General features: G+C 40.6%; 398 protein-coding genes, 8 tRNA genes, 17 pseudogenes, 1 CRISPR repeat array and 1 other annotated feature (2 of these 425 running past the window's edge). Of the genes and pseudogenes, 227 read left to right on the top strand and 196 right to left on the bottom strand.

Features of this window, described 5'->3' with window-relative positions:
• On the top strand, positions 1-5 hold the end of the coding sequence (locus ABZP31_RS10770) for a BON domain-containing protein (protein ID WP_005027202.1). 691 nt of this gene lie to the left of the window's left edge; 5 of the gene's 696 nt are visible here — the last part of the coding sequence; the start codon falls outside the window, past its left edge; the stop codon is at positions 3-5.
• Positions 6-10: 5 nt separating this feature from the next.
• Positions 11-883, top strand: coding sequence for an alpha/beta hydrolase (locus tag ABZP31_RS10765; protein WP_367156799.1), 873 nt, complete (start codon positions 11-13; stop codon positions 881-883).
• Between the two features lie 10 nt (positions 884-893).
• Here ABZP31_RS10765 and nudC read toward each other — a convergent pair whose 3' ends face one another.
• From nudC to dnaQ, 3 genes are all read right to left on the bottom strand, one after another.
• On the bottom strand, positions 894-1,652 hold the full coding sequence (gene nudC / locus ABZP31_RS10760) for an NAD(+) diphosphatase (RefSeq protein ID WP_005027199.1): 759 nt from the start codon (positions 1,650-1,652) through the stop codon (positions 894-896).
• The gene (locus tag ABZP31_RS10755) at positions 1,653-3,296 is read right to left on the bottom strand and encodes a hypothetical protein (protein ID WP_005027196.1); all 1,644 of its coding nucleotides are present in this window, start codon (positions 3,294-3,296) and stop codon (positions 1,653-1,655) included. It abuts the gene before it with no gap.
• Between the two features lie 134 nt (positions 3,297-3,430).
• A complete protein-coding gene (gene dnaQ, locus ABZP31_RS10750; protein ID WP_005027195.1) occupies positions 3,431-4,798 on the bottom strand; it encodes a DNA polymerase III subunit epsilon in 1,368 nt (455 codons plus the stop codon).
• A 221-nt stretch (positions 4,799-5,019) separates the two neighbouring features.
• Here dnaQ and ABZP31_RS10745 point away from each other — a divergent pair, with 221 nt between their 5' ends.
• The 6 genes from ABZP31_RS10745 (at position 5,020) to ABZP31_RS10720 (ending at position 14,999) form a co-directional block, all read left to right on the top strand.
• A complete protein-coding gene (locus ABZP31_RS10745) occupies positions 5,020-8,073 on the top strand; it encodes a LysM peptidoglycan-binding domain-containing protein (RefSeq protein WP_367156798.1) in 3,054 nt (1,017 codons plus the stop codon).
• 25 nt (positions 8,074-8,098) lie between these two features.
• A complete protein-coding gene (locus ABZP31_RS10740; protein ID WP_262475312.1) occupies positions 8,099-9,943 on the top strand; it encodes an extracellular solute-binding protein in 1,845 nt (614 codons plus the stop codon).
• A gap of 37 nt (positions 9,944-9,980) precedes the next feature.
• Positions 9,981-11,048, top strand: coding sequence for a microcin C ABC transporter permease YejB (locus tag ABZP31_RS10735; protein ID WP_262475314.1), 1,068 nt, complete (start codon positions 9,981-9,983; stop codon positions 11,046-11,048).
• Positions 11,048-12,061: an ABC transporter permease gene (locus ABZP31_RS10730; protein WP_005027188.1), complete on the top strand. Its 1,014-nt coding sequence runs from the start codon at positions 11,048-11,050 to the stop codon at positions 12,059-12,061. Before ABZP31_RS10735 ends, ABZP31_RS10730 begins: the two co-directional genes overlap by 1 nt.
• Positions 12,036-13,631 carry an ABC transporter ATP-binding protein gene (locus ABZP31_RS10725; protein ID WP_005027186.1) on the top strand — a complete coding sequence of 532 codons (1,596 nt, stop codon included), beginning with the start codon at positions 12,036-12,038 and terminating at the stop codon, positions 13,629-13,631. Before ABZP31_RS10730 ends, ABZP31_RS10725 begins: the two co-directional genes overlap by 26 nt.
• Before the next feature lie 123 nt (positions 13,632-13,754).
• The gene (locus ABZP31_RS10720) at positions 13,755-14,999 is read left to right on the top strand and encodes an NADH:flavin oxidoreductase/NADH oxidase family protein (RefSeq protein ID WP_034686180.1); all 1,245 of its coding nucleotides are present in this window, start codon (positions 13,755-13,757) and stop codon (positions 14,997-14,999) included.
• 303 nt (positions 15,000-15,302) lie between these two features.
• On the opposite strand, the gene ABZP31_RS10715 is transcribed toward ABZP31_RS10720, so the two are convergent.
• The 7 genes from ABZP31_RS10715 to pyrC all read right to left on the bottom strand — a co-directional run bounded on the left by ABZP31_RS10715 (position 15,303) and on the right by pyrC (position 19,240).
• Positions 15,303-15,378 (bottom strand) — tRNA-Glu (locus ABZP31_RS10715).
• 25 nt (positions 15,379-15,403) lie between these two features.
• Positions 15,404-15,479 (bottom strand) — tRNA-Glu (locus tag ABZP31_RS10710).
• A 214-nt stretch (positions 15,480-15,693) separates the two neighbouring features.
• The gene (locus tag ABZP31_RS10705) at positions 15,694-17,112 is read right to left on the bottom strand and encodes an amino acid permease (protein WP_005027182.1); all 1,419 of its coding nucleotides are present in this window, start codon (positions 17,110-17,112) and stop codon (positions 15,694-15,696) included.
• Positions 17,113-17,210: 98 nt separating this feature from the next.
• Positions 17,211-17,286, bottom strand: a tRNA-Glu gene (locus ABZP31_RS10700).
• Positions 17,287-17,465: 179 nt separating this feature from the next.
• A tRNA-Glu gene (locus ABZP31_RS10695) sits at positions 17,466-17,541 on the bottom strand.
• A gap of 20 nt (positions 17,542-17,561) precedes the next feature.
• Positions 17,562-18,221 (bottom strand): ribonuclease T, encoded by a 660-nt coding sequence (gene rnt, locus ABZP31_RS10690; protein WP_026055442.1) that lies wholly within the window; start codon positions 18,219-18,221, stop codon positions 17,562-17,564.
• Complete coding sequence (pyrC, locus tag ABZP31_RS10685; protein ID WP_005027176.1) at positions 18,206-19,240, bottom strand: dihydroorotase; 1,035 nt, start codon at positions 19,238-19,240, stop codon at positions 18,206-18,208. Before pyrC ends, rnt begins: the two co-directional genes overlap by 16 nt.
• A gap of 148 nt (positions 19,241-19,388) precedes the next feature.
• On the opposite strand from pyrC, the gene ABZP31_RS10680 reads away from it, so the two are divergent.
• Complete coding sequence (locus tag ABZP31_RS10680; RefSeq protein WP_005027173.1) at positions 19,389-20,648, top strand: diguanylate cyclase; 1,260 nt, start codon at positions 19,389-19,391, stop codon at positions 20,646-20,648.
• Positions 20,649-20,709: 61 nt separating this feature from the next.
• Here ABZP31_RS10680 and argG read toward each other — a convergent pair whose 3' ends face one another.
• Positions 20,710-22,053 (bottom strand): argininosuccinate synthase, encoded by a 1,344-nt coding sequence (gene argG, locus ABZP31_RS10675; RefSeq protein ID WP_005027172.1) that lies wholly within the window; start codon positions 22,051-22,053, stop codon positions 20,710-20,712.
• Positions 22,054-22,669: 616 nt separating this feature from the next.
• Between argG and lldP the strand changes: the two genes are divergently transcribed.
• From lldP to ABZP31_RS10645, 6 genes are all read left to right on the top strand, one after another.
• The gene (lldP, locus tag ABZP31_RS10670) at positions 22,670-24,304 is read left to right on the top strand and encodes an L-lactate permease (RefSeq protein WP_248122120.1); all 1,635 of its coding nucleotides are present in this window, start codon (positions 22,670-22,672) and stop codon (positions 24,302-24,304) included.
• 21 nt (positions 24,305-24,325) lie between these two features.
• A complete protein-coding gene (gene lldR, locus ABZP31_RS10665; RefSeq protein ID WP_005019193.1) occupies positions 24,326-25,069 on the top strand; it encodes a transcriptional regulator LldR in 744 nt (247 codons plus the stop codon).
• Between the two features lies 1 nt (position 25,070).
• Entirely contained in the window at positions 25,071-26,216 is a 1,146-nt protein-coding gene (gene lldD, locus ABZP31_RS10660) for an FMN-dependent L-lactate dehydrogenase LldD (protein WP_005406852.1), read from the top strand.
• A gap of 4 nt (positions 26,217-26,220) precedes the next feature.
• Positions 26,221-27,912 (top strand): D-lactate dehydrogenase, encoded by a 1,692-nt coding sequence (gene dld, locus ABZP31_RS10655; protein WP_248133810.1) that lies wholly within the window; start codon positions 26,221-26,223, stop codon positions 27,910-27,912.
• Between the two features lie 233 nt (positions 27,913-28,145).
• Positions 28,146-30,176, top strand: a complete 2,031-nt coding sequence (locus ABZP31_RS10650; RefSeq protein ID WP_248133811.1) for an NADPH-dependent 2,4-dienoyl-CoA reductase — start codon at positions 28,146-28,148, stop codon at positions 30,174-30,176.
• Between the two features lie 87 nt (positions 30,177-30,263).
• A tRNA-Ser gene (locus tag ABZP31_RS10645) sits at positions 30,264-30,353 on the top strand.
• A gap of 235 nt (positions 30,354-30,588) precedes the next feature.
• On the opposite strand, the gene ABZP31_RS10640 is transcribed toward ABZP31_RS10645, so the two are convergent.
• From ABZP31_RS10640 to ABZP31_RS10630, 3 genes are all read right to left on the bottom strand, one after another.
• A complete protein-coding gene (locus ABZP31_RS10640; RefSeq protein ID WP_005015592.1) occupies positions 30,589-31,578 on the bottom strand; it encodes a hypothetical protein in 990 nt (329 codons plus the stop codon).
• The gene (locus ABZP31_RS10635) at positions 31,578-32,768 is read right to left on the bottom strand and encodes an inovirus-type Gp2 protein (RefSeq protein ID WP_005015590.1); all 1,191 of its coding nucleotides are present in this window, start codon (positions 32,766-32,768) and stop codon (positions 31,578-31,580) included. The genes ABZP31_RS10640 and ABZP31_RS10635 overlap by 1 nt, the downstream gene beginning before the upstream one ends.
• A gap of 446 nt (positions 32,769-33,214) precedes the next feature.
• Positions 33,215-33,436, bottom strand: a complete 222-nt coding sequence (locus ABZP31_RS10630; protein WP_005404285.1) for an AlpA family phage regulatory protein — start codon at positions 33,434-33,436, stop codon at positions 33,215-33,217.
• Positions 33,437-33,514: 78 nt separating this feature from the next.
• On the opposite strand from ABZP31_RS10630, the gene ABZP31_RS10625 reads away from it, so the two are divergent.
• Positions 33,515-34,822, top strand: a complete 1,308-nt coding sequence (locus ABZP31_RS10625) for a hypothetical protein (RefSeq protein WP_005015587.1) — start codon at positions 33,515-33,517, stop codon at positions 34,820-34,822.
• Positions 34,823-34,963: 141 nt separating this feature from the next.
• On the opposite strand, the gene ABZP31_RS10620 is transcribed toward ABZP31_RS10625, so the two are convergent.
• The 5 genes from ABZP31_RS10620 to ABZP31_RS10600 all read right to left on the bottom strand — a co-directional run bounded on the left by ABZP31_RS10620 (position 34,964) and on the right by ABZP31_RS10600 (position 37,343).
• Positions 34,964-35,365: a hypothetical protein gene (locus tag ABZP31_RS10620; RefSeq protein WP_005015586.1), complete on the bottom strand. Its 402-nt coding sequence runs from the start codon at positions 35,363-35,365 to the stop codon at positions 34,964-34,966.
• Positions 35,366-35,816: 451 nt separating this feature from the next.
• Positions 35,817-36,389, bottom strand: coding sequence for a hypothetical protein (locus ABZP31_RS10615; protein WP_005015585.1), 573 nt, complete (start codon positions 36,387-36,389; stop codon positions 35,817-35,819).
• A 49-nt stretch (positions 36,390-36,438) separates the two neighbouring features.
• Complete coding sequence (locus tag ABZP31_RS10610; RefSeq protein WP_005015581.1) at positions 36,439-36,855, bottom strand: hypothetical protein; 417 nt, start codon at positions 36,853-36,855, stop codon at positions 36,439-36,441.
• A gap of 49 nt (positions 36,856-36,904) precedes the next feature.
• A complete protein-coding gene (locus ABZP31_RS10605; protein ID WP_005404281.1) occupies positions 36,905-37,054 on the bottom strand; it encodes a hypothetical protein in 150 nt (49 codons plus the stop codon).
• Between the two features lie 10 nt (positions 37,055-37,064).
• Positions 37,065-37,343 (bottom strand): hypothetical protein, encoded by a 279-nt coding sequence (locus ABZP31_RS10600; RefSeq protein WP_005015578.1) that lies wholly within the window; start codon positions 37,341-37,343, stop codon positions 37,065-37,067.
• 744 nt (positions 37,344-38,087) lie between these two features.
• Here ABZP31_RS10600 and ABZP31_RS10595 point away from each other — a divergent pair.
• The 8 genes and pseudogenes from ABZP31_RS10595 (at position 38,088) to ABZP31_RS10560 (ending at position 44,268) form a co-directional block, all read left to right on the top strand.
• Entirely contained in the window at positions 38,088-38,312 is a 225-nt protein-coding gene (locus tag ABZP31_RS10595; protein WP_228127191.1) for a hypothetical protein, read from the top strand.
• A gap of 66 nt (positions 38,313-38,378) precedes the next feature.
• Positions 38,379-39,422 (top strand): DUF932 domain-containing protein, encoded by a 1,044-nt coding sequence (locus ABZP31_RS10590; RefSeq protein ID WP_005015575.1) that lies wholly within the window; start codon positions 38,379-38,381, stop codon positions 39,420-39,422.
• A 152-nt stretch (positions 39,423-39,574) separates the two neighbouring features.
• The gene (locus tag ABZP31_RS10585) at positions 39,575-40,618 is read left to right on the top strand and encodes a lambda-exonuclease family protein (RefSeq protein WP_005015572.1); all 1,044 of its coding nucleotides are present in this window, start codon (positions 39,575-39,577) and stop codon (positions 40,616-40,618) included.
• A 122-nt stretch (positions 40,619-40,740) separates the two neighbouring features.
• Positions 40,741-41,673 carry a hypothetical protein gene (locus tag ABZP31_RS10580; protein ID WP_005015570.1) on the top strand — a complete coding sequence of 311 codons (933 nt, stop codon included), beginning with the start codon at positions 40,741-40,743 and terminating at the stop codon, positions 41,671-41,673.
• Between the two features lie 67 nt (positions 41,674-41,740).
• Positions 41,741-41,971, top strand: a complete 231-nt coding sequence (locus tag ABZP31_RS10575; RefSeq protein WP_005015568.1) for an AlpA family transcriptional regulator — start codon at positions 41,741-41,743, stop codon at positions 41,969-41,971.
• A gap of 73 nt (positions 41,972-42,044) precedes the next feature.
• Positions 42,045-42,405: pseudogene (locus ABZP31_RS10570) on the top strand (hypothetical protein).
• Between the two features lie 124 nt (positions 42,406-42,529).
• Entirely contained in the window at positions 42,530-43,897 is a 1,368-nt protein-coding gene (locus ABZP31_RS10565) for a DUF4062 domain-containing protein (RefSeq protein ID WP_005015566.1), read from the top strand.
• 8 nt (positions 43,898-43,905) lie between these two features.
• A complete protein-coding gene (locus ABZP31_RS10560; RefSeq protein ID WP_005015564.1) occupies positions 43,906-44,268 on the top strand; it encodes a hypothetical protein in 363 nt (120 codons plus the stop codon).
• Here ABZP31_RS10560 and ABZP31_RS10555 read toward each other — a convergent pair.
• The 20 genes from ABZP31_RS10555 to ABZP31_RS10460 form a co-directional block, all read right to left on the bottom strand.
• Positions 44,194-45,288, bottom strand: coding sequence for a hypothetical protein (locus tag ABZP31_RS10555; RefSeq protein WP_005015562.1), 1,095 nt, complete (start codon positions 45,286-45,288; stop codon positions 44,194-44,196). The genes ABZP31_RS10560 and ABZP31_RS10555 overlap by 75 nt on opposite strands.
• A 299-nt stretch (positions 45,289-45,587) precedes the next feature.
• A complete protein-coding gene (locus tag ABZP31_RS10550; RefSeq protein ID WP_005015560.1) occupies positions 45,588-45,899 on the bottom strand; it encodes a hypothetical protein in 312 nt (103 codons plus the stop codon).
• 201 nt (positions 45,900-46,100) lie between these two features.
• Positions 46,101-46,280, bottom strand: a complete 180-nt coding sequence (locus ABZP31_RS10545; RefSeq protein WP_005404902.1) for a hypothetical protein — start codon at positions 46,278-46,280, stop codon at positions 46,101-46,103.
• Positions 46,281-46,905: 625 nt separating this feature from the next.
• On the bottom strand, positions 46,906-47,949 hold the full coding sequence (locus ABZP31_RS10540) for a cyclase family protein (protein ID WP_005015557.1): 1,044 nt from the start codon (positions 47,947-47,949) through the stop codon (positions 46,906-46,908).
• 25 nt (positions 47,950-47,974) lie between these two features.
• Positions 47,975-48,679 carry an SDR family oxidoreductase gene (locus ABZP31_RS10535; RefSeq protein ID WP_005015554.1) on the bottom strand — a complete coding sequence of 235 codons (705 nt, stop codon included), beginning with the start codon at positions 48,677-48,679 and terminating at the stop codon, positions 47,975-47,977.
• 50 nt (positions 48,680-48,729) lie between these two features.
• Positions 48,730-49,026 (bottom strand): YciI family protein, encoded by a 297-nt coding sequence (locus tag ABZP31_RS10530; protein WP_005015552.1) that lies wholly within the window; start codon positions 49,024-49,026, stop codon positions 48,730-48,732.
• A 27-nt stretch (positions 49,027-49,053) separates the two neighbouring features.
• Positions 49,054-50,397, bottom strand: coding sequence for an OprD family outer membrane porin (locus ABZP31_RS10525; protein ID WP_005015549.1), 1,344 nt, complete (start codon positions 50,395-50,397; stop codon positions 49,054-49,056).
• Between the two features lie 56 nt (positions 50,398-50,453).
• Positions 50,454-51,356 (bottom strand): MBL fold metallo-hydrolase, encoded by a 903-nt coding sequence (locus ABZP31_RS10520; protein WP_005015547.1) that lies wholly within the window; start codon positions 51,354-51,356, stop codon positions 50,454-50,456.
• A 36-nt stretch (positions 51,357-51,392) separates the two neighbouring features.
• Entirely contained in the window at positions 51,393-52,586 is a 1,194-nt protein-coding gene (locus tag ABZP31_RS10515) for an acetyl-CoA C-acetyltransferase (RefSeq protein ID WP_005015545.1), read from the bottom strand.
• A gap of 11 nt (positions 52,587-52,597) precedes the next feature.
• On the bottom strand, positions 52,598-53,860 hold the full coding sequence (locus ABZP31_RS10510) for an acetyl-CoA hydrolase/transferase C-terminal domain-containing protein (RefSeq protein WP_005015544.1): 1,263 nt from the start codon (positions 53,858-53,860) through the stop codon (positions 52,598-52,600).
• A 34-nt stretch (positions 53,861-53,894) separates the two neighbouring features.
• Entirely contained in the window at positions 53,895-54,173 is a 279-nt protein-coding gene (gene catC / locus ABZP31_RS10505) for a muconolactone Delta-isomerase (RefSeq protein ID WP_005015541.1), read from the bottom strand.
• A gap of 32 nt (positions 54,174-54,205) precedes the next feature.
• Positions 54,206-54,529 (bottom strand): EthD domain-containing protein, encoded by a 324-nt coding sequence (locus tag ABZP31_RS10500; RefSeq protein WP_005015538.1) that lies wholly within the window; start codon positions 54,527-54,529, stop codon positions 54,206-54,208.
• Positions 54,530-54,531: 2 nt separating this feature from the next.
• Positions 54,532-55,797 (bottom strand): MFS transporter, encoded by a 1,266-nt coding sequence (locus ABZP31_RS10495; protein ID WP_005015535.1) that lies wholly within the window; start codon positions 55,795-55,797, stop codon positions 54,532-54,534.
• Between the two features lie 31 nt (positions 55,798-55,828).
• Positions 55,829-56,473, bottom strand: coding sequence for a 3-oxoacid CoA-transferase subunit B (locus ABZP31_RS10490; RefSeq protein WP_005015530.1), 645 nt, complete (start codon positions 56,471-56,473; stop codon positions 55,829-55,831).
• 5 nt (positions 56,474-56,478) lie between these two features.
• Complete coding sequence (locus ABZP31_RS10485) at positions 56,479-57,153, bottom strand: 3-oxoacid CoA-transferase subunit A (protein WP_005015526.1); 675 nt, start codon at positions 57,151-57,153, stop codon at positions 56,479-56,481.
• A gap of 135 nt (positions 57,154-57,288) precedes the next feature.
• Positions 57,289-58,182: a LysR family transcriptional regulator gene (locus tag ABZP31_RS10480; RefSeq protein WP_005015524.1), complete on the bottom strand. Its 894-nt coding sequence runs from the start codon at positions 58,180-58,182 to the stop codon at positions 57,289-57,291.
• Positions 58,183-58,483: 301 nt separating this feature from the next.
• The gene (locus tag ABZP31_RS10475; protein WP_005015523.1) at positions 58,484-59,674 is read right to left on the bottom strand and encodes a CaiB/BaiF CoA-transferase family protein; all 1,191 of its coding nucleotides are present in this window, start codon (positions 59,672-59,674) and stop codon (positions 58,484-58,486) included.
• A 5-nt stretch (positions 59,675-59,679) separates the two neighbouring features.
• On the bottom strand, positions 59,680-60,519 hold the full coding sequence (locus tag ABZP31_RS10470; protein WP_005015521.1) for a MaoC/PaaZ C-terminal domain-containing protein: 840 nt from the start codon (positions 60,517-60,519) through the stop codon (positions 59,680-59,682).
• A 17-nt stretch (positions 60,520-60,536) separates the two neighbouring features.
• Entirely contained in the window at positions 60,537-61,358 is an 822-nt protein-coding gene (locus ABZP31_RS10465) for a CoA ester lyase (RefSeq protein ID WP_005015518.1), read from the bottom strand.
• A gap of 14 nt (positions 61,359-61,372) precedes the next feature.
• Positions 61,373-62,533 carry an acyl-CoA dehydrogenase family protein gene (locus ABZP31_RS10460; protein ID WP_005015516.1) on the bottom strand — a complete coding sequence of 387 codons (1,161 nt, stop codon included), beginning with the start codon at positions 62,531-62,533 and terminating at the stop codon, positions 61,373-61,375.
• A gap of 107 nt (positions 62,534-62,640) precedes the next feature.
• On the opposite strand from ABZP31_RS10460, the gene ABZP31_RS10455 reads away from it, so the two are divergent.
• On the top strand, positions 62,641-63,576 hold the full coding sequence (locus ABZP31_RS10455) for a LysR family transcriptional regulator (protein ID WP_005015513.1): 936 nt from the start codon (positions 62,641-62,643) through the stop codon (positions 63,574-63,576).
• 29 nt (positions 63,577-63,605) lie between these two features.
• On the opposite strand, the gene ABZP31_RS10450 is transcribed toward ABZP31_RS10455, so the two are convergent.
• The 5 genes from ABZP31_RS10450 to ABZP31_RS10430 form a co-directional block, all read right to left on the bottom strand.
• Positions 63,606-64,337, bottom strand: coding sequence for a Fic family protein (locus tag ABZP31_RS10450; protein ID WP_005406674.1), 732 nt, complete (start codon positions 64,335-64,337; stop codon positions 63,606-63,608).
• Positions 64,338-64,746: 409 nt separating this feature from the next.
• Positions 64,747-65,643 (bottom strand): EamA family transporter, encoded by an 897-nt coding sequence (locus ABZP31_RS10445; protein ID WP_005015505.1) that lies wholly within the window; start codon positions 65,641-65,643, stop codon positions 64,747-64,749.
• Positions 65,644-65,702: 59 nt separating this feature from the next.
• On the bottom strand, positions 65,703-67,142 hold the full coding sequence (locus ABZP31_RS10440) for an amino acid permease (RefSeq protein ID WP_005015504.1): 1,440 nt from the start codon (positions 67,140-67,142) through the stop codon (positions 65,703-65,705).
• 57 nt (positions 67,143-67,199) lie between these two features.
• Positions 67,200-68,636 (bottom strand): FAD-binding oxidoreductase, encoded by a 1,437-nt coding sequence (locus tag ABZP31_RS10435; protein ID WP_005015499.1) that lies wholly within the window; start codon positions 68,634-68,636, stop codon positions 67,200-67,202.
• 11 nt (positions 68,637-68,647) lie between these two features.
• The gene (locus ABZP31_RS10430; protein WP_005015496.1) at positions 68,648-69,043 is read right to left on the bottom strand and encodes a nuclear transport factor 2 family protein; all 396 of its coding nucleotides are present in this window, start codon (positions 69,041-69,043) and stop codon (positions 68,648-68,650) included.
• 289 nt (positions 69,044-69,332) lie between these two features.
• On the opposite strand from ABZP31_RS10430, the gene ABZP31_RS10425 reads away from it, so the two are divergent.
• Positions 69,333-70,826 (top strand): PLP-dependent aminotransferase family protein, encoded by a 1,494-nt coding sequence (locus tag ABZP31_RS10425; RefSeq protein ID WP_005015494.1) that lies wholly within the window; start codon positions 69,333-69,335, stop codon positions 70,824-70,826.
• 163 nt (positions 70,827-70,989) lie between these two features.
• Positions 70,990-71,948: pseudogene (locus ABZP31_RS10420) on the top strand (IS5 family transposase).
• 165 nt (positions 71,949-72,113) lie between these two features.
• On the opposite strand, the gene ABZP31_RS10415 reads toward ABZP31_RS10420, so the two are convergent.
• From ABZP31_RS10415 to ABZP31_RS10405, 3 genes are all read right to left on the bottom strand, one after another.
• Complete coding sequence (locus tag ABZP31_RS10415; RefSeq protein WP_005015487.1) at positions 72,114-72,398, bottom strand: putative quinol monooxygenase; 285 nt, start codon at positions 72,396-72,398, stop codon at positions 72,114-72,116.
• Positions 72,399-72,418: 20 nt separating this feature from the next.
• The gene (locus ABZP31_RS10410) at positions 72,419-73,417 is read right to left on the bottom strand and encodes a zinc-binding alcohol dehydrogenase family protein (RefSeq protein WP_005015485.1); all 999 of its coding nucleotides are present in this window, start codon (positions 73,415-73,417) and stop codon (positions 72,419-72,421) included.
• 73 nt (positions 73,418-73,490) lie between these two features.
• Positions 73,491-74,231: an SDR family oxidoreductase gene (locus ABZP31_RS10405; protein ID WP_005015484.1), complete on the bottom strand. Its 741-nt coding sequence runs from the start codon at positions 74,229-74,231 to the stop codon at positions 73,491-73,493.
• A gap of 135 nt (positions 74,232-74,366) precedes the next feature.
• On the opposite strand from ABZP31_RS10405, the gene ABZP31_RS10400 reads away from it, so the two are divergent.
• A complete protein-coding gene (locus ABZP31_RS10400; protein WP_004647738.1) occupies positions 74,367-75,266 on the top strand; it encodes a LysR family transcriptional regulator in 900 nt (299 codons plus the stop codon).
• Between the two features lie 50 nt (positions 75,267-75,316).
• On the opposite strand, the gene ABZP31_RS10395 is transcribed toward ABZP31_RS10400, so the two are convergent.
• The 5 genes and pseudogenes from ABZP31_RS10395 to ABZP31_RS10375 all read right to left on the bottom strand — a co-directional run bounded on the left by ABZP31_RS10395 (position 75,317) and on the right by ABZP31_RS10375 (position 79,913).
• Complete coding sequence (locus tag ABZP31_RS10395; protein WP_005404268.1) at positions 75,317-76,333, bottom strand: zinc-dependent alcohol dehydrogenase family protein; 1,017 nt, start codon at positions 76,331-76,333, stop codon at positions 75,317-75,319.
• Positions 76,323-77,318, bottom strand: coding sequence for a zinc-dependent alcohol dehydrogenase family protein (locus ABZP31_RS10390; RefSeq protein ID WP_005015467.1), 996 nt, complete (start codon positions 77,316-77,318; stop codon positions 76,323-76,325). Before ABZP31_RS10390 ends, ABZP31_RS10395 begins: the two co-directional genes overlap by 11 nt.
• A 234-nt stretch (positions 77,319-77,552) precedes the next feature.
• A pseudogene (locus ABZP31_RS10385) lies at positions 77,553-78,886 on the bottom strand (ISNCY-like element ISAba32 family transposase).
• Positions 78,887-79,098: 212 nt separating this feature from the next.
• Positions 79,099-79,386 (bottom strand): DUF3861 domain-containing protein, encoded by a 288-nt coding sequence (locus ABZP31_RS10380; protein WP_005015460.1) that lies wholly within the window; start codon positions 79,384-79,386, stop codon positions 79,099-79,101.
• Positions 79,383-79,913 (bottom strand): PadR family transcriptional regulator, encoded by a 531-nt coding sequence (locus ABZP31_RS10375; RefSeq protein ID WP_005015457.1) that lies wholly within the window; start codon positions 79,911-79,913, stop codon positions 79,383-79,385. Before ABZP31_RS10375 ends, ABZP31_RS10380 begins: the two co-directional genes overlap by 4 nt.
• A gap of 328 nt (positions 79,914-80,241) precedes the next feature.
• Here ABZP31_RS10375 and ABZP31_RS10370 point away from each other — a divergent pair, with 328 nt between their 5' ends.
• Positions 80,242-80,886 carry a TetR/AcrR family transcriptional regulator gene (locus ABZP31_RS10370; protein ID WP_005015453.1) on the top strand — a complete coding sequence of 215 codons (645 nt, stop codon included), beginning with the start codon at positions 80,242-80,244 and terminating at the stop codon, positions 80,884-80,886.
• An 81-nt stretch (positions 80,887-80,967) separates the two neighbouring features.
• Positions 80,968-81,828 (top strand): annotated as a pseudogene (locus tag ABZP31_RS10365) (MDR family oxidoreductase); the annotation flags it as partial.
• Positions 81,829-81,889: 61 nt separating this feature from the next.
• Here the strand turns inward: ABZP31_RS10365 and ABZP31_RS10360 are convergent.
• Positions 81,890-83,022, bottom strand: a protein-coding gene (locus ABZP31_RS10360; RefSeq protein ID WP_223235881.1) for an IS3 family transposase whose coding sequence is annotated in 2 segments (ribosomal slippage) — positions 81,890-82,770 and positions 82,770-83,022 — 1,134 coding nt in all. Because the reading frame shifts where the segments join, the coding sequence is not laid out codon by codon here.
• An 85-nt stretch (positions 83,023-83,107) separates the two neighbouring features.
• On the opposite strand from ABZP31_RS10360, the pseudogene ABZP31_RS10355 reads away from it, so the two are divergent.
• The 4 genes and pseudogenes from ABZP31_RS10355 to ABZP31_RS10340 all read left to right on the top strand — a co-directional run.
• A pseudogene (locus ABZP31_RS10355) lies at positions 83,108-83,230 on the top strand (oxidoreductase); the annotation flags it as partial.
• A gap of 93 nt (positions 83,231-83,323) precedes the next feature.
• Positions 83,324-84,546 (top strand): annotated as a pseudogene (locus ABZP31_RS10350) (IS256 family transposase).
• A 42-nt stretch (positions 84,547-84,588) separates the two neighbouring features.
• Positions 84,589-87,255, top strand: coding sequence for an excinuclease ABC subunit UvrA (locus ABZP31_RS10345; RefSeq protein WP_005015443.1), 2,667 nt, complete (start codon positions 84,589-84,591; stop codon positions 87,253-87,255).
• A gap of 167 nt (positions 87,256-87,422) precedes the next feature.
• Positions 87,423-88,355 (top strand): IS5 family transposase, encoded by a 933-nt coding sequence (locus ABZP31_RS10340; protein ID WP_079284451.1) that lies wholly within the window; start codon positions 87,423-87,425, stop codon positions 88,353-88,355.
• A 133-nt stretch (positions 88,356-88,488) separates the two neighbouring features.
• Here the strand turns inward: ABZP31_RS10340 and ABZP31_RS10335 are convergent, their stop codons facing one another.
• The 3 genes and pseudogenes from ABZP31_RS10335 to ABZP31_RS10325 form a co-directional block, all read right to left on the bottom strand.
• Positions 88,489-89,652 (bottom strand): zinc-dependent alcohol dehydrogenase, encoded by a 1,164-nt coding sequence (locus ABZP31_RS10335; RefSeq protein ID WP_005006199.1) that lies wholly within the window; start codon positions 89,650-89,652, stop codon positions 88,489-88,491.
• Positions 89,653-90,483: 831 nt separating this feature from the next.
• Positions 90,484-90,672 carry a YqaE/Pmp3 family membrane protein gene (locus ABZP31_RS10330; protein ID WP_005015434.1) on the bottom strand — a complete coding sequence of 63 codons (189 nt, stop codon included), beginning with the start codon at positions 90,670-90,672 and terminating at the stop codon, positions 90,484-90,486.
• 41 nt (positions 90,673-90,713) lie between these two features.
• Positions 90,714-90,860 (bottom strand): annotated as a pseudogene (locus ABZP31_RS10325) (mobilization protein); the annotation flags it as partial.
• Positions 90,861-91,119: 259 nt separating this feature from the next.
• Between ABZP31_RS10325 and ABZP31_RS10320 the strand changes: the two are divergent.
• From ABZP31_RS10320 to ABZP31_RS10280, 9 genes and pseudogenes are all read left to right on the top strand, one after another.
• The gene (locus ABZP31_RS10320; RefSeq protein ID WP_004733111.1) at positions 91,120-91,581 is read left to right on the top strand and encodes a DIP1984 family protein; all 462 of its coding nucleotides are present in this window, start codon (positions 91,120-91,122) and stop codon (positions 91,579-91,581) included.
• Positions 91,582-92,018: 437 nt separating this feature from the next.
• Positions 92,019-93,344, top strand: a complete 1,326-nt coding sequence (locus ABZP31_RS10315) for an ISNCY family transposase (RefSeq protein ID WP_079282529.1) — start codon at positions 92,019-92,021, stop codon at positions 93,342-93,344.
• Positions 93,345-94,208: 864 nt separating this feature from the next.
• Positions 94,209-94,490 (top strand): hypothetical protein, encoded by a 282-nt coding sequence (locus ABZP31_RS10310; protein ID WP_005015419.1) that lies wholly within the window; start codon positions 94,209-94,211, stop codon positions 94,488-94,490.
• Between the two features lie 312 nt (positions 94,491-94,802).
• A pseudogene (locus ABZP31_RS10305) lies at positions 94,803-95,716 on the top strand (IS3 family transposase); the annotation flags it as partial.
• Positions 95,078-95,194, top strand: a sequence feature (AL1L pseudoknot). It overlaps the preceding pseudogene by 117 nt.
• 13 nt (positions 95,717-95,729) lie before the next feature.
• Positions 95,730-95,951 (top strand): annotated as a pseudogene (locus ABZP31_RS10300) (IS1 family transposase); the annotation flags it as partial.
• 430 nt (positions 95,952-96,381) lie between these two features.
• Positions 96,382-96,657 (top strand): metal/formaldehyde-sensitive transcriptional repressor, encoded by a 276-nt coding sequence (locus ABZP31_RS10295; RefSeq protein WP_001133624.1) that lies wholly within the window; start codon positions 96,382-96,384, stop codon positions 96,655-96,657.
• A 21-nt stretch (positions 96,658-96,678) separates the two neighbouring features.
• On the top strand, positions 96,679-97,791 hold the full coding sequence (locus ABZP31_RS10290; protein ID WP_000842149.1) for an S-(hydroxymethyl)glutathione dehydrogenase/class III alcohol dehydrogenase: 1,113 nt from the start codon (positions 96,679-96,681) through the stop codon (positions 97,789-97,791).
• Positions 97,792-98,018: 227 nt separating this feature from the next.
• Positions 98,019-98,849, top strand: a complete 831-nt coding sequence (fghA, locus tag ABZP31_RS10285; RefSeq protein ID WP_004682262.1) for an S-formylglutathione hydrolase — start codon at positions 98,019-98,021, stop codon at positions 98,847-98,849.
• A 333-nt stretch (positions 98,850-99,182) separates the two neighbouring features.
• Positions 99,183-99,485, top strand: coding sequence for a putative quinol monooxygenase (locus tag ABZP31_RS10280; protein ID WP_005015410.1), 303 nt, complete (start codon positions 99,183-99,185; stop codon positions 99,483-99,485).
• Positions 99,486-99,570: 85 nt separating this feature from the next.
• On the opposite strand, the pseudogene ABZP31_RS10275 reads toward ABZP31_RS10280, so the two are convergent.
• Positions 99,571-99,905 (bottom strand): annotated as a pseudogene (locus ABZP31_RS10275) (IS3 family transposase); the annotation flags it as partial.
• A 185-nt stretch (positions 99,906-100,090) separates the two neighbouring features.
• Between ABZP31_RS10275 and ABZP31_RS10270 the strand changes: the two are divergent.
• From ABZP31_RS10270 to ABZP31_RS10260, 3 genes are all read left to right on the top strand, one after another.
• Entirely contained in the window at positions 100,091-101,248 is a 1,158-nt protein-coding gene (locus ABZP31_RS10270; protein WP_005015408.1) for an iron-containing alcohol dehydrogenase, read from the top strand.
• Positions 101,249-101,323: 75 nt separating this feature from the next.
• On the top strand, positions 101,324-102,001 hold the full coding sequence (locus ABZP31_RS10265) for a type 1 glutamine amidotransferase domain-containing protein (RefSeq protein WP_005015403.1): 678 nt from the start codon (positions 101,324-101,326) through the stop codon (positions 101,999-102,001).
• Positions 102,002-102,204: 203 nt separating this feature from the next.
• On the top strand, positions 102,205-103,332 hold the full coding sequence (locus ABZP31_RS10260) for an alkene reductase (protein WP_005015400.1): 1,128 nt from the start codon (positions 102,205-102,207) through the stop codon (positions 103,330-103,332).
• Between the two features lie 83 nt (positions 103,333-103,415).
• Here ABZP31_RS10260 and ABZP31_RS10255 read toward each other — a convergent pair whose 3' ends face one another.
• A complete protein-coding gene (locus ABZP31_RS10255) occupies positions 103,416-103,646 on the bottom strand; it encodes a hypothetical protein (protein WP_005015399.1) in 231 nt (76 codons plus the stop codon).
• A gap of 106 nt (positions 103,647-103,752) precedes the next feature.
• Positions 103,753-104,361, bottom strand: coding sequence for a TetR/AcrR family transcriptional regulator (locus ABZP31_RS10250; RefSeq protein ID WP_004281836.1), 609 nt, complete (start codon positions 104,359-104,361; stop codon positions 103,753-103,755).
• Positions 104,362-104,504: 143 nt separating this feature from the next.
• Between ABZP31_RS10250 and ABZP31_RS10245 the strand changes: the two genes are divergently transcribed.
• Positions 104,505-105,524, top strand: a complete 1,020-nt coding sequence (locus tag ABZP31_RS10245; RefSeq protein ID WP_005015397.1) for an NADP-dependent oxidoreductase — start codon at positions 104,505-104,507, stop codon at positions 105,522-105,524.
• 16 nt (positions 105,525-105,540) lie between these two features.
• Positions 105,541-106,179 carry a glutathione S-transferase family protein gene (locus ABZP31_RS10240; RefSeq protein WP_005015392.1) on the top strand — a complete coding sequence of 213 codons (639 nt, stop codon included), beginning with the start codon at positions 105,541-105,543 and terminating at the stop codon, positions 106,177-106,179.
• Between the two features lie 416 nt (positions 106,180-106,595).
• On the opposite strand, the gene ABZP31_RS10235 is transcribed toward ABZP31_RS10240, so the two are convergent.
• Both ABZP31_RS10235 and ABZP31_RS10230 read right to left on the bottom strand, forming a co-directional pair.
• A complete protein-coding gene (locus tag ABZP31_RS10235) occupies positions 106,596-107,027 on the bottom strand; it encodes a PPC domain-containing protein (protein WP_005015390.1) in 432 nt (143 codons plus the stop codon).
• 279 nt (positions 107,028-107,306) lie between these two features.
• A pseudogene (locus ABZP31_RS10230) lies at positions 107,307-108,361 on the bottom strand (IS3 family transposase).
• 328 nt (positions 108,362-108,689) lie between these two features.
• Here ABZP31_RS10230 and ABZP31_RS10225 point away from each other — a divergent pair.
• From ABZP31_RS10225 to ABZP31_RS10205, 5 genes and pseudogenes are all read left to right on the top strand, one after another.
• Positions 108,690-111,239 (top strand): EAL domain-containing protein, encoded by a 2,550-nt coding sequence (locus ABZP31_RS10225; RefSeq protein ID WP_005015369.1) that lies wholly within the window; start codon positions 108,690-108,692, stop codon positions 111,237-111,239.
• Positions 111,240-111,339: 100 nt separating this feature from the next.
• The gene (locus tag ABZP31_RS10220) at positions 111,340-112,899 is read left to right on the top strand and encodes a sensor domain-containing diguanylate cyclase (RefSeq protein WP_005015367.1); all 1,560 of its coding nucleotides are present in this window, start codon (positions 111,340-111,342) and stop codon (positions 112,897-112,899) included.
• Positions 112,900-113,670: 771 nt separating this feature from the next.
• Complete coding sequence (locus ABZP31_RS10215) at positions 113,671-113,730, top strand: hypothetical protein (RefSeq protein WP_228127190.1); 60 nt, start codon at positions 113,671-113,673, stop codon at positions 113,728-113,730.
• Positions 113,727-113,999, top strand: coding sequence for a hypothetical protein (locus ABZP31_RS10210; protein WP_005015366.1), 273 nt, complete (start codon positions 113,727-113,729; stop codon positions 113,997-113,999). Before ABZP31_RS10215 ends, ABZP31_RS10210 begins: the two co-directional genes overlap by 4 nt.
• Positions 114,000-114,050: 51 nt before the next feature.
• Positions 114,051-114,162 (top strand): annotated as a pseudogene (locus tag ABZP31_RS10205) (Fic family protein); the annotation flags it as partial.
• Between the two features lie 963 nt (positions 114,163-115,125).
• Here the strand turns inward: ABZP31_RS10205 and ABZP31_RS10200 are convergent.
• From ABZP31_RS10200 to ABZP31_RS10155, 10 genes and pseudogenes are all read right to left on the bottom strand, one after another.
• Positions 115,126-116,258 (bottom strand): annotated as a pseudogene (locus tag ABZP31_RS10200) (OprD family outer membrane porin).
• 91 nt (positions 116,259-116,349) lie between these two features.
• A complete protein-coding gene (locus ABZP31_RS10195) occupies positions 116,350-117,333 on the bottom strand; it encodes an SUMF1/EgtB/PvdO family nonheme iron enzyme (RefSeq protein ID WP_005015359.1) in 984 nt (327 codons plus the stop codon).
• A gap of 126 nt (positions 117,334-117,459) precedes the next feature.
• Positions 117,460-119,178, bottom strand: a complete 1,719-nt coding sequence (locus ABZP31_RS10190) for an arylsulfatase (protein ID WP_005015353.1) — start codon at positions 119,176-119,178, stop codon at positions 117,460-117,462.
• 69 nt (positions 119,179-119,247) lie between these two features.
• Positions 119,248-120,168 (bottom strand): catechol 1,2-dioxygenase, encoded by a 921-nt coding sequence (gene catA / locus ABZP31_RS10185; RefSeq protein ID WP_005404257.1) that lies wholly within the window; start codon positions 120,166-120,168, stop codon positions 119,248-119,250.
• A 178-nt stretch (positions 120,169-120,346) separates the two neighbouring features.
• On the bottom strand, positions 120,347-121,408 hold the full coding sequence (locus ABZP31_RS10180; protein ID WP_005015348.1) for an NADH:ubiquinone reductase (Na(+)-transporting) subunit F: 1,062 nt from the start codon (positions 121,406-121,408) through the stop codon (positions 120,347-120,349).
• A gap of 12 nt (positions 121,409-121,420) precedes the next feature.
• Positions 121,421-121,786, bottom strand: a complete 366-nt coding sequence (locus ABZP31_RS10175; RefSeq protein WP_005015346.1) for a phenol hydroxylase subunit P4 — start codon at positions 121,784-121,786, stop codon at positions 121,421-121,423.
• A 75-nt stretch (positions 121,787-121,861) separates the two neighbouring features.
• A complete protein-coding gene (locus ABZP31_RS10170; RefSeq protein ID WP_005015344.1) occupies positions 121,862-123,400 on the bottom strand; it encodes an aromatic/alkene/methane monooxygenase hydroxylase/oxygenase subunit alpha in 1,539 nt (512 codons plus the stop codon).
• A gap of 58 nt (positions 123,401-123,458) precedes the next feature.
• Positions 123,459-123,728, bottom strand: coding sequence for an MmoB/DmpM family protein (locus ABZP31_RS10165; protein WP_005015343.1), 270 nt, complete (start codon positions 123,726-123,728; stop codon positions 123,459-123,461).
• Positions 123,729-123,740: 12 nt separating this feature from the next.
• On the bottom strand, positions 123,741-124,745 hold the full coding sequence (locus tag ABZP31_RS10160) for an aromatic/alkene monooxygenase hydroxylase subunit beta (protein ID WP_005015341.1): 1,005 nt from the start codon (positions 124,743-124,745) through the stop codon (positions 123,741-123,743).
• 18 nt (positions 124,746-124,763) lie between these two features.
• Positions 124,764-125,054, bottom strand: coding sequence for a phenol hydroxylase subunit (locus ABZP31_RS10155; RefSeq protein ID WP_005015339.1), 291 nt, complete (start codon positions 125,052-125,054; stop codon positions 124,764-124,766).
• A gap of 412 nt (positions 125,055-125,466) precedes the next feature.
• Between ABZP31_RS10155 and mobR the strand changes: the two genes are divergently transcribed.
• A complete protein-coding gene (gene mobR, locus ABZP31_RS10150) occupies positions 125,467-127,152 on the top strand; it encodes a phenol degradation transcriptional regulator MobR (protein ID WP_005015337.1) in 1,686 nt (561 codons plus the stop codon).
• 320 nt (positions 127,153-127,472) lie between these two features.
• On the opposite strand, the gene ABZP31_RS10145 is transcribed toward mobR, so the two are convergent.
• From ABZP31_RS10145 to ABZP31_RS10100, 10 genes and pseudogenes are all read right to left on the bottom strand, one after another.
• Positions 127,473-128,147 carry a nitroreductase family protein gene (locus tag ABZP31_RS10145; RefSeq protein WP_005015336.1) on the bottom strand — a complete coding sequence of 225 codons (675 nt, stop codon included), beginning with the start codon at positions 128,145-128,147 and terminating at the stop codon, positions 127,473-127,475.
• Entirely contained in the window at positions 128,125-128,730 is a 606-nt protein-coding gene (locus ABZP31_RS10140; protein WP_005015330.1) for a 7-cyano-7-deazaguanine synthase, read from the bottom strand. Before ABZP31_RS10140 ends, ABZP31_RS10145 begins: the two co-directional genes overlap by 23 nt.
• Complete coding sequence (locus ABZP31_RS10135; RefSeq protein ID WP_005015328.1) at positions 128,730-129,935, bottom strand: PfkB family carbohydrate kinase; 1,206 nt, start codon at positions 129,933-129,935, stop codon at positions 128,730-128,732. Before ABZP31_RS10135 ends, ABZP31_RS10140 begins: the two co-directional genes overlap by 1 nt.
• Positions 129,936-129,971: 36 nt before the next feature.
• The gene (locus ABZP31_RS10130) at positions 129,972-130,271 is read right to left on the bottom strand and encodes a hypothetical protein (protein ID WP_005015326.1); all 300 of its coding nucleotides are present in this window, start codon (positions 130,269-130,271) and stop codon (positions 129,972-129,974) included.
• 186 nt (positions 130,272-130,457) lie between these two features.
• A complete protein-coding gene (locus ABZP31_RS10125; RefSeq protein WP_005015325.1) occupies positions 130,458-131,030 on the bottom strand; it encodes a hypothetical protein in 573 nt (190 codons plus the stop codon).
• Positions 131,027-132,463: a dGTP triphosphohydrolase gene (dgt, locus tag ABZP31_RS10120; RefSeq protein WP_005015322.1), complete on the bottom strand. Its 1,437-nt coding sequence runs from the start codon at positions 132,461-132,463 to the stop codon at positions 131,027-131,029. The genes ABZP31_RS10125 and dgt overlap by 4 nt, the downstream gene beginning before the upstream one ends.
• A 192-nt stretch (positions 132,464-132,655) precedes the next feature.
• Positions 132,656-132,859 (bottom strand): annotated as a pseudogene (locus ABZP31_RS10115) (tyrosine-type recombinase/integrase); the annotation flags it as partial.
• A 35-nt stretch (positions 132,860-132,894) separates the two neighbouring features.
• Positions 132,895-133,029, bottom strand: a pseudogene (locus tag ABZP31_RS10110) (IS3 family transposase); the annotation flags it as partial.
• Positions 133,030-133,218: 189 nt separating this feature from the next.
• The gene (locus ABZP31_RS10105) at positions 133,219-134,499 is read right to left on the bottom strand and encodes a site-specific integrase (protein ID WP_005015309.1); all 1,281 of its coding nucleotides are present in this window, start codon (positions 134,497-134,499) and stop codon (positions 133,219-133,221) included.
• A 433-nt stretch (positions 134,500-134,932) separates the two neighbouring features.
• Positions 134,933-135,355, bottom strand: a complete 423-nt coding sequence (locus tag ABZP31_RS10100; protein ID WP_005027161.1) for an Lrp/AsnC family transcriptional regulator — start codon at positions 135,353-135,355, stop codon at positions 134,933-134,935.
• A gap of 229 nt (positions 135,356-135,584) precedes the next feature.
• Between ABZP31_RS10100 and ABZP31_RS10095 the strand changes: the two genes are divergently transcribed.
• From ABZP31_RS10095 to ABZP31_RS10035, 13 genes are all read left to right on the top strand, one after another.
• On the top strand, positions 135,585-136,859 hold the full coding sequence (locus ABZP31_RS10095) for a Glu/Leu/Phe/Val dehydrogenase (RefSeq protein WP_026055441.1): 1,275 nt from the start codon (positions 135,585-135,587) through the stop codon (positions 136,857-136,859).
• A gap of 52 nt (positions 136,860-136,911) precedes the next feature.
• Positions 136,912-138,117: an aspartate aminotransferase family protein gene (locus ABZP31_RS10090; RefSeq protein WP_367156797.1), complete on the top strand. Its 1,206-nt coding sequence runs from the start codon at positions 136,912-136,914 to the stop codon at positions 138,115-138,117.
• A gap of 21 nt (positions 138,118-138,138) precedes the next feature.
• Positions 138,139-139,182: an arginine N-succinyltransferase gene (astA, locus tag ABZP31_RS10085; protein WP_005406566.1), complete on the top strand. Its 1,044-nt coding sequence runs from the start codon at positions 138,139-138,141 to the stop codon at positions 139,180-139,182.
• Positions 139,182-140,651 carry a succinylglutamate-semialdehyde dehydrogenase gene (gene astD / locus ABZP31_RS10080; RefSeq protein ID WP_119878918.1) on the top strand — a complete coding sequence of 490 codons (1,470 nt, stop codon included), beginning with the start codon at positions 139,182-139,184 and terminating at the stop codon, positions 140,649-140,651. Before astA ends, astD begins: the two co-directional genes overlap by 1 nt.
• Positions 140,652-140,683: 32 nt before the next feature.
• Entirely contained in the window at positions 140,684-142,024 is a 1,341-nt protein-coding gene (astB, locus tag ABZP31_RS10075) for an N-succinylarginine dihydrolase (RefSeq protein ID WP_005406878.1), read from the top strand.
• Positions 142,025-142,056: 32 nt separating this feature from the next.
• Complete coding sequence (gene astE, locus ABZP31_RS10070; RefSeq protein WP_005027147.1) at positions 142,057-143,031, top strand: succinylglutamate desuccinylase; 975 nt, start codon at positions 142,057-142,059, stop codon at positions 143,029-143,031.
• 175 nt (positions 143,032-143,206) lie between these two features.
• Positions 143,207-144,694, top strand: a complete 1,488-nt coding sequence (locus ABZP31_RS10065) for an amino acid permease (protein ID WP_248133815.1) — start codon at positions 143,207-143,209, stop codon at positions 144,692-144,694.
• Positions 144,695-145,074: 380 nt separating this feature from the next.
• Positions 145,075-145,863, top strand: coding sequence for a TorF family putative porin (locus ABZP31_RS10060; protein ID WP_005027141.1), 789 nt, complete (start codon positions 145,075-145,077; stop codon positions 145,861-145,863).
• 413 nt (positions 145,864-146,276) lie between these two features.
• The gene (gene kdpA, locus ABZP31_RS10055; RefSeq protein WP_248133816.1) at positions 146,277-147,989 is read left to right on the top strand and encodes a potassium-transporting ATPase subunit KdpA; all 1,713 of its coding nucleotides are present in this window, start codon (positions 146,277-146,279) and stop codon (positions 147,987-147,989) included.
• Positions 147,990-147,999: 10 nt separating this feature from the next.
• Complete coding sequence (gene kdpB / locus ABZP31_RS10050) at positions 148,000-150,024, top strand: potassium-transporting ATPase subunit KdpB (protein ID WP_248133817.1); 2,025 nt, start codon at positions 148,000-148,002, stop codon at positions 150,022-150,024.
• Between the two features lie 10 nt (positions 150,025-150,034).
• Positions 150,035-150,640: a potassium-transporting ATPase subunit KdpC gene (kdpC, locus tag ABZP31_RS10045; RefSeq protein WP_248133818.1), complete on the top strand. Its 606-nt coding sequence runs from the start codon at positions 150,035-150,037 to the stop codon at positions 150,638-150,640.
• Positions 150,641-150,734: 94 nt separating this feature from the next.
• Positions 150,735-153,395, top strand: coding sequence for a sensor histidine kinase KdpD (locus tag ABZP31_RS10040; RefSeq protein WP_248133819.1), 2,661 nt, complete (start codon positions 150,735-150,737; stop codon positions 153,393-153,395).
• Between the two features lie 12 nt (positions 153,396-153,407).
• Entirely contained in the window at positions 153,408-154,103 is a 696-nt protein-coding gene (locus ABZP31_RS10035; RefSeq protein ID WP_005027129.1) for a response regulator transcription factor, read from the top strand.
• Between the two features lie 111 nt (positions 154,104-154,214).
• Here ABZP31_RS10035 and ABZP31_RS10030 read toward each other — a convergent pair whose 3' ends face one another.
• On the bottom strand, positions 154,215-155,642 hold the full coding sequence (locus ABZP31_RS10030) for a glutamine synthetase family protein (RefSeq protein WP_248133820.1): 1,428 nt from the start codon (positions 155,640-155,642) through the stop codon (positions 154,215-154,217).
• Positions 155,643-156,020: 378 nt separating this feature from the next.
• Between ABZP31_RS10030 and ABZP31_RS10025 the strand changes: the two genes are divergently transcribed.
• Positions 156,021-157,091 carry a 4-phosphoerythronate dehydrogenase gene (locus tag ABZP31_RS10025; protein ID WP_017400836.1) on the top strand — a complete coding sequence of 357 codons (1,071 nt, stop codon included), beginning with the start codon at positions 156,021-156,023 and terminating at the stop codon, positions 157,089-157,091.
• Entirely contained in the window at positions 157,088-158,062 is a 975-nt protein-coding gene (gene epmA / locus ABZP31_RS10020) for an EF-P lysine aminoacylase EpmA (RefSeq protein ID WP_111281817.1), read from the top strand. Before ABZP31_RS10025 ends, epmA begins: the two co-directional genes overlap by 4 nt.
• A 53-nt stretch (positions 158,063-158,115) precedes the next feature.
• Here the strand turns inward: epmA and ABZP31_RS10015 are convergent, their stop codons facing one another.
• Both ABZP31_RS10015 and radA read right to left on the bottom strand, forming a co-directional pair.
• Entirely contained in the window at positions 158,116-159,117 is a 1,002-nt protein-coding gene (locus ABZP31_RS10015; RefSeq protein ID WP_248122060.1) for a Tim44 domain-containing protein, read from the bottom strand.
• 106 nt (positions 159,118-159,223) lie between these two features.
• Positions 159,224-160,615, bottom strand: a complete 1,392-nt coding sequence (gene radA, locus ABZP31_RS10010) for a DNA repair protein RadA (RefSeq protein WP_017400839.1) — start codon at positions 160,613-160,615, stop codon at positions 159,224-159,226.
• 499 nt (positions 160,616-161,114) lie between these two features.
• On the opposite strand from radA, the gene ABZP31_RS10005 reads away from it, so the two are divergent.
• The 6 genes from ABZP31_RS10005 (at position 161,115) to ABZP31_RS09980 (ending at position 166,556) form a co-directional block, all read left to right on the top strand.
• A complete protein-coding gene (locus tag ABZP31_RS10005; protein ID WP_005019232.1) occupies positions 161,115-162,518 on the top strand; it encodes an amino acid permease in 1,404 nt (467 codons plus the stop codon).
• Positions 162,519-162,655: 137 nt separating this feature from the next.
• On the top strand, positions 162,656-162,907 hold the full coding sequence (locus ABZP31_RS10000) for a lipoprotein (protein WP_248133821.1): 252 nt from the start codon (positions 162,656-162,658) through the stop codon (positions 162,905-162,907).
• Positions 162,908-162,930: 23 nt separating this feature from the next.
• Complete coding sequence (lysA, locus tag ABZP31_RS09995) at positions 162,931-164,181, top strand: diaminopimelate decarboxylase (protein WP_248133822.1); 1,251 nt, start codon at positions 162,931-162,933, stop codon at positions 164,179-164,181.
• A gap of 9 nt (positions 164,182-164,190) precedes the next feature.
• On the top strand, positions 164,191-165,036 hold the full coding sequence (dapF, locus tag ABZP31_RS09990) for a diaminopimelate epimerase (RefSeq protein ID WP_026443958.1): 846 nt from the start codon (positions 164,191-164,193) through the stop codon (positions 165,034-165,036).
• 80 nt (positions 165,037-165,116) lie between these two features.
• On the top strand, positions 165,117-166,007 hold the full coding sequence (gene xerA / locus ABZP31_RS09985) for a site-specific tyrosine recombinase/integron integrase (RefSeq protein ID WP_162622408.1): 891 nt from the start codon (positions 165,117-165,119) through the stop codon (positions 166,005-166,007).
• Between the two features lie 177 nt (positions 166,008-166,184).
• On the top strand, positions 166,185-166,556 hold the full coding sequence (locus ABZP31_RS09980) for a hypothetical protein (RefSeq protein WP_101161783.1): 372 nt from the start codon (positions 166,185-166,187) through the stop codon (positions 166,554-166,556).
• Between the two features lie 324 nt (positions 166,557-166,880).
• Here the strand turns inward: ABZP31_RS09980 and ABZP31_RS09975 are convergent, their stop codons facing one another.
• Entirely contained in the window at positions 166,881-167,375 is a 495-nt protein-coding gene (locus tag ABZP31_RS09975) for an Lrp/AsnC family transcriptional regulator (protein WP_101161785.1), read from the bottom strand.
• A 115-nt stretch (positions 167,376-167,490) separates the two neighbouring features.
• Between ABZP31_RS09975 and ABZP31_RS09970 the strand changes: the two genes are divergently transcribed.
• From ABZP31_RS09970 to gyrA, 4 genes are all read left to right on the top strand, one after another.
• Complete coding sequence (locus ABZP31_RS09970; protein WP_075040393.1) at positions 167,491-168,096, top strand: LysE family translocator; 606 nt, start codon at positions 167,491-167,493, stop codon at positions 168,094-168,096.
• Between the two features lie 499 nt (positions 168,097-168,595).
• Positions 168,596-169,348 (top strand): electron transfer flavoprotein subunit beta/FixA family protein, encoded by a 753-nt coding sequence (locus ABZP31_RS09965; protein ID WP_005019247.1) that lies wholly within the window; start codon positions 168,596-168,598, stop codon positions 169,346-169,348.
• 18 nt (positions 169,349-169,366) lie between these two features.
• On the top strand, positions 169,367-170,299 hold the full coding sequence (locus tag ABZP31_RS09960; RefSeq protein ID WP_005019249.1) for an FAD-binding protein: 933 nt from the start codon (positions 169,367-169,369) through the stop codon (positions 170,297-170,299).
• A 374-nt stretch (positions 170,300-170,673) separates the two neighbouring features.
• Positions 170,674-173,631, top strand: coding sequence for a DNA gyrase subunit A (gyrA, locus tag ABZP31_RS09955; protein ID WP_248133823.1), 2,958 nt, complete (start codon positions 170,674-170,676; stop codon positions 173,629-173,631).
• 47 nt (positions 173,632-173,678) lie between these two features.
• Here the strand turns inward: gyrA and ABZP31_RS09950 are convergent, their stop codons facing one another.
• From ABZP31_RS09950 to ABZP31_RS09935, 4 genes are read right to left on the bottom strand one after another with little or no spacing between them, the layout of a single operon-like run.
• Positions 173,679-174,767, bottom strand: coding sequence for an ABC transporter permease (locus ABZP31_RS09950; protein WP_005019254.1), 1,089 nt, complete (start codon positions 174,765-174,767; stop codon positions 173,679-173,681).
• Positions 174,764-175,894 carry an ABC transporter permease gene (locus ABZP31_RS09945; RefSeq protein ID WP_111281807.1) on the bottom strand — a complete coding sequence of 377 codons (1,131 nt, stop codon included), beginning with the start codon at positions 175,892-175,894 and terminating at the stop codon, positions 174,764-174,766. The genes ABZP31_RS09950 and ABZP31_RS09945 overlap by 4 nt, the downstream gene beginning before the upstream one ends.
• Positions 175,894-177,024: an efflux RND transporter periplasmic adaptor subunit gene (locus ABZP31_RS09940; protein WP_111281805.1), complete on the bottom strand. Its 1,131-nt coding sequence runs from the start codon at positions 177,022-177,024 to the stop codon at positions 175,894-175,896. Before ABZP31_RS09940 ends, ABZP31_RS09945 begins: the two co-directional genes overlap by 1 nt.
• 18 nt (positions 177,025-177,042) lie before the next feature.
• Positions 177,043-178,551, bottom strand: coding sequence for a TolC family protein (locus tag ABZP31_RS09935; RefSeq protein WP_111281803.1), 1,509 nt, complete (start codon positions 178,549-178,551; stop codon positions 177,043-177,045).
• A gap of 446 nt (positions 178,552-178,997) precedes the next feature.
• Here ABZP31_RS09935 and serC point away from each other — a divergent pair, with 446 nt between their 5' ends.
• On the top strand, positions 178,998-180,077 hold the full coding sequence (serC, locus tag ABZP31_RS09930; RefSeq protein WP_248133824.1) for a 3-phosphoserine/phosphohydroxythreonine transaminase: 1,080 nt from the start codon (positions 178,998-179,000) through the stop codon (positions 180,075-180,077).
• Between the two features lie 67 nt (positions 180,078-180,144).
• Here serC and ABZP31_RS09925 read toward each other — a convergent pair whose 3' ends face one another.
• Together ABZP31_RS09925 and ABZP31_RS09920 are read right to left on the bottom strand one after the other, a co-directional pair.
• The gene (locus tag ABZP31_RS09925; RefSeq protein WP_171261067.1) at positions 180,145-180,294 is read right to left on the bottom strand and encodes a hypothetical protein; all 150 of its coding nucleotides are present in this window, start codon (positions 180,292-180,294) and stop codon (positions 180,145-180,147) included.
• A 38-nt stretch (positions 180,295-180,332) separates the two neighbouring features.
• A complete protein-coding gene (locus ABZP31_RS09920) occupies positions 180,333-181,277 on the bottom strand; it encodes a hypothetical protein (protein WP_248087293.1) in 945 nt (314 codons plus the stop codon).
• Positions 181,278-181,567: 290 nt separating this feature from the next.
• Here ABZP31_RS09920 and ABZP31_RS09915 point away from each other — a divergent pair, with 290 nt between their 5' ends.
• Together ABZP31_RS09915 and ABZP31_RS09910 are read left to right on the top strand one after the other, a co-directional pair.
• A complete protein-coding gene (locus ABZP31_RS09915; RefSeq protein WP_248087296.1) occupies positions 181,568-182,038 on the top strand; it encodes a YaiI/YqxD family protein in 471 nt (156 codons plus the stop codon).
• A gap of 8 nt (positions 182,039-182,046) precedes the next feature.
• Positions 182,047-182,961: an EamA family transporter gene (locus ABZP31_RS09910; RefSeq protein ID WP_005404399.1), complete on the top strand. Its 915-nt coding sequence runs from the start codon at positions 182,047-182,049 to the stop codon at positions 182,959-182,961.
• Between the two features lie 9 nt (positions 182,962-182,970).
• On the opposite strand, the gene ABZP31_RS09905 is transcribed toward ABZP31_RS09910, so the two are convergent.
• On the bottom strand, positions 182,971-183,543 hold the full coding sequence (locus ABZP31_RS09905; RefSeq protein ID WP_005019270.1) for a PilZ domain-containing protein: 573 nt from the start codon (positions 183,541-183,543) through the stop codon (positions 182,971-182,973).
• Between the two features lie 25 nt (positions 183,544-183,568).
• Between ABZP31_RS09905 and ABZP31_RS09900 the strand changes: the two genes are divergently transcribed.
• The 3 genes from ABZP31_RS09900 (at position 183,569) to ABZP31_RS09890 (ending at position 188,006) form a co-directional block, all read left to right on the top strand.
• Positions 183,569-184,804 carry a lipoprotein-releasing ABC transporter permease subunit gene (locus ABZP31_RS09900; protein ID WP_005019271.1) on the top strand — a complete coding sequence of 412 codons (1,236 nt, stop codon included), beginning with the start codon at positions 183,569-183,571 and terminating at the stop codon, positions 184,802-184,804.
• Entirely contained in the window at positions 184,797-185,480 is a 684-nt protein-coding gene (gene lolD, locus ABZP31_RS09895; protein ID WP_005019272.1) for a lipoprotein-releasing ABC transporter ATP-binding protein LolD, read from the top strand. Before ABZP31_RS09900 ends, lolD begins: the two co-directional genes overlap by 8 nt.
• Positions 185,481-185,564: 84 nt before the next feature.
• Positions 185,565-188,006, top strand: coding sequence for a DNA internalization-related competence protein ComEC/Rec2 (locus ABZP31_RS09890; protein ID WP_026443956.1), 2,442 nt, complete (start codon positions 185,565-185,567; stop codon positions 188,004-188,006).
• On the opposite strand, the gene ABZP31_RS09885 is transcribed toward ABZP31_RS09890, so the two are convergent.
• Complete coding sequence (locus tag ABZP31_RS09885; RefSeq protein ID WP_005404401.1) at positions 187,999-188,949, bottom strand: lysophospholipid acyltransferase family protein; 951 nt, start codon at positions 188,947-188,949, stop codon at positions 187,999-188,001. The genes ABZP31_RS09890 and ABZP31_RS09885 overlap by 8 nt on opposite strands.
• A 129-nt stretch (positions 188,950-189,078) precedes the next feature.
• On the opposite strand from ABZP31_RS09885, the gene sppA reads away from it, so the two are divergent.
• Entirely contained in the window at positions 189,079-190,095 is a 1,017-nt protein-coding gene (sppA, locus tag ABZP31_RS09880; RefSeq protein WP_005404402.1) for a signal peptide peptidase SppA, read from the top strand.
• A gap of 17 nt (positions 190,096-190,112) precedes the next feature.
• Positions 190,113-190,910 (top strand): alpha/beta hydrolase, encoded by a 798-nt coding sequence (locus ABZP31_RS09875; protein ID WP_005405286.1) that lies wholly within the window; start codon positions 190,113-190,115, stop codon positions 190,908-190,910.
• A gap of 61 nt (positions 190,911-190,971) precedes the next feature.
• On the opposite strand, the gene purN is transcribed toward ABZP31_RS09875, so the two are convergent.
• Complete coding sequence (gene purN / locus ABZP31_RS09870) at positions 190,972-191,604, bottom strand: phosphoribosylglycinamide formyltransferase (RefSeq protein WP_005404404.1); 633 nt, start codon at positions 191,602-191,604, stop codon at positions 190,972-190,974.
• A gap of 6 nt (positions 191,605-191,610) precedes the next feature.
• Complete coding sequence (gene purM, locus ABZP31_RS09865; RefSeq protein ID WP_248133825.1) at positions 191,611-192,681, bottom strand: phosphoribosylformylglycinamidine cyclo-ligase; 1,071 nt, start codon at positions 192,679-192,681, stop codon at positions 191,611-191,613.
• Positions 192,682-192,818: 137 nt separating this feature from the next.
• Here purM and cxpE point away from each other — a divergent pair, with 137 nt between their 5' ends.
• The 4 genes from cxpE (at position 192,819) to ABZP31_RS09845 (ending at position 199,082) form a co-directional block, all read left to right on the top strand.
• Positions 192,819-194,006 carry a chloramphenicol efflux transporter CxpE gene (gene cxpE, locus ABZP31_RS09860; RefSeq protein ID WP_005019283.1) on the top strand — a complete coding sequence of 396 codons (1,188 nt, stop codon included), beginning with the start codon at positions 192,819-192,821 and terminating at the stop codon, positions 194,004-194,006.
• 21 nt (positions 194,007-194,027) lie between these two features.
• Entirely contained in the window at positions 194,028-194,735 is a 708-nt protein-coding gene (gene hda, locus ABZP31_RS09855; RefSeq protein WP_005019285.1) for a DnaA regulatory inactivator Hda, read from the top strand.
• A 116-nt stretch (positions 194,736-194,851) separates the two neighbouring features.
• Positions 194,852-196,663 carry a rhombotarget A gene (rbtA, locus tag ABZP31_RS09850; protein WP_248133826.1) on the top strand — a complete coding sequence of 604 codons (1,812 nt, stop codon included), beginning with the start codon at positions 194,852-194,854 and terminating at the stop codon, positions 196,661-196,663.
• Between the two features lie 13 nt (positions 196,664-196,676).
• The gene (locus ABZP31_RS09845; protein WP_005404407.1) at positions 196,677-199,082 is read left to right on the top strand and encodes a CSLREA domain-containing protein; all 2,406 of its coding nucleotides are present in this window, start codon (positions 196,677-196,679) and stop codon (positions 199,080-199,082) included.
• A 48-nt stretch (positions 199,083-199,130) separates the two neighbouring features.
• On the opposite strand, the gene ABZP31_RS09840 is transcribed toward ABZP31_RS09845, so the two are convergent.
• The 5 genes from ABZP31_RS09840 to ABZP31_RS09820 all read right to left on the bottom strand — a co-directional run bounded on the left by ABZP31_RS09840 (position 199,131) and on the right by ABZP31_RS09820 (position 202,428).
• Positions 199,131-199,538 (bottom strand): DUF3106 domain-containing protein, encoded by a 408-nt coding sequence (locus ABZP31_RS09840; RefSeq protein WP_005019290.1) that lies wholly within the window; start codon positions 199,536-199,538, stop codon positions 199,131-199,133.
• Complete coding sequence (locus ABZP31_RS09835) at positions 199,528-199,848, bottom strand: hypothetical protein (RefSeq protein WP_005019291.1); 321 nt, start codon at positions 199,846-199,848, stop codon at positions 199,528-199,530. The genes ABZP31_RS09840 and ABZP31_RS09835 overlap by 11 nt, the downstream gene beginning before the upstream one ends.
• Positions 199,841-200,461 carry an RNA polymerase sigma factor gene (locus tag ABZP31_RS09830; protein ID WP_171477599.1) on the bottom strand — a complete coding sequence of 207 codons (621 nt, stop codon included), beginning with the start codon at positions 200,459-200,461 and terminating at the stop codon, positions 199,841-199,843. The genes ABZP31_RS09835 and ABZP31_RS09830 overlap by 8 nt, the downstream gene beginning before the upstream one ends.
• A 163-nt stretch (positions 200,462-200,624) precedes the next feature.
• Positions 200,625-201,401: an RNA methyltransferase gene (locus ABZP31_RS09825; protein WP_005019298.1), complete on the bottom strand. Its 777-nt coding sequence runs from the start codon at positions 201,399-201,401 to the stop codon at positions 200,625-200,627.
• 52 nt (positions 201,402-201,453) lie between these two features.
• The gene (locus ABZP31_RS09820; protein WP_005019300.1) at positions 201,454-202,428 is read right to left on the bottom strand and encodes a class 1 fructose-bisphosphatase; all 975 of its coding nucleotides are present in this window, start codon (positions 202,426-202,428) and stop codon (positions 201,454-201,456) included.
• A 173-nt stretch (positions 202,429-202,601) separates the two neighbouring features.
• Here ABZP31_RS09820 and ABZP31_RS09815 point away from each other — a divergent pair, with 173 nt between their 5' ends.
• Positions 202,602-202,790 (top strand): NF038105 family protein, encoded by a 189-nt coding sequence (locus tag ABZP31_RS09815; protein ID WP_005019301.1) that lies wholly within the window; start codon positions 202,602-202,604, stop codon positions 202,788-202,790.
• Positions 202,791-202,843: 53 nt separating this feature from the next.
• On the opposite strand, the gene pal is transcribed toward ABZP31_RS09815, so the two are convergent.
• The 6 genes from pal to ybgC all read right to left on the bottom strand — a co-directional run bounded on the left by pal (position 202,844) and on the right by ybgC (position 207,892).
• Positions 202,844-203,416 (bottom strand): peptidoglycan-associated lipoprotein Pal, encoded by a 573-nt coding sequence (gene pal, locus ABZP31_RS09810; RefSeq protein WP_005019302.1) that lies wholly within the window; start codon positions 203,414-203,416, stop codon positions 202,844-202,846.
• A gap of 37 nt (positions 203,417-203,453) precedes the next feature.
• The gene (gene tolB / locus ABZP31_RS09805; RefSeq protein WP_367156967.1) at positions 203,454-204,737 is read right to left on the bottom strand and encodes a Tol-Pal system beta propeller repeat protein TolB; all 1,284 of its coding nucleotides are present in this window, start codon (positions 204,735-204,737) and stop codon (positions 203,454-203,456) included.
• A gap of 280 nt (positions 204,738-205,017) precedes the next feature.
• On the bottom strand, positions 205,018-206,310 hold the full coding sequence (tolA, locus tag ABZP31_RS09800; protein WP_248133827.1) for a cell envelope integrity protein TolA: 1,293 nt from the start codon (positions 206,308-206,310) through the stop codon (positions 205,018-205,020).
• 4 nt (positions 206,311-206,314) lie between these two features.
• Positions 206,315-206,764 carry a protein TolR gene (gene tolR / locus ABZP31_RS09795; protein ID WP_005019311.1) on the bottom strand — a complete coding sequence of 150 codons (450 nt, stop codon included), beginning with the start codon at positions 206,762-206,764 and terminating at the stop codon, positions 206,315-206,317.
• Positions 206,764-207,462 carry a protein TolQ gene (tolQ, locus tag ABZP31_RS09790; RefSeq protein ID WP_005027054.1) on the bottom strand — a complete coding sequence of 233 codons (699 nt, stop codon included), beginning with the start codon at positions 207,460-207,462 and terminating at the stop codon, positions 206,764-206,766. Before tolQ ends, tolR begins: the two co-directional genes overlap by 1 nt.
• 22 nt (positions 207,463-207,484) lie before the next feature.
• Positions 207,485-207,892, bottom strand: coding sequence for a tol-pal system-associated acyl-CoA thioesterase (gene ybgC, locus ABZP31_RS09785; protein ID WP_005019316.1), 408 nt, complete (start codon positions 207,890-207,892; stop codon positions 207,485-207,487).
• A gap of 519 nt (positions 207,893-208,411) precedes the next feature.
• Here ybgC and ABZP31_RS09780 point away from each other — a divergent pair.
• Genes ABZP31_RS09780 through ABZP31_RS09770 form a run of 3 tightly spaced genes read left to right on the top strand, consistent with a single transcriptional unit; the run spans position 208,412 to position 211,829 of the window.
• Positions 208,412-209,407: a metal-dependent hydrolase gene (locus tag ABZP31_RS09780; RefSeq protein ID WP_005019318.1), complete on the top strand. Its 996-nt coding sequence runs from the start codon at positions 208,412-208,414 to the stop codon at positions 209,405-209,407.
• Positions 209,408-209,437: 30 nt separating this feature from the next.
• Entirely contained in the window at positions 209,438-210,271 is an 834-nt protein-coding gene (locus ABZP31_RS09775) for an SDR family oxidoreductase (protein ID WP_248133828.1), read from the top strand.
• Between the two features lie 13 nt (positions 210,272-210,284).
• Positions 210,285-211,829 carry an NAD(P)/FAD-dependent oxidoreductase gene (locus ABZP31_RS09770; protein ID WP_248133829.1) on the top strand — a complete coding sequence of 515 codons (1,545 nt, stop codon included), beginning with the start codon at positions 210,285-210,287 and terminating at the stop codon, positions 211,827-211,829.
• Between the two features lie 89 nt (positions 211,830-211,918).
• On the opposite strand, the gene ruvB is transcribed toward ABZP31_RS09770, so the two are convergent.
• The 3 genes from ruvB to ABZP31_RS09755 are packed head-to-tail and all read right to left on the bottom strand — an operon-like array spanning position 211,919 to position 214,898.
• Complete coding sequence (gene ruvB / locus ABZP31_RS09765; protein ID WP_005027049.1) at positions 211,919-212,923, bottom strand: Holliday junction branch migration DNA helicase RuvB; 1,005 nt, start codon at positions 212,921-212,923, stop codon at positions 211,919-211,921.
• A 20-nt stretch (positions 212,924-212,943) separates the two neighbouring features.
• Positions 212,944-213,546, bottom strand: coding sequence for a Holliday junction branch migration protein RuvA (gene ruvA / locus ABZP31_RS09760; protein WP_005027046.1), 603 nt, complete (start codon positions 213,544-213,546; stop codon positions 212,944-212,946).
• A 20-nt stretch (positions 213,547-213,566) separates the two neighbouring features.
• The gene (locus ABZP31_RS09755) at positions 213,567-214,898 is read right to left on the bottom strand and encodes a deoxyguanosinetriphosphate triphosphohydrolase (protein ID WP_248133830.1); all 1,332 of its coding nucleotides are present in this window, start codon (positions 214,896-214,898) and stop codon (positions 213,567-213,569) included.
• A 2-nt stretch (positions 214,899-214,900) separates the two neighbouring features.
• Between ABZP31_RS09755 and ABZP31_RS09750 the strand changes: the two genes are divergently transcribed.
• Positions 214,901-215,065 carry a hypothetical protein gene (locus tag ABZP31_RS09750; protein WP_248114887.1) on the top strand — a complete coding sequence of 55 codons (165 nt, stop codon included), beginning with the start codon at positions 214,901-214,903 and terminating at the stop codon, positions 215,063-215,065.
• A 383-nt stretch (positions 215,066-215,448) separates the two neighbouring features.
• Positions 215,449-219,282, top strand: a complete 3,834-nt coding sequence (gene purL, locus ABZP31_RS09745; RefSeq protein ID WP_367156794.1) for a phosphoribosylformylglycinamidine synthase — start codon at positions 215,449-215,451, stop codon at positions 219,280-219,282.
• Between the two features lie 57 nt (positions 219,283-219,339).
• On the opposite strand, the gene ABZP31_RS09740 is transcribed toward purL, so the two are convergent.
• Positions 219,340-220,191 carry an SDR family oxidoreductase gene (locus ABZP31_RS09740; RefSeq protein ID WP_026443949.1) on the bottom strand — a complete coding sequence of 284 codons (852 nt, stop codon included), beginning with the start codon at positions 220,189-220,191 and terminating at the stop codon, positions 219,340-219,342.
• 118 nt (positions 220,192-220,309) lie between these two features.
• Here ABZP31_RS09740 and ABZP31_RS09735 point away from each other — a divergent pair, with 118 nt between their 5' ends.
• Positions 220,310-220,624 carry an NIF3 1 gene (locus ABZP31_RS09735; RefSeq protein WP_005027041.1) on the top strand — a complete coding sequence of 105 codons (315 nt, stop codon included), beginning with the start codon at positions 220,310-220,312 and terminating at the stop codon, positions 220,622-220,624.
• A gap of 227 nt (positions 220,625-220,851) precedes the next feature.
• Here the strand turns inward: ABZP31_RS09735 and ABZP31_RS09730 are convergent, their stop codons facing one another.
• Both ABZP31_RS09730 and ABZP31_RS09725 read right to left on the bottom strand, forming a co-directional pair.
• Positions 220,852-221,634, bottom strand: coding sequence for a nitroreductase family protein (locus ABZP31_RS09730; RefSeq protein WP_034675454.1), 783 nt, complete (start codon positions 221,632-221,634; stop codon positions 220,852-220,854).
• A 107-nt stretch (positions 221,635-221,741) separates the two neighbouring features.
• Entirely contained in the window at positions 221,742-222,590 is an 849-nt protein-coding gene (locus tag ABZP31_RS09725) for an enoyl-CoA hydratase-related protein (protein WP_005404416.1), read from the bottom strand.
• Positions 222,591-222,688: 98 nt separating this feature from the next.
• Here ABZP31_RS09725 and ABZP31_RS09720 point away from each other — a divergent pair, with 98 nt between their 5' ends.
• Complete coding sequence (locus tag ABZP31_RS09720) at positions 222,689-223,258, top strand: nicotinate-nicotinamide nucleotide adenylyltransferase (protein WP_005019331.1); 570 nt, start codon at positions 222,689-222,691, stop codon at positions 223,256-223,258.
• Positions 223,259-223,441: 183 nt separating this feature from the next.
• Here ABZP31_RS09720 and ABZP31_RS09715 read toward each other — a convergent pair whose 3' ends face one another.
• From ABZP31_RS09715 to dapD, 5 genes are all read right to left on the bottom strand, one after another.
• Entirely contained in the window at positions 223,442-223,909 is a 468-nt protein-coding gene (locus ABZP31_RS09715; RefSeq protein ID WP_005027032.1) for a peroxiredoxin, read from the bottom strand.
• A gap of 51 nt (positions 223,910-223,960) precedes the next feature.
• On the bottom strand, positions 223,961-224,371 hold the full coding sequence (locus tag ABZP31_RS09710) for a hypothetical protein (protein ID WP_005019333.1): 411 nt from the start codon (positions 224,369-224,371) through the stop codon (positions 223,961-223,963).
• Positions 224,372-224,387: 16 nt separating this feature from the next.
• Complete coding sequence (queC, locus tag ABZP31_RS09705; protein WP_005019336.1) at positions 224,388-225,056, bottom strand: 7-cyano-7-deazaguanine synthase QueC; 669 nt, start codon at positions 225,054-225,056, stop codon at positions 224,388-224,390.
• Between the two features lie 31 nt (positions 225,057-225,087).
• The gene (gene queE / locus ABZP31_RS09700) at positions 225,088-225,798 is read right to left on the bottom strand and encodes a 7-carboxy-7-deazaguanine synthase QueE (protein WP_005027030.1); all 711 of its coding nucleotides are present in this window, start codon (positions 225,796-225,798) and stop codon (positions 225,088-225,090) included.
• Positions 225,799-225,877: 79 nt separating this feature from the next.
• Positions 225,878-226,699 (bottom strand): 2,3,4,5-tetrahydropyridine-2,6-dicarboxylate N-succinyltransferase, encoded by an 822-nt coding sequence (dapD, locus tag ABZP31_RS09695; protein WP_005019340.1) that lies wholly within the window; start codon positions 226,697-226,699, stop codon positions 225,878-225,880.
• Positions 226,700-226,991: 292 nt separating this feature from the next.
• Between dapD and carO the strand changes: the two genes are divergently transcribed.
• Complete coding sequence (gene carO, locus ABZP31_RS09690; RefSeq protein WP_005019341.1) at positions 226,992-227,720, top strand: ornithine uptake porin CarO; 729 nt, start codon at positions 226,992-226,994, stop codon at positions 227,718-227,720.
• 88 nt (positions 227,721-227,808) lie between these two features.
• Here carO and ABZP31_RS09685 read toward each other — a convergent pair whose 3' ends face one another.
• From ABZP31_RS09685 to ABZP31_RS09660, 6 genes are all read right to left on the bottom strand, one after another.
• Positions 227,809-228,732 (bottom strand): CysB family HTH-type transcriptional regulator, encoded by a 924-nt coding sequence (locus ABZP31_RS09685; protein ID WP_005019342.1) that lies wholly within the window; start codon positions 228,730-228,732, stop codon positions 227,809-227,811.
• A 49-nt stretch (positions 228,733-228,781) separates the two neighbouring features.
• Positions 228,782-229,843: a sulfate ABC transporter ATP-binding protein gene (locus ABZP31_RS09680; RefSeq protein ID WP_101235137.1), complete on the bottom strand. Its 1,062-nt coding sequence runs from the start codon at positions 229,841-229,843 to the stop codon at positions 228,782-228,784.
• Between the two features lie 11 nt (positions 229,844-229,854).
• Positions 229,855-230,748, bottom strand: a complete 894-nt coding sequence (gene cysW, locus ABZP31_RS09675) for a sulfate ABC transporter permease subunit CysW (protein ID WP_005019344.1) — start codon at positions 230,746-230,748, stop codon at positions 229,855-229,857.
• Complete coding sequence (gene cysT / locus ABZP31_RS09670; RefSeq protein WP_005019345.1) at positions 230,745-231,578, bottom strand: sulfate ABC transporter permease subunit CysT; 834 nt, start codon at positions 231,576-231,578, stop codon at positions 230,745-230,747. The genes cysW and cysT overlap by 4 nt, the downstream gene beginning before the upstream one ends.
• An 86-nt stretch (positions 231,579-231,664) precedes the next feature.
• Positions 231,665-232,276, bottom strand: a complete 612-nt coding sequence (locus ABZP31_RS09665) for an alpha/beta hydrolase (protein ID WP_005019350.1) — start codon at positions 232,274-232,276, stop codon at positions 231,665-231,667.
• 27 nt (positions 232,277-232,303) lie between these two features.
• Positions 232,304-233,317 (bottom strand): sulfate ABC transporter substrate-binding protein, encoded by a 1,014-nt coding sequence (locus tag ABZP31_RS09660; protein ID WP_005027021.1) that lies wholly within the window; start codon positions 233,315-233,317, stop codon positions 232,304-232,306.
• Between the two features lie 168 nt (positions 233,318-233,485).
• On the opposite strand from ABZP31_RS09660, the gene pabC reads away from it, so the two are divergent.
• From pabC to tmk, 3 genes are read left to right on the top strand one after another with little or no spacing between them, the layout of a single operon-like run.
• Positions 233,486-234,298, top strand: coding sequence for an aminodeoxychorismate lyase (gene pabC, locus ABZP31_RS09655; RefSeq protein ID WP_017400851.1), 813 nt, complete (start codon positions 233,486-233,488; stop codon positions 234,296-234,298).
• A 3-nt stretch (positions 234,299-234,301) separates the two neighbouring features.
• Complete coding sequence (gene mltG / locus ABZP31_RS09650; protein ID WP_139880590.1) at positions 234,302-235,345, top strand: endolytic transglycosylase MltG; 1,044 nt, start codon at positions 234,302-234,304, stop codon at positions 235,343-235,345.
• Positions 235,346-235,354: 9 nt separating this feature from the next.
• The gene (tmk, locus tag ABZP31_RS09645) at positions 235,355-235,963 is read left to right on the top strand and encodes a dTMP kinase (protein ID WP_005019357.1); all 609 of its coding nucleotides are present in this window, start codon (positions 235,355-235,357) and stop codon (positions 235,961-235,963) included.
• A gap of 30 nt (positions 235,964-235,993) precedes the next feature.
• Here tmk and nadB read toward each other — a convergent pair whose 3' ends face one another.
• Positions 235,994-237,652 (bottom strand): L-aspartate oxidase, encoded by a 1,659-nt coding sequence (nadB, locus tag ABZP31_RS09640; protein WP_171477598.1) that lies wholly within the window; start codon positions 237,650-237,652, stop codon positions 235,994-235,996.
• Between the two features lie 220 nt (positions 237,653-237,872).
• Here nadB and ABZP31_RS09635 point away from each other — a divergent pair, with 220 nt between their 5' ends.
• The 11 genes from ABZP31_RS09635 (at position 237,873) to ABZP31_RS09585 (ending at position 247,089) form a co-directional block, all read left to right on the top strand.
• Positions 237,873-239,255: a Do family serine endopeptidase gene (locus ABZP31_RS09635; RefSeq protein ID WP_139880593.1), complete on the top strand. Its 1,383-nt coding sequence runs from the start codon at positions 237,873-237,875 to the stop codon at positions 239,253-239,255.
• 123 nt (positions 239,256-239,378) lie between these two features.
• Positions 239,379-239,822 (top strand): thioesterase family protein, encoded by a 444-nt coding sequence (locus ABZP31_RS09630; protein WP_139880595.1) that lies wholly within the window; start codon positions 239,379-239,381, stop codon positions 239,820-239,822.
• A gap of 174 nt (positions 239,823-239,996) precedes the next feature.
• Positions 239,997-241,814, top strand: coding sequence for a translation elongation factor 4 (lepA, locus tag ABZP31_RS09625; protein ID WP_139880597.1), 1,818 nt, complete (start codon positions 239,997-239,999; stop codon positions 241,812-241,814).
• A 21-nt stretch (positions 241,815-241,835) separates the two neighbouring features.
• Positions 241,836-242,663: a signal peptidase I gene (lepB, locus tag ABZP31_RS09620; RefSeq protein ID WP_005019366.1), complete on the top strand. Its 828-nt coding sequence runs from the start codon at positions 241,836-241,838 to the stop codon at positions 242,661-242,663.
• A 21-nt stretch (positions 242,664-242,684) separates the two neighbouring features.
• The gene (locus ABZP31_RS09615) at positions 242,685-243,050 is read left to right on the top strand and encodes a DUF4845 domain-containing protein (protein WP_005027002.1); all 366 of its coding nucleotides are present in this window, start codon (positions 242,685-242,687) and stop codon (positions 243,048-243,050) included.
• Positions 243,031-243,723 (top strand): ribonuclease III, encoded by a 693-nt coding sequence (gene rnc / locus ABZP31_RS09610; protein ID WP_005019370.1) that lies wholly within the window; start codon positions 243,031-243,033, stop codon positions 243,721-243,723. The genes ABZP31_RS09615 and rnc overlap by 20 nt, the downstream gene beginning before the upstream one ends.
• Before the next feature lie 5 nt (positions 243,724-243,728).
• A complete protein-coding gene (gene era, locus ABZP31_RS09605; protein WP_005019371.1) occupies positions 243,729-244,757 on the top strand; it encodes a GTPase Era in 1,029 nt (342 codons plus the stop codon).
• 28 nt (positions 244,758-244,785) lie between these two features.
• Positions 244,786-244,971, top strand: coding sequence for an NF038104 family lipoprotein (locus ABZP31_RS09600; RefSeq protein ID WP_005026997.1), 186 nt, complete (start codon positions 244,786-244,788; stop codon positions 244,969-244,971).
• 9 nt (positions 244,972-244,980) lie between these two features.
• Positions 244,981-245,691, top strand: coding sequence for a DNA repair protein RecO (gene recO / locus ABZP31_RS09595; RefSeq protein WP_139880599.1), 711 nt, complete (start codon positions 244,981-244,983; stop codon positions 245,689-245,691).
• 13 nt (positions 245,692-245,704) lie between these two features.
• Positions 245,705-246,430, top strand: coding sequence for a pyridoxine 5'-phosphate synthase (gene pdxJ, locus ABZP31_RS09590; RefSeq protein ID WP_139880601.1), 726 nt, complete (start codon positions 245,705-245,707; stop codon positions 246,428-246,430).
• A gap of 2 nt (positions 246,431-246,432) precedes the next feature.
• Entirely contained in the window at positions 246,433-247,089 is a 657-nt protein-coding gene (locus ABZP31_RS09585; protein ID WP_005406819.1) for a tRNA-(ms[2]io[6]A)-hydroxylase, read from the top strand.
• 116 nt (positions 247,090-247,205) lie between these two features.
• On the opposite strand, the gene ABZP31_RS09580 is transcribed toward ABZP31_RS09585, so the two are convergent.
• Positions 247,206-247,281: transfer RNA gene (locus ABZP31_RS09580), tRNA-Asn, on the bottom strand.
• Positions 247,282-247,519: 238 nt separating this feature from the next.
• Between ABZP31_RS09580 and ABZP31_RS09575 the strand changes: the two genes are divergently transcribed.
• Positions 247,520-247,978 carry a hypothetical protein gene (locus ABZP31_RS09575; protein WP_139880603.1) on the top strand — a complete coding sequence of 153 codons (459 nt, stop codon included), beginning with the start codon at positions 247,520-247,522 and terminating at the stop codon, positions 247,976-247,978.
• Between the two features lie 179 nt (positions 247,979-248,157).
• On the opposite strand, the gene ABZP31_RS09570 is transcribed toward ABZP31_RS09575, so the two are convergent.
• Positions 248,158-248,595 carry a PaaI family thioesterase gene (locus ABZP31_RS09570; protein ID WP_139880604.1) on the bottom strand — a complete coding sequence of 146 codons (438 nt, stop codon included), beginning with the start codon at positions 248,593-248,595 and terminating at the stop codon, positions 248,158-248,160.
• A 108-nt stretch (positions 248,596-248,703) separates the two neighbouring features.
• Between ABZP31_RS09570 and ABZP31_RS09565 the strand changes: the two are divergent.
• Positions 248,704-249,018 (top strand): annotated as a pseudogene (locus ABZP31_RS09565) (winged helix-turn-helix transcriptional regulator); the annotation flags it as partial.
• 113 nt (positions 249,019-249,131) lie between these two features.
• On the opposite strand, the gene ABZP31_RS09560 reads toward ABZP31_RS09565, so the two are convergent.
• On the bottom strand, positions 249,132-250,367 hold the full coding sequence (locus ABZP31_RS09560) for a pyridoxal phosphate-dependent aminotransferase (RefSeq protein WP_005019381.1): 1,236 nt from the start codon (positions 250,365-250,367) through the stop codon (positions 249,132-249,134).
• A gap of 212 nt (positions 250,368-250,579) precedes the next feature.
• On the opposite strand from ABZP31_RS09560, the gene ABZP31_RS09555 reads away from it, so the two are divergent.
• A complete protein-coding gene (locus tag ABZP31_RS09555; RefSeq protein ID WP_248133833.1) occupies positions 250,580-250,747 on the top strand; it encodes a hypothetical protein in 168 nt (55 codons plus the stop codon).
• Between the two features lie 49 nt (positions 250,748-250,796).
• On the opposite strand, the gene ABZP31_RS09550 is transcribed toward ABZP31_RS09555, so the two are convergent.
• A complete protein-coding gene (locus ABZP31_RS09550; RefSeq protein ID WP_138000802.1) occupies positions 250,797-252,230 on the bottom strand; it encodes a sensor domain-containing diguanylate cyclase in 1,434 nt (477 codons plus the stop codon).
• 221 nt (positions 252,231-252,451) lie between these two features.
• Positions 252,452-253,255 (bottom strand): hypothetical protein, encoded by an 804-nt coding sequence (locus ABZP31_RS09545; protein ID WP_248122037.1) that lies wholly within the window; start codon positions 253,253-253,255, stop codon positions 252,452-252,454.
• A gap of 193 nt (positions 253,256-253,448) precedes the next feature.
• On the opposite strand from ABZP31_RS09545, the gene uvrB reads away from it, so the two are divergent.
• The 8 genes from uvrB (at position 253,449) to proB (ending at position 263,112) form a co-directional block, all read left to right on the top strand.
• The gene (gene uvrB / locus ABZP31_RS09540) at positions 253,449-255,470 is read left to right on the top strand and encodes an excinuclease ABC subunit UvrB (RefSeq protein ID WP_248133834.1); all 2,022 of its coding nucleotides are present in this window, start codon (positions 253,449-253,451) and stop codon (positions 255,468-255,470) included.
• Positions 255,471-255,593: 123 nt separating this feature from the next.
• Positions 255,594-256,178: a lipocalin family protein gene (locus tag ABZP31_RS09535; RefSeq protein WP_101160458.1), complete on the top strand. Its 585-nt coding sequence runs from the start codon at positions 255,594-255,596 to the stop codon at positions 256,176-256,178.
• Positions 256,179-256,309: 131 nt separating this feature from the next.
• On the top strand, positions 256,310-257,215 hold the full coding sequence (rarD, locus tag ABZP31_RS09530) for an EamA family transporter RarD (protein ID WP_248133835.1): 906 nt from the start codon (positions 256,310-256,312) through the stop codon (positions 257,213-257,215).
• A 293-nt stretch (positions 257,216-257,508) separates the two neighbouring features.
• Positions 257,509-258,966, top strand: coding sequence for a glyceraldehyde-3-phosphate dehydrogenase (locus ABZP31_RS09525; RefSeq protein WP_005019394.1), 1,458 nt, complete (start codon positions 257,509-257,511; stop codon positions 258,964-258,966).
• Between the two features lie 149 nt (positions 258,967-259,115).
• Complete coding sequence (locus ABZP31_RS09520; protein ID WP_171072018.1) at positions 259,116-259,826, top strand: MFS transporter; 711 nt, start codon at positions 259,116-259,118, stop codon at positions 259,824-259,826.
• A 12-nt stretch (positions 259,827-259,838) separates the two neighbouring features.
• On the top strand, positions 259,839-260,528 hold the full coding sequence (locus tag ABZP31_RS09515; RefSeq protein WP_034683868.1) for a hypothetical protein: 690 nt from the start codon (positions 259,839-259,841) through the stop codon (positions 260,526-260,528).
• Positions 260,529-260,752: 224 nt separating this feature from the next.
• Complete coding sequence (cgtA, locus tag ABZP31_RS09510) at positions 260,753-261,961, top strand: Obg family GTPase CgtA (protein WP_005406559.1); 1,209 nt, start codon at positions 260,753-260,755, stop codon at positions 261,959-261,961.
• A gap of 17 nt (positions 261,962-261,978) precedes the next feature.
• Positions 261,979-263,112: a glutamate 5-kinase gene (gene proB, locus ABZP31_RS09505; protein WP_248133865.1), complete on the top strand. Its 1,134-nt coding sequence runs from the start codon at positions 261,979-261,981 to the stop codon at positions 263,110-263,112.
• Positions 263,113-263,139: 27 nt separating this feature from the next.
• On the opposite strand, the gene ABZP31_RS09500 is transcribed toward proB, so the two are convergent.
• Both ABZP31_RS09500 and ABZP31_RS09495 read right to left on the bottom strand, forming a co-directional pair.
• On the bottom strand, positions 263,140-263,793 hold the full coding sequence (locus ABZP31_RS09500; RefSeq protein WP_248133836.1) for an HAD family hydrolase: 654 nt from the start codon (positions 263,791-263,793) through the stop codon (positions 263,140-263,142).
• Positions 263,760-264,944: a DUF1615 family protein gene (locus ABZP31_RS09495; protein WP_111281720.1), complete on the bottom strand. Its 1,185-nt coding sequence runs from the start codon at positions 264,942-264,944 to the stop codon at positions 263,760-263,762. The genes ABZP31_RS09500 and ABZP31_RS09495 overlap by 34 nt, the downstream gene beginning before the upstream one ends.
• A gap of 240 nt (positions 264,945-265,184) precedes the next feature.
• On the opposite strand from ABZP31_RS09495, the gene ABZP31_RS09490 reads away from it, so the two are divergent.
• The 3 genes from ABZP31_RS09490 (at position 265,185) to ABZP31_RS09480 (ending at position 268,768) form a co-directional block, all read left to right on the top strand.
• Positions 265,185-266,420: an acetamidase/formamidase family protein gene (locus ABZP31_RS09490; protein ID WP_248133837.1), complete on the top strand. Its 1,236-nt coding sequence runs from the start codon at positions 265,185-265,187 to the stop codon at positions 266,418-266,420.
• 294 nt (positions 266,421-266,714) lie between these two features.
• Positions 266,715-266,897 (top strand): hypothetical protein, encoded by a 183-nt coding sequence (locus tag ABZP31_RS09485; RefSeq protein ID WP_005019406.1) that lies wholly within the window; start codon positions 266,715-266,717, stop codon positions 266,895-266,897.
• 344 nt (positions 266,898-267,241) lie between these two features.
• Entirely contained in the window at positions 267,242-268,768 is a 1,527-nt protein-coding gene (locus ABZP31_RS09480) for a TerC family protein (protein ID WP_106438771.1), read from the top strand.
• A 145-nt stretch (positions 268,769-268,913) separates the two neighbouring features.
• On the opposite strand, the gene ABZP31_RS09475 is transcribed toward ABZP31_RS09480, so the two are convergent.
• Entirely contained in the window at positions 268,914-270,488 is a 1,575-nt protein-coding gene (locus ABZP31_RS09475) for a sensor domain-containing diguanylate cyclase (protein WP_005406634.1), read from the bottom strand.
• A gap of 382 nt (positions 270,489-270,870) precedes the next feature.
• Between ABZP31_RS09475 and ABZP31_RS09470 the strand changes: the two genes are divergently transcribed.
• Positions 270,871-271,053, top strand: coding sequence for a hypothetical protein (locus tag ABZP31_RS09470; RefSeq protein ID WP_005019410.1), 183 nt, complete (start codon positions 270,871-270,873; stop codon positions 271,051-271,053).
• A 560-nt stretch (positions 271,054-271,613) separates the two neighbouring features.
• Complete coding sequence (gene dusB / locus ABZP31_RS09465; RefSeq protein WP_248133866.1) at positions 271,614-272,588, top strand: tRNA dihydrouridine synthase DusB; 975 nt, start codon at positions 271,614-271,616, stop codon at positions 272,586-272,588.
• 56 nt (positions 272,589-272,644) lie between these two features.
• Here dusB and ABZP31_RS09460 read toward each other — a convergent pair whose 3' ends face one another.
• Positions 272,645-273,706, bottom strand: coding sequence for a nitronate monooxygenase (locus ABZP31_RS09460; RefSeq protein ID WP_248133838.1), 1,062 nt, complete (start codon positions 273,704-273,706; stop codon positions 272,645-272,647).
• A gap of 309 nt (positions 273,707-274,015) precedes the next feature.
• On the opposite strand from ABZP31_RS09460, the gene ABZP31_RS09455 reads away from it, so the two are divergent.
• From ABZP31_RS09455 to ABZP31_RS09445, 3 genes are read left to right on the top strand one after another with little or no spacing between them, the layout of a single operon-like run.
• Positions 274,016-275,275, top strand: coding sequence for a putative DNA modification/repair radical SAM protein (locus ABZP31_RS09455; RefSeq protein WP_005019414.1), 1,260 nt, complete (start codon positions 274,016-274,018; stop codon positions 275,273-275,275).
• Positions 275,276-276,082, top strand: a complete 807-nt coding sequence (locus tag ABZP31_RS09450; protein ID WP_005026952.1) for a TIGR03915 family putative DNA repair protein — start codon at positions 275,276-275,278, stop codon at positions 276,080-276,082.
• A 54-nt stretch (positions 276,083-276,136) separates the two neighbouring features.
• The gene (locus ABZP31_RS09445; protein ID WP_005026949.1) at positions 276,137-276,667 is read left to right on the top strand and encodes a hypothetical protein; all 531 of its coding nucleotides are present in this window, start codon (positions 276,137-276,139) and stop codon (positions 276,665-276,667) included.
• A gap of 33 nt (positions 276,668-276,700) precedes the next feature.
• Here the strand turns inward: ABZP31_RS09445 and ABZP31_RS09440 are convergent, their stop codons facing one another.
• Positions 276,701-277,912, bottom strand: a complete 1,212-nt coding sequence (locus ABZP31_RS09440) for a YeeE/YedE family protein (protein ID WP_005026947.1) — start codon at positions 277,910-277,912, stop codon at positions 276,701-276,703.
• Between the two features lie 299 nt (positions 277,913-278,211).
• On the opposite strand from ABZP31_RS09440, the gene ABZP31_RS09435 reads away from it, so the two are divergent.
• On the top strand, positions 278,212-278,469 hold the full coding sequence (locus ABZP31_RS09435) for a hypothetical protein (RefSeq protein WP_005026946.1): 258 nt from the start codon (positions 278,212-278,214) through the stop codon (positions 278,467-278,469).
• 46 nt (positions 278,470-278,515) lie between these two features.
• Here the strand turns inward: ABZP31_RS09435 and ABZP31_RS09430 are convergent, their stop codons facing one another.
• Complete coding sequence (locus ABZP31_RS09430) at positions 278,516-281,008, bottom strand: acyl-CoA dehydrogenase (protein ID WP_367156793.1); 2,493 nt, start codon at positions 281,006-281,008, stop codon at positions 278,516-278,518.
• Positions 281,009-281,430: 422 nt separating this feature from the next.
• On the opposite strand from ABZP31_RS09430, the gene ABZP31_RS09425 reads away from it, so the two are divergent.
• Positions 281,431-281,595 (top strand): hypothetical protein, encoded by a 165-nt coding sequence (locus tag ABZP31_RS09425; RefSeq protein ID WP_005019422.1) that lies wholly within the window; start codon positions 281,431-281,433, stop codon positions 281,593-281,595.
• Between the two features lie 66 nt (positions 281,596-281,661).
• On the opposite strand, the gene lipA is transcribed toward ABZP31_RS09425, so the two are convergent.
• The gene (lipA, locus tag ABZP31_RS09420; protein WP_005019423.1) at positions 281,662-282,675 is read right to left on the bottom strand and encodes a lipoyl synthase; all 1,014 of its coding nucleotides are present in this window, start codon (positions 282,673-282,675) and stop codon (positions 281,662-281,664) included.
• A gap of 205 nt (positions 282,676-282,880) precedes the next feature.
• On the opposite strand from lipA, the gene sthA reads away from it, so the two are divergent.
• The gene (gene sthA / locus ABZP31_RS09415) at positions 282,881-284,296 is read left to right on the top strand and encodes a Si-specific NAD(P)(+) transhydrogenase (RefSeq protein ID WP_005019425.1); all 1,416 of its coding nucleotides are present in this window, start codon (positions 282,881-282,883) and stop codon (positions 284,294-284,296) included.
• A 153-nt stretch (positions 284,297-284,449) separates the two neighbouring features.
• On the opposite strand, the gene ABZP31_RS09410 is transcribed toward sthA, so the two are convergent.
• The 4 genes from ABZP31_RS09410 to map all read right to left on the bottom strand — a co-directional run bounded on the left by ABZP31_RS09410 (position 284,450) and on the right by map (position 288,158).
• Positions 284,450-284,584 (bottom strand): hypothetical protein, encoded by a 135-nt coding sequence (locus ABZP31_RS09410; protein ID WP_017401061.1) that lies wholly within the window; start codon positions 284,582-284,584, stop codon positions 284,450-284,452.
• The gene (locus ABZP31_RS09405; protein WP_248133842.1) at positions 284,577-285,791 is read right to left on the bottom strand and encodes an MFS transporter; all 1,215 of its coding nucleotides are present in this window, start codon (positions 285,789-285,791) and stop codon (positions 284,577-284,579) included. The genes ABZP31_RS09410 and ABZP31_RS09405 overlap by 8 nt, the downstream gene beginning before the upstream one ends.
• Positions 285,792-285,967: 176 nt before the next feature.
• Positions 285,968-287,050 carry an OmpW family outer membrane protein gene (locus ABZP31_RS09400; RefSeq protein WP_026443939.1) on the bottom strand — a complete coding sequence of 361 codons (1,083 nt, stop codon included), beginning with the start codon at positions 287,048-287,050 and terminating at the stop codon, positions 285,968-285,970.
• Positions 287,051-287,330: 280 nt separating this feature from the next.
• Positions 287,331-288,158 (bottom strand): type I methionyl aminopeptidase, encoded by an 828-nt coding sequence (gene map / locus ABZP31_RS09395; protein WP_005026935.1) that lies wholly within the window; start codon positions 288,156-288,158, stop codon positions 287,331-287,333.
• A gap of 207 nt (positions 288,159-288,365) precedes the next feature.
• On the opposite strand from map, the gene rpsB reads away from it, so the two are divergent.
• Complete coding sequence (gene rpsB, locus ABZP31_RS09390) at positions 288,366-289,112, top strand: 30S ribosomal protein S2 (RefSeq protein WP_005019432.1); 747 nt, start codon at positions 288,366-288,368, stop codon at positions 289,110-289,112.
• A gap of 143 nt (positions 289,113-289,255) precedes the next feature.
• Complete coding sequence (tsf, locus tag ABZP31_RS09385; RefSeq protein ID WP_005406818.1) at positions 289,256-290,131, top strand: translation elongation factor Ts; 876 nt, start codon at positions 289,256-289,258, stop codon at positions 290,129-290,131.
• A gap of 158 nt (positions 290,132-290,289) precedes the next feature.
• Here the strand turns inward: tsf and ABZP31_RS09380 are convergent, their stop codons facing one another.
• From ABZP31_RS09380 to ABZP31_RS09345, 8 genes are all read right to left on the bottom strand, one after another.
• Entirely contained in the window at positions 290,290-290,742 is a 453-nt protein-coding gene (locus ABZP31_RS09380; RefSeq protein ID WP_248133843.1) for a DUF962 domain-containing protein, read from the bottom strand.
• Positions 290,743-291,010: 268 nt separating this feature from the next.
• Entirely contained in the window at positions 291,011-291,622 is a 612-nt protein-coding gene (locus ABZP31_RS09375; protein WP_005019438.1) for a septal ring lytic transglycosylase RlpA family protein, read from the bottom strand.
• A gap of 286 nt (positions 291,623-291,908) precedes the next feature.
• Complete coding sequence (gene mltB / locus ABZP31_RS09370; protein WP_248133844.1) at positions 291,909-292,910, bottom strand: lytic murein transglycosylase B; 1,002 nt, start codon at positions 292,908-292,910, stop codon at positions 291,909-291,911.
• 17 nt (positions 292,911-292,927) lie between these two features.
• Positions 292,928-294,070, bottom strand: coding sequence for a rod shape-determining protein RodA (gene rodA / locus ABZP31_RS09365; protein ID WP_248133845.1), 1,143 nt, complete (start codon positions 294,068-294,070; stop codon positions 292,928-292,930).
• A 180-nt stretch (positions 294,071-294,250) separates the two neighbouring features.
• Positions 294,251-294,901, bottom strand: a complete 651-nt coding sequence (locus ABZP31_RS09360) for a hypothetical protein (RefSeq protein WP_248133846.1) — start codon at positions 294,899-294,901, stop codon at positions 294,251-294,253.
• Between the two features lie 25 nt (positions 294,902-294,926).
• Positions 294,927-295,739 carry an NADPH-dependent 7-cyano-7-deazaguanine reductase QueF gene (queF, locus tag ABZP31_RS09355; protein ID WP_248133847.1) on the bottom strand — a complete coding sequence of 271 codons (813 nt, stop codon included), beginning with the start codon at positions 295,737-295,739 and terminating at the stop codon, positions 294,927-294,929.
• Positions 295,736-296,509 carry an ABC transporter permease gene (locus ABZP31_RS09350; protein WP_005019450.1) on the bottom strand — a complete coding sequence of 258 codons (774 nt, stop codon included), beginning with the start codon at positions 296,507-296,509 and terminating at the stop codon, positions 295,736-295,738. Before ABZP31_RS09350 ends, queF begins: the two co-directional genes overlap by 4 nt.
• Positions 296,506-297,441 carry an ABC transporter ATP-binding protein gene (locus tag ABZP31_RS09345; protein ID WP_248133848.1) on the bottom strand — a complete coding sequence of 312 codons (936 nt, stop codon included), beginning with the start codon at positions 297,439-297,441 and terminating at the stop codon, positions 296,506-296,508. Before ABZP31_RS09345 ends, ABZP31_RS09350 begins: the two co-directional genes overlap by 4 nt.
• A 178-nt stretch (positions 297,442-297,619) precedes the next feature.
• On the opposite strand from ABZP31_RS09345, the gene ABZP31_RS09340 reads away from it, so the two are divergent.
• Together ABZP31_RS09340 and ABZP31_RS09335 are read left to right on the top strand one after the other, a co-directional pair.
• Positions 297,620-297,696, top strand: a tRNA-Arg gene (locus tag ABZP31_RS09340).
• Positions 297,697-298,483: 787 nt separating this feature from the next.
• Positions 298,484-298,921, top strand: a complete 438-nt coding sequence (locus ABZP31_RS09335; protein ID WP_248135518.1) for a hypothetical protein — start codon at positions 298,484-298,486, stop codon at positions 298,919-298,921.
• 475 nt (positions 298,922-299,396) lie between these two features.
• On the opposite strand, the gene ABZP31_RS09330 is transcribed toward ABZP31_RS09335, so the two are convergent.
• Both ABZP31_RS09330 and ABZP31_RS09325 read right to left on the bottom strand, forming a co-directional pair.
• Complete coding sequence (locus ABZP31_RS09330; protein ID WP_005026756.1) at positions 299,397-299,966, bottom strand: hypothetical protein; 570 nt, start codon at positions 299,964-299,966, stop codon at positions 299,397-299,399.
• Between the two features lie 82 nt (positions 299,967-300,048).
• Entirely contained in the window at positions 300,049-300,741 is a 693-nt protein-coding gene (locus ABZP31_RS09325) for a DNA exonuclease (protein ID WP_005026754.1), read from the bottom strand.
• Positions 300,742-301,079: 338 nt separating this feature from the next.
• Here ABZP31_RS09325 and ABZP31_RS09320 point away from each other — a divergent pair.
• Both ABZP31_RS09320 and glyA read left to right on the top strand, forming a co-directional pair.
• Positions 301,080-301,543 (top strand): annotated as a pseudogene (locus ABZP31_RS09320) (alpha/beta hydrolase); the annotation flags it as partial.
• Positions 301,544-301,789: 246 nt separating this feature from the next.
• Positions 301,790-303,043 (top strand): serine hydroxymethyltransferase, encoded by a 1,254-nt coding sequence (gene glyA, locus ABZP31_RS09315; protein WP_034684981.1) that lies wholly within the window; start codon positions 301,790-301,792, stop codon positions 303,041-303,043.
• 249 nt (positions 303,044-303,292) lie between these two features.
• Here glyA and ABZP31_RS09310 read toward each other — a convergent pair whose 3' ends face one another.
• The gene (locus ABZP31_RS09310; protein ID WP_034684979.1) at positions 303,293-303,718 is read right to left on the bottom strand and encodes a hypothetical protein; all 426 of its coding nucleotides are present in this window, start codon (positions 303,716-303,718) and stop codon (positions 303,293-303,295) included.
• Positions 303,719-304,036: 318 nt separating this feature from the next.
• Entirely contained in the window at positions 304,037-304,396 is a 360-nt protein-coding gene (locus ABZP31_RS09305) for a hypothetical protein (protein ID WP_248135520.1), read from the bottom strand.
• A gap of 419 nt (positions 304,397-304,815) precedes the next feature.
• On the opposite strand from ABZP31_RS09305, the gene rnk reads away from it, so the two are divergent.
• From rnk to ahpF (ABZP31_RS09280), 5 genes are all read left to right on the top strand, one after another.
• On the top strand, positions 304,816-305,220 hold the full coding sequence (gene rnk, locus ABZP31_RS09300) for a nucleoside diphosphate kinase regulator (RefSeq protein ID WP_005019540.1): 405 nt from the start codon (positions 304,816-304,818) through the stop codon (positions 305,218-305,220).
• 205 nt (positions 305,221-305,425) lie between these two features.
• Positions 305,426-306,208 carry a tellurium resistance protein gene (locus tag ABZP31_RS09295; protein ID WP_034684975.1) on the top strand — a complete coding sequence of 261 codons (783 nt, stop codon included), beginning with the start codon at positions 305,426-305,428 and terminating at the stop codon, positions 306,206-306,208.
• Between the two features lie 23 nt (positions 306,209-306,231).
• Positions 306,232-307,362, top strand: a complete 1,131-nt coding sequence (locus ABZP31_RS09290; RefSeq protein ID WP_034684972.1) for a toxic anion resistance protein — start codon at positions 306,232-306,234, stop codon at positions 307,360-307,362.
• Between the two features lie 57 nt (positions 307,363-307,419).
• On the top strand, positions 307,420-308,340 hold the full coding sequence (locus tag ABZP31_RS09285; RefSeq protein ID WP_034684970.1) for a hypothetical protein: 921 nt from the start codon (positions 307,420-307,422) through the stop codon (positions 308,338-308,340).
• A 164-nt stretch (positions 308,341-308,504) separates the two neighbouring features.
• The gene (ahpF, locus tag ABZP31_RS09280; protein WP_005026743.1) at positions 308,505-310,070 is read left to right on the top strand and encodes an alkyl hydroperoxide reductase subunit F; all 1,566 of its coding nucleotides are present in this window, start codon (positions 308,505-308,507) and stop codon (positions 310,068-310,070) included.
• A 210-nt stretch (positions 310,071-310,280) separates the two neighbouring features.
• On the opposite strand, the gene ABZP31_RS09275 is transcribed toward ahpF (ABZP31_RS09280), so the two are convergent.
• The 3 genes from ABZP31_RS09275 to ABZP31_RS09265 form a co-directional block, all read right to left on the bottom strand.
• Complete coding sequence (locus ABZP31_RS09275; protein ID WP_005019547.1) at positions 310,281-310,544, bottom strand: YfhL family 4Fe-4S dicluster ferredoxin; 264 nt, start codon at positions 310,542-310,544, stop codon at positions 310,281-310,283.
• Between the two features lies 1 nt (position 310,545).
• Positions 310,546-311,940, bottom strand: a complete 1,395-nt coding sequence (gene yegQ, locus ABZP31_RS09270; RefSeq protein ID WP_367156792.1) for a tRNA 5-hydroxyuridine modification protein YegQ — start codon at positions 311,938-311,940, stop codon at positions 310,546-310,548.
• Positions 311,941-312,151: 211 nt separating this feature from the next.
• Positions 312,152-312,931 carry a ferredoxin--NADP reductase gene (locus ABZP31_RS09265; protein WP_119879089.1) on the bottom strand — a complete coding sequence of 260 codons (780 nt, stop codon included), beginning with the start codon at positions 312,929-312,931 and terminating at the stop codon, positions 312,152-312,154.
• A gap of 101 nt (positions 312,932-313,032) precedes the next feature.
• Between ABZP31_RS09265 and tsaA the strand changes: the two genes are divergently transcribed.
• The gene (tsaA, locus tag ABZP31_RS09260) at positions 313,033-313,734 is read left to right on the top strand and encodes a tRNA (N6-threonylcarbamoyladenosine(37)-N6)-methyltransferase TrmO (protein ID WP_005406512.1); all 702 of its coding nucleotides are present in this window, start codon (positions 313,033-313,035) and stop codon (positions 313,732-313,734) included.
• Between the two features lie 2 nt (positions 313,735-313,736).
• Here the strand turns inward: tsaA and ABZP31_RS09255 are convergent, their stop codons facing one another.
• Positions 313,737-314,681, bottom strand: coding sequence for a sensor domain-containing diguanylate cyclase (locus tag ABZP31_RS09255; RefSeq protein WP_248135360.1), 945 nt, complete (start codon positions 314,679-314,681; stop codon positions 313,737-313,739).
• 308 nt (positions 314,682-314,989) lie between these two features.
• Here ABZP31_RS09255 and ABZP31_RS09250 point away from each other — a divergent pair, with 308 nt between their 5' ends.
• From ABZP31_RS09250 to ABZP31_RS09235, 4 genes are all read left to right on the top strand, one after another.
• A complete protein-coding gene (locus ABZP31_RS09250) occupies positions 314,990-316,747 on the top strand; it encodes a GspE/PulE family protein (RefSeq protein WP_248089052.1) in 1,758 nt (585 codons plus the stop codon).
• A gap of 93 nt (positions 316,748-316,840) precedes the next feature.
• Complete coding sequence (locus ABZP31_RS09245; protein ID WP_248135364.1) at positions 316,841-317,200, top strand: NirD/YgiW/YdeI family stress tolerance protein; 360 nt, start codon at positions 316,841-316,843, stop codon at positions 317,198-317,200.
• Between the two features lie 154 nt (positions 317,201-317,354).
• A complete protein-coding gene (locus tag ABZP31_RS09240; RefSeq protein ID WP_005026728.1) occupies positions 317,355-318,014 on the top strand; it encodes a response regulator transcription factor in 660 nt (219 codons plus the stop codon).
• Positions 318,015-319,361, top strand: a complete 1,347-nt coding sequence (locus ABZP31_RS09235) for an ATP-binding protein (RefSeq protein WP_248135367.1) — start codon at positions 318,015-318,017, stop codon at positions 319,359-319,361. It abuts the gene before it with no gap.
• 65 nt (positions 319,362-319,426) lie between these two features.
• On the opposite strand, the gene hemP is transcribed toward ABZP31_RS09235, so the two are convergent.
• Complete coding sequence (hemP, locus tag ABZP31_RS09230; RefSeq protein WP_005019570.1) at positions 319,427-319,597, bottom strand: hemin uptake protein HemP; 171 nt, start codon at positions 319,595-319,597, stop codon at positions 319,427-319,429.
• A 137-nt stretch (positions 319,598-319,734) separates the two neighbouring features.
• Here hemP and ABZP31_RS09225 point away from each other — a divergent pair, with 137 nt between their 5' ends.
• Complete coding sequence (locus ABZP31_RS09225; protein ID WP_248135370.1) at positions 319,735-320,634, top strand: NUDIX domain-containing protein; 900 nt, start codon at positions 319,735-319,737, stop codon at positions 320,632-320,634.
• Positions 320,635-320,665: 31 nt separating this feature from the next.
• Here ABZP31_RS09225 and ABZP31_RS09220 read toward each other — a convergent pair whose 3' ends face one another.
• Together ABZP31_RS09220 and mrcB are read right to left on the bottom strand one after the other, a co-directional pair.
• The gene (locus ABZP31_RS09220; RefSeq protein ID WP_034428822.1) at positions 320,666-321,220 is read right to left on the bottom strand and encodes a tetratricopeptide repeat protein; all 555 of its coding nucleotides are present in this window, start codon (positions 321,218-321,220) and stop codon (positions 320,666-320,668) included.
• An 18-nt stretch (positions 321,221-321,238) separates the two neighbouring features.
• Positions 321,239-323,641, bottom strand: a complete 2,403-nt coding sequence (mrcB, locus tag ABZP31_RS09215; protein WP_111281662.1) for a penicillin-binding protein 1B — start codon at positions 323,639-323,641, stop codon at positions 321,239-321,241.
• Between the two features lie 191 nt (positions 323,642-323,832).
• Between mrcB and ABZP31_RS09210 the strand changes: the two genes are divergently transcribed.
• Both ABZP31_RS09210 and ABZP31_RS09205 read left to right on the top strand, forming a co-directional pair.
• Positions 323,833-324,738 carry an NAD(+) kinase gene (locus ABZP31_RS09210; protein ID WP_005019578.1) on the top strand — a complete coding sequence of 302 codons (906 nt, stop codon included), beginning with the start codon at positions 323,833-323,835 and terminating at the stop codon, positions 324,736-324,738.
• 2 nt (positions 324,739-324,740) lie between these two features.
• Positions 324,741-325,013, top strand: a complete 273-nt coding sequence (locus ABZP31_RS09205) for a DUF1315 family protein (protein WP_005019580.1) — start codon at positions 324,741-324,743, stop codon at positions 325,011-325,013.
• A gap of 97 nt (positions 325,014-325,110) precedes the next feature.
• On the opposite strand, the gene ABZP31_RS09200 is transcribed toward ABZP31_RS09205, so the two are convergent.
• Together ABZP31_RS09200 and ABZP31_RS09195 are read right to left on the bottom strand one after the other, a co-directional pair.
• Positions 325,111-325,452 (bottom strand): hypothetical protein, encoded by a 342-nt coding sequence (locus ABZP31_RS09200; RefSeq protein ID WP_248135372.1) that lies wholly within the window; start codon positions 325,450-325,452, stop codon positions 325,111-325,113.
• Positions 325,453-325,549: 97 nt separating this feature from the next.
• Positions 325,550-326,551: a glycosyl transferase family protein gene (locus tag ABZP31_RS09195; protein WP_248135375.1), complete on the bottom strand. Its 1,002-nt coding sequence runs from the start codon at positions 326,549-326,551 to the stop codon at positions 325,550-325,552.
• A gap of 430 nt (positions 326,552-326,981) precedes the next feature.
• Here ABZP31_RS09195 and ABZP31_RS09190 point away from each other — a divergent pair, with 430 nt between their 5' ends.
• Complete coding sequence (locus ABZP31_RS09190) at positions 326,982-328,325, top strand: dicarboxylate/amino acid:cation symporter (RefSeq protein WP_005019585.1); 1,344 nt, start codon at positions 326,982-326,984, stop codon at positions 328,323-328,325.
• Between the two features lie 148 nt (positions 328,326-328,473).
• Positions 328,474-329,613, top strand: a complete 1,140-nt coding sequence (locus ABZP31_RS09185; RefSeq protein ID WP_119879098.1) for an acyl-CoA dehydrogenase family protein — start codon at positions 328,474-328,476, stop codon at positions 329,611-329,613.
• A 54-nt stretch (positions 329,614-329,667) separates the two neighbouring features.
• On the opposite strand, the gene ABZP31_RS09180 is transcribed toward ABZP31_RS09185, so the two are convergent.
• A complete protein-coding gene (locus tag ABZP31_RS09180; protein WP_248135379.1) occupies positions 329,668-331,386 on the bottom strand; it encodes a long-chain fatty acid--CoA ligase in 1,719 nt (572 codons plus the stop codon).
• A gap of 548 nt (positions 331,387-331,934) precedes the next feature.
• Here ABZP31_RS09180 and pheA point away from each other — a divergent pair.
• The 3 genes from pheA (at position 331,935) to ABZP31_RS09165 (ending at position 335,988) form a co-directional block, all read left to right on the top strand.
• Complete coding sequence (pheA, locus tag ABZP31_RS09175; RefSeq protein WP_034684303.1) at positions 331,935-333,044, top strand: prephenate dehydratase; 1,110 nt, start codon at positions 331,935-331,937, stop codon at positions 333,042-333,044.
• Positions 333,045-333,236: 192 nt separating this feature from the next.
• Positions 333,237-335,483, top strand: a complete 2,247-nt coding sequence (locus ABZP31_RS09170) for a bifunctional prephenate dehydrogenase/3-phosphoshikimate 1-carboxyvinyltransferase (protein ID WP_248135382.1) — start codon at positions 333,237-333,239, stop codon at positions 335,481-335,483.
• A gap of 124 nt (positions 335,484-335,607) precedes the next feature.
• On the top strand, positions 335,608-335,988 hold the full coding sequence (locus tag ABZP31_RS09165; RefSeq protein WP_005406324.1) for a hypothetical protein: 381 nt from the start codon (positions 335,608-335,610) through the stop codon (positions 335,986-335,988).
• Positions 335,989-336,046: 58 nt separating this feature from the next.
• On the opposite strand, the gene ABZP31_RS09160 is transcribed toward ABZP31_RS09165, so the two are convergent.
• Positions 336,047-336,679 carry an alpha/beta hydrolase gene (locus ABZP31_RS09160; protein ID WP_005406466.1) on the bottom strand — a complete coding sequence of 211 codons (633 nt, stop codon included), beginning with the start codon at positions 336,677-336,679 and terminating at the stop codon, positions 336,047-336,049.
• 124 nt (positions 336,680-336,803) lie between these two features.
• On the opposite strand from ABZP31_RS09160, the gene yaaA reads away from it, so the two are divergent.
• Both yaaA and ABZP31_RS09150 read left to right on the top strand, forming a co-directional pair.
• Positions 336,804-337,583, top strand: a complete 780-nt coding sequence (yaaA, locus tag ABZP31_RS09155; RefSeq protein WP_101161562.1) for a peroxide stress protein YaaA — start codon at positions 336,804-336,806, stop codon at positions 337,581-337,583.
• 122 nt (positions 337,584-337,705) lie between these two features.
• Positions 337,706-338,335: a hypothetical protein gene (locus ABZP31_RS09150; protein WP_005406289.1), complete on the top strand. Its 630-nt coding sequence runs from the start codon at positions 337,706-337,708 to the stop codon at positions 338,333-338,335.
• A gap of 38 nt (positions 338,336-338,373) precedes the next feature.
• Here the strand turns inward: ABZP31_RS09150 and ABZP31_RS09145 are convergent, their stop codons facing one another.
• From ABZP31_RS09145 to ahpF (ABZP31_RS09135), 3 genes are all read right to left on the bottom strand, one after another.
• Complete coding sequence (locus tag ABZP31_RS09145; RefSeq protein WP_005026695.1) at positions 338,374-338,757, bottom strand: hypothetical protein; 384 nt, start codon at positions 338,755-338,757, stop codon at positions 338,374-338,376.
• Positions 338,758-338,939: 182 nt separating this feature from the next.
• Positions 338,940-339,299 carry a hypothetical protein gene (locus ABZP31_RS09140; protein ID WP_248135385.1) on the bottom strand — a complete coding sequence of 120 codons (360 nt, stop codon included), beginning with the start codon at positions 339,297-339,299 and terminating at the stop codon, positions 338,940-338,942.
• Between the two features lie 152 nt (positions 339,300-339,451).
• Positions 339,452-341,017, bottom strand: coding sequence for an alkyl hydroperoxide reductase subunit F (gene ahpF / locus ABZP31_RS09135; protein WP_005026743.1), 1,566 nt, complete (start codon positions 341,015-341,017; stop codon positions 339,452-339,454).
• Between the two features lie 310 nt (positions 341,018-341,327).
• On the opposite strand from ahpF (ABZP31_RS09135), the gene ABZP31_RS09130 reads away from it, so the two are divergent.
• Together ABZP31_RS09130 and ABZP31_RS09125 are read left to right on the top strand one after the other, a co-directional pair.
• Positions 341,328-341,543: a DUF1653 domain-containing protein gene (locus ABZP31_RS09130; RefSeq protein ID WP_005019600.1), complete on the top strand. Its 216-nt coding sequence runs from the start codon at positions 341,328-341,330 to the stop codon at positions 341,541-341,543.
• 45 nt (positions 341,544-341,588) lie between these two features.
• Complete coding sequence (locus tag ABZP31_RS09125) at positions 341,589-342,173, top strand: O-methyltransferase (RefSeq protein ID WP_248135329.1); 585 nt, start codon at positions 341,589-341,591, stop codon at positions 342,171-342,173.
• A 34-nt stretch (positions 342,174-342,207) separates the two neighbouring features.
• Here ABZP31_RS09125 and ABZP31_RS09120 read toward each other — a convergent pair whose 3' ends face one another.
• Both ABZP31_RS09120 and ahpC read right to left on the bottom strand, forming a co-directional pair.
• Entirely contained in the window at positions 342,208-342,414 is a 207-nt protein-coding gene (locus tag ABZP31_RS09120; protein WP_005019605.1) for a KTSC domain-containing protein, read from the bottom strand.
• 183 nt (positions 342,415-342,597) lie between these two features.
• A complete protein-coding gene (gene ahpC, locus ABZP31_RS09115) occupies positions 342,598-343,161 on the bottom strand; it encodes an alkyl hydroperoxide reductase subunit C (protein ID WP_005019607.1) in 564 nt (187 codons plus the stop codon).
• Between the two features lie 340 nt (positions 343,162-343,501).
• Here ahpC and hrpA point away from each other — a divergent pair, with 340 nt between their 5' ends.
• Both hrpA and ABZP31_RS09105 read left to right on the top strand, forming a co-directional pair.
• Positions 343,502-347,359, top strand: coding sequence for an ATP-dependent RNA helicase HrpA (gene hrpA, locus ABZP31_RS09110; protein WP_248135331.1), 3,858 nt, complete (start codon positions 343,502-343,504; stop codon positions 347,357-347,359).
• A gap of 30 nt (positions 347,360-347,389) precedes the next feature.
• Entirely contained in the window at positions 347,390-348,499 is a 1,110-nt protein-coding gene (locus ABZP31_RS09105) for a beta-ketoacyl-ACP synthase III (protein WP_248135333.1), read from the top strand.
• A 94-nt stretch (positions 348,500-348,593) separates the two neighbouring features.
• Here the strand turns inward: ABZP31_RS09105 and ABZP31_RS09100 are convergent, their stop codons facing one another.
• Positions 348,594-350,081: a PLP-dependent aminotransferase family protein gene (locus tag ABZP31_RS09100; RefSeq protein WP_005019616.1), complete on the bottom strand. Its 1,488-nt coding sequence runs from the start codon at positions 350,079-350,081 to the stop codon at positions 348,594-348,596.
• A 301-nt stretch (positions 350,082-350,382) separates the two neighbouring features.
• Here ABZP31_RS09100 and ABZP31_RS09095 point away from each other — a divergent pair.
• Together ABZP31_RS09095 and ABZP31_RS09090 are read left to right on the top strand one after the other, a co-directional pair.
• A protein-coding gene (locus ABZP31_RS09095; RefSeq protein WP_223235881.1) for an IS3 family transposase occupies positions 350,383-351,515 on the top strand; the annotation gives its coding sequence in 2 pieces (ribosomal slippage) (positions 350,383-350,635 and positions 350,635-351,515; 1,134 coding nt in all).
• Positions 351,516-351,616: 101 nt separating this feature from the next.
• Positions 351,617-352,864, top strand: a complete 1,248-nt coding sequence (locus ABZP31_RS09090) for an amino acid permease (protein ID WP_248135335.1) — start codon at positions 351,617-351,619, stop codon at positions 352,862-352,864.
• 116 nt (positions 352,865-352,980) lie between these two features.
• On the opposite strand, the gene ABZP31_RS09085 is transcribed toward ABZP31_RS09090, so the two are convergent.
• The 6 genes from ABZP31_RS09085 to ABZP31_RS09060 all read right to left on the bottom strand — a co-directional run bounded on the left by ABZP31_RS09085 (position 352,981) and on the right by ABZP31_RS09060 (position 359,718).
• Positions 352,981-354,396, bottom strand: coding sequence for an FAD-binding oxidoreductase (locus ABZP31_RS09085; protein WP_248135337.1), 1,416 nt, complete (start codon positions 354,394-354,396; stop codon positions 352,981-352,983).
• A gap of 19 nt (positions 354,397-354,415) precedes the next feature.
• On the bottom strand, positions 354,416-355,747 hold the full coding sequence (locus ABZP31_RS09080; RefSeq protein ID WP_248135338.1) for an APC family permease: 1,332 nt from the start codon (positions 355,745-355,747) through the stop codon (positions 354,416-354,418).
• A 195-nt stretch (positions 355,748-355,942) separates the two neighbouring features.
• Positions 355,943-356,650, bottom strand: a complete 708-nt coding sequence (locus tag ABZP31_RS09075; RefSeq protein ID WP_174498974.1) for a cache domain-containing protein — start codon at positions 356,648-356,650, stop codon at positions 355,943-355,945.
• A 73-nt stretch (positions 356,651-356,723) separates the two neighbouring features.
• Positions 356,724-357,443 (bottom strand): GntR family transcriptional regulator, encoded by a 720-nt coding sequence (locus ABZP31_RS09070; RefSeq protein WP_174498973.1) that lies wholly within the window; start codon positions 357,441-357,443, stop codon positions 356,724-356,726.
• A 56-nt stretch (positions 357,444-357,499) separates the two neighbouring features.
• Entirely contained in the window at positions 357,500-358,270 is a 771-nt protein-coding gene (locus ABZP31_RS09065) for a nuclear transport factor 2 family protein (RefSeq protein ID WP_174498972.1), read from the bottom strand.
• Between the two features lie 17 nt (positions 358,271-358,287).
• Positions 358,288-359,718: a gamma-aminobutyraldehyde dehydrogenase gene (locus ABZP31_RS09060; protein WP_174498971.1), complete on the bottom strand. Its 1,431-nt coding sequence runs from the start codon at positions 359,716-359,718 to the stop codon at positions 358,288-358,290.
• A 384-nt stretch (positions 359,719-360,102) separates the two neighbouring features.
• Between ABZP31_RS09060 and gabT the strand changes: the two genes are divergently transcribed.
• From gabT to ABZP31_RS09045, 3 genes are all read left to right on the top strand, one after another.
• Positions 360,103-361,383 (top strand): 4-aminobutyrate--2-oxoglutarate transaminase, encoded by a 1,281-nt coding sequence (gene gabT, locus ABZP31_RS09055; RefSeq protein WP_005019631.1) that lies wholly within the window; start codon positions 360,103-360,105, stop codon positions 361,381-361,383.
• The gene (locus tag ABZP31_RS09050; RefSeq protein ID WP_034676064.1) at positions 361,380-362,828 is read left to right on the top strand and encodes an NAD-dependent succinate-semialdehyde dehydrogenase; all 1,449 of its coding nucleotides are present in this window, start codon (positions 361,380-361,382) and stop codon (positions 362,826-362,828) included. The genes gabT and ABZP31_RS09050 overlap by 4 nt, the downstream gene beginning before the upstream one ends.
• A gap of 152 nt (positions 362,829-362,980) precedes the next feature.
• Positions 362,981-364,252 (top strand): Glu/Leu/Phe/Val dehydrogenase, encoded by a 1,272-nt coding sequence (locus ABZP31_RS09045; RefSeq protein ID WP_034676067.1) that lies wholly within the window; start codon positions 362,981-362,983, stop codon positions 364,250-364,252.
• Positions 364,253-364,401: 149 nt separating this feature from the next.
• Here the strand turns inward: ABZP31_RS09045 and dsbD are convergent, their stop codons facing one another.
• Positions 364,402-366,252 carry a protein-disulfide reductase DsbD gene (dsbD, locus tag ABZP31_RS09040; protein ID WP_248135340.1) on the bottom strand — a complete coding sequence of 617 codons (1,851 nt, stop codon included), beginning with the start codon at positions 366,250-366,252 and terminating at the stop codon, positions 364,402-364,404.
• Positions 366,253-366,568: 316 nt separating this feature from the next.
• Between dsbD and ABZP31_RS09035 the strand changes: the two genes are divergently transcribed.
• From ABZP31_RS09035 to ABZP31_RS08960, 16 genes are all read left to right on the top strand, one after another.
• Positions 366,569-366,988 (top strand): YeeE/YedE family protein, encoded by a 420-nt coding sequence (locus ABZP31_RS09035; protein ID WP_367156966.1) that lies wholly within the window; start codon positions 366,569-366,571, stop codon positions 366,986-366,988.
• Complete coding sequence (locus tag ABZP31_RS09030; RefSeq protein WP_075041274.1) at positions 366,985-367,398, top strand: DUF6691 family protein; 414 nt, start codon at positions 366,985-366,987, stop codon at positions 367,396-367,398. Before ABZP31_RS09035 ends, ABZP31_RS09030 begins: the two co-directional genes overlap by 4 nt.
• Positions 367,399-367,411: 13 nt before the next feature.
• The gene (locus ABZP31_RS09025) at positions 367,412-368,284 is read left to right on the top strand and encodes an MBL fold metallo-hydrolase (protein ID WP_075041275.1); all 873 of its coding nucleotides are present in this window, start codon (positions 367,412-367,414) and stop codon (positions 368,282-368,284) included.
• A gap of 333 nt (positions 368,285-368,617) precedes the next feature.
• A complete protein-coding gene (locus ABZP31_RS09020) occupies positions 368,618-370,066 on the top strand; it encodes an NAD-dependent succinate-semialdehyde dehydrogenase (RefSeq protein WP_005026637.1) in 1,449 nt (482 codons plus the stop codon).
• A gap of 140 nt (positions 370,067-370,206) precedes the next feature.
• Positions 370,207-371,142, top strand: coding sequence for a p-hydroxyphenylacetate 3-hydroxylase reductase component (locus tag ABZP31_RS09015; protein ID WP_248135343.1), 936 nt, complete (start codon positions 370,207-370,209; stop codon positions 371,140-371,142).
• Between the two features lie 342 nt (positions 371,143-371,484).
• Entirely contained in the window at positions 371,485-372,891 is a 1,407-nt protein-coding gene (locus ABZP31_RS09010) for an aldehyde dehydrogenase family protein (RefSeq protein ID WP_367156791.1), read from the top strand.
• A 763-nt stretch (positions 372,892-373,654) separates the two neighbouring features.
• Positions 373,655-375,082 (top strand): amino acid permease, encoded by a 1,428-nt coding sequence (locus tag ABZP31_RS09005; RefSeq protein ID WP_005404447.1) that lies wholly within the window; start codon positions 373,655-373,657, stop codon positions 375,080-375,082.
• A gap of 231 nt (positions 375,083-375,313) precedes the next feature.
• Positions 375,314-376,186, top strand: a complete 873-nt coding sequence (locus tag ABZP31_RS09000; protein WP_248135349.1) for an urease accessory protein UreD — start codon at positions 375,314-375,316, stop codon at positions 376,184-376,186.
• Between the two features lie 86 nt (positions 376,187-376,272).
• Complete coding sequence (ureA, locus tag ABZP31_RS08995; protein WP_005406402.1) at positions 376,273-376,575, top strand: urease subunit gamma; 303 nt, start codon at positions 376,273-376,275, stop codon at positions 376,573-376,575.
• A gap of 9 nt (positions 376,576-376,584) precedes the next feature.
• Positions 376,585-376,911: an urease subunit beta gene (locus ABZP31_RS08990; protein ID WP_005404449.1), complete on the top strand. Its 327-nt coding sequence runs from the start codon at positions 376,585-376,587 to the stop codon at positions 376,909-376,911.
• Positions 376,908-378,608, top strand: coding sequence for an urease subunit alpha (gene ureC, locus ABZP31_RS08985; RefSeq protein WP_248123631.1), 1,701 nt, complete (start codon positions 376,908-376,910; stop codon positions 378,606-378,608). The genes ABZP31_RS08990 and ureC overlap by 4 nt, the downstream gene beginning before the upstream one ends.
• 54 nt (positions 378,609-378,662) lie before the next feature.
• A complete protein-coding gene (locus tag ABZP31_RS08980; RefSeq protein WP_262476044.1) occupies positions 378,663-379,781 on the top strand; it encodes a hypothetical protein in 1,119 nt (372 codons plus the stop codon).
• Positions 379,782-379,906: 125 nt separating this feature from the next.
• Entirely contained in the window at positions 379,907-380,392 is a 486-nt protein-coding gene (gene ureE, locus ABZP31_RS08975; RefSeq protein ID WP_248134996.1) for an urease accessory protein UreE, read from the top strand.
• Positions 380,379-381,044: an urease accessory protein UreF gene (locus ABZP31_RS08970; protein ID WP_248135000.1), complete on the top strand. Its 666-nt coding sequence runs from the start codon at positions 380,379-380,381 to the stop codon at positions 381,042-381,044. The genes ureE and ABZP31_RS08970 overlap by 14 nt, the downstream gene beginning before the upstream one ends.
• Before the next feature lie 56 nt (positions 381,045-381,100).
• The gene (ureG, locus tag ABZP31_RS08965; protein ID WP_005019668.1) at positions 381,101-381,715 is read left to right on the top strand and encodes an urease accessory protein UreG; all 615 of its coding nucleotides are present in this window, start codon (positions 381,101-381,103) and stop codon (positions 381,713-381,715) included.
• A 10-nt stretch (positions 381,716-381,725) separates the two neighbouring features.
• Positions 381,726-382,295 (top strand): HupE/UreJ family protein, encoded by a 570-nt coding sequence (locus tag ABZP31_RS08960; protein WP_248134994.1) that lies wholly within the window; start codon positions 381,726-381,728, stop codon positions 382,293-382,295.
• 418 nt (positions 382,296-382,713) lie between these two features.
• Here ABZP31_RS08960 and ABZP31_RS08955 read toward each other — a convergent pair whose 3' ends face one another.
• On the bottom strand, positions 382,714-384,321 hold the full coding sequence (locus tag ABZP31_RS08955) for a cytosine permease (protein WP_005406224.1): 1,608 nt from the start codon (positions 384,319-384,321) through the stop codon (positions 382,714-382,716).
• A gap of 687 nt (positions 384,322-385,008) precedes the next feature.
• Here ABZP31_RS08955 and ABZP31_RS08950 point away from each other — a divergent pair.
• The 3 genes from ABZP31_RS08950 to bla all read left to right on the top strand — a co-directional run bounded on the left by ABZP31_RS08950 (position 385,009) and on the right by bla (position 390,532).
• A complete protein-coding gene (locus ABZP31_RS08950) occupies positions 385,009-387,576 on the top strand; it encodes an EAL domain-containing protein (RefSeq protein WP_248134992.1) in 2,568 nt (855 codons plus the stop codon).
• 610 nt (positions 387,577-388,186) lie between these two features.
• Entirely contained in the window at positions 388,187-389,320 is a 1,134-nt protein-coding gene (locus tag ABZP31_RS08945; RefSeq protein WP_248134990.1) for a 5-methyltetrahydropteroyltriglutamate--homocysteine S-methyltransferase, read from the top strand.
• A gap of 348 nt (positions 389,321-389,668) precedes the next feature.
• The gene (bla, locus tag ABZP31_RS08940) at positions 389,669-390,532 is read left to right on the top strand and encodes a putative subclass B3 metallo-beta-lactamase (RefSeq protein WP_248134988.1); all 864 of its coding nucleotides are present in this window, start codon (positions 389,669-389,671) and stop codon (positions 390,530-390,532) included.
• 111 nt (positions 390,533-390,643) lie between these two features.
• Here the strand turns inward: bla and ABZP31_RS08935 are convergent, their stop codons facing one another.
• Positions 390,644-392,215 (bottom strand): amidohydrolase, encoded by a 1,572-nt coding sequence (locus ABZP31_RS08935; RefSeq protein WP_248134986.1) that lies wholly within the window; start codon positions 392,213-392,215, stop codon positions 390,644-390,646.
• A gap of 430 nt (positions 392,216-392,645) precedes the next feature.
• Between ABZP31_RS08935 and ABZP31_RS08930 the strand changes: the two genes are divergently transcribed.
• Positions 392,646-393,110 carry a DUF523 domain-containing protein gene (locus ABZP31_RS08930; protein ID WP_248134984.1) on the top strand — a complete coding sequence of 155 codons (465 nt, stop codon included), beginning with the start codon at positions 392,646-392,648 and terminating at the stop codon, positions 393,108-393,110.
• A 95-nt stretch (positions 393,111-393,205) separates the two neighbouring features.
• Here ABZP31_RS08930 and ABZP31_RS08925 read toward each other — a convergent pair.
• Positions 393,206-393,281: transfer RNA gene (locus tag ABZP31_RS08925), tRNA-Gly, on the bottom strand.
• 169 nt (positions 393,282-393,450) lie between these two features.
• Entirely contained in the window at positions 393,451-394,872 is a 1,422-nt protein-coding gene (cysS, locus tag ABZP31_RS08920; RefSeq protein WP_248134982.1) for a cysteine--tRNA ligase, read from the bottom strand.
• A gap of 210 nt (positions 394,873-395,082) precedes the next feature.
• On the opposite strand from cysS, the gene ABZP31_RS08915 reads away from it, so the two are divergent.
• The 11 genes from ABZP31_RS08915 to ABZP31_RS08865 all read left to right on the top strand — a co-directional run bounded on the left by ABZP31_RS08915 (position 395,083) and on the right by ABZP31_RS08865 (position 405,837).
• On the top strand, positions 395,083-396,060 hold the full coding sequence (locus ABZP31_RS08915) for an SIS domain-containing protein (protein WP_005019693.1): 978 nt from the start codon (positions 395,083-395,085) through the stop codon (positions 396,058-396,060).
• A gap of 4 nt (positions 396,061-396,064) precedes the next feature.
• Positions 396,065-396,604, top strand: coding sequence for an HAD family hydrolase (locus ABZP31_RS08910; protein WP_005019694.1), 540 nt, complete (start codon positions 396,065-396,067; stop codon positions 396,602-396,604).
• Between the two features lie 39 nt (positions 396,605-396,643).
• On the top strand, positions 396,644-397,192 hold the full coding sequence (gene lptC / locus ABZP31_RS08905; protein WP_005026609.1) for an LPS export ABC transporter periplasmic protein LptC: 549 nt from the start codon (positions 396,644-396,646) through the stop codon (positions 397,190-397,192).
• Positions 397,176-397,742, top strand: coding sequence for a lipopolysaccharide transport periplasmic protein LptA (gene lptA / locus ABZP31_RS08900; RefSeq protein ID WP_005026607.1), 567 nt, complete (start codon positions 397,176-397,178; stop codon positions 397,740-397,742). The genes lptC and lptA overlap by 17 nt, the downstream gene beginning before the upstream one ends.
• Positions 397,742-398,488 (top strand): LPS export ABC transporter ATP-binding protein, encoded by a 747-nt coding sequence (lptB, locus tag ABZP31_RS08895; protein WP_005019697.1) that lies wholly within the window; start codon positions 397,742-397,744, stop codon positions 398,486-398,488. Before lptA ends, lptB begins: the two co-directional genes overlap by 1 nt.
• Before the next feature lie 216 nt (positions 398,489-398,704).
• Positions 398,705-400,213, top strand: coding sequence for a TolC family protein (locus ABZP31_RS08890; protein ID WP_248134980.1), 1,509 nt, complete (start codon positions 398,705-398,707; stop codon positions 400,211-400,213).
• On the top strand, positions 400,210-402,354 hold the full coding sequence (locus ABZP31_RS08885) for a type I secretion system permease/ATPase (RefSeq protein ID WP_248134978.1): 2,145 nt from the start codon (positions 400,210-400,212) through the stop codon (positions 402,352-402,354). The genes ABZP31_RS08890 and ABZP31_RS08885 overlap by 4 nt, the downstream gene beginning before the upstream one ends.
• The gene (locus tag ABZP31_RS08880) at positions 402,351-403,541 is read left to right on the top strand and encodes an HlyD family type I secretion periplasmic adaptor subunit (RefSeq protein WP_248134976.1); all 1,191 of its coding nucleotides are present in this window, start codon (positions 402,351-402,353) and stop codon (positions 403,539-403,541) included. The genes ABZP31_RS08885 and ABZP31_RS08880 overlap by 4 nt, the downstream gene beginning before the upstream one ends.
• Positions 403,542-403,635: 94 nt before the next feature.
• The gene (locus ABZP31_RS08875; RefSeq protein WP_005019703.1) at positions 403,636-404,232 is read left to right on the top strand and encodes a YigZ family protein; all 597 of its coding nucleotides are present in this window, start codon (positions 403,636-403,638) and stop codon (positions 404,230-404,232) included.
• Positions 404,225-404,842 (top strand): acyltransferase, encoded by a 618-nt coding sequence (locus ABZP31_RS08870; RefSeq protein ID WP_005404456.1) that lies wholly within the window; start codon positions 404,225-404,227, stop codon positions 404,840-404,842. The genes ABZP31_RS08875 and ABZP31_RS08870 overlap by 8 nt, the downstream gene beginning before the upstream one ends.
• A gap of 152 nt (positions 404,843-404,994) precedes the next feature.
• A complete protein-coding gene (locus ABZP31_RS08865) occupies positions 404,995-405,837 on the top strand; it encodes a universal stress protein (RefSeq protein WP_005404457.1) in 843 nt (280 codons plus the stop codon).
• Positions 405,838-406,023: 186 nt separating this feature from the next.
• Here the strand turns inward: ABZP31_RS08865 and ABZP31_RS08860 are convergent, their stop codons facing one another.
• From ABZP31_RS08860 to ABZP31_RS08840, 5 genes are all read right to left on the bottom strand, one after another.
• Positions 406,024-406,692, bottom strand: a complete 669-nt coding sequence (locus ABZP31_RS08860; protein WP_005019707.1) for an O-methyltransferase — start codon at positions 406,690-406,692, stop codon at positions 406,024-406,026.
• Positions 406,693-406,838: 146 nt separating this feature from the next.
• Positions 406,839-407,555 carry a D-Ala-D-Ala carboxypeptidase family metallohydrolase gene (locus ABZP31_RS08855; protein WP_005019708.1) on the bottom strand — a complete coding sequence of 239 codons (717 nt, stop codon included), beginning with the start codon at positions 407,553-407,555 and terminating at the stop codon, positions 406,839-406,841.
• Positions 407,556-407,685: 130 nt separating this feature from the next.
• Positions 407,686-408,009 (bottom strand): ferredoxin FdxA, encoded by a 324-nt coding sequence (fdxA, locus tag ABZP31_RS08850; protein ID WP_005019709.1) that lies wholly within the window; start codon positions 408,007-408,009, stop codon positions 407,686-407,688.
• A gap of 663 nt (positions 408,010-408,672) precedes the next feature.
• The gene (mutS, locus tag ABZP31_RS08845) at positions 408,673-411,324 is read right to left on the bottom strand and encodes a DNA mismatch repair protein MutS (protein WP_005404458.1); all 2,652 of its coding nucleotides are present in this window, start codon (positions 411,322-411,324) and stop codon (positions 408,673-408,675) included.
• 921 nt (positions 411,325-412,245) lie between these two features.
• Positions 412,246-412,440: a heavy-metal-associated domain-containing protein gene (locus ABZP31_RS08840; RefSeq protein ID WP_005404459.1), complete on the bottom strand. Its 195-nt coding sequence runs from the start codon at positions 412,438-412,440 to the stop codon at positions 412,246-412,248.
• Positions 412,441-412,591: 151 nt separating this feature from the next.
• Here ABZP31_RS08840 and ABZP31_RS08835 point away from each other — a divergent pair, with 151 nt between their 5' ends.
• The 14 genes from ABZP31_RS08835 (at position 412,592) to ABZP31_RS08770 (ending at position 431,211) form a co-directional block, all read left to right on the top strand.
• Positions 412,592-415,069 (top strand): heavy metal translocating P-type ATPase, encoded by a 2,478-nt coding sequence (locus tag ABZP31_RS08835; protein WP_005404460.1) that lies wholly within the window; start codon positions 412,592-412,594, stop codon positions 415,067-415,069.
• A gap of 63 nt (positions 415,070-415,132) precedes the next feature.
• Positions 415,133-415,525 (top strand): Cu(I)-responsive transcriptional regulator, encoded by a 393-nt coding sequence (gene cueR, locus ABZP31_RS08830; RefSeq protein WP_005019722.1) that lies wholly within the window; start codon positions 415,133-415,135, stop codon positions 415,523-415,525.
• Between the two features lie 545 nt (positions 415,526-416,070).
• On the top strand, positions 416,071-417,861 hold the full coding sequence (locus ABZP31_RS08825) for an IucA/IucC family siderophore biosynthesis protein (RefSeq protein WP_248134973.1): 1,791 nt from the start codon (positions 416,071-416,073) through the stop codon (positions 417,859-417,861).
• Positions 417,854-419,260, top strand: coding sequence for a SidA/IucD/PvdA family monooxygenase (locus tag ABZP31_RS08820; RefSeq protein ID WP_248134972.1), 1,407 nt, complete (start codon positions 417,854-417,856; stop codon positions 419,258-419,260). Before ABZP31_RS08825 ends, ABZP31_RS08820 begins: the two co-directional genes overlap by 8 nt.
• A 13-nt stretch (positions 419,261-419,273) precedes the next feature.
• A complete protein-coding gene (locus ABZP31_RS08815; RefSeq protein ID WP_005404463.1) occupies positions 419,274-420,710 on the top strand; it encodes an MFS transporter in 1,437 nt (478 codons plus the stop codon).
• Between the two features lie 22 nt (positions 420,711-420,732).
• Positions 420,733-422,574, top strand: coding sequence for an IucA/IucC family siderophore biosynthesis protein (locus ABZP31_RS08810; RefSeq protein ID WP_101235106.1), 1,842 nt, complete (start codon positions 420,733-420,735; stop codon positions 422,572-422,574).
• A gap of 11 nt (positions 422,575-422,585) precedes the next feature.
• Positions 422,586-424,508, top strand: coding sequence for an IucA/IucC family siderophore biosynthesis protein (locus ABZP31_RS08805; protein WP_248134971.1), 1,923 nt, complete (start codon positions 422,586-422,588; stop codon positions 424,506-424,508).
• A 44-nt stretch (positions 424,509-424,552) separates the two neighbouring features.
• Positions 424,553-425,317 (top strand): (2Fe-2S)-binding protein, encoded by a 765-nt coding sequence (locus ABZP31_RS08800; protein WP_039900798.1) that lies wholly within the window; start codon positions 424,553-424,555, stop codon positions 425,315-425,317.
• A gap of 14 nt (positions 425,318-425,331) precedes the next feature.
• On the top strand, positions 425,332-425,982 hold the full coding sequence (locus ABZP31_RS08795) for an RraA family protein (RefSeq protein WP_248134970.1): 651 nt from the start codon (positions 425,332-425,334) through the stop codon (positions 425,980-425,982).
• The gene (locus ABZP31_RS08790) at positions 425,982-426,581 is read left to right on the top strand and encodes a GNAT family N-acetyltransferase (RefSeq protein WP_248134969.1); all 600 of its coding nucleotides are present in this window, start codon (positions 425,982-425,984) and stop codon (positions 426,579-426,581) included. Before ABZP31_RS08795 ends, ABZP31_RS08790 begins: the two co-directional genes overlap by 1 nt.
• A gap of 199 nt (positions 426,582-426,780) precedes the next feature.
• Positions 426,781-428,976 carry a TonB-dependent receptor gene (locus ABZP31_RS08785; protein WP_248134968.1) on the top strand — a complete coding sequence of 732 codons (2,196 nt, stop codon included), beginning with the start codon at positions 426,781-426,783 and terminating at the stop codon, positions 428,974-428,976.
• Positions 428,977-429,059: 83 nt separating this feature from the next.
• Entirely contained in the window at positions 429,060-429,332 is a 273-nt protein-coding gene (locus ABZP31_RS08780) for a hypothetical protein (RefSeq protein ID WP_005019738.1), read from the top strand.
• Between the two features lie 11 nt (positions 429,333-429,343).
• Positions 429,344-430,861, top strand: a complete 1,518-nt coding sequence (locus ABZP31_RS08775) for a PepSY domain-containing protein (RefSeq protein WP_248134966.1) — start codon at positions 429,344-429,346, stop codon at positions 430,859-430,861.
• Complete coding sequence (locus tag ABZP31_RS08770; RefSeq protein WP_005406411.1) at positions 430,858-431,211, top strand: hypothetical protein; 354 nt, start codon at positions 430,858-430,860, stop codon at positions 431,209-431,211. Before ABZP31_RS08775 ends, ABZP31_RS08770 begins: the two co-directional genes overlap by 4 nt.
• Before the next feature lie 96 nt (positions 431,212-431,307).
• Here ABZP31_RS08770 and ABZP31_RS08765 read toward each other — a convergent pair whose 3' ends face one another.
• Positions 431,308-431,790 (bottom strand): MarR family winged helix-turn-helix transcriptional regulator, encoded by a 483-nt coding sequence (locus ABZP31_RS08765; RefSeq protein ID WP_005019743.1) that lies wholly within the window; start codon positions 431,788-431,790, stop codon positions 431,308-431,310.
• Positions 431,791-432,293: 503 nt separating this feature from the next.
• Here ABZP31_RS08765 and ABZP31_RS08760 point away from each other — a divergent pair.
• From ABZP31_RS08760 to aliA, 4 genes are all read left to right on the top strand, one after another.
• Positions 432,294-433,058 carry a glucose 1-dehydrogenase gene (locus tag ABZP31_RS08760; protein WP_005019745.1) on the top strand — a complete coding sequence of 255 codons (765 nt, stop codon included), beginning with the start codon at positions 432,294-432,296 and terminating at the stop codon, positions 433,056-433,058.
• A gap of 75 nt (positions 433,059-433,133) precedes the next feature.
• On the top strand, positions 433,134-433,916 hold the full coding sequence (gene badI, locus ABZP31_RS08755; protein ID WP_248134964.1) for a 2-ketocyclohexanecarboxyl-CoA hydrolase: 783 nt from the start codon (positions 433,134-433,136) through the stop codon (positions 433,914-433,916).
• 12 nt (positions 433,917-433,928) lie between these two features.
• Positions 433,929-435,086: a cyclohexanecarboxyl-CoA dehydrogenase gene (aliB, locus tag ABZP31_RS08750; protein WP_248134963.1), complete on the top strand. Its 1,158-nt coding sequence runs from the start codon at positions 433,929-433,931 to the stop codon at positions 435,084-435,086.
• Between the two features lie 48 nt (positions 435,087-435,134).
• The gene (gene aliA / locus ABZP31_RS08745; RefSeq protein WP_034675953.1) at positions 435,135-436,769 is read left to right on the top strand and encodes a cyclohexanecarboxylate-CoA ligase; all 1,635 of its coding nucleotides are present in this window, start codon (positions 435,135-435,137) and stop codon (positions 436,767-436,769) included.
• A 739-nt stretch (positions 436,770-437,508) separates the two neighbouring features.
• Here the strand turns inward: aliA and ABZP31_RS08740 are convergent.
• Complete coding sequence (locus tag ABZP31_RS08740; RefSeq protein ID WP_248134962.1) at positions 437,509-438,690, bottom strand: MFS transporter; 1,182 nt, start codon at positions 438,688-438,690, stop codon at positions 437,509-437,511.
• Positions 438,691-438,861: 171 nt separating this feature from the next.
• Complete coding sequence (locus tag ABZP31_RS08735; protein WP_248134961.1) at positions 438,862-439,545, bottom strand: cupin domain-containing protein; 684 nt, start codon at positions 439,543-439,545, stop codon at positions 438,862-438,864.
• 296 nt (positions 439,546-439,841) lie between these two features.
• On the opposite strand from ABZP31_RS08735, the gene gcvA reads away from it, so the two are divergent.
• Both gcvA and ABZP31_RS08725 read left to right on the top strand, forming a co-directional pair.
• Positions 439,842-440,756, top strand: a complete 915-nt coding sequence (gcvA, locus tag ABZP31_RS08730; protein ID WP_248134960.1) for a transcriptional regulator GcvA — start codon at positions 439,842-439,844, stop codon at positions 440,754-440,756.
• Between the two features lie 462 nt (positions 440,757-441,218).
• Positions 441,219-441,812, top strand: a complete 594-nt coding sequence (locus tag ABZP31_RS08725) for a DUF4142 domain-containing protein (RefSeq protein WP_367156790.1) — start codon at positions 441,219-441,221, stop codon at positions 441,810-441,812.
• 385 nt (positions 441,813-442,197) lie between these two features.
• Here the strand turns inward: ABZP31_RS08725 and ABZP31_RS08720 are convergent, their stop codons facing one another.
• Both ABZP31_RS08720 and ABZP31_RS08715 read right to left on the bottom strand, forming a co-directional pair.
• Positions 442,198-444,252, bottom strand: coding sequence for a TonB-dependent siderophore receptor (locus ABZP31_RS08720; protein WP_367156965.1), 2,055 nt, complete (start codon positions 444,250-444,252; stop codon positions 442,198-442,200).
• Between the two features lie 371 nt (positions 444,253-444,623).
• Positions 444,624-444,923, bottom strand: coding sequence for a hypothetical protein (locus tag ABZP31_RS08715; RefSeq protein WP_316250759.1), 300 nt, complete (start codon positions 444,921-444,923; stop codon positions 444,624-444,626).
• Between the two features lie 334 nt (positions 444,924-445,257).
• On the opposite strand from ABZP31_RS08715, the gene ABZP31_RS08710 reads away from it, so the two are divergent.
• Entirely contained in the window at positions 445,258-445,770 is a 513-nt protein-coding gene (locus ABZP31_RS08710; RefSeq protein ID WP_262475973.1) for a hypothetical protein, read from the top strand.
• Positions 445,771-445,913: 143 nt separating this feature from the next.
• Positions 445,914-447,046, top strand: a protein-coding gene (locus ABZP31_RS08705) for an IS3 family transposase (protein ID WP_223235881.1) whose coding sequence is annotated in 2 segments (ribosomal slippage) — positions 445,914-446,166 and positions 446,166-447,046 — 1,134 coding nt in all. Because the reading frame shifts where the segments join, the coding sequence is not laid out codon by codon here.
• A 390-nt stretch (positions 447,047-447,436) separates the two neighbouring features.
• On the opposite strand, the gene ABZP31_RS08700 is transcribed toward ABZP31_RS08705, so the two are convergent.
• Positions 447,437-448,771 (bottom strand): PepSY domain-containing protein, encoded by a 1,335-nt coding sequence (locus ABZP31_RS08700; RefSeq protein ID WP_262475974.1) that lies wholly within the window; start codon positions 448,769-448,771, stop codon positions 447,437-447,439.
• 678 nt (positions 448,772-449,449) lie between these two features.
• Here ABZP31_RS08700 and ABZP31_RS08695 point away from each other — a divergent pair.
• From ABZP31_RS08695 to ABZP31_RS08685, 3 genes are all read left to right on the top strand, one after another.
• Positions 449,450-450,436: a DUF1852 domain-containing protein gene (locus ABZP31_RS08695; RefSeq protein WP_262475976.1), complete on the top strand. Its 987-nt coding sequence runs from the start codon at positions 449,450-449,452 to the stop codon at positions 450,434-450,436.
• Between the two features lie 21 nt (positions 450,437-450,457).
• Positions 450,458-451,501 carry a methionine synthase gene (locus ABZP31_RS08690; protein ID WP_262475978.1) on the top strand — a complete coding sequence of 348 codons (1,044 nt, stop codon included), beginning with the start codon at positions 450,458-450,460 and terminating at the stop codon, positions 451,499-451,501.
• Between the two features lie 185 nt (positions 451,502-451,686).
• A complete protein-coding gene (locus tag ABZP31_RS08685) occupies positions 451,687-452,178 on the top strand; it encodes a flavin reductase (RefSeq protein ID WP_005019766.1) in 492 nt (163 codons plus the stop codon).
• A gap of 94 nt (positions 452,179-452,272) precedes the next feature.
• On the opposite strand, the gene ABZP31_RS08680 is transcribed toward ABZP31_RS08685, so the two are convergent.
• The 5 genes from ABZP31_RS08680 to csy3 form a co-directional block, all read right to left on the bottom strand.
• Positions 452,273-452,884: a LysE family translocator gene (locus ABZP31_RS08680; protein WP_005019768.1), complete on the bottom strand. Its 612-nt coding sequence runs from the start codon at positions 452,882-452,884 to the stop codon at positions 452,273-452,275.
• Between the two features lie 529 nt (positions 452,885-453,413).
• Positions 453,414-454,982 carry a sensor domain-containing diguanylate cyclase gene (locus tag ABZP31_RS08675; RefSeq protein WP_005406476.1) on the bottom strand — a complete coding sequence of 523 codons (1,569 nt, stop codon included), beginning with the start codon at positions 454,980-454,982 and terminating at the stop codon, positions 453,414-453,416.
• Positions 454,983-455,194: 212 nt separating this feature from the next.
• Positions 455,195-459,303: direct repeats of the CRISPR family, unit length 28 nt; unit sequence TTTCTAAATCATCTAAGCGATGACGAAC.
• A 97-nt stretch (positions 459,304-459,400) separates the two neighbouring features.
• Positions 459,401-460,354, bottom strand: coding sequence for a type I-F CRISPR-associated endonuclease Cas1f (gene cas1f / locus ABZP31_RS08670; protein ID WP_262475980.1), 954 nt, complete (start codon positions 460,352-460,354; stop codon positions 459,401-459,403).
• Positions 460,355-460,365: 11 nt separating this feature from the next.
• Positions 460,366-460,974: a type I-F CRISPR-associated endoribonuclease Cas6/Csy4 gene (locus ABZP31_RS08665; protein WP_262475981.1), complete on the bottom strand. Its 609-nt coding sequence runs from the start codon at positions 460,972-460,974 to the stop codon at positions 460,366-460,368.
• 2 nt (positions 460,975-460,976) lie between these two features.
• Positions 460,977-461,373: the final stretch of a type I-F CRISPR-associated protein Csy3 gene (gene csy3, locus ABZP31_RS08660; protein ID WP_034680311.1), read on the bottom strand. It continues 668 nt past the right edge of the window; the window shows 397 of its 1,065 coding nt (coding positions 669-1,065); its start codon lies beyond the right edge, outside the window; the stop codon is at positions 460,977-460,979.

Raw genomic sequence — 461,373 nt, 5'->3', positions numbered from 1 at the left:
AGTAAATCTTATGCAGATTCTTCAAAATTTACAGCGTTTAACTACACAGGCGAAGCTTCGTTATCAGGAGTTTCGCCTGTATGACGCGGCTAGTTATATGCTCAATCATCTGACGCCTAGACAGTCTTTTGAATTGAACCAAGATATAGCATATGGCACAAAAGCTAGACAGCTTCTTGATATTTATCGTACTAAACATCCACTGCCTCAACGTCCGCTAATTGTCTTTGTACATGGAGGAGCTTGGCAGCATGGAGATAAAAAGGATTATGTGTTTATCGGCGAAGCATTTACACGCGAAGGCTATGATGTAGTAGTTTTAAACTATCATCTGGCCCCCCAGCATATTTTTCCGAGCTATATTGATGATCTGACCCTGGCATTAAACTATCTGGACCAGCATCAGCAGGACTTGCATATTTTAACTGAACAGCTGATTCTGATGGGACACTCTGCAGGCGCATTTAATGTAATGTCGGCAATCTATCATCCTACACCCTATACCTTGGAGTGCCGTTCAAAAATCAAGGCAGTAATTGGAATCGCCGGCCCTTATCATTTTGATTATAAGGGTGATCCAATTGCTCAGGATGCGTTTGACCAAAACATTCCTTATCATGAGGTCATGCCTTATTACTTTGTTGACCATAACCCGATCCGGCACTGTCTGGTTGTAGCTGAGAATGATCAGGTCGTTAAAAAAAGTAATAGTGATGACTTGGACCAGCAATTACGACAGTGTGGCAATTATAGCCAGATCGTGATGATCCCTAAAACTGGACATATTACAGTTTTAGGGAGCTTATCGAGTCTGTTCAGTTGGCACTTTCAAACCAAGCAAAGCATACTTAACTTTCTTGATGAAGCACTCAAGGCCAGTTAACTGGCCTTTTTTAATATTCAATAATTGGCGTTCCATGAAGTACGTGCATAATCATGGAATGGGCAATACTGCCTTTGAACGGAATTTCTGGTAACTCATCAAATTTGAAAAAACGGGCATCACTGATTTCTTCTTCCTGAAGCTTGATGTCACCCGACTCATATTCAGCATGAAAAGCCAGCATCAGATTGCTGGGAAATGGCCAAGGCTGGCTGGCCAGATACCGGATGTTCTTCAGGTGCAGGCCTACCTCTTCTAAAGTTTCACGACGTACTGCATCTTCTAGCGTTTCACCTACCTCGACAAAACCAGCAATCAATCCGTACATTTTGCCTTTATTGCGTACAGACTGCGCCAGCAGAATTTCATCTTCGCCGCGAGTAATAATTGTAATCACGCAAGGTTGTACACGTGGATATTGCCGATAACGGCAAGTAGGGCAGATCATGGCGTATTCGAGAGGATGGACCTCTGTTTCATGTCCACAGTGGCTACAAAATTTATGATTACGACGCCATTCTAATAGCTGCACAGCACGGCTGGCCTGTTCAAACTGCATACGGCTCCATAAACTGATCAATTGCCGGATCGGAACCAGATGCAGACCTTCAGGAATAGCGTCTATATCAAGAAGATCACGGGCAATGATCTGATCGCCCGGAATAAAATCAAGATCATCTTCCAGCTTCTCGACCTCAGGAAGCTGGAAGTTTTCATCAACTAACAACTGTTGTTCATGAAAGATGTAAGCAAGTGATAGTTCAGACATTTAGGCAGCGGCAACAAGTTTTTGACTACTTGCTAATGCTACATTAAACATCGAGGCTAAAACAGGCTGTTTGTTTTTTAAATTTTCAATCAGCATATCGGCGCTCGCCAGAATATTGAGCAGATCTTCAATATGCTGGGCTTCAATAACCAGCGCATGTTTGTTTGAATGTTCCAGAAACCGCGCCCCTTCAAGTAAAGCCTGTTGACATTTTTCCATTCCCAAGAATAAAACGGCACCAGAAATTTCCTTAAACTGGTTACATACCCCTTCAATGTTTAAGGTGTTCGGGTCTTGCAGATAAAGGGTAAGGCTCTGGCTGGCCAAATCGATGAGTGATTTGGTCTCGGTTAAAAGCATTTCATGAGCTTCATCAAGCCTGTCCAGAGAGATACTCATGTTATTTACACGAATTTGCAGGCGGCTGGAGGTGTGGTGGCGTTCCAGTATTCCAATAGAGTTCATTGCCGATAAAATACTGTTCATGAGCTGTTGGGCATAGTTTTCATCTGTCAGAACGTTCGGCTGACTTAAAGCCCGAGCCTGCTGCGTTAACTCTATATAAGCTTCATTCAGGTTCAGCAGTTTGAAAATATTGGCCAGCATCAGCAGGTTCTGCTGAATATCCTGACTTTTTTCTGGCGACATATTCTGATAATTGTATTCAATATCATGACGAATCTGGGCCATCTGGGTGGTGATCAGATCAGTAATTGCATGAATGGTTTCATAGTCCGGTCCGAACAGATGACGGCTCAGTACCTGAAGCTGAGTATCAGTCAAGATTTCATCACCAATATTGAGCTGTTCACGGACATGTTGCGACAGTGTATCTTCTTGACTAATACACAGTACCACTATGTCAGCCAGATCTTCAATTGATGGGCTAAAGCTGTCTGGTTGTGTTAAAAACTTATCAATACTGGTTTCAATACGGATTAAGGTGCGCAGGCGCGGTTCATTTAAAATCAGTTTTTCTATCTGGTTAAAGGCCATATACACCAGATTCCAGTACTGTTGACTAGGCTGGTTATTGGCTAGAAATGCCAGATATGCTCCTACCAGTTTAATGCCTTGTAAATCGAGCTCGGTTTCCTGCTGTTTTAATATTCTGTTCAAACACATTTTATAAAGCTGGTGTACATAGCTGGATTGTTCCAGATGTGGCGCAGCAGGCAGTTTAAACTCAGGTGACATAAAGTCGAGCAGTGGAACCAGTGGCTGACCTTCACGGGTTAGAGGCTTATCCAGTGCTTTTTCAAGTTGATTCAATGTATCCAGTAGAAATTGGGGAACTTTGACTTCACGCAGGCAAATAAACTCAACATAGCGTTTGAGCATGGTTGTACCCTCACTGAGCGCCACCACCTGGTCATGATCAATATGTTGTGGATCGCTCATAATCTTGCGCATCAGTTCTGCAGAGTAAGCTGCAATCTGGGCCAGATGTGGTATATCAATCAGTGCAAGTACATGTGCGCATTGCTGAAACTGCGCTAGGGTATCCTCAATACCAAAAGGTAAACTCTGATCCTCTGCCAAGGTGCTTACAGCGGATTCAACCAGTTTTATAGAGTTGTCGATTTCATTTTTTATTATCAGTAATGCAGTTGGATCAAAATGAATCGAGGTTTGGTAAGACATGTGATCTGCACCTTTCCTAGTGTTATATCTGTTCATGTAAGGACTGGTATAAATAACCGCCTTACTTCTAGAGATTAATATAACTTAACTAGAAAAGGTTTATATACAAAAAATAACACTTTATGTGGTTTTTTTTATCGGGCAAATAAACAGGGTTCGCCATTCTTTTCCTGATAGTGTTGAACCCACTCTTCATGAGCCGCAAGCTCTTCGGGTGAAGGCATAATTACGGGCAAATCAACATTGATTACTTGTCGTGAAGCCTGTGACTGACTTATTTCGCTTTGAGACAGGGCATCCATATCAAAGGATACTTGTCCACCTGTCATGGCCAGATATACATCGGACAAGATCTCGGCATCGAGCAAAGCACCGTGAAAAGTACGGTCTCGTGCTGGAATTTCATAACGGCGAACCAGAGCATCCAGCGAGTTCTTCTGTCCGGGATGCTTGCTTTTAGCTAGTGCCAGGGTATCAGTTACTTCACACACTTCAGATAATGCAGGGAATCCTGCGCGTTTGAACTCCATATCAAGGAAGTTCATATCGAAGCTGGCATTATGGGCAATAATCTCGGCACCTTTTAAATAATTAAAAAGAACCTCTGCAATTTCCGCATAACGTGGCTTATCCTGCAAGAATTCATCAGTAATACCGTGAATGTCTACTGAGTCACCCACCGGTTTTTCCGGATTGATATAAATATGGATTGAGCTGCCGGTAAGTTTACGATTTACCATTTCAATGGCACCGACTTCAATAATCCGGTCTCCATCCTGGAAATAAAAACCAGTAGTCTCCGTATCAAGAATCAGCTGGCGCGGACCATGTAGCTCCAAGGTCGCTTCAGTAGTGACTACATATGGATGGCTTGACTCAGCCGTCTCTATTTCAGTAGCTAATTCATCATCCATTAATTCAACCTGATCTGGCAATAACAGAGTCGACTCTTCTATATGCTCCGGTTCTGATTCAAGTAAATCGAAGCCTAACGGATCATCCAGTAACCAGTCGCTTTCAGACTTTTTTTCTGATGTATGCTCACTATTGAGCTGTGCCTGAACCGGGGTACTGATGCCTTGCATGATTTGATCTGCACCTAAATTTGCCAGCTGGTCTGCCATTTCATTGCCTGCATGGCCAGCATGTCCCTTAATCCAATTCCATTCGATTTCGCGTCCTTGGCAGGTTGCATCCAGTTTTTGCCATAAGTCAGGATTTTTGACGTCTTTCCAGTTTTTCTTTTTCCAGCCTTGAATCCATTCGGTAATACCCTTTTTGACATAGTTAGAGTCTGTCCAAATGACAAGCTTGGCATCTTTTGGGCAGAATGAAATGCCTTCAATTGCAGCAGTCAATTCCATACGGTTATTGGTAGTAAGGGGTTCACCGCCACAGATTTTATGTTCTTCCTGCTCGGTAATGATATATGCACCCCATCCACCTAAGCCGGGATTACCGCGGCAAGCACCATCTACATAGAGTGTGATTGTTTGAGACATAAATCAGAAACCTGTCAAAAAAATACAAGGGGAAAATACATACCTGAGACTTCTATTGTATACACAAAAACTGGAAGACGACCTGCTGTTAAAGGGAAATTTTAATTTCTTGTAACATTTCAGGTGGAATCGCGCTAAATTATTGCCTTGTGTCATTGGCAGTCATCACTACAATGGCTTATTTAAAAAATAAACTTTGTGCGAGTTGTTTGGAATTTTTTATGTATAAACCAACCACAGCAGTGTGGCAGCCTTCTGCGTCAATCTTGTTTAAAATTACTCTACTTGGCTCTGCTATTGCAGCACTCGGGATGACGACAGGCTGTTCATCAACTCCCGCGAATTCAAAAACAATAAAATCAAACCAGGTTGGGTCCGGTCTTTTAGATGCCAGCAGTCTGGATTCACTTGAAGATCTGCTTTCTGCGACTGATATGCGCGCTGTCGAAGGCGATCGTCTGCTGATTCTCAAGCACGGTGATGTGTGGAAGCGGATGACTGTAGGCTTCAAGATGGATTTAAATCACTGGGACTCACGTATTGAGGCACAGCGTAGCTGGTTTATTTCACGTCAGCCTTATCTTGACCGTCTAAGTGCACGTGCCAGCCGCTATTTGTACCATACCGTAAAAGAAGCCGAGCGTCGTGGTCTGCCAACTGAATTGGCCCTATTACCAGTCATTGAAAGCTCCTATGACCCGGCAGCGACCAGTAGTGCAGCAGCAGCAGGTTTATGGCAGTTTATTCCAAGCACCGGTAAAATTTATGGTCTGAAGCAGACTTCACTATATGATGGCCGTCGAGATGTGGTTGAATCGACTCGTGCAGCCTATGAGTTCTTAGGCAGCCTGTATAATCAGTTCGGTTCCTGGGAATTGGCACTGGCTGCCTATAATGCCGGGCCGGGTCGCATCCAGCAGGCCATTAACCGTAACCGTGCTGCAGGCTTACCTACTGATTACTGGTCGCTTAAACTGCCACAGGAAACCATGAATTATGTTCCACGTTTCTTGGCAGTAGCACAGATTATTAAAAACCCGTCAGCATATGGGGTATCTTTACCGCCAATTGCTAACCGTCCACACTTCCGCGAAGTTAATTTAAATGGCGGAGTCGGGTTAAATCAGGTTTCTTCTATTACTGGCCTAAGCCGTGCCGAACTTTATGCCTTGAATCCCGGCCATCGCGGTGAATATGTAGATCCGGCCAGCCCGATGCGTATTCTGATTCCAGCTGATCTTAGTCCGGCAATTGATACAAAGCTGCGCAGCCTGAATTCAGGTTCAGGAGGGCTATGGGCAAGCAACCAGCCGCCAGTAGCTTCTAAGCCCGCATCATCGGTAAGAGTCCAGACCAGGGTAACTCCAGCTGCTTCTGCAACAGTTCCTTCATCTTCATTAAGCTCTGCACCTGTGTTGGCAAGTAATAGCAGTAAAACAACTACAGCTAAAGTCTCAACACCTAAAGGTTCGGATGCTCTGGCTTCATTTGCAGCAAAAGCAGACATACCAAGTGCTCCGCGTATACCTGTTGCAGTGACACCAGCGGCAAATATTACACCGGTACGTGTAGAGCCACCAATTTCACAAACTGAACGTGACCAGATTCTGGCTCTGGTTAAGGCTGAAGGTGAGAAAAAGTCAGTTGAAGAGGTACTCCAGCCTCAAGCCAGCCAGGCTGAAAAAGATGAAGTAGTTGCTGAGCTAAAAGCCTTGGCTCCGCAAGGTACAGAAATTGTTGATCCATATGATGGCAAGATTAAACTGACAGCTATCCAGACTAGTCTCTCAGTAGCCGAACAGCAGGGTAAAGAGGTTAAGCGTGGATTCTCTTATCCAAAAGCCGTGGCGGAAAATACCCTGGCAAATTCGGAAGAGTTAGAGCGCAACAAGGGCAAAGACTATATTAAGACTGACAGCGAAATTGTAGTTATACCACCAAAGGGCAAGCGCAGTACCTATACGGTTCAGCCAGGTGATACCCTTGCAGTAATTGCCATGAAAAATGGGGTAAGCTGGCGTGATGTGGCGAAATGGAACCAGATTGACCCAAGTGCTACCTTATATGTAGGAACTTCTTTATACCTGTACGATGCCATTCCACAAAAAGTTGAAGAAAAAACTGTAAAAGCCAGCAAACCGGAAACTTACCTGGTCAAAGCCAATGATAGTCTGACCAGCGTTGCTGACCAGTTTGGTCTCTCATTGAAACAACTGGCCGACTGGAATAATCTCTCTGTAACTAGTGGTCTGTTTGTAGGACAGAAACTTCAGTTGAAAGATAATCCGAATGCAGCTGTGGCAAAACCTGTTAAGGTGGCTGACACCAGAGTAACCGCAGAACAGCGGATCAAGACCAAGAGTTACACTGTTAAACGTGGCGAATATCTGAAAATGATTGCTGAACGTTATGCATTATCTAATCAGGAATTGGCAGATTTAACACCTGGCCTGACTTCAACCAGCAGCCTGCTGGTAGGTCAGAGAATCAATGTTCCTGTAGAGGAGACCAGTGTTTCTGCTAAAGTCGAAACTAAAGAAGATAAGAAAACAACTTTGAATGACAATATCAAAGTCAGTACGAATTATAAGACTGAAAGTTATAAGGTACAGCGTGGCGATACTCTCACCAGTATTGCAGCACAATCTAAAGTGTCTGTAAGCGAGCTGGCACAGCTTAATAATATCAATACCGGTAGTGGAGTCCGTATTGGCCAGACTTTAAAAGTTCCGGCTGGGGCAAGCATGCCGGATGAATATATTGTTCAGCCGGGCGATACTCTTACATCAGTTGCCGGAAAATATCATTTACAGGTTAATTTTCTGGCAGGCCTAAATGGACTTAACCGTAATTCAGGCTTGCGTGTCGGCCAGAAAATCAAGCTTGATGGAGAACTGCCAGTATCACCTGCACCTGTAGAGAAAGAAACAGTAACTGCAAAGAACAGTAAAAATAATTCTTCTGGCAGTCATCGTGATACTGAGCGTTATACCGTAAAAAATGGAGAGTCTCTGAATACCATTGCCAGCCGTGTCGGTATTTCGGTTAAAGAGCTGGCAGAGTTAAATAATCTGGAGTCACGTGCTGGTCTTTTACGTGGTCAGAACTTGCTGATTCCAAAAACAGTAACTTCATATACGGTAAAACGTGGGGATACATTAATTGGTCTGGCAAACAAATATGGTATGAATACGAGTGAACTGGCAGAAATGAATGATATTCAGCCAAGTACGCAGCTTCGTATCGGTGAAGTGATTAAAGTACCAAATCTATAATAAAAAAACCTGAACAGGATCTGGTATGCACTGGAGTTTTGCAAAAGCTAAGCAGCTGGGGTTTGCGGCTGGATTAAGTGTATGTGCTCAAGGCGGGTTTGCTGCATTGCAAACCACGCCTTATATCGCGCTTCACACCCAGCCCAAGTATAGCGGCCTGAATGCCATGCCATATGCTAATCCGGCAGCTCCTAAAGGTGGATTATTAAGTACAGCCAGTAATGGTACTTTTGATAACTTAAATAGCATGAATGGTAAAGGCAGCTCGGTAGATGGGATTAATTTTCTGTTTGATTCCCTGATGAGCAGTTCTCTGGATGAGCCGGGAGTGCTTTATCCGCTATTGGCAGAAAAAGCCAGCTATGATCCAGAACATACTAAATTTGTTATTTTCTATCTGAATCCTAAAGCACGTTTTAGTAATGGCCTCCCTGTCACAGCTGAAGATGTGAAGTTCAGCTTTGACGCTTATCAGACCAAATCCAATCCGGGGTTGCAGATGTATCTGGCGGATCTGGAAAAAACTGAAGTTCTATCTAGGTATCAGGTCAAATTTACTTTCAGGTCAGATAACAACGCAGAGATGCCACTAATTTTGGGAACATTACCCATCTATTCCAGGCAGGACTGGAAAAACCGGGATTTTACTCGAATTACTATGCAGCCTATTGTTGGTTCAGGTCCCTATCTGATTGACCGGATTGATGCAGGGCGTAGTGTTACCTATAAACGAAATCCGCATTACTGGGGGCAGAATTTACCTGTAAATAAGGGCCGTTATAATTTTGACCGGTTAAAATATGTTTATTACCGAAATCTGGATATTGCTTTTGAAGGTTTTAAGTCAGGGCAATATACTTTGCATGAAGAGATGACAGCGCGTAAATGGGTGACAGAGTATAATTTTCCGGCAGTAAAAGCTGGGATGGTCAAGACCTATCGCTTTCGGCATCAGAATCCGGTGGCAACCCAGAGTTTTGTGTTTAACACACGTCGTAGCCCCTTTAATGATATTCAGTTCCGCCGCGCTTTAACTTATGCGTATGACTATGAATGGCTGAATAAGGCCCTGTTTTATGGTCAGTATCAGCGGTTGCAAAGTTATTTTGCCAATAGTGAACTTGAAGCAAAAGGACCACCCGGCCCTAAAGAAATGCAGATCCTTCAGCCGCTATTACCCAAATTGCATACTGTAATGCGTCAAGGTGTACTCAAGAACTGGAAGTATCCGGTTTCAGATGCCAGCGGATTTAATCGTAACAATCTGCTGATTGCACGTCAGATTTTAATTAAGGCCGATTATCGAATTCATGATGGCAAACTATATGATTCCAAAGAACAGCCGGTTGAAATCGAATTCCTCATTCATCAGGACGGTTTACAGCGTACCTTAATGCCTTTTGTACGTAATCTGAAAAAACTCGGTATTGTAGTGACGCTACGTCAGGTAGATGTACCTCAGTATCTTGAAAGGATGCGCCGTTATGATTTTGACATGACGACCAGCGTAATGCCGCAGTCACTGACGCCTGGTAATGAACAGGCACAGTTATGGGGAAGTGCTGCAGCTGATCAGGCAGGAAATTATAATTATGCCGGTATCAAGAACCCGGTTATTGATCAAGTAATTAATAGTGTCATCCGGGCACCAGACCGTGAACAGCTGGTTATTCGTACCCGCGTATTAGACCGTCTGCTGCGTGCGGGCTACTATCAGATTCCAACTTATGGCAAGGGGGAAAACTGGTTGGCATACTGGAATATGTATCATCAGCCAAAACAGAAACCAAAACTTTCTGTAGGTTTAGACTACTGGTGGATTGATAGCAAGAAGGCTCAGCAGGTGAGCAGTTATTTGCGCAGGCAATAACCTTATAACAATTGAAGTCACAGGGAATGGCGTCTTTATGGGCACATATATATTAAAAAGACTTCTGTTAATTATTCCAACTCTATTCTTGATTCTGCTGATTAACTTTATGGTGATCCAGCTAGCACCAGGAGGGCCGGTAGAGCAGGCTATCCAGCAAGCCCAGAATTTCCAGGGAGTGGGAAACACCAGCCATACTGAAACAGCAGGCCATTCATCTGAATATCAGGGCGCACGGGGCCTTAGTGATGAAATGGTGGAAAAAATCAAAGCACAATACGGTTTTGACAAATCGGCACCTGAACGTTTCTGGATTATGCTCAAGGGATATCTCACTCTGGACTTCGGCACCAGTTTTTTTAAAGATAAGCCCGTTACCCAGCTGCTCTGGGAGAAAATGCCGGTTACAGTTTCTCTGGGGTTATGGAGTACTTTACTGATTTATCTGGTGTCTATTCCATTGGGGATTAAAAAGGCCAGACAGCACGGCATGCTATTTGATAAGTCTACTTCACTACTTCTGGCGGTTGGTTATGCTGTACCGACCTTTGTATTTGGTGTTTTACTGATTGTATTTTTCGCTGGCGGCAGTTATTTTCAGTGGTTTCCGCTGCAGGGGCTAGTCTCGGAAAATTTTCAGGAGCTCAGCCTGCTTGGAAAAATCAAAGATTATTTCTGGCACATGGCCTTGCCTTTATTCACCATGATTCTGGGCGGGTTTGCTGGACTAACCTACTTGACAAAGTACTCTTTTATGGAAGAGTTGAGCAAGCAGTATGTGTTAGCTGCACGTGCCAAGGGATTAAGTGAAAACCGGGTCCTATACGGCCATGTATTTCGTAATGCAATGCTGATAGTGATTGCCGGTTTACCTGAGGCTCTGATAGGGATTTTCTTTGTAGGCAATCTGTTTATCGAGATAATTTTTAATCTGGATGGGCTGGGATTGATGGGTTTTGAAGCCATAGTACAGCGTGATTATCCAGTTATTTTTGGCACATTGTTTTTATTTACCCTACTGGGTTTGATCTTGCGTCTCATCAGTGATGTGCTGTATCAGATTATTGATCCACGCATCAATTTTGATTCACGGGGGGCAAAATAATGTCTCCATTAATGCGGGCACGCCTTCAACGTTTTACCCATAACCGTCTTGGTATGGGCTGCCTGATTATTTTTATTCTGATTTTTATTTGTTCTCTTGCGGCAGAGTTTATCGCCAATGATAAACCGCTACTGGTGAAATATGAAAACTCTTATTATGTGCCTGTACTGAAGGAATATCCGGAAACAGCTTTTGGCGGAGTTTTTGAAACGGAAGCTGACTATAAAGATCCGGTGGTACAGCAGCTTATCAACGCCAAAGGCTGGGCAATCTGGCCCTTAATTGAATTTTCTTATCAGACGCCAAATCTTGAACTGGCTGTTCCTGTGCCATCGCCACCAACAGCACAAAACTGGTTAGGTACTGATGATCAGGGAAGAGATGTACTGGCACGTGTTTTATATGGTTTGCGTATTTCTTTACTGTTCGGCTTTGCCCTGACATTTTTTGCTGCCTTAATTGGTATCGTGATAGGTGCAGTACAAGGCTATTACGGTGGGTGGATTGATCTGCTCGGGCAGCGTGTACTTGAGGTATGGGGTGGCCTGCCCATGCTGTTTATGGTCATGATTCTGGTCAGTATGTTTACTCCAAATGTTTATTGGCTATTTCTGATTATGTTACTGTTTGGCTGGCCAGCCCTGGTTGGTCTGGTTCGGGCAGAGTTTTTGCGTGCAAGAAATTTCGATTATGTGCGCGCTGCACGTGCGCTGGGAGTAAAAGATCATGCCATTATCTTCCGGCATATTCTTCCCAATGCCATGAGTTCCAGTCTGTCCCAGCTCCCTTTTATGCTTACCGCCAATATTACTTCCCTGACTGCACTGGATTTCTTGGGCTATGGTTTACCACCTGATGCTGCATCATTAGGGGAAATTCTGCTGCAAGGGAAAAATAATCTTAATGCGCCCTGGCTGGCTTTATCTGGTTTTTTTAGTCTAGCACTGGTTCTTTCATTATTGATCTATATTGGGGAGGCAACCCGCGATGCATTTGACCCAAGACGCCAGTGACCAGTCAGCTGCGCTAAAGCTACAGGTTGAACAGCTGCATATTCAAAATGAGCAGGGCGAAGTTCTGGTAGAAAATTTAAATTTCCATCTATATGCCGGACAGACCTTAGCTATTGTCGGAGAGAGTGGTTCAGGAAAATCCATCAGCAGCTTGGCTTTGCTTGGACTGTTACCTGCTAATCTTAAAGTTCAGGGGAATGCTATTTTAGATAGTCAGAATCTTTTAAATCTGTCTGAAACAGCAAAACGCCAGATTCGTGGCCATAAAATTGCCATGATTTTTCAAGAACCCATGACTGCACTTAACCCGCTGCATCGGGTAGAAAAAATTATTGGAGAAAGTCTGTATTTACAAGGCTGGTCTAAAGATCAGGTTCGGCAGAGAGTAGTAGAATTACTCCATGATGTCGGAATAACTCATCCGGAAGACAAACTGCGCCGTTATCCACATGAGCTTTCCGGCGGCCAGCGACAACGGGTAATGATTGCGATGGCGTTAGCCTTAGATCCCGATATCCTTATCGCTGATGAACCTACTACCGCTCTGGATGTAACTTTACAGGCGCAAATTCTTAAACTGCTACAGAGCCTGCAACATCGCCGAAATATGGCCATGATTCTAATTAGTCACGATCTTAATATAGTTAAGCGCTGTGCCCAGCAGGTGGTTGTGATGAATCAAGGCAGAGTTGAAGAACAGGGGAGTGCCGAACAAATTTTTAAACAGCCTAAGGCTGAATATACCCGGCATTTATTGGCACATAATTTTGGTCAGGCATTGCCATCCTCCGCAGGCTCCGAACTGTTGAGACTGGAACAGGTCAGTGTATGTTTTCCTATTCGCCAAGGGTTGCTTAACCGTGTAAAAGATTATTTTGTGGCAGTTGAGCCTTTAAATCTGGTCTTAAGACAAGGTGACTCCATTGGAATTGTTGGGGAAAGTGGCTCTGGTAAAACTTCTCTGGCTTTAGCGATTGCCCGGTTGATAGAGAGTAAAGGCCAAATCTTTTTAATGGAGCAGGACCTTAACCTGCTTTCCGAGAAAAAAATAAGGTTATTACGCACTGATTTCCAAATTGTATTTCAGGATCCGTTCAGTAGCCTGAATCCTCGTATGACGGTCGAGCAAATTATTGGTGAAGGGCTGAATTTAAAACATCATATGCCGTTAGCTGTAACTGAGCAGATTGACCAGATTCTACAGACGGTAGAGTTGCCTGTACATTTTAAACAGCGCTATCCACATGAACTTTCTGGCGGACAGCGGCAACGTGTAGCACTGGCACGGGCTTTGATTCTTAAGCCCAAGCTTATTATTTTAGATGAGCCTACTTCTGCATTGGACCGTACCACCCAGCGGGCAATTGTACAGTTATTACGAAATCTGCAACAGGAATATCAGTTAAGCTATCTGTTTATCAGTCATGATTTACAGGTAGTCCGTGCCTTATGTCAGCAGGTGATGGTGCTACGGCATGCGCAACTGGTCGAATTTCAGGATACTGAACAGCTATTTTCAAATCCTCAGTCCGAGTATACCCGGCAATTGATAGCTGCAAGTCAATATTAAAAACCGTCATCAGGAACTTTTTCTGTGACTCCTGCGGCATGCATTGTAATAGAGTAAACCTTGACTAGACAGGCGTTTAAACTAGAGTAAGGACTCTAATTCAGTAAATTGGAAAAAAATATCATGAGCTTGATTGCTGAACCGATCACAATTCGTAATACAACCTTTAAAAACAGAATTATTAAGGGCGCAATGAGTGAAGCACTGGCTAACGCAGCAGGGCAACCTAATCATCTGCATTATGGCTTATATGAGGCATGGGCTAAAGGTGGTCTGGGCTGTGCCATTACCGGTAATGTAATGGTTGATATCGGCGCTAAAAATGAGCCAGGTGTAGTAGCAATTGAGACTGAACGTGATCTGGAACAGCTCAAGCACTGGGCAGAAATTGGCAAAGAATATGGTATGGTTCAACTGGTCCAGCTGTCTCATCCAGGACGTCAGTGTCCTAAGGGTCTGAACAAAGAAACAGTTGCACCTTCAGCTGTGCCATTTAGTCCGGTTCTGGCAACTACTTTTGGTACACCGCGTGAACTGCGTGAAGAAGAAATTCTGGATATTATCCAGCGTTTTGCCCATGCTGCCAAAATCTGTGAAAAAGCAGGCTTTGAGGGTATACAGCTACACGGTGCGCATGGTTATCTGATTAGTCAATTCCTGTCGCCACTGACCAACAAACGTCAGGACCAATGGGGCGGTTCAATTGAAAACCGTATGCGTTTCCTGCTGGAAATCTACAAGGCCGTAAGAGCAGGGACTTCAGAGAACTTTATTATTTCTGTAAAACTCAACTCGGCAGACTTTCAGCGTGGTGGTATTACCGAAGAAGATGTTATCTATGTATTCAAAGCAATTGATGCGGCTGGTATTGACCTGATTGAAATTTCAGGAGGAAGTTATGAAGCACCAGCTATGGCTGGTGTCAAGGAAGGTAAACGTAAAGCCAGTACAATTGCTCGTGAAGCCTATTTCCTTGATTTTTCTGAAAAGATCCGTCAGGAAGTCAAATGTCATCTCATGGTAACAGGCGGTTTTAGAACCGTAAAAGGTATGAATGATGCCCTGGAGAGTGGGGCATGTGATTTTATTGGTATTGCACGGCCATTTGCGGTAGAAACTGACTTGTCTAACCATTTGATTGCCGGGAAAGACGTTCGTTATGGTGTAGAGAAAATTAAAACTGGCATTCCGATGATTGATAAAATGGCAATTATGGAAATTATCTGGTATGCGGCACAGTTTAAAGCAATTGCTGAGGGTAAAAAACCTAATCCAAAACTTTCTCCCTTAAAAGTATTTTTTAAATATCTTAAAGGAAATCTGACTGCTGTGGTCAAAGGGCAGATTAATTCCCGTAAATCGGCCTAGTTTGTATATATAGATGAATGTATTGCATCTAGTGGTGAATAGTCCTGTCTTTAGGGTCTTCCAAACCTGAGGGCAGGCCTGTTTTATATTCTCAGTATGTAATGAAATAAACAGGCTGACGGGCTGATTCAGTATAAATGCAGGAAATAAGTAAAAATATCGAACTTCTTCTGTCTGTTAAAAACTTGCTCTGATTGCAGCTCTCATCACGGCATCAGAATAAAACAAGATTTAAAAATAAGAATAAAAAAAGCCCAAGTCATAATGCTTGGGCTTTTTTATAAGATGCTGCCATCTTGAATATGGCGTCCCTACGGGGATTCGAACCCCGGTTACCGCCGTGAAAGGGCGATGTCCTAGGCCTCTAGACGATAGGGACTTTAAGTGAGGCATAGTTCTGAAATTGGCGTCCCTACGGGGATTCGAACCCCGGTTACCGCCGTGAAAGGGCGATGTCCTAGGCCTCTAGACGATAGGGACGTTTCAGAGGTGGGCGTATATTAGGGTGAATCCCCGGATGTGTCAAACACTTTTCTGGCATCTTTCTCTTAAAAATATACCATTCGTATAAAAACAAAGCAAAATGCCATAATTTGTTTGAAATTGCTGCAAGATATTCTGATTCATGCTTTTGTATAAAAAAGAGCGGCATTTGCCGCTCTTAAGTGCTTTAGGTAGGCATCAAGACTTAACATCAAGACTTAGGATGGTAAAACACATAATAACTTGTATAGCATGCTGCAATAAACAACAGGCATCCGAAGAAACTGATTCGCATGGATGGATCAAAAACCATACTGATACAGGTAATCAGACAGAAAACAAAACCTAGAATCGGAACAATAGGAAACAGCGGCGCAGCAAACGCAAGATCTTTAGCAGTTTTTCCCTGCTTATACCAGTCTCGGCGGAAGTTAAACATGCTGAGACAGATACTCATCCAGACTACTACCATGGTAAAGGCTGCGATTCCGAGCAGATTAGTAAAAATAGTTTCTGGGGCAAACTGCTCAGACAACAGACCCGGCATACCGCCGATCATGGTAACGATTACTGCAACATAAGGAATGCCGCGTGCATTTACTTTTGAAAATACTGCTGGTAATTGCTTGTTATAAGACAATGACCACATCATACGTGAGGCAGCAAATAAACCAGAGTTGGCCGCTGACAGCAATGCTGTGATAATAACAAAACGGATAATATCTTCAGCATAAGGGATACCAATGTGCTGAAATACCGTAACGAATGGGCTACTGCTTACACCCTCGGCTGCTAAACCTGCTTCCTGATGAGGTAGAAGTGCAGTTACCACCAAGATTGTTCCTACAAAGAAAATCAATAAACGGAAAATCGCTGCATTGATGGCTTTGGGTACATTTTTGGCGGGGTCTTGGGTTTCACCTGCTGCTACCCCAATCAATTCGGTCCCAGAAAAAGCGAAGTTCACAATCAACATGGTAGTGAAAATAGGAAACAGGCCTTCAGGGAACCAGCCTTGCGCGGTCAGATTACTAAAGAGTGGTGTAGACTCATAACCTTGGTAGCCAATTACACCGAAAATTGCCAGTAAACCAAACAGAATAAACGCGACAACAGTGATTACTTTCACCAGTGCAAGCCAAAATTCAGATTCGGCAAACCAGCGTGTGGAAATCATATTTAAGGTAAATACGAAGGCACCAAAAACCAGTGTCCACATCCACATGGAGCTATCTGGAAACCATTCCTGCATAAGAAGTGCAGCAGCAGTAAATTCGGTACCAAGGGTTACTGACCAGGTTAGCCAATATAACCAGGTAATGGTATATCCTGTTCCCGGACCAATAAACTTATTGGCATAGGCACCAAAAGAGCCTGAAACAGGCATATGTACAGCGAGTTCGCCAAGGCAAAGCATCACCATATAGGCAATAAGGCCACCCAGCACATAAGCAAGGATGGCGCCGACCGGCCCCGTTTGTGCAATGACTTCACCCGAGCCTAAAAACAGGCCAGTACCAATTGCGCCTCCCAGAGAAAGCATAACCAGATGTCGGGTACTCATAGCGCGTTTTAATGGCGCAGAATTGCCCTGATGCAACGCATCATTCGGAGAAGGAGATGACGGCATAGAGTTAAACGGAAAAGAGTAATGAAGCCGGCTATTTTAGAGAAAAAATGTAAATGTGCAATCGAAATAAAAAGCAGGAGAAATAACAGCAGAAGAATTGGCGTCCCTACGGGGATTCGAACCCCGGTTACCGCCGTGAAAGGGCGATGTCCTAGGCCTCTAGACGATAGGGACGTTTCAGAGGTGGGCTTATAATAGGGAGATTTTAAGGATGTGTCAAATGGCAGCTGGTATTATTTTTAACCAAATGAAAGCCTTACATCAATCAACTAACTTCTATGTTCGGGTTATAGGCAGATATACTTATGCCTAGGCCAGAGAGTTTAATTAGGCGATCAGAATAAAATAAAAGATGGCGTCCCTACGGGGATTCGAACCCCGGTTACCGCCGTGAAAGGGCGATGTCCTAGGCCTCTAGACGATAGGGACGTTCAGAAGGTAGCGGTATCTTATTGATCCGCTACCAGAGTGTCAAGCAGTTGAGGTGCGAGTTTGTTTAAAATATAGCAAAACAGCTCGGCAGTTTTCTGCGTGTCATATAATGCTGAATGTGCTTCTTTCCCGTCAAACTCAATTCCCGCCTGTAGACAGGATTTAGCCAGCACGGTTTGGCCAAACATTAAGGCACTGAGCGTGACCGTATCAAACACTGAAAAGCTATGAAATGGATTCTGGTTTTTAGTTCCACTTCGGTTAATAGCTGCCTGTAAAAAACCCAGGTCAAAATGGGCATTGTGGCCAACCAGTATGGCATGAGTACACAGCTGTTCACGGCGGATATCATGAATAGACTTGAAGATACGTTTCAATGCAGTCTTTTCATCTTCTGCCATCGCCATACGCATCGGATTAAAAGGGTCAACCCCAATGAAGTCTAGCGAGCGGCGATCCAGATTAGCGCCTTCAAACGGATTAATATGTGCATGATAGGCAGGACCCGGAATAAATTTTCCTTCCTCATCATAGATAATCGGAATACAGGCAATTTCAAGTAACGCATCAGTCTGTGCATTAAAGCCCGCAGTTTCCACATCTACCACAACTGGCAGAAAGCCACGAAAACGCTGACCAATCACAGGTCGTGAATCTTGTTTCACACTTTTCTCCATTGAATGGTTTGACCGGCATAAAGTGGAATAATCTGTTCATTTTCTAGATATTCTAGGCTCGCTGGAATCACCTGCGGTTCTTTAACCAAGGTAATTGTTTGAGTATTACGTGGTAAGCCATAGAAGTCTGCACCAAACATGCTGGCAAAACCTTCAAGCCGCTCAATACGTCCTACCTGATCAAATGCCTGTGCATAAAGTTCAATAGCAGTAGGTGCACTATAGCAGCCTGCACAGCCACATGCATTTTCTTTAGCATTTTTAGAATGGGGCGCACTGTCTGTACCAAGAAAGAATTTCGGGTTACCACTAGTTGCCACTTCCAGCAGGGTCTGCTGGTGGGTCTGACGTTTCAGAATTGGTAAACAGTAAAAGTGCGGCTTGATTCCGCCTACCAGCATATCATTACGGTTAAATAACAGGTGTTGTGGAGTAATGGTAGCTGCAACATTACGGTCCTGTTCCAGAACAAAATGTGCTGCTTCACTGGTAGTAATATGCTCAAGCACAATTTTAAGTGCTGGAAACTGCTTCAAGAGAGGAGAAAGCACTTCATCCAGAAAACGCTTTTCGCGGTCAAAAATGTCTACATGATTGTGAGTAACTTCACCATGTAACAGTAAAGGCACCTGATATTTTTCAAGCTGCTCTATGACTGCATATACTTTACGGATATCGCTGACACCATTGTCTGAATTGGTAGTTGCACCAGCCGGATAAAGCTTGATGGCATTAACATATTCTGAATCTTTAATTTTTTTAACTTCTTCAGGTGAAGTGTAGTCAGTAAAATAAAGAACCATACGCGGATCAAAATTTACCCCTTCAGGCGCATGAGCCATAATCCGTTCACGATAGGCTAGAGCCTCATCAACCGTTTTTACTGGTGGAACCAGATTGGGCATGCAAATGGCGCGGGAAAACTGTCTGGCCAGATCAGGCACGGTACGTTTAAGGACTAGGCCGTCACGTAAATGGACATGCCAGTCATCTGGTTGGAGAAGAGTAATCGTATTCAAAGTGTTCAGGCAAGAAAAATAAAATAGATGATAATCGATAAACTCTAAAAATGATAACGGCAATTATGGATAAAAGGCACAATAAAGTTCGTAATTTGCCCTAAGGGTATGCTATTTTTATAGAACTATAAAAACTATGCACGATGTTATGGAATATAAATATTACCTTACAACGTTGCAGCAACAAAAAGAAAAAATTGAAACTCTGGTCGCCCTGCATTCTCATCGTACCAGTAGTTCGTTGCCACAGGCACTTGAACAAGAGTTCTGGCAGCAGAATACTGAACGGGCCCGGATCAATATCTCACAATCTTTTGCTGCAGGTGTGTGGGCTTACCTTTTGTTTACGGCTTTAGTGTTGCCAGGTGATTACTGGCTCTCTGGTCAGCGTTTTTTCTCTGCAGATTTCCTGCTGTGTATTGTTGCCATGCTTAATGGCGCAGTAAGCCTGTTGACCCTTTACGGCTTTGCTAGAAGTAAACTGCTTCAGCCTTACTTTTATCAGGCTGCATTAGGTTTAATGCTCTGGACTATTATTTCAAGCTGTCTGCTGAGTATGAGTTTTGCTACCCCTGCACTTAAGTATCAGTCAGCGATTGTGTTGTGTTTTATATATATGCTGGGGTTTATGATCAGTGGGGTACGGCCACTCCACATGCTTTTGGTCGGGACACTGGCCGCGGTTATATCTATTTACTTACTGTTCGTATTTCATATTTCTTTTGAAGTGATCATTTTAAGCCGGGTACTGTTGGGAAGCTGTCTGTTTGGTTTTACTTTAAGTACCATGCTGATCAAGCGGGAACGTATACTGTTTTTAAATACCAAGCTTGCACAGCTTAATGAAAAAATTCAGTATATTCATGCTTCTGAACTTTTACATTTAAGCCAGCATGACGAGTTAACCCAGATCTCTAACCGCCGTAATTTTGATGAGACTCTGGACAGTTTTTATAGGCAGTCACGTAAAGAAGGAACGCCCTTATCTCTACTGTTTATCGATGTGGATTTTTTTAAAAATTATAATGATTTTTATGGTCACCAGATGGGCGATAAAGTGATTTATAGTATTGCCAGAGCAATTAAAAATTCGATTCGGCACAGGGATTTTGTGGCGCGTTATGGTGGAGAGGAGTTTGTAGTGCTTCTTCCTGAAACCGAGGCGCATGGTGCTTATGCGGTTGCGTCCAATATTTATAGGGAAATTGAGCGGCTTGCTATTCCTCATGAACGTTCATGTATTGCCAGCTATATCACTGTAAGCCTGGGTATTACAATTTATAGGGGAGAAGCGGCTGTAACACAGGAGGCTTTGCTTGAGTCTGCTGATCAGGCACTCTATCGAGCCAAACAGTTGGGCCGTAACCAGATTTTCTATCAGTCAGTCGGTTCAACAAAAGTTGCATAACCATTAATTCTTGTAAAAATAAAAGCCGCCAGAATCAGGCGGCTTTTAAACAGATTAAAAATTACTTCTTGTTATTTTTAAGCTGGGGTAAAGCTGAACCCTGGCCCAATGATAGCAGGCCAGAGTCAGTATAAAGACCCAGTTTGGCGCGTGTATCTGTAATATCCAGATTACGCATAGTCAGCTGTCCAATACGGTCCATTGGTGTAAACATTGAATCACCTTTTTCCATAGTCAAGCGTTCAGCTTCATAGGTCAGGTTCGGAGATTCAGTGTTCATGATGGTGTAGTCATTACCACGACGCAGCTCTAACGTGACTGTACCCGTAATTGCTTTAGCAACCCAACGTTGGGCAGTTTCACGCAACATCAGTGCCTGAGAGTCAAACCAGCGGCCTTGATAAAGAAGACGACCTAAACGCAGACCATTGATACGGTATTGTTCAATGGTATCTTCATTATGAATACCCGTTACCAGACGTTCATAAGTGATATGCAGCAACGCCATGCCAGGTGCTTCATAAATACCACGAGACTTGGCTTCAATAATACGGTTTTCAATCTGGTCGGACATTCCCAGACCATGACGTCCACCAATACGGTTCGCTTCAAGAATAAGTTCCACCGGATTATCAAAACGTTGGCCATTTAATGCAACTGGCATACCTTCTTCAAAAGTCACGGAAACTTCTTCAGCTTTAACTTCGACTTCATCTTTCCAGAACGCTACCCCCATAATTGGCTCGACAATCTTGATGCCGGCATTCAGGTATTCAAGATCTTTGGCTTCATGAGTTGCACCCAGCATATTTGAGTCGGTCGAGTAGGCCTTTTCTTTTGACATTTTGTAGTCAAAACCGTTATCGATGAGGAACTGTGACATTTCAGCACGGCCACCAAGTTCATCAATAAAGGTCTGGTCTAGCCAAGGTTTATAAATTTTCAGGTTAGGATTGGTAAGCAGACCATAACGATAAAAACGCTCAATATCGTTGCCTTTATAAGTTGAGCCATCACCCCAGATGTTGACATCATCTTCTTTCATGGCCGTTACCAGCATAGTACCGGTGACTGCACGACCTAATGGAGTGGTATTAAAATAAGGCATACCGCCTGTACTGATATGGAATGCGCCACATTGAATTGCAGCAATACCTTCAAGTGCAAGTTGCAGGCGGCAGTCGATCAAGCGAGCTTTTACCGCACCATAATTTTCAGCTTTCTTTGGAATGGCATCATAGTCATCTTCATCAGGCTGACCAAGATTTGCAGTATACGCATAAGGCTCTGCACCTTTTTGTTTCATCCACAATAAAGCAGCAGAAGTATCCAGGCCACCAGAGAAGGCAATTCCGACTTTTTTGCCTACTGGTACATGCTGCAAAATGGTTGCATTATCAGTCATTGCTAGTCCTAACTATAAAACAGGCACCACGAATTGGCTGCCATTGAAAAATCTATAAACATTTTATTGTAACACTTTTAAACGAACATGTTTTCTTAAAAAAAAGACAAACTTTAAAAATTATAGGGGCGCTAAATTTATAATTACGCTTTTATGAGTTAGCCCAGTTCATAGAAATTAATAAGGAGGTTTTATTTAGAACAGAAAATAATACGGGCTTTTCTTGTCTCTATTTCATCATATTTTAAGTTTTAAAAAATCTATAAGACTAAAGTTTTACAAGAGCATTAAAAGTACAGTTTTTAATACTTTAAATTTAACTATTCTATTTATTAAACAATATATTAACAAAGAATAGAGGGTTTTTATTCTGAATTGACTTTGCCAAAAATTAAATATTTTCTAATTTAAATTGGTATGACCAATTTTATAGATAAAATTTTATATTGATCTTTAAATAAGCAAAATTTAGGATAATTAAAGTAATTAAAAGATTTATTGTTCTTTAAACTAAATATTGGTCTGACCAATTATTGCAGGGTTAGATCAATCAATATCTCGTGAGCATATCAAGGAGAAGAATGTGCTTTCACAATGGCAACAGATTTATGATCCGATGGGGAATTTATGGATTTCCAGCTTGGTCGCCCTGATTCCAATTATTTTCTTTTTTCTGGCATTGGCAGTTTTCCGTTTAAAAGGAAGTGTAGCGGGAACAATTACGGTGGTACTGGCTTTGCTGGTTTCACTTTTTGCTTATGGCATGCCGACCGATATGGCATTTGCCTCGGTAATTTATGGTTTCTTCTATGGTTTATGGCCAATATCCTGGATCATCATTGGTGCAGTATTCCTGTATAAAGTTTCTGTTAAAACAGGCCAGTTCGATGTAATCCGTTCTTCAATTTTATCTATTACTGAAGACCAGCGTTTGCAAATGCTGTTGGTCGGATTTGCTTTTGGTACCTTTCTTGAGGGAGCAGCAGGTTTTGGTGCACCGGTTGCGATTACTGCGGCATTACTGGTCGGTTTGGGCTTTAAGCCATTGTATGCTGCCGGTCTGTGCCTGATTGTGAATACCGCACCCGTTGCCTTTGGCGCAATGGGTATTCCAATTATCGTAGCGGGGCAGGTGTCTGGTGTAGATACCATGGAAATCAGCCAGATGGTAGGCCGCCAGTTACCGTTTATGGTGCCAATCGTACTGTTCTGGATTATGGCCATTATGGATGGCTGGCGCGGAATTAAAGAGACCTGGCCGGCTGTAATTGTAGCAGGCGGTGCATTTTCACTGGCACAGTATTTGACCTCAAACTTTGTAGGGCCTGAATTACCAGATATTACTGCGGCCATTGCGTCACTGGTGAGCCTGACAATCTTATTAAAATACTGGAAGCCTAAGCATATCTTTCGTTTTAAAGATGAAAATGACAGTCAGGTCGATGCCGAGCTGCTGGCTTCACAGAAGCAGAAATTCAGTATAGGCCAGATTGCCAAAGCCTGGTCACCATTTGTGATTTTGACAGCGATGGTAACTCTATGGAGTATCAAGCCTTTTAAAGATCTATTTGCTAAAGATGGTCCAATGCAGGATTGGGTGATTTCGATCAAGGTTCCTTATTTGCATCAGCTGGTTCAGAAAGTGCCTCCAGTGGTGCCCGAAGTTAAGGACTATGATGCTATCTTCAAATTTGACTGGCTCTCAGCAACCGGTACAGCAATTATTATTGCGGCGCTTATTACGATTGTTTATCTGAAAATGAAGCCACGTGAAGCACTGGTGACTTTTGGCGAGACAGTAAATGAACTAAAGACCCCGATTTACTCGATAGGCATGGTTCTGGCCTTTGCATTCATTGCGAATTACTCAGGAATGTCAGCAACATTGGCATTAGCCTTGGCGCATACTGGTAATGCTTTTACCTTCTTCTCGCCATTCTTGGGCTGGTTGGGCGTGTTCCTCACAGGTTCAGATACTTCTGCCAATGCACTGTTTGCAGCATTACAGGCAACTACTGCCCAGCAGATTGGTGTGCCAGAAGTTTTACTGGTAGCTGCCAATACCAGCGGTGGAGTCACCGGCAAGATGATTTCTCCGCAGTCGATTGCCATTGCCTGTGCAGCAGCAGGACTGGTAGGTAAAGAGTCCGATCTGTTCCGCTTTACGGTTAAACACAGTATAACCTTTACCGTAATGATTGGTATCATTATCACTCTACAGGCATATGTGTTCCCATGGATGATTCCATAGGATAGAAAGAGGAAGTGCAGGGTGAAGGTCTCCGATAAAGTTATACAAAGTTTGTATCAGCTGATTGAACAGCAAGGAATGAAAGTCGGAGATCGCCTCGCTTCTGAGCGTAAGCTATGTGAACAGCTTGGTGTATCGCGCTCCTCATTACGGGAGGCCCTACAGCAGTTAAATACTCAAGGTATAGTGCAGAGCCGGTTAGGAGATGGTACTTATATTTGCCAACTGCCTGTTACCTGGTCACAGCATAAAATTGTTCAGCCTCTAAGCGGCCTGATTGACCAGGATCCACTTTACCGCTTCGATGTGCAGGAAGCACGGTTGGTACTGGAAGGGGGAACAGCCTGGTATGCAGCTTTACGCTCTACTGCTGAGGACCGTGTCAAGATTCATCACTTTTATGACCAGATCAGCCATTTCCAGTCAATTGGTGATCCGGATCAGGCTTCGGTAGCAGACGCCAAGTTTCATCTGGCAATTGCTGAAGCATCTCATAACCTGGTCCTGATACAGACCATGCGTGGCCTGTTTGATCTGTTGCAATACAACGTGGTGCTGGGTCGCCGTAAAGTCTATTCAGAGTCAGACCGCTTTGACCAGTTGCATTTACAGCATTTCAAGGTCATGGATGCAATTGACCGTAAAGATCCGCAGGCAGCCCGCATGGCAGTTTGTGGCCATATCGAATTTGTTATACAACAGGTACGCTCGATTGATGAGGAAGAAGCCCGTCATCAGCGTGCCAGTCGCTTAAACAGGATTTAAAATGATTATTTCATCTTCTAATGATTATCGTGAAGCAGCGCGACGCCGTTTACCTCCATTTCTGTTTCATTATATTGATGGCGGGGCATATGCGGAATATACCCTGCAACGAAATGTAGAAGACCTTTCCAAAATCGCTTTGCGGCAGCGTGTCTTAAATGATATGTCCGAACTGAGTCTGGAAACCAAGCTGTTTAATGAAACCCTGTCGATGCCAGTTGCTCTGGCACCAGTTGGCCTGACCGGAATGTACGCTCGCCGTGGGGAGGTTCAGGCCGCGGTTGCTGCAGAGAAAAATGGCATACCTTTTACTCTGTCAACGGTATCAGTCTGCCCAATTGAAGAAGTTGCACCAGCCATCCAGCGCCCGATGTGGTTTCAGCTTTATGTATTGCGTGACCGGGGCTTTATGAAAAATGCATTGGAGCGTGCCAAGGCTGCAGGCTGTTCGACTCTGGTCTTCACCGTAGATATGCCGGTACCAGGTGCACGTTACCGTGATGTTCATTCAGGCATGAGCGGACCTAATGCTGCCATGCGCCGCTATATGCAGTCCTTTATGCATCCACACTGGGCATGGAATGTTGGACTGATGGGACGTCCACATGATCTGGGCAATATTTCTAAATACTTGGGTAAACCAACCGGCCTGGAAGATTATATTGGCTGGTTAGGGGCAAACTTTGACCCGTCCATTTCCTGGAAAGATCTGGAATGGATCCGTGAATACTGGGATGGTCCAATGGTCATTAAAGGTATTCTGGACCCTGAAGATGCCAAAGATGCGGTGCGTTTTGGTGCTGATGGAATTGTGGTATCTAATCATGGTGGACGTCAGCTAGATGGCGTATTGTCTACTACCCGTGCATTACCGGCTATTGCAGATGCTGTTAAAGGCGATCTGAAAATTATGGTCGATTCGGGAGTCCGTAACGGACTTGATGTAGTACGTATGATTGCGCTTGGGGCTGATTTATGTCTGTTGGGTCGTGCTTTTGTCTATGCATTAGGTGCTGCCGGCGGTGAAGGTGTAAATCACCTGCTTGAGCTGATTAACAAGGAAATGCGAGTTGCCATGACACTAACTGGCGCTAAAACTATTCAGGATATTTCTTCTGAATGTCTGGTCAAGCGCATCATGGAGTAAAACTGTGTCTATCACCGCCTCTAAAGTCATACAGCAGTTTCAGCAAGTGGTCGGAGAAAAATTTGTACTTACCGATGAGCAGGAAACCCGTCTTTACCGGCAGGGTCGACGTTTTGGTGAAGGACAGGTTCTAGCCGTAGTAGCTCCCGGTAGCCTGATTGAACAATGGCGTATTTTACAGATTGCAGTGGCTGCGGATTGTATTGTAATTATGCAGGCCGCCAATACTGGCCTGACTGGAGGCTCTACACCTTATGGTCATGATTATGACCGTCCAGTAGTACTGATCAGTACCCGTCGGTTAGCCGGTATACAGGTTATCAATTCAGGAAAGCAAGTTATATGCTTGCCGGGAGCAACTTTAGATGCATTAGAAAAAGCCCTGTTACCCTTTAACCGGGAACCGCATTCAGTGATTGGTTCCTCCTGTATAGGTGCCTCTGTATTAGGGGGAGTGTGTAATAACTCTGGCGGTGCACTGGTAAGACGTGGGCCGGCGTACACCGAACTGGCCTTATATGCTCAGGTTGATGAACAGGGACAACTGCATCTGGTTAATCACTTGGGAGTAAGTTTAGGTACCCAGCCAGAACAGATTCTGATACGTCTGCAAAATGGTGAGTATCAGGAAAAGGATATTGATTACAGTCCGCAGCACCGTGCTTCCGATCCTCATTATGGTCATGACGTGCGTCAAGTTGATCTTGATACACCGGCGCGTTTTAATGCTGACCCTAACCGGTTGTTTGAAGCTTCAGGTTCTGCCGGCAAGGTCTGTGTTTTCGCAGTGCGGCTGGATACTTTTGAAAAACTACCAAGTCAGGTGTTTTATATTGGAACCAATAGTCAGGATGACCTGACCGCAATTCGACGCTATTTACTGACTCAATTGCCGCGTCTGCCGATTGCAGGTGAGTATATTCATCGTGTAGCGTATGACATTGGCGAGAAATATGGAAAGGATACCTTTCTGTTTATCGAAAAATTTGGAACTGCGCGGGTCCCTAAAGCTTTTGCCATGAAAGACAAAATTGATGGCATGCTGGAAAAAGTCAAAATCAGAGGATTAACCGACAAGGTTTTACAGCTGTTAACCGGCGTTTTGCCACCCCATTTACCGCAGCGTATGGCCGAGTTCCGTAACCGTTATGAACATCATTTACTACTTCGTATCGAAGATCAGGATATAGCACAGGTAGAAAGTTACTTGCAGGAGTATTTTAAAATACACTCTACAGGCAACTATTTTCTGTGTAATGAAGAAGAAGGTCGTAAAGCTTTTTTACACCGATTTGCCATTGCAGGAGCAGCTATACGTTACCGTGATGTACATCGCCGGGAGGTCGAAGACATTGTGGCGCTCGATATTGCCCTAAAACGCAATGACCGGGCGTGGCTGGAAACCTTGCCTGAGTCAATGGAAGAGCAGATTGTACATAAACTCTACTACGGTCATTTCTTGTGCCATGTTTTTCATCAGGATTACATCGTCAAGAAAGGGGTTGACCCATTAGCCATGGAGCATGCCATGTGGAAATTGCTAGATCAGCGTGGTGCCGAATATCCGGCCGAACATAATGTTGGACATTTATATGTAGCCAAGCCTGCTTTAAAACAACACTATCAAAAGCTTGATCCAACCAACAGTTTCAATGTGGGCATTGGTTATACTTCCAGAAAAAAATATTGGTCATAAACCAAATTCTTTTAACTGTGCTTTTAAGAACTATTTATTAAAAGCACAGTTAAATTCTTCCCCGCAATACTTTTAAAGCCACCCTATATTTATATTTAAATTTTTTAAATAGCCTAAGCTTAAAATTGACGTTCAAGTCTTTATCCTTCAAATAAACAGTCATAAACAATATAAAAAAATCAGTTAAAGTAGATGCAACAAATTGCAAAGCCCACTAATTACAAGGATATCCTATGACCAGCTATGCAAATATTTTAAAGCCATTAGATTTGGGATTTACTACAATTAAAAACCGGATAGTAATGGGGTCTATGCATACCGGGCTGGAAGACCGTTTTTATCATTATCCGAAGCTTGCGGCCTATTTTGCCGAGCGAGCCAAAGGTGGAGTTGGTCTCATTATTACCGGAGGTATAGCACCTAATCGAGAGGGCTGGCTATCGCCAATGGGAGGCACCATGAACAGTCTGGCCGACATTCCCCATCACCGGTTGGTCAATCATGCTGTACACAAACATGGCGCTAAAATTTTGCTCCAGATTCTGCATTCTGGTCGTTATGGTTATCAGCCACTGGTCGTTTCTGCCAGTCCGGTTAAGTCACCTATTTCCCTGTTTAAACCACGAAAAATGAGTGAGCGTAATATCCTGAGTACTATTAAGGATTATGCACATGCTGCCAGCCTTTCAAAAAAGGCCGGTTATGATGGAATTGAAATTATGGGCTCGGAAGGGTACCTGTTAAACCAGTTTATGAGCCGGCATGTCAACCAGCGTCAAGACCGATGGGGCGGCACACTGGAAAACCGGATGCGGTTTTCACTTGAAATTGTAAAAGCTATCCGTGAGGCAGTGGGGGAGAAATTTATTATCTGTTTTCGTTTATCAATGCTGGATCTGGTTGATAACGGTAATACCATGGATGAAGTCATCCAGATTGCCCAGGCGTTAGAAAAAGCAGGTGTAACTTTGCTAAATACCGGGATTGGCTGGCACGAAGCGCGTATTCCGACCATTGTTACCTCTGTACCGCGTGCTGCTTTCGTCGATTATACCGCTGAAGTGAAGCAGTATGTGAATATACCGGTCATTGCCTCAAACCGTATTAATATGCCGGAGACTGCCGAAACCATTCTGGCTGAAGGAAAAGCCGATATGGTACAAATGGCACGCCCATTTCTGGCTGACCCTTTTTGGGTAAATAAAACTGCTACAGACCGTGTTAATGAAATTAACACTTGTATTGCCTGTAATCAGGCCTGCCTGGACCATACATTTAAATGGCAGCGTGCAACCTGTCTGGTTAATCCGCGGGCAGCTTATGAAACCGAGCTGGTCTACGTGCGTACAAAAAACCCTAAACGGATTGCTGTAGTGGGGGCTGGAGTTGCCGGAATGTCTGCGGCTACAGTTGCTGCGGGACGAGGGCACCAAGTGACTTTATTTGAAGCAAGTGATGAAGTCGGGGGACAGTTTAATTTAGCCAAAGTTGTGCCAGGCAAAGAAGAGTTTCATGAAACCATTCGCTACTTTAAGGTTCAAATTGAGAAAACCGGCGTAGAGCTTCGCTTAAATACCCGCATTAATCGGGAGCAGTTAGAGCGTGAAGGATATGATGAAATTGTGGTTGCCACAGGTGTTATACCGCGTCAGCTTAAAATTGCTGGCAGTGAAGCGCCGCAGGTTTTGTCTTATGCAGAAGTGCTTAAGGGCGCAAAAGTGGGATACAGGGTTGCAGTGATAGGAGCAGGAGGAATTGGTTTTGATGTTTCTGAATTTTTACTCAAACCTGTCTCACAGCCTCAGCCACAACCTTTAACTGAATGGCAACGTGAGTGGGGCGTAGATTCAGAATCTCATTACCATACGGAAGGTGGAATGGTTTCGGCCAAATTGGAAACACCCGTTCGGGAAATTTATTTACTGCAGCGCAAACCTACGCCCTTAGGTGCAGGGCTTGGTAAGACAACAGGCTGGGTGCATCGTGCACAACTGAAAAAGCATCAGGTACGTATGTTGCGCGGTGTAAATTATAAAGCAATTACTGATGAAGGCTTATGGATTTCTCACGATGGGCATGACCAGCTGCTCCGTGTCGATACGATTGTAGTATGCGCTGGACAGGAATCAGTTAAAGATTTGATGCCACAGGGTGGAAAGAAAGTGCTGGCTAACTATCACATTATTGGAGGAGCAAAGCTGGCAGCAGAGCTTGATGCCAAGCGTGCTATTCGTGAAGGAGCTGAATTGGCTGCAAAGCTTTAACTAAATGATGAAACAATAGACATTTGACTATAAAGTATTAAAATTTTTCTTGAATAAAATGAAGAGGCTTTGTATTCTTAGCGGCATGGAAGCGTGGCAGAGCGGTTTAATGCACCGGTCTTGAAAACCGACGAGGGTTCACGCCCTCCGTGAGTTCGAATCTCACCGCTTCCGCCAAATATTTTTATAAGCCCTTGTATCTACAAGGGCTTATTTTTTTACCTGTAGCTTACCCCTCAAACTACCCCACATAAAATTTTGGATGTGTTTAACTCAAATAGGTATATTTAGGATGTAATAGGAAAATGAAGCGTTTCAGTTTTAATTTATTGCAGTCTTATAAAACTACTTTTTCAATAAAAAAAGCCCAATAAATAATTATTGGGCTTTTAAAGAATTGATTAAAATGCCATCAGTAAATGATGTATTCAAACTTGGGTGATATGATTTTGGAATGATAATAATAATACTTCAAAGGATAGAGCATCACTTTAAAAATTACTTTCCATTGCGCCAGATTTATTCCCTGAAAATTATCTCTTTCAATTCGAGCGTAATGTATAAGAGTATTGCTTAAATCCAGTTGAACAGTCGGTTGTGTACTGTCATCAGATCCATGTATAAAGTGGTCTTCATGACTAGGTAAATTTAAATGATGTTGATCACGATAATAAACCAGCATATTTAAATAGTACTGACCGAACAGGGTTTGCTGGATACGCCACTGAATACATAATATCCCTCCTTGATTGAGTTGTAGAAGCTCTTTAATTAACTTGCCTTTTAGCTTTGTCATCACCTTCTCATCTCTGTTCATGTCTAGTAGCTGTGTATGACCAGTCATATTAAATAAACAAGAAACTCTCGCTACCTGAATATTAGTATGAGCAGTAAGTAGTCGGCTAACGACTCTAGAATTTTTGGTAGCTTGATCGGTTATTAGCTTGTTACGGGTTTTAAGATTACTTTGAGCCTCAGTACTTGCAGCATATCCCCGGATTTCATTCCATAATTGCTGTAAAAATAGATGTATCTGGGCTTTTGCGGGATGCTGGTTAATTGCTAAAAGATCTATCCATTGCCTCTGTTTAACAATTTCATAAACTTTAAAAAATAACAGGCTACTCATTTTGTCTAATACAAATGGATGAGCTTGCAGGGAGAGGGAAGGCGTACAACCTGACTGAACCATTTGCAACATGGTTTTTACTGCTGTGTCTAGTTGAATTAATGCTGCTGAAGGTATGAGTACCTCTCCTTTGGTCTGGAACGGTTTTGAGTTCTTCAAGCTCATTTGATGAGCAGTTTCACTTAAATGCTTCAGGTAAGACAAGAGCTGCAGATTATTTGAGCCACCTATTAAGTCTGTTGCATTGATTTGTTCAAGTTTTTCGAAGCTCATTATATATTTCCTTTTAATACTTTAAATTTAGCCGGTGTATGGATACCTGTTACAAGCTCTTTTGGTGTAGCTTGAACAGGTGACAGCTCATGGTATTTAAATTGGCGGGGACGCCCCACAGACCCGGTTTTACGAGGAAGCTTGCTTGTCTGGAATACACGTAATTTTTGGGTTAGAAGACGTTGATCAATGAGGAACTGATCCTGCTTGCAGATGTACAATAGAACCTGATCAAGGTTGTCAAAGAAGGTCTGATCATCATGATGAGCCATGCCAATAGCCAGGTTGCGATACTTGATCTTGTCGCGGTGACAGTTAAAGTAGTAGCCCTTGTTCCCGGTCAGTTGTGACCAGTACTGACCAATGACCTCTGCATAGTGAGTATCACGCTGGAACTTATTACCATCCATAAAGAACAGGCAGTGATAGTGGTAGCCTTTATGCTGACCGAATTCGAGCTTCCAGATATAACCAGCAATGTTGGGAAGGTTTTTGTCATAATGAAAGCGCTTTAACAGTTGAGCGAAATAGGCTCTCATTTCGTCAAACGTGAGATTATCCTGTATCAGGTGTTTCCAGCATAAATCAATACGGATTACTAACAATTTGCTAAAAAGCTTTCTCAGGCATTGTATTAACTTGACTGCCCGCTTGTACTGATGTTTGGCTTTTTCAGCACGTGCATTCTGGGCCGCTTTAAAGATAGGTGAATCTATCCGGATAAAAATCTCACGAATCAACTCATTTTTTAGTTGAGCAGTTGTATGGGAGCTTTTGGGATTTCCTGTCTCCTCATCTAATACTACGAATCTATAATTTGGTAGTGCATTCCAAAATAAAGTTTCATCGTTAGGATGAATGTGAGGTGCAACCACTGCATCATAGGCTTGTTTAAAAATGACGCTATGTTCACAGTGATAGTTACTTTGACTGACTTGTTCAATTGAATAGATTCCTTTTAAGAATAAATCAAGTGAAGTGTCATAGGTCTTTAAGCTTAAGCCTTCATTGTTGAGCTTAAATAAGTACTCTAGTGATTCACGTTCAATTTGATTAATGGCAAAAATCATACTGAACATACTTGAAACAACGGGATTCTCTTTAAGAGTAAATTTACCATTGCATTGTTCACTAGTGAGCTCTAATACATTAGACGGATAATTTTGTTCAATATTAATTTGTGGTTCCATATGGGATTACTCATAAGATTCTAATCTAAGTAAGTTTTAACTATTAAAATGATGGTACTGTTGGGTGGATAACTGAGTACGGTGAATACTGAATCGGTTACCCAGACAGTTGTATCCATCTGTTTAATCAATCTATTTTTTATATTTAAGTGATTAATTTACTTGAATAAGGTATTAATTGATCTGTGCTAATAATCGGTATCTAAGTACCTAGTTATTATTAAGAATAATGAGATATCAGTACTGAGTGTATAAGAGCTACTTAATCTGTATTAGATACCTAACTATTTATTTCATATAGATAATTAATGCTTATTAATTAAATTAAAAAACCTAAATTCACTTTCATAAGTCATAGCTGTCCCGTAAGGGCAAATGATGAAATTGCCCTTTGGTCATTACGGGAATTTGAGAACTAAGAAATTATGAAAGTTATGCCAATAGAATTAGTGGTAAGGCAGGTTTTTCAGCCATTGCTCAACTTCATTTTCAACCCAGGCAACGCTGTTCATTCCCAGCTTGCGTGGTTTAGGAAAGTCAGGGTCATAACGCTTGGATTTTTGATCCAGCTTGTCATAAATGGTGGATCGGCTAATTTGGCACTTGTTGATGACATCTTTCAATTTAAGCATACACATAGTGCTTGTAGGGTGTTGATTGTTTTGCATAAAATTCTAATTTCGACTGATGTGAACACAAAGGAATTATGGTAAGAATATACGTAAATAAAAGTTGAGAATGATTACGTGATTAGAGATTATCAAACAGAAGAGTTGTTTAAAGCAGTATTAGCGAATCTTTTTAGATTAGTTGTTATTTATTCGTGTGAGATGATTAAAGCAAAAAAAAGATTTCCAGATATGTATAGATGGTTTGAGGAAAATAACGAAGTCGTAGCTTTTGAAATTAGAAATTTTCTAAGAGAAAAAAAGGGTAATAATTTTTCAATCAAAGTTGATAGTTTTGATGATATGATTCAATTTGACCTTTTTGAGGATGATATTGTTTATGAGTTAAATCAATACTTTTGGGATTTTAAACAATTTCATGATATATCGTACAATAAGGCTCTAATATCAGAGTTAAACATTGACCAAGATATTATAGAGATTTTTTTTTATAATTTAATAGATAATTTAAGCTCTCCTAAAGAATATACAAATCAGTTCTTAGATTATTATAACTTTTTCAATAACTATGCATTATCCTCCTTTCTTTCTAAAGATAGAGTAAATCGATCAATTTTTAGATACTTTCAATTATATGCAGAAATAGTGAGCCCGAATACTCAATTGGAAAATAAGGCAATTCAGAGAAAATTTATGGATTTGCTAAGAGAAATTCCATACTACTCAATATTTGCACGTACATCTATCACAGGTTTTTCTACATTTAATACGTCTCAAGGTAAAAAATATTATTCAACTTTGAAGACACCATTAAATTTCAAACCAGGTACTTTAGTTGATAATTTATTGCATTTTTTGTTTCAACATCTGATTGAGCTTTTTTATTTCGATTTTTTAAAAGATGATCCCAAAAATTTTAAATTAAAGCTTGCTGTTGGTAAATCAAATTTTTTGAATGGGCAGCGTTTGTCTAAATATAATAAGCTTTATGAATGTAATAATATAATGAAATTATTATTGCAAACTTGGCCCAAAGAACAACATTTAGTGTATAGAAGTGTAGAAAAAGAGGGTTCAATCATTCCTGTGTTACGCAGTATTATGTATGAAAATTTTTTAGACGAATATGATAAATCTATTTTTTCTCACAATGATTCTAGAGAAAAGACAAGTCCAAATAAAATAAAACGAGATAAAGATGCTAGAGCAAGAATATTGGCATTTTTTAAATATTTAGAGTTTGGTTTTTTAGATATGGGTTTTAAGGTCAAAATGAGTGTTGATGCTGATAAAACCGATAATTGGAAAATAGAATTTATATCAAATAGTCGTAACAGCATGGGTAATTTTACGTGGACTTGGAATCAAATAAAGTCAGCTTACAGTGATCATAAAAAAAAGACAAATTTGTTTAATTATGAATAACTCATGATAACTTTCGCAGCGTATTAAGGGGGCCTTTTTTACTCGTAATTTTTACATAATAATTTGGCGAAAAAGCCAATAAGAAATTATGTGTTTAAGCGGAAAGTTAAGCAAGTTTTCCGCTTATTTTTTATTTTGAAATCACCCAATCCGATAAGCATAAGTCCCATAAGCTGTACTGATACTGACTTCACGAATAGACTCAACCTTGCAGCGCGGATAAGCTAAAGCCGCTGAGCCGTAATACATGTTTTTATAATCATATATGCGGGTTATTTCACAGTTGCCGCGGTTGACCTGAACGCCCGTAATGGTGGTGGGCTGATCGTTGAGTGAAATAATATCGATTTTATCAATATAACCTGTCAATGAACCTTGCGATTCAGCACGGTAGACGCGTATGTCAAATTCTTCAGCTATAGCCTTAGCTTCTGTTTGCTCATCAGCAATCGATGCCGTATCTAAATTTTGATTGTTCAGATCTGTTTCAGATGAAGCCGGCATTTCATCATCGGCCAGTGTTTCGCTTAAATCCGTTTGCATGAATTTCTGGGTTTTCGGATCAAGCTCTGCCTGTGGCTGATCAGTTTGCTAGCCCTATCTTGTGAGGGGGTGCAAGCACTCAGCAAAGCGATCAATAAGCAGGCAGCGGACAGTAATTTTATATGAGTCATGTCATTCTTCTTGGTATGCTCTCTGTCTCAGTTCTTCTAGGGATTGAAACTTTTTGTGCTGATTCAATGCATAAGCAGAATTAGCCAAGACAGAGGAAAACGGTGTATGGACCTGGGCTAAAGCGAGCTGATTTTGCGGGGGGTATAGCCCTTAAAGCACTCGCCAGAGCGCATTTTAATCATCTAGCCATCATCTGCATTCAGCAGGAGCTAGATCTTCATTACATTGGCTGTGATAGCCATAAAGTCAGGCATTAGCTTAGTCTGTACCAACAGCTAAAGCGCAAGCCGGTAAAAAATAGGCTGGATTATATTTGAAGCTATTCTTCAACAATGGCACGGTGGGTGAGTTTGCCACGTGTCGTATACAAATAGACTTCCTTGATTTCGTCTGCAGTACAGCCCTTTAGCAGCAGGTTAAAGTTATCACCGTAGTAGGTTTGCTTAGGAAATTTAACCGTATATGGTTCTATACCAATAACTTTGCAGTTGGGGTTGTCTATTTCCACTTTATCCAGTACATCGTTAACTTCTGAGACTACTCTTAAGCGGGTGCTATCTAAGACAGTGGATGTGATGACTGTAAACCCAACATAAGTTTCGGCAGGCCTAAACTTCACTTCAAGTGCTTCACCGGGCAATAGCTTTCTTTTCATCTGTGGCGGTGGAATATCAATATTTTCAGCCCCTTCATAAATACTGTCCGGGTCATAGCGGTCATGCGCGATGGCGGCCGCTTCAGCCTCACGCTCTTTTGTCTCATCTTTTATAGCGCTGTCATCAGATGAAACGGATTCATGTTCGCTATTAGCAGCAGAAGCTGGACTTTCAGGTGTTTTGCTGCAGGCGGTGAGCAGGGTAAAAAGTGCAGCCGTGATGATCAGTTTTTTCATGGCGGTATGTCCTTTAAAACGGGAATGCGGGTAAATCCAAAGGGCCTGATTATGGCTTTGTGAACTGGGTGCGCTGCACATACTTCAGTACGCATAAGCCTTTGACATACAGCCAGCGGTCATTAGAATTCTCGGCGTGATAATCAAAAACCTGATAGGCAAAGTCATCCAGGTCTAATAACTTGTGCTGATGCAAATCCTTGCCTTCCCGGATGAGCCCATTCAGATCACCGCTATAGATGAAATAGCGCAACGGATCATCTTTGGGGATGACCTGCCACTGCTTGCTGAGTGCCACAAACGCATTGCAATTGGTATTGCCCTCACAGCGTTTCACTGCAGGTGCGGCAGAAGGATCATTGACCAGCGCCATCACCTGCGTCATGTCTGCATGACTTAAGCCCGGTAATGCCAGACTGGCTACAATCACCCCTGACTGCAAAAAATTCTTGATCTGTTTATTCATTAAAATCGTTCCAAATTATTGTTGTTGAATAAGTTTTAAGTAAATGGAATTAATTAAACATGGACACCGGCCAAACCATGGCTTTGCCCAGGTTATAGGCATAACTGCGGTCTGCGGTCGCGCTGCAACCTTTTAAATATGCTGAAAACAGCAGGGCAATTACGATATATACCCCGATCAGATAATGCTTGATTTGCATATTCGCACCCCTAGCGAGACTGGCAGGCTTGAGCTGCACGTAGCATCTGCTCGGTAAAATCCTGAGGCAGATCAAGTTGACTGACATTCTGTTGGCCCAGCTTTTCCATAAATGCAGGAGAGTAATGAGCTTCCAGCCGGTCATAGACACAGGAACAGGTGGAACGGTCTGTGCCACCCGACTGGCAGCCGGCATTAAAATCACGTTTGGATTTGCTTTCGCAGCCAGCTAACACGGCAGCCGCCAGCAGCACAATGCCCAGTAAGGGCAGACGATTAGAAAAAGACATTATAATTCTCATCATAAACAGAGGATGATCGGCGTCTGATTTAAGAAGGTATAAGAGATCAGGATGTTTTACCGGTGCGGCGTTTTATTCCAGCCGGCCAGTTCAACCAAGAGCCAGAACAGCAGCATCATCAGCAAAAAGCCAATAACAGCCGGGCCCAGCCAGATCAGTATCCCCATCATTAACATCAGGCGTGCAAGGATCTTCATTACCAAAGCAGGGCAGAAGAACCGGATTGTTTAGATAGAGAAGAAGGGATGGGAATAGAGCAAACAGCAAATAAGAAAACAGTCATGATGACTCCTTTGGGTATAAAGAAGTTTCACCGCATCACTGCTAAATAATGGTGGCGAAACGAAAAGGGGTTAGCAGACTGATACCCAAAAAGATCAGCACACCCGAAGGTGTCCCCCTCCCGTTCCGCCGCAAAGGGGGACACACAGGGTCGCCCACCAAAAAGATAGACTTTTTAGTGTGCATTGGGTAAACGGTCTGCTAAAACCGGCTGGCAATGTAGGCCAGCATGCTTATGATAATGCCAAGCTGCAAGCCGGTCAATTTCATTTCTATATCGCCGAATAATAGTAAGACTAAATAATATAAGAACAAGATTCTAAAAAATTTCAGATACATAACACCTGAATGAAGCAGCAGCTGAACATTTCTCCAGATCAGGACAAATGAGCTGCTGACCCATAAATATATTTTCAGGAGTTTCTTATGCCGTATCGAGATTTTGACCAGATGGAAGATTCAAACTTTTCACAATATGAACCGTTAAAACCGGCGCTACAGGAATGGGGTCTTCGCAATTCACCCACCACTCTGGCGGTGCTGGGCATGTCGCTGGCGAAGTCACTGGGCTATTCACCTTTTATTGGTGGGATTGCAGGAGCCATGCTGGGTGGGGTAATTCTGGTCATTGCTGACCAGACACAGGCATCTTACCGTTCGCCATTGCATAAATAGTAGACCGTTTATATTCGTACTCTTAACAGTTTAAATTTATTCATTATTTATCATCAGGATTAGATTATGGCACATCAACTTGAACAAATGGCCTATGTCGGTCAAACCCCCTGGCATGGTCTGGGCAACCAGCTCACGCAAAACCAGCCGATTGAAGTCTGGGCACAGCAGGCTGGCATGAACTGGCGCATTGAATCATCCCATGTCAGCTATATGGCTCAGAATGATCGTGGGCAAAGCATCATCATGCCCTTTGAAGAACAGCGGGTACTGTACCGCTCAGATACGCATGCCCCATTATCGGTAGTCAGTCAGCGCTATCAGGAAGTGCAACCCAAACAGATCTTGGAGTTCTACCGTGATTTAACCGAGCAGTCCGGATTTGAACTGGAAACTGCAGGGGTTCTGAAAGGCGGCAAGAAGTTCTGGGCATTGGCACGGACAGGACAAAGTGCAGCCTTAAAAGGCAAAGATGTTAGCAATGCTTATATCCTCTTGGCTACGGCGTGTGACGGTACATTGGCAACCACGGCGCAATTTACCTCAATCCGTGTGGTCTGCAATAACACCTTGGCGATTGCACTTAAAGGACAAAGCAGTGCTGGAGTGGTTAAAGTCCCGCACAGCACCCGATTTGATGCAGGCAAAATCAAACAGCAGTTGGGTATCTCGGTACGGCAATGGGATGAGCATATGTACGAGATGAAACAGCTCAGTCAGCGTAAAGTCACACAGACTGAAGCGGCAGCATATTTTGATGCGGTATTCAACAATACCGGCCTCAGTCCAATAGAGCAGGACGAAGGCATTATTCAGTTCTATCGTAATGTCGCTAGCCAGGCCAACCCGGTCCCTAAAGCTGATAACAGGACTGAACCGAATGGGCGCGCGATGTCAAAAGTCATGACCATGTTTAACGGGCATGGCCGCGGGGCGGAACTCAGTTCAGCCAAAGACACCGCCTATGGCTTGCTATGCGCTATTACCGAGTTCACAGACCATGAACGTCGTGCCATGAGTCAGGATCATCGTCTCGATTCAGCCTGGTTTGGTGCAGGCGCCGGACTCAAGCAGCGCGGGCTGGAACAGGCGCTGCGTATGCTTGCCTAAACTGAATAGACCTTAGTTTCATGAATTAGTCTAAGTATTACTGAACGAAGCCAAACATTTCTCTTCACCTGTGAAGCAAATCTTAGCCTTTAAAGCCGCGTCTTCGGACGCGGCTTTTTTATGCCCCAAATTTAATATTAAAGGAAATTTCTATGAACTCAGCTTTAATTAATCCAAACAATGCAATACTGAATATACATACCAACTGTCCGAAACTGTTTACCGCTAAACGCTTTGTGGAGACCAAAAATATGAGCCAAGCGGAATGGCTTGAAGTAAGACGCAAGGGCATTGGCAGTAGTGACTGTGCTGCTGCCTGTGGCCTTAATCCCTATATGTCGATGCTGGAATTGTGGATGATCAAAACAGGACGGATTCAACAAAGCATTGAAGAGGATAGTGAAGGCTATGCACCTTTATATTGGGGTAAGCGACTTGAACCGCTTGTTGCCGAGTATTACAGCATGCATACCAAATATAAAGTCCGTCGGGTCAATGCCGTATTACAGCATCCTGATCCCGACAAGTATTTCATGCTGGCTAATCTGGATTATTCCGTAGTGGGTGATGCAGATGTACAGATTCTGGAGTGCAAAACCGCAGGGGAATATGGGGCTAAACTCTGGCGAGATGGTGTGCCTTTATATGTACTTTGCCAAGTGCAACATCAATTGGCAGTGACAGGCAAAAAAGCAGCGCATATTTGTGTGCTGCTCTGTGGACATGAAACACGCATTTTTAAAGTCACGCGTTCTGAATCGGTGATACAACACATCATTAATGCGGAACGTTACTTCTGGGATTGTGTGGAAAAGGATATCCCACCTGAAGCAGATGCCAGTGAATCGGCAGCCAAAGCTTTACAGCTACTCTATCCTGAACATGTACCACTCAGTACTACCGATCTATCTGAAGACGAGCAAGCCAATCAACAATTTGAGCAAATGATCCGAGTACGCAATCAAGTTGAAAAGTATCAGGAGCAATTTGACTTCCTTAAACATCAGTTGCAAGCCAAGATGCAACAGGCTGAGCGCGCCACCTTTAAAACAGGTTCAGTGACGTGGAAGAAATCTAAAGACTCGATTGCTTTGGATACAAAGGCTTTACTCAAATCACACCCTGAATATCTCAATCAATTTCAGCAGAACAAGCAAGGCACACGGCGTTTTCAGATTTATGTTAATGGTGGATAAGTCAGATTTTTATCCATACAAGCATCAAGCCAGTAATTCAATCACACAAGCTTATATCAGAGTCCATGCCTACAGCATGGGCTTTTTTATGCCTATTCAATTTACAAAAAGAGGAAATCAATATGATCAAAGGTTTAGCGATTACACCGCCAATACTAGGACGGATCAGTATCGGTAAGAGGGTTGAGAAAAATGGTAAACGCATCCCTGAAAAGGATGACCAATTTACCATTACCAGCCAAATCCAAAATAAGGACAGTGGTTGGGTCAAACATCCACTCGATGAACAACTTCGAGTTAAAGCACCCAATCAAAAAATCAGAACCATTCCAGTGCGGATGATCTTTAATGATCCTGAACTCAATCTTCGTGCAGAGTACAGCCTATTTGACCGTCAAACGGGTAGACCTGTTTGTGTGGGTAATGGAGAAACTTGCCAGCGACTGACCCATCAAGGGGTTGAGCATCATCCTTGTCCATCTCCAGATTTATGTGCATTGGCCCAAGGAGGGCTGTGTAAACCGTATGGCCGACTCTATGTGAATTTAGATGAATCCGATGAGTTGGGTACATTCATCTTTAGAACCACAAGTTTTAATAGTATTCGTACTTTGGCAGCAAGACTCAACTATTACCATGCGGCATCGGGTGGCTTACTGTCATGTCTACCGCTACAACTGACACTTCGGGGAAAGTCCACTACGCAAAGCTATCGTCAGCCGGTGTATTATGTGGATTTAACCTTACGAGATGGCACAAACCTTCAACAAGCGATTCAAACTGCCAAGGAGATTGACCAACAAAGTAAAACCGTAGGCTTCAATCAAAATGCCTTGGACGCAATAGCACGACTAGGCTTGAGTAATGCACAGTTTGAGGTGAATGCGGAGGAAGGATTGGATTTGGTTGAGGAGTTTTACTCGGATGAGGTTGTTGAGTCTGAACAAACTCAGACTGACTCAAAAACTAAGGCAAAGCCTAAATTCAATCAAGATGATGGATTTGTACAGGATATGCATAAAGAGTTACAGGGGAGTGTGAGGGCAGTGAATTAGTTAATTTTTACAGATCTCCTGATTATTTGAGCAGTAACGCTCGCATTATTGATTTGGAGTAAATTTCATGAATGCGTTTGTTGGACAAACTTTTCAAATGAATCAACTGATTAGTATTAAAGAAGTTATTAAATTTGTTGGTGTAGGTAGATCAACAATCTATGAAATGATGGATGAATACTCACCTTACTATGATCCGACTTTTCCCAAAAAAGTAAAAATTACACAGAATCGTATCGGTTGGTCTGCTTATGAAATTCATCAGTGGATTGAAAATAAGTTGGCGAGCCGTGAATAGAAAGGGAGTTTTTGCTCCCTTATTTTTTTGTTTTTTAGTAGACTAATTGTGATTTTTAGCCTAAGTATTCGTAATTAAAACAATAGACTACTACAATAAGAATGCAGAAGAATTTACAGCTTCAACGTTTGAAGTTGATATGAATAGCCACCGATTTTGTAGACAACTTTTAGTTAGATAAAATGGCTAATTAACGAGGTGCTTATGAGCATGAGGCTTATAATGGGGTCTGGGCATGTGCCTCTTTATTGCATTGTGAGCGTGAATGCTTAGCTGAAGTCATAGGAAAGTTGATAATTGCCTTGAAACCAAATGGTGTGCTTTATATGTCATTTAACTATGGCGACAGTGATCGAGAAAAGAACGGTCGTCAATTTACTGATTTAAATGATGCTCAAGCGGAGGTTCTATTTAGGCAGGAATTGTATTCATAACATAAAACCATGCTGTGCTGTTTTAGTTTAAAAGCAAGAAATTATCTAATACATATGTATTTATCTAACTTTGTTGAGATGCTATAAATATTAATTAATTCAATGTTTATTTTATAAAGAAAAAATGAGTCAAGATACGAAGTACCAAGTATTTATTAGTTCAACATATACAGATTTAATAGAAGCGCGAAGTGCCGCAATTAATACTGTTTTAGAATCTTATAACTTTCCAGTAGGTATGGAATTATTTGGTGCTGATAATGATGAGCAATGGACAATTATTAAAGATTTAATTGATTCAAGTGATTTTTATATTTTAATATTGGGTCATCGATACGGTTCGATCTCGAAACAAGATGGGATTAGCTTTACAGAAAAAGAGTTCGATTACGCTATCAGTAAAGGGTTAAAGATACTTTGTTTTGTTCGTAATGATAATGTTCCTACACGCCCGCATGAACGAGATGCTAACAATGAAAATATTGATAAACTACAGCGTTTTCGAGAAAAGGTTCTGACTGATCGTTTGTGCGAATTTTGGGATACGGTAGATGATTTAAAACATAAGATTTCAAATTCACTTTATAAAAACATGAGAAAGCATCGGGGGGGCGGTTGGATCAGAGGAAACCAAATTTCAGGTCAACTTGCTGAAGAACTAGCTAAGCTCAGTGAGGAAAATAGAAAACTCCGCGAAGAAAATGAACGTATTAAAGAGTCGATTAAAGTAAAACAACCTTTACTTAAAGTAAGCATTAATGACATAGCGAATACTTCAATAGAAGAGTTTGATCAAATAGAGCTATTTTGGTTCAAATTAAGGGAGGATGACTACTATGAAAAACCTGAAAGAATTTCCACTCGCATGGAAATGCGACGTGCAGGAGATTTATTGACAACTCATTCAATTTTGGGAATGCATGATATAAAAAAATATATTCAAGAATATAATGATGAAGTTGATGCTATTTCAGAAGTAGATATAAATAATCATAATCACGCTTTAAGAGCACTTCATCAGTTAGAAGTAAGATCAAGTCAGTTAAATATTGCTGTTGAAAATATTGGTAATAATTTGGCTAACATGATTAGTGTAGAAATCGAATTTCCAAATTTTATTACAATTATTGATGATAAATCTGATGAAGATATTAAATGGTATCAAAAGAACATACAGAAAAGTTTGATTCCAAATATTAAGTCACCCGAGGCAAGACAGCAGGAATATATGTCAGGAGTGTTAAAAAACTTAGCGACTATAGATTACGGAAGTTTAATGCCAAAAGTAAATATGGGCTTAAGTGATAGCTACTCCGATGAAAATACTATTTACATTACAACTAATTCACTTTTACATACAAGAAAAATAAAATTTGATAATTATTATCTAGTTCCTAACGCTATTGATGAAGGTGTAATAAAAATAAATATTATGTGTGCGGAATATACAGATCCTATTTCTTTTGAAATACCAGTAGTTGTTACTGCTTAGAGGGGCTAATGGAAATTACTCATATCGTTGGACTGCTTGGTGCCTTAGTTGGAATTATTGGTATATTTTTTAAACGACAAGAAATCACAGCTTTGGCGCATAAAGATTATACGGCTAAACTTGATTCAACAAATAGATTTTTCGAAAACTTTTTTGAGAAATATGGAGTTAGGAGATTAGTTCTTGATAGGGCAGCACAAGAACTAGCTAGGTTGGATTATGTTGACTATGATTTTATTTGTTATCTAGTAAAGTTACATGAGGCTCGGTTAATTAATTTAGATCAAATTATTAGACTATATAAATCTGGACGTAAATTTATAGAATATACTCCCCAGCAAAATGTAAGTGCTAGTAATTTTACTAAATAATTCATTTTTTTTCGCTTTTTTTATCTCTTCTTTTATTTGATCCTTCACCGATATTATTTTTTCTCTATCTTCAATTTCCAAGATTCTCTGTTTTTTTAATAAAATGGATTTTATTTTACTATCATCATTTAATACTGTTTTTTCAAGCTCTTCTAATTTTAAAATGTGAGTATTAAGCCTTGTAAATGATTCTAAATTTATATCATCAAAGTCAAAGGAGGGTATATCTTTTAATATACTTTTTGCCCGTTCATTTAATTGGTCAATTAAATTATATAAAAGGAGACTAAACGCTTCATCTTTGCTTTTAATATCATTGAGTATGGCCTCATAGGGAGTTTTAGAGAAATTTAATTTCTTAATTTTTTTTAGTACAGTATTCCAATTATCTAATGCAATTGCAGCTTCTTTTTGTAATTCATTCTGCAGATATTCATCAAATGTTAAAAGTCTTGCAGCTGTTGCATGATCCACTACTTGTAAGCAAGTCGGACAATGATCCCCTTCTAAAACTGGAAAATTGTTATTTAAACATTCTATAAAATTTTTAACGGATTTCCACATTGTAATCCATTCTTCAGATCCGATTTCAGATATGGGTAATACAGAAAAAGTTGATTTACTTAACAAGTCTGCTGCATTTTTTGTCTGAACTTTTTTTTCATGTAATTCTTTAATTTGTTGAAATTTTTCAGATCCTAATTCATTTATAAGTGATGTCAGGAATACTTGAAGTGGGACAATTCTTAATCTTCTATTTTTATATTCTTCTCGAAGTTTTTCAGGTGTATTGTTTTCTAATTCCAATACTTCAACCCGTAGGTCAGATAGTTCTTTTAACTCTTCCTGCGTTGCACACAGCAGATCTACTTGATTTGGATCTAAAGATGCGCTTATAACTAATTTGCTAGGTGTTGTATTTGAATTCATCTTTGGCAGAACAGTGGCCGCAGCATAAAAAGTTTCTTCTGTTTTTGCTTTATTCTTTATGAATTCACTTGTTTTTAGTAATTCATCCAATAATTTTAAAGCAGTAGGTTTGAAATCTAATGGACCAGTCTTAGATAAATAGTGAATTGATGAGCTTGTATCAAAGACTCTAATTGATTTTAGGCGAGGATGTGGTTCTAGCTTATTGTTCCATTCTATTATTTCAGAAATACCATTTGATTCTATATGAAACTCAGCAGTTGGTATTCCAGCATTTACTTGAAAGATATTACTTCTTAGTTCTGGTGGCTCACCTCTGGTTAGACATGCATTCTTAAGTATTTTTGCATAACTTGATTTTCCAGCTCCATTATGCCCATAAATAACTGTTAATCCAGTAGTTGAAAATTCAATTTTTTTTGTGATACAAGATTTGAGATATTAGTTGTATTTCCAATAGAAACTAATCTTGTCTCTTCTACTTCTTCATGATAACCCGTAAGTTCTACTGGCTTAGTTAATGAAGGGTAGTTTGCACACTTTTCTTCTAGTCCAAATTCCATTTTAGCAATTAAATATGCTTCCTCAAGTTCTACAGATGATAACTCACCACATTCAATGGCTCGATTTATGGTGAATCGCCACCAGTTTGGTTTACTTTTATTATTTAGAAGCTCACATATTTTAGATGCTACAGGCATTATTTTCCCCTGAATTTATTATATGGAATTAGTGATTTTTATAATATATCAGTAACAATGAATAATTTATGTCATCATAACTTTAGTCTAGGTTAAGTGTATATATTAAAGACCTTATTTTAAAGATGTCCCAAATTCGAGCTGTGTAGCTAAACCACTTATAGAGTAATTATGCGTAGCTTTTTCAACGATCCACTTCAGCTAGTCTACCTCAGCTTTAAAGCCCTGAAGCTTAATGGGGGACCCTGTACTGATCTGTGGTACACCATACGCTAAATTGATACTGAATTTCGCCATTTGGCGCTTAATCTCAGCCATCTTCGCAGCACTCACACGTTCAGCTTCGACTTTGTTGGTAAATGTCCCTTTTAAGTGTTTCACCTTGCCTTTCTCACCAGTGATAACCTTTTCACGTTTGGCTTTACCAGTGACATGGTAGCTTGTAGATACACCCGTATAGTCTGAGTCACGGTCTTGCTTTGAATAACGGAATTGGTCGCCATTTTTACGGGTAATGGTGATTAATGGTAAATCTTTACCAGAAGCAGTTTTTGCGGTACCAGTTTTAAAAATTAGTAAACGATCTTTTTAATCACCATTTCAGCGTCATTTTGCTTTGAGATCCGAACAAGTAGATTGAGATCTGATTCATTAGTCTGGTCGATATGCTGAAGGTCGATCTTCTTTAGGTCATCGGCCATGACTAAAGTTAAGTATTGACGTTTCTTGCGTCCTGTAGCCATAGTATTGTTTGCGTATTGCCTTGGTTATTAAAAGTTTATAAAGGAAGGGTAAAATTGAGTATAAATCCAGATTGAATTTTAAGCTAATGCTAAGTTTTTAATGGATATTTATTCCAAGTTAAACTGACACCATCTCAATCGGAAAGCTAATATAATGATAGAGTGAATTTTAGATATTTTTTAGTTTTCTTTATCTATCATTAATCAATACTTCTAGGTCTAGAGGAGCTTGGAAAATTAGTTTCTAATAATGCTCTTCAATCTTAAACAGTTGCAATAGGCGTAACTGGAGACCCCACAGCTCCTGTCAAACGTAATGGAGGAGCCGTTAATAAAAAGCTAGACCGATGATGAGTTCTTAAATATTTAGCTAAATCAGATAAATACCATAACTCACCTAAAGGAATTCCAAGTTTAAATAGACAATGTTGATGTAAAGGTAAGGCTGAACAGCAAGACTGTCTTTGGCTATATGGAAATTCTTCAACTGAGTAATTATCAGCAGCTATTGCAGCAATTCCTGAATCTGTAATCCATTCCAATAACTTTGGATCGCCACCATTTAATACAGCGCCGGTTCGATTTAGAACTTTAATATTGGGAGACTTATTCATTTTTAATAGTGCTTCTGCATAACCTGTATGTAAACAGAGAATATCTCCTACGCCAATTTTTAATTGATCCTTTTCAATAATATCTTTAATAATTTCATATCCGACATTAGTCCTTTCTGTACCAAGATGATGAGCTAAATCAATCATTACAGCCCGGCCTTGTAAACCATGTTCAGCTAGATGTTCGATACCTAATTTTATTGCAGAGGACGTGCTTTGGCTTTTTATATTTTGGAGGCCAGTATCTTCTAAGCAATCAGGATAGATCATAGAATCTCTTGCGGAAAATCCATTATAGTAAGCTGCTTCTTCTTCTCCATTTTTATATAGGTCAAACATAGTACCTACATGAGCGAAAGCGTCCCATTGTGTGGAATACTGCAAGTGTAAAATAGCTAAGTCGTCACTCATGACATCAGAGATTTCATGATCAAATTGATTCATTTCACAGTTAAAATTGACTTTACCATATCGTTGTAATGGACGAAGAATTGGAGGATTTCTATTTATATTTAGTGCATTACCACCAGGATAGTCCAATGGTAAACTTAAGCAAAAAGTTTTTCCTTCTTTAACCTCTCGGATACCTTCAAGTACTTTTTCAGCGTTAATTAAGTTTAAACGACCAATACGATCATCATCACCAAAATCTCCCCAATTTGATCCCTTAGGACGTTGTAACCATCTTCTCATGATACTTTTTCCTTAGTAAATTTATTTAGACAGGAGTTGCTCCGATACTCATACCGCCACACACGTATAGAGTCTGGCCTGTAACAAAACTTGCTTCATCACTTAAAAAATATGAACATGCATGTGCAATATCTGAAGGTTGTCCCAGTCGTTTTACAGGAATACTTTGTAAAATCTGTTGCGTTACGGGTGAATCGGGTGGGTTAGCTGCGGTGAAAAGCTCTGTTTCTATTGGACCCGGTGCAATCGAATTTACAGTAATACCATAAACACCAAGTTCTAGCGCTGCTACTCTACTTAAGCCAATAAGGCCAGCTTTGCTCACTGCATAAGCACTTCGCTGTGTTTTACCTAAAGCTGCTCTAGAAGACATATTAACAATACGTCCAAAGTTTTCTGATTTCATATTTGGAAGTAGGGCTTGAATACACTGTAAGGAGCATCGTACATTGAGACTAAGTACTTGATTAAAATCGTCTAAACTTTGATTCTCAATATTGTCTGGTTTGACCATTCCAACATTATTCACTAAGCGAGTAATGGGGCCATCTTTTAGAAGCTTTTTCAGTGCGGCGGCAGTTGCTTCTACATCTAATAAATCGACTTCTATATCCGCACTCTCTTTATCTAAAATAATTGGATACCATCCATTTTTTTTACATTGTTGAGCAATTGCAGCACCGATTCCTCGAGCACCGCCTGTGATGAGAACTTTATTAATTTTTGACATGATTACATTCCTTGTAAAAAAAGCATGGTAAAACCATGCTCTCCATATTTTTATAAGCAAAATTTTCCGTCCAAATAAGCCTTTCTCCAGCGGTCTATTTTGATTTTCTGAAATAGACCTCCAATGTAAAAAGGATCTTGTTCAATAAATTTTTGAGCAGCTTCTCTTGAAGCTACATCAATAATATAAATTCCACCGCCTAAGTCTTGGCCATTATCATCCAACTTTGCGCCACAAGCTAAAAGTAGTTCAAGATTTTGATTTAGATAATCTAAATGATCCTGTCTTAATTTTTTTCTAAGAAGTTGATGGTCTATTTTGTCCCAGGTTTCTACAACATAAGGCATTTTAATTTCCTCGTATATTAAGCTCTATTAGAATGAAAATGGATATTCAAGAATTAAACGGACTTCATCAATATTCCCATATCTATAGCCTTTAGTTGCTCTATGAGTGGCTTGACGAAGACGAACATCAAGATCTTTCGCAATGCCTTGCTTAACTTTGTAACGTAATTCGATATCTCTTTCCCAATGTTTGTTATCTATACTCTGGTCATAAACATGACGTTTGGTGTAAAAAACATTATCACTCCCTGTATTATCCATATCCCAGCCATATAGATAACGAGTCATAAATGATAAACCATCAACTCCATAAGGTGAGAAGTCGATTTCATATTTAACTTGAGCTGATTTTTCTTTGGCCTCAGTAAATGTTGAGAACTGCACAGTATTGGGGGTACTAGGAATTCCTCCATTATTGTTAAATCCTATCCAGTCAAAGGGCTCGTCACCTAATACTTGTTGATAAGCTAAACTGAAATTGTGGTTAGATAATTTATAGGTTCCCATTACTGAAACAATACTTGTACTAATATTTCCGCCCGTGGCATCACCTGTATCTCGGTTAATATAGTTATTTGTTTGTAGATTGAAATTTGATTGAGCATCAATTTGATGTTTATATTTTGCTCCTAAATAATATTGCATCCAGACATTCTCTAATTCTGAAATATAAGCAGAAGTTTCAATATTATCGTGTTTATGGGTTGCTCCTATATAGGCAACATAATCACCTTGAATTCCATTATTGTAATCAGTATTAAAATAGTTTAAGCGATCGGTCGAATCAACAGGGCTCATCTGCGTAAAATAACCAAAATCTAAATTGAGATTCTCAAAGCTCTGATCCTTAATCGATAGACCTGTCGACATTGAAGGAAGTAGACGCGAATAATTGGTTCCAAGAATAGGATTGTTCGGGAATTGATTACCTAGTACTGCTTCAGTTTCCTTATATTTTGCCCGTAAGGCACCGCCAAATTCGGCGGTTGCCGATTTAGGTTTTCCTGTCGAGTCGACTTCTAAATTATTTGTACCAGTTCGATATCCATCACTATCGAGTTTTAAAGCAATCAGGCCATAACCGTTTAAACCGAACTGTATAGGCGTATCTGTCCAACCTGTCTCTATGTTGGCAATGAAACCTTGGGTCCATTCTTCACGATAACCTTTACGTTCAGATACAGGTAATTGAGCATTCTGTCCGGCAGAATTAAATTCACCTTTACGAAAGTCGCGATTGAAATAATAGTTTTTTGCTAGCACATTAAATTTTGTATCATCAATAACATCAGCCCGAGTTGTATTGATACTGGTTATGGATAGGCAAAGAGTACCCATAACCAGTAAATTTTTATTTACTGGTTTTTTCATTTTTTTAAATCCTTTTAAGTATTAAAAATAATTATTCAGACAGTTGAGGGGATCAATTAAACACGATCCCAAGTATCTGAAGGTTCAAAGATAAATCCATTATCTTGTTTACGAATGTAGCCACAATACGGGTCACCAAAGTGAACAGGCAAGAGTAAAGCTTCTCGGCTTACAGCACGCTCCAAGCATTCAAGCCGAGTTTTTCGTGCGATATCCGGCCAAATGCAATAACCTGAATTGATTTCAGGACGAACAATTTGTAGTGGACTATGGAATACGTCGCCACAAAAGATTGCTTCTTCTCCTTGAGAGCTAACACGAAAAGTGACTTGTCCTGGGCTATGACCGGGTGCAGGCTCTACAACTAAGCAATCGGCAATTTCAGTGTGAGGTTTTATAAACTCAACCAGACCTTCGTTAAATACGGGCATTACACTATCGAAGAAGGAATCACCAAAAACATCGATAACGCCAGGTTCTTTATTTTTTCCTTCATGACAAAAATCAAAGTCCTCTTTAGGTAAATAGTATTTGGCATTAGGGAAGGTTGGTGTCCAGCGGTTGTCTTTCCAAATCGTATTCCAGCCAACATGGTCAGAGTGTAAATGGGTAATCACCACATGAGTTACCTTTTCAGGAGGTGCGCCAGCAGCTGTCATCCACTCAGTGATCAAGTTATTCAGCATATGCATCCGAGGAATTTCTGGACGTTGTTTGAAATTACCAACACCGGTATCAATCACAATAATATTATTACCCGCATGAACCACCCAAAATTGAATACTGACAATAAGACGATTCATTTGTGGAATCCAATGATGTGGTGCAAGCATATCTTTATGCTCTTCTAACAGACTTTGATCTGCTGTCGGAAATAAAAATTTTGGATCATGGCTCGGGCCAGCATATTCATGAATACGGGTTACTTTTACTTCACCAATCATTCTTGATTCAATCATGGGTCACTCCTTAACAAATATTCTTTAATTTAATACTTAAACATGTTCAAATAGGGCAGCTAAACCTTGTCCACCACCAATACACATAGTCTCTAAACCATATCGAGCATTACGGCGTTTCATCTCATGTACTAAAGACGTCATGATACGAAGTCCTGTTGCACCAATAGGATGACCCAGAGAAATTCCTGAACCGTTCACATTGATATGAGAAGTATCAGTAATATTTAAGCCTTTGATTACTGCTAAGGCTTGAGCTGCAAAGGCTTCATTGATTTCGATCAAATCAATTTCTTTAAGAGACATATCTAGTTTTTTAAGTAGTTTATTCACCGCAGATACAGGGCCAATACCCATTCGGCTTGGATCGCAACCTGCCGCGCTCCAGCCGGTGATTTTGGCTATCGGTTGCAAATGATGTTTTTCTAAATATTCTTTACTTACAATTAGGCAGCCTGCAGCAGCATCGTTTTGTTGACTTGAGTTACCTGCGGTGGTGACACCATTTGGCAATAAGGTTTTTAGTTTAGCTAAACTTTCAATAGTACTATTTGCACGAATACCTTCATCAAAATCAATAATTTTGGATTCTTTTTTGGATTTCACTTCAAGCGGAATCACTTCCTCTTTAAACTTTCCTGTATCCCAAGCTTGCTGGGCTTTTTGATGACTTTGTAGAGCAAAAGCATCACACTCTTCACGACCAATATTATAGTCTCGGGCCAGATTATCAGCAGTTTCTGGCATGCCTGAAATAGCTCCAAAGCGTTCAATCGGCTGAGATCTTTCACGACCACGTTCCAGTCGATCAAAGAAAGTGACATTACCTGCGCGGCTACCCCAACGCATATTGGTAGAGTAATATTCAATATTACTCATACTTTCTACACCAACAACCATAATAGCTTCAGCATTTCCGGATTGAATGGTCATTGCTGCATTGATAATCGCTTGTAAGCCTGAACCACAACGTCGATCTAATGTATAACCGGGAACTTCAATTGGAAGTCCTGCAGCTAAAGCCGCATAGCGTCCAATACAAGGTGCCTCACTAGATGAGTATGACTGCGCAATAATGACGTCATCTAAAGTGCTAGTATCTATTCCAGTTTTCTCTACGATGGATTGAATGACTTTTACAGCGAGATCGACTGCAGTTAAAGAGGCAAGTACACCACCAAATTTACCAATTGGGGTACGCAGTGGGCTGATAATATAAGCGTCTTTCATTTTGAATTCCTTTAAATTAGTGCCAAATCCATAGCCTGTTGTTCAAGTTCTTTTTGAAAATGGGGATGTGCAATTGCAATCATTTTTTTAATGCGTTGGGGAATGCTTAAACCGCGTAAATCGGCGATTCCATATTCAGTCACAATCAGCCCGGCATCACTGCGCGGTGTAGACACGGGGCCTTGTAGCTTGCTTACGATACGACTAAAACTTTTTCCAGAAGCAGGCAGGGCAATAATTGAAACGCCCCCATGAGACTGATTGGCTGCACGAATAAAGTCTAAAGCTCCACCTACAGCGCCCACATAGGTTTTATTGGCAATCTCAGCATTTACCTGACCTGTTAAATCAACTTCAATTGCCGAGTTGATCGCAATAAATTTTTGAATAGCAGCAAGAGTCGCAGCATGATGGGTATATTCGGTTGAACGCAGTTCAATGCCTGAATTTTGATGAACAAATTGATGTAATTTAGAAGAACCTACAATTAAACCTGTGATGGTTTTTCCAGGATTAATACTTTTTTTCTGATTGGTAATCACCCCTTTTTGCATCAATTCTGCAACACCATCACTAATAATGCCTGAATGAATACCTAAATGTTGATGTTGATCCAAAGCCTGCATAATGGCCTCGGGAATAGAGCCAATTCCAAGTTGTAAAGTTGAATGATCGGGGATGCAAGAGGCAACATTTTGAGCAATTCTTTGAGTAGTTGCTGAATAATCAGCACTATGTTGTGCTTCGATTTTCCGGTCGGTATACACCATCACATCAAAATCAGCCTCAGTTAAATATTCATCCGAATACACCCAAGGTGCTTGCTGATTGACTTCTGCAATCACAATTCGAGCATGTCGGAGGGCAGATTTTAAATAATCTTGTGCCAAGCTATAACTATATTGTCCTTGAGCATTTGCTGCTGAAACCTGAATCAATACAACATCTAGTTTAAGCTGTTGATCTTCGATTAAACGGGGAAGTTGCGAATAATGCACAGGCACAATATCTAAAACCTGATGTTGTGCAAGGGTTCGATTATGTCCTGCACCACAATAGCTCAGATATTCAACATGTTCGGAGTATTCAGGTAGGCAAGTAGGAAACTGGCTAATACCTAAAAAAACTTTAAGTTTCCCAATTTTTTTACGATTTTGAATTAAATTTTGAGTAAGCGGTATGGGCTCAGCTTGAGCCTGGCCCCATACCACGCGATCACCATGTCGAACATAGCTGGATAAATCAAGCTGAGAAATATCGTATATCTTTTCCATGATGATCATCCTTGATCTTAAAAGGTATTCAGCGTTAGTGAATTGAAGATGGGTGTTGAGATAATGCTGTCACTTTAATATCCATATAGGGAAATAAAGGCAAACTCATCAGTAAATCATGTAATTCATTATTGCTTTCAACATCAAAAATACTGATGTTGGAATATTTACCTGTGACACGCCATAAATGTGGCCATTTACCTGCTTTCTGTAGATCAATAGCACGTTCTTTTTCAGCGCGTTTAATTTCATCCATTTTTACAGGATCACTATCTAATGGAATTTTTACAGTCATTTCTACACAAAAAAGCATATTTATTATCCTTAATATTTGATGAATAAGTCTTATCCGACGTCTTTGGTTATAAATGGCTTCAACTTGCCAATGAAAGTCTTGCCATGTTCAAACCAGTTTTTACGAATTTCAGAGTTCATATAATTTTGCATTTGTTGTTCATTTTCGAACCAGCATTCTCCAATAGCATCGACATCCGGCACATCAAAGAAGGGAACATGAATATCGGTAGGTTCTGAAGCAATCAAGCGAACTTCATATTTATATAAACCTGGAATACCGGCTGACATTTCAAAGTGGCGTAGACATTCTTGATCAAATTTTTCTTTACTCATGTCTTCTGGTTTAGCAAGTAAATAAAGGATACGGATCATATTTAAACTCCCTGTTTTTGATAATGATGAGATATTAAGTTAGGTTCATCTTTAGGCACTCTAATGAGTAAAATAGAGACTGTTGCTAAGCCGTAAGCTGTTAAGCAGAACAAACCGATCGAGGGAGCAAGACCTAATGATTCAGCAAGAATACCCACACCAACGACTGATAGAGCACCAAATGATTTTCCGACATTGTAGGAAAAGCCCATACCTGTGGTACGAATATGAGTCGGAAATAAGTCTGTTAAAAATGGTCCAAGTGCTGCAAACATACCGATTGAAGAGAAACCGACAAAGAAGCCCAGTGCCAAGGTGATGTATTGATTCATTGCAATCAACATATACACCACGGTCACAATCCAGCTCAAAATAGACATACCAATCAGAGTCTGTTTACGACCCCATTTATCAGCTAGATAAGCTGTAAACATAAAGCCTGCAAATGCTCCTGCAGCCATAATTAAAATCGTGACAATTTTAGAACTTGGACTCAGTCCACGCTCATTCATCAGGGTCGGAATCCAAATAAGAATGGCATAGCATGCTGCTTGTAAACCTATAACGAGTAAACTTGCGAAAATGGTTGAACGTAAATATTCTTTTTTGAAAATAGAACTAAAAGATGCTTTCTCAATATTTTCTTTATTTTTAGCCACATCATTAACGAATTTAACTGATTCTTTCACATTACGGCGAATATAAATCACAATTAAAGCGGGAATGACACCAGTCCAAAAAACCACACGCCAAGACCATTCTGGTGGTAGCATCGTAATAAGTATTGTGGCTACAATCACCGATCCTGCCCAACCTAAAGCCATTCCTGACTGGACAAAGCCGACAGCCTTATTTTTGTGTTTTGCAGAAACAGCTTCGGCCATGAGTGCCGCACCCACAGCCCATTCGCCACCAAAACCAAGACCTTGTAGCGTCCTTGCGACTAAAAGCTGTTCATAGTTTTGTGCAAATCCTGCCAGTATGCCAAAAAATGTAAACCATAAAATAGTAAACATCAGGATTTTTACACGACCATAACGGTCGGCCAAAATACCTGCGATCCATCCACCAATGGCAGTAACAATCAGGGCAACTGTACCAATCAGGCCAACCTGAGTTTGGGTAAGAGCCCAAGTTGCCATAATGACGGGTAATAAAAAACTAAAAATTTGCATGTCATAAGAGTCAAGAGCCCATCCTGCATAACATGCCCAAAATGTCTTTTTCTGGTTGGAATCCGATTCCTTGTACCAATTTAACATTCCCATTTACATCTCCTTTGTAAAATCGATTTATAATTTATTTCATTCTTGAAAAATCCAGCGGTACATCTGTAATAGTTTGGATATATTCGGGTGTATGAGGTGAAACGATATCAATTACAAATACTTGGCCTTTAATAAATTCAAAAGTCGCAATCTCTGTATAAACACGGTTTACGCAGGCCAATCCAGTTAATGGATAGCTACATTCTTCTAAAATTTTACTTTGGCCTTGCTTGGTTAAATGTTCCATCATGACGTAAACATTTTGTGCGCCTGAAGCAAGATCCATTGCACCACCTACAGCAGGAATGGCATCTGGATGTCCTGTATGCCAATTGGCTAGATCACCGTTGGCTGAAATTTGGAATGCACCTAAAATACAGTAATCCAAATGTCCACCGCGCATCATTCCAAAAGAGTCCGCATGATGAAAAAAGGCACCACCTTTTTTTAAATCAATCGCTTCTTTTCCGGCATTGATCAAATCCCAATTTTCTTTACCCTTTTCAGCTTGAGTCCATTGACCTAAAACACCATTTTCACTTTGTAGAATCACTTCTTTATCAGTGAAATAGTCTGCAACTAGAGTCGGTAAACCAATACCTAAATTGACATATGAACCTTCTGGTATATCTTGAGCCACACGTTGAGCAAGATTATTTTTTTGTTGGATATCCATAATGCTTATGCTCCAATTTCACTTTTTAGTGTCACACGATCGACAAAAATTCCAGGAGTAATAATGATTTCTGGGTCTAAATCACCAAGTTCACAGATTTGATCTACAGCGACTAAAGTAGTTTTTGCAGCCATAGCCATAATAGGAGCGAAATTACGTGCAGTTTTGTTGTAAATTAGATTGCCCCATCGATCGCCTGCCTTGGCATAAATCAGGCTGTAATCTACGGCCAAAGCTTTCTCAAAGACGTAACCTTGACCATCTATTTCTTTGGTCTCTTTATTTTCTGAAAGTAAGGTGCCATAAGCTGTACGTGTATAAAACCCACCGATACCGCAACCAGCAGCTCTTAAACGTTCTGCAAGCGTACCTTGAGGTACAACTTCAAGTTCAATTTCATTATTGCGATATAGTTCTTCAAAAACATATGCGTCTTTTTGGCGAGGGAAAGAACAAATTAGTTTTTTGACGCGTTTAGCTTTGAGTAGTGCTGCAAGACCTTGATCACCATTCCCCGCATTATTACTTACAATAGTTAGATCTTTCGCACCTTGTTCAATGAGTGCATCGATAAGTTGATTGGGCATACCAGATCCACCAAAGCCACCAATTGCAATGATTGAACCATCTTGAATGTCTATGACAATATCCTTTGCCGAATTGAAGATTTTATTGATCATCTTACTACCTTGTAAAATTCAAGTTTCTTATACTTAATAGTAAGGTCACACATTCTAGTGTTTGGCACAATTTTATAATTTGAAATCTGTGTTAACCTCTAGTTAACGCAAAATTCAGCATAAAAAATCAAATACTTAATGAATGTGTGCTTGTAAACACTGGATAAAATCTTTAGAAAATTGACTTATTTGATTGAAATTTATTGAACAGATTTTAAAGCTGCGCTGCGCCCATTTTTCATTGATTTTGGTGCAGGTAAGCTGGGGATGAATATGCTGGAGGCGCTGAAATGCCGCCAGCGGAATGATGGAGATGCCGGCACCGGCAGCGACCATTTGACAGATGGAATCGTAGCTTGAAACCTGAACTCGGATGTTGATTTTTTTGTCTAGTTGAAGGGCAAGCTTATATAAGAACTGCTGAATGGCGCTGCCTTCGTTTAAGGTCACTACAGAATACTCAATAATATCGATTAAAGTGATATTTTCAATTTCCAGTAAAGGGTGCATTTTCGGTGTAATCAAAACGAGTTGAGAAGAAATTAAAGGTAAAGTCTGTAAATGATCGGTGTCGATATCGCCTGAAATAATGCCTAAATCCACTTGCCGGTCTGCGACCACATGAATGATCTCTTCACTGGTCATCTCTTTCAGATTTACATCGACATGTGGATGGGTAATTAAATATTCCGACAGTGCATTAGGAATATATTCAGTGATGGCCGTGGTGTTAGCGGCAATGGTTAATTTGCCCTGAATTAGGTTGTTAAATTGAGACAATTCACCTTTCAGGCATTCAATTTCATGCTGGAAAGATTTTGCGTATTTGAGATAAATCTGGCCAATTTCAGTTAGTCTGACACCTTGAGATGAGCGCTCTAAAATTTTTAGGCCTAATTGCTGTTCTAGATTCTTAATCCGGTTACTGGCTGCAGGTGTCGAAATAAAGGTTTTTTCAGCAGCCCGAGTTAAATTTTGAGTCTCGGCGATATTCAGAATCAGCCTGAAATCATTTAAATCAAAGTTCACAGGTTTACTCGCGTGAAATTATTAAAATTAAAAAAGATTATTCGCAGCAATACTTACTTGAATTGATATTAAGTCAAAAGTATTTCATTTTTTCACTATATATGAAATGTGATTATTGTTAGACCAAAGTGAGGTTGCTGGTATGTATTTTTAAATCATTCCATTAGGGATAGGTGACCCAAAACACTAAATGAAGAGCCGTAAGGAGAATAGCGTCCTGTATTGACGGCACCTAAGGGATATCGATATTTTCAAAAAATCCAACATCACGGCCTATATGATGCTGGAAAACCGGAAAATCCTAAATGATGGCTTGGTCAATAAATTCTTGAATGGCAACTCTGCTATAGCCTAATTCCTCTAGAATTGCCTGGGTATGTTCTCCCAGGTCTGGTACAGGACCGATTTGGTAATCTTTATCATTCTTGCATCCGACGGGTTTAAGTGTCGGAACTCGACCAACCGGGGTGTCTACCGCAGTCCAGCGCTGTCGTGCTTGTAATTGTGGATGATGCCAGACGTCTTTCATTTCATTCACATTCGCCCTGGCAATATTGGCAAGATCTAAACGATTGATCACTTCTGTCTGAGTTAAATGTTTAAATACATCTAAAATAATAGCTTGTAGTTTTTCACGATTTTTTGAGCGTAATGTATTGTTTATGAATTCAGGCATTTCTGAAAGTGTAACGTCTTGCAATACAAATTTGCAAAAGGCTTTCCATTCCCGCTCATTTTGAACCGCTAAAATGACTTGTTTATCATCACCCGTATGGAAAAGACCATAAGGATAGATGGTTGCGTGCGAGGCTCCGGTCCGCTGAGGTGCGGTATTGCCACGAAACGCATAATAGAGCGGATAGCCCATCCATTCAGTCATGCTTTCAAGCATCGAAATATCAATACGTTTTCCTTTACCTGTCTTAGCGCGTTCAATCAAGGCAGCCAAAATATTGGAATAGGCATACATACCGGCAGCAATATCAGAAATAGAACAGCCTGCTTTTGTATACTCATTTTCGGTGCCAGTGATCGATAAAAATCCGGATTCACTCTGAATCAGTAAGTCATAGGCCTTTTTATCATGATAAGGACCGGGATTTTCAGCATCATCACCATACCCTGAGATATCACAGACAACAATTTTCGGATTGATTGCAGACAATTCTTCAAAAGACAGACCAAGCCGGGAAGCAGAACCTGGCGCAAGGTTTTGCACCAGTACATCTGCTGTTAATACAAGCTGCCTGAGAATATCTTGAGCCGCTTGAGTTTTAATATCCAGTGTTAAGCTTTCTTTAGACCGATTGGCCCATACAAAATGCGAAGACATTCCATCGACACGCTCATCATATTTTCGTGCGAAGTCACCGATATTTGGACGCTCAATCTTGATTACCCGTGCACCTAAATCTGCGAGTTGCCGTGTACAAAATGGTGCAGCAATTGCATGCTCGAGTGTAATGACGGTAATATCATTTAAAGGAAGCATTGGACTTATTCCTTAAAAGAAATTTTTGCTTTCATGCAAATTTGACCATTGTCTTTTTGAATCCATAATTCTCCTTGCGTGGATTTAATACTGCCATAGATTTGAAAATCATCAAAATCAAAGACTGGATTCACCGCACGAAACTCAAAATGAGTAATTTGTTTATCTGGATATTCTTGTTTGAAATGATGAATTAAAAGAGTGGCTAAAAGTGGGCCATGCACCACAAGGCCAGGATAACCTTCTTCTTGGGTGGCATAAGGACGGTCATAATGAATACGATGTCCATTGAATGTCACAGCCGAATACCTGAATAGCGTCACAGGATCGATAGGGAACGATTTTTTATAATCGAATGCTTTTGTTTCTGCATTTTCAGGCTGCTTCTGAGGAGCACGTTGTACTTGGTTGCTTACATCACGATACACAATGTCTTGTTCTTCAATGATGGCCAATTCATTTTCTGCATAAATTGAATGCTGAACGGTAACGAAATACATGTCACCGCTTTTTCCATGTTTGAACTCAACCTTTAAAATTTCTGATTCACGACATATGGATTGATGAGCGGCAATGGGTTTGATGAACTCTAAGCGGCTGCCTGCCCACATACGCTTAGGAAAAGGAATAGGGGGTAAGAATCCGCCTTTTTTAGGATGTCCATCTAGAGCAAGATCCTGTCCGTTAACCAAAGGTAGAAAATAAAACCAATGATATAAATGCGGTAAATCAGCCGGTAACTTATTTTCTTCATTGAGTAAAGCCTGCATCATTGCTACAGGACGATGATCTGAATAATCATCCAGTACTTCTTTTTTTCCAATCCAATTACTGTAGTTTTCCATGACCACTCCTTAATCCTTTATGCGTTTAAACCCGCTTGCTTCAAAATCTTTTGCGCTCTCAAAATGACGGGTAAATCAATCATTTTTCCATCTAGGCTGATGGCTTGGCCTTGGGCTTGATTAATAGCATCCAAAACACGCTGCGCCCACTGAATTTCAACATCTGTTGGACTAAATGCAGTATTCACAATATCGATCTGCTTTGGATGAATACAAAGTTTTCCTGCAAAACCCAGATTCTTGGCTTGTAAGGTTTCCTTTTCAACTAAAGCTTCGTCTTTGAAGTCAACAGTAACCCCATCGATAGGAGACTCGATTCCTGCAAGTTTAGAAGCCAATACGAATTCATTACGAAATGACAAAAGCTCCTCATAACCGCCTTGCATATTCATTTCTAACTGAAAATCAATTGAACCGAATATCAGTGCCTTAACCGATTTTGCCTGAGCAATTTGACGGATATTGACAAATCCAAGCGGGGTTTCGATCAGTGCGAATATATCCATTGCACGAATAGCAGTCACAGCATCAATATCTGCAACAGATTCAGTTTTGGGTAACACAATCGCTTGCACATTGCTGAATTTTGCCAACTGGATATCGTCCGCAAACCATTCGCTGTTTTTTGAATTGATACGGATCATCATATTTTTTTGTGGATGCTCCATCAGCCAATATTTTAAAGTTTCTCTGGCTGAATTTTTTAAATTCACTGGAACCGCATCTTCTAAATCGATAATAATTGCATCCGCTGATGTGCTGAGCGCTTTTTCAAAACGTTCTACACGATTAGCCGGTACAAAAAGATAAGAGCGTGCAGATTTTTGTACTTTTTCCATGCTGTAGCCTTTATTTAGAATGAGCGCGGTAAATCAAGTAAATGTTCAGCAACATAACTGAGAATTAAATTCGTCGAAATAGGGGCAACTTGATACAGGCGGGTTTCACGGAATTTACGCTCAATATCGTATTCATTGGCAAATCCAAAACCGCCATGGAATTGCAAGCAGTGATTTGCTGCTTCCCAGCTTGATTTAGCAGCCAGATACTTCGCCATATTTGCTTCAGCACCGCAAGACTGGCCATGATCAAACAGTTCACAAGCACGGAAACGCATTAAGTTTGCAGCTTCGATTTCAATGAAAGATTCAGCAAGCGGGAACTGCACACCTTGGTTTTGACCAATTGGACGGCCAAATACTTCTCGGTCTTTTACATATTTGGTTGCGCGATCCATAAACCAATAACCATCACCAATACATTCTGCAGCAATTAAAGTACGTTCTGCATTCAGGCCATCTAGAATATATTTAAAACCTTTACCTTCTTCACCGATTAAGTTTTCTTCAGGAATTTCTAGGTTTTCAAAAAATAATTCATTGGTTTCGTGATTCACCATATTGGGAATAGGTTGCACCGCCATGCCTGATTTCATGGCTTCTTTAATATCAACCATGAAAATAGACATGCCTTCAGATTTCTTTTTCACTTCAGCCAAAGGCGTTGTTCGTGCCAGAAGAATCATCCAATCACTATGCTGCACACGTGAAATCCACACCTTTTGACCATTAATCACATAACTGTCACCTTTTTTTACTGCGGTGGTACGAATCTTTGTAGTATCTGTACCCGTCGTAGGTTCTGTCACTGCCATAGATTGTAGACGCCATTCACCAGATGCGATTTTAGGTAAATAAAATTCTTTCTGTACCTGAGAGCCGTTACGTAACAGTGTACTCATGTTATACATTTGACCGTGACAAGCGCCTGAGTTTCCGCCACTGCGATTAATTTCTTCCATAACTACAGATGCTTCAGCCAAGCCCAATCCTGAACCGCCAAATTCTTCTGGAATCATTGCTGCCAACCAGCCTGCACTAGTTAAGGCATCTACAAACTCTTCAGGATAAGTTTTGTCTTCATCAATTTTGCGATGATATTCATCTGGAAATTGCGCACATAATGCACGAACAGCTTCACGGATTTCTTGGTAGTTATTAAAAGTGCTTTTCATTTGAATGGCCTTATCATGATCCCTTTTATATTTTTGATCATATATTGTTATGTAAAATAATTTAAAATAGTATATTCTGATGGAAGTCATGCTAGAAAATTATTGAAATGGACATCAAACAATTACGGACTTTCGTTACAATATTAGAAGTAGAAAACCTTACTAAGGCTGCAGCTATGCTAAATATTGTGCAGCCTGCTGTATCACGTCAGATTCAAATGCTTGAAGAAGAATTAGGAGTGAAATTATTTAACCGTTCCCGTCATGGGATGGCTTTGACTGAGGATGGTAAGTTACTAGAACCTTATGCAAGAAGAATCTTAGAAGAAGTTGAGACTGCCAAATTAGAATTAACCGCAAATAAAGGAATGATACGAGGGAAAGTTCATATCGGTGTATTGTCGAGTATTAGTGAATTACTTTCTGCTTTGATTATGAAGTTGATCAAGGAGAAGTATCCTGAAGTACAAGTGAAAATATCAGTGGGATATTCTGGGCATTTAAAAGAATGGTTAGAGGCTGGAGATATTGATTTAGCTTTAATGTATGACACTACACCTTCTAAGTTAATTGATTTGACTCCGTTGGTAAAAGAGCCACTATTTTTAATAGGATCGGCTCAATCTACACTTCAGCAAAATGAAGTCCTTGAACTTAAAAAAATAGAGCCATTTCCATTAATTTTACCTTTTCACCCTCATCGATTGCGATCTCTGATTGAGCAGGCTTATAAGCAAAATGAAGCTAACTTAAAGATTTATGCTGAAACTAATGATTTGAATATACAAAAACAGCTAGTTATCCAGGACTTTGGTTATACAATCTTACCCCTAGTTTCTGTAATAAATGAGTATAGGGCAGGATTAATTAAAGTTACTCCAATTTTAGACCCCTCATTTTCTCGTGTGATTACTTTAGCAACGCACTCTACAAGAAATATCCCCAAGCATATTAGGATTATTTCACGCGAAATTATTGGTTGTGTTGAGCAATCTATTGATGAGAAAAAATGGCCGAATGCTCAATGGATATATGAAAGTTAATATCTAAATTTTATTTATAAAATCGTAAGTTAAAGACCTAAAACCACCTGATACGGTTTAAATCCTTCGACCACTGCTTTGGAAATCAACTGAATAAAAGCTTCAGTTTTTCCATAAGCCATCCATTGATCCAATGCTTCATAGTAAGCTAAACGATTCTCTACAGTAATCACACAAGGTGGATAACCAGCTTTAAGCAATTCGAGGTTCATCAATAGGCGTGATGTACGGCCATTGCCATCAATGAATGGATGGATACCTACAAAATCAGCATGTACTTTAGCTGCACGTTCAATGGGGTGAAGCTTATGTGCCTCTGAATTGTACCAATCAACTAGCTGAGCCATCTTGTCATTTAATAATGTGTAATCAGGTGGGGTAGACGTGGCACCAGAGATTAGAACATTTTGTTGGCGATAACGGCCAGCATTATCATCATCAATGTTTTTTAAAATGAGTTGATGGATATTGCGAATTTGCCATTCCGAAAATAGTTCTTCTTTTCTAATAATATCTTCAACGTAATAAATAGCATTTCTATGGTTAATTGCCTCGAAGTGTTCTCTTAATGCTTTCCCACCGACAGTTATGCCTTCTAACACGACTTTCGTTTCTAAAAGAGTAAGGGTATTTCCTTCAATAGCATTCGAGTGGTAAGTCCATCGTAAAATAAGATCTTCTTGTAAATTTTTTACTATTGCTGGGGATAGGGGGCGATGCTGATCTAATTTATTTTTTAAATCATCAATAATTTCAAACATTACTTTGTCCCTAAATGTGTTTAAAAGAATAATACATCAAAAAAGAATATCAAATAAACGATATGTTATAATATAATATTTTTACTAGATTGTAACGATGCTACAATCGGTACACTATTTCAAATCCTGAATTGGGATTTGAACAAAACTACTTCGTGATTCAATACAATAAATCTGATTTGGGTCAAAATTGGGTCAATGAATTTTTTTATTCAATAAAAGATCTTTAGAATTAGTTGGTTAGGATCTGAGTTCAATTGACGCCATCTCTGTAAGTTCTGAAATTTTACTTATTGTTATACTAAGATGATTCTCAAAAGGACAGGATTAACTCGAATGAATGGCTGTTCAGAATATGGCTTACTCTTTTGAGTAAGCCTTTGAGTGTATATGGGAAAATTATAATTATTTAAGTGTTTGATGCTCTTTGCATTAACAATAGAGTTTGAATTTTTTGCCCCAATAAATGCACCATTAAACCCAGCATAACAATACATGAACCCAACCACTGCAAAGTATTTAATTGTTCATCTAAAAATAAATAGGCAAAAATCATACTTATAACAGGTACCCAAAGTGACAATGGGCTAATTTTAGCAACAGGATAACGTGTCAGTAGGTAGATCCATAAGCCATATCCGATAATCGTGGCGAAATAGGCGAGAAATGCGGCGGCGCCGAATCCTTTCCAAGTCAGTGCATGCCAATCCGCAACCACACCTTGCCAGCCAATATTCTGTACCGCTAAAAGTAAAAACCATAAAGGGGTAAGAATATTGCCCCATACGACTAAACCAATTGGGTGAACAGGCCCCATTTTTTTGACTACGATATTACCGCAGGCCCATGAAATTGCTGAGCATAATACCAATGCCAAACCCATTAATGGAACATGACTATGTTGTTGACCAAAGGCAATCAGCATTAAGCCCATAAAGGCAATCGCGATAGCCAGCCACTGGTTCCAAAAGGCTTGTTCGCGTAAAAAAAATGCTGCAATCATGACAGTAAAAAAGGCTTGGGATTGCACAACTAAAGCGACTAAACCTGTAGGCATTCCTGTCGCAATTGCACTGAACATAAAAGCAAATTGAGAAAAGTTACTAATAAAGCCATAAAGTAATAACCATTTCCACCCGATGCTTGGAATACGAATGAAAAAGAGGGCAGGCAATAAAACCAGTAGATAGCGTAAACATCCGAGGAGCATAGGGTGTATCTCACTGACGCCAACTTTCATAAAATAAAAGTTAATACCCCAGATGAACACGACTGCGAAGGCAGCAAGTTTATCTTTTAAAAGCATATGTAATTTCCTAAAGACGTGGATGACCTGTACTTGGTACAGGTCATTGTGTTTGAGGATTAAATTTTGGTTTGTTTGGCAGGGATGAGCGTATTCAGTTGTGTACTTTGATGACGTAATTTAATCAGCTCTATGTAATCACGAATAATGAAGATACAGAACAGGATGCCTGCACTTGCGATACCGAACCAGAACGCTTTTTGAAGACTAGGAATAAAAGCCATGGCAGCAAAGATGGAAAGCATGCCGATGATTGCAAAATAACTGAGGTATGGGAAACACCACATACGAACTTTTAAACGTTCAGGTGCTACACGTTCTAAGTGGCGACGCAAACGGATTTGCGAGAATGCAATCACGATATAGACAAATAAGGCTACAGTTCCATAAGATTCGACCAAGAAAGGGAAAACAGCATCTGGTGAGAAGTATGAAGCTAGAATTGATAGATAACCAAACAATGTGCTAAATAGGATGGCACGAATTGGAACACCATTTTTTGAAAGTTTAGTTAAGCTACGAGGTGCATCACCATTTTGGGTTAACGCAAACAACATACGGCTCGCAGCATAAACACCAGAATTTAAACAACTAAGCACCGCTACGAGAATTACGACATTCATAATGTCTGCAACAAACGGAATATTAAGAACTTTTAATGCACTTACATAAGGCGTCGCAATTTCTGGACTATTCCAAGGGACGATACATACCACTAATAAAATTGAGCAAACATAGAAAATAAGTACACGTGAAATTACAGATTGAGTTGCTTTGGCAACAGATTTTTCGGGGTCTTTGGTTTCTGCAGCAGCAATCGTAACGATCTCAGCACCAAAGTAAAATCCAGTTGCGGCAATAGCACCCGATAAGACTGGTCCCCAACCATTTGGCATAAAACCACCATGATTTAACAATTCACCAAATCCAGCGGCTTGATGGTTTGGCCAAAGACCGAACATATATAAAGAACAAAGGAAAATGAAAAGACCAATCGCAGCAACTTTAATAGATGAGAACCAAAACTCGAATTCACCAAAGGATTTGACTGAGAATAAGTTCGTTGCTGTTAATAGGGCGAGTAAAACCAGACTGACGATCCATTGTGGTGTATCAGGTAACCAATAAGCAAAGAGTTTTGCACCGACAATCGCTTCTAATGCAATCACGATGACCCAGAAATACCAATACATCCATCCTGTCATGAAGCCTGCGAGTCGAGATAAATAGGGCGAATCTTGGAAAGCATGGCGTGCATATGCATAGAAGGAGCCTGATACAGGAGAGGCGGTTGCAAGTTCACCAAGCATTCGCATCACTAAAATAATCAACACACCCGTAATCAGAAAGGACAAAATTGCGGCTGGACCTGCAGCTTGAATCACTACAGAACTACCTACAAATAGTCCCATTCCAATAACACCGCCGAGTGCCATCATTTGGACATGACGAGGTTTTAAAGCACTTTTTAAACTTTGATTTGAATCTGAATCATACATGATGGATTCCCTCTTATATTTTTATAACCGAATCATTACAGATGACTGAATTTGCGCTTAAAGCACTTCATCTCTTAAGTGGTACCAGCGATATAACAATGCTTGCCCGAGTCGACGGAATGGTCGAAACAGATGTGAAGGCAAAGGGGATTTATAAATCGGAAGCTCAAATTGAGGGCGGTGTATTCCCATCACTCGTTCTGCAAGACGGAGTCCTGCCATCGCGGAGAAAGACACACCATTACCACCATAACCAATAGCATAATAAATGCTTTCCTCAGGGTTGGGTTGTACGATACGAGGCATCATGTCATGACTCACATCGACCCAACCCCACCAAGAATAAGCAATAGGTATGCCACGTAAGCTTGGAAATTTGCGATAAAGCCCTTCTTTTAAACGTTCGAGATGGACTGGATTATCTGCATCTGCACCGGTTAAGGAACTTCTACTGCCACATTGCATGGATCCATCAGGGAGTAGGCGATAATAGTGACGTAAAGTTCGAGTATCCGTAATAAATGTGGTGCTGTGTAAGCCTGCCTCAGCACGTTCCGCTTCTGTTAAAGGGCGTGTCACAATAGAATTGGATAAAATCGGCATGATTTTTCCAGAAAGATGCGGGTGTAAGCCATTAGGCGTATAGCCACCTGTTGCAACTGCCACACGTTTTGCTTTGACAATACCATTTGGAGTACGTAAATAATGGATGCCATTGTGCGTTTCCCATCCAAGTACCGGACTTGAAGTATGTACTTTGGCACCAGCAGCACGGGCACGTTTTAAATAGCCAAAAGCCAGTTTTAGGGGGTGTACGCCAACACCATCGGGTTCCAGTAAGGCTCCGGCAGCTTCCTGATCAGCCACATACTCTTCATGCAGTTGCTCACGGCTCAACATACGAGTCTGATAGCCGAACGCCTCTTTCATGACGCGACCTTCATTTTCAAGGAAAGCCATTTTTTTTGCACGATGGGCGATATAAAGATGTCCACCATCTTGTGCATCACATTCAATACCGCTCACGAGGTCTTTAAAGTAGTCAAAGCCCTCCCGAATTTCGGCATCAAGACGTTTGGCGGTGTCTAATCCCCATTTTTCAATCCATTGGGAGCGATACAGACGACCCGACGCATTTTGACCTTGCCCACCGTTACGGCTGGTACAGCCCCATGCGGTACGGTTTGCTTCAAGCACAAGAGGTGCGGCACCAAATTGTTCAGCCAGTGTTAGTGCTGTCGATAGCCCAGTGAAGCCTCCACCAATAATGACAATGTCCGCTTCGGTGTCACCCATTAATGGCCCATCATCTTCGGGTGGCGTACCTGCTGTGCCGACCCAATAAGTTGGCGCATAATTTTCATTACCTGATAGGACAGGAGTGGTTAAAGGGTCAAACTGTGAGTTGTAACTTTTAAAACTCTGTGGCGGTATAGATTTATGCGGTTCTAGGCGTTCGCGAAATGAACTTGCATGTTGGACAGATTGATTCATTGAATGACTCCTTATGCGATTGGTTGCACAGGTCTATTTTTACGGAATGCATTTTTGACGAGAATTTTTCCATCTTTAAATGTAAAGACATCAACCATATTGGCTTCAATCCAGCCGCCATCAGCAGTCGTTGCTGTAAAAGTTGTTTCTGAAATACCGAACTCCGCGTTATCACTGATCCAGTGTTTACCGTTACGCCACTGAGCATCTGGAAAACTTTGAAAGGTATTGCTAAATGCTTGACGAACTGCATCTAAGCCCTCAATTCTGGTTCCAAAAACATCATCTCCAGCCACAGTTTCGAACCGACATTCTGGATGCATGCATGCCATGAGTTGTTCAACATCATGTTGATTCCAAGCTGTTGAAAAATCGGTAAGAAGTTGGATTAATTGTGCTTGCTGCATTTGTATTGCTCCAAAATTAGGTTTTATAAACTGATGAAATGAATGTACGGAAATACTGAAATATGGCGTAGTACCAGATTTAGAGTTTTTATGGAGCCAATAATTAATATTATTAAGTTATTGTTTTTAAATAGATATCTTAAATTAATAAGAGTGGAATGCCTTTTGCTTTATATCAAGTAAGTCCAGTTTTAGCTTAAAGATGGACTGAAACCATGAGCTTTGCACCAGTTTGAGTAGGCAAGCATCAAAATGGATCGCAGCAATGCACAGATATAAGGATTAATTAGTGACTTCAGCAATTTCAGCTACAGTTTGGCAAGCATTATTTTCTAATACGGCACAGAGCGGTTTGAATTTACAGGGCAGAATCTGCCGTATGATGTTTTCGGCTTTAGTACAAGGTTATTTAAAACCAGGTATGGTAGTACCTTCTAGCCGAGATTTAGCTGATCAATTGGGTGTTGGAAGAAATACGGTTACCATTGCGTATCAACAATTGGTTGCTGAGCGAATTTTGGAATCCAAACAGCGGAGTGGACATTTTGTTTGTTTAAATTTCCAGATTGATAGTAGTGAGAATAAAACCATTCGGACCACGTCAAAAGCGACGACTTGGGAGGCTCGCTTTTGTATACGACCTTCAGCACAAAGGCATTTGACCAAACCCAGTGATTGGATGAATTATGCCTATCCCTTTATTTATGGTCAGCCAGATGAGGAAAGCTTTCCTGCCTCAGCTTGGCGGGAATGTGCATTACGTGCCTTATCTGCCAAAGATGCCTCAATATGGTCACAAGACATTACTCAACAGGGGGACGACGCCTATCTCATTAATGCAATCCGTCAGCATATTTTGCCTACTAGAGGCATCATGGCTCAAGAGAATGAAATATTGCTAACCGTGGGGAGTCAGCATGGCTTATATATGTTGGCCACGTTATTAATGCGGCAGAATCATGTGATAGGGGTTGAGGAACCTGGTTATCCAGATGCACGTAATATATTCATGCTACAAACCCAGAATATTGTTCCTTTAGCTGTAGATCATGAGGGGGTAACTTTAACTCGAGCAAGCGAGTGCGATTATTTATTTGTTACGCCAGGACGGCAATGTCCAACAGGTGTAACCATGTCACCACAGCGCCGACAAAATTTATTGCAGTTAGCAGAACAAAACGACAGCATAATTATTGAAGATGAATATGATGCTCAGGTGCTGGTACAAAATACGACGATCCCCGCGTTAAAAAGTTTAGATCGACATGGTCGCGTCATTTATCTTGGAAGTCTGTCTAAGCCATTGGCACCGGGGTTACGTTTAGGATATATCGTTGCTGCACCCGAATTAATACAAGAACTTCGACATTTACGCCGTCTGATATTGCGACATCCAAATGTATTCAATCAACGTGTCTTTGCTTTGTTTATCGATCAAGGCTATTACCATAGCATGCTACGCCGTCAGTACCAGTTACACCGACAACGGGGCGAAATACTCAATAAGGCATTAAAACAATATCTTCCAACATGGAAACCTTATGCTTTGAATGGTGGTTCAGCATGTTGGATTGATACCGCAGCAGATATTGATACTACGGTTTTGTCTCATTATGCCGCAAATTTAGGCGTATTCATTGAATCGGGGCAGTCTTTCTTTTTAGATGATCACAAACAGAAACATTTCCTTCGTTTGGGGTTTGGGTCAATCAGTGCTGATCTAATTAATAAAGGTGTTTTTAACTTGGCGAGGGCGGTTGAAGAGTATTATTTATACAACTAAATACATACGTACTAATTAGTATGGTGGGAGAGTGGTGGCAGTCTAGTCTTTAAAATTGGCAGCTATTTGAAATTTACCAAGTTAAAATTTCCATTTTTCAGTTTTAAGAGGCTTTGTTGCACAAACCTACCGATAAGGTCTTATTCCGCAGTATAATTCCTAGATGAATAAACCTACATCCAAAATCTTTCGTACAACCAATTGGTCCACATATAACCGCGCCTTAATTAATCTAGGCAATATTTCCATTTGGTTTGATCCTTTGACTCAATGGTATGCTCATCCGCAAGCAAAACATGGACGAAATCAAACTTACTCCGATACGGCTATTCAATGCTGCTTAATGATCAAATCTTTATTTAAATTGTCTTTGCGACTGGTCACAGGCTTTGTCCAAAGACTGATTAAGCTTTGTGGCTGAGCAGCCCCGAATATGAGTGATATTCCTACTCCACACTGTGCAGAAGACAAAGGCATATCGATATTGCAATTGGCTATAAAAAAAGTAGTGGTGGTCTCCGTTTACTCGTAGACTCTACTGGCCTAAAGTTTTTAGGTGAAGGTGAATGGAAGCGTAAGAAACATGGACCTGAATATCGCCGCCAATGGCGTAAGCTTCATATTGGTATCGATGCTAAAACCCTTCAAATACGTGCTGTACAACTCACCGCAAATAATGTCTGTGATTCACAGGTACTGGAAGATTTACTTGCTCAAATCCCTTTAGATGAACAAATCGATTCTGTCTATACAGATGGTGCTTATGACACAAAACGATGCCGTCAGGACATTGCAGATCGGCAAGCGCATGCGCTGATTCCACCTAGAAAAAATGCGAAACCATAGAAAGATACAAAGAACAAGCAGCTCGCTAGAGCGAAATGAATTACTTCGAACAGTTAATCTTGCGAAGCAGTGCTTCTCAGGCAGGGCACTATGGAAAAATGGTCAGGCTATCATCGGCGAAGTTTGGTTGAAACTAAGATGCACTGCATTAAATTATTAGGAGATAAACTCAGTGCAAGGAGCTTTGATAGCCAAGTCAATGAGATTCATGCACGTGTAACTGTCCTCAACAGATTTACTGAATTAGGTCGACCACTTACCCAAGTTACGCCTTAAATTTGGCTCAATTAGGGGCGCTTTGCCTTTCAAATCTTTGTGCAACAAAGCCCTAAAAATGAAAAAAACCAGAAAAAATAGGAGCTTAGAGCTCTCATTTTTATGTTAGCTTTCTAAGTCTCTATGTTAATTTGAAGAATACTTCATCATAATGTCCGAATACAGCTATATTTTTTTGATTTCTATAATATCACTTGATTCAATTAGCGATTGGATATTACCAAATAAACTTTGAATATAATCAGAGGCTATATGGATATCTAAATCCTCCCTGCTACGCCATTCTTCTAAGAAGAAATATCTACTCGAGTCATTTTCGCTAATATAAAGCTCATATTTCAAGCATCCTTCTTCTTGAAGCGTAGGCTCTATTACACTTTTTAAAATCGCTTCTAACATTTCTTTTTTATCTGATTTTGCCTTAAAGTTCGCAATTATTGAAATAGTCATTATTTCACCTTGAATTTGTTTTAGAAGTTTTCTAGTACAATTTTGCCTTTTGACTTGCCTGATTCAAGCAACTTATGCGCCTTCTCCAAGTGTGCAGCGTTAATTTTGCCTAGATTTTGGTTGAGGGTACTTCTAATTTTTTGCTGGTCAACTAATTGGGCAACCTGTTGCAACAGATCACCCTGCTTTTCAATATCATCGGTTTCATACATTGAACGGGTGAACATCAACTCCCAATGGATAGAAATAGATTTAGTCTTAAACGGCATAATATCAAATGTTTGTGGATCATCGATCAATCCAAGCTTGCCTTGTGGTGCAATCAGAGAAACTATTTGCTTGATATAGGTTTCTGTATGATTGGTAGAGAATACGTATTTTGGTTTTTCAATGCCTAGTGTCTCGATTTGTGCATTTAAATCTTTGCTATGATCAATGACATGGTCGGCACCCAGTGATTCCACCCAAGATTTTGTTTCTTCACGTGAAGCTGTTGCTATAACGGTCAGATTTGTTTTTGCTTTTAGGAGTTGGATAGCGATTGATCCTACACCACCTGCACCACCAATAATTAAAATACTGCCAACTTCTGTTTCTGAAATTTGAAACCGATCAAACAGCATTTCCCATGCCGTTATTGCAGTTAATGGCAATGCTGCTGCTTCTGCATTAGATACTGTAATTGGTTTAAGACTGATAATTCGTTCATCGACTGCTTGAAACTCAGCATTACTACCATCTCGGGTTAAATCGCCAGCATACCAAACAGAATCTCCTACTTTAAACGAGGTAACTTTTGAGCCAACTTCGATAATTTCCCCAACGGCATCCCAACCTAAAATACGATTATTTGCTTCAGACGAATTTTTTCTCACTTTGGTATCAACTGGATTCACAGAGATTGCCTGAACTTTTACCAGTACATCACGCTCCTTAAGCGTAGGCTTCGCTTTTTCAATATCTACCAATGAATTTTTAAAATCATCATGGTTATTGATAACATACGATACGGCTTTCATAGATTTGTCCTTAACTTTAAAAAAATATAGTAAAAATAGGAGCGAAGTGCTCCCATTTTATGTTATTCAATAATTAGAACTCTTGGCTCGTTGGGCGCAAAACAATTTCATTAATATCTACATCCGCAGGCTGTTCAATTGCATAAGCAATTGCTCGAGCGACTGAGTCAGCTGGTATGGCTTGCTTGTAGAAATCAGTAACAAACTCTGAACTTTCTTTATGAGAAGAACCGAATTTTAGTTCTGACTCAATTGCACCAGGCTCAATAGTAGTCGTTCTAATTGTTCCCCCAACTTCATGACGAAGTCCTTCTGAGATGGCTCTTACAGCAAACTTAGTACCGCTATAAACAGTACCTCCTGGACTAAATACTTTTATCCCTGCAACAGATGCGAGATTAATAAAGTGTCCAAAGTTTTGTTTTTGGAAAACAGGTAGGGTAGCTGCTATACCATAAAGAACACCTTTAATATTAATGTCGATCATACGATCCCATTCATCAACTTTTAGCTCACTTAATGGTGCAATAGACATTAATCCAGCATTGTTTACCAATACATCGATTTGACCAAATGCGCTTAATGCCTTTTCAATAAGTGCTTGTACTTCCTGTGGTTTGGTTATATCCATACCAATAAATTCAGCTTGACCACCTTCAGCACGAATGTCGTGAACAATAGCCTCTAATTTTTCAGTACGTCTAGCACCAAGTACAACCTTTGCACCTTTTTTAGCAAGTAAACGAGCAGTAGCTTCACCTAAACCGCTACTTGCACCAGTGATAACAATAACTTTATTTTCTATATTATTCATACAAGTAACCTTCAACCTATCTGGCAATCATATTTGATCGATTAAGTATTACAGCCTTGTTAGGTATAATAAATGAATAATATTATCTTTCAGAATTCCTATTTACGGAATAATTACCAGAACACAGGATTGGACATGCAGAACAAATTGGAAATGATGCGTATCTTTTGTGTCGCAGCAGAGTCTCGCAATTTTAAAGAGGCAGCAACTCAGCTGGGGATTTCTCCGCAGCTAGTGACACGGGCAATAAAAGAGCTAGAAGAGCAGCGCGGAGAGATTCTGTTTTACAGGAGTACTCGACAAATTAAAATTACTGCTGATGGTGAGCGTTTGGCAAAGCAAGCACGTTTTGCGGTGGGATCGATTGATGCTCTGCTTGTAAAAGACACCAAGGAAAAACGAGATGAAATGCGTGGGACCGTCCGTCTTACTGTGTCGTCAGTGTTAGGGCGTAAATTGGTAGTACCTGCACTAGCAGAATTTGCCACACGTTATCCAGATATTGTCGTGGATTGTGTGCTAACAGATTCACACTCGGATGTGATCGATGAGCGAATAGATATCGGGATCAGATTTGGATTTTTGCCGGACAATCGATATGTGGCAAGGGAATTGGCGAAAGTGAACTTTTATTCTGTGGGTACGCCAGAGTTAATTGATAAGGTTGGAATGCCCAAAAAAATTATTGACCTTGATAAATACCCTCTAACAGCACTATTCGATCATAAAACAGGGCGTTACTGGCCATGGACATTCACCGAAAGTCGAAGCTTCACGCCATCAAAGCCTCGTTTTATTACAGATGATCTAGAAGCTGAATTTCAAGCTATTCTCGCTGGAGTTGGATTCGGACACATGCCTGGATTTCTAGTTTTGCCGTGGCTTAGGAGTGGTAAGCTCATTCAGATACTTCATGAGGAAACCTCTCCAGTTTGGCGCCTGTATTTATATCGTCCACAGCGGGGCCCGACACCTTTGCGAATCCGAGCATTGTTTGATTACTTAGCGGAAGTGTTGGGCCATATAGAAACCTGAATCAGATGGAACTAACCTTTTTTCTAGAAAGTAGAAATCAGATAAGACCATCATGTATTTAGAGTAACTACAATTTTTCCTATTTTCTGATTTGATTCAAGATAGCGCTGAGCGTCATGCATGTCCTCAAAGTTAAAGCAACAGTCGATCACTGGACGAAGATATCCTGCACCTATACTGCTAAGAATAAATCGTCTGGCTTGCTCCCTTAGAACAGGGTCATGGAGAACCTCAAGGAACAAAAAACCTCGCATGGTTAAGCTCTTGCGTAATGCAACTTTAAGGGGAAATGGTGTGATCTCCGGGCTAAGTGCACCATGCATGACCATAGTTCCTCCCACAGACATCGCTTTTGCAATCTGTTCAATATGTGGCCCTCCTACAGCATCGAAGGCGACATCAAGATGTTCTCCACCCAAACGTAAAACAAGCGCCTCATACAAATCTGGTTCATCTTCACTGGCTATAACATTTTTAACACCGAGATCTAGTAAACGTTGCTTTTTCTCTATCGTCTGTGTACTTGCAATTACCTTAGCACCCGCTGCTTCAGCGATCTGTATCGCAGCTAGTCCTACGCTACTTGAAGCTGCTGTGATCAAGATCGTTTTTCCTTTCGAAACTCCACCAGCATGGATTACACCACCCCAAGCCGTCAAATACTGCATCCAGATTGAAGAAGCTTCTTCCCAGCTTAAACTGTCGGGTTTGTGAACTAAAAAAGTTTCTGGAATCAGAAGCTTGTCCGTATATGTCCCATATTTAGCTAGATTGTCAGTCGGAAGAATCGATACTGCATCTCCTGGAGAAAATTGACGTACAGCTTCACCTATCGCAAGAACTACGCCTGCTCCCTCATATCCCAGACGAGAGGGGAATACTGCTTTTTGAATATAAGTACCACGCCGAAACATTACATCAGCCCGGTTGAGTCCGATCGTTTTCATCTGTATTAGAACTTCTCCTGCGGCTGGTAAAGCCACAGGAAGTGTTTCTAATGTCAGAACATCTGTATCTCCAATACAATTGAAGCGCCAAGTCTTGGCCTGAAGTGCGTTAAATGACATCAATAACGACCTTAATATTGGCAGAGCGATCTTGAACAGCATCATGAGCCTCAATCGCTTGGTCTAGTGTAAAATGACGAGGATCAACAATAGGACGCAGTTTACCTTCCTCAACGAGACGAGTGGCGATCTTAAGGACATCACCATGATGAGAACGGCGATTGCCTGTTAACATCGGCAATAGGACGAATACGCCAGACAGTGTGGCACACCGTAGAGATGAAATCGCTAAATTATGATTACCAAATGCAGCACAGCTGGTAATGTGGCCATAGTGAGTTGTCATGGAAAGTGAAGCTTCGAGTACTGGACCACCCACAGTGTCGTAAACAATGTTAAAACCTTGACCCTCAGGGCTTGCAGCAATAATGTCATCGGAAGATGCTGTTGTGTAATCGAGAGGTGTTGCACCGAGTTCTGAAATCAGTGATTGATCAGCTGTACGACCAGTCGCCCAAACATTTGCATCAAGTGCTTTTGCAAGCTGAACAACCATATAACCAACGCCACCAGCACCACCCTGAACCAGTACAGTTTGCCCTGGTTGGACCTTAGCATTATCCACTAAACCTTCCCAAGCGGTGAGGAACGTCAATGGTAGTACTGCTGCCTCGCGCATAGAGATATTCCGTGGCTTTAATGCGATCAGATCAGCATCTGCTACAACATATTCTGCTAAAGATCCTTGAAGACCACGAACGCCACCAATCAGACCGTAAACTTCATCTCCGACGTTGAAGTGAGTGACACCTTCACCAATAGCAGTTACAACCCCAGCCATATCTGTTCCCAACACGGCAGGAAGCTCTGGCATAGCATATGGTGCTTCACCAAGACGAATTTTATAATCAATAGGGTTTACACCACTAGCATGAATACGTACTAGAACTTGCCCAGCCTCTGGTTGAGGTATAGGGAGTTCTACACGTGTAAATTCATGATCACCAAAATTTTCTAGGATAAGAGCATTCATCATCTTATTCATAATTGTTCCTTATTTTTAACTGGGGGATGATGTGCACAGTACCAAAGTAAATTAATCCAATAAATGATATTTATAGGATTTAATAATTCCTAAATAATGAATAATAAATATCATCCGCTCACTAAAGATTTGCTAGTACAGTACCTAAACCGGACATTTCTATTTCGGGCTTACATGTTGTGTTATTCACCAATTAAAATGTCTATGCGATAAACCATTTAAAATGTCCTGTTTTTAACCACAAGAGTCAAGCACAGGATTTAACTTTCTTTGTTCAATAACAGCTTTCTGAGCTTTACGACTCGGCATACTTTTCTTGAGACGGGAACGTTTATTCTGTTTTTCCAACTCTTCATGCTGTTGCTGAATATGTGCCAGAACTGTACCTAACCGTTTATTCTCAACGATCTCATTCTGCTGTAGCCCAGCTAATTTATTGAAAATGCTGTAGTTGAGCTTTCGTCCCTCGTGCATGAGGGCCACAGTCCCATCCGGGTACTCCAGAAATGAAATATATTGCCCAACAAGCTTATGATTCAGCTCTGTCGGTTCAAGCAGATAAATACATTTGTCATAGGTCAGGGTCAGATTCTTGGTGACCTTACGCGGTTCCTGCCAGGTAAAAATATCATCCAGTTCAAGATGAGATTCGGTTAATGGCCGATGTAAATTCTTTGAGTTTCGCGCACACTTGGCAAACTTCTGATTGAAATGCTCAATAAAGCAGGGCAGCCAGGCATTTGCCTCGGCAATTGAACAGATACCTTCTAGGCGCATTTCCTTGATCAGGCGATCCTGGAGTGTTCTATTGGCACGTTCCACACGGCCTTTGGCCTGGGGTGAGTTGGCGAAATAATATCAATATTTAACTCATTCAGAATCCGCCCAAATTGCGTGATCTGGCTATCTTGGCTCGATTTCTGATTCACTCGGAATACCGAGTGTTTATCGCTATAAAACGCTAAAGGCTTGCCGTATTGCTCAATGTAGGCTCGGGTTGAAAGCATATAATCAAAGGTCGTTTCAGCCTCACAAAAGCGCAGATGCAACAGCTTTCCAGTGGCGTCATCGATATAAACCAGCAAGCAGCATTTGGAAGCTCGACCTTCAAACCAGTCATGATATGAGCCATCGATCTGGATCAGCTCACCGAAGCAATCACGGTTGTATCGAGGCTGATATGGACGTTTCAGGCGCTTGGATCGAGGAATCCAGAGGTCATTTGCAGTCATCCAGCGACGAACCGTTTCTACCGGGATATGCAGGCCAAACATGCTGCTGAGCTTCTCATGAGCCAATGTAGGACCAAAGCCAAGTAAATGTTCAGAAATAATGGAAAGACATTCTGATTTTAACAGGACGTCATGGCGACGATGACCCGGTTGACCACGACTGGCATGTGCCATACCTGAGACACCATCTTGATTGAGCTTCTGCAATAACCGGGTAATTTGACGGGTGGAAAGATTCAGGATTTCAGCAGCACGGACCTGGGTAATACGATGATCTCTAACGTCTTGCAGAACTGCAAGACGTTGAATTTCTTTATCAGACATAGTGATCAGCATCTATATTTTATATCCAGTCCATGGTGATAAAAACCATCATAAACCAGACATTTTTATTGGTGAGAATATAGACACTTTAAATGGGTTCTAACATGTTGATTTCGTATAAGGTGTATTATGTTAATTTTAAGAAAATTAAATAATTTAACCTTAAATATTTTTCATATCGGATTAACTCAAAGGAATAGATTTAAATGGACTAACTCCGTAAGTTAAAGTTTTTTGATTGATTTAATAAATTCAATAAATTGCGGCGAAAAATCTTTAAATAAAGGAATATCTTTATTTTCTAATAACACTTCTCCCATAAGCTTTAATCCTACGGCAAAAGATTTCATTGATTCTTCATCTATAATTTTTTTCTGCTGCAATTTTTCTAAAACTTTGAAAATATCATCGTGATTATAAGCAGTAAAAACAAGATCTTCAGTGTAAGTTGAAGGCTGTCCTTTTGGATCTACAAGATGCTTTACACTAATTTGATATTTATGTTGTTTCATCGGACTACCTCATTTTTAAGACAGCTAATATCAACAGCAGCTTGATCAATGCTCTTAGCAATTTGATGAATTGTTTCTTCAGTCAGTGCATTATTTTTTAATTTAAGTCGCAATGATGTTTTTAAGTTTGCCATTGCACGATAGATATCTAGATATTGATCATTATTTTGAATTTCACGTCGCGTCTCTAAGCGGCCAAGGATATGTTCTAAATGCTCTCTTTGACCATTTAAATGGTTAATACCAGTCACTGTAATCTTGTACTGCTTACGGTCACCATCAGGTTTTTCAATAGAAACAAATTGCATGTCTTCAAGATAAGATAAGGTTGGGTAAATTGTGCCTGTACTTGGGCTATATCCACCACCTACCAACTCACCAATGCTTTTAATAATTTCGTAACCGTATCTAGGCGCTTGTTCAATTAAAGAAAGCACTAGCAATTTCATATGGCCAGATTCAAATAAACGGCTTTTACGTGATGGCTTATCTGAATTTATCAGCAAAGAGTCAGTTGTTTCATTCATAAGTTGGTATATCTAAGATTTACTAAGATATATCTTAGTAAATCTTAGATATATTTTCAATTCTTTTATTTATCCCCGCATTTAACTTATGTTTACCTAAAATCTAGTTTATAAATTATTTTTACAATATATTTATTAATTTCAATATTTTGAAGAAAAATAATAGAAATTTATAAAAAATTAGTACATGAACTTATAGGATTTTTAAGAGCATTTATATGAATGACTAAGTACTGTGAAAAAAGAGAACTAGATGACGTTTAGATAAAATTTTCAATCAAATAATCTTATTGTTGTTATTTCTAGTCACATAGTCTATTTTTATTATATGAATTATTCTTCCTCACCCAAAAGACCACGTGGTCGACCAACCAAACACGGTTGTAACTATGCAGACACTAAAGAAGTTTTAATCCACCGAGGTATCGAGTTACTGACCGAACGTGGAATGAATGCTATGAGCTTGCACGATCTCATGAAATCAATCCAAGTTCCTAAAGGGTCTTTCTACCATTATTTTGTAAATAAAGAGGCTTTTATTTTAGAAGTCTTAGATGCTTATGAACTTTATTTTGTGAAGCGATTGAATAAGTTTTTAAGTCAAACTGATCTTTCCCCACTAGAAAAGCTGCAAAATTTTGTAAAAGATGCGGGTGAAAAAATGCAAAAATATGATTTTAAACGAGGTTGTATTTTAGGTAACTTAGGACAAGAAGTGTCGTATTTGCCACAAGAAATCATTGCCCGAATCGAAAGTATCTTTAAGGTATGGGAGAAATTAGTTTCTGATTGCCTACATCAGTCAAATTCACAATATAGCCTAGCTGATTGCGATGAAGCTGCTTATCAGTTTTGGATTGGGTGGGAAGGTGCAGTTCTAAGAGCACGTTTGGTCAAATCAACAAGTCCCTTAGATGCATTTTATCGCTTGTTTACTTTAGCTGTAAAACAACAAAATCACGTAAAAAGTTAATTAAAAAATAAATGCAGACGTCTGTATTTATTTTTTAATTAATTCTAGACAAGCAGTCTAATTAAATGGAGAGGAAGTTCTATGTACAAAGGTATTGTAATTACTAAAGATGAAGCAGGTTACACATCACGAATTACTGAGATTGCATCAAAGCCTTTACAAGAAGGAGAGGTTAGAGTCGAAGTCAAATATTCAACACTCAATTATAAAGATGCTTTAGCCATTACTGGGCGTTCACCAGTGGTGCGTAGTTTTCCTTTGACCCCAGGCATCGATTTTTCGGGTGTTGTGATTGAATCAAAACATCCAGCATGGAAAGAAAGAGATGAAGTTCTACTGAATGGTTGGGGAGTGGGTGAAAAGTATTTTGGAGGGCTAGCCGAGCAAGTCACTGTTTCTGGTGATTGGCTCATACAAAAACCTTCTGCTTTTTCTTTTAAAGATACGATGGTTATTGGTACAGCAGGTTATACCGCAATGTTGTGTGTCATGGCTTTACAAAAACATGGTATTAAACCAAGTGATGGAAAAATTTTAGTGACAGGTGCAAATGGTGGAGTAGGTAGTATTGCCATTATTATTTTGAATCATCTTGGTTATGAGATTACAGCTTCAACTGGTCGACCTCAAGAGTCAGAATATTTAACCTATCTAGGTGCGAGTGAAATTATTGATCGTATTGAATTATCTTCCCCAGGAAAGCCATTAAACAAAGAAGTTTGGGCTGGCGTAATTGATACTGTTGGAAGCCATACTTTAGCCAATGCATGTGCTAGTACAAAATATCGTGGTGCAGTTGCTGCGTGTGGTTTGGCAGGCGGAATGGATTTTCCAGCAACAGTTGCTCCATTTATTCTAAGAGGGATTACCTTATATGGAATTGATAGCGTGATGGCACCAATCGAATTAAGAAAAGAAGCATGGGAACGTTTGGCTACAGAAAGAGGTGGTCCCACATGTTTGAACAACTAAAAGCTTATTTATAAGTGATACTCTGCTCTAGTTAAGCTACCTTATTTTGTTGTGGTAGCTGGTCATAGTAAAACTCATCTGGAGTCATTTTGTCCAGACTCGAATGAGGTCGTTTCAAATTATAAAATTCAAAATATGCGTTTAATTGCTTCTTCGCATCCAAAACATTGCTGTAGGCTTTGAGATACACCTCTTCATATTTAACGCTCCGCCATAATCGTTCAACCATCACATTATCAACCCATCGACCTTTACCATCCATACTGATTTGAATGCCATTTGATTTCAATACATCAATAAATGCATCACTGGTAAACTGACTGCCTTGGTCTGTATTAAATATTTCAGGTCGACCATATTTTTCAATAGCTTCATTTAATGTTTCTATGCAAAATGTAACCTCCATACTAATCGATACTCTATGCGCAAGTACCTTGCGGCTATGCCAATCAATCACAGCACATAAATAAACAAAGCCTTTTGCCATAGGGATATACGTTATATCCGTAGACCACACTTGATTACTGCGCTGAATAGCCAATCCTTTGAGCAGATATGGATATTTGCGGTGAGCTTGATTAGCCTGGCTTAAATTTGGTTTGCAATATAACGCATTAATGCCCATTTTCTTCATTAAAGTACGTGTATGACGTCGTCCTATATGATGTCCTTGACGATTCAACAAATCACGCATCATCCGGCTACCTGCAAAAGGGTATTGCATATGTAACTCATCCATACACCGCATTAGCTTCAGATCTGATGCACTCACAGGTTTTGGGCGATAGTAATAACAACCACGGGAGACTTTCAGCAGCTGAGCTTGCTTAGATACTGAAATCTGAAGTGAGTCATCGATTAACTTTTGTGGTTGAAGCGGCCCAGTTTCTTCAACACACCTTCTAAAAAATCAATTTCTAATGCCTGCTCACCGATTTTTGCATGTAGTTTTTTTAGATCGATGGGTGGTTCTGTTGGAGCTTTTGATTGATCGAAAGCTTGCGAGGAAGCTGAAATCAGTTGATTTTTCCAGTCGATAATTTGGTTTTGATGAACATCAAATTCAGCACTCAATTCAGCAAGTGTTTTTTCTGCTTTAATCGCAGCAAGTGCTACCTTAGCTTTAAAATCATTTGAATGATTTCTTCTTGGTCTACGTGCCATAAAATACTCCATATATTGATGTTTATAACATCATTTGGGGAGCAAAATATCACTTATAAGTGTTGTTCAAATTTCCTGATCCACCTCTGAATTAGATCAAACAAAATTAGAAACAGTAACGACTGAAATTCAGTTAACAGATGCTTTAAATATTTCAAATGAAATTTTAGATGGAAAAATTCGAGGTAGAGTTGTTGTACAGATATAGTTCAACAAAATGAGTTGTGGGACTGTTCTAAATTTTGTGTAAGTACTTAATTTTCATTTATCCTACTGAGGATAATAAAAAGAGGTACTTCACATGGATGAAGCTACAATCAAAAGTATGGCAGCTGAATTAGCTAAAGGTTTAAAAACTCCTGAAGATTTAAACCAAATGACAGCCATATTTAAAAAGTTCATGATCGAAACCGCTCTGAATACTGAGCTTTCTGAACATTTAGGCTATGAAAAGCATCAACCTAAGAAAGGATCTAATGCACGTAATGGTTTTAGCTCCAAAACAGTTCTAACACAAGATGGGCAGCTTGCTTTAGATATCCCTCGTGATCGTGACGGCTCTTTTAAACCACAGATTATTAAGAAGCATCAAACACGCATTACTAGCATGGATGATCAAATTCTTTCGCTATATGCGAAAGGAATGACAAATAGAGAAATTGTTGCTTTTTTAAAGAAATGTACGATGCCGATGTATCTGCCTCCCTTATTAGTAAGGTGACGGATGCTGTCATTGAACAAGTGACAGAATGGCAAAATAGAACACTCGATAGTCTTTATCCTGTTGTCTATTTAGATTGCATTGTTGTTAAGGTTCGTCAGCATTCAACAGTAATCAATAAATCAGTTTATTTAGCATTAGGCATTAACCTGGATGGCCAAAAAGAACTTCTTGGCATGTGGCTTGCTCAAACAGAAGGTTCCAAATTCTGGCTGTCAGTCATGACAGAGCTTAAAAATCGAGGAGTGCAAGATATTCTTGTAGCCTGCCTTGCGAAGCAGCGCTTCTCAGGACTAAAAGGCTTTCCTGATGCGATAGCCTCTGTCTACGCTCATACTGATATCCAGCTGTGTATCGTACATGTTGTACGCAATAGCCTGAGATTTTTGAGCTGGAAGGACTACAAAGCTGTAACAGCAGGATTGAAGGCGATCTATCAGGCAAGTACAAAGGAAAATGCTTTAAAGTCCCTAGATATCTTCTGCGATCAATGGTATCACCAGTATCCAAAAATTGGAGAATCCTGGCGGGCAAATTGGGAAAATATCCGAACGATCTTTAGCTATCCTGCTGAAATACGTCATGCGATTTATACAACAAATGCAATTGAATCATTGAATAGCGTGATCCGCCATTCAACTAAAAAGAGAAAGATCTTCTCTTCTGATGATTCAGTGAAAAAGGTCATTTATTTAGCAACTTCAAATGCTGCTAAAAAATGGACCATGCCAATTCAAAATTGGCGTTTAGCAATGAATTGGTTTACGATTCAGTTCGATGATCGATTAAAAGATCATTTATAAAAAATGAGACTTACACAAAATAATTTACAGGCTCGTAGAAACATGAAAATACATTCTTTTGGTGAACACAATAACATTACTTTATCTAATAATTGTATTGAAGTTCGAGGTGCACGTGAGCATAACCTTAAGGATGTAGATGTTTCTATCCCAAGAAATGCACTTGTTGTTTTCTCAGGTGTATCGGGTTCAGGAAAATCATCACTTGCTTTTGGAACTATTTTTGCTGAAGCACAAAGAAGATATTTCGAATCTGTTGCACCTTATGCAAGACGCTTAATAGATCAGGCCGGAGTACCAGATGTTGATGCTATTGATGGTCTACCACCAGCAGTAGCATTGCAACAACAACGTGGTGCAAGTAATACCCGTTCTTCTGTTGGAAGTGTAACAACTTTATCAAATCTCGTGCGAATGATTTATTCGCGTGCTGGTGCATATCCTGCCGATCAGCCAATGTTATATGCCGAGGACTTTTCACCGAACACTCCTCAAGGTGCTTGTCCTACCTGTCATGGTTTAGGTCACATTTATGAAGTTACAGAATCGACAATGGTTCCTGACCCAACACTCAGTATTCGTGAGAGAGCTATCGCATCATGGCCACCTGCTTGGCACGGGCAAAACTTACGCGATATCCTAGTAACCCTAGGGTATGATGTTGATCGACCATGGAAAGATTTACCGCAATCGGATAGAGACTGGATTTTATTTACTGAAGAAACCCCAACAGTTCCTGTCTATGCTGGTTTAAGCCCCGCTGAGACTCAATCTGCACTTAAACGTAAACTAGAACCCAGCTATATGGGCACTTTCACTGGTGCTCGTCGCTATGTCCTTCATACTTTTGCTAATACCCAAAGTACGTTGATGAAAAAACGTGTTTCACGTTTTATGGAAGGAAAAATATGCCCTTCCTGTCATGGTAAACGCCTTAAACCAGAAGCCTTATCTATTACCTTTGCTGGAGTAGATATTGGTGAGTTTATGCAACTTTCTTTGGATAAGTTAACTTGCCTGCTTGAGCCCATTGTTCTTGGCAATTTCGACGCTCATGATGCTGGAGAAAAGACTAATAATAAAGTAACCCAACTTGATAGATCTGAACGAGCAACAACAGGTAGAGCAGTGCATTCTGTATCTCCAGATGTAAGACGTACGTCAGCACTTTCAGATGAAAAGAAAATTGCTGCCCAGCGTTTAGCAAATGGTGTGGTGGGGCGTTTAAATCAATTACGCCAGTTAGGTCTTGGTTATCTAACATTAGATAGAGCCACACCGACTCTTTCGGCGGGAGAGTTACAACGTTTGCGTTTAGCAACACAATTAAGTTCTATGCTATTTGGTGTAGTTTATGTACTGGATGAACCGTCTGCTGGATTACATCCTTCAGATAGTCAGTCATTATATGATTCTCTCGATAAATTAAGAGACGCTGGAAACTCCGTATTTGTTGTAGAGCATGATTTAGAGCTCATGCGTCGTGCTCAATGGTTAGTGGATGTTGGACCAGATGCAGGAGAGCAAGGTGGTAATATTTTATATAGTGGAGTACCTCAGGGTTTAAGTGAGATTTCAGCTTCACGTACTGCAAGTTATTTATTTAATAAAATCCCAGTTACTCAAAGTTATGGACGTACACCCTCTGGTTGGCTTGAACTTAACAATATTTACCGACATAACCTGCATAATATTGATGCTCGTATACCTCTTGGTGTACTTACAGCAGTTACAGGTATTTCAGGTTCAGGTAAATCTAGTCTCGTTTCTCAAGCTTTACCCGAGTTAGTACTTTCATATTTAGGCAATGAATCTGAAACTGAAAACAATAATGAAAATAATCCTTTAAATGAAGGAATGTTGGTTACCGAGGTTACACAGGGTTCTCTGGCTGGTGATGTGGAGGCTATACAGCGTCTGGTACAGGTTGATCAAAAACCAATTGGCCGTACTCCACGTTCTAATCTGGCAACTTATACGGGTTTATTTGATCATGTTAGAAAGTTATTTGCTGGGACTCCTGAAGCTCGCCAAGCTCATTATGATGCTGGACGTTTTTCGTTTAATGTGGCTAAAGGGCGATGTGAAACTTGTGAAGGTGAAGGCTTTGTCAGTGTAGAATTATTGTTTATGCCAAGTGTATATGCCCCTTGTCCGACATGTCATGGTGCTCGATATAATGATGACACTCTGAAAATTCGCTGGAATGGACGTAATATTGCTGAAGTATTAGGAATGACCGTCAATGAAGCACGTGATTTTTTTGATGGAGAGGTCTCGATTGCTCGTTCACTACAATTATTAAAGGAAATTGGCCTTGGTTATTTACGTTTAGGGCAACCAGCGACTGAACTATCTGGTGGAGAAGCGCAACGTATTAAATTGGCGACCGAGCTGCAACGCAATCAGCGTGGAAATACACTGTATATACTTGATGAGCCAACTACAGGTTTGCATCCATCAGATGTAGATCGATTGTTAGTTCAATTGCAGCGATTAGTCGATGCGGGTAATACCGTGGTTATGATTGAGCATGATATGCGTGCCGTTGCACAAGCAGATTGGGTGATTGATGTGGGACCAGGTGCTGGAAATGCTGGTGGGAATATTGTTGTGGCAGGAACACCAAAACAAATAACAGAAAATCAAGATAGTCGTACTGCTCCATATTTAGTTAATGAGTTAGTGAGTCGTGATACTAAACGTTGATATTGCGAGTGGGTAGAATAAAACCTTAAATTAAAAGCCTGTAAAATCAATCAGATATTTTTTTGTTTTAGGTGGTGTGTGAGCATGAAATCTAAAAGTTTTTTTCAACTAAGGGCTTTGTTGCACAAACCTATCTGTAACGGCTTTTTCAGCGATATAATTTTCAAATGAAGAAGCCTACACAGAAAATCTACCGCACAACCAATTGGCCCGCATATAACCGAGCACTCATGAGTCGCGGAAATATTGCCATTTGGTTTGATCCTGCTACGCAATGGTATGCTCCATCAAAAGGCAAACAAGGGCGAAATCAAACCTACTCCGACGCAGCCATCCAATGCTGCTTAATGATTAAATCCTTATTCCGTCTGTCTTTACGTATGGTCACTGGCTTTGTGCAAAGTCTGATTAAACTTTGCGGATTAAATTGGACAGCACCAGATTACAGTACGCTTTGTAGAAGACAAAAGCATATTGATATTGCAATCAGCTACCAAAAAAGTAGCGATGGGCTGCATCTACTCATAGACTCTACAGGCATGAAGTTTCTAGGTGAGGGCGAATGGAAACGCAAGAAACATGGACCTGAATATCGTCGCCAATGGCGTAAATTTCATATTAGTATAGATGCCAAAACCCTGCAAATACGAGCAGTTCAGCTTACAACCAATAATGTCAGTGATTCACAGGTGCTTGGTGATTTACTTGATCAGATTCCACAAGATGAGCAGATTGACTCTGTTTATACCGATGGAGCTTATGACACCAAGCAATGCCGTCAGGTCATTGCAGATCGGCAAGCGCATACGGTGATTCCACCTAGAAAAAATGCGAAACCATGGAAAGATACAAAGAGTAGCTCGCTAGAGCGAAATGAATTACTTCGAACAGTTAAACGTTTAGGCAGGACACTATGGAAAAAATGGTCAGGCTATCATCGGCGAAGTTTGGTTGAAACTAAGATGCACTGCATTAAATTATTAGGAGATAAACTCAGTGCAAGGAGTTTTGATAGCCAAGTGAATGAGATCCATGCACGTGTAGCAGTGCTTAACAGATTTACGGAATTAGGTCGACCACTTACCCAAGTTACGCCTTAAATTTGGCTCAATTAGGGGCGCTTTGCATTTCAAATCTTTGTGCAACAAAGCCCTTAAAAACAAGAAAAAGAGGATTGATAAAATGATGATAAAAAATAAAAAAGCGCCTGATGGCGCTTTCCTTTAATCATATTTATGGCGTCAGAATCACTTTACGACAGTCTTCTTCTTTTTTATCAAAAATACGGTAACCTTCCGCAGCATCTTCCAGTTTCATGCGATGGGTAATAATCAGATCTGGAGACAGATCTCCATTTTCAATATGTTCTAGCAACTGCGGCAAGTAATTATGCACATGAGTTTGTCCCATTTTAAAGGTTAAACCTTTGTCAAAGGCATCACCAAACAGGAAGCCGTGAATTGGACCGGCATAAATTCCAGGTACACTCACCACACCGCCGCGGCGGACCGCTGCAATACATTGTCTTAACGCTGAACCACTCGAACCTTCTAATTTCAGGTTAGTCATTACGGTTTCCAGCATGCTGCCTTTGGCTTCAAAACCGACCGCATCAATGACGGCATCGACTCCACGATAACCCGTGGTATTTTGAATGATAAATTCAGCGGCATCGACTTCATCAAAATTGACCGGAATCACCCCATAGGTTTGATGTGCGAAACTCAGACGATAAGGATGGTGATCGACCATAAAAATCTGCTCGGCACCGAGCATCCGCGCACAGGCAGCAGCCAGCAGACCAACTGGGCCAGCACCATAAATCGCCACACTGGAACCTCGACCAACTTGGGCATTGTTCACTGCTTGCCAGGCGGTTGGTAGAATATCGGTCAGGAATAATACTTTTTCATCAGGCAGGGAGCCTGGCACTTTAAATGGTCCGACATTGCCCTTGGGGATCCGCACATATTCAGCTTGACCACCCGGTATACCACCATATAGATGGCTAAAGCCAAATAAAGCTGCCCCTGGTGGAATCTGTTTTTTATTGAGAATTGCACCACGGCCGGTATTGGTATTTTCACAGGAAGCCATGAGTTCATGTTCACAGAAAAAACAGTGACCACATGCAATCACGAAAGGAATAATGACCCGGTCGCCTTTTTTGACTTCGGTGACTTCAGGGCCGACTTCTTCTACAATTCCCATAAATTCATGGCCGAAAATATCGCCATCTTCAGTGGCCGGAATTTTACCCCGGTATAGGTGCAGATCTGAGCCACAGATGGCAGTCGCTGTCACCCTTAAAATGACGTCATCTGGTTCCTGAATCACTGGATCTGGAACGGATTCAACTCGTACATCCCGAGCACCATGATAGGTAAGAGCACGCATGCGGATTTCCTCTCTCTAGTTCAACATTAAACAGACTCGTATCAAGGCTGCCAAAAATAAAAAACACTTTTATTAGAGCCTATGCGCCAAGAAATCGCTGTAAATTAATGTATGAAATAAGACATCCGAGTGTTTAAAAAATAAATTTATATAGGGTTTACGTAATTCGTGATCTTATGTGTCGAATGAATAGAAAAGAACAGAATTAAAGAAACATCTAGTAATTTCTATAACTTATAGATTATTAATTCTGTGCTATCTATTATTTTTAGAAATAAATGTCCCTAACATAATCATAGAGGTACTAACTCCCCCTATTACTAAACTCATGAGTATTATTTCTATACTTAATATCTCTGTCCAATGGCTATGGTCACTCCACGGAATATATATGCCATGTCCAAATAAAAAATTTATAGTGCATAAAATAAGGAAGCTAATGAGAGTGGATATTATCAAGGTAACTATAAGATTTTTCCAAACTTTGCGTCCTACACACAGTACGAAAAATGTTAGGCATAACATTATGGTTATTGAGATTATTAAAATAATATTCCAATATTTCATTTTTATTACTCATAAGCTTTTTTATTAAACTTAATAAAATCCTATAGTTAGTTTTCTATATTTTTTAATATAAAATTATACTCATTATTAAGCAATATCATTATGTTCCATCATTATTACTATAATTCATAAAGAATGAGTTCTTTTCTAAATGATATCTTTAGGCTAGGTAAAAATAAAAAACCACAATTAAAAGTGTGGTCAATTTGGAGAAAGTCTCAGGTCTAAAAAGAAAAAAATAGTTAATTTTCCTCTTCACAGAAATTAGTAGAGCAATGCTTTCCTGATCTTTTTATCTGTCTTATACTGCGATAAAGTATATACAGCCCAGATTGCGGCCGGAATCCACCCTAAAATCGTAATCTGAAGAAATAAACAAATCATTCCTGCAAATGGACGACCTATCGTAAAAAACAGCAGCCAGGGAAAAATTAAAGCAACCAAAAGTCTCATATTACGGTCCTACTGATACGTTATTTCAGGTGAATTAATTTTCATTGAAGGGGTAAATTAAACAATTTTCGATCACGTTCTTCTGTTAAATACTTATCCATTTGTGTAATTAATTTGGCTCTAGCCTTTTCATCATCTCCGGTAATTTTCAACATGCAGGATCCGATTAAAATCTTGCGTCTAGTATCACTGAGAAAATCCACGATTTGATGCATTTTTATCATCATCTTGATTAGCCATATCTATACCGCCTTTGATTATTCTTCGCGAAAGGTAAATAGCTTGTCTATCTTAGTGAGTCGGCCATACTGAATAGCTACCGATTTTGTAGACACCTTTTAGTTAGATAAAAAAGCAATTTTTTTGATCTTTAAAGAATGAGGATATAGTATTTGTAAAATTACTTAGCTGCTTAAAACTTAATTCTAATTGGTTAATAGGTGAAAAATGAAATTAGCAGAAGCTCTCTTACTTCGAAGTGATCAACAAAAAAAAATTATTTCATTAAAACAACGTATCAATGCAAATGTATTGGTACAAGATGGTGATAAACCATCTGAAGATCCAAATGAACTATTAAAACAAGTATTTTCTTTAATTCAAGAATTTCAAAAATTAAGTTATGCAATTCATGAAACTAATGCTTTAACAAAATTAAATGATGGCCGTTCTCTACTTGCTTTATTGTCTTTGCGTGATGAATTTGTAGAACAGCACAAAACCCTAACTGCAGCAATAAGTAATACATCTCGTGAATCTGATCGTTATAGTACGCGGGAAATAAAGTGGCATAAAGTTATTCCAGTTTCATCACTACAAAAACAAGCTGATGATATTAGTCTTAAATTACGTGATTTAAATGTGTTAATTCAGTCGAATAATTGGAAAATTGATTTGATTGAAGCCTAATAGTCCTTTAGATATAATCAAGTTGAACATACTGGGCGAGTACAAGATCCCTTACTTCCACAACATAGGATTGTAAATAAAGTGTAGTGGCTTGCAAAGCAAGTGGATAAGCTTAAAATTTTAAGTACAAATCAATCCATCACTTGGCATAATTCAAATCTTTGTGCGAACAAAGTTACACGTTACTTATAACTACCATGTACTGACAGTATGTTCACCTCAATTACTAAAAATAAAGAAATGAGCAAGCATCAGCTCAACTACATTTCTATTTTTAATTCAGTTCGGCTTTGTTGCATAAAGAGTTGAAAGATAGACTTTGAAAATTATTGTAAGCCCAAAATAGAAATGTCCGGTTTCTCCAAAGTAAAAATGTCCGCTTTTAGAATATGCACTTTTGCAATTTCCTTAGCGGACGGTTTGATATGTTGGTGTCTATGTCGGATAAAGAACTTAAACGATTGTCGATCTTGCAGGAAATCTGTGATCAACGCATAACTCAATCCCAAGCTGCTCAGCTACTGCATATTTCAGAACGTCAGATCAGACGCTTACTGCAAAAATACAAAGCTCAAGGTCCCACTGCATTAGCCCATGCCGGTCGTGGCCAAACCAGCAATTCTAAACTTCCTGAAGAGATCAGACTCAAGTGCCTCAATATTGTTTCAGATCAACTTTATGGTTTCGGACCCACTTTAGCGCATGAAAAGCTCACCACCGTGCATGGATTCGATCGTTCAGTAGAAACCCTGCGTTCCTGGATGATTGCAGCCGATTTATGGATTCCTCGCGCCAAGCGCCTGAAACGCCCGTATCAGCCTCGATATAACCGGGATTGTTATGGTGAACTGATCCAAATTGATGGCTCACATCATGACTGGTTTGAAGGACGTGCAGCTAAATGCTGTTTACTGGTGTTTATTGATGATGCCACAGGAAAATTGCAGCATTTACGCTTCTGTGAATCAGAATCAACCTTTGACTATATGATTTCAACACGCCTGTATGTTGAACAGCACGGTAAGCCCTTAGCGTTTTACAGCGATAAACATTCAGTGTTTAGGGTAAATCAAAGCAGTAAGAAAGACATCAGGATTACCCAGTTTGGACGCGTACTCAGTACCCTCAAAATCGATATCATCTTCGCTAACTCACCCCAGGCCAAAGGTCGTGTGGAACGAGCGAATAGAACACTTCAGGATCGTCTGATTAAGGAGATGCGCCTGGAAGGTATCAATTCGATTGCAGATGCGAATAAGTGGTTGCCCTGCTTTATTGAGCAATTTAATCGTAAATTTGCCAAGATGGCTTTTAATCCCAAGGATCTACACCGGACTGTCACTGAAACAGCCGAAGAGTTAGATGATGTTTTTACCTGGCGTGAACCACGCAGAGTGACGAAAAGCCTGACCATTACTTATGATAAATGTGTATATCTCTTGGAGAATACAGAAGAAAATCAGAGGTTGATCGGCAAGTATCTTGAATTTCTAGAATACCCGGATGGTACTGTGGCCATCATGCATGAAAGTCGGAAGATCAATTACAGCATCTTCGATAAATTAAGTCAGCTGAACCAGCGAGAGATTGTTGAGAATAAACGGTTGGGTGCTGTTCTGAATCATATCCAACAGCAGCATGAAGAACTGGAACAGCAAAACAAACGCAATCGTTCTCAAAAGATGCCAAGCAGACGTGCACAGAAAACAGCAATTCAACAGCGAAATCTGAATCCTGTGCTTGACTTGGAAATGTCCATATAGGACATTTCTATTTGGTTATTAGGTAGGACATTTCTACTTGGGAATAACACTAACATAACAGCATTCAAAAAAACATCTATATATCAATGCATTGTGATAAAATTAATGTAGCGCAAAAAACTAGAAAAGCCGACTTGAAAACAAGTCGGCTTTTTATGAGCAGTTTTAATACATTCCGCCGATAAAATCGGTTAAAAAATAATTAAATTTGATATTTCCCCAATATTCTCGGTCTTCCCCAGGCCAAAAATATCCCCAATTTCTGTGGATAAAATTTAGGCTATCCAGTCAAAATAAATTTAACAATAAAATTGAATATTTTAGAACTTTGTATGAAGGCAGTCCTGAGGAATTTAAAGTTGAAGCACCGCATAGGGTTTATGGAAAACTTGGTTCTAGTCCGATAATTAACTTAAAACTTGTTCCTGATTTTAATCCTAAAAGTAATTTTATTGAGTGAGTCTATTCAGAGATAAATCATTAGATTTTTAGAGTAGAACGACTTACTATTTTTTTATTTATCTTTTACATCTTACTCAAATATTTGCTTGCTTGGGGTAACCCTGTTCTTAGCCTTCTCTTAAGATAATTAATATAAATATGTCATCGAAAAATAGACTTTTCCAAATTAAAATTTATTTCACGGAAACAAGACTATTTAAGCTTAACAGAATTAAACATTTTATCTATATTTTATATATTGTTAGGTTAAGTTTTAAGTGCTACTTTAAGTCTGCGAATAAAAGAAACGCCTGTAAGACGAAGAAAATGACTGCAACATTAGCCCACTTAATCTTTTGATTAAGTGGGCTTTTAATTATTAAGAAAAAAGCAATACTTTGTTTTTTTGAGGGAGCTATTTTAATGTCCAGAATTGCTTTATTCTTTAGAAAAGAATGGATCAATATCATGAATGTTTTTTCTATGGAAGAGTTGAGGTCACTACTCGTGGCTACTACACAAGAGAATGAAAAGTTAAGGGAAGACAATCAAAGACTATTACTCATTGTCGCTGATGCTACTAAGCAAATAAAAGAGGCGAGCAATATGGCGGAAAAATATCAACGAATGTTTAATAATTTATCTGAATCTGTTGAAGCTAAATATGACAATGAATTCAGCATTGATAACATTCCAGGGCAGTAAAATCTATATTTGATTATTTTCCAACCAAGTCTTTAATAAATAATAACTTAAGGCAAACATCTCCATACACATTACTTATACTTACTATACTTTTCATTTAAATTTTTAATGATATAATTTAGTCATTCCAAGAACTTAACAATTAGAACAATGTAATGTGAATTAAAAAGCCTACTTGATTAGCAGCAATTAAGTAGGCTTTTTATTTTCATCAACAGTAAGTTAATCCACATACTAAAAAGGGGGGAATTTATGCTCCGATTGAACTGTACCGGGTTTGTCGGAGAGACAATATTCTGAGAGACTATCCCGATGACAAAATTAAAATATACCCCTGAAATCAGAGAAAGAGCGGTTCAATTATTGATTGAATCTGAAAAAGATTATCCATCGAATTGGGCTGCGATCACTGCTATTGCTCCCAAGATAGGTTGTACTCCTGAAACACTAAGTGTTTGGTATCAAAAATATTTAGATAAACAAAATCCAGTTAAAGTACAGCAGCTTTCAGACCAAGAACGTATCAAACAACTCGAACGCGAAAATAAAGAACTGCAACGCGCCAATGAGATTCTACGTAAAGCAGCCGCTTTTTTCGCCCAGGCGGAGCTCGACCGCCCACACAAATAATGGTGGATTTTATCCATAATAATAAAGAGCTGTACGGAGTCGAGGCGATTTGTAGAATTTTACCGATCGCACCTTCAACCTATTACCGGACTTTAGATCTCACAGTAAATCCAGAACATCGAGCGAAACGAGATTTACATGATGTGCATCATGCTGAGGAGATTAAGCGAATTTGGAAAGAAAGTTCAGGTCGATACGGTGTGCGTAAGGTCTGGCAACAACTGAAACGTGAAGGCTATGTGATTGCCCGTTGTACTGTGGTTCGATTGATGCAAAAGCTGGGTATACAGGGTGTTTGGCGGGGTAAGAACAAACAAACCACATGTAGTAGAGATGATCAAAAACGAGCACCTGACTTGGTGAAACGGAATTTTAGAGCTGATCAGCCTAATCACTTGTGGGTTGCTGACTTTACCTATATTCAAACTAATTCTGGCTGGGTGTATACCGCCTTTATGATTGATGTGTTCTCACGAGCCATTGTTGGATGGAAAGTATCTACACGAATGAATACCGATATGGTGCTCGATGCATTAGAGCAAGCATTGCAGGATCGAGGCATGCCAAAGAATGTGATTCATCATTCCGACAGAGGTGATGTGTGCTGAAAAAACAGGAGAAATTGTTACTTATGTTTGGGGTAAAAGAGATATAGCTATAGTCCAACGACTGAAGGAAAAGTTGAAACAGTTAGGTATTCACTATACCCGAATTTCAAGTAATCAATGGGATAGTTTTATCACTACATTTAAAGACTGTCAGCAAAGTATTGGTAAGTTTTTCACTATAGGTATTGAAGGAAATAATTGCAAAATAAGGCATCGGATTAGATGTATTAGTTCAGTATTGAGTGTGGCTTTAGCGAAATACGGATATTAATGCTTCTCGCAATATTTTAGCGGTAGGACATACCACTTTGTCTGTGGAGGGAAGATGCGGTAAAGGTCGCTCTGTGAAGCAGAAAGCATGCGAAATCCGTGAGGAAGTCGCCTAAGAGCTTTTGCTTTTAGAATCCCTGAGAAACATGTTTCGTAAAGAGTTAGTCGAAAGTGGGGGGAGTATGTCAGAAGTTTAATTTTATAAGCTATTGTAAAGATTCGGAAAGTTAATTATAGCATCCAGTTGCAGAGCCAATAGTGACTTCATTTAATCTCAGCATACTTTTTGAAAACTACCTAAATTTTTAAGGTTTATAAAAAATATTGTTCTTTTTTATACTATGGGGTACTATAGTATCAATGCTAGAAAATAAGGAGGTCTGATGCCTAATCAGGTCGAAGACAAAAAAAAGATTCTTCTACGCGTCAGAAAGATCAAAGGTCAGACACAAGCGATTGAAAAAGCGCTAGAAGACAATGTGGAATGTGGTGCGATTCTGCAACAAATATGCTCTGTGCGTGGTGCTATTAATGGTCTAATGAATGAGATGTTAGAGGTTCATTTAAAGGACACTTTAGTATCAGGTGAAACCACAGAACAACAACGAAAAGAAGAACTGGCTGAAATCGCCAAGATTCTAAAATCATATTTAAAATAGATCTGTATAAGGAATTATTCCATGAAGTCACGTGCTGCCGTTGCGTTTGGTCCTGGTCAACCTCTTCAAATTGTTGAAGTTGATGTTGCACCACCGAAGAAAGGTGAAGTATTAATTAAGATCTCCCATACCGGTGTGTGTCATACAGACGCATTTACTTTATCTGGCGATGATCCTGAAGGTGTTTTTCCGGCTATTCTCGGGCATGAAGGTGCTGGTGTTGTAGTTGAGGTTGGTGAAGGCGTGACTAGCGTCAAACCAGGTGATCATGTTATTCCACTTTACACTGCTGAATGTGGCGAGTGCGTATTCTGTAAATCTGGAAAATCGAACTTGTGTATTTCCGTTCGCGAAACTCAAGGTAGAGGTGTAATGCCAGATGGTACCACTCGTTTTTCCTACAATGGTCAACCGATTTATCACTATATGGGCTGCTCAACGTTCAGTGAATACACGGTAGTGGCAGAAGTATCATTGGCTAAAATCAATCCTGAAGCCAATCATGAACATGTATGCTTACTGGGTTGTGGGGTAACAACGGGTATCGGTGCAGTACACAACACGGCTAAAGTACAAGAAGGTGATAGTGTTGCGGTTTTTGGTTTAGGGGGTATTGGTCTGGCAGTCGTACAAGCCGCACGTCAAGCTAAAGCAGGACGTATTATTGTGGTTGACATGAATCCAGACAAATTTGCGCTGGCAAAAGAATTTGGTGCAACGGACTTCTTGAATCCTAAAGACTACGATAAACCAATCCAGCAAGTAATTGTCGAAATGACTGGCTGGGGTGTAGATCATTCATTTGAGTGTATTGGTAACGTGAATGTGATGCGTGCAGCCCTTGAAAGTGCACACCGTGGCTGGGGACAATCCGTAATTATTGGTGTAGCTGGCGCAGGTCAGGAAATCTCTACCCGTCCATTCCAACTGGTTACTGGTCGTAAATGGCTAGGTTCTGCCTTTGGTGGCGTAAAAGGTCGTACGCAACTTCCAGGAATGGTTGAAGATGCCATGAAAGGTAAAATTCAATTAGAACCATTTGTGACACATACGATGGGCTTGGATCAGATCAATGAAGCCTTTGATCTAATGCATGAAGGTAAGTCAATTCGTACTGTAATTCATTACGAATAATTGCGTCAGACCTTATGCTTTTCCATGCATGTGAATCATGATTGACATGCATGGAATCCTCTAAAACGGTACATTATCTGTAAACAGATTTATCTGTGTAGGCATCGTGTATAGGTTCAATAAACCTGCCTACATTTTAATTCTTTATCACTATTCTCTGTGGAGAATGTCAGACTCTTTGTTTACTCGATTTCTCATGAAGTCTTGCTCAACATAGGTAATTGATTATGGAAATAATTGAGAAACATGCTTCTTTTGGTGGATCGCAAGAAGTGTATCGCCATCAGTCAACAGCATTAAACTGTTCAATGAAATTCTCAATATATCTGCCACCTCATGACAAAGATGAGCGGTTGCCAGTTTTATATTGGTTATCAGGACTGACTTGCAACGAACAGAACTTTATTACTAAAGCCGGAGCACAAAAGTATGCGGCTGAACATAAAGTCATTATTGTTGCACCAGATACCAGCCCACGTGGAGAGGATGTACCAGATCATGCAGATTATGATTTAGGCCAAGGTGCAGGATTCTATGTGAATGCAACACAAGCACCCTGGTCACAGCATTTCAAAATGTATGATTATATTGTGGAAGAGCTCAGAAATCTGATTGACCTAAATTTTCCGACCAATCAAGTCCAAAGTATTATGGGTCATAGCATGGGTGGTCATGGTGCATTAGTCATTGGGTTAAAAAATCCTGAGCTGTATAAAAGTATTTCTGCTTTTGCACCAATTGTTGCACCTAGCCAAGTACCTTGGGGGAAAAAGGCTTTTACACACTACCTAGGTGAAACCGAAACTTTATGGAAAAGCTATGATGCGATTGAATTAATCAAAAACGCAGAAGTTCATTTACCTATTTTAGTCGATCAGGGAACAGCTGATGATTTTCTTGAAGAACAGTTAAGGCCTAAGCTTCTTAGTGATATTTGTTTGGAACAAGAATATCCTCTTACACTTAACCTAAGAGAAGGCTATGACCATAGCTATTACTTCATTGCGAGCTTTATAGAGAAACATATAGAGTTTCACAGCAAATTCCTAGCTAAATAACTTTCATAGATATGAGGATGTACAATATTGTTCTTGAATGCTTCTTGAGCAATATAATTTCCAGATGAAGAGATCAGCTTATAAATCTAAGGTAGAGTCAATTGGTCCTTATATAACTAAGATTGAATTTAATCATCTCATATCTTGATTTTTTGATTCAAATGTTAATGATATTAACTTGAATAAATTCATAGCATTATGTCGAAATAAAAACCTAAATTTTGGCTCAGCTATGGGATTTTTTTTAACTTTTATACAACAAAACTTTCTGACATGCATACATTAGCAATGTCAGAATCAGTTTGAATTCTAATCAATTGTGGAGTTTTAGTCATGCTTAAAACAGCTTTATATGTCCGCCTTGAAGCTAAACCAGGTAAAGAAGACGAAGTGGAAGCTTTCCTTAAAGCCGGTTTACCTATTGTAATGGAAGAACCTGCGACAGTTGCGTGGTTTGGCTTACGTCTTGGACCTACAACATTTGGTATTTTTGATGCATTTCCTGATGAGGCGGGTCGCCAAGCACATTTATCTGGCAAGGTTGCAGCTGCGTTGATGGCTCAGGCCGATGATCTATTTTCAGAGCCACCGTCTATTGAGAAAGTAGATGTTTTGGCGAGTAAACTACCAGGTTAAACCGACGCTTAAATGTATGAGTGTGCTGCCTGAAATTTTGAATGAAAGGCAGCACTTTATCGCTGTGAGGTTTGTCAGAGGCTTTTTATTCAAGTTGGGCTACTTTATTTATTGGCTTAATCTCATCATTTAAATGGGTCAATATCCAAAACAGGGCAGGGTAAATAAACGAATGCAACTATTTACATGCTTTATATTGAACCAATCTATCTAATTTACTGTCGCATTTGTACATCTGCTAAACCGTGCCAATCTGCTTTTAAAATATTCAATCATTGCTATTTTGTATGAGCCATTCACTGTTTTAGCCAATGCGTTCACGACCATGTCAATAGTCATACATGTTTATACCTTCCATCCAACAATCGCTCGTGAAAATACATCAATAATAAAAGTGGTATAGAACAAGCCTGAATGTGTTTAACCATCACTCAAGTCGCCAAGTTGAAATAATTTTTTATAAAAAATAGACGACTGGTCTATTTTTATGTATAGTTAGCAAATAGTGCATTCAAAAGCCGCAGTATTGTCCAATTTTTTAAAGTTTATTTGATGAATAACGGTGGTTTTTCAAATCAATTAACTGATTATCCTAGGATAAAAATATGCTGAATTTTAACTTTTATAATCCGACCCGCATTATTTTTGGTGGCGATACAATAGCTAAAATCAATGACTATGTGCCTACAGAAGCAAAAGTATTAATGTTGTTTGGCGGTGAAAGTGCACGTAAGAATGGTACTTTAGCTGAAGTGCGTGAAGGATTAGGTGCAAGAGAAATTCATGAATTTGGCGGAATTGAGCCGAATCCGAGTTATGAAACCCTCATGAAAGCTGTAGAGCTGATTCGAGAACAAAAGATTGATTTCTTGATGGCTGTCGGTGGTGGATCGGTAATTGATGGTACTAAATTTATTGCAGCAGCAGTCAATTATACAGGGGATACATGGGAGATTTTAGAAACCCATGGTACTAAAATTACTCAAGCTTTGCCTTTTGCGAGTGTACTCACCCTTCCGGCAACTGGTTCAGAAATGAATAGCGGTGGGGTAGTCACCAGAAAATCGACCCAAGCCAAATTGTCATTTAGCAGCCCCTTTGTTTTTCCGCAATTTTCCGTACTCGATCCGAATAAAACTTTTAGCTTGCCGACGCGCCAATTAGCAAATGGCGTAGTCGATGCATTTGTTCATGTCATGGAACAGTACTTAACTTACCCTGTCAATGCACAAGTACAAGATCGTTTTGCCGAAGGTCTATTGCAAACTCTGATTGAGATTGGACCGAAAATCTTGGACGATTCAGCAGATTATGACACGCGTGCGAATTTGATGTGGGCTGCTAGCATGGCACTGAATGGGCTAATTGGAGCTGGTGTACCACAAGATTGGTCAACCCATTTGATTGGGCATGAGCTCACGGCTTTACATGGTATTGATCATGCTCGTACCTTGGCCATTGTGTTGCCGGCCAATCTACAAGTGCGTCGTCAAGAGAAGCGAGAAAAATTACTACAGTATGCAGCTCAAGTCTGGCAGATTGTCGAAGGTGATGAAGAACAACGTATTGATACTGCTATTGCTCGTACTCGAGCCTTCTTTGAGCAACTTGGATTGCCGACTCGTCTTAGCGATTATGGACTGGGGGAGACAGATATTGAGATCATCATTACGCAACTTAAATCACATAATCTTACACAGCTAGGCGAACATAAAAATGTTTCATTAGAGCTCAGTCGCCAAATTCTCGAGATGAGCATCTAAGCTAAATGCGCGTATCTGGCATGCTCTGACCCTGTAACAATGCTCCTCAATCATGAAAATTATCGGAGAAATAACATGAAAATTTTAATCGTTTTAACCTCACATAATCAACTTGGCAATACTGGTAAGAAAACAGGTTTTTGGTTAGAGGAACTTGCTGCACCGTATTACACCTTTATTGACTCTGGTGCTGAAGTTACGCTGGCGTCGCCTCAAGGTGGGCAGCCACCACTAGATCCGAAAAGTAATTTAGCCGATGCTCAAACTGAAACCACTCATCGTTTTGAAGCAGATCCAACTGCAATGCAAGCATTAACACAGACGCATAAACTTAGCGAAATTTCTGTAGCTGATTATGATGCAGTGTTTTATCCAGGCGGGCATGGCCCATTGTGGGATTTAGCAGAAGATCCGATTTCAATTTCTCTGATTGAACAGGCGATTCAGTCTGGCAAACCTGTTGCAGCAGTGTGTCATGCCCCGGGTGTTCTTCGTCATGTGAAAGCGAGTAATGGAGCGCCTTTAGTTAGCGGTAAATTAGTGACTGGTTTCACCAATACTGAGGAGGCCGCTGTAGGTTTGACTGAAATTGTACCATTTTTAGTCGAAGACATGCTTAAACAAAACGGTGGTCATTATTCTAAAGTGGATGATTGGCAAGTATATGTTCAAGTAGATGGCTTGCTGGTTACTGGACAAAATCCAGCCTCTTCTGCTGCAACCGCTACAGCATTACTTCAATTGTTGAAATAAAGAGTAGCTAGTGTGTGTTGTGGTGCTTAGCAGTGAATAAAACTTCTGACTCTGAGCAACTGGCGCAATAAGCAAAATAACCCTCATTTAATGGTGAAGGGCCTGAGTGAATAGCTTTACTTCCTTTATTTTTCTATATACAGGAAGGAAGGGTATTTTTTTAATTTAGATCAATTAAGTCATGATGACTTGGATACAATGAAATGAAAGACAGCAAACTTTTTCAAAACTTAAGCTTAGGCCCTTATGTTTTGCGAAACCATATTGTATTGCCACCATTAACGCGGTCGCGCAGTACTCAGCCAGGGAATATTCCAAATGAATTAATGGCAACCTATTATCAACAGCGTGCCGGGGCAGGATTTATGGTCACCGAAGGTACGCAAATCGAGCCACGTGGTCAAGGCTATGCTTGGACTCCTGGTATTTACAGCCCTGAACAGATTGCTGGATGGCGTAAAGTGACGGAAGCAGTGCATGCTAAAGGAGGCATTATTTTTGCACAACTTTGGCATGTTGGGCGTGTTTCACATACATCTTTGCAACCCAATCATGCATCACCGGTCGCACCCTCGGCTATTAGGGCTGATAGTAACGTTAAAGTGTTTATTGAGACCGGGCCCAATGCAGGGGCCTTGGCTGATCCTTCAATGCCACGTGCTTTAAGCAATGCAGAAGTTAAAGAATTAGTGCAACTCTATGCTCAAGCAGCACGCAATGCCTTGGCTGCTGGTTTTGATGGGGTTGAAATTCATTGTGCAAATGGTTATTTGGTGAATCAATTTATCTCTGCACATAGTAACCACCGTGAAGATGAATATGGTGGATCACTAAACAATCGTTTGCGTTTTTTACGTGAAGTAGTAGAGGCAGTTGCTGAGGTGGTTGGTGCAGATCGTTTAGGAGTGCGTTTTGCCCCGCTATTTGAAAGTACAGAGGAAGATCGTGTTTACATAGGGTTGGTTGAAGATGATCCACATGTGACTTATATTGAAGCCATAAAAATACTTGAAGAAGTTGGGATTGCCTATTTATCGATTGCAGAAGCTGATTGGGATAATGCACCAGAACTTCCTCATGATTTTCGTAGAGATGTCAGAGACACTTTCAGTGGTCGGATTATTTATGCAGGTCGATATACGGCAGAAAGAGGGACTCGAATTTTAGAGGCAGGACTGGCCGATTTAATTGCATTTGGACGCCCATTTATTGCGAATCCAGATTTACCCGATCGCATCGCCAATGGCTGGCCATTGAATGCAGTAGATGCAAGCACTATGTATGGTGGGACGGAAAAAGGCTATATTGATTATCCAGCTTACGCAGATTAATCTCGACTAAGTGAGTTATTTTGCCAACCTTTGTGGTTGGCAAAATAAGGGCTTAGGATTGCTGTTGCCAGCACAATTTCTTGTTAAAACAAATTCTTAAAATTTTTTAGCTGTGTAATGAGCCAACCTGCCAGTGGGAAAGAAATCAGTTGCGTTACTGGCACAAATACTATGACTTCAATCAACACCATCATCGGGAAACTTTGATGCTGAGTAATTGGCTTTAATAAAGTGAGTACCAGTAATAGCGTGGGATATAAGCCTAAATATTCGACTAAAATACGAGTCATGAGGGCTTTAGAAGGAGAATTCATTGTGCGCTATACTCATGGATTGTAAATCGATCTAATAGCAATACATGAATAAGTAATCATTGGACTGCTATCATGAAAAGTTAATTATGTAGTTGATATTTAATTTTTATGAATCTTCACTTTTTAATAGAAATTTAGTTGCTCTCAGAGCTTGATGTAATGGTGTTTTATCTTTTTGCAACTTACTCAGTAATGCTGCACCTAACCACATTTGGTAAAGTACTTGTGCCAACGTCGAGGCCTCAGTATCTGCTTGGATAGACTGATCCTGTTTTCCCAAATCAATTAAAGCAGCAATCCGTTGGATTACATCATCGACGCCAGCGGACATAATGGAGCGCATATCTTCAGATAGATCGGCAACTTCTGCGGCAAGTTTCACAATTAAACAGCTATCCGCCCAACCACACTGTGTTTCAGGATCTTCTATCCATAAATTAAAATACTCAATCAGCTTTTGATAAGGGGATTTATCGCTACGCCATACATCATTTAAACGGACTTGGTAATTATCTACATAATGCTGTACCAATTCACATCCGAAAGCTTCCTTGGATTGGAAATAATGATAAAACGAGCCTTTAGGGATTTCACAGCTCTGTAAAATTTCCTGTAATCCTACGCCAGTAAAACCTTTATGCAAAATCAGGTCTGAACTGGTGTTAAGAATGTGTAAGCGCTTCGCTTCAGACTTTTTAATAGGAGTAGGCTTCATATTAATTATTTACTCTATTATAAAAAATAGACCAGTCGTATTGTTTTTTATTATAACTCATCTACAATGGATGTAAAGAAATTTTAATCATAATTTTTGATTATGAAGAGAAATACTTTTAAATAAAACATGGAGTTATATGTGTGAAAACAGTTATTAATCAACGCATCGTTTTAGCTAAACGGCCAGTGGGTGAGCCAAAACACAGCGATTTTCGTATTGAGCAAGTTGAGCTCAATGAACTTAAACAAGGCGAGATATTGTTAAAAACCATTTACTTGTCACTCGATCCTTATATGCGTGGTCGCATGAGTGATGCTCCTTCATATGCAGCACCGGTTGAAATTGGTGAAGTGATGGTCGGTGGAACAGTCAGTCAAGTGGTGGCCTCTAAAAACCCAAAATTCAAAGAAGGCGAGTGGGTTCTTTCAGGAAATGGCTGGCAGGGCTACGCAATTTCTAATGGGACTGCATGTCAAAGCTTAGGTATGCAACCTGAACATCCATCTTGGGCATTGGGTATTTTGGGAATGCCAGGATTTACTGCTTATATGGGGCTGTTGGACATTGGTCAGCCTAAAGCCGGTGAAACTTTAGTCGTTGCAGCTGCAACGGGACCTGTTGGTGCTACGGTTGGACAGATTGGCAAACTTAAAGGTTGTCGCGTGGTTGGCATCGCAGGTGAGCCTGAAAAATGCCGTTATGCTGTAGAAGAACTAGGCTTCGATGCTTGTATCAATCATCATGATGAAAATTTTGCAGAGCAATTACAACAAGCAGCTCCCAACGGTATTGATATTTATTATGAGAATGTGGGGGGTAAAGTGTTTGATGCGGTATGGCCATTGCTTAACTCTGCGGCACGTGTACCGGTGTGTGGTGTGGTTTCCCAGTATAACGCTACCGAGCAAGCACAAGGGCCAGACCGTTTACCGGGCTTTATTTCCACCCTTTTAAAAAAGCGTATTCGCATGCAAGGCTTTATTATTTTTGATGATTATGGCAGTCAGTATCCGGAATTCTATCAGCAAATGTCTGAATGGTTGAAAGACGGAAAAATCAAATATAAAGAGCATATGGTGCAAGGTTTAGATAACACGATCAATGCTTTCAATGGTATGTTGAAAGGCGAAAACTTTGGCAAAGTGGTTGTAAAAATCTAAAAAAATAGGAATTATCATGATCACACTACATCATTTAGATCAATCACGTTCTTTTCGCATTTTGTGGTTACTTGAAGAAATCAAGCAGCCCTATGAGCTGAAACGCTATTATCGTGACTCAAACACGCATTTGGCCCCTGACTCTTTAAAAACCATTCATCCTTTAGGGAAATCTCCAGTATTGGAATGGGATGGCAAAGTTATTGCAGAGTCAGGCGCAATCGTTGAGTTATTAATTCAGAAACTTGCGCCGGATTTAGCACCAGATATGGATGAACCTACCTATGTCGATTATCTACAGTGGATTCATTTCTCAGAAAGCTCTGCCATGCTGCCATTTTTGTTAAAAACGTTTAATGCGATAGAAACCAAGCAGGGCACGAAGTTGGTATTTCTAGAAAATTATACTCAAGTTGAGTTCGATAAAGTATTTGGCCATTTAAATGAATATTTAAAAGATAAAGAATTTCTAGTGGCAGACCGTTTAACCGGTGCTGACTTTATGATGGGCTTTGGACTACATGCTTTAGTTTATCATATGGGACAAGGTGGAAATTATCCCCATATCCAACGTTATGTAGCAGGTTTAAGCCAACTACCTAGCTGGCAAGCCGCAGTACAAATTGAACAAAATGGTGTGAAAAGTCAAAAATAGCAAGATTGTTTTTTTTTAAGGCAATTGAGAAAAAGAATCGTCATTGACAAGTACATCTAGTTATAAAATAAGCTGACACTTTTTTAAAGTAAACGCCTAATGAATTTCATCGGGCGTTCTCTATTTTAAAGATAAGGAATTACCATTATTTATGACAAGTTTCGCCTATTCTTCCCCTTCAAATTCCTATCAAAAGAGTTTGAATATCTCGACGGTTACGTTGAAAGATATAATCAACTTTTGAAAAAAAGAAACGTGACTAACGCACAGCAAGATTAAATTATTCCTCGGGTTATTAAACAAGTAATCTATATCATTTTAATAACATAAAAACATATGCGTAAAAATCACGCTCCGTTTAACTGGCAATAGTTTTTGAACCCTTGTATAAAAGTTTAAACGAATCTAGCAAGTCTTTATTTAATGTTAATACTCATCCAGTATTGAGGTTTTTTATCTTTTCTTGCCTGTGATCTAGGTTGTAATACTCTAATTTCATACTCACCTGAAGCAGGTAAAATATAAATACCATTATCATCAAGCTCTGGAGAATATTCTCCAAGATTGATGGAGTCTTTTAATTGATTACCCCATAAGTAAGTTTCAACATTTCCTCCAGTCAACCTCACTTTTAACTTTTGCCCTTTTTTAGCATAAAATTTGTAGGAATCATACTTGTATCCATCTATCCTTCCGTAATAATTTGCAGAGTAAGCTTTTTTTGCAAACTTAACTACAACAGTCTTTCGTATATCATTGTTATCATTTGCAAGTACGGCAGGGCTAAGCATAGTTAAAGTTAGTGCCATAAAAGCACCAGCTAGTAATTTCGTATTCGCTATTTTCATAAGGTTACCTTAATTCTTGTATCGCCCCTGACATAGTAACATAAGTAATAAGTAACCATGAATCATGGAACAGAAATGTGAATAGTCACCAAAATTCTATACACACATGGCTTGGTTGCATAAATCTACCTCTTAAGGCTTATTCAGCAATATAATTCTCAGATGAATAAGCCTACACCTAAAATTTACCGTACAACAAATTGGTCATCTAATGTGGTTCCGTTAATTAGACCACTCAATTCAGTTTTATAAGTGATAAATCCGCTCTAAATATTTAAATTATGCTGCCATTACTTTTAGTAAATGTTGATCATAAAATTCATTCGGTGTTGCCTTATTCAAACTTGAATGAGGATGTATCATGTTATAAAAATCCAAATATTCAGCAATTGATTGTTTCGCTTGTTTAACCGTATCGTAAGCCTTCAAATAGACTTCCTCATGCTTCACGCTGCGCCATAAACGCTCAATCATCACATTATCCATTCATCGTCCTTGGTCTGTATTAAAGACTTCAGGACAACCATATTTCACAATTGCTTCTTGCAACGCATCTATGCAAAAGTCTGTTTCCATACTGATCGATACACGATGAGCCAGTACTTTACGACTATGCCAATCTATAATTGCACACAGATAGACAAAGCCTTTAGCCATAAGAATGTACGTGATATCTGTATACCAGACTTGATTAGAGTGATCTATGACCATGTTTTTCAAAAGATATGGGAAAATACGGTATGCAAGATTAGGCTTACTGGTATTGGGTTTTGGATACAAGGAATGTATTCCCATCAAGCGCATTAAATGTCGGACTTTACGCAGACCTATTTGATGTCCTTGACGCTGTAGCATATCTAGTATCATTCGACTGCCCATAAATGGGTAGTCGAGATGAATTTCATCGATCAGACGCATCAAACTCTAATCAGTTGATGAAATCTCTTTGGGCTTGTAATACAACGTACTGCGATTGATTTGAATCAATTGCGATTGTTGTCGTACCGAAAGTTGATGGGTCTTATCGATCATTTTTTGCCGCTCAGCTGCCCTATTTTTCTGAGCGCACCTTCTAAAAAATCAATTTGCAATGCCTGATGTCCTATCTTGGCATGTAAAGCTTTGAGGTCAATCTCTGGTTCTTGTTGTGCTGTTGGTCGTGAAAAAATATTGACTGATTGCTCAAGCAGTTGATTTTGCCAATCAATTATTTGGTTTTGATGTAAATCGAATTGAGTAGAAAGTTCAGCGAGTGTGTGGTCGCCTTTAATTGCTGCGAGAGCAACTTTAACTTTAAACTCTGCTGAATGATTACGACTTTTTCTTCGTGTCATGGTTGACTCCAAAAACAAGCATTTCCCATGCTCATTGGGGAGTAGATTATCACTTATAGGCGTGGTCTAAAATCCTAGACCCACATCACAACAAAGCTTATTTCTTTCCCTAGCTCAACCATGCCAAGTATAAACTTTAATAAAAAAGATTACTTTTCACTTATGAAAGAGACCTAATCGATATTCTATAAAAATGTTATAGTCATAAGGAAAGACTAATGTTTCTTGTTAAGGGAGCAGTCATAAATGGAAAATATACAAACTTTTATAATAATGAAGCCAAGAATAGACCAAGGATTGAATAGAGGTTAAGCGAGGGTAGGAGCAAATGAGAGAGAGTTATGATACGTATCATATTTTTAGTCTTATAGGGCAGCACGCTGAATTAGAACCCATTCTAAATGCAATTTCTGGGTGGCTTGAATCCCATATTCCAGATGCCTTAGTTACGATCATGCTTTATTCTGAACATGACCAAACTTTAAAGCTTATCAGTGGTAAACAACATTTCTCAAATCAATACTGTAAAGCCGTCAATAATTTAAAAATTGGTCCTCAGCGCGGTGCTTGTGGAACAGCTGCATTTTTACGTAAGTTGGTCATTAGTCAGGATCTGATGGAAGATCCGAATTGGGCAGCTTATCGTGCATTAGTAAAGGCAGAGCAGCTTTCAAGTTGCTGGTCTATGCCTATTATTAATGCAAGAAATATTTTATATGGAACTTTTGGGACTTATTACCGAACTCCCAAAAAACCGACGAAACATAATATTCGTCTTTTAGAACAGGCCGCCTCTTTAGTTGCATTAGCGATTGAGCTTGATGATGAACGCCAACAAAAAATAGCCATAAATGAAAAATATAGTTCTTTTTACAATTATCATCCAGATGTAATTCTTGAACTTGATCTGCAAGGATACGTTCTTAATACCAATATTGCTTGTCGTGAAATTACGGGTTTTTCACAAGAGCAAATACAGGGGAAACACTATTGGACATTAATACCAGATGAATATCATGAATTAGTTGATGCTGCATTTAAATCTGCTCTACTGGGGAAATCTCAACATTATGAAATTCCCGTTTACAATGTGATAGAGAAAATTATATGGCTTGATATTATCAATTTACCAATAATTCAAAATCAAAAGGTTACAGGTGTATTTACGATAGCACGTGACATTAGTGTAAATCGGAAAAATAAGGAGAGCTTACGTCTTTTAAAGCGTGGAGTTGATGCAAGTCCGAGTGGGATGTTTATCACGGATGCCTCTGAAAACATGGTGATCAGCTTTGTTAATCCTGCTTTTCTTAAACAAGTTGGTTATACAGAAGAGGAAGTCATAGGTCGTAATTATAATTTTTTACAGGGCCGAGATACTAATCTAGAGCAGCTTGCTTTGTTTAAGCAAGCGGTAAAGGAGCAGAAAGATGTTCAGATAACGTTAAAAAATTATTGTAGGGATGGGAGCTGGTTCTGGAATAGATTAATGTTGGGGCCAATTTTGGATCAAGATGGCAAATGTACTCATTTTCTTGGAATTCAGGAAGACATTACTCAGCAACGTATCCATGAAGAATATATTGAATATCAAAATACTCACGATCAATTAACAGGCTTACTGAATCAAATAAATTTTGAAAAAGTCCTAGAGCAAACTTTCGAAAAACAAAAGCTTCTAACTTTACTTTATATTGATCTTGATGACTTTAGTTCGATGAATGATAGTTTAGGTTACTACGTTGGTAATAAAGTTATTAAAAATATAGCGAGCCGACTAAAAGATTTTTTAAAACCTGATGAGGTTTTGAGTAGGTATGCCGAAGATGAATTTGTATTATTGATCAAAGGCCAACATGATCATAAAAAAATAACCACAAGAGCTGCAAACATTCTTGATTTGATTTCAGAGCCGTTTCAAGTCGATGACCATACACTCCATCTAAGCGCAAGTATAGGTATCGTCATAAATAACAGTTTTATACAATGTGCTTCAGAGCTTTTATATCGGTCTACTTTGGCTATGAGAGAAGCAAAGAGACAAGGCCGTAATACTTGGCATTGTTATGAAGAAAGCAATAAAATTTCACCCAATTTAGATTATGCTCATCTGCGTTTAGAACTTATGGAAGCAGTAAAAAAGAAGCAGTTTACACTATTCTATCAACCGTTAATCAAACCATTAACAGGCGTGGTTCAGGGAGTAGAAGCGCTGATTCGTTGGTATCATCCCGAACGGGGTTATATTTTTCCAGATTTTTTTATTCCTTTAGCTGAAAGAACAGGACAAATTGTAAATATTGGACAGTGGGTTTTAGAAACAGCATGTTTAGATATCGCTAAATGGAATAAGGCGCATGATAGTCAGCTCACAGTTTCAGTTAATATTTCTCCTTTGCAGTTTGGACGTGCTGGATTTCTTGAGGAACTCCAAAAAGCGCTAAAAATAAGTCAATTACCAGCTGAGCTGCTTAAAATTGAAATTACCGAAGGCGTTATTATTAGTGGTGCGGACAGGGCAATTGAAATTCTAAAATCAATTCGTGCTTTAGGAGTGCATGTGGTCATTGATGACTTCGGCACTGGTTATTCGAGCCTTAGCTATCTACGACTACTACCGATTACTCAAATCAAACTGGATCGAAGTTTTATTGTGAATCTGACAATTAGTGTTCAAGATGCTGCAATTGTTCGGTCGATAATTTTTCTAGCCCATCAGCTGAATTTAGAGGTCGTAGCGGAAGGTGTTGAAACACTAGAACAAGCTAGTCTGCTCTATCAACAAGATTGTGATTTATTTCAAGGCTATTTTTATGCACGGCCTGCCCCAATAAGTGACTTGAATTCGAAATTTTTGCCGTTGGAAAGTTTAAGTTAACGTAATTAATCTTTGTAAATTGTAATAAAAATCTAATTGTAACTTTAATTCTATGTTAAAAGTGTAATAGAACTAATAAATTGTGGCTAATTAATTAAAAATGGAAATATTTAAAATTAATTTAAATTTAAGAAAATTAATACTTTTTTTAGCGATTTTTTCGGTATTAAGTCTTTTTATTATTAGCTCAGTAATTAGCTATTATATAGTAAGAAATCAGCTTATAAATAATTCATTAGCACTTAATTCCGAACACGCAAACAAGATTGCAATAATTATAGATAATCACTTTAAGAATATACTGATCGAACTTGGATACAGCGCAAAGATTTTAGGGAAAAAATTTGATGATAATGAGATCCGAGAAACAGAAGTACAGAGATTAAAAATGCAATCTGATTACTACAATAGCGTGGTTGTCAGTGATTCAGAGGGTAGATTGATTAATTATTCACCAAATATATTGAATATTGATAAAAATAAAGTACAAACTACGTTAGGAATTAGTAATTCAATAAAGGAAAAAAAACCATATATATCATCGCCATATCTTTCTGTTAAAAAGAATATGATTGTTTTTATTTCATATCCGATATTCGATGAAAAAAAGCGCTACAGAGGGTTTGTTGGATCTGCGATATATTTAAAAGAAAAAAATGTAATTAATCAACTTTTATCAACGAATGAAACATATCGAAAAAGTTACATGTATGTAATTGATAAAAATGATAAAATTATATTTCATCCTGATCATGAAAGAATCGGTGAGATAATCAAAAATAACACTGGTTTAGATTATATAAAAAAACAAAATTCAGGGAAAATTCGTCTTATCAACAGTAGAGGTGTTGATAATCTTGCTGGATTCTCACATGTAAAAACGACGAATTGGATAATTGTCTCCCAGCAACCCACAAAGCAATTATTAAAACAAGCGAATTCGATTATTTATAAAGTATCAGCGGGAATCTTTATATTTTATTTACTAATTTTTTATGTTGTTTGGAAGTGTTCTTTTTTTATAGCATCTCCTCTGCATAAGCTTGCAAATATGGCAAGCTCTTTATATCAGCCTGAAGCAAGTAGGGAAATTAAAAATATTAACCCATGGTATTATGAAATCGTTAAATTTAAACGTGCTCTTTTATTGAGTGTTCATCACTTTTCAAAAAAAATGACTGAGATGGATTATTTCATTAATACGGATCCTCTTACTGGTTTGATGAATCGTAGAGGGATGCATTTGTCTATAGATCAGAAAATAGCTTTGAAAATCCCCTTTTCAATATTATTAATAGATATAGATTTCTTCAAGAGAGTAAATGATACATATGGACATGCTGAAGGTGATTTAGTACTGAAAAATATTGCAGAAATGATGCAAAAGAACTTTCGGAAAGATGATGTTTGTTGTCGCTATGGTGGTGAAGAATTTATTGTTATTGTACCTGATGTTAGCCAGCAAGACGTTTATGAAAGTGCTGAAAGATTTAGAAGAGAAGTGGAAGCGCAATCGATAGAAAAGGTTGGATCGATTACAGTCTCTATAGGTATCGCTTCTTGGCCTGAAGCTTCTGAAGATATTTCAGAAGTATTTATTCTGGCTGATAAGAATCTTTATGAGGCTAAAAACAGTGGACGAAACTGTGTAAGATTATAATTTATATGATTTTATTGAGAAAGTATTTCACCGTTAAATCTACTCTAAGTTGGTCAGATTTAGTAGTAACTTGGGTATGAGGTCTACTAATAATTGGATGAATTTTATACTGCATTTTTTACAAGATAAAAAAAAGCCTATAATCCGCCTATATTTTAATTTAGTGCGTCGTATTTCATATTACACGGGGGCATGGAAAAGATTATTGTTTCGGCAGTTTTAGGTTTTTTTTGGTATCCGCCATGGATCAAGTTGAAGCAAAATGACACAAAGAGCATTATGAGCAAAACATAAACGGCGCATCAATGATTCATCTAAAGGATATGCCACAACACTTGGTTGATGGAGGGCTTATTTCATTCGTGACCAGCGCCGTAAGATTCACAACATCGAAACCAATTTAAATGGTGATTAATCATGTCATGTAAATCATGTGAAGAACGTCGACAGAAACTAAAGGCAATGTATGAGCAGTCGATAGAATCCATCACAAAAGTAATTACTTACCTTACCAACAAAGGTGGTAAAACAGAACAATCACCTGCAAGTGCAGACGAACCTGAACAACGAATTATTGTTAACACTCGAAGAGCAGGAAGAGCCAAACAGCCATGAGTATATGAATCAGTAACCATGCCAAAGCTACAACGATTGCAGAGCAGACTTGATGCCATATACTAGACTTGCCAGCATTCCCGCCTTATTACCACACAACTAGAACTAGAGCATATTGTTAATGTTGCTTAGAGTGTTACCGATGATGAATCTAACCTGCAATCGTTGTGTCCGCCGTGCCACAAAGATAAAACCTTAAAGGAGAGTTGGCAGTGAGTCATGAAGAACTACTAGAGCAAATTGAATCAGCGGCTAACTTTGTGCGAGGTATACAGTTTGATCAACGCTTGCTAAACGATGCTCGAGAAGCTTTACGAGAACGTGTGATGGAACTAGATGATTTTGTGGATAATTATTCCAATGAAAATGCATCAAAATGGTGCATAAAAACCAGCAGGCAGGGGGGCGGTCAAAAGTTCAAAACCTTTTGCCCTCGGACTCCCCCACTGACGTATAAAAAATTTTCCATTTCGCAAATATGTTAAAGGAGTGCATATGGCTTTAACAGCAAAAAAAGAAGGCATTTGCCCAAGCTAGAGCTGATGGCTCTTTTAGATTTGTCCCACCGAGCAACTTTCCAAAAAAAATTATTTAACTCCGGTAGTAGAAGCAGGTGTGGTTGAACGCATTCTTTCTGATAAGCCTTAGAGTCCTAAGCAAAAATACAAAGTAAAAATTGAGTTATAATGGGGTTAAGGTGATTATTTGTACTATAAGAAAATAATTAAAATGATATAAAATTGTAATTATTTTCAAATATAGAGTTCTGCTATAATGCCCTACTCCATTTCAAATCCGTGCATTGGGATGTGAACAAGATTTATAAGTGATTCAATACACTAAATCTGATGTGGGTCAAAATTGGGTCAATGAATTTTTTTATTCAATGAAATGTCTTAAGAATTAATGTTTTGGGTTTTGAGTTCAATTGACGCCACCTCAATTGGTGGAACGCCATTTTGGCGAATTAACATTTGCAATGCTGAAACAATATCTACAAAAAAATCATTCAACTTAATGGGGGAGTAACTCAATAAACCCATATCTTAAACTCTTCGCTACGACGGTATTGTTATTTCTTTAACGATCATTACAAAATTAAAAATTATTATTTCTTTTTTACTGGTGATGTAGTTATAAGTTGACTAAAAGGCTATTCACTACATCTTCTAGGAGAGTTTTATTTGAAATGTTTTTGTTTAGGGTGCGTAAATCGTAGTAACCAGCTAAAAAACTTTGAGCCATTTCAAGGGCTGAAGCTTTGATATTGAATTCCCTATGTACTTGTCCCTCGATGAATAGTGCGATGAAAGATTTCTCTAAACGTTGTCGATATTATTTATTCAGACTTGCGATGACCGGCTATTTATCTCCTATTTCTAAATCGCAGAATAAGACTATTGCTTCGTGCTTTTCTGATTGTGAAAGATCCTCGACAATCTCCCAAAGCAAGAGGTGTCATAATCGAGCGATACTGAGAAATAGTTTTTTAATTTAATAGTTTTAATTCGATAGCAAATTTTTCTCTTACGAAATAATCGGGCTAAAAGCCCGATTTATATATTTCTCAAAGAAAGTATATTGGAACTTGAAATAATAATTTTTCGTAGCTTAAAATTTAAAAGAGTATGTCGTAAAAAATCTATTCTCTGTGTAATCACCTTGAATATCATTTTTATAATTCAAATTCAGCCACTGAAAACCTAACCCTTTTAATTTACCCTCAGTAATTCTATAGTTCGCAATAAAATCAAACTCACTTTCGTCATATCCTTTTTGGCCATTAATTGCATAGTTTTGTCCATCAACATAGCGTGCCAATAGGTTTAAACCTGGAACTAACCAACTGGCATCATGATTAAAAGTGAAATGATAGGAAAGTTCATTTGCTTTATTAAAAGTTCCCTGAGTCCAATTGACATAACTTAAAACTGGAACAGCACCATCTAACATCGGGAAATTACTCTTCCCTTGAATTTTTTGGAGACCTAAACCAATAGTATTTGGCCCATAACCAAATTCTTGCATCAAGCCAAAGTACTGGTTATCAATATAACCAAGTAGTTCATCACCTGTTTCTTCTGTATAATAATACCTAAATTTAGTATTCAACCGAAATTGGTCAATACTATTTTTATAGTCTAGACCGATAGAATATTGATTATATAAATCTTCTAATTCACTCACAAAGATTTGAGTCTGTAATTTACGATCAAAAGCTTTATGCTTTAAATCAATATAAGTTAAGCCATCAGATTCTTTTTTATTGACAGAAAGTTTTCTAAACTCTTCTTCATTTCGTGGCGAGTATTTATCTAAATAGCCCACATCCAGTTTTACCTGCTCATTCAACTGGCCTGAATATAATAAACCTTGATAAATTGTAATCAATTGTCGACTGTAATCTGTTGTTGCGAGAGGCGTGTCTACCCATTGTTCCCCCAACTTAACTGATGCTGCTTATACTTCGCTCCAATCGAACCTGCAATTTTATTGTAATTTGAAGCCTGCTCCTTTGTAACAGGATCAAACGGTAAAATCATATCATTGAGATGCTTATCATCACTTAAACGTTGCGCGTATTGAACGGAACCTGTAAACGTTAAAGCAAAATCTTGTGTTAGTTCATGCTCCCCCTTGGCACGGGCGATAATGCCTTGACTCCAACTCCCGACTGAGGGTTTGGTAGCGTCATCAAAATCCCGATCTGCGTATAAGTTTTTTAACGTGACATCAATGCTCATCTCTTTTGCATAGGCGCAGTTCACCACTGCTGCCATTGCTATAAGCAATGGCACAGCCATTATGTTTCTCTTCATGTTTTAATCCATTAAATTATTGAATATTTTTAATTGTCCTAAAACCGACATGGCTAATGCCTAAATCGATTTCTTGTGAGTGTCTAGCAGCGGCTCGGTAACGCATACAGTAATTTGATGCGCACAGGAAAGAGCCACCTTTGATGGTATAAAAGTTAAAAGCGGGATTATCTTGATGATGCTCAAGTTGATTCATTCCCATGTGATCATCATGCGTTCCAGTAAATGGACTTTTGGTGTATTCCCAGACATTGCCAATCATATCGTAGAGACCAAAGCCGTTTGCTGCAAAACATCCCACAGGTGCAACATCTCGGTAACCATCTTTATTCTCATTGTGGTAAGGAAATTCCCCTTGCCAAACATTGGCATCCACATGTTTTAAATCTGCGCTTACATCTCGCTCATGGCTAAAGCCTTTTGCGGCATATTCCCATTGTTCTTCTGTCGCAAGATCTCGATCTAGCCAGTCTGCATATGCCATTGCATCTTTTAAAGTGATCATTCGTACAGGTTGATTGGGCTCAATTTTACGATGGCTATTCGGCCCCCAAGGTTGTTTCCAATTCGCTCCTTTCATCAATGACCACCAAGCTAACTCCTTGACTGGTTTTTGGGGTTCAGTAAATACTGCTGCTTCTCCCTGTTTTTCTGCTTCAGTTACATAGGCAGTGGCATCAACAAAGCTTTGAAATTGAGCATTAGTCACTTCAGTTGCATCTATCCAAAAATCTGTAACTGTTCTTTCACTTTTGTAAAGTGCTTTCTCTTCTCGGTAGCTTTGATTGTTCCCAATATTGAAGGTTCCACCCTGAATTTTGACCATGCCCGCTTCAGGTTTCTTTTGCCAGTTTTGTGGTAAACCTGAATACTGTTTACATTTATTCCTATCCCCTAAGTTCAGTTCAGTTTTTTGCTGCTTAATTTCTGGCGTGGAGGGGAGACCACATGCACTTAAACCGATTAAACCGAATAAGATAGTAGCGTGAATAAACTTCATATTTTAATTCCTACTTCCTTGAGAGAAGTATTTCCACATTATTTGCTTTGGTTTATCTAAAAGACTATCTTTTTAATAAGCAAAATTTTTCCTAACATGTTAATACTTCTAAGAATTAAACTATTATTACTTGCCTAGATTTTTCAAAAAAACTGGCTGAATACATTGATCATAAAAACAATTCATTTGACCGTATTTGTAGCGAACTGGAGCCTCCACAACCCCTACACGTTGAGCATACTCAGCCCAATCTTGAGCAAGTTCTTGGGTCTTACTTGGATTTTTAGATGCTAAATTAATGCGATAAGACGGATCTAATTTTCGATTGTAGAGTTCCCATTCTCCTGTACCATAAGGAGGGACTTGAAATTGAACAGCCCAATCACCTTTGTATAAGGCGCGACGGGTATTAAATTCCCAACCTAAAGTACGTTCTGGTAAAGCTTTACCTTTAAATAGGGGAAGAAAAGAACGTCCTTCCATTTTTAATAAAGGTTGTCCATTGCGTGTATCTGGTCGTGTAGCACCTGTAAGTTCTAAAATAGTGGGAACAAAGTCGATGACGTGAATGGTTTCGGAATTAATTTGACCTGCCTTTATTTGAGTTGGATAACGAATAATTGCAGGCACGTGAATTCCGCCATTTGACAAAATACTTTTGAAATAAGGCAATGGCGTAGAGGCAACTTGTGCCCATTGTGGACCTAAAGTCACATATGACCCTTTTTTCCCCATGTTCTGAGGACTATTGTCAAATGTCGCATCGACCCATTCACGAATACCATTTTTATCTTCAGTTGTGCCTAATGATTCTGGTGTAGCAGACTCCGCACCATTGTCAGACATAAATAAAATTAGCGTATTATCTAGTTCACCAGTCTGTTTTAAATAGTTAACCACACGACCGATATTGTGATCCATGTTGTCAATCATGGCTGCATAGATTTGCATGGTTTTGGTTTGATCTTTTTTCTGCGCCTCGGTTAACTTATCCCAAGCAGGGAAGACATCCATGAGCGGATTATTAACTTTTGTTCCCTTTGGCATAATGCCTAATTTGATCATACGCTCTAAGCGGGCTTGACGAACTTTTTCATAACCTTCTTTATAATATCCGTCATATTTCTTTAAGTATTGATCTGGAGCTTGCAAAGGCCAGTGTGGCGCGGTGAACGCCAAATATCCAAAGAATGGCTGATCTTTTTTACGGTCATTTTCTAAGTAAGCAAGCATTTTACTGGTAAAGAAATCACTCGAATAAAAGTCTTTAGGCAAGGTTACATCTTTACCATCTTCTAAATATCGAGCTTTATAATTTCCTGGGAACATTTGGCTTGCATCCATATGTGCAGCGCCACCAGGCATGAGCGTAAATGAGCGATCAAAACCACGTGCTTTTGCGTTGCTCTCTTCTGTTGCACCCAAATGCCACTTACCTGTGACAAAAGAAGCATAGCCTTGAGGCTTTAATATCTCAGCTAAGGTTATCACTCGATTATTTAAACGGCCTTCATACCCCGGTTTGCCTTTCTGTTCGGGCTGTAAAAACTCAGCCATGCTGCCCAGACCAGCTTGATGGCTATCATTTCCTGTCAATAACATAGAGCGTGTGACTGAGCAGGTTGGACCTGCATGAAAGTTACTGAGTACGGCACCTTCTTTGGCTAATTTTTTTAGATTTGGTGTAGAAATTTCGCCACCAAATGGTTGTATGTCCGAAAATCCCAAGTCATCAGCCACAATGACCAAGACATTTGGCTGTTTAGCAGGAGCAGCCCGAGTGGATAAATTGCAGAGTAGCGTGGGTAAAAATAACGCTACTAGAGCGAGCTTTTGAGTAACCATAACGAATCCTTGATAGTGGTTAGTGTTATTATTCAGTGATCTAGCTGATTATGCTGAGGTGGACCTTGATTAGACGCTTGCGCGACGACGATCGATCTCTGTCGGTGGTGCTTGATTGAGTTCTTTGACCAATTCAAAATTAAATATGATGTGTTTAAAGGGTTTATCTATATTGAATTTTGACATTTCTGCTGGATCAACAACATCGGTTGCCGTTGCAACTAATCCATCACGTGTTGCAAACGCAAAGTCATCCCAAAGGTATTGATCACCCTCAATGTTAAATTGGGTAGTGAGTTTGCGATAACCTGGAGCCGAGACAAAATAATGAACGTGAGAAGGGCGATTACCATGACGGCCCAAGAGGTTGAGAACAGCTTGCGTGGTGCCTGCAGGCGGACAGCCATAGCCTACGGGCATGGTGGTTAAAGCCGTATATTTACCATCTGCATCGGTAAAAATGGTACGGCGCAGGTTGAACTCGGATTGTGATTTATCAAAGAATGAATAATTGCCTAAACCATTAGCATGCCAAATTTCAACTTTCGCATTGGGAATAATATTGCCATTCGTATCCGTGACGAGACCTTCTATCACTAAGCTATCGACTTGGTCTGACTCAGAACCATCATCCATGCGGGTAAAGCCGACTGATTCAGGCGCTCCTGCAACATAAAGCGGTCCTTCGATGGTACGGGGTGTTCCACCAGTAATACCTGCTTTAGCATCAGCTTCGTCAGCACGAAGATCAAGATAATGCTCAAGACCTAAGCCAGCAGCCAAAAGACCAAGTTCGTTAGCTTGACCTGCGTCAGTGAAGTATTCTAAGCCTTTCCACAATTCAGTTTGAGAAATGTCTAAGTCTTCAATGGCTTGGAAAAGGTCACCTACTAAACGCACAACAATTTGCTGGATACGTGTATCGACAGGGTTAGTCGCTGTATCAACATTCATTTTTTTCACAAGCGTATCAATTTGTTGTCGGTTCATCATGATCATCCTTTGATTGATGAGAAATAGATTCGAATGATCTGGAACGGACATGTAACAAATCATTCGAAAAGTGAAGAACTCATAAAAGATGAGTTCGCATTTGTTGACTTAACATCAGATTGAAAAATTTAGCTATTTAAAACTGCGTAATGTTTATGCAGTTTTTAAGCCCTGCTTAAATATGTCTAAATAAAGCAGAACGTGCTTGATTAGAGGCACCATCCGCTGCACTTAAGAAACGCTCAGTATGAATATCTTTTTCAAAGAGACGGCTTTGCATCAGCGTTGAAATAGCAGCATCAATCATCGGTGGTGGACCACATAAATAGGCTTTATGGCCACTGCATTTATTTTCAAAATAATCTGCGACTGCTTCATGTACAAAACCTGTGAATCCTGTCCATTGATCTTCTGTTTTGGGCGCATTCAGTGCAGGAATATAGCGGAAGTTTGGATAGTCTTTGACTAAGGTCTCAAACACTTCACGGTTATAGAGTTCAGAAACATCACGCGCGCCTTGGAAAAGATAGATAGTACGTGTATCACCTTGTTCTAAAAGGTCCAAAATCATGGATTGGGGACTGGATAGACCAGAACCACCGGCAATAAAGATGGCATCTTTTTCATCGGATTTACGCACAAAGAACTGTCCATAAGGCCCAGAAACTTGGAGTTCATCACCCGCTTGCAAAGTTTCGTGTACATACGTGGTGGCTGTACCGCCTAGTACTTGGCGAATATGCAATTCAATAATGCCTTCTTCACTCGGCGGATTCGCAATTGAAAATGCACGTGTCCCTTCAATATTTGGCAATTGAAGATTGATGTATTGCCCAGCCTGAAATTCCATTGGACGGTCAATCTGCAAACGTACGCCTTTAATGGTGGGTGAAAGCTGTTTGATCTCTAAAACTTTGGCTTGATAGTCTTGGACTAAATAACCTAAGAAATCCTCGTCTTCATCAACATCGGCTTCAATCACCATGTCAGATTCTGGCTTACAGCAGCAAGCAAGGACTTTATTTTCTTCACGTTCTATATCCATCAACGCAAAAGGAGACGCTTCACCGACATCATAAAAACCGTCAGTGACCTGAACTTTACAGGTGCCACAGGTACCATGACCACAGGCAAAGGGTAGCCAAACCCCTTGACGTAAAGCGGCATCTAAAATGGTTTGATCTTCTTCCACCTCAATGGTCATGCCGACAGGTTCAATCGTGACTTGATAACTCATGATCGTTCTCCCTTAGACATGTGTGCCATTGTAGCCATCTAAACTGGGTGTCACAAAACGCAGTAGCGATTTATGATCAAAGTTTAAATCAGCCAAACTTTTAGAAAAATCGATATCTGTTAAGCATTCACGATTCAGGGTGAACTGTACTTTTGACCAATCGATATGTTCAAAGTCTGGGTGTTGATTGAAACCTGCTTGAATTTGCTGATCAATCAGGTCTTGTAAACTTTGCTGTGGTGAAACGACAAAAGCATGTGCGGCACAAAACAGCGTGTGATGATCCCATCCCACATAAAGCAACATGTTGTCGCCATAATTTTTTTGTGCATCACGTGCATCAAATTCATAGTTTTTTTGAATCGCTTGTACTGGCATGAGAAAACTCCTAAATTCCTTGTGTGAAGCCATCTTGAAATTTTGATCCATGAGATGACTTCTAATCCTTTTTACTTATGCAACGTGACCTTTCCATTTTCTCCAGCGTTCTTGGTCTGGAGAGCCTTCAATATCCATATTGTCTGCGCCGACATTGAAGTTGTAATAGTCACGTAAAATGCTTTCTAAATCAGGACCACCACAGTTGCCTTGTAAAATTTGGTTCACTGGCAACCACGCTTGAATATATTTTTCAGGTTCACGTTCAAAAATGTCATGACAGCCGTCTGAGCAGGTATGGTAACGCTCGCCTTTATAAATACTGTCACGGTAACTGAACATGGTTGCGTCGCCATCCATTTCAGTAAAGGTCATTGGAATTTGACAGATTTGGCACAGTTGCGGTAAGCCATTGCTATAGAAGCGTTTACCTTCAGCTTCTAACTTACGCGCCAATTCCCATTTCGGACGGTAATATTTATCGAAGGTGTCAGGATATTTCTCAGATAACCAATCCATTTCTTCATCGGTTGGAATCCATGTATGGAAACCAGCAGCATGACCGAAGTTATAGAAAATCCACCATGCTTGATGTGAAATATGCTCTTTTTCTTTCACAATCACGTCGGAATATTTCGGCATACGAATACCGTAACGGCTGAGGTCTTTAAACAATGCGCCGCCCGCTTCTTCGAAATAGGTTTCCCATGCTTCTTTCCAAGACATCACTTTGTTTGGCAGCATGTAATCCATCATCATGCCGACAATAGACAGCAGACGAGTACCACGCCAGAACCATTTATCAATCCATTCCTGAACAATCGGCACGTTATCTTCATGTTGTTCCAATAGGAATTTGACAATTTCCAAACCTAAGGTCATGTGACGTGCTTCATCCGACTGCGCACTAAAACCGAAGGTCACGGTCGCCATATCGCCGTTATATGCTGCACCTGACATGAATGGCACAAACAATAAATTGGTCAGAACATATTCAAAAGAGAAGCTAATCGCCAATAAGAATTCGAATGGGCCTGCTGAACGCGCATCTTCAAAGAATGATTTTGGTACGGAGAGATACCAAACACGGTCATGCATGTGCGCCCAGTCCTGGAAGCCATCAAAGAACTTGTTGTAATGGCTCATGGCATGAATTTGCGTTTGGACATGACGCAGTTCATCAATCGATTGCATTTGCGATGCGATACGTGCACCGATCCCGCCAAATTGGCGACCCACATGTGCATAACCTTGATACGCCTGATATTCCAGTGGTGTAACGGCGGTTAAAAACAGTTTAATGGCATTGAGGTAGCGTTCATTACTGACATTCATCTGACCATTGTTTTGAGAAAATGCATCAAAAATGGCATACAGTTTTTTCTCTTTTTCTGACTGATATTTCCAGTATGAATCCATGGTTAAGCGGAATGGGTCTTCCCATTTTGACCAATCGGTAATTTTAATTCCTTCAAACTCTTCGTAAGGAAAAGCCTCTTTACGATCTGCATAGGAAAAATCCCAATCCAGATCACGGGTCAGCATACGGTAACGGTCTTTCGCATTGAGTTTTTTAGTTGCTGTTTTTGTCGCATTTTGTGCTTGGCTATTCATCTTGATCATCCTTTTCAATCTGTTAAAGCGATCGGCTTCTTATGTTTTCCGTGTAGGCTTAATTCCATTGCAACGTGAAGATGTCATCATCTTCATCCACATTGCCACCTAAGGTGATCATGTTGAGTTGCAGTTCTTGAATATCCCAATCTTGTCCTAGTTTTTCAGAGACAGTTTCAGCGCGAACCACTAATTTTCCGAGGTTTTCCACACGAATCATGGCAGGAAGGTATTGAATGGTAGCTTCTGGGTTATCTTGCTCAATCGCTTCAATGATATAGCGTGAGGTGTCGTTATCTTGTAATGCCAAATAAACTTTTGAGCTCATGTCTGCGTATCCTTATGCAACCGATTCTAATTCAAGGGTTAAACTTGCTTTTTTACTGCGTTCTGCAATGACCGCTAAGCCATTGGCTATAGATGGATGTCCAAGAGCAGTATTTGACCATGCACTAAAGGCTTCAGTCACTTGAGGTAAAAGTGTGTCTATCCAACCTTGAATTAAGGCTTTATTTTCTTCAGATTCAGCAATAGCTGTTTTTAAAACAGGGTCTGACCATTTGCCTAAATCGGTTAAACAGTCCTTCATAAATTCAGTCAGCATCGCCACATCACGTGCGCCGTGCTCAACTAACCATTGATCCAGTTCACCGTAAACCAGAGCTTGCATTAAGCTGTCGATGATTAGGTTTTGCAGGATATATAGCTTGAACCAATCTTGTTCCGTTAAGCTTTGTTCACATAGTTTGCGCAGTGGTTGCCAAGAGGCATCATTCATCCAGCTATCTTTGGCTTGTTGTAATGATTCACCGGTATTGCCATCAATGAGTAAGCCAATACGAGAGAGATATTGCGCCATGCCCAAACGATCCATTGCCGCAAAAATACAAGCTTGAGTAATGACAGTGCCATAGCCATAGGCACTGCCTGACATCATGTGTAGATTGGCGGTTTGTTCGATATAACGAAACGGTAATAAGCAAGTGATGATTTTCTGTTTCACTTCATCACTGAGATTTTCAATTAAATGGCGTTTTTCAAAGAATGAGTAATTGCTTTCAGCGGTCTCTTGTAAACGTGCACGATGCTGTACATAAGCACCATAATAAAATTGGCGCGGATCTTTAAATACATACCAATCTTGCATTTGTAACGCTGTATGGGTGTGATCATTTAACGTTTTGTCTGGTTTCCACAATGGGCGATAATGAAAATTGGTTGCACCTTGTACGTCAAAACTGACTTCTTGATAACGCGTCGCTGGCTTTTTACCAAAGCGACGTTCGATATAGGCATAGGTTTGACGAATAGGTTCGAGGTTGGATGTTTTAATTTCTAAAGTCATCACGATTTCCTTATGGGCTTAAGATTGATCTTCTTGATCTAAATATTCGTGGGCTTGGCTTAAAATGGTGGGTTCAACGCCATAACGCCATTTATCTTCTTGTGCGTCATTCCAAGCTTGCTGGGCTCCGGTCATTTCTACAACATGATTAATTTCGCAAAAATGTTGAAAGGCTTGCTGAGGGAGAATGAGTTCGACAAAAAGTGTTGGATCGTGGATTGCGAAGTCAAATTCAACAAACTTGGCATGACGGTCGCCTGTTACACGAATGTATTTGGTGAGCTGATCATGTTGTAGTGTTTGAGTCATTTGGAAAATCCTTTATCTCTACGCTGAAATCATTTCAGCTGTGACACAATATGTTGTTCCTTGTTAGACTTATATCAAAATGCGTGCCAACTTTAATTAATTTTTATTAATCAATTGTTTATTGTTTTTATCTCCTTTGTTTATATCATTTGAATGATAAATATTCATCGAATAATGAATATGAAAATTTCTGATTTCATCAAATCATGAAAACTGGAGATAAACTTGAAAATAGATTGATCCAGATAAGCCGGTTCTATAAATTAAAATTATTCGTATCTATATGATTTTATGAATTTAATTAAAAAATACCTTAGAGGTATAAATTTATGATAATAAGATAGTAAAGGTTTTTAGTTGGAATTGAGTAAGATAAGGGGGAAGACCTATAGCCAAGGATGGATATTCAGTCATGCCTCAAGCCAAAGATGCGAATTTTTATACTCAGATTTTGGAGAAAAACAAAGATATTCAGGATTTACTAGATAAAATTCAGTTTGATAGCCAGCATGGAAAAATTTGGTTCGAAGAAAACCGTATGCTGCTCATGCATACCAGCATCATGGGCTTTCTAAGAAAAGATTTGTATAACATGTTGGGTTGGGAACGGACTAAGCGTTTTTTTATTCGTTTAGGTTATCAAGCCGGTGTGAGGGATGCAGAAGTCACTTCTAAATTGCGTCCGAATTTAAATGAAGCTGAAGCCTTTATGGCTGGACCGCAAATGCATGGTATTCGTGGCATGGTTCAAGTTGAAGTCAATGAACTTCAATTAAGTCATGATGAGCATCAATTTTATGCAGATTTTAATTGGCGCAATTCTTTTGAAGCGGAAGTTCATTTAAGTGAATTCGGGGCTTCGGAAGAATCAGTTTGTTGGATGCTATTGGGCTATGCTTGCGGTTATACCAGTTTTGTTATGGGACAAACCATTATTTATCAGGAAACCCATTGTGTAGCAAAAGGTGATGATTGCTGTCGTATTATCGGCAAGCCTTTAAAAGAATGGGAAAATGCCGATGAACTTATTCAATTTATGTCACCTGATCCTGTTTCAGATGAATTAATTGCCTTGCAAGCAGAGCTGAATGAGTTAAAGAAAAATATATATACAGATGTAGAAGCCGATTACACCATGTTTAATTCTATTGGTGAATCGGTGGCTTATCGTAAAGTCTGTGATCTGTTGAAAAAGGCGGCTGGCAGTAAGGTTGCTGTATTACTGCAAGGTGAAACAGGAGTGGGCAAGGAAGCTTTTGCTAGAGGGATTCATGAAGGTAGTTCTCGTAAAGGGCAACCCTTTATTGCTGTAAACTGTGCCTGTATTCCACCAGACCTAATTGAAGCTGAACTTTTTGGTGTTGAAAAAGGGGCATTTACAGGGGCAACACAAACTCGAAGTGGAAAGTTTGAACGTGCCGATCAAGGAACTATTTTCTTAGATGAAGTGATTGAGCTTTCTTCACGTGCGCAAGCTGCCTTGCTGCGAATGTTACAAGAAGGAGAATATGAAAGAGTTGGAGATCATCAAACTAGAAAAGCGGATGTACGTTTGGTTGCAGCTACCAATGAGGATCTGGAACAAGCTGTGAAAGAGGGAAGATTTCGTGCTGATTTATATTATCGCCTGAATATTTTCCCTGTCATTATTCCGCCACTACGTGAGCGCCGTGATGATATCCCTTTATTGATTACACACTTCTTGTCGCGTTTTGAGAATATGTATGGAAAGACGTTAAAAGGTTTAAGTGACAAAGCTAAAAATTTTGTCATGACCTATGAATGGCCCGGTAATATTAGGGAACTTGAAAACTTATTAGAACGGGCGACCTTACTGACGGATCATCAGGAGGAAATTAAACTCCATCATTTGTTTCCGCAAATTAAGCAAGATATTGAACCCAGGTCTGAAAAAGTGGATTTGGAAGCAGTCATACAAGAGGGCTTTTGTTTGGAAGATCATGAGAAAAAACTAATTTTTATCGCGATGCAAAAAACAAATAATAATATTTCTGAAGCAGCCCGTGTATTGGGGATCAGCCGACCTGCTTTAGACTACCGTTTAAAAAAGCAAGCTATTAATATAGGTAAAAAGTAGATTTCAATTAAACACAAATTGATTGTGATGATTGGTTTTTTAAAAGACAAACTTTTAAAACAGCTTGATACGTCTTATTTAAAGACAGTATTTTATTTTCCGAATCTAGGTAGCAAGTGTCGCCATGGTAATCCCCCTAAAAATAAAAGGATCTAAAAGTAGAATTTTTTCTTAGGATACAAGCAGGAGATTCTGCATGAAAACAGACGTGGCACGCAATATATCCTCAACAGTTACAAGACTAAATATTTTCTAATTTATTGAAAAATCATCAATATTCGAAAGTAACCTATTACTCAACTAGAGATGAGAATCTAATTTCAGTCAATTTTAATTGCATCTAAGACTGCCATTCCTACAGTAACTAATTGTTTTTTTTCATCAATTTCTGTTGGTAAGAGAGCTCCAATTGGGCAAAAATTGATATTTAAATAACTAGCTACTAATGCTAAATTTCCTAATAGAACTCCAGCATCACGCCAAACTAAACTGGCTCCATCGGTATATTTTGATGAAGTTTTTTGTGGTTCCGCAATCAAGAGTATTAAACTGGCTGAATTACAATTTAATATTTTTTCACAGTCTCTTCTAACGTTTATAAAATATTTATTTTCCTTATTAATGGGCCAAAGGCTATGACAAAAAGGGTCATATCTCCACCAAATATCAGTATATGGTGAGTTTATAAGAATATGAATAGGGTGTATTGCACCAGCCGAAGGAACTGGCCTTAAAGTTATAGGAAAGCCCATAGTTGAATCAATACAATCTTTAACTCGATTAGTAAGCCATAGAAGATGTGATAAATGATCAATTGAAACGAGTTTAAAAGATCTTTGTGACTTCCTTTCAAACATAACTTGTGTAAATGGAATTGGCGTAAAAATCTCAGGCTCATCTAACCTGATGGATTTATTACTAAGATCCCACTTATAAGGAATATACTTATCAACTTTCTGTTTAGGAACAGGATTACCCAAGTTTACCCAAGTCATAGCCTACTTGCTCGAATATCTCAAAATATTTATTACAGCCACGGCAATTACCACAGGTCACCTCAGATTTATGACAACTATGAGACCATGCTAACAATTCAGCAGGAATATTAGATAATTGAATCAGTTCTTTAGTCGATAGGTTGATAGCAGGAGCTTCTACAGTTATATGGCCCTCTTGCAGGAACATTAGCTGATTCATTGCATCAATAAATTCATGAGAGCCATCTGTATGGCCGTTATCAGTTTTAACTGTTCCGATTAAAATCTTAGAGATATTAAAAGGGAGCATCTTCATGCCAGCTAGAGTAATTAAGAGTTGATTTCTATAAGGCCACCAATCGGAAGCGGGTGCATGTTTACTCTCAATAGTACCAGCCATATCTCCTGAACCAATATTTCTACAATCAACAGTCAATATCTCGTGCGGAATATTCAAATATCTACATATGGATTGTGAAGCAGCTATCTCAGCTTTTGCTGCAAGCTGCCCGTAGTCTATTGTTAATGCATAATCTGGTCTTTTCCACCATGCTATTGCTGTAGAATCCATGCCACCAGAGAGTAATAATACAGATTTCATTAAGTGATTGCCGTCCAAAGAGTATGATAAATAGCGGTAACGTAATCTTTAAGAATTTTGCAATCTGATCCTTCCATCATTTTAAGGTTTTCTTCACTTTCATTTTCTGCATAGACTACAACTGGTTTGTTAATTGCTCTAGCGTATCCAATCTCATAAATTGTGCCTGAGTCCATACCGTCAGCTATGGCGAATAAAAGATCACAATTATGTATGCCTTCAAGATCTTTATCTACCACATCTTCAGCATTACCTTTACCTACATCATGATAGGGAGAAAAAACCTCTAATCCAAGATCTTGTAAGTTTTTTCTCGCTTCCTCAATTAACCATAGTTGTGCAAGAGTAAAAAAGGGGCCAGCAAGATAAACCTTGGGTTTACAACCTTTTTTAAATTGTTCAGAAAGAATGATAGGAGAGGGTGAATATTTTTTTAAACGTTCTGGTGTAATAAATCCTTCCGTTTCACAATAATATGCAGTTGCTTTAGAAGCTTGTAGAGCTGCTTCATAAGCACTCTTTTTTTGTTCCATCCAAGCATATCCAAAATGGGCAACAAAATTATCTCCAGAACCTATTTTTGATACCTTGTTCGTACTAAAGGCTGGCACATGCTTAATCTCATCAAGTTTATGGTCGTAAACCAGACATCCATCAGGTCCTTTTTTTAATATAACTACCTCAGCTTGTTGAGATACAGCAATTTTCCTAAGTAACTCATTAGTATCATCAATCTGTAATAATGATTTTGCTTCATACTGATTAAGTAAAATCGCTAGGTGTTTAGCTTTAGATCCATTTGCATGGAAAAGTTCTACTGAGGCTACATTTTGAGGATCGTAAACAGCATATTCACTGTCTATGATAGCCGTACCTTCCAAGAATCCAAATCTAATAACGTTTTTTTCTTTAATTTCCAGTGGCGGATTATTAGTGGTTCTATTGTAAATTAAGGGCTTAGCAAGAGCATGAGTATAATGAAATTTAGTATTTACTGGAATATTAATAATACTTAATTCGAAGCCCTCCAGTTCAGCACGGGCCTGAATAACTTCTTGTATGTTTTTAGAGCAATACGTGGTTAACTTAACTTCTCCCTTCATTGCTGCAATTGCAGAAGCAGCTCTTCCTCCTGAACCAAAAATATTATATCTATAAGGATGCATACAATATTCTTCATATATTCCGCCTGTAATAGTTATCATAAGTGGCTCCTTTTTTAGTGTTTAATTGCTGTTATTTTAACTCGAACTTGTCCTTGATTGACTTGATACTCTTCCTTGATATTTCGTGCCACTACGTAAGCATTCACGTAATTTTCCTATAACTGGGGCAGCAATACCGCCAGCAATATCGTCCTCATAGAAAGCATATACAGTGGTGATATTATTTGATTCAAAGCCAATTCTTAAAATATCACCTTCTGTTAATTTTGAAATGATAGCTTCTTTGGGTGAGCTGAGTTGAACATTAATTGTTAAATCTTCACAAGATTGGAAATCTGGAATTGGTGTTCCGCCCCCACCACCTGAACCTGACATATTACGTTACCCTTTGATTTATTGTATAAAAATTATTTAAATTTTAGTTTAATTATTTATTTCTTGTAAAGCAAGGTGTTAAATTTTCATAGTTTATAAAACGATGATTATAGACTCTATTTTTTTTAAAAAATTTTGAGTATAACCAACTGGCCATAGTTTGGGATGGTTGTTAATTGTTTTGAATTAAAGTAAGTTAAAAGTGGTTTTCTTTGGAAGGGTTTTATATATTCCAGAATTGTTTGACCATCTTAATGAGGAGAATCCGCTCATTATACGATGCCCAATCCATCTATTATCAATAATTTTTAAGGATGAGTTTGATGGGTTGACCAATAATAATGATCCCATAAATTTAAGCCATTCTTTATGGGTTAAAAGTTTAGACGAATAAGCATGAAATGAGTTACCTGTGCTATAGAATGTCATATCTGAAAGTATCTTGTAATCTATAAAATTTTTTAACCGATAATAAACCTCTCTATCTAACCTTGAGGTAGAAAAATCTATCATTGGAATATGGTATATTTTCCTACTTTTGGTTTTAACTAGAGAATGGAATGCAAGTTCTTGATCTTCTTTTAAACTTTTCAATATGGAGTTAACATAATCTATTGAAAAATCTTCACCTGATATAGTGTTAATAATTCTATCATCAGATAAAGAATCGGGTAGATAAGTATATTTAGATAGTGAATATGCCGATTCACTATCTAAAAGACTGTTAATGAAAAAATAAGGGTGATCTGTATTAATCATTGAATTCTAATGCCTTCTAATAACTGATACATTTCTAAGGCAAAATCATCGGTCATTCCTGAAATGTAATCGACGATTAAATGTGCTCTATAAATGATTTCATTTGATGGGTCTGCTTCCACTGATAGAATATATTTCTTAATATGATTCTTTGGCAAGCGTCTTAATAGACGCAATTCAAAGTCGAGCCCTAACTTTTTAGGGGAGAGCATGCTTTTTTCAGGGTATTTAAGTAAACAATTGAATTTATCTTCAGATAAGCACATCAAAATTTCGCAGTGATTTAAAAGGCCTTGTATAATATTTCGCCCTGCGAGTTCAATTTTTTCAGCTGACTCATGGCAGTAGATATTTTTCTTAGCATAATCGAATACTTCATCTAGAATTTTATGGATGTCTGTATTTTCTTCTATAAGCTCTATATTATCTGTCCCATCTAATAATAAGCTTAAATTTGCACAGAAGTTTGTGGCAGCTTCTTTTGCGGCAGTATTTATAATGCACGTTTTAAACTTTAAGAAATTAAGTTGTTCATGACTTAATTTGTCTACGTTAAATATTGTGCTGGCATCAATTTCTTTATTTCTGTTAAAGAACTCAACGAAATAACTAATAATTTGTTTCTCTGTGACAATCTGTTTCTCAATAGCATCTTCTAGATCACTCATCGAATATGCAATAAAATCAGCTGTATCCATAATATTTTTAAGTGGGAAGTGTTTTCCTTCCGGCCAATTGATTTTTTTACAGGCTTCTTGATAGCTTGGATAGCAAAGCTTAAAAATTCCAATTTTTTCATTATTTTGTATTTTATCAATGGTATATGGGTACTTAACTGTTGATAAAAGTAAAGAGCACGTTAAGTTTAAACCGAATTCATCATTTCCACTTAATAATCTTATTAATCGAAAACCTTGAGGATTACCATCAAATTTATGAAGATCTAGGTTATTAATATTGCTAGATAACTCTTTAAACATACATTCGCCTAGGTTATTTTTATAATTATCAATTTGTTTTTTAAACCATTGCCTAATTGCAGCTTCACCTAAATGTCCAAATGGAGGGTTGCCAATATCATGTAACAAGCAAGCTGTTTCAACTGTATTTACAAAAGATGTCATCTTTTCAAAGTCTAAGCCTTCTACTTTATATTCCTTCTGGATTTTATAAAGAATTTCTTGGGCAATATAGCAACCGATATGAGCAACTTCTATAGAATGTGTTAGCCTACTCCTGACAGATGCATTTGCTTCTAAAGGGAATACTTGAGCTTTTTGTTGTAGTCGGCGAAAAGCTGGTGAATTGATGACGCGTCCTTTATCACTTTCTGTTGCTTCTAAAAGAGTTTCAGAGACTTTAGATGTTTTTCTTAGACGTACTGGCTGAATAAAAGATAATAATTTATTTATATTTTCAGATATGTTTTCCATCAAATTTTACTTTAGTAACGAATATTATTTACGCACTTTAGCAGAGAATCAGCTTCTTAACAAAAAGAAACATGAGGCTTATTAGAGACGTAATAGAAAAGCATTTTATCAAATCTTTATTCGCAATAAGTTTCTAACACATTAATTAAAATATTATTTTTGAGTTCTACGGGTATTTGAATTGTAATAAAGTCATATTTTCCCCCTTAAATTATCAATAAAATTAGCCCATTCCTGCATCATCTTTGTTCGATAGTCTAAATGCTGCGCATGGTTATACGCTTATGATACGGCATTACCAACAGTATGTGCTAACTGAATTTCAATAGCATCATGCATATAGCCTTGCTCATGTGATGTTGTAGATGCCAGTCCATGAAAACCATGCCCCGTCATTGGACTGCTCCCAGTATCTTAGACATGAAACAGCTTCAAAATGAAGCTGTTTCAAAGGTTTTTATATTCATCCCATTGAGATAGGAATGACGCCTGATCCGATTGTAAAACATCTCGATATAATCAAACACATCTGCACAGGTTATTTCTCGAGTTTTATAGGTTCTTTTTAATCCATCTGCCTTTAGTAATATTTAAAGGACAGATTGCATGATAGATTACCGTGATAATCGCAGTCCATGACTCAGCAAGAATTGGTATATGCACTTTATAGAGAAGTTAGTCTTTCAATGAGTGGAGAACAGCGGTAATAAGGTTCTATTAAGGCTTATTTTAGAATTAATATCATGTTGTTGAGTTTATAAAACGATGTTTGCAGAACAAAACTCAGCCCAATCTGCCATTAAACCTTTACGTTTTTCCAGATAAGCCCCTCGTAAATATGCTGCTTCGACTTCATCAGGAAGTTTATGGGCAAGAACATGTTCACATACCTCACGAGGGTAATCCGTTTTATCAGCAGACCAATCACGGAAAGTTGACCTAAAACCATGAGTAGTAATTACCCGATTTTGTTTCGGATCAATATAGCCTAAACCATTTTCTTTAAGCTTCTGCTCATGCATACGCTTGATCAATATTGTTAGAGACATATCAGAAAGCATTGCACCATTCCGTGGTGCTGGAAAAATAAAATCTTGTGGCTGAGTATATTCTTGGATGGATTTAAGCAAGTTAACCGCTTCTTGAGATAGAGGCACACGGTGTTCTTTGTTTGCTTTCATGCGCTCTTTAGGAATGATCCAAACTTTATTCTTAAAATCAATTTCCTGCCATTTAGCTCCGAAAATTTCACCAGATCGACAAGCAGTTAAAATTGCAAACTCCAGAGCTTTAGGTGAAATCCCTTTTTTCTGTCTCAGATGTTGGATAAACCCAGCAACCTGTTCATAAGGTAACGATGGATGAGGGCGTGATTCCTGTTTTATGTTACCGAATATAGGTTCAAGATTACCTTTCCATTCAGCAGGGTTGTCACCTTCAAAATATCCCATAGCCTTGGCATAATCAAAAATAGTTTCTATACGGCCACGAATACGTTTGGCTGTTTCATTTTTTTTAATCCAGATAGGCCTAAGAACTTCGGCAATATCAACTTTAGTAATGGTGCCAATACTAATATCACCTAAAGTTGGGTAGATATAGGTTTCTAATGTAGATGTCCATTGTCCGATATGTTTTTCATTTTTCAGTTCACGGGTTTTATTGGCAATAACAACTTTTGCACATTCCATGAATGTTTTGTCACGAAGTTTCTGAACATACAGCTTTTCTAGTTGTTCTTGTTTATGAGCAATTGGGTCTATACCACTTCGTATTTGTAATCTTAATTCGGTGGCTTTGGCACGAGCTTCAGCTAGAGAAACCTCAGGGTAGGGACCGATTCCAATATCACGGCGATGTGGTTTTAACTTCCCATCTTTATCTAGCCTTTTGCCAACAACTGCACGCAAAATCCAGACACGGGAGTTACCTTCAACATTCAGGCAAAGGCCATCAACGCCCCCTACAGAATGTCGCCCAGTATTCTTAATTTTTGCTACACTGAGTGCAGATAGCTCTTTAGATTTCTTTGGCATGTCTTGATTTACCCCACAACCTACCCCTCATAAAATACTGGAAATGGTAGGATTAGGCAAGATGGCTTAGGACAGTAAAAATATTAAATAATTGAAAAATATATGTTTATAATATTATCTGGGATTGCTTAGGACTACTGTTAGACGGACACCGCTTCCGCCAAATATTTTTATAAGCCCTTGTATCTACAAGGGCTTATTTTTTTAACTATAGTTTCTTTACGTGTCTCTATAAAAAGTTAAAGCAGGCATACTTTTTTGCGTCATATTTGGAGCATAAAAGATGTGGTTTAAAAATTTTACCTAAAGCATTAACTTTTAAAGCTGATGCAATTTATAAAAGTTTCAACACTAAGCACTCTAATAAAGTTATTAAACTTTCTTTATAGATTTAAGAGTAAAAATAACGTAACTTTTTTAAATAAAGTCATATTTAGGTTTTATAGGTGGAGAGTAAAATACTCGTTTCACTATTATAGATACCTGAAATATTACGAATCCGTTCCAGTACTTTATCAAAATTCTCAAGAGTATCTGACTGTAATTCGACCAATATATCCCACTTTCCATTGGTTGTATGAAGACGTTGCACTGCTGACTCTAAACGTAATTCGCGAATGACCGCCTGAGCCTTAGTTCCTTCAACCATAATATTCATCCATGCACGGATCACATTTTTCTCTGCATTTGGGCGAAAACGTACCGTGTAGCCTGTGATAGTGCCTGAAGCCTCCATATATTCAATTCGCTTTTGAACAGTAGCTCTAGAAACACGCGCTTTTAGGGCTAAATCTGTAATAGACATTCTCGCATTATCTTTAAGTAAACCTAAAATAATATGGTCAATATTGTTCATTTTGATATTGGGTATTAGCAAATTGATAAAAATTAAATCATTTTAATATTTATAAATAATTTTTTGAATCAATTTGTTTATTAATAATAGTGCAAACATAAAGTCCCGAAGAGTTTTAGCTAGATCACTTGAAGTATTAAGCGTTCTTAAAAGGGTGCTGAATTACAAATAAGTTCTCAAGTACCGGGAATCTTGAGACAACAGGGACAATGGATTAATTAAGGAACAGATGATGTCTTTATCGTATACGGATCAGAATAATGGTGCTTGGCAAACTTACCTTACTCAAATTGACCGGGTAGCGCCCTATTTAGATGCTGATTTAAGTAATTTTATTAATACTCTTAAAAGACCAAAGCGTACTCTGATTGTTGATGTTCCAATTGTTATGGATGATGGGACAATTCGTCATTTTGAAGGTTACCGTGTACAGCACAATCTGTCACGTGGACCAGGTAAAGGTGGTATTCGTTATCATCAGGATGTTGAATTAAATGAAGTTATGGCCTTATCTGCCTGGATGACGATTAAAACTGCGGTATTGAATCTTCCATTTGGAGGTGCTAAAGGGGGAATTCGAGTCAATCCTAAAGAACTTTCACTACGTGAACTGGAACGTTTAACTCGTCGCTTCACCAGTGAGATCAGTTCAATTATTGGTCCTCAAATTGATATTCCTGCTCCAGATGTAGGTACGAATCCTAATATCATGGGCTGGATGATGGACACCTACTCAAGCATTAAAGGGCACACTGTAACAGGTGTCGTAACAGGCAAACCTGTACATTTAGGCGGTTCTCTCGGACGTGTACGGGCTACCGGTCGGGGCGTATTTGTAACGGGGCTGGAAGTAGCCAAGAAAATTCAGCTGCCTGTTGCAGGTAGCAAAGTCGCTGTGCAAGGCTTTGGTAATGTAGGAAATGAAGCAGCTTATCTGTTTAGTCATGCTCAAGCCAAAATTGTTTGTGTTCAAGACCATACAGGCACAATTTTTAATCCCGAAGGTTTAAGTGTTAAAGCATTACAAAAACATGTCACAGAGCATGGAGGCGTAATGGGCTTTGCTGAAGCTCAGGTGATTGCAGATGAAGATTTCTGGGATGTCGATATGGATATTCTTATTCCTGCGGCACTAGAAGGTCAGATTACAGTTGAACGGGCACAAAGGCTTAAAGCTAAAATTGTTCTGGAAGGCGCTAATGGCCCGACCTATCCCGAAGCAGATGATGTTTTCGTGAGCCGTAATATTGTAGTGGTGCCAGATGTCATCTGTAATGCAGGTGGTGTAACGGTAAGCTATTTCGAATGGGTTCAGGATATGGCGAGTTACTTCTGGAGCGAGGAAGAGATTAACGAGCGTCTTGATAAATTAATGATTCAGGCCATCGCTGATGTCTGGAATACAGCAGAAAATAAAGCATGTAGCTTGCGTACAGCAGCTTATATTCTCGCATGTGAACGTATTTTAAAAGCACGTAAAGAACGCGGTATTTTCCCTGGATAAGTCAGTTTCATAAAGTCAGAGCCAAATATAAAACAGGAAGTGGGTAAATAAAATGAATGACGTAGCGATTACACGTAGCAACTTTAATGATTGGATGGTTCCAGTTTTTGCTCCAGCAAATTTTATTTTAGTTCGTGGGGAAGGTTCTCGTATTTGGGATCAAGACGATAAAGAATATATTGATTTTGCCGGTGGCATTGCAGTGAATGCTTTGGGGCATGCACATCCTGTTGCAGTAAATGCCCTGACTGAGCAGGCACAAAAACTTTGGCACATTGGCAATGGTTATACCAACGAGCCTGTTTTACGTCTTGCCAAGCAATTGGTAGAAAGTACTTTTGCCGATAAGGTGTTCTTCTGCAACTCGGGGGCAGAAGCGAATGAAGCTGCATTAAAACTGGCACGTAAGGTAGGCCTGCTAAGCGGTAATTCTGAAAAAAATCATATTGTAGCATTTAAAAATGCTTTTCATGGCCGTACTTTATTTACAGTGACAGCAGGTGGACAGCCAAAATATTCTCAAGATTTTGCACCATTACCAGGTGGGATTGAGCACACTGTATTCAACGATCTTGAAGCAGCTAAAGCGGTAATTACTGAAAATACCTGTGCTGTTATTGTAGAACCGATTCAGGGCGAAGGCGGTGTTCTGCCAGCAGATATCGAATTCCTGAAAGGCTTACGTGCACTATGTGATGAAAAAGGTGCTGTACTGATTTTTGATGAAGTACAAACGGGCGTTGGCCGTACCGGTTCGCTTTATGCTTATATGAATACAGGGGTAACGCCTGATATTCTCACCACAGCAAAAGCATTAGGCGGTGGTTTCCCGATTGGTGCCATGATCACCACAGATCATTATGCCAACATGTATGCAGTGGGTGATCACGGTACCACCTATGGCGGCAACCCATTGGCCTGTGCAGTGGCGGGTGCGGTATTTGAATTTATCAATACACCAGAAGTGTTAGACGGCGTAAAACACCTTCATCAATATTTCATTGATGCCTTAAATAAAATCAATGCGCAATATGGCCTGTTCAAAGAAATCCGTGGTCAAGGTTTATTAATTGGCTGCGTGCTGAAAGATGAACACGCAGGTAAAGCCAAAAATATTGTGATACTGGCCGGTGAGGAAGGATTACTGGCTCTAGTTGCTGGAGCAGATGTTGTACGTTTTACCCCTTCCTTAATTATTCCGCAAGAAGATATTGATGAAGGCCTGAACCGTTTCGCCTGTGCACTCGCACGTCTTTAAATCTTTTGTGAGCATCTAACCATGATGATTGTTAGACATGCAGCGCATCGGGATTTAGATGATATTTATCGTTTGGCGCAAAGAGCTGGTGAGACAGGGATTGGTCTGACTTCCTTACCACAAAATCGAGACATTCTAGCTGAACGTATTACACGTACCTCGCGTACTTTAGCGGGTCTGACCGAAAAGTGTGAGGCAAGTTATCTGTTTGTACTCGAAGACACCAGCCTGCAGAAAATTGTAGGTGTAAGTGCTATTGAAGTGGCAGTGGGGCTAAAGGAACCTTTTTATAATTTTCATGTGGCGAAGCAGGTCCATGCATCTAAAGCATTAAATGTTTATAAAACTTTAGATACCCTGTTTTTAAGTAATGACCATACAGGGTGTAGTGAGCTTTGCACCTTATTTCTTGATCCTGAATACCGTAAAAACCAGAATGGAAAATTTTTATCTAAAGTCCGTTTTCTGTTTATTGCGGCGTTTAGAACACATTTTGAAGAGCGGCTGATTGCAGAGATGCGAGGTTTTTCGGATGAAAAGGGTTACTCGCCATTTTGGGATGCATTAGGCCATCACTTTTTTGATATGGACTTCGCTGCTGCCGATTATTTAAGTGGGACCGGACAAAAAGTATTTATTGCTGAATTAATGCCTAGATTTCCGGTCTATGTCGATTTACTTGGCGCAGAAGCTCGGAAAGTTATTGCAGAGGTCCATCCACATACTTTACCGGCTGCAAAGGTATTGATGTCAGAAGGGCTTAAATATCAAGGTTATGTTGATATTTTTGATGCAGGTCCTACTTTGGAAGCCAATATTGCTGACTTACGCGCAGTCAAAGAAAGTCGTGTATTGAAGATAAAAATTACTGAGCAGGTCGAAATATCAAATAAACAGTATCTGGTTGCAAATGATCAATATGCAGATTATCGCGTATTACTCATTAATAACCAGCTATTAGCTACCGATATCTTATTGGTGACGCCACAGCAGGCTCAAGCACTTAATGTCCAGGAACGGGATGAAGTGCGAGTTTTAGCATTAGAAAAAATGGAGAATAACTAATGTCACAAGGTGCATTATTCATTAATGATACCTGGATTCAGGGACAAGGGCCTGCGTTCAGTAAAAAAAATCCTGTCAGCAATGAGCAAATTTGGGCAGGGCATGAAGCCAGCCAGGCCGATGTTGAGCAAGCTTGTCATGCTGCTCGGCAGGCATTTCCAGCTTGGGCACGCTTAGCCTTAGAAGAACGAATTGCCATTATTGAGCGTTTTGCCGGCTTATTAGAACAACATAAAACCCAACTGGCTGAAGTGATTAGTCAGGAAACCAGTAAACCGCTATGGGAAACCTTAACCGAAGTACAATCAATGATCGGTAAAGTGGCGATTTCAATCCGCGCTTATCATCAACGGACTGGTTTTAGCGAAACTGAAATGCCAGATGGGGTGGCGTCGTTACGTCATCGTCCTCATGGCGTGCTGGCTGTATTTGGCCCGTATAACTTCCCGGGTCATTTACCAAATGGTCATATTGTTCCTGCACTGATTGCCGGCAATACCGTGGTGTTTAAACCAAGTGAACTCACCCCTTGGACTGCGGAAGAAACTGCAAAATTATGGCAACAGGCCGGTTTACCCAAAGGTGTACTGAACATCGTACAAGGTGGGCGTAGCACGGGTGAAGCACTTGCAGCAGCTGAACAAATAGATGGTTTACTGTTCACAGGCAGCGCCAACACAGGTTATCAATTGCATAAGCAAATGGCTGGTGCACCTGAAAAAATTCTTGCTTTGGAAATGGGCGGTAATAATGCCCTGATTATTGATGAAGCAACCGATATTGATGCGGTGGTGAATTTAGCCATTCAATCGGCTTTTGTTTCTGCGGGACAACGTTGTACCTGTGCACGCCGTATTATCGTTAAACAGGGTGCCAATGGGGATGCCTTCATTCAACGTTTTGTTGAAGTCGCTAAAAACTTGGTGGTTGGTGTCTGGAATGCTGAACCACAACCCTTTATGGGCGGGGTGATTTCTGCACATGCCGCGGAACAGATGCTGGCAGCACAAAGCAAACTGATTGCTCTAGGTGCAAAAGCATTGTTGGAAATGACGCGTCCACAAGCAGATAGTTCATTGCTCACCGCAGGCATTTTAGATGTAACCCAGGTTACCGATATTCCTGATGATGAATACTTTGGCCCGCTCACCACGATCTATCGCTATAACAGCTTCGATGAAGCCTTAAATATTGCCAATAACACCCGCTTTGGTTTGGCCGTAGGGCTGGTGTCACCTGACCGTGATTTATTTGATCGTGTATTGATTGAAGCGCGGGCAGGCATTGTGAACTGGAATAAGCCATTAACAGGTGCATCAAGTGCGGCACCGTTTGGTGGGGTGGGCGCATCGGGCAATCACCGTGCCAGTGCGTTCTATGCCGCAGATTATAGTGCATGGCCGATGGCTTCCCTGGAAAGTGACAGTGTGAGCTTACCCTCAAAATTGTCACCGGGCATTGTGCTGTAAGACTGACCACATCAGGACACATGGAGAAAAAAATGTCAGGTTATGAAATCAACTTTGATGGTCTGGTCGGGCCGACACATCATTATGCAGGTCTATCTTTTGGCAATGTCGCATCAACTAAAAACCGTAATAATGCATCCAATCCGAAATTGGCCGCAAAACAAGGCTTGAAGAAAATGAAAGCGCTGGCGGATTTGGGACTCAAGCAAGGCGTGTTTGCCCCACAAGAGCGCCCACATGTGCCAACGCTGCGCCGTTTGGGTTTTAGCGGCAGTGATATTGACGTGATTACCCAAGCCATACGCACTGCTCCAGCATTGTTATCATCATTGAGCTCGGCTTCCTCCATGTGGACTGCGAACTCGTGTACGGTGTCGCCATCGGCAGATAGCGCGGATGGTCGCATGCATTTTACTGCGGCAAATCTGAATAATAAGTTCCATCGATCAATTGAGCATCATACGACCACACGTATTTTGCAAGCAATGTTCAACAATGAGGTATATTTCGCGCACCATGAAGCATTGCCTGAAGCAGCACTGTTCGGTGATGAAGGTGCAGCCAATCATAACCGTTTAGGTGGTGCATATGACCAGGCAGGTGTACAGGTGTTTGTTTATGGTCAGCAACAGCTCGGTGGAACCGTTGCACCGCAGAAATTCCCTGCACGTCAAACCCGTGAGGCGAGTGAAGCAATTGCGCGTTTACATCATTTAGATGCGAAACGCACGGTGTTCATTCAGCAAAACCCGGATGTGATTGATCAGGGGGTATTCCATAACGATGTGATTGCGGTGAGTAATCAGCAGGTTCTCTTTCATCATCAGCAGGCATTCTTAAATCAAACTGATGCATTGCAGGAAATCCGTGAAAAAATGGCAGGGATTGGGCAAGAGTTTGTGTCGATTGAAGTACCTGAAATTCGAGTCAGTGTTGCTGATGCGGTATCGACCTATTTGTTCAATAGCCAGATTCTGACCCGTGCGGATGGCGGCATGAGTATTGTGGTACCGGAGGAATCTCGCCAGAACAAAGCAGTTTGGGACTATTTGAATGACATGATTCAAATGGGTACGCCAATTGATGACATCAAGGTGTTTGATCTGCGTGAAAGTATGCGAAATGGCGGTGGTCCTGCATGTTTACGCTTACGTGTGGCGGTGAATGAGGCGGAACTTGCTGCGATCAATCCAAACCTGTTTATGAATGATGCATTGTTCAAAACCCTGAATCAGTGGGTAGATCAATATTATCGTGACGAGTTAACCCAAGAAGATTTGGCTGATCCGGATTTATTGATTGAGAGTCGCACCGCGCTGGATGAACTCACCAAGATTTTAGGTTTAGGTTCGGTTTATCACTTCCAGAGATAAATATTCAATAACGCTTTTAAGGATGAAAGTACATGGTTGATCTACTCGCATTGACTTTGGCGCAACAGCCCCCTGAGCAGATACAGGGTGAAACGGCTGGATTTACATGGCAGTGGCTGGGTGAAGGGCTATTGCAATGTACGCCAAAAACGGCTTATCGAAAAACCATCGTGCTTTCGGCTGGTATTCATGGCAATGAAACGGCACCGATCGAATTGCTGGCACAGATCATTCAGGATTTGTTTTCCGGTCAGCTGGCTTTAGCGGTTCGTGTACTTTTCGTATTGGGCAATCCCGCTGCAATCCGACAAGGGGTTCGTTATCTTGAAAATGATATGAATCGCATGTTCTGCGGTGCTTACCAGCAATTGGCCCAAGATGGCGAAACTCAACGTGCAGCGTTATTGGAACAGGTTACTACACAGTTTTTTCAGCAAAGCCAGTCAAATGCACAACGCTATCATTATGATTTACATACCGCGATTCGTGAATCTTTACTTCCAGTTTTTGCCCTATTCCCTTACCAGATGCAGCCTTATGATGACTTTTTAATTCAAAGCTTAAAGGCTGCTGATCTGGATGCCTTGGTATACCACAATGCAGCTGGAAAAACTTTCACGCATTTCACCACTGAACGTTTTCAGGCCGCCAGCAGTACTTTGGAATTAGGTAAGGCCAAACCCTTTGGACAAAATGATTTGGCCGGGTTTTTCAGTACGGACCAGATGCTGCGTGCTGCACTTTCAGGTCAGGCCTTACCAAACAGACAGAAGCAGGATATTCGTCAGTTTAAGGTAATAGATTCAATCCTAAAAATAAATGATGACTTTAAACTGAACTTAAGTGCAGATGCACCTAATTTTTCTACCTTTCAACCAGGTGAGGTGATTGCTACACAGCAAGCGGGCAGCTATGTGGTACAGGATCAGCCGCTCTGGATTTTATTTCCTAATCCAGAAGTAAAAACGGGGCTTAGGGCAGGCCTGATTTTGAAAGAAATTAAATAGGATAAAGCGATTAGAAACAGACGGGATGTCGGTAGAGAAGAATATACATGGAGTTTGAATATGGAAGCTCAGTAAAAATACAACAGGGATAAAAAATATCTTTTTGATATTAATTTTTTATGGAACTAAGCAGCAAGGACAGGTTGTCATAAGAAGACAGTTGGAGCAAGCGTGTATGAGTAACAACAATGAAAAAATATTTCCGTCAGGAGAAGTTCTGGGTGAGCAATATGTGGTTCAGCAAGACACATGTACTAAGACAGAAGTTTCTGCAGCAGAGATAGATAAACCCCTAAAGCGTGCCATGACCAAACGTCATTTAGTCATGATTTCACTGGGGGGCGCAATTGGAACAGGACTGTTTTTAGGCTCAGGTGATGTCATTTCTCAAGCTGGCCCAATAGGCGCCATTTTATCTTATCTGCTTGGGGGAGCGATTGCCTATATGGTGATGCTTTGTCTTGGGGAGCTTGCTGTACAAATGCCTGTATCGGGCTCATTTGGTGAATATGCAAGAATGTATATTGGTCCGGGTACAGGTTATATGATTACCTGGCTATACTGGTTAACTTGGACGGCTACTTTAGGCACTGAATTTACTGCGGCTGCACTGCTTATGCAGGAATGGTTTCCTTCCATTTCTATGTGGACATGGACATTGCTGTTTGCTGCTCTGGTTTTTGTACTCAATGTGAGCTCGACACGCTTATTTGCCGAATCTGAATTTTGGTTATCCTTGGTTAAGGTACTCACTATTTTATGTTTTATCGGATTAGGTTTGGCCGCTATTTTTGGTGTGATTTCCTATCATGGTCATGAATCTGCTCCGTTATTTAGCAAGCTGACAGAACATGGCTGGTTTCCAACCGGGATTTATCCCATTTTTGCCACCATGCTCATCGTTAATTTTGCTTTTTCTGGTACAGAATTAATTGGTGTAGCCGCCGGTGAAGCTGAAGAGCCAGCCAAGAATGTTCCCAAAGCCATTAATGCAGCTATCTGGCGTTTATTAATTTTCTTTGTTGGCACCATTGTAGTGATTTGTGCATTACTTCCATTTGAAATGGCGGGTATCAATTCAAATAGTGTTAGTAATAGTCCCTTTGTAACGGTCTTTAATTATATTGGAATACCTTATGCAGAAGATATTATCCGTTTTGTCATCATTACAGCATTATTATCTGCAGCAAACTCAGGGTTATTTGCTGCCTCTCGAATGATGTGGTCATTGTCCAGCAAAAACCAGTTGCCTAAAATCTTTGCCAAATTGACACGCTCTGGCACACCCATTGTTGCCATAATTGTAACTATGTTCGGGGCAATACCTGGTTTATTATCTGAACAGTTTGCTCCTGAAACGATTTTTAAGAATCTGCTCGGTGTTGCTGCCTTTACCATGGTAGTAGTCTGGATTTCAATATGTGTATGCCAATTCAACTTTCGCAGACAGTGGATTAAATCAGGTAAAACGGTGAAGGAGCTTAAATTCGCTGCACCATTATTTCCACTCACACCAATTTTAGGAGGACTCTTCTGTGTCATTACATGTATCAGTATGGTCACTGATCCTTCAATGCAAGTTGGTTTTATCTGTTGTATTCTATTTATGATTGCATGTTACTTGAGCTATAGCATTTTCTATAAAAATAGACCCTGCTCATAACAATAATGTAATATTTTACTCTACACAAAAGCTCTCTTTACTTGCTACACAGTATTTGGGTAAGTAAAGAAGAGTATATTAAATAGGTAGGTTTAATCTCATATCTAAATAATTATAAAAATAAAAACATCTTATTTTATATCTGATTTTTAATGATTATATAATTAATTGAATATTAATTAGAAATAGTATTTTATTAAATTTTTATTTAAATTGTAGGTATTATTTTTTTTGCTCTTTATTAATTAATTTTTATTTAATCTATTATTATTTTCTAAAATTTTTATATAAAATTTATGTTTTTCAAGTAATTTATGCTATAAATTTTACGCTCTGCCTAATTAATCTTATAACTTATTTTAGTATCTATGTGATGTATTATGCTTTTTAACTCCAATTTAATCTTTAAAAAGGTTATAGCTTTTTCAATTGTTGGTATATGTTCAAATCAGATTTTTGCTGCTTCTGAAACAGCTGAAAATACCCAAGACTTTGAACTCAGTGGTAATATTACTCTTACCAGCGATTACCGTTTCCGCGGGATTACCCAGACCCAAACTGATCCAGCTATTCAGGGAACCGCAACTCTGACACATAAAAGTGGATTATATTTTAGTGCTTTTGCCTCGAATGTAGATTATGGTACTGCAGACCCTCATATGGAACTTGATCCATCAATTGGCTATAGCACGCCTCTCAAATTATCAAGTTCAGTACCTGTAACTTTAGATATAGGTGCAAGTTACTATAATTATATTAGTGGTAATGAGGGTGATTATGCAGAGTTATATGCCAGACTTATTCTTGAACGTATATTAATAAATGATGACAGTCTATTAACAAGTCTGAGCTATACCAATGACTATGCAGGTCAAGACAAGAATAGCTGGAATGCTACGCTGGGGTATGCTGTACCGCTTGCCCAGACTAATTTCGGTGCGGTGGCCAGTATTGGCTATACTACTGTAGATGACTATGATTTTAATCAGCAAGGTGAAAATAGTTATTTCGACTATAAAGCTGGTCTGACTTATAATTTCGCTTCTTTCCCTGATGCAAGCGCAGAACTTGCTGTAGTGGGTACTAATCTGGATAAAGATGCGTTAGATCATGCTGGCAAGCGCGGTGTAGATACTGGCGCAGTATTTACCCTTACCAAAGCTTTTTAAGATGCGATAAGCTCAAAAGTATGACTGCGTACTTTTGAGCTTTATTTTTAGTAATCTGGCTATAAATATATTAATAAAAACAGTTTATATCAGTTAGATTATTCTCCAGGATATTCACTTTGATAAATATGAAATAGTTTTATGTCATTGTTTTTATTTTTTTAAAAAGTTTATATAGAAATTAGAATTTACGCAAAATTTACGCCCTTTAGTGCTTTATCAATAGAAAATTTACGGTGCCCTTTTTCATACTTGATAGTGGAATTTTCCAATGATCAAGGTTCGAAAAATGTTTACCCAATTTGCAGATGATGCGTACATGAGAATAAGTCATCATGGGGACGCGTTATTAAATAAGAAAAAATACCAGATGCTCTTTTTGTCTTCTAATTTATCGAAATAGGGGAAGAGGCATGTTGGAATTCTTTTTATTGATCGCGCTGGTAGTAATTCTTGCTTTTCCTTTGGGGAAATATCTATCAGACGTGATGCAATATCACAAAATGAGAAGTGACATCCTGTTTAGCTGGATAGAAAAACCTGTTTACGCCGTACTGGGCACTCAGCCTCAACAGGAAATGAGTGCCAGAACCTATATATTGAGCTTTGTCTTAAGTTGTTTTGTAGTAGGCATGCTGGTCTGGATACTCTTTATGGTACAGGCATGGCTACCACTTAATCCAAACCATGCACCTAATATGTCATGGGACCTGGCTTTACACACCATGATTTCTTTCCTGACTAATACTAACCAGCAGCATTATTCTGGTCAGGCACAGCTATCTTATTTGTCACAAATGGTCGGTATTGTGGGCTTGCAGATAATTACGCCTATGATGGGGCTGGCTATGGTAGTTGCTACCTTGCGTGCGTTGTTTAATCTGAAACAGCCAGGACCTATCGAATGTGATAACAGTTCAGCGCAGACCAGACTAAATGTAGGAAATTACTGGGCAGATGTAATTCGGCCAACATTCCGTTTTTTAATTCCACTCTGTCTACTCTGGTCGCTGCTACTGAACAGTCAGGGTGTACCTTCGACTTTTGAGGGCGGGCCAGAGGTTCAGGTAGTTCAACCTAATGCTGAACTTTCCACTCAGAAAATTCCATTAGGGCCTGTGGCACCGATGGTGGCAATTAAACAGCTTGGTAGTAATGGCGGCGGCTGGTATGGACCAAACAGTAGTGTGCCCTTAGAAAATCCGACACCACTTTCTAATTTTCTGGAAATGCTGGCAATCCTGCTTATTCCAGTTTCTATTATTGTCATGCTGGGTTTCTTGACCAGACGTCCAAAATTTGCAGGTTTTGTATTTGGTTCAATGCTGCTGATGTCAGTCATCTCGGCGACTGGCGCAATCTGGTCAGAAAGCTTATCTGATACAGCCACAAATATCTCATCAATGGAAGGTAAAGAAGTGCGCTTTGCTGAGAGTCCTTCGGCACTCTGGGCTGCTGTGACAACGCAGGTAAATAATGGTTCTGTCAATATGATGCATGATTCATCCGCACCATTGACCGGACTGGTTGCATTGTCAAACATGTTGATCAATGCCATCTGGGGTGGAATTGGCTGTGGCTTGCAGCAGTTTCTGGTCTATCTGTTCTTGGCGGTATTTATTGCCGGGCTGATGACAGGTCGTACACCAGAGCTATTCGGCCGAAAAATTGAAGCGCCTGAAATCAGATTACTGGCTGTGGTTATTCTTATTCAGCCAGCAATTATTTTACTGTTCACTGCAATAAGCCTGTTTTTTCCTGAACTTACTGGTAACAGTAATCCTGGGAGCCATGCAATCAGCCAGGTATTTTATGAATATGTTTCGGCCTTTGCCAATAATGGTTCTGGGTTTGAAGGACTGGCTGACAATACTGTCTGGTGGAATATCAGCTGTAGTATTGCGCTGCTGGCAGGCCGCTTTCCGGCACTGATTATTCCTTTACTGATTGCTGCGCGTCTGGCAGTTAAACGGCAGGCACCTGAAAGTGCAGGCAGTCTGAAAGTAGAAACGCCAACGTTTGCCTTAACACTGATTGCCATTGTGGTCATGCTAACTCTTTTACAATTCATGCCTGTCTTGGTCTTGGGACCCATTGCTGATCATTTACTACTGGTTCAGGGCTAAGGGGAAAATAATGAAATCTGTGAATCAAACACAAAAAGTTCCTGCTCTATACCAGAGCGCTGCCTGGAAAAATGCCTTTATTAAACTGCTCCCACAGCACATGATTAAAAATCCGGTAATGGCAGTGGTATGGCTGGGAACCTTGATTACATTGTTCAGTACAGTGTTCGGACAGACCCAGCTGTTTTTTGGGATGGCTGTTACTTTTATTCTTTTTATTACAGTCTTATTTGCTAATTATGCAGAAGCTGTAGCAGAGGCCAAAGGACGCGGGCAGGCAGCTTCCCTGCGGCAGGCTCGTCAGAACCTCACGGCCCGACGTTTAAAAACCTTGCAGGATAAGGAGGGCGAACAGGTCGCTGCTACAGTACTGGCTCTAAATGATTTAATAGAAATCCGGGCAGGGGAGCTGATTCCTGCAGACGGTGAAATTGTGCATGGTTTTGCCACGATTAATGAAGCTGCGGTTACTGGCGAATCTGCACCCGTACTGCGTGAAGCAGGTACGGACCGTTCTGGTGTGATCGGAGGAACCAAAGTTCTGACTGACCGCATTATTGTACAGGTCACTGCTGAAACTGGACATAGTTTCCTGGACCGGATGATTGCACTGGTTGAGGGCTCAAACCGCCAGAAAACTCCCAATGAGATTGCTCTGGGGATTTTATTGACGGTTATGACCCTAACCTTTGTGTTGGTGGTAGCAACCCTGCCGGTCATAGCTAGATCTCTGGGTATTATTCTTGATCCGATTGTACTGGTGGCCTTACTGGTCTGCCTGATTCCGACAACGATTGGCGGTTTATTGCCTGCCATTGGTATTGCTGGCATGAACCGCGCATTAAAAGCCAACCTGATTGCCAAATCTGGCAAGGCGGTTGAAGTAGCGGGAGATGTCGATGTGCTATTACTGGATAAAACCGGAACTATTACTTATGGAGACCGTCAGGCAACTGCATTTTATCCACTAACGGGCGTAACACCATCTGAGCTACGTCAGGCAGCAGTATTAACATCATTTGCTGACCCTACACCAGAAGGTAAATCTGTAGTGTCTCTGGCAAAAGAACTAGGCGAGCATGTGCACCAGCCAGAACAGGCCGAATTTATTGCTTTCAATGCCGCCAGCCGTATTTCTGGAATTAATCTGGAAACTGGCCAGCAAATCCGCAAAGGAGCCATAGATGCAATCTTGAAATTTACCTCTCAGTCTCTTGAAAATAATCCTGAACTGAAAACACGGGTAGAGCAGGTAGCCTCCAAAGGTGCAACGCCACTGGTAGTCAGTTTAAACCAGAATATTCTTGGAGTGATTGAACTATCTGATGTGGTCAAACCCAGCATTAAAGAAAAATTTGCACGCCTGAGAGAGATGGGAATCAGGACCGTTATGATTACCGGTGATAATCCTCTGACTGCGGCTGCAATTGCAGCTGAAGCTGGCGTAGATGACTATATCGCCGAGGCTAAACCAGAAGACAAACTGGCCTGTATTCGCCGCGAGCAGCAAAATGGTCATCTTGTGGCAATGGTAGGGGATGGTACTAATGATGCACCGGCATTGGCACAAGCCGACATTGGTCTGGCTATGAATTCTGGAACTCAGGCTGCTAAAGAGGCCGGTAATATGGTAGATCTGGACTCAGATCCGACCAAACTGCTGGCAGTGGTTGAGATTGGGAAACAGCAGCTAATTACCCGCGGTGCATTGACAACTTTCTCGCTGGCAAATGACATCTCTAAATACTTTGCAATATTACCGGCTTTATTTGTATTGGCTATTCCACAAATGCAGGTACTCAATGTCATGCAACTCGCCAGTCCGGAAAGTGCCATTCTTTCTGCACTGATCTTTAATGCCATTATTATTCCATTACTGATTCCACTAGCATTGCGCGGTGTCAAATTTACGCCTTCCACTTCAACTCAGCTATTACGCCGAAATATGCTGATTTATGGTGTGGGGGGAGTCGTATTGCCTTTTGTTGCTATTAAGGCCATTGACCTGATTGTCAGCCTGATTATGGGTGTTTAAGGAGAATCATATGCAAATATTAACTCAGCCTGTTACACAGCCAGCCATAAGTGCTTTAATCAGGCCCGCAATCGGTTTAAGCCTGATCGCCTTAATAGTATGTGGATTTGGTTATAGTGCGATTGCAACAAAGATCGGACAAGCAATTTTTCCAGAGCAGGCTCATGGCAGCCTGATTAAATATGAAGGCAAGGTTGTTGGTTCTAAACTGGTGGCGCAGCCTTTTACTGCTCCTTCTTATTTCCATTCACGGCCATCAGTGGCCAATTATGACCCCATGGCGCTGGCGGGAAGTAATCTGGCCAGAACCAATCCTGAACTTCAGAAAGTGATCGCTGAACGTATTGTTCAGGTTGCCAGCCTTGAAGCAATTCAGCCAGATCAGATCCCTAAAGATCTGGTCACTGCCTCAGGAAGCGGGATTGACCCTGAAATTAGCGTACGGGCAGCTCTCATACAGGTAAAGCGTATTGCTGAACAGCGTAGTATGCCTGAACAGCAGGTAAGGGAACTTGTCCTTAAATACGCCCAGCAGCCAACATTTGGAGTATTAGGTTCAAACCGGGTAAATGTACTGGAGTTGAATCTTGCACTTGATCAGCTAAAACGAAAATAAGTTTTCAAGATTTCATTTATACTGAAATATGCACGTTCAGGATCATCAATACCTTGCTCAAGAGATTGATGATCCTCTGTTTTAAGAATGAAAAATGACAAATATACAAACAAATAAGGCCGATATACTGTTACAGCAGGTCAAGCGTCATCAGACGGGGCACATGACAATTTTTCTGGGCGCAGCACCAGGAGTGGGAAAAACTTTTGCCATGCTGTCACGTGCGCATGAGCTATATGGACAGGGCCAGAATGTAGCAATTGGTTATATTGAAACTCATGGGCGTCCGGAAACTGAGGAGCTGGTTGCCGGCCTGCCTGCGATTCCAAGAAAGATAGTTGAATACAAAAACCATAATCTTGAAGAGATGGATCTGGACAGTATTTTACAGATCCATCCAGACATTGTACTGGTAGATGAATTGGCGCACCAGAATATACCCGGGAGCCGCCATAAAAAACGCTGGCAGGATATTAATGAGCTTCTTGATGCCGGTATCGATGTTTTTACCACCATGAATATTCAGCATCTGGAAAGCTTGAACGATGTCATATTCCAGATTACGGGAATACGGGTAAAAGAAACCGTACCAGATCAGATTTTTGAGCGTATCCGTGATATACGCCTCATCGACTTGCCGGTAAATGAGCTGCTGGAGCGTTTAAATCAGGGTAAAGTTTATGTACCTGATCAGGCGGCGCATGCCTTGAAAAGCTTTTTTAATATTGCCAACTTGACAGCATTACGTGAACTGGCCATACAGACGGTGGCCCATCATATTGATATAGATGCACGGGAGCAGTTTGATGTAAAGGGTCTTTCGCTAACGCCCTTAAATAATCATGTGCTAATCATGATTCAGGGTAACCAGAACTCTGAAGCATTAGTACGGATAGGAAGCCGTATTGCCGAACGTCGTAATGCAAAATGGACTGTAGTCGCATTTTTAACTACAGCATCCGGTTATAATCCGATCTCATTTGAAACTCAAAGTACAGGCAGGGAAATTGAGCGGGCGCTTCATCTGGCACGGCAGCTAGGGGGAATGACTGATATTCTATATGGAAAAAATTACGCAGGGTCACTGTACAATTTTGCCTGTGAACGGAGAATTTCAACACTGGTACTAGAACAGGAACGTCGGCCGCTATTTTACAGCTGGTTAAGGCCGCCCTTAGCCCATCAGCTGTTAAAATATCAACCCGCATTTGAACTGAGTATTGTTCCGGTTCAGCAAGGTAAGCCGCAAGCCTACCGTTTTAACAGGCAAAATTATGTCTTAAATTTAAAAGAACTGATTTTTGTACTGATCACAACGGTAACTAGTATTCTGATTGCAAAACTAAGTGTGCAATACTTAAAAGTTGAAGAGCTATCACTGATTTTTATTACTGCGGTTATTTTTGTTGCAGCCAATACCCGAATGATTGCTGCCATGCTTGCAGCTATTCTTTTTTTCTTTGCCTATAACTTTTTCTTTATTCCACCGACATTAACTTTCCAGATTTCGGCTCATAAAAGTGTGATCACTGTAGTGGCGTTTCTGGCAGCAGCACTTATTGCGGGCCGTTTGGCATCACGCTTGCGTGAACAGGTGGTCGCCCTAAGATCGGCAAACAGCTATAACAGTATTATGCAGGATTTGGGGCAGAAACTCTCTGTTGCGGTTGACCTGCAGCAGGTCATTGAAATCGGACAGAACAGTCTGGAAAAAAGTTTAAATGCTCAGGTCTGGTTTAAGCTGAGTGATGAAACAGCACTAAGCTCAGATGAAAATCTGCTGACTGAAAAAGAAAAAATTTCGGCAAACTGGACATTGAAGAATCACCAGCCTTCCGGGCGTTTTACCCAGACTTTGAGTGAAAGTGCTTGGTGGTTTCTGCCTTTATTGGCTTCGAAAGAATGTATAGGTGTTATCGGGCTCAATATTTCAGAAAATCAGAGGGAAATGAATATTGAACAAAGACGTCTGGCTGAAGCTATGGTGGAATATATTACCCAAGCTATTACCAGGACGCAGCTCAGCAAGGAACTGGAATATGCCAATATCAGCTCTGAAACTGAAAAACTTCGTTCAGCTTTACTTTCTTCGGTGTCTCACGACCTGCGCTCACCTTTGGCTGCCATGATAGGAGCAGCAGATACTATTGCTACTTACAAGTCTACTATGACCGAAGAAGACCAGCTTACTTTACTCGAGACCATAGGGCTGGAAGGAGAACGTCTAGACCGTTATATACAGAATTTGCTGGACATGACTCGACTGGGCTATCAGGGGTTGAAACTGACGCGTGACTGGATTGAGGTCCATGAACTGGTGTATACAGCAACCAGACGCTTAAAACGTTATAAACCTGTAGTTGAGTTTAATATTCAACGCCTGCCGCAAGAGCTGAAAATTTACGTACATCCTGCGCTGATTGAACAGGCATTATTTAATGTGCTGGAAAATGCTGCCAAATTTAATCCTGAAGATCAGCCAATTGATATTATTCTTTCACAACCTGATACTGCACATATCCAGTTTGATATTAGTGACCAGGGTAAAGGTATCGATATTGCTGACCGAGAAAAAATTTTTGATATGTTCTATACCATGCATGGCGACCGTAATCCTACTGGGACAGGCTTGGGACTGGCGATTGTTAAAGCCATTATCTCCGCACATATAGGAAGTATTAAGGCGCAGATTGGTCTCAAAAATAAAGGGACCAATATTCAGATTGTTTTACCTGTCCATATTTCACAAGATTAAAAGGCAATAACTGTGAATATACACCCAGCAGAAACCAGAATCGTAGTGATTGATGATGAACCGCAAATCCGGAAATTTTTAGGAATCGCATTAAGGTCCGAGGGCTACCAGACTCAGCTATTTGGCACGGCTATGCAGGGACTGGAATATCTCTCTTCCCAAAGTGCGCAACTGGTTATTCTGGATTTGGGCCTGCCTGATCTGGATGGTCAGGACGTATTGAAAGAACTCAGGTCCTGGAGTGAAATTCCAGTTATTGTGTTGTCGGTACGCTCAGATGAACAAGAAAAGGTGACCTTGCTGGATGCCGGAGCCAATGACTATGTAACCAAACCGTTTAGCGTTCAAGAGCTCATGGCCAGGATTCGTGTGGTCTTGAGGAGCAGGCTAAACCAGACTGAAACCCATGACTATGACGATGGTTATCTAAAGATCAATTTTGTACAGAGACAGACCTATATCAACAGCCAGGCGGTTGCTCTTACCCGAAAAGAATTTCATCTGCTCTCATTGCTGGCCAGAAATCGGGGGCAGTTACTGACTCAACCACAAATTTTAAAGGAGCTATGGGGACCTACCCATCAGGAAGATACACATTATCTTAGAATACTGGTGGCTAAGCTTAGAAATAAACTGGGCGAAGATGCAATTCATCCTCAATATATTATCACTGAACCTGGAGTTGGGCTGCGCTTTCTGGGCAAATAAAATTTCTCAGCACTTATTTTTTAATTAGCTGAATTTTATTTATATAAATAAAAAGCTAATAGGTATATTAGCTTTTTAAACTTGATATTTGGAGTATTAACTTGATTAAAATTAAATATCCCAGTTTTGTTCGGTTTCAGTAATCTGGTTATAAACATTATAATATTCAGCAGATTTTACTGTACACCATACCTCTATAAATTCTTTACCTAAATATTTTTTTAATACCGGATTGTTCTTAAGAAGATTTAATGCTTCGAGCTGATGCTTGGGTAAATTAATATGCTCATGTTTTGATTTCGCAAGATGGACTGGCTGCGGAGTATCTAACTGGTGTTCTAAACCATGTAAGGTAGCAATCAATATGACAGCAATGGCCAGATAAGGATTACAGTCTGCGCCAGCTATACGGTATTCTAGACGCTGATTTTCCTGATCGGAGCAAGGTATACGGATGGCAACATTGCGGTTATTAATTCCCCAGTTTGCTTCCAGTGAAACATGATGACCAAGTGTAAATCTGCGGTAGGAATTAATGTTGGGGGCTAATATAGCCATTGATGCAGGCATTAGCTGAATCATGCCACTAATCGTTTTTAACAACATTTTTGATGGTGTAGACAGATCATTTGAGCTAAATAGATTTTGCATGGAAGCATTACACAAGCTCATATGAAAGTGCATGCCGCTACCCGCTTTTAGCAGGGTGGGCTTGGCAAGAAAGCTGGCATGCAGCTGATGTTTTCTGGCCACCTGCTTGATAATACGTTTTAGCGCCATGATCTGATCGCATAACCGTAAAATATTCGAAGTATGCTGAATATTGATTTCATACTGACCAGAGGCGGCTTCTGCAACAATACCGATCATTTCGATAGATTGTAAACGTGCAATCTGCTCTACTTCTTCAAGTACATACTGATAGTCATCAGGCGTATTCAGGTCAAAGCACTGACTTGATAAAACCTCATCTTCCCCATCTGCATTTTGCTTGTAGAGATAGAACTCGAGCTCAGCCGACATCACCGGATAATAGTCCTGGTGATGAAGCTGAGCGATAATATGGCTTAAAAGATTGCGGGGTTCATATTTACAGCCCTCACCATTTTCATCTTGCATGGTCAGATAAAGCTGTGCATGCGTCTCAGGCTGAATGGCGCAAGGTTGTAATGTGCCGGAAATCGGTATGCAGAGCATATCAGGCTCACCGATTGACTTTCCGAGACCTGTTTCCTCAACCACTTTGCCATCTAGATCCATGGCATAGACAGACAAGGGAAAATAGCAGCCTTTATAAATCTTCTTCAAACTTTGAACATCAATCTGTTTGCCGCGGACATGTCCGTTCAGATCATGCAGGCAGATATCAATATGTCGGGTAAGGGGGTATTGGCTTAAATATTCATTGACTTCGCTGGAAAATAAATCTTCTGGGTGATCAATATTTAAATATTCTGGTCTCTTGTTGAGTAAACTCTCTTTAATTTTAATAAAAGGATTTAGATCTTTTTCTTGGGTTGGAACGCTAATACTACTCATGCTTAAAACCTTTTTTATAAGGATAAGAAAATAGTAGATGAGTACAAAAAATTATTACGTAAAGAGTTCGTAATTTTTTAGATTGTAAGCGTTTAAAAATAATAAATTCATTTTTTTTATATAATTCTATTGATGTAATTAAATAATTTATTTATATAAGGAATTAAAGCGTAGATATTATTTTTACTATAAAACAGTGTATATTTTAATTAAATCAAATATAAAAATAATTACCTTAAAATACACTTAAGATCTGAAAAATCGCTATTGGGATAGCTAAAAGTTCTATCCCCACTACTGCTTAATAAAAAAACAGGATAGATTGTGATCCAGCTCATCTCGGTTGATAATAATATTTTAATGCCCGGATGACTGAAGATGAAGATCGTAGCAGATGAGAATCTTGCTTTTACAGACTACTTTTTTTCAGATTTTGCTGAAATTGACCATCGTGCTGGCCGTACCCTCATGCATGAGGATGTGAAGGATGCAGATGCTTTACTGGTACGTTCTGTAACACGTGTCAATCAGCAGTTCATTGAAAATACAAAGTTAAAATTTGTTGGTAGTGCTACGATCGGAACAGATCATCTGGATATTCCTGCTTTAGAAAAGCAGCAGATTAGCTGGTCAAATGCAGCGGGTTGTAATGCACAGGCCGTTGCTGAATATGTAATTACGGCATTACTGTATTTAAAACCAGAGTTACTGGATGCTGGAAAACAGTTTACCTTGGGGATTATTGGTCTGGGCAATGTCGGTTCACGGCTGGCTTATATGGCAGAACTGCTAGACTGGCAAGTAATCGGTTATGATCCTCTGGTTAATCACTTGGCGGTTACACAGGTTCCATTGCAGGAGTTGCTGGCTTCAGCGGACGCAATTTCTCTCCATGTACCATTGACTAAAACAGGGCATTATCCTACTCATCATTTAATTAATGCCGAAACTTTGGCTCTTATGAAAACTCAGGCAATTCTGGTGAACTCGGCAAGAGGACCAGTTATTGAAGAGCAGTCTTTAATCCATGATATACAAACCACACATCGTCTGGTGGTACTGGATGTATTTGAACATGAACCCGTGATCTCTGAAGAGCTCCTAAAATGGGTAAGACTGGTTACACCGCATATTGCTGGTTATAGTCTGGAAGGAAAGGCCAGAGGGACACAAATGATTTATGAAGCTTTCTGTGAAAAATTTGGTTTTATGGCCAGCAAGACTTTTATAAGCCAGTTACCCATATGCGAACAATATTTTACTGAACAGACAGATATTAAAACTGTTCTCAAAACTTGTCTCGGCAAAATTTATGATATAGCCCGAGATGACCAGAATTTACGTGCCTGTCTAAAGGACGGCAGGATTGATCAGCAAGCTTTTGACCACTTGCGTAAGACTTACCCACTGCGCCGTGAATGGTCTGCGCATGGGGGGCCTCAGGCATGAAACATAGTTATCAGCCCACCTGTACATTAGAAGTAATGCGGGCACGTGCTACCATGTACACCCAGATTCGTCAGTTCTTCGCTGAACGGAATGTACTGGAAGTTGAAACACCTGTACTTTCACAGGCTGGAGTCACTGATGTACATCTTGCGTCTGTATCAGCGCAGCGCCATGTAGAAGGGAAGTTGCAGATACATTATTTGCAGACATCGCCCGAGTTTGCCATGAAGCGGCTGTTGGCGAGTGGAAGCGGGCCGATTTACCAGATCTGCAAGGTGTTTCGTGATGATGAGCATGGCCGCAAACACAATAGTGAATTTACCATGCTGGAATGGTACCGGCCAGGTTTTAGTCTTCTTGATTTGATGCATGAAACCACAGCGCTTTTAAATATATGTCTGGCGCAACGTTTTGGTGAAATGCGCCCGGTGGTAATAAGTTATAAACATGCATTTCAAGATCGTCTGGATATTAATCCATTACAAGCTTCTGTAAAACTCCTGAAAGATACTGCCAACCGTTTAGGCATAAACCTGGATCTGGGTGATGACCGGCTTGCCTATATTGATCTGCTATTCTCACATTTCGTCGAGCCAAGTTTAGGCTTTGATGCACCCGTATTTCTTACCGATTTTCCACCAGAGCTAGCTTCTCTGGCCAAAGTGAAAACTGATGAGGATGGGGAACAGGTAGCGGCCCGTTTTGAGCTTTATATTGAAGGACTGGAATTGGCTAATGCCTATGATGAGCTAATTGATAGCAAAGTGTTGCGGGAACGCTTTGAAGCTGACAATACAGAACGAGGTACACTTGGCCTACCTATCATGCCAATAGATGAAAATTTATTGTCCGCTCTACAGTATATGCCGGAATGTTCAGGAATTGCCTTGGGAATTGATCGTTTATTAATGATAGCAACCCGACAGATGCGGCTGGAAAATGTCGTTACATTTCCTGCACAGATTGCTTGAGTTTAAAATAAAAAAACCGCTCGAAAGAGCGGTTTTTTTATGAGCAAAGTCAATTAGTCTTGCTGAATGCCTGCAACTACCCAGTCTTGCTGAGAACCGGCAGGTTTAACAAAATGCCAGGTTTCAGAGAAAGGTTGTGGCAGACTGTTTAAGTCTTCACTCACTGTACCTGTAAACCGTACACTGACCACATACTGGCCATTCTCAGTTGCACTGTCGACTACCATAGCATTTAGGTTACTGAATTCGGCAACATCTTGGTCCTGATTGGCCATAATGTCACTACGCATTGCATTATAAAGTTCCGGAGTTAAATAACGACGGATCTCTTCAATATTACTCGCCGTATTCATTGACTGAATATGGTTGAAACGTTGACGCGCAATACGCAAGAATGCTGCCGGTTCAGTGCCATCTGGTAACTGTTGACCGCTATTCGTGTAGGCCGTACCAAATGGCGCATTATTTGCCGTGTTCGCTGCAGTTGAACTGCCGCCAACTGACTGACCGAAAATATTGGTATTGTCTTGAGTACGCGGTGCTGCATTATGCTGGCCAAATGGTGATGGATTTGGTCCAGCTGAGTTTGGTGCATACGGATTGTTAGTAGCTAGTTTTTTTTTTGCTCCGAATTTACGGAATACAAAAAATGCAACTGCGGCTGCAAGCAAAACCCAGAGCCAGCCAGGAATACCGCCTTTCTCTTGTTCAGCCTGTTGCTGTGCAGCCAGTTCCTGATCATTTGCCGCTGTCTGTGCATTTGGGTTGGTATTGTTGTCATCTGCTAAAGCATTCGCTGCTACTGCACCTACTGCAGCACCTGCTACACCTGCAGCAACCATTGAACCTACACCCGGACCAGAACGCTGGGGCGCAGTTGCAGGTTGTTGAACCGGAGCTGCCTGACGAGGCTGTTGATAAGACTGGGTAGGTGCCGCAGAACGTGACATACCCATACTCTTACCACCGCCGGCACGTTTTGCTTCAGCCAAAGGTGACATAACCAAGGCCGCCATTAAAATACCGGCCATCAAGCCACGCTGGTGTACTTCCATCAAAATTTCCTATATCTAAACGATTTCGATATGTTATTTATGCCGGCTTTTATATAGAAATTCAATGCTAGATCGGTATTTTTTCAAATTAAATGATTACCATATATTAAGACAGTTCATCACTCAGCTGTAGCGCTTCGCTTAAAGCCTCATGTAACCGGGCCACCGCAATCACCTGAACACCAGGTACCGGTTTCTGTGGTGCATTGGCTCGAGGTAAAATTACGTACTTAAACCCATGTTTGGCTGCTTCTTTAAGACGCTCCTGACCATTGGGAACTGGACGGATTTCCCCAGACAAGCCGACTTCGCCAAATACAGCCAGTTGTTGGGGGAGAGCTTTACCACGTAAACTCGACGCACATGCCAGAAGTACTGCCAGGTCAGAACCTGTTTCAGTAATTTTTAAACCGCCCACTACATTCACATAAACATCCTGTCCCGAAGTTTGTACACCGCCGTGCCTGTGCATTACTGCCAGCAGCATATTTAAACGGTTCTGCTCGAGACCTAGAGCAACCCGCCGTGGCTGCCCATGAGCGTCATCGACCAAAGCCTGTACCTCGACCAATAAAGGTCGGGTGCCCTCACGGCTAATCATAACAATTGATCCAGGAATAGCTTCATCGTAACGGCTCAAGAAAATTGCAGAGGGGTTGGCTACTTCCCGCAGACCTTTATCTGTCATCCCGAATACGCCCAGCTCATTGACAGCACCGAAACGGTTTTTGACTGCACGAATCATGCGGTAACGTGAATCTGACTGACCTTCAAAATACAGGACGCAGTCGACCATATGTTCAAGTACACGAGGCCCGGCCAATGCGCCTTCTTTAGTCACATGACCAACCAAAAATAATGCTGTTCCACTATTTTTAGCAAAACGGGTCAATAAGGCAGCTGATTCACGGATTTGCGAGACACCGCCTGGGGCAGACTGCAAGGTCTCAGTGTATAAAGTTTGGATAGAATCAAGAATGGCAACCGCCGGGCGCTCATGGGCAAGAACTTCACAAATTCTTTCAACACATGTTTCAGCCATAACCTTTAGCCGGTCAGTCGGCAGGTCTAGACGCTGAGCGCGTAACGCAACCTGCGAAAGTGATTCTTCACCTGTAACGTAGAGCGCAGCGCTGTTCGCACTTGCCATGTGCGTCGCGGTCTGTAACAAAATAGTAGATTTTCCAATACCCGGATCACCACCGATCAGGACGACAGAGCCTGTAACCAGACCCCCACCGAGGACTCGGTCGAACTCACCAATACCAGTCGGCAGGCGCGTTTCATGAGAGACCGAGACCTTGTTTAAAGTCGTGATATTGGCAGCTTGTCCGGCATAGCCGCCTCCTAAATTCGGTTTGGCACGGTGACTCACGGCAGGTTCTACCACAACTTCTGTCAGGCTGTTCCATTCGCCACATTCTGAGCATTGACCTGCCCATTTTGAATGGTCTGCTCCACACTGTTCGCAGCGATAAACCGTTTTTGCTTTAGCCATAATCGAAATATATAACCTTTGGAAAAGGGTTCTATTGTAGAGATAAAGCTGCTGAAACGGAAAGCTTCGTACATATAGAACGTTAGATCATGTCGTCAGAAAGCAATTTATATATTCTTCAGAACTATAAGGATTCTACCCAAGTGGGGCACAAAGAAGTTGTCTTATAGGATGTCTGGCAATAGGAGTGTTTGATATACGAAATAGCAGTAAATTTTTCCCATCATTATGTTAGGAAAAACACAATAATTAGTCGAAGTAATTTAAAGTTATTTTTTAATGAAAATACAAGGATAATTTATATATAACTATTTAATTAATATAGTAAATTTAAAAAAAGACTATTAAATATTATATGAAATTTAAACTATATGAAAAAATAAAATCAATTCTTTGGTTAATTAATGTTCAAAAGAATGTTGCCGAGTGAAAAATAATTTTTGTTTTAGATGAGTTTTGAGCTAAGTTTGTTGCAAAATGTTTTAAGAAGAAATCAAAAATGTCTAACCAAATGCATAGCTCTATTCCAGAAGAGGAGGGAGAGCTAAAACGGAGTTTATCGAACCGTCACCTGCAGCTGATCGCCATTGGCGGTGCTATTGGTACCGGTTTATTCATGGGATCAGGGAAAACGATCAGTTTGGCAGGACCATCCATTTTATTCATTTATATGATCATCGGGGTAATGGTCTTTTTAGTGATGCGTGCATTAGGAGAACTGCTACTTTCTAATCTGCACTATAAATCATTTATTGATTTTTCTGCTGATTTGATCGGTCCTTGGGCAGGTTATTTTGTTGGCTGGACTTACTGGCTATGCTGGATCACTATAGGGATTGCTGATTTATCCGCAATTATTTACTACCTGCAATTCTTTAATAATGGCCTACCTTTTACCCCATTAGAAGGTGTATTGATCAGTATTGCGTCAATTGTCTTTATTATGGGGCTGAATCTGGTTACCGTAAAACTGTTTGGCGAGATGGAATTCTGGTTTGCCCTGATCAAGATTATTGCCATTGTAGTACTGATTGCCGTAGGTCTGTGGATGATCTTTACTGGCTTTACTTCAACAGCAGGTGAAGTAGCTTCCTTTACTAACTTGTGGTCACATGATGGTCTATTCCCCACAGGGATGAGCGGTTTCCTGGCAGGCTTCCAGATTGCAATTTTTGCCTTTGTTGGCGTGGAGCTGGTCGGTACAACAGCTGCTGAAACTAAAGACCCGGAGCGTAATTTACCTAAAGCGGTTAATTCAATTCCAATACGGATTATTATTTTCTATGTGCTGGCGCTATTGATTGTCATGTCAGTTACTCCTTGGAATAAGATTGATCCTAATATCAGCCCGTTTGTAAACCTGTTCAGTCAAGCAGGCGTAGCAGCAGCTGCAATTATTATGAACCTCGTAGTGCTGTCTTCGGTCATGTCATCAATGAATAGTGGTGTGTTTTCAACCAGCCGGATGCTATTTGGCCTGTCCCGTGAAGCTCAGGCACCACGCTGGTTTGGTAAACTGACATCACGCGCTATTCCGGCAAATGCCTTGTATTTCTCAGCTGTCTGTCTGTTGTTGGGAGCTGCTCTACAGTATTTTGTTCCAAACGCAGTTCAGGCATTTACATTGGCAACAACCTTGTCAACTATTCTGTTCATCTGTGTCTGGATCATCATTATGTGGAGTTATATTAACTACCGCAAACAGCGTCCGGAATTGCATGCCAAGTCAATTTTCAAATTGCCAGGTGGAGTATTTACCTGCTGGGTGGTCATTATTTTCTTTATTGGGATGGTTTATGTATTGTCCTTGGAAGCAGATACATTCCAGGCGCTCAAGGTTAGCCCGTTGTGGCTGATTATTCTGGCCATTGGCTACTTCTTTACTAAAAGCAAGAAATCATAATTTGCAGTAACTGTTAAAAAACGTCAGTTTAGAACTGGCGTTTTTTTTCATCTCGCTTTAATCTCTATAGCCTGAAACACTGTGGTCAAAATATTGATCACAGTATACTTTATGGAAATTATCGAATAGGTGGCCAGATGCGTCTTGTCGTTTGCTACATCAGTGTATTGGTTACGGCGACTCTACTTGCCGGTTGCGGTCAGTCAGGGGCTTTACAGCTACCCAATGATCCCAATTATGATAAACGTGCAAGATATCTGCTTTATCCAAATACCGCGTCCGAGCAAAGCAAGCCCAGCGATACCCATCAAGCCCAGCAATCTGACGAGCCAGTAAGCGAGACTTTTGCAGCACCTGATGCTGAACCAGCTACTCAACCTACACCATAAGCAGAACAAATAAGGATACACTCATGAGTTTTACCCGCATCAATGGGGTGTTGCATGCAGAGCAATGTTCACTGAAGCAGCTTGCACAGCAGTTTGGTACACCTTTGTATGTTTATTCAAAACAGGCTTTTGAAAAACACTATACAGATATGGACCGTGCATTTGACTTCATTGATCATCAGATCTGTTTTGCCGTGAAATCTAACTCCAATCTTGCGGTTCTGGGTGTGTTGGCCAAACTGGGTGCCGGTTTTGACATTGTCACTGGTGGTGAGCTGTCTCGTGTTCTGGCTGCTGGCGGCGATCCGGCCAAAGTAGTATTTTCAGGCCTTGGAAAAACTGAAGCAGATATTGAAAAAGCCTTAAATGTTGGAATTGCCTGTTTTAATGTTGAGTCTCATGCCGAGCTTGACCGTATTCAGAAAGTTGCTGAAAAATTGGGTCAGAAGGCGCCTGTTTCCCTACGGGTAAATCCGGATGTCGATGCAAAAACTCATCCTTATATCTCAACGGGTTTAAAAGAAAATAAGTTTGGTATACCTTCAGATAGCGTATTTGAAACCTATCAGTATGCAGCTTCACTGCCTAATTTGAATATCGTGGGGATTGACTGTCATATTGGCTCACAGCTGACTGAAACCAAACCGTTTGTAGACGCCTTGGAGCGCGTCATGTTGATGATTGAACAGCTTAATGGGTTGGGGATACAGCTCAAGCACATCGATATTGGAGGTGGATTGGGCGTAACTTATAAAGATGAAGTGCCACCGACTGTACAGGAATATGCAAATGCCCTGAAACCGGCTTTGCAAAAGCTAGGGCTGAAAGTTTATATGGAGCCGGGCCGCAGTATTTCAGCCAATGCAGGTATACTGCTTACCAGAGTAGATCTACTCAAGCCAACCAATTACCGTAATTTTGCTATCATTGATGCTGCAATGAATGATTTGATTCGACCTGCACTCTATGAAGCATGGATGGATATACAACCAGTAGAACCACATCAGGATATTCAGGAAAAAGAATGGGATATCGTGGGTGCTATTTGTGAAACAGGCGATTTTCTAGGGAAAGAGCGTAAACTGGCGCTGGCAGAGAATGACCTTCTGGCCGTTCTGGGTGCTGGCGCTTACGGCTTTGTGATGAGTTCTAATTACAATACACGAGCACGGGCAGCAGAAGTTATGGTAAATAATCATCAGGCATATCTGGTGCGTGAACGTGAGACTATTGAGTCGCTGTGGGAACGTGAACATCTGTTACCAGAAGTGTGAGTAAAAAACATGCTGGAATTTACTAAAATGCATGGGCTGGGTAATGATTTTATGGTCGTGGACCTGATTACCCAGCGTGCCTATTTCGATACGCTTACTATTCAGCGCCTGGCAGATCGTCACTTTGGTATCGGTTTTGACCAGCTCCTGATTGTTGAGCCACCAGACATACCTACTGCTGATTTTAAATACCGTATTTTTAATGCAGATGGGTCAGAAGTAGAGCAGTGTGGTAATGGAGTGCGCTGCTTTGCACGTTTTGTGCATGAGCGCCAGTTAACCACGAAAACCAAAATTAAAGTACAGACCAAATCCGGTATTGTCGAGCCGGAACTGGGGCCAAACGGCTGGGTTCGGGTTAATATGGGCTATCCGAAATTTGCTCCAGAGCTCATTCCGTTTGTAACAGAAGAAACTGATCCTTTATATGCACTAGAGCTGAACAACAACCAACTGCTTAAAATTGATGTGGTGAATATGGGGAATCCCCATGCAGTAACTATTGTGCCAGATGTACTGACTGCTGAGGTCGCAGCTATTGGTCCACAAGTAGAATCACATGTACGCTTCCCTGAACGTGTGAATGTCGGCTTCATGCAGATCCTGAATGAAAAACAGGTGCGCTTACGTGTTTTTGAACGTGGCTCTGGAGAAACACTGGCCTGTGGTACAGGTGCTTGTGCTGCTGCGGTAAGTGGCATGCGCCGTGGTCTGCTTGCCCCAGAAGTGGAAGTCGAGCTGGCAGGTGGTAAGTTACAGATTGGCTGGCGTGAGGGTGATGTGGTATGGATGACAGGTCCTACAGCAAATGTTTATGAAGGCCGTTTGGATTTGCGTTATTTTCAAAGTAATTAAAACCGAATTAAATAGTATTAAAAGTTCTATTCAATCCCAGAGAGGGCAGGATGCAGCCTGAAGCATTACACTTGCTTTCTATGTGGCTCAAAGAGCGGGAGATCCAGAATCAATCTGCCCATACTTTAAGTGCCTATGCACGTGATGTAAAAGATTTTCTGGATTTCTGTGCTGTTAAGAAGTTACCGCTGAACAGTATTGAAGCTTCAGATTTGCGTGAATACTTGGCTTTAAAGGTAGAACAAGAGCAGTTAAGCTCTAGCAGCCTGCAACGCCATTTATCCGCCATACGGCAGTTCATGAAATGGGCTGAGCAGGGTCAATATATCGGTTTTAATCCTGCAGATGACTTTCAGCTTAAACGGCAGCCACGGCCATTGCCCGGCATGATAGATATTGAAACGGTGCAGCAGATTCTGGACCAGCCGGCGCCTGAAAAACTTCAGGACCAGCATTTATGGCTGCGTGACAAAGCCATGCTGGAGCTACTTTACTCTAGCGGATTACGCCTAACAGAATTACAAAGTCTGTGTATGAAAGATATTGATTTTAATCGACGACTATTGCGTATTACAGGTAAAGGTAACAAGACCCGGATTGTACCATTTGGTACTCAAGCTTATGAGAGTCTGCTGAAGTGGCTCGAAGTCTATCGGCTCTGGCAAGGCCAATTTAATGCAGATTCGGCAGTTTTTATCAGTCAAAAAGGCGGCCAGCTGGGACCCCGGCAAATTGAGAACCGGGTCAAGTTACAAGCACTGCGGGCTGGAGTAAATATTGATCTGCATCCACACTTACTCCGGCATTGTTTTGCAAGTCATATGCTCTCTAATAGTGGTGACCTTCGAGCAGTTCAGGAAATGTTGGGCCACAGTAATTTGAGTACCACCCAGATTTATACCCATATTGACTTTGACCATCTGGCCAAAATTTATGATCAGGCCCATCCCAGAGCTGTTAAAATTAAATAAATAGTTTCTAAAAAGAATAGCTAAAATCCATCTGACCTAAAACTAGAACTATTGTAGAATAATCAAAACTTAATTTTTCAAGTATAAAAACAGCTTAATTTTATAGTGATCGAGATAGGAAAATGACCGGTTTCTCTTCTCATCACCGGAATATTTTAATAGAAATGGGGACCTAAAATGATTGTCAATATTCAACAGAAATATGATGAGCTAAGTCCGGCACAGAAAGATATATTTGCTGGGTATGGCTTACGTCAGGTCAAACATTTTGTAGAAATCAGTTTACCTACTATTGAAGCGGCGCTGCCTGCTCATACCTTGGTTCAGGGAATCAATGCCGAGGGTAAAATTCAGGCTATGCATTCTGATACCTTGCAAACTTATCTCTGGATTTCAGATCAAAAGTGGCAAGAAACTGCTCATGCTCCAATGCCTATAGACTTAAAAGAAGACTTTATAGAAGTATGGAGAATATTTGGGCTATCTCAATATGAATTGATTGCTTTGAGTCATGTACATCGCGATTTTTTAGAAAATCATGTTGCTTGAAATTATAGACATTGGATTTGAATAGTAAGCTATAAGGAAAAAAGTAGTTAAGCTTATTAATGAAACTTCCAACTGAGCATCGGACAAGGAGGCTACTTAAGGATACCCCTATACAAACATGCCCCATATTTTGACTAAAATAATTATTTAAAAAGAGCAGTTTCTGATTGTCTCTTAAGAGAAAGAGTGGCTGATTTATATCCTCACAAAACAGAATTCCTTCAATAATGTAAGAGAAAAATATTGCTTCAAGGAACAGTCATTAGATGAAGCAAAATAAATACTGCCATATGCCAACATTTAGGAATCTAAGTCGAGCTAAAATCAAAGGTCATCAAGAGGCAACTGAAAACTTTGTTTAATAATTTGACTAGGTAAATCTGTTTTTACGCTTGTAATACCATTCTTTTTAGTCAGATGTGTAGACTGAAATTTTCGGTAACTCTCCAGATCAGGTACTACAACTTTAAGCATTGCATCACATTCACCCAAAATAATATAGCACTCCATCACTTGAGGCAGTTCCTTCATTGCACAAATAAAAGTATCAATAGTTTCAGCATCCTGCCCAACCAGCCAGATTCGTGAAAATAAAATCAGTTGAAAACCGATTTTCTGCATATCTACGACAGTAGTGTAATGCTGAATAATGCCAGCTTCTTCAAGCAGTTTGACTCGTCGCAAACACGAAGAGGGGGATAGTCCAATGACTGTGGCCAGATCATTATTTTGGATACGGGCATTCTTTTGTAATGCCTGAATGATATTTCTGTCGATGCGATCTAGCTTTATCCGAATTAATTTAGAATCTTTTTTCATAAATTAGAATTTTATTCGAAAATTAATTCTTATTATAAAATATTTGAAATCCTATTTTACAGCTTTTCGTAGATACTTATTTTCCTGATTCAGGACATTCAACAGGAAAAAGAAAATGTCTGTATTTGTACTCTTTGCATTGACCGTGCTTCCCCTAATTTTCACACCTGGACCAGATATGCTGTTTATCTTGTCACAAGTTATGGGTAAAGATGCAAAAGCAGGCATGATGGCAACTTTTGGTATATGTTTTGGCTATCTGATTCATTCAGTTCTGGTTGCTTTAGGAATCGCAGCAATTATTGTATCTTCACCTTTGCTGTTTGATACAATCCGCTATATAGGAATTGCCTATCTGTTGTATCTGGCTTTTAATTTGCTGAAGTCTGTGTTTAATCAGAAAAAAGTGACAGTTGAAGAGATACCTCATACAAATCCGGTCAGGAAGGGGTTCTTTACGGCTTTACTGAACCCAAAAGGAATGCTGATCTATTTTGCTATTCTTCCCCAGTTCATTGATAAAACACAAAATACAGTAAGTCAGGGCTTAATTTTATCCTTTATCTTTATTGGGCTCATTTTTATTGTATATTGCAGTTTAAGTATGGTCTTTGCCAAAATTACACAAAAAACTTCCATTGATGCAAAAAAACAGAAATGGATTGATGGAACCTCGGGTGGATTGCTTGCAATGGCGGCCACTTGGCTTCTAGTGAACTGATGAATATAAAAAGCATGCTATCTAGGCATGCTTTTTAGATTTAAAGTACATTAGAAAATTTGATTGTGTTAAAGCGTTTTAAGGCCAGAATGCTGGTTTCTTGTAAGCTAAAAGCTGAATAAGCTGTTCTGGTTGTGTCTTAAATGACATTTTTGATCTGTACAGTCATACTTTAAAACTTAAGCTACCAGCCTTTAAATCACTTCAGTACCGGTTCAGGTTTTCTGACTTTAATACCCGAATTTGAATCATAAAATTTTAATAAAAATAAATATATAAATATCAGTTAACTAGTAGAGTAATTACCCTAAGATCCCTGTTACATTTTTTTATGAACTCTGCATTTCACGGTTTTTACGCTTTTTTACGTCTCCAAAGGTAATTGTGACTTGACCCAAATGCCATACCCATTGCAAGATAAGGCACCTAAAAAATTTTAATTGAAGAGTTATCATAGCTTTTCTCAACATTTACTTTTGCTAAAACAGCCGAGGATTACATGAAGGCTCTTGTTGCTGTAAAACGTGTGGTTGATGCCAACGTTAAAGTTCGCGTTAAGCCGGACCATAGTGGGGTAGACCTTACTAACGTTAAAATGTCAATTAACCCATTTTGTGAAATCGCAGTGGAAGAAGCGGTTCGCTTAAAAGAAAAAGGAACAGTATCAGAAATCGTAGTGGTTTCTATCGGTCCTAAAGAAGCACAGGAACAAATTCGTTCTGCTATGGCTTTAGGCGCTGATCGCGGAATTTTAGTAGAAACTGCGACTGATGAAATTGGGGCACTCGAAGTTGCCAAAATTTTAAAAGGGATCGTGGAGCAGGAACAACCAGAAATTATCCTTTTGGGTAAACAGGCTATTGATGACGACAGTAATCAGGTCGGTCAGATGCTGGGTGCACTGCTTGGTGCGGGCCAAGGTACCTTTGCTTCAGAAGTTAAAGTTGAAGGTGGCAAGGTTCAGGTAACCCGTGAAATTGATGGCGGTCTGCAAACTGTTGAGCTATCACTTCCTGCAATTATTACCACTGACTTGCGTTTGAATGAACCTCGTTATGCGGCTCTGCCAAACATTATGAAAGCACGTAAAAAACCGCTTGAAACCAAGTCTCCAGCAGATTATGGCGTAACAGCAGCTTCTAAGCTGAAAACTGTTAAGGTTGAATCTCCGGCTGAACGTCAGGCAGGGGTGCAAGTGAAGTCTGTTGATGAACTGGTCAACAAACTTAAAAATGAAGCGAAAGTGATCTAATACAGAAGGATAAAAATCATGAGTATTTTAGTTATCGCTGAGCACGACAATAACACCCTGAATGCTGCGACTCTAAATGTTGTTGCTGCGGCTCAAGAAATCGGTGGTGATATCACTGTATTGGTTGCGGGTTCTGGTGCTCAGGCAGTTGCTGATGCTGCTGCTAAAGTTGCTGGTGTAAGTAAAGTCTTACTTGCTGATAATGCAGCTTATGCCAACCAGCTGGCTGAAAATGTTGCTGCTTTAATTGCAGAAATTGGTAAGAACTATTCGCATATTCTTGCTGCTGCTACAACTTCCGGTAAAAATATTTTACCACGTGCGGCAGCTCTGCTTGATGTCAGCATGGTAACTGATATCGTGGCTGTGGTAGGTCCTAAAACCTTCCGTCGCCCGATTTATGCAGGAAACGCGATCGCGACTGTTGAATCTTCAGAAGATATTATTGTAGGTACAGTTCGTGGGACAGCATTTGATGCAGTAGCTGCTGAAGGCGGTTCTGCAACAGTTGAAACGATTGGTGAAGTGAAAGATGCTGGTGTTTCGTCATTCGTAAATGAAGAGATCGTCAAATCTGAACGTCCTGAACTCGCTGGTGCACGTATTGTAGTATCCGGTGGTCGTGGCGTGGGTTCAGGTGAGAACTATCATAAAATCCTTGATCCGCTCGCTGACAAGCTTGGTGCTGCACAAGGTGCTTCACGTGCCGCAGTTGATGCAGGCTTTGTACCAAATGATATGCAGGTGGGTCAAACTGGCAAGATCGTTGCACCTGAGCTTTATATCGCTGTAGGTATCTCTGGAGCGATTCAGCATTTGGCTGGTATGAAAGATTCTAAAGTGATCGTAGCGATCAATAAAGATGAAGAAGCTCCAATCAATGCTATTGCTGACTACTGGCTGGTAGGTGACTTGAACCAGGTCATTCCTGAGTTGGTTTCTAAGCTTTAAGCATTTATGTATCAAAAAACGTCCGTTTTCGGGCGTTTTTTATTTTTAAGTCAGGGCACTCTAAATTAAATACAAGAATTGCTAAGCCTAATAAAAAAATGAAAAATAAAGTAAATTTAAGTTGGAAATTTTGAGCCAACCATAAAAAATAAAATAGCGTCAAGCCATGTTGCAAAACGCTCCTTATTTGAACAGTAAATAGCTGAAATAACTCAATAGAACTCGATGTTCAAACAAACAAAACCAAGCAGTTTTATGCTATACTCATTCGCTAATTTTTAATTTTGGCCTGAAGTTTTTTTAGGCTAATTTTTCGCAAGATTAATATATAAATATCTGTGGTTTTTAGGCCGCCGGTATGAAGAGGAGTATGCATGAGCGTATCGGAAATCCGCCCGATTGCCATTGAGGATGAACTCAAGCACTCGTATCTAGATTATGCAATGAGCGTGATTGTATCGCGTGCCTTGCCAGATGTGAGAGATGGTCTGAAACCTGTTCATCGTCGTGTGCTATATGCTATGCACGAGCTGGGTAACGACTACAATAAAGCTTATAAAAAGTCTGCCCGTGTGGTCGGTGATGTTATCGGTAAATATCACCCGCATGGTGATTCTGCCGTTTATGAAACTATCGTACGTATGGCGCAGGATTTCAGTCTGCGCTATCAACTGGTTGATGGCCAGGGTAACTTCGGTTCTGTCGATGGCGATAGTGCCGCCGCAATGCGTTATACCGAAGTACGTATGCGCAAACTCACCCATGAGATTCTGGCTGATCTTGAAAAAGATACCGTTGACTGGGAAGACAACTACGATGGTTCTGAGCGTATTCCTCAGGTCATGCCAACCCGTATTCCTAACTTGTTGATTAATGGTGCAGCCGGTATTGCAGTCGGTATGGCAACCAATATGGCGCCACACAACATGACTGAGGTGGTAAATGCCTGTCTGGCCTATGCAGACAATACCAATATCAGTGTTGAAGGATTAATGGAGTATATCTCTGGTCCAGACTTCCCTACTGGTGGCATTATTTATGGTAAGTCAGGGATTGTAGACGCTTACCGTACAGGTAAGGGACGCCTGCATATACGTGGTAAATATCATTTTGAAGAAGATGAAAAAACTGGCCGTACCACCATTGTATTTACCGAGATTCCTTATCAGGTTAACAAGGCAAGAGTAATCGAACGTATTGCTGAGCTGGTTAAAGAGAAAAAGCTGGAAGGTATTTCTGAGCTGCGTGATGAATCCGATAAAGACGGTATGCGTATCGCGATTGATTTAAAACGTGGCGAAAATGCTGAAGTTGTCGTAAATAACCTGTTTTTAAATACTCAGCTTGAAAATTCTTTTAGCATTAACATGGTTTGTCTGGACAATGGCCAGCCAAAACTGATGAATCTGAAAGATATTATTGCAGCGTTTATTCGCCACCGTCAGGAAGTGGTTACGCGTCGTACCATGTATGAGCTACGTAAGGCACGTGAACGTGGTCACATCTTGGAAGGCCTGACTGTCGCATTGGCGAATATCGACGATATTATCAATGCGATTAAAACTTCTGCGAATCCGGCAGAAGCACGTGAGCGTCTGCTTGCCGCAGATTGGGCCGCAGGTGGGGTCGGGGCAATGCTTGAAAGAGCAGGCTCGGTTTCAATTCGTCCAGATGAAATTGAAGGTGAAGATCCGAGTCGTCCATTCGGGCTAGATCGCGACATTTATCGCCTGTCTCCAACACAGGTTGCAGCTATTCTTGAACTTCGCCTGAACCGTTTAACCGGTTTGGAACAAGATAAATTACATGCTGAATATTCAGAAATTCTGGGGCAGATTACTGAACTGACTGCGATTCTAAATGATTTCAACCTGTTAATGGCTGTAATTAAAGAAGAGCTGGCTTTAGTATTGCAACAGTATGGTGATGCGCGGCGCACAGAAATTGTAGAATCACGGATCGATTTTTCACGTGAAGACTTGATACCTGAGGAACAGGTTGTATTGACGGTCTCCCAGTCTGGCTATGCCAAGACTCAGCCATTGTCTGATTATGCAGCTCAGCGTCGTGGTGGACGGGGTAAGTCAGCTACCTCAATGAAAGAAGATGATTTCATTCAGCATCTGATTGTGACTTCAAATCATGCCACCGTACTGTGCTTTACCAATGTTGGTAAGGTTTATCGTCTGAGAGTTTTTGAAGTACCGCAGGCATCACGTGGTTCGCGTGGTCGTCCAATGATTAACTTGTTGCCGCTCGATGCAAATGAGACCATTACTGCCATTTTACCTGTCATTGATGCGCCGAAGAAATTTACTGAACGCTTGGCAGCCTTTAAAAACTTTGTAAAAACGAATACTGTAAAACTTCAGGATAATCCGGTCATTTCCGTGCATTTGCCAGAACTTGAGACAGCATTAGCAACGCTTGATGATAATGCTGACGAGCTCTCAGCTGAACTGCGTACCCAGCTAAAACAGTTATGTGTAGAGCTGGCTGTAACAGATTTGGATGATGAGATCATTATCGAGTTTGCCCAGCAGGCCGAAAGTGTCCGTAAAAACTATTATGTATTTATGGCCACAGCTTCCGGTACAGTAAAACGTGTTGAGCTTGAGCAGTTCAGTAATGTGCGCTCGAATGGTTTACGGGCAATTGAACTCAATGAAGAAGATACCCTGATTGGTGTGACTATTACTGATGGTGAACAGCAAATTATGCTGTTCTCTAACGAAGGTAAGGCTATCCGTTTTGCAGAAACTGATGTGCGTGCCATGGGCCGTTCAGCTAAAGGTGTACGTGGCATGCGTGTCGCACTGGCTGCCCAGGCAGAGGATACGGAAGATACTGATACTGACTCGGAAGATGAAGATTCTTCAGATTCAAATGTAGTCAGCCGTATAGTTTCACTGGTGGTTGTACCAGAAACTGGAGAAGTACTTTGCGCATCTGCAAATGGTTATGGCAAACGTACCCCTGTAGATGATTTCCCAACCAAAAAACGTGGCGGTAAAGGGGTTATTGCAATTAAGACCTCTGAACGTAATGGTGAACTGGTGGGTGCGGTTGCAATTGACGAAACCAAAGAGCTGATGCTGATTTCTGATGGGGGGACGCTGGTCCGTACGCGTGCAGCAGAAGTAGCTCAAACTGGGCGTAATGCTCAGGGTGTGCGTCTGATTCGTCTAGGCGAAGGAGAAACACTGGTCGGTGTGGTTTCTATTGAAGCCGTTGAAGAAGATGAAGTAGAAGCTTTCGAAACAGTTGAAAGTACTGAGCAACTGGAAGTTGAGAAAACTGAAACAGAACATCAGGAACCTCAAGAAGATTAAAGCCTGATAGTTAAAAAGGACGCTTCGGCGTCCTTTTTATTAGGTGATTATTTATAACTTAAACGATAATTTCCCCAAACCAGACAGACGGCTGCAAAGGCAGCCAGATAAATCATTTTGGGAAGCACCAAGCTGGTCGGCACACCCATCTGGTTAAGCTGAATAAACATCTGAATGCCTTGTGTAGAGGGTAAAGCGACTCCTAGCCATTGCATCCATTCCGGCATAGCCGCGTGCGGCCATGCGGTACCAGAGAGTAAAAATAATGGGATTGAAGTGAAAACAATAACATGGCCAGCACGTTCTGGCATGTCTAAATAAGAAGCCACCAATATAGCCAGGCCAATAACACTACTAATAAAAATAGGAACGCCGAGCAGCATTCCCCAAAAATTACCACCACGCGGATAGTCATAAAACCAGAATGTAAAACCGAACAGATATAAACAGCCTAGACAACCAATCGTTAAAATGGCAAAAAATAGACCAGATAATTCGGATTTTACTGGGCGCCACAGTTTTTCTCGATAGCCTGCAATTAACATGCTCAAACCCAGAACAATAGTTTGATGGATAATTAATGGCGCAATCGCTGGAAAAATATAGCTTCCATAGCCAGAGAGAGTGTTAAATAAAGGAATCTGATGTATAGGTACAGCAGGAGAAAAATGTGCAATTTCACCAAACTTTTCAGCCTGTTGAGCAATAGCATTTTCGACAGAAGTTGCAAGGCCTAAACCAATTTGCTTGGTTTTTAGAAAATAAGCTGCGCTTAAATATAGTCCGATACCTCCTACCTCGCCGCGGCGTATACTATTGGAGAGCTGATCCGGCAGCAACAATATTCCATCTGCCTGCTGTTTCTGGATCATTAATTTCGCTTCAGCGAAATTTCCGGTTATTGCCTGGATTTTGACGTTTGGACTTTTTGCAACTTCAGTAATAATACTGGAAGTAACCAGACTTTGTTCTTCATCTACGATAACAATGGGTAAAGCTTCTGCTGTCTGAGCTTTATAAGCAGTCGGATAGAAAAAACTATAGAAAAACACAGAAAGAATGAGGGTAGTTAAAATTGAGCTATTACTGGCAATATCCTTAAATGTTTTTAAATAAAAATACAGGAACTGCTTCATAGGGCCGCTCCTTTTAAATATTTTTTCAAAAGCAGATAGCTGATTACTGCATAGAAGGCACAATAGACCGCAAGTATCAGTGCAGGAAGCCATGACACAGTAAGCGGGCTACCGACTACCCATTGTTCTGTCTGTAGTTTGGCATAAGGGGTATAAGGAATAATATTTGCCCAGAATTTTGTAAAAAGTGGGGCATTATTTAAAGGCAAGGTAACGCCAGCAAAGCTTAAGGAAGACCCGCCATAAACTGCAATAAAACCAAATGACTTTGCTAGATTTTGCGTAGCAAGTACCACAGTACTGCTAATCAAAGCGTAAGCACTATATAACAGGATTTGGCCAAGTAAAATTAACCATAAATGGCCAGCTATAAACCAGCCACGGATACCAGCAAGCCAAAACATCCACAACCAGGTCCAAGCTGTAAAAATAATTACATAGGTTATGTTTTTAGAAATAAGTGCACTAAAAATCGTTTGATGATGTACCCAGCTTTTAACACTCCGGTTTTTGAGTTCTTGGCCGACTGCAAATGCAACACAGCAACACAGCAACAAGTGTAAAATGGCCGGCACCATAAAAGGTTCCAGATAAAATTCGTAGCTCAGTCCCGGATTATATAAAGGTGAAATCTTTACATGGGGAGTAGGAGCCTCAAGATAGGGCAGTTGATTGGCCAGATAGCTTCTGCCCATAAAATCTGCGATTGCTTCTAATGTACCAATCAGCATGGCAGAAGAAATAGTATTTCCAATACTGAAATAACTCTGGTTGAATGCTATTGCAATCCCGCTATCCTGTGCCTGAACCAGGCGCTGCTCTGCGCCTTCCGGAATAATCACATATCCCCAAATTTTTGTCTGGTTCAGCAGGCGTTCAACTTCATCTTGATTAGGTGAAATAATTGCAATTTCTAGCGCACTATTATGAGACAGATATTTATCAATATTTTGGCTGAGCTGGCTCTGATCCTGATCAATAATTGCAATAGGCAAATGCTCAGGCTTACCCTGATAGAACATGCTGCTGAATAAAATGATAATAAATAGTGGCGCCACTGTGACCAGACATAAATCCCAGCGGTGAGTGAGTAGATATTTCAGTTCACGACAGATTCCATACAACACTAGTGGTCCTCTTTAATCTTAAAAAGAACACTCATGCCAACTTTTAAATCAGGAATCTGCTGGGCAGGTGTCAGGTGTACTTTAAAACTGCGAATATCATAACCACCAGTTTGCCGGGTAGTTTTAATAGTGGCAAACTCACCTTCTGCATCAATATTCTCAATATTGAAAGTTGCCCGCCGGTTAAGTGCCGGAATAAAACCTTCCAGTTTTTGGGCTTTATAAATCTGTGTATACTGATCTTCACGGATGTTCAGGCTTACCCATAAACTGTCATCCTGAATCAGGCTGACTACAGGCACGCCAATCGCAACGAGTTCACTTGGCTTACCATAAGTTTTGGACACTGTACCACTAACAGGTGCGTATAATTTGGTCTCTGCCTCTAAAGCTTCTGCTTCACTTACCGCTGCTTTGGCTATATCGACCTGTGCATCTGCTGAAGAGCGCTGCTGTTCAGTACTGCCGCGTTTGGCACGCGCATATTGCTGATAGGCTGCTTCAGTCAGCTCCTGTGCAGAAACTTGAGCAGCATACAACTCGTCACGACGCTGCCTTGAAATTACTCCTTCCTTATACAGGTTTTCACCACGCTTATAAGTTGTTCGAGCCAGCTGCTCCTGAGCTTTAACACTTTGCCAGTTAGCATATAAGGTTGCGATATTTTCTTCTTGGGAGCCACGTTCAGCAGTTGACTGTAAAGCAAGAGCGGACTGCAGTGCTGCTAAGGCCTGCTGCTTTTTTGCGTCTACTTCGGGACTAAACAGACGAACCAGTGGTTGGTTTTTATTTACTTTCTGGCCCTCCCGTACATAAATTTCTTCAATACGGCTAGGGACTTTGGTGCTGACATAGATTGTTTCTGCTTCAACCCGGCCTTGAATTTCAATATCCTGTGGCTGATAACTTTTCCATAATCCAAATGCAATGGTAGCCAGTAAAATAATAACCAATATAATAATTGCAGGTTTAAGCCAGGCTCTTTTATGCTGAGGCTGCCGTTGTCTTGTTGCAAGCTTCTGTTCGGTATCAGCAGAATCTGGCTCAGTTTGACTCGGCTCGGCTGGCTCATGAATATTATCTTGAGAAGATGCAGTATTTTGTGCAGGTAGTTTTTTTTCTTCATTCATACTCATATCCTGTCGACCTTAGCGAATATAGACTGTATCAGGTTGATGAATATAGCTTTTAAACTGTTCAATTGAGCCATGACCCTGTAACAGACTTGCCAGTGAAATAATATATTTATAAGCATTTAAAGCCATTTCACCTTTTAAAATATTTAAACTGTTTTGGGCATCAATGACTTGGGTGGCTGTTCCCATATCTTCTTTAAATGATAATTCCTGTATACGAAGATTTTCTTGAGCAGCACGCATGTTTTGCTGTAACAGTCGATGACTATTTTGCGCAGAGGTTAATTCACTATAAGATTTGAACAGAATATTCTCGATTTCCTGTTTGGTGCGTTCGGTAGCAAGACCAGCGGCGTAACGTTGTAGTTCCGCTGCTTGCACTTTTTTCTGTTTATCTATACCCGAAAACAGATTATAACGGGCAGCCATACCTATGATCCAATTTTGCTGTTCGTCTAAACTGTATTCACCAAAAGCAAAAATACTGGGTTTCTTTGCAGCATTTTGAGCACGCACATTTTCTTCAGCTAATAGTGTATCAGTCTGCATTTTGCGAATGAGAGTGGATTGTTCAGGATAAGTCGCCATAAGTTGAGCCAGAACCGGTGACTGCTGTGAATTTATAAACAAAGGCGTACTAAGACTGTCTACAGTTTGCTGCTTAAGTAAATTCTGTAATTGAAAACGGCTGGCCTCAAGATTGGCTTGACTATTTTGCAGGGCACGTTCGGCATTATTGCGGGCAACTTCAAATTGCATGCGCTGCCCTTTACTGATAAACCCGGCACGTTCCAGCTTGAGGGCATTATTATAATGATTTTGCATTGCATCACGATTAGTACGGCTAATGCCATTCAATTCTTGCTGTAACTGAGTATTAAAATATGCCTGAATGATTTCAAAGCGTTGTATATCTTGTTGTTGCCGGCTATCAAGCTGACTACGCTGTGCCTGAATATTAGCAATTTGTTTGGCGCTTTGGGTAAGACCGCCCGTATATAAAGGCATCATCAATGATATAGTTGGGCGTACCACTTCATCTTCAAGCACAACATTTGCGGTATCCGGTATAAGGCCAATGCCCCCATGAATAACTTGTCCTATACCGTTACGCAATGGGTCAGTAATATCTGTAGGTAAACCATTTTCTCCTTGCCATTGGTCGATACGCTCATTCACACCCTGTGAAAGAGTTTGTTCAAGGTTATTTTTTACAGATTTGAGGGGAAGATCAATTTCATTATGAAAGGTATAGGCCCGTACATTTAAATCAATGCGGGGTAAGCCTAAACCTTTAGTGGCTTCAGCTTCTAATTGTGAAGCCTGCTGTAAAGCCATGCTTGCCTGTGAACTATAAGAGTTTTGCAGGATGTATTGTTCAGCTTGTTCATAACTAAACGTCTGCGCAAAGCCAGTTCCTGTATATAATAGGAAAGTTGTAATAAAACCTATTTTATAAAAATAGTGAGGAACTAGTTTTAAATCAGAAGATCTGAATATTAATTTTCTTAAAATCTGCATATATTAAACAGCTTTTCAAAATTTTTAGGTAGTTTAATCTTTTATATCAACATTTCTATTACTACATTGTTTCTGTTGAAGTTGTCTTTTAAGGCTAAAGTTTGTCTTTATCCTTTGTATTATAGTTTAAAATAAAATTTAACAGGTAAATCTGATTTTAATATTATATAAAATTGCAGAGAATTTGGCTAAAAGCAAATAATCTTTTTAGTATTTAATCTACAAATGTATTGATAAATAGTTCTCTATGATTTTTTAAATAAACTTTAGAAAGGTTGAATTATTATATGAGTTCTTAATTAAACTAACATCCTATTTTTATTGAATAAACTGTTCTATCTTTAAGTAAGTATTGAAATATCGGTTCGAGAATTTACTGCATCATTTGCCAATATGTGATTAAATGCCTTGATTTTATTTTTTTTAATTTCTTGAAGGGAAAAATCATGCGCGCGTACAATTTCTGTGCTGGTCCTGCTGCATTACCTACTGCTGTTTTAGAAAAAGCTCAACAGGAACTGTTGAATTGGCAGGGTAAAGGCGTTTCCATCATGGAGATGAGCCACCGAAGTAAAGATTATGTCGCTGTTGCCGAAAAGGCAGAAGCAGACCTGCGTAAACTCATGAACATTCCTCAGAACTATAAAGTTTTATTTTTACAAGGTGGTGCCTCCCTACAGTTTTCTGCTATTCCGCTAAATCTACTGGGTAAAAATAATAAGGCCGACTATATTTCTACAGGTATCTGGTCTGAAAAAGCCTATAAAGAAGCACAGCGTTATGGCGATATTAATGTAATACAAGCTGGCACAACGGTGAATGGCAAACTGGCGATTAGTGAACAGGCTCACTGGAACCTATCTAAAGATGCAGCCTATGTGCATTATGCAGATAATGAAACCATTGGTGGATTACAGTTTGCAAGTGTTCCTGAGGTAGATGCGCCACTGGTTTCTGATTTTTCTTCAAGTATTTTATCTGCGCCGCTGGACGTTTCCAAATTTGGACTGATCTATGCGGGTGCACAGAAGAATATTGGTCCTGCTGGTCTGACTCTGGTTATTATACGTGATGACCTGCTCGATCAGGCTAAACCTGAAATTCCAAGTCTTTTGAAGTATTCATCGCAAGCTAAAGATGGCTCTATGGTAAATACCCCTTCAACCTATGCCTGGTATTTATCTGGATTGGTATTTGAGTGGCTGCTGGAGCAGGGCGGTGTAGAAGCAATTCATAAAATTAATCTGGAAAAAGCTAAACTGCTGTATGGTTATATTGATGCCAGTGATTTTTATGCGAATCCGATTGCAGAAGCAAACCGTTCACTCATGAATGTTCCGTTTACTCTGGCAAATCCGGAACTGGAAAAACTTTTCTTGAAAGAAGCTGAAGAAAACCATCTATTAAATCTGGCCGGTCACCGTTCAGTAGGTGGTATGCGTGCAAGCATTTATAATGCTGTACCATTAGAGGGTGTTCAGGCATTAGTTGATTTTATGGATGACTTTGCCAAACACAATGCTTAAACTGATACATATAATTAATAAAAAACCCTCTATAAATTAGAGGGTTTTTTATTAATGAATAAAAATTTTAGAATTGGATTATACCCAGTTGATGAATAATAATGGCAGAAATAAACATACCGAGAAGAAAGAAACATAAGGCTCCCGTATCAACTTTAATACGTAGACCGCTATGTTCAACAATTCGTGTAGTCGTCTGTTCTGGAATAATTTTCATCAAGGAGCCTAAATAATGCTATTATTTTTTAAATCCTATCAATTGCTGCTATTTTTAGCATAAATATTCGCCTGAATCCAGATATTGCCTCGAATATATTGGCCAATTTCAAAGTTTTCGTACTGTTTATTGCGAGTCGCGATCCGCATAAGAGTAGCTGGTGTGTTTTCTTCTAAAATAAGCGTTACATCATAAACAGTATAATCCTGGTCCATAAACTGCATACTGGTCTTGCCTACAATATTCCCTTGAAACCAGGCTTCATCTTCTTGACCGATTGTCTCTCCATACAGATAGGCCACCATTTTAGAAAAATCAACTGTTACAGGCGCAGTATCTTCTTCAGACTTTGGTTCCCATGCATCAATCAATTCCTGAAGATTAGCTGGGGCAACACCATTATGTTGCTGTAAAATATCATTTAATGCCCGGTGCTGACGAATCGATGCTGGATCATCGACTACCAGTTCTTCATGAGCAGAAACAACTTCAAGTTCATATGCCCAAGCATTAAGCTGAACCTGATAGCTTTGACCTTTTTCATAACACTGATGATTAACACTGTATAAACTGTCAAATGCATACACTACAGTATTCGGATTATTACCAAGTTGCAGACGCAGAACTGCCTGAGTACCTGATTTACAACTAATAATACGTTCTATTTTTGCATTATAGCGATAAGGACTATCAAATACAGGAAATGCAGTCTTGAGTGCTTTTGGCTTATTATTTTCTACTGCAATAATTTGTGCTAGACGAACAGGTGATTTATCCGGACCTTGAATCAGCCAGACAGAGGCATCCATTTCCTGTTCATTCTGACATAAACCCATAGGCATCATCGGTGAGTCAAGTGACATACCTAACCATTTAGGGACTTCAGTTTCAGGCTGGTCAGTTAATAAATTCCAGTGTTCAACGTGACTACCAAAATTCTGATCATCGATCAGGATAATTTCCGGGCTGTTCTGATTATTCATATGCACTATTAGGGATCGCGTGAGTATATCTATTAAATCGAGGGTAACTTGTATTTTTCAAGCCCATCATTACGCTCTTTTACTTCTAAATTCAGCATTTGGAGCAAAACTAATTTATCTGAAACTAAACTGTAAATAAAGACCAGAGATCTGGTACGTTTTAATGCCTGTTAAATACTTGCAATCAGTAGGGTGAAGAATATGGCAATACAGGATAATTTATAAAGATTGTTCCTAAAAAATAACTGAACTTTGTTAAACTGAGAATCTTATACTTACGGAGTTTTCAGGTGCTGCCCTTTAAATTATGGATTGATGCGGATGCTCTACCGCGTATTTTACGTGATGTGATTATGCGGGCTTCAGATCGTTACCAGCTTGAAGTAACTTTTGTGGCAAACCAGAATGTCGGGATTACTCCATCAGTACGTATTAATTCGATTCAGGTCATGGGTGGGGCTGACCAAGCCGATCAGGAAATTGTCAACCGGATGCAAAATAATGACATTGTGGTAACACAAGATATTCCATTGGCCGCACAGGTCATCGAAAAGGGGGGTATCGCTATTCACCCTCGTGGAGAGATTTTCACTACAGCTAATATTAAAGCGCGTTTGCATTTACGGGACTTTATGGATACCTTGCGCGGAGCTGGGGTTCAGACAGGGGGCCCACCACCTATTTCAGACCGAGATAAACGTGAGTTTGCCAGTAGCCTGGATCAGACCATATTAAAGCAGAAGCGTAAGACAACCTCATGAATCAGAAGGTGCCGGTCTCTCGCGGCAATATTGTGTTTACCTACACTATTCTGGTATTCATCTGGGCTACAACTCCACTGGCAATCGTCTGGAGCGTCCATGATCTGCATGTCATGTGGGCAATGGTCATTCGTTTTTTTATAGCTTTACCACTAGCAGCTCTTTTGCTGCTCTTGCTCAGAGTAAAGCTTCCCATTCATAAAGTAGCGCTGCACAGTTATATCGCGGGTTCCTTTAGCTTGATTGGTTCGCAAATTTTTACCTATGCAGCGACAGGTTATCTCAGTTCAGGCATTATTGCATTGATGTTTGGGCTGGCACCAATTATGGCAGGTTTAATTGGCCGTTTTTTATTTAAGCAGCATTTATATAGTATGCAATGGCTTGGAATGGGGATCGCAGTAGCAGGGCTCTCGATTATTTGTCTGGGAGGAAGTACAGGCCAGCAGGTTCATCCTGTAGGCATTCTCCTGATGTTGCTGAGTGTTTTTAATTATGCTTTATCTATTTTCTGGGTAAAGAAAGTAAATGCGCAGGTTGAACCAATGGCACAGGCGACTGGTTCGATTATCGTGTCCGTGCTCGGTTGTATGCTGCTGCTTCCTTTCATCTGGCAGTATGCACCGAGACATATTCCAGATACCAAATCGTTAATGGCTTTATTCTATACGGTGATTATGGCATCTCTGGTTGCAATGTTCTGTTATTTCAAACTGGTCCAGAACATTCAGGCAACTACTCTGTCTTTAACCAACGTCATGACACCAATGTTGGCTATTCTCATTGGTTCAGTATTAAATCATGAAAAACTTACAGTCATGATTTTTGTGGGTGCTACTGTACTGTTATCAGGACTTTTTCTTTACTTTTATCGTGATATTAAGGCAAGTCGTGAACTTGCCCAGAAAATTAAAAGTAATTAAAACTTTAGTCTAGCTTGCTACACCTTGAGTAGAGTTAATACATTCAGCAAGCTTGGCACGATCTTGAGGATGCAGTGTCACAAAGTAAGCTCCTGTCCGGAAGCCTGTTTCATCCTTGGGCTTGCTATAAACCACTTGGGCAATTGTTGCTACATGAAAGAAATTATCAGGATGACTTAATGTTAAATGAATATAGCTTCCATCTTTAAGTTGTTGATTTGTATAAAAACTAATTCCACTTTCTGAAATATTAACCTGTTCAGGCACAGGTAGCATGGTCTGGACGATAGCGTCATAAAGAGACCCTGTAATCAGATTCATTTTCTGGTTAAATAAGGATAGTATTCGAGCAATTTGTTGATCTTTTTGATTTAATTGTTCTAATTCGTAGTTAATAGCATGATCAAATTGATCTAATTCTGCAAGTAGTAGAAAATAACGCGGCAATACAAAATTAGGGTCGTAAGGATCGTTAAGAGCAACATCATCAGAGATAATCTGATAATTAATCCTTAAAGCAGCATCAATGCGGGACATCACGCGACGTTCGTTCGAAGCGCCCTGATGCTGTAATGTTTCCATAATGAATTACCTCGGACTAGATGGTATGTTTAAACCAATCTCGCTGTATATAGGGTTGAGATACACTCGCGCGCGGCGTAGTAATCACTTTATTTCTTTTATTGCTTTAGTTTCCATGATCGGCCTGACCTTGGGTGTAGCAGTTCTTATTACAGTTCTGTCTGTCATGAATGGTTTTGACCGAGAATTAAAAAACCGTGTTTTGGGCATGATACCTCAGGCCACAGTTTCTTCAACCCAGATTTTAACAGATTGGCCCGAACTTGCAAAAAAAGTCGAGAGCCACGAACATGTTACTGGTGCAGCACCATTTACCCAGTTACAAGGGATGCTAACTGCACAAGGCCAAGTTGCAGGTCTGATGGTAACCGGAATAGAACCTCAATATGAAAAAAAGGTTTCTATTATTCAGGACCATATGGTTGAGGGAAGCATTGATAGCCTGAAAAAAGGTGAATTTGGTATTGTGCTGGGGAAACAGATGACAGATGCACTCGGCCTCGGGCTGAATGACAGTGTCACTTTAGTATTGCCTGAAGCCACACCTTCACCGGCAGGGGTTGTGCCTCGCTTTAAACGTTTCAAAATTGTGGGCATTTTCAGTATTGGAGCTGAAGTAGATTCCATGATGGGCTATATTGCCTTAAATGATGCTTCGACTTTGTTACGTTTGCCGGATGGTGCTCAGGGTGTACGTCTGAAGCTGGATGATATCTTCAGTGCACCTCAGGTAGCTAGCTCGATTGCCCGTGAATTACCAGGGAATTTCTATGCTTCGGACTGGACCTATACTCATGGGAACCTGTTTAGTGCCATCCAGATGGAAAAAGCGATGGTAAGCCTGCTCCTGTTTCTAATCGTTCTGGTTGCTGCATTTAATATTGTTTCTTCTCTGGTCATGGTAGTGACCGATAAAAAATCTGATATCGCTATTTTAAGAACACTAGGTGCATCACCCGCTACAATTACCCGTATATTTATGGTACAGGGAACAGTAATTGGAGTCATCGGGACAGTATCAGGCGCAATTTTAGGAATTATTTTTGCCTCAAGTATCAGCAGCTTTATTTCATGGCTGAATAATGCTTTTGGTCTGCACCTGTTTGATGCCTACTTTATTAATTATTTGCCTTCTTATCTCAGATGGCAGGATGTCGTAGTCATCGTCAGTCTGTCTCTGATTTTAAGCTTTCTGGCAACTATTTATCCGGCACTGCGTGCAGCTAAAATTCAACCTGCCGAGGCTTTACGTTATGAATAATACAGTACTTGAAGCCCGTAATATCTATAAGCATTTCACGGATGGGAAATCAACCGTAGAGGTGATTAAAGGCTTATCTTTAGAGATCAAGGCGGGTGAGTTTACATCGATTGTTGGAGCCAGTGGCTCTGGTAAAAGTACCTTACTACATGTTTTAGGGGGGCTAGACCGGCCAACTGAGGGTGAGGTGTTTCTAAATGGACAGCGCTTTGACAATTTAGGTGAAGCTGAACGTGGTTTTATGCGTAACCAGTATCTTGGGTTTGTCTACCAATTTCATCATTTACTGCCAGAGTTTACTGCTTTTGAAAATGTAGCAATGCCCCTGATGCTGCGCAAAAATACACAGTTTAAAGAAGCCAAACAGCAAGCAGAATACTTGCTGGAACGGGTCGGCCTGTCACACCGGATAACGCATAAACCAGGCGAATTATCTGGTGGTGAGCGTCAGCGTGTAGCTTTGGCGCGGGCATTGGTAACCAAACCTGCTTTAATGCTGGCTGATGAGCCGACAGGTAACTTGGACCGTAAAACTGCTGTAGGTATCTTTGAGTTATTAAGTGAACTGCGTCAGGAATTGAACATGGCAATGCTGATTGTAACTCATGATGAGCAGCTGGCCCAAGCTGCCGATTCAATTCTGCATATGCAGGATGGCTTATGGGTGAACGCGTAAGTCGGAGATAATCTGATCATTAACCTTGTTAAAGCCCATCAGTATGGGCTTTAATTATTTTAATAAGTTATAAATATAAAAATCATGTGGAAAACTATTTTATTGGCCTGGATTGCTGGAATCTCGGTCATGGGGAAAACTTTTAACTTACCTGTTTTTCTGTTACCTGGACTGATGATCTTCAGCGTAGGTTCAGGGCTATTATATTGGTATCAATATAGTAAGCTGGAGTCGCACCATCCGATTCCATGGTTATCTAGAGCAGTTTTTATTCTAGCCTTAGGCATCCTGACAGGCACATTGGGTTATCGCTACGCTGACCATGCGCTAGAACAACGTCTAGATAACAGGGAAACAGAAACAAGAAATATTGAGGCAATTGTTTATATCCGACATATTGATGAGCGTTCTGAGAAGCAGATCAGGCAAAAAGTGGAAGTACTTGACCAGAAAAAACAGCCTGTTCAATGGTGGCTCACATTTAAAAATATACCTGAGCAACCTATAAAATTTGAGTTAGGAGAATATTACCGGATTTATGGGGAAGTCATACCTGCTCATGGATATGCCATGCCGGGAGTATTTGATCAGGAAAAATGGTTTATTCAGCAGAATATCATGGCCAGTGTAAAAATCTGGAAAATAGAGAAATTGGACCATGAGGCAGTTTACCGGCTTGGTTTTAATCAATATCTGAATAATCAACAGGGTTGGATCAATGGTCTTCTATTACTGATGGAGCGGCAGCGCTATCATTTTCGTACTTTTATTCAAAATAGCACACTGAAAAATAAAGGCCTGATTTTAGCACTTCTTACAGGTGATAAAAGCTTACTTTCCTCTGAAACAGAAGAACAATTTCAGCGGCTGGGAATCAGTCACCTGCTGGCAATTTCTGGCCCACACGTATTAATTTTCGCAGCTCTGGTCAGCTGGGTATTGCAAACCCTGATACGGCTGTATGGTCCAAAACTCTATTTAAGCTTGCCTCGCCCTTATCTGCTGGTTTTTCCTTTCTGTTTTTGTGTATTACTTTACAGCGCTTTTGTCGGTTTCGAGATTCCGGCACTACGAACACTGCTCATTACTCTGCTAGGGAGTAGCCTGCTTTTATTAAGACAAAAAATCCAGGCATTAAGCTTATTGCTGGCAAGTGCCAGTTTACTATTATGGATAGATCCTTTTAGTGTTCTCTCGGCAGCTTTCTGGCTTTCTTTCGGGGCCTGTTTTATTCTGTTGCGCATTTATGAAAGTATAGATCGGCAGCCTGCCCAACCGGCTTTTAACTGGAAGCAAAGAGTTTTAACTGCTGGAAAGTTACTGATTGAATCACAAGGGAAAATTTTTATTGCTCTCTTTCCGTTAGTACTGATTTTTTTCAAACAGGTAAGCTGGATTGCGCCATTGACCAATATTCTTGTCATTCCATTATTAGGTGCTGTCGTAGTGCCGCTAGATATACTGGCTGCATGTCTTTCCTATATCATTTCTCCTTTGGGCCTGCTTTTATTTCATTGTAGCGATTTAGGCTTGAATTTAGGCTTGTGGATATTAGAAATACTGGACCATCTGTTTAATCCCCAATTACAGGGAATTGCATTTACACCGTTGCTTATTGTGAGCCTCAGTATCGGCCTGATTATTTTATATCTGCCTCGATCTGTTATTCCTAAAGCTTGGGCGCTGTTATGTTTTGTACCAGTTTTTACGAGTAGGGCACCAGACTCGGATTTTAAGTTAACCGTTTTAGATGTAGGGCAGGGCCAAGCCATTCTACTTCAGAGTAGTCAGCAAAAAATAATGTTAGATACAGGCGGTTACTATGATGAAACCAAATTCAGTATAGGCCAGCAAATTCTTGCACCATTTTTATTTTCCCAAGGGATAGCTCGCTTAGATCGGGTGCTATTAACTCATCTGGATCAGGATCATAGCGGGGCACTCTTACCATTAAGCCAAAAAATTAAAATCGATGAAGTAATAGCCAATACCCAGTTACCTGAAACATGGAATATAAAACAGTCATCACCATGCCGGGAAGGACAAAGCTGGTCTTATCAGAATTTTAAGGTCCAGGTACTATCACCTGGCTTAAATACTTACCCATCAATGGTAGAAGCCAATCCGAATGAATATTCATGTGTGTTATATGTGCAATTAAACCAGGCCCAGCCTTACCGGAATTTCTTGATTATGGGAGATGCTGGCTGGCCAACTGAATATGAACTCATGAAAAAGTATCCCGAACTTCAAGTCGACGTACTAGTATTGGGTCACCATGGCAGTAAGCACAGTTCTGCTTACAGTTTTCTAAAATATTTGCATCCTAAGCTGGCAATTGCCTCAGCAGGACAGAATAACCGTTATGGTCACCCGACCAAAGAAGTTAAGGTACGTCTAAAGGCACTTGATATTCCACTTCTTTTAACTGCCCAAACCGGTAATATTGAATTTTATCAAGAAGCTGATGAACAAATAAATTACACTCTCTATAGAGAGCAGTGGAAATGGTTAAAGATTAAGTAAGATTTTTGTTGTGCTGCCGCAGCTGATCCACTTTTTGTAGTGCTTCAGCTTTATCAAGCGTATAAATGGAGCGTAATTCTGGGTGAGCCTTAAAACGTTTATAGCTCCAGTGGTAATGTTCGGGATAGCGTGTAATCAAATCTTCGATCACATGATGAATAACTTGGGTACCTTCTACAGCGCTGCCTTCATAAATTTTCTCATCAATTGGTTCAATAAACATATTAAAGCCATCCTGTTCATTACGGATGGCGTAAAGAAGCAAAGTACTGGCCTTAGTTTTTTGAATCAGCTTGGCGCTCAGGCTGCTTGAGGCTAAGGGTACACCAAAGTATTCCACCAGATCACCACCCACATTTGGTGTATGGTCAGGCAAGATAACAGTTGTGCCTCCCTGTTTAAGCGCCTTAAAAATCTGGCGAACACCAGTTTCATCTGTAGGAACCAGATTGGCCTGCTCACGGCTGCGCGCTTCGCGGACGAACTGATCTGCATACGGGTCTTTGACCGGTTTATAGAGAATGGTCATTGATGTATATTGCGAACACCAGGAGTTCATAATCTCCCATGTGCCAAAGTGCGGAACGATCAGGACTAATCCTTTTTTGGCTGCCACCGCCTGATGAAAATAATGCTCGCCTACAATTTTATGAATTCTTGAAATATTCTTCTCTGTACTTGAGCCCCAAATACTAAAAAATTCAAAGTATGACTGTATTTCATTACGTATAGCCTGACGAATGATCTGATTACGCTTTTCGGTCAGCAGATATGGAAAAGCAATCTCCAGATTCAGATTTATTGTTTTTGAGGTATTCGACAGTTTTAAAGTATTCACCAGACCTGCAAGTATACGAGCAATAAAGCGTGATACTCGTATAGGCTGGCGACTAATGATTTTCAAAAGACGATAAGATAAAGGCTGGGAATTTGAGCTAGTCATTATTTAAATGTAGGATTCTGCTTAACAAACGTAAAAGAAAAAATATTATAAGTTAAAAAGCTTTATTTAGACAGTTTTTCATTTTCCAGTGTATATAATGAAGATATTTTACTTTTCGGATAAATATATATGTCGGATTGGCCGCCAAAACCTAATAATGAAGTTCCAAGTTCAGACAGCAGAAGCGGTAAAGAGTGGCAGATACTAGAAAAAGCTGTACTGGCTTCTGTTGAAGAACAGCGCCGTAGCCGTCGCTGGGGAATATTTTTTAAGTGTTTGACTTTTGCCTATATTCTATTGCTTTTGCTCATGATGGGTAGGGGCTGTACTACGGCAACTACCAGTGGGGCAGGTTCAAGTTCAAATGCTCATCTGGCTGTGATTGATATTATTGGTACGATTGACTCTAGTGACCGTTCCGTAAATAGTGAAGATACCAATAAAGCTTTGAAACGTGCATTTGAAGCAAAAAACAGTCAGGCAATTGTGCTCAATATCAATTCACCTGGGGGGTCACCTGTCCAGTCAGATGAGATCTGGCAGGAAATTCGCTATTACAAACAGCAGTATCCTGAGAAGAAAGTATATGCATTAATTGGTGATATGGGAGCCTCAGGCGCTTATTATATTGCTTCGGCTGCTGATGAAATCTGGGTTAATCCATCCAGTTTGGTCGGCTCAATTGGTGTGATTATGCCAAACTATGGGGTGATGGGCCTTGCGCAGAAACTGGGTGTTGAAGACCGGACATTAACTTCAGGCGACAATAAAGATATTCTGAGCATGACTAAACCAGTCAATCCTGCACAGAGGGAGCATGTACAGGCGGTCTTGGACAATGTGCATAGTCACTTTATTGCTGCTGTAAAAGAAGGTCGTGGCAAGCGCCTGAAGAGTAATGACCCTGCAATTTTTTCAGGATTATTCTGGAGCGGTGAGCAGGCAGTTAAACTGGGCGTTGCAGATCGTACCGGAAGCATAAACAGTCTTAAACGTGAGCTTAAACTGGATAATGTTCTGGATTATACAGTTCAGCGTAGCCCATTTGAATCGGTACTTGGCCGGGTAGGTTCTGAAATAGGCCAGGGCTTTAGTGAATCAGTTACCCAGCAACTTAAAATTCAGCAGGATACCAAGCTGCAATAATGAACATAAAGGGATATATGACGAAGCCATTAATACACTTTGCACATGCCAATGGCGTGCCTTCAAAAGTTTATGAAAAGTTGTTTGAACAGTTGCGTGATGAATACGACATTATTTATGTGCCTTTGATTGGCCCAGATAAACGTTATCCAATTACCAATCACTGGCCTCATCTGGTAGAGCAGATCATCGACAGCATCGTTCGGCAGGCTCATGGTCGCAAAGTTATCGGGCTTGGACATTCGCTAGGTTCAGTTCTCACGATGATGGCTTCTTATCAACGTCCCGAGTTATTTTCACAGGTCATTATGCTAGACCCGCCGTTGATTATGGGAAAAGCATCTTTTGTTTTCCATATGGCTAAATGCTTTAAACCCCAACTGGTAGATCAGATGACTCCAGCAGGGTTATCGGTGCGGCGACGTGATCATTGGGAGTCGCGCGAGCAGGCAGGCGAGTTACTTCGCACTAAAGGTTTCTATAAAGATTTTGATGCAGACTGTTTTCAGGCCTATCTGAAATATGCATTAACTGAAGATCCAGTAAGGGGTGGCGTAACTCTGACTATCCCTAAAAATGATGAAGTAGAAATCTTTAGGAAGAATCCTTCGCTCTGGTGGTTACCGATGGCAAAACCGAAAATACCAGTACATCTTGTGGTCGGAGATAAAAGTGTTTTTCTTAAACGGCGTTTTCCACACGTAGCCAAGAAAAAAATCGGTATTTCTTTTAGCATAGCCGAGGGCGGCCATATGTTCCCTTTAGAACATCCTGTTGAGGTGGGCCGATTGGTAAAACAGCTGATCCATGCATAAATGATGAGTCAATAAAAAAAGCGCCTATACTTAGGCGCTTTTTTTATTGGCATAAATTGTATTATAACTTGCAGAACTGCACTGGTTCAGTTAGTAGAGAGTTTCTATAAAGTACAGAGCCATCTTCTAAATGCTGAACGGCGCCAGTACAGATCCATTCAACCACCTGAGGGTAAACCAGGTGTTCTAACTCATGTACACGGTTTGCCAAAGTCTCAACTGTATCAGTTCTTTTAACCGAAAGTATTCCCTGCGCTAGTGCCTGACCGGCATCTAATTCAGCTGTCACATAATGAACTGTACAGCCATGATATACATCACCTGTATTAATTACACGCTGATGAGTATGCATACCTTTATAATAAGGCAACAGGGAAGGGTGAATATTCAGCATTTTCCCTTCCCAGGCTTTGACAAATTTTTCACTTAAAATCCGCATAAAGCCTGCTAGCACGACCAGATTAACTCCCCAGTCAAGCAGCTGCTGATGCATAACGTCATCAAATGCTTCCCGGCTTGGATACTGTTTATGTTCAACAAGAGCAGTCTTAATTCCTGCCTGTTTAGCACGTTCTAGAGCATAAGCATCAGGCCGGTTGGACAGTACACCAACAATTTGGCCTGATAGTTTGGCATCGATCAGGGCCTGCAAGTTAGATCCACTGCCCGAAACGAGTACAGCAATTTTAATCATATGAAATTACGCGAAGATCACACGAATTTTTTCATCTGCACCTTCAACAGATTCAGCATTGTCAACAATGTGACCCATTATCCATGCTTTTTCGCCGAGGTTATTTAGCGTGTTAACCGTTCTCTCAGCATCTGCCGCATCAACAGCCAATACCATACCTACGCCACAGTTAAATGTGCGGTACATTTCAAATTGTTCAACACCACCTTCCTTTTGAAGAAGCTTAAACAATTCTGGCCATTCCCAAGAAGATTCATTAATGACTGCTTGAGCACCATTTGGAAGTACGCGCGGTAAGTTACCCGGTAAACCGCCACCTGTGATGTGTGCCATTGCGTGCACATCAACCTGTTTGAGTAATTCAAGGATTGGCTTGACGTAAATGCGGGTAGGTTCCATTGCAGTATCTGCAAGTGGGCGACCATCAACGATTTGAGTTAAGTCAACATTTTTTACATCTAAAATTTTACGAAGCAGAGAGTAGCCATTAGAGTGCGCACCTGAAGATGCAATTCCAATCAGTACATCATCGGCTTTAACTTTAGAACCATCAATAATTTTGCTTTGCTCAACTACACCTACGCAGAAACCTGCCAAATCATAATCTTCACCTTCATACATGCCTGGCATTTCAGCAGTTTCACCACCTACTAACGCACAGCCAGCAAGTTCGCAACCTGCACCAATTCCTGTAACAACATTTGCAGCAACCTCTATGTTTAAGTGGCCTGTTGCATAATAGTCAAGGAAGAACAATGGCTCTGCACCACATACAAGAAGGTCATTTACGCACATTGCCACCAGGTCCTGACCAATCGTGTCATGACGGTTTAAATTCAGTGCTAAACGTAATTTGGTACCCACACCATCCGTGCCAGATACGAGAACAGGTTCTTCATAACCTTTAGGAATTTTACAAAGTGCACCAAAACCACCAAGTCCGCCCATCACTTCAGGACGTGAGGTGCGCTTGGCAACAGATTTGATTCGATCGACTAATGCGTCTCCCGCTTCAATGTCGACACCTGCATCTTTGTAGCTTAAACCAGTATTTGGGGTAGAAGTTGAGTTGCTCATAATGAAGTCTCCGCGTTCGCGCGGGGGATTATAACCTGAATATACGAAACTCTTATGTTATTTATGCTCTAAAATGCTATTTTACTAAAATATTTCTTTTTTCATAATGATTAGATACTTATAAAAGGCGTGTTTCCATGGTCGACCGTACCTTACGTCGTATTTTTATTCTTGCGGCGATTGCATTATTACTTTGGGTGCTTTACCTGCTAAAACCGGTAGTCATACCATTTTTAATGGCCTTTCTGATTGCTTATCTGTTTAGTCCGCTAGTGGCATGGCTCCACAAATATCATTTACCGCGCTGGCTCTCGATCAGTATTGTCTTTATTGGAATTGGTATTCTCCTGGTACTGGCAATCTGGTATGTGGTGCCTTTGGTCTGGCAGCAACTGGTTTATGCGCGTGACAGTATTCCAGCAGGTATACATTGGTTAAACGCGACCTTTTTGCCTTGGGTTTCTAATACATTTAATGTCGAGCAGATGGAAATTGATACTGAACAGATTTCTACTGTAGTCATGGATTATATTCAGACCAATTATAGTGCAGATAGCATTCAGACCATGTTGCTACGTCTGGCGCAATCCGGATTAAATTTCATCCAGATTGGCGGTACAATTGTTCTGATACCAATTATTGCTTTTTACTTTCTGCTGGACTGGGACCGGATGCTGAACAGTATGCGTCGCCTGATTCCACGGCCTTATGAAAAAAATACTATTCAGGTAGTTCATGAATGCCATAATGTATTAGGTGCCTTCGTTAAAGGGCAATTCTTGGTCATGATCCTGCTGGGAATTGTTTACGCAGTAGGTTTACAGCTGATTGGTCTTGAAGTCGGGCTGATCATTGGAATGGTTGCCGGGCTTGCCAGTATTATTCCTTATCTGGGTTTTGCCGTAGGGATTATTGCCGCAGTCATTGCGACATTGTTCCAGTTCGGTTTGGACTGGACCCAGCTAATTCTGGTTGGTGTCGTCTTTATGGTGGGTCAGGCGGTAGAAGGCTATATCCTGCAGCCTTTCCTACTCGGTGATAAGATAGGTTTATCACCTGTTGCTGTTGTATTTGCTGTGTTGGCCGGTGCACAGCTAGCTGGTTTCTTCGGTATGCTCATTGCTTTGCCAATGGCTGCAGTGATTGTAGTATTGCTTAGACATTTACGTGAATGCTATGAACACAGTACATTCTATGGTCCACCTAATCTGATGGGAGATAAAGGTACGGACAGTCTCATTATAGATGCCGAACAGGTAAATCTTGATATTGAGATTGAAAAGTCGCAAGATACTGAAAAGACAGTTCATATTGATACTAAATAACGATAGGATATGGCCAAATATATGCGTCAGCTGCAACTGGATATAGAACTTCAACTTGATGCTCGGATCAGTGACTTTTCCGGGCCAAGCTGGGGGCCTGTAGTAGATGCAGTCCGGCAGTTGCATGCTGGTCTCATGAACCGGTTTTATATTTATGGTGCAGCAGGCTCAGGTAAAAGTCATCTTCTATCTGCGATTTGCGATTCCTATATGGAGGTAGGTAAATCTGCCATTAAAGTTTCACTCCTTGAACTCTTGGATGCGCCTATTGAAGCAATTACATCACTGGAAAAATATGATCTGGTTGCACTGGATGATATCGAAGCTATAAGTGGTGTTCCACATTGGCAGCGTGCCGTTTTTCATCTTATTAATTATAATAATGAAGAGGGAGGGCAGCTGATTTTTTCCTCACGGTTTGCACCAATGGAATTGAAACTTGAACTACCTGATTTGCAGTCACGGCTGACTCAGGCGGTCAGTGTAAAAGTGCCCAACGGTAGTCTCTATGCAGATCGTCAAGCACTAGTTCATTCAGTACTAGCACGTAGGGGCGTACAGCTAGACCAACAGATTATTGATTATCTTTTATTACATGGGCCACATCAGGCAGCACGTCTTTTACAAACTTTAGAACAATTGGAAACCTTGCTCAAGGGAGAGCGAACACGGCTTTCAAATATGACTTTACGCCAGATATTTGCCTTAATTGATGAGTATGGCCAGTAAACGGAAAAATCTTGAGTAATTACTCAAGCTGTGACACAGTACAGAAAAATAATTCGATGTTGCACGGAACTGCAGCTTAAGAATAAAAAATAGAAATAAAGTATAAGGAGATGGATATGCTCAAACAGAGCATAGGCATAGCTATGTTATGCATTGCGGGGCAGGCCTATAGTGCTGACATTGTGGTAACAACAACTGAAGATATATCCTCTGCAAATGATAAACAATGCTCGCTTCGGGAAGCAATTGAATATATCAATCTGGGTTTACCTGAAGCTGGCTATAATGGATGTGGTGGGAAATCATCTACTTCTACGATTTTGCTTGAAAAAAAAGCAGTCTATAAACTCAGCAATCATATTAACATCAAGGCTGACCTGTCGATCAGAACCAGTTATACCACCGATGTTAATGATAAGGATGTACCCGGTTTAAATAACGCCACAATTCAGATGCTGGGTACTGATAATATTTTCCGCATTGATGACAGTAAAAAAACTTTAGCGACAGTCAGTCTAAGAGAAATTACTTTGCAGGGATGTGGGGCCAGTCAATGTGCCGAACAGGGAGGGCTAATTTATAATAATGAATATCTGACTTTGGAATACACCCGTTTATATAATGGATCAGCAGCCCAAGGCGGAGCAATATATAATATGGGCCAGCCAGAGGCTGAAACTGCTGCCAGTATAGTTGAAATAAAATCAAGCCTTATTGAAAACAATAAAGCTCTGGCAGGTGCTATTTTATATACCCATGCTCCTGAGTTCCGGATTTCAAATTCAGTATTTCGTGAAAATAATACAACTCAAACAGGTTCCAGTAATATTTATTCGGCCAGCCGTCTAGAAGAAAATAAGATTACTGATTTTCCTCAAGCTAGGGCTTGGGTAAATAGTAGTACTTTTTTAAAAAATCAGGGCCATATTATTAACTTGCGTGACGGGATCGGGTTAAACAATCTGACCATTGTCGGTAATCAGGCTGGTATTTTATTCGATGCACCTTTAGGTAAAGGATACTTGGCCAACAGTATCATTTTAGGAAATCCTTATCCTGGTGGTCAGCAGGCTAACTGTACTTTTGCTGAAAATGACCAAAGCATTCTACAGAACAATCTGGTTAGTCAGGAATGTGGATTAGGTGCTACCTATTATCCTAATGAATACTGGTCCGGTACACAGCTGATTGCGGGAGAGACCTTACAGGGCGCATGCAAGAGTATGTCACAGGACCCTAATAGCCTGTTATGTCCCTATAGTCAGCCTAAAGATCCATTCTTGGGATATTTTCGTCCCCGTATCCTGCTAAGTTATAACAGTCTGGCGGATTCACCTATAGTCAATAAAGGTAAAAATTCATTTAATCCTGACATCAAAATAGTGGGCTGCGAAGCTGCTGACCAGCGCAAACAGGCGCGAGATTCAAATAATATATTTTGCGATCGTGGAGCAATTGAAATTATTGTCCCAACGACAGTAAGTTTGGTGGGTGAAGATATACGGACTGGTGGTCAGGCCAAAATGTCGGTTGCCGATTTACTTGGAGATAGCGACCTGATTCCTAAAGAACAATGTAACGCAATTTTAGGCCCTCATCCATCTGGAGAAGCATGGCAGGCTGGCTGTATACAAGTTGTACAAACAGTGACTCAATCTAAGGGGTCATTAAAGCTTGATGAGGAAGGTAATCTGGTCTATACCCCGAATGGTGGCTGGCATGGAACTGATATTTTTAAGATCCGTCTGGTAACTACTTCCACGCGCTTTAACCAGAATATTCCTTATATGGAAATTAATGTACAGGTCAGACAAGAACCTGAAAACCACATGGAAAGTGACAAAATTAAAACTTCCGGTGGGGCACTCGGAATGTTCAGTTTATTTACACTTTTAGCATTAGTCGGGCTACGTCGGTATACAAAATAATTAGGGCCAAGTAATGAAAATTTATAAAAAGGGGCTATTGAGCCTGATGATACTGACGGCCATGACTTTGATGGCTGCAGAAGACAAGACTATTTATGTCAATACGTTTGAAGATGAAGATGGCGAAAACCTGAATAAGTGTTCGTTACGTGAAGCCTTGGTTGCAGCTCGTAAAAATATTGCATATGGCGGGTGTACAGCAGGAAATACTGGAACTGGTCAGCTAGACAGAATTCAATTGCAAGCCGGAGAATATATACTTAAGAGAGAGTTACGGCCAGAAAGTGCGGTTAAGATTTATGGAGAAACACCGTTCGATTATAAGACAAAAGATCCTTTAACACACCAGTATCCGGCACGTGGGCCTATAAGAACAGTTATCAACGGAAATCATACTTCTCGAATTTTCAATACTTCAGAAACCCAAGCCAGTATCTTTCTTGAAAATATTGAACTGAAAAATGGTTATTCCTCTGCTGAAGGAGGAGCATTACTCATAGCTGGCCCACTAAATATGACAAATACGGCTATTAAAGACTCTAAGTCGGATAAAGCAGGTGGTGCTGTTTATATCATTGCACAAAACCTAGAAAAACAGATGACTTTAGTAAACACCCTAATTCAAGGAAATCAGGCAAAAATTGGAAGTGCTTTTGCCATGGACTGTTCAGCAAATCTGTTGGGTACCCAGCCTGCTATCAGTGTAGAGCGTAGTAGCTTGGTTCAAAATGGTACGATAAATGACCGCAGTACTATTGAGTTATGCGGCTTAACACGTGTTTCCTTAAGTGCCAATACTATTGCCCGGAATAAAGCAAATCTGGTAGATGGCCATATTATTCGTGCGGTATCTGAGCTAGGCCGTCCATTATACTCCGCCTCATCTCTCGCTTTAATCAGTAATACAATTGTAGAAAATCAGGCCAATAGTACGTTTTATTTTGATGAAAACAGTACCAAGACTTTAGCCTTTAATATTTTAGCTTTCAATACAGGCAAATCCTGTGACTTTGTCCGTAAAGACAGTAATAGCCAGAATAAGACATTGGGGCTAACTCTGGCATACAATGCACTACAACTTGGCAATGTGGAAGGTCAATGTGTATTGCCTGAAGAACTATTAAAAACACAGACAACGGTAGACCTGAGCAATATCTCACGTCAAAGCGTTCTATCTGATTATCAGCAACCCTCAAAATACAATCTCTATCTACCGCTCTATTACCCTAAGGACAATCAGAATGCTTCAGATCTGGTGAACACAGGCGCAACACAGGATTGCAGTACACTTGACCAGCGCGGACTGGCCCGGATTACAAATGGTACTTTAACTTTAAATCCTGAGATGAAAAATACTTGTGAAATCGGTTCTGTAGAGCGCATGCGCCTAACAGCAGCTGATATTACAGATTTAAAGAATCTGTCTATTGTACAAGTTCTAGATACCTATCAAAAAGAAGCTGATAACTTGAAAGAGGGCATAAAAGAAATAGAAGATACTGAAGAGCAGGCTATTTATCAAAAAGAGTTGAGCGAATTAGAACGTCTAATTGCCAATATCAAGTTGAAACAGAAGTATCGTACCATTTACATTGATCCTTTTACGCTGGCTTTACCAAGTGAAGAAGAATTTCTCAACGAAAATGGCAAGCTTGAATTGCGTCCAAAAGAACTCAGTACAGATCAGTATAGTATCGAAACGCATAAATACGGTGTAGGTTCAGTTTCTGGTAGTGGTGCAGATTTTAAGTTTAATGGACAGCAAGATGAACATCTGTTTTGTGAATGGGTGCCTGAGTTAAAGCGTATTATGATTTATCGGACAGATGACCAGTTATCTGCTAATACCGGTAGCGCTTATTGTGCTTACACCATCAAGGCAAAAACGGGTGAGTCTTCAACAGGACTTGTTAAAGCAGATTTTATTAATATTGCTCCAATTGCAAAAGATGATACCTATACATTACAGTATGGCTCAGACTTAAAAGTCAGTATTAATCCGCTAGAAAATGACAGTGATGATGGTGATGGTCCTACATCACAATTAAAGCTCAATACAAATAAACCAGCCTTCTTTCATGGTGCAGACGGACAGGAATTACCTATACGTTTTAGCGTTATTCCTCCAGGTGTAACGGTCAGTGCAGACCGTACCGGTCCATGTCCGGGTAATTATATTCGAGAGACCTGCTATGGTGGACAGATCCATATCCAGGCCAAAAATAATTTCAGCCAGTTTAACTATCGGTTTGAATATAATATTTTTGATGCTGAAGGTGAGGAATCTAATACGGCAACTATCTTGCTAGAAAATACAGCTAAGAATACTAATACCGCCGGTGGAGGAGGAAGCTTTGGAATATGGGGAATATTAAGCCTATTAGCTTTAAGCATGTATCGGTTTCGCCGTAACGTTTAAAAAAAAAGCCTCGTAAGAGGCTTTTTTATTGAATTGATTGATTTTTATCTAGTTTGCCTTAAGTGCAGCAGGCATGTATTTATTCATATATTCTTGGCGGATTGATGCACGTTGCTCTGAGGTAGCTGCTTTTTGCATTCTTTGTCTCAGATCATGCCGTTCGTGACTGCTCATCTGTTGCCAAGTTTCACGCATTTTCTGTTTTTCCTGCTCTGGCAGCTGGGTAAACCAGTCCATGCGTTGTTGTAGAGCGACACTTTGTTCTTCAGGTAATTCTTTTAAAGTCTGATAACGTTTAATCAGGGCGCGCTGTTCTTCATCGGACAAGGTGTCCCAAGTTTCATTAATCTGGGTCCCGGCATCTTTAGAAAAAATCCAGAAACGTTCGAACCCTGCAAAGCTGGTTTGTAAAAAGCTTAAGGTACATAAAGCTAAAGCCAGTTTCTTAGCTGCCATGACCGACCCTATCCTCACCTAAAACCAGTAACATTTCCAAATCTTCCACCATTTGGGGTGAAAGTTTTGGAGTAACAGCAACCTGATTTTGTGGCTGCTCTGTCATTTCCATAGAGTTGGGTAATATGACAAAACCAGTAATGGCTGTAGCAAGAGCAAAACCTGTCATCCGCCACATGCTGTAATGTGGTGATGGACGATCCTGTATGGTTTCGAGTACATGATTCATCACTACAGGTTTAGCCTTATGATGAGTAGCCAGTGTATCAAGCTTGGAAGTCACTTTTTTTGTGAAATCATCTTTATTCATCTGATGATCCTCCCATATGTGGATTTAAATGCGCTAAAGCTGTTCTTAATCCCTGAATTGCCCGATGGTAATGAGTTTTTACACTGCCCTCGGTACAATCCATAATTTCCGCAGTAGTTTGGGTATCAAATCCTTCCCATGCCCGCAACATAAAAGCCTGTTGCTGTCGAACTGGAAGTTTTGAAACAGCGGCCTGTATTTCTTCTGCAGTAACCGCTTGATCCAGAAAATCAGAAGGATTTGGACTCGATTCATCCACGATATCCATCATTTCTTCTTCATCTGAATCCAGACTGACTTTTCTAAAAAATGAAAAAGGTTGGGCACGGCGTGCTTCCTTACGACGCCAGTCCTGTAATTTGTTATTTAAAATTGTATAGAACAGGGGGTACCATTCTTCAGTACTTTTATCATGATAGGATTTATGTAGGGAAATAAATGCTTCCTGTACCAGATCCATAGCTATGCCTTGTTGCCCCTGGGTTGCGCTTTCCATCATGACCAGAGCACGACCCGTCACATCCTGCATAAAAAACTTCAGACGCTGCTCAGCCGTACTGGCATGCGTACTGCTGAGATGTTCTGCATCAGGCTGTTTCGGTACTAAATCCATAGAGATGGAAAATCCCGTCATTGGACACCCACTCATTATTTTGTTGGTCATCACTTAAATAACGTCAAAAATAATGTTTGGGTTGACATAGTAGATAATTATTTTTTAAGAGTTTAAAGGATTTTTAACCACAATTAGCCCTTTATTAAAATAATTTAACCTTTTAGAGCCGCTGGCGAACCATTTCAAAAAAACAGATAGAGCCTGCAACTGCCACGTTCAATGATTCTTGACCACCTGGTTGGGGAATCACGACAGCTTTTGCATGCTGTAACGCATATGCTGACGCACCCTGTCCCTCATTTCCTAAAATCCATGCACAAGGTTGTGTGAGGTCCTGCTGATAGATACTTTCAGACTGATGTGAACTGGTTACGAATACAGGAATTTCAAACTTCTCCAGTATGTCTTCAAGCTGGACATTTTCATAAATATTTAAAGAAAAATGAGCTCCCATACCAGCACGCAGTACTCGTGGTGACCAGAGTGAAGCTGAGCCTTGGGTACATACAACCTGCTGAATATTAGCGGCGGCAGCAGAACGCAATAATGTGCCTACATTTCCTGGGTCCTGTACATTCTCTAAAATAAGTGTATCAAGATGATATTGCAGGGGTTGGGTATTCGTCGGCAGATCAATAATTGCGAGACAGGCCAAACTTGTACCCAAGGTACTTAAATCACGATAAAGTGCTTCACTCAAGACAAATACATGACCCTGATAATATTCAAGGATCTGTTCAAAGTCTGGGTGATTTAATGCTTGTTCAGTACTGAACAGTGAATGGATTTTTTTATTTTCCTGGAGCCAGCTCAGACAGAGATGGGTTCCTTCAAGAATAGTTTGCCGCTGTTTTTTACGGTAACTGTTCTGTTCAATAAGTCCCCGTAAATGTTTGATTTTAGGGTTGTCTTTAGATTCAAGAAAAATAATTGACATAAGTAAAGAATCCACAGAGATGAGTAGTTAAACCCATCTCTGTATAAATAAATTATTGGTGATAGCCTGTAACCAGCTCAACTTCATTTTTGGAACCAATAATCACTGGCACGCGCTGATGCAGATCGGTCGGCTCAATTTCTAAAATGCGTACGCGACCTGTAGTTGAAGCACCACCAGCCTGCTCAATAAGCATACTCATTGGATTTGCTTCATACATCAGACGTAAACGGCCCGCTTTTTTAGGATCTTTTAAATCATATGGATAAAGGAAAATTCCGCTACGGCAGAGAATACGATGAATATCGCCAACCATACAGGCAACCCAGCGCATATTAAAGTCTTTAGCACGTGTAGAAGTTTTTCCAGCCAGCAGTTCATCAATATAACGCTTAACTGGTTCTTCCCAGTGGCGCTGATTTGAGGCATTGATAGCAAATTCCTGGGTATCAGCTGCGACCTGAATATTCTCTGCGGTTAAAACAAATTCCTGGCTGTCTGGATTAAAGGTGAAGAATACAACGCCTGCACCTACAGTCAGTACCAGCATTGTGGAAGGACCATATAGAACATAACCGGCAGCAACCTGCTGAGTCCCTGCCTGCATGAAGTCAGCAGCCTGAGTTACATGGTTTTTTGCAGGTAAAATTGAAAAAATAGTTCCTACACACATATTGATATCAATATTGCTTGAACCATCTAACGGGTCAAATAATACCAGATATTGACCATTTTCCTGAGCAGGCGTAAATTCATCAAGCTCTTCTGAAGCCAGCCCGCCTACTTGGGGATGTACTTTTAATGCATCAATCAAATAGTCATTAGAAATAACATCAAGTTTTTTCTGGGTTTCACCTTGTACATTTTCATGCTCTGCGCTGCCCAAAACACCTGCAAGTGCACCCTTTTGTAAAGTCTGATCTATTACTTTACAGGTATCGGCAATAGTGCTGATAACTTGAGCCAGCTCAGGCGTTAAATTCCCAGTTTGTTGTTGTAAATATTGGGACAAGGTGTAATTGGTCATACCAAAAAGCTCCAGCAAAGAGAAAATAGATGTATAAAAAGAACTGGGCTATTTTAGAGGAGAACCAATGTAATTAACAATTTTATTGCGTGATGAGATGTGTTGTTTTTGCGCTTGCAACTCTACACGAACATGCTATGTTGAATTATGTTCATAAAAAAGGAAGTAAATCTATGACGACCAAACATTTTGATGCGACTCCAACTCCAAATGAGCCAATTAAGCTGGATAATATCTCAACTGAAAAAGTGAAAGAAGCTTGGGAAAGTTATGAAGCGAAACCTGAATACAAAGAATTTAATAAGCATGACATGATTGAAGCCATGCAAAAAAATGAAGAAGATAAAAAGTCGGAGAATTAAAAAAGCGCCCAACAGATGTTGTGCGCTTTGCTCTTGGAAATTTGAGCGTTTAATTATTTAAGTAATGGCGGTACAGCTTCGTAGTTGATTTCTACACGACGGTTTTCTTTCCAGGCTGCTTCATCATGGCCAGGATTAATTGGCATCTCTTTACCATAGCTCACAGCTTCAAGCTGATTGGGGTTTACACCATTTGTCACTAAATAGCTTTGTACTGCTTTGGCACGACGTTCACCCAATGCCATATTGTATTCACGTGTACCACGTTCATCGGTATGGCCAGTTAAAGCAACTTTTGAATTGGCATTTGCCATCAGGAACTGGGCATGAGCCTGTAGAGTTTGATAATCCTCATTGCTCAGATCACTGCTATCATAGTCAAAGTATACAACACGTTTTGCTAAATAAGCACGATTCGCTGCTGTAACACCTTTAGCTGAAGCACCAGCCATATTCTGTGCATTTAGTGCCGCGTCTTCACTTAGACCGGTTGTGTTAACACTCGTACCCGCTGTAGTTGGAGTGGTAGTGGTCGTAACATCTGAAGTAGGTTTACGGTTGGCACAACCAGTAATAACTAGGCTGGCAGCCAGTAAGGGAAGAGTTAAATATTTTACTGCGTTCATCTTAATCTCCATGAAAAAATTGTTATAGCCAGTTAAATTATTTGGGAGTCCAAGCAGGCTCACGAACTTCGCCTTGTTCACTTGGCAGATTCATTCGGAAGCGCCCATCAGTTGACATAATTGCCAGTAATCCCCGGTTACCTTCACGGGTAGCATAAACGACCATCTGGCCATTTGGAGAAAAACTTGGAGATTCATCCAGACTGGTTGGGGTAAGAATGTTGGTAATGCCAGTAGCAATATCCTGAATGGCAACTTTATAGTTACTTCCGGCTGGGCGGTGTACCAGTGCGACTTTTTTACCATCTGCACTTAAGGTGCCGCGCGCATTAAATGCACCTTTAAAAGTCAACCGCTTGACTGAGCCATCTGCAAAGCTATAACGGTAAATCTGTGCTGAACCGCCACGATCGGAAGTAAAAATAAAAGATTTACCGTCTGGTGCATATCGGGCTTCTGTATCGATGGCAGAATTATTAGTCATACGTTTAAGCTGACGGGTAGTCAAATCCATCTGGTAAACTTCAGGGTTTCCATGCATGGACGCTGTGAAGAGCATAGACTGTCCGTCTGGAGAGAAACTTGGTGCACCATTAAGACCACGGAAACTGGCCAGTACTTCACGTTGCCCAGTAGCCAGATCTTGCACGTAAATCGCAGGGCGCTTGGTTTCAAACGAGACATAAGCCAGTTTTTTTGCATCTGGTGTCCAGGCTGGAGACAGAATCGGGTCACGTGAAGAAAGGACAGTACGCGGCTGTTCACCATCAGTGTCAGCGATCTGTAAGGTATAACGCTGTTCTGGGGTTGCCGGATTGCGCAGTACATAAGCAATACGGCCACTAAAATCACCAGGAATACCTGTCAGTGCCTGATAGATTGCATCACTGATCATATGGCCAGCTTGACGTATACGTGAAGCGGGTACAGTTAAAAGTTCATTTAACAGATAGGTCTGCTTCTCGACATCATAAAGCTGGTAATGCACTTCATACGAATCACCTGCAACAGACTTGATACTACCTGTCACTACATAAGGGATTTTAGCTGCTTGCCAGCTTTGCGCATTAATATTATTGAGTGCAGCGCTAGCCGGAAGATTTTTTGATGAACTGGTAAAGCGCCCTGAACGATTCAAGTCACCTTCAACTATTGGATAAATAGACTGATCATTTGCAAAGGGTACAATTGCTATTTTTGGAGCTTCTTCAGGAGCCTTTGCAATTTCAAGGTGTAACTGGGCAAAAGCTGTAGTGGTGATGGCCGGACTAAAAACAGCTGTTAAGGCAAGGGCTAAAAGAGTTTTACGCGTCATATTCATAATCGCAGGGCGCTCAATTCCATGATTCTGGGGTATGGGAATACTAATTTGTAACATGATGACATAATTTAAATCTATTTAAAGCATGTAAATATGACTATCTCGTGAGAAGTCAGAACCATCTTATAACTGAAGAAATTGACACCCCAAGTTGTAGGATTCAGAAAATTATAAAGAGTAAAATTAATATATTGATATTAAAATAAAAATAACCCAGTCCTATCGATATAAAATAAAACTCGGTCAATTTACTTAAACACCCTCAAAAGAGGGTGGTTTTTTATTTAGCAGTAAATGTAGAGGTAAAGGTACGTGCTTCACGTCGTGCATCGGCATCAGATGGCATTGGATAAGGAGCGGCTGCTCTTACCGCAGCTTCTACACTGGCTTTCATATCTGGGTCACTTGAATTTACTACCACTGAGAGAACAGCTCCACTATCACTTAAAGTTACACGTGCTGTTGCCTTGTTACCAGAAGAGCCATTAGGTATATCCCAAGCACGTTTAATTTTATTTTCAAAATCACGTTTTGCAGATGAAGCAATTTTTTTAGCTTCAGCTTTTTTATCAGCCGCTTCTTCAGCTGCTTTTTTTGCAGCTGATGCTTTCGCTTCAGCCTCAGCCCGGTCTCTGGCATCGGCATCGGCTTTGGCTTTTTCAGCAGCATCCGCTTTTGCTTTGGCCTGCGCATCAGCTTTGGCTTTTGCAGCAGCGTCAGCTTTTACTTTGGCCTGCGCATCGGCTTTTGCTTTAGCCTGCGCATCGGCTTTTGCTTTTTCAGCAGCGTCGGCTTTTGCTTTGGCCTGCGCATTGGCTTTGGCTTTTTCAGCAGCATCAGCCCTTGCTTTAGCCTGAGTATCGGCTTTTGCTTTGGCCTGAGTATCGGCTTTTGCTTTGGCCTGAGTATCGGCTTTTGCTTTGGCCTGCGCATCAGCTTTTGCTTTGGCCTGTGCATCGGCTTTGGCTTTTGTAGCAGCATCAGCCTTTGCTTTAGCCTGCGCATCCGCTTTTGCTTTTGCAGCAGCGTCAGCTTTTGCTTTGGCCTGCGCATCAGCTTTGGCTTTTTCAGCAGCGTCAGCTTTTGCTTGTGCATCAGCTCTAGCTTTTTCAGCAGCTTCGGTCTTTTGTTTAGCCAATGCTTCAGCTTTAGCTCGTGACGCGGCATCTGTTTTTGCTTTTGCGTCTGCTTGAGCTTTTAATTTTTCTGCCTCTGCTGCTTTCGCCTTCTCTTCTGCACGTTTTGCAGTTTCAGTTGCCTGTAGTGAAGCAGAGGTTGTAGCAGGAACTGGAATAACAGGAGCTGGTTCTATACTTGGCTCGGCAGTTTGCGTAATTTCGGTTGCCTGGTTTTCATGTACGGTCTCTACAGTATCCGTCTGTTCTAGAGGAACAGGTTCAGGCGGGGGGAGATCCTCAGGTTTAATAAGTACAGTTTTAATTTGTTTAGGAGCTTCAGGCGGTGTACTCATACCCAAATAAAGCAAGCCGACCACAGCCAACAGATGTACGCCTAGCGTAAATCCAATTGCTACTGCTTTTTGTTTAAAAGGAGGCTTTTTAAAATCTTTCATAAAATTACTTTAATGGTTCGGTCAGTAAACCCACTTGAGTTAAACCGGCTTCCTGAAGACTGGACATCAAGGCTATGACATCACCGTAAGGGCGGGTATTATGTCCACGGATCACCACATTGAGCTGTTTGTTGTCTGCCTCAGCCTGAGTCTGTGCTTCAGTTAAAATCTGGGTCAGCTGAGATAGCTCTAGAGGCTCTGCCTTATGCTGTTCGTATTCTAGATAGTAATGACCATCTTTATCTAGGGTAACCATGGCAGGTGCATCTTTAGATTCAATCGGATTACCATTAGCTTGTGGTAAATCTACATTAATGCCACTGGTAATCATTGGAGCAGTTACCATGAAGATCACCAGCAATACCAGCATGACGTCGATATAGGGCACGACATTCATATCACTTTTTAAAGGTTTTTTGATCCGCTCAAAGCGTCCGGAACGTTGAATAGCCATTATTCAGCTTCCTGTGCAGGACCCACAGACTGACGTTGTAGCAAGGCTACCATTTCTTCGGCGAACAGGGCGCGGTCTGAGTAAAGTGCTTCACCTTTAGCTGTAAAGTGGTTAAAAGCCAAGACAGCAGGAATAGCTGCAAACAAGCCAATAGCAGTTGCAATAAGTGCTTCGGCAATACCTGGTGCGACAGTAGCGAGTGTTACCTGGTCAACAGCAGCAAGACCAATGAAGGCATTCATAATGCCCCATACTGTACCGAAAAGACCGATATAAGGGGCAACTGAACCAATGCTGGCCAATGCTCCCAGCCCCTGCTCAAGATTACCTTGGTCACGGCTCAGACCTACACGCAAAATACGTTCGGTTCCCTCAATCGACTGTGTCGTTGAGGCATGTCGTTTACTCAATTTAAAAAATTCGCCCAGTCCCTGATAAAAAATATCTTCCAAGCCTGAGCGTTTTGAGTTGAGCTGGGCGTTATTGTATAGCGTATTCAGCTCGGCACCAGACCAGAACATTTTCTGGAAATGTTCATCATCTTTTTGGGCTTTCTTATGACTCATATACAACTTGGCAATCAGGTACCAGCTATAGATTGAAGCGAGTAGTAGAATCAGCATAACCAGCTGAACCACAGGACTTGCTTGCAGAATTAAATCGGAGATATGCAGGGTTGATTCAAGTTGTGTTGCCATAGAGAAGTTGCCAGTGATTTTTCTAGTCTTGTTCCAGTTCTTTACGGATGAGATCGCGGATTTGCTCTGGCAGCTTGCGCGGCATCATTTTGTCATTCAAGCAGGCCAGTTCGACTTCACCCGAAGCCAGCAAGATTTCACCACGATAAATATTCTGTTGCAACACAAATGATGCAGCTTTACACGAAATAACACGTGCTGTAACAGTGATCAGGTCATCCATGAGAATTGGACGCATGTATTTGACGTTAATCTTATGCACCACAAAGTTATAATCTTTCTGGTGCCAGTAATGATCAACACCAGCAGCGCGTAGCCATTCCGTACGGGTGCGTTCCATATAGCGGATATGATTGGCGTGATAAACTATACCGCCCGCATCTGTATCTTCAATATATACCCGAATCTGAAACTCGAAATGATTTGCCATAGATCGCATCCGTCTAAAATACTTTTAGATATTTAAAAACTAAATATCTGGTTTTGCTTTACTTAGGGTAATACTTGATATTTCTTTCTTGACCAGACTTGAACTTATTTCAATACAAGGAAACTTAAACCAAAACATGTAATTCATTACGACTGATATAAAGAAATTGCTATTTTACCTCTGGCTGAAAGAAAGCTTTAAATTGAAAGTCCTACCAAGATACCACCCTGACTCAGGCCCGGATTTTAGCATAGACGTTCTGAACTCAAATGGCACAAGCTGACAATCCTGTAGAGAGCATGCAAATACAAGAAAGCAATTAATTGGCAAAAAGGTTCAGTGCATGCGAGCACTTTACCAATTGTATAAAAACTGCCTATACCGCACCCTAACTATAAAAATCGTGACACTTGGCTAAAGAAGCATAGATGAACCTGCTAACGGATATTTCCATAAGTTCTAAAAATGTATTTAGCCAAATTTCACATGTAGAAAAATAAATTGGATAAGAGGTGTGCAATGCTCACGCAAGTTGTACGTAAAATCTTTCTCACCCGTAGCGGGAATGAAACTGCATGTAAGCAGCATAATGTAGCGAGTCTGAATATACCTATTCGACATTTTGATTTTAAATTTGATAAAGATGAGCTGGATAGCAAGTTCTATTTTCAGACTGTTTTAGGCAGTGCGTACTGGCAGGCGCTCTCGATTTTTCTGACTTATGGTGAAGACCTGGTTATTGAAACTGCTCGTTTTCATCGTGATCTCGTAATTGATCCGGTCTTAAAACAGAGAGTTACCAGCCTAATTGGACAGGAAGCCATCCATTCAAAAATTCATGAGGAATGGAATGAAATCTTAAAAGATAACCGTTTCCCTGTCACTCTGTACCGTTTTTTGGCAGACAAAGTCTTTGACCATATCTTTCTGCGCTTTCCTCAGCCAATGAAATTATCACTTATGGCGGCTATTGAACATTTCACCGCGGTTATAGCCCAGCATATGATGGTTAATACGGATTCTTCGATTATGGCTATGATGGACAATCCGCTAACTCGTACTGAAGATAATAAGACTATGGCACTATGGATGTGGCATATGCTTGAGGAGTCTGAACATAAAGATATTGCTTATGACGTTTATCAGGTTCTATCAGGTAATTACTGGTTAAGAGTTTCTGGTTTTGTACTGGCATTGGTTACTATTCTGGGGCTGGTGTCATTAGGTGGCATCATGCTCCCTTATCTGCGTTCACCACGTTATCTCATCAGCCGACGTTATTACAACGATGTCAAAGATAGTTTAAAACTGCTGGTCGGGCGGAAATATGGCGTCTTCGGTAGTAACTGGCATCATGTATTCGATTATCTGCGCCGTGATTTTCACCCGAATGACCATGACACTACTGAGTATCTGGAATTCTACAAAAAATATTTGCTTGATCCGGAGAAAGGGCTGTTAACGCCATACTTTATTAAAGAGTTTGTGCCACCTCTGCGTACAGCTGCAGCTTAAAAATCTTGAATATCGAATATTGGATTCAGCATGAAATTATCAGGTAATAGAAGTAAATCAAGCCAGAATGCCTATGCGGTAGTTACCGGTGCCGGTAGCGGTATTGGACGGAGTTTTGCATATGAGCTGGCTAAACGTGGAGGTGCAGTAGTCTGTGTAGACCTTAACCTGGCAGCCGCACAGGATACTGTTGATCAGATTAAGGCAACTGGTGCGAAAGCATTTGCATTACAGTGCGACGTAGGAAATGCTGAACAGGTAAACAGTGTTGCTGAACAGGCTGAGCAGCTTTTAGGACACCCGGTTACACTTTTAATCAATAATGCTGGCGTTGGGCTGGGTGGCAAGTTTGACGAAGTATCACTTGATGACTGGAAATGGTGTATGCAGGTAAATCTATGGGGTGTTATCCATGGCTGCCATGCTTTTGTGCCAAAATTTAAAAAGCTGGGGTATGGCGCTATTATCAATGTGGCCTCAGCAGCCTCTTATACAGCCGCTCCAGAGATGAGTGTATATAACGTCAGTAAAGCAGGGGTATTAGCCCTCTCTGAAACTTTGTCATCTGAGCTGAAAAAGTTCAAGATTCAAGTAAATGTGGTCTGTCCAACTCTGGTCCCTACCAATATTATCAAGAACGGCCGTATTCCAAGCCAGTACTCAAAACTTGCTGATCATGCCTTGATGAATTATGCATTTACAACCAGTGATAAAGTCGCCAGATTGAGTTTAGACCGTCTGGATAAGGAACAGCTTTATACAACACCACAACTTGATGCCAAACTGTTCTGGCTGATGAAACGAACTTCTCCAAGTCTGTATGCCAAGTTTCTTGGCCTGTCTTATCAGTTTATAAAAACTTGAGAGTATAAATATAATGATGACTGAAGTTAAAACCAAACAGCGCGCCCATAAGAAGCAGTCTGCTAAAAATGATAACCAGTTATATGATACTTTTATTATCGGAGCTGGTATTTCTGGTATTGCAGCTGCCATCAAGTTAAATGAAGCAGGGTTGAATCATTTTAAAATAATTGAAAAGGCAAGTACTGTAGGGGGGACCTGGCGGGAAAATACTTATCCGGGGTGTGGCTGTGATGTTCCTTCGGCACTGTATTCCTATTCATTTGCGCCGAGTACTCGCTGGAGCCATTTATTTGCCAAACAGCCTGAAATATTTTCTTATCTGAAAAATGTAAGTGAAAAATATAATATTTTGTCAAAAATTGAATTTAATCAGGAGCTGGTCAAGGCCAGCTGGCATGAAGACCAGCAAAGATGGATACTGGAAACTCATAAGAGGGTTTATCAAGCTAGAACTGTAATTTTTGCTACAGGCCCTATTACTGAGCCGCAAATTCCCAAGCTTGAAGGACTAGAAACCTTTACAGGAAAGATGTTTCATTCAGCAAAATGGAATCATGAATATGATTTAACAGGCAAGCGCATCGCAGTTATTGGAACAGGTGCCTCAGCAATTCAGTTTATCCCGCAGATCCAACCCTTAGCCAAGGAACTTTTCGTGTTCCAGCGTACCGCACCTTGGGTCTTGCCAAAACCTGATTTACCCTTAGGAAAATATACCAAGACCTTGCTTGCCAGGGCCCCAGTCATTCAGCAGAGATGGCGTCAGGCTGTAGCGAGTTCTCTTAACCTGATTAATTTGGGGTTACGTCATCCTGTATTTTTAAAACCAGTCAACAATGGAGCTAAACAGCTGCTTAAACTTCAAATTAAAGATGCAGTGTTACGTCAAAATGTTACCCCTCAATTCTTGATTGGCTGTAAACGTATTCTGTTTGCCAATAATTATTATCCCGCCTTAATACAGCCGAATACCCGGTTAATTCCACACGGACTGGTTCGGGTAGAGGGCAATAAAGTAATTGCAGCAAATGGAGAAAGCCACGAGGTAGATGTCATTATCTGGGGTACAGGATTTGAAGTATCCCATCCGCCGATTGGTCAGCGCGTGATTAATGAAAAAGGACAGTATCTGGCAGATTTATGGAAAAATAGCTCACCGGAAGCTTACTTGGGAACCAGCCTTGAAAGTGTACCTAATGCTTTCTTGATGCTAGGCCCAAATATTTTGGTCTATGATTCATTTATAGGACTGGCAGAGGCACAGGTACAATATATCGTAAACGGCTTATTGCAGATGAAAAAACAAGGAATCAGTAAGCTCTCTATAAAGTCTGATGTGATTCATCAGCATAATGTTCAGGTGCAAAAAAACTTGCGTAAGACTGTATTTAATAGTGGCGGATGTAAAAGTTACTATCTTGATCAGAACGGCCGTAATTTTGCTGCCTGGCCATGGTCGCTTAAAGTTTTAAAGCAGCGGCTAAGCCGACTGGACTTAAATGATTATGACATAGAATATTTAGAGAATATGCAAGAAACTAAATGCTCTGCATAAAACTCTAACTGAGTATTTTTTAAGATCATATCTTGGAACCGTGATTAACCCGGCTTAGCACTCCGGGTTTCTCTATTTCTAGCTTATTCTTAATGTTTTGGTTCTGGTGGGGTCATACCGAACTGCAAGTAAGCCATATTGGTCGCGATACGGCCGCGCGCAGTACGCATGGCATAACCTTGTTGAATCAGATAAGGTTCAATCACGTCTTCTAATGTCCCTGAATCTTCTGCCATTGCTGCAGCAAGTGCTTCTACACCGGCAGGCCCGCCGTCAAATCGTTCAAGTAGCATGCTTAAATACCGACGATCCAGCGTATCTAATCCATCTTTATCGACATTCAGCATATCTAGTGCGCGCTGCGCCATTTCCTGAGTTACTTCTCCAGTACCTTTTACCTGAGCATAATCACGAACACGACGCAACAGCCGATTGGCAATACGGGGTGTTCCGCGGGCACGGCGTGCGACCTCACGTGAACCTTCTTCAGTAATTGGTACATCCATGAGACTGGCTGAGCGCGTTACAATATGTGTCAGGTCTTCTACTGAATAAAATTCCAGACGCTGTACGATACCAAAACGGTCACGCAGGGGCGAAGTCAGTAATCCGGCACGAGTAGTGGCAGCAACCAGCGTAAAAGGCGGCAGGTCCAGCTTGATTGAACGGGCAGCTGGTCCTTCGCCAATCATGATATCCAGTTGATAGTCTTCCATCGCCGGATACAGAATTTCTTCAATTACCGGGGAAAGTCGATGAATCTCATCGATAAACAGTACATCACCTTCTTCGAGGTTGGTCAGCATTGCTGCCAGATCACCCGCGCGTTCCAGTACCGGCCCTGACGTGGATTTGAGATTTCCACCCATTTCCCGGGCAATAATATTAGCTAGGGTAGTTTTACCCAATCCCGGCGGGCCAAAGATTAAGGTATGGTCTAGTGCTTCACCACGACCACGCGCCGCACCGATAAAGATTTCCATTTGCTCACGTACTACCGGCTGACCAATATAGTCATCCAGTGAGGTTGGGCGGATGGCACGATCAAAATGATCTTCTGGTTTTTCTGAACCACTAATAAGTCGGTCTTGCATGAGCTTGTTATCTACTTAATTTATTTCATCATTGACTTAAGTGCAGCACGGATCAAATCGGCTGATTCACTGAAGTCACCTTTTACTGCAGCTACAGCTTTTTGTGCTTCTTGCGGTTTATAGCCCAGTGACTGCAGAGCGGCTTCTGCTTCGGCAATCGGAGAGTTGGCAATGAACTGGATTTGCGGCAGGGCAGTGCTACTGGTAGTTGCTGCCTGTGCCAGTGTTTTGAAACGGTCACGCAATTCAATCATTAAACGCTCGGCAGTCTTCTTGCCAACACCAGGGATTTTAACCAGTGTGTTCAGGTCATCATGTTCAATCGTATGCACCAGCAGTTCTACACTTAAGGTAGAAAGAATACCAAGAGCCATTTTCGGACCAACACCATTAACTTTGAGTAAGGTACGGAAAATAGTTTTTTCCTGGGCATTACTAAAACCGTAAAGTTGTTGAGCATCTTCACGTACTACCAGATGAGTCCACAATGTAACTTTCTGGCCTTTTTGTAATTGGCAAAATGTAGAAAGCGGGGCGTCAATTTCATAACCTACACCATTAACATTTAAAAGTACGGTAGGAGCTTCCAGTGCAAATACTTCACCAATTAAACAACCGATCATTTTGAGTTTATATTCCTGAATTAAAGAAAAGTAGTACGGCGACCCTGTAAGGCTTGGGCCAGTTCATATGCCTGATGATCTGAAAACTTACTGATAATATCCAGTACCTGCATAATGTTCTGGTAATGATCAGTCTGAAAATTGGCCCCAAACTCCTGTAAAATTGTCATCAGACGCCGCTCTTTAAAGCTTAAAGACTTTTGTGGCAATGTTAAAGGAACAAAAGCATCCAGAATGTGCTGCAAGCTCATATGCGCGATAATTTCTAGATCTGATTTCTGCCGGTGCTCAAAAATCTTGTTTCGGGCCATATTCTTGGCAGTTTCTATACCTTCACAAATATCTTTGGGGCAATATTGCAACAAGCTGCCTTTAAGCTGGCCAGTTAAAATTTCAAAATGATGGCGTGCAAAAGCAGAAGTTACTTCATCTACCAGACGTTTCATGGCCCGACCACGTAAGGCCGCGATTTTTTGCTGCCAGGTGGTATTCTCAAAATTCAGTTCTTCTGGCTGGCCATAATCTGCAATCAGATTCAGAAAAATCGGCTCGACTTCTTCATAACTCAGCATATTTAAAATAATGCCATCTTCCAGGTCGATCAGGGCATAACAGATATCATCCGCCGCTTCTAGTAGATAAGTAAGTGGATGGCGGCAATAATGATAATCACTGAGCTGAATCAGTCCAAGCTGTTCGGCAATCTGCTTTAAAATTTCTTTTTCAGACTGATAGCAGCCGAACTTGGCCCGTTGGTGTGATGGCTGGTCATCAATGCGTTTAGACAGCCAGGGATATTTTAAATAAGCGCCCAAAGTCGCATAAGTCAGGCGCATTCCACCATCATCCGGATGATAATCAATTCGGGTGAGCAGACGCAGTCCCTGTGCATTACCTTCAAACTGACGGACGTCGGCTTCCTGCTCAGGAGTTAATTCTCTCAGCAAGTCATTATGAGATGCGTCATCAAACCATTCCCGAATCGCATATTCACCTGCATGTCCAAAGGGCGGGTTACCAATATCATGGGCCAGACACGCAGCCTGAATAATGGCTCCTACATCTGCTGGGGAAATCCATACCGGTAACTCATCCTTGATTTTCTCAGCTGCAAGCATGCCCATTGAACGGCCAATACATGATACCTCCAGTGAGTGGGTCAGACGGGTATGGATACCATCATGCTGGGTAAGCGGGTGCACTTGGGTCTTGCGGTTTAACTGTCTAAAGCTTTGCGAAAAAATAATACGGTCATAATCTTTATGAAAAGGGCTACGGGCCAGTTCTGAAGTACTCTTTTTACTTCCCAGACGCACCGCCGAGAGAAGCTCTAACCAACGCATTTGTTCCATTTATGATTATTCAGTTGATTCAAAACCTGATCATGCCAAAAAATCCTATAATTCGCCAGCCAGAAGCGACAGTAATTGTCGGGCTTGGCTCAGGTGTTTTATATTCAGCCGAGCTTGGCCTTTTGGTTGGCAGACAGAAGAGTCATTTAAAATTGCGTTTAACTTAAGTCTCTAAAGTATTCATAAAAGCAGTACCCTGATAAATTTCCTAAATATCGCATCTAGTACCAGATTAGACATCAGAAATAGCTGAAAATTACAGTAAATTTTTATATTTTTAACTCTGGAATAGTTTGAAAATTATACAGTATTTAAAAATTACATGAAGTAAGAAAATTTATTTTTAATCTGTGAATAGTATGCTTGAACACCGAGATGATAAGAGCTAGGCGAAGGTTAAGCTCTTATTTTTTTAAAATAAAGCGTAGGAAAATGAGCTTTTCATGGCTTTATCACTAGCCCCAAATAGGCTTTCACAGTAGAATATGCGCTCTCTTCAAGTCACATTGCGGCATGGTCGCTCAGGCCTGCCCGTGGAGCCAAAATCAGCATGTTTATCGTGGCCGGTGCACCAGCACATTCTTCTTTCAAGAAAACTCAACTATTATCACGTTTAGCGTCAATTAGTTCTGTTCAATCTTTTGACAGCCAGTGGGTTTATCTGTTTGATCAAGCGCTCAGCGAGCAGCAGCATCAATCTGCTTTGCAACTTCTGAATGATGGTGAAATCTTTGAATTGCGCCAAGTTTCAGATGATGAAATACAAATTCTGGTAACACCACGCGTGGGAACCATTTCGCCATGGTCATCTAAAGCGACTGATATTTTCAAGAACTGTAATGTGCCTGTGCATCGTCTGGAACGCGGGATTCTTTATACTTTAAAAGGAATTCCTGAGGTTTCTGCTGATGTGAAACTGGCTCTGCATGACCGTATGACCGAAAGTGTATTTGCTCAGATTGAAGATGCACAGGCGCTATTTAATGAGACTGCACCAAAACCTTTAAATTCAATTGATATTTTAGGGCAAGGTAAAGAGGCACTGGTTAAAGCCAATAATGAGTTTGGTTTTGCCCTGTCTGATGAAGAGATTGATTATCTGACCCAAGCTTTTACTAATATGGGCCGTAATCCGAATGATATTGAGCTGATGATGTTTGCTCAGGCTAACTCTGAACATTGCCGTCATAAAATCTTTGGATCAGAATGGACAGTAGATGGTGAAAAACAGCCATTATCCTTGTTTCAAATGATCAAAAATACTTATAAAGAATCTCCAACCGATGTTCTGTCTGCTTATAAAGATAATGCCTCTGTAATTGTAGGCTATGACACACAACGCTTTTATCCAAAACAGGATGAAAGTGGTCATTATGTGTATAAATATAAAAGTCAGGCTGCCCATATTTTAATGAAGGTAGAAACCCATAATCACCCAACAGCGATTTCTCCATTTGCTGGTGCAGCTACAGGCTCAGGTGGCGAAATCCGTGATGAAGGCGCAACAGGCCGTGGAGGTAAGCCAAAAGCAGGTTTAACCGGCTTTACTGTGTCTAACCTCAATATCCCTGGCTTTGAACAGCCTTGGGAAGAAAATTATGGTAAGCCATCTCGTATGGCTTCTCCGTTGCAGATCATGATTGAAGGCCCGCTGGGTGGTGCTGCATTTAATAATGAGTTCGGTCGTCCTGCATTAAATGGCTATTTCCGTACTTTTGAGCAAAATGTAAACGGTGAAGTTAAAGGATTTCATAAACCCATCATGATTGCTGGCGGTTATGGCAATATTCGTCCTGACCATGTTGAAAAAGATGCGATTCAACCGGGTGACCTGCTGATTGTACTCGGTGGGCCAGCTATGTTGATCGGTTTAGGTGGTGGTGCAGCATCTTCTGTTGACAGTGGTACGATGGGAGAAAATCTTGATTTTGCTTCGGTACAGCGTGAAAACCCTGAAATGGAACGCCGTTGTCAGGAAGTGATTGATACCTGCTGGCGTCTGGAAGATTTCAACCCGATTGTTTCTATTCATGACGTTGGCGCGGGTGGTTTATCTAATGCCATGCCTGAATTGGTCAATGACCATGAACTGGGGGCTGTACTTAATCTGCGCAAGATTCCTTCGCTTGAGTCAGGTATGTCGCCAATGGAAATCTGGTCGAATGAAGCTCAGGAGCGTTATGTACTGGCAATCCGTCCAGAATCTCTGCAGCAATTTGAAGAAATCTGTGCTCGTGAACGCTGTCCATTTGCTGTACTGGGTGAAGCAACGGAGGCACGTCATCTTACGGTTGAAGACCCGCTATTTGCGAACAAACCGGTAGATATGCCGATGCAGGTTATGCTGGGCGGCACACCACGCATGCAGCGTTCTTATGAGACAGCGCCTCGTCAGGGTAATGATTTTGATGCCTCAAAAGTTGATTTAAACGATGCAATTTTCCGTGTTTTGAAAAATCCGACAGTTGCTTCAAAATCTTTCCTCATCACCATTGGTGACCGCTCAATTACCGGTATGGTTGCGCGTGACCAGATGGTAGGGCCTTGGCAGGTTCCTGTCGCTGATGCAGCAGTAACTACGACCAGCCTGCAAGGCTATACGGGTGAAGCAATGGCAATGGGAGAGCGTCCTCCTGTAGCTTTACTGAATCCGGCAGCATCAGCACGTCTGGCAGTAGCAGAAGCAATTACCAACATTGCTTGTGCCAATATTGAACAGATTAGTGATATCAAGCTTTCTGCCAACTGGATGGCTGCAGCAGGCCAAAAAGGTGAAGATCAGGCCCTGTTTGAAGGTGTAAAAGCGATCGGTATGGAAATGTGCCCAGCCTTAGGAATTGCAATTCCAGTTGGTAAAGATTCACTTTCCATGCGTACCACTTGGAATGATAATGGTGAAGATAAAGCTGTAACTTCTCCAATGACCGGTGTGATTACAGCATTTGCACCTGTTGGTGATGTGCGTAAAACCATGACGCCCGAGCTGAAGAAACTTAAAGATTCAGTACTGGTACGTATTGATCTGTCTAAAGGCCAGTTCCGTCTGGGTGGTTCTATTTTGGCACAGGTTTATAAAGCAATCGGTACAGTTACACCAGATGTAGATAACTTTGATGAGTTTAAAGCGTTTTTTGCATTGATTCAGGATTGGAACAATCGTGGCCTGATTCAGGCATATCATGACATCGGTGATGGTGGCCTGCTGGCAACTGTCACAGAAATGATGTTCGCCTCACGTCTGGGTGTTGCACTAGAAGAGCAGTCAGTTGAAAGTCTGTTTGCAGAAGAAATTGGTGCAGTATTACAACTTAAGGCCACTGATTGGGAAGCATTGCAGGCAGAAATTTCCGAGTCTCTACTTAAAGATGCTATCAGCCTGATTGGTTCGGTAAATACGACCGATACTTTAAATGTAAATGGTTTAACGCTGGCACGTTCTGACTTGCAGCAGGCCTGGTCGGAGGTTTCTCATCAGATTCAACGTTTACGTGATAATGTTGAAACGGCAGATCAGGAATATTCACTGATTACCAATGCTGACCATCAAGGTATTATTGCTAAACCAACCTTTGACTTAAATGAGCCAATTGAAGCACCATTTATCAATACGCGCCGTCCAAATATGGCAATTCTGCGTGAACAGGGTGTAAACGGACATGTTGAAATGGCCGCGGCATTTGATAAAGTGGGTTTCAACAGTATCGATGTGCATATGAGTGACCTTTTAGCTGGTCGCGTAAGTCTGGATGAATTCGAAGGTCTGGTAACCTGTGGTGGTTTCTCTTATGGTGATGTGCTTGGAGCAGGTGGAGGCTGGGCAAAATCAGTCCTGTTTAATACCAAGTTGCGTGACCAGTTCGAGCAGTTTTTCCATCGTGAAGAAACATTCTCTTTAGGGATCTGTAATGGTTGTCAAATGTTGTCACAGTTGGCGCCGTTGATACCTGGCGCAGAAAACTGGCCACGTTTTCACCGTAATACTTCTGAAGTATTTGAAGCCCGTACTGTAAACGTACGAGTAGAAAAATCAAATTCTGTAGTGTTAGAAGGAATGGAAGGTTCTATTCTGCCAATAGCCGTTGCACATGGTGAAGGTCGTGCAGTAATTTCTGATGACAGCTTGAGTAGTCTGAATGCTAATGGTCAAATTGCTCTGCGTTATGTCGATAGCCATGGCAACCCGACCCAGCAGTATCCTCTTAACCCGAACGGTTCTCCAGAAGCAGTGACTGGTGTAACCTCTAGAGATGGACGCGCGACTATTATGATGCCACATCCAGAGCGTACTTTCCGTGCGATCCAGCATTCATGGAAACCGGAAGAGTGGAAGGAAGATGGAGCATGGTTACGCATGTTCCGTAATGCTCGCAAGTTTATCGGTTAATTATACACATATAAAAAAGCCACCTCAGGTGGCTTTTTTTTATAAAAAAACTTTTGACTATTTATCCTCAGATGCCTTGGTATAGGGCTCAAGCTCATAAGCCTTTTCAACTTGTGGATGACGTTTCTTGTCGGTACTCACTTTTTTGGTCCAGAGTTCATCTTCAGATTTCTGTAACTGATCATTCATCTCCTGAGGCACAACATTTCTAAACAGATCACTTTTACCTTCAACGACGTCAGCAATAACCTGATAAACTATTTCAGGATCAAACTGTTCATGAGGAAAGGCCATTTGAGAGTAATCAAAGATCCACTCTTCAGGGTTGTTTCCCCAAGTTTTCCAGTCTTCAAACATCCGGTCATTGAAGCCTGTGAAAAAAGGTCCCGGATTTACAGTTGCAACCTGTACGCCAAATTCTTGCAGTTCACCATCCAGTGCTTTGGCAAATGCTTCAATCGCATGTTTGGAGGCTGAATAAGCTCCAATCAGGGGCCCGGCAGAAAGTCCGGCAACACTTGAAATGAAAATAATTTTTCCGCTATGTTTATCTACCATTTTACGAGCGAACTCTTGTGTTAACAGCATTGTGCCGAAAACGTTCACTTCAAATTGTTCACGCAAATTTTTCTCAGGTATATCGACCAAAGAGCCGGCTTTTGAAATCCCTGCATTATTAACCAAGACATCAATGTCCCAAGCTGCAGCTTTTTCACGATCTTTTGGATCTGCAATATCAAGCTTTTCAAAGCGAATATTATCAAGTCCCTGAGCCTTAGCTTCCTGTTCCAGACTAAAAATCTGTGCTGCAATCTCGACACCTGCAATCACTTGATAATTCTTTGCCAAGAGAAATGCTGCGCCTTTACCAAAGCCAGTGCCCGCACCTGTAATTAGTACTGTTGCCATAAAATAATCCTGAGATTGTCATGAATTTTTTTACTATTCGGTAATTTATTCAGCTTGCCTAGTGACAATAACGTTGGCTATACGATATTAAAGATAGAGATAACAAAAAGGAGGTTCTATGTTAAAGCTGATTTACTTCGTTCCTGATGAGTATCTGGATTCTACCAAACAAGCAATCTTTGCCGCCGGAGCAGGAGGAATAGGAGATTATGAACATTGTGTATGGCAGGTAAAGGGAATTGGGCAGTTTAGACCAATGCAAGGAGCGGACCCACATATTGGTCAGGTCGGAAAAATTGAACAAGTAGAGGAATGGCGGGTAGAATCAATTGTACCTGAAGAAAAAGCTGCTGCTGTTGCTCGGGCGCTAAAGAACAGCCACCCTTATGAAGAACCAGCATTCGAGTTTATTCAACTTCTCAACATACAATAGCAGAGCTGTTTTCAGCATCTTTATGAACAAGCTAAAGCTGCAATAGGCGATTGAAGCAGGTTTTATTTTAAGAAAAACTTCCTTTTAAAATCTATTACCTTAGCCTACTTACCGCTCTATACAAAATAACTTGTTTATACTTGTCTGCTTACTTTTATTAATAAAGTAAGCAGAAGCAAGAAAACCTATTTTACTTACTTGTACTCGATGACGCTCATGAAAACTTTTTAAATTTTTTGTATAAAAAGTTCGCGATCAAAACGGTACTGTGGAAAGAATACACCATCTTTGGCCCGTTCACCTGCAGCAATCACCATGATTGGATATTGCTGGTCATTTAGTTCCAAAATCTGGCGTACCATCGGCTCATCAAAACCTTCCATCATGCAACTGTCAAAACTGTAGGCACGTAAAGCCAGTACCAGATTTTCACATGCCAGCGCTGTGGTCTTGCTTGCCCAGAGTTTGGCATCTGCAGGACTAAATGCAGAGACTGGCATCTGCTTATCCAGACTGCGCGCCACTTTAAAAGCAACTTTCTTAAAGTTGCCAAAAGCATTCAAATAGCCCGTTTTATAGTTATACGGAATATATTTGTAGTATTTCTTGATTGCTGGCGGCGCTTCTGGAAAAGGAAATTCATTGACATTACGTTTTGCCATTTCATCAATGCGATCTGTACGTGCAACACAGACAATCAGTTCAGATGCAGTTTTGGCAGCGAGCTGGCTCATACAGGCTTTTATCAGCTGCTGTTTTTTATCAGGATCTTGAACTACATAAAAGGTCCATGGTTGCAGGTTGGATGAATTGGGTGCCAGTAAGGCTAAATCCAGACATGCATCCAGCACATCTTCTGGAATGGGCTTGTCAGTAAACTTGCGTACTGAACGGCGACTTTCTACAACTTTTTTGAACTGCTCAACGTCAATATCCTGAGGTGCAGGTTCATAGTAACGTTTCTTTTCTGGCTGTTCACTGTCTTGGGTATAATTTTCAGTATTTGGCATAATTAAACAGTTCAATAGGAAGATTTAGAGAAAATCCTCAGAGGCAGAGGAGTATAGACAACAAAAAATCTGGACACATCTCATGTATCCAGATTTGAGCATAAAACTTAATTGAACTGTGTAAAGTCAGGTTTACGTTTTTGCATAAAAGCCTGTACAGCTTCCATCATTTCAGGAGATTTAACGCGCTGCATAAAAATTTCAGCTTCTTCATCAATGCACTCAATAATATTAGCTAAATCTTTTTTCATGAGCGCTTTAGTCTGTTTAAGGGAGGCAAGCGGTAACTGGGTCAGATATTCGGCAGCTTTGTGAGCATAATCATAAACATCATTTTCAATAATCAGGTTAATAATTTTGGCATCTTCATAGATGTCATCCTTAATCACACGATTGACCAAGCCTACCTGTTCGGCAGTTTTTGCTGTGAATTTTTTAGCACTAAACAGCAGTTCAGCAGCACGATGGTAGCCTGCTTGCTTAACAAGAAGCTGGCTTGCTGCGCCTTCTGGAGAAAGACCTAAACTTACAAATGGAATCTGGAAAATAGCATCATCATCACTGTAGACCAGATCGGCATGCAACAGTATAGTTACTCCTATACCAATAGCTACCCCCTTAACCGCTACAATTAAAGGCTTTGAAAATTTTGCTGCTGATTTAAGCAAGACAAAAGGGGGCATATTGCCTGCTTTATCCTGTAAAGGCTGCTGGGTAAATTGCATGAAATCTTTCATGTCATTTCCTGCAGTAAAGTCATCATTTAAGCCACGAAATATTACTACACGTACATCACTAGAAATATCTGCTTCATCAAGTGCCTGAGCAATCCATAAATAAAGCTCACCATATAAGGCATTCTTGGCTTCAGGCCGGTCAATAGCCAGCGTAAGAATTCCGTGATCCAGTTTTGCTTTTAAATGTTGATGTGGTTGTTGTATACAGCTTAATGTCATCGTACTATCCATGCTTTAAATCATGATTTTATTATGGCTTATTATGTCGCATATCTTTTTTGAAAATGCAACTGATGAGTCATTAAAGCTCAGAACTTATGTCATATACTTTTGATTATCTTGTCTTCATCGGGCGTTTTCAGCCTTTTCATTATGCACATTTGCAGACGGTACAGGTTGCCTTAAGTCAAAGTCAGTATGTGATTCTGGCTTTGGGTTCAGCTCAAAATGAACGGAATCTCAAAAATCCATTCACAGCTTCTGAACGTGAAGAAATGATATTGTCCAACTTTTCACCAGAAGATCAGAAGCGAATTATTTTTGTTCATGTCATTGATGTCTACAATGATGAAAAATGGGTAAAGCAGGTTAAAGCTTTAGTTAATCAGGTGGTTCAAACTGGCTCTAAAATTGGTCTGATCGGCCATTTTAAAGATGCATCATCATATTATCTGAAACTATTTCCAGAATGGACGATGGTTGAACTGGAGAGTCTGGAAGGTGCCATTTCTGCGACGCCACTGCGCGAAGCCTATTATCAGGGTATAATTAAAACAGAAGCTTTCCCGGCGGGTTCACAAAATTTTTTGAAGAATTTCCAGCATGGTCTGGTGTACCGTCAGCTACAGCAAAAATATAAAGAGCAGGACTATAGCAATATACAGTAATGAAGATTAAAACCTTTAGATAATTTAGCGATATTAGAGAGTTTATATGTCGAACCGGTTAAACTTGAAAACACACCTGTAGTCTGCTTCACACCTTTCTTAAAGAAATCAAGTAAGACTGAACACCACAGATCTATAAAAATGCCGGCTAAAGTGCCGGCTTGCTATTAGAGTTTTTATGGTTTATTCCACTTCACTCATTGTGCGGATATCATCTAATACTTGAGCAGCATGACCAGCTGCGGTGACTTTACGGTAACTCTTCATTAGCTGGTTGTTATGGAACAGGAAGGTAGAACGCTCGATACCCATAACTTTTTTGCCATACATATTTTTTTCTTTAATGACATCAAAATGTTTGCACAGGATTTCATCTGCATCACTGACTAGTTCAATTTGCAGTTCCTGCTTATTGGTAAAATTCTGGTGAGATTTGACTGAATCACGAGAGATACCCACGACAGTAGCGCCCATAGCATCAAACTGATCTTTTAATTCAGTAAACTCAAGGGCCTGAGTAGTACAGCCGGGTGTAGAATCTTTAGGATAGAAATAGAGAACCAACCATGCAGATGGCACTTCAGATAAGTTGATCTCACCATTTGCGGTTGGGAATACGTGGTCAGGTAATTTAATATCTTCAGTACTCATGGTTTTCTCCAAAAACTAGCCACGAATGTGGCTAGCAAAATAATAAGGCAATTATTTTTTTGCCTGCGCTGATTTCATGGCTTCTTGGGTCAGGTTTTGCAGTTTTGAAGTTAACTGTGGACCGAAGCATGCTTGTAAATCACTATTTTGTTTTTGAACAAAAGCTAAACTGCTTGGGCTTTTCTTCTGGTTAATTGTGCTCTGGATTTCCCATTTTTGAGCATTGGTCAATTTACCATCTGCTTCTACAGCACAGGTACAGTATTTGCTTACTTCAGCAGCAGAGAGTTTCTTGCTTTTACCTGTTTCTGTTTTACAAACATTGATTAGGGCAGATTTAACATTTGTGCTTTTATAAGCCTGCTGAAGAGGATTTGCTTCTGCAGCATGGGTATTTACTGTTAACAGAGTAGCTGCTGAGAACAGGGAGGAAAGGAAAAGTTTTGATGCTAAGTTCTTCATAAATTGTACCTGGTGATTACGGTATATAACGTGTAGGGTCTTCAATACCTGCTTCTTGGAAACCTTGTTTACGAAGTCGGCAGCTATCACATTGTCCACAAGCACGTCCTTGGTCATCTGCCTGATAGCAGGAAACCGTCTGGCTATAGTCTACGCCATGTTCAATGCCCAAACGTATAATATTCGCTTTAGATAAATGTAACAGGGGTGTTTCAAATTTTAAAGGTTTGCCTTCTACTCCCACTTTAGTGGCCAAGCGCGCCATATTGGCAAATGCTTCAATAAACTCAGGACGACAATCCGGATAACCTGAATAATCTACGGCATTAATCCCGATTACTATAGCCTCTGCATCAAATACTTCTGCAGCTGCCAAGGCATAAGACAAGAAGATGGTGTTACGGGCAGGAACATAAGTTACGGGTATGCCTGACTGTTCCTGTACAGGGACATCAATATTATGATCTGTCAGTGCCGAACCACCCAGATTGCCCAGGTCAATATTAATAACGCGATGTTCTACGCCGGCACGCTGAGTAAGTGCTTTAGCTGCATCCAGTTCAGTAGTTGAACGCTGACCATACATAAAGCTAATAGCGATACACTCATAACGTGCCTGTGCCCAAGCCAGACAGGTTGTTGAATCTAATCCACCAGATAATAAGACAATTGCACGCGAGCGCATATATTGTTTCTCCAATCTTTCTGTACCGTGATTAACGGCCAGTTTCATCATTCCAAAGTAGCTTGTGTAGTTGTAACTGAAAGCGAACGGGAAGCTGGTCATCTAGAATCCACTGTGCTAATTCACGAGCCAGTTTAGGTAATTGGGCTGCACCTTTTTCCACTGCAAACGCAGGAGAGAACCAGACTGTACTGACTTTCTGTTCTAGGGAGTACAGCGCAAGCTGCTCTTTGGCCCATTGATAATCATCACGGTTACAGATAACAAACTTGATTTGATCATTTGAAGTCAGAAATTCTAGATTTGACATTAAGTTACGTATAACTTCTCCAGAACTTGGAGTTTTTAAGTCTAGAACTTTTGATACGCGTGGATCAACTTTAGATACATCGAGTGCACCACTGGTTTCTAAAGAAACCTTATGTCCTAAATCACATAAACGTTGTAGTAAAACCAGACAATTCGGTTGTGCCAGCGGTTCTCCGCCGGTTACACAGATGTAAGGTGTATTATAACTTCGGGCAGTTGCAATGATTTCTTCAAGTGACTGACGTACCCCTCCTTCAAAAGAGTAGGTCGTATCGCAATAGGTACAACGTAAAGGGCAGCCAGTCAGACGAATAAATACTGTTGGTAACCCCGCAGCGTTTGCTTCTCCCTGCAACGAATAAAAAATCTCCGTAATACGTAAACCAGCTGCCGGATCAGACACTGGAATAACGGAAGAACGTAAGGGATTCATAGCCCAATATCACCTTCTATAAAAAACAAAAATCTCTACGATCAGGCATGACCGTAGAGACCTTTAAACAGACAGAAAATTAGTCAGCGCGAAGCAGGTCATTTAGACTGGTTTTAGCTCGTGTCTGAGCATCTACCTTTTTCACGATAATTGCAGCATAAAGGCTGTATGTTCCATCTTTAGATGGCAAGTTCCCTGGTACAACAACTGAACCTGCAGGAACACGGCCATAATGGATTTCGCCAGTTTCACGGTCATAAATCTTGGTAGATTGGCCGATGTAAACGCCCATTGAAATGACAGAACCTTCTTCAACAATAACACCTTCAACAATTTCAGAACGTGCACCGATGAAACAGTTATCTTCAATGATAGTCGGGTTGGCCTGAAGCGGTTCAAGTACACCACCGATACCAACACCACCCGACAAGTGAACATTTTTACCGATCTGTGCGCATGAACCTACAGTTGCCCATGTATCTACCATTGTGCCTTCATCTACATAAGCACCAATATTCACATAAGAAGGCATAAGAACCACATTCTTAGCTTGGAAACTACCACGGCGAGCTACAGCAGGTGGCACTACACGTACGCCGGCTTCTTTAAACTGCTCTTCAGTCCAGCCAGAAAATTTGGTCTCGACTTTATCATAAAAACGCAGGTCACATGATTCGATTGGCTTATTATCATTTAATTTAAAAGATAATAAGACCGCTTTCTTCAGCCATTGATGAACAATCCATTCACCATCAATTTTTTCAGCTACTCGCAGTGTACCGTTATCCAGACCTTCAATAGCTTCTTCTACAGCTTGACGCACTTCTGACGGACAATCTGCTGCGGTAAAGTTGGCGCGGTTTTCAAAGGCCTGCTCAATAATAGTTGAAAGCTGAGTCATGATATTCCTTCCTGAAAAAATTTATGAGAGTTTACACTATTTGTGTATAAAAACAGCCAAAAACTAGCAAACTTTTCATCTATAAAGGTCTCTGGTACGAGTAAAGTAAATATGAAGCTTTTTGGAAATATTTTTACAAAAAAACATGTAAAAACAAGAAAAAACGTTAAATGTATCAAAAAATAACAGAAACCACGTAATTTGTGTCTAAAAACCCACTTAGGTTTTATCTAACATACAAGACACGAAACAATTATAGATTAAAAAACAAACTCTTCTGAGGAGATTAATAATGAAAGCTTTAAGAGTTTTAGCGACCGCTACAGTTTTAAGTGCTATTGCAGGTTCTGCATTGGCAGCTGATGAAATAATTGTCACTGAAGAAGGGGTTTCAACTTTCTCTTTCTTTAAACCTGCTTCAGTACGTGCAGAAGTTGGTACTACTGGTTACGGTGGCGCGATTTCATATAATGCCAATCCATATGTTGGTGTAACTTTAGGTTACAACGGTGGAGATATCTCTTGGTCAGATGACTTATCTGTAAATGGCTCAGATTATGACATCGATATGGATAACAATAATGTTTACTTAAATGCTGAGATTCGTCCTTGGGCAAACTGGTTCTATATGGCTGCTGGGGTAGCTTATGTAGATAATGATTACGACTTGGATCGACGCATAGGTGCTAGTGAAGGCTTCACTGTAAATGGAACTGATTTTGTTGCTGGTACTAGTGGTGCACGGATTAATGGTCAACTTTCTTATAAAAATAATTTAGCACCGTATGTAGGTATCGGTTTCTCTCCAGCAATTACTAACCGTTGGGGCGTATTTGGTGAAATCGGTGCATTTTATAATGGTAACCCAAATGTCAACTTGACAGCTTCTGGTACAGCTATCACTACTGAGCCTGGTACTGACTTTGCTACAGCAGTTGAACGTGAAGAACGTGATATTGAAAATGATAACAAATATGAATGGTTACCAGTAGCTAAACTGGGTGTAAGCTTCCGCTTCTAATCCAGTCAGCAATAAAAAAACGGACTAAGGTCCGTTTTTTTATTGCTTTTATAATTATTCAATCAAATTTAAAAATTGTCTTAAAAACTTACTCTTCTGGATAGGCCACTTTCTTGAGTGCTTTTATGTCAGCTTCAGGTGAACACAACGAAATAAACTCGTAACCATAACCACGTAACAAATGTCCCTTACGAACTGCTAACCAAGTGGTATTTAAACCAAAAATATCAGTTTGAATCTGTTTTAAGCGATAGTCGCGTTCCGCATCATAAGCGACATTATTAACAATGCCTACCCCCATACCGAGTTCTACATAAGTTTTAATAACATCTGCATCAAGTGCAGACATTACTATATCAACTTCAATATTGGCTGCTTCAAAAGCCTTGTCAATTTTAGAGCGTCCAGTAAAACCGCCATGATAAGTAATGATTGGATAGTTAGCCAGATCTTCTAGACGAATATTTTCCAGTTGGGTTAAAGGATGATGCTGTGGAGTGATAATGCTGTGTTCCCATGTATAATATGGAACACTGGCCAGATTTTCTTCTGTTGTCAATGATTCTGTAGCAATACCAATATCAGCTTCCCCCTGTAAGAGCATTTCTGAAATCTCTACCGGACTGGCTTGTTGCAGGATGAGATGAACTTTGGGAAAAGCTTTTTTAAACTGGTTAACAATCGGTGGAAGTACATAACGCGCTTGGGTATGAGTGGTAGCAATGGTAAGTGTACCTTCATCAACTTTGTTGAAATCATCAGCCAACCGCTTGATATTTTCTGCATCGACCAGCATACGCTCAACAATATTCAAAAGAGATTGGCCAGGTTCTGTCAGACCTAGCAGACGCTTACCTTTACGAATAAAAAGCTGTACCCCCAGTTCATCTTCAAGATCTTTAATGTGTTTGCTAACACCTGACTGTGATGTATAGAGTGCCGCTGAGGCTTCAGTCAGGTTGAAATTCTGTCTTACCGTTTCCCGAATAATTCTAAGTTGCTGAAAGTTCATCTGGATTACCTCAAAAAAGAGTGGGGCATATACAGCCCCTTTATTATATTTACGCGACCTGATCTTCAAACAGGTGTAGGGCAGAAGCACTGATCCATACATTCTGCTGTGCCCTGAACTGGTGCTGTTTTACTTCTTCTGGTGAAAGCGTGATTTCAATCAAATTACCATTGCGGTCCTGCAATTCTGCTACAACATTACCAGCAATCCAGATTTCACGCAGAAATGTTGCCTGAATCGTATTATCTTGCGGTTGAGCATGAATACGTAATTCATCAGGACGGGCAAACGCAACAACTTTTCCCTGTGCAATTTCTACACTATGAGGAAGCTGGATACGGTCTTGTCCAATCTGAATAATGCCTTGCTGATATTGCCCTTCAAAACGGTTGGCCTGACCCAAGAAGTCAAATACGAATGGCGTAGCTGGTTTCTCATAGACTTCCCGAGGTGAACCAATCTGTTCAATATTACCTTTATTCATCACCACGATTTGATCAGCAACTTCAAGCGCTTCTTCCTGATCATGGGTAACAAAGATGGAAGTGATATGAAGTTCGTCATGTAAAGTTCGTAACCAGCGACGTAACTCTTTACGAACTTTCGCGTCAAGCGCACCGAAAGGCTCATCTAGTAATAAAACTCGCGGTTCTACTGCAAGCGCACGCGCTAAAGCAATACGCTGACGTTGTCCACCTGAAAGTTGGGCTGGATAACGATCTGCCAGAAATCCTAATTGCACCAGATCTAACAGGCGGGTTACCTGTTTTTTAATTTCAGCTTCCGATGGTCGAGTACTGCGGGGACGTACACGCAAGCCAAAAGCAATATTGTCAAATACGCTCATATGTCTAAATAGCGCATAATGCTGAAATACAAAACCTACCTGACGTTCACGAACATGTACATCAGTCGCATCGCTACCTTCTAGCAGAACCTGTCCGCCGTCTGCCGATTCAAGACCGGCAATAATCCGGAGTAAAGTCGTTTTACCACAACCTGAAGGGCCAAGCAGGGCAACCAGTTGACCTTCAGGAAAATCGAGTGAAATATTTTTTAGTGCATGGAATGCACCAAAGTGTTTTTCAATATTTTTAACTTGAATACTCATGGGGGCATTCCTTAAGAAGAGGCTGAATCATCATTACGCTTAGCTTGTTTTTCCTGCCCGAGTTCTACCCAGGTTTTCAGGATTAATGTCACAATTGCCAGTAATGCCAGTAGTGATGACACAGCAAAAGCGGCACTGAAGGTATATTCGTTATAAAGAATTTCGACATGCAGGGGTAATGTATTGGTTTCCCCACGGATGTGACCAGATACAACTGAAACTGCGCCAAATTCACCCATAGCTCGTGCATTACATAAAATTACGCCATAAAGCAGACCCCATTTAATATTGGGTAAAGTCACTTTCCAGAAGGTCTGCCAGCCAGACGCACCCAGTACAATTGCAGCTTCTTCCTCTTCATTACCTTGTGATTCCATTAATGGGATCAGTTCACGTGCTACAAATGGCACAGTAATAAATATTGTGGCTAAAACAATCGCAGGAGTGGCATACAAAATTTTAATATCGTTATCTATCAGCCATTCTCCCAGCCAGCCTTGAGATCCAAAAATTAGGACCAGCATCATACCGGCAATAACAGGCGAAACCGAAAAGGGCAGATCAATAATGGTGGTCAGAATAGACTTGCCTCTAAAGTTAAATTTGGCTACACACCATGCAGCAGCTACGCCAAAGACTACATTAAGAGGTACTGCAATCGCTGCTGTCAATAAAGTCAGTTTGACTGCAGATAAAGTATCCGGATGGACCAGCGCCTGAAAGTAAACCCCGACACCCTGCTTAAAAGCTTCAACGAATACCAGAATAAGAGGAAGAACCAGACAGCTTAGAAAAAATAGCAGACCGATAGTGAGTAATAGATAGCGTACCCAAGCTGCTTCCCTGGTCGCATCGCGTGACTGCAGTTTTTCTGCCAGTGCATTACTATTGGTGGTTAAACTCATCTTGCAGTTCTCCCGGTACGACGGCTGGCCCAGGCCTGCAACAGATTAATCAAAAATAAAATCGCAAATGAAATTAAGAGCATAACCACAGCAATAGTGGTCGCAGCCGCATAATCATACTCTTCCAGCCGTGAAATAATCATAAGGGGAGCAATCTCGGTTTCAAAAGGCTGATTGCCTGCAATAAAAATTACAGAGCCGTATTCGCCCACTCCCCGAGCAAAAGCAAGTGCAAAACCGGTTAAAAGAGCTGGAAATAGAATAGGTAAGATAATTTTAGTAATAGTCTGAAAACGGGTTGCACCTAATGCAGAAGCCGCTTCTTCCAGTTCAGTTTCTACATCGCTTAAAACTGGTTGTACCGTGCGCACGACAAAAGGCAGACCAATAAAAATCAGTGCCAGTGTAATCCCGATAGGGGTGTAAGCGACCTGAATGCCTAAAGGCTCCAAATACTGTCCAATCCAGCCAGTGGGTGCATAAAGAGAAGTTAAGGCAATACCTGCAACTGCAGTAGGTAACGCAAAAGGCAGATCGATCAAGGCATCTACCAGCCGTTTTCCTGGAAAACTGTAACGTACCAGACACCAAGCCAGTAGTAATCCAAAAACAACATTAATAAAAGCGGCCAGCAATGCAGTCGTAAAACTGAGCTGCAGAGATTTTAAAATACGCTCTGAACTCAGAATTTCCCATAAACCATCCCAGCCAATACCTAGCGACTTGATAAATACCGCAGAAAGAGGGATTAGAACAATTAAAGACAGATAAGCAAGGGTAAAGCCTAAAGAAAGACCAAATCCTGGCAGCACTCGGGAACGCTGCAACATGTTAACTCCTCAAAAGAGAGTATGCCCACTTAAAATAAGCAGGTGAAATAAAACTGAAAAAACTGCTCAAGCATATTCATGAGCTTTTAAATTGCAAATCTGAAAAACAACTCAGCATTATCAGTAATATTGATATTTAAGCTGTTTTTCTCTGCAATTAAAAAATCGAAAATCTCCGGAAAAGGCCCGAAGCCGGAAGCTACATTAATATGACCTACTTTACCCAAGCTAACCGGTTTTAGATTCCAGGCATTAGCAAAAAACTGGGCATCTTCAAGCTTAAACCACGGATCATTGTCACTGATGATTAGCTGGGCCGGGACACGGATTTTTAGATTTTGAAAATATTCTGCATAGTTATATTGACTGTTCCGTGCAAAACCGGCCTCACCAAAACGTTCAGGATTAGCTGGAGCGACCAGTACCAGATTTTTGATTCTGTGTGCCAGCTCGGGATATTCGGCAAGTGCGGCGATGCTGGTCAGACAGCCAAAGCTATGCGCTACAATCTGGAGAGATTCCTGATGTAAACTTACAGTTTTCACAAACTGGGCAATCCATTCCTGAAGTATTGGCATATTCCAGTCTGTTTGCTGTACACGGGAACAGGACCTGAGCTGTCTTTGTAACCAGGATTGCCAGTGTTCATATTCACTGCCACCTACGCCCGGTACAATTACTGTATGTATTGAACTCATGTCTGATCCCCCGGTTTACACAGAACTCTACTTTTGACTGTTATTGATTTTTACAATCTGGTCAAATACACCGCCATTTTCGAAATGCTGCTTTTGTACCTTATTCCAGCCACCAAATTCCTGATCAATTGTAACCAGCTTCAGCGGTTTAAAAGTACTACTATATTTTTTCAGGACTGCCTCATTACGTGGTCGGTAATAATTACGGGCAACCAGATCCTGTGCATAAGGTGAATACAAGAAGTTCAGATAACCTTTTGCAACATTCAGATTCCCTTTTTTGGCTGCATTTTTTTCTACAATCGCTACAGGCGGTTCAGCCAGAATAGATAAAGAGGGCGTAATAATTTCAAACTTGCCAGGCTGTTCACGTACTGCCAGAAAGGCTTCGTTTTCCCAAGCCAGTAGCACATCACCAATACCACGTTCAGCAAACGTTGTAGTGGCTCCACGTGCGCCAGAGTCAAGCACTTTGGTATTTTTATAAATCTGGCGAACAAACTCCTGTGCCTTGGCATCATTACCCCCTGGCTGGTGCTTTGCCCATGCCCAGGCTGCCAGATAATTCCAGCGCGCGCCTCCAGATGTTTTAGGGTTCGGAGTAATAATTCCTACTCCCGGTTTTACCAGGTCACCCCAGTCTTTTATTCCCTTCGGATTACCTTTACGTACCAGAAATACAATAGTTGAAGTATAAGGAGTGGAATTCTGTGGTAATTTTTTCTGCCAGTCAGCAGGTAATAATTTTGCTTTTTCAGCAATTACATCGATATCAGCAGCAAGTGCCAAAGTCACCACATCAGCTTCCAGTCCATCAATCACCGAGCGTGCCTGCTTACCTGAACCGCCATGAGACTGGCGTAAATTCAGGTCTTGACCGGTACGTTGTTTCCAGTAAGCACCAAACTGCTTATTTACCTGATCATAAAGCTCACGCGTTGGATCATAAGACACATTGAGAAAATCTTTAGCTGCAAAGCTTGCAGTAGAGGCCGAAAGTAATGCTGCAATTATTCCAATTTTTACTTTTGAAAATTTCATATTTTATCCCCAATATTTTGCATAAGCATAAAAACATGAAAGCAGAATAGCGCTAGTCTTTATCCATAAAAAATAATAAAAAACGAATTCATTATGAAAAATAAAGAAAAAGAAAATATACTTCTGTTTCTAAACTAAGTTGCAGAATCAACTGGATACTTCATATCGATGCTGTTTTTCAAGAATGCTAAGAAAATAGAAAATGTTCCTATTGAAGACCGGGCTTTTCAGTATGGAGATGGCTGTTTTACGACAGCCCGGCTGCGGAATAACCAGATAGAGCTGCAAGATTTACATTGGGCTCGGCTGAGGAACAGTTGTGAGCGTCTATATCTTGATGCTGATTTTGACCTGATTGATAAAACGCTTGAACAGCTACAAAATCATTATCCGGTATTGAATGGTACGTTAAAAATACTGATCAGTCGCGGGAGAGGGCAGCGGGGTTATAGTTTGCCTGAACATCCGGCCGATATTTATATACTGTTTTATCCTAAAGCCAGTGAAGTGATTAGACCGCAGCTGATCCGAAGTGGTGTGCTGAATCAGGCTATGGGTTTATGTATGCCGAGTCTGGTAGGTATTAAATCTTTGAATCGTCTGGAGCAGGTGCTACTTAAAAAGGAAGCCGAAATGCAGGGTTGGGATGAGGCACTGGTCACCGATGTGCAGGGAAGTGTTGTTGAAGGCGTGAGCAGTAATTGCTTCGTTTTTCAAAACAATACATGGTTTACACCGGAACTTCGCTATAATGGCATCCACGGCGTGATGCGGGCGACAATCCTGTCACGCATGCAGCGGAAAAATATCGTCTGCGAGCAGCGTTTCATCGACATGGAAAATATTGGGCATTTTCAGAGCCTGTTTTTCTGTAATGCATTAAGCCCCATGAAAATTGTTACTCAACTTGGACAGCGGAGCCTGGATTCCCAGCCTTGTCTGGATTTATTCCGTATTTTGCAACTGGATCAGATTAGCTAGTTTATGCCGAAACCTCACTCAACTCCGAAAAAAAAGAATGCTAAACCTACGTTCCCTGCTGTACTGACGATTATTGCAGGACTATTCATACTTGGCTTGGTGTTGCTCTGGTCAAGCCTGTTTAAAAATTATCCGGTAAATGGGCCAAAACAAATGCTGGCAATTAATCCGGGAGACACCTATTCAGGCTTTATTGACCGGCTGGCTGAAGACGACAAAATCAGTTTTCCAATTATTTTAAAGCTTTACCAGAAACTGGTCATCCATGACACATTAAAGGCTGGTGTATATGAAATCCAAAAAGGCATGAGTGTTCGGCAAGTACTTGAACTGATCTCGAACGCTGAAAATGCCCAGATGAACCGGATTTTAGTGATTGAAGGCACGACCTTTAAGCAGTTACTTGAAAATCTGAAAAAGGACCAGCTGGTTACTCATACTATTACTCATTTACCAGAACAGCAGCTATTAAAGGAATTGAATATTCCTTACAGCCATCCGGAAGGGCTATTTTCACCAGACACTTACTTCTTTGCAAAAGGTGAAACCGACCGCAAGATTCTAACCCATCTCTATACACGCCAGATGAAAGCACTGGATGAGGCATGGCAAAACCGGGCCAGTGGTCTACCGTATAAAGATAAATATGAAGCACTGATCATGGCTTCTATTATTGAAAAAGAGACCAGCATTGATAGTGAACTGCAACAGGTTTCCGGAGTGTTTGTGCGCCGCCTGAAAATGGGAATGCGCTTACAGACTGACCCGACCGTAATTTATGGTATGGGGGATAACTATAAAGGTAATATCACCCGAAAGGATCTGCGTACACCAACGCCTTATAATACCTATACAATTTCTGGCTTGCCGCCAACGCCAATAGCTTTGCCAAGTAAAAAAGCGATTGAGGCAGCAATGCATCCGGATAACTCAAATAATATTTACTTTGTTGCCACCGGCAATGGGGGGCATAAATTTAGCGCCAGCCTCGAAGAACATAACCGTGCAGTACAGCAATATCTATCTGTACTGCGAGCTAAAAATTAGGAGAGTAGGATGTTTATCAGTTTCGAAGGTACAGAAGGCGTAGGAAAAACTACTCTAATCCGTGAAATTTATGCACATTATGAGCAAAAGGGTGCCGAGATCATACTCACTCGTGAACCGGGCGGAACACCTTTAGCTGAACAGATTCGTGCACTGTTACTCTCTGTTAGTCATGATGAAAAGATGAGTGATGATACCGAGCTTCTGCTGATGTATGCAGCAAGAGCCCAACATTTACAACAGGTCATTTTACCTGCGCTTCAGGCCGGTAAAACAGTTTTGTGTGACCGTTTTACCGATGCCAGTTTTGCCTATCAATGTGCTGGACGTGGTCTGAATGAAAATAAATTGGCGGTTCTCAACCAGTCTTTTGTTTCTCGTATGCCAGATATTACATTATGGCTAGATGCACCGGTTGAGCTGGGAATGTCCCGTGCCCGTGAGCGTGGTGCACTAGACCGTTTTGAACAGGAAAAGGTCAGTTTTTTTGAAAAAGTGCGCGCAGGTTACACTAGATTATGGCAACAACATCCAGAACGGATTAAGCGCCTTGATGCTACACAAGCACCAGAAAAGGTACTTGAACAGGCGTTGGAACAGATTGGAAAACTGGCCTGAATTAAAGGCCAGTTTTAGAAAAGGATTGGATTAACCAAGTACTGGTTCGACTTCCTCATTAACCCGTGGTTGACTAACTTTGAAATCTGGTGGCGTCAGGATGGTTTTTCGAAGTTCAGACGCCAGCTCCGGATAATCCAGCGTATAGTGCAAACCACGCGATTCTTTACGTTCCATCGCGCAGCGTACAATCATCTCGGAAACCAGTACCAGATTACGCAGCTCAATCAGGTTTTTACTGACCTGATAATCTTCATAATATTCAGTAATCTCCCGCTTGAGCATCTCAATTCGGTGTAACGCACGCTTGAGGCGTTTACTGGTACGGACAATACCAACGTAATTCCACATAGTCTGACGCAGTTCGTCCCAGTTTTGCAGAATTACAACATCTTCGTCTGCATCAGTAACCTGCGAGTCATCCCATTCAGGCACAGCAGGCAAGCTAACTTCAGGGTTAAACTGGCTCTGGATATGCTGGGCTGCACTCATGCCATAAACAAAACACTCTAGCAGGGAGTTACTTGCCATTCGGTTCGCACCATGCAGACCTGTATAGGACGTTTCCCCAATGGCATATAGGCCAGAAATATCGGTCTGGCTATACTCATCCACAATCACGCCGCCGCAAGTATAATGCGCAGCTGGCACCACGGGAATCATATCTTTGGTAATATCAATACCCAGTTCAAGCAGACGGGTATATAAGGTCGGGAAGTGTTCTTTTACAAATTCAGCCGGTTTATGGGTAATGTCCAGCCACACATGACGAATACCCAGACGCTTGATTTCAAAATCTATGGCACGAGCCACAATGTCTCGAGGGGCCAACTCGGCACGCTCATCAAAACGCAGCATAAAACGTTCACCCTCTGGCAGACGCAAATAAGCACCTTCACCACGCATGGCTTCTGTAATCAGGAAAGAGCGGGCTTGAGGGTGATACAGACAGGTTGGATGGAACTGGTTGAATTCCATATTGGCCACACGGCAGCCAGCACGGTACGCCATGGCAATTCCGTCACCGGTTGCAATATCAGGGTTAGATGTATACAGGTAGGCTTTCATAGCTCCTCCGCAGGCCAGTGCGGTAAATGGGGCTAAAAAAGTATGGACTTTGCCAGTCTTTTCATTAAGTGCGTAAAGGCCGACGGCCCGATTTTTTTGCTCATCTATTCCTAATTTTTCGGTAGTAATCAGGTCAATTGCAATATAGTTTTCAAATATGGTCAGATTTTTCTGTTCTCGGGCACGCTGCACCAGTGTCGTTGAAATCGCTTTGCCGGTTGCATCGGCAGCATGGATAATCCGGCGCTGAGAGTGTCCGCCTTCACGGGTAAGATGTAGTTGTTCGGCATCATCCAGTGTAAACTGTACGCCATGTTTGAGCAGAAAATCGACTGAAGGTTTACCACCTTCTACAGTATGTTTAACCGCGTCCAGCTCGCATAACTGGGCGCCTGCAATCATGGTGTCATCAATATGCTGCTGAATAGAGTCAGTTTCATCCAGAACTGCGGCTACGCCACCCTGTGCATAATATGTGCTGGCTTCTGTCAGGGGAGCTTTAGCTAAAACAGCAATGTTATAATGGTGAGGTAATGATAATGCCAGGCTTAATCCGGCTCCACCGCTACCTACAATAATGACGTCAAACTGATGAGTTGTATTTAAACTGCTCATATTCATCGGCTATTTGATAGAAATTCGATCATCAGACCGTTTTTTGCCTAAGAATGCAAGACTTAAAACGCTCAGGTTTAACCAGAATTTCCAATTAAATTTAAATTTTGTAACGTTTTGGCTAAAACCTTGTTTTAAATTATTCATCAAACATATTATTAATCAAAATTAAAAAACCGTTCAGCTAAAAAATTATCATTTAACTGCAGTATGTGAGTTGTGCTTCATGAAAAATCGCTTATTACAAAAAGGAATGTACGCTGCTGTTTTTACTATGGCAGCGGTACAGACACAGGCGGCTTCTACAGTCGATTTCTCTAATCTGGTTGAGCAGGTCAGTCCGGCTGTTGTGAGTGTAAATGTTGTCAAGAAAATGACACAGGAAGAGCTGTTACAGCAGCAGGTACCGGAGTTATTACGCCGCTTTTTTGGCAATCAGGTGATTATTCCGCAGCAGCAAGTACCGCAAGAAAAAACCGGCTACGGCAGTGCCTTCTTTATTAGTAAAGATGGTTATCTGCTGACCAATCATCACGTAGTTGAAAATGCCTCACGTATCAGCATCACCTTGAATGATCGTCGTGAAATTGATGCTACTGTAGTTGGAAGTGATGAACGAACCGATGTGGCTTTACTAAAAGTTAATGGTTCAAGCTTTCCAGCTCTGCGAATTGGCAATGTAGACCAGCTCAAGGTTGGTGAACCGGTGTTGGCAATTGGCTCGCCATTTGGTTTTGATTATTCTGCGTCAGCGGGAATTGTCAGTGCTAAATCCCGAAGTATGATGGGAGAAACCTCTGTACCATTCATTCAGACAGATGTTGCGCTTAATCCCGGTAATTCTGGGGGGCCACTATTTAACCAGCGTGGTGAAGTTGTGGGTGTGAATTCACGTATTTTTAGTGGAACGGGCGGCTATATGGGCCTGTCTTTTTCCATACCAATTGATGTCGCAATGGATGTCGCTGAGCAATTAAAGAGTAATGGCAAAGTGATCCGCTCTTATCTGGGGGTAATGCTGCAAGATATCGACCGTAATCTGGCAGAAGCGTATAAATTGCCTAAACCGGAAGGTTCACTTATTACCCAGGTCGCACCAAATTCTCCCGCGGCCAGAGCGGGACTAAAAGCTGGTGACATCATCTTGCAAATTAACGGGATGGCGATCTCCCGTACTTCAGATCTGTTGAATTATCTCAACCGTCAGGCTCCAAATCAGAGTATTCGCTTGCAGGTATTACGTGATGAAAAATTGAGTAATATTACTGCTACGCTCACTACGGCACCAGATAATACGCCAGCAAAAACCAATATACCTGTGCAAAATAAAGGACCTGTTTTAGGTATAGCTATTCGCAATCTGACCGAGGCTGAAAGCAGGCAGTTGGGTGTTGATGGCGGAGTATATATTCAGGAAGTTATGCGAGGGGGGCTGGCAGCACAATCCCGCTTGATGCCAGAAGACATCATTACTCAAATTAATAATACGCCTGTGCGAAACAGCGATGAGTTCGTAAATGCAGTAAGTAAGCTGAAAAAGAATACGGTAGCCCGGGTTGCGCTGATCCGTCAGGGGCAACGCGCCATCTTGGGCCTGCGGATCCAGTAACAGACTATACCAACTTTTAAAGCCATCCTGCAGGATGGCTTTTTATTTAAGTACCATTAGCCGGATGATGCCTTTACACTAGATGTTTTATGTGAGTTGATGCAAGACAGGAAAAAATTGCACGTGAATACATTTTTTGATTTAAACATTCAGGTTCAACCAGAGCATATTGATAGTTTGGGACATGTAAACAACGTCGTATATGTCGCCTGGATGCAACAGGTGGCAGAAGCACATATTGAGGCACTTGGACTGGGGCTGAAACAGTATCAGGAACTTAAACATGCCATGGTCGCAGTTGAGCATCAGGTACAATACCGTAAAGCTGCATTTGAGGGGGAGGAACTGATTCTACGTACCTGGCTCTATGATATTAATGCATTGTACTCATACCGTCAGTACGCCTTTTACCGTCCACAAGACCAAACCCTGCTGTTTACCGGTCAGACCAAATGGGCATGTATTGAAATAGCAACGGGTCACCCAAAACGTATGTCGCCCACTTTTACTCAGGCTTACCAGCCAATTTCAGCAGAGATAAACCCGATGGATTTCTCGACAATCTAAAATGGTCGATATGGTTTTTCCAGATTTTGCTGATTTACAGCTCAAAGCAAAAGCGCATGATTTATGGATACTTTAAAAATTCCATCTGTTATAATCGCTCGCAATTTCCCGAAACAGCTTTTGCTATGTACCTTAAATTTTGTACATAGCCGTATACATTTTTCAAGGTAGCCCATGGCGCAAGCTAAAAAATCTGTTGATATCAAAAACATTCGTAACTTTTCGATTATTGCGCATATTGACCATGGCAAGTCGACCCTGGCAGATCGATTCATTCAAATGTGTGGTGGATTGCAAGACCGTGAAATGCAGGCACAAGTGCTTGACTCAATGGAGCTTGAACGTGAACGCGGTATTACTATTAAAGCCGCTTCTGTAACACTTTATTATACGCATCCGAATGGTCAGGAATATCAGCTCAACTTTATTGATACCCCAGGGCACGTTGACTTTTCTTATGAAGTCTCACGGTCACTGGCAGCCTGTGAAGGTGCTCTACTGGTAGTCGATGCAGCACAGGGTGTTGAGGCACAGTCAGTTGCCAACTGTTATACCGCAATCGAACAGGGCCTTGAAGTTCTGCCAATTCTTAACAAGATTGACCTGCCACAGGCTGAGCCTGAACGCGTCATTCATGAGATTGAGGAAATTATCGGGATTGAAGCGACTCATGCACCGACTTGCTCTGCAAAAACCGGTATGGGTGTGGATAAAGTTCTGGAAACACTTGTTGAGGTTATTCCGGCGCCAGAGGGTGACCGTGATGCACCTTTACAGGCTCTGATTGTTGACTCATGGTTTGATAATTATTTGGGAGTAGTTTCCCTGGTTCGCATCAAGCAGGGGCGTGTACGCAAAGGCGATAAAATGCTGGTGAAGTCAACAGGCCAGACTCATATTATTACGTCTGTGGGTATTTTTAATCCAAAACATACTGAAACCGGAATGCTCGAAGCAGGCGAAGTAGGTTTTATTATTGCCGGTATTAAAGATATTTTTGGTGCTCCTGTTGGTGATACCATTACTCTGTCCTCTACGCCAGAAGTAGGTACGCTGCCGGGCTTCAAAAAGGTAAAACCTCAGGTATATGCGGGTTTATTTCCGATTGACGCCAGTGATTTTGAGCCTTTCCGTGAAGCATTGCACAAGCTTCAGATTAATGACTCGGCACTATTTTTCGAACCTGAAAGTTCTGATGCGTTAGGATTCGGTTTCCGCTGCGGCTTCTTGGGAATGCTGCATATGGAAATCGTTCAGGAACGGCTGGAACGCGAATATGATCTGGACCTGATCACTTCTGCCCCTACAGTAGTTTATGAAGCATTAACTAAAGCAGGTGATACGATTTATATCGACAGCCCGTCAAAAATGCCTGATGGTTCTACTGTTGAAGATTTGCGTGAGCCAATTGCAGAATGTCATATCTTGGTGCCACAAGAATATCTGGGTAATGTTATGACGCTGTGTATTGAGCGTCGTGGCGTTCAAAAAGACATGAAATTCTTGGGTAATCAGGTCTCTATTACTTTTGAAATTCCAATGGCAGAAGTCGTCATGGACTTTTTTGACCGCTTGAAGTCCTGTTCACGTGGTTTTGCATCACTAGATTATAACTTTGTCCGTTTTGAAAGCTCCTCACTGGTAAAAGTAGATGTGCTGATTAATGGTGAGAAAGTTGATGCTCTGGCAATGATCTGCCATCGTAATGATGCGCGTCACCGTGGTATTGCTCTGGTCGAAAAAATGAAAGATCTGATTCCGCGTCAAATGTTTGATGTAGCGATTCAGGCAGCTATTGGTGCACAGATTATTGCCCGTTCTACTGTAAAAGCCATGCGTAAAAACGTCTTGGCGAAATGTTATGGTGGTGACGTGTCACGTAAGAAAAAACTTCTGTCTAAGCAGAAAGAAGGTAAGAAACGCATGAAGCAGGTGGGTAGTGTTGAAATCCCTCAGGAAGCGTTCCTTGCAGTCTTAAAAGTAGAAAGATAATAATAAGAGGTCATCTAGCTCATGGATTTTGATTTTAACTTGATCCTCGTTCCAGTCACTGTCATTTTTTTCCTGGTGTGGCTGCTCGATAAACTTGTTTTCAAGCAACGCAAAACGAGGGGCCGTGGCAATGAAAATTTTATCATTACCTGGGCTTATGACTTCTGGCCAGTACTAGCCATCGTGCTTGTACTGCGCTCTTTCTTTTATGAACCTTTTAATATTCCGTCAGACTCTATGGTACCAACCTTGGAAACCGGAGATTTTATTCTGGTCAACAAGTATCAGTATGGAATGCGTCTGCCGATTATAAATAAAAAATTCATTGATATTGGTGAACCTGAACGTGGTGATGTGGTGGTATTCCGTTATCCGCCGCAACCAAGTATTAGCTATATTAAACGTGTAGTCGGCTTGCCGGGTGATCATATTGTATATGACCATGGACAGCTGAGTATTAATGGACAGCCAGTTAAAAAGGTTCCGGTTGAGTTCAGCCGTGAAAAGGATATTCAGGACACGCCAGCTTCGATCTATCATAAAGAAACTTTGGGCAAACATACTTTTACCATGCGTGAGCTTGAAGGGGTAAATGTTGCGCGTCAGGCTCCATTTATTAACTATGTTGAAAATGGAAAATACTCGGGTGAAGATGGTCTTTACTGGGAAGTCAAAGTTCCAGAAGGTCATTATTTCGCTATGGGAGATAACCGTGACCAGAGTGCAGACAGCCGCTTTTGGGGGTTTGTGCCTGAAGAAAATCTGGCCGGTCGAGCAGTTTATATCTGGATGCATAAGGAACCCGGCTTCAAGATACCAAGCTTTGCACGTAACGGTAAAATTGATTAACCATTTGGGTGGGTAATAACAATGCGTAATGCTCAGCAAGGCACTTCTTATATTACAATTCTATTTGCGATTATTGTCTTTGCAATGGTGGTAAAGGCTGTAGTAGCCATATGGCCAGCATATTGGGATAACCGTGTGATTAACAGCCAGATTGAAGAGTTATTAAAAGACAGTCCAGCAGATATAACGCCAGCAAAATTTACCCAGCAGATGGATCAGCGTTTGGACATGAACAATATTGATGACTTGCAGTTCAAAGATATTGCCCAAGTTTCAAATGATCAGGGTTTACATGTAAATACCCGCTATGAAGTGAGAAAACCTTTCTTGCTTAATATTGATTTAGTACTAAAGTTCGAGAAGAGTTTTGATCAAAGGTCACTCTAAGGTAAGTGATTTTCGCTTACCCAGCCGTATCGGCTATCAGTTCAAGCAGCCTGAGTTATTGCAGCTTGCCCTGACCCACCGGTCGGTTAGTCACAAATATAATTATGAACGTCTGGAGTTTTTAGGCGATTCACTATTAGGCATGATTATCGCCAACTATTTGTATCATGCGTATCCTTTTGAAAATGAAGGCCGGCTGACCCGCATGCGTGCTACTCTGGTCAGGCAGGAAGCATTAGGCAAGATTGCAAACGATTTGAAACTTAGTCAGTGTTTAATATTAAGTACAGGTGAATTAAAATCGGGAGGACACCACCGTGAATCGATTCTGGCCGATACTGTAGAAGCCATTATCGGAGCAATTTATATTGACTGTGGTGAGCTCAAGATTTTACAAGACATCGTACTGAAGTGGTATGGTCCATATTTAAACAATATTGAGCCAACCGACCAGTTAAAAGACCCGAAATCCCGGTTACAGGAATATCTGCAAGCCCGTAAAAAACCTCTCCCTGTTTATGAGGTGGTCGATATTCAAGGGGATGCACCGAACCAGCATTTTAAAGTGGAGTGTTCGGTCGACAGCCTGCCTAAATTTATCGGAGAAGGGTCAAGTCGTCGCTTTGCTGAGCAAGCAGCAGCAGCGGAAATTTTAAAGTTATTGGAGCAATAGACTGCATGTCGATCCAGCCAGATCAAAACAGTACAGATCAAGAGTCAAACACACCGGACAATAACCTAATTGACCAGTTCTTTAGTTCACAGGGTGTGACTATACCTGCTGATTTTAAGAGTGGGTTTGTGGCTATTGTCGGACGTCCGAATGTCGGTAAATCAACTTTGATGAACCACCTGTTGGGACAAAAACTCTCTATTACTTCCCGTAAGCCCCAGACAACACGGCATAAAATTATTGGTATTGATAGCCGTGAAAAGTCACAGGCCGTTTACGTAGATACTCCGGGAATGCATAAGAAAGAAGTGCGTGCCATCAATAAGATGATGAACCGTGCAGCACATTCAGCCCTACGTGATGTAAATCTGGTTCTATTTGTGGTAGATGCCCATAAGTGGACACAAAATGATGACCTGGTGCTTGAGAAGCTGAAAAATGCTGAAATGCCAGTCATTCTGGTTATCAACAAGATTGATACTATTGAAGAAAAAAGGACATTGCTTCCTTTAATTCAAGAACGTACTAAACTCATGAATTTTGTGGAAATTGTACCAGTTTCTGCATTGCGTGGTGCAAATCTGGAACATCTGCGCGATACAATTGACAAGTATTTACCTTTCCAACCGCCGTTATACTCATTTGACCAGATTACTGACCGTTCAGAGCGATTCCTGGCATCAGAAGTAATTCGTGAAAAAATTATGCGACAGCTTGGTGAAGAGCTTCCATATGACCTGACTGTTCAGATTGAATCTTTTAAAACTGAGGAGCCGGCATTAAATGAGAAGACTGGCCGGATGAAAGCTGCGTGTACCTATATCGATGCCACCATTTTTGTTGACCGTCCTGGACAGAAAGCCATCGTGATTGGTGAAAAAGGTGCTAAGCTGAAAAAAATCGGGATGGATGCCCGTATTGATATGGAAAAAATGTTCGAACAGAAGATCATGCTGACACTGTGGGTAAAAGTGAAAGGTGGCTGGTCTGATGATGAACGCGCGCTCAAGAGCCTGGGATATAGTGATATCTAAGGCTTAAGCTTTTTGCAGGAGTTCCGTAGTGATCAAGACAATGGCAATACTGATAAGCATTCTAATGCTGCAAGGCTGTATTCATAAGATTGTTACGGTTCCTGTAAAGGTGGCTTATAAAACCACGAAAGGGGTAGTCAAGGGGACTGCGGCAGTGGTGGGTGCAGTTATCCCTGATGGGGATGATGAAGATCAGGCATCAGATCGGGACTAGCTCAACCCTATGCGCAATGAAGCTTTGCATGGTTACCTGATCCATTACCGTAAATATCGTGAGAAGAGTCATCTTGTCTATTTATTTACTGAGGAATATGGCCGGATTGATGGAATTTTACGTCAGGTTCCCCCGCCACAGTATCAACCTTTAGCACTTCAGGCTTCTGGTAAAGGTGAACTCAAAAATTTCAGTAAACTTGAAATCGTAAATCAGCCTATTTTCTTTTACGGTGATGCATTCTTCTCTGGCTTTTATTTAAACGAATTATTACTTCGGTTATGTCCGCTTGAAGAGCCGATGCCACAGACTTATCAGCAGTATCAGTTGACATTGGTCAAGTTACAGCAACTGGCAGTAAATGCACAGCCCGGGCTGCTATTAAGACAAATTTTACGCCAGTTTGAACATATTTTGCTTGAAGAGCTTGGTTATGCTATCGATTTTTCGGTAGATGCCCATCAGCAGCCAGTTGAACCGGAACGACATTACCATTTTCAGATTCAGGAAGGCTTTATACCTGTACAAAAAGCCAGTTCAGCTACCTTGGCTGGCCAGAGCCTTCTTACAATGCTGGACTATGAAAAAGGTGCAGATTTCTCCCAGCCACAGTTACAGCTATTATCTCGACTTTATCGCCAGATGATTACATCTTTACTGGGTGACCGGCCATTGAAGAGCCGCCAGTTATGGATTCAAAATACTCATTCTCAATCTTAATCAGGAATTTATTATGGCTGTATTGCTTGGTGTAAACATAGATCACGTTGCTACTTTAAGACAAGCACGAGGCACCGTTTATCCGGACCCGGTGAATGCGGCACTGATTTGTGAACAGGCCGGTGCAGAGGGTATTACCCTGCATTTACGTGAAGACCGCCGTCATATTCAGGATAGTGATGTACGCCGTATGCGTCCAGCTTTGAAAACCCGTATGAATCTTGAGATTGCCGTAACTGATGAAATGGTTGAGTTTGCTAAAGAAATCCGTCCACAGCATGTTTGCTTTGTACCGGAGAAGCGACAGGAACTGACCACAGAAGGCGGTCTGGATGTAGTGACTAATTTTGAAAAAGTTAAAGCAGCAACTCAGGCATTATTGCAAGTTGGTTGTGATGTTTCTCTCTTTATTGATGCCGATCTGGCACAGATTGACGCGGCTATTGCCTGTGGTGCACCTACCATCGAGATTCATACCGGTGCTTATGCAGATGCTCATAATGAAGCAGAACAACAGGCAGAGCTTGAACGTATTATTAAGGGAACTGAATATGCTGCAGGTAAAGGCCTAGTGGTAAATGCAGGACATGGTTTAAACATTGACAACGTGACGCCAATTGCAGCAATTCCACAGATCCATGAATTAAATATTGGACATTCGATTATTGCAGATAGTCTTTTTATTGGACTGGCACAAGCTGTACAGCAAATGAAAGCAGCAATTAAGGCAGCACGTTAATTATGTCGACTTTAAACTATGATGAACTGATGCAGCCAGTAAAAGCTTTTCTTGGTTGTGAAACCCCGAAAGCCTGGCTGGATGAAGCACTGAATAATTTAGAGCTACTGATGCAGGACCATGCCAACTGTGAAAAAAAAGCAGCTGGTACAGCAATGAACCTGATGTTCCGTTACAGCTTTTTTACCGACTTGCAAGTCAAGCTGGCACAGTTAGTTCGTGAAGAAATGCTGCATTATGAACAGGTACTTGAGTTTATGGCTAAACGTGGTCAAGAATGGAAAGCGGTCAGTGCTGGACGTTATGCGGCCGGCTTGCGCAAAGAAATTCGTACTTATGAGCCAGAAGCTTTAATTGATGTACTGATTATTGGGGCTTTTGTAGAGGCGCGTTCTTGCGAGCGGTTTTATGCACTTGCACCGCTGGTCGATGAAGAGTTAGGGCGCTACTATCGCTATTTGCTTAAATCTGAGTCTCGACACTTCGAGGATTATCTGGCTTTGGCGCTCGACGTGGCCAAGACAGCGAAACTTAAAAATGCTGAAGAAGATATCCAGACACGCATTGAACATATACGGGAAATTGAAAAAGCTCTAATTTTAAGTTCAGATGATCTTTTCAGGTTCCACAGTGGTGTTCCGGCTAAAACAGCAGCTTAACTTCGAGTACTAATAAGAAATCCTTCTTTATGAAGGATTTTTTAGTTTGGAAAATAATAGTTATTAAAAAACAGACAATAAAAAGCCCGCTTTAATGCTGCGGGCTTTTATATATTTGGCTCTCCCACCTGGGCTCGAACCAGGGACCTGCGGATTAACAGTCCGTCGCTCTACCGACTGAGCTATGGGAGAATCTGAATGCGATTATAGAGGGATTTTAAAGTGGGTCAAGCTTAAATTGTCATATTTCTGATGCTGGAGTCCCATATGCTTTTTATTTAGTCAAATATTGAAATAAAACAGAAAAAAGCTTTACAGTGCGAATCAACTGTTGCTAGATTAATAACAGAACAGAGCGCTTGAGTAAAACCAAGCAGTGTGGATTTAAACCAACTTGCCAGCACTAAAATGGCTAAACAGGAGAAGGCGAATGAATACGCTATCTATTTCTCAGATTTTCTCTCATTTTTCTTTATATCAGAAAAATTATCTTTCTATTATTCAAGATGCTGAACAGTATTTTACACCGGTAACAGAAGCCTTTATTGAGCTTTGGCCAGCTGGTAGACATCAACTTTACTTAGGTGATCTGCTACAACTCTGGTTAAGTGAAAAGTGGTTAATAGAAAAAACCCATTCCTCAATTTTAGATACTCTTTCAGCAACACCGCAACAGATTCATCAGCTGAAGAAAGATCAGTATATTTATCAAATCACAGGCAGCAACTTATCTGGTCGGAATCAGGCAAAAGTCTGGTCAGCTTCACAGCAAGATGTAGTCTCAGTGCCGTTAGACAGCGCCTTTAAGTTTTACTGTATTTATAAGGGAATGACCCGTCCGCAGAAGCACCATATAAATTCGGGTAAATTTCTGAAATCAGCAATTTAGAGAGAACCTAAAAATCCTAAGATAATAATTAACTTTATAGCTGGCCTATGGAGATAAAACGCTTAAAGAGAGCATTACTTTAATACTTTGAAAGCGTAAAGCTAGGTTAGAGTTTGCTGAAAAACAGGCTTGCTCGATTCAGGATTTTTAATCTGGAGCAAGCCGGAGAAGAATAACTGCTAATTACGGAGAATCATGCAAGTGGCTGTTGCAAAAGCATAAAGTTTTCCTTCTTCATCAAAAATTTTTCCTTCAGAAATACCAAGGTTCTTGCTGAGATTGATGAGGGTTCCTGTAGCTTGTAATTCTTTGTTTTTAGGGATTGGACGGCACATTTTAATATTTAAATCTATAGTTCCATATCCTGCACCTGCTTCCAGCATACTGTGAACTGCACAGCCTGTAACAGAATCCAGAACAGTTGCTGCAAAGCCTCCATGTACACCACCTAACGGGTTCAGATGCCGCTCATCTGCTTTCACCTTGAAGGTAACAGTACCTTGGGTGACTTCTACAGACTGCATGGGCATGGTTTTGCCAATGCTGGCTGAAGGTAATACTCCATCACGCATTGCTGTGAGCAGTTCAAGACCAGTCATTTGTTTGGGATCTTTCATTTTTCTTCCTGTTCTATTATTAATTTATAAAGTTCTAAAAAGGAACTTGTTATTAACTTAGTGGATCGATTAAATTAAAGTCAATAAATTTTTATATGTTAGATAGAAATGAAATGGTCTGAAACCCAGCAGCAGAATTGTCCTGTAGCACAAACACTTGCCATGATTGGTGACCGCTGGACTTTATTAATTATTCGTGATGCATTTTTAGGACTGTCCCGTTTTGAACAGTTTCAAAAATCATTGGGAATTACCCGGCATGTACTTGCAGAGCGTTTAAAACGTTTGGTTGAAGAAGGCATACTGGAAAAACAAAGTTATATAGACCGCCAGCAACGTTTTGAGTACGTGCTGACTGGCAAAGGTAGGGACTTAAAACCTATTTTAATGGCAATCGTCGAGTGGGGTGTGCAGTGGACAGATGCAGAAAAACCAAAATTTTCTTTGAAAAAAGAAATATTGGAAGAATTAAAATAGACGGTGAACCCGAGCTAAAAAAAGCCTGCTATGTAAGCAGGCTTTTCTAATTATAGGATTTATTTGGCAGCTTTTTCAGCCTCAACAGAAGCAACAGCTGCATCTACACCTTCAATGGAGTCTGCTGCTTTTTTAATACGTGCCAGAGCATCTACCAGTACTTCATCAGCAGTAGCATAAGAAATACGCATAAAACCTCCCAGACCAAATGCATCACCTGGAACTACTGCAACACCAGTTTCTTCCAGTAACCATTCAGAGAATTCTGTGCAAGATTTAAGACCTTTAGCACGAATAAGAGGTTTAATGTTGGCATAGGCATAAAAAGCACCATCTGCAGGCAAACAAGAAATACCATTGATTTCATTAAGACCATTTACAACAAGGTCATGGCGGCGCTTAAATGCTTCAATCATTGGCTCAAGTACATCTTGCGGGCCATTAAGTGCAGCTTCTGCAGCAACCTGTGAAATTGAGGTCGGGTTAGAAGTTGACTGAGACTGGATCTTTTTCATTGCCCCAATCAGCTTGGCAGGACCTGCTGCATAACCAATACGCCAGCCAGTCATTGCATAAGCTTTAGATACGCCATTTAATACGATGGTGCGGTCATATAAATCTGGCGCAACAGTTGCGATATTATAAAATTCATCATCCCAGCGGATCGGTTCATACATATCATCAGATGCAATATAAACTTCCGGATATTTGCGAAGGACCTCAGCTAGAGCTTCCAGTTCAGCTTTGGTATAAATCATGCCTGTAGGGTTGGAAGGGCTGTTTAATACCACCAGACGGGTTTTGTCAGTAATTGCAGCTTCCAGCTGTTCAGGTGTAATTTTGAAACGCTGCTCTTCACCGCATTTCACAATAACAGGTACACCTTCAGCAATAATCACCATATCTGGATAACTGACCCAGTAAGGTGCAGGAATAATTACTTCATCACCTTTATTTAAAAGTGCGAGTGCAAGGTTAAAAAATGACTGTTTACCACCGCAAGAGACCAGAATCTGGTTTGGTTGGTAATCCAGATTATTGTCACGTTTAAACTTGGCAATAATTGCTTTTTTTAGGCCTGGCGTACCGTCAACAGCGGTATATTTAGTAAAACCATTATTGATCGCTGTAATAGCAGCGTCTTTGATGTGTTGTGGTGTATCAAAATCAGGTTCACCTGCGCCCAAACCAATCACATTCTTTCCAGCAGCTTTTAACTCAGCCGCTTTATTGGTTACAGCAAGCGTTGGGGACGGTTTGATGGCATTTACACGATCAGAGAGACGTACGTCCACGGCAATATTCCTTCTTATGGGGATTAAAAATAAAAAGCAATATTATCTTAGCGTAAAAACTGCTTAAAGGGCGTGTAAAAATTACTATATCAGTAAAAAAATGAAAAAGATGGAATCACCTCATGATGAAGCTACAAAAAATCCCGGAATGTCTGTTCGATTTGAACGGAAAAGCACGTTACAATATGGATTGTTTTATTTTGAGTTAGTGTATGAGCCGAAACAAAAAGCCACTGGTCAAGCTCCCGTTTCCAGTGCCGGCAGCCGATCATCCGGAGCAGGTTGCTGTGCATAACCAGGTTCGCCCTAAAGCTGAAAACTATGCAGACCGTACATGGGCTCCGCCACGTGGCACTCGGCGCTCTATGGGTAAGCGTTAGTTATAAAAACAGGTAGATTGCCTGTTTTTATAATTCCACACAGTTTAATTTATAGCGTGCTGTTTTGGTAATAATGTTGTTTTTTCTGATACATCTGCTGATCAGCACGCTTTAATAAATCTTCTATGCTTTCATTTTCCTTGCTCGTAGCACATCCCATGGAAATACTGATAGGTTGGCTGGCATAATACTGGTTATCAATCTTGAACAGTTCTTCAATAGTTTGCGTTACAGTCAGTGTTTCAGCTTCTGTAGCTGTAGGCAAGAGAATGACGAACTCATCACCTCCAATGCGTGATGCAGTATAACGGGTGTTTTCAATCGCCTGATTAAGCACGTTTCCGACTCTGCGTAATAGCCCATCACCAATATCATGACCTAAGGTGTCATTAATTTCCTTTAAACTGTTCATGTCTATAAAAATACAAGAAACAGGACGCAAACGGCTACGTTCAAGACGTTTGACTTCCTCAGAAAAAAAGGCCCGGTTGCAGAGCTGAGTCAGCACATCATGCCTGCCCAGATATTCCAGATAATTTTCAGCCTTTTTACGTGCGCTGATATCGGTTAAAGCGACCTGCACCATTCCCCAGTCTTCTTCATAACCGGGAAATACAGTAAATTGCAAAATAACATGACGAACACTGCCATCAAGCGCATAATTAACTGCTTCACGCTGGTGATGCAGATTACCATTCCAGAGTTCAATCAGCTGTTCACGGAAGGTCTGCTGCATCTCGTCAGCAAAGATCTGATCAGTATTTTTTAATAAACTCTCTTTATCTGGCGCTTTAAACAGGTCCAGTGTTGCCTGATTTACGTCGATAATCACAATATCATCGATACACTGGTTAACGAACTCACTATGAACATCTAAAAAGGTATGGAAATCCTGAATATTTAGCTGTTTTAGCTGATCAAAACGCTGTTTGATGCGACTGAAATCTTCTACCCATAAAGAAGTCGGTGAATAGATAAATAATGATTCGGCAAGAATACGGTTTTTTTCTTCCTGACGTCGGGCATTTTCGTAGTGGGTAATATCTTCTGTGGTTAGAAGCAGGCGTGAAAGATCATGTTCATAACCAGGTAAAACGATAGCTCTTAACTGAATATCTAAACGTTTACCAGTTAGGGTATAATTTACAGCAGTACTAAAAAATTCGGTTTCTCCCTGCCATAGTGCTACTAGTTCCTGAATGTGGGTTTGATACATGTCCTGCTGAAAAATATTTGCAGTATGTTTAATCAGATCTTGCTGGCTGTCTGCTTCAAAAACTTCTAAAGTTTTGGGATTGACCCGAATGACCTTGATTTTATGAGCACAGTTGCGTACCCGTTCTACATCTTCTTTGAGAAATGCAGCCAGATCATTTATACCTTCTGAACGCCAAACATCAAACTGTTTTTTGATTTCACTATAATCTTCAAGCCACATGGGAATTGGAGATAGATCAAATATTGAAGAATCAAACAGTTCCATGCTTATATCCACATTTTAGGTGACTGGCGAGAGTATAGGGGTAAACAGATTTTTTTAGAACAAATAAGCCGATGAAAGTAAGTGGTTATCTGGATAACAGATATTTCTGAAGCTGTAATTACTGAGCTGAATAAGTTAATAATCTAAAAACCCGTCATATTTTACTTTTAATATTTCTAGTTTCAGCCCAGTAATTTATAAATATATAATAAAATTAAATTTTAAGCTTTGGCAAGTCGATTGACCGGATGCTCAATTTCAATTTCTCCTTCCCAAAGGCGAATAAAATCCTGTTCATTAAAATCATAAAGTTCCATCAATGCGATGATGACACCAGTAAACACCAAGGCTCCTTCAGTATTTTCCGGGAAATCATAAATTTTACCATTGAATTTAGATAAAATATCACTGATTTCATGTTCGCGGCCACGTCCATAGCGGTCACGAGGATACATATCTTCATTAAGTACAATCAGGGCAACGGCTTTTTCAGCTTTTTTCAACCGGGTTTTGTCTAAAGCCGCCTCAAACGAGTCACTACCATGATTAAAATAGAAAATGACCTCATCATTAATAAATTGTCTTACCATATCTCGGGTCAGGGTCGGAAACTGTTTTAAAGCATTTCGTTCTACATACGGCTTAAAAGATTCAGGGAGTATCACATTTTTTGAAATACCTTTAAAAAATGGAGCAATATCTGAAACTTTGTAGCCTGCAATACCACAGCCCAAGGCGGTAATAAAATATTTCATTTTAGGATGGTTACGGGTATAAACCTTGAAATCCTCTACATAATGCTCAATCTGGCTAAGTGGCATTTGCTGAATATGCTCGTTTAAAGTGGGGATAGCATAACTTTGCCCCGCCCAACCTCGACCCACACCTTTTACTGCTCCAAAATACTGGTGGGCTACCCGGGCAGCGCCATCACTGTGTTCGCCTGCTAGATTACTGCCAAATACAAATACAGTATCTTCAGGCAAAGCTTTGATAATACTTTCATCGTGATATTGGTAGACCATATTAACCAGACTTTTTAGAGAAGTGTGTTGTCATGTTGCCGCTGAAAATGCATAGGGTCAAGTGAAATCTTGAGCGCTTTGAAGTGTAACCAAAACATAGCAAAAAGCTATCAGGAAACGCTTAAACATAAAAGAGTTAGTGCCCGAATTCTGTTAAAATATACAGGTCAATCATGAGCAGAGAAGAGTATCAGTGAGCGAGAGCCGTCCTTTTGAATTGATTACACAGTATGCGCCTGCCGGAGACCAGCCACAGGCTATTGAGAAACTGGTTAAAGGCATCCAGCAAGGGTATAAAAGTCAACTGTTACTTGGGGTGACAGGTTCAGGTAAGACCTATACTATGGCGAATGTCATTGCACAAACCCAGCGGCCCACTATTGTAATGGCACATAATAAGACTTTAGCTGCCCAGCTCTATGGCGAATTTAAAGCTTTTTTCCCCAATAATGCCGTTGAATACTTCGTCAGTTATTATGACTATTATCAACCAGAAGCTTATGTTCCATCCTCTGATACCTTTATTGAAAAAGATGCAGCAATTAATGACCACATTGACCAGATGCGGTTGTCTGCTACCCGTTCTTTACTAGAACGTCGTGATGCTATTATTGTCGCTTCGGTCTCTGCTATTTATGGCTTGGGTGATCCTGAAGCCTATATGAAAATGCTACTGCATATTGTTCAGGGAGACCGTGTTGGCCGTGACGATATTATCCGCCGTCTTGTAGAGATGCAATATACCCGTAACGAGCTTGAGTTTGTACGTGGTACCTATCGGATCCGTGGCGAAATTATGGATATCTTTCCGGCAGAGTCAGAACAGAATGCGATCCGTATTGAACTATTTGATGACGAGGTAGATTCAATACGCTGGTTTGACCCTTTAACTGGCAAAATGCTGCGCAAGGTACCCCGTGTAACAATTTACCCGAAAAGTCACTATGTGACACCAAAAGATAATCTGGTTCGTGCAATTGATACTATTCGTGACGAGCTAAAAGACCAGCTTAAATTCTTTCGCGAACACGATAAACTGCTTGAAGCCCAGCGTATCGAACAACGTACCCGGTATGATCTGGAAATGATGCAACAGCTGGGTTATACCAACGGTATCGAAAACTATTCACGCCACTTATCTGGACGTCGTCCGGGTGATGCACCTCCGACTCTGTTTGACTATGTACCTGATGATGCTCTGCTGATTATTGATGAATCACATGTTACTGTACCGCAAATTGGAGCCATGTATAAAGGTGACCGTTCCCGTAAAGAGAACCTGGTAAATTATGGCTTCCGTTTGCCTAGTGCGCTGGATAACCGTCCCATGAGATTTGAGGAATGGGAGCGGATTATACCCACTACGGTCTTTGTAAGTGCTACGCCTGCCCGTTATGAACTGGAAAAGTCAGAACAGGTAGTAGAGCAGGTAGTACGGCCAACCGGACTGATTGATCCGGAAATTGAAATACGTCCAGTATTAACTCAGGTCGATGATGTCCTATCAGAAATTAATATACGTAAAAATTTAAATGAGCGTGTACTGGTGACCACTCTTACTAAGCGTATGGCTGAAGATTTAACTGCTTATTTGAAAGAATACGGAGTAAAGGTAGCCTATCTTCATTCAGATATCGATACTGTGGAGCGAGTAAAAATTATTCATGAACTTCGTACCGGGGTGTTTGATGTATTGGTCGGCATTAACTTGTTACGTGAAGGCCTGGATATGCCGGAAGTATCCCTTGTCGCGATTCTGGATGCAGATAAGGAAGGTTTTTTGCGTTCCGAGCGTTCACTCATTCAGACCATTGGTCGCGCCGCACGTAATATTAAGGGCAAGGCAATCTTATATGCTGACCGCATTACGGACTCTATGCAAAAAGCAATTGATGAAACAGAGCGTCGCCGCAACAAACAGATTGAATTTAATGAATTGCATGGAATTATTCCGCGTAGTGCAGTGCGTCAGGTCATTAAAGAAATTGATACTGGAGAAGTATTAGCTGAGGACGAGATTGATGAGAAAATCACCGCGCAGGCACTTTCTCTGACAGCCGATGAACGGCATATTTTAGCTGATCCAAAACTTCTAAGTAAGCATATGGCGAAGCTGGAAAAAGAAATGCTTAAAGCTTCTAAAGAGTTACAGTTTGAACAGGCAGCCCGTCTTCGTGATGAAATTCTGCGGCTAAAAGCCCAAATGTTACAATAGTGGCAGGCTGAAAGTTTTTCGCAGCAAATTCATAACATAACACTACAAAGAGTGCAAAAAGAACGAGTTAAGTTAGATTATTCTGTGAAATAACTCTTTCATTTCTACGAGGTTTCATGTGCTATGACTAAAAATATATCAAAAGCAGGTTGGCAATTAACAAAGATTGCAGTAGGGGGAGCATTGCTAACTGGTCTTGCTGTCGGGACAATGGCGTATGCGCAAAGTAAAACCATGCCTGTGGTTGAGCGAGTTGAACTGGATAAGTATCTGGGTGTATGGTACGAAGTAGCCCGAAAACCTATGTACTTTCAGCGAAAATGTGCGCGTGATGTTACAGCTACCTATACTTTAAATGAAAATGGCAACATAACAGTAGATAATCGCTGCTATACCCAGGAAGGTAAAATGATGCGTTCATTAGGTGAAGCATATGTGATTAACCCTCCATTTAACAGTAAACTTGAAGTCAGTTTCCTGCCAGAGGCAATTCGTTGGTTACCCTTAGGCCGAGGCGATTATTGGATCTTGAAGCTTGATGACAATTACCAGACAGTACTGGTAGGGGAACCTTCTCGCAAGTACCTGTGGGTACTGTCACGTACACCACAGATTAAACAGGACGTGGTAAATGAATACCTGAATTACGCTTCTTCATTGGGTTATAAGCTTGATGATATTATTCATACTCAACATACGACTAAATAATAGATCTGTCTTAATCTTCTAAGTCTTAAAAAAACATGTTTAAGCATGATTTTTAAATAAATAGATGAATTTTCCATTTATCTTTTCTGCTCCTTTATAATACAAGATTAAAAATAGAGGGGCAGTAGAAAGTGTTTAAAGGCGTTGTGCTATCCGTTACAGCATCAGTCACCTTCGGGGTTCTCTATTTTTTTACAACCTTTCTTGCTCCTCTTAATAGTGAGCAAACCTTTGCTTGGCGTATGCTATCAACTTTACCATTTCTGACATTTTTTATGTATTGGAGTGGTGATTTTAAATATATTTCTGCTATTTGGCAGCGGCTTAAAGCCAAACCTCAATTTATTCTAATGTTATTGGTTAGCTCCATTTTATGTACTTCCCAGTTATGGCTCTTTCTGTGGGGTCCAATGAATGGACGAGGCTTACAGGTTTCATTGGGCTATTTCTTATTACCACTGGTCATGGTGCTGATAGGGTGTATTTTATTTAAAGAAAAGTTATCAAGATTTCAGGTGGTGGCAGTAGCACTGGCAGCTATAGGTGTTGGCCATGAACTCTGGCGAATCGGAGGTATAGCTTGGGAAACAGCCTATGTCGCTATAGCCTATCCCTTTTACTTCTTTTTGCGAAAAAAAATTCATACAGATCATCTGGGAGGCTTCTGGTGGGATATTGTATTAATTCTTCCGGTTGCAATTTATTTGAGCAGCATTGGTCTACATAGTTACAGTCAGTTTCTTGCTTATCCCCACCTATTCCCGGCGATAGCAGGTCTGGGAGCGTTAAGTGCATTAGGCTTGGGCAGTTATATTTTGGCAAGCCGTTATTTGCCTATGGTAATTTTTGGCTTGCTCAGCTATCTGGAACCTGTACTGCTAGCCTTGGCTTCAGTTGCCTTGGGCGAAGCAATCTCAGGCGATGAATGGCTGACCTATATTCCTATCTGGTGTGCAGTATTGGTGTTAGTAGTAGAAGGAAGCTTACATTTATACCGACAGCAAAAAAATAAACAGGATCTGGTACGTAATCTGTAATCTTACCAGACCCGTTTAAAAGATGACTAGCTAGAGTCTTGAGTAAGAACTACATGATTTGCTAAGTGATTTTATTCACCCAATTTAAGTATTCATGTCTCTAGAATTCTGAACAGATAAGCCTGTAAGATAATTTTGTAAAAAATTAGCGATATTTTATGAAATTATAAGCAATATATTGGAAAATATGACCAGCCCTTTCAGCTTTTGTTTCATTCTTGCCGATAATTCCATTACAATTATCGGGTTTTGAAATTCACGCCTAGATACATTATTAATTAGAGGACGTATTTGTGAGCAAAGACACTATCATCGCCCTGCACGCAGAACACCAAGGTCGCTGGAAAAACCGTGAAGAAATTGCGGAACGGATGATTGCGCTGATTGGCCAGTTATACCGTGAAAAAAATATTGTCACTTCTGTTTATGGCCGTTCTTTAGTTAACCGTTCAGTAATCCAGATTTTAAAAGCCCATCGTCGTACCCGCGTAATGGATGTAGAGCTTTCTGTTGTTCATACTTTTCCAATCCTTGAGGCATTGGTAAAAATCGATAATATCGGTTCTGCTGAGATTGATCTGGGTAAACTGGCTGTTGAATATAAGGAACAGGGTGGTGATGTTGACTCTTTTGTAAAAGAGGCTGTCAAGTCACTAGAAGGTAACCCTGCTTCTGCACAGCCTAAAGATGTTGTACTTTATGGCTTTGGCCGTATTGGCCGTATTCTGGCGCGTCTGATTATCAGCCAGTCTGGTCTGGGCCGTGGTCTGAGCTTAAAAGCAATTGTAGTACGTAAAAGTGCAGATGGTGATCTGGCGAAACGTGCTTCTTTGTTGCGTCGTGACTCAATCCATGGTTCATTTGCGGGCACCATCTCAATTGATGAAGAAAATGAAGCAATCATTGCCAATGGTAACTATATCAAAGTGATCTACGCTTCTAGCCCGGCTGAAGTAGATTATACTGAATATGGTATTGAAAATGCTTTAGTTATTGATAATACAGGCAAATGGCGTGATGCAGAGGGCTTGGCTCAGCATCTGAATTGCCCAGGTGCTGCACGTGTTATTTTAACTGCACCTGGTAAAGGTGAAATGAAAAATGTCGTGTACGGCGTAAATCAGGCAGATATTCTGGATGAAGACAAAATCATCTCTGCTGCTAGTTGTACTACTAATGCGATTACTCCGGTTCTTAAAGTACTGGATGAAAAATATAAAGTTATTAATGGTCATGTTGAAACAGTACACTCATTTACCAATGACCAGAACCTGATTGATAACTACCATAAAGCTGACCGCCGTGGCCGTGCAGCAACACTTAACATGGTAATTACTGAAACTGGAGCTGCTAAGGCTGTTGCTAAGGCATTGCCTCAGCTTAAAGGTAAGTTAACCGGTAATTCAGTACGTGTGCCAACACCAAACGTATCACTGGCAATTCTTAACCTGACTCTGGACCAAGAAGTTGATCGTGAAGAAGTGAACGAATTTATTCGTCAAATTTCAATCAACTCTAACTTGCAGGGCCAGATTGGCTATACCAACTCTACTGAAGTGGTATCGAGCGATTTCATCGGTTCACGTACCGCAGGGGTATTTGATGCACAGGCAACAATTACTTCTGGCAACCGTTTGACTGCTTATGTATGGTATGACAATGAAGTTGGCTATAGCTGTCAGGTATTACGTATTGCTGAGCAGATGGGTGGCGTAAGTTACCCTAAGATTCCTGCTGAAACTAATGCATAAGTCATAAGTATTTTAAAAAAACCTGGGTTCACCCGGGTTTTTTCATATCTGTACAAAAAAACTGCTGAACAACACATAGAAATTTATAACAATATTGATGAGTAAAAAAATAATATGTTGTTAAGGAAGATATTTTGCAAATAAAGACCATGCTAAGTGGAATAGCCTTTATTCTACTCGCGACCCTGTGCGGGGTGCTGATTGCCATTTGGGCATTTAAACATTTCAAGATCAACATTCCCTTACAAAATCAGGCAGTTGATATTGAATTACAGGAACCCTTGCAAGCACGCGTTAAAATTCATGAGGCCCTAGATGTGAATGTCAAAGGAAAAGTGAATGCCAGTATACCGATTCATGAACAGCTTGATATTCCACTATCTCAGACTTTAAATCCACGGGTATATTTTGATAATGAAGTACCTATCAATACTGTTATACCGGTAAAAGAAACACTTAAGGTGAAACAGGAACTGCCTATTGATACCAAGGTCAAAGTCAGAATTCTGGGCAAAGATGTAACGTTACCGCTCAAAGGTAATATTCCTATTGATCTTGATGTGCCGATTGATATTAAAGTGCCTTTAAACCAGAAAGTACATTTAAAATTTACGGCTCCAGTCAAAACGGTGATTCGTGAAAATCTGAATATTCCATTGAATACAACATTGAATACGAGTATTCCCATCCAAGGTAGACTCAGTGTTCCAGTCAATGCGCCACTTTCTGCTTCGGTTGATGTCAAGAATATTCTGCCGGTGAAGATACGTAAGGGAGAGCTTTCAATACCCCTTGAACATATAACACTTAAGCGGGTCACGGCTGAACCGGCCAGTTCGCAAGCTTCCACCTTAAAATAGGAGAAGTTAAGGATGAATATCAGTAACTTCTCGTTAAAAGTCTGGCTGGCCAGTTTTATTTTAGTGAGTAGCTTAATTGCGCTAGTGTTCTGGCTGTATTTAAATGTACAGGCTTCTCTACAGGTGAGCTCGACCCAGACCGATATTACTTTACCCCATTCTCTAGGTACCCGTATTCATGTGGGAGAATATCTGACTGCACAGACTATAGGGCGAATCAGCTCATCAATTGATCTTGATCACCACTTGGTTTTACCATTGGATGGCAAATATCTGGCAGATTTAAAATTTAATGTGACCACTCCTGTATCGGTACAAATTAAATATTCGACCATGCTCAAAATTAATCAGGTGATGCCCGTCGAAACGACTACAGATTTGATCTATAAAAACAAACTACTTCCAAAATTTCCTTTAAAACTCGATGTACCGGTAAATATTGATGTTCCATTTGAACTGAACAGGACTTATGAATTGCCCATCCAGATTGCATTTAATGGCCCGGTGTATTTCGAGTTTAACCAACAACCGATTAATGTGCATGTAAAGCATCAGCTTAATCCTTCTTTAGAACTGAATGATCCGATTAATATTCCTAAGATCGCTAACTTCGAAGCCACCATGTATAACGTTGAGCGTAATACCAAAGCCAATCTGGATATGAAAATGCTATTGCCGTTAAGCTATATTCAATATCAATAGAACAGTTAAAAGTGGAATTAAATTATTTAGGTTGCTTATTTAAAACTAAGCGAGTTGCTGATTTAAAGCTCTAAAAACCCTATAGAAAAACCGTCAAACTTTATAAGCATTTATGAAGCTTGCAAATACCGGCTTATAATAAACAATTGCTATATTTTCTATTCGAGAATTTAGTAAAAATATGGCAGAATAGGCGGTTTTAAGAGTTTTTAGAGGATTGGCATATGCGCTTTGTTGATGAAGCAGTCATTACCGTAGAGGCTGGCGACGGTGGCAATGGCGTAGCCAGTTTTCGCCGTGAGAAATTTGTACCTTTTGGTGGACCGGACGGTGGTGACGGTGGCCGTGGGGGAAGCATTTATATCCAGGCGGATGACAATACCAGTACGCTGGTCGACTATCGTTATACCCGTAAGTTCCGTGCTGAACGTGGCAAGAACGGAGCAGGTGCAAACTGTACCGGACGTGGTGGTGAAGACGTTGTTTTATATGTTCCTGTAGGAACGACTGTAGTGGATACAGAATCAGGCGATATTATTGGTGATCTAGTTGAAAGTGGCCAGAGAGTACTGGTTGCCGGTGGTGGTGAAGGTGGGCTGGGAAATACTCATTTTAAGTCATCAACCAACCGTGCTCCACGTAAATGCACAACTGGTGTAAAAGGGGAGTACCGTGAGATCCGTCTGGAGCTTAAAGTACTGGCTGATGTAGGACTGCTGGGGATGCCGAATGCTGGTAAGTCGACTTTTATTCGTGCTGTTTCTGCAGCTAAACCTAAGGTAGCAGACTATCCATTTACCACTATGGTGCCAAACCTGGGTGTCGTTGATGCTGATCGTCACCGTTCATTTGTAATGGCTGATATTCCTGGTCTGATCGAAGGCGCGGCAGAAGGCGCAGGCTTGGGTATCCGCTTCCTGAAACATTTGGCACGTACCCGTATTTTATTACACATTGTTGATGTGCAGCCGATTGACGGTTCAGACCCGGTACATAATGCCCAAGCAATTTTACGTGAACTTGAAAAGTTCTCACCAACACTGGCACAGTTACCTGTGGTTCTGGTTCTCAATAAACTCGACCAGTTACCAGAGGATAGCCGTGAAGAATGGTGTGAACATATTCTGAATGAATTGAACTGGGATGGCCCGGTATTTAAGACTTCAGGTCTGCTAAGCGAAGGAACAAAAGATGTTGTTTATTATCTGATGGACCAGATTGAGCAGCAACGTGAACGTGAAATTGAAGACCCTGAATATGCAGCTCAGGTTAAGGCATTCCGTGAACAGCTTGAAGCTGAAACACGTGAGCAAACCATCGCCGCCAAAGAAGCCTATCGTGCAATGCGTCGTGCGCAACGTCTTGCAGATCATGAGGATGATGAGGACTTCGATGATGACGATGATGAAGTGGAAGTAATCTACGTACGTTAAGTAGAACTGAGGACATGATGATAGAAGTGGTAGATGGGCAGCGACAGCTCAAAGCTTGTAAACGTATCGTTGTAAAAATCGGCTCATCTTTACTCACAGCAAATGGTCAGGGACTGGATCTTAATGCAATTTCGCATTGGGCTAATCAGATTGCTGACCTGCATAAAGCCGGACATGAAATTATATTGGTGTCTTCCGGTGCTGTGGCAGAGGGGATGGTGCGCATGAAATTGAGCAGTCGACCCACAGATTTACCCAGTCTTCAGGCATGTGCTGCCATTGGCCAGATGGGATTAATCCAAACCTGGTCCAGTGTATTGGAAAAGCATGGGATTCAAACTGCACAGGTACTTTTAACTCACGATGATCTGGCAGACCGCAGACGTTATTTAAACTCATGTGATGCATTACAGCATTTGATTGACTGGCAAGTAGTGCCAGTCATTAATGAAAACGATACAGTCTCGACGGATGAAATCCGCTTTGGCGATAATGATACACTTGCTGCAATGGTGGCGGGACAAGTACATGCTGACCTGTTAATTATTCTGACAGACCAGCAAGGTATGTTCGACTCAGATCCGCGTTCTAACCCGGAAGCCAAACTACTTTCTACAGTGCGTGCACTCGATGATAGTCTGTTTGAAATGGCAGGCGGTGGCGGCGTACTTGGCCGAGGCGGTATGGTCACTAAAGTTCGTGCTGCGCGTTTGGCCGCAAGATCAGGTTGTCCTACCCTGATTGCCAGTGGTGAAAGTGACAACGTACTTTCACGTCTGATGAGCGGTGAAATGCTGGGGACTCTATTTGCCACTGATAAAGATCGCATGACTGCTCATCAACAGTGGCTGGCTGCCCATTTACAGACCGCCGGGCGGCTTGTAATCGATGATGGTGCGATAGAGGCTATTCGTGAAAAACACCGTAGTCTGTTACCTGTGGGTGTTCGTGCCGTGGAAGGCCATTTTAATCGTGGTGATGTTGTGGAGTGTGTAGATAGCCGGGGCAAACGGATTGCAGTAGGCCGAGTGAATTTCAGTTCGCGCTCTGCGGAAATTGTAAAAGGTCTATCTTCCAATAAAGTTTATCAAGTTCTTGGTGAAGCACGCTCTCTAGAAATGATTCATCGCAATCATATGGCAATTTACTAAGATTCTTGTATTAATAAAAAAGCTCGCTCAGGCGAGCTTTTTTATAGGCGCTAATGTAGGCAGTTCAGCATCTTCTCCAACCATATAGCAGTAATCAGCCAGACTAAACATTTCTAGGTCTTCATAACTGTTCCCATACGCATAAACAGACTGGTAATCGGTTAATGTATATTTTTCTTGTATCCTTAACTTTTTCTGCTCGCAACTGCAATCTGGACTGCTATAAAATCCGCTCAATTTGCCCTGATGTACTTCAGTTTCAGTGCAAATCAGGTCTACTCCAAGCAGCCTGCAAAAAGGTTCAAGATAAAGATCGATTGAAGCCGATACAATAACAACATCGTCACCTTGTGCTTGATGTTGTCTCAGACGCCTTAACAATTCAGGATTAAGCTGGTGTACTAACAAGTGTGCATACTGTTCTGCCATTGAATGTATATTTTTGGCATTACTATCTTTAAACATGGCCGAAAACAATTTCGGGCGCATCTGGTGGGCAGGGTATAGCTTGAGATAATAGGCCTGAATCCAGGGGAGAATTTTCAGGCCTTGACGCATGATATGTCGTTTGGAGAGCGTATAAAAGATAAAGCCAGTAAAGCTGTCACTACGGCACAATGTACCGTCAAAATCAAATAGCGCAAGGTTTATAGCTTGATACGTTTGGCGCGTTGCATGCATGTCTGATATCGTCCATTGACGCGTGTGGCAAACCAGTTGGTATTATAGTCACGGCTTAATTTTGGTCCGGAAATGACTACTTCTGGCATAATGGCATAAATTGGTTCTTTACCTGTTTTTTCCTGGTAGAGTTTTTTTACTGCAAGGTAAGTTTGAGTATCTTCAAAGTCTTGCTCTTTTTCCTCCTTTAAATCAGAGCGAATCTGGCGCGGCGTAATCAGAACATTGTTTGCAGCGAAGACCGCAATCAGTTCACGTTCAGACTGGCTTTTGTTTGAACGGATGCTACCGTCTTTATTATAAAGTAGCAGGTCACCATCTAGGTCCAGCTCTGCTTCAGTCAAGTCATTAAGCATACTCTGAAAGGCTGCATTACGGCTTGAATAGCGTCCAGAGTTATAATCTGCAAAGCGGTAGAGCGGCTTATCATAATCAGCAGGGTACATCATCAGACGATGGATCCCATAATATAGGCCGCCATTTTGGGTATACAGGTCGCTACGCAATTCAGCCATATTCATACCAGAACGCTTATGCTCTTTGGCATAACCGATATGAACCTGCATTGAACCCAAGGTTGTAATCGGATTTAAACGTTCAGAAACATCTTGTCCTACCAGACGGGCGGCTCCGGTTAGAGCACTTACATGATAGTGTTTACTAAAATGATTAAACATTTCACGGTAGAGTTCATCCAGTTCACGTTCTGTTTTAACCTTGCGCATTCTGCTCAGGTAGTTATCATCCGGAGAAGGTTGGGTTTTCAGCATATTCTTAAAATATCCGGCCAGTGTTACACCCAGTTTATCTTCAAGACGCTGATCAACTTCACGTATAGCTTTTTCACCCAAACCCGGTACTTGCGGGTCAGCAACAAAGTTAGATTCTTGATCGACTACTGCAATAATTGTACAGATATTTTCCTTGGTTTTAGGTATTCCCAACTGGTCAGTAATTTCATATAAGTCGCCAGCCCAAGAGCCACGGTTTTGTACACGAGTAGGAATAAGCCGTTTAATCTGCTCTTCTTTTAATTCTGGTTCATCATTTTTAGACCACCACGAGCCTTCACCGCAGGCAATCAGACTGAGTGACAAAACAAGAACACTTAAGGATTTAATGGCGGTTGTGCAGCGTAAATTTTTTTTCATGACAATGAAGACAGATGAGTACAGGGATAAGCACCTAAGGCGAATGAAGTATACTATGTCGCTAATAAAATGTACGAATATATATGTATATTAGAGAAGCCCGTTTAAAAAATAATTCTATATCCCTGTACATATTATTAAGCGACAGAGAATTGATGAATAAGATTCAATAATTCTAGTTGGCATGACCCTTGCTTTTAAAAAGATGAATATTCAACTTTTTAAATTTAGGGAAATAAGATGTATAAACCGCTTACTTTATCACTGGCTATATTGTCAGCTTTACTAGGCTCTACTTCAACTTTTGCAGAAGAGTTTAAAGTTCTTAAACAGATAAGTAATCAGCCGGGACTTTTAACGCAGGGAAAGTATAAAGATCAATATTATATACCCAGTACTTTAAAAACTATTCAATGGGGTTATCTGCCTAATAAAGATTCCCGACCAGTTCTAAGTGTGCCTACCGATAGTACTGTTGTTTTTGATACTGTTTCCCATGAAGGCCTGCTCGAAGATCAGGGGCGTAATGCAGAAAAATATTTTCGTTCCCAGGGTGTAAAGCCAGAATATATTCTAGATGAAGCAAAGATGATTACGCAGTCTGCTTTAAAACATGATTTTAGTAAAGATGGACCACATATTGTGACGGGGCCTATTGAAATACAGGGTGCAATGCCGGGTGATATATTAAAGGTAGAAGTACTCAATGTTGAACCACGAGTTCCTTATGGGGTAATTTCTAACCGTCATGGTAAAGGCACTCTGGTAGGAGAGTTCCCTAAAAAAACAGTACAGGAAGGTGCTTCCCACTTATACCCGGAACGTTACGGCAATGTATCAGTTTTTACACCTATTGAGAAAAATGCTCAGGGAGAGTATGAAGGTGTACTAAAAACACAACAGGGCAAGTCGATTCGTTTCCCTCTTGCACCATTTATGGGAATTATGGGTGTGGCTGCTAATACCAGTGAACCAGTAAATTCGATTCCACCTGCTTTCTTTGGCGGAAATATTGATATTAACGAGTTAGGTAAAGGCTCAACTGTTTATTATCCGGTACAGGTTCCTGGCGCACTTTTCTATACTGGTGATAGCCATTTCGTTCAGGGCGATGGTGAAGTCGCTTTAACGGCACTTGAAGGTTCAGCACGCGCTACATTGAAATTTACACTGCTAAAAGCTGGAAAGGACAAAATTCCTGGTAAGGAGATTAAACATGTACTTGCTGAAAATGATCAATTCTGGATTACACCAGGATTAGATGAAGACCTTGATATAGCCATGAAAAAATCCACCCGTGAAGCTATCCGGTTCTTAAATCAGGAATATGGTATTGATGAAGCACTTGCTTATGCTTATTTAAGTGCTGCTACTGATTTTGAAGTTTCACAAGTAGTAGACCGGACTAAAGGAATTCACGCTATGATTCGAAAAGCTGATTTCAAAGAATTTAATCAGCCAGAAAAAAGCAGATAAATGGGAGAAGAGAGAAAATATCGATGAGGATATTTTCTCTTGCTCTTAAAGAAGTATAGGGATACTTAAACTGAACTGACTAGCCTAATAATATGTTATGACTCTACATTTTTTATTATAAAAATATACATTCAGTCTTTAAGTGTCACTTTTATTTAATCAAATGATTATTCAGGTTGCCTAAGTAATTATAGGGGCTAAGCCCTTACATTTCTCGACCATCCTCTTACAGACCCAGCTTAATAGGGGGTATTAAATGACTTATAAAGCGATTTAAAAAGTAGAGGAATCAAAATGAAGAATATTTACGCAGTTCTTATACTTTCTTTAACTGGTACGTCATTTACGTCTTCTGTTATTGCTGCTTCTACCGCGGATCGACCTGCACCAGAAGCCATTGCTGCAGCTGAAGCCCAAAAAGCTGCTTTAGACTATCAATATGAACAAGAGCACAAATCATCCGCCTCTTCAGATTAGACAATACAGGGCTTTATAAGATATAAGCTGTGAACTTTAAAGCCCTGCTTTCAAAAACAGTTTTATTATAACTATATTAAACCTGTTCAAATTATATAATATTTATATTTTCTAAATAATAAAAAATTACTCTCTGTTTAATTATAAATGAATCTAATAATTCATAAAGGCTATAGCAGTTATACATAAAACCTTTCATCTCATTATAAAAAATTAATTACAATTTACTAAAAGTGTGCATAATAATTTTATCTTTAGTTGAAAAGGTTCACTTATATGGATCCATCGCCGTGTCGATCAAAAATTATTTTTAATCAGCCTCGTTTATCCGGAGGTCTAAACTAATGGAATTTTTATTAGATCCGGGCATATGGGTGGGTTTACTTACCCTGATTGTTTTAGAAATTGTTCTAGGTATTGATAACCTGGTTTTTATTGCCATTTTGGCTGACAAGCTCCCTCCTGAAAAACGGGACAAAGCCCGTGTAATAGGTCTTTCTTTAGCCCTAGTAATGCGTTTGGGCTTATTATTTGCTATCTCTTGGTTAGTCACTTTGACTCAACCGCTTATTACTGTCTTTGACTGGACTTTCTCCGGTCGGGATCTGATTCTTTTATTCGGTGGTCTGTTCCTGCTTTATAAAGCAGTCAGTGAATTACATGAACGGATGGAAGGTAAAACTGAAGTTAAAGTTACTACAAATGTAGCTTATGCAAGTTTTACTGCGGTTGTAGCCCAGATTGTTATACTCGACGCTGTATTCTCTTTAGATTCGGTGATTACTGCAATTGGAATGGTTGACAATATTTATGTCATGATGGCCGCCATGATTGTCGCTATGGCAGTAATGTTGCTGGCTTCCAAACCATTAACTGAATTTGTAAACCGTCATCCGACTGTTATTATCCTGTGTTTAAGCTTCCTGCTCTTGATTGGTATTAGCCTGATTGCTGAAGGGTTTGGTTTCCATATTCCTAAAGGCTATATTTATTCAGGTATAGGTGTTGCAATTCTTATTGAGATATTTAATCAGTTTACTTCGCGAAATGCAGCAAAGCATGAGGCAAAAATTCCTCTGCGTCATCGTACAGCGAACTCGATTTTAAAACTGATGGGTGGACGTGTAGAAACTGTGGCTGATGCACAATCTACAGAAGCGCAAGATGCATTTGTAGATGAAGAGCGCTATATGATTGGTGGAGTACTGACACTTGCTGAACGCTCAGTAGCCTCAATTATGACTCCCCGTAACCAGATTTCCTGGGTAAACCTTGAGGATTCACCTGAACAGATTCGTGAACAGGTATTATCTGTTCCTCATAGCCTGTTTCCTGTATGCCGTGGTAGCCTTGATAGAGTAATCAGCGTGATACGTGCCAAGGAACTGCTAGATGTACTTGAAGATGAAGTCCAGCTAAAAGCCCTGTTAAAACAGCAACGACCAATCTACATTTTTGAAAAAATGAAAGTGATTGATGCGATTAATACTTTGCGTACTTCCAAAGGCTCGCTAGTATTGGTCAATGATGAGTTTGGTAATATCCAGGGGCTTATTTCACCACTAGATGTATTTGAGGCAATTGCAGGTGAGTTTCCAGATGCCGATGAACAGCTTGACCTGGTAAAAATTGATGAAAGCACTTGGAAAGCTGCTGGAAGTCTGGATTTGTATCAGCTAGAACTGGAGCTTGGCATGCTAGACCTGGTAGAAGATGATGCAGACTATGTGAGTGTAGCTGGTCTGATTTTAGATAAAATTCAGGATAAGATCACAGTCGGTACTCAACTAGATTTCCGGGGTGTACGTTTTGAAGTGACAGAACTGGAAGGTAACCGAATCAAGACTGTTCAGATTACACATCAATCATAATCTGGTCTTTTAAAAAGAGCTTCTTTAAGAAGCTCTTTTTTATTTTAATGTATTCATATGCAAGCCTAAATTTAAACAGAGAAGAGCAAGCATCGTTTAAATAACTAGAATAGCCCGTTATATGCCGGTTTATATAAACTATACTTTATGGACCACGAACACAGTTACGACCTTCACGTTTAGCTTGATAAAGATAGTGATCAGCAATTTTGAAAACTTCTTCAGTGCTTTTGGAGCTCTCTGGCCAGTATGCGATACCAATAGAAATAGTTACCGGGCCAGACAGGTTGGTAATATTCGATTCTATTTTTTTTCTTAAACGTTCAGCACTGTTATAGACTGCTTTTTTATCAATAGTGGGCATGAGTACAGCAAACTCTTCTCCTCCACAACGACAGCAAATATCATCTTTACGAAAATTGGTTCTTAAATGACCTGCAATTTGTTTTAAAACTATATCACCTTGAATATGGCCATAAGTATCATTAATTTTTTTAAAATAGTCGACATCAATCAGGAGAATAGAAAAAGGTGTATGGTTATCTACCATTTCTTTAATAAAGATATCGATACCCCTGCGATTGTACAAGCCAGTGAGAGGATCAGAATTAACATGATGATTCATTTCTGAAATTTTCTTACTAAAATTTTGTGCACTTAAAAGTAAAGATAGTTTGAATTTCTGTACTTCATAATACCAAGGGCTAATCGCTTGAATTTTCTGTTCTATTTCTGGCTGGTTAAGACGACTCGCCATTTTAGCCAAGTGATTCAAGGGGGAAGAAATGAATAGTGAAAGTTTCCAGATCACCAAAAAGATCAATAGATAAAATAATAGGATAACAACTGATACTTTATAAATTACTGAATTTGCCTGTTTAAGTAACTCTCTGGTTGGCTGTTGAGAAACCACAATCCAGTTGGTAGTAGAAATACGAGCGAAACCTGCTAAATTTTCTATTCCTCGACTGTTAATGAGCTCTACTCGCCCTCTATTGATTTGGTTCATATAAGAGAGGGCAGTATTGTTAGTCATAATGCTACCTATTCTCGCGGAATCGGGATGAAAGATAATCTGTCTGCTTTGATCGATCACATACATATAATTTTTTTTATAACCGTATTCGCTGGCAAGAAGGTCACTGATAATATTTTTTTCATTTAAATTGATAACAACCCCCATATAGCCCTGATAAATATTTTGCTTGTTGAAGATTGGTTGAGCTATAAAAATAATTAAATTGTGCCTGATAGAATAATAAGGTTGAGAAATATAGGGTTGTTTACTCTGTGCTAGATGCTTGAAGTTTAGAAGATCCTGATTTGTCAGTTGACCGCTATCAAAACTGGCCGGACTAAAATTAAGAATATTTCCTCGACGGTCACCAATGATTACCGCATTAAAATAATGAGCTTGATTCTTCAGGCGATCGACTTCATATTGCCGTAATTTATTATTATCAAAAGAATGACTAACGGCTAAAGTACTATGCTTGAGCTCAGATAAAAGATTTCTAAAATAGTTGTCAGTACTATTCGCGATCTTAAAAGCATATTCATAGTTCAAGGCAAGTGAATCATTTATTAATTCTTTTTTAGCAATATAGTGACCAATGAGTAAGGAGATAATAAATAAAGAAGAAACAGCAAATATGGTAAGAATAAGGATTAGTTTTCTTAAGTTAAGGTTAAGGGCATGAATAAAGCTAATATGTGACATGGTGCATGAAATCTATATCAACAGTGAAATATTCTATCTTATTTTGTATGTTCTTGGTTAATATTTGTTCTTTTTATTTTTAGATATGGGTTAGTTAACCAAGTTAAAAGATATTAAAATTAGATAAATTAATAAAAAAATTCTATTTTAGAACTCAACCTTATGACACTTTATATATTTTTAATATATTAAAAAATAATAAATAATTTTTTTAACTATTTATAATAAGTCTATAGTTTTTAATCACTTAATAGTTCCAATAAAAATTTATTCATTATGATGAATTTTAATTTGTATTTTGATACATATTTTTATTATTTAAGTTAAAGCAAAACAGCCACTTATGCTAAGCTAAATATAAATAATAGATGAGGATAACTATATGAAAAATATACCAAATGGAACCCAAGTCATTCATCATCTAAATTATGAAGAACAAGTATTTTATAAAGAAGAGAATGGAAACTTACTATTTTGGAATGAGAGTAAATGGGAAAAAGCCCTGATAGAAAGTATTGAGATGATGATCATTAAAGATTTTGAATTAACTGATCTAAGAAACTAAAAGACTATCCTGAAGGGGACGTTTTAAGATAGATCAATTTATAGCTGTAGCCCTGCCAATACAGGTGATTGAGCAGGGTTTATCATTTCTAATGTACTGAATTTATTTAATTTATCTGAAACTCAAGTTAAGTTAACCTATATTCTAGCTCAGGTAGACTTTTATAAAAGATATTAGTTAAGCTTTTGATTATATAACGATATTCTTCAAGATAAATGCGATAGTTGAATTTTAAAAACTCAATAAATTAAAAATAGATATTCTTTCTGTAAATAATTAAACTAGTTGGTCCGCTATTTGATCTGCTCTAATCTGGGCTTTAGCTTAAAATATCTCTGACCACTTTTTCTCTCCTGTACTGTAATTTATTAAGCCTATCTTGTTCAAGGTATAAGTTGGGAGAGCTAAGCAGGGTATTAAGTAGTGTCAGGTTTTAAAATAGATCTAAAGATGAATAGCTTAGTAAACAAGTTGAAAGTGAGGTTGGAAATTTGAGTCAAAATACCGTAATCAGAGAGCTATTTGATCGGCCAATCGAGCAAAAAATTTGGGTCGCGCCAATGGCAGGGGTGACAGATCGACCATTTAGAACCTTATGTAAATACTTTGGTGCAGGCCATGCTGTTAGCGAAATGATGACAGCTGATAAGACACTGAGGATGAGTAAAAAGAGTTTATATCGGGCTAATTTTGATGGTGAATTAGCTCCAATTTCTGCCCAGATAGCAGGATCCGATCCAGAACAACTGGTTGAAGCAGCACGTTATCAGATTGCTAATGGTGCTCAGATTATTGATATTAATATGGGATGTCCGGCAAAAAAAGTCTGTAATAAACTTGCAGGCTCTGCTTTATTACAGGATGAAGAACTGGTTGCGCGTATTTTAGATACCGTAGTTGCCGCAGTTGATGTACCAGTTACCCTTAAAACTCGTTTGGGGTATTTAAATGGTCAAGAAAATATTCTGCGTGTGGCGAAGCGGGCAGAAGAGGCAGGTATTGCGGCACTGGCTTTACACGGCCGGACTCGTGAAGACATGTATTTAAATTATGCACGTTATGATTTGATTCGTGAAGTTAAAAAAATTATTCATATTCCAGTAATTGCTAATGGCGATATCGATAGTCCTGAAAAAGCCAAATTTGTATTAGAACATACAGGCGCCGATGCGATCATGATTGGGCGTGCAGCACAGGGGCGTCCATGGATATTTCGAGAAATTGCCCATTATTTAAATACTGGAGAATACCTAAAAGCCCCTGATATTGAAGAGGTAAAACATGTATTACTTGGGCATTTAAGTGAGCTCTATGAATTTTATGGGGAGTATTCTGGCTGCCGTATCGCCCGTAAACATATAGCTTGGTATACCAAGGGCTTATATGCCAGCAATGAGTTTCGTCAGAAAATGTATCAAGTAGAAAGTACGTTAGAGCAGGCAAAAGTAGTAGAAGCTTATTTTAACCAGTTATTGGCCCAAGGACGTTTAATGAGTGATGTACAGCAAGAAACTGTTAACCTGCTTGATCCTTAAGCCAAAAAGAGGCTAGGCATGAATATTGTATTGCTCTAGCCTCCGGTTAAAAACTGTTAATCTGAATTTAAATGAGTGGCCTGATTAATTTCAAGATTTAGCAGGTTAATCAGGTCAACAGCATTTAGCTGTCGAATCTGGGCAACATTACTGCCGGCCCAGAATGCCCCATACTCATAATGACCCTGTTTGGATGCAATTTGATGCAGTTGTTTTGCAATATCATAAACATATGGATAGGCGGGTAGACTTGGCCGCTGAACCAGATCAACTTCGGTATGCCATGCATTAATCAGGCCGCGTGCCGGGCGTCCTGAAATAGTTGAGGTAATTTGAGTAAGAGGCCGGTTAAATAAAGCTTCGCGATAGGCTGCATTGGCATTTGAGCTTGGACATTGAACAAAGGCAGTTCCTAACTGTACAGCTTGAGCACCAAGTGCAAGACATTGCTGTGCCTGGCGGCCGTTCATGATTCCGCCCGCTGCTACGACTGGTAAATCAAGATATTGTAAAATTAAGCGTACCAAGTCAGTCGTTTTAATAGCGCTGTCACGATGCGGGTTAAAACAGCCACGATGTCCACCGGCCTCTACCCCTTGAGCAATAATGACATCAATCCCTGCTTCTGCAATTGCTTTTGCTTCCGCCAGATTGGTTGCAGAAACCATGGTTAAAATCTTTGCTTTTTTAAGTGCTTCAATTTGATGTGAATGTGGAATACCAAAATGAAAACTGACGGCTGCTGGGCAAGTCTCTAAAACAAGATTGAGATAATCATCTGAGTCCTTAAAGCTTGGATAGATATTTTTTAACTCGTTAGGTGCAGAGGCATCAAATTTTCTAAAGTGCGGTTCTAGATATTCAATCCATTCTTGTGCAATATCCTGATCCAGTATTTTAGAGCGATGACAAAAAAAATTAAGCTGAAAGGGCTGTCGGGTTAGCTGTTGTGTTTTTAAAATCTGTTCACGTGCCTGTTCAACTGTATTGGCTCCTAGGCCTAATGAGCCCAAAGCTCCGGCATTAGAGACTTCAGCCGCCAGCTCGGGTGTACTTACACCTGCCATAGGCGCCAAGAAAATAGAGTGTTTCAAGCTAAGTCTTTCGATCAGATTCATATTTTTATTACCTAAACTTTATTTTAAGATTTACGTCAAACGCTCGAGAGATGCAACCAATATCCAATATTTTGTTAATAAATAACGTAATTTCAGGCATGGCTAATTTCCTAATGCCTTTTTTATATGAAGGCAGAGCAAGCCATAAACTTGAGTTTCTCTATCACTACCAGATTATATTTAAACTAAAATAGCCTAAGTTAAATTAACTTAACGACATGCCTTGTCGCAAAGAAATAAATGCAGGCTGTGCAGTCGAAACAGACTAGTATAATTAATGATTATCTCTCTACATGGATGATTGGGTCTATGTCTGAACGTATTCGCGAGAAACTGCAAATTCTGGCTGATGCCGCCAAATATGATGTATCCTGCTCATCAAGTGGCAGTAATCGAAAAAATAAGGATAAAGGACTCGGAAATACCGGTTCCGGGATCTGTCATAGCTATACTGAAGACGGTCGTTGTGTCTCTCTGCTTAAAGTCTTATTTTCAAATATCTGTATTTACGACTGTGCTTACTGTGTTTCAAGACGTTCAAATGATGTGAAACGTGCTGCCTTTACTGTGCAGGAAGTCGTAGATCTTACTATTAATTTTTATCGTCGTAACTATATTGAAGGCCTGTTTCTAAGTTCAGGGATTTTTAAATCGGCTGACCATACTATGGAACGCATGTTGCAGGTGGTTAAAAAGCTTCGGTTAGAAGAAAATTTTAATGGATATATACACTTAAAGACTATTCCAGGAGCTTCACCTGAACTGATTACAGAAGCTGGACTATATGCTGACCGGATGAGTATTAATCTGGAAATGCCAACAGCAGATGGACTACAAAAGTTTGCACCTGAGAAAAGTCACAGTGAGGTGCAGAAAGATCTGGGAATTGTCCGTGACCGGCTTATCCAGTTTAAGGATGAGCGTAAAATTATTAAAACAGTACCCAAATTTGTTCCGGCAGGTCAAACCACACAAATGGTTGTCGGGGCGCATCATGAAACTGATCAGGACGTGATTTTAATGGCAGACCGCCATTATAAAGAGTTTAAACTGAAGCGTGTCTATTATTCTGGTTATATTCCAATTAACTCTGAAGATCAGGCTTTACCTGCCATTGGATCAGCACCACCATTATTACGTGAAAACCGGTTATACCAGACTGACTGGCTCATGCGCTTTTATGAGTTCGATGCTCATGAACTGGTTGATGACGAACATCCGAACCTTGAACTGGATGTAGACCCAAAATTGGCTTGGGCACTACGTCATCCGGAACAGTTTCCGGTAGATATTAATACGGCTGAATATAGAATGATCTTGCGCGTGCCGGGTATTGGCGTACGTTCTGCAAGAAAGGTCATCCAGGCGCGGCGCTTTGGCAGTATTCATATTGATCAGCTTAAACGCATGGGGATTGCTTATAATCGGGCCCAGCACTTTATTCGCTGTGCAGATACACCCAAATTTATCAAAGAAATGTTGCCGAGCCAGATCAGGCAGCAGATTCTGCTGGCCGGCCAGTCCAAATACAATGCACAGCTCTCTCCACAATTAGGACTAGGCTTTTAAGTGGCCCAGTATGTTTTTGATGGCAGTATGACCGGACTGCTAAGCTGTGTTTTCCGGGCTTTTCAATTTAAAGAGTTTTCAGTAAAAATTAGTATAAAAGGGCGCTTCCAGTCGGGACTGTTTGATGAGGTGATTCATGTAAGTGCAAATGATGAACATGCACAACGTGTATGGAATGCTTTAAAAATTAAAGTTGAATATACGAGCCTGAAAAATTTTTATTACACTTTTTTATCTGAACAGGAACAGGCATTTCAGCAGCTCTTTGAATTTTGTATATATGTATTTCAGTCTGCTTTACCCGTAGACTACAACTATGGTCATGCTGCGGTATTGGGTCTTTCCCAATGGACCAAGCAGGTAGGGCGTGAGAAGCACCGCATGGAAGCTTTTGTCCGTTTCAAAAAAGCCAAGAATGGTCTTTTCATTGCGCTGGTACGGCCAGACTTTAATGTATTGCCTCTTATTGAACGGCATTTTAAGGACCGTTATCAGGACCAGTCTTGGCTGATTTATGATGAGAAAAGGAATTATGGAATTTATTATGATTTAAAACAGGTCCATCAGGTGCATATGCAGGTAGAACAAGTGGACCAGACATTACATACTGGGTTTAGTCAGAAATTTACAGTGGAACTGGATGATGATGAATTGCTTTATGACCAGCTCTGGAAAGACTATTTTTGTGCTATTAATATTGAAGCTCGACGTAATATAAAACTGCATATACAGTATGTCCCTAAACGTTATTGGCGTTATATGAATGAGAAAATATTGTCCGAAGACTCATTTTTGCAAAAGAGATGAGAAAAATTTCATAATCGAATAAAGTAACGCACAGTATTAAGCTTAGAGTTAATGATGAAATTCTTCCATGTTGTTTTAATTTCTTTATCTCTTGTTTTGCTGGGAGCATGCGCAGAAAAACGGCCTGATGATTTCCATAGTACGCCAGCTGATTATCGGGTAAATAGTGCAGTAGAACTGCAAACCAAAATAGATCATCTTAACCAGGAATTACAGCAACAATTCTTAACTTTCAAATCTCAATATCCTGATGCGTTTTCTGATCCCAAGGCTGAGCTAGATGTTCATAATTTGCATACATTAAACGAGCATCTGGTGAGCCGGTTTGCGTTGAAGAATGCAAAAAATGGTTATTGCAACATGATGAACAGCTATTTCGTGAAGATGTTTCAAATTGGACACCAGAATCTCAATCTGGTTGAACATCTTAAACTTGAACATCTACCTGCTCATGAAAATCTGAAAGAAATTTTTGCTCAACCCGAAAATTTCTATCAGTTTATTATTAATCGTTATACCAGCTATCGACAAGTGCAAGAGACCATGAATTATGGCTGTAACCTAAAAGGTGCTCTCGAGCCGTAAATAAAAAACCCATCATATCGATGGGTTTTTTATTTAGCAGCTAGTCAATTTTTCTGGTTGGGGTGCTTCCTCTGGAAAGAAGACAGGACGTAGTTTTACACCAATAGTATTACCTAAGAAGGCAAAGATCAGCCATAACCATCCATGTAAACTACCTGAAGCAATCCCACTGAAATAGGCACCAATGTTGCAGCCATATGCCAAGCGGGCACCATAGCCCAGCAAGATACCGCCCAGAACTGCAGCCAGCAGTGAACGACGCGGTATGTTGAAGTTAGGAGCAAACTTACCGGCCAGACTCGCAGCCAGCAATGCACCCAGCATGATACCGAAGTTCATCATGGAGGTTACATCAAACCAGAGTGGTTCAGTAAGGGCTTTAGCATTGGCAGGTTGTTGCCAATATGCCCATGAGGCGACATCTATACCACCCAGACTAGCTGCTTTGGCAGCCCATACAGCTAAAGCCGAGGTTACTCCCCAAGGCCTGCCAGCCAAGGCCAATGTGGCAAAGTTCAGTAAGGTCAATAAAATCCCGCCCCAAACCAGTGGCCAGGGACCACGTAAAAAGCGTTTCCAGCCAAACTCTGATGGGGGAGAGCCGATTTCTAATGCACCATGGCGCTTTTTCTCAAAATAAACAGTTGCCAGCGCGATGACTGCAAAGAGAGCAAAGTTCAAAAGTAAAGCAGGCATTACCCCCAAACTTTTAACAACAGAGACAGGCGCCAAGTGCGGCAGGTTAAACCACCAGTCCAGATGCAAGGTTGCCAACAGGGAACCCAGACAGAAAAATATCAGGGTAACCACCATGCGGGCACTACCGCCACCGACCGTATAAAGCGTTCCAGATGCGCAACCACCCCCTAATTGCATGCCTATACCAAAAATAAAAGCACCAATCACAACCGAAGTGGAAAGTGGAGACACAAAACCGGTTACCGGCTGACCAAAAAGCTGGCCAGCTCCTAAAGCAGGAAAAAATAGTAATACAGCCAGTGCCAGCATGATCATTTGCGCACGCAAACCACGACCTCGACGCTCCTTGATAAAAACGCGCCAGCTGGAAGTGAAGCCAAAGGATGCATGGTAGAGTGTCATCCCTAATGCTCCACCAATGAGAAGCAGCAGGGCTTGATTCAAGCCAACAATCTGGTATGCACTCATTGCACCAATTAACAGCAGCAGCAAAGCGACCCAGACCGTAACTTGAGAACGATTGGATTTTTCAGCAACAAGATTCATGGGAGAAAAATAATACGAAGAGAATGAGTCTATTTTAACTTATTTTGACGCCTTAATTATTATGTAAATCTATAAAATATATAATATATAACTGAGAATAAGTGATAAGTTATAGTAGTTAAACTGATACAAAAGTCTGAACTAAAAACAGAAATTTTAATTATTTCTCTCTGTATGCAAACCTGGAAATAAATAAACAATACACATAGTTTAAATATCACATCAATATCAGAAAAGATAAAATATATTAAAGATAAAAAAATGCACTATAGATGTATTAAATAATGAAGGAAAAGAAAATGGATATTATTCCAGCCGAGCAGGCAAAACTATGGACTTTAGAAGCGGGTCTGACTATGACGGTAGTACGAGACAAGCTTAATGATCTGATTGAACAGGCAGCCAGACAGGGGAATACTGTTATATTCATGATTTTACCTAAATACATTGCACTTGAAGACATACATGCTCTCTCAGCAGAGCTGCATGAAATAGGTTATCAGGTCAGGTTCGGACTCGAAGAGAGCTATTATTATTTCAATATCCATTGGCATTAAAACTAAAACAGGCTCCTAAAGAGCCTGCCTTTTAAATCAAAGATTTTTAGACCGATGTCATGCCACCTTCATGCTTGACTTCAAGATGTTCAGGCAGATGTGGATTGGTTAATGCAAAGGCTTCTTTTAACTGCATATCAAAGTTATCTGTAAGCATACTGTCAAAACGCTTGGCATTATAACGGATAAGCTGTTCAGCTTCTTCATCAGTAATAAAGCCCTTGCTGACCGCATCTTCTACATGCTCTTCAAAAGTTAAACCGACAAACTGTCCCTTGGATTCAGCTTTTTTAAATCTGTCCCAAAGCGGTTCAATCTGTAGCAGCATTTTAAAGGTAGATTCCAGTCGGCCATTTACATCATCTTCTCGGACATTATAGTAAACATGAGCTTTTAGTTGTTCGCGGAAGGGATTTTCCATCATAATCCACTGAGCCACCTGTTGTTTGAGCTTATCATTTGGTTTGGCCACAGGGCGACCAAAGGGAAAGCAGACCAGTTTAACCAGCCCGGCTGCTGCAGGCACTGGAAAATTGGCAAATAGACCGTAAAAAGCCTCTTGTACCTGATGAAATGCTTTTTCCAGAGCCAGTTGTGCGTGATCCTGTTCAGCTTCAGTCCTACTGCCACGTTCATAATATTTTAAAATAGAAGTCGCAATGAATAGATAGGAGTGGATATCAGCCAGACGGCCAGACAGCATTTCTTTGCGTTTGATATCACCAGCAAGTAAACCCAAAGACATATCGGCAGTTAAGGCAAAGCAGGCACTAAAACGGTTAACCAGCTTATAGTACGGTAGAGTAAAATCATCGGCTGTAAAAGCTGCACGTGAAGAACCACCTGTAAATGCGTAGGCCAATGCCCGTGCACCCCGGTTTAAGGTATAGCCTAAGTGATGATAAAGCATTTCATTAAACTTGTTTAAGGCACCAGTCTTATCTGGAGATTGCAACAGCTGTAATTCTTCAAACAGATAAGGATGGCAACGCATTGAGCCTTGTCCAAATATCATTAGGGAGCGGGTTAGAATATTTGCCCCCTCTACAGTGATGGATACAGGAACTGCCTGATACTGTAGAGCCAAAAAGTTGCGTGGTCCAAGTTGAATTGCACGACCACCGACTACGTCCATGCCATGATTGACCACTTTGCGCATGGTTTCTGTTGCATAATGTTTTGCCATTGCCGTCATGACAGCTGGCGTGCCACCCTGGTTCAAACCACAGGTGACCATATAACGGAAAGCTTCCAGCATATAAGCATCACTGGCAATATCACTCGTCGCTTCCTGTACACCTTCAAACTTCCCGACTGAAAGTTTAAACTGCTGACGAATGCGGGCAAAAGCACCGACAGTCAGGTAACACATTTCGCCTGCTGCGGTAGAGAGGGCAGGCAAGGAAATACCACGGCCAACTCCCAGGCATTCCATCAGCATGCGCCAGCCTTTACCTGCATTTTTGGGTCCGCCGATAATCCAGTCAATTGGTATGAATACATCCTTACCATCGACTGTACCATTCATAAAAGGTGAGCCCGGATAATGGCGCGGTCCAATTTCTATACCGGGATGGCTGGCTGGAATCAGGGCACAGGTAATTCCATATTCATTTTTGTTTTTATCACCAAGCAATCCGTCTGGATCAAACAGCTTAAAAGCCAGACCGACCACAGTTGCAATGGGTGCTAGAGTAATCCAGCGTTTGGAAAAATTCATTTTTAAGCCGAGTACCTGCTCACCGTCATACTCGCCATAGCAAACTACACCGGTATCGGGGATAGCACCGGCATCAGAACCTGCTTCCGGGCTGGTCAGACCGAAACATGGAATTTCAGTACCATTAGCTAACCCTGGTAAATAACGTTCCTTCTGCTCTTCAGTGCCGTAGTGCATTAACAGTTCACCTGGCCCAAGTGAGTTAGGTACCATACAGCTTACTGCCGCCGTCATGGAGCGTGAAGCAATTTTGCTCATAATCCGGCTTTGTGCAAAAGCCGTAAATTCTAGTCCACCATAAATTTTAGGTATGATTAGACCTAAAAAGCCTTTCTCTTTAATAAACTGCCAAACGTGTTCTGGCAGGTCTTTATCATGATGATGAATTTGCCATTCATCTAGCATGTCACAAAGTTGTTCGACTTCATGGTCAAGGAAAGATTGTTCTTCTTCAGATAGATGCGGATAAGGATAACGGTCAAACTGATCCCAGTCTGGCGCGCCCATAAACAGTTCTTTTTCCCACCAGCTGGTACCGGCTTCTAATGCTTCGCGTTCAGTTGTGCTAATACTCGGCATCGCATTACTTAACCGGTCAAAAACCGGACGTGTGATGAGATTCATACGTAATGAATCAACAAGTAACACAAGGCTAAGTAGAATTAGTGGTATCCCCAAAATTAAGGACCATGGACTGATCACAGCTGTAATAATGACAGCTCCGATCATTGTTATGGCACCCGTAACTCTGGATAATCCATAAAAAAATATGACCCATATGGTAATCAGCTGTAGCAAAATACTCAGAATAAATAACATAAAATCACTCCTCTAAATCATTACATCTGATATGTAAAAACGACCAGCAGGAATCAACAGTTACGAAGACATCATTTTTCTGTTTATATCACTTGAGGTTTTTTCAGTGAGTCAGTGCAATTATTTTTAATTAGATTAAAATATTTAATCTGCTGTATTAATCCTTTTAAAGCTATATAAACTCAACCATAAATAGTTAAATTTTTGTCACCAAAAGTATAAAAATACCTCTAAATAAAAGACTATATAATTGATAGAAATGTATTTATTTGGTGGTTTGGTACCTATAAAACCTGAAGATATATTTGAAATGAGGTTACATAAAATATGTTAGAGCCATACAGAGACTGACACTTTATGTGATGAATAATTTTTGAACATATTATAGAAATAAATATAGATCAAAAAATAGGAGAACTATTATGTCACGTGGAGATAAATCAGCTTATACAGAAAAACAGAAACGGCAGGCTCAGCATATTGAAGAAAGTGAAAAAGAGCGCGGGCATTCAGAGGATGAGGCAGAACGGATTGCTTGGGCTACTGTAAATAAACAGGACGGTGGTGGCAAAAAGAAATCGGATTAACAGCTAACAGATTATAAAATTAGTAAAAAGGCCCTCACTAGAGGGCCTTTTTAGAGCTTAAAACAATTAGGCTTCAATCGTTTGAACTGCAATTTTTTTTGCTGGATCTGTTTTACGACGCACTTCAGGAACCGGTTCACCATAATACTGGCGATCTGCAAAATAGCTTGAACGTACCATAGGTGCTGACCAGATATTTCTAAAGCCAAGCTTACGGCCATGTTCAGCATAACGCTCAAATTCTTCTGGCGTGACAAATCGGTCAATCGGTGCATGCTGTTTGGAAGGCTGTAGATACTGACCAATAGTGACATAATCTACATCATGCGCACGAAGGTCATCTAGAAGAGCAATTACTTCCTCTTCTTTTTCACCAATACCCACCATTAGCCCACATTTAGTTGGAATATCAGGGCAGTATTCTTTAAACATTTTTAACAGGTTTAAAGAGTGCTGATAATCTGAACCCGGGCGCATTGCCTTATATAAACGTGGCACAGTTTCAATATTATGGTTAAACACATCCGGCGGGCATTCAGTCATAATACGTAGTGCAATATCCAGACGGCCACGAAAATCTGGAACCAGAATTTCAAGTAACGTATTTGGGCTAAGCTGACGTGCTTCTTTAATACAGTCAACAAAATGCTGTGCGCCGCCATCAAGTAAGTCATCACGGTCGACTGAGGTGATAACTGCATATTTTAGACCCAAATTTGCAATTGTTTCTGCCATATGGCGTGGCTCATCTGCATCTAATGCATTTGGACGGCCGTGAGCAACATCACAAAATGGACAGCGTCGGGTACAAATGTCACCCATAATCATAAAGGTTGCTGTACCACCACCAAAGCATTCTGGCAGGTTCGGGCAGGCAGCCTCTTCACATACAGTATGCAGTTTTTGTGAACGTAAAGTTGTTTTGATACGTTGAACTTCTTCTGGTGCAGTCATCTTCACCCGGATCCAGTCCGGTTTACGAGGCACTTCAACCGTAGGTACAACTTTTACAGGTATTCTAGCGACCTTTTCTGCGCCACGAAGTTTAATACCCTGTTCTGGTTTACGGTTTTCAGACATATTCAACTTTTCCACTGTTTGAGGAGAGATCAGATTGACAGGCTTCTTATTATAACGGACTTAGCTTTAAATAGGAAAAAAACGCTATTCATTTAAAAAATGTAGCCATCACATAATATAGGTGGGGGAAATACAGCAAATTCATCAGGATTACGTCATAATATAGGCAAGATAAGAGATAACGTTTTCATGTAAGGAGCTTTGAATGCCACGTAAGAAAGAGGTCGTTAGTGGGAATTTCGTTAAATATGATGCGGTAGTTCTCGGTTCTGGACCTGCGGGCGAAGGCGCGGCAATGAAGCTGGCGAAAGCAGGTAAGCGTGTAGCTATTGTTGATATGCGTGAGCAGCTCGGTGGTAACTGTACGCATGTCGGTACTATTCCAAGCAAAGCTTTACGTCAAACTGTATCGAGTATTATCCGTTATCAGCGTGATCCGATGTTTAAAAAAGTGGGAGACTGGAAACAGTTCACCATGAAACAAGTGCTACGCAATGCACATAAAGTGATTCAGCAACAGGTCGATACCCATTCACGCTTTTATGACCGTAATAAAATTGATATTTATCATGGACGTGCCTATATACAGGACAAAAATACAGTTTTAATCTTCAGCGATGACGGTATTAAGGAAACGCTGGTATTCAAACAACTGGTGATCGCAACAGGTAGCCGCCCGTATCATCCGGCTGGACTCGATTTTAATCATCCACGCGTATTCGATTCAGATAAAATTCTGGATCTTGATTTTGCTATTCAAAAAATCATTATTTATGGCGCTGGTGTAATTGGTTGTGAATATGCCTCTATTTTTATTGGTCTGGATCATAAAGTTGACCTGATCAATACACAGCATAAACTGCTCAGTTATCTGGATGATGAAATTGCCGATGCATTATCTTACCATTTGCGTGAACAAGGCGTACTGATCCGTCATAATGAACAGATTGATTATCTGGAAACTTATGATGATCACGTGGTATTGCACCTGCAGAGTGGCAAGAAAATCAAGGCAGATGCTATTTTATGGTGTAATGGCCGTTCCGGTAATACGGATGGACTCGGCCTGGAAAATGTTGGCCTTACACCAAATAGCCGCGGACAGCTTGCGGTCAATGATCAGTACCAGACTGAAGTTGAAAATATTTATGCTGCGGGCGATGTGGTAGGCTGGCCATCACTGGCTTCAGCAGCATACGACCAAGGGCGTTGTGCTGGTGCCAATATGAGTGGCGAGCTCAATGTAAAACCGGTAAAAGATATTCCAACCGGTATTTATACCATTCCAGAAATTTCTTTCTTCGGCAAAACCGAGCAGGAACTCACTGAAGAGAAAATTCCTTATGAAGTCGGGCAGGCTTCTTTTCGTCATCTGGCACGTGCACAGATTACTGGTGACACTGTCGGTGAATTAAAACTTCTATTTCATCGTGACACTCTGGAACTTTTGGGAGTCCACTGTTTCGGTAATAATGCTTCTGAAATTATTCACATTGGTCAGGCAGTCATGCAAAGTCCAAACAACACTTTAAAGTATTTTATAGAAACAACGTTTAACTACCCGACTATGGCGGAAGCTTATCGTGTAGCTGCATTAAATGGTCTTAACCGTTTATTCTAAAATGTTGTATATAAAAACGCCCATCAGTTGATGGGCGTTTTTATAGATTTTTTTTACAGATTAGGCCATCTTTAAATGACAATTCTATGAAAGATTTATGATGATTTAATAACATTCAATCTTGAAAACTTTTAAGTAAATGCTTGCTGTGAGTCAATGTGCACAGAAAGCCTGATTAAAATATTCAAAAAGCTGTGGTGTATTGCTCCACAAATAAAAAGCCAGAACAAATAGAAGTACAATACTAATAGCAATGATAATATTCAGGCTGTCAAACGATTTAGTCATGAATTACCGCCTCTTCATTAACAAAAAAATGTACAAATACTCCGAGCACACTTAAGACAATTGCGGTTAGCCATACTGCATTGTAATTGCCTGCAATATCATGATTGACGCCACCCAGCCAGCCACCAAAAAAAGAACCAATCTGATGGGTGAAAAAAACGATACCACTTAGCATGCTCAAGTATTTTACTCCGAACATGTTTGCAACAATACCATTAGTCAGTGGAACTGTAGATAACCACAAGATTCCCATTACCATACCAAAAATATAGACACTAATCGTAGTTAAAGGAAGAGCCAGAAATGCAATAATGGCAATACCGCGAATACCGTATAGCAGCATTAAAAGCTTAGGTTTAGAATAACGATCACCTAACCAGCCGGCACCGTAGGTTCCAATAATATTAAATAATCCAACTAAGGCTAAAAAGATAGTGCCGGTCGTGGCGTCAAAGCCGTGATCTATCAAATAACCTGGCAGATGTACACCCAGAAAGACTACCTGAAAACCACAGACCAGAAAACCAAGAGCCAGCCACCAGAAGGGTCGATGTTTTCTAACTATGTGTAAGACTTGCTTAAAAGTAAGAGCGGGCTTTAAAACCTCACTGATTACTTTGGGCGGCTGGTAATGGGGAGCCTTAAGCATCCATGGCAGCGGAATAATGAAAGCCACTAGAACAGCACAGACCATAAGTGCAGCAGACCAGCCTATACTTTTAAGCAGCAGCAAAGTGGCAGGCAACATAATGAACTGGCCAAATGAACCCGCCGCACTGGCAATTCCCATGGCCATACTGCGTTTTTCTGGAGGAGCGGCCCGACCAACGGCTGAAAGAAGTACAGAAAACGAAGTAGCTGACAAGGCAAAACCTAAAATCAAGCCTACACTTAAATTAAGAAGTAAGCCTGTTGAGCTGAAAGCCATAAGAACTAGGCCAGCGGTGTATAATGCACCTCCAATGGCCACAACAATTTTACTTCCATATTTATCTGCAAGGGCACCTGTAAAAGGCTGAACTGCTCCCCAGATCAAGTTTTGCATGGCAATCGCCAGACTAAAAACATGATGTCCCCATCCAAACTCATGGCTCATTGGTACAAGATATAAACCAAATGAATGCCGCACCCCTAGTGATAAAGCCAGAATGAAAGCACTGGCAATGAGCATATATATAAGCGGTTTGGAGAATTGTGTGGTTGACATATAACGTCCATGGAATGATCGTACCAGAATATAATATTCGATTCGGACAAGAGAAAGAGTGAAATAAAAAATTGGTATGAATAAATTAAAGTTAAAAATAAAATTCTTATAGGAAATAGTAAGGCACTCAAAATAAAAAGCAGGAAAAATTCCTGCTTTTATCGATATAAATTAATTTAGAAACGGTAGCCTACACCTGCATATGCCAAGATCGGATTTACCTCAATATCGGCTTTAGATTTAATCAGTTCACCCAGTTGAGCATCTCTCACCGTGATGGTTGTATCGTTTTTTAAGTGAGCATATGAAACTGAACCTACTGCAAACCACTTATCATTAAAGTCATAAGTAAAGCCTAATGTTGCGACAGGGGCAAAAGCATCACTGGCTTCTACCTCTACTTCTGGGTTGGCTGTACTTGGTGTTCCTTCAAGGGCAGCACCTGCCTTTCCTTGCTTAATATTTGCAATCATGTGTCCGGCAGCAATTAAGTCCTGTTCAGTGCGTGGATTAATCTCCAGTTCATTAAAGTAAGCATACATAAGACCTACACCTACATAAGGACGAAACTTATTCACACCTGTTTTGCCAAAATGATACTGAAGTTCAAAAGCTGGAGTCCAAGCACGTGCCGAAGCAGCTGGGCCATAAGCTTCTAAATCTGTAATAAAGATATCATTTTGTAGTGCAATATCTAAAAATTCTAATGGTAAACCCCCTAACTGGGGAGTGGCGATGGCTGAAAACGGCGCATAAATTTTACCTTTACCTTGTAAGTCAACTTTAGGAGGAATACCTGCTTTAATTTCTAGAGAAACATTATCTGTGAAAAAGTAATTAGATATGATTCCTAAGGTAGTTACATCATCAGCTTCAAGTCCAGTTCCAGGATTACTCCACTCTTCCAGACCATTAATAACGGAGCTACCACTTATCGCGGAGTCTAATTCACCACCAGAAAAGAAACCTAAAAAATTTAAAGTATCAGCTAAAGCTTGTTGTCTAACATTAGGATCTAGATTATTTAAAACCGTATCAACTTGAATAGTACCATTTCTTGCTTTCGTATTATTTGCAATAGCTGTATTAACTTTAAAGGGTTGTGCTTTACCTTGAGGCATAACATGTAAAGCACCGACGGAAACAGAGAAGCGTTTAAAGCCATCTGCTTTCATACCAAACCAGTTATTTTCAGCAAAAGACAATTGTGGTAAACCAAACAGAACACTCGTTGTGAGTGCTAGGGCAGTATATTTCATATCTAGACAAGCTCCATGTCTTTAAGACATTAATTTTTTTTGTTGGTACGTGCAGTATCGGAAAATTAGAGTAATTACTCTGTATTTTAAATGCTTGGTTAATGCATGCTTTTGTAGGGAATTGTGGTTTTTAAGTTAAAATTTAATAGAAAAATGAAATAATTAAAAATTATGTAATATTTATTAACACTAAATTCAATTTTTATTCATATTTAAAAAATATGGAATATTAAGTTAAAATAAAAGGCTACCTAGAAGTAGCCTTTTTAATAAATTTTAATTAACGTTGAAAGCGAGAAAGATCTTCTTCCGAGCGTGCTGTTAAAACTTCAATGCCTGTTTCAGTTACTAAAATTGTATGTTCATATTGAGCAGAAAGTTTATGATCCTTAGTAACTACTGTCCATTTATCTCCTAGTAGTTTAGTCTGCCATACTCCGGCATTTACCATGGGTTCAATGGTAAAAGTCATACCGGCTTCTAAACGCATGCCAGTACTCTTCTGGCCATAATGTAGGATTTGTGGCTCATCATGAAATACTGTGCCGATACCATGACCGCAATATTCCCGTACTACACTAAAGCGCTCGGACTCTACATATTTTTGAATTGCATAGCCAATATCACCCACATATGACCCTGCCTTAACTGTTTCCATCCCACGATACATTGCTTCCTGAGCAACTTTACACAAGCGATTTGCAAGAATAGAGGTTTCGCCACCTACGATATACATCATGTTGGTATCGCCATGATAACCATCTTTAATAACAGTTACATCGATATTGAGGATATCACCCTTCTTGAGAATTTTAGCTTCTGAGGGAATCCCATGACATACTACGTGGTTTACTGAAGTACAGATTGTATGTTGAAATGCTGCGCGCCCTGGCGCAGCCCCATAACCTAAACAGGCAGGGATGGCCTGTTGCACATTCACTATATAATCATGACAAATCGTGTCTAGTTCTAGTGTGCTGACTCCAGGTTTAATATAGGGCTTAATCATATCGAGTACTTCTGCCGCCAAACGCCCCGCAATACGCATTTTTTCAATCTCTTCAGGGGTTTTGATTAAACGGGCAGGAGCTGAATAAGTACTGTTCATGATCACTAAAAACTTTTGGTAATTTGTAAGTGTCTATGGTATAAATAGCCGCCCGTTTTATCAAATGGTTTTTTGTGATCTCTAGATACATGAAAACCGTTTAAAAACGGAAAAATCCGCACATATGTCGTCACATTGCTCTGGGTGCCCTGCGGGGTGGAGAATGCGGACATATGGAGGCCTAACCCAAACTTTAAGGTAAAGAAAATGGCAGATTACAACGTAAGCATGCGCGACCTTCTTACAGCTGGCGCGCACTTTGGTCACCAAACTCGTTTCTGGAACCCAAAAATGCGTCAATATATCTTTGGCGCGCGTAACAAAATTCACATCATCAACCTTGAGCATACTGTTCCTGCGCTAAATGATGCTTTGAACTTTGCTAACCAGTTAGCAAGCAAAAAGAATAAAGTTTTGTTCGTTGGTACTAAACGTGCTGCTTCTAACATCATCCGTGAACAAGCTCAACGCGCTGGTCAACCATATGTAGATCATCGCTGGTTAGGTGGTATGTTGACGAACTGGAAAACTCTTCGTCAATCAATCAACCGTTTGAAAGATCTTCAAACTCAGTCTCAAGACGGTACTTTTGCTAAGCTGACTAAACGTGAAGCTCTTGAGCGTGCACGTGAGATGGAAAAACTTGAGCGTTCTTTGGGCGGCGTGAAAAACATGGGTGGCTTACCTGACGCATTATTCGTAATCGATGTTGATCACGAAGCAATTGCTATTAAAGAAGCTAAGAACCTGGGTATTCCTGTAATCGGTATCGTAGATACAAACTCTAATCCAGACAACGTAGACTACGTTATTCCGGGTAATGATGACGCGATCCGCGCAGTAACTCTTTATGCTTCTGCTATGGCTGACGCGATTATTGCTGGTAAAGAATACGCTCAATCACAAGCAAATGCACAAGCTAAAGCAGAAGAAGCTCCAGCTTCTGAGGCTTAATGCGTTTGACGCTAGCTTGTCATTTTTGCGACATGTGATGGTGGCAAAGTAAGCGTTAAGTATGCAGGCGGCCCATGAGAATCCTCTGGGCCGTTTCTGTTCTAAAAGAATTTGTTTTCTACCACCGAATTTAGGAGATTAACATGACTGCTGTTACCGCAAGCATGGTTAAAGAATTGCGCGACCGTACTGGCCTTGCAATGATGGAATGTAAAAAAGCTTTAACAGAAGCTGATGGTGATATCGAACTTGCGATTGATAACCTTCGTAAATCTGGTCAAGCAAAAGCAGCTAAAAAAGCGGGTAATATTGCAGCTGATGGCGCGATTACAATTGTTCAGGAAGGCAACAAGGCAATTCTTGTAGAAGTAAACTGTCAGACTGACTTTGTTGCTAAAGATGAAAACTTTGCTGGCTTCTCTGCAAAAGTTGCTGCTGCTGCGCTAGCTGCAAATGAAACTGATGCTGCTAAAATTGCTGAACTCAAGCTTGAAGATGGCGCTACTGTTGAAGAAGCACGCATTGCACTTGTTCAGAAAATTGGTGAAAACATTCAGGTTCGTCGTGCTGCGATTGTTGAAGGTGAAAACCTTGCAGTTTATAAACACGGTCTGAAAATTGGTGTTGTTGTAGCTTACACTGGTGATGCTGATACAGGTAAAGGTATTGCAATGCACGTTGCTGCATTCAATCCAGTTGCTGTAACTGCTGAACAGGTTCCTGCTGAGCTTGTAGCGAAAGAAAAAGAAATCGCTGAAGCAAAAGCAATTGAATCTGGTAAACCAGCCAATATCGTTGAAAAAATGGTATCTGGTTCAGTAGATAAATATCTGAATGAAGTTGTACTTGAGCGTCAAATGTACGTAATTGACAACGACAAGAAAGTTGCTGAAGTACTTAAGGCGACTGGTACAACTGTAGCTCAATTCGTACGTTTCGAAGTGGGTGAAGGTATCGAGAAAAAAGCAGAAATGAGCTTCGCTGAAGAAGTTGCTGCTGCTCAGGCTGCTGCTCAATAATATTGAATTAGCAGATTGTAAAAAAGCCCTCAAATTGAGGGCTTTTTTGTATTTATAAAACTCAATATTCTTGAGTGGCTTTATTTTTAGCTTGCTAAAGTAGAGGAATAACCAATTGGAATGCAGTTTTCGAATAATTTAAACGATGATAGGGCTTATTAAGCGCTAGTAAGCGTTCTATGCCGTGTTTTCCACTTAGGTAGGAATTTACCTAAATAAGCATCCATGCACCATAAGGGGCCAATCAGGAGAAACTGGAGGTCTTTTAAAAAAGAAGGCTTTTTACCCTCAACTTTATGTCCATAAAACTGGCCAATCCATGCCAGAACAAAAACTCCAATATAAAAGCCTATTCCTGCTGGCAAGATATAAATAAGCCAACCCATAATCAGAATTAACGCTGCCATTGCTACAGCTAGCACTAGGTCAAGACGGGCATAGAAAATTAAAGTTAAAACTACGAGCAGAGTCGCAAGCAGAGTGCTGAAGTGTGCGATGATCCCGATAATTGAAAATAGGATAGTTGGAACACAAATCCAGTGAATTGCTTTATTGGTTTTATTTTGGTGGCTTTCAGAATATTCTTCAAACCATTCTTCCACTGTCTTCATTATCCACTCCTTGTATGATTTTTATTAGTCTTAAAATATAAACAGAATATAAATCAAAAAGACAGAATGCGTCAAAGTTTTCTGAGAGGGGAGTATCTAAAAATAAATAAAGCTATTTTGATACAGACCCATAAAATTGCTAACCAGGTATTTTAAAAATTGGAAGGAGGTTTAAGCAGAGAAATGGAATTTAGTAAACTTTAGAAGAAACTATAAAAACAAAAGCCACTAATTGTGGCTTTTAATCTTCTTATGCAGTAAGACAGATTTAAGAGTTAGGACCATCTACACGTTCAATACTTACTTTCGCCGTACCGGCATTAGTTACACCAATACTTTTGGCAGCGCCATACGACAAGTCAAGTACACGGTTACCATGGAAAGGTCCACGATCATTAACTTTAACAATTACACTTTTACCATTAGAGCGGTTGGTCACGCGAATATAACAGTTTAGTGGCAGGCTGCGATGAGCTGCTGTCATGGCATTCATATCAAATGTTTCACCGCTTGCAGTCTTTCGGCCATGGAATTGACGTCCATACCAAGATGCTACACCAGTCTGGCTGAACTTACGAACAGTGTTAGACGCTACGGTATTCAATTTTTCAATCACTGAAGGTTCTTCTTCAGGGATTTCAATTTTCGCTGCAATAGTCTGGCGGCGAATTTTATCACCGGTACGCTCAGTGATTGAAAGACTGTTAAGGTTTGAAAAGTGAGAGTTAAAGCCTTGTGCATCACGGTTTAAAACACGGGCTGCAAGATTTAAATTGTCATTATCATTGCTCAATGACGAAGCCTGTACCATTTCTGCTTGAGACTGCGTTACGGTCAGACCGATAGTTAACGCAAGTATATATTTTAGCGAAGTGGGCATTCATAAACTCCTAAAGATCAGTGCTGCTTTGCTGATGAAATTCCAGTAAACCAGCACATGTATCCAAATGTTCGTTTGTGTTACTGCATTTGACGATGGGGGATAATATTCATGTGTCACCAAAAGTGTCTAGTCTTTAACGAGAAATATTTACAAAAAGGACAAAATCTCACAAATATAGATTAAAAAATAATCAATATTGTAACATTTAATTTAAAAAGTATAATTAATAGCCTTTTATCTATAAATAATTGTTGACTTTTAAAATACTAGGTAAATATTTGGTTTAACGATCGGCTACTTCTGTCCCTAATTGCCATACAGCAGTGGCATACATACGGCTCTTATTGTAGGTAGTAATAACCTGAAAATTCGGGTAGGTAATATAGTAAACCGGACCATATGAATCTTGAAGTTGAATGATATTGACCATATCTAGATCATCAATTTTTACCAAAGGATTAAGTGGGCTAATTCCTTTATTTTTCAAAACTCCATAAGGTACAGGCTGGGTAAGATCAGTCGCAATAATACTGTCTGGATTTGAACCGGTGTATCGTGCAGCAAAACCGATAGGCTGGTCGCGTTGCCATCCATGATGAGCTAAATAGTTAGCAATAGAACCGATAGCGTCTACTGCTGAGTTTCTGAGATCAATATGACCGTTGCCATCGTAATCTATACCCAGTTTAGTAATATTACTCGGCATGAATTGCGGATAGCCAATTGCGCCTGCATATGAGCCAATAATGCTGCTGGTTGGATAGCCTTCTTTATAGGTCCAGGCAATTAAAGCGCCTAATTCATCGCTAAAATATTCAGCGCGGCGTGGATAACCGAAGGCCAATGTAGCTAGTGCATCACGCGTGACGAAGGAACCTTTATTGGCACCATAACCAGTCTCTACTCCTAAAATACCTAAAATTACCGCCTTAGAGACTCCAAACTGCTGTTCAGCCCGGTTTAAAGCATCTGCATACTGGTTTTTAAAAGTAACTCCGCGGTTAATTGTACCTGCTGACATGAAATTAGTTTTATATTCATACCAAGGTTTACTTTCCCCAGGACGATTCATGATGTTAACAATGTTTGGTAAATTTTTACTGCCCTGCATGGCCCAGTCTACTTGCTGTGCAGTCAGACCATAATTTTGCATAGTTTTAGTTTTAAATGCTTCATAATTAGGGTGAGTAATAAAATCATTTGCCTGAGAGAAAGCGACAATACCGGCAGCACTCAAACCTATACTAAATTGCTTGAATTTTTTATAAATATTTAAACTAATCATTGGCTCTTAAATCTCAACTATCGATGCGTATGAATAGACATGACCAAACCAAAAGTGGCCATTAAAGTAATGATGGCGGTACCACCATAACTCATAAAAGGTAGAGGTACGCCAACTACAGGTAAAATACCACTGACCATGCCGGCATTAACAAACACATAAACAAAAAATGACAAACCCAGTGTTCCGGCTACAAGACGTCCGTAATTATGAAAACAATTGAGGCCGATCTGTAATACCCTGAAAATAATCGCAAAATAAAGAGTAATAAGGATGAGAACTCCAATTAAACCAAACTCTTCAGAATAAGCTGCAATAATAAAATCAGTATGGCCTTCAGGTAAAAAATGTAAATGGGACTGGGTGCCTTGTAAAAAGCCCTTACCAAAAAATCCACCTGAACCAATTGCTGTTTTAGATTGGATAATATTCCAGCCTGTTCCTAAAGCGTCTGCTTCCGGATTCAGCAAGGTGAGTACACGTTGCCGCTGATAGTCATGCAGAAGAAACTGCCATGCTAGGGGAATAATCATGCACATGAGGCCTATAGCAGCTCCAATGAGCTTCCAGGAGAGGCCACTTAAAAACAGGACAAAGAGACCGCTGGCAAGAATCAGTAATGATGTTCCTAAGTCTGGCTGCTCTGCAATGAGTAAAAATGGAACAATAATAAGGACCAGAGAAATAATGACGTTTTTAAAGCTTGGAGGAAGAGGATAGCGTGATAAAAACCAAGCAATCATCATTGGCATACCAATCTTCATAAACTCGCTGGGCTGTACACTGCCAAAACCAGGAATATCAATCCAGCGTTGTGCACCCATGCGCACTTCGCCAAATATCATGACTGATAACAGCGCTAATACGCCAAAGATATAAAAATATGGCGAAAACGCCTGATAAACCTTGGGCGGAATCTGGGCAAGTGTAAACATGACGATAAAGCCAATACCGAAGCTCATGGCCTGCTTGCTAACTAGACCAACATCTTGCGCAGAAGCACTATATAGTACAGTTAAGCCTAATAAGGCATTGAGAAACAGAAAAAGGCATAACCACGGATCAATATGCAGCCGCTGCCAGCGAGACGGTTGCATGGCTGTACTCAGCCCATCACGAGGAGCTTGACGCAGGAATTTATATTGAGAGCTTGGAGACATGTAGGTTTGAAAACAGGCTAAATTAATGCATGCCGCATGCTAACACAAAGCTTGCACAAGACAATCGCTATGCAAACTTTGCAATAAAAAAACCTGGCATTAGCCAGGTTTCCGATTCTGATATTTTAATCTCAAGACTATCTAATCAGTCTTAATATAAGCTGATGAATAAGTTAAGTATTAATGGAAGAATAAAGTATTGTGATATTCTGCAAGTACCATTAACTCATCTTTAGTCAGATTTGGGATAAGCTTGTCGATAGCGATATGCACTGCTTTAGTGACCGCTGCCGCTCCGATATCGGCAGCTTTACGTTTAATCATGCCCAGATCAAGTGTTTTGTTGAAATCGCTCATAAAATGACGGATGGTTGCGTCACCGAACTGTTTATAAAGCTCGGCCAGCACTGCACGGTCTACTTTATTGCCCGCCTTAATTTCAGCAAAATTATGCTTAAGGTTAGTGACCAGACTGGCGTCCAGTGGTTCACCTACTCTATATTGGTTATCCGGACCTTTAAACATGCTACGTTCAGAGAATTCAATTGACTGCTGAACTACTTCATTTGGTGCTTTATTTAATAGTTGTTTCAATAAGACAGCCACAGTTGACTTAATATAGCCTGCAAGTTTCTCTGCTGTATCACGCTTGTCACTGGCAGGGAAACGGCGTACCAGTTCAGTTAAAATAGCATCAATAATTTCATCATTGATTTGTAAAGCGATTTTATCCCGAAGAGGATAAAGCGGCTCCTTTGAATTCTTTTTTTCAACTGATGTCTGAAGATTGTTCAGTAAAGACTCAGACGGGGTAAAACCAAAAAATGGCATGATTAAAACCTCGGTATTTTTCGTTTTATTGTCGCGCCAATCGGATCGGGTTTGGCATCCAGGTTAAATCTGATACACGACATGGATTAATATCCAGCCCACCACGTCGTGTATAAGTTGCATACACCATCAACTTTTCCGGCTGTAAATGTTGCCATATATCTGCAAACATTTGCTCCACACATTGTTCATGAAAGCCATTATGTTGACGGTAAGAAATAATATAAGCTAACATACTACGATAACAAGGTTTTTTACCTTGATAACGAATAAAAACCGTTCCCCAATCTGGCTGGCCAGTCACTGGACAGTTACTGCGTAACAGATGCGAATATAGCTGGATTTCTCCTTCTTCATGGTCATCTGCATATTGCAGCAAACCTGCATCCGGATGATTCTTCAACTGCTGGGGTGTCAAATCATCAATACATATACCCTGCGGTTGACTAATTTCAAGAGCATCCACCTGAAAAAGCTCTAGTTTCACTACTGCACCTGCAGCCTGAGATAAGTCTTTTTCTACAGTCTCTATAAAAATAGCCCGATTTTCAAACCGATGAAAATTTAGACTGTTAAAGTAGAGTTTTAAAGATTTGGATTCAATAAGATGAGGCGAAGAAGCGGGTAAGCTCATACGTCCAATAGCGACTTGTGGTATACCGTGGCTGTTTAACCATGAAATTTCAAAGATATGCCACCAGTCTTTACCTTGCTGAATACCTTCTATATGGGCATAGTCAGCGCGAGACTGCGCGCGTGCAATAGGAAAAAGAATATCAGGTTGATACTGGTTTGGATAACTGGTGTCTTTACCCAATAAAGACTGCTCTACACTCATTCACGCATTCCTGAACCACGAGACAATAAATAGTATGCAATGCCATAAAACACTGCGCAGAATAATGTAACTACCACAAGAGAAACTGAAACGTTTACATCACTATGGCCTAAAATTCCGAAACGGAAAGCATTCACCATATATACGATCGGATTGATCAGAGAGAGGTTCTGCCAAAATGGGCTTAATGAACTGATCGCATAGAACACTCCCCCTAAGTAGGTAAGTGGTGTTAATACAAATGTTGGGATAATTGAAATATCATCGAAAGATTTAGCATAAACAGCATTGATAAAACCGCCCAGAGAGAAGAGTAGGGAAGTAACAATCACGGTAAATATGGTCACAAACCAGTTAGTGATATGCAGATCAGTAAAAAACAGACTCATCGCTGTCACTATAATACCAACCAGTACACCGCGACATACTCCGCCAATCACATAGCCCCATAAAATCAAATGCAGAGGCATTGGACTCATAATGAGTTCTTCAATACTTTTTTGAAACTTGGCACTAAAAAAACTACTGGATACATTGGCATAACTATTAGTAATTACCGCCATCATAATCAGGCCGGGTACAATAAACTGCATATAGCTTACGCCGCCCATCTCTCCAATACGTGAACCGACCAGATTGCCAAAGATTACAAAATAAAGGCTCATGGTGATCGCAGGTGGAAGCAAGGTCTGGGGCCAGATACGCATGAAACGTCGGATTTCTTTGCGAACTAAAGTTCCAAGTGCAGTTTGTAATTGACCTAGATTCATGTTGTCACTCCATCCAGATTTTTTTCGACCATTTTTACGAAAAGCTCTTCGAGACGATTCGATTTGTTGCGCATACTGCGTACCTGAATATTCTGTGCCTGCATGAGCTGAAACAGATCATTTAAAGAATGGGCTTTATCCATCGTTACTTCTAGAGTCATTGGATCAATCAAATTAAAATTAACGCCAATAATATTCAGATGCAAAGGTTCAATAGGTTCAGCCAGATCAAAAATGAATGATTCCTCATTTAATTGATTAAGAAAATCCTTCATAGTGGTATCTTCTTTAATTACGCCACGATCAATGATTGCGATCCGGCGACACAGCATCTCGGCTTCTTCCAGATAATGGGTCGTCAGAATAATTGAGGTACCCTTGGCATTCATTTCTGTCAAGAAATCCCACATTGAACGGCGCAGTTCGATATCGACCCCAGCAGTGGGCTCATCCAGAATAAGTAACTTTGGTTCATGCATCATGGCTCGTGCAATCATGAGACGGCGTTTCATACCACCAGAAAGCATACGGGCCTGAACATGACGTTTGTCCCAAAGGCCAAGCTTTTCCAGATATTGTTCTGCCCGTTGTTCTGCCAGCTTTTTAGGAATACCGTAATAGCCAGCTTGAGTGACCAGAATATCAAAGGTTTTTTCAAAATGACCGAAGTTGAACTCTTGTGGCACGACTCCTAGGCATTGTTTGGCCTCAGAAGGATGGGTGTCTAAATTGTAGCCAAAGATTTCTACAGTTCCGGAGGTTTTTTTAGCCAGTGAGCTGATGATACTGATCGTTGTAGACTTGCCTGCACCATTGGGCCCTAAAAGTGCATAGAACTCTCCTTCCGGTACAGTCAGATTAATTCCTTTGAGAGCTTGAAAACCATTTCGATAGGTTTTGGACAAATCCCTTAGCGTCAATGCATCAGTCATGAATTTCTCGCATGGTGAATAGAAAAGATATTCTGAGCGATCTGCTTCAATAAACCAAGTACATTAATGGTAATCGGCAAGCTAGAGATTAAAATTTGCTTAAAGCGTAAGCATCAGTGGTGTTTATCTGCATTTATGTACTTTACCTTGCTCATTTTTTTGTTATGATGTGCATCGCGCGTTCGTAGCTCAGTTGGATAGAGTACAGGTTTCCGAAGCCTGGGGTCGTGGGTTCGATTCCCGCCGAGCGCACCATTTTTATATATGATAAGAATCGATAATATCCTATAAACCTCGCTAGATAAGGCTTATTAAGAAGAATGACTATGAACAGCCGAAATGATGGCTTATATACTATATATAACGGTATTTTTGCCATGCAATCATATAAAATTTTTCTTATGAAGAATAAAACCACGCAATATAGCAACCAGCACAGCAAAAAGAATAATTAAGAATATTTGTTCTGCTGTGTTTAGGTTAGGACTATCTATAAAGTAGTGTTGTATAATAAATAAAAAAGCTAAAATAACTATAATAACCAGTATGATAGAAAACACAAGGTATCTCACTAAACTACATATATTCTATATATAATATTATCTGAAGACTGAATATTGTCAGGCTACAATTAGATTATAAAGATAGAAAATTTCTTCCATTCCACTAGAATCACAGAGTTTAAGTAATACTTTGATACCTATTACAAGGCACAGTAATTGTATTATTAAAAATATATCTGTATTGATAAAAGTGAAACTCATAAAATTATGAGGAGCTGTCATGAGAATCTTGAGATGGCTATCATTTATCGCAATTGTAGTGATATTGACTCTGATTTTTTGCCTTTACGGAGACTTGGCAGGAGATTCTGTCAGATCAAAAATTTTCTAATAAATTAAACCTCTTAACCAGAGGTTTTTTCAATTTTAAACCCTAAGTTTTTACATCAGGCCATAGTAGTAGAACTAATTAAGACTTTTTATGTATTGTATTATATTTAATTGATATTATATCCCTCCTGAAAAAAGGGGCATTCTTCATGCAAAAAGGCTTGGCAGGTGAATTGTTTGGCGTAAATATTTATTTACCTATTTCACGTATTGAGGTGAAAGTCTTAATACAAGCAAAAAATGCTCTGGCAGAATATTTAGTCCGTGATAAGTATAAATCACTTTATGAAGTTCATTTACAGCTAGACAGACAGATCCATGTATTTGCTCATCGCTTAGAAAGGGAAGAGGCAACCCGCTTTTACAGGTTTTTTCTAGAAGAAGTCACAAACTCAGATAGTAAAAAATTGGAGCTAAATCCAAATTATACTTTTTCAAAAGCAATTCCATCTTATGGATTCGAATTTAAATCTCAATATAATATTAGAGTAGATAGTCTTCTAAAAAATTATTTAGGTTGTATTTTATCCAGCTTAATTTGCATAATTTTTTTATTGTATAGTGCAATCGTTAATTTTAATCTTTAAGTTAAAAGTAAATAAGTTGCTTAATATATTGAAAAAAATTAATATGTTATTAATGCTGAAAATGACGTTATATCACGAGTATTTTTAGCTTTAGATGGAAATTATGCGGAATCTTTTTATTTAGGGTATGTAGGGAAGCGAGCGTATATCCAGAATCCTATTTTTGAGAATTTTAAATCTTATAAGGAAGCTTAGGTGAAAAAGTTATCATAGCATTCTGTGTTGTATGAAGATGTCTTGATACCTTACTCAACCAAGATCATAGATGGTATTGGCATATTTATTATTTTCACAAATATTCGATGTATCATTTCATGAGTTAATCTAATTTGAGCTATTCGATAGCAGCAAGTAAGAGTAAAAAATAAACTAAAAAATCGTCTGTAAATATATTTTAAAATTACGGACTAAGGAATGAATATAGGGTAATCAGTCATCTTTGACCTGTAAAAATGACTGATTTAATAAGTCATTTTCAATGCTGTCTTAAATGTTGTATAGACTGATTAATCTGTTGCATGGCGCGGTTAAGCTCTGATGGTGGAAGTCGGCTTTCTTGCAGATACGTCAGCCATTGCATCTGACAAAGTTTTAAGTGTTCAATGTGGTGTGCTTGCTGAATACGTTCAATAAGCTGTTTGGCCATTAAGCCACAATATTGTCTTAACAGACTCGTCATTAACTCTTTTATAGCTAGAAACCCTAAGAGCTCAACATTTATTTTAGCGTTAGAAGTGGACCGCTCTGAATATATAATTTCATTTTGCCTGTCATTACTTATTAATATTATCGGGGCTGTTTCTATTTCAAATTGGTCTGCTGATATGAGTTTTTCTTTTTGCTGACCTTCAAAACTGATCAGTCCCATATTATAAAGCTGGTCTAGTACCTCAGGTTCTGCAATTCGTTGCTTGAATTGTGGCGTAAGTATATCAAAATCTGGTGTACCAATCAGAATAAGTAAACGTCTCTGGCGTACATTTAGATGAATTGATCTGTTTTTTAAAACTTCTATACCTAATGGTGTTTTTTGATAATCAGACATTGCCCCGACTTCCCTAATCAGTCAAGGCAACCCTACATTAAAAAAATTAAAGTTTGATGAACAAGTTTTTAAATATCAGCACCTAAACTAGGGTCTGTTCTAGGGCCTTACGTAGATAAGGATCCAGCTCTTCTTGACGTAGCAGCCAGTTTACATAGTCGCCAGGTAATTCTTTAATTGCGGTACCACGGTGTTTGCCAAAATTCAGAATACGGGGTATCCGTGCGTCTTCTGATGCAGTATAAAGTTCTTCAATACTCTGAATATTTAGATGGTAAAGAATATGCATGAGTATATTTGCAGTTAAAATAATATCGGCATCTGCACGGTGAGCACCTTTGAGTAATTCTCTTGCTTTATCACTTCCTTTACTGATCATATAAATCAGTGCAGAGATGTTATGTGCCTCAGCATCGGGCCAAACCTTGCGGGCCAGCGCCAGAGTGCAAATAGCTTTAATATTTGAGGTGTCTATGCCACATTTTTCAATGGTACGAATATCATAATCAATATTATGACCGATAATATAGACAGTTTCGGAAGGTAAACTGAAGTCCTTATAATGAGGCTGACCAGCAATATCGGTTTCTAGAATATGATGTACTGCCATCGCGGCATAAGAAATTGATTGTTCACCAATACTGTAGAGCTGGTCAAATAACTGACTTTTGTCTAGGCTCAAACGGCCTTGAGCAATTTGGACAGGCGCGTAGGCAATTTCAATCGGTAGTCCATTGAGTGTATGTGTTTCAGTATCGAGAATAATGGCCTGCATGTTGAAAAATATGCCTGAACAAAAGAGAAAGTCAAAATCTAACATTATTATTTCTATTCTGACAATTTAAAAACCTGTCAGGGCTTTAATTGAAGGGTTTTTAGCTCATCATTTATCAAGTTGAGCCACAAATTACGTCGCTTCTAGAATAATTTGACTTTCATTCACCTTATTTTGAAGAAAAAAATCCTTCAAGCTGGTTTCTAAAATTTATATATGAGAATAATTAAACAATTTTCTTGCTATTTTTTATAGAAATTGGGAACGGGTGTCATGAAGAAGAAAGAACACCCTAAAAATCAGTGAATGATAATAACTTAAAATAAGGATATAAAATAATGAAAAGACATATATTGACCTGTACTGTACTTGCAATAAGTATCAGTTTGACGGCTGTAATGATAGTGATGACAATGATAACCAGAATTTCAGTACGCCTGTTCCTTCCATTCCAGTAAATAATATAGATAACCCGGTATTAGCTACGCCTGTAGCCTATACCAAAACAGATGTGGTTATTGCCGGTGAAAGCGTGGTCATGACTTATAAAATGCTTGGCATTAATAATAAAGGAACACAAGCTACTGCGTTAGTTTTCACCCCGGAGGGAACACCTCCAGCAAAAGGATAGCCGATAGTTGCATGGGCACATGGCACGACGGGTTTGGCTGATCAGTAAGCACCGAGCCGGAGTAGTCTAAATCCGGTTATTAAAAATATGATTAACGGCCTGCTTCAGTCTGATTATATGCTGGTAGCACTTGACTATGAAGGGCTCGGTGAACCTTGTGGAAATGAACTTCGTTCTTACTGCCAAATGGGATCATGGCAGCGTTTACGGGTTGAATATTACTAATATTATCTCGGATGTAAAATCTCTAATGCCAAGTCAATAACCTGAATTTAAAGCGATGACTCATGTTTTTTAATATGAGCCATTTTTATTTAAAACTGAGTAAAGTTCATTCTGTTTAATAATAAACTTCATGTTACAATACGCGCCAATCTTAGCACGGCTTAAAAGCCCTAAATTAATAGGACCTCGCTAATGTTTGCCAATATCTCTATTGCTGAATTTGATCCGGAATTAGCTCAGGCAATTGCTGCCGAAGGTGAGCGCCAAGAAGCGCACATCGAGTTAATTGCTTCTGAAAACTATTGTTCTCCAGCGGTTATGGAAGCGCAAGGTTCAAAACTCACTAACAAATATGCAGAAGGCTATCCAGGCAAACGCTACTACGGTGGTTGTGAGCATGTTGATGTTATTGAACAATTGGCAATTGATCGTGCTAAAGAACTTTTTGGTGCTGACTATGCAAACGTTCAGCCCCATGCAGGTTCACAGGCAAACTCTGCTGTTTACCTGGCTTTGCTGAATCCGGGCGATACCGTTTTAGGTATGAGTCTTGCTCATGGTGGCCATTTAACCCATGGTGCAAAAGTAAGCTTCTCCGGTAAAACCTATAATGCAGTGCAATATGGCCTGAACCCGGAAACTGGCGAAATCGACTATGAAGAAGTTGAGCGTCTGGCTTTAGAGCATAAGCCACGTATGATCGTTGCAGGCTTCTCTGCATATAGTCTGGTTGTTGACTGGCAGCGTTTCCGTGAAATTGCTGATAAAGTTGGTGCTTATCTGTTTGTTGATATGGCCCACGTTGCAGGTCTGGTGGCAGCAGGTGTATACCCGAACCCGGTTCAAATTGCTGATGTAACCACAACCACTACCCATAAAACTTTGCGCGGCCCACGTTCTGGTCTGATTCTGGCAAAAGCGAATGAAGAGATTGAGAAAAAACTTCAGTCTGCTGTATTCCCAGGTAACCAGGGCGGTCCATTAATGCATGCGATTGCGGCCAAAGCAATCTGCTTTAAAGAAGCTATGTCTGATGAGTTTAAAACCTATCAGCAACAAGTGGTTAAAAATGCTCAAACCATGGCGCAAGTGTTTATTGAGCGTGGTTATGATGTCGTTTCTGGCGGTACATCTAACCATCTATTCCTGTTATCACTCATTAAACAGGATATTACAGGTAAAGATGCAGATGCATGGTTAGGCGCAGCCCACATTACTGTGAATAAGAATTCCGTGCCAAATGATCCACGTTCTCCATTTGTTACCTCGGGTATCCGTGTAGGTACACCAGCAGTCACTACTCGTGGTTTTGGTGAAGCTGAGGTGCGTGAACTTGCTGACTGGATGGCTGACATTTTAGATAGCAAAGGCGATGAAAATGTTATTGCTGATGTAAAAGCGAAAGTGGAAGCGGTTTGCGCTAAATTCCCGGTTTATGCTCAGTAAGTGATTTCTTTAAAAAAGCTCCCATAAGTGGGAGCTTTTTTAGTGTTATAAACTGTACTTTATTTTAAGTTCATATATCTATAATAAACCCATAAACAGTTCTTTATAAATAATAGTTTTAAAGTAAACTTATTCAAAATCTAAAGATCAATAGCTTTAGCAAGAAATTTTTAATCTTATAATATTTTATTTTTATTCTCTTAGATTGTTTGGTGGTTAAACTTATCTCTTTCACTATATAAAGGTATATCACCTAAAAGTGAATAATGAGAAAAGTAATAATAAAAAAATCACTCCGAGTACCCAAGGTAAAAATTTCCATATCATGGGTTGTTTCTCTTCCATAGTTTCACTAGAGAGGGGAGAGATTTCTGTTTTAAGTGTATTATTAGAGGTAGAGATAAGACTCTGCTCATATTGTTCGGGCTTTAGTTTTTTACATTCTTCAGTTAAATAATTATAAAATTGTTCTGATTCACTCTCTTCGAGTCTGTAGGCAAATACATGAATCTTGTCGTTAAGTTGCAATGTAATATGGTCGCTACTAAGATTTTTCTCCTGTTTTAATTGATCTCTTAGTTCGTTTCGGGCTATAAGCGCTTTTCTTATTTCTTCTCTTTGCAGAGGTCGGTGGATTTCTACACCAAATAGCTCACCTAATAGTTCTAATTCCATTATGATCTACCATTTATTGTTGTTGTACGCCGTGTCTATAGCAATATAAAGCAATAGCTTACAAAGACAATGACATTGTCTAACAATTTAAACTTAAGGCAAGAATAAAAAAGTTAAAAGCACTATTTTATATTTAAGATAACTGGCTTATTCTGTATGGTAAAAATATGAGTTCTGTTTTTGCTCACATCAAAAATTTTTTAATAGAGGAATTTCTGCTAATAAGAAAGTTTATAAAAAATTTGTATTCAATATTTTAGTAAAAGAAGATAATCAGAATAACTTGGTTAATAAAATAATATGAGCAATATAGAAAGTCTAGCATTTTATATTCGCGCCCTTTTTATAAAAGTCTAAGACAATATCCAGATCAAAAAGTAAACCTTCAGGGGTATATTCATTTGAATGTAGTTTGAGTAATGCAGGCATATATTCAGTTTTATATACGGTAGGGTAATCTTTGCATAAAATCTGTATCCGTTTTTGTTGAGAGGTCTTAGGATTGTCTAACTGATCCAGATATTTTCCAATTTTCTCACCTGCCTGATCAAGCTGAGCGGCGAGAGGAGAGCTGGAGTTCAATGGTTGAGCCGTGTCTGTCTCTTGTGGCTGCCTTTGACAAGCTGCGATTGATAAAGATAAAAAAACAGTCATAAGAATTTTTTCTTTCATATTCATTTTTATTTTGGGGAAGATTAAAAAACTATAGGATGAAAATAATAAAAGAAAATATATGATTGTGGTGGAATAGTAAGCCAAAAGTATAAGTTTAATTTCGGTAACTTATATCAGTATTTGAGAAGCTATAAATTAAATGGTTGAGAAACTTGGTTTAAGATGTTACATCTATGAATAGGCTTAACTTATTGTTTAAAGGTTAGCGTTCTTCATTTAACTGGATACAGTAAAGGATAACTTTTTTCATTCTTTACATTTTATATGTTTTGTGGCTCCTCTTAAGGGGAGCTTTTTGTTGTTTTATAAAAAACAATAGGGTGGAAAAATACTTTTCTGATAAGTAATTAATTATTTCTAGACCAGAAAATATACATCTATAGCGTTGCAATATTTATTTAAAATGGAAGGAGTCAGTTTATATGGCTAAACCAAATATTATTATTTCTTCACAGGACTTGCATCGTCTTGAAACCATGCTCGAGCATCAATCTCATATGACTCAGACTATAGAACATCTGGAAGATGAACTTGCTCGGGCTGAAGTAGTAGAGCCACATGAAATACCGGCTAATGTGGTCAGCATGAATACCCGAGTGCTGATCACGATAGCCCCTTCAACTGAACCGACTGAAATCCAGCTAGTTTATCCGCATGATTTTCGCGGTGATAAAGGACAAGTCAATGTACTTGCTCCTATAGGTGCTGCTATTTTAGGGCTGGCTGAAGGTCAGGAAATTGAGTGGCCACAACCTGATGGCCACCTTATGAAAGTAAAAATTGAAAAGGTACTATATCAGCCTGAGCGAGAGGGTGATTATCGTTAGATCAAATGCCGTGAAATTTCACGGCATTATTCTTTGTAGTTATTCAATCAACTATGACAAAACTTAAACGTAAAAACTGCTATTTCGGCTTGTAGTCTGAAAGATTTGGTTTAAATTGAAAATATAGCTTTCAGCTTCACTTCATATTGTTCTGTTATTTTATTATCAGTCTATTTTACTGTTTGAGGCGATACCCGGCGTCTATATGCAGCATTTCCAAGAACTCATTCCATTATCCAAGATTGAGGTTACTCCTCAAGAAACTTTGATCATAAAACGCAATGATCTGGTTCCTCTGATTCATGATCAATACCGGTTAAATCATTATGCCGAGCATCTGGTTCAGGCACAGTCCGTGCTGCTCAGTGGAGTAGACCCTGAATTAACCCGGCAGTTAAGTCAGACTATTGAACAGTTGATTCAGGCTTTAGCTGACTCTAAAAAATATCTGAAAAAACGTAATTTCAATGCACTACAGAAATGGCTGGGAATTGATATCGAGTATCAATCAGGGCAGGTGGAATATTATAGAAATCTGGACCGGTTACTTGCTCAGGCTGATCATTTGAGTCAACGGTTACAGATTGAAATTCAGAAATCACAGGCACGTTTTCAGCAATTACTGGGTTTACGGGAACAAATGGCAAAATATATTTTAGCTGCACAGGAGTTTCTTAATGAATATCCAGCCTTTATTAAAAACCAGCATCCATTAGATAATTTTGCAGAAAGATTATCTAAAAAAATTAATACATTACAAACGTTACAGGCGAGTAATGATATTGCAATTACACAAATACGTCTTTCACAGCAGCTTTCTTTTAGTCTTTTAGACCGGTTTAAAGAAGCTCAGCAAGTACTGATTCCTGCTTGGCAATACCATGTGCAACAGACAAATTTAAAGCATTCCGATGCAGAATTAGAGAAGCTGGATAATAGCCGGGAAAATCTGATCAGAACATTGAAGAAGTCTTTAGAGAAACATTAAAGTAAACCGAAGCAGGGTGAATTATGGCCGATCTGGAAAAAAATGATTTAACGATAGTTACTTCGAGAGACTTATCGGAGCAGGATTTTCAGCAACTAAATTTACAGGAAATAGGGTTAAAGGATTCAGACTTTACAGAAGTCCAGAATGCCCATAAAGAGCTAAATGATATGAGTCATCATACTGTCGCTGAATATGGGAAAAATATTGCGACTAAAACCTCTTCTTATACGGATGAATTGCTAGATTTAGTCCAGAACAAAGACCTTGATGCTACCGGCCAGAAACTCAACCAGGTAGTACAGGTTGCTCAGCAGCTGAATACTTCCAGCATTTTAAACAAACCCAAAAGTTCAGGTTTTCTGGGTAATTTTCTGGGTAAGATTAAAGGTGCCAAACAAAACTTTGACCAGCAGTTTCATACTACTAAAGAGCAGATTGATGTTCTGGTAAAAGAAATTGAAATTTCACAGACCGGGCTAAAAGCCCGGGTTGATACACTGGATAAAATGTTTAATGGGGTACAGGATGAGTATCGGCAGCTGGGTATTTATGTCGCTGCGGGAAAACTTAAACAGCAAGATATTCAGCAGCAAATCGCTAAGCTCAGTGAACAGCCCCAAGACCAGCCGACTACACAAAAAATTTATGATTTAAATCATCTGGCGAATAATCTGGAAAAACGTATCAGTGACCTTCAGGTTTTACAGCAATCTGCTATGCAGACTTTGCCAATGATCCGGATTATTCAGTCCAATAATCTGATGCTGGTGGACAAGTTCTATGCCATTAAAAACATTACCTTACCGGCTTGGAAAAACCAGATCAGTCTGGCTATCTCGCTTAACGAGCAGAAAAATAGTGTACAGCTTGCCAATAGTATTGATGATGCAACCAATGAATTACTACGCCGTAACGCAGAGCTTTTGCATCAGAACTCTGTAGATACTGCTAAAGCCAACCAGCGGTCAGTCATTGATATTGAAACCCTTGAACATGTTCAAAATACCCTCATTAAAACAGTAAATGATGTGATTCAGGTACAGAAAGAAGGTATGCAAAAACGTCAGGAAGCTACCAGCCGATTGCGTATGTTACAAAATAATCTGAATCAGCTTGTGCTTGAATCAAATTCGGGAACAAATAAACCTTAAGCTGTTTTTGTTATATTAATAGCCTAAGTATACCTGATTAATCTTTGGAGATATTATTTGCCACCTTTAGATGAATATGCGTTGAGTTCTAAACAGATCGAAACAGGGATGCTGGTATTGAAAAAGCGTCAGCATAAAGTGATGCTACTTTGCGTAACGACCAGTACTTTATTTATTGCAAGTGTGGTTGCCATATTTTTACAGCAGGATTTTATCTATAGTTTTTTTGGTCTTTCTCAACAAGTAGAACAACTACATTTACCTTTAACTCTCGAAGCTAGCCTGACAGATCTTGCACCACAACACGATTATTTTTTTAATTTGCTGTCATGGTTTGGCTGGTTATTCTTAAAACTGTTTGCAGCTTTCTTTGGTGCATTTTTCACAGTTTATTTTCTCAGAAAATTTCATTTTTTTTATATTCGCTTTCAGTCATTTATTTTAAAATTCGTTGGCTGGCTCATTGCATTTATCATCATCTGGTCAGGTTTGACTTATGTGCAATATGACCTGAACAATGAAGAAAAAGAAGCTGCGCATGAGCTGGTATATTATGAACGTAATATTCAAGATAGTGCGATTGCGCACTACTTGGCTGAGGAAAATGTAGAAAAACCGGTCCAAGCTTATATACTCGCGCAAACGGCCTTATTGCACCAGCCTGCAGATAAAAATATAGCTATTCCCTATATAGTGGAGCTGGTCAAAGCAGAGAAGACTGATCCAGACTTTATTGAGTATGGTTTTAAACCAGAACAGCTTTGGGTCATGCAGCACCAGGTTTATGGAAAGGCTTTAACACCGTTAGCTCAAAGTGTTGAGCCACAGGTAAGACAGGCTCAACAGCTTTCATATTGGGCAAATATTATAATCATAGCTATAAGTTTACTGAGCGCTGTTTTAAGCCTGATTTTTTATTTACTGTCTCACCGTCTGCAATTGAGAACCGAGCGAATTACACACCGCCTAAACAGCTAAGTGATGAAAAACAAGATCAGAACAGGCCCGAAAAACCGGCTCTGTTCTTTAATAACAATTCTTAAAACCGATTGTATTTATAAAAACATATTGTTTTACCTATTAATGGCTTTGCAGTATCATCAATTCATTCCTTAATATTGACTCCTTTGGAGAAGTTAGCAATGTTAGACCAAAATACTTCAGCACAACTTAAAACATTACTCGAACGTCTGGAAAGCCCGATTGAACTGGTTGCCTCTTTAGATGGCTCTGACAAGTCAGATAAAATCAAAGAGCTGGTCAATGAAATTGCCGCCCTGTCTGATCAGGTGACTGCACGCCTTGATGGCCAGCACAGCCGCCGCCCAAGCTTTGGTGTGGCCAAAGCCGGTGAGCAGCCCCGGGTATTCTTTGCCGGCCTGCCGATGGGGCATGAGTTCACCTCGCTGATTCTGGCCCTGTTGCAGGTTTCCGGATACGCTCCCAAAGTCTCTGACGAGGTACTGGCACAGATTAAAGCGCTCAACCTGACTGCTGACTTTGAAGTATTCGTGTCACTGAGCTGTCATAACTGTCCGGATGTGGTGCAGGCCCTCAACCTGATTGCCATCTATAACCCGGGCACCACTGCCACCATGATTGACGGGGCCTTCTTCCAGGAAGAAGTCGAACAGCGCAAGATCATGGCGGTTCCAATGCTGTTCCAGAACAGCCAGCACATTGGTCAGGGACGTATGACCCTGGAAGAGATTATTGCCAAGCTGGACAGCGGTGCGGCGGCCAAAGATGCAGAGAAACTCAATGCCAAGGCAGCCTTTGATGTTCTGGTGATTGGTGGCGGCCCAGCCGGGAATACTGCTGCCATCTATGCAGCGCGTAAAGGTATCCGTACCGGGATCGTGGCTGAACGCTTCGGTGGACAGGTGATGGACACCATGGATATTGAAAACTTTACCTCGGTCACCAAAACCCAGGGGCCAAAGTTTGCTGCGGCCATGGAAGAGCATGTGCGTGAGTATGAAGTCGACATCATGAACCTGCAGAAAGTTGCCAGCATTAAAGGCGCAGAAGAAACGGCCAGTGGTCTGGTTGAAGTGACTCTGGACAATGGTGCCCGACTGGAATCTAAAACAGTGATTCTCTCTACCGGTGCACGCTGGAGACAGATGAATGTACCGGGCGAGCAGGAATATGCGACCCGTGGTGTTGCCTACTGCCCGCACTGTGACGGTCCGCTGTTCAAGGGCAAACGGGTGGCAGTGATTGGTGGCGGTAACTCCGGGGTTGAGGCAGCGATTGATCTGGCCGGTATTGTTGAGCATGTGACCCTGCTTGAGTTTGCTGATACTTTACGTGCAGATCAGGTATTGCAGGACAAGCTGGCGAGCCTGCCGAACACGACAGTAATCAAGTCTGCGCTGACCACCGAGGTGGTGGGAGACGGCTCACAGGTGACTGCACTGCGTTATCAGGACCGGGTATCTGGAGAGGACAGGGAGATTGAACTGGCGGGTATCTTTGTACAGATTGGTCTGCTGCCGAACACTGACTTTCTGAAAGGGTCAGAAGTCGAGCTGAGTAACCGCGGTGAGATTGTGGTGAATGAGCGTAACGAGACCAATGTAAAAGGTGTATTTGCAGCGGGTGACTGTACAACGGTACCGTACAAGCAGATCATCATTGCTACAGGTGAAGGTGCAAAAGCGTCGCTCTCTGCTTTTGATTACATTATCCGCTCCGGTCAGTAACCAGATAAACTGAGGGACTCCGGTTTCTCAGCTTGATAATTTTATTTATGTTTTACCTCTTTACGGAATCTGGTCTCGCTAACAGCCAGGTTCCTTTTTTATATTCAATACATTAAGAATAAATGCAGAAAAGCCAAAGTGCCCCCACACTTTGGCTTTTATCTGTTATATAGCTTTGGCTATAAATCTCTATTTTTAGTATTTAAGGTTTTATTCGTTTTGCTTTTTAAACTGGTTCAGATGTTTAAATTTTTCCAAAAGCTGTTCCTGAGTTTCTATATATTGAGGATTAAGCTCGATACAGTCAATTGGACAGACAGCCATACAGGTTTCCTGTTCATAAAATCCTACACATTCAGTACAGCGTTCTGCATCAATTTCATAGATTTTTATACCCTCATAAATAGCATCGTTCGGGCATTCTGGTAGACACATATCACAGTTAATACATTGCTGCGTAATATGAAGAGCCATATTATTCTGCTGTATATGCTAATGAGGCGGCAGAGATATCTACAGCCGAGTTTGGAAGATTACGAATGAGCAGGGCATATTGTATATCGACCTCTGCTGGTATAGGAATCTCGACAATATGTCCTGAACCTTTAGCTTCCATAATCAGGTTCCCATTTTTGTCTTTTATTTCAGCCAGAGTAAAAGTGATATTACCTCGCGTAGTCATCAACTCTAAAGAATCGCCCACCGTAAAACGGTTTTTTACATCAATCTGGATGTAATCACCATTCCGCTCCAAAACTTCACCACAGAACTGCTGATGATCGAAGCGGGATGAGCCGGTGGTATAATTTTGATATTCACTATGTACATGTCGACGCAGAAAGCCTTCAGTATATCCCCGGTTGGCCAGATCTTCTAACTGTGTAAATAGTGATGTATCAAAAGGTCGACCTGCCAGTGCATCATCAATCGCTTTGCGATAGATCTGGGCAGTGCGTGCACAGTAAAAATAAGATTTGGTACGACCTTCGATCTTGAGAGAATGTACACCCATTTTAGTTAGCCGTTCTACATGCTGTACCGCACGCAAATCTTTCGAGTTCATAAAGTAGGTGCCATGTTCATCTTCTTCTGCTGCAAACATATCTTCTTCATTGCGCTGTAACAGTACGGGCTCTTTAACCTGTTGCTGGCCAAGCATATGTTGCTGGTCTACTTCAGTCTTGTTACAGCAACCTTTAGGCACATCTTGTAGAGCAATTATGTCACCTGTTTCATCTTCAATAGCATTATGAATTCTATACTCCCAGCGACAGGCATTGGTACATGCACCCTGGTTTGCATCACGCTTATTCATATAACCAGACAGCAGGCAGCGGCCTGAATAAGCCATACACAGGGCACCATGTACAAAAACCTCAATTTCCATATCGGGTACGTTTTGTTTGATTTCTTCTATTTCTTCAAGAGAAAGTTCACGTGATAGAATCACGCGCGTAAGCCCCATGGTTTTCCAGAATTTAACAGTCGCCCAGTTTACTGCATTAGCCTGCACAGAGAGATGAATGGGCATATCAGGAAAATGTTCACGTGCCATCATGATGAGGCCCGGATCGGACATAATGAGTGCATCCGACTTCATGGCAACTACAGGTGCCAGATCACGTATAAAATTTTTAAGCTTGCTATTATGTGGCTGAATATTCACGACTACATAAAACTTTTTACCTAACTGATGTGCCTCTTCAATACCTGTTTTTAGATTGTCATGATCAAATTCGTTGTTACGAACACGCAGACTGTAACGTGGTTGACCTGCATAGACTGCATCTGCACCATAGGCAAAAGCATAACGCATATTTTTAAGTGAGCCGGCAGGAGAGAGAAGTTCGGTAACGTAAGAGAGAGTCATGGCAATAAAGCAAAAGGCATAAATAAAATATGGCTTTATTGTATGGATTTGAAAAAAGGATTCAACCCAGTAAAACAGTTGGGATTTTTAGAATTATCAGGTTAAGAAAGCTTCTGATTTAAGTCTGGCGAATGAAATCTTAAATTTTAGTAGAAAGTTTTTTTTATAATAAAAACCGGGCATTATCGCCCGGTTTTTCATTTAACTCATCTTATTTTTCAACAAAAGCCCGTTCAATAACGTAATCGCCCATTTCACCCATACGCGGCGATTCCTTCAGGCCATGCTGATCTAGCAAACCGGCAACATCACGCAGAAAGTGCGGACTGCCGCATAGCATTGCACGGTCATCTTCACGATTAAATGCAGGCAGATTTAAATCTTCAAAAATTTTCCCAGATTCGATCAGAGCGGTTAAACGGCCTTGAGTTTTGAACTCTTCACGGGTTACAGTCGGGTAGTACACCAGTTTATCTTGAATACCTAAGTCCTGGAAAAACTCATTATTTGGTAATTCATTTAAAATCAGGTCCTGATAAGCCAGTTCAGAAATGTAACGTGTACCATGTACAACAATAACTTTCTCAAAGCGTTCATAAGTTTCAGGATCACGAATAACAGACAGGAAGGGAGCTAGGCCAGTTCCTGAGGAAAGTAGCCATAGATTTTTGCCTGGCAGCAGATCATCAAGTACCAGTGTACCTGTCGGTTTGCGTGAGACCAGAATCTCATCACCCACCTGAACTTTCTGCAAAATTGAAGTAAGTGGGCCATCTTGTACTTTAATCGAGAAAAATTCCAGTTCTTCTTCATAGTTTGCACTGGCGATAGAATAAGCTCGCATTAATGGCTTGCCATTGACTTCAAGTCCAATCATCACAAACTGCCCATTTTTAAAACGTAGACTCGGATCACGAGTTGTTTTAAAACTAAATAGCGTGTCATTCCAGTGGTGAACGTGAGTAATCTTTTCGACGTTAAACGCAGCCATTAAAGGTCTCAATTATCTATCAAATTAAACAGCTTGCTATTCTAATCTAAAAACATTCTCGATAAACTGAATATATTTAATTGTGTTTATAAGCAAAAGTGATGAAGCCTACTGTATCACTCCCTATTATCGGGTATATGAAATCTCCCTATCAGGAAAAGTTTGGAATACCGCGCCAGCCTAATCTGGTTCAGATTGAGTCCTATATTGATATGTTACCTCCCTATAATGATCTGCTGGCATTTGCAGGTATTGAGGCGTTTAGCCATCTATGGCTGGTATGGCAGTTCCATGACAATAAATCTCAGGACCAGACTGATAAGTTTAGGCCTCAAGTGCGTCCACCACGTCTAGGGGGTAATAAAAAGCTTGGGGTGTTTGCAACCCGAAGTATGTACCGTCCAGCGCCAGTGGGCCTGTCAGTGGTACAGCTTAAAGAAGTAAAAAAAGTGGGCAAAGCACTGCGAGTTTATGTTACCGGAAGCGATCTGCTTGATGGCACCCCCGTTCTGGATATCAAACCCTATATTCATTATTCAGATGCTATTCCCCATGCACAGAGCGGTTATGCGCAGGAAGAGCCACTTCGCAAAGAAGTAAGCTGGTCGGAAGAGGCTTTAATAAAACAGCAAGTGCTTGAGCTGAGTGATCAACTTATTCAGGAGTTAAATGATGTTTTATCATTTGATCCACGTCCGGCTTATCAGGAAGATCCTGAACGTATTTATAAGATGAAGTTTGCTTGTCTTGATATTAGCTTTAGCGTACAGGCAGAGCAGATTATTATTATTGACCTTGTCTGAAATTAGTTCAGATTGGATTTGATACGGCGTTTATGTTCAAACATCTTCTGATCGGCTTCTGTGACAGCAGTCAATAAGCCTTTAGAGGGATGCCGCATAACATAACCGACAGCGGCACTAACGCCACCTTCTTCCAGTGCTTTTAACATCCGCTGCAATAGAAGTTCTGCGCCTGCCTGGTTGTTCTCAATACTGAGAATACCAAATTCATCACCGCCAAGCCGAGCAACAATATCATTGCTACGAGCATTATTCTTTAATATCTCAGCAGCCTGTCGAATAAAACGGTCTCCTGCTACATGCCCCAGGTTGTCATTTACTTCTTTTAGACCGTTCAGATCAATAATAAAGACCGCAGCAGGATGTCCATGCCGTTTACAGCGTTCTTCTTCTGCATTAACCAGCCTGTCCCAAGCCCGACGGTTATATAAACCGGTCAGTACATCACTTAAAGCTTCAACCTGTAGACGCTCATACTGGCGGATCTGCTCATTTTCACGTAGTTCAACCTGTAAAATCCGGCTAAGCAGGCCACCGAAAACTTCAATCAGGTCAGCATCATGGATAATTGAATCAGGTTTGGGATGAGGATCAATGGCACAGAGTGTACCAAACAGACTGCCATCTTCATTAAGCAACGGCTGGCCAATATAAGCTCTGATACTGACTTGCTTGGCAATAGGCGCCGCTGCATATAAGGGTATATCTTCAGAGCGGGGTACAATTTTAGGAGCATCACCAGTAACCATATGTGCACAAAAAGAATCTGCCCAGCGAAAGACCTGACCAGGCTGGATGTCATAACCCGTCGTTTCACTTTGTAAAACAATCCAGTTATCACTTCCCACCCGTGTAATCATCCATAAACTGAAGCCGAAGCGTTTATGCAAATAACTTAATACGGCTTTACCGGCTTCCTGAAAACTTCCGAAATTCGCATTGCTCATCCATTGAACCTATAGTGTAAATACCTGGCGAAGAGTTAGTTATTCATTTAATTTAAAGTATTTTATTTAATTAAAAAACTGGTATTAATGATTTTAAAATAATCTAAGTATAATAATAATTGAAGTTTAAGGCAGAAATGATAATATTTTGTCTTACAAGATTAACACTTTACTTCTAAAAGCTTTTTATATCTTTAAAAAATAATATTTTTTATATTAACTATAAACAATCTATTAATTTTATATGGCCCTGTACTGCATCAGAAAATAACTCTGTTATAGTATTTAAGGATGCAGGGGATATAATAGTGAAGTTTAATTTTGAAATAGATACGGTCTGGTGCCTGGACCATTTACAAAAAGACGGCCGGATTACCGAGCGCGACAAACATTTGGTTCAGACCACCCAGCGGCAAAAACAGCATTTTAAATGGCATCCCCTGCAATGGATTGCAAATTTTAATCTCAAAGATCAACAGCATCCATTGTTATCCCTGACATTAACTCGCTTATGCCAATGGCTGGCCGAAAAAGCTGAAATTCCTTTCTATGTTATTGATCCTTTAAAAGCAGATGTAACTGCACTGACTGGAATCATGTCGCAGGAATTTGCTGTTAAAAATCATATTTTAGCAGTAGAGGTTCAGGCAGATCAGGTATTGATTGGTACAGACCAGCCTTTTATGACTGAATGGATTACTAATCTTGAACGAAGCTTAAAGCCTAAAAAAATCCAGCAAGTGCTCCTTAACCCTGAACAGTTGCAGCGGTATCTAGTGGAATACTATCAGGTTAGCCGCGCGGTCAGCTCTTCTCAGAAAAGCAGCACACACGATCGTACTAATAAAGGCGTAGAGGCACTCTTACAACTGGGTGATACTCAGAATCCTGATGCTAATGACCAGCATATTGTAAAATTGGTGGACTGGATTTTACAGTTTGCATTTGAGCAGGGAGCCAGTGATATTCATCTGGAACCACGTAAAGATAACGGCAAAATCCGCTTTCGGATAGATGGGGTATTGCATACGATTTACAACATGCCGGCCAGTACACTGACGGCAGTAATTTCCCGGTTAAAAATTTTGGGGCGTCTGAATGTTGCTGAAAAGCGCAAACCGCAAGATGGCCGTTTGAAAACGCGTACACCTAAAGGCCAAGAAACGGAACTGCGCTTATCGACCTTACCTACGGCGTTTGGGGAAAAATTGGTTATGCGGATTTTTGACCCTGAAGTCTTGGTCCGTAGCTTTCAGCAATTGGGTTTTGAAGGGCGTCTGCTTAATGCATGGCAGGAAATGACTCAGCATAGTCACGGTATTATACTGGTGACTGGCCCGACTGGTTCAGGGAAAACCACAACGCTATATTCTTCCCTCAAACAGCTGGCAACCGAACAGGTTAATGTCTGTACCATAGAAGACCCGATCGAGATGCTGGAGCCAAGCTTTAACCAGATGCAGGTGAATCATGGAATTGACCTGGGTTTCGCAGACGGGGTACGTGCCCTGATGCGACAAGACCCTGATATTATTATGGTTGGTGAAATCCGAGATCAGGATACAGCCAATATGGCAATTCAGGCAGCCTTAACTGGACATCTGGTCTTGTCAACTTTGCATACCAATGACGCGCCTTCTAGCTTAACCCGTTTACATGATCTCGGTGTGCAGCCTTTTTTGACTTCAGCCACAATCTTAGGCGTATTGGCTCAGCGTTTGGTTCGTACCTTATGCCCTCACTGTAAAGAAAAGGGGCAAATTAATGAACATCAATGGGAACATTTAACTTTTGACTATATTATGGAAGTTCCAGATACAATTTATCAGGCAGTGGGCTGTGAAGTCTGTCGTAACACAGGTTATAAAGGCAGAATAGGTCTTTATGAGTTTATGCCAGTCAGTCTGGCACTCAAACAGCAGATCAGTCTTGATGCATCGCTCGATCAGATTCGTCAGCAGGCCAAAAAAGAAGGGGTGGAGCCATTGCGTATTGCAGGCGCCCGGAAGGTAATTGCAGGCTTAACCACACTCGAGGAAGTATTACGGGTAGTGCCTTTAAATTAATAAAATAATTTTTGATTTCTTAAGATTCAATTCATCTTTAGCTGTTTTAATACTCTTATTCAATAATGAGTAAATAAACGAGGTAAAGTGCGTATGAATATGGCGAAACTGGCTTTGTTAACAGGTGCTCTAAGTATTGGTGGTGTGGCTATGGCAAATACTGCCGTGAATCATGCAGCAATCAAAACGGCCCAGGTTACTACGGTAAAACAGGCACTGACCGCAAAAGATGATACCCGTGTGCAATTGCGTGGTCAGGTGGTAAAAGCTTTAGGCGATGAGAAATATCAATTCCGTGACCGGACTGGCACAATTACTGCCGATATTGATGATGAATTATGGCAAGGTAAACCTATTTCTCCAACTACCACCATAACATTGACCGGCGAAGTTGATATCGACTATAAACCGACTAAACGTGTAGAAATTGATGTAGATTCAGTGAAATTTTAAAGTTTTTAAGCTGTAGTTGTTTCGTGTTTTGTTAATCCTCCTTAGAAACCACATTACTTGCCATTTTAGTAATGTGGTTTTTTTATTGGGCTTTGAATATTTCAACTTTTCAGGGCACTATCAAGATACATAAAAACAGAGATATAAAATAAGGATGAGAATTTTACTAGTTGAAGATGATACCTCTCAAGGTGAAAGTATAAAGACCTGGCTGGAACTGGACGGTTATAGTGTAGATTGGGTAGAGCGGGGAGATTATGCGATGACTGCTCTTAAACAGCACGACTATGAATGTATTCTGCTCGACCGGGGGTTGCCTTATGCCAGTGGTGATGAAATTTTAAAGACCCTGCGACAACATCAGGCCCAGACTCCTGTTATTTTTCTGACAGCCCGTGACAGTATCAGTGACCGGGTGGAAGGATTAGACCTCGGTGCCAATGATTATCTGGTCAAGCCATTTAGCCTGGAAGAACTTTCAGCACGTATACGTAGCCAGATGAGAAACCTGCAAGCGGGACAAAGCCAGACACTGATATGGAATAATATTTGTCTGGATCCGAAAGCAAAAACGGTACAGCAGGAAGGCGAAAGCCGTGACCTGACAGCCAGAGAATTCCAGATTTTGTATAAGTTGATGCAACATCCGAATCATGTGGTGACACGTGAACAGCTGGAAGAGTCGATTTACGCTTGGGGGGATGAAGTCGAAAGTAACGCCATTGAAGTCTATATTTATCAATTACGCAAAAAGTTAGGTAGCCACACAATCAGGACTATTCGTGGTTTAGGTTACCGTATGGGCGAAGCCTAAATGAATACAAAGCCAGATTCTTTACAGTCTCAACTCATCCGTACTACTATGCTGGGCAGTATTTTGGCAGGACTGCTGGCCTTTTTGCTGCTGATTGGTATTGCTGTTTATCATGCCATGCAGGTTCATGACGAGATTATGGACGAACTCGCAGATACATTGTTGGTTTCTGATTTGTCTGCGAATTCGGGACAGCTTGACGAACTGAGTAATGAATTTGATATTCAGTATCAACTAAACTGGCAAGGGCGTACGCTGGCCCATTCTACCCACTTACAGCAACAGCTTTTTAACAACCTGTCACAAGATTTTGGACTGGTCTGGAAAAATGGTCACTTGTGGCGTAGCTATACGGCGCAGACTAACGATGAACAGTTGAAGGCTGAACTGATCCAGCCCTTGGCTGTTCGTTTTAAGGATATTATCAGAAGTATTCTGATTTACGCTGTTGTATTGTTGCTGGTCTGGCTGGTTCAATGGCTATGGAGTCATTTTGGTATACAGCGGCAGTTGCGTTCCTTAAAAAAGCTTAGTCGAACGATTGCCCAGAAGTCACCAACCGATTTACAACCCATTGAACAGCAGCCTTTAGTACAGGAGATTGAACCTGTTATAAATTCGCTGAATCAGTTATTGAGCCGGCTGGATCGGGCATTGACTGCCGAGCAACGCTTCACAGCCGATGCATCCCATGAATTGCGTTCACCCTTATCTGCAATTGCCATGCGTTTACAGGTTTTAAAACGTAAATATAGCCACATTCCTGAACTTGTTCCTGACTTGTTAGCTATTCAGAATGATGTGACCCGTAGTACCCGGGTGTTGGAAAATTTGTTATTACTGGCCAGACTTGACCCTGCTGCACATCAGCAGATGCTTGGTAGTCTGCTACAGCTCCAGCCACTTATTGATGAGGTTGTATGCTCACTGGAACTTTTTGCACAGGAGCGTCAAGTAAGTATTCACCAGATGGCTGCATTACCACACGCAGAAATATATGGAAATCAGGAACTCTTATTTACCTGTATCCGTAACCTGATTGATAATGCAATCCGCTATGCACCTGAACACGGTGCGGTTTATATCACCTTAAAAGACGAGCAGCATCACTACCGGTTAATGATTGAAGATAACGGAGCAGGGGTAGATTCAAATACTTTAGAGCGTTTAGGCGAGCGTTTCTTTCGTGGATTAGGTACACGAACATCAGGCTCAGGTCTGGGCCTGTCTATAGCCCGAAAAATTATGGAACTACATAGAGGATATATCGAATTTACCCCCTCAGACTATGGTGGTTTAAAGGTTACCTTATTGTTTTTAAAAGCCCATCAGATAGAATACAAATAAAAAAACAGTATGGGAGAGCCATACTGCCTGTTTCCACGTTTATTATTTTTTGAAGCTGTAAATAGTTATTTGGTTAGAATTAAACGATTGTTGCGGGTCAGACGTAAGCGGTACTCTTCACCCGCATGCATAATACGGATTTCACGCCCGAGTGCAAAAAGATTGCTGGATTGTAACATTGGCAGAGAAGTGCTGGCTTGAGTCTGGCGTGCAAATAGGTTGAATGGTGCGTTCATTTGTTATAGCTCCGTGGTGTGCGAGAATTCAAATAAATGATAATCATTATCGAATGAGTCTGTCAAATAGAATTTTAAGAATTTATAAACTTCTTATTTTTGCTTACACTAAGTAAAAGCTTATCTCGGATTATTCAATGTCTAAGCCTATCGTGCATGTTGCTGTCGCTTTATTGTTTTATCATTCAAAAGTATTGGTTGGCTGGCGAGAAGCTAAGCAGCACCAAGGTAACAAGTATGAGTTTCCAGGCGGAAAAGTTGAAGGGAATGAAACTCCTGAAGAAACCTGTCGGCGTGAAATTTATGAAGAAGTCGGGGTTGGCTTGAGTGACTGGCATCCTTTTAGCCTGATCTGTCATGAATATGACGATATTACAGTACATTTGCATCTGTTCTTTGCACATGTACCAGAGGAGATGTTAAACCAGATTCAGAAACCATGGGCTTGGTACACACGTGAACAATTACAAACACTTGATTTTCCAGATGCTAATCAGCCAGTGATTGAGCGGTTATATTGGCCACATTCAATCAGGATTGGTACAGAACTTTCAGCGATAGAGCAATTAGCTCAAGATATGCTCTTTTACTGGCGGCCTGAACAGGCTGAAATTGATAAAAATTGGCTTTTGGAATATAGCATTCAGCAACTAAATAAATTAATAGTGCCTTATCAAGTCTGGCGGTCTCTTAATGTTGAACAGCAACATCACATCGCTGCTGTACATTTAAAACAGTCTGAACAGATGTCTCTGAAAAAAGGCGAACTATGTATTGGGATTCGTTATATTGCTGCCTGCCATGATGCTGCTTCAGTACAGCATGCTGTTCAAATCGGGTGCGAGGCTGTACTTATTAGCCCTGTACAGGCTACTCCGACTCATCCAGAAGCACCAGCATTAGGCTGGGATGCATTTGCAGAACTTGCTCATCAGGCCGATGTGCCCGTTTTTGCTCTAGGCGGATTGTCTAGAGAGGATCTGGAGTGTGCCCGGCAGTACGGCGCCTATGGTATTGCCGGAATCCGTCATATTTAAGTAAAGAAACCAGTTTAAACAGGTCAAGAAGCTAGAATGTATTCAAAGCTGTTTTGGCTTCTTGAATGCTTTTACTGTTTTTCTGAGATTGAGCCGCTTTTAAGATATTTAACCAGAGCTGCTTTTTCATTGGATTGCTCTGTGCATAGCTTAAGCCCCGGCGAGCCAGTGCTTCCGCATTAGCTGGCTTGTTTTGTCTATTAGCAATCATTGAAAGATACAAGAAGGTTTCAGCGGACTGAGGGGCCAGTCTTTGTGCCTGCAATGCATAGCTTTCAGCCTGAGACCATTGGCCCTGTTTATAAGCAGTTTGTGTCTGCAGCATCATTTTCCGGAATACAGGAAGTTCACGACCATCCTTGAACTGCTGTTGAACCTTTTGCTCAGGCACCACTATTTGCACCTTCTGGCGTTTAATTTCTTCCGGTTCATACGGAGTAATTTTTACGCCCGAAGGTGTAGCCTGCACTTCAGGAACAGGTCTTGGTGCCGGTTTTTGTTCTTCAGGCTGAGGTAGAGGCGCCGTCTGACAGCCAGCCACTCCAAGCAATGCTAAGGCAAATATGCCAGGTTTTATATGATTCACAAATTTTCTCTATAGCATTTAATTTTCATAACTTCCGCTTGAGATGATTCGGCCTTCAGAAGACGGTAACGTCTGTTCCATTTCAGTCTCGCTTTCACGGATATAGTTTTCGATACTATCTTCTTCAGGCGCGGGTGAGTCGTTATGTTCGGTATCAGGTGTGTAAACTGGCTCGACCTGATAATGTGATAGGCCACAGGCAGTAGCTCGGCGTGGTACTGTATGACGCAGTATAGGAATGTACATGGCGCCTTCACAGCCCTGAGCAGATAAATGACCGGTAGCGCGGTCAATCCAGTGCCACTGTACATTATCAGTCTGGCGCAGATTGACCGGTTCCTGCTTCAACTGTTTCATTACATTAATCCATACCGGCAATGCACCTGTAGAACCAGTAAGGCCTGTTATCTTGTTATTGTCTAGCCCTAGCCATACTACTGCCAGATGATTGCCTGAATAGCCTGCAAACCATGAGTCACGTGTGTCATTGGTGGTACCTGATTTACCGGCCAGTTTAAGGCTGGCTGGAAAACTGTTATATGCAGAACGCCCAGTACCAATGTTCATGACCTGCTGCAGGCCATAGTTTAGAATATAGGCACTCGACGGGTCGATGGTCTGCTGTACATCCAGTCCGTAACGGTCCAATAGCCGGCCATCTGCATCTACTACTGTACGTATGGCACGTGGTGGATATTTGAAACCACCAGTCGCGAAGTTTTCATAAATACTCATGACTTCCATTGGCGACATTTCGACAGCGCCCAGGAAAATAGACGGAAAGGCTGGAATGTTTGAAGTCACTCCAAATTTTCTTAACTGATTGGTAAATGTCGAGAGACCAAATTCCTGACCAAGTCGTACAGCAGACAGATTATAAGAGTTAGCCAGCGCCTGCATCATGCTGACTACACCATATTCACCACCCGCATAATTCTTGGGTGTCCATTCCTTGCTTTTATCTATTGGAATACTGATAGCAGCATCCTGAATTGAACTGGCCCAGGTATAACGCCCTGACTCAATAGCACTCAGATAGATCACCGGTTTTAAAAGTGATCCTACTTGACGTTTGGCATCAAGAGCACGGTTAAAGCCAGTAAAATCCTGAGTTGAACCAACAGCAGCTATGAGTTCTCCATTCTCCGGATGAGCAATCAGTACTGCACCCTGCAGGTTTTTTAAACGGCCTGGATTACGCTTGGATAAACGTTCTACAGAATTTTTGAAAGCTGTCTGCACACGGGTCTGGGCAATCGGGTCAAGTGTTGTAAAAATACGCAAGCCTCGATTGGTCAGGTCGCCATCCTGATATTCGGTACGTAGCTGACGGCGTACGATATCGAGGAAATCTGGAAATTTGGCTGGTCCTAAAGTTGGCTTGCTAATTACATTTAATGGGCGGGCACTTTCTTCTTCATATTCAGCTTCAGTCAAGTAACCCATCACCTGCATGTTTTTTAGTACTACATTGCGGCGTTTCTTAGCCGCTTCAGGATTACGCCACGGGTTATATAAGGAAGGACCCTGTACCAGGCCTACCAGGAAAGCCTGCTGTGAAATATTCAGTTCACGTAAAGGCAGACCAAAATAGAATTGGGAAGCCAGACCGTAACCATTAATTGAATAATTACCATTCTGGCCCAGATTTACTTCATTCAGGTATGCTTCCAGAATTTCATCTTTGTCATAATGAAGTTCGATGAGCATGGCCATCAGGGCTTCATTAATCTTTCGTTTATAGGTTTTTTCAGGTGACAGGTAAAAGTTTTTAACCAACTGCTGGGTCAGAGTAGATCCACCCTGGCGGCGTCCACCAGTCAGGTTGCTGACCAGAGCCCGGGCAATGCCTCGTACTGAAACACCATGATGATGATAGAAGTTCCGATCTTCAGTCGCAATTAAAGCTTCAATGAGCGGTTTTGGTACACGGTTCAGTTTAATCAGAACCCGGTCTTCATTATGCTGCGGATAAATACCGCCAATCAATAAGGGCTCCAGACGGGTAATACCACTTGTAGAGGGTTTGGTTGTGCGTACTTCGCTGATCTTCTGGTCATTAAAAGTTAATTCCAGAATCTGTTCTGGTTCTACGCTATCACCAAAATCAAAGCCCCGGGTATGGACATATAAGGTATTCCCCTGAGATACATATGAACCTGACTTATCATAACTACTTGCCGATTTATAGCCGAGCAGTTTAAGTTCTTGGGCAAAGTCCTGCTGATTGACCGGAGCATTGGTATAAATTTCCAGAGGGCGAGCGAAAACTTTCGCCGGAATATCCCAGCGCTGTCCTTCAAATTTGTCCCGGATAATATTATCTAAGCGGATTAAATATATTCCAAAGGCGACAAAGCCCCCAATAATAAGCACTGAAAAAATGAGTGCAATCAAGCCAATACCACGTTCAAACTTCATAAACGGAAGACATTACCCAAATAAATTTTGCTAATCATGCGAAGCTTTCACCAATTTTGCAATGCTTAAACTGTGAATAAACCCAAATTGGGAACTTGCTCACTTTTACTGTTGCGGTTTTTGAATGTTTTTTTAAAACAACTTTGATAGTGTTATTATAACCAAGAACCGTAAAGGAGTCCGGCGATCTCGTGCAAATAACACATAAGACTTTTCGTAATATTGGCTTATTAGGACGTCCCGATAAATCCTCTGTTGTAGAGACCTTGTGTTTGATTCATGACCACCTGGTGAGTCGCGGTCTGCATCCGGTATTTGATCAGGAAACTGCACAGCTGGTGCCCTATACAGATCCGCAAACAGTCAGTCGGGCACTGCTGGGTGAAATTGTTGATCTGGTTATTGTCGTAGGTGGAGATGGTTCACTGCTCCACGCAGCACGTGCTCTGGTCCATCACAATACACCAGTAATCGGTGTTAACCGTGGACGTTTAGGTTTTTTGACCGATATAAAACCCTCTGAAGTAATTTTTAAGCTGGATCAGGTGTTGCGTGGAGAATTCCAGCTAGATCGCCGTTTTCTTCTGGAAATGGAAATTCGGTCACAGGGCAATATCATCTATAATGCAATTGCTCTAAACGATATTGTGCTGCATTCAGGCAAGTCAGTTCATATGATCGATTTCGAGATGAATATTGATGGACAGTATGTCTATCGTCAGCATAGTGATGGACTGATTGTTTCTACCCCGACTGGTTCTACAGCTTACGCACTCTCAGGTGGTGGCCCGATTGTACATCCGGGAATGGATGCTATTGTATTGGTGCCAATGCATCCCCATACATTATCATCGCGTCCAATTGTTGTGGGCGGACATAGTGAAATTAAACTGGCTATACGTGAAAATCGTGTGATGCCAATGGTGAGTGCCGACGGTCAGAACAGCGTTTCCCTGAACGTCGGAGATTGCCTGCATATCCGTAAATATCCCTTCAAGTTAAATTTGCTGCATCCACCTGGTTATGACTTTTATATGGCATGTCGTACCAAGCTGGGCTGGAATCAGGATTTTGACTCTTTTCATCAACAGGATTGATCATGAATATTGAACAGATGCTTGCCGTTTTAAATCCTGAGATTGTAGAACGTCTGAGAACTGCCGTTGAAATCGGCAAATGGCCAAATGGCGAGCCACTTACTCAGGAGCAACGTGAAACCTGTCTGCAGGCTGTGATTGCCTGGGAGGTTAAACACCTGCCTGAAGAGGAGCGCACTGGTTATATTAACCGTGGCAGCAAAAAAGAAGATGAGCACTGTGACTCACATGAGCCACAACAGGATGAAGAATTTAAACCGATTCGTTTTGTTTAACTTTATATATAGGCAAAGATAATCCAGTCTTTGTACTTAAAAGCTTTTACTGAGGCCTTAGATTTAAGTCAAAGTAAAAGCTTTTTTATTGTAACTTTCAGCTTTCCATACAGACATCAAGAATGCTGTCCTCTTCAAAAACCACGCATATTACATATTGGCTAATTTCATCTGGTAAAGAAAAGTCCAGATGGTTTTCATAATATGTCATCTCCTCTATGTCTAGCTCATCATCTGGAAGCGTATTACTTTTAAACTCAAGTCTTTCTATAACTTGAACTAAGCTTGGTTGAGCGGTGTGAAAGTGTTTTTGCCAGTAAGATGTCTCAATTTTATCAAGATGATGCTGTACGAACTCTAAAATGGCATTATGAAAAGGATGATTACTATTTATGGCGGCCTGCTGTAATACAGCGCGTGCAGATAGCTCTTTAGTCATGTTTTACTCTTTATTGTTATATGTATTTCTATAAAAATACTCAGGCGTTATGACTTTGACTTACCAGAACTGGTAAGCCAAAATAATTTTTTTACATCTAGGAAGAGTGCCGTTTAGCCCATAGTTCTTTAGCTTTTAACATGGCTTCGTCATAGGTACTACAAACACTCATCGTATATAAAGCAATTCCCATTGTTTCTGTGACAGCTGTTTCACCATATACATGAGTTTGTTTGCCTTCCCAGACTGCTTTAAATTTCTCCAGATTTAACTCTTCTTCAGCAAGGCTGCGTTCTTGTGTCAGTTTGGGCAGTTCATATTCATACAGCTCACTATTTTTAATACCACAAATCAGTGTGCGTGCATCCGGGTTACGCTCAAATTCGCCACCTTCACCCTTGATAACAGCGCTATTCTGGTAGCCTAACCGTGATGCAGTCTGCTGATGAGAACTGCGATAAGCCGGATGGAAAATTGCCTGTAATGTAGCCTTGGCATTAAATGGATTAATCAGGCGTGCTAATGTATGAATAGGGGAACGCAAGCCCATAACATTTCTGAGCGAGATCAAATCACTTAAGACAGGGGAAATCTCCTCAAGGGGAAGATAGGCAAAATTATGTTGTTCGAGTTCGTATTGAACATCCTGTTCACTTTGACAGATGGAATAGCCTAAGTATTCTAGCACCTGTTCAGTATAGAGCCGGTTAAGGGTATGACCTGATGCGCCATGCATAAATACTTTATAACCCGACTGGGCAAGCGTTAATGCTGCCAGCAGAAACCAGGGATAATGTTTCCGTTTGCCAGCATATGAAGACCAGTCCAGATCAACGGTTAAAGGGGCAAAATTTAGCTGATCACGGGTAGCCTGTACAAAACCTGCCAACTCATCAACAGATTCCTCTTTTACACGTAACAACATCAGAAATGCACCGAGCTGAACATCCAGAACTTCTTGTTTGAGGATCATGCTGAATGCCTGATAGGCTTCTTCATAAGTTAATGACCTCGCACCATTTTTTCCTTTGCCAATAATCCGGACATATTGCGCAAAAGGATGCTCAAACTCTTTATAAAGATTTTTACGGGTGTTCATTGACAATTTTAATTAGATAATAAGTAAGTTTTTCCACTATGACATAAAACAACAAGGTGTGTAAAACTTTGGTGGGGTTAGACTAATGTCTAATAAGGAATTGTATACAGATTAGCCAGACTTAAAAATAACCATTCCATTATGATATTTCCTTCAAGTAAAATCCGCCTCAGATAGACTTTGTTAAGTTAATTTAATCTTCTCCTGCATTAATAGATTCTACTATTTATAGGTCTGAAGTCTAAGTCATTGATGTTAAGTCCCAAATTCGTTTTTTAAGGCGAATTATTTTCATGCTGAATATTTCCTGTATAGGTAAAAAGTTCTTTACCTTTTTGTTTTTACATGAAATTTCAGGGCTGTGTATTCCTAAGGATAGACCTTGCGCTGGGTATTGACCATGTCCAGAAATATGTAATGAAGAAAAGTTATGGCTAAAAAACCGATTTATAAATCACTTTATTTTCAAGTGATTATTGCGATTATCGCAGGTGTTCTTGTGGGGCATTACTTCCCGAGTACTACTGTCCTCATGAATGGTGTTGAGCAGCAGGTACCAGGTTTGGGCGAACAGCTTAAGCCGTTAGGTGATGGCTTTATTCGTTTAATTAAAATGATTATTGCGCCTGTGATTTTCTGTACTGTGGTAAGTGGTATCGCAGGTATGGAAAGTATGAAGTCAGTGGGTAAGACTGGTGGTGTTGCCTTACTTTACTTCGAAATTGTCTCGACAATTGCCCTGCTGATTGGTCTGCTGGTAATTAATATTGCCAAGCCTGGCGTAGGTATGAATGTTGATCCGGCAACTCTGGACACTGCGGGTATTCAGAAATATGTCGCTTCGGGTGAGTCGCAATCTACAGTCGATTTTCTGCTGCATATTATTCCTGAGACTGTAGTTGGAGCATTTGCAAATGGCGAAATTCTTCAGGTATTACTGTTTGCTATCCTGTTTGGTTTTGCCTTGCACAAGCTTGGTGATGCCGGTAAGCCAGTACTTAAGTTTATTGATCAAATCTCGCATGTGTTCTTTAACATTGTAAACATGATCATGAAGCTGGCTCCGATTGGTGCTTTCGGTGCAATGGCTTTTACTATTGGTAAATATGGTGTAGGTTCACTGGTTCAGCTTGGTCAGCTTATTCTCTGTTTCTATATTACCTGTCTGCTGTTTATTTTTATCGTGCTAGGAACCATTGCACGCATTAGCGGTTTCAGTATTCTTAAAATGATCCGCCTGATCCGTGAGGAGCTTCTGATTGTGCTAGGTACATCGTCTTCCGAGTCAGTTTTACCGCGTATGCTGAAGAAACTGGAAATTGCAGGTTGTGAGAAGTCTGTAGTGGGTCTGGTTATTCCAACGGGTTATTCATTTAATCTGGACGGTACTTCAATTTACCTGACTATGGCCGCAATCTTTATTGCACAGGCGACCAATACCCAACTGGATGTAACTCATCAAATTACCTTGCTGCTGGTTCTGCTGATTTCATCTAAAGGTGCAGCAGGGGTAACCGGTTCGGGCTTTATTGTTATGGCAGCAACCCTGTCTGCTGTAGGTCATATTCCTGTCGCTGGTCTGGCACTCATTCTGGGTATTGACCGTTTCATGTCTGAAGCGCGTGCCTTGACTAACCTGGTGGGTAATTCACTGGCAACTATTGTAGTGGCCAAATGGGTAGGCCAGCTAGACAAAGACAAGCTGAATGAAGCTCTGGCTAATCCGGGTGAGGTAGACCGTCAGATGCTTGAGCAGAAAGCAGGACATATTTAAAAATATCTAACCAAAAAGGAGGCTTCGGCTTCCTTTTTTAGCTTTATGAACAGCAATAAAAACTCATCAGGTCATGACATCTTTTCGGAAAATAACTAGCATGAGTAAAACAGAAGCTGACTAACAAACTGATAAAAGGAAATAAGACATGCAGCATGATGCCGATCTGGAATTATTCCGTGATAACTTTAGACGCTTTATGAAAGAGCATATTGCGCCCTATTATGAACAGTGGGAGCGTGACGGAATCATGCCAAGGCATGTCTGGAACCTGTTAGGTGAAAATGGCTTTCTCTGTGTAGATGTACCTGAGGAATATGGCGGCTATGGCGTGCCTACCTATTATTCACTGATGCTGGTAGAAGAGTCAGCCCGGGCTGGTTATAGTTCACTATCGACAGGTATATCCTGTCATTCAGAAATTGCTGCTCCTTATATTCTGAATATTGGTAGTGAGGAACAGAAGCAGTACTGGTTACCTAAAATGGTGAGTGGTGAAGTGGTGGGTGCAATTGGCATGACTGAACCAGGGGCTGGTTCTGATTTGCAGTCAATGCGAACCAACGCAATTTTGCAAGATGACAGTTATATATTAAATGGATCCAAGACCTTTATTTCTAATGGGCAGCATGCAGATCTGGTGGTACTGGCTGCTAAAACCGATCCACAAGCCCGTGCTAAAGGTGTTTCGCTTTTACTGCTTGATACCCATCTGGATGGTTTTAAGAAAGGAACCAATCTGGACAAGATCGGTTTGCATTCACAAGATACCTCAGAGATGTTCTTCGATAATATTAAAGTACCCCAAAACCAGTTACTTGGTCAGCCCGGGCAAGGCTTTGCTTATCTGATGCAGGAGTTGCCGCGCGAGCGTACTGCGATAGCTGCTACTGCTCTGGGTGCTATACGGGGCAGTATTGATGTAACTACAGCTTATGTTCAGGAGCGCCAAGCTTTCGGTCAGCCGATCGCTCAATTCCAGAATACCCGCTTTGTACTGGCACAGGCCAAGATTGATGAATTGGCTACAGCTGCATTTTATGAGCGAAATGTAGAGCTCTATCAGCAGGGCCAGCTCGATGTTGCTACAGCTGCCGCTTTAAAAAGTTTTAGTACCGATATGCAGATGAAAGTTGCTGACAACTTGCTTCAGCTGTTTGGTGGTTATGGCTATATGTCCGAATATCCGATTTCACGTTTCTTTGTAGATGCCAGAATCCAGCGGATTTATGGTGGTACCAATGAAATCATGAAAGAGATCGTGGCGCGTAGCCTGCTTGGAAAATAACGATAAGATAAAAAAGCCTGCTTCCGCAGGCTTTTCTATTTTAGTGGCGTGAAATTAAGCACTCTGCAATTGCTGTTGTAAATTACGAAGCTCGGCCCGAAGGATTTTACCTACCGTTGACTTGGGTAATTCAGGTAAAATTTCTATCACTTTTGGAACTTTGTAGGCGGTAAGATGCTCTTTGCAGTGCGCCAGTATTTCATCAGTGGATAGAGACGGATTACGTGTAGCGATATAAGCTTTCACAGCTTCGCCAGTCTGTACATCTGGCACCCCAATAACCGCCACTTCAATAATGTCCGGATGCTCGGCAATGACTGCTTCGATTTCATTTGGATAAACATTAAAACCTGAAACCAGTACCATATCTTTTTTACGGTCCAGAATATAACAGAAGCCATCTTCATCGAGCTGGGCAATATCACCTGTATGTAACCAGCCCTCTACAAAAGTGTCAGCACTTTCTTCCGGCCGGTTGAGATAGCCCTGCACAATATGCGGACCTTTTACACAGAGTTCGCCCGCACTACCGAGAGGGACTTCATTTCCCTGAACATCTACAATTTTAATTTCAGAACCAGGTAATGGAAAACCGACAGAACCTTGACGAATTATGCTAATTGGAGGATGTAGCATGGCTGCGCAACTGGTTTCAGTCATGCCAAACCCTTCAATAATATTACCTATTTTAGCTTTCCAGTGTTCAGCTGTAGCTGGTCTTAGTGCTGTTCCGCCAGAAATGACACAAGTGAGCTCTGGCGGATTTTGCACAAACCAGTCTTCAGCCAGTAATCCTGCATATAATGTATCAACTCCGGTCAGCCAGGTAATCTTAAACTGTTCAAATGCCGGCCTTAAATTGCTGACAGGACGCGGTGAAGGAACCAAAATATTATGCGATCCGCCTTCAAAAAACATCAGAAAATTAACACTGAATGCAAAAATATGATAAAGCGGAATAGCAGTCAGAATACTGTCTTGCTGATTAAAAGCTGAATTGTGCGCACGCAAATAATCTCCGGTCATGCGTACCAAGGACAGTAAATTCTGATGCGTTATAATCGCACCTTTACTGCGACCTGTTGTACCGCCCGTATATTGATAAAGTGCGATTGCAGTCGTCTGTGATTGTAATTCAGGTAGCTGTTCTGCTCTTTTAAAAACTTGTGAAAAAGAACAGTAGTCAATGCTTGGTGTTAGCGAACGTCCCTGAGCTTCGGCATCTGTTTCTATTTTTTTAGCAATCAGCGCCTGATACGGCGCATCAAAAAAGTCACTTAAACTCGCTGTAATCAGCGCAAGAGATTTTAGATCATTATTTTTCGCAATTACTTTTTCAAAAGTAGCTAAGAACATGTCTGAAACTATTAAAGCTTTTGCCTGACTGTCGTTAAGCTGATACTCCAGTTCGCGTGCGGTATAAAGCGGGTTGATATTGGTAATAATAAGGCCAGCTTTCCAGCAGGCAAAAACTGCAATTGGATAATGCAGACAATTTGGCATCTGCAAGCCTACAACATCACCTGGTTGTAGTTGAAGCTCATGCTGGAAGTAACGTGCCAGTAAGTCAGAATAATACTGAATCTGCTTGAAACTTAATGTCTTTGTGAGGCCGGTAGGCAGAACCAGACTAAATGCAGCCGCATCTGAAAAATCATGCACTGCTTTATCAAACAGCTCACTTAAATTTTGTGGAATGGATGTGGAATCAAACTGGTAGTCCTGCAGGCTGGCTGGCAAGTTCTTTTTCCATGGGCGTTGTGCATAAATCATTTATTATTCCTTTTAATTGTTGATTCAGTCTGTACCTGACCTGTTATTAAAATTATAGGACTATCAAACTTTCACAATGATTAAATCTGCCAATACAAAGGCATCCTATTAAATAGAAGTAACTTGATTTTTGAATAGGTCAAATACTCAATATAAGAGACTCACATTAAGCAAAATGAAATAGAATACAGATATTTGCTTATAAAAATAAAAAATTGAAGTATTGATACTCGACAGTCAGGCTGAAATATTAAAATAAGTTAACTGGCAAAATACATCAGCCGATAACTTTTCTTTGAAGTAACTTATATAAGTTGATGGAATTAGGTTGAAAGCCAATACACATTACATATCTGTTTTCCAAATCATCCGCAGTTCTTTTTATAAAAAGAGCCAGAGTATTAAGGCTAAGAGAATTTAATGAGGTGTTCCAAAGTGGCAACTGGCTGTTTTTGCATCTATTTCAATCAAAGTCAGATTGCGTAACATTTAAAAGCTAACTATTGTTATACTAATTTGTATACATGTTTTCCAAGGGCAATATAACAATGGGTCATGATGATCAGAAAAATTCATCCTCTTTCAATCTGGAACAGATCCGTAATGAAATCGACTCTGTTGACCAGCAATTACAAGAGCTGATTAACCGCCGTGCCAGCCTGGCCGAAGCGGTTGCAGAAGCAAAGTTTGCTGCTGAAGAAAACCCGTTGTTTTATCGCCCTGAACGTGAAGCACAAGTCTTGCGTAAAGTTATGGAACGCAATGATGGACCTTTATCAGACGTAACCATGGCGCGCTTGTTTCGTGAAATCATGTCTGCCTGTCTCGCTCTTGAAGCACCACAAAGCATTGCTTTTTTAGGGCCGGAAGGTACCTATACCCATTCTGCCGTACTGAAACATTTTGGACAGGATGCCTTGGTTCGTCCAATTGCAACGATTGATGAAGTCTTTCGCGAGGTAGAAGCAGGTAGTGCCCATTATGGTGTAGTACCTGTTGAGAACTCGTCTGAAGGTGTTGTAAACCATACATTGGACTGTTTTAGAGGTTCAAGCCTCAATGTGATTGGCGAAGTAGAGCTTCGTATCCATCATCAGTTTCTGGTATCTGAAAATACCCGTAAAGACAGTATCAAACAAATCTATGCTCACCAGCAAACACTGGCACAGTGTCGTCACTGGCTGGATGCACACTATCCGGGCGTTGAGCGGGTAGCGCTGAACTCGAATGCAGAAGCTGCACGTCGTATCCGTAACGAATGGCATTCAGCTGCAATTGCTTCTGATATTGCGGCCAGTTTGTATAACCTTGAAATTATGCACAGCAATATTGAGGATAATCCTGAAAATACTACGCGTTTTCTGGTAATTGGTCGTGAGAAGATTCCACAAAGCGGTAATGATAAAACTTCACTATTGATTTCTGCTCATGACCGTGCGGGTGCCTTGCTGGAAATTTTGGCTCCATTTGCCAAGCACAACATCAGCCTGACCAGTATTGAAACCCGTCCTGCATTGCCAGAAAAATGGGCTTATGTGTTCTTTATCGATCTGGAAGGCCATATCGAGCAGGAAAATGTTGCGGCAGCAATCGAAGAAATCCGTCCAATGGTTAAAGAACTGCGTGTACTGGGTTCTTATCCTGTTGCTGTACTATAAAGCTGAGACCTGTTAGATCATGGCAGTAGTAGTTTTTATATTACTGCCATAAACCAAAAGTTCAGAGAGTGATAAATAAATGGATAAAAATTGAGAAGCTATTTTTATCCGAAAAAATTTGAAACTCTTCCCGATACTTGAAATATTAAACGCTTGAAACAAGGCAAAAGCCCTTGAGGCAAAACTGAAGTTATGTCCCAACCCCTGTTTGAAAAAGTTGCATTTATTGGCCTTGGGCTAATTGGTTCAAGTCTGGCCCGGGTAATTGTGGCTCAAAAGCTGGCCCGTCACGTGGTGGCCGCGACCCGTTCTCAAAAAACACTGGAAGATGCCAAAGCTTTGGGCCTGATTGAGCAGGGCTATAGTGATCCTGTAGAAGCAGTACAAGGGGCAGACCTGATTGTTCTGGCTTTACCAGTACGTGCTACCCAGAAAATACTTGAGCAGATCAAACCTCATATTTGCGCACATACTATCCTGACAGATGTCGGTAGTACCAAAGGAAATGTGGTAGAGGCAGCCAAAGTAGTGTACGGCACCCAGCTGCCGCCCGGTTTTGTACCGGGCCATCCGATTGCAGGAAGTGAGCATACTGGTGTCCATGCTGGTAAAGTCGATCTGTTTGCCAATCACAAGGTCATTCTGACACCTTTGCCAAGTAGTGCCAGCTGGGCGGTTGATAAACTGATTGAGCTCTGGGAAGCTGCACAAGCAGAAGTTATCTGCATGGATGTTGAAAAACATGATGAAGTTCTGGCGCATACCAGTCATTTACCGCATTTGATGGCATTTAATCTGGTCGAGCAACTGGCCAGCCGTGAAGATAACCTGGACATCTTCCGTTATGCAGCCGGTGGTTTTCGTGATTTCTCGCGTGTGGCCGCCAGTGACCCTCAAATGTGGCATGACATTTTTTTTGCCAATAAAAAAGCAATTTTAAATGCAGTAGATGGCTTTGAACAGCAGCTCGGCATTATTCGAAAAATGATTGAAAATGAAGACTCGCAGGCATTAATGGGCTTACTGGGACATGCTCAGGCTGCGCGTCAGCACTTTAACCACATGTTAGCCCAAAAACCGTTGATGGAGAAAAACAAGGTGACACAACAATTTACCATTCTGCCGGGAAACAAGACTTTTCAGGGTAAATTTACCGTACCTGGTGACAAGTCCGTGTCTCATCGCTCTATCATGTTTGGTGCAATTGCCGAAGGTACTACTCATGTCACAGGCTTTCTGGAAGGTGAAGATGCGCTAGCTACCTTACAGGCTTTTCGCGATATGGGCGTAAGTATTGAAGGCCCGAAAAATGGTGAGGTTACCATTCATGGGGTGGGTATGCATGGACTTAAGGCTCCGGCAAGTGCACTTTATATGGGGAATTCAGGAACCAGCATGCGTCTGCTGTCTGGCATGCTGGCTGCACAGAAATTTGATACGGTCATGACTGGTGATGCCTCTTTATCCAAACGTCCAATGGAACGGATTGCCAAACCCTTACGTCTGATGGGCGCCCAGATTCAAACCACAGGTGAAAAAGGTACGCCGCCGGTCAGTATTAGTGGTCAGCAAAAATTGCAAGGTATTCATTATGATTTGCCAATGCCTTCTGCTCAGGTAAAGTCAGGAATTCTGCTTGCGGGATTATGGGCTGAAGGTGAAACTTCAGTTACTGAACCTGAGCCAACCCGCGACCATACCGAGCGTATGCTACGTGCTTTTGGCTATGAGGTTAAAACTGAAGGTCATAAAATTTCACTTATAGGTGGTGGCAAACTGGTCGGTACAGAGATTCAGGTACCTTCAGATATTTCTTCCGCAGCATTTTTCATGGTGGGGGCTGCTATTACTCAGAATTCGGATGTACTTCTGGAAGCAGTCGGTATAAATCCAACCCGTACCGGAATTATCGAAATTCTGAAACAGATGGGAGCTGACCTGACAATTGAGAATGAACGCATTGCGGGGGGGGAGCCAATTGCTGATATTCATATCAAAGGTAGCCGGACGCTCAAGGGGATACATATTCCTGAAGACCAGGTTCCACTTGCAATTGATGAGTTCCCGGCACTATTTGTTGCGGCAGCTTGTGCAGAAGGGCAAACAGTACTGACTGGTGCTGCCGAACTGCGGGTGAAAGAGTCTGACCGGATTCAGGTAATGGCTGATGGCCTTAAAACTATGGGCATCGACTGCACCCCGACTGAAGATGGAATCATCATTGAAGGTAAAGGAAAAAGTGGAGACTGGTCGGCTGTCTTTACCGGCGGTGAAATCGAATCACATCATGATCATCGGATCGCTATGAGCTTTAGCATGGCAGGGCTGCGAAGTTCAGGAACAATTAATATTATGGGAACTGAAACGGTAGCCACCAGCTTCCCCACCTTTACTGAACTCGCTAATAAAGCCGGGCTTGCCATACAGGTTAGTGAATAAATACGAATAAAGTTTAAGAAAAATGTTGTTTTTGTCTAACAACAGTCAAGTGAATGCTTGGCTGTTGTGCGTTTATTGCTTATGCTAAATCCATACAACAAGAAAGCATTTCAGGAAAACGCCAATGAGAACCCTACAATTTACTGCCCACTGTGCTGAACATCAACAAACTGATCATATACAAGATGAATGCCGTATTGCCCAAGAATACGTAACTGACCTTTTATCTAAACGTCTTGTCCAGCATGGCTTCGAGGCTAGCCGTAATGAGCCTGATAAAATTGCGGTAAGTGTAGAGAGTCATCCTCTACCTATTTCTGTGACATGTGAATCTGCCCAAGATGGAGAGGGACATCTGGTTTGCAGGATTAATGCACATGCTGACGAAGAACAGGACTGGTTTGAAAAAATTGAAATGCAGAGTGTGATTAAACAGTTGGGGCAGGCTATTGAAACCACATTAAAAAATGATGAGTCATTTAGCCAGTTCGAATGGAAAAGCTAAACTTTTGACTCATCTAAAAAGGCCCGAAATTAATATATACCGGGCCTGTATTTATTTTTTATTCAACGATTAAAAAACGAGAAATCGCGATACGTAACTGTTTTAAATAGCCCGTAAAAAAGTGATTTGCTCCCGGCAGAATAGTAATCAGATGCTTTTGTGGCGTAGCCCAGCTAATAGCATCCGATAACAAGGTGATTTCATCCTTTTCACCATGAATAAACAGGATATCTCCCTGAATTTCAGGCGTTTTATAATGACGCAAGCCGGCTACAGTATTGGTAGGCAGACCACATAAAATCAACTGTTTAGGCTTCTCTACTGCTGGCAAGGCATCATAAGCTTTTGCCATCACGTGAGCACCAAAGCTGAAGCCACCTGCATAAAATGGCAAATGGGAGTGTAGGGCACGAATATGTTGTAGTACCGCTAAAGTATCATCTGTCTCGCCATAGCCTTCATCATGTGTTCCGGTACTTTGCCCTGAACCACGAAAACTTGGACGATAAACCACACAGCCACGTTCAGATAAAATCTGGGCTAAAAGTGCAGGAACCTTATGTTGAGGTGTGCCTCCCTGAAGAGGGTGAGGGTGGCAAACGAGGGCATATCCTTTTACTTCGCCTTGGGGATAATCAACAAAAACTTCAATTTGCCCCACCGGACCTTGAATAAAGATTTGCTCGGACATAGTACAAACGATAAATAGCAGGAGAATCGCGTATTTTAGCGATTAACTTCAGCAAAAACACAAATTGGCATTAAAATAAGTCGACTGTTATAGTTTGATTAATTATTTTTTGACCAGGTTGTTTATGTTAGCTCTAATTTCCCCTGCCAAGACCTTAGATTATGAATCTGCATTACCTACCGATGAACATACTTTACCAAGACTGCTTGAGCACTCACAAGAACTTATAGACTTTTGTCGTAAACTGTCTGCTTCAGAAATCGCCAGTTTGATGAGTGTTAGTGAGAAAATAGCCCAATTGAATACTGCGCGTTTTCAGGATTGGACACCAGAATTTAATTTTGGTAATGCCCGACAGGCTATTTTTGCTTTTAAAGGCGATGTATATACCGGTCTGGATGCCTATAGTCTGAAACACAACAATCTGAATTTTGCCCAGCAACATTTGCGAATGCTATCGGGTCTATATGGCTTGTTAAGGCCACTAGATTTAATGATGCCTTACCGTCTGGAAATGGGTACCAAACTGCAAAACAGCCGTGGACATAACCTGTATGAGTTTTGGGGAGATCTTATTACCCAGCAGATTAATCAGGAACTGACTGAACATCAGCATAACTATTTAATCAACCTTGCATCAGATGAATACTACAAGGTAGTGCAAGAAAACAAAATACAAGCTGCTATCATTAAACCGATCTTTCTTGACCAGAAGAATGGTAAATACAAAATCATCAGTTTTTATGCCAAAAAAGCACGTGGCCTGATGGCACGCTTTATTATAGAAAACCAGTTAACCCAGCCAGAAGATTTAAAAGCTTTTAATAGTGAGGGTTATTATCTGGACACAGTAAACTCAAGCGCTAAAGAACTAATTTTTAAACGTGATGAGCAATCTGTTTAAATATATTCTCACGTATAAAATAACCAGTATTCGAATTATGGCTATTGGTTATTTATAGAATAAGTTCTCATCAAAAAATAAGGTAAAAGTCCGGTTGAGCTAAGAAATAGGAATACTGATTTATGCAACCTAAGCTAGAAAGACTTAAGCAATACTGGCAAGAACTTCAACAGACTAATGCATTGTATTTATCAGACAGCCTGCTTCAGAAATTAATTACTGCCTATCAGGAACCTCAGCGTTATTATCATACACTTCAACATATAGAAGAATGTCTGGACTTATACCAGCCTCTAAAAATGTGCGTGAATGACCCCTTGGCTGTTGAGCTGGCGATCTGGTTTCATGACGTGGTTTATGAGCCAAAATCTGATCAAAATGAATTAAAAAATGCCGAGTTAATGAAACAGAGTCTGGCACCTTACATGACTATTGATCAAATCTCTAAAATTTACTCGTGGATACTGGCAACACAAACTCATGAACTGTCTGAAGATGACGATCTGGACCTTAAAACCTTGCTTGATATAGACTTGGCGATTTTAGGTAGTAAACCGTCCCGTTTTGCTGAGTATGAGCAGCAGATTCAACAAGAATATGCCTGGGTGTCAGAGGGTAAATATCATGAAAAGCGCAAAAAAGTTTTAGCTCATTTTTATCAAGCCCATCCGTTATTTAAAACTGAATATTTTCAGGATAAACTGGAAAATCAGGCAAAAATTAATCTTGAAAAAGTTTTAAAGGCTAATTAAAAGGCTCCCGGAAGGGGAGCTTTTTAACCACAAAAAATTTACTGGGTCTGACTATTATGCTGAGAGCTATCGCGTGTTTCACGCTCTTGTGCAGGGTCAATTACCCGTGATTCGCCAGTGGCTTCATTTGCAGCCTGTCCTGCACCCTCACTCACTTCTTTAGTAGCTACTGCAGTTGCATTAGCGCCTTTTTCCATCGCTATGGTTGCACCTTTGGTAGCCTGACTGGTCTCATCGAAACCAGCTTTAGTTGCATCCTTTAAACTTTCACCTACGCCATCTGAAGGGGCCTCCATCTGGTCCATGGGTTTAGCCATGGCATTATCTTTCGCCATATCCGAAGATTTTTCTTTATCACACCCAACCAAGAACAAAGCCGAAGTCATGCCTAAAGCAACTACCAGTTTATTTAAGTTTTTCATGTATACATCCTTCTAATTTTTTCAACTTTTCTTCACTATTTAAATCTAAACATAAAGAAGGGTGGTATTACGACTCAGCTTTGTTGAAAAGTTGTAAGAGTTGTTATCTATTAGATTTTTTAGATAAAACTTAGATATAAAAAAGCCCTCAATGTAAGGGCTTTTTTATATTCAGTACAATATTACTGTGAACTGCCAGTTCCGCTGGTACCACCAGTTGTACCTGTGGTGCCAGTAGTTCCCGTATTAGTCATGGTATCTGTTGTACCACCAGTTGTGGTACCTGTAGTTGCACCAGTTGTATCTGTAGCGGTGCTTGTTGTAGCCGGATCAGCCACTGTGCCAGTAGTATTGTCTAATCGCTCGCCTGCGGTATTATTCATATCCATAGTAGAGTCTGTTGTAGTTGTGCCAGTAGCAGTCGAATCGGTGGTTGTACCAGCAGTCGCAGCATGATCATCAGCTTCTGGAGTTTTATTGTTATTACAGCCAACAATGAGAACTGTAGAAGCTAAACCTAACGCAGCAATTAACTTTTTCATTTATTTTCCTTCCTTTTGTTGATTAAAAAACACTCAGGAAAATATAAGCATAAAGAAAAGTTGTAATAAAGACTACATATTGTTGAGGACTTGTAAGATATATATAAAAAAAGCATATTCTTGTAAGGAATATGCTTTTTCGCATTAAAAAATTACTGACCGGAGCGGATAATGTAATCAAAAGCAGAGAGCGACGCTTTTGCACCTTCACCTGTAGCAATGATGATCTGCTTGTACGGTACCGTTGTACAGTCACCCGCTGCAAATACACCTTTTACATTGGTCTCGTTACGCTCATTCACCACAATCTCACCGCGGTTACTCAGCTCGACTTCTGACCCTTTCAGAAAGTCAGTGTTCGGCAGCAGACCAATCTGTACAAAGATACCCGCCAGTTCAATCTCCCTGTCCTCTCCAGATACCCGGTCCTGATAACGCAGTGCAGTCACCTGTGAGCCGTCTCCCACCACCTCGGTGGTCAGCGCAGACTTGATTACTGTCGTGTTCGGCAGGCTCGCCAGCTTGTCCTGCAATACCTGATCTGCACGTAAAGTATCAGCAAACTCAAGCAGGGTCACATGCTCAACAATACCGGCCAGATCAATCGCTGCCTCAACCCCGGAGTTACCGCCACCAATCACTGCCACCCGTTTGCCCTTGAACAGCGGACCGTCACAGTGCGGGCAGTAGGCAACACCACGGGTCGCATATTCCTGCTCGCCCGGTACATTCATCTGTCTCCAGCGTGCACCGGTAGAGAGAATCACTGTTTTAGATTCCAGTCGGGCACCATTGTCCAGAGTCACTTCAACCAGACCACTGGCCGTTTCTTCTGCGCCTTTAATGCTGGCAACTTTCTGCAGGTTCATGATGTCGACTTCATACTCACGCACATGCTCTTCCATGGCCGCAGCAAACTTTGGCCCCTGGGTTTTGGTGACCGAGGTAAAGTTTTCAATATCCATGGTGTCCATCACCTGTCCACCGAAGCGTTCAGCCACGATCCCGGTACGGATACCTTTACGCGCTGCATAGATGGCAGCAGTATTCCCGGCTGGGCCGCCACCAATCACCAGAACATCAAAGGCTGCCTTGGCATTGAGTTTCTCTGCATCTTTGGCCGCCGCACCGCTGTCCAGCTTGGCAATAATCTCTTCCAGGGTCATACGTCCCTGACCAATGTGCTGGCTGTTCTGGAACAGCATTGGAACCGCCATGATCTTGCGCTGTTCGACTTCTTCCTGGAAGAAGGCCCCGTCAATCATGGTGGCAGTGGTGCCCGGGTTATAGATGGCAATCAGGTTGAGGGCCTGCACCACATCCGGACAGTTATGACAGCTCAGTGACACGAATACTTCAAAGTCAGCAGTCAGGTTGAGCGCTTTAATCTGTGCCAGTACCTCGTCAGAGACTTTGGGAGCGTATCCGGAAACCTGCAACAGGGCCAGAATCAGCGAGGTGAACTCATGCCCCATCGGCAGGCCGGCAAAGAATACCCGGGGCTGCTCACCGGCTTTGGCCACACCAAAGCTTGGGCGGCGGCTGTGCTGGCCATCAAGGCGTGCAGTCACCTGATCAGACAGGGCGGCAATTTCATTGACCAGCTCTTTGATTTTATCTGACTTGTCAGAGCCATCTAAAGAGGCAACCAGTTCAATCGGGCTTTCCAGACGTTCGAGTAATGTTTTAAGTTGTGCTGAAGTATTTTGGTCTAACATTGCTAACTTCTCCAAAGGAGTCAATATTAAGGAATGAATTGATGATACTGCAAAGCCATTAATAGGTAAAACAATATGTTTTTATAAATACAATCGGTTTTAAGAATTGTTATTAAAGAACAGAGCCGGTTTTTCGGGCCTGTTCTGATCTTGTTTTTCATGACTTAGCTGTTTAGGCGGTGTGTAATTCGCCCGGTTCTCAATTGCAGACGGCGAGACAGTAAATAAAATATTTTACTTTCTTCATGCAGCAAATAAAATTTTTTATGGCATAGTCATGATTGTTAAACTTCTCTCGATGGAATACACCATGCAAATTACCCGTGGTATTTATCAGCATTATAAGGGACAGCTATACCAGGTTTTTTCTGTAGCGAAACACAGTGAAACACAAGAGGAACTGGTTATTTATCAATGTCTATATGGTGATTATTCAATGTGGGTTCGACCTTTAAGTATGTTTAAGGAAACGGTGGAGGTAGAAGGTGAAACTATTCCCCGATTTAAGCTTATCCAGATCGTATAAATTTTAAACCATAAAAAATTTATAATAAAAACAGGAAAAACTGCCATGGCGACTTCCGAATTTAATGTCTATATGGCTGAGCTCTATCAATCTTTCCAAGCTCATGATGCAGACCAGGATGACCGATTGCTGCGCTATCGAAATATTGAGCCAGAATCGGCTTACTATTTGTCTATGCTAGTACGTATTCAGCAACCTGAGAGACTGCTGGAAATTGGTACTTCTACCGGATACTCTACACTCTGGCTGGCAGAGGCGGCCAGAGCAACAGGGGCAAAATTAGTTACTCTGGAAATAGAGAAGGAACGGAGTCAGCAGGCACAGTGGCATGCACAAAAAATGGGATTAAATGATGTAGTCCAGTTTTGGGTCGGAGATGCGCTTGAGTTTCTTCGCCACACTCAAGAACAGTACGATTTTATTCTACTTGATGCAGAGCGGGATGCTTATATTATCTACTGGCCTTATTTAAAGAAAGTTTTGACCCCAAAAGGGGTCCTGATTGTAGATAACGTAATTTCACATGCAGATCAGGTTAAAGATTTTATATCTTTACTTCAGCAGGAGCAGGACATGATGTTAATGACACTGGATCTAGGAGCCGGTCTACTCATGGCAACACGAACCTGAATCTTTTATTTTCAAAACTTTAATGTACTGAAACTCACGCTATTGATAGCCGGTCAAAGTGCAAATTAAACTCCAGATATTTGTGAACAAAAGCAGTTTTGTCAGTAACGCGCATCATATTGTCATATACAAATGCCGGTACGGGGTGATAAAGCTCGCCTGTACCATTATTATAAAAAATTTTTAAATAACGTGAAGTAGAGTCATATTTCCAGTAAATAACAGCTAAAACTTGTGGCATAGGTTTCCTCCACGCTTTAGTTATATTTTCATTTATAATGTTTATAAGCTGACCATAGTCGAAATAAATCTTTCTGTGAGTATAAAATATGTTATTGCTGTGCTGGCTCGGCTATAGAATAAAATTCAAATAAAAAAACCGTCTCAAATGAGACGGTTTTTTATTAGCTTAATCTAATCAAGATTAGATTTTACCTACTAGGTCGATTGAAGGAGCAAGTGTTGCATCGCCTTCTTTCCATTTAGCTGGGCATACTTCACCTGGGTGAGCGTGAACGTATTGAGCTGCTTTTACTTTACGAAGCAGTTCAGATGCATCACGGCCGATACCGCCAGCATTGATTTCAACGATCTGGATTTTACCTTCTGGATCGATAACGAAAGTACCACGGTCAGCAAGACCATCAGCTTCGATTAATACTTCAAAGTTTTTAGCCAGAGTCCAAGTTGGATCGCCTACCATTGGGTATTCGATTTTCTTGATTTCTTCTGAAGAGTCATGCCAAGCTTTGTGAGTGAAATGAGTGTCAGTAGAAACTGAGTAGATTTCAACACCTAACTGTTTGAATTCAGCATAGTTGTCTGCAAGGTCACCAAGCTCAGTTGGGCAAACAAAAGTAAAGTCTGCTGGATAGAAGAAGAATACAGACCATTTACCTTTCAGGTCAGCTTCAGTAATTTCGATGAACTGGCCGTTCTGATAAGCAGTTGCTTTAAATGGTTTAACTTCAGTATTAATTAAGCTCATCATTGTCTCCATGATTGAGTGTTAGCATTTAAATTTCATGATCTAGAATAGATAATTTTTTATCATTGGTAAAATAGTATTTTTACATTGCTTAAATCGGTAAAACAAATTAAGCCATTTCTATTTTACCTAAGTCTTGTCCGGTTCATTTTTTAAGGCGAAATCTAGAGCCAGTCAGGACAAGCATTTTTGCTACGCATATAACATGCCGTCGGACCCTTTAAAATTCAAGGGTTAAAATGAAAAAAACACTAAATATATTAAAGTGAGAATTCTTTCACTGGATGTCATTACGGCGTAAAATAGACAGTTCGTATTTTTATATCAGGAATTGCGCTCGGTGCTGAGTCATTTAAATGTAGATCAACTGGTCATGGCGCGGGACTCTTATCGTTTAAATCGGCTAGGTAAAGGTAAAGATGCGAATCCCAAGCAGTATCAGGAACTTTTTGAAAAATCTAACGCCAAGGTGCGGACACGTGTAGAACGCCTCCCGAATATTAAACTGAATCAGGATTTGCCAGTCACGCAATATGCAGACAAACTGATTGAAGCAATACAAACGCATCAGGTCATTATTGTGGCAGGTGAAACCGGCTCTGGTAAAACAACACAATTACCCCAGATAGCAATGCTGGCAGGCCGCGGCCTGACGGGAATGATTGGTCATACCCAGCCGAGACGTCTGGCAGCGCGTAGCGTGTCACAGCGTATTGCTGAAGAAGTGGGTGAAAAGCTTGGGGAGTCCATTGGCTTTAAAGTCCGTTTTAATGAACAGGGCTCACAGGATTCTATAGTCCGGTTGATGACAGACGGAATTCTGCTGGCTGAGCTGACCCATGATCGTTACTTGACTAAATATGACACGATTATTATTGATGAGGCGCATGAACGTTCACTAAATATTGACTTTATTATGGGCTACCTGAAGCAGCTCATTAAAAAACGTCCTGATTTAAAAGTCATTATTACCTCGGCAACACTAGATGTAAACCGTTTTAGTCATTACTTTAATGGCGCACCAGTCTATGAAGTGGAAGGCCGGAGTTTTCCGGTTGAGGTACGTTATCGTCCGATTTCCGACCTGAACATTGCAGGAAGTGATGATGATGAGTTTGATGACTTCGAAGAAAATTTGCCACGTGCAGTAGTTCAGGCTGTAGAAGAGTGCTTTAAGGATGCAGAAGAAAAAGGTCATCCGGAACATGCAGATATCCTGATCTTTTCAAGTACAGAGCAGGAGATTCGCGAACTTCAGGAAACTCTGGAAAAACATGGTCCACGGCATACAGAAATCTTGCCACTGTTCGCACGCCTGGGTTTAGGTGAACAGCAGAAAATTTTTAATCCGGGAGGAAAGGGCCGGCGCATTATTATTGCTACTAACGTGGCAGAAACGGCACTGACTGTTCCTAATATTCGCTATGTGATTGATAGCGGTTTTGCCCGTATTTCCCGCTATAGTTATCGCTCGCGCGTACAGCGTTTGCCAATTGAAGCGATATCGCAAGCTGCTGCAAACCAGCGTAAGGGGCGCTGTGGCCGTATTGCGCCTGGGGTCTGTATTCGTCTGTATAGTGAAGAAGACTTTTTAAGCCGGCCAGAATTTACAGAACCTGAGATCAAGCGGACAAACTTGGCTTCAGTCATTCTGCAAATGCAGAGTTTAGGTTTAGGAAATCTTGAAAATTTTGACTTTATTGAGCCGCCTGACCACCGCCTGGTTAATGATGGACGTAAGCTGCTCATTGAACTGGGTGCATTAAACGAGAAAAAAGCTGAGCTGACTAAAATTGGTCAGATGATGGCACGTATGCCAATTGATCCAAGACTTGCCCGCATGATTCTGGGTGGGGCACACTTCGGTGCGTTAAATGAAGCTCTGATTATTGTGAGCGCACTGGCTGTACAGGACCCACGTGAGCGACCTGCGGATAAACAGACTCAGGCGGATCAGAAACATGCTTTATTTAAAGAAGCCGATTCAGATTTTCTATTTTATTTGAAGCTCTGGTCAACTTTAAAAGGCAACAAGGATAACCAGCTAAGTGAAAATAAACGTCGCGCATTTGCACGTCAGCATTTTTTAAGCTGGCTACGTTTACGTGAATGGAAACAGACTCATAAACAACTTGTTGAACTGGCTGAAGGCTTAAAGCTGAGTTTTAATGATAAACCTGCCAGTTATGAAAACCTGCACCGAGCCCTGCTAACCGGATTACTTTCCTTTATTGCCAACAAGACTGATGAAAAAAATGTCTATATGGCGGTGCGCCAGCAAAAGGCACGAATTTTTCCTGCTTCTGTTTTACATAAGGCGGGTGCATCTTGGGTAATGGCTTTTGAAATGGTAGAAACTTCACAGGTCTATTTACGGACATTGGCTAAGATTGAACCGGAATGGATTTTGCTAGCGGCCCGCGATTTGCTGAAGCATCACTATTTTGAGCCGCACTGGTCGAAAAAGACAGGTATTGTAAATGCCTATGACCAGATTTCGCTATTTGGTTTAATTATTGAGCCAAAACGCCTGACCAATTTTGAAAAAGTTGATCAGGCAGCAGCTCATGAGATTTTCCTGCGAGATGCTCTCACAACCGGTAACTTGGGCATTATGCCGCCATTTCTAAAACATAACCTGCTTAAACTTGAAGAAGTAGAGCGGGTAGAAGACAAGCTGCGCCGACGTGATCTGGTTGTAGATGAAGAAACTGTCTATCAGTTTTATGCTTCTAAAATTCCTTCTGAAATTGCCAGCCGACGCAGTTTTGAAGACTGGCTGGCTACAGTTGAGGCCAAAGAACCGCGTTTCTTATATGTCGATGAAGAGTCACTCTGGCTGAATGACCGTCCGACTACACAGCAGTTTCCGGATTATCTTCAAAATGGACAGTTACGTTTGGCTGCAAGTTACCGCTTTGACCCAAGCCATGATGAAGACGGGGCTACAGTAAAAATTCCATTACAGGCATTAGCGCAGGTCAATGAAGAGATCTGGTCTTGGGGAATTCCAGGCTGGCGTCAGGAACTGGTTGAGGCCTTGCTTAAATCTTTGCCAAAGGATAAACGACGTAATCTGGTGCCGATCCCGGATACTGCACGCAAGTTGCTGCGTGAGGTACAGGATAAGGATTTGCAGCGTCATGTTCTGAATTATCTGACATTTGCCTTGCGGGGTGAACAGATTACAGAGAAGGATTTTTCAGTTGAACGGATTGATCAGTACCTGATTCCTTTTATCAAGGTAACTGATGAAAAAGGCCGAGTGATTGAAAAAGGACGTGATCTGGCAGAGCTAAAAGCACGTTGCCGTCAGGAAACCCAGCGACCGGTAAAACAGCTGAAAGGTGAATATAAAACTTTTCCGGAAAGCTTTATTTTTGAAGCCACTCAGAAAGTAACAGGTGTAGTGATAAAACAGTATCAGGCTCTGGTTCCGGTAAAAAGCTTTAGTGAGATAGAAGCTAAAGATGAATCAGGTGTTGTTATACAAAGTTTTAATGATCAGGCCGAAGCCATTAAACAGCATCGTGAAGGAGTAATTCGTCTGATTCACATGCAGTTAGGTGACCTGATACGTCAGCTTAAAAAGCAGTTGGGTAAGCCTCTGGCTCTGGCTTATTCGCCATTAGGTGACCGGGCCAAACTGGAGCAAATGCTGGTATATGCGACTTTGCAAATGGCATTAACTGAACTGCCGGTGAATGCCGAAGAGTTCCAGAATGTACTGGCAGAGGTTAAGGGAAATTTCCTGAGTTATGGCCAGCAGGCTTTGGCAGCACTCAGCGATATTTTTATTCAGTGGCAAGATATTCGCCGTAAACTGCTCGTGCTTGATCCGGAAATTTTTGGGCGTAGTATTGATGATATTGAAGATCAGCTTGACCTGATGCAGCTGGGCGATTTCGTTTATACCCAGCCGCCTGAGGTATGGGCAGAATTTCCACGTTATTTGAAGGCCTTGGTTCTGCGTCTGGAGCGTTTGCCTAATAACCTGCAACGTGATGAAGCTGCTATTGCCCAGGTTGACCCGTGGATGGACAAGTTATTCAGTGTCCGTAACAATCCGAAATCTATAGACTTTTACTTTATGCTTGAAGAATTACGTATTTCCCTGTTCTCCCAGCCTATGAAGACCAAAATACCTGTTTCTGCAACTCGACTGCAAAAACTATGGGATCGGCTCGGAATCAGTTAAAATACCGTCATTCTTTAAAAGGAGTTTTACATGGGCATCCGCATTACTGGTACTGGCTTGTTTCATCCTGAAAATGTCATTACCAACGAAGAGTTAGTTGAAAGTTTAAATGCTTATGTGGAACAGTATAACCTAGAAAATGCTGAAAAAATTGCTGCAGGTGAACTAGAGCCCCGCCGTGGTTCAAGTGCTGAATTTGTTGAAAAGGCATCAGGCGTCAAACGTCGTTATGTGTCTGAAAAAACTGGTATTCTTGACCCGAAACGTTTGCGTCCACATTTGCAGGAACGTGCTGATGACCAGCTGTCGTTACAGGCAGAGTGGGGCGTAATTGCTGCCAAGCAGGCGATGGAAAATGCTGGTGTTACACCTGAAGATATTGATGTCGTGATTCTGGCATGTTCAAACATGCAGCGCGCTTACCCGGCAGTTGCTATTGAAATTCAGACTGCTCTGGGAATTCAGGGGTATGCCTATGACATGAACGTGGCATGCTCGGCAGCGACCTTTGGCCTGAAACAGGCTCATGATGCCATTAAGACAGGCGCGCGTCGTGTATTGCTGGTCAATGTTGAAATTACATCTGCGCATTCTGATTTCCGTTCACGTGACAGCCACTTTATTTTTGGTGATGTAGCGACTGCTTCTATTATTGAAAATACAGACAGCAAATCTGGCTTTGAAATTCTGGACACACAGCTGTTTACTCAATTTTCCAACAATATTCGTAATAATTTTGGTTTTTTGAATACCAGTGAAAATGCCGATATTGATGACAAGCGTTTCCGTCAGGATGGCCGCAAAGTATTTAAGGAAGTATGTCCGCTGGTCGCAAAAATGATTACTGCTCAACTTGAGAAAAACAGTATTCAGCCTAATGAAGTAAAACGCTTCTGGTTACATCAGGCCAATGCCAGCATGAATGAATTAATCTTGAAGCTGGTAGTAGGCAAAGAAGCAGCCCAGCCAGGGCTTGTTCCAATTATTCTGGATGAATTTGCCAATACTTCTTCTGCCGGGGTTATTATTGCCATGCACCGCACAGCACACGAAGTAAACGATGGTGAATATGGAATTCTGTGCTCGTTTGGTGCAGGCTATTCTGTAGGCTGTATTCTGGTACAAAAGCACGTAGTATAAAAATATCTTGTTAAACTCTTAAGAAGGGCACAGTTTAGGCTGTGCCCTTCTTATTGCATTTGTATAGTGAGTAAAAGGGTAGCTTTAACCCGGCTCAAAGTGCAATCTGATGTTCTTTTAGACATTGTCTTAATACGCTAAATGCTACAAGCATGTCTTTCTCTTTTACACAGGCGAAGCCCAGTAGCAGTCCGGCTTGTGAGCGGGTTGCATCCGAATAATAGCGTGATAAAGGTCTTACTTTGACACCACGCGAAAGGGCCATTCTGGCAATTGCAACGTCATCACTATGCTCCGGCAGCTTGAGGACCAGGTGTAACCCTGCTGCATGACTAAATTCATGAATAAACTCTGTGCCCAGATAGCGCTCAATCAGTTCAATTAGAAATGCACGGCGTTTACCATACAAAATCCGCATCCGACGGATATGAGCGGCATAATGACCTTCTTGAATAAATTCAGCCAGTGCCCGCTGTGTAAGTAAATGCCCGCCCCGATAAAGCTCGGCAGCTACCGTTTTCAGTGATTCGACCAGACTTTTAGGAATGACCATATAACCGATCCGTAAAGCCGGGTAAATCGTTTTACTGAATGTTCCCATATAAATGACGGGCGTATTTTCTTCCAGTCCCTGCAAGGAGGGAAAAGGCTGGCCGGAAAAGCGAAATTCACTGTCGTAGTCATCTTCAATTATCCAGCTGCCGTGATAACGGGCCAGGTCTAACAGTTGCCGGCGTCTGGATACGCTCAAGTGCGAACCAAGCGGATACTGATGTGAGGGAGTAACAAAGATCAGTTTAGGAACAGAAGACGTATGATCAGGAATAAGACCTTCATGATCAACGGGTACCGGGTTAATACACAGTCCATTGATCCGTAAAATATTACGCGCACCCCAGTATCCCGGATCTTCAATCCAGACCTGATCACCGGCATCGCATAAAGAGCGTGAAACCAGATCTACTGCCTGATGAATACCTTCAGTAATTAGAATCTGGTCAGCCTCACAGCGTACAGAGCGCGCAACCCGCAAATAATCTGCTAATGCCTGTTTAAGTTCAAGACAGCCCCCGTCATTGCTATAGATGAGCCTTGAAATTTCCGGCTGGCGGCTTAAACGGTTCAGAATCCGACCAAACTCGGCGTGTGGAAATTCGGTAACGTCTGGTGCGCCTGGCACAAAAGCACCCCACTGATAGGGGGATGCGGCTGCACTTTCAAGAAATGCAGTACCACGCTTAGACAGATGCTTTAACTGTTGCTGGTTGGGCTGTTCTGCCAGATGTTCATGTCCCGGTACTGTCAGATAGCTCTCCGGCAGGTTTTCAGCGACCCAGCTGCCACGTCCCGTATGTGCCTGAATATAACCTTGTGCCTGTAAATGCTCATAGGCATTCAAGATAGTATTACGTGAAACCTTGAGTTCATGAGCCAGATCACGCGAAGCCGGTAGCCGTGTTTTAGGCGGTAAAATACCTTCTGTGATGGCATCACGTAAACAGCAGAATACCCGGTGATATAGAGCTCCCTCGGTCTGTTTCTGTAAGCGCTGTAACAGATGATCTCCTAACAAGCTAAGCAATTGGCTCTCTCCGGTTTATTAAAAATGGCTCTCGTTTCTGGTCCCATAAAGCATGAAATTATAAAACCTTATGGATGGGCCAGCAGGTTTAACCCTGGAGCTGAACATATACTCAGGCTTAATTTACTGAAATTCAAGGGTCTTAAAACAAGCAGGATTGATCAGAAGATGAATCTGAACCCGTTATAAAAGCATAACAGGAAATTAGAAACCAGAGGTGGATCAGGAAATTTGAACAACACTTATAAGTGATATTTTGCTCCCCAAATGATGTTATAAACATCAATATATGGAGTATTTTATGGCACGTAGACCAAGAAGAAATCATTCAAATGATTTTAAAGCTAAGGTAGCACTTGCTGCGATTAAAGCAGAAAAAACACTTGCTGAATTGAGTGCTGAATTTGATGTTCATCAAAACCAAATTATCGACTGGAAAAATCAACTGATTTCAGCTTCCTCGCAAGCTTTCGATCAATCAAAAGCTCCAACAGAACCACCCATCGATCTAAAAAAACTACATGCAAAAATCGGTGAGCAGGCATTAGAAATTGATTTTTTAGAAGGTGTGTTGAAGAAACTGGGCCGCTTCAACCACAAAAGTTAATCGATGACTCACTTCAGATTTCAGTATCTAAGCAAGCTCAGCTGCTGAAAGTCTCCCGTGGTTGTTATTACTATCGCCCAAAACCTGTGAGTGCATCAGATCTGAAGCTAATGCGGTGTATGGATGAGTTACATATGCAATACCCTTTTGCAGGTAGCCGGATGATGCGTGATTTGTTGAATCGTCAAGGACATCATATAGGACGACGTCATACACGTACTTTAATGAAGAAAATGGGCATTAATGCGTTATATTGCAAACCAAATTTAAGCCAGGCTAATCAAGCTCACCGCAAATATCCATATCTGCTCAAAGGATTGGCTATTCAGCGCAGTAATCAAGTGTGGTCTACGGATATAACGTATATCCCTATGGCAAAAGGCTTTGTTTATTTATGTGCTGTGATTGATTGGCATAGCCGCAAGGTACTTGCGCATAGAGTATCGATTAGTATGGAGGTTACATTTTGCATAGAAACATTAAATGAAGCTATTGAAAAATATGGTCGACCTGAAATATTTAATACAGACCAAGGCAGTCAGTTTACCAGTGATGCATTTATTGATGTATTGAAATCAAATGGCATTCAAATCAGTATGGATGGTAAAGGTCGATGGGTTGATAATGTGATGGTTGAACGATTATGGCGGAGCGTTAAATATGAAGAGGTGTATCTCAAAGCCTACAGCAATGTTTTGGATGCGAAGAAGCAATTAAACGCATATTTTGAATTTTATAATTTGAAACGACCTCATTCGAGTCTGGACAAAATGACTCCAGATGAGTTTTACTATGACCAGCTACCACAACAAAATAAGGTAGCTTAACTAGAGCAGAGTATCACTTATAAATAAGCTTTTAGTTGTTCAAACATGTGGGACCACCTCTACCTAAGTCATCAAGGACTATAATTTATAAGGAATTCATCATGTCAGAAGAGACTATACAAGGCGCAGTACCTTTTACCGTTGCAGAGTGCAAAGAAGCGCCTGTCAAATCTTTAAGTTTTCTGGAAGGCGTTGCAATGATTGTCGGCACCAATATTGGTGCCGGTATTCTCTCTATAGCCTATGCAGCGCGTAAGGCAGGTTTTATGCCTTTGCTATTCTGGTTAATTGTCGCTGGTATTTTGACCACCATTACCATGCTATATGTTGCCGAGTCAACATTAAGAACCCGGGCACATCTGCAACTAAGCGGCCTGTCCGAGCGTTATGTAGGTGCTTTAGGCTCATGGATTATTTTCGCAGCGGTTTGTGTTAACTCAATGGGTGCATTAATCGCCTATATGAGTGGTAGTGGTGAGCTGCTGAATTCGCTGGCCGGCCTGCCAAGGTCACTCGGCAGTCTTATTTTCTTTATTCCCGCGGCAGGAATATTATGGCTCGGATTAAAAGCGATTGGCCGTAGTGAAAAAGTAATCTGTATATGCATGGTTGCTATGCTGGCGATTTTATTCGGTGCGACATTGCTCAATGAAAAAACCCAGTTTGTCAATCTGATGCAGGGCAACTGGATCTATATGATTCCAGTATTTAATGTCGTGGTGTTCTGTTTTTCTGCCCAATATATCGTGCCGGAAATGGCGCGTGGTTTTAGTGATAAGCCTGAGCAGCTGCCAAAAGCTATTATTACCGGTATGGTAATTACATTTATTCTGCTGGCTGTGGTACCGATGTCCGTAATTGCTCTTAGTGGTCTGGATAACATTACCCAGGTAGCAACTTTAAGCTGGGGCAAGGTACTGGGCAATTGGGCCTTTTTCTCTGCTAACCTGTTTGCCTTGTTTGCAATGCTGACTTCGTACTGGGGGCTAGGTGGCAGTCTGGTTACAAATATCGGTGATCGTTTTAAACTGGCAATTCATACCGATATGAAAAAGCGTCTTCTGGTCATGGCCATTGTAACTCTTCCACCATTTTTGCTGGCTTATAGCGGTATGGTCTCTTTCGTTAATGCTCTTTATATCGCGGGAACATTTAGCGGTGTAGTCCTGTCTATCATGCCCATGCTTATTTTAAAAGGTGCGCGTGCGCGTGGAGATATTCAACCTTCATGGACATGCAGCTCTGCCATTACTCACCCGGGCATTAAAATTCTGATTATTCTTATCTATTTTGCCAGTGCTGTTTATGCTATTGCTGCATTATTCAAATTATTGCCAGCTGGCTGGTAATTTTTATTTTTTCTAAACCTTAACTGCTCATTTATGAAACCGGTAGAGCGATTTGCTTTACCGGTTTTTAATGATTTCAAGCTGGAGAAAACTATTTATATTTCTTAAATAAAATATTAAAAAGACACCATTTTACCTGGATTCATTAAAGCTCCCACACCATAAGCACTTTTTGCAATTGGAATCACAACAGGGGCCAGAGTGCGCGCAAACAGGATGTTGGCATGATCAATCTGGGTGAGCATTTTAAAATCACTGGATTGACCAATAAAATCTGCTGCAATTGCTTTACCAATACGCACAGTCTGGGCAACACCGTGGCCGCTCCAGCCATGCACGGCATAAATTGGAAACTTGCTCCCGAACTTACGGCTGTCTACAGCACCATTGACTGTCAAATCAGTGGTACCACTCCAGACAAAATCAATTTCAACCCGCTTGAGCTGTGGGAAAACTGTATGAATACGATTTTTTAAATAGTTCAAGGTCCTCTCTGGTGACCAGCAGCTACCTGTACCTTGTCCGCCAAACAACAACCGGTTCTGTGTGACCGGGCGATAATAGTCAATCTGAAATTGGGTGTCGTAAACCGGATGTTCCTCAGGCAGAAGCTCATGAATATCAAGCTCAAGCGGAGCAGTGGTACTAACGTAAGTATAGAAGGGAAGCGTCGTCTGTTTTTTCTGTGGAAGCAACTTAAATGATGCATGATGTACAGCCATCACTACACTTTTACGTGCCTTGACTGTACCGGTTGCTGTTCTGACATACACGCCGTCTTCGGCTTCTTCAATTATAATTACTTCAGTCTGTTCATACACGATACCCCCATTTTTGCAGAAGGCATAAATCAGGCCACGGTTTAGAGCAAGTGGATGAATCTGGCCCCCTAACTCATCAATCAGCCCGCCGGTATAATAGTCTGATTTAATATATTCACCTAACTCGTGTTTACCCACAATGCGTGTATGGGCTTCACCGAGATATTTACGGGCATCTGCGCCTTGGGTAAGACCAACCAGATGACCTTGATGAACCGCAGCTGTAATGTGTCCTCGTTTTCGCTGAAAATCCAGACCGTATTTTTCAGAGATTTCATCAATTAACTGCATAGCCTCTGTAGAAGTAAAATGCCAGAGTTTTTTTGCATCTTCATAGCCAAAATGTTCTGACATTTCACCCGCTTCCCAACGGGCCAGACCAGGTGTCAACTGGCCACCATTACGCCCCGAAGCGGCACTACCCACACGGTTTTTCTCAAGTACAACAGTTTCGACCCCCTGTTCAGCCAGATGTAATGCAGTAGAGGCACCTAGCAGGCCTGAACCAATGACAACCACATCACATTCACAATCAGTTTGCAGGGCATTAAATTCATGCCAGTCTGCCAGAGAGCTTTCATAGTAATTTGCCGGGTGGTCAGCCTGTAGATGACGGGGATTAACCCAGTTCCATTCTTTACCTGCCTGTTGAGTGGTTGACTGCTTAAAAACAACATCATTTAATATTATAGGTTTAGATATATTTAACATGGCTTCTGACCTCAATGAATTAATAAACATTGCTGATAGCAATATTCTGCTTTTTAAATTTTTTGTAAAAGAAAACGGAGATACCGACCAATAACCAGATACAACCAAATATCAAGGAAGAATGATCCAGATTGAACCAGAGGCACAAGATGGCACAGACCGAAATAAATGGTAAAACCAGGTTGAGGAACTTATTCTTGAGTCCTGTGCGTTGCTGCTTTTTAATATAAAATTGCATAAATACTGAGAAATTCACCGCAGTAAAGGCAACCAGAGCACCGAAACTGATCAGGCTAACCACCTGGGCGAGATCCAGAAAAGCTGCACTCATTGAAATGAGGCCGACAAATAATACCGAAAAAAGTGGCGTACCGAGTTTAAAGTGAACTGCACCAAAGAATTTACGCGGAAAAATACCATCTCTGCCCATAATATGCAAAAGCCGCGAGGCACTGGCATGGGTAGCAAGGCCGGAAGCAAAGGTATTCATAATCTGCCCACACAGGAAAACCGACTGAAAAAAGGCTCCACCTACATAAAGCACGATTTCTGGCAGGGCTTCACTCGGATTATTGAAACGGACATTACTGGGAAAATAAAGCTGGATAAACCAAGATGCACTAATAAAGATCAAACCGCCAATAAGGGTGGTCATCAGTACCGCACGCGGGATATTCCGCTTAGGGTCTTTGGTTTCAGCAGATAATGTCGTGACTGCATCAAACCCTAAGAATGAAAAACACAAAATTGATGCGCCAGCGATAAGTGGTAAAAGCTCATGATCTCCATTCCATAAGGGCGTAAGAGTCAGAACATGCTCATAACCTTGAGAAGAGCCTATACCCTGAATTACCAGATAAACAAATATAACCATGAGAATAATAGGCGCAAAAACAAAAGCCAGACTTAAGTTGGCTAATATGTTGATACGAAAACAATTCACCAGAGTGACAACACTTGCAGAAATCATGACCCAAGCCCAATAAGGAACATCTGGAATCAGGGCAGTGAGGTAAATGGAAGCGAGTAATACATTAATGAGCGGAAGCAGGAGATAATCCAGCAGCGCGCACCAGCCAACAAAAAAGCCGTATTGTGGACCACAGCTTTCAGCAGTATAGGTATATGCTGAACCTGCTTTTTCAGATTCACGACTAAAACGCGCATAACTCCATGCAGTTAGCACCATTGCAATTAATGCCAGTATATAAGCTAAAGGTACGTGTCCATCGGTAACACCCGAAACAATGCCAAAGGTATCAAATACTGTCATCGGGGTCATGTAGGCAATACCAATAATAATGACTTGCCAGAGGGTCAGTTTTTTTAAATTTACAGTAGTTTTTTCCATATTATAAAAGCCCTTATATTTCTGTTTGCTACCCTGCAATTTTTAAGCCAGTCACTGATATGTTGCTGATATAAATAAAATAAGCATAAAGAATATGTGCCCAAACTTTTAAGCTCAGGTTCTTGTAATTTATAAGGTGGCTTGGCTTCTAATCAGAGGCTTAATTTAAAGCCTTTACCCATAACCGGTTTAAAGCTATAAAACCAGTAGCTGCAAGGGCTGGGATGACCGCACAATTGTACTAGTCATAGGCGTATGTCTCACCAGAGTACCCGTGCGAAAACCTTTTGTGTTGGAGGTAATTACACGGGCTGTATCATTAATAATTACAGCAGCCTGCTTGATTTTGCGGAGGCCAGGCAGAAAAACTTTTTCAAGTGAAGAGACCAGTAAGTCAATAGCAATTACCCCTACAAACTGGCTTTGTACCATTACGGGATAGGCTGTGGTAATCGTGTAGGCACCATTACAGATATAGTCGACATAAGGCCCTTGAATATAGGGCTGCTTGCTGCATGCTGGCTGTTGAAACCAGTCAAAGGAGCGGAAATCGAGAAAACGCTGGGCATTCTGGTAGTTTTCAAGTTTAGCCTGTTGCAGTTCATCACCTTTTTTAAACCACCATTCCAGTGTCCAGTAATCTTTTTCTTCCTGGTTTTCGGGAGTATATCCTGCAAAACCAATCCCATGTGTATAAGTCGATTTTCCTAATGCAGCCTTAATTTCATATTGTAAAGCTTGACGCTCCTCAGTCGACAGTTTAATACCGCGACCCGGATCTATTATACGTCGAGATAAAATATGGCTGGTCTGCTGGGCCAATTGCTGTGCAGTTGAAGTGGTCTCACTTATAACCTGCTCGAGTAACATCTGGAGCTGTTCTATATATAATTCTGTTTTCATTCCTTTATATCCTTGTCCCTGTTATTTCACCGTCTGGATAGGAACATGCAACGTTCCGGTATATCTATTCTTGTTATGCGATGGACAGTTTGTACTCAAGCATCTGGTCAGTCAGCATTGAGATAATTTTTTTGGTGTGCAGTGCTGCCTGAGCTTCATCTGCCTGATCTAGCAATGGCAATAATTGCTGATACTGCTCAACTACATCTGCATGAAAGTCTGTATCCTGATAAAGTATCGCAACCAGAGGGGCCCACTCTGCCTGAATAGAAAGCTCCTGATTGGCTAGTCTTGAGGACTGTGCAAACGAAGTTAGAGTTAACAGACAGCGCATATCGGTTTGTGCGCGGGTATCCGGTTGTATAGCCTGTGCAAACAAATGGATCAGTTCCTTCATTTTTGAAAGATCTTGTGTTGTCGTGCGCTGGGCAGCCAGATATACACTATGGCCAAGAATGGCGCTATGATATTCGCCCAGATCTGCCAGATAATCACTGCTAGCCTGCCGCAAGGGATGCTGCTCTAGCAACAGATCAGGAGAAATTTCACAGATAAAACTTCCACCGTTACGTCCACGTCGCGTATCAATCAGGCCTTTTACTCTCAAGGTGTTTAATGCTTCACGAACCGTAATAGGTGATACTCCCATAAGGCGGGCCAAATCGGCCTCATTTGGAAGCTGTTCATTACTTTTGAGCAGACCGGAAATGATTGCATTTTCTAGCCGTCCTACCACCTGTTCCGAGCGCGTGGCCTGCTCGATAGGCGCAAATATAATGGTGTGTGCTGTCATGGCTAACTCTCTTTAAAGCCAGGCATAAAATACCCGGCTCAGGAAGCGGCTAATCTTTAAAATACGCCATAGCGATGTACAGCCTGGTCATCTTGGGGAACTGGAGCAATTGCATCCCAGAGTTCAACGATTTTACCGTCTTCTACACGCCATAATTCAAAATAGGCATGACGTGTACCTGCAATACTTCCTTCAGAGTGGGTCAAGACAAACTGACCATCGGCAATGGTGCGATGAATTTTCGAGTATAGCAAACCTTGACCTTCGTTACGGATTTTGTTGAGGAAATCGATCACTGCCACAGTACCGTCGCCAATATCAGGACTATGCTGCTGAAATAATTCGCCGTTAGCATAATCTCTGAACCCTTCATAATCACCTTCGATCAGCGTACGGGTAAAAAATTCTTTTACCAGTGACTGGTTATGTTCTTCCTGACCAGTCTTTGCTACCTCAGTGGGCCCGTCAAGCTGGGTACGGCCACTAAGATTCGCTGCTGCTTCAGGGACTAATCCGTCCCAATGTTCTACAATTTTGCCATCTTTAACCCGGTAAATATCAAAACCGACCAGTGGCTGTTCATCTAGCCCTTCAAAGCATCCATGAATAGCGACCAGATCGCCATCGGCCAAGATGCGAACAGCTTCATGTTTAAGATTTGGACAGTCTTGTACCAGTTGACGCAAACCAGAAAGCCCATCTGCGACCAGAGGCGAGTGTTCAATAAAGTCTGCCGAGAAGTAACGTTCAAGCGCACTGGTGTCATGCAGGCTGAACAGTTCATGATGCGCAGTTCCGACCAGTGCTTTAATTTCCTGTTGATTCATGTTTGGCTCCAGCCTGACTAGTCATTTGAACTCATTACGTGCTTGATACGGGTATATTCTTCAAAACCGTAACCTGACAGGTCTTTACCATAACCTGATTTTTTGAAGCCGCCGTGTGGCATTTCAGCAGTCAGCGGAATATGCGTGTTGATCCATACTGTACCAAAATCAAGTTCGCGGCTGAGACGTGTAGCACGCCCGTGATCTCTGGTCCATACACTTGAAGCCAAGCCATATTCAACGTCATTGGCTTTATAAATGGCATCCGTTTCATCACTAAATTTTTGTACGGTAATCACTGGACCAAAAATTTCATTTTGAATTACTTCATCCTGCTGTTGCAGACCAGTAATAACTGTAGGTTCAAAATAATAGCCTGGACGGTCAGCATGACGACCACCAGTTTCAATTTTGGCATGTGAGGGCAGACGTTCAATAAAGCCTGTCACATGTTTAAGCTGGTTGGCATTATTGAGTGGGCCATATAAGGCATTTTCATCATCTGGTTCACCGAACCGAGTGTTCTTTGCAGCAGCCACCAGTTTCTGCACAAATTCGTCATGTACTGCTTCAGATACAATTACTCGGGTTGCGGCGGTACAGTCTTGCCCGGCATTAAAAAAGCCGGTCATGGCTATCATCTCAGCCGCTTTTTCGAGGTCGGCATCTTCAAAAACCAGAACCGGAGCTTTACCTCCAAGTTCCAGGTGAGCCTTGGCAAGATTGGCCGCAGCAGAGGCTGCCACCTGTAAACCGGCACGCACTGAACCGGTAATCGATACTAAGGCTGGAACTTTATGTGAAACCACCTTGGAGCCTACATCTGCCTTGCCTAACACCACGTTAAAAGCGCCTTTTGGAAAGAATGGTGCTGCAATTTCTGCCAGCAGTAAAGTGCTTTCCGGTGTGGTATCGCTAGGTTTAAGCACAACGGTATTGCCTGCAGCCAGTGCAGGTGCAATTTTCCAGACAGCCATCATGAGTGGATAGTTCCAGGGTGTTACCTGACCGACTACACCCACTGGCTCACGGCGGATACTGGACGTTAAGCCTTCCAGATATTCAGATGTTGCTGTCCCTTCCAGTAAACGTGCTGCGCCTGCAAAAAAGCGGATCTGGTCCGCACATATTGCTACTTCTTCAGAAGCGATCAGATGCTTAAGCTGTCCAGTATTACGGCTCTGTGCTTCAATTAGGCGGTCTGCATTGGTTTCAATAGCATCGGCCAGGCTTAGTAAAGCTTTCTGGCGTGCAGAGGGCGTAGTCCGTCCCCAAGTTTTAAATGCTTCTTTAGCAGCAGCATAAGCGGCATCTACTTCTGCTTCAGTTGCATTAGGCGACTGTGCATATAGTTCTCCAGTTACCGGACTGATCAGATCAAAATAATTATTGTCTTGCGGTTCAGAATATTCACTATTAATAAAATGTTTTAGTTTTACAGTCGTCATTTTTTACTCTTCCTTGGTTATAAAATATTACATATAAAACTATATGTATTATGTTTTATTTAAACTGTCAAATTATTTTTTTAAAAAGAAATAAAAGCAGGAGTAAGCAAAAAAATTTATCTAATTATTTTAGTAATTAGTAAGTAACTAAAAAGATTAACTTAATTTTTAAAAACCTAACATAACCTTGAAGGGAAAATAAATTTTTTATCTAACCTATTAAGATTCTCTATTTTTTATAGCAAAACAGATTGGCTCCTAAAGAAGAACAAGAAATGGCTCTCGTCAGAATTGAGTAAAAGGGTGAGATTAAAGCAGTCATCAGTCGTCAGACAAGCCTAGAGCAGGAACTGACGGTGCTTAAATAAAAATGAGGTACAAAAAATGGATTCTAAACATACTGATATTAACAGCCGCAAGCAGCAGGCCACTCCACGCGGTGTAGGCATTATGTGCTCATGGTATGTAGAACGTGCAGAGAACGCCACTCTGTGGGACATGGACGGACGTGAATATACTGACTTTGCAGGCGGAATTGCTGTACTGAACACTGGTCATCGCCATCCGAAAGTGATTGCAGCAGTAACTGAACAGCTCGGCAAATTTACTCATACGGCATACCAGGTTGCACCTTATGAAAGCTATGTATCTTTAGCTGAGCGTATTAACCAGCGTGCGCCTATTGAAGGGCCGGCAAAAACAGCTTTCTTTACCACAGGTGCAGAAGCTGTAGAAAATGCGGTCAAAATTGCCCGGGCTGCCACTGGTCGTTATGGCATTATCACATTTAGTGGCGGTTTTCATGGCCGTACTTTTATGACTATGGCAATGACGGGTAAAACAGCACCTTATAAACGTGATTTTGGTGTCATGCCGGCAGGTGTATTCCATGGCCGCTATCCATCGCAGTCACAGGGAATCAGTGTGGACGATGCAATGGAAAGCATTGAAAATATTTTCAGTACTGACATGGTACCTCAAGATGTTGCCGCTATTGTACTTGAACCGGTGCAGGGGGAAGGTGGTTTCAATGTCGCACCTCAGGAATTTCTGGTGCGTTTGCGTGAGCTCTGCGACCAGCACGGTATTTTACTGATAGCCGATGAAGTGCAGACCGGTTTTGCCCGTACCGGACAACTGTTTGCTATGCAACATTACAGTATCAAGGCCGATATGATTACTATGGCTAAAAGCCTCGGCGGTGGCTTCCCGATTTCTGGCGTAGTGGGTCGTGCCGAAATAATGGATGCACCGAACCCGGGAGGACTGGGCGGTACTTATGCCGGTAATCCGCTGGCTGTAGCGGCTGCACATGCAGTAATTGATGTGATCGAAGAAGAACAGCTTTGCGAGCGTGCACATGTACTGGGTTCACAGCTCATCAAAACCCTGGAACAGCTTAAAGTTACCAGCTCCATGATTCAGGATATACGTGGTCTGGGTTCTATGGTCGCGGTAGAGCTTGAATATGCTGAGCAGGCAAAAGCGATTCAGGAATATGCCATGAGCCAAGGTCTTTTGCTGCTGACTTGTGGTAAATCAGCGAATGTTATCCGTTTTCTATATCCACTCACTATTCCGGCTGAACAGTTCCAGAAAGCTCTGGATATTCTGAAAGCCGGTTTCACAGCAGTCACCCAGCAAAATCTGGAGCGCTCTGCATGATCCAGCAAAATTTACAGTATTTACTGGACCATCCCGACATCACTTTTACCCAGCCTTCAGCTGATCATTATATCTGTGTACAGGATGCTGCTACAGGAGAACAGCTGGCTTGGGTCAGAACTTATGACCGTGCGGCTATAGAAAATGCTATTCAACGTGCTGAACAGGCACAGGCTGTCTGGAAACAGCAGACTGCCCTGCAAAAAGCTGATCTACTGTGGAACTGGTACCGCCTGATGCTCAAGCATCAGGAGGATCTGGCACAGATCCTGACTGCCGAACAGGGTAAACCGCTGTCAGAAGCACGGGGCGAGATTAGTTATGCTGCATCTTTCATCCGCTGGTTTGCTGAGCAGGCTCGTCGTGTAGATGGAGAGGTTTTGACATCATCTCAGGCACAGCAACGGTTACTGGTAATTAAACAGCCAATCGGAGTAACAGCGGCAATTACACCCTGGAACTTTCCGGCTGCCATGATTACCCGCAAGGTAGGACCAGCACTTGCTGCGGGTTGTTCAATGCTGATTAAGCCAGCAGAACAGACGCCACTTAGTGCTTATGCACTGGAGGTTCTGGCATTACAGGCAGGTATTCCAAAAGATGTCATGATTACACTGAGCGGCGAATCAATTGACGTTGGCCAGACTTTATGCGAAAGCGACGTTGTCCGCAAGCTGAGCTTTACCGGTTCAACCGAGGTCGGCCGCATTCTCATGAAACAGTGTGCGCCAACAATTAAAAAGCTGTCACTCGAACTTGGGGGGAATGCGCCGGTTATTGTATTTGATGATGCCAATCTGGACCAGGCTGTAAAGGGAATAATGGCTAGCAAATTCCGTAACAGTGGCCAGACCTGTGTATGTGCAAACCGTATTTATATACAGGAAGGTATTTATGATGCAGTCAGTGAACGTGTGATTGCTGAAGTTGCCAGGTTAAAAGTAGGTGATGGCCGACAGTCTGAAATAACACAAGGCCCACTGATTGACGAAGCTGCAATTGAGAAGGTCCAGTCGCATATTGAAGATGCCGTTAGCAAAGGTGCAAGCATCCGTACAGGCGGCAAACGGCTAAATCAAACCAGCACATTTTTTGAGCCAACCGTTTTAACTGGTGTCACTCAGGAAATGAAAATTTCTCGTGAAGAAACTTTTGGTCCACTGGCTCCATTATTCAGTTTCAGTACTGAAGAAGAGGTAATCCAGATGGCAAACGACACAGAATTCGGGTTGGCTGCTTACCTGTTTACACAAAGTACAGCCCGGCAGTGGCGTGTGGGGGAAGCGCTGGAATACGGCATGGTAGGCATCAATACTGGCCTGATTTCAACAGAAGTCGCTCCTTTTGGTGGTATAAAACAGTCAGGGCTGGGGCGCGAAGGCTCGCAGCATGGGATTGATGAATACCTGGAAATGAAATATTTATGTGTTGATATAAGTAACTAAAATTCAAAAATATCACATAGCCTGAGTGGTGGAAAATTTTTTCATCTCTCGGGCTATGTTGATATATGTTAAAGGTTCTTCACTTCTATATAGAAGTCCACCACTATAAGAACTTCTCCCATGCACATTAGAATTTCCTGAAGGAAACAGTTATGTCTAATCTTTCTTATATTAATGAAGAGGCAGGCGCCTGGAATACCTATCTGGCCCAGATTGATCGGGTGGCTCCATATCTGCAACATCTTGCTGATTATATTGATACTTTAAAACGTCCCAAACGTGCTCTTATTGTCGATGTGCCCATTGTAATGGATGACGGAACCATTCGGCATTTTGAAGGCTACCGGGTACAACATAATCTGTCCCGCGGTCCGGGAAAAGGAGGTATTCGCTATCATCCAGATGTGGATCTGAATGAAGTTACCGCGCTGGCTGCCTGGATGACCATTAAAACAGCTGTAGTCAATCTGCCTTTTGGTGGTGCCAAAGGCGGGATTCGAGTTGATCCGCGCGCTTTATCAACCCGTGAACTGGAACGGTTAACGCGTCGTTATACCAGTGAAATTGGCCATATTATTGGCCCACAAAAAGATATTCCGGCTCCTGATGTGGGCACTAACCAGAATGTCATGGGCTGGATCATGGATACTTATTCATCAAATAAGGGCTATACAGTGACAGGTGTAGTTACGGGCAAACCGGTCCATTTAGGGGGGTCGCTGGGACGTGTCAAGGCCACTGGCCGTGGCGTGTATATTACCGGACGTGAGGCTGCTAAAAAAAATAATCTGGCGATTGATGGTGCTAAAGTCGCCGTACAGGGGTTTGGTAATGTGGGCAGTGAAGCAGCAAATCTGTTCGCACAGGCAAATGCCAAGGTGGTATGTATTCAGGACCATACCGGTACGATCCTGAATAATAATGGTATTGATCTGGACGCTTTACGAATTTATATGGAAGAGCATCCAGGTGTACTCGGTTTTCCAGGTGCTACGCCTATAACTAATGACGAGTTTTGGGAGGCTGAAATGGATATCCTGATACCGGCAGCGCTTGAGGGACAAATTACTGTTGAACGTGCTGAAAAATTAAAAGCCAGGCTGGTTTTGGAAGGCGCAAACGGTCCGACCTATCCTGAAGCTGATGACGTGTTGCTGCAACGGGGCATTACGGTGGTGCCAGATGTTATCTGTAATGCCGGAGGGGTAACTGTCAGTTATTTTGAATGGGTACAGGATATTTCAAGCTACTTCTGGACTGAAGAAGAAATTAATCAGCGTTTGGATAAACTGCTTATTCAAGCAATTCATGATGTCTGGAATACTGCTGAGGCCAAGAAATGTACTCTGCGTACCGCTGCCTATATTCTGGCATGTGAACGAATTCTGATTGCACGTAAAGGTCGCGGCATCTTCCCGGGTTAACTTTTAACCGGTAGATAAATGCTAAAACCATTGTGAGAAAAACCCAAACAGGATCTATAGATTGATCAGGTTTGGGTATTTAACAGTCAAAAACTATTTGTAAATTAGTATATAAATAAGCAAATAACTTTACCGTTTTAAGATTCAAATTAATTCTCTGTATGCCTGAGCTGACGAATGAGTTGCTCGGCATTAAATGCACCGGTTAGACGGAGCTCACGTTTTTCCTGCCCATCAGGCTGTAAAAACAGAACCGTTGGAGGCCCCAGAATTTCCCGTTCAGATAGAATCTCATCCTGAGAAGGCTGATAATGAGACAGGTCAAGTTTGATTCTTTGCCATGATTTTAATGCTCCTTGTACATCTGCACGTGGCGTAATATCGCGCTCGATAGGCTGGCAAGCAACACACCAGTCCGCATACACATCAATCACGATAGGACGCTGAATTTGACGAGCTTTGGCCAGTACTTGATTTAATTCTTCAGCATTTCGTACTATCTGCCATGCATGAAGTTCAGAGGCATGTTGTTCGGCATTTAAAGATGACAGAGCATTTTTTATATTCCATCCACTTACGCCAATCAATAACGCTGCCAACAAGCAGGTCAAAATCTTGGCTTGCCCCTTGTTCTGCTTTCGGGTGATCCAGCCCAGATAAAGTGCGAGGGCCAACAGTAAACCTGCGAACAGAGAATAATATAATGTCAGAGAGAGTAGAGGCCGGATAAAATATACTGCCATCATCAGCATAATAAAGCCAAAGCTGAATTTGAGACGCTCCATCCACAGTCCGGGTCTAGGCAGGAAGCGGGCACCAAATACTGCAGCAATAAATAATGGCAGACCGATACCCAGGCCGAGCATAAACAGGTACAGACCGCCCAATAATGGACTTTGTGTCTGTGAAACAAATAAGAGTGAACCAGCTAAAGGCGCACTCATGCATGGGCCAACAATCAGGGCTGAAAGGACCCCCATCACAGCAGCGCCGTAAATGGTTCCGCCAGTCTGCCGGTTCTGGATACGGTCCAAACGCTGTAAAATACCTTGGGGTAGCGACAGCTGAAACAGGCCAAGCAGATTGAGTGCAAATACTACAAATAGCAGTGCAAAGCCAATAATCACCGGTGGACTTTGAAACCAGCGCTGAAAACTGTAACCAACCCCAGCCACCAGCATGCCCATTAATGCATAAACCAATGCCATACTGACAACGAATGCTGTAGCGATAGGAATAGCCCGGTAACCTTTTTTACGCTGCACGATAATGCCTGACAGAATTGGAATTAAAGGTAAAGAACAGGGCAGGAAAGCCAGAAGTATTCCAAAAATAAAAAAGATCAACAGATTAAGTAGCCAGGAATCCTGCGAGAAAAGATTTAAAAATACCTGATCATTATTCCATTGATTTGACCATAAAAAAGAGCTATCTGAAGTATTTTTAGAACTAATAGATTGATCTGTATCGGTATTTATAACTTCCAGCTGTTGGGCTTTATAAATTGAGGACTGCCCTGCATCAGAAAATGAATCAATATCCTTACGGCTAACAAGCGTCGGATTTTGTTGTGCCGATTCGCTACTTGTAAACGAAGCCTGAGTATTATCAAGCTGGAGCAAGCCGTTTTTTTGAGACTGTAACTGCGGAAAAAGACCATCCTGATCAGTGGTCAAGGTAGTACGTTGTACAGGATAACACAGCCCGTCTGCCGAGCAGCCCTGCCAGCTGATCTGATAACTGGTCTTTGGTTTCACCTGAATTTTAGCTGCAACCTGATGATAATGAACCTCTGTAATTCCAAAGGTTGGATCATTTTTCTTTGTACCTTTAGGCAGTTCAATGTTTAATGGCTGCTGGCCAACCATAACCTTGAACTGGTTATGATACAAATAATAATGTGGTGCAATATTCCATTGTAGCAGGGCTTCTTTTTGTGAAACTGATTCAGCCTTGAGCTGGAAGGCCTGTGCGGCAGGCAGAAAACTAGCATTTGCCAAAGCGCTAGTACTGACTATGCTCACAAAACAGGAGAGTAAAATTTTTCTAACGTGCACTTCTATTCATAGGGGAGGCTAAATATTTAATTGTATTATGCCTGTCTTAAAAACAAGACGCTATGAACAGTTTTTTTATTCATTTTCAAGCAAACTAGTCATAAAAAACGAATAAGCTCATTATAAATTTCTATTTATTCCAAGTTTTATTAAAAAAATAGATATAACAAATATATAGGAAATTATTAAGATTTAATAATTGATTAAAATATATATTTATATTATATATAAATATATATTGTTATTTGGTGGACCTATGATTCAGGACTATTGGCTTGCCCTACTTGGTGGAGCATTACTTGGCTGTTCGGTGATCGGCTACCTGTGGGTCAATGGCCGGATCGCTGGTATCAGTGGGCTGATTGCACAGGTACTTAATCCCGCTACTTTATGGAAAACACCGGCTCTCTGGTTTTTGCTCGGCCTTATATTAACGCCTTTTCTATATAGCTTATTTGTAGTACCAGAGATTGAATTGAATGCTTCGCCCTGGATGATGATTATCGCCGGGTTATTAGTGGGCTTTGGTACCCGTCTAGGTTCTGGCTGTACTAGTGGTCATGGTATCTGTGGTATTAGCAGGCTTTCCAGACGCTCAATGGTTGCTACATTAAGCTTCATGCTCGCAGGTTTTATCACGGTTTATCTGCTTCGGCACGTTCTGAGAATACAGTCATGAAAAATATTTTGGCCTTTATATTTGGTAGTATTTTTGCGCTTGGGCTGAGTATTTCAGGAATGGCTAATCCTGAAAAAGTACTGGATTTTCTGGATATCACTGGTACATGGGACCCAAGTCTGGCTTTTGTGATGATAGGTGCCATTTTAGTAGCCATTATTCCGTTTCAGAAAGCGCTACGTTCTGCCGAGCCTAAAACTGTATTCCATGAAACAATAGAACTACCCACCAATCAAAAAATTGATTCTAAACTCATCATGGGTGCGCTGATTTTTGGTATGGGCTGGGGTATAGCTGGAATTTGTCCTGCACCAGGACTGACCCTGATCGGCCTTGGTCATTATGAATCATTCTATTTTATTTTAGCGATGCTGGCCGGTGTATTTGTTCATCGCAAATGGTTTGAATAGGAGAGCGAATATCATGACAATAAAACCTCTGGTTAAGGCATTTTTTGATAATGATACCAATACTTTCAGTTATGTAGTTACTGATCCTGTCACAAAGCACTGTGCTGTCATTGACAGTGTAATGAATTATGATGCAGCTTCAGCTTCCATGCATTACCAGCAGGCTGATGAAATTTTGCATTATATTAAACAGCAGGGCTTAACGGTTGAATGGATTCTTGAAACACATGTGCATGCTGACCATATGACAGCTGCGCCATATATTCAAAATAGTGCAGGTGGCAAAATTGCCATGAGCAAAAAAATCTCTGTAGTGCAGGAGACTTTTAGCAAAATTTATAATTTTGAGCCTGAATATTTTAAGGTTCATCATCCTTTTGATTATCTGTTTGAAGATGGTGAAAAATTCAAAATTGGCGAACTTGAAGCCTATAATATTCCGACGCCAGGGCATACACCTGCCTGTCTGAGTTATGTCATCGGTGATGCTGTTTTCGTAGGAGATACCTTATTCATGCCAGACTACGGTACAGCACGTTGCGACTTTCCAAACGGCAGTGCTGAACAGCTGTTTGATTCGGTACAGGCTTTATATCAATTACCTGATCATACCCGGGTATTCCTGTGTCATGACTACAAGCCAGAAGGCCGGGATGAGTTTGTACATGAAACGACTATTGGTGCGCAGAAACATGGCAATGTCCATATTCAGGAAAATACCCGCAAACAGGACTTTGTAACTATGCGCACCCAGCGCGATGCCAAATTATCTATGCCTAAACTAATCTTGCCAGCGATTCAGATCAATATGGATGGAGGACAATTACCAGAACCGGAGGCAAATGGGGTACGTTATCTGAAAATCCCTCTTAACTTCTTTAATTAATTTTGCTCAAGAGCTCTACCTATAACAGGAAGAAACTCGTAAAGACTAGTAATGCCAGAACTTAAACTCATCTGAAAATTCTGGTTCTGGCCAGGCAGCATTAAAAATTTTTATTATATTTCATATTTTATATTAGCCTTAAAATTCTAAAAATATCTTTTATAAAAAACACATAGTGACTCGATTGAGGTTTGGTACAAAATTTGTCTTAGTTAGTCTAAAAAAAAATATTTCTAAAAAAAATTATGAAATAATTGTTAAAACAACCGTATTTAAACATTGAAGAGAAACCAAGCCATTAAAGTGTTTAAGCGTTTATCAGGGAGTGTATTAGTGCAATTAAAAAATTCTGGTTTATTTAAACAACAGGTATTTATTGATGGTCAATGGCTAGAAGCAGAGCAGAATAAAAGTTTTGCCGTAATAAACCCGGCTACTGGTGAAACCATTGCTCATGTACCTTCTGTTAGTGAACAGCAGGTAGTAAAAGCAGTAGAAGCAGCTGATCAGGCACTACAAAGCTGGAAACAGACCACTGCAAAAGAACGTTCAATCCTGCTAAAAAAATGGTACCAGCTGATGATTGAACATCAGGAAGATCTCGCGATAATTCTAAGCACGGAACAGGGTAAACCAATGACCGAAAGTCGGGGGGAAATTCTGTATGGTGCAAGCTTTATCGAATGGTTTGCTGAAGAGGCTAAACGCACTTATGGTGATGTGATTCCCCATGATAAGCAGGGACGTCGCCTGCTTGTGATTCGTCAGCCAGTTGGCGTAGTGGCTGCAATTACACCTTGGAATTTCCCCAATGCCATGATTACCCGTAAAGTTGGTCCGGCATTGGCGGCAGGCTGTACTGTCGTGATTAAACCAGCTTCTGAAACTCCACTTTCTGCACTGGCTCTGGTCGCTCTGGCTGAAGAAGCCGGAATTCCAAAAGGTGTAATCAATGTAGTGACTGGCAGTGCCCGTGAAATAGGTGGAATCCTGACTCAGCATCCTCTGGTGCGTAAGGTATCTTTTACCGGTTCGACCGCCATTGGTAAATTACTGATGCAGCAATGCTCTTCAACCATGAAAAAAATCAGTATGGAATTAGGTGGTAATGCACCATTTATTGTCTTTGAGGATGCAGATCTGGATAAAGCAGTTGAGGGAGCGATAGCATCAAAATTCCGTAATAGTGGCCAGACCTGTGTATGTACCAACCGTATTCTGGTTCAAAACAGTATTTATGATACTTTTGTTGAAAAGCTTGCCGCTGCTGTAGCAAAACTCAAAGTTGCTCCTGCTTTTGAACCGGGTGCAGAACAAGGCCCGCTGATTAATGAAAAGGCAGTTGAAAAAGTTCAGCAACATATTGATGATGCAACCTCCAAAGGAGCTAAAGTCATTTATGGTGGGCAGCGGCATCAATTAGGTCAGACATTTTTTGAGCCAACCGTCTTAACTGATGTAACCCCAGATATGCAAGTCGCACAAGATGAAACCTTTGGACCACTAGCACCGGTTTTTAGATTTACCGAAGAAGCAGAAGCTATCCGTATGGCGAATGATACTGAATTTGGCTTGGCTTCTTATATTTATACGCAAAATCTAAGTCGGGCCTGGCGTGTAAGCGAAGCTCTTGAATACGGTATGGTCGGTATAAATGAAGGTTTAATTTCTACTGAAGTTGCACCTTTTGGTGGAATAAAGGAGTCGGGTTGTGGCCGTGAAGGTTCTAAATATGGGATCGAAGACTACCAGGAACTTAAATACTTGTGCATGGGGATCTAGTCAGTTTCTGGCAATTTCTTTGAGAATGTAATCGTATAGTTTTATGATAGCCTGATATTTCATGATGAAATCATGAGTATAAGGCCTGTCCAGGAAACTATTTAACGTTACAATAACAGGGAGAAATTAGACTGAACGTTATGAACACAATTAACACAGCCCCTGTTATTGATACTAAAGCCTTTCGCCGGGCACTGGGTAATTTTGCAACCGGTGTCACTGTAATGACTGCTCAGAATAGTCAAGGTGAAAAAGTTGGCGTAACAGCTAACAGTTTTAACTCTGTCTCACTTGACCCAGCATTGATTCTATGGAGTATCGATAAAAACTCTTCAAGTTACCGGATCTTTTCACAAGCCAGTCATTTCGCGGTCAATATTTTATCTGCGGCTCAAATTGAATTTTCCAATAATTTTGCCCGCCGTGCAGAGGACCGTTTTGCTGGAGTCGATTTTGACATGGGTGCCGGTAAAGCACCTTTATTAAAAAACTGTTCCGCTGTGCTGGAGTGTGAAAAATTTGATATTGTTGAAGGGGGTGATCACTGGATCATTCTGGGTAAAGTGGTTAATTTTCATGACTATGGCCGTTCTCCTTTACTTTATCATCAAGGTGTTTATTCTGCGGTACTGCCTCATCCGAGTTTGAATACGCCTGTTGAGTCCAGAGAAGATAGTTTTCCTGGCCGTTTATATCATAACATGTACTACTTGCTAACTCAGGCAGTGCGAGCCTATGAAAGCGACTATCAACCCAAACAGCAGGCTACAGGTTTTCGGACCAGTGAAGCACGTTTGTTACTTGTATTGGACAGTAAAACTGCCAGTAGTAAAAGTGCACTGCAGCATGAAGTCGCTATGCCCATTGCCGAGGTTGAACAGGCAGCCGAGATTTTAGCCCAAAAAGGTTTGCTTATTGAAACCGAGACTACTTATGTACTTACGGAACACGGAAAGAGTGCGGCCAATATGCTCTACCGCATTTCTGAAAGTCATCAACAGGAAGTATTTTCAAAATATACAGAAGAGCAACGCGAACTCTTTAAAGAGATGCTTAAAGACCTGATTGAAATTTAAAAAGTTTTTAATTTTATATTTAACTTATCCTGTTATTTTGTCTTATCTGAATTATGAACAGTTCAGGTAAGATCTTCACGTCTTTATAATAGCCTAAGCATGCTGACTATGTTAAAATTTGATAATTTATTTTAAAATTTAATTACATTATTTATAATAAATTTATGCATAATGTAATAGGCCCAACGCTTAAATAAAAGGTATTTAAATAATAAGATGAATTAATTTAAATCCTAAAATAAGGATATTAAAGCAAAAGTGATTTACTTTGAAATCTGGAAAATTTTTATCAATTCTTAAATTGCTCAATTTAGTAATTTTTATAACAACCAGGATGGTAGTATGAATACTCATGTCATTATTAACGGTGAAAATATTCAGGGATCAGCAGAAACTTTTAAAGTGCTGAATCCGGCTAATGAAGAAGTAATCACGGAAATAGCCAGTGCAACCCCAGAGCAGGTAAATCAGGCAGTTCAGGCCGCCACTGAAGCTTTCAAGCAATGGAAAAATATTTCTGATGAGGAAATTAATAACAGTTTTAGTAAAATTGCGAATGATATCCGTCAGGAAAAAAAAGAAATTGCCCGGTTAATTACCTTGGAGCAGGGCAAGCCATTAGGCTTGGCAGAGTTTGAGGTAGAAGCAGGTACTAGCTGGATTGAATATATCGCCAGTCTTGAAATACCAGTTGAAACTATTCAGGAACCTGGTGGTAAAACCATCCAGGTTTATAACCGCCCACTTGGTGTGGTCGCATCGATTACACCATGGAACTGGCCGTTTATGATTGCAGTCTGGCATCTGTTTCCGGCCTTAAAAACTAAAAACTGTATTGTTAATAAACCTTCAGAATATACTCCTTTAAGTACAGTCAAACTGGTAGAAATTATTAACCGTCATGTACCAAAAGGCGTGTGTAGCGTAGTACTTGGCACAGGTAAAGTCGGGCAGGTTCTCAGTGAGCATCCTGATATTGCCAAAGTCACATTTACCGGTTCGACACGTACCGGGCAGAGTATTTTGAGCCATTCGGTTAATACACTTAAAGGTGTAGTACTGGAATTGGGGGGTAATGATGTAGGAATCGTACTAGACGATATTGACGTAGATAGCACAGCCGAGAAAATTTTCGGCTCGGCGTTTTTAAATGCTGGCCAGACTTGTGCCGCATTAAAGCGCTTATATGTGCATGAAAATATTTATGAGGACTTAATACATAAACTGGTAGAAATAGCTGAACGGCAGGTTGTGGGTGATGGACAAGAAGAAAATACAACTTTTGGTCCGGTACAAAACCGTATGCAGTTTAATAAAGTTAAGGCGCTTATTGAGGATGCGATTGCTCAAGGTGGAGAACTGCTTACTCAGGCACCAGTACTGCCAGAAAACGGCTATTATATTGCACCGACTTTGATTGCAAACCTAAGAGAAGGTGTGGCACTGGTAGATGAAGAGCAATTTGGTCCGGCTTTACCTATTATAAAGTTTAGTGAGATAGATGATGTGATCCAGCGCGCCAATCAAAGCTCTTTCGGACTCGGCGGTTCAGTCTGGAGCCAGGATATTGAAAAAGCTCAAGAGATTGCCAATCAGCTAGAATGCGGTACGGTGTGGATTAACAGTCATGCTGACCTGTCACCTGCTGCACCATTTGGTGGTTGGAAACTTTCCGGCTTGGGTTATTCATTTGGACTGGATGGCCTACTTTTATTTACCAAGAAACAGGCAATCCATATCAGTCGCTAAAATATTAAGGTGCCTCTTAGCTGATAAATGAGATAAGAGGCATTTAACAGTCTGTTTTAAACGTGCAAGGTCAGGTTATATTTAAAGAATATAAGTAATTCTATTCTTCAATTATTCATGCCTATAGTTATCTTTAATTCTAAAAATCAAAACAATAAATTTTAAAATATAAAAAATATTAAGCCTGGTTTTCATATATTAAATCGGTGCTTTAACTTGATGATCAGAAATATAAATTGGCTCCTGACAAATTTTAAAAAATGGTACTCGCAGGCTTTGGATAAACACGCCATATTGTTTAAGACGATAGGGCCAGATGTATTAAAACGGGTGGTGGCGAACGTACCATGTACATGAGTAAAAACTTGTACTTGCAGAGAATATTAAATAATGAATCTAAAAAATAAAGTCAGAAGCAAAGATGGAATGCTGTTTGGCAATATCGAGTATTTTTAGTGTGGTGGCGGCTATAGTTAAGTGACACGAGCTAAATATCTCTGATTTTTAAAATGAGTCTCTAACCTGACTATAGTTTCCTTAAACTCTAAAGCTAATGTGTATAAATAAATCTGATTAATCAAGATCATTATTCATTTTAATTGCTGGCTATAAACTCTGGACTCTTCAATTCAAGCAAAACAATTTCGTAAGGTGTAGATATGGCATTTTTATTTCAGGACTAATGTACAGTTTGCTGAATCTTGAAATTTTTTAAGTCGCTATCTATTTGCAACCATTAAAAAATTCATGGAATGAATACAAGATGCAGATAAATAAAAAAGAATCTTCGAATCAGTTGAGTGATTCATTAAAAACCAGACACCTCACCATGATGTCAATTGCCGGTGTTATTGGCGCTGCTTTATTTGTTGGCTCAGGTAGCATTATTGCAGCAGCTGGTCCGGCAGTAATACTGGCTTACTGTGCCGGTGGAGCTCTGGTGGTATTTATTATGCGCATGCTGGGCGAAATGGCGGCGACCTCACCCGACACCGGTTCTTTTTCGACTTATGCAGAACGTGCCATCGGGCGCTGGGCGGGCTTTACGATCGGTTGGCTGTACTGGTGGTTCTGGGTACTGCTGATGGCGTGGGAAGCTTATGTGGCAGGATTAATCCTGCATGAATGGTTTCCCTTACTCAGTGTAAACGTATTCACCCTGATGATGACGATTACTCTGACTGCCATCAATTTTATGCGGGTGAGTAAATATGGTGAGGTGGAGTTCTGGTTTGCTCTAATTAAAGTGATTGCAATTGTCCTGTTCATTGTTTTGGGTATATTGGCAATTTCCCGGTTATGGCCAGTGGGTGGCGTCAGCGGTTTAAGCAATCTTAGCGCTCATGGCGGCTTTATGCCCAATGGTTTGGGGCCGGTCATTGTTGCTTTACTGGGTGTCATGTTTTCATTTTTAGGCGCAGAAATTGTAACGATTGCCGCCTCAGAATCTAAAAATCCGGTAGAACAAACCAAGCGCGCTATTAAATCTGTAGTCTGGCGGATCTGCCTGTTTTATATTGGCTCAATCTTCTTGATTGTCTGTATTGTTCCATGGAATGATCCTTTGCTTAGCCAGACAGGTTATGGAGCATACCGCCGTACTTTTGAAATATTAGGTATTCCTGCAACCAAATGGATCATGAACTTCGTAGTACTGACATCGGTCAGCAGCTGTTTTGTTTCAGGCCACTATACCGCATCACGCATGTTGTATTCGCTTTCAAAGCGGGGAGATGCACCCGCCCTGTTTCAAAAAACCCGTAAAAACGGTACACCAGTGTTTGCTGTATTGGCTTCTTGTGTAGTGGCATTTGCTATTGCACTGATGAATTTCTTTGATGCACTCAAACCCAGAGAAATTCTAGATATACTCATGAACACCACGGGTATGATCGCGATGCTGGTTTATCTGGTAATTGCTATTTCTCAGCTCAGGCTGCGCCAGAAAATGGAACGCGAAGGCCAGGAAATTAAACTCAAAATGTGGTTTTTTCCGTGGTTAAGCTATCTGGTGATTGCTTTTATTGTTGCATCTTTAATTGCCATGACTTTTATAGAGCAATATCGGGTTTTGGTTATTTCTACAGGTGGAGCGGCATTAATCGTTATTTTTATTGGGATTACATTGCAGTTTAAAGCTTACCGGAGAAAACTGGCAGCCCAGCGTCCACTTAAACGAAGTTATTTCTAGTATATCAATTCATCTATGCCTTAAATCTGTTTTAAATTTTTCAGGTTATAGCTACTGTTATAGAAGCTATAACCTGATGATTTTTTAATCATCTCTTTTAATTTAAATACTGTTTTACTAGCTTATAATCTGCTCATTTCTCTCATTGCTTAATATAAAAATTATCTCTTCAGCACATTTTGGTGCAGTTTTTGCATTTTTCCAGATGATCTTATTAAAAGTTTTAAGAAAATGCAGTTTTTGAATGAAGATAAGCCCGATGAATCTGCTCGCTGGTTTGCACGTCTGGAATTGGGTTTTAAAGCAGCACAGGACCGCACTATTTTACAGCATCGTTGGCATTCTGGACCAATTAGGGTGCAAAAGATGCTATGGCCAGAAAAAACCGGAGTATGTCATGCCATTATTGTGCATCCGCCTGCAGGAATTGCCGGGGGCGATCATCTGACTTTCAAGATTCATGTGGATGAAGAAGCACATGCCTTGGTTACTACTCCTGGTGCCGGAAAATGGTACAAGACCAATGCGAAACAGGCTTTCCAGCATATTCAGATTCAGGTTGAAAATAATGCAATTTTTGAATGGGTTCCTCAAGAAACCATGCTGTTCAATGGAGCATGGGCGCACTCTGAAACCACAGTTCAACTAAAGAACAATGCCAGCTTTATTGGCTGGGATATGCTGGTGATTGGGCGCCAGGCGCGAGATGAACGGTTTACTGAAGGTCTGTTTCAGAACCGCTTTAAACTGTTAAGAAATGAGCAGTTACTGGTCGCAGATAGCCTGAACTTTAAGGGGAATGACCGCTGGCTTAGCTCGTGTCTGGGAATGAATAATCGTGCAGTTATGGGAAGTTTCTGGGCTGTAGCACCTGAAAAATTTAGAACCAGTTTTTATCTGGATCAACACCTTGATCTGATCCGTGAGCTGATGATGCGTATGGATACACCAGTAACTTCAACTCTGCTCAATGATGTAATTTGTGCCCGTTATCTGGGGGATGATGTCCGTCAATGCCATGATGCCTTTGCGGCAATCCGTGCCCGGCTGCGACTTTACTGGTTTGACCTGAATGAAGAGTTTCCGCGAATCTGGAAAACCTGACAGTTAAATAATCTTCAAGCCCCCCGCATTCTAAAAAACTTGCATATATATTGCATGACATTTGTGAAGAATTTTAGGAAAGAGATATGGAACTCAACCCTACTGAAAAAGACAAGTTATTGATTTTTACTGCTGGCTTGGTAGCAGAACGTCGTAAGGCACGTGGTTTAAAGCTGAATTATCCTGAAGCAATTGCTTTTATTTCAGCAGCATTACTTGAAGGTGCACGTGACGGTATGACGGTAAGTGACCTGATGCACTACGGCACTACCTTGCTTACACGCGCAGATGTCATGGAAGGTATACCGGAAATGATCGCGGAAGTGCAGGTAGAGGCAACGTTTCCAGATGGCTCCAAGCTTGTGACTGTCCATCAACCGATTGTCTAGGAGAGCAATATGATTCCGGGTGAAATTTTTACCCCTGACCTCGACATTGAAATGAATGTCGGTCGTCAGACCTTGAAAATCACTGTAGCAAATGCCGGAGACCGTCCAGTTCAAGTAGGTTCACATTTTCATTTTTATGAAGCAAATGATGCATTGCAATTTAACCGGGAAGCTACAAGAGGCTACCGGCTCAATATTGCTGCGGGTACAGCAGTGCGTTTTGAACCCGGTCAAAGCCGCTCTATAGAGCTGGTTGCACTGGCAGGCAAGCGCGAAGTATACGGGTTTGCGGGTCGTGTAATGGGCAAGCTGGAAGAACAGGAACACAAGAAATGAAAATGTCACGCCGTGCTTATGCGGAAATGTTTGGTCCAACACTAGGTGACCGGGTGCGTTTGGCAGATACCGAACTGTTTATTGAAGTCGAACAAGACCTGACTACCTATGGCGAAGAGGTCAAGTTTGGCGGTGGTAAAGTCATTCGTGATGGAATGGGGCAATCGCAGCTGCTAGCAGAGGAGGTGGCCGATACCATAATTACTAATGCGTTAATTGTCGACTGGTGGGGAATTATTAAGGCTGATGTCGGTCTAAAAAATGGCCGGATCTGGAAAATTGGTAAGGCTGGTAACCCGGATATTCAACCCAACATTACTATTCCTTTAGGAGCAGCAACTGAAGTGATCGCAGGTGAAGGGCAGATTCTGACTGCAGGGGGAGTTGATACGCATATTCACTGGATTTGTCCGCAGCAGGTAGAAACTGCACTCATGTCAGGTGTCACTACCATGATTGGTGGTGGAACCGGGCCTGCTGCAGGTACTTCGGCAACTACTGTTACTCCAGGGCCATGGCATATCTCGACCATGTTGCAGGCCATTGATGATTTGCCCATGAATATTGGTCTACTGGGTAAAGGTAACTTAAGCAAACCGGAACCAGTTGTCGAGCAGGTCCAAGCCGGTGTTGTGGGTTTAAAACTTCATGAGGATTGGGGATCAACGCCAGCGGCCATCGATAACTGTCTAACTGTAGCAGAAAATTATGATGTACAGGTCGCCATACATACCGATACTTTAAATGAAAGCGGATTTCTGGAAGAGACCCTGGCAGCATTTAAAGATCGTACGATTCACACTTACCATACCGAAGGTGCGGGTGGCGGACATGCCCCAGACATTTTAAAAGCAATCGGGCAGCCGAATGTTCTACCATCCTCTACTAACCCGACCCGGCCTTATACGGTAAATACTATTGATGAGCATCTGGACATGCTGATGGTCTGCCATCATCTCGACCCGGCTATTGCTGAAGATGTAGCCTTTGCAGAAAGCCGTATCCGTCGTGAGACCATTGCAGCAGAAGATATTCTGCAAGACTTGGGCGCAATTGCTATGATGTCATCAGACTCGCAAGCCATGGGTCGTGTAGGTGAAGTTATTATCCGTACCTGGCAAACCGCGCACAAAATGAAAGTACAACGCGGTACACTAGAAGGCGATAATGCCAGTCATGACAATAACCGTGTAAAACGCTACATCGCCAAATATACAATTAATCCGGCAATTACACATGGATTAAGCCATGAAATCGGCTCAATAGAAGTCGGTAAGCTGGCTGATCTGGTACTGTGGAAACCGGCATTTTTTGGGGTGAAACCTTCCATGATTATTAAAGGCGGCATGATTGCTGCTGCGCCCATGGGCGATATTAATGCCTCTATTCCAACCCCGCAACCTGTACATTACCGCCCAATGTTCGGGGCATTTCCACGAGGTGTGCACAATACCTGTATTACCTTCTTGTCACAAGTAGCGATTGATAGAGGTGTACATAAAAAATTGGGACTAAAAAAGCTCATCAGTCCATGCAAAGAAACACGTAACCTCACTAAAGCGGATATGAAGCTAAATACTTACTGTCCTGTGATGGAAGTAGACCCGGAGATTTACGAGGTACGGGCAGATGGGAAATTACTGACGTGTGAACCTGCGGAAGTGTTACCAATGGCGCAGCGTTACTTCTTGTTTTAAATGGTAATTTAGATCAATATGCCATCTTTACTATTAAAATAATTGAGGGTGAAGATGGCTTTTAAATTTGAAAGTCAGGAATTTAAGCTTAAATTTGATCAAGTTGAATCACTGGCAAGGAGCATAATAGAAGATGACACGTACGCAGAAAGTATTAAAAACTTAGCCAACCATTTTCTAACTACAACCCGCGTTTTTAACACGAATCTTGATTTAAGTGATTATGATCAATATATCGAATATTCGAGGAAACAACCTGTATCAGATTTCGTAAAAATCGTAGATCAAGCCCTCAAGAAATATAAAAATAGTAATTTAGAATCTGATTTAATCTATCTATTCGACATCAGTTTAAATTTAATCAATATTTATTTTTCTGAACTAACTTTTATTCTAGGTGGATTGAGTAATTCAATTTCTTTGGAAGTAGGCAGCGTTATTGACTTTGTTAATACCAAATATTCCAATAATCCCAATTTTAGACGCTATGTTAGATTTGCTGAAAGAGATTTACCATTCCAAATTTTTAAAGAGTTATTTCATTCAAATGAAATTAAAAATGTAGTGGAATTAAATAGTAAGTTAAATGAAGCTAATAATGCTATCAATACTTGGAATAGTACATTCGAAACTAAGCGAGATGAAGTAGAAAATTTAGAAAATAAACTTGAAGAATATAAAATTAAATATGATTTTGTTCTTTTAAATAAGGGGTTTAAGCAACTCTATGAACAGAAAAAAGAGGAGTTGAAAAGTAGGAGGGATGGATATTCTGCTTTTGGTGCAATGTTATTTTTTACGCCGTTATGCTCAATCGCACTTTTTATATTTTTATATTTCAGTTTAGGTGAGCAAGGACTTAAATTTATTATTTATTTATCATTACCCGTTACTACCTTCATGATTATTGTTTTTTATTTTGTGAGAGTAGGACTACAGCATGTGCGTTCGATTCAATCTCAAATGATGCAACTTGAACTACGAATGGCGCTCTGCCAATTTATTTATAACTATGCAGAAGACTCTGAAAAGTTACATAAGAAAAACTCATCTGGTTTTGAAAAGTTTGAGAACATAATCTTCTCACCACTTGTATCTTCTGTCGATAAAATTCCGATCACATTTGATGGAATGGAACAACTTGCTAAATTAATTGGGGAGTTCAGGAAATAAATGCACCAATAAAAACCCTATTGGCACGAAAAATGCTTAATTTTGAGGCGTAAAACTACTGATACCTAATATGAGAATCATAAAACATTCAATTGTTAGGGATCTTTGCTTTAAAAAGGATAAGCATGAAAATCTATACCCAGCGATTAGAGACTATTCACCATAACAGTTCCTTTGAAATTGTTGAGCTGACATTTGATACCCGTCAAAAAAGCCGTTTTCGTGCGACCTTAAATTCAGGTATCGATATTGGTGCAGATTTACCTCGTACAGGTATTTTAAGAAGTGGTTCATTTATTGCCACAGAGCAGGGTGATATTTTGCGTATAGATGCCAAACCTGAAAGTTTGATGCAGGTGATCGCCCAGAGCGACTTTGATTTGGTAAAAGCAGCCTATCACCTAGGTAACCGTCATGTTCCGCTGATGCTCACACCTAGCGCTTTATATTTTGAACCTGACCATGTGCTGGCAGAAATGGTTACAGGACTGGGTCTAACCGTTTCTGAGATCGAGCATCCTTTTGAACCAGAAAGTGGTGCCTATGCACAACACAGCCATGAACATCGTCTAAGTCCAATTAAAGCTTTACATGCTCATGGCCATCACTAATGCCAGCCAGCTTCTCAAACTGCTAACACTCTCTTCTACAGCCTTGCCGGTAGGTGCTTACTGCTATTCGCAGGGTGTGGAAAGTGCGATTGATCAGGGCATTATTCATGATGAAGTTTCTAGTATTGCCTATTTTGAAGAAGTACTTGAAATGCTGCTAGTACGCTTTGAGTTGCCTGTACTTCAACGCCTGATACAGTTTTACGCCGATGAAGAGCAATTTTTATACTGGGCAAACTTATATCGTGCCAGTCGTGAAAGCAGAGAATTGCTGGCGGAGTCACAGCAACTGGCATTTTCCCTAAATGCCTGGATACGAGATGTTCTAAAACTTCCAGTAATTGTTAAAAAACAGTTTGGTTTTGTTCCGGTATATGCCCAGCTATGTGGTCAACTACAACTAAATATAGCTGATGTCTTAACTGCTTATAGCTTTAGTGTTCTGGAAAATCAGGTACTGGCAGCAGTCAAGACTATTCCACTTGGACAGATGAGTGGCCAGCGCATTCTATGGCATCTGCATGAACTGATCCCGCAGGCGGTAGAGCAGGCTTTAACACTACAGGATGATGAACTAAGTAGCAGTTTGCCGCAATATGCCATGCTGAGTATGGCACATGAAACCCAATATTCACGTTTATTTAGGTCGTGAATGAAGCTCTGGTTTAAAAATTCAAAGTAAGTTATGAAATTAAAAAGGAAAACAAGATGACAGAACGTAGTCCATTAAGAGTAGGCATTGGCGGACCGGTAGGTTCAGGTAAAACAGCTCTTACCTTGAATCTATGCCGTGTTTTACGGGATAAATACAATATGGCCGTGGTCACTAATGATATCTACACCAAGGAAGATTCAAACTTCCTGACCCGTCATGAGGCTATGAGTCCAGATCGTATTGTCGGGGTAGAGACAGGAGGCTGTCCGCATACCGCTATTCGTGAGGATGCTTCAATTAATCTGGCAGCGATTGATGATTTATGTGAGAAGTTTGATGGACTGGAACTGATCATTATTGAAAGTGGTGGAGATAATCTGGCCGCAACGTTTAGTCCTGAACTTTCTGATCTGACACTATATGTCATCGATGTTGCAGGAGGAGAAAAAATTCCACGTAAAGGCGGGCCGGGAATTACTAAATCTGATCTTCTGATTATCAATAAAACTGATCTGGCGCCAATGGTTGGAGCAAATCTGGACGTTATGGACCAAGACGCCAAACGCATGCGTGGTGAAAAACCATTTTTATTTTCCAACATGAAAACTCAAGATGGTTTAAATGAAATTATAGAATTTATTGAAAAACAAGGACTATTTAAAGCCTGAGGACACTTATATGAAAAATATCATTCAAAGAGCCAGTTTAATAATGCTTGGCCTGATACCGGCAGTCAGTCAGGCACATCCGGGGCATGACCATCACTCAGGTTTTAGCGCGGGTTTCCTGCATCCTTTTACAGGCATGGACCATATGATTATGGCACTGGCGTTGGGCGTTTTACTTTGGTCCGCAGCCAGACAGTGGAAAATACTTGGCATGGCCAGTATGGCTACCGCACTGGTATTTGGTTTCGTGCTGGGTCAGCAACAGTTATTTTCGAGCAGTCTTGCCGAGTATGGCATTATTGCCTCACTGTTGATGGTTACTCTTGCACTATGGTCAAAATCCAGAATAATTCTACCTGTGGCTACAGCATTACTGGTGACTTTTCATGGTATTGCTCATGGTAATGAGCTCGGTCATTCAGGCCATATCGCCGGACTTGTTTCAGGTATGATAATAGCGATGTCTTTGATTTATATCGCAGGCTTGGGCCTTGGAGCATTGATTACACATTATATTCCTTATGGCAAAAAAATTGTTGGGGCGTGTGCAGCAATTGTGGCCCTGATAGGCCTTGCTTAGTTTTTCTTATTTCATGCTGTTTAAGAGTTAAATACTTGTTTGGCTCTTAACTCTTCTGAAATTCTATGGATACAAGCAGCTATGCATCTTGCCTTGTATCAAGTTAAGGCATGAGTAATCAGCTTTAGAAAATTAGCATTATTTATATCGAGTTAATTATCGCTATAGTCTAAAGTAGCTGAAGAATTTAATAATAGAGATGATTAATTATTCAAATATAAGATATTTCATTTTTAATTATCATTAAATTTAAAAATAAGAGTGAATTAATTATTTTAAAAGATTAGTAATAAATACTTTGAAATAAATTAATCAGTACAAAATATTAATATCTGGCAATAAAAATAGGCTTCTAAATAGAAGCCTGATGTATAATTTTATTATTTTCTTTATTTTTATTCTTGTTCTCTTATATTTATTATTTTTCCATTGTTTTGCACAAAGAACAGATCACTCCACTGTGCCGATGCGAATACATCACATCTGGCCGTTCATAATTTTCATTACATGCTACACAGTGATAGACAGTTGCTACCGGAGTCCCTTCTGTATCGTAGCGTGCCTCTTTCAGACCATCATTACTATTTTTAATATAGTATTTGCCCTTGGTCAGTAAACCCATCAGGGGCGTCAGGATAAAGGCTACCAATAATGCAATCAGTGGGGAATAAGGTGCCAGAAATTCACCAAGCAGGCCAAAGAATGCCGCAATAGATAGACCAGCCGCTACCAGAAATGACACCATGCCTACCGGGTTAATGTTATAAAGCATGTCACGGCGGTATTCAGGCTCTTTAGGAGAAAGCTTTAGTACGTATTTATTAATAGCAATATCAGTCGCAACCACCACTACCCAGGCAATTGCAAAGTTAGAGTAAAAACCTAGGATTTTACCTAAAACTGCAAACATATTGCCTTCCATCAGTGCCAGTGCAATGGCCAGATTGACCATCACAAAGATAATCCGACCCGGATAATGCTTGGTAATACGGGTATAAGCACTCGTCCAAGCCAGTGATCCTGAATAGGCATTGGTAACATTGATTTTGATCTGTGAAATTACCACCAGAATGACAGCAAGACTGAGAGCCAGCCAGCCTGGTAACATGTCATGGAATGCTGCATTGAACTGTTGCACAGGTTCAGTACTGTTTACACCTGGGATTTTTGTAAGAAGATAGAAACCTAAAAATGCCCCAATAATTTGCTTGATTGCACCCAAAATGACCCAACCCGGACCTGCAGAAATTACTGCGATCCACCAGGATTTACTATTTTCCTTAGTTTTAGCGGGCATAAAACGCAGGTAATCAATCTGTTCACCAATTTGCATGATGAGTGAAAGACAGATTCCTGCACCCAGCATGATTGCTGCCATGTCTAATACTGCAAATCCCTCATTTCCACCATAAGCAGCAAACTGGCTTACCAGATCAGGTTCCTGATAAATCAGGTAAGCAACTGGTCCGATCATCAGTATCAGCCAGATTGGGGTAGTCCAGACCTGTAATTTAGTGAGGGCTTTCATACCATAAATAACCAGTGGAATAACCAGCACGGTAGAGACCAGATAGCCTGCCCAGAGGGGAATACCTAAACCCAGTAATAAGCCTTGCGCCATGATAGATCCCTCAAGCGCAAAGAAAATAAAGGTAAAACTGGCAAAGATGATACTGGTTAGCACTGAACCAAAGTAGCCAAATCCAGCTCCACGTGTAATCAGGTCCAGATCAATATTGTAACGTGCTGCATAATAAGCCAGTGGAATACCTGTTAAAAAAATGATGAGCGCCGCAAATAGAATTGAAAACACTGCATTTGTAGTACCATATGCCATGCCGATACTGGCACCAATAGAAAAATCTGCCAGATAAGCAATTCCGCCTAATGCTGTAATGGCTACTACCTTTGGACTCCAGCGTCTAAAACTGTGAGGCGCATAACGTAACGTATAATCCTCTAGTGTTTCATTGGCGGCAGAAGAAGGACTATTCTCTAGTACATCTGTTGCTGATGAGTTATGCATCACAAACACTCCTGTTTTTATTTTGTGTTTGTCTAAATGCTTAGCAAAAGTAGTGCCAGTTTTCTAAATAAAAAATAAAATATATTAATTTGCTGAAAAATATAAATTAATATTTAAATAAAATTGTTGATCTAATTTAAAATTTATGTAAATTTTTAAAAATAGAACTAATTTAAGCCCCAATATGAAGCGGCCTTAGAAAATTATATACATTCGATTGAAATCTATTTTTATATGGTTTTATTATCTTTATGTAAATTAAAATTTATAAATTAGTATAAAGTAATAGATTTTAATTATTCTATTTTGCTTAAGAAATAAATTTAAAATTTATATTTATAAAAAATTATTAAGTATTAACCCATATTATTTAAATCAACTTAAAGCTAATATCTATACATTTATATCTTTAGTATAAAAGTCTAATAGATTTTATTAAAATTTTAATTATGTAAAAAATTAAACTATGAAGCTGGATCAGGGCCAGATTGATTTAATTCTAATTAAAACCTTCTTGGAGCTAGATTTCAGCAGATAAAAAATGGTAAAACTGAATCAAGATTACTTTCTAAAAACAAAAAATAGGCAACTAATGTAGAAAAATGGTGAATTAAGGTAGTTTGTTATAATAATAAGGCTAGGGATAAAGCTAGAATGTAAGAGAGCCAAGGAGGTTAGGGATTCTAAATGAATAACAATTGTGATGACCACGATACTTACCATATTTTTAATCTGATTGGTCAGCATACTGAACTTCATCTTATTTTAAGCGCGGCAAGTACCTGGCTAGAGTCCCGTATTTCAAATGTTCTTGTAGCTATTATGCTTTATTCTGAACAGGAACAAATCCTGAAATTTACAAGCGGCAAGCAGAATTTTTCTAAACAGTATGGGGAGACCATAGACAATATAAATATTGCACCAGATGAAAGAACATGTGGCAGGGCAGCATATTTGCGTAAAATGGTCGTCAGTGAAAATTTATTGAAAGATATTTACTGGACTCCCTATCAGGCCTCAATCAAGCTCGAAAAGCTTTGTACCTGCTGGTCGACGCCTATTCTTAGTGCACGGGGAACTCTTTACGGGACGTTTGCAACTTATTATCGGACATTAAGAAAACCTACTGATCATAATATCAAGTTATTAAAACAGGCTGCGGCCATGGTTGCCTTAGCAATTGAGCTTGACCTTGAGCGCAAGCAGAGAATTGCAATAAGCGAAAAATATAGTTCTTTTTATACTTATCACCCTGATGCAATTTTTGAAATTGATACGCAAGGTATCATGGTGAGTACAAATATTGCCTCTCGTAAAATTATTGGTTTTTCTGATGAGCAAATCAGGGGGAAGCATTACAGTTCATTTTTACCTGCTGAATATCGTGATATTGCCGATAAAGCGTTTAAAGAGGCAATGCAGGGAAATGCACAATACTATGAAATTCCGGCTTACCATGCTTCTGGTGAAATGATCTGGCTCGATCTGACTAATTTACCGATTAAACAAAATCATCAGGTAACGGGAGTATTCGGTATTGCCCGTGATATTACATTACGGCGTAAAAATCAGGAACACTTGCGGTTATTAAAACGTGGAGTGAATGCCAGTCCTAATGGAATTATAATTACGGATGCTACCGCCGAGCGAAAAATCGTTTATGTTAATCCAGCCTTTTTACATATGACGGGTTATACCGAAGAAGATGTTATGGGCAAGACATGCCACTTTTTGCAAGGGCCGGAGACAGAAGCTGAAAAGATTGCTTTAGTACAGCAGGCTTTAAAGGAACACAAAGAGATACAAGTAACCGTTAAAAATTATCGTAAAGACGGGAGCTGGTTCTGGAACCGTTTAATGTTGGGTCCGGTTTTTGATGAGGCAGGTAGATGTACACATTTTTTGGGAATTCAGGAAGATATTACTCAACAGCGTATTCATGAAGACTATATTACCCATCAGCATAGCCACGATCATTTGACTGGTCTAGCTAACCGGCAGACCTTTGAAACCAACTTACAGCAGGCCTTCGAAACTCAACATCATAGTTCCAAGCCTTTATTCCTCTGTTATATTGATCTAGACGATTTTAAGCCGCTCAATGATAGTCTGGGGCACCTGATTGGTGACCAGATTATTAAAAGTGTAAGCGACCGCCTGCAAGCACTTTTACAAACTGGCGATTTCTTGGGCCGTTTTGCAGGTGATGAGTTTGCGTTATTAATGGTGAATCGAAATAAACGGTCAGAAGTAATTACAACTGCTGAAGAGATTCTAAAACTCTTTACACAACCTTTTCAAATTGATGAGCATAAAATCCATCTGAGTGCCAGTATTGGTATTGTCGCTGATGACTGTTCTATACAGCGTTCGTCAGAACTTTTATATCATGCTGTTTTAGCCATGAAAGAAGCAAAAAGACAAGGTCGTAATACCTGGCACTGGTATGAAGAAGCCAATAAAAAAGTTATGCCAGAAATTGACTATGCGCACTTACGCCTAGAGCTGATGGAAGCTTTGAACGATAATCAATTTAATCTGTTTTACCAACCCTTAATTAATCCTGCAACTGGTCTGGTCAAAGGCGTGGAAGCACTCATCCGCTGGAATCATCCACAGCGGGGATATATTTTTCCCGATATTTTTATTCCTTTAGCTGAAAGAACGGGACAGATTGTTGCAATTGGACAATGGGTGCTCAAAAAAGCCTGTATGGATATTGCTGAATGGAATAAGACTCATCAGAGTCAGCTTACTGTTTCGGTTAATATTTCACCTTTACAGTTTCGTAGAGCAGGTTTCTTGCAAGAACTGGAACATGCACTGGAAATTAGCAAATTAACACCTGAGCTTCTCAAAATAGAAGTCACTGAGGGTATGGTAATTATTGGCGCTGACCGTGCTATTGAAATTTTAAAATCTATACGAGAGCTAGGGGTACAGGTATCTATAGATGACTTTGGTACAGGTTATTCCAGTTTAAGCTATTTACGACGTTTACCAATTAACCAGATCAAACTGGATCGCAGTTTTATTGAGCATCTTACAGAGAGTGACCAAGATGCTGCGATAGTTCAGTCCATTATCCATCTGGCCCATCAATTAAACCTGGAAGTTGTAGCCGAAGGAGTTGAAACCTTGAAACAGGCGGCCTTTCTCTACCAGCAGGGCTGTGATCTTTTACAAGGTTATTTTTATGCCCGTCCTGCGCCTATAACTGAATTAAAAACCATCTATATTTCATCATTAGGCTAATACGTACTGCAGAAGAATAAGGTCTAAAAAATAAATTGCATAGTACACCTATGACAAGAACATCGCTGTTTCTCATATAGATCAAATTGTATTCAAGAGCTGAATTAGTTGGAGCCCCATAGTTGCTACTCATGAGTAATGACGTTTGTTACAAATAACACCATCAATAGAATGATTAAATACGGATAAAAATTGGAGGCTATTAAAAGGCATTTGCAGAGTCAGAAAATTCTGGCTGTTGTGGGTTGAGATAATTTTTATAGTACTATAACTAAATAAAAAAAATTTTGGCTAAGAATTTGATGAATTCAATCTATTGTTATTAGTTTATTTTTTTCTAAACTCTAAGAAGTCATATTTAAATATTCAAATAACAGTTGACTGATAAATAAAGCCCTTTCTAAATTTTATCACTTCACAGGCTGATATATTTTCAATTTAACTTGAGTTTTGCTCATTATAGTGTTGTTTTAATCAGCATATATTAATATAAGATTATGTTTTTTATATTTATAATTTATTTTAAGGTTATTTTTTAATCATTCGCAAAAGTGAATAAAATTGTATTTAATGTATCTATATTGAATTTTATTAATATTAAGGCTGATTTATGAGCAATACATCTCCTCAAGCCCGAAAGCTATATGCTGGCTATAAAGCTGATCATGTGGGCAGTTTCCTGCGTCCTTTACGACTAAAAGAAGCACGTCAAGCTATTGCTGATGCCAAATTGAGCCAAGCTGAACTTACCCAGATCGAAAATGAAGAAATATTAAAGATTATTGAGTTGCAAAAAGAAAATAATATCAAGGCAATTACTGATGGCGAATTACGTCGTGCTTGGTGGCATTATGATTTTATGGAAAACCTGATCGGTGCTGAAGGGTATGAGGATAGTGTCGGTTTAAAGTTTCATGGTGTCGAGACCAAGCCCCATAATGTACGTATTGTAGGCAAACTCGATTTTCCAGAAAATCATCCACATCTGGCGCATTATAAATTTTTGCATGATGCGGTAGGCACTAATGGTGTGGCTAAAATGACCATTCCAAGTCCAAATATGATGATGCGGCCTAAATTACGTTTTAATAATACGTATGGTGAAGATATTCAGCAATATGTGGTCGACTTGGGACTGGCTTACTGCAAAGCAGTACAAGCATTTTATGACTTGGGCTGCCGGTATTTGCAGATTGATGATGTATTCTGGGCGTATTTGATCAGTGAAGAAGACCGTGCGCGTGAGCATGCTACCGGGGTCGACTTGGACCAGTTAGCTGACTTTTGTGTTCAGACCCTGAATATTGCCCTTGAAAATAAGCCCGAAGATCTGGTGATTGGTCTGCATATCTGTCGTGGTAATTTTTCTTCTACCTGGCACTACCAGGGAGGATATGAATCCATAGAAGACTATATCTTTAAACATCTTAAAAATATAGACCGCTATTTTCTGGAATATGACACAGAGCGCGCAGGTGGTTTTGAACCCTTGGCTAAACTACAAGGCAGCAATGCAGAAGTTGTTCTCGGTCTGATTACTTCGAAGGTAGAAGAGCTGGAAAATAAACAGGCCATCATCGCACGTATTCATGAAGCTTCCCAATATTTACCACTTGAACAGCTCGCACTTAGTCCACAATGTGGCTTCTCTTCAACCGAAGAAGGAAATAGAGTCCCTTACGACGCACAGTGGCGCAAACTTCAATTGGTGAATGAAATTGTGGCAGAAGTATGGGGAGAGTAATTTTATAATTAACTCTATTGGATAGATATTGAGCATAAAACTGGATAAAAAATCCAGTATTCTAAAAATAATAATAAAAAATTAATTATAAGAGAAACTTTATAAGAAAATTTTTTAACTTATTACAAGTAGCCAGTTTTATAAAAAAGTTAATTTTAATAAAATTAAAAACTGGCTCATTATTTTTTAATTATAAACTTAAAATAAAGAATTATTCTAACAGCTTTAATATTCTTGCAGCTAAAAACTAAAGCTAAAATATAATTTGAAAATATATTTTAATTTAATAGATTAATTTTTAAAATCCTTTATTTTTTTCGAAAGTATAAATATCAGGTGATGTTTTAAATGAAGATTAGAAATACGTTTTTATTCATTTTCGGTCTTGCTACAGTCTCTACAGGCAATATCCTTGCCGAGCCTTTGAAGCTACCAGCAGAATGGACACAAAGTATAGAGCCTTTCAGGATTGCTGGTTCTATCTACTATGTGGGTACGCGCGGTTTAGGCTCGTATCTTATTGTTTCTGGTTCTAAAGCTATATTAATTGACACAGGCCTAACTGAAAATGCTGCTTTAATTGAGCAAAATATACTGAAACTTGGGCTAAACCTTTCAGATGTAAAGATTATTTTGGTCAGCCATGCACACTGGGATCATGTTGGAGCTTTAGCGCAAATTCAGAAGAATACAGGTGCTAAAGTATTTGCTATGGATAAAGAGGTTACAGCTTTATCGACAGGTAAGCCTAAAGGAGACAATATTCTTCAGTCCTTTTCTTATACTCCGGTTAAAGTTGACCATATATTAAGAGATAAAGAAGTCATTAAAATGGGGAAAATACATCTTAAGGCAACCTTAACTCCCGGCCACACTCCTGGGTGTACCACCTGGTCAACCAGTTTAAAAGAACATGGAAAAACCCTGAAAGTAGTATTTCCATGCAGCTTATCTGTTGCCGGAAATGTATTATCGAATAATCAGACTTATCCAGGTATCGTACAGGATTATCAGCTGAGTTTTCGCCGCTTAAGCAAAATGCCTGCTGATATTGTACTGACCAGCCATCCTGAAGCAGCCGATCTTATGAACCGAAAAGCGAAGTCTGAGGCAGGACAGCTTGATGCTTTCACAGATCGGAAACTCCTGGAAAAAATTATTAAAGATGCTGAATTTTCTTTTAATCAGTCTCTTGATAACCAGAAAAAATAATATATTAAAAGAGCCTCTCTCATAAAGACGGCTCTAATTTTTCTTAAATTAATACTAGCCCATTCAAACTATAACCTTACTTTCACTTTATTAAAGGTTGCCCCGAAATAATTAATGATCATGGCTATCTGGTTGCTCAGTCACACGCTCTTTCGATGTGTGATCGGTTTGAGCATCATAGAGAATCTTGCCATTAAACATAGTCATTAGAACCTGTGCATTTTCCAGTTCTTCAGCCTTAAGCTTATATAAATTATGGCTCATTACAACCAGATCAGCAGCCTTACCTACCTCAATTGAACCAGTTTCGTTTTCAGCAAAAATTGCTTCAGCGCCGTTGATTGTATGGCTGGCAAGCATTCTGCTTAAAGGGATGCCAGATTGAACACCGGCAGAGATTCGCGTCATCGGATAGAATTCACGTACTGGATAATCACTAGATGAACTAAGCTGTACATTGGTATCGAAAAATGCTTTAGGTAAGGGATGACCATCTGCACGGATACCTAATGAGAGAAAGCGCGGTATAGTCGGGATAGCCTCATCACTGACGTGTGTAATCATGTGGCGTGCATCGCGCTTGCCATTCTGTTTTTGGGCATACTCCAAAGCATCAAGCATAAGGTTGTAAGTACTGGTTGGTCCTATATCATGAATATAGATGCGGAATTTTTCACGGTCCAATGCAGCTACGGTTTTTTTCAGAACTTCCTGATCCCAGACGACTGAACCATATGTACTGCTTGCACCTGTGCCAAAAATTTTGATTGAATCTGTCTTGAAGAATTTGCCATGATATTTTACACGGCGTTCTACGAAACCTGGAATCTGTTCAGTACCACGTGTTTCATCTGCCCATTGTAATAAATCATAACGCACGGTTAATTCACCTTCAGTATCTAGAGCTTTTATAGCGTCCAGAAAACTGTCTGTTGGATAATGCAATGGCACAAGAACAGAAGTCACACCACGCTGTGGCGCCAGATTTTTTTGAAATGAAAGTATGGCAGCTTTATATTCGGCTACTGTAAAGTCAGGTTGGGGAAGTGTACTAATAACCAGATTTTGTGCTCCAAACTCACGGAAGATTCCGGTTGGGGTACCTTGGCTATCGCGGTCAATAAATGCTCCCACCGGGTCTGGAGTAGTTGCATTGATACCTGCATTTTGCATGGCGCGGGTATTTGCCCATACTTCATGGTGTCCATGAGTAATAAATACAGCCGGAATATCTTTACCCACAATTTCATCCAGCAGTTGTGCTGGCGAACGTCCTGCTGCTTTTGCCTGTGCCAGTACATAGTTCAAGTTCCATCCGACACCACGTACCTGCTTGGCTTCAGGCTGCTTTGCAAGAAAATTCTGGGAAGCCGCTTTATAAGAGTCCAAAGAAGGGGCTTCCAGATTTACCCAGTATATATTTTCTGCTCGTAAATAAGCATGATTATGCGTATCTACAAAGCCAGGGAGCAACATTTTTCCCTTCAAGTTTATTATTTGGGTGTCCTTGCCACGCCACTCTTTTAGTCCCGTATCATCACCTACATAGACAATTTTACCTTCTTTGACTGCTACCGCTTCTGCTTCTGGCAATTTGGGGTCCATGGTATAAACTGAACCGCTTTCAAAAATCAGATCCGCTGAGCGTATCTGCTCATATTTATCATCACCACAAGCAGCCAAGGTGAGGGCTAAAGTGCTTGCCAGCGTAAGCTTAAAAAAATATGCGGTGTTTTTGAAACATAATAGGGTCGTCCTTGTTATTATTTCTGGGTTACTACCTGAAAATAATTTAATGAAAATTTTCTTGATTAATAGTCTTGATCTGAAATGTTACGCTGCATAACTTAGGAGATAATATGAGATGAGTCAAAAACCTAAGTGGTATATTGTTATACCTTTAAAGGTATAGTTAAAATATAGAAGTCTAAACTTGTCATATAATTAAAAAATATTTTTAATATTTTATTCTGGAGATTTTATAATGAGTTAAATATAGAATATCTTGATTGATTAATCATTTTATTTCGAGAATACAGAACTTAAAGAAATATATTTTATCGAGAGCCGCCTTTAAAATTGAACAGATGAGATAGAGAGTAGAAAAATTATTATGGTTAAATACTTAATTAGTGCGTGTCTGGTTGGTGAGAATGTGCGCTACAACGGTGGAAACTGCTTGCAGGAAAAGCTGAAATATTTAATTGAATCGCATCAGGCAATCAGTTTCTGTCCAGAAGTAGCAGGAGGGTTAAGTACACCACGATTACCTGCTGAAATTGTAGGTGGTCAGGCACAAGACGTATTTAATCAGCAGGCAGTAGTCTTAGACTCATCGGGTCAGGATGTCACACAGGCTTTTATAAATGGCGCCTATCAAACTTTGGAAATGGTACAACAGAATCATATCAGCCATGTCATTCTAAAAGCAGACAGTCCATCTTGTGGTTCAAAACTGATTTATGATGGCTCATTTACCGGAAAGAAAATTCCAGGCGAAGGAATGACTGCTATTTTACTTAGGCAGCATGGAATCATCGTGATGACTGAAGATGAATTTATGGAACAGCTTAATTAAACTCTTATAGAAAAATTCTGATGCTATGTTCGACCTTATTTATAGAATAGCCATAAAAAAAGCCTTTATCTCTAAGATAAAGGCTTTTTAAATTCTGGAGCGGGAAACGAGACTCGAACTCGCGACCCCAACCTTGGCAAGGTTGTGCTCTACCAACTGAGCTATTCCCGCAATATGCAGCGTATTATAAGGCCTGTTCCGGGCTTGTCAATTAGCTGTTGTATCAACCGATGGTATTTTAAACTTTTTCACAACTCTATAGAGATATTTTTCAGTGTTATTTCCGAGAAATATACAGTAAAACAGGACAAAAACTAAAAATAGTCTTTGTCCGGCTTGTTTAATCTGCACGTCGCCATAAGGTGCCCTGACGGGTATCTTCAAGAACTACACCTTGGTCCAACAGATTTTGTCGGATGGCATCTGCTTTGGTAAAGTCTTTTGCTTTTTTCGCATCTACACGCTGCTGAATAAGCTCTTCAATTTCACTTTCAGACAATCCAAGTGCTTCCTGACCAATATCAGATCTTAAAAAGTCATCTACATTGTGCTGAACCAGACCTAAAATATTGGTCAGGTGACGCAATGTGGAATAAAAAACTTTAGCCTGTTCAGCATTTTCTTCTTTCAGGGCACGGTTGAGTTCCTTTGCAAGTTCAAACAGAACAGCCATTGCTTCCGCGGTGTTAAAATCATCACACATTGCTGTATTAAAGCGTTCAAGATGTATTTGACTAAAATGATCTGTCAGTTCTTCATTAAACTGCTGCTGGTATGCTTTAAAAGCATGGTAAAACCGGGTAAGGGCTGTTTTAGCTTCTTTAAGTGCTACATCAGAAAAGTTGACCGGACTGCGATAATGTGAAGACACGATAAAATAGCGAATAACTTCTGGATGGAATTTCTCCATCACGTCACGAATAGTAAAGAAGTTGCCGAGAGATTTTGACATTTTCTCGCCGTCTACATTAATAAAACCGACGTGCATCCAGTAATTTACATATTGTTCACCGGTTGCGGCTTCACTTTGTGCAATCTCATTTTCATGATGTGGAAATAGCAGGTCACTGCCGCCACCGTGGATATCAAAATGATTGCCGAGGCAGCAGGTCGACATGGCCGAGCATTCAATATGCCAGCCTGGACGTCCTTTGCCCCATGGAGAATTCCAGAAAGGCTCATTTTCTTTGGCATGTTTCCAGAGAACAAAGTCAAAAGGATGTTTCTTGTCGACTTCCACATCAACCCGATCAGAGGCTCCGGCTTGCATGTCATCAAGTTTTCGGCCAGAGAGACGACCATATTTATTGAACTGTTCAACCTGAAAGTAAACATCGCCATTTGTTGCCGGGTAAGCACTACCATTGTCTACCAGCTTGCCAATCATATTCTGCATCTGGTCGATATATTCAGTTGCGCGTGGTGCTTCATCCGGTTCAAGACAGCCAAGGCGATACGCATCTTCATTCATGGCCTGAATGAAACGGTCGGTCAGAGCCTGGATTGTTTCGCCATTCTCGTTGGCACGTTTGATAATTTTGTCATCAATATCAGTAATATTACGTACGTATTTGACTTCCCAACCCTGACTGCGCAAAAAACGGATAATATAGTCAAACGCAACCATAACCCGTGCATGCCCAATATGACAGTAGTCATACACGGTCATGCCGCAAACATACATGTCGATATGGCCCGCTTTACGCGGTACAAATTCAACTTTTTTACGTTGCTCCGAGTTGTATAAAACAAATGGCTGCATACAGGTCTTCACATACTCAAACAAAGGTAGTTCATCATAACTGAAGCGATATATTTCATAAAGTTTTATGCATTAATTTTATAGACTTGTGAAAAGTTCAGATTTAGAAAGCGGACTTTTACAGACCTATGTTAAAATGGGGAAAATTTTTCTCCTGACATTATTCAACTCTTAAAGAGTTAAGGTAAGTTGAGCTTGAATTCATCCAATATGACGCAGCAGATTGATTTTCAAAAAGTTGCTCGAGAAACATTACAGATAGAACAGCAGGCTTTAGAGATTCTGGCTGCACAGATTGATACACGCTTTGAACGCGCCTGCGAAATCATCTTGCAGTGTAAAGGCCGTGTTGTGGTTACAGGTATGGGCAAGTCAGGACATATCGGCCGTAAAATGGCCGCAACTTTTGCTTCAACCGGAACGCCTTCATTCTTTATGCATCCGGGTGAAGCAGGACATGGTGATCTGGGCATGCTGGTCCGTGGAGATGTGCTGATTGCAATCTCTAATTCTGGCAAAAGCGATGAAATCATGATGCTCATGCCTTTGATCAAACATCTGGAAGTGCCTTTAATTACTATCAGTGGTACTGAAAGTGGCCCAATGCCACAGAATGCTGATGTTGCATTAACGCTTGGCGAGTTAACAGAGGCCTGTCCGCTGGGTCTGGCGCCAACCTCAAGCACTACTGCTACATTGGCCCTAGGTGATGCACTTGCGGTCGCACTGCTAGAAGCGCGTGGCTTTACGGCGGATGATTTTGCCCGCTCTCATCCGGCTGGGGCATTAGGCAAACGTTTACTTTTGCATGTAAAACATTTGATGCATAAAGATGATGAGCTGCCAAAAGTCAGTCCTGATACACCGATGAATCAAGTTCTCTATGAAATTTCCAATAAACGCTTGGGCTTAACCACTGTTGTAGATACACAAAATACTTTATTGGGTATTTTTACCGATGGTGATCTGCGTCGTCTGATTGATCGTCAGCAAGGTTTTGATGTAAACCTGCCGGTATCGGAAGTAATGATCAAAGATCCGTATACCATTTCTCAGGAAGCGCGTGCTGTTGAGGCACTTGAATTATTACGTGATAAAAAGATCAATCAGTTTGTGGTCGTAGACCAGTCGAATAAAGTTATTGGTGTTATCAGTATGCATGATCTGATTCAGGCTGGAGTGAATTAAAACTATGGCATCGTATGTTTTACTTGAACAGGCTCGACATATGCAGGCCCTGGTTCTGGATGTTGATGGAATTTTAAGTGATGGTTTTGTTACTCTCACTAATAGTGGCGATGAAATCAAGTCTTTTGATATTCGTGATGGTCTGGGAATGAAGCTGGTGCAGCAGGCAGGTATGAAAGTCATCATCATTACCGGTCGCAGCAGTAATATCGTACATACCCGTATGTCCAGTCTGGGTGTTGATCTGGTTTATCAGGGCCGTGAAGACAAAGGTGTAGCATTACGTGAAGCCTGTGCGCAGCTTGGCCTTTTACCAGAAGACTGCCTGTATATGGGAGATGACTGGCCTGATCTCTCTGCTTTTGCGATTGCTGGTATGAAAGTTACTGTACCTAATGGTCATGTGGAAGTACGCCGCCGTGCAGATCTGGTAACCCAGTCAATGGGTGGTCGCGGTGCAGTACGGGAAGTATGCGATATATTATTAAATGCAAAAGGTGTTTACCAAGAACTTCTTGAAAAATATCTTGCTGTACCACATTAATAACAGATGACCTGATTTAAAGAACTTAGAACCACGCTTATGGATACCCGAGTTTTATACGTTGTTGCGATTTTAATAGCAGCCCTAAGCGGTGGTTATTATTATTTCAGTGGAAAGGGCAAACGGCTTGAGGTGAATTCAGGGCGTAACATGACTTATTCCGCAAAAGGCATTCATCTTACTCAAACAGATGAGCAAGGTAATCTGTATGTAAAAGCCAAGGTTGACCGTCTGGAACAGGATATGCAACAGAAAACGTCCAGGCTTGATAATCTGGATGCTTCTATGTATGAGGACGGGACAGTTAATGCCACTTTCTTTGCACGTCAGGCCAATAGCTTTAATGACAATGAAAAAATTGTCTTATCGCAGGATGTGGTGGCTACCCGTTTGGGCGCACAAGGGCCTATGGAGTTTCGTACCGATAAATTGACAGGTTATCCCAAGCTAAAGCAGCTGGAAACTGACCATCAGGTTATTGTACAGTCACCTCAGGCAGAATTTGTAAGTCAAGGTTTAAAAGCTGATTTAAATAAAGGCCAATACGAATTCTTTAATATTCGAGGAAAGTATGTCCCAAACACTTAATTATAACCGAACTTCAACTTTCCTGAGACAGGCTGTACTTACTGCATTGCTCGGAGTAACCTCTGTAGCCGCTTTGGCTCTACCTTCTGACCGTAATCAGCCGATATCACTGGTTGCTGACCGCGCAACCTATAATGAAAAAACTGGTATAACCACTTATACCGGTAATGTCATTATCGAACAGGGTACTATGAAGCTTCAAGCCAACTCAATTGTGGCTCAGCTTAATAAAAGCCGCCAGATCAGTACGATTACTGCTACGGGCAAACCTGCCAAGTTCCAGCAGCAGCTCGATACCAATAAAGGTCTGGCTCGTGGCGAAGCCCAAAAGATAGTTTACAATGCTGAAACCGGTATTATTACGCTTTCTGGTGGAGCTTATCTCTATCAGAATGGAGCAAGTATTCGTGGAAACACCCTGCGCTATAGCATGAATAAAGGCGATATCGAGGCTGTTGGCTCATCAAACAGTACAGGTTCATCGACAGGCCGGGTACAGATTATTATTCCACCATCAGCTTCAAAAAATTTCCCGGGAGCACGTGATTAATGGAGCAATCACTAAGCCAGCCACAAACCCTTACTATTAAGCATCTGGCAAAAAATTACAACAAACGCTGGGTTGTGAAAGATGTGTCTTTTTCCATGCAGAGTGGTCAAATTGTTGGTCTCCTGGGTCCAAATGGAGCCGGTAAAACGACCAGTTTTTATATGGTGGTCGGCTTGGTCCGTATGGATAAAGGTGAAATCCATCTGGATCATCTGGATCTTTCAGATCTGGCCATGCATGAGCGTGCGCGTAAGGGAATTGGCTATTTACCTCAGGAAGCATCAATTTTTCGCAAGCTGACAATTGCTGAAAATATCATGGCGATTCTGGAAACCCGTAGAGACCTGAATAAACAGCAACGCCAGCAACGTTTGAATGAACTACTGAATGACTTCAAAATTACTCATATTAAAGATTCATTAGGTATGAGTGTCTCTGGTGGTGAACGCCGTCGGGCCGAGATCGCACGTGCTCTGGCTGCCGATCCGAAATTTATGCTGCTGGATGAACCCTTTGCAGGCGTTGATCCGATTTCAGTAGGCGATATTAAAGATATTATTCGTAATCTGAAAGAACGTGGCATCGGTGTACTCATCACTGATCATAATGTTCGTGAAACACTGGCTATTTGTGAAAAAGCTTATATTGTCAGTGAAGGTGCAGTGATTGCAGAGGGTACACCGCAAGAAATCTTGGAAAATGAAACAGTGCGGCAGGTCTATTTAGGCGAGGATTTCACAGTTTAATTAGACAGTCTTTTTTTGATTCTACTTCTAAACTGCTCATAAGCTCTTTTATTTTACTAAAATTTAAAATAAATCTTGTGAGCTTTTTCCTTAATTACAATTTTAAAAACTAGTAAAACTATTTAACAAAAATTACGGTTCAGTTATTAAAAATATGTAAAATGTAAAAGTTCCAAATTATACCTATAGCAAAGCGTTCAACACTGTAACCCTTTTATGAAGAATAAAGTAATTAATAAAAAAGTTAATGGATTAATACCTGCGGTTCTATGTTTAACCCTAGCACCTTTAACTATCTTAAATGCCGCCACTCCTGGTGAAAGTTACCATACTTTAAAAACCAATCTTGTCCAGTTGTTCTCACCTCAGCAGAATGAATCATATCGACAGGTAAATATTGCAGAACTTAGCAATTTTCAGCTGGATCGGTCTGCTATTCAGGAGTTGCCTGTAGTGGGTTCAGCTAGTCCGGCGTCTGTTTCGACTCAAGTCTCCACAGAGCTTTCACTGATTGAAGCGGTGCGACTGGCTGTGCAGCGTAATCCGCAAATCACTCAGAGTATTTCGTCTGTTGCTGCACAAAATGCCAATATTGATGTGGCCAAGGCTGGCTATTATCCACAGCTTTCAGGTGGTTTAAGTACGGGTGACATGACCACAGGAGAGCGGGGCCGACAGTTGCTGAGCCTGAATGCCATTCAGATGCTCTACGATTTTGGCAAGGTCCGCTCTGGTGTGAATACTGAACAAGCCCGATTACAGGCTGAACAGGCTAATGTGCTGGTCAGTATTGATGAGATTGCACTTGAAGTTGCTAATGCCGTGATTAATGTTAAGCGGTATCAGGAGCTTAGCCGGATTGCCCAGCAGCAGATCAGCGGTATTCAATATATTCTGGAGATAGCTAACCTGCGCGCTAAAGCAGGTATCAGCAGTCAGGCTGATCCGGTACAGGCCCAGTCTTATCTTGAATCTGCCCAGGCAAATCTAATCGCGCAGCAGTCTTTTCTGCGGCAGTATCAGCAACGGCTGCGCACCTTGCTGGGTTTTGAAGTCAGCCACACTGGCTGGATCATACCAGAAACACTAGTAGCCCGATCAGCATTATATGAAGAGCCACAATTTACTACGATCCCGCAGATGATGGTTGCTCAGGCACAGGTCGAAATTGCAAAATCGCAAAGAGAACAAACCCGGTTAAGCCGTTATCCAACCTTGAATGTTAGAGGTTCGCTGAGCCAGGCAGTTAATGGCCAGAATCCCAATAATAATGAAGATGATGGGCTCTACAGTTCTGTCATGCTAGAGGCTACCAGCAACTTTTATCAGGGCGGGGCAGTAACTTCGCAGACACGTGCAGCGGGTTATGCGGAGCAGGCAGCCCGGGCCAGAGTTAATGCAGTTTATCTTGATGTGCTGGATCAGGTACGGACCACCCGTGAACAGGTTGAAAACAAGCAGAGACAGATGCAGGTACTCGTTGCAAGACAGGCTACCACTGTGCGGACAAAAGAGCTCTATCAGGAACAGTATAAACTTGGAACGCGAACGGTAGTGGATTTGCTCAATGCCGAACAATCCATCCATTCCTCGGCTTCAGAGATTGAAATCGCCCGTTATGACATTTATGACAGTATTGTTCAGAATATCGCGGCAACAGGACGTTCACGTGATGTCTATGACTTAAATAATATTTCGATTCAGGGACTTGAAATTCAGCCATGAGTACAAAAATAAATTACCAGCCTTGGCTACAGGGCGTAATGACGGTTGCCCGACATTACCGTATTGAAACCTCTGAAGAGCGCATTCGTTTGCAGCTGGACTGGAACCAGATCCAGACTCTGGATGAGGTTCTGTTATTGATGACTCGTCAGGTAGGTTTAAGCTTACGTAAGAGCAAATTTACGCCCGATATACTGAATCCCTGGCGTTTGCCGGTTCTGGTTGAATTCCAGAATGGACAGGTGGGTGTGATTGACAAGGCCGACACCGCCGGTAATGTCAGTATACAGCTGAGTGGCGATCAGGGCCTGGCGCAAAGTTTTAAAGTAGATGAGCTACAGCCAGTCATTAAAACTGTTTACATCCTCCGGCCTGAGAGTTCGGTACCTGATGCGCGGATTGATGAATATATCAAGCCTTATGAAGCTAACTGGTTCTGGAGCATTGTCCTCAAGGACTGGAAACGTTATATCGACATTATGTTTGCCTCTCTCATGGCAAATATTCTGGCACTGGCGACTATTATCTTTTCCATGCAGGTTTATGACCGGGTGGTACCTTCCCAATCCATTCCAACTTTATGGGTTCTGGCTGGAGGGGTACTGATTGCTGCGATCTTTGAATTTATTATGCGGGTTGCCCGGGTTTACCTGTCCGATATTATTGGCAAACGTGCTGACCTCAAAGTTTCGGATCGAGTATTTGGCCATGCATTACGAATTAAAAACAGCGAACGTTCAAAATCAACCGGAACTTTTATCTCCCAGATACGTGAGCTCGAAGGTGTAAGGGAGCTGGTCACCTCAACCACAATCAGTGCCATTGCCGATTTACCTTTTTTCTTTCTGTTTCTGGTTATCTTCTGGATCATCGGTGGCAACCTGTTCTGGGTGATGCTGCTAGTGGTACCGCTGATGATTATTCCCGGTATTCTGGCCCAGAAGCCGCTGGCCAAGCTTGCCCAGGAAGGCATGCGTGAATCCTCTATCCGAAATGCCATACTGGTTGAAGCCGTACAGGGAATTGAAGATATCAAGCTGCTACGGGCAGAATCCCGCTTTCAGAACCAGTGGAACCATATGAATGAAGTCTCTGCCGATGTCAGTATGAAACAGCGCAAGATTGTTGGCGTAATGACAGTCTGGACCCAGAAAATCCAAGGACTGACTTATGCCATTGTAGTGCTGGTCGGTGCCTTTGCCGTAATGGAAGGTGACATGACTACTGGTGCACTGGTAGCGTGCTCGATTCTGTCTTCACGTATGCTGGCGCCAATTTCACAGATTACAGGTGTGCTGGGACGTTTGCAGCAGGCTAAAGTAGCTAAACAGAGTCTGGATGAGCTAATGAAAAAACCGGTAGATCAGCCTGAGCGGGCCAGTCTGATTCACCGGCCTGTACTATATGGCAATTATGAACTCAACGGCATAGTCTTTAAATATGGTGAAGATGACCCGAAACCCAGCCTGATGATTCCAAAGCTCAGTATCCGTGAAGGTGAAAAGATTGCCATACTTGGTCGCAATGGTGCCGGTAAAACGACTTTGCTACAGTTGCTGGCCGGAATGCAGGTTCCCCTGCAAGGGAACATTGACCTGGATGGATTAGACCTGAACCTGATTGACCCGTCAGATGTACGCCGCGATGTAGCTTTGCTTAACCAGAATGCTCACCTGTTTTATGGCACTATCCGCGAAAACCTGACTTTAGGTGCGCCTCTGGCCAGCGATGAGGATGTGTTAAAGGCACTGGCAATTACCGGTGCATTGCATTTTATTAAAGAGAAAAAAGAAGGCTTGGACCATATTATTCTGGAAGGGGGAATCGGGTTTTCGGGTGGGCAGCGTCAGGCATTATTATTAGCCCGGTTACTGATTCGCCAGCCTAATATTTTATTGCTGGATGAACCTACTGCTTCTATTGATGACGTTTCAGAAAAACAGCTGATTGACCACCTTAAGGGCTGGCTGTCACACCGTACCCTGATCGTGGCAACCCACCGGCGTGCAGTGCTGGAACTGGTAGACCGGATTATCATTATAAATGAGGGCCGGATCATGATGGACGGGCCGAGAGACCAGATCCTGCAGCAAACTGTAGCAGCGCAGCCCCATAAGACCATTCAAGGAGGCCAGGCATGAGTGATCACAAACCTGAACTGCAACGTTCTATGACAGTCTCTTACCGGGAGCCTCCCTTACCCAAATCAAGTCTGGTAATCTGGATTGTCGGCTTATGTCTGCTGGTACTGCTGGTCTGGGCCTGGTTGTTTAAACTTGAGGAGGTCTCAACCGGAACCGGAAAGGTGATTGCGTCATCGAAAGAACAGGTAATTCAGTCCTTGGAAGGTGGCATATTGACCCGTCTCAACGTTAAGGAAGGTGATATTGTCGAGCAGGGACAGGTACTGGCCCAGCTTGACCCAACCCGCTTTGCTTCCAATGTAGGAGAGTCCGAGTCGCTGCTGGTTTCGGCACAGGCAACTGCGGCACGCTTGCGCTCTGAGGTAAATGGTACGCCATTATCATTTCCGGAAAGTGTACGTAAAGTACCGGCACTGGTTCAGGAAGAAACTGCGCTCTATTATTCAAGGCGCAGCAATCTGGAACAGTCCATGTCGGGACTTAAACAGGCATTGGAGCTGGTCAGGCAGGAACTGGTTATGACCGAGCCGCTAGTCGCCAAAGGTGCAGCCAGCGAAGTTGAAGTCCTGCGTTTAAAGCGTGAAGCCAATGATCTGCAAAACCAGATGAATGATTTGCGTAACCAGTACTATGTAAAAGCACGAGAGGAACTGGCCAAAGCCAACACAGATATTGAAACCCAGCAGCAGGTGGTCAAAGGTAAATCTGATACTCTGCAGCGTACCACTTTCAAGGCGCCGGTCCGTGGAATTGTAAAGGAAATTGATGTAATGACCCGCGGTGGGGTAGTGCCGCAAAACGGTAAGCTGATGACGATTGTTCCCCTGGATGAACAGCTGTTGATCGAAGCACGCATCTCTCCCAGGGATATTGCCTTTATTCGGCCGGGACAGGATGCGCTGGTAAAAATCACGGCCTATGACTATTCAATTTACGGTGGACTCAAGGGGAAGGTAACCGTAATTTCACCGGATACCATTCGTGATGAAGTGAAGCAGGACCAGTTTTACTACCGGGTTTACATCCGTACCGCTACGGACAAGCTGATCAATAAGGCCGGGCAGAGTTTCGGAATTACTCCGGGGATGGTGGCAACGGTAGATATTCGTACCGGACAGAAAACAGTATTGGACTATCTGCTTAAACCATTTAATAAAGCTAAGGAAGCTCTACGGGAACGTTAAGAAACTTACTTTGAAAAGCCTTCTGAGGGAGGCTTTTTTATTTTTAAAATTAAACCGGTTATACTTAATATTTGTTGCAACATGTGATGGTGATATGCCGTTTACAATTTCCTCCCCAGTCCAGTTTGAAGAAGAAATTAAAAAGAGTCGGTTCCTTGCAATTGCTGCGCCTGTAGATAATGAACAGGCAGTAAAAGATTTTCTTGAAACTTATAAAGATCATAGTACTACTCATCAGTGCTGGGCTTGGAAAATTGGGCATCAAATCCGTTTTAATGATGACGGGGAACCTTCGGGAACAGCAGGCCGTCCTATTCTTGCCACTATTGAAGGGAATGAACTTACCAATGTTATTGTCTTGGTTAACCGCTGGTATGGTGGAATCAAGCTGGGCACAGGAGGGCTGGTACGGGCTTATGGTGGATGTGCTGGACAGTGCCTGCTGCTGGCAGAAAAGGTTGAAGTAATTGAGAAAAAACAGGCTTACTTCTGCTGTCATTTTAATGAATGGGCTATATTGCAATATGAACTTAACCAGCAGCAGATTGAGTTTCAGGAAAATTATACAGCTACAGGAGTAGAAGTAGAGCTACTTTTGCAGGTGCATCAGATTCATTCCTTTAATTTAAAACTTCAAGATATTAGCCGGGGACGGGAACAGCTAAAATTACAGGAGCAGGAGCATGCCTGAACAGGATCCTTTACTAAAATATAGAGATCAGCATAAGCACCGCCTGAATTATATGCCTTGGCTGTACTATACGTTAAAGCCCAAGCATCGGGCCTGGGCCGAAGCATGGCAGCAGGAATATCAGGCTTATCTGATGGAAATGGAAACAGTAGAGATTGGTAAAAACTGCTTTATTTCACCACTTGCCCATATTTTTGCCGAACCGGGACGCAAGATTATTATTGGCGATCATAGTTTTATTGCAGCAGACTGTACCTTACATGGCCCAATTGAGATCGGGCAGGAAGTCGCGATTAATCACCATTGTATTTTAGATGGTGGTCGTGCTGGAATCCGTCTACACGATCAGGTCAGGATTGCTGCTTATTGTCATCTGTATGCATTTGATCATGGTATGGCACTTGAACAGGCGATCTACCAGCAACCGGTGCGTTCTCAGGGAATTGAAATTGGGAAAGATGTGTGGTTAGGTGCACATGTTGGTGTAAAAGATGGTATCAAAATAGGAGCACATGCAGTAGTCGGTATGAATAGTATGGTGACACATGATGTGGCTACCTGTGAAATTGTGGCAGGAAATCCTGCTAAACTGATTCGCTATCGGAAATAAAAACTGCATTCTAATATAGAATATTTATAAATGATTATTTTACTGGCAGGTTTTCCAGTTTAAAAAATTAACGCATAAAGTACTTGCTTTGTGATAGCTTAATTTATGACATTAAAACATATTGGGCGTTAAGACCTAAAGAGAGGCGTAAAATGAACCGTGTAATTGCATGTATTGACTCATCTCCATGTATCAATGCAATTGCTGAGGCAGCTGCCTGGATAGCATCGAAAACACAACGAGAACTAGTGCTATTACAGATTCTGGATTATTACCCTGCCAGTTATCATTTGGGAGAAATTAGTGGCGTAATCGGCTTTGAAAGTAATGCCATGCTCTTGAAAGAACTGGCAGAGCTTGAACAGAAACAAAGTGAACTTGCCATGGATTATAGTAATAATCTGCTTAAACATATTTCCAATCTGATTCAAGAAAAATATGGTATTACCTGCACTAAAATTCAGGAAAAGGGAGATTTTCTGGAGCAGAGTTTCAATTTGCTTCATGAAGAAGATATTGTTGTGATTGGCCGTGTGGGTGAACGCTCTGCTGAACGTAACAAAGCAATTGGCAGTAACGTTGAAAATTTTATCCGTGGTGTAAGAAGTACGGTAATGACGGTAGGTGAAACGTTTAAGCCACCAACACGGTTTATTTTTGCTTATGAGTATTCACCGACCTGTCTTGCCATGATGCGCCGCATTGCAGTGAGTGACCTGCTTAGACAGTTACAATGCCATTTGCTTTATGTAGGTGACCAACCCGAGGTTCTAAATGAGCCTACTCAGTTCTTGAAGAATGCAGGGCTCGATGTTGTAGTAGAATATCGCTATGGAGATGTAGCAGAAAATATTTTAGATTATCAGCGTGAACATGGAATTCAGATCATTGTTCTGGGAGCGTTTAGTCAGAGTAAAATTCGGCAATTTTTCTTGGGCAGCATCGCTACAACTATTTTCCGTAACGCGACAGTTCCGCTATTAGTAGCAAAATAATTGGTCTTTAAAGACCAATCTATTTAGCCATTAATATATTTAGAATAAGTTGTAAAGTTTTAAATAGTATTAAAAAAGTCCATATAGTTATCCGCAATTACTGTGGATAACTATATGGACAGTATATGTAATATATTGGAATTTAAAAAATTTTTTATAGTGATTGTTTTTTATGCTTTTGAGTTTTTATTTTACAATAGCTAATGCAAACCCATCGTGACCTTTACTCCCGACTGTTTGTAGAGCTGTAGAAGATAGAAGCCGTGGGTGATTTTTTAAGGCCTCAAACAAATCGCGGATACCCTCAATACTTGGTTTTTTATTTTCAGGATTGATGATTTCACCGGCACGTATGACATTGTCCATGAAAATTAAAGTCCCTGAACGTGAAAGGTTCAAGCTTAATTCCAGGTATTCAGAATAACTCTGTTTGTCAGCATCGATAAAAATAAAATCAAAAGGTTCGGCATTCTGTTCAATTAATTCATTTAAAATATCAGCAGCACGTCCAACTTTTAAATCAATTTGAGCTGCCAGTCCGGAATGCTCGATATTTTCCTGTGCGACAGCAGCATGAGCTTCACGGCCTTCGATAGTAAGCACATAACCTTCATCACCCAGTGCTCTGGCTAACCAGACTGTACTATAAGCAGCAAAAGTACCCAGTTCCAGAATTCGCTTGCAATTGTTCATCTGGATCAACATTTGCAGAAGCATTCCCTGATTAGGGGCAACTGCCAGATGTTCAGGCAGACCTCGACGTGCTGTATTATCTACAGTCCGTCCTAAACATGGATCATCGGGAATTAAATGTGAATCAATAAATTGGTCAACCTCTGTCCACATCTGCTGCATAATTTGATCACCTGTATTTTCATTGAGGCAATTGTAAGCCTTTCTAGTCAGAGTTCAATTTACCTTAAAAAGATTTGCTGGTTTTTTCTGCAATTTCTGATTGTAAAAAAGGAGGCATAAACCTCCTGTATCTGACAGAAATTCAATTAGAAATGACACATTGAACTGTTACGGGTCAGATCTGGTCCCCAAGTACGGTAACCATGAGTATCAATGTGAATTTGTCCAGAGGCATACAGACCAAGTCCCATATTAAAGCTTTGCCCATGCTGAGACCAGAATTGGCATAATTTAAATTTGGTATTTTCAATGAAAGCATAATCTTCAGGTTGAGGAAACTCTGGCCCTATACGAAAATCTATAGCTGAATTGAACAAATGGCGTGAAGAATTGGCCCCACCAGCACATTGATTTAAAGGTAAATCCCGATAGACTGAAGTCACTTCAAAATCGGTCAGAATTTTAGACGCTACCAAGTATTTAAATATACGTATAGTTGCCAGCTGGTTATTCCATAATTCACGATTTGGGATGGCATATTGTGAGCGGCCACATTTTTGCCAGTCACGGGCAGTACGCATGAGTTCAAAACTGGGGATAATATTGCCGACGTTATTGCGTTCCAGAAACTGTTCATACTCGCGCACACGTCTAAGATTATCGCCTGAAGCAAGCCAGGTTTGGTAAGAATTAGGAACAACTTTAGGTGGAATCAGACGTTCAATAATCACGCGTTCCTGTGGTATAAAAATACGTTTTCCATGTGGATGGGCCATATTGCCTTGTTGCGGCGCAGTAACACAACCACTCATCACCAAAGGCATAATGCCAATTGCCATTATACCTTTCAATAAATGCTTCATCGAAAAATCAATTACTTATAAATTGGATATCTATTCTAATTCAAAAATGTCGGGAAAAATGGGAAAAATTGCAATCTAATGTTTAATTTGAGTATAAAAAAAGATCAGCTTATGCTGATCTTTTCTCATTTTATTTCTCAAGATACTGGAGCTTGTCCGGTTTGCCATTCCACTCTTCACGGTCTGCTGGCTGTTCACCAATTTGAGTAATATTTGGCCATTTTTGTGAAAGGTCTGCATTAAGTTCGATAAACACTTCCTGACCTTCTGGAAGTTCATCCTCAGAGAAAATTGCATTGGCCGGGCATTCTGGTTCGCACAGAGCACAGTCAATACATTCATCAGGATTAATAACCAGGAAATTCGGACCTTCATAGAAGCAGTCTACCGGGCAAACTTCTACACAGTCTTGATATTTACATTTAATACAGTTTTCAGTGACAACAAAGGTCATGGCGACAGCTACCTAAAAATACGGTTCTAATGAGTAATGCGCTATTTTAGGCAAAAATCTACTCTACTAACAATTCCTTTTATTGATATTTGTTATTTATATGCATGAAATACAATTAGAATATTGATATTTAAACAGTACTAAGCAAAACAGTTCTATATTTCTTGAAAAATTTCATAAAAATAGCAATTCAAAAACAAGAGCATAACTACCAATAAAGAGTACAGGAGTAAATTTCGTCTAAAAATGAACAGTAAGATCTATAAAAAATAATGCCTTATTTATACCAATATTTTTTAAGATTAATTCTTGGCCGAGTTATTTTATTGTAGCTTGAAAATCTATTACTGATTCCAAGCTCAGGATTGATTGTTGTAATAGAAGTTAAGATTTATGAGAGAAGTTTAAATTCCTGATCAATTATACTGTTTAAGTGGTCAACTCAAGGAGTGTAAAAAAATAATCTGGAAATAGAACCCAAGATTCTTGGTCTTATCTGCATAAAGATGTCTGCATTTATCTTATAACGAGATAAAGATAAATTTAATTTTATAAATTATAGACTTGAAAATAGATAAGCTGTACAGAATGCAGGTAGAAATAGCAATATATAAAAATCGCACTGAATAGTGCGATTTTTATATTCAGATTTGTGGTCTGTTTTTAGCCTTTACTCATCGTCTGCTCAAGCTGATCTTTGAGTTTATAGAGCTGAGCCAAAGCTTCCCGTGGAGAAAGACTATCGATATCAAGCTGTTCTAAAGACTCTAGTACAGGAGAAGTTTTTTCAACCTCAGTTATCGTCTCCGTGACAGGAGAAACTACGAGGGGAATTACATCAAACAGATCATTTTGTACCACTGTCTGTAAATGCTGTTGCTGCTGCTTTTCCAGAATTTTGAGGCGTTTTTGTGCTTCTTTAATTACACTGGCGGGGATACCCGCAAGTTTAGCTACTTGTAAGCCGTGACTCTGGCTTGCTGGTCCAGGCTGTACCTTGTGTAGAAGAATCAGATTGCCATTCATTTCTTTGGCTGTTACATGATAGTTATCTATACCAGCTTCTTGGCCAAGCTCGGTTAACTCAAAATAGTGGGTAGCAAACAGACACAGGCATTTAATACGTTTGGTTAAGTCCAGTACACACGCCCATGCTAAAGACAGTCCATCATAAGTGCTGGTTCCACGGCCAACTTCGTCCATAAGTACTAAAGACTGACTGGTAGCGTGATGCAGAATCTGAGAGGTTTCTGTCATCTCTACCATGAAAGTGGATTTACCCGATGACAAATCATCTGCTGAACCGATGCGAGTAAAAATCCGGTCAATTGGTCCGAGTCGTGCAGACTGTGCCGGTACGAAACTGCCGCAATATGCCAATAGGCTGATTAGCGCAGTTTGGCGCATGAAAGTTGATTTACCTCCCATATTCGGACCAGTAATAATCGCCATGCGATGATTAAAATCCAGAGAAGTATCATTTGGGGTATAAGGGGTTTTACTTAAACTTTCTACGACCGGATGACGCCCAGCTATAATCTTGATCCCAACTTCAGGTGAAAACTCCGGGCGGTTCCAGCTTTTTAAGCGGGCCTGATAGGCAAAGTTGGCCAGCAGGTCTATCTGGGCTATAGCACTGCTCATAACTTGCAGACTGGCAATATCCTGACGCAGTTCTTCAAGTAGTAATTCAAACAGGAGTTTCTCACGTGCCAAAGCACGCGATTCGCTAGAAAGCACTTTATCTTCAAAGCTTTTGAGTTCTGGGGTGATGTAACGCTCAGCATTCTTTAGGGTCTGACGACGAATATAATGCTCGGGTGCCTGCTCTGCCTGTGCACGGGTAAGTTCAATGTAATAGCCGCTGACCCGGTTATAACCAATCTTAAGTGTAGAAATACCTGTCTGTTCACGTTCCTGAATTTCCAGGTCGATCAGAAACTGGCCGGCATGGTCACGAATTTTACGTAGCTCATCTAACTCATGATCAAACCCTTCGGCTATTACATTGCCGTCACGTAATAATACTGGCGGATTTTCAACAATTGCTGAACTTAAGCGTTCAGATAAGACCTTAAAATCACCGAGCTCCTGATAAAGCTGATGAAGCATTTTTGATTTTTTACTATCAATTACTGGCTGTAATGCATGACGTAAAAAAGGGATTTGGCTACATGCCTGACGCAACTGTACCAGATCACGGGGACGTGCAGTGCCTAGGGCAATACGGCTTAATACCCGTTCGATATCACTGATTTCTTTTAAAACCAACCTTACAGGAGCTTCATGATAGCCCTTAACCAGTTGCTCAATGGCATCAAGCCGAGCTTCTAAAATGACTGTATCACGTATGGGCTGCATTAAGGTGCGGCTGAGTAACCGTGAACCCATTGCAGTCTGACACTCATTAATGAGATGAAATAATGATGTACCATGCTCAAACAACGGATCAATAATTTCCAGATTGCGCCGTGTAACCGGGTCAAGCGCAATAAAATCACTGCTCTGTTCCAGACGGATAGACCGAATATGTGGCAGAGCCGTTTTTTGTGTCTCTTTCGCATAGTGAATGAGGGCGGCGGCGGCGGCCTTCGCTAGAGGTAGATGATCAATACCAAAACCGGACAAAGTGGACACGGCAAACTGGTCGCACAACGTTTTTTGCGCATTATTTAAATTAAAATCAACATTTGGACGCTTAGTGACTGGACAATCAATCTGTTTCTTGATTTGCTCAATAATATTGGCATCGACGAGATCTTCATCGACCAGAATTTCGCTTGGCATTAAACGGGAAAGTTCAATTGCCAATTGTTCTGCTCTGTATTCCTGCTGTTGAACTTTAAAGATACCCGCGCTTAAATCCAGTAAGGCAATACCCACCTGGTTCTGCTGAAAACATAAGGCGACCAGATTAGAGCTTTGATAAGAACTTAACAGAGCATCATCAGTTAGTGTACCTGGTGTTAAAATACGTACAACCTTACGCTCTACAGGACCCTTGCCTGTAACTTCACCCACCTGTTCACAAATGGCGACTGTTTCGCCAGCTTTAACCAGACGCGCCAGATAGCCCTCTGCAGAATGATAAGGTACGCCCGCCATCGGTATAGGGTTGCCGTTAGCTTTACCGCGATGGGTTAAGGTAATTCCAAGAAGTTTGGCGGCCTTATGAGCATCATCAAAGAATAATTCATAAAAATCACCCATACGATAAAATAACAAGGCATGGTTATGTTGCATTTTGACTTTTAAGTACTGCTGCATCATAGGAGTATGGGGGGAGAGGTCAGCCATTATTTCTGTGCTATTCATGTATGTAAATCCTTAAATTTATAAAATAAATTTAGTTTTCTAGGAATTTTGGCTGTCTAACCAATTCGATGCGTACCTGACCTGAACGAAGAGAAAAAGTATATCTTCTTCTATATTAAAATTGAGTCAACAGTATGTGAGAGTACGAAGGCACTCTACGGGTGTCATATTAACAAATCCATATAGATTCACAAAAAGGATTGCTCATATGAGTGAGTAAATTAACAACAAAAAGTCTGCTCTGTCAGTTTGTATCATAAATAATATGAAATTGAGTGATACTAATAAAAAAGATTTTAGTGAATATGGGTGAAGAGTTGTTTAGGGCAAGGTGAGAGTTAAAATTTTGATTTAATGCTATAAAAATAATAATTTATATAACTTTGTAAATATATCTCTAGTCAAGGTGTGCATAGGACTATAGCGAGTAAAGGGATTATATTTCCAAGGCACTTACTGTTCCTAAATTAAATGATTGATGAGTAAAAATAAGTGTTAAAAGCTAATAGTAAAATATTCGTCTTAAATGAAGTAATTAAGTTTTATTTAATAAAAATAATTGAAGACTAAGTTGTTTTTAATAAAAGAACAGGAGAGTACAGGCAATAGAAAGATCATAAGTTCTGAAAAGATGATAAGAAGCAAAAGGGACTTTATATCTTAATTCAACTAAAGAATTTGGTCTGGATAAACTGAAAAATCTTTTGATAAAATGAAGAGAGAATAAGCACTGCGCAATATAAGTATTGATTGGAGTATAAATAAAAACAACAGTAAACAACCTGAGCGCTAAATTAGAATATAGTCATACATGATTGACATGATACTGCTTTATCTATTGTTTAGTATAAAAACTATTTGTTTTTATTAGGTCTTAGCGCCCTATTTTTCTAAAAATAAGGCGTTAAGTGAGCAAATATTTTATTGAGATTTTGCTGGAAAACCATCTTCTGCTAAAGCATTTGTAATCTTGTCGATACTTTCGATTGATTCTACACTGACGACCTTGGTCGCTAAATCAATATCAACTTTGGCACTAGGGTCTATTTCATGAATGGTTGCAGTCACACCACGGGCGCAGCCCCCACAAGTCATATTTTCAATCAATAATTTCATGGATTTTCTCCAAATAGAACATCACTTCAAGCAAAGTTTAAACCTTTCCATGATGGTAAGGTCAAGTGTATTCTTTTAAAAAATTTGCTTGACCTTACCATGATGTCAATCTGTATGCTGCACCTTAAAGATTGTCATGACAGAGGTTGTTATGGATTCAAAAAATATAAAACCTTCTCCCTATCGTGAAACATTATCCATCACCGGTATGACCTGTGCTTCCTGTGTTGGGCGTGTGGAAAAGGCATTGAAGAAAGTGGAGGGCGTTGAAAGTGCCCAGGTTAATCTGGCCACTGAAAAGGCCGTGGTTTCTTCTTCTGAGCCTTTAGACCTTATGGTATTGACTAAAGCCGTAGAGCGAGCTGGCTATGAAGTTAGTGCTACGCAGCCCATAGAACTTGAAATTGATGGGATGACTTGTGCCTCTTGTGTAGCAAGAGTAGAAAAAGCCTTAAAAAAGGTGACAGGTGTACAACAGGCCAATGTCAATCTTGCAACTGAACGGGCTTGGGTACAAGGCAATACTCAATTACAGATTAATGACTTGATTCAGGCTGTACAAAAGGCTGGCTACACTGCCAAGCTGGTTGAGCAAGATCAAAATGAACAACAGGGCAAAAAGGCCTCAGAACAGCAACAGCTTAAACGTGATTTAATTCTTTCCTTGATTTTAGCTCTGCCTGTTTTCATTTTGGAAATGGGTTCGCATATGATTCCAGCCTTTCACATGTGGGTAATGGAATATATTGGTCATCAACCGAACTGGCTGATTCAATTTGTTCTAACCACACTAGTACTCATATTTCCAGGCCGACGTTTTTACCAGAAAGGAATTCCGGCCCTGTTCCGTTTGGCACCAGACATGAATTCTCTAGTTGCTGTTGGAACGCTGGCTGCATATAGTTTCTCACTGGTTGCAACCTTTATTCCAGAAATACTGCCTCAAGGCACAGTGCATGTCTATTATGAGGCAGCAGCCGTGATTGTGAGCTTGATTTTATTAGGACGCTATTTAGAGGCAAAAGCTAAAGGACGTACTTCACAGGCTATTCAACATTTAATAGGAATGCAGGCTAAAACAGCGCGTATTTACCGTGATGGGCAGGTGATAGAAGTACCAGTTGCAGAGGTGACTACTGACACGATTGTTGAGATTCGTCCTGGCGAACGTGTGCCTGTTGATGGGGAAGTAGTGGAAGGCCGAAGCTATATTGATGAGTCCATGATTACAGGTGAGCCTGTTCCTGTAGAAAAACATTCGGGAGACCAGGTTGTAGGCGGGACAATCAACCAGAACGGAACATTAAATATTCGGGCAACTGCGATTGGCGAGTCGTCTGTATTGGCACAAATCATTCGTATGGTTGAGCAGGCTCAAGGCTCCAAGCTCCCTATTCAGATGTTGGTTGATAAAGTCACGATGTGGTTTGTTCCAATGGTAATGCTGTTAGCTACGCTGACTTTTATTGTCTGGTTTATTTTCGGCCCAGAACCTGCCTTAACTTTTAGTTTGGTGAATGCAGTGGCAGTATTGATTATTGCCTGCCCTTGTGCAATGGGACTAGCGACCCCGACCTCAATTATGGTAGGTACAGGACGCGGTGCAGAAATGGGTGTGTTATTCCGTAAAGGTGAGGCTCTTCAGCTTTTACAGGAAGTTAAGGTTGTTGCAGTAGATAAAACAGGTACACTGACTGAAGGCAGGCCACTATTGACCGATTTTCATGTTCAGCAAGGTTTTGAACATAAGAAAGTTTTACAGATTGTGGCCTCGGTTGAAGCAAAATCTGAACACCCGATTGCACTGGCAATTGTTCAGGCTACAGAGCAGCAAGAAATCAATCTGTTGCCTGTAACAGCTTTTGATTCAGTTACAGGATCAGGCATTAAGGCAGAGGTTGAAGGACAGAGTGTCCAGATTGGTGCTGACCGTTACATGCAGCAGTTGGGCCTTAATATTACATCTTTTGAGCAGGAAGCAGCACGTTTGGGACAAGAGGGTAAAACCCCAATCTATGTGGCAATTAACCATGAATTAGCAGCCATTATTGCTGTTGCTGACCCCATCAAGGAAACCACATATGCTGCCATTAATGCCTTACACCAGTTGGGTTTGAAGGTAGCCATGATTACAGGTGATAATCGCCATACTGCTCAAGCGATTGCTGTGCGTTTACATATAGATCAGGTCGTGGCTGAAGTTCTGCCTGATGGAAAAGTTGAGGTAGTACGTCAGTTGCAACAGCAATATGGTCGGGTAGCATTTGTTGGAGACGGTATTAATGATGCGCCAGCCTTGGCCCAAGCTGATGTTGGCTTGGCAATAGGCACAGGTACCGATGTGGCGATTGAGGCAGCAGAAGTTATATTGATGTCAGGTAATTTACAGGGTGTACCCAATGCAATCGCATTAAGTAAGGCAACCATTAGTAACATTCGACAAAACCTGTTTTGGGCGTTTGTTTATAATATTGCCTTGATCCCTATTGCGGCGGGGGTATTGTATCCTGCATTTGGTATTTTACTGTCACCCATCTTTGCAGCGGGTGCCATGGCATTATCTTCTGTTTTTGTATTGGGTAATGCCTTACGCCTAAAATATTTCAATGCGCCGCAAGTGAGTACATAAACTATATTGATAAGGGTGGAAATCAAATTAAGGTTGAAACCCTGTTTAGGCCAGAGGTAATAAATGAATATTGGTCAAGCTTCGAAACAATCAGGCATTTCAACCAAAATGATCCGTTATTATGAACAGATTGGTCTGCTTGAGCCTGCTAAAAGATCGGATTCTGGCTATCGGATTTATTCAGAACGTGATCTAAAAACCTTGGTTTTTATAAAACATGCCAGAGATTTAGGCTTTTCCTCAGAGCAAATGAAAGAACTGGTTTCCTTATGGAAAAATACAGATCGTCAAAGTGCTGAGGTTAAGCAACTGGCTTTAAAACATATCGATGAATTAAAACAAAGAATCGCCAGATTTCAGGAAATGGTTAATCTTTTACAGACATCAGCAAATTATTGTACTGGCGATAATAGTGCAGATTGTGCAATTTTAAATCATATTGAAAAAGGAAAATAAAATAGCGAGAATGGACATTCATGCTACAGGAAAATATACCTAAAGCTATATACAACACGAGAGACAGATGTAATGATAATTTTTTGATTTTATTTAATTAATATATAAATTTATATTTATTTATTTGCGGTATAAAGTAATTTTCTAGAAAAACTATCATCTAAAAAATATAAAAACTTTCTAACTGACCGGGACAAATTTTCTGTACTGAACTGAATACAACCTAAGGCTGCCGCTGTTTTTACGTCGATTTCAGCTACATACTCAACATCTAAATTAATATATTCAGATACTAAAGCAGTTAGTCATCCCAACCTAAATTATTTCACTATAACTCCTCAATAAGTTTATCTGTTCTTTTATCTATAGAGAAATTTTTATTTAAATATTTAATTTAATGAAACTTTTTTTAAAGCTATGTAAGCAATATTGATTGCTAGCACCCTATTAAATGAAAATGTAAATAATAGTAATTATCATTTACAATTAATTTATATAAGTATATTTTACTCATCACACTATTTTTACTTAATAGAGTGATGAAGATGAGATCGTTCACGGATAAGATCGCTTTACAACATTTAGTCAATGCATATCTACAAGAAACAGGTAATGGTCGTTTTATTCCTATCGCAGAACAATCGCAACAGTTACAAAACCAGAGTCAGGGAAATACCGTATTGTGTATTCCTTTGCAAACAGTTTCCGGGTTTTTATATGCGCCACTTGCCTATGTGAGCAAAGTAGGCAGACATCGTTTCGCTGCTTTACCGTGGGTAGAACAAGGCGGGAAAATACTGAAGCTGAGCCCGGTCAATTTGGCAGCAAACTTGTTGGAAAATTTAATTTTTCAAAAAAATGATGAAGCATTAGATTCCTCATCTTTGCTTGAATGCTGGATTCAAAGCCGTGGGGCTCTGCAACAATTTCTGAGTTACCGTGAAGAACAGATCGATGCCGTAATTAAGGCCCAGCAAAACTTTATTCAAAGTGAGCAAGCTCTGGTTCTCGGACATAGTATGCATCCCTCACCAAAGAGCCGTCAGGGTTTTGTTCAAAATGACTGGCAGCTTTATTCTCCAGAAACTCAAAGTACTTTTAAGATGCATTTCCTGTATATCCATCCAGATCAGGTAGTACATGACAATGCCCATAAAATTGATATTTCTAACCAATTAAAACAGGACCTTGCACCATTTTTTAATGCCTATCACCAAGCCAAAATGGATGAGTATCCTGATTATGCGTTATTACCATTACATCCATGGCAAGCCCGCTACTTAAAAGATAAAGACTGGTATCAACAGCTTTTACATCAAGGCAGACTGGTTGATTTTGGTGCCTTGGGTTGGGAGATGAAAGCGACCACCTCGGTACGTACTTTATATAGCGAACAGGCGCCCTGGATGTTTAAAACATCTCTGACAGTCGCCGTAACCAACTCTATTCGAGTTAATCTTTATAAAGAATGTCATCGTGGTTTGCTGAGCTACAAATTGTGGAATGATGAGTGCCTTTCCGGTTTCAGGCAGCGTCATCCACATTTAAAAACTATCAGTGATCCGGCCTGGATGGCTTTAAAAGTTAACGGACAGGTTTTAGATGAAACCATTTGTATTTTGCGTGAAAACCCATTCCAGGAAAATGCTGATGTGACCTGTATTGCTTCACTCTGCCAAGACCATCCTTTTGAAGCTAGAAACCGTTTTAGCAAAATCTTTGCGAATCTTTCCCGAAAAACTGGTCAAAGCCAAGCCAGTATTGCTTTGCAGTGGTTTGAGCGTTTTCTGGAAATCACGATTTTTCCACTAATGGAGTTGTATCATGAATTTGGTATGGCATTTGAAGCCCATCAGCAAAATACTTTAATTGAGCTTGAAGAGGGTATGCCTAAAAATGTCTGGTTTAGAGACAATCAGGGATTCTATTATATTAAGGAGCTGGCCAGCGAAATTTTAGAACGTTTCCCGACACTTGCAACAGATGGCCAAGCAGTCTGTCCAATAGCTTTAGTGGATGAGCGTTTCCGTTACTACTTTATTGGTAATACTTTATTCGGTCTGATCAATGCCATTGGTATAACAGGAGTAGTTGAAGAGCAAAAACTGATTGAAATGCTGCAATCCTGTCTGATGCAGGCCTACCAAAAATATCCGGAAAGTAATTTATTAAAAACTGTTTTATATCAAGACACCTTCCCCTATAAAGGTAATTTGATGACGCGTTTGTATGAGTTAGATGAATTACAAGCCCATATTTCTCAGCAATCCATTTACATCAACCTTAAAAACCCGCTGTATGTTGTACAGACTGTAGTGGAGGCTGAATATGCTTGATTTTATCGGGATCGGTTTAGGACCCTTCAATTTAAGTCTGGCAGCCTTGCTTCATCAGCAGAGCTCACTCAAATACCAATTTTTCGAGAAACGTCAGGATTTTGACTGGCATGCTGGCATACAGCTACCTAATGCCATGATGCAAGTACCTTTTATGGCTGATCTGGTTAGTCTGGTCGAGCCGACCAGCCCGTATAGCTTTTTAAATTATTTAAAAGCCCATCAACGTCTATATAAGTTCTATTTTCGGGAAAATTTATATATTCCACGCCAAGAATACAATCATTATTGTCAGTGGGTCGTTCAACAATTAGAGCATTTGCAGTTTGGTAGCCGAGTAACCGACATCGCGCCAATTTTAGGTGGTTTTCAGGTTATTACTAAACAAAAAGGCCGGCTATCTGTGCATCAAACTCGAAAACTGGTGTTAGGAACAGGAACAACACCCAAGTTACCCCAGCCATTACAGCGGATAGCCGAGCGACATCCACAGTGTCTGCACTCCTCGAATTATCTGTATCAGGGTGATCAGCAGTTATCGGGCAATGTGGTACTCATTGGTTCGGGTCAATCAGCTGCTGAAATCTTTATTGATTTATTTGACAGGCAGATTAACCCTGAAACCGGGCAAGCAAAATTTCATTTATATTGGCTCACTCGTTCAGCAGGCTTTTTCCCCATGGAAAATACGCCGCTCGGTCTGGAAAGTTTTAGTCCAGATTATATGTCTTATTTTTATCATTTATCCCAAGACTTAAAAACGACATTACCTGCAACTCAGGCCAACCTGTACAAGGGTATTAGTGCCAAAACCATTCGTGATATTTATGAACGGCTTTATCAGCGAAGTATTGGAGCAGTAGATACACATGTCACTCTGGCAGGCCATTATCATCTTGAAAATGCCCAGCTGGTTCATGGAAAAAATATTCAGCTTAAATTTTTACAGATACAGAAACAGCAGAATTTAAATATACAAGCCAGTACGGTTATTGCTGCAACGGGCTATCAATATCCATCTTTAGACTTTTTAAATAAGCTTGGCTCTAAGATTGGTTTAAATCCACAGCATCAATGGGAAATTAATGAAAACCATCAACTCAATTATCAGGGTGATGGGGAAATTTATGTTCAGAACACGGACTTGCAGCATCATGGTGTCGGGACACCTGACTTGGGTTTAGGAGCTTTCCGTTCTGCAAAAATAGCTAATCAAATTTTAGGTAAAACTTATTTTGAAATTGAAGGCCGACAAAGTTTTCAGGATTTTCAGATTAAGGAAACTGAAGCTTCGTTTGCTATGCCTGCTATAGCCAAAAGTAATTTTCGGACAGATGTGATTTCATCACCGATTTCAAAAAAAGTAGCAGATTTATTTCCTCAATATTCAATGAAATAAATGGGGAATTGTCATGGCTGAAATATCAAATTCAGATTCCTGTTCTGTTTCGGATCCTGACCTGTCCCAACGCTGGGTCATGCTGTCTGTTATGTTGGGAACAGGAACGGTGAGCCTCAATAATAGTAGCTTTAACCCGGCAATTCCCCAGCTGATGCAGGATTTTCAGATTGCAGAAGCAGCAGTAAGCTGGGTGGTGGTAGTTTTTCTTTTAACCATGAGCCTCAGCCTGCTGTTAACTGGTTTTTTAAGCCAGCGCTTTGGTCAGCGCCAAGTCTACTTATCTGCATTAAGTATTTTTATGTTGAGTTCAGTCTGCGGTGTATTTACCTCCGGCTTTGAAACAGTATTGGCTGTACGGGCCTTACAGGGTTTTGCAAGTGGACTGATGATTCCATTGTCGCTGGGCATTATTTTTTCAGTGACACCGAAACAGCAACGTGGTAGTGCAACGGGACTATGGGGCGCAATGATCATGCTGACTCTGGCCTGTGGCCCGATGTTGGGTGCACTGCTTCTGGTCTGGTTCAGTTGGCAAGTACTTTTTTTGCTAAATGTTCCCTTGGCTCTAGCAGCGTTAGCCGTCGGATGGTTATATTTGCCCAAGCAGTCACTTACGCACAATTTAAAATTTGACTGGTTCGGTTTTAGCTTGCTGGCGGTTTCAATCATTTCGTTACTGTTGGGGCTAAGCACAATTAAGCAATGGGCAGATTTTTCCCGGTCTTTATTCTGGTGGCTGTTCGGTTTAAGTGGATTAAGCGGGTTTGGTTTTATTTGGTTCAGCCGAAAAAGAACCAGCACGATTATTGCTTGGCCCCTATTTCAAAGCCGTGAGTTTAATTACAGTCTGATCATTTCGATTGTACATACTGTTGGCTTGTTTATGAGCCTGCTACTGATTCCATTACTGGTCCAGAATACACTTCAGCTAAGTCCAATCTGGACAGGCCTATTGCTGATGAGTAGTGCCTTAGCCACCAGTCTATGCAGCAGACACGTAGGTAAATATCTAGATCAGCACGGTGCAAAATGGCTGATCAGTTTTGGCTTGTTGCTAACTGCAATCGCCTTTATAGGGCTGGGCCTGGCCGCCGGTCTATCTGTTAGTTTGCTCATCTTTTGCATGATCATTCATGGTCTGGGTTTTGGCTTGTCGTATATGCCTGCGACCACCGCAGGGCTTAATCATCTACATAATCCAGAGCTGGTCACGCAAGGGGCTGCTGTCAATAATCTGTTTCGGCGCCTCTGTTCGGCTGTCGCCGTGGTGATGGCTGCACTTTATTTACAAACTCGTACACAGCATTTTTTATTGAACCATGAACTGCCTATTGCACAACTGTATGCAATTCGCGAACTGTTTTTCTTCTGTGCCGGCATGACGCTATTAGGCTTGCCCTATGCATGGAAATTTCCACATTCAAAACAGTCCACACTTCATATTTAAAATTGATAATCAAGGAAAAATTATGGGTCACTTAGCTACAGTATTCGCACAAAATAACCATTCCACTTTTACACCTACCTTGGCTTGGCAACAACCCGATCAGGCTGCTATTAAAAAGGTAGAGCAACGAGTTATTAAACAGTTATTTCAGGCACTGATTTATGAAGAGGTGATTGCAGCCACAATAGAAAATGAATGTTTTATCGTCAGTGCTCAGGATCGGAACCAGCAGGCGGTAGAGTATATTGCCTCGGGTAAACACTATTTGAGTTTTGGTTTAGTGCGTATGGATGATCAGGATGTCATGCGCCAGGACCATACCGGGCAAAGAACGGTTGCACAATTAAATCAGGTGATTGATGAAATTGTTCGGGCTATTCCAAATGCGGCAAAACTAGAAGATTTTATTCATGAATTAAAACGGACTTTTATTCATGATGTGCAATCGCAGCAGTACCAAAATGCGTTTTCGCTTCCTGCTGTCCAGCACAGCTATGATGTTCTCGAAACCTATTTGATGGCGGGGCATCCCTATCACCCGTGTTATAAGTCCCGGGTTGGCTTCAGCCTGCAAGATAACTTGAAATATGGCGTAGAGTATGCACAACCGGTCCATCTGATCTGGCTGGCTGTACATTCTTCTTTATGTTCAGAGAATGCCTCTCACTCAATTGATGCAGATCAGTTTTTACATGAACAGCTGACTAAAGGAGAGACAGAAATATTCAATCAGGTTTTGGTAAGGCAGGGCTTGGATACTACTGAATATACCTGGCTGCCTGTACATCCCTGGCAGTGGGAAAATACCCTGGTCCATACATTTTTTGAAGAAATAACCGCACAAAAAATGGTGTATTTAGGCCGTGGTACTGATGCCTATATTGCGCAGCAATCATTAAGAACCTTAACCAACTTACAGCATCCAGAAAAGCCTTATATCAAACTTTCGATGAGTTTAACCAATACTTCAAGCTCACGAATTCTGGCTTCGCATGCCGCCATGAATGGCCCGTTAATTACCGATTGGTTGCAAGGCCTGATCGAAAAGAGCGAGATTGCCCGTTTTTTAGATTTTGCAATTTTAAGAGAAGTGCATGCGACTGCTGTTGATTTTACCAAGCTTCCCGCGTCTCATGCCAGACAGGCTTATGGCACGATTGGAAGTCTATGGCGTGAAAGCATTCACCACTATTTGAAGCCGGGGGAAGATGCCATTCCGCTGAACGGCATCAGTCATGTCCAGAACGATGGCCAACTTCTGATTCAGCCCTGGTTAGATGCACATGGAACTGAAGCCTGGCTGACCCAATTCCTCTCCGTGGTGATCCAGCCCATTCTGTTTTTATTACATGCTGAAGGAATCGGCTCTGAATCACATGGACAAAACATCATTCTGCTACATCAGAATGGCTGGCCAACCCGCATTATTTTAAAAGATTTTCATGACGGTGTTCGTTTTCATCCGGACCATCTAACCCATCCAGATAAGTGTCCTAAATTACATGCCTTGCCGGCAGAGCATGCCAAAGCCAATCGCATGTCCTTTATTTTGACTGATGATTTAAATGCAGTTCGGGATTTTAGTTGTGCCTGCCTGTTTTTTGTCGCTTTGAGTGATATTGCGATCACCCTGCAACAGCAAATTGGGTTAGCTGAACAGCAATTCTGGCAAAAGGCGGCCGATATTATTCATCACTTCCAGAAAAAATACCCGCAGCATCAAAGTAGATATGAAAAATTTGATGTATTTGCAGCGCAGTTTTGCATTGAATCTTTAACCAAAAGACGGCTGTTTGGTGATAGCAAAGTACAGCTACGTCTGGTGAATAATCCACTACATGCATTTCGTCAACTATCAGTTTAAGAGTGTATCAGATGAATACGATGTTGTTTTCACCTACTGTTAGCACACAAATGGTTCTGGTCGATCTGGTAAACAGTTTTTTGGTAGAAGGCTATATTTCCGAGCAGGCTATTTTCACCCGGCAGCAGGCTAAAACCCGATTAAAAGCCCGTTTTGGCCAGTGTTTTGATTCATTATTTGAAGGGTATACAGATCAGAGCTATTTTGCTGTTCTGTTCAACTCACATGTAGCCGAATTTATTCTGTTGCCCGTACGTAAAGCCATTAAACAGGACTGGCAAATTCAGCCCTTGGCGTGCTGTTTTCGGGTAGAGGTTCTGACAGGTCAAGGCTTTCAAACTTGTCTATGCAATGCTTTAGACTTATTTAATGCTATGCGGCGTTTGGAATATTTTTCAGGCTGTGAGGAATCAAAGCTAGCAAATTTAAGCGCCGAACTGGAATTAACCTTGCTACAAACTCAGCTCAGTAACTATCATCAGATATGTTCTGAAACATGGTTATCAGATCAACCTGCTGAATTATTTATTCAGCTGGAACAGTATGCTGCACTTCGAGACCGTCCTTATCATCCACTGGCCAAGCTCAAAGAGGGTTTTTCCAATGATGAGTACCGGCAATTTAGCCCAGACTTTTCACAGCCCATCCGTTTGAACTGGGTAGCAATTAAAAAAGAAAAGCTGGTCTTTGGACAGGACGTGACCCAGCTTAAAATTCATCAACCCTCCAAAATTTTCTTGAGCAGTGAAGAAAATTTACAGTTACAGCAGGAGCTAAATCAGAAGGGGGTGAGTAATGATTATCTGGTTTTACCTATGCATGCCTGGCAGTTTGAGCATGTACTGGCAGATCAGTTTAAGCCAGAACTTGACGAGCAGGTGATCGTGCCCTTGCAATTTCAGTCTGCTGACCTGTATGCCAGTTCTTCCTTAAGAAGTTTGCTGTCTGAGACCAAACCACAAGACAGTTTGAAGCTTCCATTAGCAGTAAAATCTTTAGGCTCGCTACGGTTTTTACCGATTGTCAAAATGATTAATGGACAAAAAAACCAGAAACTTTTGCAGGTTGCCAAACAAAAAGATGATGTACTGAAAAAACGCTTGTGGTTGTGTGATGAGAACCAGTGGTGGGCGTATTTACCTCATCAACCTGAAAATCTAACACCAGATAATCTTACTTTATTTGAAGAGCGGCCGATGCATCTGGCAGCTCAGCGGCGCCGTATTCCTTCCGAATTATTGCAGCAGCCCTACCAGCTTATTCCAATGGCCAGTTTAGGGCATTGCATCGAAGGAGAGATCTATCCGTTTGAGCTGATTCTCAAGGCTCAACAGCTTGAGTCGAACCAGACTAATGTCATTGATGCATTTAAAACCTTGTGCCGAGATTTTTTTGAGGTGAATTTACGTTTATTCCGCTTAGGTCTTATGGGAGAAATTCATGGCCAAAATATCTGCATAGTCCTTAATCAAGGGCAGTTCTCAGGCTTTATGCTGCGTGACCATGATTCGGTGCGGATCTATTTACCTTGGTTGCTAGAACACGGCCTGGAAGATCCATGCTATTTAAGCCCGCATGATTTTAGAATTACGCTTTATCATGATGCTGTCGAAGACTTGATCCTGTATTTACAGACCTTGGGCATACAGGTCAATCTGGCCAGTATTTTAGAAGCAGTTGCTGAATATTATCATATTGATGAACTTAAACTGTGGCGCGTATTAGCTCAACAATTACAGCAGGCTTTGAACCATACCCCATTGTGTGCAGAGGCGAGGGCTGAATTACAGAACCTTCTATTCGAAAAAGCACAGTGGCCGTATAAACAGCTCATTCGTCCATTGCTGGAGCAGCAGAATCGAGTAGGGAGCATGCCCAGCAGCATCGGCGAAACCTGTAATATTTTAAAAAAAGTTTCGCACTTTTCATCATAGTGAATAAAGCGGGTCTCTAAAACGTGCGTTCCCATATCTCTGTCATGAATATTGATTTTGCACTGGAACTTGAACAGCCAGGTTTAGCACAGGCCAGAAAGATATTGGCTAAAAAACTTGATATCCAGATAAATTTACATGAGCACAATGCATTGAGCTTTGCAGATTTATTAGAGCCCCGACACTGTGCAATGGTATTGGGTGAATTTCAGTCCCGTATTCAGGCCTTAAACCTGACCTGTTCAGGTTCAATGTTCATAAAATATTGGGCTGTTCCGCTGCTATTTCCTTATTTATATGCCCTGCTCACTGAACAGCTAGATTTACCTTGGCAACTGTCAGCACTTTCAGTACAAATGGCGCCGACGTGGTCTTGGGACCAGCATTTGAATTTTAAGGCTTCAAGTTTATCTCTAACGGCTCTAAGCACTCAAAATTCTGGTTATGAAGTGTTTATGTTGAAGGTTTTTCATGACCTCAATCAGATTTTTCAGGTGATCGGTCAGGTAGCAAAAGTACAACGGTTTCTGCTTTGGGAAAATACCGCTCTGCGTATTTTACAGTTCTATGACCTGATGCAGCGCAAAAATCCCGATGACATTTACAAGAGCCACATGCAACGTCAGTTTCTGCTCGATCTGGAGGCTGAACGGTTTGATTTAAAACACAATCCGTTTTTACTCTTGCAACACAGCCGTCAATCCAGTCTCGAAAATTATCAGCGTAAAAAATGCTGCTTTTATTTTCAACTTCCTGAAGCTGAAAATGACTACTGCGGCAGTTGCCCATTAGCAAATAAACACCCATAAAGTGATCAACCTTCATGTTAGAACTATCCGATAATTTATTAAAATCTTATTCCGCTATTTCCAGTTCAACCATCGGCCATATTTTAGATACCGGCTATTTATCCGGTATTCATGCTGTAAATTCAATTCAGCAGGTAGCAGGTAGGGTCAGAACAGTCACCTTAAACTCTGTTAACGCTATGCAGATTCGTGAGGCTCTCTTAGCCAGTAAAGCGGGTGATGTCTTGGTGATCGATGCGCGCAACATCGGTAATCGCGCCTGTTGGGGCGAACAGCGTCATCGAGCTGCCATTTACCATCAACTGGCTGCAATTGTGGTGTTGGGTGCAGTTACTGATATCAGCGCCTTACGTACCATGAAAGTTCCGGTTTTTGCCCAGGCGGTCAGTTGTTTAACTACCAGAGCCGAAGGGAAAAGCCGGGTCGATTTTGATCAGGACATTTATTATTTTGATGCCGTTATCTCCACTGGTGACCTTATGGTTGGAGATGCTGATGGCGTGTTTATTTTAAAGCCTGACATGGCAGAAAGATATGTGGCCCAATTTCAAAATATGGAGTTACTCGAACAGCAAAAACGTGATCAATTTTTTAAACAACATCCTCCTGAAGATTATTATCACCAGCTAAACCACGGAAATAATTCAGAAAGAGACATAATCTAATGAAGACCTTATCCTCCTGCTTACCAAACCACTTTAATTATCAGGAAAAAGGTATCAGCTATGCACTGCGGGCCTTAAGCTTACCGAATGATTTTCCACTCCTGTATAAATGGATGCATGAACCACATGTTATTCCACAATGGCAACTCAATAAGCCAGAACCGGAACTGGCAGCATATTTTGAAAGAATGCAGGTAGATGACCATCAGCGGCTCTACATTATTCAGATCGAAGGAGAGGACGTTGGCTATCTGGAGATTTATGAAGCCAAGCGAGACAGATTATCATTGTATTACTCTGCATTAGATCACGATTTGGGTTGGCATATTCTATTAGGTGAAAAAAAAGTGGTCGGAAAAGGGCATTTTAGAGCCGTCATGCGCCTGATAATCTATCTCATTTTTGAAAATTCGCCTGCAGAAAAAATTGTTGGCGAACCTGATGAACATGTCAGATCTTATGAATACATTGCACAAGATATTGCTTTTAAAGCCCAGAAAAAAATCAGGATGCCAGAGAAAAATGCCATTCTATATCATTGTTTCAGAGAAGAATTTTATGAAAGATGTGGGGAATATAAATCTTTTTTAAATAAATAATTGTTAACTGGGCTTATCAATTTATTTTTTCACCATTTTTAAAATCCGGATTCTAAAATTTAGCGATTCAGGTTAGTTGATAAAGTAACTTGAAAAAGTTGAGTGAAAAAATAGTAAATATTGCAACAAAAAATTTACATTGATAATAATAATTATTATTATTTGCATCAATATTAATATTCTTATAAAGGAATTAAGAATGCGACTATCTCAATTTAGTCTGTGTTTTCTTACTGTAGCAATTTCCTCACTTTTATATGCGGAAGATTCTGGTTCTGAATTAAAGGAGCTGAAAAATTCAGATAAAACAATGAAACTTTCTCCTATTGTGGTCACAGCTACCCGTACACCTAAAACAATTGCTGAGATTGCGGGTACAGTACAGACTATTCAGGGTGAGGATATTGCTCAACAGGCGGGAGCGAGCCGGAAAGTTGCAGATGTTTTAGCGCAACTCGTACCCTCACTGGCACCAAGTAGTGGAACAACCAGTAATTATGGACAAACCATGCGTGGTCGTAATGTATTGGTCATGATCGATGGAGTTTCACAAACAGGTTCGCGTGACGTAGCGCGACAGCTCAACAGTATCAGTCCAAATATGATTGATCATATTGAGGTAGTTTCAGGTGCGACCAGTATTTATGGTTCAGGAGCAACGGGCGGGATCATTAATATTATTACCAAACGTGCCGATAAATCGAAACCTTTCAGTTTTCAGACCAAGTTGGGCCTTACATCGGCTGACAATTTCCGTCGCGATAGCCTGGCTTATCAGGTGGGGCAAACTGCTTCATTTAATAATGACAAGATGGATGGTTTTTTAGGTGTAGATTATACCAGCCGAGGTTCGCAGTTTGATGGTAAAGGCAATCGTATCCCGTTAAGCCCTTGGCAGGGCAGCACGATGGATACTAACACGCTTGATGTGAATGGCCGTTTAAACTTTAATTTAACCGATCAGCAAAGCTTAAGTTTTGGTGCACAATATTATAATGATGAACAGGATACCGAATATGGCCCTGACTATTCCTATCTGCAAAAAGGTACACAGCCTTCATATAAAGCCCTTAAAGGATGGAGTTTAGATAAACAACCTTTCACAGAACGCTATGCCTTTAATACCCAATATCAAAATCAGGATTTCCTGGGACAAACTTTGAATATTGAAGCGTATTACCGTAATGAAAAAGCACGTTTTGTACCATATGGTTATTCAAAAGATGGCGTTGATGTAAAACAAAGTCAATCCAATGTGGACTATGCGGGAATTCACTCTACCGTTCAATCTGATCTGCAGGTAGCCGACCGGGCTTTAAGGCTGACCTATGGCTTGGACTATGACAGAGAAAAAGACCACCAGTGGGCCGATTACTATACACCTAGTAATAATGGCTTGGTTTATACCCCTACAGGTAAAAAAGAAAGTGCGGGGCCTGATACAAGAATCCAGAATATTGGAACATTTGTACAAGGTGATTATGCCATTACGGATCGTTTAAATATTCAGGCAGGTGTACGTTATCAATATGTTCAGGCGGATACTGACAGTTATTTTACTGCACGTAAACCCATTACATTAATGGCAGCTGACTCTACCGATTCTGACAAGCTCCTGTTCAATTTAGGTGCAGTTTATGAGTTAACGGACATACAGCAAGTGTATGCCAACTTTTCACAAGGTTATAGTTATCCTGATGTACAACGGGTACTGCGTGATGTAGCTGCCTATACCTTAACGACGTCAGGTATTGCACCGATTACAGTTAACAGCTATGAACTGGGTTGGCGCTTAAATCAGGATAATGGCATAAACTTGGCTCTAACGGGTTTTTATAACACTTCTGATAAAGTAGTACAGTTCAATTCTGACCGTTCAGTAAATGTAGTCGATACTGATCAGCGCATTTATGGGGCAGAAGCGACTGTGAGCTATCCATTTATAGAAAATTATAAGGTCGGTGGTACTTTAGGTTATACGCGGGGACAATATAAAGATGTCGCAAATAACTGGCATGAACTTAATGCTTTTGCAGTTTCCCCGACGAAAGGTACTCTATTTGCTGAGTGGAGCAATGAGCAAGGCTATGGTGTGCGCGCACAAATACAAGCTATTAAAGGCACAGATAAAGCATATAAAGATGACCAGGCATTAAAAGCGGCGGGTCTAACAGATAGCAATAGTGCGGCCAAAATTAAAGGCTATACCACGATGGATGTTTTGGCTCATTTTCCTATGGCTAAAGGTCGTGTAGATTTTGGTCTCTATAATCTGTGGGACCGTCAATACAAAACCGTATTTGCTCAACAAGCAGCAGTTACTAATGATAACCCTATACTGGCGATTCCTGCTGAAGGTCGTACTTTCGGCTTAAGCTATACCATTAATTATTAATACTTATCCAGGAACTATCTGTAGCAGTCTATAGCAGAACAGATAGTTCTTCATTTCTTGAGATGTCATGAAAGATAACGTCAATGGATAAAAAGAAATCAGAATGGTTATCTATTAGAGAGATTTTTTATATCTGCTTGGCAGCTTATGCCTATAGCGTATGGATATCTTGGGTTTTACCTGATTATTTACCTTTCGCAAAAGCTGAAAATATCTATTTTTCTGCCCTCCTGGGTTTTATTTTTCTCATTTTTTATATTGTATTAGTTCCTGGTCTGCGCTCTAAGCGATGGCAAAAGAGAATAAATTATCTGAGTTATGTCTTGTTGCTAGGCTATTGGATAATAAAAAAATAGGAGAACATTAAATGCAGTTTCGCCAGGTACAGGCAACTTTGCACAGCTGGTTGGGTATAGTTGTACTATGGTCAGGTTTCTTAATCTTTTTTACCGGCTCCATTGCCTACTTTAGAACTGAAATTAACCTCTGGTCTAAACCTGAAATCTTTTTATATTTAAAAAAGCCTCCTCCTTCTTTTGAATCGGCCCAAGTCGCTTATGATTATTTAAATATGCATGCCCTGGAAGCAAAAAGATGGCGGGTGAATCTTGCGAATTCCCGAATGCCCTTTAACACTTTAGAGTGGCAAGATAAAACAAATAAGTACCATAAAATACAAGATCCGAATACAGGATTAATCTTAAAAGAGGTCCGAGAAAGTTTGGGAGGCGACTTCTTTTTTAAATTACATTACAGTCTTTATCCCTTACCAGATGTAGTAGGTAGAACGCTCGTAGTCATTATAGGCATTCTATTTCTCATTGCCTTAATCACCGAGATATTGACCCATAAAAAAATATTTAAAGATTTCTTTGTCTTTCGGAGTTTTAAGGGACAGCGGACCTTGTTAGATTTACATCATATTACTGGTGTAGTAACACTTCCTTTTTATTTAATTATGGCCTTTACTGGCATCATGATTTTCTTTTACCTGCTCATGCCTTGGGGAATCAATCAACAATATGGCGAAAATGGAATAAAAAAATTTTATAACGAAATACAATATATCAATCCGCCAAAACTGGCAGCAGATTCAGGTATTCATTTAAAAGAATTCTCTACCTTCTCCAGTCAATTACCTCAACAGGGCAGTAATGGTACTACTCTGGAGAAATTTGAAGTTAAAAATCCAAATACTACGGAAGCCTTAATTACGTTTGACTATGGATATAAAAAATTAATTACTTTCAATAATCCACAATTTATTTTTTTAGCAAATACTGGAAGGCAACTAAATAATGAAAGGAATCTTCATCCTGTCGCTCAAATCAGCTCGGCAACCTATGGGATTCATTTGGGTTATTACGCCAGTCAATCAATGAGATGGGTGTTGGCGAGTTTAGGTTTTGCTGGTTGCATCATGCTGGTCGCCGGAGCTTTATTATGGCAAAAGAAACGGATTAAACAGCAACATACATTAAGTTATAAGATAGTGAGTTACCTTAACTATTTCACTTTCTTGGGCTTGCCATTTGCAACAGCCATGTATTTTTTGGCCAACCGTGTTTTACCAACCAATCTTGAACATCGAGTTCAGTACGAGTTACTGACATTTTTTATAAGCTGGATTGGAATTCTAAGCATTCCGATGCTGATCAAAATGCAAAAAGCTATTATTTTAGCCTTTATATTCACTGCTTTTATTTTATTGATAACAGTATTAAGTCCTGTATTTCTTTCTCCACAAGCTTTCATCCTCAATACATGGTTACATCAGCAATGGCCTATAGCAGGCGTTGACCTCGTATTTATATTTATTGCTATAGGATATATTTCTGCTTGTTATTATTTTAGAAAAATACAAATGAGTAAGGTGAATAAATGAGTTTGGTTGCAATATTATGGGCAGTTGTTGCAATGATGCAGCTTTGTATGACCAGTCAAATTGGAATGAAAAAACTTAATAATAACTTCCTGGCTTTTAATCATGCTCGTTCTTCTTTAAAAATATTATCGTTTATTTTTATGGGCGTTTCTTTATATCTGAACTGTCTGGATAATGGTGTTTCTGTAGGAATTATCAGCTGGTTTTTCTTGATTATAACTTCAGCATTTTTTTTACAGATTTTATTTTTCTATCATTTTAAAAAATGGTTTTTTTTAATCTGGATCTTTTTATTTCTTCTGGTAGTTTATTATCTGTTAACTCATATATTTAATAATATTATAGTTTAAATCTCACTGAGAGTTTAGTAGTAACCTACTAATTAAGGAGAGCAAACTTTTAAAAAGACATTGTTAAGTAAGTGCATTATAATTACTTAAAATATTTTAGGTGTGATTTTGAATTTTAATGCTTTTAAGTCCATCATTCACCTTATTTAGCAAATGAATCAGGGTAATTACATCATCAAAGGTGAGCTTATTTAGGGCCTGACCATAAAACTCAAAGAAATCAGCTTGCAAGTTGTCCCATGTCTCCAAGCCTTCAGCCGTCAGCGCAACAATTTTAGCACGGCGGTCCTGTTCACTAATGACCCGCTCCACCAGACCGTCACGTTCTAGCCGTTTTAATACTGCGTCCAGATTTTGCCGGCTCACGCCCAAATATTCAGTCAGATCAGAAAAGGACATTCCTGATTTAACTTTTGGACGGGACAAAGCACCCAGCACAGCCCAATGTACTGGAGATATTTTCAGCTCATTGAGGCATTTGCGGTCCAGGCTGTTGCCCACCTGAAACAGCCGGAAAAAAAGCCGGTTATGCGCAGAATATAAGGATTGATCATATTTTTTTGACAAAGTATCACTCACAATATTGGATATCCTCAAAACTGAAATAGCCGAGCCGCGCAGAGTATAGCCTATCACTTTTTCGCTTTAATCAGTTTCTTTTATCATTTGTTTTAAAAATCATAGTGTTTTTGCAGAAATTTTCCTATTTAAATTCTGAGTCGATCAATTTTATGGCTTGGAAATCTCTCTTTTTCTCCTCACTTCCATTGCGCTCACTCGCCAAATATCTAAGGTTTTCTTCCTGATTTTAAAGGAATAAATTATCTGTCATGCAAAAAACATATTTGGGCTCTAAAGTGAGGTCAGATTCAAATTAATCTAAAGCTAAAAACCAATATAGGTCAATACATTGAATAAATAAAAATATTAAGTTATTAATAAATATATAGATAATGATTTATAGATATTATTTTATGTAAATATATTGACATAAATGCAATCTCTTTCTATTTTAGATAAAACACACCGAATTAAAACAACAGTCGATTAAATTCGACAACAAAATAGCGTAGGGATGAGCAATGAAGGGATTAAAAGACAAGGTTGTGATTGTGACAGGCGGAGCAGGCGGAATTGGTTCAGCCACCTGCCAACGTCTGGCAGAGGAAGGCGCCAAAGTTGCCATTTTTGATATGAATCTGGAAGCGGCTGAAAAGCTGGCGAATGAAATCAATCAATACGGTCAGGCACTGGCAATTCAGTGTGATATTACCCAAAGTGATGTAGTTGAGCAGGCAGTTCAAAAAACCGAAACTGAACTCGGTCCAATTAATGGACTCGTCAACAATGCCGGCTGGGATATTTTTAAACCTTTTGTTAAAACCAATCCGCAGGAATGGGAAAAACTGATCCAGATCAATCTGGTCGGTATGCTGAATATGCACTTTACTGTGCTAAAAGGCATGGTAGAACGCAATTCCGGCAGTATTGTCAATATTGCTTCTGACGCGGCCCGGGTCGGCTCTTCGGGTGAAGCAGTCTATGCGGCCTGTAAAGGCGGCTTTTTATCTTTCTCTAAAACGCTGGCACGTGAGCATTCACGTCATAACATCAAAATTAATGTGATTTGCCCGGGACCTACAGATACGGCTCTGCTTGCAGGCGTGACTGAAGGCGCGTCAAATCCGGAAAAATTACGTGAAGCTTTTATTCGTGCCATTCCACTGGGTCGTTTAGGTCAACCGGATGATTTGGCTTCTGCCATTGCCTTTTTCTTGAGCGATGATGCCAGCTTTATTACCGGACAGGTACTCAGTGTCTCTGGCGGTTTAACCATGAACGGTTAAACGGAAATCATCATTTAATTTCATAACCATCACAGTTCAACCAGATAGATAAAAACAGTACAGGATGTAAAGAAAATGAATTTTGAAGATATCTTATATGAAGTTAAAAATGGTGTTGCCTGGATCACGATTAACCGTCCAGAAAAAATGAATGCCTTCCGTGGCACCACTTGTGACGAGCTGATCAAGGCGTTAAATAGAGCAGGTTATGACCGTAACGTGGGCGCAATTGTGCTGGCGGGTGCAGGCGAAAAAGCCTTCTGTACCGGTGGTGACCAGTCCGCGCATGATGGAAATTATGATGGCCGCGGCACGATTGGCTTACCAGTGGAGGAATTACATACCGCCATCCGTGATGTACCTAAACCGGTAATAGCACGCGTACAAGGCTATGCCATTGGCGGTGGCAATGTGCTGGCAACCATTTGTGACCTGACCATCTGTTCAGATAAAGCCATTTTTGGTCAGGTTGGTCCGAAAATGGGATCGGTTGATCCGGGCTATGGCACAGCATTTTTAGCACGTGTGGTAGGTGAAAAGAAAGCCCGTGAAATCTGGTATATGTGCCGCCGTTATTCTGGTCAGGAAGCTGTTGAAATGGGCCTGGCGAATAAATGCGTACCGGCCGATCAACTGGACGCTGAAGTGCAGGCTTGGGCAGAGGAAATTTGTCAGCGTAGTCCGACTGCCATTGCAATTGCCAAACGCAGTTTCAATATGGATACCGCACATCAGGCAGGTATTGCTGGCATGGGCATGTATGCGCTGAAACTTTATTACGATACTGAAGAGTCTCGTGAAGGAGTCAATGCACTGAAAGAAAAACGTCAGCCTGAATTCCGTAAGTATGCCAAATAAGGAGACTGATCCATGAAAAAGAATCCTTATAACACTGAAGAGCTCGAGTTTTTGGCAGAAACAGCAGAAAAATTTGCCCAGAAATATATTGCCCCAGGCTTTTTGGAACGAGACCAAAGCCGAATCTTTGACCGTGATCTGGTCAAAAAGATGGGTGAAATGGGCTTTATTGCACCTGAACTGCCGGAACAATACGGCGGTCAGGGCATGGGCAGACTGGCGGCTGGAATTATCCATGAAGCGATTGCCAAAGCAGATTTAAGTTTCTCCTATATCAACCTGCTTGCTTCCCTAAATGGTCAGATTCTGGCTGAACATGGTCAGCCAGAAGTCGTTGAGCCTTGGCTGAAAAAACTCACTGCAGGCGAAGCTATCTTTTCAATAGCTTTGACCGAGCCGCGAGGCGGTTCTGATGCAGCGAACTTGCGTTTGAAGATTGAACGTGATGGCGATGAATATGTCATTAACGGCGAAAAGACTTCAATTTCTGCGGCCGATCAGGCAGATGCTTCTGTAGTGTTTGGTCGTACTGGTGCCAATGAAGATGGCGCACATGGCGTGACAGCGCTTTTAGTTCCAATGAATTTACCGGGCATCAGTACCACACGTTTTGACTGTCATGGTCAGCGCGCAATTGGTCGCGGTTCAATCTTTTTTGACAATGTTCGCGTACCCGTAAATCACCGTCTAGGGGATGAAAACAAAGGTTTTGTGCAGGTGATGCAGGGCTTTGATTTTTCTCGTGCGCTGATCGGTTTACAGGTTTTGGCCGTTGCCCGGGTGAGTCTGGATGAAGCCTGGGAATATGCAGCCCAACGTGAAGCTTTTGGTCAGCCATTGACTGCTTTTCAGGGAGTTTCGCATCCACTGGCAGAATACGAAACCCAGGTTGAAGCGGCACGCTTACTTTGCCTGCAAACCTTATGGCTCAAGGACAATCATCTGCCACATACCTCTGAAGCGGGCATGTGTAAATGGTGGGGGCCAAAACTGGCTTATGATGTAATTCATCAATGTCTGTTGACCTTTGGCCATGCCGGTTACGATCGCGGTGTGATGGAACAGCGGATGCGTGATGTACTTGGTTTCCAGATTGGTGATGGAACAGCCCAGATCATGAAAACCATTATTGCGCGGCATAAGGCAGGGCGTAAGGCAGTGCCGGCTTAAGGAAAATAAGCACAGGCCTGAACTAAAATTATAATGAGGAGTAAGCGAATGGATTTCGATGCGGTTCTGATCCCGGCCAGAAAAGAGGCCATGCTCAAACAGGGATACTGGTTAAACCAGACAATACTCGATTTTTTACGCAGTGCCGTAGAAAAGAATCCGGATAAAACAGCATTAGTCAGCTTTAAGCTCGAACAGCGGACTGAACAGACTTTCAGCTATCAGCAGCTTTGGAACATGACCAATAAAATTGCACTGGGTCTGAAACAGCTAGGTGTTGAAAAAAATGATGTAGTGTCTTGCCAGTTGCCGAACTGGTGGGAATTTACCTTACTTTACTTGGCTTGCAGCCGTATCGGTTCAGTACTCAATCCGCTTATGCCGATCTTCCGTGAACGTGAACTGGAATTCATGCTCAAACATGGTGAATCCAAAGTTTTTGTTGTACCTAAAACGTTCCGCAATTTTAATCATGAACAGCTGGCCAATCAGCTGCAAAACAAGCTGGATAGCTTGAAGCAAGTAGTGGTGGTCAATGGTGAAGGTGAGAATAATTTTGATCATCTGTTACTCAATCATAGTCTGAAACAGGATGCTTCAGCAGTTGCTGCGCTGGATGGACTGGAATCTGGCCCGGATGACATTACCCAGCTGATTTTTACCTCAGGCACGACCGGTGAACCGAAAGGCGTGATGCATACTGCCAATACCTTATTTTCCAATATTGTGCCGTATGCAGAAAGACTGCATTTAACTGAAAATGATGTGGTATTAATGGCTTCACCAATGGCACACCAGACCGGTTTTATGTATGGCTTAATGATGCCGATTCAGCTGAATACCAAAGTGGTGTTGCAGGATGTTTGGGATGTAGCCAAAGCAGTGGACCTGATTCATCAGCATCAGGTGAATTTCACCATGGCCTCGACACCATTTTTGAATGATTTGTCCAGTACCGTGGCAGAACAGCATGATAAAGTCGATTCACTAAAGATTTTCCTGTGTGCCGGTGCACCCATTCCAGGTCCATTGGTGCAAAAAGCCAGGGAAACTCTGGGTGTTAAAGTCATATCAGCTTGGGGTATGACTGAATGTGGCGCTGTAACACTAACCAGACCTGAAGATAAGGATGAACGCTCTTTCAATACTGATGGAATTGCATTGCCAGGTGTTGAAATCAAGATCGTGGATAAAAAAGGACAGAGTAAAACTGTTAATGAAGCCGGCCGTTTAATGATCCGTTCATGTTCCAGTTTTGGAGGTTATTTAAAACGCCCACATTTAAATGATACAAATGTTGAGGGCTGGTTTGATACCGGAGATATCGCATATCAGGATGAGCAGGGTTACATCCGGATTTGCGGACGTAAGAAAGATGTGATTATCCGTGGCGGAGAAAATATTCCGGTTGCGGAAATTGAGTCACTATTATATAAGCATCCAAATATCGCTTTAGTAGCATTGGTGGCTTATGCAGATGAAAGGCTTGGTGAACGTGCATGTGCGATTATCAAACTAAAAGATCCAGCACAGCTTTTGAGTTTAAATGAACTGGTTGATTTTCTTAAAACCCATAATCTGGCCATACAATATATTCCTGAACGTTTAGAAATCTGGGAAGAAATACCAATGACACCCTCTGGAAAAATCCAGAAATTTAAATTGAGAGAGTTATTGCAGTAAGCTATAAAATAATAACTTAGAAAATCAGCTTATTTTTTTAATAAAAGCTAAGCAGTAAAAATAATTTCTATTAACAGGATTGAAAATTTTTGATGTGGAAAGGAAAGCTTAAACCTATAAATTTTAGAATACTTTAAATGCGATATAATGTAGCTGCTTGGTTTAAATTTTAAAATATTCACAGGCCTAAAGTTTTCTTCTTTGCTAAGCGCTAAATATAATATCTATCAAGCTCAGGACAGTTTCATTTTAGGTGAAACTGTCATTCTATAGTTATTCAATAAATAATTCGATACTGTCTAATATCTGGCTAAGAAAAACTATACTTTTTAAATCGATAATCCAGTTTCGCCCGGCTAATACCGAGCAGCTTCAGAACTATTGGGTCTGGCTTTTTACATAGTAGTCCCAATTAATTGCTGTTCATGCTGCTCCAGATCGAAACCTTCTGTCAAAATAGTAGCTAAATCTGTTCCAGTGTATTCAGTATAGTTATCATCGTGCTGCGTTTGCGTTTGCGGGAACAAAACATTTAGTTTAATTAACAGCTGATTTTAGGTTCACAGACAGCACATTCCAGCAGATTTTCCAGCTTTCGGATATTGCTCGGCCAAGCATAGGCTTGCATAAAGGCTATGGTTTTTTACTGATGCCCTGTATCTGTTTACTATAGCAATAAGTGAATTGATGAATATGTTATTACTGCAATGCACTATCTATCATTATTGATTTTGGAAACTTAATCATTCTGCGTCTTCTTAGATAACCATACTAAAGAAAGTGCTGTAATAACCAGCCATGGAATAAGGGCCATATTCATGACCTTCCAGCCAATTATATCCAGCAATGCCCCAGCACTAAATGAGCAGATCAATCCCACCACAAAAACCGTCATGTCATTAATAGCCTGTGCCTTGGCTTTTTCTTCGTGAGTATAAGTTCCAGTTAATAAAGAAGTACTACCAATAAACAGGAAATTCCAGCCTATACCCAATAAAACCAGAGAAATGGCAAATGAATGGAATTGCAGACCAGAAAGGGCAAAAGCGATATAGCAGGCAAACAGTAAGAGACCTGCAAACATGACTTTCAATACACCAAAACGGACAATCAGGTTACCCGTAAAAAATGATGGCAGGAACATCCCCAGTACATGCAATTGAATTACAGTGGTAATTGTACCTAATTCATGATGAGCATGACGCATGGCAATTGGTGTGGCAGTCATACCTAAAATCATGATGCCATAACCAGTAATTGCGCCCAGTAAAGCCACTAAATACATGGGCTGAAATACAATTTTTGGCCAAGGTCGTCCTGCACTAAAACTGGTCTTAATTTCCACCTGATCTGGAATATGCAGTCTTGATAAGATTCCCATCGCAATCAGGGAAACGATAGTAATGATCAGGAAAGAACCCACATATTCCAGATGATTAAATAGTGGTCCACCAAAGCGAGCCAAAACCGGACCAATCAATGCTGCAACTACGCCACCCGCCATAACAAACGAAATTGCACGGGAACGAAAGGCATCATCTGCTACTTCACTGGCAGCAAACCGGTAGAACTGGGCAAAGGATTGATATGCTCCCACACAGAATGTGCCTAATGCCAATAGGTAAAGTGAACTATAGATAATACCAACTGCTGCAATAATTCCACCTGAAATACCTAATAAAGCACCACATAAAAAGCCATTGCGCCTGCCTACTTTTGCCATCCACATGGAAGCAGGGAACATCATTATGGCTGTACCTAAAAACATCGAGGCAATTGGCAGGGTGGCAAGGGTAGGCGTATTGGCAATATTTGCACCTGCCAGTCCGCCAATCGTCATCACCATGACTGAAATGGTCTGGAATAAAGACTGTGAACTTGCCAGAATGAAAACCTGGCGGTGCATGGTATTTTGCAGCATAAAAGTGAAACCTGAATTTCTATAAGTAATTGATTAATGAGTGTTTTTAGGTGGTATTATTACCACCTGGAACCAGGCTTGAGCTGATTTCATTCGTACATAAGTCTATTGAGCCTATTCTGGTAAATAGATCGCTTAAACCTGCACTAATAGTGGCAATCTTGGCCCTTATCACAGCTTCTGTTCCATAAGTTTTTGAGCAGATAAAAGATGTCCTGTCTTTACATAAAGGATTGCTCCTGCTGAACACGCATGAAAGTTATGGCTGCTTTGAATCGGTAAACGAATCCATGAACCTGCAGGATAAGTTTCTCCATTTGCAAGCAATTCACCTTGTATTACCAGAATTTCAATTCCGTTTGCACTGTGCTCAGCAAAACTCTGATGGGGTATTAGTTTTTCCAGATAGGTTTTTTCGCTCTGAGAGTGATATAAAGGACAAATCTTACGCTGATTAAGTGTTTGCCAGTTTTCGGGTTCATGGGTATTGATACGCACCGGCAGTACATCTTCTCTGGTCATTTGCATGAGTTTGACAAAAATCAGTGTGCCTTCTTCACTGGATGGAGTATGTTTTGATCCATCCGGATTCCGTAAATACCAGCCTGCTAGATAATGCTGGTTGCCATTTTCAGTAAATGTTCCAGAGAGCACTAAAATTTCTTCACCTAATGGATGTTGATGCTCTGGAAAAATACTCTGCGGTGCATAACGAACCAGACTGGTGGCACGGGCTGTTTCACCACCCATTCTATCGAGCATAACTCGTTCAACTTCACCACCAGGAGATTTGACCCATTGATAATCGTTAGGTCTAACCATAGCTACTTGGGAAAAATCAGCGTTAATCCACATGCTTTGTCTCATCTATTCAAAAAGTCAAATATCCTGTTGATCTGATAAAGATTAATAGGAAGAAAAACTTAAAAATGTTAATACTGATTGATTGTTACTATTTACTGCTTCTAACAGACGCGCTGAATAGGGTTAGGCCTGCTAGAACATTTAATATAATTGTGACCAATAGAGCTTCCTTATCCAGTTTTGTATTTAAAAGGCTTTGACCCATAAAGTGAAAAATTGATTCTATAAAGATGGTTCTATACAAACAAACCAGTTAATCTTATAGTAATTGATAGAAAATCTTTAGAATGAAAACTCCTGTGTATCTCAACGCATTAAGAGCTTTTGAAGCCAGTGCCAGACATCAAAGTTTTTCCGCGGCAGCTATTGAGTTGAATGTAACTCCTGCAGCGGTGGGTCAGCTTGTTAAAAGTCTGGAAGATTATCTGGGCATTACATTGTTTCAGCGGAGTACAGGGGGAAAAGCCCGCTTGGTGGTAACTGAAGCTGCATTAATGGCATTGCCCGATATTCGTGCCGGTTTTGATAGGCTATTACTTGGTCTGGAAAAACTACAGGCACAAACTTCAGCAGGTGTTTTAACTGTTGCGATCAGCCCGGCTTTTGCATCAAAATGGTTACTGCCAAGAATTGATACTTTTCAGCAAACTTATCCTGAAATTGATATTCGACTGGATACTAACTTGGAACCTGTAGATTTCGCTCAACATGGTATTGATATTGCCGTGCGATATGGACAGGGAAACTGGTCAGGACTAGTTGCGGAGAAACTCATGGATGAAGAGGTTTTTCCTGTTTGTTCACCAGGGTTTTATCAGAAATATCGACACCTGTTAAAATATGTAGAGAACTTATTAAACCTGCCTTTAATTCATGACTTAACACTGGATGTTCATTCGGGTTTTACTACTTGGGATACATGGTTGAAGTACAATCAGGTGAGCAATGGCCTGGCCCAGCGAGGATTAAAAATTAATAATTCAGCTGCTGTACTACAGGCAGCAATTGATGGGCATGGGGTCGCATTGGCAAGAAGTGTTATGGTGGCAGATGATTTAAAAACAGGGCAGTTGATACGTTTATATCCAGATATGAAGTATTCATCGGCCTTGGCCTATTATATGGTCTATCGACAGGAATGTCAGAATAAGCCGAAATTCGTAGCCTTTAAAACATGGCTGATGGACGAGGTAAAGTTATAAACTAAATAATTTTTTGATATTGTTTTTAGATGTATATATCAGTATCTATTATTTAAATAAATTATGTATATCCAGTTTATTGGAATAATTGAAATATATAATAAAATGTCTTGCTATATTAATATTAATTAAAAATAATAGAAGTTTTTTTATTTTAAAAGTTTTACTGAAAATAATTTTATACTAGATATTTAACTATAATTTTAAAGCTATTTTTATAATAAATTTTTATTTTTTTGAAATATATAATTACTCTTATAAATAAGAGGAATAATAGTTGGTTTCTTTTTATTAAATTAATTTTTCATAATTAAAAAACTATTTAAATTAATTATTTACTTAAAGCTATAATATGTTTATACATTTATCTAACAAAGCAACTGAAAAAGTACATTATTTCCGATTTAATTAGACTATCTTAAAAAAGTTACTTCAATAATAAAACTCTAAAAGGATGCCAAAGTGGAAACTATAACAGTGAATAAGATAGTCAGCTGTATTGCTTTTAGTAGTATATTAGGCCTGACTGCATGCCAAAGTACAACCAAAGACCATCACTCTATGGATGATCGAAAACATCATTCTAAAATGTGGCATGATAAGCATGAAGACTTATCCGATAACCAGATTATTAAAATATTGAGTACTGCCAACAATGGCGAGATTATGCAGGCAAACGCGGCCTTGCCAAAGTTAAAAATGGCTCAAGTCCGTCAATATGCTCAGATGATGATTCGTGAACACTCAGCGAATGAGCAAAAAGGTCAAGCACTGGCAACTCGTCTGATGCTAACACCAGAGACCAGTGAGATTAGCAAGTTATTACAGCGTGACAGTGATAAGATCGTTGATAAACTTAACAGATCATCTTCTGACACTGATAAAGATTATATGAAGAGCCAAGTGGAAGTACATCGTAAAGTCCTCATGGTTATCGATAAAAAATTGATTCCAAATGCTAAAAACTCTGACTTAAAGAACATGCTTGTTCAAACACGTAGTGCGGTTGCTACACATTTACAAATGGCTGAACAAATGGTTTCAATGATGAAGTAACATTAAAATCATCCATATATTTATATTTTTAAAATAGGTCTAGCATTCATCATGCTAGGCCTTTTAAGTTTGTATAATTTAATACTAAGATTAAATTATATAATAAACAGAATGTTACTAATAAAATCTTCTGCATCAGGTAAATAGGCTAGATAAAGTTTGATAAATACTCCTACTATTCTCTAGCTTCTATTCTAGATATCTAATCCAAAGAAAATCTTTTGCTCATAGATATTTTATAAGTATATTAGAAATGTTTTTTCATAAATCAGTATTTTTTAGTTAATTGAAGCCTTATTGTTCTTACTTAAAAAATCAGAAATAAGGCTTATTATGCTACCTATTATTTAAAGTGGAATTAAGAATGAATATCTGCGCTCTTTAACTAAAAACTGTATGTCATACCTAACTTTGCAGTGCGTGGTTGTCCAGGATATACATAGCGGTTAAAAGCACTATCATCATATTCTTTATTAAAAATATTCTTAATATCAAAGCTGAATCTTAAATCAGGATTTAAGTCATAGTATGAAATTAAATCAGTTGTTGCATAACTGCCCATTGTATAAGTATTATTTGCAGTCTGACCTTTTCGGTTACCAATATAACGCTGATTAATGCCTATGCCTAAACCATCAAATAATCTTGATTTAAATTCATAAATGCTGAGTAAATTAAATGAATTTTGAGGAATATTGGCTAGATGTGTTCCTTTTTCTAGGGTATTGTCTTTATTTACACTAGCATCGACATATGAATAGTTTCCTATAATTTTCCACGCCGGTATAATATTGCCTATCAGACTTAAGTCAAAACCTTTACTCGATACCTCTCCAGCAGCAATACTTTTAGTCGAGTCTGTTGGGTCAAGAGTTAAAACATTCTCTTTTTTTACATAATAAATGGCAGTGTCAAAAGAAAGCTGTTCATCTAGTAATGTGTATTTTGTACCTATTTCATAAGAAATACCTTCTTCAGGGTTAAAGCCCTGATTATTACGATCCGCTCCGGAGTTAGGCTTAAATGATTTGCTAATATTGGCATATGCTGTCAGTTGGTCGGTCAGATCATAAGTCATACCAATGCGCGGAATAAGAGCATGGTTATCTGTAGACCAAGAGGTATTAGAAATAAAGTTGTGATAATCATGCTGATAGCTTTCCAAGCGTAAAGCAAGCAAGGTGTTTAAACGATCAGTCAGATGAATCTGATCCTGAATAAATAAAGCTTGGCTTTTTAATTGTTCACGGTCGTGAGTGGTTATATTATTTAATTCTGGCAATGGTTGTGGTTTATATGGATGATTAATATCTAAATCAAAATGATCTTTCGAACGAATAATAAAAGATTTATAATCATAATCTTCAAGTTCTATGCCTGAAATTAAAGTATGCTCTAAATTAAATAAATTGAAATTACCGACTATATTGGCCTGAAAGTTTTTATCAATCCAATCTAAATTACGCCAGTTATAATTACGGGTAAGTAGTTCACCCTCTGTGTCAGCTTTAATGCCATTTGCCTCAACTGCATAACCATGCAGATTTCCATTTAAATATTGAGTACCAATATTAAGTGTCCAGTCATCGTTAAAGGTATGTTCAATACGCAACTGTAGCATGTCATTATCATTATATAAGCGATTCCGGTTCTTGCCAGTTTCCCACCAGTACTCTGCCGGGTCAAAAGTATATCTTTTTTGTCCTTCATAGCGGGTAAAACCCCGGTCTAAAGCATGCTGGTTGCGTAACAGATCAGCTTCTAAGGTCACTTTAGTGGTGTCTGAAGGACTCCATTGAATAACAGGTGCGATATTCCAGCGCTTTGAATCAACATGGTCGCGGTAAGTATTTCCGTTTTCTCCCATGACATTTAAACGGTACATAAGACTCTCATCTTCAGTTAAAGCGCCGGCTGTATCTAAAGTGCTCCGCAACAGGCCCTCATGATCAACACTCAAACCTAAAGTTGTTTTTTGTTCAGCATGGGGTACTTTACTAATGACATTGAATGTACCTCCCGGATCGCCACGGCCATACAAACTAGAGGATGCGCCTTTTAATACTTCTATACGTTCAATCGTATTACTGTCAGGTGCATTGGGATAACCACGATTAATTGGAAAACCATTCCGGTAGTATTCGCCACTGGTAAACCCGCGTGAGGTAAATGTGGTTAAACCCTGACCACCAAAGTTATTGGCCCGCCCTATACCTGCTACATCAAGAGCTTCCGATAAGCGGGTAGCTTGAATATCGTTTAGGACTGCTTCAGAAACAACCGTGACTGCCTGAGGAGTATCTTTCAATAAGGTATGAGTACGTGTGGCAGAGCTTGCCGTACTGACCTTATAGGCTAGATGAGTATTATCAGTTTTGCTGGTTGCCTGTAAACTGATAGTAGGTAATGAGCTAATTTGGTCATTTGCAAATACGAAAATAGGACAGCTAAGTGGTAACAAACCGAGAAGTAGGTGACGTTTTAACACAGAATATAGTTTCATAAGATTTTTATGATAATGATTATATTTTACATTTTTAAAAAGTAAATATAATCTTCATAATATAATCTATCGTTATAGTACTTTATTAGATATAAGTCTCTGCTTAACTTGAATTTAATATAAAAGAGCAAAAACAGATTGTTCATTTCTGCTAAAAAAGAGAAGTAATATAAGTATTAAATAGATAGGAAGTTACCGAGCCAAACACTCTTCATTAAATTATGATATTAAAAGCAGCAGAAGAAATAACCGAACCGCGGCTGGGAACACCATCTGGATAAAGTAATTCAACTAAACACCAAATAGTTTTAAGTGCGCTTTAAGTGACCATATTTTAAATAAATAAAATAAAGACTTAGAAGAATCAATAACCAGAATATATAGTCTAGAATAAAGTATAGGTAGTGGAACTCGTCTAAACCTATAACTAAGGATAAAGGATCAATACCGATGCTACCTACAGGCGAAATTTCTCCATCGATAAGAAATTGGAAAGGTGCTCCTCCAGCTATTACCTCATCCTTCTCGATGGTATCGACGGCTAGACGTTCAACATCAATATTAGTTTGGTAGAATAAAGAACTATAAGTCGCTACCAGTGCTAACATATTTAAAGATATTATTTTCTTGATCACTTGATCTATCCATGTCTTTTTATCTTTAGTCCCCTAAATCAGGTATATCTCAGAATTGTATTTCAATTTTAGTTTGTTATATCAAGTAGAAACTATTTTAAAGGATTCTAGGGGTGGCTTAAAAAGGTTTAAATTAAATTTTAACCTAATCAATACTTAATAAATAAAAATATAACTTTGCAGTTGTTGTTAGCTTATTAATCATCCCTATGAATCAAAAATAGAACTTTTTAAATTCGATACCAAAGGAGTACCTGAAATTCTGTGACTGTCTGGCAATGTATTTTATCTCTTTTAGGAGCTTTCTATGCTATTCACCAATCCATTATTGGCCATTTTACTCATTCCAACTCCGCAACAGTTGGTCATGGACTCATCTGCAGTACAAGAGTGCCGAGCAGAGCAGTTAACTATTCAGGTCGATAATAAAGCAGGTGATTTTAGTGGTATGTCACATTCTGGTACAGAAATTAAAATTTATAATAAAGGACCAGAATGCCAATTCCCGGCACGTCCACAAGTTAAAATTTATGGCTCAGAAGATAAGATTTTGCCTTTGGAAAATAGTACCAGACCTGAACAGCTGGCTCAAAATTTAGTAATTAATAACGGGCAATATGCTGTAATGCAATTACGTTGGGTATCAAGTCCTGTCTATAATGAAAACAAAAAATTAAAAGCAATTACTCTGAGCGTAGATACACGGTATTCAGCATTAAAAGTTCCTCTAGCAGCTGAAATTTATATTCCTGCTGATATGAAAATAGGAACATTTGAACAGACCCCCCTACGTATAGTAGAGGGTAGGAGTGAACGTTAATAATGTATCTGTGATAAAAAAGAAAGTAGCTTTCTATAGCAGTCATATGTTGGAAAGAGGTGGATCAGGAAATTTGAACAACACTTATAAGTGATATTTTGCTCCCCAAATGATGTTATAAACATCAATATATGGAGTATTTTATGGCACGTAGACCAAGAAGAAATCATTCAAATGATTTTAAAGCTAAGGTAGCACTTGCTGCGATTAAAGCAGAAAAAACACTTGCTGAATTGAGTGCTGAATTTGATGTTCATCAAAACCAAATTATCGACTGGAAAAATCAACTGATTTCAGCTTCCTCGCAAGCTTTCGATCAATCAAAAGCTCCAACAGAACCACCCATCGATCTAAAAAAACTACATGCAAAAATCGGTGAGCAGGCATTAGAAATTGATTTTTTAGAAGGTGTGTTGAAGAAACTGGGCCGCTTCAACCACAAAAGTTAATCGATGACTCACTTCAGATTTCAGTATCTAAGCAAGCTCAGCTGCTGAAAGTCTCCCGTGGTTGTTATTACTATCGCCCAAAACCTGTGAGTGCATCAGATCTGAAGCTAATGCGGTGTATGGATGAGTTACATATGCAATACCCTTTTGCAGGTAGCCGGATGATGCGTGATTTGTTGAATCGTCAAGGACATCATATAGGACGACGTCATACACGTACTTTAATGAAGAAAATGGGCATTAATGCGTTATATTGCAAACCAAATTTAAGCCAGGCTAATCAAGCTCACCGCAAATATCCATATCTGCTCAAAGGATTGGCTATTCAGCGCAGTAATCAAGTGTGGTCTACGGATATAACGTATATCCCTATGGCAAAAGGCTTTGTTTATTTATGTGCTGTGATTGATTGGCATAGCCGCAAGGTACTTGCGCATAGAGTATCGATTAGTATGGAGGTTACATTTTGCATAGAAACATTAAATGAAGCTATTGAAAAATATGGTCGACCTGAAATATTTAATACAGACCAAGGCAGTCAGTTTACCAGTGATGCATTTATTGATGTATTGAAATCAAATGGCATTCAAATCAGTATGGATGGTAAAGGTCGATGGGTTGATAATGTGATGGTTGAACGATTATGGCGGAGCGTTAAATATGAAGAGGTGTATCTCAAAGCCTACAGCAATGTTTTGGATGCGAAGAAGCAATTAAACGCATATTTTGAATTTTATAATTTGAAACGACCTCATTCGAGTCTGGACAAAATGACTCCAGATGAGTTTTACTATGACCAGCTACCACAACAAAATAAGGTAGCTTAACTAGAGCAGAGTATCACTTATAAATAAGCTTTTAGTTGTTCAAACATGTGGGACCACCTCTGAACACGCTATCTAACTTATAAAATTTTGTAAGTTTTCACTGACATCAATAGGCGCTTATAACTGCTATGCAGTCGATGAGAATATTTTTATGATGAAGTCATGAAGGAACAGGATGTTCCAGAACATAAAACAATAATAATAAGTTTCAGCACCAGGACTGTGAGATAAGACAGGAGTTATATCTAGCAACCCCATATGAGAAACCTCGGCAGGATGCCGGGGTTTCTTATTACTCAATTATTTTTAATCGAAAAACCTATGAAGCAAATTAGCTGTATAAATCTATTTACAGGACACGAATAAATTAAATATTTCTCACTTATACATTTAATTTTTATGGGATTTTTTGAGATTTAAATAGTGAAACACTATTGTAGTTAATTGTAATAGCACTACACTTATCGTCCATACAGGTAGTAAAAAATATAAGCCAAATAAAATACTGATATAAGTAATTCTTTGGAATTGATTACAATTTTTCCACTGTTGCCATAGGCCTTGGTTAAACTTTCGTAACGTATCCAAAGGTCGTTGGTAAGTCCACCATGCCCGATAAGAAAATATTAGTACTAATAAGATTATGGCTGCAGACAGAACTAGCAAAACTTGATTTAGCCAGCCGAACAGAACCCCAATATGTAAATCTACTCCCCAGCGTGTTAATTTTGCAGATAATGGAAAATCACTAAATCTTAAATGGTCAATAATATGTTGAGTTGACATATCTACCGCTAAAGCATCAATTTGAATTGGCCAACGATGATTCATTTCTTCTATCGACCAGGCCCGATCTTTTTGATAACTGGGTTTAATTTGTAATGCTTGTGCATTTAAACCATTTTGATGAGCAAGCTCGACAATACGATCAAAATCTTTGAAGTTTAATTTAGTTGAAAGGTGTTGGCCTGGCATATCCATCTGCATGTAATGTTCAGCATGTGGATTTGTTACATTCATCGTTTTTGGATTTAATGCCAGATACAAAGTTGGTGTATCACTATTGAGTAAATGGCGAAGTTGTGCAATGTTTGCTCCGCTCCATTTTGACCATGTTAAACCGGTAATCGAAAAGAAAAATAGCATCGGTAATACAGTTAAACCGAAAATATTATGCCATTTAATACGTGAATGGCGTGAGTGAATGGATTTATTTTTTTTACGATAGCTCCACCATTGAATCAGGCCAGTTAAAGCGAATAGTCCTAACCAGCTTGCTGCAAATTCGCTATATATACGACCATACTCACCTAGTAATAAGCTGCGGTGTAACTGGTCTAAAAAAGTTCTTAAAGGTAAAACCCCACTGGTACCATAAACAGGAAGTTCACCTTGGACCTTTAATGTATAAGGATTTATAAATATTGCCTTAACTGTATCAGGGTTGTCGGGCACCTGATAAAGAATGCGTGTGGTATGTTCAGAAGTCTGCGGTGTTCGAACTGCAAATATCTTTGCATCATGAGGTAAAACAGTTGAGGCAGCTGCAACCTGTTGACTAAGAGGTTGAGTTTTATGGTTTGGGCTATGTAGTGCGGATAGCTGCTCTTTATAAATAAAGCTCTCAAGCTGGGGTGTTAAGCCATAGAGTAGCCCTGTTAAAGAGGCAATAAAAATAAAAGGGGCAATTAAAATCCCTAATTGATTATGAAGCAGCTTTAACAATTGGTATTCAACATATGACTTTAAAAATAGATTATATTCAAAAAATGAGCACTAGAAGAATATTAAATTATATAATCTTTATACGATAAAACTTGAATAAAATCATGCTAGCTATGATGTATAGAAGTATAGTTAAAGGCTTATATAAAAAATTCAGTAATATTCAAAATTCTTAAATCAAACTATTACTTTTGAAAATTTTTTCTAATGATGATTAAGCTCTGTTATGTGTTACTAGAATTACCAGTTCAAATTATAACGCTATAACCCGTTAAATCATGTACCAACCCTCTATCTGCTCAGATATAACCATATACATATATGATGTAAATCATAAGTACGATGATTAAATCAGAATAAATATAAGCTCCTACACTACAACATGTAGAAAATTAAAAAATTATTAGTAGGAAAAGAATTTAAAAATCTCATTTTTTTTACCAATATTCTTTAATTCTAATAGCGTTAGTTTTTAAACATGAATTTTACTCACTTTCCAATGAGACTAAATCATTTTTATTCATGTTGTGATTGCGGTATAAATCTATTCATGTTCTGAAGCGCTCCAGTAATTCACTTTTGATAAGACCAAAAGGCGCAAAACCGATAAGGCTGGAAAGTTTAAAAAGAGCAAAAAGATTTTTTAGGTTTATCTCAGAAATTAGGGTACTGATCACAATGAATAAAGAATTTACATTTACGATTAAAAGTATTTGTTTCGATGAAAACTATCGTCCAGCAGACAATACGCGCCTTACCACCAACTTTGCTAACTTGGCAAGAGGGATGAGCCGTCAGGAAAATTTGCGCAACACATTACGCATGATTGATAATCGTTTCAATGCCTTGGCTCATTGGGACAATCCTAAAGGCGACCGCTATACTGTTGAGCTTGAAATCATTTCAGTTGAAATGAATATTAATGTGCAAAACCATAGCAGTGGGCTTCCTTTGATTGAAATATTGAAAACCAATATTATCGATAAAAAAACCGGTAAATATATTGAAGGTATTGTGGGCAACAATTTTTCTTCTTATGTCCGTGATTATGATTTTAGTGTGCTGTTGCTCGATCATAATAAAGATCAGCCTACCTTTAGCACACCAGAAAATTTTGGTGAATTACATGGCAACCTGTTTAAAAGTTTCATTAACTCTGAGACTTATAAAGCCAACTTTAAAAAAGCGCCTGTCATTTGCCTAAGCGTTTCAACAAGTAAGGTCTATCACCGCACTGAAAATGTACATCCTGTTTTGGGTGTCGAATACAAGCAAGAAGACTATTCATTAACTGATGAATATTTCCAAAAAATGGGCTTAAAGGTCCGCTATTTTATGCCGGCAAATAGCGCCGCGCCTTTAGCATTCTATTTTTCAGGTGATTTGTTGAGTGATTACAGCAACCTTGAATTGATCAGTACCATCAGCACAATGGAAACTTTCCAAAAGATTTACCGTCCTGAAATTTATAATGCAAATTCAGTTGCCGGTAAATATTATCAGCCAAGTTTGAAGAATCAAGATTATTCACTCACTCGCATTGTGTATGACCGAGAAGAACGTAGCCGTCTGGCTATTGAGCAGGGGAAGTTTGTTGAAGAGCAATTTATCAAACCATACCAAGCGATTCTTGAGCAGTGGTCTGCAAATTACGCTCTTAATTAATATACATACAGGTCATTGATCATGAAAAAATTATTACCGACTTCAACTGCTGGCAGCTTACCTAAACCGTCTTGGCTTGCAGAACCTGAAAAGCTTTGGTCGCCTTGGAAACTCGAAAACGAAGGCTTGATTGAAGGTAAAAAAGATGCGTTACGTTTGGCATTACACGAGCAACAACTTGCTGGCATCGATATCGTCAGTGATGGCGAACAAACCCGCCAACACTTTGTGACGACGTTTATTGAACACTTAAATGGTGTAGACTTTGAGAAGCGTGAAACAGTTCGAATTCGTGATCGCTATGATGCAAGTGTACCGTCTGTAGTGGGTGCGGTGTCACGTCAAAAGCCGGTTTTTGTTGAAGATGCCAAGTTTTTACGTCAGCAAACCAATCAACCTATCAAGTGGGCATTACCTGGCCCAATGACCATGATTGATACGCTTTACGATGGTCATTACAAGAGCCGTGAAAAACTGGCTTGGGAATTTGCTAAAATCTTGAACCAAGAAGCAAGAGAATTAGAAGCTGCGGGTGTAGATATTATTCAGTTTGACGAGCCTGCATTTAACGTATTCTTTGACGAGGTCAATGACTGGGGTGTCGCGACTTTGGAACGTGCCATTGAAGGCCTAAAATGTGAAACTGCGGTTCATATTTGCTATGGTTACGGCATTAAAGCTAATACAGACTGGAAAAAAACACTCGGTTCGGAATGGCGTCAATATGAAGAAGCATTTCCGAAACTTCAGGCTTCTAACATTAATATCATTTCATTAGAATGTCACAACTCACATGTGCCTATCGATTTACTCGAACTTATTCGCGGTAAAAAAGTGATGGTCGGTGCAATTGATGTTGCATCTAACCAGATTGAAACACCAGAAGAAGTGGCGAATACACTCCGTAAAGCGCTTCAGTTTGTAGATTCTGACAAGCTTTATCCTTGCACAAACTGTGGTATGGCACCTCTTTCTCGTGAAGTGGCACGTGGCAAGTTAAATGCTTTAAGTGCAGGTGCAGAAATCGTTCGCAGAGAACTTACAGGATTAGAACTTACTGCTTAATATTTACCAATAAGTGGTATAAAGGGTTACTTTTTTGATGGCAGTTGATAATCAAACAAGTAACCCTCATTTTACTTGCTACATGTCGTTCTAATCAGGACGCATGTCGATAGTACCTTACTGATGGAGTTGGGCGGTATAGCAAACACACAGGACAAGGTACGGTTCAATTTAGGAATAATGTCATGGTTCAGGCAACAGACTTTAGAAATGCAATGTCTTTACTCACAAGTGCAGTCAGTGTTGTGACCACGGCAGGTATGTCTGGCCGTTTTGGATTTACTGCCTCTGCTGTGTGTAGTGTGACTGACACACCACCGACATTATTGGTCTGTATGAACCAGGCTGCAAGCTCACATGCACATTTCCTGGATAACAAAATCTTAACGGTGAATGTTTTAGGCGCGCATCACGAACATATTTCAAAAGCATTTTCATCTAAACTCACGCCAGAAGAACGCTTTAAACATGGTGCATGGATTGAGTTGGAAACAGGTGCACCTGTGTTGGAAGATGCTTTGGTAAGTTTCGACTGCGAGATTGAGCAAATTCAACAAGTGGGAACTCACACTATTTTGATTTGTCCTATTGTTGCGATTCAACAAAGCCAGCATGATCAAAGTCTGGTTTATTTTAATCGTGCTTATCACCAAGTGGGCCAGACAGAAACTGCTTAAACCCACTCTTTATGCAAATGAAAATTTATTATAAAAGTTAAACGTTTAAAATTTTAAAACGCATGATTGTCATTCAGGTAAATAGTATGGGGGGTTATCTATTGGTGAAGGTTAATTTCAGCGCGAACAATATAAAAATGGAGCCAGTTATCTGATCAATTTTTTTCAGAGTTTTACCTTGCTGTAGGAATCTCGAAATAGGTTTCATCAAAGTAATCAAAAATAATGACCATAAAATACCTAAACCCACATGAATGGCTACTAAGCTTAAAAGCCAATATGTAGAATTTTCACCAGTTGGAATAAACTGGGGTAAAAATGAGACATAGAAGAACCCGACTTTAGGGTTCAATATATTCGTAATCAAACCTTTTAAAAACCAATTTTCCTGTTTGTTAGGATTTGACGTTATCTCAAAAGCTGTTCGGGGTTTAAAAATCAAGCCAATACCTAACCATACCAGATAAACAGCCCCTAACCATTTTAACAGGTTAAATGCAAGTTCAGAGGTAGCTAAAATAGCGCCTATTCCACAAGCTACGAGTACACCCCATGCTAAACAGCCACACGCAATACCTAAGGCGGCATTGAATGCTTTACTTTTATTTCCTACAGTAGCTGTTCGTATAATTAATGCTGTATCCAGTCCCGGGGTTATTGTTAATAGAATAATTGCTATAAAGAATGGTATAAGAAGCTCAGCCATATTCAGTCGATCAGGTGTAAAACTAGAGCCTATATGATAACGTCTGAATAAATAAAAATTAAACTCTATTATCAAAACTCGCTAAAATCGATAGATCAAAAGACCTGATGCGTAGAGCATTTGCTCATGTATATTAAATATGGATTGATATCCAGCCTGAGTACAAGTAAGAAAATATTAGAATTTTAATCATGTTGTTGTTTTTAATAAATATCTGATAATGTTAATAACTGTTATATGAACACTCATCCTGATAAATATTATAATATTTATTATATATTTAAAAATAGAATAGTTCAGTATGCCATTAATTGTTTTAAGGGGAATATAGAAATAGAGAGCGTAATGCCTGCTCATCAAGATTAAGCAGGGTTACTTAATATAGAACAAAGTAACTTCAATTGTGAAAAAATCAGTAAAAATTATATAGCATAAAAAAGCATACCTCTTAAAGGATCAGTTATATATCTGACCATCTAAAGGTTATGCCTTAAAATAGCTGATTCATAAATTTCCTGAATTATATTTTTTAGCTGTGCTTTACCTGGTTGCGGCCATGATTTTTGGCATGATAGAGATTGTTGTCGGCAATTTTTAATACTTCTGTAAAACTATTTGAGCTCTCGGGCCATGACGCAATACCAATAGAGACCGTGATTCTGCCAACATTATTAATAATATATGTTTCTACGGCATGGCGAAATCTTTCAGCACTTTCATAGACCTCTTGTTTATTAACATTTGGAATAATTACAATAAATTCTTCACCACCATGACGGCAACAAAGATCATTTTTGCGGAAATTTTCCAACATGATCTTAGCCAAAGTTTTTAATACTTCATCACCTTCATCATGACCATACGTATCATTAATGCGTTTAAAATGGTCTATATCAATCAGAAGTACAGAAAAAGGAACTTTAGAATCTATCATTCCTTTTGTAAAGAACTGCATTCCTCTACGGTTTAATAAGCCAGTCAGTGGATCTGTATTAATACGATGATCCATTTCGGTTAGCTTATGAGAAAATTTACGTGCGCTTAATAAAAGTGATAACTTGAACTTGGTGACTTCATAGTACCAAGGATTAATCCTTTTGATTCTTTCTTCGATTTTAGGCTGATTCAGCAGACTGGCCATATTGGCTAGGTTATGTAACGGATTGGAAATAACGAGTGCAAATCTCCAGACAATATAAAAAATAAGCAGATAAAACAGGAAAATTCCGCCTGTAACTTTATAAATAATAGTCGATGCCTGCTCAAGTAGCTCATTAGTGGGCTGCTGAGAGACAATAAGCCACTTGGTTGAGGGGATGTATGAAAAGCCGGCAAGATTATCTACGCCTCGACTGTTTATCAAACGGATATTTCCATTTTTGGTCGCCTGCATGTATTTCAGGCCTGTATTATTCCTAACAGTTTCTCCAATTCTTTTTGTATCAGGGTGAAAAATAATCTTATTATTCTGATCAATCACATACATGTAGCTCTTTTTATAACTGTAGTTGATCGTTAAGAGGTGGTTAATAATATTTTTCTGCTTTAAGTAAATGGCTGAGCCTATAAAGCCCTTATAGTTATTATCTTTATCAAAGATAGGCTGGGACAAGAAAACAATCAGATTATCTTTTACAGAGTAATAGGGTGAAGAAATATAAGTTTTTTTATTTTTAAGTGAGGCTTGAATTCCCGGCGTGGTCTGAATTTTATTCCGGTCAATATTTAAAATGTTGGGAGAAAAGTTGATGAGTCTGCCTTCAGCATCACCAATGACTACACTGTTATAGTGATCCGACTGGTATTTAAGACGGTCAACTTCTGCTTCTCTTAACGCAAAACTGTTAAAGTCTTTCCCCAAAGATTGAGCACTGTACTTGAGTTCTTTTAATATATTTTGAAAATGATTGTCTGTATTAAGGGCAATTTTATTTGCATATTCCGAGTTAATCGCTAAAGAGTTGCTGATCAACTGGTTTTTTACGATTAAATAACTCACGCCTAAAGATACAAAGAAGAGTGTAGATACGCAGAATACGATTAATAAAAGTATTAATTTTCTCAAGTCCAGGTCAAGAGACTTACCCAGTTTTCTCATGAACATCATAAATTAATCAAATTCTGATATATTTCGGCTCATAATACCTTTTTAATTTAATAATGTAGATGAAATTGGATGATTTATTGAACAATAATTCTGTTTTTAATAATTTTATTGTTTATAGAAGTTTTTACTATGTCTCTTTAAAAGTCTTAAACCATTTATGGAATAACGAACTTCATAGATGACAAGCCGAAAGATAAGGAATATTTCTAAATCATCTAGGCGATGACGAACCACCGATAGCGAGTATCTACGTCCTTTTGATTTTTCTAAATCATCTAAGCGATGACGAACTTGAAAGCTTTAATGTGTAATCGACTTTGCGCTTTCTAAATCATCTAAGCGATGACGAACCCATCATGAGCTGAAACTCGGCTGTAGTTCCTTTTCTAAATCATCTAGGCGATGACGAACCACACAAACATTTTGGCAATGTGACAGTCCTGTTTCTAAATCATCTAGGCGATGATGAACTTGTGTTCGGGAGCTTCAATGACTTCCTGATCTTTCTAAATCATCTAAGCGATGACGAACCAACGTCACCAGGTCATCTTCACTGCAATCAATTTCTAAATCATCTAAGCGATGACGAACGACAAAAGAAACGCTCACATTTCGCGTTCTCATTTCTAAATCATCTAAGCGATGACGAACACTTAATAGAAGAGTCCGGTTTAAGTCGTACATTTCTAAATCATCTAAGCGATGACGAACTTGTTGAATCACAAGGCAAGATGAATCTGGTGTTTCTAAATCATCTAAGCGATGACGAACGTGCTGAAGATCTGCATCGAACGTTCATGGCATTTCTAAATCATCTAAGCGATGACGAACGTACAGAGGTGTTTATTGCTGAGGGATCGGAATTTCTAAATCATCTAAGCGATGACGAACCTCGAATATTTGTTTTTAGGTTGGCTGCTGTTTTTCTAAATCATCTAAGCGATGACGAACATAACGAAAGCGCCAGAACTTTTTACCTGTTGTTTCTAAATCATCTAAGCGATGACGAACAATACCACGGATTATACCGCAACGCCCATCCTTTTCTAAATCATCTAAGCGATGACGAACTTCCTACAGCAGCACCAGCAGCGGCAAATGTAGTTTCTAAATCATCTAAGCGATGACGAACGATTCTTATGAAGATTCTGTAAATGGGCTTTCTTTCTAAATCATCTAAGCGATGACGAACGTTCGATTTCGAGTTCTGTATCTTCATTTTTTTTCTAAATCATCTAAGCGATGACGAACAGTGGGATACACAAGATTTATTCTGGTGTGGTTTTCTAAATCATCTAAGCGATGACGAACCACTGGAAGAATTATCCATAGGCTTAGAACTATTTCTAAATCATCTAAGCGATGACGAACCTGCATGTGAAGCAGAGGCATGTTGATTTGTGTTTCTAAATCATCTAAGCGATGACGAACGTAATAAATTCATCTGGATAACGTATCTTGTCTTTCTAAATCATCTAAGCGATGACGAACCCATCGACGAGCCTAGAGCGCGCTTTTATTGATTTCTAAATCATCTAAGCGATGACGAACGGCAGTGGCTCGCCACGCCAGCCCTTTTTGAATTTCTAAATCATCTAAGCGATGACGAACTTGATTCATAAAGTTTAAATACTGACTTATTATTTCTAAATCATCTAAGCGATGACGAACAGCCCATCGTTTTTCCACAATTCGCCAACTCATTTCTAAATCATCTAAGCGATGACGAACACGGTGTCTGCCCAGGAACTGGTGTACTGGATTTTCTAAATCATCTAAGCGATGACGAACTTTTCATCATTGTGGTGATCCAGTGTTTACTTTTTCTAAATCATCTAAGCGATGACGAACTTGGAACAGCCTTAAACCAACGGACATTCGGCTTTCTAAATCATCTAAGCGATGATGAACAACTGGCTCTTGCTAATGAACTTTGGCATTTCTTTCTAAATCATCTAAGCGATGACGAACAAGCCTAAGCAAAAATAGCATTCAGGGGAATTTTTCTAAATCATCTAAGCGATGACGAACTTAAATATAGATTCATGATCAGTAGCTTTCATTTTCTAAATCATCTAAGCGATGACGAACAAGCGTGGAAATTTATGGCAAGCCAGTATTCATTTCTAAATCATCTAAGCGATGACGAACAAATCTGCTTATATATTTGTACTGTTGTTTCTTTTCTAAATCATCTAAGCGATGACGAACGGGGGCTTTAATCGTCATGTTGGTGGCGTTTTTTTCTAAATCATCTAAGCGATGACGAACGGTTTACCGCAAATGAAGTCAATGCAGCACGTTTTCTAAATCATCTAAGCGATGACGAACTATCTGCAAAAATATTTTTATAAGTGCCAGAATTTCTAAATCATCTAAGCGATGACGAACTTCGCAGTTTTGATAATCACCATCAATTTAATTTTCTAAATCATCTAAGCGATGACGAACAACCTGCGGTAATCCGATCTGCTGCAACCGGCTTTCTAAATCATCTAAGCGATGACGAACAGTATTGCATTGAGTCCCTAGGCATGGATGAATTTCTAAATCATCTAAGCGATGACGAACAGGCGTTCGCTAGACATAGTAATTACGTCGGATTTCTAAATCATCTAAGCGATGACGAACCTGCTGTAATTGCTTGATTAGTTACTGATAAATTTCTAAATCATCTAAGCGATGACGAACATACCAATAATGTTCGTCACAATATGACGATTTTTCTAAATCATCTAAGCGATGACGAACGTGGCGGTGGTGGCGGTTCTGGTGGTAAGGGTTTTCTAAATCATCTAAGCGATGACGAACCTCCGCGTACTGGTAAATCACAGTACGCACTTTTTCTAAATCATCTAAGCGATGACGAACATCCTTTCTTTAAGCGGTATTTGATTGATCAATTTCTAAATCATCTAAGCGATGACGAACAACGATAACACACCATTCCTGAATCATTTGCCTTTCTAAATCATCTAAGCGATGACGAACCTAGATGAGCGTGCTCGTTTTAATGAGGCTATTTTCTAAATCATCTAAGCGATGACGAACGATGAAGGCAAAGTATTTAACCAGTATCGAGATTTCTAAATCATCTAAGCGATGACGAACTCTTTGATCCTCACCAAAAATTAAGTGGTCAGTTTCTAAATCATCTAAGCGATGACGAACTTAGTGATTCATTCATTTTCTTATTTCTCAGATTTCTAAATCATCTAAGCGATGACGAACACGCAGTATTGACCGCCGGGCATTTGGGTACATTTCTAAATCATCTAAGCGATGACGAACGATCTTTTTTATCGCATTCATTATCAAAAAGCTTTCTAAATCATCTAAGCGATGACGAACAAGAAGCATCTGAAACTCGCTGATCATTAGAATTTCTAAATCATCTAAGCGATGACGAACACCGTCAGGAATAGACTGCCATTCATTAAAATTTTCTAAATCATCTAAGCGATGACGAACCTGCAAAGATGATCTTCCAGTGGGATTTCTCATTTTCTAAATCATCTAAGCGATGACGAACAAAAGAATGGGCGTTATATTGCTTACTCTCAATTTCTAAATCATCTAAGCGATGACGAACTCTGAGTCACTCGTTTTTTGTTTATCAAATAATTTCTAAATCATCTAAGCGATGACGAACGTCCCTCTACTGGTGGGCCGACCACTGGCGATTTTCTAAATCATCTAAGCGATGACGAACATAAAGTTTGAAGCAGAGCCGTAATGTTGTTTTTTCTAAATCATCTAAGCGATGACGAACACCGCTGTCGCGACACGTACCGCCATACGCACTTTCTAAATCATCTAAGCGATGACGAACTCAATTGAACCTTTCAAGTTATCTTTTGAATCTTTCTAAATCATCTAAGCGATGACGAACCGCATTCATTATCAAAAAGCGGAGTACAAGAATTTCTAAATCATCTAAGCGATGACGAACCCAGTTTCGCAGTTTAACTACAAAATCGCATATTTCTAAATCATCTAAGCGATGACGAACAGATCAAAAAGAAGTTCTTTTTTTCTCTCTTTTTTCTAAATCATCTAAGCGATGACGAACATGAACTTGAACAGCTCCAGCAAATTGTGACTTTTCTAAATCATCTAAGCGATGACGAACTCTGAGTCACTCGTTTTTTGTTTATCAAATAATTTCTAAATCATCTAAGCGATGACGAACTAGAAAGCGGTACAGTCATCGAGCCATACATATTTCTAAATCATCTAAGCGATGACGAACCAGAAGCGGAAAGTAACAAATTAATGCAGTTGTTTCTAAATCATCTAAGCGATGACGAACTAGAGTTAAGTTAAAACAAAACTCTTGAAATCAATTATATAAGTTTTTAATGAGTGAAAATACTTCGTTGTAAAGTATAAAACTTAATTATATGATTTTATTTAATTTTACTACATATGTCAGTAATGAAGCCAAACATGTAATCTAAAATATCTTTGTCTTGGCATGTTTCAATAAGCTGCATTCGGAATTCTTTTTGATTTAATCCTTTTGCTGCACATGTAAAAGCAATTGGCATCACAAAAGCATCTTTCACTAGATCAGCTAGGTCAAAGACTAGACCCCCACGACGTGTTTTACCGTGCAAAATAGGGAGAGCAAAGCTAATTCCCATTCCATTTAAAGCAACTGCCGCATAGCCGTAGGCAATATAGTTTCCATGATCGAGATAACTGTTGGCTATATCAGCAATAGTATCATGAGAATTTTTTCCTTCATCGCGAATGAACTCAACACCAAAGCCTTTAGCAAGTTGCTTGTATAACGTTTTGGCCCAACGACCTTCGGCTGCAAGTAATTCTTGTTGATTTTCTGAACGATCAATATCTTGTTTAAATGTGTTTAAAGCATTCTCATCAATATAAATACCAGATTGAATCAAATCAAAATTTTTTTTCCATGAATGTGATACGAGGGCAATACGTTCGAGTAATAATATTTTTGCCATGAGTAATCGTGCATCATCTTCTAGCCATGCTTTCATCCAGATTTGCATATATTCAGTGGGACGATATTCACTTTGAGGCGCTAAAAATGTTAAGTCTAATGATGAAAATAAAGGGGAGCCGCCAGAACCGCAAAACCCAACCATGACATTAGATTCTGCTAAACGTCTGGCAGCCGCATCTGTTAATGAACTACCTTTACCAAGTAGTAAAAAGGCTGTGTTTTTCTCTGGAATATTATAAAAATATTCCACAGGCTGTGAGTTCTCCGTCAAGTAAACAATTCGATCATCTTTTAAAACGACACGAACTCTCTCTAAATAAAAAACGCAGGCACGCTTTGAAAGCATAAGTGGGCGGCTGCGTTCCTGACGGAGTTGACTCATATTATATTTCCTTAAAAAACGGGTAGGGCAAAAGGACTTTCCTTACGAGCAAGCCCATAGCTATCTGGTAGTCCGTATCCCGCATTTTCGCTGTCCTGCACATCAATAATTACTGTAAAACCATGACCTGTACTGCTGACCACCTGAAAGAAGGGCATTCCTTTGGCAGTTTTTAAGCGTCTATCTCTTAAAGGTTCATTTTGATGAGAAAGCTTTGTACGTTCAGTTTTCTGAGTTGGAATACGAAACTTTCGATAACTTTTCCAACCAGAAATTTTGGCAGTAGGAACAGGGATTGCGGAACCTAAAACGGTATAGTCGCGAATTTTCCAGTGTCCTTTAATTGCCTCGATTAACCCATCTAACTCCTCCTGTTTTTCTGCAAAAATTCGCAAAATATCAAAGTTTGGTTTAGCTGAACGACCATGTTTTTTTTCAAACTGTTCCTGCTTCGCTTTCAATTTATCGGATATCTCCAACGCAAGCGCGTAATGCGCAGGTAGTTTTCGAAATGCACCATGAATGACGGTGTAAATTTGATTCCGAATATGGCCCAGTTTTAAATCCGTATCATCTGATGACTCAAGAACACGAATATCCAGATAGTAATTAGCATCCATGATTATTTACCCTCGGAGTACACACCACCACGAATTAAACATGCAATCAGGAACATGCCTTTTTCGCTATTTGGGTCAAGTTCATCAATTTCCTTTAAAATATCGAATGCAGAAACTTTGTCTTTACCTACACGATAGAAAATCTGTCCTTCTAAGTTTGCACCGTTAGGTTCTACTGCAATTGGCTTTTCATCGTTTTCTTTAAACTGTGGATACCAGGTATCAATTGTTCTTAGCGCATTTCCGATTTTTTGGTCACGTAATGCAGCTTGACCAAGATATTGATTGTCATTGGCTTTGTGGTCTGGTTTTTTCGGTGTTAATTGATATAAAGAGCGCGAAAATCCTTCAGGCTTATCCTTTCCTAAGTAGTTTTGAGAGGGAAAAACTTCTACACCA

It is taken from the genome of Acinetobacter sp. FL (genome assembly GCF_040744925.1).
GTDB lineage: Bacteria > Pseudomonadota > Gammaproteobacteria > Pseudomonadales > Moraxellaceae > Acinetobacter > Acinetobacter radioresistens.
This window is presented reverse-complemented; position numbering and strand designations above follow the sequence as displayed.

Bases quoted from the DNA above. Each gene is read 5' to 3' on its own strand.
- ABZP31_RS10765 (WP_367156799.1), top strand. From the start codon at position 11: ATGCAGATTCTTCAAAATTTACAGCGTTTAACTACACAGGCGAAGCTT.
- nudC (WP_005027199.1), bottom strand. From the start codon at position 1,652: ATGTCTGAACTATCACTTGCTTACATCTTTCATGAACAACAGTTGTTA.
- ABZP31_RS10755 (WP_005027196.1), bottom strand. From the start codon at position 3,296: ATGTCTTACCAAACCTCGATTCATTTTGATCCAACTGCATTACTGATA.
- dnaQ (WP_005027195.1), bottom strand. From the start codon at position 4,798: ATGTCTCAAACAATCACACTCTATGTAGATGGTGCTTGCCGCGGTAAT.
- ABZP31_RS10745 (WP_367156798.1), top strand. From the start codon at position 5,020: ATGTATAAACCAACCACAGCAGTGTGGCAGCCTTCTGCGTCAATCTTG.
- ABZP31_RS10740 (WP_262475312.1), top strand. From the start codon at position 8,099: ATGCACTGGAGTTTTGCAAAAGCTAAGCAGCTGGGGTTTGCGGCTGGA.
- ABZP31_RS10735 (WP_262475314.1), top strand. From the start codon at position 9,981: ATGGGCACATATATATTAAAAAGACTTCTGTTAATTATTCCAACTCTA.
- ABZP31_RS10730 (WP_005027188.1), top strand. From the start codon at position 11,048: ATGTCTCCATTAATGCGGGCACGCCTTCAACGTTTTACCCATAACCGT.
- ABZP31_RS10725 (WP_005027186.1), top strand. From the start codon at position 12,036: ATGCATTTGACCCAAGACGCCAGTGACCAGTCAGCTGCGCTAAAGCTA.
- ABZP31_RS10720 (WP_034686180.1), top strand. From the start codon at position 13,755: ATGAGCTTGATTGCTGAACCGATCACAATTCGTAATACAACCTTTAAA.
- ABZP31_RS10705 (WP_005027182.1), bottom strand. From the start codon at position 17,112: ATGCCGTCATCTCCTTCTCCGAATGATGCGTTGCATCAGGGCAATTCT.
- rnt (WP_026055442.1), bottom strand. From the start codon at position 18,221: ATGGAGAAAAGTGTGAAACAAGATTCACGACCTGTGATTGGTCAGCGT.
- ABZP31_RS10680 (WP_005027173.1), top strand. From the start codon at position 19,389: ATGGAATATAAATATTACCTTACAACGTTGCAGCAACAAAAAGAAAAA.
- argG (WP_005027172.1), bottom strand. From the start codon at position 22,053: ATGACTGATAATGCAACCATTTTGCAGCATGTACCAGTAGGCAAAAAA.
- lldP (WP_248122120.1), top strand. From the start codon at position 22,670: ATGGGGAATTTATGGATTTCCAGCTTGGTCGCCCTGATTCCAATTATT.
- lldD (WP_005406852.1), top strand. From the start codon at position 25,071: ATGATTATTTCATCTTCTAATGATTATCGTGAAGCAGCGCGACGCCGT.
- ABZP31_RS10650 (WP_248133811.1), top strand. From the start codon at position 28,146: ATGACCAGCTATGCAAATATTTTAAAGCCATTAGATTTGGGATTTACT.
- ABZP31_RS10640 (WP_005015592.1), bottom strand. From the start codon at position 31,578: ATGAGCTTCGAAAAACTTGAACAAATCAATGCAACAGACTTAATAGGT.
- ABZP31_RS10635 (WP_005015590.1), bottom strand. From the start codon at position 32,768: ATGGAACCACAAATTAATATTGAACAAAATTATCCGTCTAATGTATTA.
- ABZP31_RS10630 (WP_005404285.1), bottom strand. From the start codon at position 33,436: ATGCAAAACAATCAACACCCTACAAGCACTATGTGTATGCTTAAATTG.
- ABZP31_RS10620 (WP_005015586.1), bottom strand. From the start codon at position 35,365: ATGCAAACGGATTTAAGCGAAACACTGGCCGATGATGAAATGCCGGCT.
- ABZP31_RS10615 (WP_005015585.1), bottom strand. From the start codon at position 36,389: ATGAAAAAACTGATCATCACGGCTGCACTTTTTACCCTGCTCACCGCC.
- ABZP31_RS10610 (WP_005015581.1), bottom strand. From the start codon at position 36,855: ATGAATAAACAGATCAAGAATTTTTTGCAGTCAGGGGTGATTGTAGCC.
- ABZP31_RS10605 (WP_005404281.1), bottom strand. From the start codon at position 37,054: ATGCAAATCAAGCATTATCTGATCGGGGTATATATCGTAATTGCCCTG.
- ABZP31_RS10600 (WP_005015578.1), bottom strand. From the start codon at position 37,343: ATGTCTTTTTCTAATCGTCTGCCCTTACTGGGCATTGTGCTGCTGGCG.
- ABZP31_RS10595 (WP_228127191.1), top strand. From the start codon at position 38,088: ATGGAAGATTCAAACTTTTCACAATATGAACCGTTAAAACCGGCGCTA.
- ABZP31_RS10590 (WP_005015575.1), top strand. From the start codon at position 38,379: ATGGCACATCAACTTGAACAAATGGCCTATGTCGGTCAAACCCCCTGG.
- ABZP31_RS10585 (WP_005015572.1), top strand. From the start codon at position 39,575: ATGAACTCAGCTTTAATTAATCCAAACAATGCAATACTGAATATACAT.
- ABZP31_RS10580 (WP_005015570.1), top strand. From the start codon at position 40,741: ATGATCAAAGGTTTAGCGATTACACCGCCAATACTAGGACGGATCAGT.
- ABZP31_RS10575 (WP_005015568.1), top strand. From the start codon at position 41,741: ATGAATGCGTTTGTTGGACAAACTTTTCAAATGAATCAACTGATTAGT.
- ABZP31_RS10565 (WP_005015566.1), top strand. From the start codon at position 42,530: ATGAGTCAAGATACGAAGTACCAAGTATTTATTAGTTCAACATATACA.
- ABZP31_RS10560 (WP_005015564.1), top strand. From the start codon at position 43,906: ATGGAAATTACTCATATCGTTGGACTGCTTGGTGCCTTAGTTGGAATT.
- ABZP31_RS10550 (WP_005015560.1), bottom strand. From the start codon at position 45,899: ATGCCTGTAGCATCTAAAATATGTGAGCTTCTAAATAATAAAAGTAAA.
- ABZP31_RS10540 (WP_005015557.1), bottom strand. From the start codon at position 47,949: ATGAGAAGATGGTTACAACGTCCTAAGGGATCAAATTGGGGAGATTTT.
- ABZP31_RS10535 (WP_005015554.1), bottom strand. From the start codon at position 48,679: ATGTCAAAAATTAATAAAGTTCTCATCACAGGCGGTGCTCGAGGAATC.
- ABZP31_RS10530 (WP_005015552.1), bottom strand. From the start codon at position 49,026: ATGCCTTATGTTGTAGAAACCTGGGACAAAATAGACCATCAACTTCTT.
- ABZP31_RS10525 (WP_005015549.1), bottom strand. From the start codon at position 50,397: ATGAAAAAACCAGTAAATAAAAATTTACTGGTTATGGGTACTCTTTGC.
- ABZP31_RS10520 (WP_005015547.1), bottom strand. From the start codon at position 51,356: ATGATTGAATCAAGAATGATTGGTGAAGTAAAAGTAACCCGTATTCAT.
- ABZP31_RS10515 (WP_005015545.1), bottom strand. From the start codon at position 52,586: ATGAAAGACGCTTATATTATCAGCCCACTGCGTACCCCAATTGGTAAA.
- ABZP31_RS10510 (WP_005015544.1), bottom strand. From the start codon at position 53,860: ATGGAAAAGATATACGATATTTCTCAGCTTGATTTATCCAGCTATGTT.
- catC (WP_005015541.1), bottom strand. From the start codon at position 54,173: ATGCTTTTTTGTGTAGAAATGACTGTAAAAATTCCATTAGATAGTGAT.
- ABZP31_RS10500 (WP_005015538.1), bottom strand. From the start codon at position 54,529: ATGATCCGTATCCTTTATTTACTTGCTAAACCAGAAGACATGAGTAAA.
- ABZP31_RS10495 (WP_005015535.1), bottom strand. From the start codon at position 55,797: ATGGGAATGTTAAATTGGTACAAGGAATCGGATTCCAACCAGAAAAAG.
- ABZP31_RS10490 (WP_005015530.1), bottom strand. From the start codon at position 56,473: ATGGATATCCAACAAAAAAATAATCTTGCTCAACGTGTGGCTCAAGAT.
- ABZP31_RS10485 (WP_005015526.1), bottom strand. From the start codon at position 57,153: ATGATCAATAAAATCTTCAATTCGGCAAAGGATATTGTCATAGACATT.
- ABZP31_RS10475 (WP_005015523.1), bottom strand. From the start codon at position 59,674: ATGCTTCCTTTAAATGATATTACCGTCATTACACTCGAGCATGCAATT.
- ABZP31_RS10470 (WP_005015521.1), bottom strand. From the start codon at position 60,519: ATGGAAAACTACAGTAATTGGATTGGAAAAAAAGAAGTACTGGATGAT.
- ABZP31_RS10465 (WP_005015518.1), bottom strand. From the start codon at position 61,358: ATGGAAAAAGTACAAAAATCTGCACGCTCTTATCTTTTTGTACCGGCT.
- ABZP31_RS10460 (WP_005015516.1), bottom strand. From the start codon at position 62,533: ATGAAAAGCACTTTTAATAACTACCAAGAAATCCGTGAAGCTGTTCGT.
- ABZP31_RS10455 (WP_005015513.1), top strand. From the start codon at position 62,641: ATGGACATCAAACAATTACGGACTTTCGTTACAATATTAGAAGTAGAA.
- ABZP31_RS10450 (WP_005406674.1), bottom strand. From the start codon at position 64,337: ATGTTTGAAATTATTGATGATTTAAAAAATAAATTAGATCAGCATCGC.
- ABZP31_RS10445 (WP_005015505.1), bottom strand. From the start codon at position 65,643: ATGCTTTTAAAAGATAAACTTGCTGCCTTCGCAGTCGTGTTCATCTGG.
- ABZP31_RS10440 (WP_005015504.1), bottom strand. From the start codon at position 67,142: ATGTATGATTCAGATTCAAATCAAAGTTTAAAAAGTGCTTTAAAACCT.
- ABZP31_RS10435 (WP_005015499.1), bottom strand. From the start codon at position 68,636: ATGAATCAATCTGTCCAACATGCAAGTTCATTTCGCGAACGCCTAGAA.
- ABZP31_RS10430 (WP_005015496.1), bottom strand. From the start codon at position 69,043: ATGCAGCAAGCACAATTAATCCAACTTCTTACCGATTTTTCAACAGCT.
- ABZP31_RS10415 (WP_005015487.1), bottom strand. From the start codon at position 72,398: ATGACTATTTCAATAATTGCGAACTTTAAGGCAAAATCAGATAAAAAA.
- ABZP31_RS10410 (WP_005015485.1), bottom strand. From the start codon at position 73,417: ATGAAAGCCGTATCGTATGTTATCAATAACCATGATGATTTTAAAAAT.
- ABZP31_RS10405 (WP_005015484.1), bottom strand. From the start codon at position 74,231: ATGAATAATATAGAAAATAAAGTTATTGTTATCACTGGTGCAAGTAGC.
- ABZP31_RS10400 (WP_004647738.1), top strand. From the start codon at position 74,367: ATGCAGAACAAATTGGAAATGATGCGTATCTTTTGTGTCGCAGCAGAG.
- ABZP31_RS10395 (WP_005404268.1), bottom strand. From the start codon at position 76,333: ATGTCATTTAACGCACTTCAGGCCAAGACTTGGCGCTTCAATTGTATT.
- ABZP31_RS10390 (WP_005015467.1), bottom strand. From the start codon at position 77,318: ATGAATAAGATGATGAATGCTCTTATCCTAGAAAATTTTGGTGATCAT.
- ABZP31_RS10380 (WP_005015460.1), bottom strand. From the start codon at position 79,386: ATGAAACAACATAAATATCAAATTAGTGTAAAGCATCTTGTAGATCCA.
- ABZP31_RS10375 (WP_005015457.1), bottom strand. From the start codon at position 79,913: ATGAATGAAACAACTGACTCTTTGCTGATAAATTCAGATAAGCCATCA.
- ABZP31_RS10370 (WP_005015453.1), top strand. From the start codon at position 80,242: ATGAATTATTCTTCCTCACCCAAAAGACCACGTGGTCGACCAACCAAA.
- ABZP31_RS10345 (WP_005015443.1), top strand. From the start codon at position 84,589: ATGAAAATACATTCTTTTGGTGAACACAATAACATTACTTTATCTAAT.
- ABZP31_RS10340 (WP_079284451.1), top strand. From the start codon at position 87,423: ATGAAGAAGCCTACACAGAAAATCTACCGCACAACCAATTGGCCCGCA.
- ABZP31_RS10335 (WP_005006199.1), bottom strand. From the start codon at position 89,652: ATGCGTGCTCTTACCTATCATGGTGCTCGGGATGTACGAGTTGAATCC.
- ABZP31_RS10330 (WP_005015434.1), bottom strand. From the start codon at position 90,672: ATGAGACTTTTGGTTGCTTTAATTTTTCCCTGGCTGCTGTTTTTTACG.
- ABZP31_RS10320 (WP_004733111.1), top strand. From the start codon at position 91,120: ATGAAATTAGCAGAAGCTCTCTTACTTCGAAGTGATCAACAAAAAAAA.
- ABZP31_RS10315 (WP_079282529.1), top strand. From the start codon at position 92,019: ATGTCGGATAAAGAACTTAAACGATTGTCGATCTTGCAGGAAATCTGT.
- ABZP31_RS10310 (WP_005015419.1), top strand. From the start codon at position 94,209: ATGTCCAGAATTGCTTTATTCTTTAGAAAAGAATGGATCAATATCATG.
- ABZP31_RS10295 (WP_001133624.1), top strand. From the start codon at position 96,382: ATGCCTAATCAGGTCGAAGACAAAAAAAAGATTCTTCTACGCGTCAGA.
- ABZP31_RS10290 (WP_000842149.1), top strand. From the start codon at position 96,679: ATGAAGTCACGTGCTGCCGTTGCGTTTGGTCCTGGTCAACCTCTTCAA.
- fghA (WP_004682262.1), top strand. From the start codon at position 98,019: ATGGAAATAATTGAGAAACATGCTTCTTTTGGTGGATCGCAAGAAGTG.
- ABZP31_RS10280 (WP_005015410.1), top strand. From the start codon at position 99,183: ATGCTTAAAACAGCTTTATATGTCCGCCTTGAAGCTAAACCAGGTAAA.
- ABZP31_RS10270 (WP_005015408.1), top strand. From the start codon at position 100,091: ATGCTGAATTTTAACTTTTATAATCCGACCCGCATTATTTTTGGTGGC.
- ABZP31_RS10265 (WP_005015403.1), top strand. From the start codon at position 101,324: ATGAAAATTTTAATCGTTTTAACCTCACATAATCAACTTGGCAATACT.
- ABZP31_RS10260 (WP_005015400.1), top strand. From the start codon at position 102,205: ATGAAAGACAGCAAACTTTTTCAAAACTTAAGCTTAGGCCCTTATGTT.
- ABZP31_RS10255 (WP_005015399.1), bottom strand. From the start codon at position 103,646: ATGAATTCTCCTTCTAAAGCCCTCATGACTCGTATTTTAGTCGAATAT.
- ABZP31_RS10250 (WP_004281836.1), bottom strand. From the start codon at position 104,361: ATGAAGCCTACTCCTATTAAAAAGTCTGAAGCGAAGCGCTTACACATT.
- ABZP31_RS10240 (WP_005015392.1), top strand. From the start codon at position 105,541: ATGATCACACTACATCATTTAGATCAATCACGTTCTTTTCGCATTTTG.
- ABZP31_RS10235 (WP_005015390.1), bottom strand. From the start codon at position 107,027: ATGAAAATAGCGAATACGAAATTACTAGCTGGTGCTTTTATGGCACTA.
- ABZP31_RS10225 (WP_005015369.1), top strand. From the start codon at position 108,690: ATGAGAGAGAGTTATGATACGTATCATATTTTTAGTCTTATAGGGCAG.
- ABZP31_RS10220 (WP_005015367.1), top strand. From the start codon at position 111,340: ATGGAAATATTTAAAATTAATTTAAATTTAAGAAAATTAATACTTTTT.
- ABZP31_RS10195 (WP_005015359.1), bottom strand. From the start codon at position 117,333: ATGAAGTTTATTCACGCTACTATCTTATTCGGTTTAATCGGTTTAAGT.
- ABZP31_RS10190 (WP_005015353.1), bottom strand. From the start codon at position 119,178: ATGGTTACTCAAAAGCTCGCTCTAGTAGCGTTATTTTTACCCACGCTA.
- catA (WP_005404257.1), bottom strand. From the start codon at position 120,168: ATGAACCGACAACAAATTGATACGCTTGTGAAAAAAATGAATGTTGAT.
- ABZP31_RS10180 (WP_005015348.1), bottom strand. From the start codon at position 121,408: ATGAGTTATCAAGTCACGATTGAACCTGTCGGCATGACCATTGAGGTG.
- ABZP31_RS10175 (WP_005015346.1), bottom strand. From the start codon at position 121,786: ATGCCAGTACAAGCGATTCAAAAAAACTATGAATTTGATGCACGTGAT.
- ABZP31_RS10170 (WP_005015344.1), bottom strand. From the start codon at position 123,400: ATGAATAGCCAAGCACAAAATGCGACAAAAACAGCAACTAAAAAACTC.
- ABZP31_RS10165 (WP_005015343.1), bottom strand. From the start codon at position 123,728: ATGAGCTCAAAAGTTTATTTGGCATTACAAGATAACGACACCTCACGC.
- ABZP31_RS10160 (WP_005015341.1), bottom strand. From the start codon at position 124,745: ATGACTTTAGAAATTAAAACATCCAACCTCGAACCTATTCGTCAAACC.
- ABZP31_RS10155 (WP_005015339.1), bottom strand. From the start codon at position 125,054: ATGACTCAAACACTACAACATGATCAGCTCACCAAATACATTCGTGTA.
- mobR (WP_005015337.1), top strand. From the start codon at position 125,467: ATGCCTCAAGCCAAAGATGCGAATTTTTATACTCAGATTTTGGAGAAA.
- ABZP31_RS10145 (WP_005015336.1), bottom strand. From the start codon at position 128,147: ATGACTTGGGTAAACTTGGGTAATCCTGTTCCTAAACAGAAAGTTGAT.
- ABZP31_RS10140 (WP_005015330.1), bottom strand. From the start codon at position 128,730: ATGAAATCTGTATTATTACTCTCTGGTGGCATGGATTCTACAGCAATA.
- ABZP31_RS10135 (WP_005015328.1), bottom strand. From the start codon at position 129,935: ATGATAACTATTACAGGCGGAATATATGAAGAATATTGTATGCATCCT.
- ABZP31_RS10130 (WP_005015326.1), bottom strand. From the start codon at position 130,271: ATGTCAGGTTCAGGTGGTGGGGGCGGAACACCAATTCCAGATTTCCAA.
- ABZP31_RS10125 (WP_005015325.1), bottom strand. From the start codon at position 131,030: ATGATTAATACAGATCACCCTTATTTTTTCATTAACAGTCTTTTAGAT.
- dgt (WP_005015322.1), bottom strand. From the start codon at position 132,463: ATGGAAAACATATCTGAAAATATAAATAAATTATTATCTTTTATTCAG.
- ABZP31_RS10105 (WP_005015309.1), bottom strand. From the start codon at position 134,499: ATGCCAAAGAAATCTAAAGAGCTATCTGCACTCAGTGTAGCAAAAATT.
- ABZP31_RS10100 (WP_005027161.1), bottom strand. From the start codon at position 135,355: ATGAACAATATTGACCATATTATTTTAGGTTTACTTAAAGATAATGCG.
- ABZP31_RS10095 (WP_026055441.1), top strand. From the start codon at position 135,585: ATGATGTCTTTATCGTATACGGATCAGAATAATGGTGCTTGGCAAACT.
- ABZP31_RS10090 (WP_367156797.1), top strand. From the start codon at position 136,912: ATGAATGACGTAGCGATTACACGTAGCAACTTTAATGATTGGATGGTT.
- astA (WP_005406566.1), top strand. From the start codon at position 138,139: ATGATGATTGTTAGACATGCAGCGCATCGGGATTTAGATGATATTTAT.
- astD (WP_119878918.1), top strand. From the start codon at position 139,182: ATGTCACAAGGTGCATTATTCATTAATGATACCTGGATTCAGGGACAA.
- astB (WP_005406878.1), top strand. From the start codon at position 140,684: ATGTCAGGTTATGAAATCAACTTTGATGGTCTGGTCGGGCCGACACAT.
- astE (WP_005027147.1), top strand. From the start codon at position 142,057: ATGGTTGATCTACTCGCATTGACTTTGGCGCAACAGCCCCCTGAGCAG.
- ABZP31_RS10065 (WP_248133815.1), top strand. From the start codon at position 143,207: ATGAGTAACAACAATGAAAAAATATTTCCGTCAGGAGAAGTTCTGGGT.
- ABZP31_RS10060 (WP_005027141.1), top strand. From the start codon at position 145,075: ATGCTTTTTAACTCCAATTTAATCTTTAAAAAGGTTATAGCTTTTTCA.
- kdpA (WP_248133816.1), top strand. From the start codon at position 146,277: ATGTTGGAATTCTTTTTATTGATCGCGCTGGTAGTAATTCTTGCTTTT.
- kdpB (WP_248133817.1), top strand. From the start codon at position 148,000: ATGAAATCTGTGAATCAAACACAAAAAGTTCCTGCTCTATACCAGAGC.
- kdpC (WP_248133818.1), top strand. From the start codon at position 150,035: ATGCAAATATTAACTCAGCCTGTTACACAGCCAGCCATAAGTGCTTTA.
- ABZP31_RS10040 (WP_248133819.1), top strand. From the start codon at position 150,735: ATGACAAATATACAAACAAATAAGGCCGATATACTGTTACAGCAGGTC.
- ABZP31_RS10030 (WP_248133820.1), bottom strand. From the start codon at position 155,642: ATGAGTAGTATTAGCGTTCCAACCCAAGAAAAAGATCTAAATCCTTTT.
- ABZP31_RS10025 (WP_017400836.1), top strand. From the start codon at position 156,021: ATGAAGATCGTAGCAGATGAGAATCTTGCTTTTACAGACTACTTTTTT.
- epmA (WP_111281817.1), top strand. From the start codon at position 157,088: ATGAAACATAGTTATCAGCCCACCTGTACATTAGAAGTAATGCGGGCA.
- ABZP31_RS10015 (WP_248122060.1), bottom strand. From the start codon at position 159,117: ATGGAAGTACACCAGCGTGGCTTGATGGCCGGTATTTTAATGGCGGCC.
- radA (WP_017400839.1), bottom strand. From the start codon at position 160,615: ATGGCTAAAGCAAAAACGGTTTATCGCTGCGAACAGTGTGGAGCAGAC.
- ABZP31_RS10005 (WP_005019232.1), top strand. From the start codon at position 161,115: ATGTCTAACCAAATGCATAGCTCTATTCCAGAAGAGGAGGGAGAGCTA.
- ABZP31_RS10000 (WP_248133821.1), top strand. From the start codon at position 162,656: ATGCGTCTTGTCGTTTGCTACATCAGTGTATTGGTTACGGCGACTCTA.
- lysA (WP_248133822.1), top strand. From the start codon at position 162,931: ATGAGTTTTACCCGCATCAATGGGGTGTTGCATGCAGAGCAATGTTCA.
- dapF (WP_026443958.1), top strand. From the start codon at position 164,191: ATGCTGGAATTTACTAAAATGCATGGGCTGGGTAATGATTTTATGGTC.
- xerA (WP_162622408.1), top strand. From the start codon at position 165,117: ATGTGGCTCAAAGAGCGGGAGATCCAGAATCAATCTGCCCATACTTTA.
- ABZP31_RS09980 (WP_101161783.1), top strand. From the start codon at position 166,185: ATGATTGTCAATATTCAACAGAAATATGATGAGCTAAGTCCGGCACAG.
- ABZP31_RS09975 (WP_101161785.1), bottom strand. From the start codon at position 167,375: ATGAAAAAAGATTCTAAATTAATTCGGATAAAGCTAGATCGCATCGAC.
- ABZP31_RS09970 (WP_075040393.1), top strand. From the start codon at position 167,491: ATGTCTGTATTTGTACTCTTTGCATTGACCGTGCTTCCCCTAATTTTC.
- ABZP31_RS09965 (WP_005019247.1), top strand. From the start codon at position 168,596: ATGAAGGCTCTTGTTGCTGTAAAACGTGTGGTTGATGCCAACGTTAAA.
- ABZP31_RS09960 (WP_005019249.1), top strand. From the start codon at position 169,367: ATGAGTATTTTAGTTATCGCTGAGCACGACAATAACACCCTGAATGCT.
- gyrA (WP_248133823.1), top strand. From the start codon at position 170,674: ATGAGCGTATCGGAAATCCGCCCGATTGCCATTGAGGATGAACTCAAG.
- ABZP31_RS09950 (WP_005019254.1), bottom strand. From the start codon at position 174,767: ATGAAGCAGTTCCTGTATTTTTATTTAAAAACATTTAAGGATATTGCC.
- ABZP31_RS09940 (WP_111281805.1), bottom strand. From the start codon at position 177,024: ATGAATGAAGAAAAAAAACTACCTGCACAAAATACTGCATCTTCTCAA.
- ABZP31_RS09935 (WP_111281803.1), bottom strand. From the start codon at position 178,551: ATGCAGATTTTAAGAAAATTAATATTCAGATCTTCTGATTTAAAACTA.
- serC (WP_248133824.1), top strand. From the start codon at position 178,998: ATGCGCGCGTACAATTTCTGTGCTGGTCCTGCTGCATTACCTACTGCT.
- ABZP31_RS09925 (WP_171261067.1), bottom strand. From the start codon at position 180,294: ATGAAAATTATTCCAGAACAGACGACTACACGAATTGTTGAACATAGC.
- ABZP31_RS09920 (WP_248087293.1), bottom strand. From the start codon at position 181,277: ATGAATAATCAGAACAGCCCGGAAATTATCCTGATCGATGATCAGAAT.
- ABZP31_RS09905 (WP_005019270.1), bottom strand. From the start codon at position 183,543: ATGGAAACATTACAGCATCAGGGCGCTTCGAACGAACGTCGCGTGATG.
- ABZP31_RS09900 (WP_005019271.1), top strand. From the start codon at position 183,569: ATGTTTAAACCAATCTCGCTGTATATAGGGTTGAGATACACTCGCGCG.
- lolD (WP_005019272.1), top strand. From the start codon at position 184,797: ATGAATAATACAGTACTTGAAGCCCGTAATATCTATAAGCATTTCACG.
- ABZP31_RS09890 (WP_026443956.1), top strand. From the start codon at position 185,565: ATGTGGAAAACTATTTTATTGGCCTGGATTGCTGGAATCTCGGTCATG.
- ABZP31_RS09885 (WP_005404401.1), bottom strand. From the start codon at position 188,949: ATGACTAGCTCAAATTCCCAGCCTTTATCTTATCGTCTTTTGAAAATC.
- sppA (WP_005404402.1), top strand. From the start codon at position 189,079: ATGTCGGATTGGCCGCCAAAACCTAATAATGAAGTTCCAAGTTCAGAC.
- ABZP31_RS09875 (WP_005405286.1), top strand. From the start codon at position 190,113: ATGACGAAGCCATTAATACACTTTGCACATGCCAATGGCGTGCCTTCA.
- purN (WP_005404404.1), bottom strand. From the start codon at position 191,604: ATGATTAAAATTGCTGTACTCGTTTCGGGCAGTGGATCTAACTTGCAG.
- purM (WP_248133825.1), bottom strand. From the start codon at position 192,681: ATGAGCAACTCAACTTCTACCCCAAATACTGGTTTAAGCTACAAAGAT.
- cxpE (WP_005019283.1), top strand. From the start codon at position 192,819: ATGGTCGACCGTACCTTACGTCGTATTTTTATTCTTGCGGCGATTGCA.
- hda (WP_005019285.1), top strand. From the start codon at position 194,028: ATGCGTCAGCTGCAACTGGATATAGAACTTCAACTTGATGCTCGGATC.
- rbtA (WP_248133826.1), top strand. From the start codon at position 194,852: ATGCTCAAACAGAGCATAGGCATAGCTATGTTATGCATTGCGGGGCAG.
- ABZP31_RS09845 (WP_005404407.1), top strand. From the start codon at position 196,677: ATGAAAATTTATAAAAAGGGGCTATTGAGCCTGATGATACTGACGGCC.
- ABZP31_RS09840 (WP_005019290.1), bottom strand. From the start codon at position 199,538: ATGGCAGCTAAGAAACTGGCTTTAGCTTTATGTACCTTAAGCTTTTTA.
- ABZP31_RS09835 (WP_005019291.1), bottom strand. From the start codon at position 199,848: ATGAATAAAGATGATTTCACAAAAAAAGTGACTTCCAAGCTTGATACA.
- ABZP31_RS09830 (WP_171477599.1), bottom strand. From the start codon at position 200,461: ATGGATTTAGTACCGAAACAGCCTGATGCAGAACATCTCAGCAGTACG.
- ABZP31_RS09825 (WP_005019298.1), bottom strand. From the start codon at position 201,401: ATGTCAATTATTTTTCTTGAATCTAAAGACAACCCTAAAATCAAACAT.
- ABZP31_RS09820 (WP_005019300.1), bottom strand. From the start codon at position 202,428: ATGACCAATTACACCTTGTCCCAATATTTACAACAACAAACTGGGAAT.
- ABZP31_RS09815 (WP_005019301.1), top strand. From the start codon at position 202,602: ATGACGACCAAACATTTTGATGCGACTCCAACTCCAAATGAGCCAATT.
- pal (WP_005019302.1), bottom strand. From the start codon at position 203,416: ATGAACGCAGTAAAATATTTAACTCTTCCCTTACTGGCTGCCAGCCTA.
- tolB (WP_367156967.1), bottom strand. From the start codon at position 204,737: ATGAATATGACGCGTAAAACTCTTTTAGCCCTTGCCTTAACAGCTGTT.
- tolA (WP_248133827.1), bottom strand. From the start codon at position 206,310: ATGAAAGATTTTAAAAAGCCTCCTTTTAAACAAAAAGCAGTAGCAATT.
- tolR (WP_005019311.1), bottom strand. From the start codon at position 206,764: ATGGCTATTCAACGTTCCGGACGCTTTGAGCGGATCAAAAAACCTTTA.
- tolQ (WP_005027054.1), bottom strand. From the start codon at position 207,462: ATGGCAACACAACTTGAATCAACCCTGCATATCTCCGATTTAATTCTG.
- ybgC (WP_005019316.1), bottom strand. From the start codon at position 207,892: ATGGCAAATCATTTCGAGTTTCAGATTCGGGTATATATTGAAGATACA.
- ABZP31_RS09780 (WP_005019318.1), top strand. From the start codon at position 208,412: ATGCTCACGCAAGTTGTACGTAAAATCTTTCTCACCCGTAGCGGGAAT.
- ABZP31_RS09775 (WP_248133828.1), top strand. From the start codon at position 209,438: ATGAAATTATCAGGTAATAGAAGTAAATCAAGCCAGAATGCCTATGCG.
- ABZP31_RS09770 (WP_248133829.1), top strand. From the start codon at position 210,285: ATGATGACTGAAGTTAAAACCAAACAGCGCGCCCATAAGAAGCAGTCT.
- ruvB (WP_005027049.1), bottom strand. From the start codon at position 212,923: ATGCAAGACCGACTTATTAGTGGTTCAGAAAAACCAGAAGATCATTTT.
- ruvA (WP_005027046.1), bottom strand. From the start codon at position 213,546: ATGATCGGTTGTTTAATTGGTGAAGTATTTGCACTGGAAGCTCCTACC.
- ABZP31_RS09755 (WP_248133830.1), bottom strand. From the start codon at position 214,898: ATGGAACAAATGCGTTGGTTAGAGCTTCTCTCGGCGGTGCGTCTGGGA.
- ABZP31_RS09750 (WP_248114887.1), top strand. From the start codon at position 214,901: ATGATTATTCAGTTGATTCAAAACCTGATCATGCCAAAAAATCCTATA.
- purL (WP_367156794.1), top strand. From the start codon at position 215,449: ATGTTTATCGTGGCCGGTGCACCAGCACATTCTTCTTTCAAGAAAACT.
- ABZP31_RS09740 (WP_026443949.1), bottom strand. From the start codon at position 220,191: ATGGCAACAGTACTAATTACAGGTGCGGGCACTGGCTTTGGTAAAGGC.
- ABZP31_RS09735 (WP_005027041.1), top strand. From the start codon at position 220,310: ATGTTAAAGCTGATTTACTTCGTTCCTGATGAGTATCTGGATTCTACC.
- ABZP31_RS09730 (WP_034675454.1), bottom strand. From the start codon at position 221,634: ATGCCAAATACTGAAAATTATACCCAAGACAGTGAACAGCCAGAAAAG.
- ABZP31_RS09725 (WP_005404416.1), bottom strand. From the start codon at position 222,590: ATGACATTAAGCTGTATACAACAACCACATCAACATTTAAAAGCAAAA.
- ABZP31_RS09720 (WP_005019331.1), top strand. From the start codon at position 222,689: ATGTCATATACTTTTGATTATCTTGTCTTCATCGGGCGTTTTCAGCCT.
- ABZP31_RS09715 (WP_005027032.1), bottom strand. From the start codon at position 223,909: ATGAGTACTGAAGATATTAAATTACCTGACCACGTATTCCCAACCGCA.
- ABZP31_RS09710 (WP_005019333.1), bottom strand. From the start codon at position 224,371: ATGAAGAACTTAGCATCAAAACTTTTCCTTTCCTCCCTGTTCTCAGCA.
- queC (WP_005019336.1), bottom strand. From the start codon at position 225,056: ATGCGCTCGCGTGCAATTGTCTTATTATCTGGTGGATTAGATTCAACA.
- queE (WP_005027030.1), bottom strand. From the start codon at position 225,798: ATGAATCCCTTACGTTCTTCCGTTATTCCAGTGTCTGATCCGGCAGCT.
- dapD (WP_005019340.1), bottom strand. From the start codon at position 226,699: ATGACTCAGCTTTCAACTATTATTGAGCAGGCCTTTGAAAACCGCGCC.
- carO (WP_005019341.1), top strand. From the start codon at position 226,992: ATGAAAGCTTTAAGAGTTTTAGCGACCGCTACAGTTTTAAGTGCTATT.
- ABZP31_RS09685 (WP_005019342.1), bottom strand. From the start codon at position 228,732: ATGAACTTTCAGCAACTTAGAATTATTCGGGAAACGGTAAGACAGAAT.
- ABZP31_RS09680 (WP_101235137.1), bottom strand. From the start codon at position 229,843: ATGAGTATTCAAGTTAAAAATATTGAAAAACACTTTGGTGCATTCCAT.
- cysW (WP_005019344.1), bottom strand. From the start codon at position 230,748: ATGAGTTTAACCACCAATAGTAATGCACTGGCAGAAAAACTGCAGTCA.
- cysT (WP_005019345.1), bottom strand. From the start codon at position 231,578: ATGTTGCAGCGTTCCCGAGTGCTGCCAGGATTTGGTCTTTCTTTAGGC.
- ABZP31_RS09665 (WP_005019350.1), bottom strand. From the start codon at position 232,276: ATGAGTTCAATACATACAGTAATTGTACCGGGCGTAGGTGGCAGTGAA.
- ABZP31_RS09660 (WP_005027021.1), bottom strand. From the start codon at position 233,317: ATGAAATTTTCAAAAGTAAAAATTGGAATAATTGCAGCATTACTTTCG.
- pabC (WP_017400851.1), top strand. From the start codon at position 233,486: ATGCTGTTTTTCAAGAATGCTAAGAAAATAGAAAATGTTCCTATTGAA.
- mltG (WP_139880590.1), top strand. From the start codon at position 234,302: ATGCCGAAACCTCACTCAACTCCGAAAAAAAAGAATGCTAAACCTACG.
- tmk (WP_005019357.1), top strand. From the start codon at position 235,355: ATGTTTATCAGTTTCGAAGGTACAGAAGGCGTAGGAAAAACTACTCTA.
- nadB (WP_171477598.1), bottom strand. From the start codon at position 237,652: ATGAATATGAGCAGTTTAAATACAACTCATCAGTTTGACGTCATTATT.
- ABZP31_RS09635 (WP_139880593.1), top strand. From the start codon at position 237,873: ATGAAAAATCGCTTATTACAAAAAGGAATGTACGCTGCTGTTTTTACT.
- lepA (WP_139880597.1), top strand. From the start codon at position 239,997: ATGGCGCAAGCTAAAAAATCTGTTGATATCAAAAACATTCGTAACTTT.
- lepB (WP_005019366.1), top strand. From the start codon at position 241,836: ATGGATTTTGATTTTAACTTGATCCTCGTTCCAGTCACTGTCATTTTT.
- ABZP31_RS09615 (WP_005027002.1), top strand. From the start codon at position 242,685: ATGCGTAATGCTCAGCAAGGCACTTCTTATATTACAATTCTATTTGCG.
- era (WP_005019371.1), top strand. From the start codon at position 243,729: ATGTCGATCCAGCCAGATCAAAACAGTACAGATCAAGAGTCAAACACA.
- recO (WP_139880599.1), top strand. From the start codon at position 244,981: ATGCGCAATGAAGCTTTGCATGGTTACCTGATCCATTACCGTAAATAT.
- pdxJ (WP_139880601.1), top strand. From the start codon at position 245,705: ATGGCTGTATTGCTTGGTGTAAACATAGATCACGTTGCTACTTTAAGA.
- ABZP31_RS09585 (WP_005406819.1), top strand. From the start codon at position 246,433: ATGTCGACTTTAAACTATGATGAACTGATGCAGCCAGTAAAAGCTTTT.
- ABZP31_RS09575 (WP_139880603.1), top strand. From the start codon at position 247,520: ATGAATACGCTATCTATTTCTCAGATTTTCTCTCATTTTTCTTTATAT.
- ABZP31_RS09570 (WP_139880604.1), bottom strand. From the start codon at position 248,595: ATGAAAGATCCCAAACAAATGACTGGTCTTGAACTGCTCACAGCAATG.
- ABZP31_RS09555 (WP_248133833.1), top strand. From the start codon at position 250,580: ATGAGCCGAAACAAAAAGCCACTGGTCAAGCTCCCGTTTCCAGTGCCG.
- ABZP31_RS09550 (WP_138000802.1), bottom strand. From the start codon at position 252,230: ATGGAACTGTTTGATTCTTCAATATTTGATCTATCTCCAATTCCCATG.
- ABZP31_RS09545 (WP_248122037.1), bottom strand. From the start codon at position 253,255: ATGGTCTACCAATATCACGATGAAAGTATTATCAAAGCTTTGCCTGAA.
- ABZP31_RS09535 (WP_101160458.1), top strand. From the start codon at position 255,594: ATGACTAAAAATATATCAAAAGCAGGTTGGCAATTAACAAAGATTGCA.
- ABZP31_RS09520 (WP_171072018.1), top strand. From the start codon at position 259,116: ATGCTAAGTGGAATAGCCTTTATTCTACTCGCGACCCTGTGCGGGGTG.
- ABZP31_RS09515 (WP_034683868.1), top strand. From the start codon at position 259,839: ATGAATATCAGTAACTTCTCGTTAAAAGTCTGGCTGGCCAGTTTTATT.
- cgtA (WP_005406559.1), top strand. From the start codon at position 260,753: ATGCGCTTTGTTGATGAAGCAGTCATTACCGTAGAGGCTGGCGACGGT.
- proB (WP_248133865.1), top strand. From the start codon at position 261,979: ATGATAGAAGTGGTAGATGGGCAGCGACAGCTCAAAGCTTGTAAACGT.
- ABZP31_RS09500 (WP_248133836.1), bottom strand. From the start codon at position 263,793: ATGCATGCAACGCGCCAAACGTATCAAGCTATAAACCTTGCGCTATTT.
- ABZP31_RS09495 (WP_111281720.1), bottom strand. From the start codon at position 264,944: ATGAAAAAAAATTTACGCTGCACAACCGCCATTAAATCCTTAAGTGTT.
- ABZP31_RS09490 (WP_248133837.1), top strand. From the start codon at position 265,185: ATGTATAAACCGCTTACTTTATCACTGGCTATATTGTCAGCTTTACTA.
- ABZP31_RS09485 (WP_005019406.1), top strand. From the start codon at position 266,715: ATGAAGAATATTTACGCAGTTCTTATACTTTCTTTAACTGGTACGTCA.
- ABZP31_RS09480 (WP_106438771.1), top strand. From the start codon at position 267,242: ATGGAATTTTTATTAGATCCGGGCATATGGGTGGGTTTACTTACCCTG.
- ABZP31_RS09475 (WP_005406634.1), bottom strand. From the start codon at position 270,488: ATGTCACATATTAGCTTTATTCATGCCCTTAACCTTAACTTAAGAAAA.
- ABZP31_RS09470 (WP_005019410.1), top strand. From the start codon at position 270,871: ATGAAAAATATACCAAATGGAACCCAAGTCATTCATCATCTAAATTAT.
- dusB (WP_248133866.1), top strand. From the start codon at position 271,614: ATGGCAGGGGTGACAGATCGACCATTTAGAACCTTATGTAAATACTTT.
- ABZP31_RS09460 (WP_248133838.1), bottom strand. From the start codon at position 273,706: ATGAATCTGATCGAAAGACTTAGCTTGAAACACTCTATTTTCTTGGCG.
- ABZP31_RS09455 (WP_005019414.1), top strand. From the start codon at position 274,016: ATGTCTGAACGTATTCGCGAGAAACTGCAAATTCTGGCTGATGCCGCC.
- ABZP31_RS09445 (WP_005026949.1), top strand. From the start codon at position 276,137: ATGAAATTCTTCCATGTTGTTTTAATTTCTTTATCTCTTGTTTTGCTG.
- ABZP31_RS09440 (WP_005026947.1), bottom strand. From the start codon at position 277,912: ATGAATCTTGTTGCTGAAAAATCCAATCGTTCTCAAGTTACGGTCTGG.
- ABZP31_RS09435 (WP_005026946.1), top strand. From the start codon at position 278,212: ATGGATATTATTCCAGCCGAGCAGGCAAAACTATGGACTTTAGAAGCG.
- ABZP31_RS09430 (WP_367156793.1), bottom strand. From the start codon at position 281,008: ATGTTATTTATTCTGAGTATTTTGCTACAGCTGATTACCATATGGGTC.
- ABZP31_RS09425 (WP_005019422.1), top strand. From the start codon at position 281,431: ATGTCACGTGGAGATAAATCAGCTTATACAGAAAAACAGAAACGGCAG.
- lipA (WP_005019423.1), bottom strand. From the start codon at position 282,675: ATGTCTGAAAACCGTAAACCAGAACAGGGTATTAAACTTCGTGGCGCA.
- sthA (WP_005019425.1), top strand. From the start codon at position 282,881: ATGCCACGTAAGAAAGAGGTCGTTAGTGGGAATTTCGTTAAATATGAT.
- ABZP31_RS09410 (WP_017401061.1), bottom strand. From the start codon at position 284,584: ATGACTAAATCGTTTGACAGCCTGAATATTATCATTGCTATTAGTATT.
- ABZP31_RS09405 (WP_248133842.1), bottom strand. From the start codon at position 285,791: ATGTCAACCACACAATTCTCCAAACCGCTTATATATATGCTCATTGCC.
- ABZP31_RS09400 (WP_026443939.1), bottom strand. From the start codon at position 287,050: ATGAAATATACTGCCCTAGCACTCACAACGAGTGTTCTGTTTGGTTTA.
- map (WP_005026935.1), bottom strand. From the start codon at position 288,158: ATGAACAGTACTTATTCAGCTCCTGCCCGTTTAATCAAAACCCCTGAA.
- rpsB (WP_005019432.1), top strand. From the start codon at position 288,366: ATGGCAGATTACAACGTAAGCATGCGCGACCTTCTTACAGCTGGCGCG.
- tsf (WP_005406818.1), top strand. From the start codon at position 289,256: ATGACTGCTGTTACCGCAAGCATGGTTAAAGAATTGCGCGACCGTACT.
- ABZP31_RS09380 (WP_248133843.1), bottom strand. From the start codon at position 290,742: ATGAAGACAGTGGAAGAATGGTTTGAAGAATATTCTGAAAGCCACCAA.
- ABZP31_RS09375 (WP_005019438.1), bottom strand. From the start codon at position 291,622: ATGCCCACTTCGCTAAAATATATACTTGCGTTAACTATCGGTCTGACC.
- mltB (WP_248133844.1), bottom strand. From the start codon at position 292,910: ATGATTAGTTTAAATATTTATAAAAAATTCAAGCAATTTAGTATAGGT.
- rodA (WP_248133845.1), bottom strand. From the start codon at position 294,070: ATGTCTCCAAGCTCTCAATATAAATTCCTGCGTCAAGCTCCTCGTGAT.
- ABZP31_RS09360 (WP_248133846.1), bottom strand. From the start codon at position 294,901: ATGCCATTTTTTGGTTTTACCCCGTCTGAGTCTTTACTGAACAATCTT.
- queF (WP_248133847.1), bottom strand. From the start codon at position 295,739: ATGAGTGTAGAGCAGTCTTTATTGGGTAAAGACACCAGTTATCCAAAC.
- ABZP31_RS09350 (WP_005019450.1), bottom strand. From the start codon at position 296,509: ATGAATCTAGGTCAATTACAAACTGCACTTGGAACTTTAGTTCGCAAA.
- ABZP31_RS09345 (WP_248133848.1), bottom strand. From the start codon at position 297,441: ATGACTGATGCATTGACGCTAAGGGATTTGTCCAAAACCTATCGAAAT.
- ABZP31_RS09335 (WP_248135518.1), top strand. From the start codon at position 298,484: ATGCAAAAAGGCTTGGCAGGTGAATTGTTTGGCGTAAATATTTATTTA.
- ABZP31_RS09330 (WP_005026756.1), bottom strand. From the start codon at position 299,966: ATGTCTGATTATCAAAAAACACCATTAGGTATAGAAGTTTTAAAAAAC.
- ABZP31_RS09325 (WP_005026754.1), bottom strand. From the start codon at position 300,741: ATGCAGGCCATTATTCTCGATACTGAAACACATACACTCAATGGACTA.
- glyA (WP_034684981.1), top strand. From the start codon at position 301,790: ATGTTTGCCAATATCTCTATTGCTGAATTTGATCCGGAATTAGCTCAG.
- ABZP31_RS09310 (WP_034684979.1), bottom strand. From the start codon at position 303,718: ATGGAATTAGAACTATTAGGTGAGCTATTTGGTGTAGAAATCCACCGA.
- ABZP31_RS09305 (WP_248135520.1), bottom strand. From the start codon at position 304,396: ATGAATATGAAAGAAAAAATTCTTATGACTGTTTTTTTATCTTTATCA.
- rnk (WP_005019540.1), top strand. From the start codon at position 304,816: ATGGCTAAACCAAATATTATTATTTCTTCACAGGACTTGCATCGTCTT.
- ABZP31_RS09295 (WP_034684975.1), top strand. From the start codon at position 305,426: ATGCAGCATTTCCAAGAACTCATTCCATTATCCAAGATTGAGGTTACT.
- ABZP31_RS09290 (WP_034684972.1), top strand. From the start codon at position 306,232: ATGGCCGATCTGGAAAAAAATGATTTAACGATAGTTACTTCGAGAGAC.
- ahpF (WP_005026743.1), top strand. From the start codon at position 308,505: ATGTTAGACCAAAATACTTCAGCACAACTTAAAACATTACTCGAACGT.
- ABZP31_RS09275 (WP_005019547.1), bottom strand. From the start codon at position 310,544: ATGGCTCTTCATATTACGCAGCAATGTATTAACTGTGATATGTGTCTA.
- yegQ (WP_367156792.1), bottom strand. From the start codon at position 311,940: ATGACTCTCTCTTACGTTACCGAACTTCTCTCTCCTGCCGGCTCACTT.
- ABZP31_RS09265 (WP_119879089.1), bottom strand. From the start codon at position 312,931: ATGGCTGCGTTTAACGTCGAAAAGATTACTCACGTTCACCACTGGAAT.
- tsaA (WP_005406512.1), top strand. From the start codon at position 313,033: ATGAAGCCTACTGTATCACTCCCTATTATCGGGTATATGAAATCTCCC.
- ABZP31_RS09255 (WP_248135360.1), bottom strand. From the start codon at position 314,681: ATGAGCAATGCGAATTTCGGAAGTTTTCAGGAAGCCGGTAAAGCCGTA.
- ABZP31_RS09245 (WP_248135364.1), top strand. From the start codon at position 316,841: ATGAATATGGCGAAACTGGCTTTGTTAACAGGTGCTCTAAGTATTGGT.
- ABZP31_RS09240 (WP_005026728.1), top strand. From the start codon at position 317,355: ATGAGAATTTTACTAGTTGAAGATGATACCTCTCAAGGTGAAAGTATA.
- ABZP31_RS09235 (WP_248135367.1), top strand. From the start codon at position 318,015: ATGAATACAAAGCCAGATTCTTTACAGTCTCAACTCATCCGTACTACT.
- hemP (WP_005019570.1), bottom strand. From the start codon at position 319,597: ATGAACGCACCATTCAACCTATTTGCACGCCAGACTCAAGCCAGCACT.
- ABZP31_RS09225 (WP_248135370.1), top strand. From the start codon at position 319,735: ATGTCTAAGCCTATCGTGCATGTTGCTGTCGCTTTATTGTTTTATCAT.
- mrcB (WP_111281662.1), bottom strand. From the start codon at position 323,641: ATGAAGTTTGAACGTGGTATTGGCTTGATTGCACTCATTTTTTCAGTG.
- ABZP31_RS09205 (WP_005019580.1), top strand. From the start codon at position 324,741: ATGAATATTGAACAGATGCTTGCCGTTTTAAATCCTGAGATTGTAGAA.
- ABZP31_RS09200 (WP_248135372.1), bottom strand. From the start codon at position 325,452: ATGACTAAAGAGCTATCTGCACGCGCTGTATTACAGCAGGCCGCCATA.
- ABZP31_RS09195 (WP_248135375.1), bottom strand. From the start codon at position 326,551: ATGAACACCCGTAAAAATCTTTATAAAGAGTTTGAGCATCCTTTTGCG.
- ABZP31_RS09190 (WP_005019585.1), top strand. From the start codon at position 326,982: ATGGCTAAAAAACCGATTTATAAATCACTTTATTTTCAAGTGATTATT.
- ABZP31_RS09185 (WP_119879098.1), top strand. From the start codon at position 328,474: ATGCAGCATGATGCCGATCTGGAATTATTCCGTGATAACTTTAGACGC.
- ABZP31_RS09180 (WP_248135379.1), bottom strand. From the start codon at position 331,386: ATGATTTATGCACAACGCCCATGGAAAAAGAACTTGCCAGCCAGCCTG.
- pheA (WP_034684303.1), top strand. From the start codon at position 331,935: ATGGGTCATGATGATCAGAAAAATTCATCCTCTTTCAATCTGGAACAG.
- ABZP31_RS09170 (WP_248135382.1), top strand. From the start codon at position 333,237: ATGTCCCAACCCCTGTTTGAAAAAGTTGCATTTATTGGCCTTGGGCTA.
- ABZP31_RS09165 (WP_005406324.1), top strand. From the start codon at position 335,608: ATGAGAACCCTACAATTTACTGCCCACTGTGCTGAACATCAACAAACT.
- ABZP31_RS09160 (WP_005406466.1), bottom strand. From the start codon at position 336,679: ATGTCCGAGCAAATCTTTATTCAAGGTCCGGTGGGGCAAATTGAAGTT.
- yaaA (WP_101161562.1), top strand. From the start codon at position 336,804: ATGTTAGCTCTAATTTCCCCTGCCAAGACCTTAGATTATGAATCTGCA.
- ABZP31_RS09150 (WP_005406289.1), top strand. From the start codon at position 337,706: ATGCAACCTAAGCTAGAAAGACTTAAGCAATACTGGCAAGAACTTCAA.
- ABZP31_RS09145 (WP_005026695.1), bottom strand. From the start codon at position 338,757: ATGAAAAACTTAAATAAACTGGTAGTTGCTTTAGGCATGACTTCGGCT.
- ABZP31_RS09140 (WP_248135385.1), bottom strand. From the start codon at position 339,299: ATGAAAAAGTTAATTGCTGCGTTAGGTTTAGCTTCTACAGTTCTCATT.
- ahpF (WP_005026743.1), bottom strand. From the start codon at position 341,017: ATGTTAGACCAAAATACTTCAGCACAACTTAAAACATTACTCGAACGT.
- ABZP31_RS09130 (WP_005019600.1), top strand. From the start codon at position 341,328: ATGCAAATTACCCGTGGTATTTATCAGCATTATAAGGGACAGCTATAC.
- ABZP31_RS09125 (WP_248135329.1), top strand. From the start codon at position 341,589: ATGGCGACTTCCGAATTTAATGTCTATATGGCTGAGCTCTATCAATCT.
- ABZP31_RS09120 (WP_005019605.1), bottom strand. From the start codon at position 342,414: ATGCCACAAGTTTTAGCTGTTATTTACTGGAAATATGACTCTACTTCA.
- ahpC (WP_005019607.1), bottom strand. From the start codon at position 343,161: ATGAGCTTAATTAATACTGAAGTTAAACCATTTAAAGCAACTGCTTAT.
- ABZP31_RS09105 (WP_248135333.1), top strand. From the start codon at position 347,390: ATGGGCATCCGCATTACTGGTACTGGCTTGTTTCATCCTGAAAATGTC.
- ABZP31_RS09090 (WP_248135335.1), top strand. From the start codon at position 351,617: ATGTCAGAAGAGACTATACAAGGCGCAGTACCTTTTACCGTTGCAGAG.
- ABZP31_RS09085 (WP_248135337.1), bottom strand. From the start codon at position 354,396: ATGTTAAATATATCTAAACCTATAATATTAAATGATGTTGTTTTTAAG.
- ABZP31_RS09080 (WP_248135338.1), bottom strand. From the start codon at position 355,747: ATGGAAAAAACTACTGTAAATTTAAAAAAACTGACCCTCTGGCAAGTC.
- ABZP31_RS09075 (WP_174498974.1), bottom strand. From the start codon at position 356,650: ATGAAAACAGAATTATATATAGAACAGCTCCAGATGTTACTCGAGCAG.
- ABZP31_RS09070 (WP_174498973.1), bottom strand. From the start codon at position 357,443: ATGACAGCACACACCATTATATTTGCGCCTATCGAGCAGGCCACGCGC.
- ABZP31_RS09065 (WP_174498972.1), bottom strand. From the start codon at position 358,270: ATGAATCAACAGGAAATTAAAGCACTGGTCGGAACTGCGCATCATGAA.
- ABZP31_RS09060 (WP_174498971.1), bottom strand. From the start codon at position 359,718: ATGACGACTGTAAAACTAAAACATTTTATTAATAGTGAATATTCTGAA.
- gabT (WP_005019631.1), top strand. From the start codon at position 360,103: ATGGATTCTAAACATACTGATATTAACAGCCGCAAGCAGCAGGCCACT.
- ABZP31_RS09050 (WP_034676064.1), top strand. From the start codon at position 361,380: ATGATCCAGCAAAATTTACAGTATTTACTGGACCATCCCGACATCACT.
- ABZP31_RS09045 (WP_034676067.1), top strand. From the start codon at position 362,981: ATGTCTAATCTTTCTTATATTAATGAAGAGGCAGGCGCCTGGAATACC.
- ABZP31_RS09030 (WP_075041274.1), top strand. From the start codon at position 366,985: ATGAAAAATATTTTGGCCTTTATATTTGGTAGTATTTTTGCGCTTGGG.
- ABZP31_RS09025 (WP_075041275.1), top strand. From the start codon at position 367,412: ATGACAATAAAACCTCTGGTTAAGGCATTTTTTGATAATGATACCAAT.
- ABZP31_RS09015 (WP_248135343.1), top strand. From the start codon at position 370,207: ATGAACACAATTAACACAGCCCCTGTTATTGATACTAAAGCCTTTCGC.
- ABZP31_RS09010 (WP_367156791.1), top strand. From the start codon at position 371,485: ATGAATACTCATGTCATTATTAACGGTGAAAATATTCAGGGATCAGCA.
- ABZP31_RS09005 (WP_005404447.1), top strand. From the start codon at position 373,655: ATGCAGATAAATAAAAAAGAATCTTCGAATCAGTTGAGTGATTCATTA.
- ABZP31_RS09000 (WP_248135349.1), top strand. From the start codon at position 375,314: ATGCAGTTTTTGAATGAAGATAAGCCCGATGAATCTGCTCGCTGGTTT.
- ureA (WP_005406402.1), top strand. From the start codon at position 376,273: ATGGAACTCAACCCTACTGAAAAAGACAAGTTATTGATTTTTACTGCT.
- ABZP31_RS08990 (WP_005404449.1), top strand. From the start codon at position 376,585: ATGATTCCGGGTGAAATTTTTACCCCTGACCTCGACATTGAAATGAAT.
- ureC (WP_248123631.1), top strand. From the start codon at position 376,908: ATGAAAATGTCACGCCGTGCTTATGCGGAAATGTTTGGTCCAACACTA.
- ABZP31_RS08980 (WP_262476044.1), top strand. From the start codon at position 378,663: ATGGCTTTTAAATTTGAAAGTCAGGAATTTAAGCTTAAATTTGATCAA.
- ureE (WP_248134996.1), top strand. From the start codon at position 379,907: ATGAAAATCTATACCCAGCGATTAGAGACTATTCACCATAACAGTTCC.
- ABZP31_RS08970 (WP_248135000.1), top strand. From the start codon at position 380,379: ATGGCCATCACTAATGCCAGCCAGCTTCTCAAACTGCTAACACTCTCT.
- ureG (WP_005019668.1), top strand. From the start codon at position 381,101: ATGACAGAACGTAGTCCATTAAGAGTAGGCATTGGCGGACCGGTAGGT.
- ABZP31_RS08960 (WP_248134994.1), top strand. From the start codon at position 381,726: ATGAAAAATATCATTCAAAGAGCCAGTTTAATAATGCTTGGCCTGATA.
- ABZP31_RS08955 (WP_005406224.1), bottom strand. From the start codon at position 384,321: ATGCATAACTCATCAGCAACAGATGTACTAGAGAATAGTCCTTCTTCT.
- ABZP31_RS08950 (WP_248134992.1), top strand. From the start codon at position 385,009: ATGAATAACAATTGTGATGACCACGATACTTACCATATTTTTAATCTG.
- ABZP31_RS08945 (WP_248134990.1), top strand. From the start codon at position 388,187: ATGAGCAATACATCTCCTCAAGCCCGAAAGCTATATGCTGGCTATAAA.
- bla (WP_248134988.1), top strand. From the start codon at position 389,669: ATGAAGATTAGAAATACGTTTTTATTCATTTTCGGTCTTGCTACAGTC.
- ABZP31_RS08930 (WP_248134984.1), top strand. From the start codon at position 392,646: ATGGTTAAATACTTAATTAGTGCGTGTCTGGTTGGTGAGAATGTGCGC.
- cysS (WP_248134982.1), bottom strand. From the start codon at position 394,872: ATGCAGCCATTTGTTTTATACAACTCGGAGCAACGTAAAAAAGTTGAA.
- ABZP31_RS08915 (WP_005019693.1), top strand. From the start codon at position 395,083: ATGACGCAGCAGATTGATTTTCAAAAAGTTGCTCGAGAAACATTACAG.
- ABZP31_RS08910 (WP_005019694.1), top strand. From the start codon at position 396,065: ATGGCATCGTATGTTTTACTTGAACAGGCTCGACATATGCAGGCCCTG.
- lptC (WP_005026609.1), top strand. From the start codon at position 396,644: ATGGATACCCGAGTTTTATACGTTGTTGCGATTTTAATAGCAGCCCTA.
- lptA (WP_005026607.1), top strand. From the start codon at position 397,176: ATGTCCCAAACACTTAATTATAACCGAACTTCAACTTTCCTGAGACAG.
- lptB (WP_005019697.1), top strand. From the start codon at position 397,742: ATGGAGCAATCACTAAGCCAGCCACAAACCCTTACTATTAAGCATCTG.
- ABZP31_RS08890 (WP_248134980.1), top strand. From the start codon at position 398,705: ATGAAGAATAAAGTAATTAATAAAAAAGTTAATGGATTAATACCTGCG.
- ABZP31_RS08885 (WP_248134978.1), top strand. From the start codon at position 400,210: ATGAGTACAAAAATAAATTACCAGCCTTGGCTACAGGGCGTAATGACG.
- ABZP31_RS08880 (WP_248134976.1), top strand. From the start codon at position 402,351: ATGAGTGATCACAAACCTGAACTGCAACGTTCTATGACAGTCTCTTAC.
- ABZP31_RS08875 (WP_005019703.1), top strand. From the start codon at position 403,636: ATGCCGTTTACAATTTCCTCCCCAGTCCAGTTTGAAGAAGAAATTAAA.
- ABZP31_RS08870 (WP_005404456.1), top strand. From the start codon at position 404,225: ATGCCTGAACAGGATCCTTTACTAAAATATAGAGATCAGCATAAGCAC.
- ABZP31_RS08865 (WP_005404457.1), top strand. From the start codon at position 404,995: ATGAACCGTGTAATTGCATGTATTGACTCATCTCCATGTATCAATGCA.
- ABZP31_RS08860 (WP_005019707.1), bottom strand. From the start codon at position 406,692: ATGCAGCAGATGTGGACAGAGGTTGACCAATTTATTGATTCACATTTA.
- ABZP31_RS08855 (WP_005019708.1), bottom strand. From the start codon at position 407,555: ATGAAGCATTTATTGAAAGGTATAATGGCAATTGGCATTATGCCTTTG.
- fdxA (WP_005019709.1), bottom strand. From the start codon at position 408,009: ATGACCTTTGTTGTCACTGAAAACTGTATTAAATGTAAATATCAAGAC.
- mutS (WP_005404458.1), bottom strand. From the start codon at position 411,324: ATGAATAGCACAGAAATAATGGCTGACCTCTCCCCCCATACTCCTATG.
- ABZP31_RS08840 (WP_005404459.1), bottom strand. From the start codon at position 412,440: ATGAAATTATTGATTGAAAATATGACTTGTGGGGGCTGCGCCCGTGGT.
- ABZP31_RS08835 (WP_005404460.1), top strand. From the start codon at position 412,592: ATGGATTCAAAAAATATAAAACCTTCTCCCTATCGTGAAACATTATCC.
- cueR (WP_005019722.1), top strand. From the start codon at position 415,133: ATGAATATTGGTCAAGCTTCGAAACAATCAGGCATTTCAACCAAAATG.
- ABZP31_RS08825 (WP_248134973.1), top strand. From the start codon at position 416,071: ATGAGATCGTTCACGGATAAGATCGCTTTACAACATTTAGTCAATGCA.
- ABZP31_RS08820 (WP_248134972.1), top strand. From the start codon at position 417,854: ATGCTTGATTTTATCGGGATCGGTTTAGGACCCTTCAATTTAAGTCTG.
- ABZP31_RS08815 (WP_005404463.1), top strand. From the start codon at position 419,274: ATGGCTGAAATATCAAATTCAGATTCCTGTTCTGTTTCGGATCCTGAC.
- ABZP31_RS08810 (WP_101235106.1), top strand. From the start codon at position 420,733: ATGGGTCACTTAGCTACAGTATTCGCACAAAATAACCATTCCACTTTT.
- ABZP31_RS08805 (WP_248134971.1), top strand. From the start codon at position 422,586: ATGAATACGATGTTGTTTTCACCTACTGTTAGCACACAAATGGTTCTG.
- ABZP31_RS08800 (WP_039900798.1), top strand. From the start codon at position 424,553: ATGAATATTGATTTTGCACTGGAACTTGAACAGCCAGGTTTAGCACAG.
- ABZP31_RS08795 (WP_248134970.1), top strand. From the start codon at position 425,332: ATGTTAGAACTATCCGATAATTTATTAAAATCTTATTCCGCTATTTCC.
- ABZP31_RS08790 (WP_248134969.1), top strand. From the start codon at position 425,982: ATGAAGACCTTATCCTCCTGCTTACCAAACCACTTTAATTATCAGGAA.
- ABZP31_RS08785 (WP_248134968.1), top strand. From the start codon at position 426,781: ATGCGACTATCTCAATTTAGTCTGTGTTTTCTTACTGTAGCAATTTCC.
- ABZP31_RS08780 (WP_005019738.1), top strand. From the start codon at position 429,060: ATGGATAAAAAGAAATCAGAATGGTTATCTATTAGAGAGATTTTTTAT.
- ABZP31_RS08775 (WP_248134966.1), top strand. From the start codon at position 429,344: ATGCAGTTTCGCCAGGTACAGGCAACTTTGCACAGCTGGTTGGGTATA.
- ABZP31_RS08770 (WP_005406411.1), top strand. From the start codon at position 430,858: ATGAGTTTGGTTGCAATATTATGGGCAGTTGTTGCAATGATGCAGCTT.
- ABZP31_RS08760 (WP_005019745.1), top strand. From the start codon at position 432,294: ATGAAGGGATTAAAAGACAAGGTTGTGATTGTGACAGGCGGAGCAGGC.
- badI (WP_248134964.1), top strand. From the start codon at position 433,134: ATGAATTTTGAAGATATCTTATATGAAGTTAAAAATGGTGTTGCCTGG.
- aliB (WP_248134963.1), top strand. From the start codon at position 433,929: ATGAAAAAGAATCCTTATAACACTGAAGAGCTCGAGTTTTTGGCAGAA.
- aliA (WP_034675953.1), top strand. From the start codon at position 435,135: ATGGATTTCGATGCGGTTCTGATCCCGGCCAGAAAAGAGGCCATGCTC.
- ABZP31_RS08740 (WP_248134962.1), bottom strand. From the start codon at position 438,690: ATGCTGCAAAATACCATGCACCGCCAGGTTTTCATTCTGGCAAGTTCA.
- ABZP31_RS08735 (WP_248134961.1), bottom strand. From the start codon at position 439,545: ATGTGGATTAACGCTGATTTTTCCCAAGTAGCTATGGTTAGACCTAAC.
- gcvA (WP_248134960.1), top strand. From the start codon at position 439,842: ATGAAAACTCCTGTGTATCTCAACGCATTAAGAGCTTTTGAAGCCAGT.
- ABZP31_RS08715 (WP_316250759.1), bottom strand. From the start codon at position 444,923: ATGTTAGCACTGGTAGCGACTTATAGTTCTTTATTCTACCAAACTAAT.
- ABZP31_RS08710 (WP_262475973.1), top strand. From the start codon at position 445,258: ATGCTATTCACCAATCCATTATTGGCCATTTTACTCATTCCAACTCCG.
- ABZP31_RS08695 (WP_262475976.1), top strand. From the start codon at position 449,450: ATGAATAAAGAATTTACATTTACGATTAAAAGTATTTGTTTCGATGAA.
- ABZP31_RS08690 (WP_262475978.1), top strand. From the start codon at position 450,458: ATGAAAAAATTATTACCGACTTCAACTGCTGGCAGCTTACCTAAACCG.
- ABZP31_RS08685 (WP_005019766.1), top strand. From the start codon at position 451,687: ATGGTTCAGGCAACAGACTTTAGAAATGCAATGTCTTTACTCACAAGT.
- ABZP31_RS08680 (WP_005019768.1), bottom strand. From the start codon at position 452,884: ATGGCTGAGCTTCTTATACCATTCTTTATAGCAATTATTCTATTAACA.
- ABZP31_RS08675 (WP_005406476.1), bottom strand. From the start codon at position 454,982: ATGAGAAAACTGGGTAAGTCTCTTGACCTGGACTTGAGAAAATTAATA.
- cas1f (WP_262475980.1), bottom strand. From the start codon at position 460,354: ATGAGTCAACTCCGTCAGGAACGCAGCCGCCCACTTATGCTTTCAAAG.
- ABZP31_RS08665 (WP_262475981.1), bottom strand. From the start codon at position 460,974: ATGGATGCTAATTACTATCTGGATATTCGTGTTCTTGAGTCATCAGAT.